Raw genomic sequence first — 461,373 nt, 5'->3', positions numbered from 1 at the left:
AACCTTACGCGCTGTCGGCTTGGACAAAGCGCGTGATTACCTCACCCGCTTTGGCTTTGACAAAGACCGTCTACCACGCTCGGAAACCATTGCTCTAGGTGCAGGCAGCTTGACGCCGCTGCAATTGGCCCAAGGTTACTCGGTCTTTGCCAATGGCGGCTACTACGTCACACCTTACTACATTGACCATATCGACACCGCGTTTGACGAAGAAGTGTATCGCACGCAAGCCGATGTCATTTGTCAGGAAAACTGCCCGCCGCCGCAACAAGACACGGCGCACGGGTTTGATGAATACGATCCTATGGCTCAGTCACAGCCTGACGGTCAAACACTGGCAGCGGACAACGATGGGCAACCACAAGAGCAAGGCCCTCGTTACGCCAAGCAGGTGATCTCCGAGCAAACCGCGTTCCTCGTACGCGAAATGATGTACAGCAACATTTGGGGCGGCGGCGATTGGAGCCAAGGCACTGGGTGGAATGGCACCGGCTGGCGCGCACAGTCACTGGAGCGTCGCGATATCGGCGGTAAAACCGGTACCACCAATGATTCAAAAGACGCTTGGTACAATGGTTATGGCCCAGGCATTGTCGCCACCGCTTGGGTTGGCTTTGACAATCACAGCCGCAACCTCGGTCGCACTAGCCCGAACGCCAACCTTGGCAAAGCGCAATCGAGCGGCGCTGAAGCCGGTGCGAAAACCGCCCAGCCCGCTTGGATTGACTTTATGTCGGTGGCGCTGGCCAATACCCCTGAGCAAGAACAGCCGTTGCCAAAAGACATCGTGCGAGTGCGCATCGATCGCGACACCGGTTTATTGACCAATAAATCCGATGCCACCTCGATGTTTGAGTATTTTGTCAAAGGCACTGAGCCAACCGAATACGTGCGCAGCAACCGCTTAGAAAACAGCCTCTACAGCGGCCAAGGGGAGTCGGAGGAGCTCTTCTAGTCCTAAACAAACCGGATTAACGCGCATTAAAAAGGAGAAGGTTCGCCCTTCTCCTTTTTTATTTCACTCAACTTATACCAATCTGATTAATACCAATCTGATTAAGTATGTGGTCAATGATAGCGCAGAGAAAAAGCTTGAGAACAAGGCAACCTATTTACTTATACCTATTTGCTAATAAAGACAAAACAGTGAGTCGTTGTTCTACAAGTTATTTTCTTAACGACATTGTCGAGTTTTTTAACCCGCTAGGGTGACCCGCTATTGAGTTAGATTGGTATTACATCTAGGGAATACCCAGTCGTGATGTCCAGTCATCAAAACGCGCTGTGACCGTGGTGGTCACCGTGCTGCTATTTGGTTCACAACACGGTTATTCAGGTCACAATAGGGCTATTCACTGGTTTTTAGCAAACTTGAAATTCGCGCCGCTAGGCTTTCGAAGCGCTGACGCAGCGGTGAGCCAGGGCGATACACTAACACCAAATTGCGCGCTGGAGCGGGGTCTAGGTATTTGATGTAATGCACTGCGCTGTTGGCTTCCCCTTCTGGGACTGATAATTGAGGTAACAAGGTAATGCCTCCACCAGCAGCCACCATGTTTCTCAGCGTCTCTAAACTGGTGGCTTTAAAGCGCTCGTCGTCTTGCGCCCCCGCGGCAAAGCAGTAGCCGAGGGCTTGATCGCGCAAACAGTGGCCATCGCCCAACGCCAACACAGTACGGCCATTGAGTTCACTCATCGACATGCGTTCGCGATTCGCCCATTCGTGATCTTTAGGCACCGCCAAATACAAAGGTTCTTCATAAAGCGGGATTTCTTTGAAAGCCGAACTTTCTTCAACTGAAGCCAGCACCAAGCAATCGAGTTTGCCTTCGGCCAATTGATTGACCAGCAATTGGGTTTGCGCTTCGTGTAAAAAGAGCTCGAGGTCTGGATAGCTTTGTTTTAATTGCGGCAAAATACGCGGCAGCAAGTACGGACCTAAGGTCGGAATAAAGCCAATATTGATGGGCCCGGTCATCTCACCATTTTGACCATTGGCCATTTCGCGAAAGGTTTTCACTTCGCGTAAAATGCGCTTGGCCTGGTCAACTAACTGCATCCCCGCATCGGTAAACAGCACCCGACGACTGCTTCTCTCAAGTAAAGGAGAGCCGATTTGATCTTCCAGTTTTCGAATTTGACCACTGAGTGTCGGTTGGCTCACAAAGCAAGCCTCGGCCGCTTTTCGAAAGTGTCGGTGCTCAGCCAAGGCGACTAAATACTCAAAATCACGGATATTCATTTTTAATCACCGTATAGAAAGAACCTATTAATCCTATAGTACCAAACGATTAGAACTATCAAAGAACTTTTTCAATAATAGCGCCAGTTAAACAGTTTGTTTAACGGCGATGAAGCAGTGTGTTTGAGTCACACGCTGCTTAACCATTGTAACAAGATGATTTAAGTCCTTGATGGTAATTGTTTTTTAGCGTTCTGCACTTCGCTCATTAACCCATGCCATGATCATCGATGTTTTCGCGTTATCCCTGTCTAATTTCGATTAGATCGGAATAAAATAATCAGGCGATATCTTCCCCCCTTGAGTCGCCTGATTATTTTCTTGCCTTGTTTGCCACACAATGCTTGATCACATTGTGTGGCTTTTTTTTGTGTGTTGAGCCACTAGCGTCCTTTCGCCAGAGAAGGGAGTAAAAATAGCGCTTGGTTTTTAGTCGCCAACCTGCGAGAATCTCCGCCTCATTTCCTGCCTGAGTTAATTATGAAATTACTAGTTCGCAACCTTGCCAAAACCTCAACCGAACAAGACATCCGCCAGTGGTTCAACGCCTATGGCACCGTGGCCGAGTGCACTTTAGTTCGCGACCATGAAACCGGGCATTCAAAAGGCTTTGGTTTTGTGGTCATGCCCGATGAGACAGAGGCAAAAGCGGCGATGCAAGCGCTCAATTTGACCAGCCAGCACAAAAGTAAAATTCGCGTTAAGGTCGCTCAGTCTTAATGTATACCTGCAAGTTCAATGAGCTCTCGGACTCGGGAGCTTTTATGTTGCAGGGGGTATGTGGCTAGAGTATGTGACTAGAGTATGTGGCTAGGAGCGCCTCGGCTTATCAGCGGCCAATCCCTCTCTTTTCCTGTTCGCTTTGCGTTTCGCGCTTGTTGTTCGCCTCATGGCCTCCTTCGTCCCCCCTTCGACTCTTTCTCATCGACAATAGGTATTGGCGACCAAGGGCAGCCGACCCCACCCCGCCTCAGACCCTCGCTCATCGTGCGATAATAGGGCTTGTTTTTATCCTCGTTGATGACTATAAACGGATGACAGGATTAACATCACTCGATAAAAAAGGCGTTCGTCACTGTACTCACCCTGGCAGTGATCAACACGCCACCTTATCACTGGCCGGTGACAAAAAAGGAAGGAAGATCTATGAGCTGCTCAGATTGTCAACAATCGCTTTTTTGGCGCAAAGTAGGACGTTGTCGCCAGTGCATCCTGTTACTGACAGTTTTTTCTTTGTTGCTCAGTGCCGGTTTGTGGTGGCTAACCGCTCAAGGCGCGGGAAGCGCGGCCCTTCGCAGCGTACAAGGTATTGCGTTGGCGATGGCTTGGCTGGCCAGTGTCGGCTTACTCTTGCTGCACCTTATTATGCGCTGGCTGATCATTGCGCGGCAACATCAGCGTTTGGCCAAGGGGGCAAAACCTCGCTCAACACGCTAAGGATGACTTTGCGCTTAGGCTTGGTTTGAATTGAATTGGTTTGAATTGCTATTAGGTAGCGATAAAAATGAGAGAGCCAGTACATGACGGGGCAAACGATAGACAGAAAAAAACCTCAAGGCCAGTAAAGCGCTTGAGGTTTTCTTAGAAAATATCTAAGAAAAAGCAGTGGTACAGTAATAGACCACGCTCTCTAATCGAAGTTCAAAAAAAAGCCCTGCCGTGCGACAAAAAAGCGATCTTTTGATTGACGAAACCGTTAACAATATGAATTAAAAATAAAAAGATCATCTGCTGATCTTTTTATTTTTTTCGCGCTTATCGGTTCAACGCCATGGCCGGTTCATTGGCCATGACGGCTTCATTGACGATTATTGGCTCACATCGATGTGCAGGGCCACTTCGTCGTAGGCAAATTGAGTCAGTTCGGCGGCGCTGGTCTTATTCAAGGTTTTGGCCAGAATGCTCTTAGAGGTCGGCACAAAGTGTTGCTTGATGAAGAACTCCGGGTTGCGCGTTAAGACAAACACTTTATCGACTTGCATTTGACGCGCGCGGTCGACCAAATAAGCCACCAGCGCGGTGCCCTTGCCTTGATGTTGCCAACCGGGTTCAATGCCAATCGATTTGATTTCCGCCATCTTGCCGTCGTGGACGTAAAGCGACGCCAATCCAGTGATCTCGCCGTGGTGCTCGGAAACGGCAAAGGCATCAATTTCGGACAACAGTTGTTGGCGCGTTTTAGGCAGATCTTCGCCCAAGTTGGCCAAATAGCTCACTAGGCCTTCAAGCGCTTCGACATCACTGGTTCGTGCGGCGCGCACTTTGACTGGCGCGGCGTCGCGCTCACTAAGGCGCAATTTGGCTTGTTCCACTGCGTGAGCGACTTGTTTAGGAGCCACACCGCCCAAGGCAGAGCGCTTCTCTAAACACGATTCGATGGTCAGAATTTGGTAGACATCGTCTTCAATGACGTCAGAGAAGACTTTGAGCTCCGCCAGTGACATGTCTTCTAGGGCGCAGCCTTTTTCGATCGCTGCGACCACTGCCACACCAACAATGTGGTGCGCTTCTCTAAACGGAATGCCTTTCGCAACTAGGTAGTCGGCGAGTTCCGTGGCGTTGGCGTGACCTTGTTGAGCCGCTTCCAGGGTGCGCTCGCCGTTGACTTTGATGCCTTCAAAACACAGGCCGGCCATTTCAATACAGTCGTGCCACGTGTCGAGCGCGTCAAACAAGCCTTCTTTGTCTTCTTGCATGTCTTTGTTGTACGCCAATGGCAAAGCTTTGACCGTCATCATCATCGCTGACATGGCGCCGTAAACACGGCCGGTTTTCCCGCGGATGAGCTCTAGGGCATCGGGGTTCTTTTTCTGTGGCATCAGTGACGAGCCAGAGGTCACGGTGTCGGCCAGTTCAATAAAGCCCGCTTCACCTGAGTTGTAGAAGATCATATCTTCGGCCATGCGCGATAGGTGCAACATGGAAATCGACGCAATCGACATCAGCTCCATCACGTGATCGCGATCGGAGACCGAGTCAAGGGAGTTGCGAGTAGCGCGAGAAAAGCCCAAGTGGCTGGCCAATTGCTCGCGGTCAATTTCGTAGGCGGTGCCCGCCAAGGCGCCAGAGCCAAGTGGGCAGGTATCTAAACGATTGAGTGCATCACTCAAACGCGAGTAATCACGCTCAAGCATTTCAACGTACGCCAAACACCAGTGGGCAAATGTCACCGGTTGGGCGCGTTGTAAATGGGTATACCCCGGCAAAACCGTCGCTTGGTGCTCAGCGGCCACCTCGACCATTTTGCTTTGTAATTTATCTAAGGTCAGTAACAGTTGTTGACCTTGTTGGCGACACCAGAGTTTTAAATCGGTCGCGACTTGGTCGTTACGAGAACGGCCTGTGTGCAGTTTTTTGCCTAAATCACCGACTTTGTTGATCAGCTGTTGCTCGACCCAAGAGTGGATGTCTTCGGCGTCAGACTTTAAAATTTTATTCGGATCTTCAAGCACTTCGAGTTTTAATTCATTCAGCGCCAGCTCGAGTTTTTGCTGTTCATCGACACTGAGAACATCGACAGAAAGCAGTGCTTTAGACCAAGCAATGGAACCCACAATATCTTGTTCAGCCAATCGGTAATCAAAGCGCAGTGAATCGTTGAAGTCTTTGAATCTCGTGTCTGCTGCTTGGGTAAATCTACCGCCCCATAATGCCATTGCTTTTCTCCTGAATACGTTTTGGTTCCGGATTTAATCCGACTGCGAGTGAACCAAACTTTTTAACGTAAAGATCGCGCCATCGCGATCTTTACTGGTTAGTACTGACTGTATTAATAACGATTTATTTGTTTTTCTTTGCTGCGTTCAGTGCGCGAATGCGGCTAGAGAGCGAGTACAGACGAATGAAACCGCCCGCGTGGCTTTGGTCGTACACTTCGTCTTCACCAAAGGTTGCAAACTCTTCAGAGTACAAGCTGTTTTCTGAACGTTTTTGCGTAACCACGGCTTGGCCTTTGTAGAGTTTCACTACCACTTCACCGTTGACATCTTGTGCCAAAGACTCCGACGCTGCCAAAATCGATTCGCACAGTGGAGTAAACCAACGACCGTCGTACACCAGGTGAGAGGCTTTGACCGCCAATTCTTCGCGGAACTCAAACGCCGCTTTGTCGAGCACCAGTTGCTCAACCGCACGCAAGGCTTCCATCATGATGGTGCCTCCTGGGGTTTCGTAACAACCGCGCGACTTCATGCCCACTAGACGGTTTTCAACGATGTCGATACGACCTACGCCGTGCTTGACGCCTTTTTCGTTAAGCGCAACCAGTGCCTCGTATGGGCTGAGTTCTTGACCATCAACCGCAACCACCGCACCTTGTTCTACTTTTAGGGTTACGTATTCTGCTTGATCCGGCGCTTGCTCAGGATCGACAGTCCACGCCCAGCAATCTTCGTTTGGCGCGTTCCAAGTGTCTTCCAGTACGCCGCCTTCGGTAGAGATGTGCCAAGCGTTGGCATCGCGTGAGTAGATCTTAGTCAGAGACGCGCTGCACGGGATGTTGCGCTCGGCGAGGTAATCTAGGCACTCTTCACGGCTGACCAGATCCCACTCACGCCAAGGCGCAATCACGTGCAGATCAGGGGCCAGCGCGGCAAACGCGCCTTCGAAGCGAACTTGGTCGTTCCCTTTACCAGTACAACCGTGACACAGGGCATCAGCACCGACTTTGCGCGCCACTTCTACTTGCGCTTTGGCAATGATAGGACGAGCCATTGACGTACCAAGTAGGTATTTGCCTTCGTAGTAAGCGCCGGTTTTCAGCGTTGGGTAGATGTAGTCTTTGACCAACTCTTCTTTGAGGTCAACAACGTAGCACTCTGAAGCGCCCGAAGCTTTGGCTTTGTCTTCGATGCCCACCAGCTCTTCTTCGCCTTGGCCAACATCGGCGACAAACGCCACGACTTCACAATCGTAGTTCTCTTTAAGCCACGGAATGATCACTGACGTATCAAGACCGCCCGAATAAGCGACAACCACTTTGTTTACTTCAACTTTGCTCATTGCTTTTCTCCTAACTTGGACCTGTACTCGGCGGTCACAGTGTCCCATCTAATCAATAATGCGCCTGATGCGCTGAGGTCATTCTCTTCATACTTGATCACTTACAATCGAGTCATCAAGTAAAATTTGTTGTGTTTACGGTTTAAATTGGGTTCCGATGGCTTGGCCAGCTAACAGGGCAAACAGCTTTTCCGGAGAGCGCCACGAGGCCACTTCAATGGTGCGGCCCAAGTCTTGCGCCGCTTGCAGTGCCGCTTCGACTTTGACGATCATGCCATCGGTGATCACGCCATCGGCGATCAATTGCTGCGCCTTGGCTTGATCCAATTCGTCGATAAGCTGTTTGTCGCCGTCGAGGACCCCAGGGACATCGGATAGCAGCGCCAATTCGCCCTCAATGGCTTGTGCCACCGCCACTGCGGCTTGATCGGCATTGACGTTCATCAACTGGCCAGACTCGGTCATGCCAATCGAGCTGATGATCGGCGTCGCGCCAGTGGCCAAAATCGCCTTGAGCACCGTGGCATCGCCTGCACTCGCTGCGCCAACCGCGCCCAGTTCTGGGTCGAGTTCGGTGATGCGACATAAATTGCCGTCGGCCAAGCTCAAGCCAACCGCGGTTAAGCCCGTTGCCATCGCATAGCCTTGCATCATTTTATTCGCGGTACCGGCCAACGCACCAGTAATGTAGCCGATGTGCTCGTAAGGAGTGACGCGTAGGCCTTGCTTTTTTACCGTTGGCAAGGACAGTTTGTCCATCAGTTCATCGACTAAGTAACCGCCCCCGTGAACAATCACAACGCCGCGCTGGGCTTGACGCTGATAATCGCCGATGGTGCGAAACAAGGTTTTAAGGGTCTCAGGGCTGGCAATCGCCGCGCCGCCGAGTTTGATCACTAAAGGAGCTTGGGTTGTCATCGTCTGTCCTCGCTTAAATCAATGCGGTCAGTTCGTCGAAACCATAATGCAGGTTCAAACACTGCATCGCTTGGCTGCTGGCGCCTTTGAGCAAGTTGTCGATGGCGGAAACCACGATCACGTGCTCGCCTTTTACTTGCCAACCCAAGTCGCAAAACGGGGTAAATTCAACGTCTTGAATACTCGGGATGCCTTGGCCTTTTAAGCGTACGGCCGGTTTGTCTTGGTACGCCTTAACAAACGCCGCCTCGACTTGCTCGGCGCTGACGCCCGCTTTGAGTTTCATGGTCACGGTCGCCAAGATACCGCGTTTGAAGTTGCCAAGGTGCGGAGTAAAGATCACCTCTTGACCGAGATGGCTGGCAATTTCTGGCTGATGACGGTGAGTGAAAATGCCGTAAGGCTGCAGGCTGACTTCGCAAAAGCTGTTTTTCATCGTCGCTTTGCGCCCGGCCCCTGTCACGCCACTGGTGGCATTGATCACCGGCCATTGACTGTCATCGATAAGCTGCTCGACGATCAAAGGCTTAATCGCCAATTGCGACGCCGTTGGGTAACAGCCCGCCACCGCCACTAACGGCACTTTTTTGATCGCTTCTGCGTTCCATTCTGCTAAGCCGTAAGCCGAATTGTCTAACCACTTTGGATGTTGGTGAGCAAACCCGTAGTAATTGGGGTAGAACTCATCTTGGTTGACGCGAAACGCGCCGGATAAATCAAACACCTGGCAACCGTGCTCTAAAAACACCGGCGCTAAATCGTGGCTCACTTCGTGGGCCGTAGCCAGGAAGACCACATCGCATTGCTTCGCCACGCTGACCACGTCTTTTAGCGGCTGTACTGGCATGTCGATCACGCCTGCAAGTTTGCCGTGCAGGGTCGAAATCGGTTGATTGGCATCAACACTGTTGGCGGAAACGTACAAACCTGTTAGCGTGAGTTCAGGGTGTTTTTGCACCATGAGCGCCAGTTCTGCTCCTGTGTAGCCGCTTGCTCCGATAATCGTGGTGTTTAGCATGAGATGTTACCCGTATAGTATTTAAGCCCAAAATGAGTAATCATTTTTAAATTTCGATTTATTTTGATTTTTTATTCATTAAAAATGATTTAATATGTGTTTTACCTTGTTGTTATGTTTCTGTCAACCGTCGAAGTGAAGAATTATGCATTTACCTAGTTTCATTGATGTTTATGGTGGTTTAATCGCCACTTCCTCCATCAGCTCCAGCGATCCCAAGTGGGACGAAGGCAATCAACACGTGATCGCCAAACTCGCCACCTGGTTTGAAGATCTCGGTTTCGACACCCAGACGATTGAAGTCGAACCCGGTAAACACAATCTCATTGCCAAACTCGGCCAAGGCGAAGGCGGCTTATTGTTATCGGGTCACAGTGATACGGTGCCCTTTGATCAAGGCCGTTGGAACTACGACCCTCACAAGTTAACCGAGGCCAATAACCGCTTTTATGGCTTAGGCACCGCCGATATGAAAGGCTGGTTCGCCTTTGTCTATGAGGCGGCCAAACAAATGGATTGGCAAGGGCAACAAAAACCGCTCTACGTCCTGGCCACCTGTGATGAAGAAACCACCATGCTCGGGGCGCGACACTTTAGCGATGACGCGCCGTTTAAACCCGACTACTGCATTATTGGCGAGCCGACCAGCTTGGTGCCGGTGCGCGGCCACAAAGGTCACGTTGCCAATGCCATTCGCATTACCGGCCAGTCGGGGCACTCGTCGAACCCGGCAATGGGGGTCAATGCGATTGAGATCATGCACGAGGTGCTGTTTGCCGTGATGCAGCTGCGCGATACCTTGATCAAAACCTATCACAACCCGGGGTTTGAAATTCCCTACCCGACCTTGAATATGGGTCATATCCACGGCGGTGACAGCGCCAATCGCATCTGCGGCTGCTGTGAATTGCACTACGACGTTCGCCCACTGCCAGGCATGAGCCTTGACGGTCTCAACAATCTGCTGCGCGAAGGCCTGAAAGAAGTGCAACAAAAATGGCCCGGGCGCATTGCCATTACGCCGTTGCACGATTCGATCCCCGGTTACGAGTGCCCGCATGACTCCCCGTTCATTCAAAGTATGGAACACTTGTGCGGACAAGCCACAGAAACCGTCAACTACTGCACCGAAGCGCCTTACTTACAAGAGGTGTGTCCCACGTTAGTGATGGGACCAGGTTCCATCGATCAAGCCCATCAACCCGATGAGTACTTGAGCTTTGACTTTATCGACCCGACCATTGACCGCCTAAAACAAGCGATGCGTCAATACTGCTTTTAAGCTTGCAGCGGATGTCGAGAGCATCAAATCGTAAAGACCCCGTTTTACCGCGTCGTGTCCGCCGCCTTACTGTCGCTTGCGATGCTAAGGCGAGGGCATTGCGCGTCGCAACTCTCCGCTTCGCCATTGCCCTTTGCCGTAATCGACAGCGACTGCCGCCATCGACCTTTTGCCACAAAAACCAGCGTGCGGCGCTCGAGACCAACGGCCCCGATACCCGGCCCAAGCGGTGGGCAAACAATGAGCAAAGTGTAAATAATTTTCAAAAAACAACATAAAAAGTGAGATTTTGGTAGACGATTTTTAGCTTAATTGCCAGAAAATAAGAATAGGGTTCAGCTTTATTTGACTCAGTGCAAATTATTTGGCTAGATAAATGGGCATAAAAGGAATAATGACGTAATTAATTTACGAGATAGGATGAGAACATGAACGAGAACTATGCCGCACTCAAAAGCAATGTGAGTATGTTGGGCCGCCTGCTCGGCAACACCATCAAACAAGCTCACGGCGATGCCATGCTGGAGAAAGTGGAATACTTACGCCAACTGTCAAAAGCCGCGTTAAAAGGCAGTAAAGACGCCAACGATCAATTGATTGAAGCGATCAAAAATTTACCCGATGAAGAGCTCACGCCGATTGCTCGCGCTTTTAACCAATTTTTGAATTTGACCAACATCGCTGAGCAACACCACACGTTATCTCGCCACGGCGACAGTCAACTGCTCGATACCGATACCCTTAATGAACTGTTCGACAAGCTCACTCAAAAGGATGTGAGTAAGCTAAAGACCGCCGATGCCATTCGCGACTTGAACATTGAATTGGTGTTGACCGCGCACCCCACCGAAATTACTCGTCGTACCATGATCAATAAATTGGTCAAGATCAACGACTGCCTCTCGCAATTGGACATCGCGGAACTCTCTGACAAGGAACGCCAAAACGTCAAACGCCGCCTGGAGCAATTGTTGGCCCAAAGCTGGCATTCTGACACCTTCCGCCAGCAGCGCCCCACCCCGCTTGACGAAGCCAAATCCGGCTTTGCCGTAGTGGAAAACTCCTTGTGGGAAGCGGTACCTGACTTTTTACGCCAACTCGATGAACGCCTTGTCGACTACTTGGGCGAAGGGCTGCCGATCGATGCGCGACCTGTGCACTTCACCTCTTGGATGGGCGGCGACCGCGACGGCAACCCGTTTGTCACTCATCAAGTAACCCGTGAAGTGCTCTTGCTGTCTCGCTGGAAGGCCGCCGATCTGTATCTCAATGACATCAATGAGCTGATCAGCGAATTGTCGATGGTGAAATGCAACCAAGCGGTACGCGACATCGCCGGCCAAGAAGCGCACGAACCTTATCGCGCCATTTTAAAGCAATTGCGTGAATTGTTGCTAAAAAACAACGCCATTCTCGAGGCCAAATTAAACGGTGAAGAGATGATCACCAAGGCGCCGCTGCGCAACATTGACCAGCTTTGGCAGCCTTTGTACACCATGTACCAATCCCTGCACGAATGCGGTATGGGCATCATTGCCGACGGTTCGTTACTCGATACGTTGCGCCGAGTTAAAGCGTTTGGGGTCTATCTGGTGCGCCACGATATTCGTCAAGAAAGCACCCGCCACTCGGACGTCTTATCTGAACTCACTCGCTACCTTGGCCTTGGCGATTACGATCAATGGAGCGAGCAAGACAAAGTGGCGTTTTTAACCGCTGAGCTGAGCTCCAAACGCCCTCTGCTGCCGAGAAACTGGCAACCATCTGAGCCGGTTAAAGAAGTGCTTGATACCTGTCGCGTTGTTGCCTCTCAACCGCGCGAAGCCTTTGGTGCCTACGTCATTTCCATGGCGCGTAAGGCCTCTGATATTCTCGCCGTTCATTTGTTGATGCAAGAATCTGGCTGTCCTTACCGCATGGATGTGTGCCCGCTGTTTGAAACCTTAGAAGATTTAAACAACGCCGAATCGGTAATGCGTCAGCTCATGGGCATCGATTTGTACCGCGGCTTTATTCAAAATCACCAAATGGTCATGATCGGCTACTCAGACTCGGCCAAGGACGCCGGCGGCATGGCGGCCGGTTGGGCGCAATACCGAGCGATGGAAGCCTTGGTCAATGTCGCCGAGCAAGAGGGCATTGAACTGACCTTGTTCCACGGCCGCGGCGGTACCGTAGGTCGCGGTGGTGCACCGGCGCATGCGGCCTTGTTGTCACAACCGCCAAAAAGCTTACAAGGCGGCCTGCGCGTGACCGAACAAGGTGAGATGATCCGCTTTAAACTCGGTTTGCCGGAAGTGGCGGTCAACAGCTTTAACCTCTATGCCAGTGCCATTCTAGAAGCCAACTTATTGCCGCCTCCAGAGCCAAAACAAGAGTGGCGTGATCTGATGGATGTATTATCAGAGCTCTCTTGTGAGGCTTACCGCAAAGTGGTGCGCGGAGAGCCTGACTTTGTGCCTTACTTTAGACAAGCCACGCCGGAGTTGGAGCTCGGTAAATTGCCGCTTGGCTCGCGCCCGTCGAAACGCAACCCCAACGGCGGTGTCGAGAGCCTGCGCGCGATTCCTTGGATTTTCTCTTGGAGTCAAAACCGCTTAGTCTTGCCCGCTTGGCTCGGTGCAGGTGAAGCGATCCAACACTCAGTCGATACCGGCCACCAAAGCCTATTGGAAACCATGTGCCGTGAATGGCCGTTCTTCTCCACTCGTCTTGGCATGCTGGAAATGGTGTACTCCAAGTGTAATATCGACATTTCTCGTTACTACGATCAGCGCCTCGTCGATGAAAAGCTCCGCCCGCTCGGCGAGCGTTTGCGCGAGCAATTACAGCGCGATATCAAGTCGGTACTCAATGTCGAAAACAACGAAAACTTGATGCAAAGCGATCCATGGGGCTTAGAGTCGATTCGCTTGCGCAATATTTACGTCGAGCCGTTGAATATGCTGCAAGCCGAGCTTTTGTATCGAACTCGTCAACTCGATGAGCCAAGCCCAGAGCTTGAAGAAGCCTTGATGGTGACCATTGCTGGTATCGCGGCCGGGATGAGAAACACAGGTTAAGCGCCTTTAGACTGAACCTGAGCGAAAAAAACCGCCCAACGGCGCATAATGATCAGCACCTTTGCTTGTCAAGGGTGCTGATTTTTCATGTTAAACATGATGCAGATCACACTAAAAATACAATTATCAATAAAAAGCGTCAAAAAAACCACAGTCATAAATTCTAATAAAGCAATTTAAAATCGAAATCTTCGAAACATAACACTACCAATCATAATCAATATAGTGTTACTCACTTTTTTTAACCTTTGAACATTCAATATTCCACTTTGTGCTTATAATTTCGTTATAATCAACATATTCACCGAGCAGCAATACAATAACTACAGCCGGTGAAACAAGCGGGTTGCGGCGCGATGACAGGCGTTAACAACCGGCTTTCCTAGGTGATAAACGGCTTTTAAGGTGACATACCCCAATGACTCTAACGATGATTTGGTGTGTTACTCAAAGAAAAAATAACGAACCACTAAGAGTTCACATGGCTTTGAGTAATTTGTTTACTGTTTATTAACCATTTGGATGAAGACATGTCATTACCACACGTTATTTTGACCGTACTTAGTACAAAAGATGCCACCGGCTACGACATCACAAAAGAATTCTCATCAAGCATTGGCTTCTTTTGGAAAGCGAGCCACCAGCAAGTCTACCGCGAATTGAACAAAATGGCCGACAAAGGCCTCGTTACTTGTGTATTAGAACCGCAAGAAGGCAAACCAGACAAAAAGATCTACTCCATCACAGAACAAGGCCGTGAAGCCCTGCGCGATTGGTTTGATAACAGCACGCAACACCCGACCACTCGCGATGAGTTTTGTGCCAAACTAATGGCGTGTTCTGTACAGACGGCGGCGCCTTTCGTCACCTTGATGCGTGATCAGATTGAAGAAACCGCTAAGTTTATTGCTCATGCTGAAGAAGTAGAATCGGCGTACTACCCAAATCAGCACATTCTCGACAAACAGGCGAGACTTGAGCGCTTGACCTTAAGACGCAATTTACTGCTGCGCAAAGCGTGGTTAGAGTGGGCTCAAGAAGTGGTCAACGAACTGGAATTGATGGCCGCTTAATCGCGCCTTCTTCTCATACCCATCATCAAAAAAAGCTTGCCAATTGGCAAGCTTTTTTTGATGATAAGAGCGTACGAAAACCCAATTACCCTTGTGGCCTTACCCCTAAGGTATGGCACAGAGCGTAGGTCATTTCGGCGCGATTGAGAGTGTAAAAGTGAAAATCTTTCACCCCTTCTCGGCTCAAAATCCGGATCAAATCGATCGCTTGGCTGGCACCGACCAATTGCCTGGTCAAGGGATCGTCATCCAAGCCTTCGAACTGGCGTGCCATCCATCGAGGGACTTTGACGTGATTTTGCGCGGCAAATCGCGCCGCTTGTTTAAAGTTCGACACCGGCAAGATCCCCGGCACAATTTCAACCTCAATCCCCGCTGCCACACAGCGATCGCGAAAACGCAAATAGCTTTCCACATCAAAAAAGAACTGAGTAATGGCACGGTTCGCCCCCGCTTCCACCTTGCGCTTTAAATTTAATAAGTCGGCTTGGGCACTTTTCGCCTCGGGGTGCACTTCGGGGAAAGCGGCTACCGAAATATCAAAGTCGTGTTGTGACTTTAACAAGGCCACCAAATCCGAGGCATACATCTCTGGCACGCCCCCACCGGCGGGAATATCACCACGCAAGGCGACGATGCTTTCAATGCCGTTTTGCCAGTAATCGTTGGCAATGTCGATAAGCTCTTGACGGCTGGCATCGATGCAAGTGAGGTGAGGGGCTGAAACCAAACCGGTTTGCGCTTTAATCGCTTTGATGATCGAGTGGGTGCGTTCGCGCTCACCGGAGTTGGCGCCATAGGTAACGGAGACAAATTTGGGGTTGAGCGTTTTTAAACGGTGCACCGACTGCCACAGCGTTTGTTCCATTTTTTCCGAGCTGGGCGGAAAAAACTCAAAAGAAACGTTGATATCACCAGAAAGCTCAGCAATATTTTGGTTGAGCGCGTCAATATGCCCTGCGTGTGTGTATGCCATAAAAACCCCTACTCGTGCGCCAGATACTCGTTAGTGTGACGCCAATCGTCATTTTAGCCGTCTATATGTCTAAATAATCTGTGCTATTGATGCTAAAGTCAACGGTTTGTGGGTGAATTTTATTCATCTATCATATAACTTTATTTCAACTTATTCGTTAAGCGCAATCTGATGGCAAGACAGCCCTGCTAAACTCTCTCTATGCCATGGCAAAATAAGTCACACCATCAAGGACTTGTCATATTCCACTCATGGGCAGCACCAAGGCCTTCCCCCTAGCGCCGTATTTCATCGCCTGGCCGCTAAAACTCGACAAGTCAGACAATTAATACTACATATTAATTATCAATTGCCGATAACGCATTTATCCTAATGATAAAATAAATACTCACTCGGCTTTTAACTACCCCCCTGACGACGGACGCAACGGATGAACAAATTTACCCTGAGAATATCCCTGGCGATTGGCGCTTTGATCGCCGCCATTATTACCGCCTTAATCGCTTTAAATTTTTTCAGTTTTCAACAAGAGAGCGCGGAGTTAAACAAAAGTTTACTCAAAGAAAAAAACGCCAATATTCAAAACTCGATGCAAGAGCGTTTTTCGGCTTTTCGCAGCATGCTCGCTGGGGTGAACATTACGACCGCCGACATTGAAGGCGACAGCTTATCCGGTTATGCCGTCAGTCAACTGGAGCTGTTAAAAAAGATCCAGGCAGGGTTTATCGAGGATGCCTTTGTGATGAATAAGCGCGGCGAACTCTATAACAGCGCCGGGATCAAAATGGACTTTAACCTCAAAGACAACGGTGATGATTATTATCGCGCCTTGTTTGAACGCGGTGAAACCTTTGCCGTTTCCGAACCTTTTGAATCGGCCATCACCGGCAAACAAATTATCGTTATGACGTATAAGCTCAACGATAACGTGGCCTCGTTAACGTCTATCTATCTCGATTCCCTGCTGACGGAGTTGGTGATCCGCGACGATTTGTTCTTGTTTACTCATCAAGGCACCGTGCTGATCGCGCCCTATGAAGACTACCTCGGCAAAAACATATATGAGTTGCGGCCTAAGTATCGCGACTTTAATGCCCAACAGCCAGAGATGAGCTACCAAGCCGAGGTAGAAGGCCAATCCATTGCCTTCACCTCGTTTTGGAGCCCAGTGCCGATCAACAACTGGCAATTTGTGACTTTCGTCAAAAACAGTTACATCAATCAAGGGGCCAATCAACAGCTCAAAATCAGCCTGCTGCTCGGGGTGGTCAGTTTATTGATCGCGATTGGGGCACTGCTTTTGATTGTCCAGCGTCAGGTGCTCAAACCGGTCGGCGGCACACCTGAAGAGATAGAGAAAATCATGCGCACCATGGCCAGCGGCGACTTTCGGATCGATTTGGTTGAAACCGGTAAAGAAACGGGGATTTATCACTCGCTAATTTTGTTGACCAAAGAACTCAAATCCCTGATTTCCAATAGCCATACCCTGTCGGAAAGCGTGTCGTCGGCCTCAGAGCAACTCAATGTGATCATGAGCCAGAGCAAAGACAATGCCCAAGCCGAATTTTCGCAGATGGAGCAAATTTCCACCGCCATTAACGAGCTGTCGTCGACCTCGCAAGAAGTCAGTGAAAAAGCCACCATGGCGGAACACGAAGCGCGCACCGCCCTAGACAGTGTTCAAGAGGGACAGTTAACCCTAGAGCAAAATATTCAGTTGACGGACAGCATCAATCGCTCTGTTACCGACAATGCCGTAATTGTCGATGAATTGCGTCAGTTCTCCATCGAGATTGATTCGGTGACGGAAGTCATCAACTCGATTTCAGAACAAACCAACTTATTGGCCTTGAACGCCGCCATTGAAGCCGCTCGCGCCGGTGAGCACGGCCGTGGCTTTGCGGTGGTCGCCGATGAAGTGCGCAGCCTCGCGTCCAAGACCTTAGAATCGACCGTCAGCATTCAGCAAATTATCGAAAAGCTGCAATCGCAATCGAACAAAGCGCAATCAAACATGACCGAAAGCGTCGATTTAATTGCTCAGTCGGTGGAATTGGCCGACAAGGTTAAAGCCTCGTTTGAAAACATCGCTCATGCGGTAGATTCGATTTCTGAGATCAACACCTTAGTGGCTACCGCCTCCACTGAGCAATTTAGTGTTACGGAAGACATTTCGAAAAACACCACCATGGCGTTTGATTTGGTCCAACAAAACGTCGCCGGGGTCGAAGAGACGCTGCAAGCGTCCAATGCTTTATCTAAACTGGCCGAGAAACAAAAACACGATTTGAGTTTCTTTAAGATTTCTTGACACCTCAGCGACAAACAAAGCGCCCCTAACAGCCTCAGAACCCCAACCTGGGGCTGTCATCGGACGCAGAGCCTTTAACCTGAATGGGGTTTGCCATTCAGGTTTTTTTTGTTCTGCTCTGGCTAGATTCTGCTGCCACATTCATTCAGTGTCATAAAAGTCACTTCAATTGGTCACTTTTTTGTCATTTTCCACTGCTATAAATGGGCCAACATTTATTAGGGAGCATGATCCATGAAAGGTTTATCTATCGTCGCAACTTTGGTTGCCTCTTCACTTTTATCAATGAATATGGCGCAAGCGGAAACATTCCAACTCGACAGCCGCTACCAAGACAACGACCACGACATGGTCGCTGATATTCCGACCGATGAAGATAAACTCATCGACCCAAGCACCTTAATTTTCGCCTACACGCCAGTAGAAGACCCAGCAGTGTATGCTGATGTCTGGTCTGAGTTTCTTGCTCACATGGAAGAGGTCACCGGTAAAAAAGTGAAATTTTTCCCTGTGCAATCTAACGCGGCACAAATCGAGGCCATGCGTGCCGGTCGCCTACACGTGGCAGGCTTTAATACCGGCTCTAACCCATTAGCGGTCGCTTGTGCTGGCTTTAGACCCTTCACCATGATGGCGGCAAAAGACGGCTCGTTTGGTTACGAAATGGAAATCATCACCTACCCAGGCTCTGGCATTAATACCCCAGCAGACCTCAAAGGCAAGAAGCTCGCCTTTACGTCGCAAACCTCAAACTCGGGTTTTAAAGCTCCTTCGGCCATTTTAAAAGCCGATTTTGACTTGGTCCCAGGTCGTGATTTTGAAGCGGCGTTTTCCGGCAAACACGACAACTCGATTCTCGGCGTGGCCAATAAAGATTACCCAGCCGCCGCGGTGGCCAACTCGGTCATTCACCGCATGGTGGCACGTGACGTGATCAAAGCTGACCAAGTTCAGTCAATTTACAAATCACAAACCTTCCCAACCACCGGCTACGGCGTGGCTTACAACCTCAAGCCTGAGTTGCAAGAGAAGATCAAACAAGCCTTCTTTACCTTTAACTGGGAAGGCAGCAAATTACAGCAAGAGTTCAAGAAAGAAGGTCAGTTTTTACCCATTACCTTTAAAGAACAATGGGCTGTCATTCGCAAAATCGATGCCGCCAACGGTGTCTCGTACACCTGTAAATAAGGCCTAACCGGGCTCAATCGCGTATTGTGGCCCGGTGAGACTTTCAGAGGTGAGGCACGCGTCTCACCTCTGATATCAAATGCGTTCACTCCCATCGTCCTGTTGACATCATGCAACACCGTATTGGCGGCTTTGCCATTCCCAATCTTGGGCTGTCACTCTTTGCTTTTGCCACCTACGTCGCTAACGGTAAAACGGTTGCGGAAAACCATTTGATTGATCACTCATTCACACCATCACTGTTAGGATTTTCCCCGTGTTAAACATCACCAATCTCAAGAAGCGCTACAAAACCGGCCCTTGGGTACTGAAAAACATCAACGTTGAAGTACAACAAGGCGAGATTGTCGGCCTTATTGGTCCAAGTGGCGCCGGCAAGTCGACACTCATTCGCTGTATTAACCGTTTAATTGACCCCAGTGAAGGCAGTATCGTGCTCAATGGTGCCGATTTAGCCTCGCTCAACAGCCAACAAATTCGCGCTCAGCGTCGTCACATTGGCATGATTTTCCAAGAGTATGCCCTAGTAGAAAGACTGAGCGTGATGGAGAACGTCTTGTCTGGCCGTTTGGGATACTTGCCTTTTTGGCGTTCTTTCTTGCGCCGTTACCCACAACAAGACATTGACAATGCGTTTGAATATTTAGACCGCGTCGGTTTGATTGACCATGCCAACAAACGCGCCGATGAGCTTTCTGGCGGCCAGCGTCAGCGCGTTGGGATCGCCCGCGCCTTGGCTCAAGATCCTCAGTTATTGCTGGTCGATGAGCCGACCGCGAGTCTCGATCCCAAAACCTCACGCCAAATCATGCGTTTAATCCAATCTTTGTGTCGCGAAAAAGGCTTGCCTGCAATCATTAATATCCACGATGTGCCTCTGGCGATGCAATTTATGGATCGCATTATCGGTTTACAAGGCGGCGAGATTGTCTTTGACGGCGCGCCAAATGCGTTGACAGAAGACGTGTTAAGCCGCATCTACGGCGATGAAAATTGGCATGGGGTTAAAAACGATGCCACCGAGCAAGAGGACACAGAGCAAGAGAACACGCCTTCTGCCGCCCCCAACGTCTCGACACTTGATACCACGGCGAAACCAGAAGAGGTAAGGGTCTGATGCGTACTTGGCAACGTCCTCATTATTTGGTCCCAGACAAGCGCTGGCGATTGGCGCTGTGGGCACTCTTTGCTCTCTACTTGATTGTCGGGCTGAGCAGTATCGAGGTCAACTGGGCGCGAGTCTACGAGGGAATGGAGCGCGGTTCGCGGTTCTTACAAGGCTTTTTGTACCCCGACTTTAGCCGACGCGCTACCGATATTTACGCGGGAATTTTAGAAAGCTTGACCATGACCGTCACCTCAACAGTGGCCGGTATCTTGCTGTCGATTCCGTTTGGATTGGGCGCCGCTCGCAATATTTCGACCCGACCAATCTATCTTTTTTGTCGCGCTTTTATCGCCGTGTCTCGCTCGATGCAGGAAGTGATCGTCGCCATCTTTTTGGTCGCCCTGTTTGGCTTTGGCGCGTTTGCCGGCTTTTTAACCCTCACTTACGCCACCATTGGTTTTTTGGGTAAGTTGCTGGCCGAAGAAATTGAAGGCATCGACAAAAAGCAGCTCGAAGCCATCCGCGCCACAGGAGCTTCGTGGCTTCAGTGTTTCCATATGGCAATTTGGCCGCAGGTGATGCCGCGTATGATCGGCTTGTCCTTCTATCGCTTTGACATCAACTTTCGCGAATCGGCCGTGATTGGCATTGTCGGCGCAGGCGGCATCGGCGCCACGTTAAATACCGCCATTGACCGCTATGAGTACGACTCCGCTGGCGCAATTTTACTTTTGATCATACTCATTGTTATGGCGTGTGAATACCTATCGGGATGGATTAGAAAATGGGTCAGTTAGACAACCGCTTTGAAGCACAACACAAGATCTGGCAGGGGCGAACTTCTCGCCACACTTGGCTGGTTTGGGGAGGCTGGTTCGCCCTAATGTTACTGACCAGTTATTGCTGGGTGGTGATGAATGAAGAGACCATTTGGTACTTTATTTACGATGCGCCGCAGCAAGCTTCTGATTTGATTGATCGCATGTTCCCGCCGGCATGGCCTTATATCCACCAGCTTTACCAGGCGCTTTGGGACACGTTAAACATTGCCACATTAGGCACCTTACTCGGCGTGATATTGGCGTTTCCCGTGGCGTTTTTGGCCGCGCGTAATACCACCCCGTCACTGCTGTTTGTTCGCCCGATTGCGCTGTTTATTATCGCCGCGTCTCGTTCGATCAACTCCTTGATTTGGGCCTTGTTGTTGGTGGCGATTTTAGGGCCGGGTATTTTGGCCGGTGTGATTGCCATTGCCTTGCGCTCGATTGGTTTTGTCGCCAAATTGCTCTATGAAAGCATCGAAGAAATCAACACCACCAGCGTCGAAGCGATTCAGGCCACCGGTGCCTCGCGTTTTCAGGTTATCGATTACGCCATCATTCCGCAGATTTTACCGGCTTTTTTCAGCATTGCGATTTTCCGTTGGGACATCAATATTCGCGAGTCGACCATTTTGGGCTTAGTCGGTGCTGGTGGGATTGGCTTGTTCTTGTCATCGTCGTTAAACGTGCTCGCCTGGCCGCAGGTCACCTTGATCATCCTTGTCATTTTGGCCACCGTGGTGGTGTCGGAGTCTCTGTCTGCTAAGGTGCGCGATTTGCTCATCTAGCCACGAGGAGAGGTCACGCCGTAGGTGATGCCTCTTACCCCTCTTATAAAAAATGGCCCATATCACTTTTTGGTGATGGGCCATTTTTTGATTCGCTTTCTTGACTGAGAGAATTACAGCAAACTCGCCAAGCGATTGAGATCAGACTGAATCGCCCCGGCAGTGACTAAGCGGCCCGCGCCAGGCCCGCGAATCACCAGCGGGTTGTCTTTATACCACTGGCTTTCAATGGCAAAAATATTATCACAAGGCAACAAGTTAGCCAGAGGATCGTCACTTGCCAAAGCTTCGACGCCGACGGTGGCTTGGCCGTCTTTGTTGAGCCGCGCCACATAGCGCAATACGCAGTCATCGCGCTTGGCTTGTTCGAGCTTCTCTTCAAGTAACGCGTTTAGCGCTTCGGGATGATCAAAAAACGCATCGACAGAGACGTGATTGAGCGCGTCAGGCACTAAAGATTCGACTTTGACTTGCTCGGGTTCGATGGCCATCCCGGCTTCGCGAGCTAAGATCACCAGTTTGCGCATCACATCCGAGCCGTCGAGATCGTGACGAGGATCAGGCTCGGTCAAACCTTGTTGCCAAGCCAGATCGACCAATTCGCTAAACGGTACACTGCCGTCAAACTGCTGAAACAACCAAGATAAAGTACCGGAAAAAATCCCCGACAGGCCAATGAGTTGATCGCCGCTTTCTTTGAGATCACGCACCGTGTGGTTAATCGGCAATCCCGCGCCCACCGTGGCGTTGTAAAACCAATGACGGCCAATTTTCTCGAACGCATCTTGCACTCGGTAGTAGTCTTCACTGCAAGCCGAGCCGGCGACTTTATTGGCCGAGATGAGGTGTAACCCCTGCTCGGCAAACTCGACATAGCGTTCCGACAAGGCTTGGCTGGCCGTGACATCAATGACCACAGCTTCGTCGTACTCCGACAAACTGCCCAGCTGTGACACCCAGTCGCCTTGCTGATGCGATACCGCGTGTTGCGAGAACTCCGCGATGGCTGAACTCGAGTCCAACCCTTTGGCATCAAACCAGTAACGCTGACTGTCGGCGATCATCACCAATTCAAAATCAATCCCGTAACGCTTATTGAGTTCGCCCTGCTGCTCGGCAAACAGCGACAGCCAACTCGAACCGATATTACCTTTGCCACACAAGGCGATCGCCACGCGTTTGTGGGCCGAAAACAAGTGGCGATGCAAGCCGATCACTAACTGAGACACCGGGGTTTTTCTCAGTACCGCCACCAAGCTCAGCGCCGATTCTGACTCGCTGATAAACTCCACCGGCGCGTGTTTCAATTGCTGAAAAAACGCGTGACTGTGATACGGGTTTTTGGTGACCCCTGCCCCGACGGCCGCGACGAGTGAAAAGCCTTCTTTGAGCTTGATTTCCGCTTCAACGGCATTTTCTTGCAGTACACTCATCGCCCCAACGGCAATTTCTGGCGTGTAGGCCAAGCGCAGGCATTGCTGATCGGCTTGCCATTCGTAGGTCAATGGCTCAAGTTGCGCACGGCGCAGTGGCTTTAAGGCCACATCGGGGTCGACACTGCTGTCGCGATTGGCAAAGCGCAGCTGAATGATCCACACATCGTCAAGGGAAGAGACTATTTTCGCTCCGCGTCCCGAGGCCAATACTCGCTCAATGCGCGTTGAGCCGGCTTCGGCCTGGTAACTGCAGCGCAAATTGAGATCCATCGCACTTTGCGCCACCGGTTGTAACGTGCGGCTGTGTAACACCGGAGCCGCCAAACGCGCCAGTTCACTGGCTTCGTCTAGGCGCAACAAGGGCAGTAGACAGGCATCATCAACAATGCGTGGGTCAGCGCTGTATACCCCGGCCACATCACTCCAGATAGTGACCGTGTGTGCCTCGCACATCGCGCCAATCACAGTGGCAGAATAATCGGAGCCATTGCGGCCAAGCAGCACGGTTTCCCCTTGCTGGTTTTGCGCCATAAAGCCCGTGATCACAATGCGTTCGTCGTCATAACCGTCGAGCAAGGTGTTGAGAAGCGGTTGAGAAAGGGCCTGTTGAACCTCGGGCTGGGCACTGCGCTCAGCGCGCAAGAACGCCCGGGAGTCAAGCATGGCCGCCGGCAAGTTGGCTTCGCTAAGCAACGCCGACAACAAACGCGCAGACCACACTTCGCCAAAGCCTTGAGCATGGGCCTTTTGCGCCGCACTCAGCGGGGCTTGATAACGCTCTAACACCTCAAGGTCTTGATACAACAGCGCCAATAATGTTTGCGCCACATCGCCGCTCAGCAGGTGTTCGATCAACTCGGTATGCCATTGGCGTATCGCTAATAACGCTTCGTGCGCTAACCGGCCGTCGCTTTCTAGGCCTTGTAAAAAGCCAATTAAGTGGTTGGTGGTTTTCCCCGCGGCGGAGACCACGATCAGATCCCCGGCTTGTGAATAGTCCGCCAACAGTTTAACCACGCGTTGAAAACACTCCGGGTCGGCTAAACTGCTGCCGCCAAATTTGTGTAATTGACGCGCCGGGATCATGCTTGTCCTTCCTGGGCTTGGCCAAAGGCTTGCTCGAGATCGTCAATCAGATCTTGTGGGTCTTCCAACCCGACAGAAAGGCGTAACAACATTTGTGATACCCCGGCTTGTGCTAAAGCTTCTTCGCCCATGGCGCGGTGCGTCATCGAGGCAGGGTGGCAGATCAAGCTCTCGACCCCGCCGAGCGATTCCGCCAAGGAAAATAGCTTGAGTGAGGTGACAAAGCGCTTGAGCTGTTCAAATTCGCCGTTGAATTCAAAGCTCAACATACAGCCAAAGCCGCTCTGTTGCGCTTTGGCAATCTCGTGGCCTGGGTGCTCTGGCAAACTGGGGTGATACACGACTTTGACCAAGTCCTGGCGCTGTAAATAAGCGAGAATTTGCTGCGCGCCACTTTCGTGCGCTTTCATTCTCACGCCCAGAGTTCGCAGGCCTCGCAGGGTTAAATAGCTGTCAAATGGCGTTCCGGTCGCCCCGATGCAATTGCCCCACCACGCCAGTTGTTCAGCGTGCTCTTGCTGCGCTGAAATCACCACGCCGCCGATCACATCGGAGTGGCCGTTTAAATACTTGGTGGTGGAGTGAATGACAAAATCCGCCCCTAAGGTCAATGGCTTTTGAAAGACGGGGCTCAAGAAGGTGTTATCCACCGCCACTAAAGCGCCAACCGCTTTGGCTTGTTGACAAATCGCGGCGATGTCAACCACGCGCACTAAGGGGTTAGACGGGGTTTCGAGCAAAATGAGTTTCGGTTTTTTGGCCAAGGCTTGTGCCATCGCTTGTTGATCGGTTTGATCGACAAACTCGACGTTAAAATCGCCTTTTTGCGCACGGGTGTTGAACAAACGATACGTCCCACCATAGCAATCGTGAGGGGCAATAATGGTATCTTCAGGACCGATAAACGCCGATACCCACAAGTTGAGTGCCGATGTGCCGCAGTTGGTCACCACCGCCCCCGCCCCTTCTTCTAGCTCGTATAAGGTTTGCTCTAACAGGCCTCGGTTCGGGTTGCCAGAGCGGGTATAGTCGTATTTAGGCACTTCCCCAAACGCGGGAAAACCATAGTTGGTCGACAAGTAAATCGGTGGTACAACGGCGTGATATTGGCTATCGGACTCGATGCCGGTACGTACAGCAATCGTGGTGGGTTTGCGCTGGCTCATCTGTGTATTCCTTAACATTCTGCTCGCGATGAATGAATTCTACGCTATCTCAAAGGTAGGCACTTCATCAAGCGTTCAATGGTGATTGAGCTCACTTTACTGACTGAAACACGGGACGTCAACACTTCTAGACGTCTATATGTCTTTGCTTATGGCAGTAAATCCCGCTAAAATCACCAAAACCGTACCTTTTGGTTATCGTCGCGGGGGTCAGCTTGGCCAGCCTTTGTGCCATAACCACAAAAAGGTAAATTAAATCAAAATTTTATAAAAAAGGTAAAGGTGTGCAATGGCAAAGTGGAATGGCGATTACTTAAGCCCTTATGCAGAGCATGGCAAAAAAAATGAGCAAGTGAAAAAAATTACAGTATCCATTCCTCTTAAGGTACTTAAGATTTTGACCGATGAAAGAACGCGTCGCCAAATTAATAATTTGCGCCACGCCACCAACAGTGAATTGCTGTGTGAAGCCTTTTTGCACGCCTATACCGGCCAACCTTTGCCCACCGATGAAGATTTGCGCAAGGACAAACCCGACGACATCCCCGCAGAAGCCAAGGCATTAATGACGGCGATGGGGATTGAATTTGAAAGTTTTGACGATCAATCAGACTAACGGTCACCGCTGACTAAGCCGTTTGAAAAAAATGTAAATTAACGTAAAAAATTGACTCAAGCTTAGCGTTTTCGGCTATTTTATTGACGACCTTAATAACTAGGCAAGCTCGCCCCTTGAGATTTTTTGCCTGGCAGACAATGTCGCCATACCCTGCGATCCCCCATTGTCTGTATAAGAGAGCAGAGCCTTGTGGCTCTGCTTTTTTTTTCGCGTAATACGGCTTTTTTCACTGACTGGGTGGCAAAGCCACGCCACGTGTTCACCTTGAGCCCATGGACACGTCTTTGCCGTCATCTCTTTCTTTTCCCTCGGCCTTGCCCGCCACGCCAGAATCAATGGCGGCCTGAGCCACGGCGTTTGCCACCCGCGCCAATAAGCGCTGGTCAAAGGGCTTGGGCAAAATATAGTCTGGGCCAAACTCCAGCGAGGTGACCCCTGCTGCTTGGCACACCTTGTCTGGCACCGTCTCTTTGGCCAATTGCCGAATGGCGTCGACGGCGGCCAATTTCATCGCTTTGTTGATCACCCGAGCGCGCACCTGTAAAGCGCCGCGAAAAATGAATGGAAAGCACAACACATTGTTCACTTGGTTGGGGTAATCACTGCGCCCGGTGCCGACAATGGCATCGGGCCTGGTATCTCTGACCGCTTCTGGGGTAATTTCTGGGTCGGGGTTGGAACAAGCAAATACCAATGGGCGCGGGGCCATGGTCGCCAGTTGCTCACAGGACAACACGTTGGGCCCCGATAGCCCGACAAAAACATCGGCGCCGGCGATAGCGTCAGTCAGGGTGCGCCGCTTTGTCTCGCGGGCAAACGCTTGTTTGTAGACCGTGAGATCGTCGCGCTGGCGATGGATCACGCCTTGTCGGTCGAGCATGAGCAGGTTATCGGCTTTGGCCCCGCAATCGATCAGCAAATTCATACACGCCATGGCCGCCGCGCCTGCGCCAACGCACACAATCGAGCAATCGCCTATCGCTTTACCTTGCAGTTCTAAGCCATTGAGGATCCCCGCGGCAGTCACGATCGCGGTGCCGTGTTGATCATCGTGAAAAACGGGGATCGAACAACGCTCAATCAAACGCCGCTCAATCTCAAAGCACTCTGGCGCCTTGATGTCTTCTAGGTTGATACCGCCAAACGTATCGGCAATATTGGCAACGGTATCGACAAATTGCTCGACGTTTTGCTGATTGACTTCAATGTCGATGGCATCGATACCGGCAAAGCGCTTAAACAGCAATGCTTTCCCTTCCATAACCGGTTTCGCGGCTAACGGCCCCAAGTTCCCCAACCCCAAGATCGCACTGCCATTGGTGATCACCGCGACGAGATTGCCTTTGCCGGTGTAGTGATAGGCAGCGTCAGCACAACGGGCAATTTCGCGTACCGGCGCCGCCACGCCAGGGCTGTAGGCCAAGGCTAAATCGTCACTGGTGTCTGCCGCTTTCGTAAGGCGGATCTCAATTTTTCCTGGGGTGGGGTGAGCGTGATAATGCAGCGCTTTTTGGTCTTGGTTGTCGGTCATCGTGGATCTCTTTACTCATCATCGAAAGGTCATTGTAGAGGCAAAAAAGACAACGAGGCGGGGGTGAGATCAAGGAAGTGTAGGATAGTAAAAAAAGAAAGGCGTTAAGATCAAAAAAGACGCCCATTGAGCGTCTTTTTATGACTAGTCAAAAACCGTCTCGAGGACTTATTTTTTGCTAGATAGCGCACCGAAACGCTTGTTGAAGCGATCTACACGGCCGCCAGTATCAACGATACGTTGCTTACCAGTGTAGAATGGGTGACATTTGTCACAAACGTCTAGGTGGATAGATTCTTTGTTTAGAGTTGTGTTGAACTCAAAAGTGTTGCCGCAAGAACAAGTTGCAGAAACTGCTTTGTATTCTGGATGGATGCCAGTTTTCATGGGATAACCTCAATAGTAGGCCGTGTCGCTATACGAATCTTTGCCGTACACCACACGTAGTCAAAAAAGAATAGTCACAGAAGGAAACGCTCCTGTGAGGCGCGGTATAGTAATGAATCCTACCCGGTTAATCAACCTATAACGCCACTTTTATGCTATTTTTTTGAGCACCTTTTCCTGGCCATAACTCAATACGGCTGTCGCTGCCCTAGCCTTGCCCCATCGCGAGCTGCAGAGTCGAATCGCAATGCGTCGGCAGCCTAGAGGCCGCCATCGCCAAGAGCGTCACTTGCAACGCGACAACAAGCTGACGAAGCTCGAATTTTTATTGCGCTTCGATTAGACTAAACGGCGCTGCCCCAATCCGATAGGACCTAATGAGACCGAGTATTGCCAAGGTCGCGCTGCCTGTGCCGCTCGACAAACAATTTGATTATATCATTCCCAACTCGCTGTTTCCGATCATCGGTGGGCGCGTCAGTGTGCCTTTTGGTCGTCAAACTTTAGTCGGCGTGGTGACCGCGCTCAGTGATCAATCCGATTACCCGCGCGAACAACTCAAGTCACTCAAAAACGTCCTCGACCAGCAGCCGTTGTGGGAGGCGCCGTTGTATAAGTTGTTGGTTTGGTGTAGCCAGTATTATCAATACCCTTTAGGCGAAACCTTAGCCAATGCCCTGCCCAGTGCCCTGCGAAAAGGCAAGCCCGCGCAGCACGCCGCGCGCCAGATGTGGCATCTAACCGAGCTTGGCAAGCAGCAATCGATGCAGTCAATGGGCCGAGCGGTCAAACAAGCAAAAGTATTGCATTTACTCGCTCATGGTCCGCTTGAGCATCAGGCCATGATCGATGCCGATATCAGCCGCAGTGTGCTCAATGCCCTCTGTGACAAAGGCTGGATTCGCGCGGTGTTAGAGTCGGTGAGTGTTGCGCCTTGGCCCAGTGAGATCGAAACCGACCAAGACAAACCCAAACTCAACCAAGAGCAGGCCATCGCCATTGCCGCGGTGAACAGTGAATCTCACTTTGCCTGCTATTTACTCGATGGCGTGACCGGTTCAGGCAAGACGGAAGTGTACCTCAATATGATCGCCGCGGTGCTTGAGCGCGGTAAGCAAGCGCTGGTTTTAGTGCCGGAGATCGGCCTCACTCCGCAGACCATTCAACGCTTTGCCCGTCGTTTTCGCGTGCCGATTTCCGTTATTCACTCCAACCTGAACGACAGCGAACGCCTCAATGCGTGGCTAGACGCCAAAAGCGGGCGCAGTGGTATCGTGATCGGCACGCGCTCGGCACTGATGACGCCGTTTGCCGATCTGGGTATTATCATTGTCGACGAAGAGCACGATGCCTCCTACAAACAGCAAGATTCACTGCGCTACCACGCCCGAGATGTCGCGGTAATGCGTGCCAACCACCTCGACATTCCTGTGGTCTTGGGCTCGGCAACGCCGTCTTTTGAAACCTTACACAATGCGCATCAGGGCAAATATCGTCATTTACACCTGACCGAGAGAGCCGGTGTGGCCGTCGCGCCCAAAAGCACCATACTCGATATCAAGGGCTTGTATCTAGACAGCGGCTTATCGGCACCTTTAATCGCCCAAATGCGTCGTCATTTAGAGGCCGGCAATCAGGTCATGCTGTTTCTCAACCGGCGCGGTTTTTCTCCGGCCTTAATGTGCCATGAGTGTGGCTGGTTGGCCGAGTGTCAACGCTGTGATGCCTATTACACGTTTCACCAGCACGATCGCGAATTGCGCTGTCATCACTGCGGCTCGAGCAAGCCGGTTTTGCATCAGTGCCAAAGCTGTGGTTCCACTCAGATGATCAGTGTCGGGGTCGGTACCGAACAATTAGAGCAGCAATTGCAGCAGCATTTTCCTCAATACCAAGCGATTCGCATCGATCGCGATAGCACCCGGCGCAAAGGCAGTCTCGAAAGCTCACTCACCGCGATTCGTCAGGGCAAGTATCAAATTTTGATCGGCACACAAATGCTTGCCAAGGGCCATCACTTTCCCGATGTGACGTTAGTGGCACTGCTCGATGTCGACGGCGCGCTTTACAGTAGTGATTTTCGCGCCTCAGAACGCTTTGCCCAATTGTTTGTCCAGGTTTCAGGGCGAGCGGGGCGAGCCAGTAAACCCGGAGAAGTCATACTGCAAACCCATCACCCCGAGCACCCTTTGTTGCTGTCGCTCATCCATCGAGATTACGGCCACTTTGCCAACAATGCGCTGCGCGAGCGGCAATTGGCTCAGTTACCGCCCTTTTCTTTTTTGGCGCTGTTTAAAGCCGAATCGAATCACAATGAAGAAGTTGAGTTGTTTTTAAGGCAAGTGCGTGCCACGCTCGAAGCGCACCCTTTGTGTCAGCAACACGCCATCGAGATCCTCGGGCCGGCCCCCTCGCCCATCGCCAAACGAGCGGGGAAGTTTCGCTGGCAATTGTTGGTACAAGCCCCGAGTCGTCCGGCCCTTCATCAGTTACTTTTTGGTTCAAAAACCGTGATTGCAACCTTGCCAAACAGCAAAAAAGTTCGCTGGCACATCGACATAGAGCCGCAAGATTTAAGCTAGTCGCGGGCTTTTTACTGGAAAAATGAGACTTTGAGCAAAGTTTTGCCATGTGATATTGCAGTGATGACACAAATCTCAAACAAACCCATACCAAAGCCAATCATTTGTCTTTATTATGCAACTGTTATGTAATGGTAATGGCCGAGTTAAGGCTTGCCACAGCATTAGGCGAAAAGGACATTCGCTTGCCCCTCACGTTCAAGCCAATGTCCTTTCAATTCAAAAGACAAAGTGGTGAAAAGTATCACGCCACACTTTCGATCATGTCGAATGGACAAGTGCCGACAATCAATCCAGAGAGGTAAGTAGCGATATGGCAACGATGAAAGATGTTGCAAGGTTAGCCGGCGTATCAACGGCAACGGTTTCTCGGGCCATCATGACCCCGGAAAAGGTCTCCCCTGCCACCCGTAGTCGCGTCGAGGCCGCCGTGACAGAGTCAGGCTATACGCCTCACATCCAAATGTCTCGCAGCCTCAAGCGCAGTGAGTCAAAAACCATTGTCGCCATTGTCCCTGATATTAGTGATATGTACTTTGCCGATTTGATTCGCGGCGTTGAAGAAACCGCACATGCCAATGGCTACCTGTTGTTGGTCGGCGACAGCCACTCCCAAGACTACCGCGAAGAAACCTTTGTCAATATGGCTTATCGCAAACAAGCCGATGGACTCATTTTGCTTGGTACGGACTTGCCCTTTGGCATCAGTAAAGCAGAGCAGCGCTTTTTGCCCCCGCTGGTCATGGCTTGTGAGTATTCCCACGAGCTCGACTTGCCCACCGTGCATATCGACAATTTAACCGCAGCCTTTGAGGCGGTGAATTACTTAACCCGCTTAGGTCATCAGCGCATCGCACAAATTTCTGGTCCGATACAATCCAACTTGTGTCAATTTCGCAATCAAGGTTATTTACAGGCCATCAGACGCAGCGGCGTGGAGTTAGATGAATCGCTCACGGTGTACACCGAATTTAGCCTCGACGGCGGCAAACAGGCGGCCCATTCTTTGATGACACGCTCCAAGCCACCGACCGCCATTTTCTGTCACTCCGACAGCATCGCCATCGGCGCGTTGCACGAAGTCAAACGCTTGGGCTTTCGCGTTCCTGATGATGTGTCGATCATCGGCTTTGACGACATCGATATGGTGCAATACACCGAGCCACCATTGACCACCATTTCGCAGCCCCGCTATGAAATAGGTCGCCAGGCAATGTTGAAACTGTTAGAGATATTACGTGGTAAACCCAACAGTACCCAATCGCGCTCTTGCCTATTAGAAACGGAACTGATTGTCCGTGAGAGTACCGATGTGTGTCGCAAGCGCTAACCGGTGTCGCAGTGATGGTGAGGCGATATCACTATCACTGCTATCAAGAGTCGTCATGTTGCCATCAATCGTATCCATAATCGCGCGACACTTGTCATGACTTTGCCTCGAGAAGAGGGTGAAGACGATGAAAAGACGACAAGTTTTTTATCGTCGCCTCTGTCTTCTCACAGCAAACTCGATTACCATTGCAACTCTTGTCGAACCAACTGAATGTTCAACTGTTGTGGCCAATAAAGATTACGTAAGACGCGGGCAAGCCCCGAAAAAAACCAATAAAAAGACCGCTAAGCCCAAACAAACGCGCCCGAAAAAACCGTGGCGAAGCCTACTTGTCGCCGCTATCGCTGTCTCTTTGTTTGGTTATGGCCTGTATACGCTAAGTCAATCGCCAGAGCCGGCGACGACGCCAGAGCCGGTCGCGGTTGCCCCTCAAAAAACCGCGCCTTCACGTCCCGCCTCTGCCAGCAATGCGTCGTTACCGCCTGTGCCTGAGCAAAAATGGGACTATATCGACGATTTGCCAAATCGACAAATTGAAGTGACCCCCAAAGAGCAACAGGTGTCTAAAATTCCTTATGTGATGCAATGCGGCGCCTTTATCACCATGGAACAAGCACAAACCCGCAAAGTGAATATCGCCTTTGTTGGATTAAGCAGTCGCATTAAGAAAAAAGAAGGCAGTAAATGGTATCGGGTCATTTTAGGGCCTTACAAATTCAAACGCGATGCCGAGCGTGACCGCCACAAATTGCAACGCCACAAAATAGAACCTTGTGCAATTTGGAAAGAAAACCTGTAATTCGAGCCTCGATTTAAGGGCCGCCTTAAAGTGCGGCCCGCCTTGCCAAGCCTGGCTCACCCGTCTATCTACGACGTTGACTCTGCCCTTTGCGTTCAACCACTCCCACGCACCAGCCACGTTCCTTCACTTTACGCGCTCTGTCCCTTGATTTTTCTCGCCGCTACCCTCATGTTGGTAGAAAGAGTAACAATACAAATAATGAGGCCTGAAAGTGACTACCATAGTATCCGTACGTCGTAACAATCAAGTGGTCATTGCCGGAGATGGTCAAGTCTCTCTTGGCAATACCGTGATGAAAGGCAATGCCCGTAAAGTCCGTCGCCTATACAACAATCAAGTGCTCGCTGGGTTTGCCGGTGGTACGGCGGATGCGTTTACCTTGTTTGAACGCTTTGAAAGCAAACTGCAAATGCACCAAGGCCATTTAACCAAAGCCGCTGTTGAATTGGCCAAAGATTGGCGCAGCGATCGCGCGTTGCGTCGCCTTGAAGCCTTGCTGGCCGTTGCCGATGAGACCGCCTCACTGATCATTACGGGCAATGGCGATGTCGTTCAGCCCGAACACGACTTAATTGCGATTGGCTCTGGTGGCAACTACGCTCAAGCGGCCGCGACAGCGCTACTCGAAAACACAGACCTCGATGCTCGTACCATCGCCGAAAAAGCCCTCAATATCGCTGGCGATATCTGTGTGTTTACCAACCATCATCACACGGTTGAAGAATTGACGAGCACCACTGAACTCGCGAATTTAGATAAGGCTTAAGCCAGCCTTCACCTGATTGATTAAGGATTGAGTATGTCTGAAATGACACCACGTGAAATTGTACACGAATTAAATCGCCATATTATCGGTCAAGACAAGGCCAAGCGCTCGGTGGCCATTGCCTTGAGAAACCGCTGGCGCCGTATGCAGCTCGAAGAAAGCCTAAGGGTGGAAGTCTCACCGAAAAACATCCTGATGATCGGCCCAACCGGGGTGGGTAAAACGGAAATCGCTCGTCGTTTAGCCAAATTGGCCAACGCGCCCTTTATGAAAGTCGAAGCAACTAAATTTACCGAAGTGGGTTATGTCGGTAAAGAAGTCGAAAGCATCATTCGCGATCTGACCGAAGTTGCCGTCAAAATGACTCAGCAGCAAGCGATGGAAAAGGTGAAGTTTCGCGCCGAAGAGCAAGCCGAAGAACGCGTATTAGACGTGTTGCTGCCACCACCGGCTCGCGACCCTTGGGCTGAGGAAAAACAGCCCTCTGAAGAACAATCAAAAACGCGCCAAACGTTCCGCAAGAAACTGCGTGACGGCCAGCTCGATGACAAAGAGATCGACATTGATGTGGCCGCGCCGCAAATGGGTGTTGAAATCATGGCGCCTCCGGGTATGGAAGAGATGACCAACCAGCTGCAAAGCATGTTCCAGAACCTGTCTGGCGACACCAAGAAAAAACGCAAGATGAAAATCAAAGATGCGTTAAAAGCCCTAGTCGAAGAAGAAGCGGCTAAGTTGGTCAATCAAGAAGAGCTCAAAGAGCAGGCGATTTACAACGTGGAAAACCACGGTATTGTCTTCTTAGATGAAATCGACAAAATTTGTAAGCGCGGTGAAAGCTCGGGCCCAGATGTTTCTCGTGAAGGGGTTCAGCGCGATCTTCTGCCTCTGATCGAAGGCAGCACCGTATCGACCAAACACGGAATGGTGCGCACTGACCACATCCTGTTTATTGCCTCTGGCGCTTTCCAAGTGGCCAAACCCTCGGATCTGATCCCTGAGTTGCAAGGTCGCTTGCCGATTCGCGTCGAACTAGAAGCGCTGAGCAGCGATGACTTTAAACGCATCTTGACCGAACCAAGAGCCTCTTTGACCGAGCAGTACATTGCCTTGCTCAAAACAGAGGACGTCAATGTTGAGTTTACCGAAGATGGCATTGACCAAATTGCTACCGCAGCTTGGCAAGTCAATGAAACCACCGAAAACATCGGTGCGCGTCGCCTTCACACTGTGATGGAGCGTTTGATGGATGACTTGTCTTACGAAGCGACCGATCGCCCAGGTGAGACCATTACCATTGATGCTGAGTACGTGAAAACGCGTCTTGGCAGCTTTATTGAAGATGAAGATCTCAGCCGCTTTATTCTTTAATGGCTAACGGCTTTGATGAACAGTAAAAACGGCTTGCGATAGGCTGTTTTGGCTTTTATCTGCCTTGTGTCATCGACAAAGGGCCTCGCTAGTACGCGAGGCCCTTTTTACTTTCTTAGTCGAGTAAGCGGGTGATGATAAATGGTCACTGAATTGGCGCAGTCACCTCGTCAATCTAGCGTTGAACGTTCAACCAAAGATTGCTCGTAACCAAACGCTTCCATAATGAAATCTAAAATATCTAACATTGGCACACCTCGTAGCGAGTTATTCTGTGAGCGATGCGCTAATCTCATTAACAAGCCGCTCATTCTGTTAACATCATAGTAACCGGTTACATTCAGTGGTGAAATTTCACAGTAACGATTAATTTGATAGCTGATTTCTATTCATATCTTGATATTCATTATAAATGGCTATCGATAATCGGCCAGTCACGGTGCACAAACGCCGTCTGCAGCGAGTGATCCCCTCGTGGGCGACGCGAATGCTCCCACCACATGCACACTGAGCTCACTAACCGTCATCACCATGATAGTGATCATCTTTTGCGCGATTATTGCGCTTTTTATCTCGCGGTTGATCTTGCACACTGGGCCTTATTTTCTGTTTGCGAGGTGTCTTTCATGGCCCCAAGATTATCGATTTGGATAGCGACCTTACGACCGAAGACGCTGCCCCTGGCCATTCTTCCGATCGCGATCGGCAGTAGCTTGGCCCACGTTGAGCAACACTTTCAATGGCCGATTTTTATCTTGTCGACCCTCACGGCACTGTTGTTGCAAATCCTTGCCAACCTCGCCAATGATTACGGCGATAGTGTCAAAGGCACCGACAACGTACACCGCATTGGGCCTGCGCGGGCGATGCAAACCGGTGTGGTGTCGACCAAGGGCATGAAGTTGGCTATCGCACTCGCCATTGCCTTGACGGGAGTCTGCGGTGGATTGCTGATTTACCTCGCTTTGCCACAGTGGAGCAGCCGCTTGTTGTTTGTCGCTTTGGGTGGGTTGGCCACGCTAGCGGCCCTTGCTTATACTATGGGTAAACGGCCCTATGGGTATGCCGGCTTTGGCGATTTGGCAGTGTTTGTTTTCTTCGGGTTAGTGGGGGTCATTGGCAGCTATTACCTTCACACTGGCTTTATCGAACGCACCGTCGTGCTACCGGCCATCGGTTATGGCCTGTCTTGTGTGACGGTGCTCAACATCAACAACATTCGCGATATAGACAACGACAAAGCCTGCGGAAAAATGACCTTAGCCGCTCAGTTAGGACTGGGCAAGGCCAAGTGTTATCACGCCTTACTTTTGCTCGGCTCCGCCCTCTGTTATGGGGTGTTTTTTGGCCTCTACCTCTCCAATAACTGGCGGCTTGTGATTGGCGCTTTGATGGTGTTGATTGTAGTCAGTCATGGTAAGAACGTGGTTTGTCGGCACACCTCACAGCAGTTTGTCCCTCTGCTGGCCAACAGCGTTCGCGTGTGTATTGTCACCAGCACACTCTTTATCGCCCCAGTGCTGCTCTCGCCTTGGTCTTAACAAGACGCGACAGGTCGGTTCATGGGACACAGCAATCTCTTGATGGCTGGCTATTTTTATTTGGCGAATCGACGGCGTCGTCATTGCAATACCGAAAATGACCGATATACTGGATTGAACGCTTGTTGATGGTAATGAGAAGGACACTATGGAATATAATACCTCCGCACTATGTGACATCTATCTAGAACAAGTTGATGTTGTTGAGCCTATGTTCAGCAATTTTGGCGGCCGCAGCAGTTTTGCAGGCCAAGTCACGACGATAAAATGCTTTGAAGATAATGGCTTAATCCGCGATGTGTTAGAGCAAGACGGTGAAGGGCAAGTTTTATTAGTCGACGGCGGTGGTTCGCTGCGCCGAGCGTTAATTGATTCCGAACTGGCCAGCTTAGCCGAGGAAAATGGTTGGGAAGGCATTGTCGTTTATGGCTGTGTAAGGGAAGTCGATATTTTAGAGGAGCTCTCCGTCGGCATCCAAGCCTTAGCCTCAATTCCGGTTGGTGCCCCAAGCCAAGGGGTTGGCGATCTCGATGTGGCGGTCAATTTTGGTGGTGTGACGTTTTTACCAGAAGATTACCTCTATGCCGACAGCACCGGTATTATCTTATCTCAAGAACCATTGAGCCACGACGTTGAGGATGACGACGACGAAGGCGAGTTACCAGAGTCTGAACTCTGATCCTGCCTAGGCGACGTTGAGTCTACCGGCGTGTCAACAGCCAAAAGTGATGAGGACAAGCCTCATCACTGAGTGAAGGTGACGTGTGATTATTCAACGTCGTCCATTTTGCCTAGCAATGAACGAATGCGCTCTTGCCATTGGCTGTGCTCTTGTTGCACTTGCTCCGCTTTTTGCTCTAGCGCTTCACGCTCGGCACGTAATTCATTAGCTTGTGTTTCTAGCTGCGTTTTTTCTTCTTTTAACTCTTCCACTTCCATTTGCAACAAGGCAATGGTATCGACTGCAGTTTGAATTTTATTCTCAAGTTGTTCTAGTACTTCAAAAGACATTTGGCCTACCTATCAGTTTTTATGCGTGTTAAACATTTCCTTTAATATACCTTCATTTTACTCATCGATAACCACTTAAACACGTACAATATCGATATTTATTGCTTTGTTGCTCAAAAAAAACGCAGCCATAACCAAACTTTGACTTCTGCCCGGTCTCGCAGCGGCAAAAAGCCGCCCACATTTGCCTTACCATCACTTGTTGACCCTGGCTGTGTTACTATAATCGGGTTCACATACCTGATAGAGAGTCCCAAACATGAATCGAAGTTTAGCACTGGCTTTGTCCCACGTTACCGAAGGCGCCGCATTGGCCGGTTACCAATGGTTGGGCCGCGGCGATAAAAACATTGCCGATGGCGCCGCGGTGGCCGCGATGAGATACTTACTCAATCATACCGATATCCAAGGTGAAATTGTCATTGGTGAAGGGGAAATTGACGATGCGCCTATGCTCTACATCGGTGAAAAGTTAGGCAAAGGCGGTTATGCGGTAGACATCGCGGTCGATCCTATTGAAGGCACGCGTATGACGGCAATGGGGCAATCGAACGCCATTGCGGTGTTGGCTGCCGCCCAAGCGGGTTCTTTATTAAAAGCGCCAGACATGTACATGGAAAAATTGGTCGTCGGCCCACAAGCCAAAGAGGCCATTGACCTTGACCTCGATGTGATGACCAATCTCGCCAATGTCGCTGCCGCACTCGACAAACCCCTGTCTCAATTAACCGTGGTTACCCTCGCCAAACCAAGGCACGATGACATCATAAAGCAAATGCACCAAGCCGGTATTCGCGTTTACGCTCTCCCTGATGGCGATGTTGCAGCCTCTATTTTAACCTGTCTGCCCGAAAGCCAAGTCGATGTGATGTACTGTATTGGCGGGGCGCCTGAAGGGGTAATTTCCGCTGCGGTGATCAAAGCTCTGGGCGGCAATATGCAGGCGAAGCTTTTGCCAAGAGATCAGGTCAAAGGTGACAGTGACGAAAACCGCGCCATTGCACAGCAAGAGGTCGCTCGCTGCCTTGAAATGGGCGTCGAGGCCAATACAAGACTGACCTTAACCCAAATGGCCAACACAGAAAATCTCGTTTTCTGCGCCACTGGCATCACCCAAGGCGACATTCTTGCTGGAGTACAACAGCAAGGTGAAATGATAACGACGGAATCTTTGGTTGTTGATGGCACGCAAGGGACAATCACCCGTCTCAAAAACCAGCACCGCCTCGCAACAATCGAGCAACAGATCGCCACCTGGACCGCAGAGCAAGCGGATTAATCCCCTTCCCCGTGATGACGACAAAGAAAAACGCCGCCTCTTTGTCCTCATCAACCCGAGATTGTCTCAAAAATGATAAACACTAGGCTCATTATTGAGACAATCATCAGTTAGATGATAAAAGTATCTGTTGCGTGTCCCAAATCGGTTAATGTGTAGTCAATCACACATTTTAAGGTCGAGGTGTCATTGCCATGGAAAGAACAGCGAACCAACATCACCAAACCACCACCCCCATTACCTTGCCTTCTTTTGATGAACTCATGGTGATGGCTCAGCAAGACCCCGTGGGCTTTGACCGTTTTCGGCAAAGGGCCTGTTTGCGTTGTATTCTCGCCAGCTCACTGCCAATGCGCGAACGGCTGATTGCTCAACAAAATCACATTAATCGGTTGATTCAACATTGTAAGAACCCCGTTCACACCAATATGGTCTTGATGCAAGAGCTGCAAAAACAGGTCGCGAAGCTTAAAAAATCCTTAGAGGTGAGCCCGGCGGCGTCGACTGAGCAACCGAGTGCGGATGTTATTGACTTTGCTCACATGAGTGAAAAGCGCCGCCAACAGTCGGGGTAATGATTCGACAACACGCACACACTCTGTCCAAAACGAAACAGGCATGGGTGAATCCCCCATGTCTGTTGTGTATCACCCTGAAGAGAGCCTCTCACCTCAGTGTAAAAAGGTGGCTTGTTTCTCGCCAAAGCGATTTTTCCCTTTGCTTCCGGCCAAAAAGCCACATTCGACAAAGGTCCACAAAGCGCACACTAACGCGATGATCAAAATGGCGTTATCCATCACCGTGCCAGATTGCGCACCTTGGGTTAAATTAACACTCGACACCATACGAACAAAAATCACCGGTAACTGTAACGCCAACCATGCCGCTGACTTATCGCGGTCGTGCCAACGCTTGGTCGTAATGGCAAAGTCAGGCACCATCAGAACGACCAGCAACACGGGCAAAACCCAATAGGCATGAGACACAAATAAGCCGCCGACTAACGCCGCACTTAAAATCACCAATACGTAATACGCAATGTTCCACACCCAATACACCCGGCGACTGACTCGCCCACGAAACGAAAAAAGCAATTGATATAACGACATGTTTTACTCTATTTAAGTGATTTTTAATTGACGACTGGCCTCGAAACCCACCACGGGTTAGCACCGTCCAAGGTGAGTCGGTACCTTCTTGATGATGACTCGATCAATGAACAAACGCGGTGAGTTCAGTTTATGAGCTCAGTATAAACGAGATACCGCGCTATGGTGATGGTTTTCGCACTCAGTTTCAAAACTTGCCGCCACCTTTGTGAGCCCACCACCGCCTCGGTAAATAACAATTAAACCCTTTTTCTCATGATACCCATCATGATTTAGACAAATAATTCTGTTATATTTCTGTTCGACATTTATTTATCACCTCAAAACAATTTGGAGACAATCCTATGCGTCAACCTGTAGTAATGGGTAACTGGAAACTAAACGGCAGTAAAGCGATGGTAACTGAGCTGCTAACGGGTCTAAATGCGGAACTAGACGGCGTAACTGGCGTAGACGTAGCTGTCGCTCCACCGGCACTTTACATTGATTTGGCCGAGCGTCTGATCAAAGAAGGTGGTGACAAGATCATCCTTGGTGCTCAAAACACCGACATCAACAACAGCGGCGCGTTCACAGGCGATGTTTCTCCTGAGATGCTAAAAGACTTTGGCGCATCACACATCATCATCGGCCACTCAGAGCGTCGTGAATACCACGCTGAGTCTGACGAATTTATCGCTAAGAAATTCGCTTTCCTAAAAGAAAATGGTCTAAAACCTGTTTTCTGTATCGGTGAAACCGACGCGCAAAATGAAGCGGGTGAAACAGAAGCCGTTTGTGCTCGTCAAATCAATGCCGTTATCGACCTATGTGGTGTTGAAGCGTTTAACGATGCCATCATTGCTTACGAGCCAATCTGGGCGATCGGTACCGGTAAAGCCGCAACAGCAGAAGATGCACAACGCATTCACGCTTCTATTCGCGCACTTATCGCTGAAAAAGATGCAGCCGTAGCAGAGCAAGTGATCATCCAATACGGCGGTTCTGTAAAACCAGAAAACGCGGCGTCTTACTTCGCACAACCAGACATCGATGGTGCATTGGTTGGCGGTGCCGCGCTTAACGCACAAGGTTTTGCCGCGATCGCTAAAGCAGCAGCAGAAGCGAAAAAAGCCTAATCACTTGTTCCTCAACCGTTCAGTGATAGAAAAAGCTGACTGAGGTCAGCTTTTTTATTTAAAAACGCCCTCTCAGCACCCGCCAGAGCCAGAACTCAAGCCCAATTTTGCTACGTACGCAATACCAAGAAACAATACTGATACTGACCCCAGTCAATGCCACTGCAATCGCCGCCCCCATTTCGTGATACACGGGGATCAAAAAATACAACGACAAGACTAAAACCACTAGGCCTATTAACAGAGAAAACAAATAGAAACGCTCATTGCCTGTCATGCACAGCACAGAATCACAAGGCCCCATAAAAACGCTGCCTAATTGACCGAGCACTAAAACGATAATCAATGGGTAAGCCGCTAAGTATTCCATACCAAACAAGTTCACCACTAACCACTGGCCAACCAAAACCAGCCCGATGCCTGTGGGGATCGCCACCAATAAGTTCAGTAGTGCCGCGCGAATAAACAAGCCATTAACACGTGCCATATCCGCGCGGGCAAAAGCGCTAGAAATTTTCGGTGCAATGATTCTATCCATTGTCACCTGCCCCAGCGCCAATAACGCAGCCGCTTGAAAGGCCACCTTAAAATAGCCAACCGACACCGTACCTTCCATGGTGCCTAATATGACACTCGCCAATTCGGCATTTAATGTCAGAACCACTTTCACCAAAGCTAAAGGCAATAAAATAGTCCACCATCGACTGAAAAAGACAGAGCTCGAGACAAAGGCGCGCGGCTTAAAAAATTGCCGTGTGACCCGATAAGCAAGCCCAAACCCAATCGTGACCGATGCCACTTGAATGGCGAGCATCCATGACAAGTGCCACTGAATATCGGCCCACGTAAAGCCCGCAATCATGACGATAGCGCATAAAGGAATCATGGTTAAGGTACTAAAGACCGCCATCGCTGGTCGTTTTAACCCGGTGAGCAACCCGCCTTGTCGGATCAACAAAGCACGCAAAAACAATAAGACACAAGCTAAGAAAATCGATGAGACAGACAGGACTTCAAAAGGGGTAATAGAGAGGTACCAAGCAAAAAGCACAATGGCCACGGCACCAAAAACCAAAGTATACAAGGAAGACCAACGCAGGTATTGGACCAACCTATCGTTGTCTTCCATTGCGATACAGCGCGCCACTTCTCTGACCGTCAGTTCGTGGATACCGGCACTGGGCAAAATGAGCGCTATCGCCATCGCCGACACCACAAACCCATACGCACCAAAGTTTTCCGGCCCGAGCAACCTAGCCATCGCCACGCCCATCAGCAAAGCCAATAACCTTGAAAAGCCTTGTAGCGCACCAGTTGAAAATACGGTTCTTAAAAAAGGGTGTTGGTTTAGCACTGTGTCAAAGAGCCTAAAAAAAAATGGTTTTACTATATCTATCACGAATAAAACCCAGATAACAAACACTATTGCCTTTCAATCTCAAAGACAAAGACAGTATGAGACAATGAAACACAGTAAAAGACAGTATGAGACAGTATGAGACAGTATAAAACAGTGAAACACAGTGTAGGACAGTTTCAGCACATGACCTGTCTTACACTGTGTTAAGCGAAGCGGACTGTGTCAGACTGTCATTGACTGTGTTAGGCGAAGCGAACTGTGTTTGACTGCCCTACACTGTGGTTCACGAAATTGATGGGTTGCTGAGAAAAACGAGTGGGAAGAAATCACCCTGGGGTCGGATTCGCGGGATCGCAGCACTCACCCTATGCGCCTAACTGTTGTGGATCCGACCCCTATGACTCGAAACGCACTTTGGCAAAGAACAAAGACTGACCTTAACCATTGCAGTACATGATGACAACCAACACTAAAAGTCATTCTTTGCCTATTGGGTTCATCACTTCTAGGGGTCGGATCCGCATAATACCGAGGACGCTGTCAGTCAGTCTATTTCGCAAATCCGACCCCATTTGAGTTAGGTAAAACCAAAATATAAGACAGTGAAAGACAGTGTGAGACAGTATAAAACAGTGAAACACAGTAAAAGACAGTGGCAAGATCACTTCGCTCCAAGTCACAAGATCACTTCGTTCCAAGTAAAAAGAAAACCCTAAGACTAAAACAGTAAAAGACAGTATGAGACAGTATAAAACAGTGAAACACAGTGTAGGACAGTTTCAGCACATGACCTGTCTTTCACTGTGTTGAGCGCAGCGATCTGTCTTTCACTGCCCTACACTGTGGTTCAAGAAATTGATGGGTTCCTGAGAAAAACGAGTGGGAAGAAATCATCCTGGGGTCGGATTCGCGGGATCGCAGCACTCACCCTCTGCGCCTAACTGTTGTGGATCCGACCCCTATGACTCGAAAACGCACTTTGGCAAAGAACAAAGACTGACCTCAACCATTGCAGTACATGATGACAATCAACGCCAAAAGTCATTCTTTGCCTATTGGGTTCATCACTTCTAGGGGTCGGATCCGCATAATACCGAGGACGCTGTCAGTCAGTCTATTTCGCAAATCCGACCCCATTTGAGTTAGGTAAAACCAAATTTAAGACAGTGTGAGACAGTATAAAACAGTGACACACAGTGTAGGACAGTTTCAGCACATAACCTGACTTACACTGTGTTAAGCGAAGCGGACTGTGTCAGACTGTCATTGACTGTGTCACACCGATTTTACCTTGCTACTTGAGCGCAGCGTCCTTGAAGTGAAACGATCTTGCAGCGCAGCGATCTTATTTTAGAAATAAAAAAAGCCTGACTCTTGCGAATCAGGCTTTCTTAAAGAAGTGGCGGAGCGGACGGGACTCGAACCCGCGACCCCCGGCGTGACAGGCCGGCTTGTTCTAAATAATAGCAACCAACTGAACTACCGCTTAAACTACCATTAACGAAAAAAAAGCCTGACTCTTGCGAATCAGGCTTTCTTAAAAAGTGGCGGAGCGGACGGGACTCGAACCCGCGACCCCCGGCGTGACAGGCCGGTATTCTAACCAACTGAACTACCGCTCCACTACAAATTGTTCACAGTCTAAAGTCTTACTTTACATGCTTTAGCTTGTGTCTTCTTGATACATCAAGAAGGAATATTAAAGCCTGGCGATGTCCTACTCTCACATGGGGAAGCCCCACACTACCATCGGCGCAATTTTGTTTCACTTCTGAGTTCGGCATGGAATCAGGTGGGTCCAAAATGCTATGGTCGCCAAGCAAAATATGGCGTTATCTTGCCGTCAGGCAAGATAACTAAATCTGGAAAGCTGTTTTGTGTTCTCGACACAATCAAGTTTCTTTATCGAGTCCGATAAAACCCTTTAGGTGTTGTATGGTTAAGTCTCACGGGCAATTAGTACAGGTTAGCTCAACGCCTCACAACGCTTACACACCCTGCCTATCAACGTTCTAGTCTCGAACAACCCTTTAGGACGCTTAAAGCGCCAGGGAGAACTCATCTCAAGGCTCGCTTCCCGCTTAGATGCTTTCAGCGGTTATCGATTCCGAACTTAGCTACCGGGCAATGCGTCTGGCGACACAACCCGAACACCAGAGGTTCGTCCACTCCGGTCCTCTCGTACTAGGAGCAGCCCCTTTCAATTCTCCAACGCCCACGGCAGATAGGGACCGAACTGTCTCACGACGTTCTAAACCCAGCTCGCGTACCACTTTAAATGGCGAACAGCCATACCCTTGGGACCGACTTCAGCCCCAGGATGTGATGAGCCGACATCGAGGTGCCAAACACCGCCGTCGATATGAACTCTTGGGCGGTATCAGCCTGTTATCCCCGGAGTACCTTTTATCCGTTGAGCGATGGCCCTTCCATTCAGAACCACCGGATCACTATGACCTGCTTTCGCACCTGCTCGAACCGTCATTCTCGCAGTTAAGCGGGCTTATGCCATTGCACTAACCTCACGATGTCCAACCGTGATTAGCCCACCTTCGTGCTCCTCCGTTACACTTTGGGAGGAGACCGCCCCAGTCAAACTACCCACCAGGCACTGTCCTCACCCCAGATAATGGGGCTAAGTTAGAACATCAACACTACAAGGGTGGTATTTCAAGGATGGCTCCACATGAACTGGCGCCCATGCATCAAAGCCTCCCACCTATCCTACACATGTAGGGTCAATGTTCAGTGCCAAGCTGTAGTAAAGGTTCACGGGGTCTTTCCGTCTAGCCGCGGGTACACTGCATCTTCACAGCGATTTCAATTTCACTGAGTCTCGGGTGGAGACAGCGTGGCCATCATTACGCCATTCGTGCAGGTCGGAACTTACCCGACAAGGAATTTCGCTACCTTAGGACCGTTATAGTTACGGCCGCCGTTTACCGGGGCTTCGATCAAGAGCGTCGACCTAAGTCTAACCCCATCAATTAACCTTCCGGCACCGGGCAGGCGTCACACCGTATACGTCATCTTACGATTTTGCACAGTGCTGTGTTTTTAATAAACAGTTGCAGCCACCTGGTATCTGCGACTCCTAATAGCTCCATCCGCAAGGGACTTCACCGTCAAGAGCGTACCTTCTCCCGAAGTTACGGTACCATTTTGCCTAGTTCCTTCACCCGAGTTCTCTCAAGCGCCTTGGTATTCTCTACCCGACCACCTGTGTCGGTTTGGGGTACGATTGCTTATAATCTGAAGCTTAGAGGCTTTTCCTGGAAGCATGGCATCAATGACTTCATCACCGTAGTGACTCGACGTCGTGTCTCGGCCTAACAAGAAACCGGATTTACCTAATTCCTTAGCCTACGCACTTGAACCTGGACAACCATCGCCAGGCCCACCTAGCCTTCTCCGTCCCCCCATCGCAATTATAAGCAGTACGGGAATATTAACCCGTTTCCCATCGACTACGCTTTTCAGCCTCGCCTTAGGGGTCGACTTACCCTGCCCCGATTAACGTTGGACAGGAACCCTTGGTCTTCCGGCGTGGAGGTTTTTCACCCCCATTATCGTTACTCATGTCAGCATTCGCACTTCTGATACCTCCAGCAAGCTTTACAACTCACCTTCAACGGCTTACAGAACGCTCCCCTACCCAATACAGTAAACTGTATTGCCGCAGCTTCGGTTTATAGCTTAGCCCCGTTACATCTTCCGCGCAGGCCGACTCGACTAGTGAGCTATTACGCTTTCTTTAAATGATGGCTGCTTCTAAGCCAACATCCTAGCTGTCTAAGCCTTCCCACATCGTTTCCCACTTAGCTATAATTTGGGACCTTAGCTGGCGGTCTGGGTTGTTTCCCTCTCCACGACGGACGTTAGCACCCGCCGTGTGTCTCCCGGATAGTACTTACTGGTATTCGGAGTTTGCAAAGGGTTGGTAAGTCGGGATGACCCCCTAGCCTTAACAGTGCTCTACCCCCAGTAGTATTCGTCCGAGGCGCTACCTAAATAGCTTTCGGGGAGAACCAGCTATCTCCAGGTTTGATTGGCCTTTCACCCCTAGCCACAAGTCATCCGCTAATTTTTCAACATTAGTCGGTTCGGTCCTCCAATTGATGTTACTCAATCTTCAACCTGCCCATGGCTAGATCACCTGGTTTCGGGTCTATATCCAGAGACTGAGCGCCCAGTTAAGACTCGGTTTCCCTACGGCTCCCCTAAACGGTTAACCTTGCCACTGAATATAAGTCGCTGACCCATTATACAAAAGGTACGCAGTCACAGGACAAAGCCTGCTCCTACTGCTTGTACGTACACGGTTTCAGGTTCTATTTCACTCCCCTCACAGGGGTTCTTTTCGCCTTTCCCTCACGGTACTGGTTCACTATCGGTCAGTCAGGAGTATTTAGCCTTGGAGGATGGTCCCCCCATGTTCAGACAGGATATCACGTGTCCCGCCTTACTCGATTTCACTGAATATACGCTGCCGGTTACGGGGCTATCACCCTGTATCGCGTGCCTTTCCAGACACTTCACCTGACGCATAAAAAGCTTAAGGGCTAATCCGGTTTCGCTCGCCGCTACTTCCAGAATCTCGGTTGATTTCTTTTCCTCGGGGTACTTAGATGTTTCAGTTCCCCCGGTTCGCCTCATTGTGCTATGAATTCACACAATGATAACTGCTTATGCAGCTGGGTTTCCCCATTCGGAAATCGTAGACTCAAGTGGCTCTTACTGCCTTATCTACGCTTATCGCAAGTTAGTACGTCCTTCATCGCCTCTGACTGCCAAGGCATCCACCGTGTACGCTTAGTCACTTAACCATACAACCCAAAAGAGTCTTTTGAGTTGATGTGCTTTACAAGTAAAGCGGTTAGTCACCAAGGTGTGTTCGTGTTTTTATACATGTCACGAACTCGATATTGCCGGACTCAATTTTGAAAACATATCGCTATGCTTTCCCAAGAACACTTGATTGTGTGTTGGTTATCTCTTTAAAGAGATAATTGAGAACTTTTACAAACAATCTCAAAGAGATTGTTTTGTCAGCTTTCCAAATTGTTAAAGAGCATGATTGTCTTTCTAATGAAAGAGAAACCATTTTTAAACACACTCATTTCTACTCATAGTAGTAATGCGTTTAAAGATGGTGGAGCTATGCGGGATCGAACCGCAGACCTCCTGCGTGCAAGGCAGGCGCTCTCCCAGCTGAGCTATAGCCCCAATGAAATCGACCCCTATCTCTGGGAAAAGATAGTGGTGGGTCTGAGTGGACTTGAACCACCGACCTCCCGCTTATCAGGCGAGCGCTCTAACCAGCTGAGCTACAGACCCATTTCTCTTTACTTTTAAACCCTATCAATCTGTGTGGACACGCATCGAAAGACAATCTTTCGTATAAGGAGGTGATCCAGCCCCAGGTTCCCCTAGGGCTACCTTGTTACGACTTCACCCCAGTCATGAACCACAAAGTGGTGAGCGTCCCCCCGAAGGTTAAACTACCCACTTCTTTTGCAGCCCACTCCCATGGTGTGACGGGCGGTGTGTACAAGGCCCGGGAACGTATTCACCGTGGCATTCTGATCCACGATTACTAGCGATTCCGACTTCATGGAGTCGAGTTGCAGACTCCAATCCGGACTACGACGCACTTTTTGGGATTCGCTCACTTTCGCAAGTTGGCAACCCTCTGTATGCGCCATTGTAGCACGTGTGTAGCCCTACTCGTAAGGGCCATGATGACTTGACGTCGTCCCCACCTTCCTCCGGTTTATCACCGGCAGTCTCCCTGGAGTTCCCACCCGAAGTGCTGGCAAACAAGGATAAGGGTTGCGCTCGTTGCGGGACTTAACCCAACATTTCACAACACGAGCTGACGACAGCCATGCAGCACCTGTCTCATAGTTCCCGAAGGCACCAAAGCATCTCTGCTAAGTTCTATGGATGTCAAGAGTAGGTAAGGTTCTTCGCGTTGCATCGAATTAAACCACATGCTCCACCGCTTGTGCGGGCCCCCGTCAATTCATTTGAGTTTTAATCTTGCGACCGTACTCCCCAGGCGGTCTACTTAACGCGTTAGCTCCGAAAGCCACGGCTCAAGGCCACAACCTCCAAGTAGACATCGTTTACAGCGTGGACTACCAGGGTATCTAATCCTGTTTGCTCCCCACGCTTTCGCATCTGAGTGTCAGTATCTGTCCAGGGGGCCGCCTTCGCCACCGGTATTCCTTCAGATCTCTACGCATTTCACCGCTACACCTGAAATTCTACCCCCCTCTACAGTACTCTAGCCTGCCAGTTTCAAATGCTATTCCGAGGTTGAGCCCCGGGCTTTCACATCTGACTTAACAAACCACCTGCATGCGCTTTACGCCCAGTAATTCCGATTAACGCTCGCACCCTCCGTATTACCGCGGCTGCTGGCACGGAGTTAGCCGGTGCTTCTTCTGCAGCTAACGTCAAAGAACTAGGCTATTAACCTAATCCCCTTCCTCACTGCTGAAAGTACTTTACAACCCGAAGGCCTTCTTCATACACGCGGCATGGCTGCATCAGGCTTGCGCCCATTGTGCAATATTCCCCACTGCTGCCTCCCGTAGGAGTCTGGACCGTGTCTCAGTTCCAGTGTGGCTGATCATCCTCTCAGACCAGCTAGGGATCGTCGCCTTGGTGAGCCATTACCTCACCAACTAGCTAATCCCACCTGGGCATATCCTGATGCGAGAGGCCCGAAGGTCCCCCTCTTTACTCCGAAGAGATTATGCGGTATTAGCCATCGTTTCCAATGGTTATCCCCCACATCAGGGCAATTTCCCAGGCATTACTCACCCGTCCGCCGCTCGACGCCGTTATCGTTCCCCGAAGGTTCAGATAACTCGTTTCCGCTCGACTTGCATGTGTTAGGCCTGCCGCCAGCGTTCAATCTGAGCCATGATCAAACTCTTCAATTAAAGTTTTTTTGCTCTTTCGAGCGGATCAATGAATACTGATTACATTCTTTATTCGTTGCCGAATAAGGACTGTGAATTGACTGTGCCAAGTCTTTCGACTCGTTTGGTCACTCAGTTCATTGAAACCAATGTGATTCCTAAGAATCTATTGATTATCATCAACGAGTGCCCACACAGATTGATAGTGTTTAAATTGTTAAAGAGCAACTTCTTCAGCATCGTTTGCTTTCGAAGTGGCGGCTATTCTAACGAGATAATTTTCAGTGTCAAACACTTTTTTAAATTTTCTTGTTTTCTTATTTAGCCTTGTTGATTTTGCTTTTTGGCCTTTCAGCCCTTGCTGCGTCAACGGGGAGGCATTATAGACAAACCGATTTCATTGGCAAGTCTTTTTTATGAAAAATAGTAAAAATAACGCTTTTGCATCAAATTCAACCTCAAAGCCTTATTTATACCAATTAATACACAACTAAAAACAAGATAAACACAGAGTTATCCACATTGATGAACTAAACGATCTAGAAACGGGGGTAACAAACCCACTAGAGACAATGTTTAAGCCTGTTTTCTGTCATGGCCAAATAAGGCGCGCACTAGGATCACGCTTAAGTAAGAGAGAGAAAAGGTGAAATGAATGATGAAATAATCGGGTTAAAGCCAAAGGGTGCAACAATGGGCTATCTTGCGATAGCCAACATTGTCACCGTCAACGTTATATACCTGAGCCGTCTTGCTCATTATTCTCTTCGTGCAGTCCACATTCTCGCTTAAGGCCAAAGAAGCGCGTTTCCTCTTCTTTCATTCCGGGTTCCCACTTTTTGGTGGTGTGAGTATCACCAACCGACAGGTAACCTTGATCCCAAAGGGGATGATACGATAGACCGTGTTCTTTTAAATAATAGTGGACGTCTTTGTTGGTCCAATCTATAACCGGTAAGAATTTGAACACCCCATTTTGAATCGACAAGATTGGCAACCCAGAACGAGATTGTGACTGTTCACGTCTCAAACCAGAAAACCAAGTGCCCACTTCTAACTCATTGAGTGCACGCCTCATCGGCTCAACTTTATTCAACTGGTTATATTGCTCTATGCCCTTTACGCCTTGTTCCCACAGTTTGCCGTATTTACTTTCTTGCCAAGCTGGCGACATTGGCGCGCGGTACACTTTGAGGTTGAGGCTCAGTTGTTCCGTCAGTTGATCAATAAATTGATAGGTTTCAGGAAAAAGGTAACCCGTATCAGTGAGAATCACGGGGATATCAGGTTTTGCTTGAGTCACAAGGTGCAGCATCAAAGCCCCTTGGATTCCAAAACTAGACGATACCACATGGTTACCCTCTAAATTTTCTAATGCCCAAGCAATGCGTTGCTGAGCGGTTAGCGACTCTAGCTCAACATTAATTTCAGCTAGGCGGAGACTCTGCTCCACCTTAGTTAATGTGAGGAGTTCTGCTAACTTCAATGGTGAAGCGACAGAATCAAGCATGGAAATCCCTCTTTGAGACAACAACTTCCTCAATAATGCCAACTCGAATGGTGAAATCGCCAAAGGCTTCGCCTGGTTCACGCTCTTTAGCCCAACGACCAACAAGTGCATCGATATCATCGAGGATTTCTGTTTCAGTAATATTCTCTTTATACATCTTTGGTACACGAGTCCCCGCGCGGTTACCGCCTAAGTGCAAGTTGTATCGACCCGGAGCTTTACCCACCAAGCCAATTTCTGCCAACATGGCGCGACCACAACCATTTGGGCACCCCGTCACTCGTAAGATGATGTTCTCGTCTTTGTCTAGATTGTGTTTATCAAGAATCGACTCTACCTCAGTCACGAACTCTGGTAAGAAGCGCTCTGCTTCTGCCATGGCCAGTGGGCAAGTAGGAAATGCCACACACGCCATTGAGTTTTTGCGTTGTTCTGACGTGCCATCATCAATCAAGCCATGCTCACGAGCGATCGATTCAATGGTTTCTTTCATTTCAATTGGCACACCAGCAACAATTAAGTTCTGGTTTGCTGTCATGCGAAAGTCACCTTGGTGAATTTTGGCAATTTCGGCGACGCCGGTTTTAAGCGGTTTACCTGGGTAGTCCAATAAACGGCCATTTTCGATAAACAAAGCGAGATGGAACTTACCATCAATACCTTCAACCCAACCAATTCGATCGCCTCGGTCGGTGAATTCATAAGGTTTACTGTCGGCAAATTCAATACCGGCGCGTTGTTCAACTTCCGCTTTGAACACATCAATACCAACGCGATCGAGCGTATACTTGGTCTTGGCATTTTTACGGTTAGAGCGGTTGCCCCAATCGCGTTGTGTTGTCACCACCGCGGCCGCCACATCTAAAGTTTTATCTAACGGAATAAAACCAAAGTCATCGGCTCGGCGTGGGTAGGTAGAGGTATCGCCGTGCGTCATTGCCAGACCGCCACCCACTAAGACGTTAAAGCCAATCAATTTGCCCTCTTCGGCAATGGCGACAAAGTTTAAATCGTTAGCATGCACATCAATATCATTGTGAGGTGGAATAACAACGGTCGTTTTAAACTTACGCGGCAAGTAGTTACTGCCTAGAATCGGCTCTTCATCGGTTGTTTCAACCTTTTCGCCATCCAACCAAATTTCAGCGTAAGCACGTGTTTTCGGCAATAAGTGTTCACTGATCTTGGCGGCCCACTCATAGGCTTCTTGGTGCAACTCAGACTCAACCGGGTTAGAGGTACACAACACGTTTCGGTTGACATCTCCCGCCGTGGCAATCGAGTCAATACCAATACTATTTAGGGTTTGGTGCATCAATTTGATGTTCGGCTTCAACACGCCGTGAAACTGAAACGTTTGGCGAGTAGTAAGACGAATACTGCCGTACATGGTGTGTTCCGTCGCGAATTTATCAATCGCTAGCCATTGTTCGGGTTTAATGATCCCGCCAGGCATACGCGCACGTAACATCACATTGTGCAGTGGTTCCAACTTTTGCTTGGTACGCTCATTGCGAATATCGCGATCGTCTTGCTGGTACATACCGTGAAAACGGATCAACTGAAAGTTATCTGCTGTAAAGCCACCGGTGATGCGATCTTGAAGATCTTGTTCTATCGTACCGCGCAAAAAATTACTTTCGCGTTTTAGGCGTTCATTATCGGACAACGGACCGAGCACTTGGCCCAAGACTTCTTGTTTATCACTCATTAGTACACATCTCTCTGGTAACGTTTGGCTTTACGTAAATCATTAATATAGGTTTCAGCCTCTTCACGGCTCAATTTACCTTGTTGCTCAGCGACAGAAATAAAGGCTTCATGGACGTCTTTCGCCATGCGGTTGGCATCGCCACACACATACAAGTACGCCCCCTCTTGAAGCCACTGCCAAACGTGTTCGGCTTGCTCCAAAATGCGCTGTTGCACGTAAACCTTTTCTGCTTGGTCACGGCTAAATGCCACGTCTAAGCGAGAAAGAACCCCTGATTTGAGATACTTTTGCCATTCCACTTGATACAAGAAATCTTGTGTAAAGGTACGATCACCAAAAATTAACCAGTTTTTGCCTTCTGCGTCGCGATTTTCACGCTCTTGAACAAAACTGCGAAACGGTGCAATCCCAGTACCAGGACCCACCATGATCACCGGAGTGTTATCATCTTCAGGCAGTTTGAAGTTGTTGTTATGCTCAATAAACACTTTCACTTCGTCACCCTCTTCAAGGCGACGGCTTAAAAAGCTAGACGCACCGCCAAGACGATGCTGTCCTTCGTGTTCATATTCAACCACACCGACGGTTAGGTGTACTTCTTCATCCACTTCCGCTTGGCTAGAAGCAATCGAATACAAGCGCGGAGTTAAACGTCGCAATAAACCAACCAATTGCTCTGGTGTTAATTGCGGCTTCACTTGTTTCAAAATGTCGACAATCTGAGTATTGGCGGCGTATTGACGCAACGCCTCTTTGTCTTCAACCAATTTAGCGAGCGCATCATCACCGGTCAGCTCTACCAATTTAGTAATAAACTGTGGATTCGCTGCGGTAATTTCATAGTGTTTAACTAGCGCGGTATGAATAGAAAGACTGTCACCATCGACGTCAATACTTTCAGCGCCCGAGAGCTGAACATTGGCTAGAATTTCTTTTGCCAGCTCATCACTGTTTTCAAACCAAACGCCTAATGCATCACCAGGCTGGTAATGTAGGCCAGAACCTTCAAGGTCAATTTCAATGTGACGAACATCTTTACCAGAGTCGCGACCAGTGATTTTTTGACTGGTCAATAGAGTCGCGGTAAAGGGGTTTTGCTTATTGTATTGCGAGGCGCCGTGAGACGCTTGGCCAACAGGGAGAGAAACCACTTGTGCCGCAGGCTCTTGAGCCAGCATGTCTTTGACTTTGGCTAGGGCAGATTCGCTCCATTGCGCCGCGGACTCATCGTAATCTACATCACAATCAATACGCTCAATAAAGGCCGTCGCGCCTTGCTTACTTAAGAAAGCATCAAAGTCTTTACCCGTTTGGCAGAAAAACTCATAACTTGAATCGCCAAGGCCGATGACACCGTATTGTAAATCAGGCAATTTAGGCGCTTTCTTTGACTGAAGAAATTCATGCAATTCAATAGCGTTATCTGGCGCTTCACCCTCACCATTGGTTGACGCAACAATGATCACATGCGTCTCTTTCGCTAGGTTTTTACCTTTGTAATCGCTTGCGTCATACAAAGAGACTGCGATTCCCATTGAGGCGGCTTGTTGCTCAAGAGATTCAGCCACCCCTTTGGCGTTCCCCGTTTGAGAGGCGTAAATGATGGTCAGCTTACCAGCGGGTTTAGCCGCGGCGGCTGGCGCAGGTGCGACCGCACCAGACTGCTGGCCCTGGCTCAACCCCCAGAAGTAACCACTCACCCAAGCCATTTGTTGCGGAGAGAGTTCACTCATTGTTTGTTGCAGCAGGCCAAGCTGCTGATCGTTTAATGGGCTCGCCAGTGCAGCGCCCCCATTAGCATTGCTCGTATTTGTTGAGATTTTATTTTGAGAAGACATGGTCTCGACATCCCTATTCATTGCGTGCGAATAGAGTAACCATTTCCGGAAATAACAAGAAAGAATAGATGTGAATGTTTTATAACTTTTTGGAAGTAACCAGGGTCAATGGCTTACAAGGACTCAATACGAACTTGCTGAAAACCAATGGCGAGGGCATTTTTAGAGGCTTCATCGAGATCGTCGTAAAGGCACTCCACACCGAGATGGTCGGTCAATAAAATAAAACCGCCTTTGATATGGCGAAATTCTATCACCCAATTACCTTCACGGACCGAAGGTTCGATCACCGCCTCAGTCAATTGATGGTCGCGATACAAGTGCTGTAATTCCGTGATAGTCATAATCCATTCTCTTATCGGCCTATCCATCATTAACTATGGACAAAAAACCGCCAACAAACGAGAAAAAATGACTTATATATAAAATTAATATTAGAAAGGGAAATAAAATAACACTTATGTATAACCTGCCTTGCCGTGTTTGCCAGTTTTTTGCTTAAGTAAGGCGTCCATAACTGAGAAACCGCGTTGTTAAAAGGCCAGTTGCGCCCCAACAAACCAACCATCTAAATCAATACTGGCGTCATCTGGGAGTGTATTTTGTGTCCCTGAAAACGATAACTCAAGATCTCGATATCCCCCTTTTAGCGTCACATTGACCCCTTGGTAGGGGAAGTGATATTGAAGGCCGTATTGAGTATCGTATTGTTTAACACCGCCTTGCCCACCAATCACAGCTTTGCCAAACAAATCCCAACCATAAAAAGCCCAAGGCAGAGGGACGCTGATGTCCATAAAGCCATTGAAAAACTGTTCTTCAAAGGTACCTTGTTGAGTCTCATCGGCATTGATATAGAGACCATCTTTGAGCTTGGTCCAGGTAAGCCCGAGATCGAGTTGCCAGGCGTATTGATTGACCAAAGGGTAATACAAGCTGACGTCGTATTTATCAAATTGACTGTGAAAGGTATCGAGTTGTGAATACTCAAAACCCAGGTTAGGCCAGTAAATAAAACCCGTCTCAAAGGCAAAGCCCAAAGACGGCACTTGTTTGGTCGTGCGTAAAACGCCATCGACATTGCTATCAGCCCACCAAGAATTGGCCGCGACTTTCACCGTGTAAAAAGAATAGTTCGGAGTCATGCCCAGTGGTCTTGCAACCGCCCGATTCGCCACTGTGGTGATCGCGATTACCCCCGCACCAATAGCGAAATACTTGGCAAAGCCAGTCATGGTTTTACGCATTATATTTGTTCCTATCGAGTCAATTTTTGCACCAAAGCGACGAGCAATGCAATGCCGATTAGCCAAGGTAACCACTTGATGACTAAGCCTAACATGCCGAAAATCATCATCACGACAAATCCGATAAAAATCGCTAAAAATACGCTTGCCATTGTGACGCCGGTCAAAATTAGAATCGCAGCAAAAGCCAATAAAAAAATCAATTCCATCGTGTTTCTCCACCTTAAATTCCATCGCCAACCCATTCAGAGCTGGCGATTACCTAACATTGTGCTAAAAAAATGGGATGGAAGACAAGGTTGTGCAATCGAATCAATAAACGATGTATGACTATACACCTAATTCGCTGGGAATTTTAGCTAAAGCGTCTTCTAACACTTCAAGACCGGCACCAGGCTTGTGAGCATTTTCGCTAATGTGTCGGCGCCATTGGCGAGCTCCCGGCATACTTTGGAAAATACCCAGCATATGACGCGTGATGTGATTTAAATAACTGCCTTTGCTCAATTGCTCTTCTATATACGGGAACATGGCTAAGACTGCCTCAGAGCGCTTCACAACTGGCTTTTCACTGCCAAACAACACTTGGTCAACGTCACTCAGTAAATAGGGCGATTGGTAAGCCTCTCGGCCAATCATGACGCCATCTAAGTGTTCTAGATGCGCTTTGGCTTCTGCAAGTGATTTAATCCCCCCATTGATGGCCATCGTCAAATGGGGAAAGTCGCGTTTTAATTGGTACACTCTTGGGTAGTCGAGTGGTGGAATATCGCGATTTTCTTTCGGGCTAAGGCCACTTAACCATGCTTTTCGCGCATGGATAGTAAATTGCTCACAACCGCCTTTTTCAGAGACCATGCCGACAAAATCGGTTAGGAATTGATAGGAGTCTTGTTCATCAATACCGATACGTGTTTTTACCGTAACCGGAATATCAACGACTTGCTTCATGGCATCAACACACTCTGCCACAAGCTGAGGCTCTGCCATCAGACAAGCGCCAAAACGACCATTTTGAACCCGATCCGATGGGCAACCCACATTGAGGTTAATTTCGTTGTAACCGCGTTGCTCAGCGAGTTTGGCGCAGTGAGCGAGTTCTTGAGGATTTGAGCCGCCGAGCTGTAAGGCGACCGGTTGTTCTTCTTCACTGTAAAGCAAAAAGTCGTGTTTACCATGGATAATGGCACCAGTGGTTACCATTTCTGTATACAGTAGTGCCTCTTGGCTCAGTAAGCGATGAAAGTAACGGCAGTGTCGATCCGTCCAATCGAGCATGGGTGCAACAGAGAAGCGCTGCATAGGATAGGTGCTTGTTTTATCTGGATTAGACACTGATTTACCTCAATTGAACTTCTGTTAAAAGTGATACGATAAAAAACAAAACGAATTATACACACACCGACAAACAGATTTAAGCCCAAAGCCAGTCTTTCTATTAGAGAGAATCGAGATTCCCCCCTCACACCCATACCATCTACGAACCACCTACACTCCCAATATCAAACCTTGTTCACATTTAACTGCACAAAATACCCTGTCGTCACACCCACTTGGATTCCCATTGCTATACTTGATCAAGCTAGGGACAAGAATAATTCATAATGAATGCAAACCAACATCAACTGATAAACCAGATCATGACCACTGAGGTCATCGACAGCGGATTGTTAACGCAATCAGCAGAACTTATCGTCGGTAGCTTACTATCGGGGCTAAATATACATCGAGCCGGCCTTTGGCTCTATAACAGCGAACGACGAGAGGACTTAGCGGCGACCCTAGTTATCGACCAACATCACAACCTCCGCGATACCAGTACCGTGTTAAAACGCCTGAATTTTCCAAATTACTTTGATGCTCTCGACAAAGAAGTTGTTATTGTTGCCAACGACACCTTTAGCGACCCGATAACCAGCGAGTTCACCGTCGGCTACTTAGACGTGTTAAACATCACCTCAATGCTTGATGCCCCGATCCGCATCAATGGTAAGACCGTCGGTGTCGTGTGCTGTGAAAACATTGGCCCAATAAAAACCTGGACGAATGATGAGATATTATTTGCCACATTGCTCGCAGATCAGTTTGGACGTGCTCTAGCGGCACATGAAAAAATACTTCAATACCAGGAACTTGAAAATACATCCAAAGCATTAAGCCGACAAACTGCCCACCTTAAAGCCCTGCACCACAGTCTGGATCACTTCAGTTTGATCGCTAACTTTGATGACCATGGCACGATTACAGAGATCAACGGCAACTACTTGGCCCTGTCTAAATTTGACAAACCACAGCTGATCGGCGCCTCGTTCTCAATTTTTGAGCCAGAACTCATCGACTGTCCTTCTTTAACACCGATGTGGGAAACCTTGCATCAAGATAAGATCTGGCAAGGCATCATGAAACAAAAAGACAAAGAAAAACAAACTTTTTGGCTCAATGCGACGGTCTCACCGGTTAAGAATCATTATGGAAAAACAGAGGGTTACATTGGTTTTTTCCACGACATTACCCATGAAATAGAAATGGAGAACCAACTGTATCAAGCCGAAAAAATGGCGCAAATGGGCAGCTTCAGTTACGACTTCCATCATCAAGAATGGCGAGTATCGCAAAATTTTCACAATATTTTCCAACACGATGCGCATTTGTCATTTAACTGGGATTCATTAAACCAGACTTTATCCCATGCCAACTTACACACCTTACACCAACACTTTGATCAACTGGCCGGTCAACAACCCGGTTCAAAAAGCCAATGCATATTGCAACAACAAGATCATTGGTTTCAATTTATTTTTCAGCGTCACAAACAGTCGATTATCGGTAGTTGTCAGGACATTACCCAGCAAACGCTGCAACAGTTAACGCTAGACAATATTATTTTGCTGCAAAATACGATATTTGATTCGGCCAACGCCACCATTATTGCCACGAACCAAGAAGGGGTAATCACCCACTTTAATAAAACAGCCGAAAGTCTCTTGCAATATAAAGCCGATGACGTCATCAATCAAAAGACGCCTTGCCAATTTCACCTAACACATGAAATTCGCCAAAATGCTCATTCCCCCCTGCCAAATGACTTCTTTAATCTCGTCGAAAAGGCCGATATGGAGGGGGCTGAAGAAAAGGAATATCACTACCTCACCAAAAATGGACAAACGATTCCCATGTCTTTGTCTATCACTGCGATTAAAAATGATGCACATCAATTGCTTGGCTATCTTTTCATTGGTCGAGATCTCAGAGCACAAAAAGCCGTGGAGCGCGATTCCGAGAGGTTGCGCTCCATTATGGAAACCGCCGGTGATATTGCCGCCTTTTCTGGGTTTTCCTATGAGGTCAAAAGCGGCGCTTTACACCTCACCCACGATGGCTTTAAGCAACTCATCACCCAGCGAAGCGGTCAACAAACAATCACAGTTGATGACGCACTGCCCTGTTTACAGGTAAGCGAAAGAAGCAAAGTACTCAATGCCTTAGAGAAGGCGGTCCATCAGCATACGAACTTTGATGTCAAAGTTTCTGTACGACAGCCTAACCCACACCAGGTTCAATGGCTGAGAATTGTCGGGCGCACCAGAGCTGAGGATCAAAAAGTCTCGTCAATTATTGGTTTTATTCAAGACATCAGCAAACAAAGCCAACTGGAATCAAAACTCTCCAAACAAGCCTACACCGATGAACTCACGCAACTGGCCAATCGACGCTGGCTTATTGATTACTTAAACGAGACTTGGCAGCATCATTTTGTAAAACAAACTCATCCCTCTATCATCTTGATGGATATTGACCACTTTAAAAAAGTAAACGACCGATGGGGACACGATGCCGGTGATCAAGCACTTAAGCATCTTGCCAACACCATTACCCCTTACCTACCTGAACACTGTCTCTTTGGTCGTTTTGGTGGCGAAGAGTTTATGATCGTACTAAATCACTGTGGTGAAAGCGATGCGACCAAGTTAGCAGAACGCATTCGACAAGCCATAGAACAGAAGAATGTTATTTACAATGCGCCGTTGCAACATGATCCCATTGCGATTCCACTCACCCTCAGCCTAGGGATCAGTAGCTTAGAGAACAAAACCATTCAAACACTCAAAGAGTGGTTGAACACCGCCGATGAAGCCCTGTACAAGGCCAAAGCGTCGGGGAGAAATCAAGTCATTGTTTATCAAAAACAACACTCCTCACTCAATAAACGCTATGGCAATTAAATGAAGCACAACACGACATTGAACTGACTACACGCCCTAACGACTACAGATAAAGCCACTTATCGACGTCATCAATTTGCTCTGGAGATAAAAATCGCTTGGCATAAGCCAAATGAATATCTTCGCGTAACATCAAGGAAAACACATCCTCGTCTAACTGCTTACTCTTGACCATAAAACTCAATATTTGTACCGCTTCACTTAAGGTTTTGGCTTTTTTGTACGGGCGATCGGCGGCGGTTAAGGCTTCAAAAACATCAGCCACCGCCAAGATCCGTGTTTCAATCGACAATGACTCCTTGGTCAATTGTTTTGGGTATCCCGTCCCGATCAAGGTTTCATGATGACCGCCGGCTATTTCTGGAACGCGTTGCAGCTCCGCAGGTAAAGGCAGCGCTTCGAGCATGTTAATGGTTGAAACAATATGCTCATTGATGCGATATCGATCTTCTTCGGTTAGGGTCCCTCGTTCAATGCACAAATTATACAACTCTCCCAAATTGGCTTGATACTCGGGAATGGGCATTTTTATTTCTTTATCTACTCTTTCGCTTGGATGAGTTGACCAGGTAAAAAGATGCTCAGGTTTATCGGCTAGAAGCGGTTCCACACAAGGTAAAGTCGCTTGCGGAAAAGACGCTAATCGCTGTACTTCTAACGGCGATAAACCCAAACGGTCGTCAAAATAGCGCACCCAAGTTTGTTGACCTATCATGTTGAGACGTTGAATATCTTCGCCCGACATGCCTTCCGAGCCGATATTGCACTGCGCGATAAAGGCAAAGTCCTCTTGCAGTTTTTGCTCTCGGCGGGCGAGGTTGACTTTGGCGACTTCGCTATCTACCCCTTGGTCAAGCGCTTGGTAATAGCTTAACTTGGCATCGCGTAACATGACTTCAAAACGCATGCGAACCAAATGAATACGATTGGTAATCGCCTCGAGTTTCGTCCCTTTATCAACGATGTGCTCCGGCGTAGTGACCTTACCGCAATCGTGTAGCCAAGCTGCAATTTCAAACTCGCGTTTTACCTTCTCATCTTCAAAACTAAATGTTTCAAACGCTGGATAGTGATCGTCACTTGCTTTTTCGGCCAGCATCATCGCTAAAATGGGGACGCGTTTGCAATGACCTCCGGTGTAAGGCGATTTTTCATCAATGGCTTGAGCGATGAGCTTAATAAAAGAATCCAATAGCGCTTGTTGATTCGACTCATGCTCTTGGATAGCAGCACACATCTCCAGAGTGGATTCCGATAATTCACGTATTTCACTAATGCGAGTGTTAACCGGCCTCACTTGATCAAATTTACGCATTTGAATATTGCGGCTTTGCTTTGCTAATGCTTTCACGGGCCTGGCAATATAACGAGTGCTATAAGAAACCATGGGAATCAACACCAACAGCACCGCAAACGTGATTGCTAAAGAGGTGTACACTTTTTCCATTTCATCGGCAAACAAGTCATCTGACGGGACGATAAAAGCCAAATACTCTTGCTCACTTGTGCGACCTTGGTTTTCGATATAGATGCTGTAAGTGCCATCCCTCTCATTCACTTGATAGAGTGTATATTGATGGGCTTTAAGCGATTTTGCCCTCTCCAGTAATGAATCAAATGGCAAGTGACCAGCCATGATACGCTGTTTAATCGTGGAATTGGGTTCTTGCCAATTGAGCCAACGCTCTGCCATTGCCTCCTTTTCCCGCTGAGACAAAGCGTCAATGGCCAGGTTTAGGTAAGGAATTAAGGCTTGCTTGTTACGTTGGACATAAAATGACAACCCAACTTTTGGCAATGCGGTCAACTGTGTTTGCCGATACACACTCGCTTGTGAACGGCTGTGGATCTGATGCTCCATCACAGCAACAATATCAATCACCACATCAGCTTGACCTTTTTCTAGCACGCGGTAAGCATCCTGCCCCGACGATACCTCAACAATGTCGGAGTTCGGCCATTGCTGTCGAGCCCACTCAGTGGAGCGCAGTACATTGGCGACGGCAATCTTTTGTCCATTAAGGGATGAAAGCGTCTGGTATTGCTGCCTACCTTTGCGATACACCCCGACATCAAGCCAAACATAAGGCTTACTTTGCCAACGATTCCCCACTTGGGACACTTGGGTACTCACATCAATACCCGATGAACGTTCAATCCACCGTTTAGCTTTTGAGTCATGCCCATTATTAAATTTGATCGGCAAGGTCAATTTACTGGCCAAGCGCTTAAACATATCCACCGCATAACCATTTGGCAGCCCACTCACTTGGTAATCCAGCGGCTGCCAGTCGAGGTGATTAGAAACATTGATGGTTCCTAGCGCCTCTATGTCTTGGACTTGCTCTGCACTCAAGGTTAAGGGCTGTGTGGGATAAGTACTTTGTCTTTTCGTGCGTTTTAATGAGTTTGCACTGATCTGACCTTGTTGATTGAAAATTAAAGCGACTTCATTGTTAAATTGATTGTGTTTGTCGAGGTAGCCCGATAGCGCACTGATGGAAATATCCATACCAACGACATTGCGACTGCCCTCAATGCGCTTGGCATAAGTCATCCCATTCAGCTGTAAGTCGTAAAATAAGTAAGGTTTGGTTTTAATTATCTGGTCGGTTTTGTAGGCGCCTTGATACCAAGGACGAAGCGTCGCACGATAAGAGCTTGGCTGTTCATCGTGCGAAAGCAAATTAAAGTCCGCATCTAAAAACGCATTTTCTCTGATCCGCTGCCCATGGTGTTCAAAGATACAAACGACTAACCAACGCGTCTTTTCACTCACTTGATAACGCGTCCTCAACGTCGGGTCGTGTTCCAAGTTGACCATTTGAAATAAATCGCCATTACCGTAACCCACGTACAGACTGTAGATGTGGGCATTTTTTTCCATCATTTTCGCCAGTAACTGACTGACCTCGTGCTCATCATTGCGATTGTCATCATCATGGCTATCGAGGTGAATACGTCGCACTTCGGGAAACTGTGCAATCAGATCAACCAAGGTTCGGTTGCGATGATCAAAATCATCGAGCCAATCGTTGGCAGATTGAGCGCTATTGTTAAACAAGGTGATCGCTGACTGCTTGGCATTTTCTTGCCCGAAATAATATTGCAGCGAGAGAGAGATGATGATGGAAAAGCTGGTCACCAAAAGAAAAAGCGTGGTAACTGTTAAGCGAATGCTGAGCTTCACATTCCAAAACCGTTTAAGCATTAATGAGTATCGTCCTATTTTTATTCTTTTATAACAATAGTCTACTAATGGCACAAATCAAGCTTGTGACCTAGAATTAATCCCGAGAAAAGACGCCGGTGATTAAACACATTACCAACGAATCTATGCTTAAAAAACAGCGACTCACGTTGACTAAGACTCCCCCAAGCGGAAAACGCGACGCTCTGCGTCTTTAACTAATGTGACAAAGGCTTCAAAATGCTGACCATCTAAATCAACGGCAAAGGGGTACGTCGCATCTTCAATGCTTGTATTATGCGCTGCCACTTGACGTGGCGCATCGAGGTGAAAAATGGCGCTGACTGTGCCACTTCGCACATCAACCGGAAGGCAATAGCTCATGGCACCAAAGCGAATGTGCGCAGTGTGTAATTGCATGCCGATTTCGGTCGCCGAAAACTGAACTTGAATTTTCACTTCGCAGCCTAAGCCGTGGTGCCAAATTTGTTCAACGCTAATTTGGTTGAGGTGTAATTGATGACTGCAATTGAGATAAGGTGCCAACCACATCCCTTTGAGATAGAGAGATTTGTATTGGTTAGGTTCACATTCATCTGTTACTGGCACCTTTTGTTGAGGTTCACGTTGACTGTCTATCTCATGATCCCCAAACCAAACGTCTTCATCGTCGGGCTCAACAAACAAAATTTCCAGCCGGTTATTCCCCAAGTGTAGTGCTTGGTAAATTTCTTTTCTGACTTCAGGCACCCCTACCGGGTAATCAAATAATGCCATACCGTTTAAACGCACTTCTACTGGGTAATCAATGCCACCCAAAACGAGCTCAACGGAAGAAAAACGCGTCAATAGCGCTTCGTCGACGGTAAAGTCACGACTCAGATACCACTCACATTGCTCGAGTTGCTGCGCAGTGACGGTTTCTGGCAAGACATTCACAAAGGTATTGGGAAAATCCACCTCCACTCTGGGCATAACCGTGTCGCCTATCGCCTCTAATTGCCATGAGGTGGCCAGAGAATACTGCATTGCCTTTACTGCCTTTATTGGTTACACGTGATCACATTAAAGCGATTATGCCAATTCACCGACATAAAAAAAGCCAAGTGGATCACTTGGCTTTCAATTTGTGCGGGTGACAACCAGAATCATTACTCGTCTTCGTCGAGATCCTCGTCGTCGTACAAGGCATCTTCACCTTCGTAGTAGGTTCCCCACCCATCGTAGATGATGTCGTATTTTTCAGCCAGATGGATCAACTTTTCAACTTGCTGATCGATCACTTCTGGATCTAATTTCGACTCCATGGTCGCATCACAACAAAGCAGCTTGTTGCCGTCTTCGTCTTCAGTTTCTTCCGCTTCGAGTACTTCAAACCCCATTTTAAACGCTTCTACTACGGCTTTTTCTAGACGTTCAAAGTCTTCTGCAAAAAGATGATGTTCGATTTCATACAGAGAATCGGGTTCGCTGCCGTCCTCAAGTAAGGCTGCGATGATTTCGCGAGTCTCTTCTTTTTGAATTTCAATAAGGGCTTCAACGGATAGATATTCATCTTCTTGAGACATGGGCTCAACTCCAAAATGATCAAGGTGGGAAGAAAAAAATACGACAGCGAATATGGCATGATTCACAGAAAAATACCACCTGAACAATGCGAGGATCTTCGTTTTCAGTTTGATTCCTGCCAAGAAGAGCGCGACATCGCCCCTATTTTGCTATCTTGTGAAGATCAAAAATGATCACTGTGTCCACACTCTGCCGAAATCACCAAAGATTTCCATCAAATAATAAAATAATTATTCACAAAATGAGCATTTATATGTTTAACTAGACACAGAAGATTAATAAGGATTTTACTATGGCTTTTAATTTGCGTAACCGCCACTTTCTAAAGTTACTCGACTTTAGTGCAAAAGAAATACAATTTTTACTCGATTTGGCCGCCGAGCTAAAACGAGCGAAGTACGCCGGATCCGAGCAACCCAAGTTAAAGGGAAAAAACATTGCTTTGATCTTTGAAAAAACCTCGACTCGTACGCGCTGCGCCTTTGAAGTTGCCGCGTTTGATCAAGGCGCTCAGGTGACATACCTAGGCCCAAGTGGATCGCAAATCGGTCATAAAGAATCGATGAAAGACACCGCTCGAGTACTGGGTCGGATGTACGATGGGATCGAGTACCGCGGTTATGGACAAGACATTGTTGAAACCCTCGCAGAATATGCCGGTGTCCCCGTATGGAACGGCCTGACTGATGAGTTTCACCCGACCCAAATCTTGGCAGATTTTTTAACCATGCTCGAACACGGCCAAGGCAAACCACTCAACCAGATTAGCTTTGCTTACTTAGGTGATGCTCGCAATAACATGGGCAACTCTTTGATGGTCGGCGCCGCCAAAATGGGCATGGATATTCGCCTCGTTGCGCCAAAAGCGTTTTGGCCAGAAGAAAACTTAGTTGCCGAGTGCCAAGCGATAGCAGAACAAAGCGGCGCCAACATCACCCTCACTGAAGATATCGAGCAAGGTGTCTCTGGATGTGACTTCCTCTATACTGATGTTTGGGTCTCTATGGGCGAAGATGAAGCCGCTTGGGACGAGCGCGTCGCTTTGATGAAGCCGTATCAGATTAACCAAAATGTCATCGAACTCACTGGTAATCCGCAAGTGAAATTTATGCACTGTTTACCCGCTTTTCACAATGATGAAACCACCCTTGGTAAAGAAGTCGCTGAGAAATACGGCATGAAAGGCTTAGAAGTCACTGAAGAAGTGTTTGAATCAAAACACTCCATTGTGTTTGATGAAGCCGAAAACCGCATGCACACCATTAAGGCCGTGATGGTGGCAACGCTGGCGTAAATCCCCCTATGACGACAGGAGACAGTGAAACACAGTGTGGGGTAGTAAGACACACTAACAAGATCGTTGCGCTCCAAGTGGCAAGGGAAACACAGTGCTTAAGCGAACCGGACTATTTCAAACTGCCCTACACGGCTTTAAGTGAAGCGGACTCTTGAACTGTGTTAAACGGACATACATTCCTTGCACCCCCTACTTACCTAGGGCACACTAACTCGGTCACATAAACAAAACGGAAGAAACACAACAATGACAAAAGTACTACACACCGACGCCGCACCAGCGGCCATTGGCCCTTATGTACAAGGCGTCGACTTAGGTAACATGGTCATGACCTCTGGCCAAATTCCTGTCAACCCAGAGACCGGTGATGTGCCAGCGGATATACAAGCTCAAGCGCGCCAATCTCTTGAAAATGTAAAAGCCGTTGTTGCCGCCTCAGGATTAGAAGTCAAAGACATTGTCAAAATGACGGTCTTTGTCAAAGACCTCAATGATTTTGCTGCTGTCAACCAAGTGTACGGTGAATTCTTTGACGAGCACCAAGTTGCGAATTATCCGGCTCGCTCTTGTGTCGAAGTCGCGCGTTTGCCTAAAGATGTTGGCATTGAGATTGAAGCGATCGCAATCCGCAGTTAATTGCCTGAGTTCAATCGCTTGACCAAGCTAAAAAGCCGCCTCATTGTCGATATCAATGAGGCGGCTTTTGTTTAAATTATGACCGAGCTTTTACTCGCTAAGACAACCAACTAATAACTCAAATCACGACGCTTAGCGAGATGCTTATTGTATCCCTTGCGCTTGATTGCGTTCTTTTACTTCGCTGTCTAGTTGCTCGAGCTTCTCTTTCATTAAATCACGGCAGTGGGTCGCCAATTTGCGAACCTCTTCTTTGCTGTAATCTTGTGTTTCCACCACTGGCAACATTTCAACAATAATGTGGCCATTATTCCAACGGTTGAGCTTCAAATGACCGGTTGAACTACACACAATAGGCGCAATGGGAACCTCTGCACCAATGGCGGCATGAAAAGCACCGGTTTTAAACGGCAATAAACCGCGACCACGAGAACGCGTCCCCTCCGGGAACATCCAAACCGACACATCGCTTTCTTTTATGCTTTTTACCACTTGATCAATCGTGCCTTTCGCTTTGGCTTTATTGGCACGATCAATCAAAATATTGCCTGTTAACCAATAGATTTGCCCAAACAAAGGCAACCAGGCCAAACTCTTTTTACCCACCGTGACGACTTTGGGCGTGACGGCAGCAGAGACGGTAACCATATCCCAGTTGCTCTGATGGTTCGCAATATAAACGTGTTGACCGCGCTGGTAGGCATTTTCAGGTAAACGCAGTTCTAACTTAATGCCAAATACCGGGGCGAGGAACTTAGAAAACAAACGGCCAATGGTAAACACGTGTTTCGGGTTACGCGGGCTTAACAAACAATAACCACAGCCGAATACAAACATCAACAGTGAAAAAATAAACACGGCAATTAGTCTTACCAATGCAATCATGTGTGACTCCAAATAAAGGGTTCAATCAAAGAAAAAAGTCGAAACCCGCAGATTTCGACCTTGATTCTGATATTTTAATCGTCAACGTAGGCTAACTCAATCGCTCGATGTTCGCCCCAAGGGCAGTGAGTTTATTCTCAATTTTTTCGTAGCCTCGGTCGATGTGATAAATGCGATCGACCACCGTTTCGCCTTTGGCAATACAACCCGCGATAACCAAGCTTGCCGAGGCGCGTAAATCTGTCGCCATCACCGGCGCACCACTCAAGCGTTCAACATCACCACAAATGACCGTATTGCCTTCAACTTTGGCTTTTGCGCCCATACGAATTAACTCTGGGACGTGCATGAAGCGGTTCTCAAAAATCGTTTCAGTGATCACGCCGCCACCTTTGGCCATCATGTTGAGCAAAGTAAACTGCGCTTGCATATCGGTTGGGAAACCTGGATGCGGCGCGGTGCGAATATTCACGGCTTTCAGCTCGCGTCCAGTCATATCTAAGCTGATCCAATCGTCACCACTGTCAATCGCAGCGCCGGCTTCTTCTAACTTAGCCAACACGGCTTCAAGCAGATGCGCAGACGTGTTCCGGCAGACAATTTTGCCCCCAGACACGGCAGCAGCGACCAAGAAAGTTCCCGTTTCAATACGGTCGGCCACGACACGGTGACGTCCACCACCTAAACGTTCAACCCCTTCAATGGTGATAGTATCGGTACCGGCACCAGAGATTTTCGCCCCCATCTGGCTTAAAAAGGCAGCAGTATCAACAATTTCTGGCTCGCGAGCCGCATTGTCGAGTACGGTGGTACCTTCGGCCAATGTTGCCGCACACATGATGGTAATCGTCGCGCCAACACTGACTTTGTCCATGACAATATGAGCGCCTTTCAGACGGCCATCGACTTCTGCTTTTACATAGCCTTCTTCTAGTGTGATCGTCGCACCGAGTTGTTCAAGACCCGAGATATGTAAATCAACAGGACGTGCACCAATGGTACAGCCGCCTGGCAAAGAAACTTGGCCACGACCAAAACGCGCGACCAAAGGACCCAACGCCCAAATAGACGCACGCATGGTTTTCACCAAGTCGTAAGGTGCACAAAATTGATCGATGCAACTAGGATCAACATGGACACTGCCATTGCGCTCAACTTTAGCACCGAGTTTGCGCAATAGTGCCATGGTGGAATCAATGTCGCGCAAATGAGGTACATTATCGACCTGAACCGGCTCTTCGGCCAAAATAGAAGCAAACAAAATCGGCAGTGCCGCATTTTTTGCCCCAGAAATATTGACTTCACCCGAAAGTGGTTGGTCAGAGCCAATGACTCGAAACTTATCCATTGCCTTCACCCTTTTATTAAAGCGACATCAATTTTTTATCGCGAGCCCATTCTTCAGGGGTATAGGCTTTAATTGATACCGCGTGAATGTCGTTGCGCGCAATTTGCTCGGTCAATGGGCCGTAGATCATTTGTTGTTTCTTCACTCGGCTCATGCCATCGAAACAATTATCGACCGCAATGACTTCAAAATGGCTGCCTTCACCTTTGACATGCAATTCTTCTAATTGCAGTGCGGCTTCTAGGATGGCTTTAACTTCTGTGCTTTCCACTTTTTACCTCTAATTCTGTTGAATATGTTCAGCAGTCACGCCATCGGCATTGCTCAACTCAAGCAATGTCTTTAGTTGTGGCGGTATAAAGCTGAACATTATATGACACTTTTGCTGTTTTGCATGCTTTATTACGTGAATCAACAACGCCATTGCTGCAGAGTCGACGCGTGTCACGGCTTTTAACGAACACTGAACCGTGCCGGCCGCAAAGGGCTGAGCTTGTAAATCACGCCAAAGCGATGGCACATGCTCTCGGTCTAAGTGACCACTGAGCAACAAAACATCATCGCCTTGCCATTGAAATTGCGCGTCATCGCTCATGATTTGTCACCAAAAGTGATCGGCTGCTTCGCCAAAGACTCAAGCTCTTTAGCGACATTGACAATGCCTTCCTGACGAATTTTTCCTTCCCACTCTGAGCGTTTACTCGACAGCAAACTGATGCCCTCAGCAACCATATCATAAGCTTGCCACTCATCCGTTTTGCTGTCCTTGCGCAATTGGAAAGCGAGATTAATATCAGGCTGCGGCGCATCAACAATACTGACCTTAACCGTGGTGATACGCTGATCCGCATCAAGGCTTGGGGCAGGCCCGAACTTAATTTCTTGATCTTGGTACTCTGTCAGGACCTGAGCATACGACGTCACTAAATATTCGCGAAAGGCTTTGATGAAGGTATAAACATCTTCACGCTCAGCGCCGCGCAGGTTTTTACCAAGCAGTTTCAGTGCCGCGTATTGGTAATTAACATAAGGCATCAACTCCTCGTTAACGACCGTTTTAAGGTAGTTGGGATCTTGCTTAATTTTACCTTGTTCGTTCTTCAAGCGCTTAAACGTATGATCCGCGACTTGCTTCATCATCGCGTAAGGATCCGTTTTGTCGATCTGGCTAGTATCGGCGTGGGCGGTATTGCCTAGCAAACATGCCGCGCCAATCATCACAGTGGCTAAAGAAGCCCAAATTCGCTTTAACATTAGATTGTCCTCACATTATTAACATCGCAATGGCCCAAGGCACCATGGCACTGCGCCTATTTTGTTTGTTACTGCTCACTTTTTAAGATCAGACTGATTGACTGGCTCTCTATTCGTTTGAATCTTTGTCACCCGAACCACCGGTGCGGTATAAGAATTGGCCGATGAGATCTTCAAGTACCAAGGCAGACTTAGTATCTTCTATCGTTGTGCCATCGGTTAGCAATTCGCTTTCATCACCAAAGACAAAACCGGGTACCAAGCCAATGTACTGTTCACCGATCAACCCTGAGGTCAAAATTTTCACACTTGAGTTGGCCGGAAATTCATTGTATTGACTGTCAATCGCCATCACGACTTTGGGCGATTGTGTTTTTGGATCCAGTGAGATCTGTTCGACTCGTCCGACAACCACACCGCCCACTTTCACAGGAGCCCTGACTTTTAAATTGCCAATATTGTCAAATTTAGCCTGTACTTGATAAGTATCACCGCGACCAATTCCCTTCACGTCAGCGACTTGAAAAATCATGACCAAGATTGCGCAAACCCCGGCAAGAACAAAAGCGCCGACCCATAATTCAATTTTTTTCGTTTGTTGCATGATTTAATTCCCAAACATAAGTGCGGTTAACACGAAATCTAATCCCAGTACCGCTAAAGAAGCATGAACCACGGTACGCGTGGTTGCTCGACTGATCCCTTCTGACGTTGGGATCGCATCATAACCATTGAATAACGCTATCCAAGTCACCGTGATAGCAAACACAAAACATTTGATCAAACTGTTGACGATATCGTGCGACAAGGTCACCGAAGATTGCATCGCCGCCCAGAAGCTGCCACTGTCGATGCCTTTCCACTCAACACCGACTAACTGACCACCCCAAATGCCAACCGCCATAAAAATCATCGCCAATAACGGCATTGAGATAATTCCTGCCCAAAGACGAGGCGCGATGACGCGTTTCACCGGGTCAATCGCCATCATTTCAAGACTCGAGAGCTGCTCGGTCGCCTTCATAAGACCGATTTCGGCGGTCAACGCCGACCCCGCTCGACCGGCAAACAGCAACGCCGTTACCACAGGCCCAAGCTCTCGCAACAGCGACAATGCCACCATTTGCCCTAAGCTGCCTTCTGCGCCATAGTCAACCAAGATGACATACCCTTGCAGGCTCAATACCATACCAATAAACAAGCCAGAAACGACAATAATAGCCAATGACTGGACACCAACATGATAGAGTTGACGGATCAAAAGCGGGGCATTTTTAATCGGCTGTGGGCGGCTCATGACAGCATGAGACAAAAGTAAACTGGCTTTGCCCCAAGACTGACACAGCGCTAATGTGCGTTGGCCAATTTTTTGTAATTGAGAAGTGATCATATCCATCATAGTTGTAAATCCTGTGCCATTGCGTTGGCCGGGTATTGAAATGGCACAGGACCGTCAGCATCACCGCAAAGAAACTGCTGTACCCGAGGATCACTGTGCTCGCGCAACTCTTGTGGGGTACCGTGAGCGATGATTTTACCGCCAGCAAGAATGTAAGCAAAGTCGGCAATGCTCATGACTTCAGGCACATCGTGCGACACCACAATCGAGGTCATCCCCAAAGCTTGGTTAAGCTGGCCTATTAAGGTTACCAGCACCCCCATGGTGATTGGGTCCTGACCAACAAAAGGTTCATCGTACATGACAAGATCAGGATCAAGAGCAATCGCACGAGCAAGGGCAGCACGCCTTGCCATCCCACCGGACAGCTCACTGGGCATCAACTGCGCAGCACCGCGAAGACCGACGGCTTCAAGTTTCAGCAACACCAAAGTGCGAATCATTTCTTCATCAAGCTCTGTGTGCTCGCGGAGCGGAAAAGCCACATTGTCAAACACCGTCATATCGGTAAATAGCGCACCGGATTGAAAGAGCATGCTCATTTTTTTACGCACTTGATATAACTTTTGACGAGAAAGTGTGGGAATATTGTCACCATCGAAGTCTATCGTGCCGCTTTCCGGCGCGATCTGACCGCCAATCAAACGCAACAGAGTCGTTTTACCGATTCCCGATGGGCCCATAATGGCGGTGACTTTACCCTGAGGTACACAAAGGTCAATATCATCAAAGATCTTTCTCTCTCCGCGTGAGAACGTCAAACCCTTAATGGTCACGAGGTCATGTGTCGACATGGTTTTCCTTCTTGTATGCCTACGGCATTGTCATCAATAGACAGAATCAATGAAAGTGACATCATAAGCAGTCTATTTACAAATTAAAAGCACTGTTCAATTAATTGACCCGAGCCCGACAAGAAAATTCCCTCTTGTTTACTTTTCTATTGATAACATCACCACTTTGTTCACATCACAGCAAACGCCGCCCAAAGCCAATAACAATGAGCCATCCAAGTTAGCTAAGCTCAGAGTCCACGACTTTGATACCCCATTCACCGACGGAACAAGGGTCTAATACAAGGTAAAAAATTCATTTCTATTTACTAATTTCTTTACACTTTAACTTCCATTTTGCATGGCAAACGTTCAAAATTGTCGGCTCATTGTCACCATCCACCAATTTATTAGGGATTGTCATGCTTGCAGCCATTGCGCTACTTATTCTTGGTCTTGTTCTTCTCGTATGGAGTGCGGATAAACTGGTCTTTGGCTCTGCCGCCATTGCCCGAAACTTCGGCGTTCCTCCTTTAATTATCGGTATGACAATTATTGCGATGGGATCGTCTGCACCAGAAATGATGGTCTCAGCCACCGCGGCACTCGATGGCCACACCGATACTGCGGTCGGCAATGTCTTGGGCTCAAACATTGCAAATATTGCGTTAATTCTCGGCATCACTGCAATGGTCAAACCCTTGGCAATTAGCTCAGGTGTTTTGCGCCGCGAAATTCCTTTAATGCTCGGCGTTACTGTGATTGCCGGCTTAATTTTGTGGGATGATTACCTCGGTTTCTACGAAGGGGCGTTGTTATTCGTCCTCTTTGTCCTCTTTTTGGCGGTTATGTTAATCATCACTCGCAAAGCGAAAAATGGTGAGCCAGATAACTTCGTCAATGACCAAGAATCGGAAGTACCCGATGGTGTGTCCAACGGCAAAGCGGCGCTGTGGTTAATCGTCGGCCTAGTACTTTTACCGATTTCTGCCAGTTTACTCGTCGATAACGCGGTATTTATCGCGCGCTACTTTGGCATGAGTGATTTAGTGATTGGTTTAACCATCATTGCCATTGGCACCAGCTTACCTGAATTAGCCGCTTCACTGGCAGGGGTACTCAAAGGCGAAGATGACATGGCAGTCGGAAATATCATTGGCTCGAACGTCTTTAACATTTTGGCCGTCATGGGTATTCCAGGTTTGTTGCACCCCTCTTTCATCAGTGAATTGGCCATGAATCGAGATTTTTGGGTCGTATTAGGACTATCACTCCTGCTCGCGGTCATGGCTTTGGGTAAATCACGCAGCATTAACCGTATTGAAGGCACTGTTTTACTCTTGTGCTTTGTGGTCTATGAAGGCTATTTATTTATGAATATGTCGGCGTAAGCGGAGGTTTTTATGGCGACAAGCTTTGATTATTGCGCCGCAGCGAAGCGAGTACTCGCAATTGAAATCGCTGGATTAGAAGGACTTTCACCCTATTTTAACCAAGACTTTGATAAAGTCTGTCAACGCTTAATCCATCACCGCGGTAAAGTCGTGGTGATGGGAATGGGGAAATCAGGGCACATCGGCAAAAAATTAGCGGCGACGTTTGCCAGTACAGGGACATCATCGTTTTTTGTCCACCCTGGTGAAGCGGCACACGGTGATTTAGGCATGATCGATCGCGGCGATATCGTTCTGGCGATTTCCAACTCAGGTGAGTCCGGTGAAATTTTGAGTCTCTATCCTGTACTCAAACGGCGCGCGATTGAAATTATCGCGATGACCGGAAACCCGCAATCGAATATGGCAACGTTGGCTGAATATCATTTGCAAGCCACGGTTGCCGAAGAAGCGTGCCCTTTGGGTCTTGCGCCGACATCAAGCACGACTGCAACCTTGGTGATGGGGGATGCCTTGGCCATCGCGCTATTACAAGCGCGTGGTTTTACCAAAGAAGACTTTGCCCTCTCTCACCCCGGTGGTGCGTTGGGGAGAAAATTGCTGCTCAAGTTGTCTGACATTATGCACAGTGGCGAACGCCTACCCCAAGTCAGCCCACAGGCATTGATTCGCGACGCGCTGCTGGAAATTTCGCGCAAGGGACTGGGAATGACCGCAATTGTCGACCAAGACCAACACCTTCTCGGCATTTTTACCGATGGTGATTTGCGCCGTATTCTTGACAAACGGGTCGATATTCACAGCACCGCGATTGGCGAAGTCATGACCCCAAAACCGACGACCTGCTCTCCAGACAAATTGGCGGTAGAAGGGCTTAACATTATGCAGAACAAAAAAATTAACGGCTTATTGCTATGTGAACAAGGCCGCTTGGTCGGCGCACTCAATATGCACGATTTGCTCAAAGCAGGAGTGATGTAATGACGCACAGTGTCGAAACCTTATACGGCCCGGTAAACCCTGATCTCTTCGCCGTCGCCCGTGATCTAAAACTGCTCATTTGCGATGTGGATGGCGTATTTTCTGACGGATTGATCTATATGGGTAATCAAGGTGAAGAACTCAAGACGTTTCATACCCGCGATGGCTACGGCGTCAAGGCGTTAATGAATGCAGGAGTCAAAGTGGCAATTATCACTGGGCGCCGCTCGCAGATCGTCAGCTCGCGAATGAAAGCGCTTGGCATAGAACTTATCTATCAAGGCCAAGATGACAAACTCACCGCGTATGCCGATATTTGCCTTCAGCTTGAGATTGCCCCTGAGCACACTGGCTATATCGGGGATGACCTGATTGATTGGCCCGTAATGGATAAAGTTGCCTTAAAAGTTTGCGTTGCTGACGGTCATCCGTTGTTGCGTCAACGCGCCAATTACGTCACTCAAATTCGCGGCGGTCATGGCGCGGTACGCGAAGTGTGTGACTTGATACTCCAAGCCCGTGGCGAGCTCGAAATGCACAAAGGGTTGAGCATATGACACTCAGCCGTCCGGTGATTATTTTTTTGGTGTTCATCGCGTCATGGTCAGCGTATTACCTAATGGATCGGCATCAAGATCAAGCTTTACAAGTCGACCCAGATACCGAGCTGCCCATGTTTAGCGGTGAGAGCCTAAACAATATCAGCTACAATCAAGAGGGTGAGCGCAGTTATGCCATCTCCTCGAGCCACCTTGATCACTACGCAGAAAGCGGTGATACCATTTTTGACGCGCCGAGCTTATCCGTCTATCGCGACGGAAAAACCATTGAATGGACCGTCACCGCCAAGCGCGCCGTGTTAGATGAAGAGCACGTGTTAACGCTCTATGATAATGTGCAGTTAAAAAATTTGCTGCCAGGAGCCAGTTTTGACACGTTAAAAACCCAATCAATTGAAATTGATTTAACCAGTAAAGATTTTCATGCCGATCATGAAGTCACCCTCTACGGACCACAGTTCAATACGACGAGTGGCGCGATGAAAGGAAACTTCAAAGATAACCAAGCAACACTTTACAATAAAGTACAAGGTCACTATGAAACCATTAATCCTTAGTATTTTGGCGTTGATTTTCACCGCCCCCGCTGCCCTAGCATTAGAAACAGATACCGCACAGCCGGTCTACATTGACTCTGACAGTCAACAGCTCGACATGAAGAGCAACAAGGTGACGTTTGTTGGCAATGTGTCACTCAAACAAGGCAGTATCAATATTACCGCAGATACCCTGAGCGTCACTCGTGACGAGCAAGGCCAAGACATCAAAATGATCCAAGCCACGGGAAAACCGGCCAAGTTTTCTCAGTTACTCGACGATGGCCGTACCATTAAAGGTCAAGCCAATGATCTTCAGTACATGCTGTCCACCGATCAATTAACCATGACAGGGAAAGCGCAATTGGCTCAAGATGGCAACTTGATCCAAGGCTCTAGTATCAAATACCAAATTGCCCAACAAAAACTCATGGCCGATGGCTCAGAACAAGAGCGCGTCACAACGGTATTGCAACCCAGTCAAATAAAGAGTAAGTAATCATGGCCACTCTCAGCGCAAAAAATCTCGCCAAGAGTTACAAAAAGCGAAAAGTTGTCACTGACGTCAGCTTAGAAGTGCAATCTGGACAAATAGTCGGTCTGCTTGGCCCAAACGGGGCGGGTAAAACCACGTCTTTCTACATGATTGTTGGCTTGGTTCCCCGCGATGAAGGCTCCATTAAGATTGACGATCAGGACATCAGTATTTTACCCATGCACAGCCGATCTCGACTCGGTATTGGGTATTTACCACAAGAAGCCTCGATCTTTCGCAAATTATCCGTTGAAGACAACATCATGGCTGTGTTACAGACCCGTAATGAATTGTCTCGTGAGCAACGCCAAGACCGACTCGAAGACCTACTCGAAGAATTTCACATCACTCACATTCGAAAAAGTGCCGGTATGGCGCTGTCGGGTGGAGAACGTCGTCGCGTTGAAATTGCTCGAGCTTTAGCCGCCAATCCACAGTTTATTTTGCTCGACGAACCGTTTGCCGGTGTCGACCCAATCTCAGTCATCGATATCAAAAAAATCATCGAGCACCTAAGAGATCGTGGACTTGGAGTCTTGATCACCGATCACAACGTGCGAGAAACACTTGATGTGTGTGAAAAAGCGTATATTGTCAGTAAAGGGCACTTAATTGCCGAAGGAACACCTGACGACGTCCTCAATAATCAAGAGGTCAAAAAAGTCTACTTAGGCGAGCAGTTTAAGCTTTAAAGCACAGCTTCTACGCCGCGCCAGTGATAAATCATTTCGTCACTGGCCATTTCCGTCTATGATAGACTGAACTATCAGTCACTTTGTGTATCCATTCACCAGCAGACTGATATAAAATCAAGGAAGAAGAGTGACAAGAAAATCATTGATACGTCATACTGTTTGATGATGACGAGCGAAATGGTTGCCAAGCCTTATGGTAACAATCCTATGGTGGCCATTTTTCTACAATGTTTCTCATAATTAATCGCTCCAAAAAAGGTAAGACAGACGGGATGAAACCTTCACTACAGCTCAAATTTGGTCAGCAGTTGGCCATGACGCCACAACTACAACAAGCCATTCGTTTGTTGCAGCTTTCTACGCTCGATTTACAACAAGAAATTCAAGAAGCGCTCGACTCTAACCCTTTGCTTGAAGTGGAAGAAAGTCAATCGGAAGACGTCAACAGCAGTGAAGACAGCAAGCGCAATGACCAAGACGAATCACGCCAAGACGACAGCGCGGAGTTAGATATCGCCGACAGCTCCGCTCAAATCGAAAAATCAGAACTGAGCAACGAATTAGAAATCGACACCACTTGGGACGATGTTTACAGCGCCAATACGGGCAATACCGGAATCGCCGTAGACGATGACATGCCCGTCTACCAAGGGGAAACCACGGAAAGTCTCTATGACTATTTGATGTGGCAACTCGATTTAACCCCTTTTAGCGAAACCGACCGTACGATAGCCCTCGCCATCATCGATGCCGTTGATCATTACGGTTACCTCACACTGAGCCCAGAAGAAATTTTAGACAGCTTTGACAGTGATGAAATCGAACTTGATGAAATTGAAGCCGTTCGCAAACGCATCCAGCGCTTTGATCCCCTCGGTGTCGCCTCGGTCAATTTGCAAGATTGCCTATTGCTACAGCTATCAACGTTTCCTGAAAACACACCTTGGCTCACACAAGCGCGACAAGTATTGACTCATCACATTGATCAATTAGGCAATCGCGACTACAAATTAATTATGAAAGAGACCAAGCTCAAAGAAGAAGACTTGCGTCAAATTCTCTCTTTGATTCAACAGCTTGATCCAAGACCAGGCAGTAAGATAACGCCGGATGAAACCGAGTATGTCATTCCCGATGTCTCTGTCTACAAACACAATGGAAAATGGACAGTGTCGATCAACCCCGACAGTGTGCCCAAGTTAAAGGTCAACCAGCAATACGCGAGTATGAGTAAAGGCAACAGCGCCGATAGCCAATACATTCGCAGTAATATGCAAGAAGCGAAATGGTTGATCAAAAGTTTAGAAAGCCGCAATGAGACCTTACTCAAAGTTGCTCGTTGTATTGTCGAGCATCAATACGACTTTTTTGAGTATGGAGAAGAAGCAATGAAGCCCATGGTTCTCAATGACGTGGCGCTAACGGTCGATATGCACGAATCGACAATTTCTCGTGTTACGACCCAAAAGTTTATGCATACCCCTAGGGGTATTTTTGAGTTGAAGTATTTCTTTTCTAGCCATGTGAGTACGGACAACGGCGGTGAGTGTTCATCAACCGCCATCCGAGCGCTAATCAAGAAACTCGTGGCCGCGGAAAACACTGCTAAGCCATTGAGTGATAGTAAGATTGCGACTTTACTGGCCGAGCAAGGCATCAAGGTTGCGCGCCGTACCATAGCCAAGTACCGCGAATCCTTGGGTATTGCTCCGTCTAGTCAGCGCAAACGCCTACTGTAACTAAGCCGAAAGAAGGACTGTCTATGCAAATTAACATCCAAGGACATCACGTTGACCTGACCGATTCAATGCAAGACTATGTAAACTCGAAATTTGAGAAGCTAGAGCGTTTTTTTGAACAAATAAACAACGTTCAGGTGGTATTGAAGGTTGAAAAAATTCATCAGATAGCGGAAGCTACGCTTCACGTAAATCAGGGTGAAATTCACGCATCAGCCGACAGTGATAACATGTATGCTGCCATCGACTCTCTCGTGGATAAACTGGTTAGACAGTTAAACAAGCACAAAGAAAAGCTAAATAGCCATTAAGTTATGCAATTAAGTCAAATTTTATCATTGGACTGCACAAAAAGTGCCGTCCAATGCTCAAGCAAAAAACGCGCCCTTGAAATCATCAGCCAGATTGTTGCTGAGCACACTGGTGAAGAGAGCAATGCGCTGTTTGAATCGATGCTAAACCGAGAAAAAGTAGGCAGCACAGGTATTGGTAATGGCATTGCCATTCCACATGCAAGGTTGCCTTTTGATGCTAATCACGCCATTGGTGTGTTTATCCAATGCCAAGAGCCGATAGAATTTGATGCGATTGACAACCGTCCTGTCGACCTTTTATTTGCTTTGTTGGTGCCAGAAGCACAATGCCAAGAGCACTTAAAAACCTTAGCAACGATGGCAGAAAAACTGTCCGATAAAAATGTCCTAAAATCACTGCGCAAGGCGGAATCTGATCAAGCGCTTTACGACATCATGGTTAATCAAACCCAATAACAGAGGCCACCATACTAATGAGACTCGTATTAGTCAGCGGACACTCCGGAGCAGGAAAAAGTGTGGCATTACGGGTCTTAGAAGACCTAGGGTTCTATTGTGTCGATAATTTACCGGTCGACCTGCTGAACGCCTTTGTACAGTCCGTCGATAAACGCACTAAAAATGTTGCCGTGAGCATCGACATTCGCAACCTTCCCGCCAATATCGATGAGTTGACCGACACACTCGGCCAACTCAAAACGGTGCACGATGTCACGCTACTTTTTCTCGATGCCGATAAATCAGCGCTGATCAAACGCTACAGCGAAACTCGTCGTATTCACCCATTGACCATCAGTAAGCTTGCTCCCTCACTAGAGCAAGCCATCGATCTCGAAAAGCATATTCTGACCCACTTAAAAGCCGAAGCGGATTTATTGATCGACAGCAGTAAAACCTCTATTCACGATTTGAGTGAAACCGTTCGTCGCCGTATTGAAGGACGCGAGCGCCGCGATCTGGTGATGGTATTTGAATCTTTTGGCTTCAAATACGGCCTGCCCAGTGATGCCGATTATGTTTTCGATGTGCGTTTTTTACCCAACCCGCATTGGCAACCAGAATTGCGCCCAATGACAGGGCTAGACGTGCCAATTAAAGACTTTTTAGAAAGTCATCCTGAGGTCACACAACTCAAATTGCAGTTACAACAATTTTTTGAAAGTTGGCTGCCGATGCTAGAAAAAAACAATCGCAGCTATCTAACCATTGCGATTGGCTGTACAGGTGGCAAACACCGCTCTGTTTATCTAACACAGCAGCTTGGTGAACACTTTTCCAGCCTCGGACATCAAGTCCATATTCGCCATACATCATTGGAACAACACAAGGAGGGTTAGTGTCCATTTCTCGAGAAGTACTGATACAAAATCGTTTGGGTTTGCACGCCCGCGCAGCCGTAAAGTTGGTAGAACTTGCGCAAAGCTTTGATGCCGAAATTACGATTGAGAATCAAGATAACACCACGGCAACGGCCGACAGTGTCATGGGGCTGCTGATGCTTCAATCGGCCCAAGGCCAACGAATCACCATTACCGCAAGCGGGCCAGAAGCGGAACCCGCGTTAAACGCAGTCACCTTATTAGTAGAAGATAAGTTTGAGGAAGGCGAGTAAAATCTTGGCTAATTTTTGTTAAATCACATTCTTATTGCCATAATTTTAAGTTATTATTCAATCTATTGTAGCCTTTCGAGAATTAGGGGGAATTAATGGCAGAGCAATTTGAGTTTGATCAAGCTCACCAAGCCCTCCAAGACATCACCACTTCATTAGACAATGGTCGTTTTGTTCATGTCCGTCGCCAGCTTCAAGATATGGAGCCGGAAGATATTGCTCACCTTTTAGAAGCGGCTCCTCGTAAAAGCCGTGACGTCCTTTGGCAATTAACCGACCCGGAATACTACGGCGAAATCCTCGATGAATTGAGTGAAGATGTCAAAGACAACCTGGTGTCCAAAATGGCGCCAGAAGCCTTGGCCGAAGCCACCGAAGGTATGGACACCGATGATGTCGCCTATGTCTTGCGAAGCTTGCCTGAAGATGTATCTCGTGAAGTTTTGGCACAAATGGACGCGGTTGACCGTTTGCGTATCGAAACGGCCCTTTCCTATCCAGAAGACAGTGCCGGTGGCTTAATGAACACGGATGTCGTCACGATTCGTGGCGATGTCGATGTCGATGTCGTTCTGCGATATTTGCGTATGAAGGGCGAATTACCTGACACAACCGATGCACTTTATGTTATCGACAGTGACAACATTTTGTTAGGGGTGGTTGCCGTCACCCATTTGCTCACCAGTCAAGCCGATGTCAAAGTCAGCGAAATAATGACCTCAGCCGATGAAGCCATTTTGGTGGAGACCAGTGCCAGTGATGTGGCCAGCCTCTTCGAACGACGCAACTGGGTCTCTGCCCCGGTCGTGGATGAAAACCAATTACTGCTTGGCCGAGTGACCATCGATGATGTGGTGGATGTGATCCGCGAGGACGCTGAACACTCCATGATGAGCTTAGCCGGTATGGACGACGAAGAAGATACCTTCGCACCGGTAATAAAATCGACTCGCAAGCGCTCTATTTGGCTCGGTGCCAACGTTTTAGCGGCTCTTGCCGCTTCTTCTGTCTCCAATTTATTTGAAGATACGCTCGAACAAATGGCTGCCATTGCCGTTTTGATGACGATTGTTCCTTCGATGGGCGGTGTCGCGGGTAACCAAACCATTGCCCTGGTGATACGCGGTTTGGCCTTAGGCCACATCGGGGATGCGAACCGCAGAGAATTACTGCGTAAAGAAGCCGCTATCGGTATTTTAAATGGCATACTGTGGGCGTGTATCATTGGCGGTATTGTTGTGGTTTGGAAAGGCAGTTGGCTATTAGGTGGCATTATCGCAGCCGCGATGATGACCAACTTGATCATGGCTGGTATTGCAGGGGTAACGATCCCTGTGGTGTTGAAGAAACTGAACATTGATCCAGCCCTCGCCGGTAGTATGGCGCTGACAACCGTCACCGATGTGGTGGGGCTGACGACCTTCCTCGGCCTTGCGACTTTGTTTTTGTCCTAATAGACCAGTAGAAATCAAGTATAAGACAGTGTAGCACCGTGTTCCGCTGTCTTATCTTTTCGTATGCTGTGTTAACCGAAGCGAACTGCCATACGCTGCCTCAAACTGTCACACACTTCACACAAAAATCTCGGTAACAAACAACACAATTACGTATACTATCCAGTAATAATAAGAATATCATCTTAAGCACAAGTAAGAGATACCCTTTGCTGGACAAAAAATCCCCCTACTCTCTGCATGCCTGTTCAACAGAAACAGAAAACCGTGTCATGACTGGAAATGTCAAAGATACGCCCACTGCTGTGATGGTGCTACACCGTCATAGTCTTGATATTGGCTTGAGTATGCTCTTTATCAGCCTAGTCATCGTGATTGAGTATTATTCCTGGTCTTACTTACCTACCTCGCCCATTTACGCCATGATCTATTCGCTGGCCGCTGTGGGCTCTGTCGGTGTATTGCTATTAGCAAGTGGTAAGAGACTCAAAGCGATTGAACGCCTTTCTCTACAACGCTTTTATTCATTGTGCTTTCCCATTGTCTTAGTCACACTCAGCCACTTTCCATTTGAGCTCAATTACAACCCACTCAAGGCGTTATTCAATCTCTTCCCGCCGTTCTTGTTTGAACGACTGCCAGGAGTGGTTCACACGATTAACCACTGGTTTTCCTACCCTTGGCTGACCAATATGGTCTCGGTGACTCGGTATGTTCTTACCCTTATGTCTCAGTACCTGCCATTTTATCTAGGTGGTGCACTGTTTGTTTTTGTGTGTTATCACTTACTGACCGCCGGTTTTCGTTTACTTCACCGCACCGCAGTCAGTGCGACCACTCTACAATGGTTATTTAAGTACGGGTTCCTTTTATTGTTTAGTATAAACTTTGCTTCTTACACCGATAAGATGGTCATTCAATCTGACTGGCTCGCTTTGTTACTATCGATCGCAAAAGAGTGGTTTATGATTATTTTCCCACTCGCGAGAGGGATTTAAGGCAAGGCAGTGAAACACCGTTTAAGACAGTGGCCCAGAAAAGACAACGAGACACTAAAAAAACAGTGGGGCATTATCTTGAACTTCTTTCATGACAAAAAACGTTCTTAGCTGTCGCACGCTTGGCAGAGCGAGTAACTGCTCACTATGCAAATGGTTAAAATCCGCCATATCCGCCACTCTCACCTTCAAAAAATAATCAAAATCGCCAGCGACTAAGTAGCAATCCAAGATAAACGGCAAAGGTTTGATTGCCGATTCAAATAAGGCAAAACTTTCTTTTGTAGAACGATCGAGAACCACGCCCACGAGCACTAATGCGCCTAGGTCAACCTTTTTAGGATTGACTAACGCACGAACCTCTTCGATGTAGCCTTGCTCAAACAGCTGTTGAGTCCGGCGATGACAAGTGGCTGGGCTGACGTGTACTTTTTCAGCTAACTCGGCGTTGGTTAAACGCCCATCTTGTTGTAGATACTGTAAGATTTTCTTATCGACTTTGTCCATAAAGCGCGATCTTCTGGTCCTTTGATGAAAGTATCTTAGCGAAGTCGCTGGTAAAGTGAAATCAACGCGTATCATCAACGCAACTCACACCACACTTCTTCCTGTCACACGACTTGAAACCGCCTCTTAAGGGAAACGAGATGGCCTGTAAATAACACAGGCCAAATGTAAGTGCATACTGACCTTGAATACTTAGCCATTGCGATAAGTATAGCTGTAACCATTTAATGCCGGTGCGCCGCCCAAGTGGACATACAGCACTTTAGATCCCGCCGGGATATCTCCCCTTTTAATCAAATCAATCATGCCCTGCATTGACTTACCTTCGTAAACTGGGTCAGTCATCATGGCTTCGGTTTGCGCTGCCAAACGGATCGCCTCATTAGTTTCAGCGCTCGGCACCCCGTAAGCAGGGTAAGCGTAGTCTTCCTTAATGATAATTTCGTCGTCACGGATTTCACGGCCGAGTTCGACTAACTCTGCCGCATTATCGACAATGTTTCGCACTTGTGCTCGAGTTTGCTCTACCGTACCTGAAGCATCAATACCAATGACTCGATCCGCTCTCCCTTGATCGGCAAACCCGACAATCATCCCCCCCATCGTCGACCCAGTCACAACACAGACCACAATGTAATCGAAGGAAAAACCCAGCGCTTGTTCTTGTTTTTTTACTTCTTCGGCAAACGCGACATAACCAATCGCACCGTATTTATTGACCGAGGCACCCGCTGGAATACCATACGGCTTGCCTCCTTCAGCTTTAACTTCCGCCATGGCTTGTTCATATGAAGAGCGGATACCGATATCAAATCCATCGTCGACAACTCGGCTATCCGCCCCCATCAAACGGGTCATCAAAATATTTCCCACTCGGTCGTAAACCGCATCTTCGTGGGGGACCCAACTTTCTTGTACCAAACGGCATTTCATACCAATTTTGGCTGCCACTGCCGCAACCATGCGAGTGTGATTGGATTGTACACCGCCAATCGACACCAAGGTATCAGCACCAGAAGCTATCGCATCGGGTACAACGTATTCAAGTTTGCGCAATTTATTACCGCCTAGAGCCAAGCCTGAATTACAGTCTTCACGCTTGGCATAAATCTCGACCTCCCCTCCTAAGGCAGCACTCAAACGAGGTAAGTGCTCAATGGCAGTCTCACCGAAAGTTAATGGGTAGCGTTCAAATTTGTCTAAGTTCATCATTGATTCCTTTCATTGTATGGCCTCGAAGGACAGTTCGTTGTCCTTCAACAATGAAAAGAATACCGATAAATAAATGAAAGGTGCTTTCTAATTTAATCTATATTTGCAAAGTTAAATGATAAAAAACTGGAAAATTCACCACTTAACGATCATTTTTTTCATCATAATGAAAGATCTTATCACTTCAGATTGAGTTCAAATGGCAGAGTGGTCAGTGAGGCTCAGCCCATCCCATTACAGGGCAATCTAACGAGTTAAAACTCGATATCCTCCCTCAGCTTGCTGAGCTTTTGGTCTGGCTGGCCGCTTTGATAACCATAAAAATACCGGCACAAATACACAAGGTGCCAATCACCAACGTCGACGTTAAAGGTTCATTTAAAAATAACGTTGAAAAGACAAGCCCCGTCACTGGGACACCTAACATCGCCGTCGAGATAAAAGCCCCAGACAATAAACGACTGGCTCCATTAACGGCACAAAAGCAAAATGCCGTTGCCAAGGGGCCTAGGTATAAACAAATCATCCAAAAGCTCATACTGCCATCACCAGTAAAAGGCCCTTCAATCCAGTAAGAAATAAAGATGAGCGGTACCGTGGCCGTGAGCATTTGCCATGGTGCCAATTGGTAAGCACTCGCTTTTGATCGAGAGTGACGCAAGTGCAATATACATAAGCTCCAGCACAATGCCGCCACCAATAACAATCCATTAGCCAAGAGTTGGCTTTTATCCTGCCAGGCAAATGTCATTGGATTAAACATAATCACAACCCCAACAAGGCCAAAGAGAACCCCTTGTATTTGCGGTTTTGATAAACGCTCACGAAATAGAATCACCGACAAAGGGAGGACCCATAAACTGGTGGTGTAAGCGAGAATAGCAGAACGCCCTGCTTCGACTTGAGTCATTGCAACTGAGCCGAAAACGGTAAAAGTCATCATTTGAATCAGGCCAATACTCAAGATAAGAGGTATATCTTGCTTTTTAGGGCGATAAAGGGTTTTCGTTACCCACTGAAAAGCAAATAAAGTGGCACCACCTAGAGCAAATCGCATCATCGAAAACCAGAACGGAGTAATATGAGCCAGACCGGCTTTCATCACCGGCCAGTTTCCGCCCCAGATGACAACCCCAACCATCAAAATAATCAGCGCTTTTAGTTCAGGCCTAATACCAATAGCCTGGCCAAGCAGGGTTCGTTGTTGATAAATGGCTTTATTACTCATCACCGCTCTCTCCTTTCCTTGGAATGGTTATAGATTAACCAATTCCAACAAGAAAAAGTTTCTGAACTTCGATAGAAAACCACATCAAAAGCATATATATTTTCTTTAAATCAAGGATGATTAGGAAAATTTATATGGTCAAATTAGACAGAAAAGATATTTCCATTTTAAATCACTTACAAGAAAACGCCGATATCACCAATGCCCAACTGGCAGAAAAGGTCAATTTATCACCGACGCCTTGCTTTAACCGTGTTAAACGCCTGGAAGAAGCAGGCATTTTAAATGGCAAAGTGTCTTTAGTTGATGCCGACAAGTTAGGCTTGCACGTCAATGTCTTTATTCATATTCGTCTTAAACAACAAGATGAAGCCGCGTTGGCCATTTTTGAAAGTGAAGTCAGTGAGTGCGCTGAGGTGATGGAGTGTTATTTAATGACCGGAGAAGAAGATTATCTACTGCGAGTATTAGTACCTGATATTCGCGCTTTAGAGCGATTGATCCGTACCCGTTTAACTAAGATCCCAGGTGTGGCCAGCATTCGGTCTAGCTTTGCCTTGAAGCAGGTCAGTTATAAAACCGCCCTGCCTTTACCACAGAGCTCGTCGCCCCAACCCTGAAGTGATACAACTTACCTGTAACTCTCCCTGTTTTAGTGGCACTCTAAATTAGACTTTATGTCATTACGAGTTGCACCTTGAGTGGGCAAGATCACAAATTTATATCACAGAAAAAAAATTAATTTCTCTATACTCATATTTTTCTTAGACTTTTCTCAACCAAAGACAAATAAGAGATGAAGATGTCAATGAATAAAGTATGGCTTACTGGAGATGCAGTTGTAGATCTAATTGCTGACGGAGAAAAACATTACTTAAAATGCCCCGGTGGTGCACCAGCAAACGTTGCTGTAGCTATTGCTAGACTCTGTGGTAAGGCTATTTTTTTGGGTAAAATCGGGAACGATCCCATAGGAAGATTAATGAAAAAGACCCTAAAAGAAGAAAACGTCAATACCGAGTATCTTTACACATCTGAATATCACCGTACCTCTACTGTTATTGTCGACCTCGATGACCATGGAGAGCGCAGCTTTACTTTTATGGTCAAACCCAGTGCCGATCAATTTCTTTGCTCACAAGAAATCCCAGAGTTTTCTACAAATCAATGGCTACATGGTTGTTCAATCGCACTAGCACACGAACCTAGCCGCAGTGCGACTCTTTTAGCTATGGAAAAAATCAAACAAGTTCACGGTTATGTCAGCTTTGACCCCAATTTGCGACCTGAAGTTTGGAGCGATACGCAAGATCTAATACCAACTGTAATGCAGGCAATAGCTCTCGCCGATGTGGTCAAACTGTCTAAGGAGGAACTGCTTTACTTAACCAGTACGCAAACTTTAGACGATGCCTTATCAATCTTAGAGCCGATCAACATACCTTTGATTTTAATAACTCAAGCTGAACAAGGAACATTAGTTATTACCAACAAAACACGTTGGCAACAGCCCTCTATCAAGGTCACCCCGATTGATACAACGGGTGCGGGAGATGCCTTTGTCGGTGGTGTGTTGGCAAGGCTTAGCCAATCAAATAATTGGCAAACAACTTCTATTATCAGACAAGCTGTCCAGTGGGGAAATATCTGTGGCGCACTCGCAACGACAAAAAAAGGGGCAATGACTGCGTTACCAACAGCACAACAACTAAAAGAAAACCTCCTACAATTAAATGATTAAATTCATTTTCTCACCTTTTAATCTCATTTGATTACTAAATAAAAAAACGGCTTTTTTTCAAGTTCTAATCTGCCGACAAACTCTGACTTCGCCCTTGGAGTCAGAGCCTTACAACTTTTTGGCATTCTATTGTTTAACTTTCTCAGGGGGCCGTTTATGTACTCATCATATTTAATGATTGATCACAACTTTTAATCACATTTAGGCAATAAATGTGATCATTATTACGCTTTCAGACAACAATAATGGGAACGATACCATTTTGATGTTTTTATAGTCTCGACAACGCAACAATCACATTCATTTAATACGAATTTATAATAGTAATTTCCAAAATTATTTCGAATGTCTACTAGGGGGAACGTTTGCAAACCAAACCCACTAACAGACACGCTTGGAGTAATACTTATGAAACTTTGTGTTCTTGCTTTTTCTGTAGTATCAGTACTTTCACAAAACGTCTACGCTGATAACCAAGAGAAAAATTTAGAGGCAAGTTTAGAACAACGCATCTCCGTATTAGAACAAAAACTGGCCCAAACCTCGGTGACGTCTATTTCAAAAAATGAACTTGATTTCACTGGTTATGCCCGTTCGGGGTTATTAATTAACGACAATAGAAATGGTGCTGTCGGTACGGGGCCTTACATGACGGCCGCTGGCGTACTAGGAGCGCCTATCGGTCGACTTGGTGTTGAAGATGATACCTATGTTGAAGCAAACTTGATTCATACTCGTACTGCCGATAACGGTTCTCAAGCCATGTACAAAATCATGTTGGCGGATGGTCAAGAATCAAATAACGATTGGACTGGCGATAACTCAAACCTCAATGTTCGTCAGGCTTTTGTCGAGTTTAGTCATTTAAGTAGCTTTGATGGTGCTTTTGAAGACGCTGCGTTATGGGCAGGTAAACGCTTTGATCGAAACAATTTTGATATTCACTTCTTTGACTCAGATATTGTTTTTTTATCAGGTACCGGGGCCGGTATTTACGATATTAAAGTTGATGAGAATTGGACAACTAACTTATCAATCTACGGACGTGACTTCGGTACAATTAATAGCTCAGGTTCAGATATTGAGAATTATATTATGTCCTCCAATAACTATATTGGACCATGGCAAGTCATGCTTTCAGCCATGACTGCAGCCGATAACCAAGAGCGTGATACTAGCGGATCTTCATTGGCGGACAATGGGGTTCATGCACTATTTGCTTATCACAGCGATCACTTTTACGGTACTGATAAAGGTTTTTCCAAAACAGGCTTTACTCTAGGTTCTGGATTAGGTGCTGAATTAAAAGGGATTGGTTCTAACGGTAATTTAACGCAAGACGCTCAAGCTATAAGAGCGTTCACTTTCGGGGTTTATGAACACTCATATACGTGGCATTTTGCTCCCGCCTTAATGGCAGAATACAGTCAAGACCGCCTGAAGCAAGGGGATCAATATACATGGCTTTCTGCGAACCTAAGAGCACAAAATTTACTAAACGATAACTTTGCTATGGTCTACGAAGCGAGTTATCAATACATGAATCTAGATAACAGTACTGAATCAGCCAGTGGCAATTTCTACAAAGCTACTATTGCTCCTACCTTCAAACTCGATACTCAAGGTGGTTTCTTTGATCGCCCAGAGATCCGCTTTGCCGTCAGCTACGTTGATTGGAGTGATGAATTAGAAAATTACACCATTTCTAACAGCAGTTCGGCGATGGGCGAAGGGAGTAAGGTTCTGTTTGCATTACAGATGGAAACGTGGTTTTAAAATTGTCACAGACAGCTGTAATGCCTAAACATCATTATTTTAAGTTTACTGCTTTTTTGCCACACCTTGAGTGTGGCTTTTTCGTTGTAATCATAGAGAAAAAGAGTAAGCGCATCATGAATCCCGCGTTCTAATCATCCGCCTCAAATAATAAGATCAAATCTTCAACCACAAGAAGATTTGTCATAGTAAAACGACGCACCAACTAAGAATGGCAAACGCTATTCGAACAATATGAATCCAGCAAGCTATCGTAACGTCTATTCTGCGAGCGTAATGGGCTCGGCGTAAGTTCATGGATGCGAAGAAGCTTCAGGGTAAAGGTAAGTCAGGCAAAACAGACAATACGTCATACCAATCTGATTAAGTATGTGGTCAATAATAGCGCAGAGAAAAAGCTTGAGAACAAGGCAAGAAAAGACAATTAGTAGTTTTTCTACAAGTTATTTTCTTAACGATGTTATTGAGATTTTTAACCAACTAGGGTGACCAGCTATTTAGTTAGATTGGTATTAGCACAAATCCAAAAACTATACGGAATAAAATCCCGCTTAAAAGGTGCATCTTTCGAAACGCAGCAAGCAGAGTGCCAAACACACGCCAAGCCAATACTGGATGAGCTTTACGAATGGATGACGACTCAGAAAGTTGTTGAATCGAGCGCATTAGGGAAAGCGATAAAATACACGCTAGGGCCATGGTCTAAGCTCATTCGCTATATCGACGATGGTCATTTATCTATCGACTATAACCGTACTGAACGTGCAATCAAACCGCTGGTCACTAGCAGGAAGAATTGGCTTTTCTCGATCAATCCCAACGGCGCTGAATCGATCACAATGCTTTATAGTATTGTCGACACAGCGAAAGCTAACGGTCTTATCCTCTACGAGTACTTAGTTAAGTACATGAAAGAACTAGCAAAAACAAAGCCAGATATCGATGCACTACTGCCATGGAAGTTCAAACACTAGCAATGTCGCCCCGTGAGTTCATGGGGCACTTACATTAAATGGAGAATGAGCAGCCAGTAAGGGCCAGTACTGGGCTTTACAAGTTCCTCCTAACGTACAGAGACAAACATGACTCTCATTCACAAAAATACGTCCACTCATAACAAATTGCCCATGATTGATAAAGACCTCTAACGAGGATGTATCAGAAAAAATTCGTAAATGTATAGGCTGCCCATTCAACGCTAAACGGCGAATGGTGTCGGCTTCACCCATGATAGTCTTAGAACGATCAAAAACCAGTTCCTTAGTCTCTTCTTGATACATAAACTCCACTTTATATTGCCCGTAGCGTAACTCTATGGTTTGGCCGATTTGAAGCTCGACTTGCAATTCAAATTGGAGAGAATCAAGTGGAGTTGGTCGTTCATCCAAGACGAGTTGATTTAATGTCTGACGAAGATTCTCTAAAGACTTTAGTGGGTGTTGATATAAATGCTCACCCTGCCACTCCAACTCTCTCACGCAAGTTAACTGATGCATCCAACCATCTTCAGCAGAGGCTTGATCTATTTCATCAGGAACTCCCATCCAAGCAATCATAACTCGACGCCCATCGGGGAGTGCCAGCGTTTGCGGAGCATAAAAATCAAATCCATGATCTAACGTTTGTTCTTGTGATAACGTCGGTTGTTCCTTTGAGCCAGTAACGGTAAAAATGCGATTGTGATGTGGAGAGGTTATTTCAGGATACGCACCGTCTATTCCTTGAGGACCAATAATACAACGGGTTTGACCTTGCTGTATAAACCAATCTGGGCATTCCCACATATAACCAAAATTTCCTAGCTCTTGGCCAATAAATGTATCAAATTTCCAACTCAACAGATCCTTTGAAACATAACGCCCTAACCTTGCCTGCAAAGGCTGTGTATCGGTTTGTATACCTAAATACATTTCCCATCCGTGATTGGTTTTTACAATTTTAGGGTCTCGGCAATTCGCCGTGGCCCCCGGAGGTAAGTCATCGACTACTGGACCTAATTTGTTAAAATGAATCCCATCATCACTGACCGCGACACATTGTGTTGTTTGTCTATGACGTAACTCTCCAATACGGGTATTACCAGTGTAAAACAACCACAATTTCTCATCATGAACGATTGCATGACCAGAATAGACTCCATGGCTGTCATAATAATGTGAAGGCGCAAGTGCCAATGGATGCCAATACCAGTTGATAAGGTCATAACTTGTTAGGTGAGCCCATGCTTTTACACTATGATCGCAATAAAATGGATTCCACTGATAAAACAAGTGGTATTGCTCATTAAAATAAACAAAACCATTCGGGTCATTAATCAACCCCTGAGGAGGCGAGATATGCCAAAGTGGACGATATTTAGAGTGAACGGGTTCACAAACATCCTCTACTCGATAATGAAAGTTTTCTGAAATCTTATCGCCTAGATCATTCAATTGTTGTTTACTGAGATCAATCTCTGTTCTCGGTATATGACACCAATGCTCACCAAGATAATTTTTAACCCTATCCTGTAACTCAATAGGAACGTGATACAAAGAGAAAATCAGGTGTTGTTCAGTTTTTAATACCCGTTGGATATTGGTGTAGCCACCTAGCTTATTTATAAATTGATCGTTGTTGTTCATAATTAAAACCTTGAATGGGAACGTTCTCAAAATATAAAAAGACAGCCATAACTGCAAGATCTTTGGTAGATACACTCATTAAATGACAGCTAAGTTGTGATTAATTACACAATTTCTATTGACGAACATTGCTACGACAAACAAGTTTCTCTTATTACTGCTTGATAACTCAAAACCAGCTTACTCATTTCATTTCCTTGGCCATTGATACGTTCTAACAACATTTTTGCAGCATAATTACCTGCTTTTTCAAACTCATAGTTAAAAGTAGATAGGGCTGGAACACACACTTTCGATAATTCATCATTGCCCACTCCTAAGACCTTCACTTGCTCACCAACGCGAATATTAGCTTGTACCAATGCTTTAATCGCTCCAACGGCCAAACGATCTGTTGCACAAAAAACACCATCCACTTCATTAGATTTGTTTAATATTTCTTCCATACCTTGCTGTCCCGAATCGATAGAGAAGTCACTGTGAACATGACATAGCAAAGTAAGACCATATTCGTCTAACGCTCGTTTTAATCCTAAGCTACGCATACCATCCACTGCAACATCATCGGATTGAACTCCGATAAAGGCAACCTGTGAACAACCGGATTGGATCAAGCGACGACCAGCTTCATAGCCAACTCTCATATCATCATGGATCACGGAAGGTATATCCGAATAAGAACCGTCTTGACCAACCACCACGACTGGAGCATGAGACTTTTGGATAGCTTCAACCAAAAATTTATCTAAGTGGGTCGCGTATAAAATGATCCCCTCAACACGCTTTTGATTAAAAATTTGTATGTATTCGATTTCTTTTTGATGACTTTGGTGTGTATTCGCTAATAAAACATGCTTTCCCGCTTGTTCTATCGTAGCAGAAATTCCATCAATTCCCTGTGAAGTTGCGTGAGAAGAAACGCGAGGAACAATCACACCGATTAAGTTAGTTCGCTGTTGTTTCAAATCTTTTGCTACCTGATTAACCATGTAACCAACTTCTGAAATCGCCGCCTCTACTCTTTTTTTCGTCGAATCTTTCACTCCATTTTCATGATTAATCACTCGGGATACGGTCGATTTTGACACTCCCGCTAGTTTTGCCACATCGTGTAAACTCGCCATTCCTTTCCCTATTAGTTTTACGTACCCGATCTGGGTGATGTTCGTTACTTTATCAGTGCCTTTAAAAAAAATTAAGCTGTGATTCTACTCTTGTATTTTTAAACAACCAGAAATTTTAGCGATCATACTCACAAAAGTTATTTTCGTTCTTTGACCTGATAATAAATATTCTCAACAATGCCAATGCAAACGTTCCCAAAACTAAAACTTCAATAACAATGATGAACGGGGTATGTCATGAACTATCCGAAAACCGCTAAATCCCTTATAACCCTACTAGGCGGAAAAGAAAACATAAAAGCACTTGCACACTGTGCTACTCGACTGCGATTAGCGATCAAAGATGAGTCTTTAATTAATGAGAAAGGAATTGAAGACCTAGATGGAGTTAAAGGTCAATTTAAAGTGGCAGGCCAGTACCAAATTATTTTTGGCTCTGGAATCGTGAATCAAGTTTACGCTGAAATGGCCAAAGAAACAGGCTTGGTAGAAATGTCGACAAAAGATGTGGCTACTGCAGGAGCACAAAAACAGAACCCTGCTCAGCAATTAGTAAAAGGGCTTTCAGATATTTTTGTACCTATAATTCCAGCCATTGTGGCTGGTGGTCTCTTGATGGGCTTATTTAATTTATTAACTGCTCCTGGCCTCTTTCACGACACGCAATCTTTAATCGAAACGCATCCTGGTCTAGCTGATTTAGCCAGTATGATCAATACGTTTGCCAATGCTCCTTTTGTCTATTTACCTATACTCTTAGCCTTTTCAGCTACGAAAAAATTTGGCGGTAACCCTTTTCTAGGGGCTGCATTAGGGATGCTAATGGTCCACCCCGACTTGCTTAACGGCTGGGGCTTCGGCGGAGCAGCTATTGCAGGAGAAATCCCAACGTGGAACATTTTGGGACTGGAAATTCAGAAAGTGGGCTACCAAGGCTCAGTATTACCTGTTCTCGTTTCTGCGTTTATCCTAGCGAAAATTGAAATCAATTTACGCAAGATTATCCCTTCTGTATTAGATAACTTGCTCACCCCCATGTTTTCAATTTTATTAACAGGATTTATCACCTTTACTATCGTCGGTCCGTTTACTCGAGATCTTGGCTTTTTGTTGGGTGACGGCCTAAACTGGCTTTACGAATCTGCAGGTTTCATTGGTGGGGGTGTCTTTGGGTTACTTTACGCACCTTTTGTTATTACAGGTATGCATCATAGTTTTATTGCTATTGAAACCCAATTACTCGCTGACATTGCAGTTACTGCAGGTAGTTTTATTTTCCCAATAGCGGCTATGTCTAATGTAGCACAGGGCTCTGCGGCATTAGCCGTTGGCATCATAACCAAAGATACAAAACTAAAAGGAATTGCAATACCATCAGGTATTACTGCTCTATTGGGGATAACTGAACCTGCGATGTTTGGTGTCAATTTAAAACTGCGCTATCCTTTCCTTGCAGCAATTATTGGATCAGCATGTGCTAGTGCCTTTATTTCTCTATTCCACGTAAAGGCTTTAGCATTAGGAGCGGCAGGTATACCCGGTATTATTTCCATCACTCCATCGCAAATTAACATCTATATTGTAGGAATGTTAATCTCCTTTGTTGTCACATTTGGTTTAACGCTTGCTTTGGGAGTTCGTCAAGCAAGAAAGCAACCTCAAATAGCAACCGCTTAATCAAGTATTATTAGGAAGAGCAAGGAAAAGCTAATTCTGGCTGTAACGAAAAATTAATACTCCTTGCTCTTATAACAACTCTTTAATTAAGGCGATGTTTTCAGGTGCCTGCCAATCTTTTTCACCCACCAAGGTATGACGAATGACTCCTTCTCGGTCAATAACATAACTCATGGGTAAACCGCGAAGTTTTAACGATGTGAACGCCGTGCCTTTTTCATCGGTTAAGATGGGAAAAGTCAGCTTGGTATCGAGTTTGGGTAAAAACGCATTCACCATCTCGGCATTTTCACTGACGGCAATGGCAACCACTTCAAAGCCTTGACTCGACAACTGCGCTCTCAGGTGTTGCATCGACGGCATTTCACGCACACAAGGTGGACACCAGGTCGCCCAGAAGTTAAGCAACACCACTTGTCCTTTAAAATCCGTTAGCGCCACAGACTCCCCGGCCAGATTGGGGAAAGAAACCCCGCTAATGGAAACTGAATCTTCCGCTTTAGCTATTGAGCTAAAACATGCACTCAATAACAGGCTGATCAGTAGGAAACCTCGGCGAGGCCAAGTTGAGACGTTAAGCATAGAACCCCTCTCTGATGTTGGTTAGCTATACGCAGTAATAGCAGCGACAATGACAGAAAAACGGCTCATCCCCTTACTCTCATTGTCGGTATTACACGTCGCGCTAATGATTAGTGATGGTGGTGTTTTTTGGCATTGTGAGTGCGAGCATCAACCACTTCAAGTGCGACCTCTTGCTCTGTCCCATCGTCATACTCAAAGGTAATTTGCGTTTGCTCACCGGGTTTGATCCATTGATGCAGGGAAATAAACATCACGTGATAACCGTTCGGTGCCAAGTAAACTTTGTCACCGGCATCAATATCAATGTACTCGACTTGACGCATCACCATGCGATCGTTACTCATCGAATGAGAATGTAATTCGGTTTTTTTGGCAATCTCACTGCTCACGCCAATGATGCGAACATCGTGTTCAGAACGGTTATTGAGCGTCATGTAGGCAACGGTATTGTCTGAGCCAGGTACGTTCGCTTGTGCAATGGCGTTTTCAATCTCTAAGTGCGCTGCGTTGGCGGCAGTCGCAGCCATCATGCTAACCAGTGACAAACCAGCTAACCCTTTATACAAGGTTTTCATCGATATATTCCTATTCAATTCCACTATGGCGACGAGTTACTAAACAACCCGTGCCGTGATTGATACTGCTTAGTGTCGCATTTTTGGTTAAGCGCTCTTTGTGGCGTAGAAAAAAGCTATCATCGCTGAGCTTGCCAACGTATTTCCACTTTTTAAACACTTGCTCACGAACCTCTAAACAACTCTCAGGTAGCGCGAATGCCTCAATATAGGACACTTCACATTGGTTGTTTGCCAAAGGAGTGGCATTAAACTGAATGTGTGCATCACGGTCGTGATAAGAAATGATCCCGACGACAGTTAACGGATACTTATCGGCGTTACCTTTTGGCTGATCGACGTGTAAACGGTGACTTTTTTGACCGATAACCTCATCGGCGATGGTCATTAATTGACTCTGACACTGTTGTACTTCTAACTCATCAAGCACCTCTGCCATTTTAGTCTGTGCGAAGACCATTGGCGTTGTTGCCAATTGTGCAATCAAAGTTAAACCAAGAATTGCAGATTGTTTCTTTGCCATTATTTCACCTTATGGAAAGCGTCTTTGCTACTTTTTGTTAGACTGTCGATGAACCGACGAGCAAAAACGCTAGGAGGAAGTTATGCCATCATTGCAATACGTGCTTAAATTGGAGGCGTATATTCGCCCTTAATAATTTGCTGGATTCGAGCAGCGAGCTCGGTTGGCGTCGTACTGTGACTCATAGTAGTGAGTAAATCACCGGTTTGATCCACCATGTAGAAACGAGATGAGTGATCCACTGTGTATTCCAGAGCTGAGCCTTCTAAATCGACCAAATCAAAGAACACACCATAGTCTCGAGTTAGGTTATCGATCTCTTGCTCACTGCCAGTAACCGCAACCATGTCACCGCCATAATAACCGCTGAACGCATCAAGATCGTCCAATGAATCACGGGCTGGATCAACACTGATAAAAACAAACTGTACGTCTTGCTTTTCTTCATCGGACAGTTGAGCTAACGCTGAACGAAATACCGCAATAGAAGCAGGGCAAGCTTCCGTACAGTTAAGGAAACCAAAATACAAGACCCCGACTTTGCCTTCTATATCGGAAAGAGAAAATGGGCCTTGCTTCGTCTGTAGGGTAAATGGACCACCCAATTCATCAATCGGGCGGTGTTTTTCACCGAGTGGGACAGTGGAAAAGGTCGCGTACAACACCACAATACCGGCCGCTAAACCAAGTAAACCAAAAACAAACAAACGCGTCATTAAACGTTGGTTCACAACCACCTCCCCAACTACTGCGACAACATAGTGACGCTCATAGGCTGCATCGTCGCTGGCGTCACATAATCAATTGAAATTAAAACACTGAACACCGTGATTAATACCACGGAGAAGACAAACATCTTTCGTCCCCATACTTTTTGACTCTGGGTGTGGTAACCCACTTTGGTAATGTACAACCAGTAAAGACTCATAACACTGATGACGAGAGCGTAAAGGTTACCCGCGTAACCGCGTTCTGCCAGCATTAAGGCCGCCACAGCAAAAGCGATGATGTATACCATCATGTGGGTACGTGCGGCTTTAATGCCGCGTTGCACTGGCATCACTGGAATGTTCGCCGCTTTGTAGTCATCAAATCGGCAAATGGCAATGGCATAAGAATGCGGGATTTGCCAAAAACAAAACGTCAGCAATAAAATCACAGCACCTAAGTCAAACTCATTGCTGACACTGACGTAACCAATCACTGGTGGGCAAGCTCCAGATAAGCTGCCAATTAAAGTGCCGTGTACTGAGCTGCGTTTGTATTTCAGACTGTAGAAACCAACGTAGACCAGTAAACCGAGAGCGGCAAAACCAACCGCTAACCAATTGGTCGCGACAGCTAAAGCCGTAAAACCGAGTACGCCGCAAACCGTCCCCATCAACAAGGCAATACGCGCGTCAATACGACCTTGTGGCAAAGCGCGGTTACGAGTGCGCTCCATTTTGAGATCGATATCGCGGTCTATGTAGTTGTTGAATACACAACCACAGGCCACAACCAGGGATGTGCCAAGGCACATCATTAAAAAGACATAAAAATCAACATTGCCTTGGGCAGCGAGCAAAAGCCCGCTACCCGCTGCAATGAGGTTGCCCATAATGATGCCGGGTTTGGTGAGCATCACATAATCTTTCATGCTACAACCTCAGGGGGATCAATGCCCCATTAGCATATTGTGATTTAAGTGTTCGAACACCCATAAGGTGCCAACGATAACAAACAGCAAAATGAATACGGTGTATACCGCTGACATCGTTAACCAGGTTTGCTCTGATGAGCCATTCATGTGCAAGAAGAAAATCATCTGAACTAAAACCTGTGCAACCGCGGTTAGGATGATAACCACTAACGTTGTCGTTTCACCAAACTGACCATTCATAACCATGGCAAATGGAATCACAGTAAGGACAATCGATAAGATCAATCCAGTGACGTATTCTTTAACACTGCCGTGGGCTTGACCGCTGTGATCGGTGTGTTTCTCTGCAGACATTACATCGCTCCTCGCAAGTAAACGAAGCTGAAGACACAAATCCAGATGATATCTAGGAAGTGCCAGAACAAGCTTAGACAAGATAGACGGATGCGGTTTTCATTGCTAAAACCGTCACGGTTGAAATGAACAAACAAAATCGCCATCCAAATCAAACCCGCAGTAACGTGCAGACCGTGGGTAGCCACTAGGCTGTAAAACGCTGTCCAGTAGCCACTGGTTTGCGGTGTCGCCCCTTCATGGCTAAAGTGCCAGAACTCGTAAAGCTCCATCGCCAAAAAGCCAAGGCCTAGTGCGGCGGTAATTTTTAACCACAGTTTCATACGCGCCATATTGCTTTGGTTTGCACCCAACATGGCCATGCCGAAGGTAAAGCTACTCAAAAGTAATAACGCGGTTTCGACAGCGACAAACTTGAGATCAAAAAGCTCGCTAGGCGTAATACCACCGGCAAAGTTTTGACTCATCACCGCGTAAGTCGCGAATAAAGTACTAAACAGTAAACAGTCACTGATAATGTAAAGCCAAAAGCCAAACGTACAACGATCGGCGACTTCAGCCTCGTGAGCGTGATGGTGATCATCGTGCTCATGATGTGTTGTTGATGTCATAAAAAACCTCAAAAATCCTGTCTTTCTCGCGCAGCACTAGCGATGGTGTCATCAACTAGGCTGCGCGTAAGGTAATTACATCGTGCAAAAACTGAGTTTATTTTTCAGATTGTGCTGGACGCCATTTCTTGTAGTGTTTCGCATACTTTGTGAAGTAGTACTCACGGCCTTGGTTATTGGCCAGGAACTCACCTTCAATCTGTTCTACTTCAGGCACTTCAACGTAGTAATCTTTATCGCGCTCGAAGTTGTATTTGATCCACAAAGCGATAATGGCAACAAACGATACAACAACCATCCACCAAATATGCCAAACGAAACCAAAACCAAACGGCAACGTCAGTAAACCAAGAACTGGGCCTGCCCAAGTATTACGTGGCATGTGGATGCGCTCGTATTGAGCCGGTTTCTTATAAGCGGTGCCTTTTTGTTTCATGTCGAGTAATGGATCGCGGTCATCGATATGAGGCACTTCACCAAAGTTGTAGAACTGAGGTGGTGAGGTGGTGTACCACTCAAGAGTGTGTGCATCCCACGGGTCACCGGTTTTATCCATGTAAGCAGGATCGTTCTTCTTAAACTTGTAGATACTCCAAGCGAAGTTCGCCACTGTGGTGACAATACCACCAGCAATCATAGCAACACCGATAAGGGCAATGTACATAGGAATCGCCCAATCGAGGTTGTCCACATACTGTAGACGACGAGTCATGCCATCGAAGCCCGTGTAGTACAAAGGCAACCAAGCGAAGAAGTAACCGAAGAACCACAAACCGACAGACCATTTGCCCAATTTTTCGTTAAGCATGATACCGGTCGCTTTCGGGAACCAGTAAGTGACACCGGCAAAATACCCGTAAACCGCGCCACCAATAATAACGTTGTGGAAGTGAGCAGGGACAAACATTGAGTTGTGCAACACAAAGTCGTTAGCCGGAATCGACAACATAACCCCAGTCATACCACCAACGGTAAAGGTGATAAGCATCGCGATAACCCACCACATAGCGGCAGTCAGTTCAACGCGACCTTTGTACATGGTAAAGATCCAGTTATAGAGCTTCACCCCGGTTGGTATACCAATGATCATGGTCATAATACCAAAGAAGGCATTGACGCTGGCACCAGAGCCCATGGTAAAGAAGTGGTGTAGCCATACCATGAACGACAAGAACATGATAACAATTGTTGCCCACACCAATGAGGTGTAACCAAAGAGACGCTTACGAGAGAAAGTCGCTGTCACTTCAGAGATCATACCAAAGGCAGGTAGCACTAAGAAGTAAACTTCAGGGTGACCCCATGCCCAGATAAGGTTAACCCACAACATCTGGTTACCGCCGTCATCGTTGGTAAAGAAGTTGAAGTCTAAGTAACGATCCAAAGTAAGCTGTGCAATAGCCACCGTCAAAATCGGGAAGATAACCACTGCAATCACGTTGGCACAAAAAGTGGTCCAGGTGAATACCGGCATTTTCATGAGTGTCATGCCTGGCGCACGCATCTTCAAGATTGTCGCGATGAAGTTAACAGCCGTTAACGTGGTACCGACACCGGATATCTGCAGTGACCAAATCCAATAATCGACCCCAACCCCAGGGCTGTACTCTATGCCGGATAACGGTGTATAAGCAAGCCAACCCGTCGCGGCAAATTCACCGACAAACAATGAGATGTTGACCAAAATCGCGCCGACGAAGAAAAGCCAAAAACTCAATGAGTTAAGGAAAGGGAAGGCAACGTCACGAGCACCGATTTGCAAGGGCATCACTACGTTCATGATCCCCACCATCAAAGGTGTGGCCACGAAGAAGATCATAATGACCCCGTGCGCGGTAAATATCTGGTCGTAGTGCTCAGGCGGCAGGTAACCGCCGCCAAAGGAATCGGCCGTTGCCATTGCTTGGTGCGTTCTCATCAAAATCGCATCAGAGAAGCCACGCAGTAGCATCACTAGGGCGACAATACAGTACATAATACCGATCTTCTTGTGGTCTACCGAAGTAATCCACTCACGCCACAAGTATCCCCACCACTTTTTATAAGTGATAAGACCGAATAAGCCCAATCCGCCAAGGAGGACCACCAGCATTACCGGGGCAACCACCGGATCGTGAAACGGAATCACGCCCCAATGGAGTTTACCCGTGAGAAAATGCGGGTCTTTAATTAGATCAGTTTGAACCATTTTGATCTCCAGTAAACGACTCAATTATATTTTTGAACTGCAGTGGATTAACCGACGAGAAATACTCGACTTGGTGGTCGCGTGTTTTCTCTGTCAGACGCTCATATTCCTGCTCTGTCAACGTCTTGTCTGAAGCGCGAACCGTTTCAATCCACTCTTGATAACCTTGTTCATCGGTAACGTGAGCTTTAAAACGCATACCGGCAAAGCCAAAACCACTGTAGTTAGCTGAGATACCGCGGTAAACGCCTTCTTCAAAAGCCATAATGTTCATGCGGTTTTCCATTCCTGCCATCGCGTAGATCTGACCGCCGAGTTTAGGCATAAAGAAGGAATTCATTGTGGATTCTGAAGTCACGAGAAACTCAACCGGCTGATCAACAGGAAAAGCAACTTCGTTGATGGTGGCGATCTTCTCTTCTGGGTAGATAAACATCCACTTCCAGTCTAGTGCCACAACTTGAATCGTAATGGGCTCTTTGTCTGAGGCAATTTCTTTTCTCGGATCCAAAGAGTAAGAGGTGAAGTAAGTGATCGTTGCGAGCACGATGATGATCGCCACGGGAATCCCCCAAGCGAACAGTTCGATCTTCGTTGAGTGTTCCCACTCTGGATCGTACGTTTCATCTTTTTTGTTCGTGTGGTACTTGTAAGGAATCCAAATCGACAAAGCGATGGTTGGAATCACCACAATCAACATGATACCCATTGTCAAAAGAATGGTATCGCCCATTTCTTTGCCGGTGACTCCACTCGAGTCAAACAGCACCATATTACAACCGCTAAGCAGTAATGTGGATAACAGCACCGAAGCTGTCTGTAACAGTTTTTTCTTCATCCGCGACCTCAAAAGCCCCCATCGCAAGCATTGCTGATCATTCAGAGGTTAACTACCTATTTGTCAAAAAGGCTAAATACCGGTTTATAGCTAGGGTAAAAACCTATGTCGAAAGCCCTTGTATGTATCCGTTACCTTTGCTGACTTAAATGAACAAAATGGAGTAAAAAAGCTCGCTCATTCACAAACAGTTCTACTGCCGAGTCGAGGTAACCGTAACAACTCTATTGATAACAAAGTTATTCACAATTCATATAGAACACATACAAATTTAGCGCCAAAATTATACGTTTTTCGACCATCTGTTTACAACGCATAACCACCGATAATCTGTGTTTATTTTTGTTAACGAATCTATAGACATCACAAAATCGGCTTTCATCTAAGAAATCACTTGACAAAAAGACACAGGATCACGAACAAATAATAAACAAGATGTAAACCATGTAATGATTTTGTAATACGGATATCACGGTCTTGTTTATTGATGTTGCCAGTATTATTTAGCTCGTGATTGCCTTCATTATTTACGCGATACCATCAAGAAAGATCAGAGTAAACACACCGACTTGGCCTGCTCACAGAAAGAGTAAAAGGAAATGAAATAAGTGCCAATATCACCGAGGCAGACAATCATTCTGCCCCCCATAGTTGTGCCAATTGCTCGACAAACTCAAAATGCGCCGAAACTTCAATACGACTGGCTAAATCGGGTAAAGCGTGTAACAAGGCTTGGCTTGGGCGGGTAATCAACTCTTCCACTAATATCGGCCGACTGGGATCGATGCGAGACAACAAGCACAAATCAAACTCATACAAACGACCGATTAATGGGTCATCGGGTAGGTATTGTCTAATAATGGTAGCCAATAGCGATAACACCTGGCTTTGCTCAAAATGACTGAGCCGTTCAAAACCAAAGCAGCGCCAATGGATAGAGACAATGGGTAAGTGGTTACTTTCACTGCTATGAAGTAACTGCTTGGCATATTTTTTAAATGACGTTTGATTTAAGAACCCCGTATCGAGATCGTGGTTAACCCTTTGTGACCATTGGATTTCATCCACTAAAATATTCGCCAAATCCACTAATCGCGCAATCTGACTGTTGTCCAATACTTGGGCTTTGGTATCAATAACACACAAGGTCCCTATGTTGTGGCCACTGTTCATGGTCAAAGGAATACCGGCGTAGAAGCGAATATGTGGCTCACCGGTGACCAATGGATTATCCGAAAATCGCTCGTCACTTGTCGCATCGGCAACGATTAATGGCTGATTGGTTTGAATCGTATGACCACAAAAAGAAATGTCTCTCGACGTCTGATTGACCTCAATACCCACTTTGGCCTTAAACCATTGCCGGTCTTTATCGATCAAGCTCACCAAACCAATCGGGCAACCCGAGATGTGTGTGGCCAGCTCCACAACGCGCTGAAAACGATGATCACTGTGACTGTCTAACAAGTCTAATTGATACAGCGCCATTAAGCGTGAGACTTCATTTTCAGTTGGCATCGTCTTTTGCATTGACCTTCTCCAGCAACATATCACGGTGACACGGGGTATTAATTTAACTTTAGCGACAAAACCGTCACAGGAAGCTTAAGAGGGCAATAAAGAATGATAAATGCGTCAGCAATCACACTTTGTTTGGCAACTACGATCACAACTTATCCTGTTCTCCGAGATGGCGCACAGGCCAAAAGCAACACTTCGCGGATCAAATAGACGGTGATTGACGAAGCTTTCGATAACCGATCGGCGTCAGGTTCGTTTTATTTTTAAATAAGCGACAAAATGACTGAGGATGCTCAAACCCCAGCTGATAAGCGATGGCATACACCGATAAGTCTGTCGTGCTGAGCAAGTTTTTTGCTCGCTCAATCAAACGTTGATGAATATGCTGCTGGGTACTTAACCCAGTGAGCTCTCGTAACATATCACTTAAATAATTCGCTGATAAGTTCATCCGTTGAGAGATCTCTTGTACCGTTGGCACCCCACTGTGCTCAAGGCTTTCATTAAAATAACAATCCAGAAGCGTTTCAAAACGCAGTAAGTAGTCATTTCCCTGTGGCTGGCGAGTGGCAAACTGCCGATGATAAAAACGGTTTGAATAATGAAGCAATAAACCAATCTGGCTGATAATCACATTATGAGTAAACGCATCGTGGATCGTTTCACACTCACAAAGGATCTGCTCAAAGATGGCATAGATCGATTGCAGCTCACCGCGGCTAAGGTGAAGCGCCTCATGTACCGAATATGAAAAGAAATTATAATGGGTAATTTGCGTCGCCAGCGGGTACCCCGACAGATACTCAGGATGAAAAACAAGCCACCAACCAGTCATGTTATCGAGCGTGGCTTGCTCTAAAGCAAACACCTGACCGGGTTCTAAAAATGCCAATGTGCCGTGGTTAAAATCGTAGGTCTTTTGACCATAGAGAATACGACTGTCTGCACTTACCCCCTCTTCGAGAACGATGACATAAAATGGCAATGAAAACTTAACCTTACTCATGTCCATTGTCGACTTTACGCGTTTGACGTCGATAAGGGCAATGTGCGCATGAGCAGGCTTTGGCAATCCGCATAAATCGCACAGAGCGGCTAATGAATCGATGTTGACCAGTTGTCGTGTTTTCATGTCATGACCATGCGAAGGCAGTATTCTTCTCTACCGTTAAAAATAAAGTACACAATAATTTCGATTACGTGGTGAAAGTCAGATAACTTCTCTGTATTTTGCGATCAGCGACTCTTTTCCCAGATTAAAAACTCACTTAATTGCATCGGTTTGGCGTACAAGTAACCCTGCAAAAGATGGCAGCCCATATTGCAAAGACAACTGGCTTGTTTTTCGGTTTCGACGCCTTCCGCAACCAAACTTAAATTAAAACTTTTCGCTAACTGAAACAGGCTTAATACCATTTTGTAATCATTGAGGTTGGTCAGAAAATTCTCGATAAAGCAGCGATCTATTTTAATTTCACTGACCGGTAAAACACGCAACTGATTGAGTGTTGAGTGCCCGGTACCAAAATCATCCAGCGAAAATCTCACACCCAGCGTTAAGCACTGAATAATATTTTGTTTGATGGCTTGATCGTCGCGTTGGCCTTGCTCTGTGATCTCTATTTTTAAGCGTGTCAGGTCCGCTTTTGGATAGCGTTCAATAAGAGCGATAAACCGAGAGAAAAAAGCGGGGTGTTGAAGGTGATAAGGAAAGAGGTTAATACTCAGCGACCAGGCGCTATCTGACGTGCTCAATAACAGCAAGGCCTGCTCTATCACCCACTCACCTATCTCTAAGGCCAAGAACGTCTCTTGGATTAACGGTAAAAACGCCTCAGGGCTCAATAATCCCTCTGAGGGATGCTGCCAGCGTATCAGCGCTTCAACTCCGGCCAGTACTTGTGTTTTTGCTTCTATTTGCGGTTGAAAATAAAGACAAAATTGAGACAACGCTATCCCTTGCTTAATCTCGAGCCTTCGTTCCTGCTCAAACAAGTCTCGCTTTATTTGCTCAGGGTCGTAGAGCTTAACCTGACCAATTCGCTTAGAGGTTACCATGTGGATGGCACAAATGGCTTGATAGATCAGCGGGTTATAACTGGAATACGAATGCTGGCATTCTTGGGTGATCACCGCACCACAATTAAACGCCAGGCTGACTTCATCATTAAATCGCGGAGGTAACGCTTTCTCTTGCAGTTGAAAGAGTTGTTGTTCGCCGTTTTTAGCACTGACTGCCGAAAAAACCACCACGAACACATCGCTACTCAACCGGCCGACAATACTGTGGTTGGGGGCTGCCTCTTGCAGTATGTCCGTGATCGTCTGCAAAACTTTCTTTTTGTTGGCCGGTTTTTTTAACGTTTCATCGAGTAACAAATCTAAATTCTGCACCTCAATGGCGACATTCACTAACCAAAACTCTTGCCCAAGAGATAGGTTGCAGTAGTCTTTAATTAACTGCTTAAGGTGTTCGCCTCTTGGCAATTGAGTATCGGGGTCCATGTGCTGCTGGTATTGCAATTGATGTTGGTAAAGCCGCTCCTTTTCATAAAACCTTCGATGTTCAATACAACGGCGATAGGCAAGAAAGACCAATAAAACTGGCGCGCATAGCAGTGTTAATACCAATTCATCTTATTGGTAACTTTCATGATAGTTGAGAAAAGTCGTCAAACGCTCAAAAGCGTCTAAATAGGTAAACACAACGTACAAAGAAGAGAGAATCAGTAAACCGACACCACTTTCTATCGCGATCCGAGTGAGCCCAAGCGAGCGATTAAAAAAACGTAAGATGGCGTTCATGGTTTGTCTTTGAGCCCGATGTATAGCCCTTTCATGCCCTTGTCCTTGGTCACTAACGCCATCGTGTGTTAGATAAAATGATTGATGATGGAGTTATGGAAAGTATTGATATTTTAATAGAATATGAAAATGGTTCTCTTTGAACAATAACCGTTCTACTGTAAAGGTTAACCAAAACCCTGATTGTGAAGACCGGCGTCACAGTCCGTGCCGGCGGTGTCTCGCGAAGACAATCAAAAACCGCACCGACCAAATGAGTTATGATGCCGCGATCTTAAAGGGCGTGCTGAGACTGCCTCTTTCCCCTAGGCATTTTATGGAAATCCGATATACTCATCCCGACACCTATTAATGCCATCATCACAGGACCGCTATGACCACGTCTTCTTCAAGTGCTTCACGAATAGCACGCCTAAGTCAATCAAAGGCCGCTTGGTTGCTGGCCTTCATTTTTCTCATTTCATTAAACTTACGAGGGCCGGTTACCGGTGTGCCTCCATTACTTGAGCGGATCAGCGACACCCTGCACTTGAACAGTTCCCAAACCGGGCTCATCACCAGTTTGCCTTTATTAGCTTTCGCATTATTTGCACCTGTTGCGTCTTGGTTAACGCGTTACTTTTCGCTAGAGCGAATCTTGACTATGGGTGCATTGTTGATTGCCATCGGTATGTTGGTACGCTCGTGGGGAAATTTATCAACCTTGTATCTCGGCGCCATCCTAATCGGTATCGGAGTCGCGGTTGGTAATGTGTTGCTGCCCAGTTTACTCAAACGTGAGTTTGCCAATAAAGTCGTGCAACTGACCTCACTCTACGTACTGATGATGAGTATTGGCGGCTTTGTGATGGCCAGCATGGCGGTGCCTATTGATAGCTGGGCTCAATCGAGAAATACCGAGATGGGGCTGAGCAGTTGGAGTTTCTCATTGCTCTGTCAATGTGCCTTTATCCTTTTACCCTTACTGATCGGTTTTTCAAGGTTATTGCCCAATCACACCCGCTCAAACACCAATGCGCAAACCGTTAACGTATGGCGCTCGCTCGAAGCCTGGCAAGTGGGCAGTTTTTTAGCGCTCAACTCCTTGTTCAATTACAGCGTGCTTGCCTGGGTACCCGCTATCTTGGTTGATTACGGTTACACCGATACCACTGCTGGTTTGTACCAAGGCTATATGCAACTCGCTGGCGCCTTGCCCTCTTTACTTCTGGCTCCTTTTATCAGCCGTTTAGGCAGCCATCGTCGCCTTTGTATGATTGCAACAAGCTTAGGCGTCGTCAGTATTTTAGGGTGGCTTTATTTGCCCAATTGGTCTGGGGTGTGGGCTTTTGTATTCGGATTTGGCGTCAGTATGAGTTATATACTTGGGCTGTCTTTTGTCAGCCTAAGGGCAAACAGTGCACGCCACGCTGCTGCACTGTCGGGGATGTCGCAATTTTTGGGTTACACATTGGCCGCGATTGGCCCTGTGGTTATTGGGTCGCTACACGATTGGTCTGCGTCTTGGCAGATACCTTTGTACCTGTTTGTTGCCATGGGATTACTTTGTTGTATCTCGGGCTGGTTAGCAAGCCCAAAACAACAGGCTCAGCAACATCTAGATTGATCTCGTGGTGATTAGAACGCACTAAATGGTCACACGGAGAGTGACCTTGGCTCCCTAGTCAGTTCATATGGTGATAGAATGCCACCAAAACATTCAACACGGTAATACCACCAGTGACCATATCCAACACAATTGAAAAATTTAACGACCCTAAGCACTATGACCGCTACCACGCCCACGTTTACTACGATGCCGACAGCACAGAGCAAGCCCGAGCGTTATGTGATGCAGCGGTAAACCAGTTTGACTTACACGCGGGTAATTTTCATCTCAAGTTAGTAGGCCCTCACCCATGCTGGAGCTGCCAGTTGACGGTAACGGGTGAACAGTTTGAGAGTGTCATCCCTTGGCTAGATGCGAATCGACAAGGATTGACCATCATGATCCATGCGGTAACTGGTGACAACATGAAAGACCACACTGACTTAGTCGCTTGGTTGGGTCAGCCCATTGCGCTGAATTTAGATTTTTTTGCCACCTTGAATAAATGATAACAAGTGGTAAGTGCTGACTAACCTATTGGCATATTCTCGCTCAGACATCATCATTGGACCCAATCGATACGTCTAATGGTGATAAGCAAAGCGCTTACCACCTTGCTCGATAATCTCAATGTCTGACTGATATAATTCCGATAACGCGCAAGACGTTGCCACTTGTGACGTCGGACCGGCAAAGGCAAGCTTGCCCTCTTTGATCGCGACAAAGTGATCGGCATTCGCCAAAGCGTAATTTAAGTCGTGAATAACGATAACAATACTTTTCCCTTCTTGGTCAGCCAGTCTTCTCAATTGGCGCATTAATGACCTTGCATGGTGAATATCAAGGTTGTTCAGCGGCTCATCAAGTAAAAGCCAATCGGTGTCTTGCGCATAAGCCATCGCGACAAACGCACGTTGCTTTTGGCCACCGGATATTTCATCGAGATAACGCGCTGCAAGTTCGTTCAAATCAAACAAGCTCATCGCTTGCTGAACGGCATCACGGTCTTTCTCTGTCGGTCGGCCTTGATGATGTGGCCAACGCCCAAACGTCACCAAATCTTCCACTGTTAAGCGACTCGATACGCCGCTTTCCTGCGCAACGACCGCCATTTTCAACGCCATGTCTTGATGTTTAATCTCACTGATCTCAGTGCCATCGAGCTTAATTGAACCTTGTTGGCGCTTCGTTTGCCGAGCCAAAATATGCAGTAAGGTCGACTTGCCCGCCCCATTCGGGCCAATTAAGGCGGTTACTTTGCCTTTTGGCAGCACAAGACTCACCTTGTCTAAAATGACGTTACCGCCAATAGAGTGCGTAAGTTTATCGATAGAAATCATTGAATTTTTCCTCTTGCCAACAGCAATAAAAACAGCACACCGCCTATAAACTCAATCACAACTCCTAACGTCGATTGTTGCGATAAAACGCGCTCGAACAAAGCTTGCCCTAGTAAAAGAACCAAGGCGGAAATCATCGCAGACGCCGGCAGTAATAAGGCGTGACGATGGGTTTTCATCAGGCTGTGCGTCAAAGCCGACACAAGCAGACCCAAGAAAGTGATCGGCCCGACCAACGCGGTAGACACCGACACCAGTAACGCGATTACGCACAGGGTGGCAAACTGTAAGCGATCGTAATTAACGCCCAAAGATTGCACCGCATTTCGCCCTAGCAACATGAGATCCAACAGTAAACAACAGCGCCACAGCCAAAGAATAACCCCGAACAGTAGTACAGTGGCAAGCCCTAATTGTAGGCGATCAATACTGCCAAAATCGGCAAACATGACACTTTGCAAAATGGCAAACTCAGAAGGGTCTATCAGGCGCTGAATGAAAGTCGAAAAGGAACGAAAAGCCAGTGAAAAGATCACCCCAACGAGAATCATCAATTGAATATCATGGCGAGTCTTTTTGAGTACCACAGTAAACAAGATCACCGACGCCACCAGCATGGCAAGGGTATTGAGAGTAAATAGCCCAACGTCTGAGAAATGCGCATAACTCAAGCCACTTAGCGCAAAGATGAAGCAAGTTTGCAGCAATAAATACAAGGCATCAAAGCCCATAATCGACGGGGTGAGTACTCGGTTATTACTAATGGTTTGAAATAACAGCGTTGCAATTCCCACCGACGCACCGACCACCACCAAGCCACCAAGCTTCACCGCTCTCAGTGACAGAATAAACGCGTAGTGGCTATCAAGATCCCAAAACAGTAAGCCAGTCACAACCAGCACCAAAGCGAAGGCCAGATAACACAAAGGTTTATTTATCATGCTGTCGACCTTGAAACAGTAACCACAAAAACACGACCGCACCAAGTGCACCAAAAATAGTGCCTGCTGGGATTTCGTAGGGATAGCGCAATACGCGCCCGAGAATATCGGCGACCAGGGTAAATATGGCACCAACACCTGCGACCATCGGCAAGGTTTGGCGTAAGTTATCGCCCATCCACCTCGACACTAAGTTAGGCACGATCAAACCAATAAAGGGTAACATCCCCACGGTCACCACCACCAAACTCGAACAAATCGCCACTGTCGCGACGCCAAGAGCGACAATGGAGTGGTAGTTTAGCCCCAAGCTTTGGCTGGCCTGCTGCCCAAATCCTGCGATAGTAAATTGATCCGCCACCAAATAACTGAGCAAGGCAAAGGCGCCAGCCAACCACAACAACTCATAGCGACCGGCAATCACACCGGAGAACTCACCTGTCATCCAAATGCTGAGGTACTGCAACAATTCCGTTTGAAAAGCAAAATACGTGGCCACAGCGCCCAAGATCCCGCCATAAATCAACCCAACTAATGGGATTAACAAAGGCTGAGAGCGCGGCAAGCGACGAGTGAGGAGCAAAAAAATCATCAACCCCGCCAATGCACAAACGGACGCTAAGGTCATTTTGGCAAGGACTGGCCACTCAGGAAACCAAACGGCCGCAATTAACAAGCCAATCATACTTGCCTCAGTGGTACCGGTAGTGCTTGGCTCAACAAAGCGATTGCGTACCAACAGTTGCATGATTACCCCGCAAATGGTCATGCAAACGCCCGTTAATATCACGGCGGCGGTACGCGGCCAACGACTGAGCCACAATAATTGCTGTGCCTGAGTGGTCGTTGTGAGTAAGTCACCACTACCAATAATAAGACTCACTGCTGAGAGGATCAGCAGTGAGATAATCATCAAAGGGTAGGCCATTGATCAGTCGCCGTAGGCCGCTATCAGCTCGTCCAAAACGGTGTTCATACCTTGATAAGCCGAACCCGTAACGTAAGCCGGGCCTGGAGTTAGGTAAATGATGTTCCCCGCTTTACCCGCCTTCGTTTGCTTGACCAGCGGGGTATCTAAAGTCACTGCCGCTGCCTGACTTTGACGGCCAATTGCCGCGGCGCGATCCACCACGAGCAGATAATCGGGGTCGACCTTAGCAATGTATTCAAATGAAATGCTTTCACCGTGACTTTTAGGATCGATATTGGTCATTGCCGGCACTAAACCAACATCACTAAACAGCCAGCCAAAACGAGATTTCAAACCAAATGTCGACAATTTATTGCCATTAGTCATCACAATCAGCGTTTTTCCCTTTCCCTGAACGGCGCTTTGAGCTTGGGTAAGTTTGCTTAAAAATGCCTGTTTGAGTTGCTCACCACGTTCTTGTGTTGCTGTGATAAGAGCAAAGTTTTCCAAACGAGACAACATTTGCGCAACATAATCACCACTACTCACGTACATGTCTATCGTCGGCGCAATGGCCGATAACGGCTTCATCAAACGAGAAGAACCGCCCCCAACGACAATTAAGTCGGGGTTCATCTTAACGATATTTTCGTAATTAGGTTGAGAAGATGTACCGATACTGACGGGATTAGCGACAAAATTATCGATATAGTCCAATTTTAAATTATTGGGTTTGGCTTTCAGTGTTACCCCTAGCGCGTCTAATGTATCTAACGAAAGCAAGTCAAACACCACCATGGTCTCGGGTTTCCCTGCCAAGGTTTGCTCGCCCTTTGCCGTAGTAATCGTCATGGTTTGTCCATAAGCAGACAAAGAAACCGTCAGCACAAGTGCCCCAAAAATCGCCTGAAAAGCCTTAAACATACTCTTTCTAACCTTTTTAGCCCTGAAGCTCAGTGCCACTCGACACTTTTCATTTGCCAATTGAATGTTCACTCAACAATTTATCGATTTTAATGAACTTTTTGTTGTAAGTGAGAATGATTTACATATAATGCGCTCGAATGATAATCAATCCCAATATCATTATCAATAATAATTATATGTTTTTCATTCTGCCTGTAACGCAATATTTGGCAGTTTATGAGTTGGAATACAACAACGACGCAGGCCGTCATGATTGAGTAAATAAAGGAAATAAAGTGCAGTTAATTCCCTCTTTTTCTAAAACCCGCCTTAGTATCGCTGTCAGTAGTGCCCTGCTGAGCGCTTGGGCCCCTCTCGCTTTTGCTGAAGACAACAGCAATGAGACTGACACTATCGAGGTTATCGGTCGCTCTGGAGACGGTTTACACGATATTGATAACACCGCCACTAAGATGAGCCTTTCTCTTAAAGACACTGGGCGTTCCATTGCCTTAGTCTCGAAAGAAGAAATCAGCGATATGGCCGCAACCGATACTCGCGATGTCGCCGCTTATCAAGCTGGGTTTAACTGGGAATATTCTGCGCCGAGGTTTGTTTACCACCGCGGTATTCAAACCAATATCAACACCTTTATGACCAATGGTTTACGCAACCTTCAAGCCTTCTATGTCGGCACAGGTTCACTACTGCCTAATACGTACAACTTAGAATCTGTGACTTTTCTAAGTGGCGCAGATAGCATGCTCTACGGCAGCGGGATTGCCGGTGGTGTCATCAACTCTATCACCAAAAAACCCCAAGAAGATGCTCAAACCACTTTTGGTCTGCGCACTCGCTCTTTTGCCGCCAGCGATGTCGGCTATTTTGACCGCAACCAATTGGTGATGGATTTTGACTCGACTGGCCCACTCGGTGAGTACGACGATGTTTTGTATCGCTTGATCGCCCAAGTTTCACCTGATGGCGAAGATTACCAAGATCACCACGGCAATGACGATGTGCTGATCGATACATCGTTGACGTTTAAAATCGGTGATCATACGCGTATTACGCCGCGTTTTGAGTACAAAGATCAAGAACGCCAGGGCGGAAGTGGTTGGACTGACGGCTACTTTGGCAGTAACTTCATCAACGGCAGCTTAGGATCGACCACAGGCTCAGTCGGTTCATTTGCCGACCGCAGCTACGATTACGGCAGCCCGTTAGATGTGTCAACCACAACCATGAAAACCGCAGAGCTTTCGGTTGAACACCAATTGAATCCAAACTGGAGCATCAATGGTATTGCTTCGTATGTTCGCACCGAAGCCGAGGGGCAAACCCTGTATGTCAGTAATAGCTCAGCGCTTGGCAACAGCATTGGTGACACCACGCTAGAGCGCAAATGGGCTTACTCAAAAAGCGACGACACTTACTACTTAGCGGACATTAATACCGAAGGCCAATTCACCTTAGCAAACCTTGATCACCACGTCTTATTTGGCGTCAACTTGCGACGTGCAGAAATCCGCACTGCTCGCAGTTTCCAAGACAACGCCGACGCACTGGGTAACTACACCATTAGCGTCTCAGACCCAAGCGATCAAATGTACTCGGCAATGCCAAGCTCACTCAAAGATGTCGATTTAACGCCAACCACAGATCGCGATCTGAATATTTACCTCAAAGATCGCGTCACCATCGGCGACTTTACCCTGGCATTAGGACTGGGTTATCTTGATTTCAATGGTAAAGAACAATCCAATTCAGGGGATTTTGAGCAGAACTTCTATCACTTCAGTTATGATGCTGGTGTCATTTATCGCCTAAATAACGATGTCAACTTGTTCGCAACGTACAGCCAATCTTACGATCCTGTCGACACCTCTGATATCGTGCAATACGGCCAAGATGGCGTCGATTATGATCCGGAACAAAGTGATAACTACGAAATTGGCTTTAAGGGCAGCTTCTTTGATCAGCGCTTAACCTCGACAGTCACCTTGTTCTACATCAACAAGACCAACTTAACCTACACAGAAACAGCCGATAACGACGAGACGGTTCTGTACCAAAACTCAGGTGAGAGCTTCCGCGCGCACGGTGTCGAAGTGAATGCTCGTTACCACTTTAACCCTGAGTTTTATACCCAGATCAGTTACGCGTACACCGATGCTCACGACACCATGCTCGGCGATGATCCAGGCAAGCAAGCTGACATGACACCGTACAACTCTCTTACCGTATGGAACAGCTACGACCCTGCTGATACCCCTTGGCGTTACGCGCTGGGTATGCGCTCACAATCGTCTCGTGGCCAAACGTCAACGAGCCTCAATGGCTATGATTTTGAACTGCCCGGCTACGCCGAGTTTGACTTTGGCACTTACTATGAGACCAAAAATTGGGATGCTTCGCTGCTGATCAAAAACCTGCTTGACCTCAATCGCGCCGATGCTGTGTCGAACTGGACAACCGTGTCTTCAAGCGATCCACGCTCTATTAACCTCGGCTTTAAATACCGTCTGTAGACGTGTATCAGCGGTGAATTAAACGCTTATTCACACGAAAAAAGCTCAGAGGGCAAGGCTTTACATAGCATTGTCCCCTGAGCTTTATTTTTATGTCTATTAACGGCGATCTAACGACAATAACCGCCCACCATGTTTGTCTTCTAATAACCAAATTTTCCCGTCCGGGCCTTGCTCTACCTCTCGAATGCGCTTTTTCAAATCAAAACGCTCCACTTCACGAGCCTGTAGGCCATCAAATTCAACGCGAATCAAGGCTTGTGAACGCAAACCGCCAATAAAGCCATCGCCTTGCCAGTCCTTGAACCTTTGCCCGGAATAAATAACAAACCCCGACGGCGCAATGGTTGGCACCCAATAGGCCTCAGGCGTGTGGAACTCAGGGCGAGTATCGTGATCTGGAATCGACAGCCCCGAGTAGTGATCGCCCCATGAAACCTCAGGCCAGCCATAGTTCTCACCAGCCAAAGTTAAATTGAGCTCATCGCCATGACGCGGGCCCATTTCATGAGTCCATAAGCGACCTTGTTGATCAAAGGCAATACCTAGCGCATTGCGATGGCCTAGTGACCAAAAACTCTTGGCCAGCTCACCTTTATCTTGAAAGGGGTTGTTTAGCGGAATACTGCCGTCATCATGAACTCGGATAACCTTGCCAAGATTTTGTTGCCAGCTTTGAGCCGGTTCGAGTTGTTGGCGGTCACCAGAGGTAATAAATAAGTATCCTTGGCGATCAAAGGCCAAACGATGAGAGTAATGTCCCGACCCAGATGTTTTGGGAAATTGTCGCCAAATGACAGAAACATCATTTAAGCGTGGCGGTTGGCTGGTGAGATCCAGCTTAGCTCTTGCTACCGCAGCCCCGCGCTTGTATTGTTTATCCTCTTCGGCATAAGAAAAGTAGACCCATTGGTTATCGACAAAATTGGGGTGGAGAATAATATCGCCAAGCCCGCCTTGGCCGCCATAGGCGACTTTGGGCAACCCCGATATCGATTGTACGGTCGATGTGTCTAACTCGACTAAGAGTAGCCGACCTGGCTTTTCTGTCACCAATAAACGCTTATCGGGCAAAAAGGTCATCGCCCAAGGTTGGTTAAAGCTTGCGTGACTTTGATAAAAAAGGGAATTGCCTTGATCACTCTTAAATTGACCTTGCTCGTTGGCGTGTGCCAAACCAATAAAAGAGAGCAGGATTAACGGGATTATTCTCATCATTGACCTCACTCATCGTTTGCTCAATTGATTATAGACAATGATAGAATATAAGGGAGTCAAGTGAGGCCATTGGGTGATAGGCCCCACTGACAGCTAAACACGCTTTGTTTAACTGAGCCACAGGCTATTGTAAGAACAACATTTTGGTCGAAATACCGATAGTCACCGTAACCATGGCCAACTTGATCAGCATTCGTCCTTTCGCCAGGACCAGTTTCGCGCCCACTTTTGCACCAATCACTTGGCCAATGAACATGACCGCGCCGATATCCCATAAAATATGGCCATCGTAAATAAAGTACAGCAAGGCGGCAAAGTTACTACAAAAGTTCAATACCTTAGTATGGGCCGTCGCTTTGACCAGATTAAACCCCAGTAACAAAACTAAGGAAATAGCAAAAAACGATCCCGTTCCGGGGCCAAAAAAGCCATCATAAAACCCCACTACCGTCGCAATAACAAAGGTATAGGCGAGCGGAGAGATGCGCTTTTCACGATCTAACTCACCAAGATTGGGCGAAAAAATAAAGTAGATGGAAAAACCGATCAAAAGAAAGGGAATAATAACGGCCAGAAAGCTACTGTCTATTTGTGTCAGAGCGATGCCACCGATAAGTGCACCGAGAAAGGTCATCGACATCATGCCCAGCATATTTTTGATTTGAACATCACCGGTTTTGATAAAATGCAGCGACGCAGACAAAGTACCGCCGACGCCCCCCAACTTGTTGGTCGCAATCGCCGCCACAGGGGGCACGCCGCACATTAACATCGCGGGCAGCGCAATCAAGCCTCCCCCACCGGCAATGGCATCAATACAGCCAGCCAGCATGGCCGCAAATAATAAAAAGACCAGAATTTCGTAACTTAGCTCCACTTTGTCTCCTTGTGTTTCTCCGATAGAGATACAATCCGTGATATTCGCCGCTTAGCATAAGGGTTTTCATCCGCTGAGGGAAGTCACTGATCCCAAGCCGTGAAAGGAATGTGCGTTTTAACAAATCGACGTGAAGAGAATAGAGAAGTGAAAAAGTTCAATGAGGCCCGAGAAGATGAGGGCGAGGACATAAGCCAACCGGCCATTGCACTGTCTTTTCAATGGCGGTCAAGCTAATCGAAGATTATTGGGTGTTATCAAAATAGCGTTCAGCCTTTGCGAACAGCATGTCGCAGTGCTTTTTATGCGCTTGAAACGCTTCGCTACCGGCAGGCATCTCGTCTAATTCCGCTTTGGCACTTTGATATTCTGCAACCATTTTTTCGAACTGCGCTTGTTGGTAGTTCTTTTTTGCTTTGTGTTTATTATTGCCAACTCTTTTTTTCATGATCGTTTCCTTGTGAGGCAAGAGGTGAGCGTACCTGTGTTGATCCACTCATCGGAGGGAGAATGACGAGAGGGAGAGCAATATTGAGAAGAAAAATAAATAGAGATACGACACAGCAAGTGCATAACATCACAGGTATATCGACACTTTTAATATCGTATCCATTTATTTCAACTACCGTTTTGTAACAGTAGTACGCACTTTCAACCCAGTGAAGAAAGTGACTAACTCAGCTAAAATTAAGCAGTAACAACGTTTGTTGCTTGAGGACCTTTTTGGCCTTGCTCAACTTCAAAAGACACTTTTTGACCTTCAGAAAGCGTTTTGAAACCGTCAGAAACGATTGAACGGAAGTGAACGAAAAGATCAGCGCCACCGTTGTCAGGAGTGATGAAACCAAAGCCTTTAGTTTCGTTGAACCATTTTACAGAACCAGTTGTTTTGTTAGACATAACTATACCTTTTTTAAATTACAATGAATTCAAAAAATCTGACTATTTGATGGAAGATGAAGAATAAGTTGCCGCAGGAGTCGTATTACGAAATGATTCGAAAGAAAACTAAGGAAGTGACTTTTACTTGATGTTTCATAAATAGCCCAATTTTAAGAGCTCGGGGTAATATACACTGTTTGCAAAAAATAGATAGTACTATTTACTCCATAACACTTAATGCATTGATTTTAAATGTTTTATTCACAAAACTCACTAACTGGTGCACGACGTATCGCCCAATACAGTTCGCTTTTTAGTGAGTCTCATCGCACTTATCAAGGTTCATTGCTCTAGCTTTAGAATATTTCATCATTTTGTCACTTTTACCCCCTAGATTGTCGGCCAAAAGATGAAATAAAAAGAATAACTCGCTAAATCATGTTAAAGGCCAAGCACCCATTAGATCTCAAAATCATCACACTTTTACAGCATCACGGTATGATCAAAAGTGAGGCTAAAGCGCATCTTAAAAACGAGGTCTATCGCTTACAACACGAAGACGTAGAGAAGATCAATAAGTACACCCTGCATTTCGGTTTACAGACCAAGCAGCAATTAATTGATGAGATTTTGAATCTGCGGCGCGAAAAGTTGCTCTCGCTGTTAAATGGCCAAGCCACTGATCGCATTAACTAACCGCGCGTTTTTGTTCAGGTCATCTGATTGGGCACGATTTCTGATGTATTACATTTTAACCTTTGCTCAGTGAAGTGCCCCTTACACCTCACCCATTTTTTCTTTGATTCAGGGCTGCGCTTGATTTGATTATTCTTGGCAAGTGAATTGATTGCCTTGGTAAAATCTGACTTTGACAGCCCTAGCTGATTTTGAAAGCTAGGATCTAAAGCGCGAGGAGAGTTCAAAGCATGAAGAAGCTTGCCTTCAGGAGATTTTTTTGGGGGCTGTTGTGGCTTAACCATTGGAACCTCCGTATTCTCTCTAGTTCTGATGCTTTGACAAAGCCCGCCTAATTGCTTGCACTGAAACTCAAAGGCTGAAATCAAGCTTTCATCGTTACTGTAGAGCTCAAAATGAACCGATCCCAACTGCTTTTTATCTAAGGCAAGCAACACCCTAGAAAGGTAAGCAATAATATAAAAATCGGCTTGATTATGACCCGTCGGATAGTCTGATAAGAATAGGTACAACGACTTTTCACAAACAAGCTTGACGGAATCTGACTTAGAAAAAACGAAGACTTTATCAACGACCGAAGCGTTAATTTTTTCTAGCGCCTTCAGGCCTACATTTTCAGCATCGAATTACATCGAGGCTTTATCGTTTAAATATGGTACCGGTGGGCGGACTGATTGGACAGGCATCCCTGCCGCCACACCGAAGGCAACACGGCCCTTTATCATAAAATTTACAACACCTAAAACGACGAAAGGCCGCTATAAAAGCGACCTTTCTTTGTATGGTACCGGTGGGCGGACTGATTGGACAGGCATCCCTGCCGCCACACCGAAGGCAACGCGGCCCTTGATCATAAAATTTACAACATCTAAAACGACGAAAGGCCGCTATAAAAGCGACCTTTCTTTGTATGGTACCGGTGGGCGGACTGATTGGACAGGCATTCCTGCCGCCACACCGAAGGCAACGCGGCCTTTATCATAAAATTTACAACGCCTAAAACGACGAAAGGCCGCTATAAAAGCGACCTTTCTATGTATGGTACCGGTGGGCGGACTTGAACCGCCACGCCCGAAGGCAACGGATTTTGAATTCCTCTCAAGCTCTTGTAGTTACTTGCATTTAAGAGGATTTTGTTGGATATCAAGGACCATAAAATAGGATTTCATTGGATCTATTTAGCACACATTGAGCACAGATTTGAAACGTTGACACCTCCCACTTGATGTAGGAGGCATGCTATTTTAGGACTCTAGAATTACCAGTCGAGATTGTCGAGCTAATTCCCTTGACTCTATTCTCTCGTTGATAGATTTTTCAACCATACCTGCAACTTCAAGGCGTTTAGCTTCTGATTTTGGTAAAGGTAACACCAATTCATAAATTCGTTTACCCAAAGAATCAATAATATCTTGCGTAAAGCGCTTCGACTGAATTTGAGTGATTACAGGTTTTGAAGACAATGCAGCTAACAGTAGGTAAGGCGAAATTACTGACTTATCTTTCACTCGAATTTTATACAAGTGACTTTGGTATAGGATTTTTGTATCGTATTTTGAAACAAAGGCACACGTACCAATAAGGTAAGTACCATCCTTAACCATCAGAATATCCCCTTCCTGAACATCCTGACGTTTCGCATACTTTTGGAAGATTTCTTCAGACACACCATGTTTAGGATCAAGCTTAACTTCCCAGTTAGAGATATCAGAAGTACGAACAAACGGAATGTTACCAGTTCCATATGCTAGTTTACCAACTTCATCACCCGTTGAAATTTCTATAATCCCCTTATCATGTAACTCCTGCAATGAAACTAAATCATGAGAGTTATTCAGAGAGTTTAACTCCATTACTGCTTCAGGGTTGTAGTATCTAGGGGCAAGCACAAAGTTTTTTAAATCACTTTGCTTGATCTTGTAGCCCAAGTAACTTTGTCCCTCTGAAATCTTATCGTTCAAGTAATTATCAAGGATTACTGGGATATCATTATGAGGAATTAGATTTCCTCGGCTGTCGTGACCACACCACTTAGCCTCTGCCATAAAAATTTCATTATTTAATGGAGCTTTCTCATGATCTTTTTTGGTAGCCAATATCAAACATGTTTTAGTATGAGTACCACCTTTACCAGAGGTCTTAAATAAATTCTCAGGCATACCAATAACAGCATCTAGAGCCATATGTTTGAGTAAGTACTGAACAACATAACTGCTTGAACCACTAGTCAACATACTTTCTGGTACAACAATACCCATTCGACCACCAACTTTCAGTAAGCGAATACATAACTCCATAAACAAGATTTGAGGAGAGGGGTTAGAAATAAGCTTATCTGTAATGCTGTAAGTGCCATCTTCTTTGTTCTTTAACCAACGATGAGCAAGTTCGAACTTTCGCTTAGTTGCTTCAGTACCAATTTTGATCTTTGCACCAAAAGGTGGGTTTGCCAGAACTACATCAAATGTATTTTCAAGTTCAAACGGAATGGGACCGTTATCTTTGATTTTCTTTTCGATTGAGTCACCGCACACAATGTTATTTTCTGTCATAGTGCTAAGTGCGATGTGAGCATTTGCAAGCTTAGATAAATATTCGTCTTTCTCAATACCAAAGATAGATTTCTGAACATCTTCCGCAGAAACGCCATTTGCTCTTAAGTAGCGAGAGGAAAAGCTAAGGAAGCTACCAGCACCACAAGCAGGGTCAATAATAAGATCGCCTTTCTTTGGCGCAACAGCTGCTACAAGCCATTTTACCGCTTCAGTTGGAGTGAAAAACTGACCTTCGTTACCTCGTACTTCAGAACCAACAAAAGCTTGATAAAGTTCACTCAGAGGATCATTATGGGGATCGCTTAAGTCTACAAATGTGAATATTTCATGAATGTAAAGGATTGAGTCAGGATCTAGTAATATTTCTTCAGAGCTATCAAATACGCTAGGTAAATCTTTTTTGATTTTCTCAAAAGCATTCCTGTAATTTACAGCAAGTGTTTCTCCATCAACATAATTTCGATTTGCAAGGTCATCGAAATTCACATAACAAAACAAACACTTAACAACCTCATGCATAAGTGATTTATCACGAGTGATACCAATCGCCTTACCGGCCAAATAGTTTCGAATCTCTAAAAATGCAGAGTTTAGAGGCTTTTTCTTAGTCAAAGTAGTAATCCCAATTTCAGTTCATGAATCTGGGATTACTTTAAAACAGAACCTGCTTTTTTAAAAGTTCAATAAACTATTAAAGAGTTAGTTCGTTCATTCTCTCAGCAATACCACGAATCAATGCTCGTGTTGCATCCAAATCTAAGTCTCCTTGGATCCGGTTTCCATCGGCAGAAATCCACGCGATGTTTGGACCAACATGACGTCCTCCAGCTTTGAGCGGGTTCATATGTCCGACTTGGAAGCAGGATTCGCCATGCTCAGCATCCTGTTGGAACTGGATGAAGTCCAGAGGTTCCAGTGTAATTGGGCACTTAGTTATATGCTGAGCTCCAAACAACCCTTCGTTAATGAGTCGTAGCTTGGTTTCTTGAGAGAAATTTGTAAAGTGGGCTAGATCGCTCAACAACTTTCTTTCAACCGACCAACATTCTTCGATTGTTGCATGTTGGAAATCCATTGCGATACACTCCCAGCGTTTTGCACGGTTTGTTTGAACCTCCCCCGTCTGTGAGCGGTCTGTCTTATAGCATTTCGTATTAATTTTATTTCTATTCTTACTAGTCAAAGCCGCACGAATGATCGGTCTGGCTTGAATCAACCAGCAAATATCATTCAGATTTGTCAAACATATATTTTGGTGTACATGAACAGGATTTAGCAGGACGTTTGAGTATGTTAATACTCCTTCATATGGCACTGCCCGGCATCCTGGATATCTTAAGTTTTTGAACACTTCTAAGTGTGGACGGGAATTAATAACTAATTCTAATGACCTATTGAAAACTGCCAAACAATCATCAAATGACGAAGCTCTTTCATCATTGCCCGGACTGAATGGTCCCCGATAGTTTTGGTAACTACCTGGCATTGTTTTGATTATCGATCCTTCAAGCCAACGGGTCTTCATCTTGGTTGAGGTAATTCCTAAATTAGTAAGCTCAATCAAAAAAGCAAATCGGATGCACGATTCAACAATGTAACTAAACTCAGCATCATTCGTCCGCTGGCTTAAATTGGTTAACAAGGTTGATGTTGAGCATGATTCTGTTGGATAATTTTCTATGAGCCATTTGGTCAAAACAGATACTCTATATGATGGAGCTTTTCCTTGAAGCTGAGGTCCACCAAAAGAGTCACTAACAGTTTCTCGTTCAACCAACTCCATTAAATTTCTAAAATTTTGCGCCAGCATAGCACCTCCTAATGTTGGTGCTATTCTCTCATATGCAACCGAAAAACCATAAGAGTAAATGCATGTTTTAAATGTATTATTTTCTTTACTCCCTTAATTAAAGGAAGTTTTAAAGTTCATTAACAGGATAATGTACTTAGTAGTATGTGGAACATCCTCTAAAGTGTAGATGCTATCGACTACTTCAGCTCATAGAACAGCTCGGTCAAAACCGCTTCACCAACTTGTTCCACTAACCGTTCAACAAAACCATCAAACTCATCAGCAAACCCAATTTTCGCCAAGTCATACTCAGCAGCAACTTGATCCAGTGATAGGTTACGAACCTTACCCTGATTCTTAGCTCGACGAGCCTTGTCATTCAACGAGGTAACGGCCTTACCCAAATCACCACCAGCAACCAGCGCGGGATGAGCAAGCAACAAATGGCGCGCAGACGGGTAAAGTTTGTTACCGTAGAACATAGGTTTGGACTGACCTTTTAGCTTCTCTCGGTTGGCATGGGAAGCCGAAAACGCTTCCTCTACGGATATGCCAGCCTTTATGCGGTTCATCAGCGTACTTTGCGCGACACCTAGCTCTCTAGCCGCTTGGCGCATACTTGAGTACTCAGTGCCGTCTATAACAACTTTCTTGCGGTAGTCACCTTTAGGGCGCGCTTCTAGCTCAAGAGCTTGCTCTAGTGTCCACCCGAACTTGGTAATACGCTCATTCACCAGTTTAGGATTCAAACCATAGTGACGCGCAGCAGCTGTTCGGGAAGGGAACTCAACTCCCTCAATTTCATAGATATTTTTCATATAGTTATCACTTTTCAATTTGCTAAGCATAAAACCACACAGAGGCCGCCTGGACAAGCCAGACGACCTCTGCATGGTCACTACTCTAAATAGACCTTAAAACGGCGCATCATCGTCTACAGGTGCTTTTTGAGCTATACCCTCGCCGAAGCAGACCTTAGATTTAATCTGCTCATATAACGCCAGCATGTCGCGTACGAGTTCTGCGTTCGGTCTCGGCTGTCCGTTAGGTTTCACCCAGTTCTGTTGCTTCCACTTCGGTGCCCATAACGTCAGAGTGTTAACCACTGTGACATCCAATCCCAAAATTTTTACGGTTTCAGCATCACAACTAAGTGCCTTATCAGCTTGTTTTAGCGCTGCATACCCCAAAGACATCCGTTTTAATGACACTTTCGCACCTTTCTCATGCTCAACAATGCTAATACCTCCTGATACCTTCTCTACTCGCGATGCTTGACCACCAGTTCCAAGAACACACTTTAAAGTAACGTGTTTTTTATCGTGCTCTAGTTCATCCTGAAGTCGATTCCATGCTTGTTCAGTTGCTTTCTTAGATGCAGCAATAGAACGCTCTTCTATCGTCGGCTGAGACTTAATTCGCGCTTCCTCAGCAAGCTTCTCCGCACGTTCTCGCTGGACTTCAGCAAGCTGCTCAGCGACAAACTTATCTTCATCAGCCAGCATAGCCTGAATGATTGCCTCGGCTTCTTTTCTCGATACATTCCGCTGTTTAAACTCCGGTGCAATTGCTTCCCACTTTTGAAAGGCAATCAGGTCGCGCATGCCTTTCTCAATAGTGCCGCATTTGTAAAAGATTGCTGGAACACCTTTAACACGCTGGTAGTAAGGTCGCGCTTCGATATCGCTTGGGAATACTGAGGTCTTGTGACCGCGCAAGATTACGATAGGGTTCTTTTTTGATCGTCCCATGGTGGACTCCTTATAAATTTTATTGAGTTAGCCGCCGGAATGACGGCTGTGGATTTGAATAAATGTCATTGCGTGTGAGGTAGGGCTTCTTATATCCCCAACGGTGCAATGGTTGATATGTAAAAAAGCCCTTTGAGATAAGGGCTTTCGATAGGTCAATATTTACGATCTCAACGGGCGTTGAGAGCTTCTCGCAGTGAGGAACGAGATTCAGGGTTGAAGAGGATTTCAACTTCGAAGTCAGGAAACTTCGAGACTATTAAGCGAGCTAAGTTGATGGTCAGCTCTGTCATCGGTACAGCGCCTTCAATCAATTTGGTATTCTTAGCACTACGTACAGCGGTCGCTTTGGTTGGATAGCCAATATCGGTCATCCACTCAGCTAATGCTTTAGCGCTAATCTGCTTCTTGCTCATACCACCTTGTTCATGCGCGTAGAAACGCAAGAATAAGCGTGCCATTAAGCTATCCGAAGTCTCATCAGCCTTTAAACGCAGGTCCTTGTGACTCGTGCTTTCTGCCATTACTAAACGGTCTTGCCATGAACACCAATCCTCAAACGTTTTAAGACAATGCGTCTTCCGCCATCGATCAAAGCGCAATCTTGTAAACAGCATCTCATCCAGCGACTTGTGTGGCTTGGTTTCAAGCGCAATATGCTTCCGTCCTTTCACGTCAACCATTACCGGATTTAGGAGCTGTCGCTTTTGATCATATTCCATATTCAGGAAGATGGACCGCTTCTCAAGCATCAAATCCTTATGCTCTAAAAAGCGCATCCGGTTCGGTGTTAAGTAGCTACCATCAACTTTGTCACCGGGCTTTCGGGTGAGATACTTGTTCACCATATAAGCACTTTGGTCAGTGACCATCGGATCGACCTTAACGCCACCTTTAGCCAGTATCGGCTCAAAACCTTCACTTCCGATAACCGTGTACTGAGCACGAGTTTTAGCACCGATCAGTTGCTTCGCTTGATGCTTGAGTTCCAATACTTCACCACCAGTTGGGTCTATACGATGGTAGAGCTCTCGGAACCGCTGACAAATAGAGCCACTTAGGTCTATCTCATCCAGTTCAGCATTAGTCAGAAAGCCATCTGTCGTCACTGAAACAACAACCTTATTATCGGGGATGCTATGAAGCATTTCCCCCAACAAGGCTCTAGCTAAGCCAGTCGTGTAAGCGGCGAAAAATGGGTTGGTCAAAGTCGATGGTGGTAGTTGCGTAGAGTAACCAGCTTGGATATCGAACGACCTCTTTGGGCGTAACGATTGAGCTAGCTTTCCATAGCAACTATTCAACATTTCCTTGGTCAGTTTCTCGTCAAAGCTACCTTTAACGAATGATTTACGCCGTTCTCGACCCCAACGCATGAAGTCTTCGAAGATTCGTTTATCATTCTTCCAGGGCACTACAAACGCTTGCTTGATGGTGATTTCAGCACCTTGGTTATACGCAACTTCAAGTTCATGACCAGTGCAGTGCGTTTCACCTGATAGCGGAAATATCAATCCATATTCAGATCGTACGGCTAAGGACGGGTAGGCAATATCAGGGAACTTAAACTCGACCCAAGCCAAAGCACATTTGTCTCCAAACAGCTCTTTCAGATCTCTGGTCATGTACATCTGGTCGTAATCTAACTCACGTAAACCAAGCGTAATCGCCGAATAACATGATGGAACATCGTAATCACGCCATGTATCTATACCCGTGGGGCCAGCGATGAATGACTCATTGCGACCACCGTGATAACACTGAGTCGAAAAGTTTTCCAACGTCATACGAGCTGTTACAGGCACATCCCGTGTAATGGTCAGAGGTTTACTTCGGTCAGAAGGCCAAACCTCCTTGGTCACTTTCTCAAAGCCAAACAAACCACGGTAACCGCGCTTATCCTCCAAACTATTCACAAAGGCTTTAACGGCGATACCACCAATAGTAAAAGGAACCGAATTTAGACCGAGTGTATTTTGACAGAAGGAAGAAACCCGCTCGAAATGACGAGCACTGATAATTGAATCAGTAATTGCATACTCAGCGAATTTCTCAGGTTGTGCTTCCAGAAACTCATCCATTCGAGAGATAGAGTAAGGCTCTGGAATTTCAACTTTGGGTATAGACAGTAGGTCGCCTACTGATGAAAGAGATGAGCCATTGGGCGCTAATAAAAGCGTATCATAAAAGGTGATGAACAGAGTTTTCTTGTTACCAGACTTCGAGTAAGCGTGTAGTGGTTCTTTGTCGATACGTCGAGACATGACTTTATCAAGTTCCAGTCCGTATACGTCATCAAGACTCGCCACCGTCTTACGTAAACCTTTGACATGTGTCTTCAGTTGGTTAAAAGCTTGGCTGAAGTTAAACAAATCAGCCGATAGCCAATGAGCACACAAAATGATGTCAGTCGGCCACTTATCAAGTACTTCATCTTCCATCGCTTTTTCGATAGCCTGAACCAAGCATTTGTCCAGTGCCAGCCGTCCCGATTTTTTGGTCGATTCAGGAAACAAGATAATCGTTGATAACTTGCCCTGGAACAGAACGGCGAATTGGTAGCTCAAGATACGATTGTAGGTTCCGCATTCAGACTCTACATACTCAGTATCCATCGCTATCACGGGGCGCTCAAAGAACGGTGTTGCCTCTCGTCGCTTTCGCTTAGTTTGCTTCTTCTTTTTGGGCTTACGACCCACCAGTGGTTTCGCTTTGCGCTTAACGCTATCAAAAGAAGTGGGCTCACTAGGTTGAGCGTCACCCCAAGCACTTACCGATTCTTCTTCAGTCCAACCGGATGTTGCTAGGTTGTCCATGCTTAAGTCAGAAGACTGCTCTAACCAATCATATGTTTCATTCATAATACTACTCTCTAGAAACGCAAAAAGACGCTCTAAGCGTCTTTTTGCAAGGTTTACAATGATGATTATTTAAAGTCTGACCAAGCAATCTTAGGCAGATCATTACCCTCGCTGTACGTCAGCAAGGCTTCAGTAATCGCGTCACGCAAACCTTCGAGGTCACTGAATTCTTCAGGCGTAAACATAGCAAGCAAATTGTCGCTGTTTACCACCGTCATCAACAATGCACCCGACTTTGGAGAGATGAAAGCACCGCCGACCGTATCCGCATGGATCCAGCCACCGCTTTCTAGCATGAAACATTTGTTTTTCTCAGGCTTCATCTTCTTCGATACCTGTTTAAACAATGCATCAGCCTCTTCACCAGTTTCAGCAACGATTAGATTGCCTCTTGCACCCAGAATAAGCAGTAGATCTTCAGACGGAAGAACAGTTTTACCACCAAACACATTTGCTACACCAGAGTTAGTACGCACAAAAATAGAGTTACTCATTTTGATACCTCAAATCATTTAATTGTTAAAGAGCAGCGAAGAAGCTCGCTGCCCCCTCGAAAACAACTAAGCGAGAGAATCGCTGCGTTGCTGAGGTTCATATTAGGGATGAAAGAAAGCACTCAACTAAGAAGGGAATCGAGTCGACAAGCCACAAAACAATTAACTCGTCGCTCAAAGTCCAGCTAAGATTTAGCGCAGAACCTAAGTCACGAAAGGCGCTAGAAGAAATATCAATCGTCAAGGCTGTGATAGTAAAAAGATCAAGATTAGGTACACTTTTGTTTGATTTTTATAGGCAGATACTAAAAAGCCCAAAGACGTCCTAACGGACGCCTTTGGGCTTTTATCTGTATTAAGAGATATTACTGTGTTAATGCATTGTCATCTCTTTTTCCCAACGCTCAACCTCACTACGCAAGAAGCGCACACTGCGACCTATGCGCATCACTGGCGGTAAGCTTCTAGGGTTGCGAGTTACATTGGTTCGCACGGTTGCCGGGTTTAAGCCGTACATTTCCGCAAATTCTTCAATAGTTAGTACTCTGGACATGTCGAACTCCTTAATCGATTTGTAAGTTAGGTAGCATAGCGTCAACGGTCTGCTGAGAGGCTTGCGCTAAATGGGTATTTTGATAGTAGGCGTAACGCTCGGTGACATTCACATTGGAATGACCAAGGCTTTGCTGCGCGAGACGGATATCGTTCGTCGCAATCAACATTTGGGTTGCGTAAGTGCGGCGAAGATCGTGGATAGTAAAAGGTGCGTCCAGACAGCCTTCTTGCTTCATGGCTTGCTGAATGCGTTCCATACAAGCACGTGGGTAGGCAATATGCTCACCTTGGTTCCTTAACGAAGGGAACACCCAATCATTAAACGACACTTTGAGACATTTACGGATCAGGCGTTTTGCAGGCTCGGAGAAATAAATGCGCTGCGATTTACCAGATTTCGTCATCGGCAGGAGTGCAGAAGAAAGATCATCGGCAAGCATAGATCGAGTCAAACTCATCACGTTGCCAATACGCATACCTGTCAACAAACTCAACATCAGCGCACTCGCATGTAGAAAGTTCGGCTCAGCACACGCATGACGACAAAAGCTTTCCGCTTCTTTCGAGGACAACACTCGGTCTTTCGCATTGTTCTCCACCCGCTTTTTAACGCCCTTTACTGGACTTTTATCAATAATCTCGTGCTCAACCGCCATCGAAAAAAGTTTCGACAAGAAGGCGTGATAACGGTTAATGGACGCATGACTTAAGTCAGTAAGTGAATTGAGAAACCGCTCAACATCACGGCGATTCACGTCCGTAACGCGCTCTTTACCAAACGCAGCCATTACGCGCTTAGAACGGGATAAAAAGGTCTTAGAATCGCGGTGATGATTACGACTGTATGGAAGTACAACGTCATCAAAGAACTGCTGAACCGTCAAACGCGATCCCTTCTGGTATGCCCCAGACTGAACATCAGCGATAAATTGGTAAGCCAACTGATTGAATTCAGCAAACTTCATTTCGGGATAAGTGCCAAACGACTCGTAGTAACGCTTTCCTTTCCAGCCAAGGCGAACAATCCAGCGCATACTCTTCGCGGTCACAAGTACGCGCAATCGGGGGTTTTTCTTCCAAGGATACTCAACACCTTGCTCGCCCTTAGCAGGACGAGGCAAGGCGTTAAGTACCTTCTGGTTCATTTCTATCGGTGTAGTGCTCACAATATCTCACTCCGTATAAGTAAATCGTGAGCAAAGATTAAGGTGACACTGACTGAAGAGTGCCGACCACACGACTCCCTCTACAGACCATAAAATATGATGCACCGTAAGAAAAAAGAGTTCATACAAAGAGATTAACTCGTTAGTATGCACAGATTAAGGAACCATTTTGTTTGATTTAATATGCCTAGAAGAAAACCCGTACTCTATGAAAAAACGGTTTACCTTTTCACGCCAAAAGCTAAACCGTTATCAATTCATAACAAGCACTTGCTCATCATCACCCTACAGCGGCTATTTGGCTTAAGTCCTGATAAAGCTACCGCAGCATTGGAAAGTGCCTTTAAAAAAGCAGGGGTACACCAGTCGTTCCCAAAGCGTTCCGCACATTCCACTTATAAAACTAAGCACATTAAAACGCTCAAGCCATTGAAAGAATTGTCAAACAAGAAAAGAATTGCGCTCACTTTAATCGAGAGCAGCATTGTAGAATTGGACAGCAGTAAAGACGAGACATACCAAGATATAGAGATGCCAATCACGGTAGATATTCTAGACTTCCCACCCTGGTATAAACAAAACCGAGAATTTATCCAGCTCTTGGGAAACTTCATTTCAACCGAGCGAAAGTACGAAGAAGAAAGCCATCAGCTGCTTCTTGAAGCCGTACGCAGAGCATCACCACCAGCAGAAAAGCACCTAATAGAAACGAATCTCAAGTTCTACAAAAAACATATTGGTCAACCAAGTACCAATAAAGTAGCTAACAAACAGCTCTTAGATGCCAAACTCGTTATCTTTAACACCATTAACGACGAGGTTGATAACAAAGATAGTAAAGCTGATACCAAAGAAAGCAAAGAGATTGAGACAACCACTCATAATTACTTAGATTATTATGACGATACGCGTGGCGAAACTGACGAGAAAGACGACGAACAGAGCACGTACCTCATCTATCTCTTGGTTAAGCCAAGCAAAAGTATCAAATACATCCCGTTCAAAATTACCAACCTAAATCCGCTCTACAAATATCTTGGTAGTAGAGACAGCACTTACTCAGTGTATGCAATTAAAAACCGTAATCAATTAACGCTCGAACTCGTTATTAGTGACAAAAGTCGAATAAAATATAAAGCCACCATCGAGCAAGACTTTCAGCAAGACGTACCTAACCCGTTTACTGGTCAGATATTATTCAATACGTTCAACTTTTGGGATCCATCGTTACCTGACAAAAAACACACAATTGTTAGACAAAGAAAAATTCACACATGTAACGTAAAGCTCTCAACATCGGAGGGACATATCGGCAAACGCAGCATAAGGTATATCTTACAACGTATGCACCAATCGCTCTCACTGACAGAGTTTCACGATATCGTTACACCCAAAATGTTCATTGAAAGACCTCAAGCATATAAAACAAAACCTATCTTGCTCACATGGCAGTGTGAAATTAAGAATGGTATTAATTCCCCAACGGACTAAATGAACACAGAGGAAAAAGTCCAATGAGACAAAGGGAAACCACTTCCCATCAGTTACGACAAAGAAAAAAGTAGAGGCAGTTTCGCCTCTACTTTTTCACTAGATAACATCTAGCTCATCCAACGCTCCTCCGATTAATGCACCTGCGACAAACCCGAGCGCCCCGCCAATCACGACCCCTTGGGGACCATAGCGGGTACCGAGTGTGGCACCGTACTTCGCGAATCGAACACCTGTTGACGAACTAGGCTTAAACCAGCGCTGTTGAGGGTTAGAGTGAAAATGTGTTTTCGCCATAATGTTTTTTTCCTTTTCTCTCGATATGAAAAAGGGCGATACCTTTCGATATCGCCCTTGTTGATAAGTCTAATTTAGTGATGGGACTTAATCATCGTCATCATCAGCCATGAAGTCACCGCCAAGCCAACCATCGTCGCCCGGTTCCATGTCGAAGTCCTGACTGAAGCCAGAATCTTCTGTACCATCATCATAGTCACCTTGGTCTTCTGTCCAACCGCCCATATGAACGCTCCTTCTTAACTGTAATCCATTGCGCCACACGTATCGCATGACCCACCCTTGGTGACCCAACCGGGACAACCTAAAGAGCGGCATGAGTAACCTGATGCCATAAGTGGCTTAATGAATGTCACTTTCATTATAGTTTCCTTTAATTGACGTTGTAGTAAATCTACGTTGTGTAGTATCCCACTGAGCTCGGACAGGGTATGTCCAAGACCGCAGAATGAGTGTGAAAATAGTCATCGTCATTGCACTGCCTTACCCAATGAAAGCTATGCCAAATCTCAGTGCGTGACGGTTAGAAACATTTAAAAATGTTTTGCCCTCAACCTGTCCAAGGGAAACCGTACGCTAGTAGCATGAGCGATAAGAGTGAAAAGCTAGCATTAAGGCTAGGTGACATATTGACGAGATTGTTTATGGGAGAAGTGCTCTCCCCTGAGCAGTTGGTCGCGGACTATCAGGTAAGCGAGAAAACCCTGAGACGCGATTTCAATGAAAGGCTCGTCAACGCTCCGATTATCCGCACCAATCAGGGTTATCGGTTAGATCCGGTAACTCGAAATAATGGTAATGCGAATACCAACAAGGTACTGCACGATACGGGGTTGTCCGCGCTACTACCTAATCATTACAAGTTCAACGGTCACACCCCCGTTCTGTTTAAGAACCCACGCTCCGAACCCATGGAGAAGTTCGATGCGCTGTTTAGACAACTGACCGAAGTGATTACCACTCACTCTGTTATTGACCTTATTTACCATGGAAAAACGTTTGAATCTGTCCATCCCTATCGTTTGGTAAATGACCGTGGTATCTGGTTCCTCGCTGCGACCTACAGTGACCAGTTACATTCGTACCGACTACCAAATATTTCACGGATTCACCGCCGGGAAGATAAATACAAACCGAATCAAAAGGTCCACGAGGAGATACATAAACAAGGGATGGAGTGGCTAACTCCGGATGATGCTGAGGTGCTTGTACAGGTTGATAGGGAAGTAGCTCCACGCTTTCTTGAAGGTATGATTCTTCCCCACCAGCAGCTATTGAAAGAACTAAGCGACGGTAGTTTGTTGGTCAGCAGTCGAGTATCAAGATTGAGCGATATCTTGCCCTTGTTGAAGTCTTGGATACCTCAAGTCGAGGTTCTCTCCCCAGTCAGTCTCAAGCTTGAACTTATACGCGATCTCCACGCTACTTTGGATCGTTACAAGTAGTCGACACGTTTCAGACTACCGAAACCTATCAGCTTACTGAGCAATTAGATCATGATGATCCAAATGCTTTATTTGCTGTACATGAGTATCGTGTCATGACGTTGCCACGTTAATAAATAACGCCCTAGCGTTCTCTCTAGAAGCACAGCTCCAAGTCAACAAAGAACCCCGACATAATGTCGTTTCACTACGCCGAGACCGACCGCTCTACCCATGGACTTGCCACTATGTACCGATTTTGAGCTTACCTATGTGAGATAAGGGAAAGGGGTGATTTAGCGAGACTTGAAACCGATACCAAGCAAGGGAAAACTCAAAATGATGCTATTTTTGGTCAGGTTCAGACTAACTAATAAATAATTCCGAAGGAAGCTGTAATTAAATAGGGGTATTACCATGATGTCTGATGCACGAACTCTGCTCCAAATCACTCAGTCCAGTCCGTATTTTTACCTAGTTGATATCGCTAACTTGTTAAGCTTCACCGCCGTTGGCTATCTACTGGGTATGATGACTGGATAAACAGAGCCATGAATTGAACTTGTCACTATAGATTCCGGTGACAAGTTCCTTTTTGACTCAACGGGTTTGAGATTAATGTGTGGGAATCGTGGATTACCGCTTACAGCGCATAGTAACGTTGAAAATGACCAAGTTTTCACGCCAAGCCACTAACAAATTACTAAGGGCACCTCTCGTTGCATAATAAGGGCTAGCCTTTACCCCTAGTTGCAGAGATAGCATCAGACAAATCATTCTCTCGGTATTTTATATAGGCTTCCCGTCCCTTACTGCTCCCATTGCTTCGACATAGCAATGGGAGCTTTTAATAACAAAACACCAGAACAAACCAACCAAACTCGTTAGAATTAACGCTCCCTTCCTTGGTGTTTCCACCGTCCATTGCAATCCAGCAACTTCATCCCCTCTGAATCCCGAAGGCAACGGATTGGGTAAACGTTGCTAAAACTTGCCCCAATGAAAAAGGCTTCCCATCACGCCATGATTAACATGGAACAATAGGAAGCCTTAGTGTCACTAGGAAGTGAGTCGACTATTTTATGGTACATACATGGTGCTTTCTACTTGGTTTGTTGCCGATGGACTAATCCACAGTGACTTTTATCTCATCGAACACGCCCATTTCGACGTAGCTAAGAAAGTTGGATTCCCACATCGAGTAGAACTCCATTACCTCACTACTTGTTATCGGCAGCTCCGGAGCATAGGAAAAACTCGCTGTTCCAGATGAGAAGTTAAAGTCCACTTCTTTAACCAGTTCGGGATAAGGACCACCGCAATACGCAAAGTCAGTGATGTAATCAAATATCCACTGGTCGTAGAGGCGGACAAGCCTGATTTCAACAGGGTGCCAACCGCCACTTTCCGAACTGTAGGATGAATCTCGGAAGTTGATCACTACCGATTGGATCATGGGTGTCCATTTGCCTGATTCGCTGATCAATTGGTTTAAAGCATCTTGAAGATCGACACTGACAGGCAGCAGTAATCGCTCAACGTCAAAAGTTAAGTTCATAATAAAATCTCTTTTAGTTTGTTAGGGATGCACTCTTGTTAAGTGCTTGGTATGAAAACCAGAGTTGGCTTGGAGGGTAAGGGAGCTGTGGTTTTAGGGTTATTTCGCTTTGGTTTCAGCGTCAACTAATGAAAGCAACTCATAACGACGTTGCTCGTAGTCTGGCGCTAGAACGTGGAGAAACACTGATTTCTCCGACTGAATGATAAGACCAAGCCCCCTGCAAACCCCGCACATAAAACCAGCATTGTTCGCTGACTGTCCAGAAATTACACACTTCAGCACAGAACTCTTGAACGGCTTATCACCCTGCACATCTAGTACAGCGGTGATGTCTTTAAGTGGGATCCATTCCTTGCTGTGTAGACCTCCACCTTCATTACCCGACATGCGGATATAGAGCTCGTTTTCTTCATCATGAATGGCGATTTCATAGAACACATGGTTCTCTGTTTTCGGTGATAGCTTTTTAGCTTTGCCCTCGCGCACGATATTAGTGAAATGGTCTACTGATTGATCGTCAGTGACCGTGACTTGTTCATTGCCTTCTACAACTTCTGGTAGAACGGCTGCTTGTTTATTGCTTGGTTTACGTGCCATAGGACACCTCCTTTAAGTTGGAATAATTCAGGTTTAGTTTGATTTTAAGATTCAGCTTGGTCAGCGAGCTTGGCGACAGGGAACGTTGGACTGTTCATAGGAGCACAGCAGTACACACCAGCGCCTTCCATGGTCACTATGGCGACCGCTAATAACCAAGGACAATCATCGTCGTTTAACAACAGAACCCATTCAGGGTAGTTAGTAACAAAGCGAAGAAAGTGCAGATCTTCCTCAGACTCTTCATTCAGTATTTCGTTGGTATCCCCTTCCTCAATCAAGTACAAGGTAGTACCGACCTCATCCCAAAACGTTTTTGTGCTTTCTTCATCACCGAATGGTTCTATCAGGTGCTCTAGCAGTTTTGCTTTCACACCATCCGGCATTGGCAGTGATTGAATGTCTTCAAACTTGTTTACTGTTTTCATTTCTAATCTCCGTTTAATAATGAAAAAGCCCCTGTTTAGCTCATCGCTAAACAGGGGCTTTTCTAATGTCATTTCCAAATTAACTGGTTAAACCTAACTTCTTCATTCCCAGCGTATCTCTGGCTTCGCAGTCACCATATCCGATAAGCGAGAGCCTATCTCCCTCCGACGTCCAACAGTCAATTTCGAGTAGCGCCTTGTTGATGACAGGTCAGCGTGATTCAACTGCTTGGCTATGTCGTGTAACGAGACTCCTTGGCTAGCTAATAAACTCCCAACCGTATGGCGAGCTGAATGCAGGGTTAGGTTCGCTTTATCACCGGGTATGTCGGGCAGTCCCATCTTGGCTTTGATAGCCTTGAAAGCATGCCTAGGTTGCCCTACTGGTTTACCCTTTTTGCGTCCAGGAAAGAGATAGGGATTATTCGCCACATGAGGCACCGACCTCAAAATATCAAGCATGTAGTCTGTTAGAAATAAAACGTGGTTACTACCATTTTTCGTTTGCGGGATAGTGAGTGTTTTTTCGTCCCAATTCACATCGGATTTCAAGCGTAAACGCAGTTCCTTATCCCTCGCGCCAGTCAAAAACAGCAAGGCTAGATACGCGCCAATACTTTTGTCTTCATGGTTCAAAGCGTGACCTATGAACTCCTTTAGCTGTGATTCAGACAAGTAGCCAGTGCGCACGTTATCCTCTTTCAACAAACTCACCTTGTCAGCAATGAGCGGAGCGTCCATCAACTTGTATGCTTGACGATTGATCGTTTTCAATAGAGCTAAAACGCGATTAATCGAAGCAGGAGCATACGGTTTACCCTTAATCGTAACTGCGTTCTGCATCTCCATTTGGATTTTGATGATATCGGCGGCGGTTAGGTCATGAATCGAGATATGGTGTATCGACTTTGCTAAACGAAATCGCGCTACATCATCCTTCCAACTACGTTTCTGTTTTGCCAGTGGCAGGTACACTTCATCAAAGAACCGTTCCAGAGTCATCGTCTTCTCGGTAGTCTGATTGTCACGCTCAAGCTTTGGATCAATACCTTCAATAATTTGCTGGCGATACTCTTTGGCTGTTTTGCGCAATGTAGCGAGGTCAGTTTCAGGGTGCTTACCAAGACCAATAGATGCCTTCTTACCTGTTACCGGACTGGTATAGCGGAGTAAGAAGCGTTTCCCGCCAGACTTACCTACTAAGCAGCGAACGCCAGTAGGCAAGCCAGAGTCTTTCATAGCGGATAAATTGACTTCGTAATCAGTGGATTTAGCGTTAGCCGGATTGGGTTTAAGGTTGTTGAGGAAAGTGGTGTTGAGTCGGGTTTTACTTTGCATAATCAAATACCTATCAGTTAGACAAGTATTTGATTAATATAATTTTCACTTCTAATTTATTCCAGAAAATCCAATAACTTACCAACTCGGCGGAGATTATTAACCGTATCTAAAATATCGACACAACCTTCTTTGTTCATACTTATGTAGTCTGTTTGATCTACTAGAACCGTCATATACTTTCCAAGTCCAAACTTAGAGGGCTTAGCAAGGTTGATCCCGTTCTGTTCAGCTTTATTCTTAATCTCTTTATACCACCGAGAGCGCTCTGTTTTGCGTAGTTCCTTATCAGGTACTTTAATTTTGATACAAAGCTGCTGCTCTTCAAGTTGAACATAAACTTCAGAATTATCAACGTCACGCCCAAAACACCAAAAACCCATAAAGCCACCAGAGGGATTAGCTACAGACTTCCATCCGCCAGCCCCCAATTCCTTCTGCAAGTGCATATAAAAACCAGCCCATGCTTGTCCAGACCAAGTCTCGGGAGGCGTAGTCAGATAACTATTAACCTTTTTTTCTATTTCCTGTAGATGTCTTCTAAAATCGAGAAAAATTGAGTCATTAATTTTGTCACCCTTATTCAATACATCTAAAAAGTCCTTTCTAGAAAATACCTTGTAACCATTTGATTCGATCGAGCGATAACAAGACTGATCAAAGGTTTTAAAGTATATCGGGAGGATGTTATCTACTTCGTAAGTCCTTCCCTTAATTTCATTGAAATAGCGAGAAAGTTGATCAGAATGTTCACGTGTTTTGGTCTTATCCTCGATGAGAACTACAAATTCATCGTTAACGATGCACAGCACGTCTATATGTGAATCTTGTTTTGTAATTTCGACTTTGTTAACAGTTGGCAAGGATTTACCATGCTTACTAAACAATGATTTCAAAAAACTTAAAGCACATTGATGAAGTGCCTCATCGACCTGGCAGTACTGAGGATCTGCCCAAGATAGGAACCAGCATAAAAATGCATCTTGAGACAGCTCACTGGTAGCATATCGAAATAGATTAGGTTTATTCATAGATTGCTCACAACTGAAATATCAAAATAAATCATCGTAACCTAAAATACTCAATATTTTAGTGAGTTAAGTCTTGTCAGTACGACAGCCGAACTGTCAATTCCGAAAAAAAAAATGTGTAATGTAATTGTCTTATATACCCCAACGCCCTTCCAACACACACCGCAAAACCTCCTATCTCAAACCGGCTTTTAGACTATCCATCAAAACGATCAGTTGCCTCATAAAACCCAAAACCAAACCGCATAGCACCGTAAAGTCACCATGGTCGTACCATGGTTCTGGCAGCTCGAAGCCCTTGACGATACTGGCTTGCGAGATGGCAGCTTTTAGCATTTGTTGGATTTACTGGGATTCCCTTGCGCACAGAACCGTCATGCGATGAACCATAGATGGACCATGGAAGAAATTTTAAGGTGGATAAAGTGAGGTTAATGAAGCGAAAAAAGAGGTGACAACAGAAAAGGAAAAGTGAGGTAAGCACCTGAAAAGTCGAATATTTTCAAAAGCCTAAAACGACGAAAGGCCGCTATAAAAGCGACCTTTCTAATATGGTACCGGTGGGCGGACTTGAACCGCCACGCCCGAAGGCAACGGATTTTGAATCCGTCGTGTATACCAATTTCACCACACCGGCATCTCTGGGCAACTGCCCTTTCGATGGTTTGCATTATACGTAACGCGACGGGTTGTGCAAGCACAAAATATTGAAATCGCTACCGTTTGGATAGATTTTCGACAACAAGCGCACTTTTCAGCCATTAAGACACTAGAAAGGCCAAAATCAGCGCTAAAAAATCGCTTCAGACACCGAAAAGAACGACCTTTAAACAAGGTAAGGTTTCACACCCTGTACTCAGTACAGCACTTTTGGTCGTGAATTTTCTCACCCGATTGCCAATGATTTTGCTGATAAGTACAGCATAGATCACAAAAAAGTGCTTATATTCTGCCCCATATCCCATTCGTGTTACCTTGTAGGATAAGGTAAAGGTTTCACAACTTGACTTCCCTGCTCTCCCCTCGCAATCAAGGATGATAAACATGGCGAAAACAACAAAAAAAAGCACGAAACAAAACAAACTCAAACAGGATGATAAAAAAGGCCTTACGGCACATGAAGCTCGCAAGCGAATTGAAGAAATTATGGAGCAGCGCAAGTTTGATGAACTGTATGACTGGTAAAAAAATACCCGTATAAATCAGTACCGGGCAAACACTTCGATAAGGCGAGCCACACGCTCGCCTTATCGCATTCTCTTCGCTTATTACTGCAATTTACGTCTTAACAGCGACACCGCCACCACTAAAAAGGCCAAGCTCGGCATCACCGCACCAAACACAGGTGGAATGCCATACACCAAGGTCAAGGGGCCAAAGAACTCACTCGAGATGTAAAAGGCAAACCCCGCAATCACCCCGGAGAGCACCCGTGCCCCCATGGTCACACTGCGCAGTGGGCCAAATACAAATGACAGCGCGAGCAACATCATTACACCAATGGATATTGGTGAGGTGATCTTACGCCAAAACGCCAAATCGTAACGCGACGCATCTTGCTCTGATGCCTTGAGATAGTTCACGTAACTGTATAAGCCACTTAGCGACAACTCTTCAGGTTTCACCGTCACCACCGCTAATCGCTCTGGCTCAAGTGAGGTATCCCACTCCATTTCATCGCGTTTGGTTTTGGTCAGTTGCTCCGGGTTTGTCATATCTGTGATCTGAACATCGTGCATTAGCCAATGGTTATTACTTTGATACTCGACTTTTTCGGCAAAAATCACTGAGTCCAATTTCTTCTCTTCGCTGAAACGCCAAATATTTAGGCCGTATAAGGTCTCGTCATCAACTTTGCCAATGAAGATAAAATCATCGGCATCACGCGCCCACACACCGCTTTGCACCGAGGCTATGCTGCCACCAGAAATCGCAAAAGCTCGCATATCTCTGGCTAACTTTTGCGCCTGAGGGGCACCCCATTCACCTAAAATCACCACGACAATCATTAAAGGTACCGCAGTTTTTAATACCGACATGCCGATATTGAGCTTAGAAATCCCCGCCGACTGCATCACCACTAACTCAGAGCTCGATGCCAACATCCCCAGAGCAATTAACGCCCCAAGCAACGCCGCCATTGGGAAAAACATTTCAATATCGCGAGGAATACTGAGCACCACAAAAAACAGCGCGTGTATCAAATCGTAGGCGCCTCGACCAACTTTGCGCAGTTGGTCAACGTATTTAATAATGCCAGATAGACCGACGAAGGTCGCTAACACTAGCATGGTGGTCGAGATAATGGTTCGGCCAATATACCAATCGAGAATTTTAAACACGGATTAAGCGAGCCTCTTCTTGTTGCGCATTTTTTCTTTAAAACGGCGTACAAACGCACTGTCCATCATGTTGGCACCAATGGCCACAATGAGCAGTAAACCGTTTATTGGCCACATGCCGATAGCCGCAGGAATGGCATCGTCTTCTAACGCGGACTTCGTGGCACTAATAGCAAGGAAATAGGTCAAGTAAATCAAAATAGCCGGGCCCAGTTTTGCAAAACGACCCTGGCGAGGATTCACGGCAGACAAAGGGATCACCAGCATGGTCAGGATCGGAATACACACCACCATAGAAATTCGCCACTGCAACTCCGCTTGCGCCTCTGGGTTGGGGTTGTGAAGCAAATCTAACGTTGGCATTGCCTCCCAATCACGCTTTTTGCGTTTGGCTTCGCGCTGGCCAATCAAACCATCATACTCTTTAAATTGAGTCACCATGTATTGCAACTGAGTCGGCACCCCCTCATAACGCGTCCCTTCATACATGGCGATAATCTGACGCCCGTCAGAGAGCTCTTTGACTTCACCGGCATTGGCAAACATGACACTCGGTAAAATCGAGTTTTTTTCTTCCACTTGGGCGACAAAAACATTGGTCAGCTTCTTATCGCTAATATCATCGACAAAAATGACCGCCGAGCCATCGGGCGAGCTTTGAAACTGACCCGTTTTAAGTAAATCGACACTGTTTTCAGCGGAGACATTCTCAATAATCTGCTCCACTCTATCTTGTGACCAAGGGGATAACCAAAGCGCGTTAAACGCTGCCACACCGGCGGTAATCAAACCGAGATACAGCGCCGCCTGCACCAAAAACTTGTTGCCTATGCCGGTGGCATTCATGACCACAATTTCACTTTCGGCGTATAGGCGCCCAAAAGTCACCAGAATGCCGATAAACAGACTCAAAGGCAGCATTAATAACCCCATTGCAGGCATATTGAGTCCTACAATGGAAAGAATGAGGTCAGCGGGAATATCACCGTCGGACGCATCCGCTAATACGCTGATAAACTTTTGGCTTAAAAAGACCAAAAAAAGCACAAAAAAGATGGCAAACTGGCTCTTAAATGTTTCTCTGATCAAATATCTAACAATAATCACGCGCAAATTACCTTTATAAAAACTTGTTTTTTTGGTCGAATCACTATAATTTTCCGGTAAACCTTATATTTTTTTATACTATGATGACCAGACAGCCGCTGCATTTATGAAGTTAACTATAGAGTAACATTCAACAAGTAAGCGGTCATTATCTAACATTGAGAATGTTTTGTCTTCAGGATGTAGGAGTACGCATGGAGTTCAGTGTAAAAAGTGGTAGCCCGGAGAAACAACGCAGCGCCTGTATCGTTGTCGGTGTTTTCGAACCACGCCGTCTTTCCCCCGTTGCCGAGCAACTCGACAAAGTCAGTGACGGTTATTTAAGTTCACTGCTCCGCCGGGGCGACCTAGAAGGAAAACCCGGCCAAGTATTGTTATTGCACCACGTACCCGGCGTACTCTCAGAACGCGTATTGCTCGTCGGCTGTGGTAAAGAACGCGAACTCGGCGAACGTCAGTACAAAGAAATCATCCAAAAAACCATCAACACTCTCAATGAAACCGGCTCAATGGAAGCGGTGTGCTTTCTCACTGAACTTCACGTCAAAGGCCGCGATACCTATTGGAAAGTTCGCCAAGCCGTCGAAGCGACCAATGACGGCCTCTACACCTTTGACCAATTTAAAAGCAACAAACCAGAACTGCGCCGCCCATTGCGAAAATTGGTTTTTAACGTCCCGACTCGCCGCGAACTTAACCTTGGTGAAAAAGCAATTAATCACGGGTTAGCTATTGCCTCAGGCGTCAGTGCGTGTAAAGACCTCGGCAACATGCCGCCCAATATCGCCAATCCGGCCTACCTCGCCTCACAGGCGCGTCGCCTCGCCGATGACTACGATACCATCAGCACAAAAATCATTGGCGAACAAGAGATGGAAAAGCTTGGAATGCATTCCTATCTCGCCGTCAGTCGCGGTTCGAAAAACGAAGCCATGATGTCACTGATTGAATACCGCGGCCATCCTGATCCCACAGCCAAGCCCATTGTGCTGGTCGGCAAAGGACTCACTTTTGACTCTGGGGGTATTTCTCTCAAACCAGGCGAAGGCATGGATGAAATGAAATACGACATGTGTGGCGCCGCATCGGTATTTGGCACCATGGCGGCTCTCGCCAAACTCAATTTACCGATTAACGTTGTCGGTGTGTTAGCGGGCTGTGAAAATATGCCAGGAAGTAACGCCTATCGACCTGGTGACATATTAACCACCATGTCCGGTCAAACGGTCGAAGTCCTCAATACCGATGCCGAAGGGCGTTTGGTGCTTTGTGACACTTTGACCTACGTCGAGCGCTTTGAGCCTGAGTGTGTCATCGATGTTGCCACCTTGACCGGTGCGTGTATTATCGCCCTTGGTCACCATATCAGTGGCTTAGTGTCAAACCACAACCCTCTGGCGCACGAATTGGTCAACGCGTCTGAGCAAGCCAGTGATCGCGCTTGGCGCTTGCCTATGATTGATGAGTTCCAAGAGCAATTGCGCAGCCCGTTTGCGGATATGGCCAATATCGGCGGCCGCCCAGCCGGCACCATCACCGCAGGTTGTTTTTTGTCGCGCTTTGCGAAAAAGTACAATTGGGCACACCTTGATATCGCGGGGACAGCGTGGCGCTCTGGAGCCGCAAAAGGATCCACTGGTCGACCGGTCTCCTTATTAGTGCAGTTTTTGCTTAACCGCAGTGGTCAATATCGCGAAGAATAATCGCGCTAAAGACTAAGTAGCGAGATTGCTCATTACATCCCGGCATCTCGCTCATGGATAAGAGCACACCATGGCCACAGCGACATTTTATCTCATCTCTGAGCACAGCCCCCAAGCCAGCCAATCCGGCTGGTTTGACTATGTGATCTATCTAACTCGACACTTTGTCAACCAAGGGGCTAAGCTGTACCTTCACTGCCATAACCGCACACAAGCCGAAGCCTTAGCCGAGGTCTTTTTTCAGCAAGAGGGTGCCGATTATCTCGCTCACCACCTTGCAGGGGAAGGCCCTAAATACGGGACGGCGATCGAAATAGGTCACCCACAAGCAAAACCGCTGTGGAATCGGCAGCTGGTCATAAATTTGGCCAATCAAGAGACAACCTTTGCGCACAAGTTTGCCGAAGTGGTAGACTTCGTGCCTTGCGAAGAAAAAGCCAAGCAACTGGCTCGCGAAAGATATAAACTGTATCGACAGGCGGGTTTTGCTATGCAAACGGTCGAGGTTTCACTCCCGTAACCGCAATCGCTATCCGTAAAAAATCAAAATGCATACCGTTAAGCAGATCTTGTGCGACCAATTCGGTATAATGATTGAACGATTATTTTTCACCATCAACGTATCCATTTAAGAGCGCTATGGAAAAGACATACAACCCCACTTCAATTGAACAAGCCCTATATCAAGCTTGGGAAGAAAAAGGCTACTTCAAGCCACACGGTGACACCAGCAAAGAATCTTACAGCATCATGATCCCGCCGCCGAATGTCACTGGCAGCCTGCACATGGGTCACGCTTTCCAAGACACCATTATGGATACCTTGATCCGCTGCCAACGCATGAAAGGCAAAAATACCTTGTGGCAAGTAGGTACTGACCATGCGGGTATCGCGACTCAGATGGTCGTTGAACGCAAAATTGCAGCCGAGGAAGGTAAAACCAAACACGATTACGGTCGTGATGCTTTTATCGATAAAATCTGGGAATGGAAAAACGAGTCCGGTGGTAACATCACCCAACAACTGCGTCGCCTTGGAGCGTCAGTGGATTGGGACCGCGAGCGCTTTACTATGGATGATGGCTTGTCTAATGCCGTTCAAGAAGTGTTTGTGCGCCTTTACGAAGAAGATTTGATCTACCGAGGCAAACGCTTGGTCAACTGGGATCCTAAGTTGCACACGGCGATTTCTGATCTCGAAGTTGAAAATAAAGATAAGAAAGGCCATATGTGGCATTTCCGCTATCCTTTGGCCGATGGGGTAAAAACCGCAGAAGGCAAAGATTACATTGTGGTTGCCACCACCCGTCCAGAAACCATGCTCGGCGATACGGGGGTTGCTGTTAACCCAGAAGATCCTCGCTATCAAGCACTGATTGGCAATGAGGTCCTGTTGCCAATCGTTAACCGTCGCATCCCCATCGTCGGCGATGAACACGCCGATATGGAAAAAGGCACCGGTTGTGTGAAAATCACTCCGGCTCACGACTTCAACGACTACGAAGTCGGCAAGCGCCATCAATTACCGATGATCAATATCTTGACGTTTGATGCCAATATTCGCGATGCGGCAGAAGTCTTCACCACCAATGGTGAACCGAGTGATGCTTATACCACCGACATCCCGGAGTCATATCAAGGTTTAGAGCGCTTTGCAGCTCGTAAAGCCATCGTGGCAGAATTTGATGCCTTGGGTTTGCTAGAAGAAATTAAAGATCACGACTTAACCGTGCCGTATGGCGATCGCGGTGGCGTGGTGATTGAGCCGATGCTCACCGACCAATGGTACGTGCGCACCGCCCCTCTTGCTCAAGTAGCGACCCAGGCAGTAGAAGACGGTGAAATCCAGTTTGTACCAAAACAGTACGAAAACATGTACTTCTCTTGGATGCGCGATATCCAAGACTGGTGTATTTCTCGTCAATTGTGGTGGGGCCATCGCATCCCTGCGTGGTACGACAACCAAGGTAATGTCTACGTTGGCCGTAGCGAAGAAGAAGTGCGTGCCAAGCACGGGCTAGAAAGCGCGATTGAGCTACGCCGCGACGACGATGTCCTTGATACCTGGTTCTCTTCTGCGCTGTGGACCTTTGGTACTCAAGGCTGGCCCGAACAAACTCCTGACCTTGAGACCTTCCATCCCTCAGATGTGTTGGTCACCGGCTTTGACATTATTTTCTTCTGGGTGGCACGTATGATCATGATGACCATGCACTTCATCAAAGACGAAAATGGCAAACCACAAGTGCCCTTTAAAACGGTCTACGTAACCGGCCTCATCCGCGATGAAAATGGCGATAAAATGTCGAAGTCAAAAGGCAATGTCCTTGATCCTATCGACATGATTGATGGTATTGATCTCGAGTCACTCGTGTCTAAGCGCACCGGCAATATGATGCAGCCTCAATTGGCGAAGAAAATCGAGAAAAACACGCGTAAAACCTTTGAAAATGGCATCGAAGCCTTTGGTACGGATGCCCTGCGCTTTACCCTAGCAGCCATGGCTTCTACCGGTCGTGACATTAACTGGGATATGAAACGCTTAGAGGGCTACCGCAACTTCTGCAACAAACTGTGGAACGCGAGTCGCTATGTTCTGATGAATACCGAAGAGCAAGATTGCGGCTTTAACGGTGGTGATCTTGAGTATTCTCTGGCCGACAAATGGATCGAGTCACAATTTGAGCTGGCGGCGAAATCGTTCAACGAACATATCGATAACTTCCGTCTCGATATGGCCGCCAATACCCTGTATGAGTTTATCTGGAACCAATTCTGTGACTGGTATCTCGAGCTCACTAAGCCGGTACTGTGGAAAGGAAGTGAGGCTCAGCAACGCGCAACACGCCGCACTCTTATCACGGTGCTGGAAAAAACCTTGCGCCTTGCCCACCCGGTATTGCCATACATCACGGAAACCATTTGGCAAAGTGTGAAACCGTTAGTAGACGGTGTTGAGGGCGACACCATCATGCTACAGGCGCTACCGCAGTACGATGAAGGCAACTTCCACCCAGAAGCATTAAGCGACATCGAGTGGGTGAAGAGCTTTATCACCAGTATTCGTAACTTGCGCGCAGAGTACGATATCAACCCAGGTAAGCCATTAGAAGTGATGCTGAAAGCCGCTAACGAGCAAGATGCAGAGCGCTTAGCATCTTGCCAAACAGTGCTGACTTCTTTAGCTAAACTCGACAGTGTCCGCCTGCTGGCAAGCGAAGAAGAAACACCGGCTTGTGCATCGGCGCTAGTGGGTAAATCAGAATTGCTTATTCCAATGGCCGGTTTGATTGATAAAACCGCTGAGCTAGCCCGTCTTGATAAAGAAATAGATAAGACACAAGGCGAAATCAAACGCATCGAAGGCAAGTTAAACAACCAAGGTTTTGTGGCCAAAGCCCCTGAAGCCGTCGTTGCCAAAGAGCGAGAGAAGCTAGAGAGCTATCAAGAGACACTGGTTAAGCTACAAGAGCAAAAAGTCACCATAGCCGCCTTGTAATCACTCGTTGATCACAAGCTAATGACAAAGCCTGCCAAACTCAGTTTGACAGGCTTTTTTGTTGCCACTCTTATCATCCAAAGGTTTTTCCGACCAGTGCACTTATAGCAATCTAACTCAATAACACTTGCCCGTTATTGAGTTAGATTGCTATTAATGTAATACAACGTCAAGACGATTGACTCCTTGGTATGAGCCAATAAAATCAAAAGCGAGGTGAGACCACCTTATTCAGAGTCCAACGAGTTTTGCCTAACTAGGAGATCATGTGATGAAAAAAATGACATATCTTGCTGTATTAGCAGCAACAGTTGCGCTGTTAACTGGTTGTGTCGGACCTCGAGGACCCGGCTGGCCAGGCCCTCGTCCGTTTGCAAATATCACGATTGCGCTTCCCGCCCCGGCCGTGGTTATTACACCAGGCCCAAGAAGACCCTAACTGAAAGTACCATCGCACGCTTGTACATTGCTGCTGGTATACTGTATTTAAGAACAACCACAAAAAGGCCGTTCCTTGGTCATATGTGTGCCAGCAGCTGAACCTGTCAATCTACTGCCCATTATTCGCGAACAAAAGTCACTATCTTATAGCCATTCGTTATTGAACAACACTTGATGCTCAACACCCCCCTCATTAAGCTGCGACATCGATCACATGTTGGCTTACTTTTGAGATAGTTTATGAACGTCAAAGAACACTTAAGCGGGGCTTTTTTACTGTTATTCAGTCTAGTCCTCGGCGGCCTGTTACTCAATCCAGAGATCTTTTTTCGTCTCGTCATTGGCCTGGGGTTAGGCTATGCATTGACCCGCTCTTCGATTGGCTTTGCCGGTAGTGTTAATCGCGCTTATCGAGCAGGCACAACCAAGTTGCTACGCGCGTTAATGTTAATGTTTACCTTAGCCGCCTTGACTACCAGCGCTTTTCTCTACAACCACAACCCACAAGATATGGGATTGTGGATTAACCCCATCAATGCGGGCTTGTTAGTGGGAGGACTGTTATTTGGCTTTGGCATGTCATTCGCCAGTTGCTGTGCCTCTGGGGTATTAACCTATTTCTCCAGTAGCTTAAATCGCCCTGCACTGGTACTGCTTAGCTTTGGTGGCGGTGTGTTTCTCGGCTTTCCTTTACAAGCGGAACAAAGTTGGATACGCGAGACTTGGGTTTCTTCGTCGACCTATCAGGGCAAAGGGGTCTTTTTACCCGACCTATTTGCTGGGACCCCACTTGACGGTTACCTCGGCGCTATCCTACTGACGGCCGGTTTAGCCAGTCTCGTGGTATGGTTTGCTCATCGCTACGAACGTCAGCGCCGTTTACAGGGCACTTATATCGGCAATGCAGCAGAAAAAGAACAAGCAGAAAATACACCTTATGATTTTGCTGCCTATCCGTTTTTTAGCTCACAAACCTATCAAGCGTTATTTGTCCGTCGTTGGTCCCTTACCACAGGGGTTGCTGTCATTGTTATCTTATTTACTTTGTTAATGGGCGTGACCGGCTCTGGTTGGGGCGCTTCAACCCCTTTTGGGCTTTGGTTTGGTCGCTTACTGATTGCTACAGGTATTGACCCAAGTCTGATTGCTGAGTTTACTCATCGCCCTGAGCAAGCCTTTACCATGCCCTTTTTTGAGCACCCAGTGAATGTGCAAAATATCGGCATCATGCTCGGCTCTATTACTTGCTTACTGCTATCAGGACGTTTTATTTCGGGGATATCTCGCCTGAGACTGTCAGGAAAAGAAGCCAGTATGTTGATTGTCGCGGGCTTATCGATGGGATTGGGTACCCGCTTAGCCAATGGCTGTAATGTCGGCGCGTTATTTACCCCCATTGCGAATTTCTCTTTGTCTGGCTGGATTTTCTTAGTCGTCATGATTATGGGTGGCGTATTAGGCAATCAACTGGGTAAACGAATCAGTTAAAGCATACCGTGAGAGGTGACTAGACACGCTGTAGCCTCTCACGATTTCAAGCCTTTAGCCAGCTTACAACACGTGTGGCCGAGTTTGATTTAGCACACTCTCTTCAAGGAATACAATAAACTCATTAAGCGCAATTGGGCGAGAATAAAAATACCCTTGGGCATAATCACACTCTTCATTGAGAAGGTAGTTGGACTGCTCTATTTCTTCAACGCCTTCAGCGACCACTTTAATATCTAACTTTTTGGCCATATTGATGATCGCAGAGCACAGCGCCTGAGAGTGTTTATCCGTGGTGATATCATTGACAAAGCTGCGATCGATTTTAATTCCATCAATATTAAAATCGAGTAAATAGCCCAGTGATGAATACCCCGTTCCAAAATCATCAAGCCAAATTTCGATGCCTAACGCTCTGATTTTGTCTAAATTTTCTTTCGCTGTTTGTCGGTCTTGCATTAACAAGGTTTCCGTCACTTCTACGTGAAGACAATGAGGAGGCAGTTGATAAGTAATCAATTGGTGATTCAACAACCGCGCAACCTTGCTGCCATACAACTGTTTGGCAGACACATTCAACGCTAAGTGAAAATCTTGATGAGCGCAAAAGCCATAGATCTTATGCATGTCCTTGGCCACTTGTTTTACGATCCATTCACCAAGAGGGATGATCATACCGGTCGACTCGGCGATTTTGATAAACACATCTGGCGAGATATGGCCTCGAGTCGGGTGGATCCAGCGGATCAGAGCTTCAGCGCCAATAATGCGTCCACTGTTAAGCTCAATTTTGGGTTGATAGTACATGTGAAATGCAGAGTAATCTTCCATCGCCAATCGCAATTCTTTTTCCAATTCATTTCGGTAAATCATCTCTTTTTCCATTTCTTCATTGAAAAAACAGAACTGTCCTTTACCGCTATTTTTTGCGTTGTACATAGCAATGTCAGCATGCTTGACCAATTGCTCTGAGCTTTGCCCCGCCTGAGGGTACAAAGCAATACCAATACTGGCTCCGACCACCACAGACTCATTACTTTTTTCTAACCAAATTGGCTTTGATAATGTTGAAATTAACTGTTTGGCAAGATTTGATACAATAACCTGCTCAGTTTGGCCGATCCCTTGGCGATTAAAATGTTCGAGGTTGGGTAAGCACATCAAAAATTCATCCCCCCCAACTCGAGAAATAAAATAAGTCGTTTGATCTCGATGTGGGTTTGCCCGCTTTTCAACCTCGGCTTTAATACTATTGGCTACTGTACACAATAATTCATCACCAGCACTGTGGCCCAAGTTATCATTGATCCCCTTAAACTCATCTAAGTCGATAAACAAGACCGCAAAAGGCCGATTGTGCTTTAGGCCGTGATCGATTCGTTTATTGAGAAAATCCATGAATTGAGCACGATTTGGCAGCCGTGTAAGTACGTCGTGATAGGCCAAAAACTCAATCGCTTCGGTGCGTTCTTTTAAGTTTTTATCCATATCATTAAAAGAGTGAGCCAAGGTGCCTAATTCGTCATTGCGTTGAACGTCGTTGTCTATCCCGTGTTGGCCAATACCAATTCGATTAGCATGTCGAACTAACTGTTCAATTGGCCGTACAATACCATTTGAGAGGACTAGTGCCAGTGTCAAGCTCATCAAAAAAAGCAAGATAGCAATACCAAAAAACAGTTTTGCGCTGGAGGCGGTGCTGGTCTGATGCGTCGCTTCGATGATGGTTTGGTTTTGCCGTATGTTTTGATATACCTCTTCAAGCGAGTATTCTAATAACAAACCGCCTAGCACATCGTGGCCTAAAATAAGTGGGCAAGCCATAATTATGGTATCCCCTTCGATAACGGTAAACACCTTACGCTGCTCTAGCACCGCAGCTTTCAAATCATCATGCTTTATCGGCTCACCGTATACCAAAATACTCTCACTGCCATCGTGAAAAATGTTGCCTTGGGAATCGAACACCTGGATTTTGGTTAAATTTTTATTATTTAGTGCCGGCTCAAGTAAAGCTTGCACCCCGGTTAAATCGTAACGGTAAAAAGGGTTGATTAACGCATCTGACAGGTAAGCCATCATTTGCTCAACCTGTATTTGAGCATTATTGATTAAGCTTTTACTGATATTTTCACTGGTTTTTTCGACGATATCTTGAGTGTAATAGTCAGAAACTCGGTGTTGTGTATACACCAACACGCCTAGTGTCAACATGACAAGAAATACACTGCCTGAAACTACCTTAGCTTTTAACCTCATACCTCTTGCCTTTATCTCAACGAGACAGTTTGGATTCGATAAGTCGCTTTTGCTCTTTTGCACGAAGAACAGCGGCGTTTATATCGTCGGTGATCGGATCGAATTTGAGCGTTTTTTTGTAACGAAGCAAGGCCGCTTTGCCTGGCTCACTTTTGTCTGCATCAAACAGAATTTGTGCGATCATTTGGCTCTTTTCTACTGGCACTGTTGGCGAGACTAACATTAACGAACGAGGTATCTTTTGACTTTGATAAAAAATTCTCATGTCTTTTTTTATCGCCTCAGGAATTTCTTTTTGCCAATCGATATCGCTAAATGCCGCAGAAGCAACGAGACCTCGATGAACCCAAGCCATCATGTTTTTTTCACCGCCTGAATTGGAAAAATCATCTGAAAAAAAGTAGCCGATTTTACCTGCAAGCGGCTTTTCTCTCGGCGAACTCAACTCTTGCAATTGATAGCCTTGCGCCAATAAGAGACTGGCGGGCACTAAAAATGAGCTTGACGAGCCGCGGTCTTCAAAAACAATGGTCTTTCCGACCAGATCAGAAAAGCTTTTGATACCCGATGTAATCGATGTAAAAAATACACTTGAGTATTCGCCAATACCACTTTTCCAACGCCTAGCAATCAACTTGGCGTTAGCCTGATCAATCATTCGAGCAGCGGCAAACACGGTTTCAGAAACCAAATCGACGTCACCGCTTTTCAACCATGATGCCATTTGTTCTATGTCTTTCGCGACCACCACTTTGGCTTCCTTTACACCGAAAGAAGATAACTGACTGGCCACGTAATCCGCAAACGCTTGAGTTCGCTTAACCGCTTTTTGTGGATTACTGCTGATAGTACCGACCACCAATGTCTGTTGACGTGAAGAAGGATTGGGATGATCTGCCGACACGGGCTGAAAGCTTAAAAAAACAAAACCCAACACAATGCCACACAACCACTGCTTCGTTAAATAACGCATCATTGTCTCAGCTATTTTTTGTCTATTGATAAGATAAGTTTTGCTGATAAGTGAAAATAGTCAATTTTTCCCTTGCCAAGGGTAAAGCTAACTCACAATTTAATTTCGGCACCACGAAGGTAGCCCAGACATACTCGAAACGCGCATACAAAATCGCGACGACATTAACAAATTTGCAACATAATCTATTTGTCTACATCAAAGTTGCGCTCAAGTTCAAACTTAAAGATGCGTTACTGTGCGATAGTTTTTTTGGATTGTTTTCGATAGTTCTTATACCAACCATACTCAACAATCGATCACTGACCACAATTTCCGCTTTGGAGGATGCCACCATGACCAAACCCAAGCTGCAACTGTCGTTAGACACCGATGACCTGCGCCGCGCTTTGGCGCAGTTATCCCATATCGCTGAGCATATCGATATCATCAAGATTGGGCCAATTCTGGCTTTGTCACAAGGCATCGCCTGTGTCAGAGCGATTCACCAGCTCTACCCCAATCACACCTTAGTCTTTGATGTCAAAATGACCGATGCCAGTCATATTTTAACTCGCATGGCGATGGAAGCTGGTGCCCATTGGGTGACACTGAGCTCGGCCGCTCACCCAGAAACCATTCGCGCAGCAAAAGAAGTGGCCATACAACTCAACGGAGACGTACAAATCGAACTCCACGGGCACTGGACTTGGCAAGATATTGAGGCGTGGCGATACATGGGGATCAATCAAGTCATTTACCATCGTTCTCTCAACGCTGAGCTGGCGGGTCAAACATGGCAAGAACGCGATCTTGATTGTATTAAAAGGTTAATTGATTTGGGATTAGATGTGTCGGTCAATGGTGGCGTGAAACCCAACGATGTCGGGATGTTTAAACACCTTGAGCTCAAAACCTTGATTATCGGTCGCTCATTACTGCAAAATGAAAGCCATGCGTTAGCCGAAGAGTTTCATCGTGAATTAAACTTGTATTGGTAACCCAAAGCCATCACATTCAGTGATGGCTCAAATACGTCGATGCCGTTTGTGTCAGTTAGATTGACTTTTAAGCAGTGCAACCAACTCTGCCATTGGCATCGGCTTAGCGAAATAAAAACCCTGCAGATCAACACTCTCTCGACTGGCAAAGTATTGTGCTTGGCTTTCTCGTTCAACCCCTACGGCAACTACAGAACACTCCATGGCTTGAGCAATATGAAGGCTGGCCTCAACCAAAGGCGCTTGGTTTTGTGTCGTTTCAATTTGCTGAGTAATACTTAGATCGATTTTCAGTCGATCAAAACACTCGGACGGCAAGCGCGAAAAGTTTGACGCACCCAGGCCAAATTGATCAAGGGCAATCTTATAACCCAGTGAATGCAACATCGAAATGGTTTTAAAATACGGATCAGATTGGGAAATCACTTGTTCCGTCATTTCTAAACACAACTGATGGGCGATCGCTCGATTGTCTTCCAAGGTTTGTAAAAATCGTTTGCTACTCAGCGCTTGACTCGACACATTCATCGAGACCATGGTCAAATGAGTACCGTGCTGACGGATAAACGCCATATTTTGCTCTAATACCCATAAATCTATCGTCTTTAAGACGTTGTATTGCTCAGCGACAGCAATAAAGTCACTTGGCAGTTGCATGCCATTGTCAGGGTCTTGACGACGTAATAACGATTCCGCCGCAATGATTGTCCGACCGTTATCGGAAAAAATAGGTTGGTAGTACAGTTGGAACAAGCCTTGTTCAAGCGAGTGCAACAACTCGTTTTTCTCACTGTGTAGCAGCTTTATTTCGCTGTTCATTTTCCCTGAGTAAAACTGACAGTGCCCACCTCCCGCTTTTTTTGCTCGATACATAGTGACATCAGCCAGTTGCACCAATTTTTCTTGGCTTTGCGCATCCTCTGGGTAGGTTGCAATGCCAATACTGGAGTTAATTTGATAGTATTCTTGTTGCCATACTATTGGTTGAGCGATAGCCTCAATGACTTTATTGGCCACCATTTCTGGGTATTGCACTCCAGGTTGATGATTAATAGCAATAATGAACTCATCGCCACCAAAACGAGCAACCGTATCACTGGCTCTGACTAACCCTTTCAATCGCTGAGCAATGGTGATTAACACCTGATCGCCAGCATCATGCCCCTGCTGATCATTAATCGCTTTAAAACCATCGAGATCGACAAACAACAAGGAGGTATGAAGACTTTCTCGCTCAGCCAATTTAAACAACTGATCCAAGCGATCCTTTAGCAAAGTACGGTTCGGCAATTGGGTCAGTGCGTCAAAATGTGATTGCTCAAAGATCAACTGACGCGCCGCCACCTGATCCGTAATATCCTGAATAATAGCAACAATCGACTGTTCCTGATCATTAAACGGATTGGTATGACTGGCAAGACTGACATTGAGTAGCCCGAAGATAACTTTGCCATCTTTGGTCAGATAACGCTTTTCTAGATGGTAAGCATCGCGTTTACCTGCAATCAATTCATTAAACAGGTGTAAGTCGTCTTCTAGGTCATCGGCATGAGTGATGACATCAAAATGGCAACCTGCAAGCTCTTTGCGATCGTAGCCAAGCCACTGGCAAAACGCTGGGTTCACATCCCATAACTCACCTTTGTGATTAGCCAAAGCAATGCCAACACTAGAGCTTTCAAACACGCTGCGAAACTTTTCTTCACTCAGCTGTAACTGATGAGAGAAGTCCATCGACTTGGTGATATCAACCGCACTGCCAACCAGTAAATCCGGCATATTATTGTTTTGTACCACTTTGCTACCGCGATCGCGCATCCAAGAAACACGCCCATCAACATGACACATGCGATACTGAATATCCCAACACGGTTGTTTAGTGTGAGCCACAAAGTTAGAGCGATCATCGGGATGAATCGACTCTAAAAACTTCTCTGGAGATTGATAAATAATACTGGGCGCAAGGCCTGAGTAATCAGCAAAGGTTGGGCTTAGATACTCCCATTGCGAAAAATCGGGGTAACTCATCCAAACCACTTCGTGAAGCGATTCGGTGATCAAACGAAATTTTTGTTCGGCTTGTTCAATCTTCAAACGCGTTTGCGTCAGTTCACTAATATCAGAGAAGGTCAGAATCACCCCTGAAATTCGCTTGGTCTCATTGAGATAAGGCGCCAAACTCATCAAGAAAGTATCACCCTGTCGTTCGACCTCCATCGACAGAGGATCGCCCGTTTGAATCACCGACATCAGTACTCGCTCAAAGTGTTCAATTTTAATGTGCGATGGGATACCAGTGATTTTTTGTCCGATATCATCAGGTAAAATCCCAAACAAGCGCACCACTTTAGGCGTATAGCGAATCAACCTGAGCTTTTCATCCAACACAATCAAGCCAAGATCAATCGAGTTTTGAATGTTGTTGAGCGTTTCATTGACTTCGGTCAGCTGAATCGACTTGGCTTGTAACTCATCGTTAACCGTGGTGAGCTCTTCATTCGTCGCCTGCAATTCTTCATTGGTGGTTTCGAGCTCTTCATTAGACGATTGCAGCTCTTCGGTTGAGGCTTGCAATTCTTCGTTCAGCGATTGTAGCTCTTCGTTGGAGGTTTCTAATTCTTCAATGACCGCTTGCAAATGTTCTCGGGTACCGGACAGTTCATTTTCTAGATGGCTGATATGGCTTTGCTGATCTTCACTGTATTGATCAAAGTCTAAAGCTGGAACCACATCGTTGCCCTTCTCTTCAAAAGAGACGAGATAAGTCCTTTCCGCCTGCCCTTCAATACTGATTTGACGCACTGCGATATTAACACGCGTTGGCGTGCCATTGAGCTGTGCATCCACCAAATGCTCATTGGACGTTTTGTCACTGTTCATCGCTCGATACAATAAAGCGCGCAGTTCAGTGCGAATACTCGGCGGGGCGAGGGCAAGAATATTAAAATCAGCCGCCCCTTCTGGCAATGACAGATAGCGGCCAAGCTCACCAAAAAACTGCAATGGCTCATGAGCACTATTGATTAATACACTTGGCGGGCCATACGCCTCGAGGAGGCAGCTTTTCACTGCTTCCATCTTAACCATTTTAGGCGTCAGTGCTCGCGGCGCGATTGGCGGAGTAATATTGCTGGTAAAACTGCCAATGTGTACGCGAGTTTGTGGGCCTTCTAGACGTTGGAAGATTTTGTTTTTCTTGTCTATTTGGCCAAACATCGAGGTCGCGGCGCTACCAATCGACTCGGATTTACCCAAAAATAAGTAGCCACCGGGTAATAGGGAATAGTGGAAGTTACTGATGATCTGATCTTGTAAATCGTTATTTAAATAGATCATCAAATTACGACAACTGATCAAGTCCATTTTGAGAAAGGGCGGATCGCGCACCAAATCTTGACGGGCAAAGACACACATATCTCTTACGTGTTTGATAATCTTAAAGCTGCGACCATCTTGAATAAAATAACGGTCAATCAGAACTTTATCGAGTCCTTCTAACAAGGGCTCTGGATAGACACCTTTGCGAGCCACTTCTGTGGCGGCCATATCAATGTCGGTACCGAAAATTTTTATATCAAAATCGCTCACTCGGCGGCCGAGCTGCTCACAGATCATAATCGCAAAGGTATAAACTTCTTCACCGGTCGCGCAGCCAGGAATCCAAATTCGCACCGTGCTGCGCGGCTCTTTGCGCGAGATCATTTTTTCAACTAACCCCGTCAGCTGATCAAACGCCTCAGGGTCGCGAAAAAACGCCGTAACAGAAATGAGAAAGCTTTTCTGCAGGGTGTGCAACTCTTCTTTGTTATCGTCAATGTAATTAAAGTATTCTTCAAGCGAAGACAAACGCAATGCCGCAATACGACGTTGCAATTGGCGGCTCAATGTTGCCTCTTTGTATTGACTAAAATCGACTTGCGTCGCTTGGTAGACGCGGTTGATCAAATCGGTGAACGAGGCAATGTGCTTACCCGTTCTGGCTTCTTTGAGCGTTATTTTCGGCGGTGGTGAGTTGATAATATCAGTCAGTTGTTTGGCAATTTCCGAGGGGGATAAAATTAAATCAACCGCTTCTGAGCGAATCGCCGCACTGGGCATACCATCATACTTGGCGGTTTCTGGGTCTTGCGCGATGGTGATCCCACCCGAAGCGCGAATCGCTCGACAGCCATGAGCGCCATCTGAGCCAGTGCCCGACAAAATAATCCCCACAGCGTGGCCACCGATGTGATTGGCGAGCGAGTTAAACAAGCTGTCAACCGAGGGCTTAGGGCCAATACCGCGATCTAAATGCTTGAGCTCAATCTTGTTTTTGATCACCAAGATGTCTTTATTGGGCGGGTTAACATACACAGTATCCGGCTGTAATGCTTCACCATCTTTGGCCTCAATCACATTAAGCGGGCATTCTTTAGCGAGCAACTCCACCAGCATACTGCGGTGCTGTGGCGACATATGCTGAGCCACCACGAATGCAATGTGTCCTGTCTTGTGTAGGCCATTTAACAGCGGTCTCATCGATTCTAGACCACCGGCCGAAGCGCCTATACCGACGACGGAAAGGTGTGGGGTTTTACTCATTATTTACTCGCTACATTGAAGGCCAGCGAATAGTTCATTGCTTGACCCAGCCAAACTCTAAAAGACTGATCGTTAGGCATTAAAAACGCAATAACACCGATGGCAGTACAGACTCTTTGTATCTCAGTGTAAAGGAGAGACAATAAAGGAAAGACTGCTATATCAATCTTGTGTTAAATAATAATTTTCTTATTTTTGTTGATGCTATATTAGTTTGTTTACAATGTCAGTGTTTGCGGCAGATTAATGACAAAATACTGGCATTTAAAAACGCAAACAGATTCACCGTCACAACTTGTCATGCGATTTATTGTTCAACGAGTAAATTAACCTGACGCCTAAGTCTGTCATTCAGTAGTATGACTCGTATACGATTGATAAAAAGCCGTAAAGTCGTCAATCGGTAATGGTTTAGCAAAATAATACCCTTGATACAATTCCACCGAGAGATCGCTGAGTAGCTCAAAATGCTGAGCGAGTTCGACGCCTTCAGCGACCACAGTCAACTCCAGTTGTTTGGCTAACTCAATCACGGTGTTGACCATGATGCTCGCTTTGTCATCCTCTAACATGGATTGAATAAAGCTTTTGTCTATCTTTAGTTCATCTAAGGGCAGATGACGCAAATAATTGAGCGAGGAATAACCGGTACCAAAATCATCAAGAGCGATGTTAATACCGAGCCGCTTTAACGCCATCAGTTTGTCACTGGCTTCTTGTAAATCATGGATAAAAACGCTTTCTGTTACTTCAACGATCAATTGATGAGGGTTGATCGCATATTGCTCAATGATATTGGTAAAATCATCAACAAAGTTGTGCTGCCAGAGTTGCTTAGCACTGAGGTTGATCGCCATGGTGAAATGCGCACTCAAGGTCGCCTGTTGCCATTGCTCAAGTTGGCGACACGCCATATGGATAACTTGATTCCCCAACTCAACGATGGCATGACTTTCTTCTGCGATTGGCATAAAGGTATCGGGCATGATCAAACCTTGCTCAGCGCTTTGCCAGCGCAGTAGTGCCTCGGCGCCGCAGATGTGCCCCTCACGATTGATGACCGGTTGGTAATAAAGTTCAAACTCTTCGTGTTCAATCCCTTTTTCAAGTAACTTTTGTAAACGGTTGACCGACAACATGTGATCTTGCTCTTCAAGGTTAAACAGGTGCGCTCCCCCGCCGCCCTCTGCTTTCGCGCGATACAAGCCAATGTCTGCCAAGCGTCGGAGTTCCAATAAATCACTGTCAGGTCGGAGCTTGAAAGTGATTCCACCAAGGCTGGCACGAGGCATATAATAAATGGGATTATCGCCTTGAGAGCCAACGAGTTGACAGGGTTGATTCAGCTCGTCAAGCAATCGCGTTGCCAGGGTTTCAATGTGCTCTAATCGAGTTTGGTTTACTTTTTCTGGCATCGGGAAAACAACGATGAATTCATCGCCTCCCAAACGACACAACAAACTGTCTTGGCAAACAAAACTCTTCAGCCGTTGACCGATAATTTTAAGTAGCTCATCGCCGTGGCCATGACCGTAATTGTCATTGAGGTGTTTGAATCGGTCTAAATCGATGAAAAACAACCCATACCATGGCGCGGGTTGCCCCTCTATTAACGAAAAACGAATTTCATCAAAGTTCTTTTGTAGCTTTGAACGGTTCTTTAATTGCGTCAGCGGGTCATAATAGGCCAGTTTTCGAATTCGCTCTTCGTTGGCTTTATCTTCGGTGATGTCCATAGCAATACCGACAATCGAAGTGACCTGATTATTTTCATCGACACTGGCAACCCGACCGCGATCCCAAATCCAAGCGATGTTGCCTTTGTCATCGACAATGCGAAACTCAATGTTAAAAGGCGCTTGATTGGCGATTAAAGTTTCTACCGCCTTGTGGACCAACTCGCGATCGTCTGGATAAATAATGGCTTCAAAATCTTCCAAGCTCTCCAGTTTCTCGATCTTAAAAATCTCTAACATTCTTTGATTCGAGGTCGCTTTGTTTTCAACGAGATCCCATTCCCACAAACCTTCTTCAGACGCTTCAAGGACTTTCTCTAATTGAGCCTGATATAATTCAGCTTGTTGTTTGTATTGATGAAACTCACTTACGTCCTGAGCGTAAATTAACGTACAGGCTCGTTGATTCATGTTGAGATAAGGCAACTTAACACTGGTATAGTAAGTACTTTTATCAGCTTGGGGTGAGGCTTGCTCATACAATGCCGACACGGGCTGACCAATCGCTTGTCCCTTATCTATTACCGGTTGTGCTAAAGGCTTAAAGCTTTGCATCACAGAATCTTTATCGGTGAATTCGCTTTCAAATCGGTCAAACATTTCCGCCGCAGAGCAGCCAAATAGAGTGGCATAAGACTGATTGCAATAAAGAATCCTTCCATTTTGATCTTTAGAAACCAAACTTGCGGGCAAGCGATCCAATAACGCAATAAACAATCGACGCCGTTGCAAAGCGCGATATTGAACAAAGAGATAAAACAATAGAAAAGCCATTGTCATTAATGCGGTAGTTTGCACTAACTGAACATCAGTAAACGGATACGACAAAGTGTTTTGCAATAAAGCGATATTGAGCAAACTCAAACTCAATGCCACCACTAAGGCTAACAGCAAATACTTCCAATCAAAGCGAAGTGTCATCGTTACGGTCTCTTAACGTTAAAGGTAAAAATCGGTAGCGCCATAATATTTTCTTCACTCTGTTTTATTTTCGCCAAATGTAAGACGTCAATATCAGTTATTTATCGCAGTCGTAAAGAGATAGGCTAAGATTATTCAACGGATGTGATTAAACCTTATTGCAGTAAAATCAAATCGCTCGGCAATATATAGCAAGAAGAGTTTGAGGAATAGCCAACTGCTCGAGTTTCATTCAAACACAGAGAATTATGTGACATTGAACACAGAAAGCACCAAAACTAGTCATAAGAAAATCAAAAAAACATCATTATATACGCAAGCGGTATCATTATTTTCTATTACAATGCGAACGACCTGGACACTGGTGTTCGCCGAGTTCGCGACCCATTTTTGATTACGACCATCGAGTAAACCATCGATTGGTCAATTTTTGAGGCGATGTCACCATGACACTAAAACGCAAACTGTTTTTGATTTGTTTTTCAGCCGTGTTATTTATCGGCGGTGCCTTGATCTTGACAGTCTATATTCTCACTAGCTCGTTAAAGCAAACCACACTCGATGATTTTCACCACGCTTACCTCTCTGACCGTCAAGACAAATTACAAGGGCTCGTCGACACGGCGTACACCGCTATTTTACCCAATGTAACACAGCTCCAAGGCGAGGCGCTTAAACAATCCCTCGCCCAAACCATTGGCGCTTTACGCTTTGAAACCGGCAACCCGGATAGTTATTTTTATATTCACAATAGCCAAGGGATCGTGATTGCCCACGGCGCCAATCCTAATGCCGTTGGCACCTCGCAATGGGATCTTAAAAACGACAAAGACCAGTACATCGTTCGCAATATTGTTAATAGCGCGACCAAAGGCGATGGTTTCACCGTCTTCGATGGCTACCGCCCCTCCGAAAAAGCCTACTTTCCGAAAATGACCTATAGCCGTTATTTACCAGCCCAAGATCTGATCCTCACCACGGGTTTTTACATTGACGATGTCGACCAGCTGACAGAACAAGAAGCGAGTATGCTCAGCCAACATTACGATCAAGTGCTGCTGGTCATGACGCTCATTACGGTGTTGTCCGCCGCGCTTGTGGTGGCTATGGGTGGCTTTTTGATTAACCGTAATCTCAAACCACTTGAGATGCTCAATCAACAATTGGATGTACTCGCTCACGGCAGTGGTGACTTAACGGTGCGCTTAGACACTAACGGCAATGATGAAATTGCAATGTCAGCCGATGCTTTTAACCGCTTCATGGCAAAGTTACATGAACTGATCACCAGTATCACTGCGATGACGGGCGAGCTGCAGACCTCGTCTCATCAGGTCACCGCGCTCAACCAGACCAGTAAGGAGCGCATTACTGTCCAACTTGATCAAGTGCGCGCTGTCGCGACAGCCATTGATGAAATGACTCAGGCCAATAATCAAGTCGCCCAAGAAACCCAACGCACTTCTGAATTAGCCATCGAATGCGCTCAACTCACCGACAAAAGTATCCACACTGCGCAAGTCGCGCAGCAGTCCATGAGTAACCTAGGTGAAGAAGCCCAACACGCTGAACTTTCGGTTAATGAGCTCAACATCAGTACCCAAAAAATTAGCCAGATTGTCGATACGATTCAAAATATCGCTGAGCAAACCAATTTGCTGGCTTTAAATGCTGCCATTGAAGCCGCACGGGCCGGAGAGCAAGGACGTGGCTTTGCCGTGGTCGCTGATGAGGTGCGCAGCTTAGCCAGTAAAACGGCGCAATCGTCTAATGAAGTGCTCAATCTCATCCACCAACTGCAAGCGACAACCAAAACCACGACGCTAAGCATCCAGTCTATGAATAAGTTGGTTAGCCAGACCGGGGAAGAGATTAGCCAAGTGAGTGGCAATATGGCTCATATCGGTGACGCCATTGCGACCTTGCAAAACTTAGCGGCCCAAATTGCCAATGCCACCAAAGAACAAAGCCAAGTCAGTCATGACGTGGCACAAAGTATCCATCAAGTGAATACCATCGCTGATGAACTCACAGACAATGCCTCGATTCAAGTGACTGAGATAACGCAACAAAACGCTAAAGTCGATCAGGTACATCAGCGTTTAAGTCAATTTAAAGTCTAATCAGTACTTGGGATAAGGCATCAACGGCGAACGTTTGGCTTGGTATAAGGACGTCAGTGTCACTCCTTGAGGACGAACACACTCAATAAAAAAGGTAACCATCGGCGAGCTGTCGCCAACGATGTGATCCCTAGTGGCATTAGATTGTAATGAGCCCTTGCAATAGGGTATTCGTCTGGTATCTTATGGATGAATTCGACAACCACGAGGTGATTCGTCAAACAAAATAATGGGCTGAGTACGATTCAGTCATTATTGTCCTTATCAAGTCTGTTGTGCGCTTGCCTACCTAGCACGATTCGACAAGCCAAAACCGCCATGCGGAGACGGGGCCCTTCACTTACCCGTTGTTTCCTTTTTCTCATTGCTTCCAAGCCTAAGTACACTCATCGAATGGCAACAGTCATAGGCCATTTTGATCGAGTTTGCCAAGTCCTGGATTGCGGTAAGAAGCCTTCGTCTTCAGATCGGTGGCCAATCGTGTCAACCCCAACTTGCGTATCACATCCCCTGTCTATTGTAGCCCGACGTGCTGCATACCTATTCAACCATCAAACCACAATTTGTTATGAAAACGGCTAAATATTCTATTCATTTATTACTTTTAACTTCACTTATCGCCGCCCTTGGCTGGATTTTTTCCAAAGAGACCGTTCGAGAACTGCCCCCCTTTGCCTTTATCAGCAGTCGCTTTATTCTCGCGGCAATATTACTCATGCCCTTTTGTCGTCAAGCTTGGCAGCAAACCTCACTAGGCGATGTCATTCGCTCGGCAGGGGTTGGACTCTTACTTGGCTCGGCGTTACTGTGTTGGATTCATGCCATCGCCATCAGTACTGCTCTAGGGCAAGGTGCATTTATCATGAGCTTATCCATGCTGATGGTGCCGATCGTGGCTTGGTTAATTTTTAAAACGCCGCCAGTGAAGTGGTTTTGGGCCTCACTGCCCTTTGCTATCACGGGGTTATTACTGCTTGCGTATGTCCCTAACGAACCGTGGCAATTGTCCGCAGGGCAATTTTGGTTCGCGTGCGCGGCCATTTTATTAGCGCTGCATTTTAACGCCAATAGCTTTTGCGCCCGAGTAGTCCCGCCATTATTACTGACGACCATTCAATTGATGATGACGGGCCTACTAGCCGGTGTGGCCAGTTGGGTATTTGAAACGCTACCGCCACATTTGAGTCCACAAATTTGGGCCTGGTTTATGGTCAGTACCTTGATTGCCACCAGTTTGCGTTATTTGCTGCAAACGACGGGACAAAAGCACGTTGCCACTGCCAGTGCCGCTTTTATCATGATCTTAGAGCCAGTTTGGACGTTGGCGTTGAGTGTGTGGGTTTACGCTGAGCATTTATCAATGGCCAATCAAATCGGTTGTGGTTTGATATTGTTTGCCCTACTCCTGTATCGAGCACCTGGCGTTTATCGTCAATGGAGCGCCCTTCGTAGGTAGCGTTGCGACCAGTCAAACCCTTGAATATTAAAACAAGGGTTTGATGGCTTAGATTTCACCTTTCTTGATACCTCGGTGAGATAGCTTTGTTGCAATACAAGCACGCCATCACTGCATTGCAGAGGCGAGGGGTTATTGTCCCGCGATCTTCATTGATTCTATTAAGACAGAACCGGTTTGAATTTGTGAGCGCGTCTCAACGTCTGCGCCCACAGCCACAATCGATGAAAACATCTCTTTGAGGTTACCCGCAATCGTGATTTCCGATACTGGGTATTGGATCTCACCGTTTTCGACCCAAAAACCCGCCGCGCCACGAGAGTAATCACCAGTAACAATATTCACGCCTTGCCCCATGACTTCCGTGACCAATAGGCCTGTGCCTAACGTTTTCAGCATTTGCTCAAAGTTATTGCCATTGTGGCCGACAAACCAATTGTGAATACCGCCTGCGTGTCCGGTAGGCGTCATGTTGAGCTTTCGCCCGGCGTAACTGGTGATCAAATAGCTGTTGAGCTTACCGTCGACGATAATATCGCGATCTTGAGTCGCGACACCTTCGCTATCAAAAGGTGACGAGGCAAGGCCACGCTTAAGGTGTGGTCGCTCGTGAATTTGCAACCAGCTAGGGAAGATTTGTTCGCCTAATTGATCGAGCAAAAACGTCGATTGGCGATATAAGTTACTGCCACTAATGCCCATAACCAGATGACCAAACAGCCCAGTGGCAATATCAGCGGCAAACATCACAGGATAACGGCCTGTGGGAATGCGTTGCGGATCTAAACGCGCTACGGTATTGCGAGCCGCTTCTTGCCCCACTTGCTCAGGAGTCCACAATGAATCCATATGTCGTCCGAGCGTGTAGCTGTAATCGCGCTCCATTTCCCCGTTTTTACCCAGACCAATTACGCTGCAACTGGTACTGTGACGACTAGAGGCATAGCTGGCCAGTAAACCGTGACTATTGCCATACACCTTAATGCCGTAATAGGAATCGTGACTGGCACCATCGCTCTGTTTAATACGATCGCTGTACTCTAACGCGGCACGCTCTGCTGCAATCGCACGTTCGGCTGCGGTATCGGGGTCAAGTGGTTCAGGGTGAAACAAATCAAGGTCAGGAATCGTTTTCACCATGAGCTCTTTAGGAGCCGGACCGGCGAACGGATCTTCTGAGGTGAATTGCGCAATGTCCAAAGCCGCTTTAACGGTTCGCTCTATCGCGGCGGCACTCAAATCTGTGGTAGAGGCACTGCCCTTGCGCTGTCCGCGATAGACGGTGATACCGAGCGCACCATCACTGTTAAATTCGACATTCTCTACATCGCATTGGCGAGTAGAGACAGAAAGCCCCGTGGATTTGCTGATCGCGACCTCTGCCGCATCGGCTTGACGAGCCGCCATCTCTAAAGCTTTGGCGACGGCTGTTTCTAGCTCGGCACCTTGTGTTGCAACTTGCTGTTTTATATCCATAACCAATCGAACCTGTCTGTGTCTTTCCTATAGGATAACAAGAATTTCGCTTTCTCCCCAAGATTCTTGCTAAAATAAGGTCACTTAATGTTAAGCAATAACGAATAGGCAAAAAACAATGGCACGCAAAAATCAAAAAGCGCCTTGGGAACCGGAAGAAGAGATCATTTGGGTCAGTAAATCCGAAATGAAACGCGACATGGAAGAGTTGCAAAAGTTGGGTGAAGAACTGGTCGATTTAAAACCCAGTGTCTTAGCTAAGTTTCCTTTGAGCGATGACATGCGCGATGCGATTGCCGATGCACAGCGCTTTAAAAACGAAGCTCGTCGACGTCAGTTACAATACATTGGCAAGATGATGCGCCATGAAGACCCCGAACCGATTCAGGCAGCACTCGACAAAGTGCGCAACAAGCACTCTCAGGTTACTGCGGTGTTACACAAACTTGAGCAACTGCGTGATCGCGTGGTCAGCGACGGTGATGAAGCCATTAGCGATGTGTTAGAACTGTACCCCGATGCTGACCGTCAGCGCCTGCGCCAGCTTGCTCGTCAAGCGAAAAAAGAGCAATCGGCAGGCAAACCCGCAAAAGCGTATCGGGAAATATTTCAAATGTTAAAAGCACTGCAAGAGGCCAGTGAACAAGAGTAAACAACCAGGCGCGTCTTGCGCCTTGGTTACTTATCGTGGTTACTTATCTTGCTTACTTATACAAATGGATGACTGATACGAGCTGGTGAATGAGTTCCGTTTTCCAGCCCTGAGCGCTCACCGCAACTTTACTCACCCGCTTGCACAAAGCGTCGAATGGCCTCATCTGAGTGCTGCTGATTAAAATGCTCTACCGGCTCGATAACCTTGACTTGACCCTGTGACATATAAGCCACGTGAGAGGCAATGGCACGGGCATCGGTTAAGTGATGAGTGACCATCACAACACTGACTCCTCGCTCTTTGGCTAACCTCGACACCAGCTCTAACATTTCAATACGCAACTGAGGATCTAGGGCTGAAAATGGCTCATCGAGTAGCCAAATCTTTTTGTTTTGCACAAAACAACGCGCCAGAGCCACCCGTTGTTTCTGTCCGCCGGAGAGCTGTTCAGGCAAACGAGTTAAGCGCTCACCCAATCCAACCTGCTTTGCCGCCTCGTGTACGGCCTGTTTCTCACTCACCGACAGTTTTAGGCCTGGGTGAATCCCCAAAGCAATATTGTCGGCCACGCTTAAATGGTGAAAGAGGTTATGCTCTTGAAACAAAAATGCCAAAGGGCGCTGATGAGGTAAGCACCTTGTCATGTCTTGCCCGTCGATACGCACCTGGCCAGAGAGCGGTGAGATAAAGCCTGCCGCAAGCGCCAACAAGGTCGATTTACCGGCACCACTTGGCCCCATCAAGGCGAGTATTTGTCCTTGATATAAGTTAAGATCAAAAGCAAAGCGTTCGTTTTGATAGTCATAAATCACTTGTTGTAAAGAAAATAACGGGGTCTCCTGGTGCGTCATTGTAGCTGGTCCTTACCTCTTGACTTGGTTTTAGAATGTAACACGGTTGTCTCGTTTCGCTTTGCGGTCTTACCGTTCGTGAAACGCGCTTTTTTCGTTGACCGTGGTGCTTGAACAGTGCGCTTTTTTAACAGCTGCTCACTCAAGGTAAAGCACAGCAAACTCAACACTAATAAAGTCAAAGCCACGACTGCCGCCGCCGAGGTTTGATAACTGCCCAACAATTGATAAAGGTAGAAAGGCAAAGTGGCAAAATCAGCACTGCCAAAAAGGGCGACCACGCTTAAATCCCCCAGTGAAAACATAAAACTGATCGCCAAAGCGTGGGCTAATGGGGCACGTAACGCTCGCCACTCCACGACACACCAACGCTGCCACCCCGTTAATCCTAAGGTTTGACACAGATATTGATAGTCTTGCTCTAACTTAAACATCGGTTGCGCTAGGCTTTTCACCGTGTACGGCAAGGCCATTAACCCATTGATCAGCACCACAACTTCAAAGGCATAATCAAAAGCGTTGGCCCAGTAGCGCAACAACAAAAACAGCCCGGTACTCAATACCAAACCCGGGGTTACTAAAATAATGGTCGCAATGAGATCTAAGTGATCCGCGGCTTTGCGATGATCACGCAAGCGCCAATAACGACTGGTGGCCTGAGTAAAGACCGCGCCGCACACCGCCAATACACTGGCCAAGCTGGCCACTTTAAACGAGTTCAACATCGCCTGCCAGTAACGGCTATCACTAACCACATCAAACCACTGTGAATTAAGGCCACTGTGAATAACACTGAGCAAAGGCGGAATAACAAAAGCAATCGCAACAGCAATCCAAACGCGATTCCAATGCTGTGCTCGCGAGGATTGAAATTGTGTCACTGGCTCTACCGGTGTCGCGCCTTGATTCGATGGCAGCGCATTTTGTCCTTTTTGCAATACGATCGCCATAGTGCCACACAAGAGCATTTGCCAAATGGCCAATATCGCCCCCGTTGCCAAATCAAAATCAAACTTAATCGCCTGATAAATAGCCAATTCAATCGTTGTGGACTTTGGGCCGCCCCCTAATGCCATGACAGTCGCAAAACTGGTGAAACACAGCATAAACACCAACCCGGCAATCGCAGGCACTTGCTGGCGTAACCAAGGCCATTCTACCGTGCGAAATTTCTCAACACTGTTCATACCTAAGTGCGCCGCCAATAAGTGCTGTTCGTACGGAATGCTCTCTAAGCTCTGCAGCAGTAAACGCGCGGCGTAAGGCAAATTAAAAAAAACATGCGCGAGTAGAATGCCGCCGAGACCGTAAATAGAAAAGGAATGTTCCACACCCAAGGTTGTCAGCAATGACGCCAAATAGCCGCGATTGCCGTAAATAGTCAACAGGCCAAACACCCCAACGAGAACCGGTAGCACCAAGGTCGATGAGAAAATCTTCAGGACGACATGACGGCCGCGAAATTGGCTACGCGATAAAGCATGAGCCACGGGGATCGCCAAGCCCACACTCAAAACAGTCGACAAACTGGCTTGCAAAAAACTAAACCAAGTTACATGACGAAGGTATGGGTCTTGCCACAGCTGTTCAATAGGTAAATGAGCACTTTGCATCAGTAAGGCGCTTAATGCACTGACCACTAAAACAACAATGAGGCTGGCAATCACCAGCCCCATTTTTGGCACGCGAGTGTTCATAACCCGAGTACCTCTAACATAACAACAAACAAAATCATCGTTCTCTTAGTGGGTCAAGGCTTGTTGCCACTCGCGAATCCAATCTCGACGATGAGTCGCCACCTCTTCTGCCGGTAAACTCAAGACTTTGGTCGGCTTAGCAAGACCGCGATAACCTTCCGGTAACGCAACGTCCGTGACGGGATACATCCAGTTGGTGGTAGGAATAATACTCTGCACGTCATCGCTCACTAAGTAGTTTAAAAAGGCTTGAGCCAACTCAGGATGAGGAGCGTTCTTCAACGCGGCGGCGACTTCAACCTGCACGTATTCCCCTTCGCTAAAGGACGTCGCCGCGTACTGATCATCGCCTTCAGCAATTAAGTGATAAGCCGGGGAAGTCGTGTACGACAAAACCATATCGGACTCCCCTTTTAGGAATAATGAATAAGCTTCTGACCAGCCCTTGGTGACCGTTACGGTCTGCTTGGCCAACGCCTTCCACACCGATGAAGCCTTATCGCCGTATAACGCTTTCACCCACAGCATCAAGCCTTGCCCTGGCGTTGAAGTGCGCGGATCTTGATAAATAATACGCAGGTCTTGGCGCTCGACCAATTGTGCAAAAGAGCTCGGGGGGTTACTCAGTTTTTCCTTGTTGTATACGAAGGAAAAGTAGCCATAGTCATAGGGTAAGAACGTGGTGTTTTGCCAACCATTCGGCAGCGTCAGTTTCGCCGAGTCCAATTGGTAGTCGGCAAATAAGCCGGTTTTTTGAGCTTCATTGATCAAGTTGTTATCCAAACCAAGCGCGATATCGGCTTGGCTGTTTTTTCCCTCTAAACGCAAGCGATTGAGAATGGATACGCCGTCGTCTAAGCTGACAAATTGCACTTCACAGCCACACTGTTGTTCAAAACCCGTTTTCACTTTCGGCCCTGGGCCCCAATCTGAGGCAAAAGAGTCGTAGGTATAGACTTGAAGCACTGGCTTCTCAGCCCAAGCGTGACTACTTACTAAAGCGCTTATCGCCACCATCGTGGTGGTAAAGGAAGATTTAATCGGTGCTATCACTTGCTCGCTCTCCGTGTTTGAGCGGCACAGGAGACTTGAGGGGGAGAGGGGGTTCTCATCTCAATTCCTACGCCAGCATTATCTGGTTCAGGTGGTATCATCACTCGCGATGACGATGCGGGTCCCGGCTTAACCGATCTCAGCCACTGTCAGACAGTTAGGCTCCCCGTTGAGTTTGAGACATTGTACTGAGCCAAAAAACAATTGGCTACTGTCACAACAAATTTTAGTGATTCGAGCCACGTTAAGCCCGCTGATAAACGCGATGAGCCCCGGAGTCGATTCACCCTTAGGTATGCGGTCGTTGTCGAGGATTATAGCCCCAGCGCGGAACTAGCCCTTGATCGATGCCAAGGTGATCCAACACTCGAGCTACCATGAAGTCGACCAGGTCTTCAATGCTTTGTGGTTGATGATAAAAGCCAGGGGCTGCGGGCATGATGGTCACCCCCATGGCGGAAAGTTTGTGCATATTTTCAAGGTGCAGCGTCGAGAATGGCGTTTCTCGCACCACCAACATTAACTGACCGCGCTCTTTGAGTACCACATCCGCAGCACGCTCAATCAAATTGTCAGACATACCATGGGCAATCGCCGCCACACTACCAGCGGAGCATGGGCAAACCACCATTTGCTTTGGCGCCGCCGAACCCGAGGCAACCGGTGAAAACCAATCTTCTTTACCACAGACGATTAACTGCTCGGCATCACATTGAAAGCGCTCGACTAAGAACGCGTGTGCCGCCTGAGGCCCGCTCGGTAATTGGAGCCCTTCCTCGGTGGCAAGTACCACACGAGCCGCAGATGAGATCAGCAAATACACTTGATAATCTGCCGCTAACAAACACTCCAAAAGGCGCAGACCATAAGGCGCACCCGATGCCCCCGTCCAGGCGAGAGTAATGGCTTTTTGTGTACGTTGATAGCTAGGTTGAACGGCTGTTGGCATTGTATTTTTCCACTTCACTGACTGTTGTTTTTGTCGTTGTAAAAGACGGGCCTAACGCACCGCAGCGCGTAAAGCTTGGCGGCGTAAACCGTCGATCACTTTTTGATGTAAACCACCAAAACCGCCGTTACTCATGATCAAAAGATGATCCCCCTCCAGACTGTCCGACACCAGTTGCTGGCTCAATTGTTCTATGTTATTGAGCACGTGAACAGGCTGCTTACATTGAGCGGCCACTTCCTCGAGCGACCAAGGCAGATCCGGATCTTGATACAGATAAATCACATCAGCACTGGCCAATGATTGCGCTAAGCTGTCTTTATGTACGCCTTGCTTCATGGTTGCTGAGCGCGCTTCAAGTACCGCCACCAGGCGCGACGGTTCGCCCTGCTTTAAGATAGGCTGTATATGGTTACGCAAACCGGCAATGGTGAGATCAATCGCGGTTGGGTGGTGAGCGAAATCGTCATAGACCTTCACTCCTTCGACCTCGCCTTTGAGCTCCATACGTCGTTGGGTATTGACAAACAGCCCTAAAGCTTCACAACTGTGCTCAGCGACGACACCGACATGGCGAGCCGCCGCAATCGCCATCAAGGCATTGTTGACGTTGTGATCGCCAATTAATGACCATTTTACCTCGCCGACGTTCTGTTGTTGGAAATACACCTCAAAATGACTGCCATCCGGCGACAACTTTCGCGCTGACCAACCGTTGTCGGCGTGCAGATATTCACACTCACTCCAGCAACCGCGATCTAAAACTTGCTTTAACGCCGGCTCATCGGCGGGCAAAAACACTTTTCCCTGACCTGGGACCGTTCTGACTAAATGATGAAATTGCTTCTGAATCGCCGCTAAATCCTCGAAGATGTCGGCATGATCGAACTCAAGGTTGTTTAAAATCACACTGCGAGGACGATAGTGAACAAACTTAGAACGCTTATCGAAAAAAGCACTGTCATATTCGTCCGCTTCAACGACAAAAAACGGACTATTCCCCAAACGCGCCGAAATACCGAAGTTACCTAACACGCCGCCGACCAAAAAGCCAGGTTGGTAACCATTGTGTTCTAAAATCCAAGTAAGCATGCTGGATGTGGTGGTTTTTCCATGGGTACCGGCCACAGCTAAGACCCAGCGATCGAACAATAATCCCTCTTGTAGCCATTGCGGCCCAGAGGTATAACGCAGGTTGTGGTTAAGTACGTATTCAACACACGGGTTCCCACGGCTCATGGCATTGCCAATGATGACAAGGTCGGGATGTGGTTTGAGTTGTGAATCATCAAATCCCTGAATTATTTCAATGCCTTGGGATTCAAGCATCGTGCTCATCGGCGGATAAACATTGGCATCAGATCCGGTAACTTTATGACCGAGTTCGCGAGCTAACACAGCAATACCGCCCATAAAGGTACCGCAAATACCGAGAATATGAATGTGCATAATGTTCCTTTTTTCGTTGCTTTACTCAGGTCGAAAACTCAAGTGTCAGGTGAGACATACCACAAAGGATTGAGTGCCCTTGCCTATGCGAAACAGTGTCTATTATCGCTTTTTTGCCCATGTCATCCACACTGTATAGCGATGAAAATTTATTGCAAATAGATTCAATGATTTGTGAAGTCGCGCAATTAGTTCAGTACGCGTAAAAAGTTATTCAATTTAAACTAAATGTAATGTTATCGAAACCTTGATATGACCCCATAATTTCAATTCTAGTAAGGAAACTGTATGTCAGATAACCGTACCCTCGGCGAGTTTATTGTCGAAAAACAAGCGGACTTTCCCCATGCCAGCGGCGATTTATCGTCATTGCTTTCTTCTATTCGCCTAGCCGCTAAAATCGTTAACCGCGAGATCAACAAAGCTGGATTAGTCGATATTACCGGTGCAGTGGGCACGGACAATGTACAAGGCGAAGCACAGCAAAAGCTCGATGTTTACGCCAATGAAAAGTTTAAATCGGCATTAGAAGCGCGCGATCAAGTGTGTGGCGTCGCCAGCGAAGAAGAAGACGAAGCCGTTGCCTTTCGAAAAGACCTGAATAAAAATGCCAAGTACGTCGTACTGATGGATCCACTAGATGGTTCAAGCAACATCGACGTCAATGTGTCTGTTGGCACTATTTTCTCTATCTACCGCCGCGTCTCGCCGATTGGCAGCCCTCCAACGCAAGAGGACTTCCTGCAACCAGGGCACAAACAAGTCGCCGCCGGGTATGTGGTTTACGGCTCTTCCACCATGTTAGTTTACACCACAGGTAACGGTGTGAATGGTTTTACCTATGACCCTTCGATTGGCACTTTTTGCTTATCGCATGAAAATATGATGATCCCAGACCAAGGCAATATTTATTCAATTAACGAAGGCAACTACATTCGCTTCCCGCTCGGGGTAAAAAAATACATAAAATACTGCCAAGAAAATGTCCCTGAAGACGGTCGCCCTTACACTTCACGCTATATTGGTTCTTTAGTATCTGATTTTCATCGAAACTTACTTAAAGGCGGTATTTATCTTTACCCAAGTACTTTAAGTCACCCACAAGGTAAACTGCGCCTACTGTACGAATGCAATCCTATGGCCTTTTTGATGGAGCAAGCGGGCGGTAAAGCGTCTGATGGTGAGCAACGCATTCTCGACATTGTGCCAACCGAATTACACCAGCGCGTCCCCTTCTTTGTTGGCACGACGAAAATGGTCGATAAAGTCGAGCAGTTCTTGACCGACTTCCCTGAATAACCCCATGTCTTATTTGTACCGTGTGAATACACTGCCGTGGTCAATCTGCTTAGGTTGACCACATTTTTTCACTGATGTGTTGCCTTGTCTCCCATCGGGATCACTGCCTTTGATACGGTATTGTGGGTGATGCTCTCTCACAAGGGATAGGGAAAATTTCGTACTTGGCGGCCTATTTTGTGGCGATGATAGAGATTATTACCTAAGTTTGACTTCTTTTACCGGAAATCGACCTATCGTTATTTACATATCCTAGTGTTTACCGCTAAAGTTAGCGGTTGTAATTGTATCCTCATATCTAAAGGAAATTTAAGATGAGCTTAAATAACGTACCAGCAGGTAAGTCGCTACCTGATGATATCTATGTTGTAATTGAAATCCCAGCGAATGCTGATCCGATCAAATACGAAGTAGATAAAGATTCAGGTGCAGTCTTCGTTGACCGTTTTATGTCTGCTCCTATGTTCTACCCATGTAACTACGGCTACGTAAACGACACCTTATCACTTGACGGTGACCCTGTTGATGTACTCGTACCAACACCTTACCCATTGATTCCTGGTTCTGTGATCCGCTGTCGCCCTGTTGGCGTTCTGAAAATGACGGATGAATCTGGCGAAGATGCAAAAGTGGTTGCTGTACCTCATAGCAAAATTTCTAAAGAATACGATCACATCCAAGATGTGAACGATCTTCCTGAGCTATTAAAAGCGCAAATCACACACTTCTTCGAGCGTTACAAAGAGCTTGAATCTGGTAAGTGGGTCAAAGTTGACGGTTGGGCAGATGTTGAAGCAGCCAAAGCTGAAATCGTATCTTCTTACGAGCGCGCACAAAACAAATAAACCTCGCTAAGATTAGAGGCTCTCAATCAAAAAGACTCGCCCAAGGCGAGTCTTTTTTTGTCCCTCATTGCGAAAACTATACTCGTTGGCACCAATCGCCACTTTGAATCGGGTTGTCGAGCGCATCTTCATCTTGATAAAGATAAATCCACGCTTGACCATATGGGGTATTTATTTGCTCGCGGCGGTATTCAATCGGTACGTCTTCAAGTATGTCTAATTGCGCCAGCGTCGCTTCATCAATGCGATACACCTCGCCATAGACCGATTGCTTACCATCAATTAAAGCGGGATAAGGACCGACATCGAATAGATGGTAATCTTTCTGCGATTGGTAATGACCGAGAAAGTCACTGTTTTCCAACAGATGATGATTGCACTCACCTTGGCGTAAAGTACCATATACAAAAACAAGCTGTGTCATACCCTTCCCTCACCTGATGATACTGAGTTAATCAAACTCAAATTGATACAGTAAATCCACCGCACTATCAACTCCGGATGTCGCTTCGATATACAAGTCGCGCACTAAGCGATAACGCACCGAAAACTCACCTAAGGCACTAAAAATACCCACCCCATATTGCACTTTTAGACCCGGTAACACGTAACCACTGACCGTCACTTGCGAGTCATCCCCTGACCCTGAAGTGTCGAGTTTCAAATCTTGTACACCAAAAGCCTCACCTATATTACTGACCACCTTACCGCTTTGGGCTAAACTCAAACCAATTAAGGTCGTCGTCATGGCATTACTGTCTGATTCGCTGTTTAAGTTTTGCCCACGCAACAAATACGACAACGCATTGGCCTGTGCCATACTCGGATCAGAGAAAATCGTGATCGTCGGGTCTTTCGCCGAGCCCGTCACTTTAATACCAGCGGTGACATCATCCTCTGTATTATCAGGGTTTCTTATCGCGGTAATTGAGACATAAGGCTGATCGACGGGGCCATTCATAGTAATTTTCCCTTCGCTGATCTCTAAGTCTTGGCCAAACGACGTGTAGGTACCATCAATGAGGTTTATCTCACCGGTAATTTGTGGCCCTTTGTCTTTTTGTGACACTTTCAGATCACCTTTTAGGTTAGACTCTAAGCCAAACGCTTCTACTTTTAAATTTTCACCGATGCGAATGGTCACGTTAGATTCAACCGCAAAAGGCAGTGATTGACTTTGCTCAACCAAACTCTGAGTGTCATCGTCTACGATAACTTGATCATCAGAGACGCTGATCGCGCTTTGTGGCAATTGCTCTACCTTGATTAAACCCGACGGTAAATTAATCTCACCAGTAATACTTGCCAGGCTTGGCGTCACTTGTAGTTTGAGATCCGGCTGAGCAATAATATCTACCATAGGCGCATATTTGACATTTAACTGCTCAGAGAAAACACGCAAGTTCGTTTGCCAGCTTTGCAAGTCTTGCCAATCACCATCCCCCTCAAGGGTGAGCTCCCCATCAGAAGTCGTGAGCTTTGATGTCAAGGTAGCTTGGTAACCATTAAATACCAGTGCCAGGTCACCCTTAGTGATATCAACTGGTGACAAATCACCTTGAAATTGAATATCTGACACCTTGAAATCACCCTCAACTTGCGGGTGTAACCAATCGCCTTTAAACGCCAATTGGCTATTAATATTCGCACCAAGTGTGTTGTATTCATCCAGAAGCGGCGCTAAAAAATCCAAATTTAACTGTGACAAAATCAGCTGACCGTCAATCTGTGGTGACTGCTGGTTGAAGCCATTTATCTTGGCCTGGCCTCGCATTTCACCATTGTCTTTAATGTCGAGTTGCCAGTTGGCGTCTAACGTATCATCAGCAAACTGCCCATTCACAACCACCGATTGCCAAGCCACAACAAGGGGTTGCTGTTCTTCTGTCTCTGCCGCGCGAGTCACTTTCCCTTCAGGTAAACTCAATTGAACATTGGCACTGAGATCCTGTCCGTTGCGCCAACTGGCTTGGGCACTGGCCTGTACTTGTCCATCAAGACTAAGGTCTTCGGGTACAAACTTTTTAATCTGTTCAAAATCAAAGTCGTTAATGCTCAAAGCCACCTGGCCTTGTTGAGGGTTGATATTAATATCTTGATCTAGACAGACACTTGAGCCATCTTGTAACCAGCAGTGCGCCCCCATTTGTAACGACGATTTTGCGCTGTTTAGAGCCAAACGAGTGGCCTGATTAAGTGTCCAACGCCCTTGTTCACTTTCAACCCACATAGAAGAAAGTTGCCCTTGCCACATCACATCAGGCTTTAGCGTTATTCCTCCCGCGACAGTGAGCTCAGTACTTGCTTGTGGGGCACTGACGGCCAATGACAGTCGGTGTTGAGACAAAGTGCCATTGAGCACAGTCGTAACATTATCGACGGTTTGCTGTTGGTAATTGGCCTGATTGGCACTTAGGTTAAGGTCAAAGCTAGGATCGTTGGCCAAAGGCATGACATTGCCGTCAATGGTCAACTTGTTGAGGCTCACTTGATCTTGCCAAGCGAGATGTTGTGCAATGAGACCAAGACTAATTTTGGGGTTCTTTTGTTGACCTCGGATCCTAATATCCCCACTCACCAGCCCTTTGGCATCGGCGAGGGAGTGATTTAAATCTGGTAAATTGACGTTGAGATCCATCGCCCATTGCTTATTGAGCTCACCACTCGCTGTCACACGGTTTTTCCCATGAGCCAAAGACAATGACTTAGTCACAACCTTAGTGAGCCCCGAATTATCCCCTTGTGCTTTCGCATCACCGCGTACCGTTAAAGGATATTGACGTAACACACCATCGAGGTTGAGTTTTTCTAATGCGACTTGCCACTGCCCCTGCTCACTAACCTTACCACTCCCTTCTAATTGACCACCAATTTTACCTTCCGCTTGTGGCCATTGTCGCCCTGGTTGAATATCCTTAAACGTTAAGCTCGCTTGCCAATCTACCCCAGATTGCCAATCCGCTTTGGCTTGGCCCGTCAGTTGACCACCGAGTGTCTCAACCACGAGTTGAGATAAATCCACCGCAGTGGGAGATCCTTGCCCTTTGAGTTGCACTTGGGTCGCCGGTACTTCTTCACCGGTCAACGCACTGGCAAGATCAAATTGAAAATCACTGACTCGCCCCTTAGCCGTTAACTGGGTTTGTAACCATTGATATTGCCCCTTGTCCGTCAGTGGCCATTGACCAGAAACATCAGACAGAGCCACCTCAAAAGCGGGATCGCTTTCCAGAGGCTTCACATCGCCCTTGAACGTGCCTTTTACAGGACCATCAAACTGCGCATTGAGCGCCAACTCTCCTAAACTGCCACTCGCCGAAAGCGCCACAGCCTGCTGAGCGTACTGCGCTTCTCGTGCTTGAGCATTGAATTGGGCACTGAGTGGGTATTGTTGTTTTAAGCTCACTTCGGCTTGACCTGTCATCGCCACTTGAGGCATCAATAATGAAAGCGACTTAAGTGATACGCGTTGACCTTGAGCCTCCAAAGCAAAGGCCAACTTTTGAACTTGAATCGGCGTTTGCTGATGTAAAACAAAGTCTTGTAAATCAAACGATTTGAGGCGCAGCGATAAAGGCAGCTTAACCTCAGGCAGTGAGATAGGCTCGGAGGATTGAGCTGAGGCATTACGAGTTGCAGCGCCGCTCTGACCTTGCTCATTTTTTGGGGTGTTAGCAAGAGTGACGTCAACCTTTTTCCATTGTGTATCCCCGATATTGAGTTGGTCTGAGCGCATGGATAACGAGGTCGAAAAATGTTGCCATTGCACTTTTTGACCGTCGACTTTAATGTTGATATCGTCTAACACCAGCGATTGAATTTGAACCGGTATGGGAGTGGTAATACGTGACATCGGCTGATTGCTTTCACTGCTCTCATCACTTTCTTGCGCGGTGCTTGCTAGAGTTAAATCTAGACCGCTTAGCTTAGCTTGGTTAATACAAAGTTGGCTCGACATCAAACAAGACAGTGAATTATCGATAATCAGCTCATCAACGTTTGCCTCAAGGGAAAGCGTGGAGTCTTGATAAGATACCCCCTTTACGGTTAGCTTGCCGAGTAAGCTGCCCTGCATATTGTCAATTTTTAAGTTAGGCAAGGCCTGTTGAGCCCCCCAAGCGATCAATCCCAGACCGGGCTGACTAAACAATAGTATCGTGATCAAACTCGCCGTGATCACCAATAGCAACACCATAGAGAGAGCAAACCACTTGCTCCATTTCCACAGTTTAATACTCATAAATCCGGCCCTAAAGAAAAGTGAATGTTAAAACGATCACCGGGATCAGAATCAAGCCCCCAAGCAAAATCTAAACGCACAGGACCAATGGGGGATGCCCAGCGAATACCCGTACCGACCCCTCGATTCCAATCGGGTGTATCCGTGAACGCATCACCGTAATCGTAAAATGTCGCCAGCCACCAATTGCCCGTCAGGCGGTATTGATATTCTAAGGTACTGGTCGCCAAAAACTTACCACCGATCAAATCATCATCATCGTCAGTTGGGGAAATGGATTCGTAATCATAACCACGGATACTGTTGTCACCACCAGCGAAAAAGCGCAACGAAGGCGAGAGCTTAGTAAATTCATCGGTTAAGTTGGCCCCACCTTCAAGACGAACAATACCGCGGTGGTTTTGACCAATACTGCGTATCCATTTGGTGGTAGCTTGCAGACGTAGCACCCGGGTTTCTGAGAACAACGCGCTGTCACCGTACTCAAGGGTCACACTTTGTTTATCACCCCATAATGGCATACGACCGGCATCGCTTTTCGTCCGAGTGCGGCTAAAGGTCACGCCGGGTAACACGAAGTGACCGATGTCATCTTGATCAGCTTGCTCATAATCTTCAACTAAGTAACGCACGAATAAGGTGCGATTCCAGCCTTGATCGGGATGCCAATGATGTTCAAAAGCCAGATTCGATTCCAGACTTTTGGTGTCTTCATAATCAACGTGCTTTAGTCCATAGGCAATCCGGTAGTAACGATGTAAGACATCCTCTAATGGGATTTTGTAACTGGCGGTTACCGCCTGCTCTGGATCAGATAAAGAAATACTGGAACTAAAACTGTGGCCGGTTTCTGTTACCCAAGGTTTTTTCCAGGTCAAAGAGCCGCGTACGCCAACGTCAGTGGAATACCCCAAGCCCGTTTCCAGTTGATTCTGACTTTGCGGTGCTAAATTTACATCAATTGGCAAGTCGCGCTGTTGGCCCAAATTATCCAGTTTAGGCTCAACAAAAATCGACGAAAACCAATTTGTGTTCGACAAGTTATGATTAAATAAACCCAACTGATTTACGTCATAAGGATCGCCCTCTTTGAAGGGCATCAACGAAAACACTTTTTCATCGACAATTTGACTGCCGCTCAGACTGACTTGACCAAAGTGGTAACGTATACCTGACGAATAGTGCAAGTGAATATAAGCTTGGTTTTTCTTAACTGATACCGCCAACTTACTTTGCGTAAACTTAGCGTCAAAATAGCCTTTTTGCACCGCCAAACTTTGCAAGCTCGATTTTAGGCTTTGATAGTCTTGATGATTGAGGCGCTGGCCTACTTTCAAATCTGTCTCTGATAGCAGGGTCTGGAAGTCTTCGTCATTTTCAGCTTCACCCGTGAGTACAATGTCTAACGTTGTGATCAACACAGGCTCGCCCAACTGGATCTGGGCGGTCAATTCACTGTTATCGTCACTGATCTGGTATTCGATCTCAGCTTGATAGTACCCCAATGCGTTTAACGCATCCTCAATACTTGAGGTAAGACGGGAACGGAAGCGAAGGGACGTGTTGTACTCCGACTCTTTAATCGCCGCTAAATGTGCTTGTATGTTTTTTTCGATGTCACCAGAGACGCCTGCCAATTCAAAATCGACCTTGGCCCAAGTGGGTAGACTCACGAGTGACAACAATGCCACGCTAAAAATGACGGCTTTCATTCATCCCTTACTATCTGGTTGGCTTTGGCAATGCTTCAGATTATAGATGTTCATGTTAGCTGGAATCTGAGACGAAATCTGTATATTTTCGACAATTCTTACAAGATGATAACAATATAATTGCGGGGGGGAATTTGGGCAAAATAGAGGTGATACAAACTTTTTTACGCAACAACTCGCGACTAGGATCACTGTCGGCAGTCTTTACTGACATCGCCGTGATAAGACAAAAATATGGCTCATTTTACCAAGCAAATCGCGCAATCATTGCGACTCGCTTGGTTAATATAACGTCGAGCGATGAGGTGCACTAGCTGTTTAGCTGACTGATGGCTTGGTTTACCTCTCGATAAACGCTAAGGCAATTTGGATCTTTAATATTAGGTAGTTGTACTTTTCCTTGGTCAAAATCGAAACTGCCCACGCCTTTAACGACAAACTGGCCTTTGAACAAGGTTTTAACAAAACGCGCTATTTGTACTGGTCGGTAAACCTTAAATTCACGTTGCATAGTAGCCTTCCTTTTTTATTGTTATTTACGTCGATCATTTTGCTGTGTAGAGCTTACTCGCACAGCAATACGAATCTGACCCGACTTAGTTATTCGCAGTGTCGCGAATATCGATCATAATCGGTTGATGAAAAACCTCATTTGTCACAGCACCATGCCCAATTTTGGTGAACTTTATCCTTCATCCCAGGTTGAGATATCCGTCGTATAATCGGAACCCAAGTTGCAGTAAAAAGCTTCACTAACACTCGTAAAAGCAAAATAAATATCTACTTTAACGATGATTAACTGTCATGATAACAGCGAACATCAACTGCATTTAGTATGAAACGCTATGAGTTATCACTTTTTGGAGCACCCAGTCCATATTCAAATAAAACCTAAAGTGACAAACCGGCATAATTCATCAATAAAGCCTTTTATTTCCAATATTTAAAATTAAAAGTCTGTTGTAACTGAGCCACTCGCTTTTTAACGCGAGAACGACATAGAAACTGAGTACGAGACGACAAAAGTAACAAGCAAAGTCCTCGTTTTGTCCAAGACACCCATTGATGTAAGCAAGAAACTCGCCAGCTTTTACAACACATACAATGTCAGTCGCTTAGCGAATAAATAATGGCCTTAACGGTTCAGGTAAAAGGCGAAAACCTTACTAGGTCAGTACCTTAAAAATTAGACGTTAGCAGCAAGAATTAGTGCCAAAAAAATGCCAGCAAAAGTGAAATGCATCACGAATATTTTGAGCGATTGACAGTCATTGACATCAAATAAATGAAATAACGCATGTCAAGCGTCAGAAAATCCGCCTATCTCGACACCCATCCCCTTGTTATAGTATAACATTACCTCTTATCTGGAATGGCTGGTCAACGCTTTGTCATATCAACTTGCTATATTGGTCAAAATACAAGTTTGACGATGAAAAAGCAGCCAGTTCACATTGAGATACATAACTCGTTGAGATGTATTAACCAAATCACTACAAGAACTGCTGGATACGGTATTTCGATACTTTGAACTTAGGAACTCACCATGAAATTGTTACACGCCTTCCCTGTCGCTTTAACCCTTACTCTCGTCCACAATGCCTTGCACGCCGAGACTTATCGACAACACGATGCCCACGTACACGGCGTTGTGGCACTTGATATCGCCCAAGATGGTCATGATATGTTAGTTGAATTAACGGCCCCTGGTATGGATGTTATCGGTTTTGAGCACGCCCCTCAAAACGAAGCGCAGCGCAAAACATTAACCGCTAGCCAAGCCGTGCTGACGCAGGTAAATCAATGGCTACAGTTCAACTTGCAAGCGGATTGTCACGTCACCAGTGCAGAAGTGTCTCATCAGCTCGCTGGAGAAGCGGGTCACGACGAACACGACCATGCTGACCACGATGAGCACGATCACGGCGAACACGACCATGCTGACCACGACGAGCACGGTCACGGCGAACACGGCCATGCAGACCATGATGAACACGATCATGACGAGCACGGCCATGCAGACCATGATGAACACGATCATGACGAGCATAACCACGCTGATCATGATGAACACGATCATGGCGAGCATGATGAGAATGGACACGGCCAATTTAGCGGGCAGTACGCCTTCCATTGTGAGAATCCACAAGCGTTAAACCAATTAACCACTCAGTGGTTTACTCAATTCCCGTCAACTCATGAAGTGAAAATCAACCTCTTTACGGACCGAGTACAAACCTCTTTTGAGCTTGAGAAAGGTCAACAGACTATCAAGTTTTAAATCTTAAGCGGGGGAGAATCACCTCCCCTCTTTCAATTCTCGGAGCCTTCTATGCCTTCACTCAATGCCGTGACCTTGTCTGATTTGACCTTTCGCTGGCCCAATTCTCCTCAAGCCACGCTTATTATCGAGCAACTTAATATTGAGCCTCAAGAACACGTATTTATAAAAGGCCCCAGTGGTTGCGGTAAATCGACCTTACTGAGCATACTTACGGGCATTCAAAACCCCACGCAAGGCAGCGTACGCATTTTAAACACAGACCTAGCTTCGTTAAACGCTCGTGCCCGAGATCAATTTCGCGCCGATCACATTGGCTATATCTTTCAGCAATTTAATTTATTACCTTATCTTAACGTACTAGATAATGTGTTACTGCCTCTGCAGTTTTCAAAAAAAAGGCGTCAGGCCACCGGCAGAGATACCAAACAAAAAGCCCGTTTATTGCTCTCACAATTAGGCCTACCCGAAAACCTGTTTAGCCAATCCGTCACGGCTTTAAGTATCGGTCAGCAGCAGCGTGTTGCCGCCGCACGCGCTTTGATTGGCGATCCCGACTTAATCATCGCTGATGAACCGACTTCGGCACTTGACCACGATAACCGCCACACTTTTATTGAATTATTGCTCTCACAAGCTAACCGTGTCGGGTCAACGGTTTTGTTCGTCAGTCACGATCCAACATTAGAGGCTCAGTTTTCCACCAGCTTGGATCTCACCCAAATTAACCTCGCCTATGGAGCTTAATATGGCCAGTATTCTCTCGCTTGCCTGGCGCAGTTTGCTCAACCGTCGCACCAGCGCCATTTTGACCATCTTGACCATCGCGGTTTCCGTGGTGTTATTGATGGGGGTCGAACGTATTCGCACAGAAGCAAAAGACAGTTTTGCTCATACGATTTCGGGAACCGACTTAATTGTCGGTGGGCGTTCTGGACAGGTAAACCTACTGCTTTATTCTGTCTTTCGCCTTGGCAATGCCACCAATAATATCGATTGGCAAAGCTATCAACACTTTGCACACCACCGCTTAGTCAAATGGGCCATTCCCATCTCGTTAGGGGACTCCCATAAAGGCTTTCGCGTCATGGGAACCAATCAAGATTACTTTAAATTTTATCAATACGGTTCCAAACAAAAACTCGCTTTTCAACAAGGCCGCCCATTTACAGGGTTATTTGATGCGGTCATTGGCGCGCAGGTGGCGAAAAAACTCGGTTATAATCTGGGATCAGAAATGATTTTGGCACACGGGATAAGTGATGTCGCTTTTGCTCGCCATGACAACTTGCCCTTCAAGGTCGTCGGTATTCTCAAGCCCACTGGCACGCCTGTTGATAAAACCATTCACGTTTCCTTAGAAGCCATTAGTGCGATTCACGTCGGTTGGGAATCTGGTGCTCACATCGGAAAAACGCCAACGGTTGAGCAATTGCAGCAATACGATCTTCAACCCAAAGAAATCACCGCAATGATGCTTGGCTTAAAGTCACGAGTGTATGCCTTCGCATTGCAGCGTGAGATCAACACCTATGCCGATGAACCATTGAGTGGCATTTTGCCAGGTGTGGCTCTGCAAGAGTTATGGGGCATGATGTCCGTCGCCGAGCAAGCTTTGTTTATCGTGTCGTTGTTTGTCGTCGTCGCTGGCTTTTTAGGAATGCTGAGTAGCTTACTCGCCAGCCTCAAAGAGCGGCGACGTGAAATGGCCATTTTGCGTGCCATGGGCGCTCAGCCCCGCGTTATCATCACCTTGCTTGTCAGTGAAGCCAGTATTTTAACACTGTCCGGACTTGTTCTCGGCGTTGCGATTTTATATTGTGCTCTCATCGTTGTTGGGCCCTTGTTACAAGCTCAATACGGATTGCAATTCCCTCTTAAAATGCCATCGTCTTACGAACTCAAACTACTTGGCAGTGTGTGGATGGCAGGTACTTTGGTTGGTTTTTTTCCCGCTTGGTTTGCCTACCGTCAATCGCTCAGTGATGGCATGACAATTAAGGTTTAAATGATGATAAAACGATGTCTTGCTCTTGCGACGGTTGGACTGCTTTGGTTTGGCTTGATAAGCCAGGCCAGTGCCGATCCCATTTTGTTGGATTGGCCCGATTTGGTACCAGAAAACGAGCGTGCCATGTTTGATGAAAAAGGATTGCCCGCTGTCAGTCACGACGGCGGCGCAGCGCCACAATCCTTGATAGGCAATGTACGCCCTGAACTCAACAACAGTGAAGTCAAAATTCCAGGCTTTGTTATTCCCCTCGAGGGCGATCAAGATACCATTACTGAATTTTTATTGGTGCCTTACTTCGGCGCCTGTATTCACGTACCACCGCCACCACCAAACCAGATCATTTACGTTAAATTTCCTCAAGGAGCACCGGTACAGCAATTGTGGGATGTGATTTACGTGGTTGGTAAACTCAAAACAGAGAATACCCACTCTGAACTTGCCCAAACGGGCTATACCATTGAAGGCACAAGTATCGAGCCCTATGACGATTTGTAATATCGGTGAGGTAATGCTCAGTAACGCGAGGACTCATCACTTCGCGTTACTACTCAATATAACGGGATAAATAAAGTAACAAGCCAAAGTAGACCAACACGATCGCCGTCGATGTCAGGATCCGCTTCCAGTTGATCGCTGCTTTCATACCACGCCCTCCACTTTACACTGATAACAACTGTAACAAGTCATTATCATCTCGAAAAGCTTTTTTGTGTGAAATTGCGCCAACCTTGGTTAGAATGTCACTATACGCATCGAAACTCTGTGCGAGAAAGAAGGATAATTATCTGTTTTTTATTACTATTTTTATTTTATCACGAGATAAATCATTACAATTTCGACGCCAAACAAAGGAATGAAAGGTGACTCTCATGTCGGATAAGGGCGACCAAGATACCCACACTGAACCCAAGCACTCGACCAATAAAAAACATTACCTCAAAGACAGTGCGCAACAAATCGCGAGTATGGCCCAAAGACACCATCTCGATCACTTACTCAAAGCGGCGAACGAAGAATCAGAGGCCCCGTTACAACGATTACAGAAACGGTTACAAAAACGCCAAGAGCTGAGGCAAAAAAACCTAGAGCACGTGGTAAAGTTCGCGCACAGTGTTTGCCAAAATGAAACGGCAACCCAAGAACTCGATCAAGATTGGCTTTACCGATTTTTCGATTTTGCCCAAGACGTGCATAACCAAGCGATGCAAAAGCTATGGGCTTTAGTGCTTAAAAAAGAAATCATTAACCCGGGAACTATTTCATTAAAAACCATGAAAGCGCTTTATGACATGAGCCCTAAAGAAGCCCAAATGGTCCAGCGCGCCGCAACGTTATCGTGCTATTTTGGCGGTGACACCGGCCGAAAGTTGCTCTTAGGTTACCAGTCTCAAGGGGGATTCTTTCGCCTAGGGAAGCGCAAGATCAGTGCGCATCTCAATACCAGTAGCTTTCAATTACCGTATTCTAATTTGCTGATTTTGGTCGAATTAGGAATATTGCACGCCACGGAACTGGAGTCGGGCGAGATTGATCAAAGTGCACCTTTAGTGATTCAGTATCAAGACGATACGCTCTCACTTCAGGCGACTCAAAAAGGGGTTCGCTTGGTGTATTATCGCTTCACTCCCGTTGGTAATGAGTTGTGTCATTTACTGGGCAATAAGAAAAATGCCAAATACCTAGAACAATTAACCGACATGCTCCATCACAAGTTCCAACTGACGACAGCGCCAGCCAAGACCAATGTCGATCATAAGGTATAATTCTCCCTGTCGTCGAAAAAAGAAGGGAGTAAAAATCACGCGATTACGGTTGCCGATGCCTGAGCTGAAATGGTGCCCTTTTCTTTGCCAAACCAAGCCAGGCGCTCTCGTAATGCCACCACTTCACCAACCACAATTAAAGCTGGAGAGGCCGCATTTTCAGCCAACTCGGCCAATTGCGCTAACGTTCCCGTTAATACTTTTTGGCTTTGGTGAGTCCCACGCTCAATAATGGCCACCGGTGTCGATGGGGTTCTGCCGTGCTCAATAAGTTGTGCCTGGAGATGACACGCTTTCATCAACCCCATATAAATGACTAGGGTTTGTTTATCTCTCGCTAGCGTTGACCAATCAAGGCTATCGCTCTCCGCCTTGAGGTGACCGGTCACAAACATCGCTGACTGAGCATAATCGCGATGGGTCAAAGGAATACCAGCATAGGCTGTTGCTCCCGCGGCTGCAGTAATTCCTGGTACCACCTGAAAAGACACGCCAGCATCAACCAATACCTCTAATTCTTCACCACCGCGGCCAAAAATAAAAGGATCGCCGCCTTTAATACGTACCACTCGATGACCTTGCTTAGCAAAATCAACCAGTAATTTATTGGTCTTTTCTTGTGGCACACTGTGGTGTCCGGCTTTTTTTCCGACACAGACCAAGATGGTATCTGATGGGATTAAAGCCATAATGTCATCAGACACTAAATAGTCATAAAGCACCACATCCGCTTGTTGCAGAAAGTGATACGCTTTGAGAGTAAGCAATTCAACATCACCTGGCCCCGCTCCAACTAACGCAACCTCTCCGGCTTTTAATTGACTCGGCTGAAAAGACGAGCTAACTAAACGCGGTTTCGGCGTTTTCAGTGGGGTAACAGTTTCCTTACTACTCATGACGATTCTCTTTTCAAACAGCGGTTGATAGTGGCATTATTACCTGCTTACTTTATGACTTGAAATTCTAAAATTTTATTCTTTATGCTTTTTACTGCTAAGAGATGTGGCATACCTTGGCCGATTAACCCCAAAGGAATAACAAACCATGCAAAATCGATCACAAGCATTGCACGATGAACTCGAGGCTCACTGGCACACGACCGAGTTACCCAACTTAAACGATGAAGAGGCCAGAGCTTGTCAATTACTCCAATACCCAACCCAAGAGATCATTGTGAAACAAGGACAACCGCACAGTGCAATCTACTTTGTCGCCGAAGGGGTTTTGCTCGAACAACAAATCGATCATCAAGGCACGTTGACGCCCAAGGGACTTTATAGTGACGGAGATTGGTTAATGAGCCTTTGCCACCTATCATCGACGGTCAGTGACAGCCTGATTGAAAGTCTCACCCCTTGTCAGTTGATCGAACTGCCGATTGACCTAGTCCAAACTTGGCGTAATACAAAAAGCGAGAAATGGCCTGCCCTGCTTGAGGTTTATTGTCAGCAACTTGAGCAAAGAAGACGGATGCGCGATTTTGATAGTCAACTCATCTACCAAAGTTTACTGTCGCGTTACCCAGATTTGGTCAACGACTTTACAGTAGAGCAATGCCAACAATGTGTGACTTAGTGAACGTGCACACTTCATTGTTCCCTTATACCAATATGATTAATACCAATCTGATTAAGTAGGTGATCAAGGATAGCGCTGGAGAAAAGCTTGAGAATAAGGCAAGCCTTTTCTTATCAAGAACAGAAACTAAGTCGTTATTCTACATGTTATTTTCTTAACGACATCATCGAGTGGTTTAACCCGCTAGAATGACCCGCTATTTAGTGAGCGTGGTATTAGGTCAGAATCAGTAACGCGACGGCATTCACCAATAGTGAGATTTGATATGCAAGAAATACAATGGACATTATACCGCTTTGAACAATTACCCAATGAGTTATTGTACGACATAATAAAATTGCGTGTTGACGTCTTTGTGGTAGAACAAACTTGCCCCTACCCCGAACTGGATAATCTGGACAAGCACCCTGATGTGTATCATCTGGTTGGCGAAATAAAGGGTGAGATCGCCGCCTATGCTCGGCTGTTGCCGCCAAAGTGCAGTTATGACGAGGCCAGTATTGGTCGCGTCATCATTGCACCGAACGCACGTGGTTTAGGGCTCGCTCATCAACTGATTGATGCCGCCCTCGACTATCAGTTTGACCAGTGTCAGTACCCTAGCTTAACGATTGGCGCGCAAGCACACTTGACCGACTTTTATCAACAACACGGATTTGAAGTCATCAGTGAGCCCTATCTTGAAGATGATATTTTGCATGTAAAAATGCACTTAAACAGCGAAGATAGAGCATAAAATACAGCCGAAGTGGCCGTTATCGGAGTAAAAAAGACGTCGAAAACTTATTGCGATTGTCGACCAAACTGGCCATCAGACATACGGAAAAACATCACCGCCTGATCGCCTTTACTCAATTGTAAAATATCAACTTGTCCTTCTGAAGTCAGTTTATAGCGCAGCACTTCACCGACTCGTATACGACTAAGGGGCTGATCAGCCCCTTCAACGGCCACTAAAGCGTTTAAATCTCCCATTGGCAATTGATTAACACGAAAAACCTTCGCCAACGTATCGCCAGATTCAACCGTGTATTGGTGCCATTGTTTCGATTGCAATGGTGCAACTTTAGTGTCCTCGCGACTCATGTCTTGCACATTTAGGCCAACATTGACTCGCTGGGGAGTTTGGCTTGCAGCGTCTTCTGAAGTCGAACTGGGAAAGGGAATCACGGCAATGATCAACACCAATATGGTCAATACACCGATACCTCGTCGGTGAGCCAAAGGCAATGATTTAAGCTCTTGATATAACACTTTACTTTTATCACAACCCTGCTGATACCAACGGCGTGTTAACAAAGAACAAGCCTCGCTGAACTCTGCAAAGTACTGTTGGGGTTCTTTGGGTTGTGGTTTCTTTTTCACACGCCGGTTCATCACATTACCTTGTTGGCCAATTAACCATAAGACACACTTATCGCAAGATTATAAAGAAAAAAGCGGATCATAAGTGGTAAATAACAGCAATTTTTACGTGAACTTGACCGGAATAGCAATCGAATCACAACAAAGTTGCGAAGTCGATGGACAAGGATTTAAACCTGCGTGTGAAACTGTTATTCTGATGCCTTAATTTAATGATGCAAAAGAGAGACAGCATGTCTGAAGTAACATTCAACACAGTAGAAGAAAAAGCCAGCTACGGCATCGGCATTCAAATGGGCCAACAGCTTGCAGGTTCTGGTCTAGAAGGCCTTAGCGTTGCAGCGATCGCTGAAGGTATCGCGACAGCACTCACTGGCGCACAGCCAGCAGTGGAAATCGACGAGATCAACAAAGCACTTCAAGAGCTCAGCGGCCGTGCAGAAGAAGCGCGTCAAGAAGCGGCTAAAGCAGCAGCTGCAGATGGTGAAGCATTCCTAAAAGACAATGCACTTCGCCCAGAAGTTACTGTTCTAGAATCTGGTCTTCAATACGAAGTGATCACCCAAGGTGAAGGTGAAATCCCGACTTCAGACAAACAAGTACGTGTTCACTACCACGGTCAATTAACTGATGGTACGGTATTCGACAGCTCTGTAACCCGTGGCGAACCAGCTGAGTTCCCAGTGACTGGCGTTATCAAAGGTTGGGTTGAAGCACTACAACTGATGCCTGTTGGCTCTAAATGGAAATTGTACATCCCACAAGACCTGGCTTATGGCGAGCGTGGCGCTGGTGCAGCAATCCCTCCTTTTGCAGCTCTCGTATTCGAAGTAGAGCTTCTGGATATTCTTTAAGTTCGATTCGTAGCGGTTTTAATAAAGCAACCTTGTTTTGTCATACAGCCGTTAAGATTGAAGCTAAAGCACAAATTCTTGTTAAAGCGACGAATTAGCGTCGCTTTTTTTTTTGCCAGCTTATAGACTGGTTTTCATATTCTCTTCTGTCGTTAAGGATACCCAATGAAACTAATTAAACCGACACTGCTCCTTTCCGCCCTTGTGATTTCTTTACCAAGTTATGCATTGTTCGGCTTTGGCGATGACTCGGACAGCGAAAAATCATCCAATAGCCTAAGCTCTATTGCCAGTGCAGCATCTTCACTTAGCGCTTCTAGTGTCAACACCCAAAGCAATTCACCTGTGGTCGAAGCATTGACCAGTCAACTCGACGTGTCATCAGCACAAGCAACAGCAGGTTCTGGTGCATTATTTGCGTTGGCATCAAGTCAACTGTCAGCAGAAAACAGCAGTGAACTTTCAAGCCTCGTTCCCGGTCTTAGCAGCTTGCAAAGCTCAGTCCCAGGATTAAGCAGCATGGCGACGAGTATGGGGTCAGTAACGCAAATTTTTGAAAGCTTAGGTATGGATGCCTCTATGGTGTCACAGTATGCCCCTGTTTTATTGCAGTACTTGAGTAATCAAGGTGCATCGAGTGGTTTAATGAGCTCACTGAGCAGCCTGTGGCAAACCTCATAAGGTCGAAAAGAGTTAAACAAAAAGCAGCGCAGGCTGCTTTTTGTTAATTCGGCTGTTTTTGGCCATGGTCACTTTCTTGATACCATAAAGGACAAATCAAAAACCAAACACTTTCTCCATTTCACCGAATACAGCCCCCCAGAGTCAGAAGACACGTCCAACCATCAAAGCAACTCTTACGAATTAGACAATACAGAGTAAAAAAACAACCCCGAAAAATCCAATTAGCGCTCTGCCTCCCCCGCCATTTCACTTATCAGTCAGAGAGTAACAAATTGAGAACAAAATCAATTTTCTAAAAAAATCACTGTCATTCATCACAAAACAACTTCTGACACTACCCATTATCACCTCATGTTCATCTAGAGCTGTTACAAATACATTTATCATTTATTCTCAAATCAAGGAAGGAAAAACGTGAAGAAATGGGGTGCAGTACTAGCAGTCATCGCTATCAGTACCAGTGCGACTGCAGGTGGCTACTTTACCTGGCATAAACACCTTAACTATAATTTTGGCACCATCAGTGAGGGAAAAGTCTACAAGTTAGCCGCGATAAACCCAGAAAAGCTGAAAAAATACACCGATGAATATGGTATTAAGACGATCATTGATTTACGTAATGAAATCACCAAATACCCTTCAGAAGAATTGTCGGCTGCAGCCGATGCCATTGAAGGGCTCAATTATATCAATATCCGCTCTAAACAAACGCCAGACAAACACACCCTCACCGCCTTTTATCAAGTATTAGATAACCCAGATAACTACCCGGTATTAATTCACTGTTATCACGGTCTAGGTCGTACCATGCTTTATACCGCTCTGTATCGCATAGAATATGAAGGTGTTAGTAACGAAGAAGCGCGTAGTAAAACTCGTTGGTTAGTGGAATCACCAATTTACGACAGTTCTTTTGCCAAGGGAAAAAGCGAAGGTGATTTTTTGATCAACTATAAGCCTCGAACTATGGGAATGCAGTCTACCTTACAAACTATAGCCACTTATGAAAGTAACCCTCTAAGAGTTCGAGGTTAGCAATAATCCTTATCGCCTAAAGCTAATAAACGGTAGGGAAAAGATAAAGCTTGAGAATAAGGCAACCTATTTGCTTATAAAGACAAGACAGTAAGTAGTTATTCTAAAGGTTATTTTCTTAACTATGTTATCGCGTTTTTATCCAGTTATTGAGTTAACGGAGGATTAAGCAACATCGATTCTATAGATAGGCAGTGAGCAAGTTGAGAAAAAGCACTTGCGAGATGGTCAATCACTAATAATAAAAAAGCCGAGCTATTAAGCTCGGCTTTTTCTGCATTACAGTAATAAATTACTCTGCAGCAGCTTCAGCTTCTGGGCGGTCAACAAGCTCAATGTAAGCCATTGGAGCTTTGTCGCCAGCACGGAAACCAGCTTTTAGGATACGAGTATAACCGCCTTGACGGGCAGCGAAACGTGGACCTAATTCATTAAATAGTTTTGCTACAACTTCGTTATCACGAGTGCGAGCAAATGCTAGACGACGGTTAGCAACACTGTCAGTCTTAGCTAGTGTAATCAAAGGCTCAACGACGCGACGTAGCTCTTTTGCTTTTGGCAATGTAGTCTTGATAACTTCATGACGTACAAGAGAGCTAGCCATGTTGCTAAACATTGCCTTGCGATGGCTGCTGTTGCGGTTGAGTTGACGACCACTCTTACGATGGCGCATGACCTAATCCTTCTAACTAGTATCGATTAATCTTCAGCGATAGACGCCGGCGGCCAGTTTTCTAGGCGCATACCCAGAGAAAGGCCACGTGATGCAAGTACGTCTTTAATCTCGGTCAGAGATTTCTTACCAAGGTTAGGCGTTTTAAGTAGCTCAACCTCAGTACGCTGTACTAGATCACCGATGTAGTGAATCGCTTCTGCTTTCAAACAGTTAGCAGAGCGAACTGTTAGTTCAAGATCGTCTACAGGACGCAGTAGGATAGGATCGAATTCTGGCTTCTCTTCTTTCTCCTCAGGTACACGTACATCGCGAAGATCTACGAACGCATCCAATTGTTCAGCAAGGATTGTTGCTGCACGACGGATTGCTTCCTCAGGTTCTAGAGTACCGTTCGTTTCCATATCGATTACAAGCTTGTCTAAATCGGTACGTTGCTCAACACGAGCCGCTTCAACAGCGTAGGCAATTTTGTCTACTGGGCTGAAAGTGGCATCGACAAGCAAACGACCAATTGGACGCTCATCATCTTCATTATGGATACGAGCAGAAGCTGGAATGTAACCACGACCACGTTCAACTTTGATACGCATAGCGATCTCAGCATTGTTGTCTGTCAAATGACAGATAACGTGTTCCGGGTTAGCGATCTCTACATCACCATCATGGGTGATGTCACCTGCAACCACAGGGCCCGAGCCTGATTTGTTTAACGTAATGATAACTTCATCTTTGCCTTCGGCAACGCGAACAGCCAAACCTTTAAGGTTTAGAAGAATTTCAAGAATGTCTTCCTGAACACCTTCTTTCGTACTGTACTCGTGAAGTACGCCGTCGATTTCTACTTCTGTGACAGCACAACCTGGCATAGAAGATAATAGAATACGACGAAGTGCATTACCTAGAGTATGGCCAAAGCCACGCTCTAATGGCTCAAGAGTTACTTTTGCGTGAGTCGAGTTAACTTGTTCGATGTCAACTAGACGTGGCTTAAGAAATTCTGTTACAGAACCCTGCATTGTGTCCTCTCTTTAGTTTAAACCTTACTTAGAGTAAAGCTCGACGATCAATTGTTCGTTGATATCAGCTGATAGATCTGAACGTTCAGGCTTACGCTTGAAAGTACCTTCCATCTTGCTAGCATCTACTTCAATCCAAGTTGGTTTTTCACGTTGTTCTGCAACTTCTAGAGCTGCTTTAACGCGTGATTGCTTTTGAGCTTTTTCACGAATAGAAACAACGTCATCAGCCGCTACTTTGAAAGAAGGAACGTTTACAACTTTACCATTCACCAAGATAGCTTTGTGGCTAACTAGCTGACGTGCTTCTGCGCGAGTTGCACCGAAGCCCATGCGGTAAACGACGTTATCTAGACGACCTTCAAGAAGTTGAAGTAGGTTTTCACCTGTGTTGCCTTTAAGACGTGCCGCTTCTTTGTAGTAGTTACGGAATTGTTTTTCTAGAACGCCGTACATACGACGAACTTTTTGCTTCTCACGAAGCTGAACGCCATACTCAGATAGACGACCGCGACGAGCGCCGTGTACACCTGGTGCGTTATCGATTTTACACTTGGTATCGATCGCGCGTACGCCTGACTTAAGGAATAAGTCTGTACCTTCGCGACGGCTAAGCTTCAGCTTAGGACCCAAATATCTTGCCATGATTCTTCTCCAATTCTCCTAGAAACGTTATACGCGACGTTTCTTGGGTGGACGACAACCGTTATGAGGGATTGGTGTCGCATCAACAATGTTAGTGATACGGAAACCAGCAGCGTTCAGTGCACGAACAGTAGATTCGCGACCTGGACCTGGACCCTTAACCATAACTTCCAAGTTTTTAAGACCGTATTCTTTAGCCATTTCAGCACAACGCTCAGCAGCAACCTGTGCAGCGAACGGAGTTGACTTACGAGAACCACGGAAACCTGAACCACCTGCAGTAGCCCATGCAAGAGCATTACCTTGACGGTCTGTAATGGTTACGATTGTGTTGTTAAAAGAAGCATGGATGTGCGCAACGCCATCAGCTACTTGCTTACGAACGCGTTTACGAGCGCGAGTTGGTTGTTTTGCCATTGTACTCTACCCTTCCCGATTATTTCTTGATCGGCTTACGCGGACCCTTACGGGTGCGAGCGTTGGTTTTAGTACGCTGTCCACGTAGAGGTAGACTGCGACGGTGACGAAGACCACGGAAACAACCAAGGTCCATCAGACGCTTGATGTTCATGGAAATTTCACGACGAAGATCACCTTCTACAGTGTACTTAGCTACACCATCACGCAGTTGATTGATCTGCTCTTCATTCAGTTCACTGATCTTAACATCTTCAGCAATACCCACTTCAGCTAGAATAGCTTTAGAGCGAGTTTTACCGATGCCGTAGATTGACGTTAGTGCAATCACAGCATGTTTTTGATCAGGAATGTTAATGCCTGCTATACGGGCCACTATTCACTCCTAGTACTTTATAAAAAGAATTACTCGCAGCAAAGCCCGTTGAGGATACGCTGCGAGATTACTACTTCTTTTGCACGCAAAAGGTAGGCCGAGGAATATACTCGACACTACCTTATTTTTCAAGTAAAAATTTCTGCTAATTAGCCTTGGCGCTGTTTGTGCTTTGGCTCACTGCTACAGATCACGCGAACGACACCGTTACGCTTGATTACTTTACAGTTACGGCAGATTTTTTTAACGGAAGCACGAACTTTCATTGCTAAACTCCGTAATGGAACTCTGAATTAACGGCCGTAGCCTTTCAGATTTGCCTTTTTCAACACAGACTCATACTGACTTGACATCATGTGGGTCTGTACCTGTGCCATAAAGTCCATGATAACCACTACTACAATCAGTAGCGATGTACCGCCAAAGTAGAAATGAACATTCCACGCGGCCATCATGAACTGTGGGATCAGACAGATAAAGGTAATGTACAGTGCACCTGCTAAGGTTAAACGTGTCATCACTTTATCAATGTACTTCGCTGTCTGCTCACCTGGGCGGATACCGGGTATGAATGCACCCGACTTCTTCAAGTTATCTGCCGTTTCACGCGGGTTGAAAACCAACGCCGTGTAAAAGAAGCAGAAAAATATAATCGCTACTGCATACAGCATTAGATACAAAGGTTGGCCAGGGCTCAGTGCTAAAGAGATGTCAGTTAGCCATCCTAAAACACCTTGACTTTGGTCCTGACCGAACCATTGCGCTAAGGTTCCGGGGAACAAGATAATGCTCGAAGCAAAGATTGCTGGGATAACACCGGCCATATTAATTTTCAATGGCAAGTGTGAGCTTTGTGCTGCGAATACCTTACGACCTTGTTGACGCTTGGCGTAGTTAACGACGATACGACGTTGACCGCGTTCCATAAAGACAACAAAGTAGATAACCGCAAAAGCAACTACCGCAATCAATAGTAGAAGAAGCACGTGCAATTCACCTTGACGCGCTTGCTCAATCGTACTGCCAATGGCAGACGGTAGTCCTGCAATGATACCTGCAAAGATAATCAAAGAAATACCGTTACCAATTCCACGCTCAGTAATTTGTTCACCTAACCACATTAAGAACATGGTACCAGTTACTAAACTAATGGTAGCAATCAGGGTGAACATGGTTTGGTCGATAACGACCAGATTGTCGACCATGTTCGGCAAACCTGTTGCAATACCAATCGCTTGGAAGATTGCAAGTACGAGCGTGCCATACCGCGTATATTGGCTAATCTTACGACGCCCTGCCTCACCCTCTTTTTTGAGTTCGGCTAACGCGGGGTGAACCACCGTTAACAATTGGACAACGATCGATGCCGAGATATACGGCATGATACCCAATGCTAGGATGGAAGCACGCTCAAGAGCACCACCAGAGAACATGTTAAACATGTCAATGATGGTCCCTTGTTGCTGATTGAGCAGTTCTGCAAGTACAGCTGCGTCAATACCAGGGATCGGCACAAAAGAGCCGGCTCGAAATACTAAAAGTGCACCAATTACAAAGAATAAGCGCGACTTTAGTTCACTTAAGCCGCCTTGAGCACTGCGAAAATCTTGTCCTGGTTTTTTAGCCATCTGTACCTCGTCCCTCGAGATTATTCCTCGATTTTACCGCCTGCAGCTTCGATTGCAGCTTTAGCGCCTTTAGTCACACGTAGACCTTTAACAGTCACTGCTTTGTTAATGTCACCTGAAAGAACAACTTTAACAAACTCGATGTTCTTAGTGATAACGTTAGCAGCTTTAAGGCTGTTTAGGTCAACGACGTCACCAGAAACTTTCGCTAGTTCACCTAGACGAACTTCAGCAGTCACTAGGCTCTTACGAGAAGTGAAACCGAATTTTGGTAGACGCTGTTTCAAAGGCATTTGACCGCCTTCAAAACCTGGACGAACACTGCCGCCAGAACGAGATTTTTGACCTTTGTGACCACGGCCACCAGTTTTACCTAGGCCAGAACCGATACCACGACCTAAACGCTTCTTAGAAGGTTTAGCGCCTGCAGCCGGTGATAGAGTATTCAAACGCATTTCTGATTACTCCTCAACTTTAACCATGTAGTTAACCTTGTTGATCATACCACGTACACATGGTGTATCTTCAAGTTCAACTGTATGGTTGATTTTACGAAGGCCTAAACCGCGCAAAGTAGCTTTGTGCTTAGGTAGGCGACCAATAGAGCTTTTAGTCTGAGTTACTTTAATCGTTGCCATGGTGTTCTTACTCCGAAATAGATTCAACAGTTAGACCACGTTTAGCAGCAACCATTTCTGGTGACTTCATGCTACCTAGTGCATCGATCGTTGCACGAACGATGTTGATAGGGTTCGTAGAACCGTATGCTTTAGATAGTACGTTGTGTACACCGGCAACTTCAAGTACTGCACGCATCGCACCACCGGCGATAACACCTGTACCTTCTGTAGCAGGCTGCATGTAAACTTTAGAGCCCGAGTGGCGACCTTTCACTGGGTGGTGAAGAGTGCCTTCGTTAAGTGCGATAGTAACCATGTTACGACGCGCTTTTTCCATTGCTTTTTGAATCGCTGCAGGTACTTCACGAGCTTTGCCGTAACCGAAACCTACACGACCATTACCGTCACCAACAACTGTTAGTGCAGTGAAGCTCATGATTCGACCACCTTTAACCGTTTTAGAAACACGGTTAACGGCGATTAGCTTTTCTTGCAAATCATTCGCTTGTTGTTGTTCTTTAGCCATCTTCCAACCCTACCTTAGAATTTCAGACCAGCTTCGCGAGCAGATTCTGCTAGCGCCGCTACTCGACCGTGGTATTGGAAACCAGAACGATCAAATGCAACTGCAGTTACGCCTTTTTCAAGGGCACGCTCAGCAATAGCTTTACCTACTGCTTTAGCAGCATCGATGTTACCAGTGTATTTCACTTGCTCACGGATCGCTTTTTCTACAGTAGAAGCTGCTGCGATAACCTCAGAGCCGTTTGCCGCGATAACCTGCGCGTACACGTGACGAGGAGTACGGTGTACAACTAGGCGAGTCGCACCCAGTTCTGCAATCTTACGACGCGCACGTGTAGCACGACGGATGCGAGATGCTTTCTTATCCATAGTGTTACCTTACTTCTTCTTAGCTTCTTTAGTACGCACATTTTCATCTGCGTAACGAACACCTTTACCTTTATAAGGCTCAGGCTCACGGTAAGAACGAATGTCAGCCGCTACCTGACCAACAAGTTGCTTGTCACAACCGGTGATCACGATTTCAGTTTGGCTAGGACATTCAGCTTTAATACCCGCTGGCAATTCATGCTCAACTGGGTGAGAGAAGCCTAGGGTTAGACCAACAGCGTTGCCTTTGATAGCAGCACGGTAACCTACACCTTTAAGTACAAGCTTCTTAGTAAAGCCTTCAGTAACACCCACAACCATGTTGTTTACAAGTGCACGAGCAGTACCTGCTTGTGACCATGCGTTAACAACACCTTCGCGTGGACCGAAAGTTAAATTATTTTCTTCCTGTGCAATAACGACAGCGTCATGCAGAGTGCGAGATAATTCGCCTTTAGCACCTTTTACAGTAACTTCTTGACCGTTTAGCTTCACCTCTACGCCTGCTGGAATAGCGACAGGTGCTTTTGCAACACGAGACATATTCTACTCCTATTAAGCTACGTAGCAGATGATTTCACCGCCAAGGCCAGCTTTACGCGCAGCACGGTCTGACATCAGACCCTTGGAAGTAGAAACTACAGCAACACCTAGACCACCCATCACAGTTGGAAGAGAGTCTTTGTTTTTGTAGACGCGCAAACCAGGACGTGAAACACGTTTGATTTGCTCGATTACTGGTTTTGATTGGAAGTACTTAAGGGTAACTTCCAGCTCAGGTTTTGCGTCGCCTTCAACAGCGAAATCAGTAATGTAGCCTTCAGCTTTAAGCAGTGCAGCAATTGCAACTTTAAGCTTTGAAGAAGGCATCTTAACAGCAACTTTGTTTGCTGCCTGACCGTTACGAATGCGGGTCAGCATATCCGAAATCGGATCTTGCATGCTCATATGATTTACTCCAAATGATTAAGTGGCAATTACCAGCTAGCCTTACGAAGTCCAGGAATCTCGCCTTTCATGCAAGCTTCACGAACCTTGATACGGCTTAGACCGAACTTACGTAGGTAACCGTGTGGACGACCAGTTTGGTTACAACGGTTGCGCTGACGTGATGCACTTGAATCACGTGGTAGAGACTGCAGTTTTAGTACCGCATCCCAACGATCTTCTTCAGACGCATTTACATCGCTGATGATAGCTTTTAGCGCAGCACGCTTTTCAGCATACTTAGCTACGAGCTTTGCACGTTTTACTTCACGTGCTTTCATTGAATTTTTAGCCATAACAGTAACCCTTCACCTTACTTACGGAATGGGAAGTTAAAGGCAGCCAGCAGAGCACGGCCTTCCTCATCAGTACCAGCAGACGTCGTAATAGTGATGTCTAAGCCGCGTACACGATCAACTTTATCAAAGTCGATTTCCGGGAAGATGATTTGCTCGCGAACGCCCATGCTGTAGTTACCGCGTCCGTCAAAAGACTTAGCGCTAACGCCACGGAAGTCACGTACACGTGGGAGAGCGATAGAAATCAAACGCTCCATGAAATCCCACATACGTTCGCCACGTAAGGTTACTTTACAACCAATTGGGTAGCCTTCACGAATTTTAAAACCTGCAACAGATTTGCGAGCTTTAGTGATAAGTGGCTTTTGACCAGAGATCGTTGCCATATCAGAAGCTGCATTTTCTAGCAGTTTTTTATCGTTGATAGCTTCACCAACGCCCATGTTTAGGGTGATTTTCTCAATCCTAGGGACTTGCATGACGCTTGTGTAACCGAACTGTTTGGTCAGTTCAGCGACTACAGACGACTTGTAGTAATCATGCAGTTTCGCCATAGTAGAACTCCAAATTACTCTAATTAGTTAGAAACGGTTTCGCCGTTAGACTTAAAGAAACGAACTTTCTTACCATCTTCAAAACGGAAACCAACGCGGTCTGCTTTACCAGTTGCTGCGTTGAAAAGTGCAACGTTAGAAGCATCGATTGCTGCTTCTTGTTCCACGATACCACCTTGTTGACCTAGAGCCGGTTGAGGCTTTTGGTGCTTCTTAACAAGATTGATACCTTCAACGATAACTTTACCAGTTGTCAGAACCTTAGTTACTTTACCTTTCTTGCCTTTGTCTTTACCAGCAAGAACGATTACTTCGTCATTACGACGGATTTTAGCTGCCATCTTACGTGCTCCTTACAGAACTTCTGGAGCCAGTGATACAATCTTCATGAATTTCGCATTGCGAAGTTCACGAGTCACTGGACCAAAGATACGTGTACCGATTGGTTGCTCGCTATTGTCATTAAGCAATACGCAAGCATTACGGTCGAAGCGAATGACAGAACCGTCTGGACGACGTACGCCTTTACGGGTGCGAACTACCACCGCCTTTAGTACATCACCTTTTTTCACTTTACCGCGAGGAATTGCTTCCTTAACAGTAACTTTGATGATGTCACCAATGTGTGCATATCGACGGTGAGAGCCACCCAGAACCTTAATACACATTACGCTGCGAGCGCCTGAGTTATCAGCTGCGTCCAGCATACTTTGCATTTGGATCATGTTAGTGCTCCGCTAAATATTAATAAACTAGACCCATCACGGGTCGGGCTGCCTCTTTAAAGGGACGCGAATTGTACCACCCTTTTTTCAAATTGGGTAGTTAAAAAATAAGCGGCTCCAAATATTTTTTTGGAGCCGCATTATTCTATAGAAAAAACTCGATTAAATCTTCGCTTTTTCTACAACGCGAACCAAAGTCCAAGATTTTTTCTTAGACAGAGGACGACATTCACGAATTTCAACAGTGTCGCCAATGCCACACTCGTTGTTTTCATCATGTGCGTGTAACTTCGTCGTTTTACGAACGAACTTTCCGTAAATAGGGTGCTTTACGAAACGATCGATAGCAACAACAATGGATTTTTCCATTTTGTCGCTGATTACACGACCTTGTTCAGTACGATTTTTGTCGCTCATTATGCGCCTGCCTTCTCAGTCAAAACAGTTTTCACACGTGCGATATCACGGCGTACAGCTTTTAGAGTATGAGTTTGCTGCAGTTGACCAGTCGCAGCTTGCATGCGCAAGTTGAACTGTTCTTTTAGCAAATTCAAAAGCTCAGCATTAAGCTCTTCAACGCTTTTTTCGCGTAGATCTTGTGCTTTCATCACATCACCTGCTTACTTACAAATGTAGTTTTGAATGGCAGTTTACGCGCCGCAAGACGGAACGCTTCACGTGCCAATTCTTCAGGAACACCGTCCATTTCGTACATAACCTTACCAGGTTGGATTTGGGCTACCCAGTACTCAACGTTACCTTTACCCTTACCTTGACGAACTTCTAGTGGTTTTTCTGTGATTGGTTTGTCTGGGAAAACACGGATCCAGATTTTACCTTGACGCTTAACGTGACGTGTCATAGCACGACGAGCCGCTTCGATTTGACGAGCAGTTAGACGACCACGGCCAACAGCTTTCAAGCCGAATGTGCCGAAGCTTACGTCAGTACCTTTCGCTAGACCACGGTTGCGACCAGTATGAACCTTACGGAACTTAGTACGTTTAGGTTGTAGCATCTGTCGACTCCTTACTTACGGCCTTTACGCTGCTTCTTAGGCTTGTCGCCTTTTGGCTCTACAGCATTTGCTGCTGGCATACCACCAAGGATTTCACCTTTGAAGATCCAAGTTTTAATGCCGATCACACCGTATTGAGTGTGAGCCGAAGAAGTTGCGTAATCAATGTCAGCACGTAGAGTGTGTAGAGGCACACGGCCTTCACGGTACCACTCAGAACGTGCAATTTCAGCACCGCCTAGACGGCCACTTACTTCTACTTTGATGCCTTTAGCGCCTAGACGCATAGCGTTTTGTACCGCGCGCTTCATCGCACGACGGAACATAACACGACGCTCTAGCTGAGACGCGATGCTGTCACCAACAAGCTGTGCATCAAGCTCAGGCTTACGTACTTCAGCGATGTTGATTTGAGCTGGTACGCCTGCGATTTTTGCTACAGCTGTACGAAGTTTCTCTACGTCTTCACCTTTCTTACCGATAACAACGCCAGGACGAGCAGTGTGAATAGTCACACGAATGCTCTTCGCAGGACGCTCGATAACGATGCGTGAAAGTGACGCTTTTGCCAATTCTTTAGTTAGGAATTGACGTACCTTGAAGTCGCCGTCTAGGTTGTCAGCGAAATCTTTGGTGTTAGCAAACCATGTAGCATTCCAAGGCTTAACAATGCCTAGACGAATACCATTTGGATGTACTTTTTGACCCATTGCTTACTCTCCTAGTCTCAAGCGTCTGCTACAACAACAGTGATGTGGCTTGAACGCTTCAAGATACGATCCGCACGACCTTTAGCACGAGGCATAATACGCTTCATGATAGGGCCTTCATCTACGAAGATTTTAGCGACACTAAGATCGTCAATGTCTGCACCTTCGTTGTGCTCCGCGTTCGCGATAGCTGATTCAAGAACTTTCTTGATAAGTTCAGCGGCTTTTTTGTCGCTGAAAGTCAAGATTTCTAGAGCTTGATCAACATTTTTACCACGAATTTGATCTGCAACTAAGCGAGCTTTCTGTGGAGAAATGCGAGCAAAGTTATGTTTAGCGATAGCTTCCATTATCTACTCCTTATTTCTTCTTAGCTTTCTTATCTGCAGCATGGCCGCGGTAAGTACGAGTTGGCGCGAATTCGCCCAGTTTATGACCAATCATTTCGTCAGTTACAAAAACTGGAACGTGTTGACGACCATTATGGACAGCGATGGTCAAACCGATCATTTGTGGAATGATCATTGAACGACGGGACCAAGTCTTAATAGGCTTTTTGTCTCCGCTTTCCACCGCTTTCTCTACCTTCTTCAGCAAGTGTAGGTCAATAAATGGACCTTTCTTGAGAGAACGTGGCATGGCTTATCCTCTTAAATAGATTACTTGTTACGACGACGTACGATGTACTTGTCAGTGCGTTTGTTCTTACGGGTCTTGAAGCCTTTAGTTGGCATACCCCATGGAGATACTGGATGACGACCACCAGAAGTACGGCCTTCACCACCACCATGTGGGTGATCGATTGGGTTCATTACCACACCGCGTACGGTAGGACGAACACCACGCCAACGGCTTGCACCAGCTTTACCTAGCTCACGAAGCATGTGCTCTGCGTTACCTACTTCACCGATTGTTGCACGGCCTTCAGATAGGATTTTACGCATTTCGCCAGAACGTAGACGAACAGTAACGTATGAACCGTCACGAGCTACGATTTGAGCGTAAGCGCCTGCTGAACGAGCAAGCTGTGCGCCTTTACCAGGTTTTAGTTCAACACAGTGTACGGTTGAACCAACAGGGATGTTGCGCATAGGCAGAGTGTTACCTGCTTTAATCGGTGCATCAACACCAGATTGTACAGAGTCACCTGCTTTCACACCTTTAGGTGCGATGATGTAACGACGCTCACCGTCTGCGTACAATACAAGTGCAATGTTCGCGCTACGGTTTGGATCGTATTCGATACGCTCAACTTTCGCTGGGATGCCATCTTTAGTACGTTTAAAGTCGATGACACGGTAGTGTTGCTTGTGACCACCACCGATGTGACGTACTGTGATACGACCGTTGTTGTTACGACCACCGTTCTTAGAGTTTTTCTCTAGAAGTGGTGCGTATGGTTTACCCTTGTATAGGTCAGGGTTAACAATTTTAACAACGTGACGACGGCCAGCCGAAGTCGGCTTACATTTTTGAATAGCCATTTCTCAACTGCTCCTGTTATTCAGCACCGCCAACGAAGTCAAGATCTTGACCTTCTTTCAAAGTCACGTACGCTTTTTTAACGTCGCTGCGGCGACCTTGGCGTAGACCTTGACGTTTGGTCTTACCCTTAGTGATAAGAGTATTTACAGACTTAACTTCAACTTCAAATAGCTTTTCTACAGCTGCTTTGATCTCTTTCTTAGTCGCATCTTTAGCTACTTTAAACACGATAGTGTTCGCGTTTTCAGCAGCCATCGTTGCTTTTTCAGAGATGTGCGGAGCACGTAGAACTTTTAGTAGACGCTCTTCAGTGATCATGCCAGCATCTCCTCAACTTGCTTAACTGCATCAGCAGTCATTAGAACCTTGTCAAATGCGATTAGGCTTACAGGGTCGATACCTGCAACGTCACGCACGTCAACTTTGTATAGGTTACGAGCAGCTAAGAATAGATTCTCGTCTACTTCGCCAGTAACGATAAGTGTATCGTTAAGCTCAAGTTCTTTAAGCTTAGCTACTAGCTCTTTTGTCTTTGGTGCTTCAACTGAGAAGTTATCAACAACGATTAGACGCTCTTGACGAACTAGTTCAGAAAGAATGCTCTTAAGAGCACCGCGGTACATTTTTTTGTTTACTTTTTGGCTGTGATCTTGTGGTTTCGCAGCAAAAGTAACACCACCTGTACGCCAGATAGGGCTACGAATAGTACCAGCACGAGCACGGCCAGTACCTTTTTGACGCCATGGCTTAGCGCCACCGCCAGAAACTTCTGAACGTGTCTTTTGAGCACGAGTACCTTGACGAGCACCTGCTGCGTACGCAACAACTACTTGATGAACAAGAGCTTCGTTGAACTCACGTCCGAAAGTAGTTTCGGAAACAGTTAGTGCATCAGCACCTTTAACCATCAATTCCATTACTTACTCCTAGACGTTATGCTTTAACAGCTGGTTTTACGATCACGTTACCGCCAGTAGCACCAGGGACTGCACCTTTAATAAGAAGCAGATTGCGCTCAGCGTCAACACGTACGATCTCTAGGTTTTGAGTCGTTACACGCTCAGCACCCATGTGACCTGCCATTTTCTTGCCTTTAAATACACGACCTGGAGTCTGACATTGACCGATAGAACCAGGAGCGCGATGAGACAATGAGTTACCGTGAGTCATATCTTGAGTACGGAAGTTCCAACGCTTAACAGCGCCTTGGAAACCTTTACCTTTAGATGTACCAGTAACGTCTACTTTTTTAATTTCATTGAACAATTCAACAGTTAGCTCTGAACCAACTTCAAATTCTTCACCGTTTTCTAAACGGAATTCCCAAAGACCGCGGCCTGCTTCAACACCTGCTTTCGCAAAGTGACCAGCTTCAGGCTTAGTTACACGGTTAGCTTTCTTATCACCAGTTGTAATCTGGATTGCTGCATAGCCATCAGTCTCAAGTGATTTAACTTGAGAAACACGGTTCGCTTCAACCTCAACAACAGTTACTGGGATAGAAACGCCTTCTTCGGTAAATACGCGGGTCATACCCACTTTACGTCCGACTAGACCAATCATTATTCCAATCTCCCTTAACCTAGGCTGATTTGTACATCAACGCCAGCAGCTAGATCTAGACGCATCAGAGCGTCAACAGTTTTATCTGTTGGCTCGACGATGTCGATTAGACGTTTGTGAGTACGAATTTCGTACTGATCACGTGCATCTTTGTTGACGTGTGGAGAGACAAGAACAGTGAAACGCTCTTTACGAGTAGGTAGTGGAATAGGACCACGAACCTGTGCGCCGGTACGCTTAGCTGTTTCAACGATTTCCGCAGTTGAAGCATCGATTAACTTGTAATCAAACGCTTTAAGGCGGATTCGGATACGTTGGTTCTGCATGAGACAGAGCTCCAATAGTTAAAAATTACACAAACAATATCGCCACTCAAACTCGTCAAGACGAGAGAATGCCGATTGATTTATGTGAAACCGTAGCACCCCAATTGGGTGCGTTGTCAGCTAATGGAATAAACTTTAATAACCTATAACATTAACTGCGAACATAAGCCGAGTTTACATTACCAGGTGAATGACACCTGCTCCTCATCGCTCATTGGTTCACAACTGGCTTAACCAGTGCGGGGCATTATACAGAACCTATTATGACTTGCAAGGGGCGATGGAAAAATAATCGTTTTTTATTCGTGGGCATGGATTGAGGGTGAGTGAAATGAGGGTTTAAATTTTGGATGCTTACCGTTGCGCTTGTGTGACAGTGATAAGTCGCAGCGAAATAACCGATAAAGGCGTTAAATTGAACACCCGGACAACATCGATTTACCCTAGTCGAGGTGTTCATTTTGTCGATATCGAAGTCCATTCGTTGCACATTGTATCAATCTGATTAAACCTGTGCCCAATGATAGCTCAGGAAAAAAGCTTGAGAACAACGCAACTTCTTATCTTATAAACACAAGAATATCAGTCGTTATTCCACACGTGTTTTTCTTGACGACGTTATCGCGTTTTTACCCCACTAGGATAATCCGCCCTAAAAATAGATATGGGTACTATACGCATTAAGTCGATTATTCTTCGTCTGCTAACTGAATTTGCAGGTAGTTTTCGATACCGGTCAGCTTGATGAGATTCAGTTGCGTTTCAAGCCAATCGACGTGCTCTTCTTCCTCAGTTAAGATCGTTTCAAACAATTCTTTAGATACGTAGTCTCGAATAGAGTCTGCGTAAGCAACGGCATCGCGCAGATCTGAAATACCTTCAAGCTCAATCGTTAAATCACACTCGAGCATTTCTTGGGTATCTTCGCCGATGTGTAACTTACCAAGGTCTTGTAGGTTGGGGACACCTTCTAAAAAAAGAATACGCTCAATGAGAACATCGGCGTGTTTCATCTCATCGATAGACTCCATGTACTCTTTGTCAGCGAGCTTTTTTAACCCCCAGTCTTTGTACATTCTTGAATGAAGAAAATATTGGTTTATGGCAACCAGTTCGTTGCCGAGAATTTTATTGAGATGTTGAATAATGATGGGATCGCCTTTCATGACACACACTCCTCTGTGACTACTATTAAGCATAGAAGCCATTGGAGACTTGTCAAAAAAAAGTTTTAGCAAACTTCTTTATATTCAGCTGTTTCTTCCGTGCTATTGAGTAAGCTTTTTGCCTGAGGGATGCATTTACCACATTGAGTCCCTAGTGCAGTACAACGCTTCAATCCTTTGATATCTCGAATTCCCTGCTCTCGTTTTAATCGCAATATTTGCTTATCCGTTACGCCATTGCATAAGCATACAAACATAATAAACCTCTTATATAATGAATTAAATATAAACGAGAAACGTTCTTATTTCCAATTACATTTAACCACTTTTTGAGACCAATTAGTTATAAGTAGATTTAACAGAGTGTTATTGCATTTCTTAGCAAGCAAAAAGGGAAGCCGAAGCTTCCCTTTTAATGCGAGTATCGCAAGATTTGATTAATTCTTTAAGAATTAGTCAAAGATCTTAGCAACAACACCAGCACCTACTGTACGGCCGCCTTCACGGATCGCGAAACGAAGACCTTCGTCCATTGCGATTGGTGCGATTAGCTCTACAGTCATTTGTACGTTGTCGCCAGGCATTACCATTTCTACGCCGTCAGGTAGCTGGATGTCACCAGTTACGTCTGTAGTACGGAAGTAGAACTGTGGACGGTAGCCTTTGAAGAATGGCGTGTGACGACCACCTTCATCTTTAGACAGTACGTATACTTCTGATTCGAACTTAGTGTGAGGAGTGATTGAACCTGGCTTAGCAAGTACTTGACCACGTTCTACGTCATCACGCTTAGTACCACGTAGTAGTGCACCAACGTTCTCACCTGCACGACCTTCGTCAAGCAGTTTACGGAACATTTCAACACCAGTACAAGTTGTTGTTGTTGTATCTTTGATACCAACGATTGCAACTTCGTCACCAACAGTTAGGATACCGCGCTCGATACGACCTGTTACTACAGTACCACGACCTTGGATTGAGAATACGTCTTCAATCGGCATTAGGAATGGTTGGTCTACCGCACGCTCTGGCTCTGGGATGTACTCGTCAAGTGCTGTTGCAAGCTCAACAATTTTCTCTTCCCATTGCGCTTCACCGTTTAGTGCGCCAAGAGCAGAACCTTGGATAACTGGTAGGTCATCACCTGGGAAGTCGTACTCAGAAAGAAGTTCACGTACTTCCATTTCTACTAGTTCTAGTAGCTCTTCGTCATCAACCATGTCACATTTGTTCATGAATACGATGATGTAAGGGATACCAACCTGACGGCCTAGTAGGATGTGCTCACGAGTTTGTGGCATTGGACCATCTGTTGCAGCAACAACTAGGATACCACCGTCCATTTGCGCAGCACCTGTGATCATGTTCTTAACATAATCCGCGTGTCCTGGGCAGTCTACGTGTGCGTAGTGACGAGTTGGAGTGTCGTACTCAACGTGTGAAGTCGCGATGGTGATACCGCGCTCACGCTCTTCAGGAGCATTGTCGATTGACGCGAAGTCACGTGCTGAACCGCCGTAAGTTTTAGACAGTACAGTACAGATTGCTGCAGTTAGAGTTGTTTTACCGTGGTCAACGTGGCCGATAGTACCAACGTTTACGTGCGGTTTCGTACGTTCAAATTTTTCTTTAGACACGATCGTGTTCCTTCCTAGTTATGATTCACAGCGATCATTATTGATCGTTGCGCGCCAGAAATTGCTATTTTATGCGCCAACGTCCGTCAGCGCAATGTTTGTGCGCCATGATCGTAAAAAAAGTCGAAACTTTTCGTCGATCTGCACAAAGTATTAGTAACCACGCTCTGAAATAATGCGATCCGCAACGTTCTTCGGTACTTCTGCATATTCAGAGAACTCCATCGAGTAAGACGCTCGGCCTTGAGTAGCTGAACGCAAATCCGTGGCATACCCAAACATTTCAGAAAGTGGTACCTGCGCACGGATAATCTTTAATCCAGCGTGGCCTTCGTCCATACCTTCAATGATACCACGACGGCGGTTGACATCGCCAACGACGTCGCCCATCCAATCTTCAGGCGTAGTCACTTCCACTTTCATCATAGGTTCAAGTATAACAGGTTGTGCTTCTAATGCCCCTTTCTTAAAGGCCATAGAACCGGCGATTTTAAACGCCATTTCGCTTGAGTCAACATCGTGGTAAGAACCATCGTATAATGTTGCCTTAACATCCAGTACAGGATAACCCGCGAGCACACCGTTATTCATTTGCTCTTCAATACCTTTCGATACAGAGCTAATGTATTCTTTTGGTACCACACCACCTACAATCTGATCGACGAAGACAAAACCTTCTCCGACTTCGGCGGGTTCAATTTTAAGCCATACGTGACCGTATTGACCACGGCCGCCTGATTGACGAATAAACTTACCTTCGACTTCAGTACTGCCGCGAATCGTTTCACGATAAGCAACTTGTGGTTTACCAACGTTGCAGTCAACGCTAAATTCGCGTTTCATGCGATCGACGATAATATCAAGGTGTAATTCACCCATACCCGCGATCAAGGTTTGACCTGTCTCATCGTCGGTTTCGACGCGGAAAGACGGATCTTCTGCAGCCAGTTTACCCAGCGCAATACCCATTTTTTCTTGGTCTGCTTTAGAGCGAGGTTCAACCGCAATTTGAATAACCGGCTCAGGGAATTCCATGCGCTCAAGAATGACTTTGTGGTTTGGATCGCACAAAGTGTCCCCTGTGGTCACGTCTTTAAGACCAATCGCCGCAGCAATATCACCCGCAAACACTTGTTTGAGCTCTTCGCGTTTATTCGAGTGCATCTGAACAATACGACCAAAGCGTTCACGCTTACCCTTTACAGAGTTGTAAACCGCATCGCCGGAATTCACGACACCCGAGTAAACTCGCATGAAAGTCAAAGTACCGACAAAAGGGTCGGTCGCAATTTTAAAGGCTAAAGCGGCAAAAGGTTCTTTGTCATCAGCATGACGCTCAACGGTATTTTCATTTTCGTCGACACCCTGAATTGCTTGAACTTCCGTCGGTGACGGCAAAAATTCAATCACAGCGTCCAATACCGCTTGAACACCTTTGTTTTTGAATGCACTACCACAAGTGGCAAGGACAATCTCGTTGTTGAGGGTACGAGCACGTAAACCGCGTTTGATGTCTGCTTCTGATAAGTCGCCTTCTTCAAGGTACTTATCCATCAGTTCTTCATTTGCTTCAGCAGCGGACTCCACCATGTGGCTACGCCATTCGTCAGCAAGGTCTTGCATGTCAGCTGGAATGTCTTCATAAGTGAAGGTCATGCCTTGATCGGCTTCGTTCCAGTTGATGGCTTTCATCTTGATAAGGTCGATGACTCCTTTGAACTCTTCTTCTGCACCAATGTTTAATTGGATAGGAACAGGGTTCGCACCAAGACGCTTTTTGATTTGTTCTACGACGCGGAGAAAATCGGCACCAGCACGGTCCATCTTATTCACAAAGACCATGCGCGGAACATGGTACTTATCCGCTTGTCGCCATACCGTCTCTGACTGAGGTTCTACACCTGATGAGCCACAGAATACAACCACCGCACCGTCGAGTACACGCAATGAGCGCTCTACTTCAATAGTAAAGTCAACGTGTCCAGGGGTATCGATGATGTTAACGCGATGTTCTTCGAATTGGGCTTCCATACCACGCCAGAAGGTGGTGGTTGCTGCAGAAGTGATAGTAATACCACGTTCTTGCTCTTGCTCCATCCAGTCCATAGTGGCAGCGCCATCGTGAACTTCGCCGATTTTGTGAGAGAGGCCAGTGTAGAATAGAATACGCTCAGTAGTGGTGGTTTTGCCTGCATCAACGTGAGCACAAATACCGATGTTGCGGTAGCGCTCGATAGGGGTTTTACGAGCCACGATTGTATCCTCTTACTAAGGTATGCCTTAGAATGTAAAAAAGTGCTGCGAGGGACCTCGCAGCACAGAAGGTATTACCAACGGTAATGAGCGAATGCTTTGTTAGCATCAGCCATGCGGTGAACGTCTTCACGTTTCTTAACCGCAGTACCTTTGTTTTCAGCAGCGTCTAGCATTTCAGCAGCTAGGCGAGCAGCCATAGATTTTTCACCACGCTTACGCGCAGCTTCAACCAACCAACGCATAGCAAGTGCGTTACGGCGAACCGGACGAACTTCTACAGGTACTTGGTAAGTTGAACCACCTACACGGCGAGATTTAACCTCTACCGCTGGGCGAACATTTTCAAGAGCTTCTTCAAATACAGCTAAGTGATCTTTACCAGATTTCTCAGCCATAGTGTCTAGTGCAGTGTAAACAATTTTTTCTGCAGTAGATTTTTTACCGTCAACCATAAGGATGTTAACGAATTTTGCCAGCAGTTCAGATTTGAACTTAGGATCTGGAAGGATCTTACGCTGACCAATGACGCGACGACGTGGCATAGGTATTCTCCGTTGTCTTCTTCAGGTTTTATCCAAAACTTTTCAGTTTTATCAAAAAATATAAATAATTTAGTGTTTGGCCTTACTTAACGTATGTTTTCAACAGAGAAACATTAAGATTTAGGACGCTTCACACCGTACTTAGAACGACCTTGTTTACGGTCATTAACGCCTGCACAGTCAAGTGCACCGCGAACAGTGTGGTAACGCACACCCGGAAGGTCTTTAACACGACCACCGCGGATTAGAACAACACTGTGCTCTTGTAGGTTGTGACCTTCACCACCGATGTAAGAAGTAACTTCGAATCCGTTAGTTAGACGAACACGACATACTTTACGTAGTGCTGAGTTAGGTTTTTTAGGTGTAGTGGTATATACACGAGTACATACACCACGTTTTTGTGGGCACGCTTCTAGTGCAGGCACGTTGCTTTTTACAACTTGCTTAACACGTGGTTTACGTACCAACTGGTTAATAGTTGCCATTAACTAGCTCCTGATTTTACTGAAAGTAAGCTTTTGTGAAAAATCTACCCATCTATCTACGATAAATAGGGACGCGAAATTCTATGCATCGAGAGGTAATGTGTCAAGAAATATACAGATCTTTTTATTACCACCGAAGGCAATATTTAGAGTTTATCTTGTAAAGCAGTAAGTTAAGATAGATTGCAGTCGCCGTTTAGCTTTAGCGCGAGGTCGTATTGAACCAACAGCGTCTCTGGTGCCAAGCGCGCGCTCACTCCCACGTCATGCTTTGTGGATGATCGACCGTCAATTCGACCCAGGCACTGTAATCGACCTTGCGCAGTTGTGGGCTCACTTTGTCGCACAAACCTCTTGCTTTGAGATCAGCTTCCAGCACTGCCACATCTAAGCCATTGAGATACGGGAAAAACTCATGTTTTGGATTGGCACCATAAACCGCTTCTTCAATGAGTAGAATTTGATCCTGTGCACTGATAAAAGGCATTAACTCAATGATCGCCGTTTGGCTTTTGACTATGTGTAACATGGGTCACTCTCTAAAACGTCAATAGGGATTGGCAAGTGTTGAACACGCCCGCTAAGACTTGAGGGGAAACAACCTGAGCCTCTATCATAAGATCATCAACACCAATGCCATAGCGCGATAGCGATGCCTCGCAGACGTAAATATCATCGATGTCGTAAAGCTCAAACAAGCCAAACATTGGTACGTAGTTTTTGGTGCCAATCGCCTGGGTATCCTGATCTGAGAGAAGCTGTAACACCCCAGCGCCAAGAAAACAGACTTTGATATTGTCCTCTAAAGCGGCGGTAGCCAGCAAAGCATCCACCCCTTCTCGGCCTCGACTCGTACTGTGTGGTGAGCTGCGAAAAATAAAACCGATTGAATTCAAAACTGCACCACCCTGTCATCTTGTAATAACGACGTTGCCAAGCTCCCAAGGCCAGCCAATTCAAAGCCCTTGGCCAGCACAGTACCATGGCCGGCTTTTTGGGCCTCTTGCTGATCGAGAACACCGCGTCTTAATGACGCCGAAATACAGGCCTCAAGGCCAAATCCGTGTTGCAACGCCAAGTTTTGCCATGCCTGCGTTAAATTGAGCTCGTCATTGGCAGGACTCACTGTCGCGAGTGCATTGGTGACCCCTTCTTGGTAAAAGAACACCTTGTTCAGAGCATGACCTTTGTTCAGTAAAGCTTGTGCAAATTGATAAGCGCTAAAGCTCGCTTGCTTACCATAAATCGGGCCGTTGACGACCAAGGTATAGTTTAAAGCCACCATTACTCTCCCGTTTTACACTGACGAATGTAAAGATAAACGGTGTGTTTGGAGATGGCGAGTCGCTCGGCGACGCGATGAATGGCATCTTTTATATCGAAAATACCTTTTTCGTACAAAGCCATTACGATCTGGCGATTTTTCGTATTGTTTGACACGTTTTTGTCGGCATTGATTTCTTCAATCGTGTATTCAACCGTTTGATCGACCAACTCACCCACATCACTGGCGAAGTTGACCGAAGACGCCGCTTGCTTGGCCTCTTCCGTCGGCATGAACGACTGCAACACTTGAGAAAATGGCGCATCAAGATTGACATTGACACACAACAACCCAATCACGCGATCCTCGCCATTGCGGATCGCTACCGTGATGGACTTCATCAAGACTCCGCCCTTTGCTCGAGTAAAGTACGAGCGTGAGAAGTTGCGTTCTGACCCCTCAATATCTTTCAGCATTTTAAGCGCTAAATCCGTGATCGGAGAACCGACTTGGCGCCCCGTATTTTCACCATTGGCAATTTTAATCGCTGACGTGTTTAAATTTTCCAAAGAGTGTAAGACGATTTCGCAAAACGGCCCTATCAGACTGGCAATCCCATCAACCACCGCTTCGTACGACTTTAAGATCATGTGATCTTGTTCGGTAAAGGGTTGGACGTTAATCGACTCCATTTCCAGTAACATATCAATGTGTACAGCTTCTGTGGTCACGTGACTCTTGCCTCAGTTCGAAAAAATCAACAAATTGATGTAAGTTTATCAGAAAATTTGAATAAGGACTGGATACAGCGCAAAGTTAAACAAAAAAAGCCTGTGAGCATCACTCACAGGCTTCCATCGCAGCGGTTGCGCGCTGGAGTTTACCAACCGTCAATTATTGAGCGGCTTCTTCAGTCTTTGCCGATTCCGTTTCAGCCGGTTGTTCGATTTTCAACAATTCGACTTCAAACACCAAGGTTGAATTAGCTGGAATACTCGGCGTGCTTTGGTCGCCGTAGGCCAATTCAGGTGGAATAACGAACTTGTATTTAGAACCGACTTTCATGTGCTGAACGCCTTCCGTCCAACCCGGAATCACACGATTGAGTGGGAAGGTTGCAGGCTGACCACGATCGTATGAACTGTCGAATTGCGTACCGTCAATCAAAGTGCCTTTGTAGTTGACTTGTACCGTATCCGTCTCTTTAGGCTGTTTACCTTCTCCAGCCTTAAGCTCTTTGTACATCAAGCCAGACTCGGTAGTGACGACACCGTCTTCTTTGGCAAATTCAGCTTGGAACGCCTCACCGTCTTTTTTCGCTTGAGCGGCTTTTTCTTCGTTTTGCTTCTTAGTTTGTTCAGCGACGCGCTTATCTAGGCTAGAAAGCGCTGCGTGAGCCGCTTCTTGATCTAAAGCAGGCGTACCAGCAAAAGAATCTTCAATCCCTTTGAGAACGATATCTTTATCGATATCGATGCCGATTTCTGTCGGCTTGTCTAAACTACTTTTCAAGTAATCGGCAAAAGACACACCGATCGCGTAAGCGGCTTTTTCATCGTCGTTTTTGAAGGTCATCTCAGCAGACGTGGCACTGTCTGCTTTTTCAGGGGCCTTGCTTTCTTCCTTTTGGCAACCTACGGCTAAGAAAATAGTAGCTGCAAGCAGGGATACTTTTAATGCTGGTTTCATTTAATTCTCCAATAATGGTAAAACTTTGGTAGCCAGGTAGCAATCTACCCTAGAATAGGTGTGAATCCACTCACCGCTCCAATATACTGGTCAAGGCCTTAGGACTCAACTGGATTGCTTAACGATATGTCTCGATTGTTTCACGCCCTGTTCATGCTTTTTGTCATCACCTTGTTAAATGGCTGTTGGTTCTCTAAGCATGATATCCAACGCTGGGACATTGCGACTCAGGGCTCGACAAGCTCAGCGCTGAGCCGTGATGGGCGTTTTGCCCTTGTTTACTCAGAGCAAGAGCACCTCTTACTTTGGGATTTGCACACTAATGAACAGCTGCGCGCGTTAGGCCAACTCGATCCTCAAGGCAGTATCGTCACCCATATTCGCTTTGCCGATAACCAAAGATACGCCATTACCGCGGGTCAACAACACTTTGCCACCTGGGACTTTACCTGGGATCGCGCACAAGGTTTGTGGTCTATTTCCGACGGCGTTATTTTAGCGGTTGATATCAGTGCCAACGGCGAACGAGCGCTGTTAGGGTTATCCAATGGCAAAGCGATTCTCGTCAATTTAGTCACTGGCCGACGCTTAGAGTTCCTCGCGCACCAAGAAAAAGTCACTACGGTGGCCTTATCGGCTAATGGTCGCTATGCCTTAACCGGTGGCAATGATCGAAAAGCGTACTTCTGGGATACGCAAAATGGTCAAATTCTTCATCAGTTTGACCACCAGCAAAGAATTAACAAAGTTGCTCTTCAACGCGATGGCTTATATGCCTTTAGCTCAGACATCGGCAATCGCGCTGTGATTTGGGATTTAAAAACCGGTCAAGAAAAAAGCCAACTGCATTCGTGGGCGAGACAATTGGTGTTTTCAAGTGTTCGCTTTTCTAACGATGGCCATTACCTATTGACCGGAATGGCATCAAGCCGAGTCAATATTTGGGATACTGGCAACGGTGATTCCCTAGCCCAGTTTGACGTGGCACCGTTAAAAGATGCTCGCCCTCCGCGCGCGGTCGTGTATGATGCGACCTTTGATAATCAAGGCCGAGTGATCACAACCTCTTCTGCAGGTATCATTCAGGCTTGGCATGTCGAACTTTAAAGGAGCCGTGCAATGACCGACACCCTTGACGAGCGCTCACTGCAAGCGCGAGTGGATAATTTAGAGTGCCAATTGGCATTTCAAGAGCAGACAATCGATGATCTGAACGACGCTCTCGCCAAACAACAACTGTTGATCACCAAGATGCAAGATCAGATGAAGTACGTAGTGGGCAAAGTGAAAAATCTCGACAGTCAAGAAATGTCAGACCCGGCAGCAGAGCCGCCGCCCCCCCATTACTGAGTCGTCTTATTTTACTATGGGCACGAACGGCAAAACAGCGAGTCATACGGATGAACTCGCTGTTTTATTATTTTGCCTATTGTATTGAATAAGCGATTACGTATGACTGCGCGCTTCACTGTGCCATGGGCTCAGTAATTGATCGGCAAAAATAGCACTTTTCACTTGGCCATCACTTGCCACTTGAGCCCGATACATGCCCGTTGAGTTGAGGGCAAAATGAATCTCTCCTTGTGCATTAAGGGCAACCAAGCCACCTTCACCACCAGCCTGCTTGAGCTCCCCTTGGATAATACGCTCACAAGCCATTGACAAAGGTTCTTTGAGGTAACGCGTTCGAGCTGCCACGTCACTGGCGACGTTATAGCAGATAAAAAATTCACCAACCCCCGTTGTTGAGACCGCCACATTACCAGCTTCGGCCCAGGTTCCACTGCCAATCAAAGGGGAGTCTCCGATCCGACCGTATTGCTTATTGGTCAAGCCGCCGGTACTGGTGGCTGCGGCCAAGTGACCTTGAGCATCGAGTGCAACCGCGCCGACTGTGCCGTATTTTTTGTCGTCGGGAAAACCACTAAGCCAGCTTGGAGGGTGCCCGTTTTCCGACAGCTGAGCATCACCATTTTTTCTCGCTTGCAACAGCTGCTGATAGCGCCGCTCGGTAAAAAAATAATCTTGCTCTTGGTAAGTAAACCCTCGCTCAAAGGCGAAGGTTTCCGCCCCATCCCCAGAGAGCAACACATGAGGGCTTTGTTCCAAAACACAGCGCGCTAATTGTACGGGATTTTTTATGTGGCGCACGCCTGTGACCGCACCGGCTTGTCGCGAAGGACTAAACATCACGGAGGCGTCCATCTCGACCATCTCTTTGTCATTTAACACCGAACCTTTGCCGGCATTAAAATGTTCACAGTCCTCCAACGCGCTTACCGTCGCAACAACCGCATCAAGGGCCGATCCCCCTGTCAGTAAACTTTGATACCCCACTAGGGCAGCTTGCTCTAGTGCTTGACGAAGGGCACCTTCCAATTCAGGGGTCATGCTGTCTTTATCAATTGTCCCCGCTCCGCCGTGAATGGCAATGGCGATAGGCCTCATCGAAATACTCCGTATCAATGCAAGAGATTAAAACCAAAAAAACGCCAGCCGAAGCTAGCGTTTTTGTCACTGTCTACTTAGTGGCAGCCGCAGCCTGTGTCGCTGCAACAACCGCCTTCGTCTTTGTGGTCGTGTTCACCATTGTGCACGTGACCATGCTCAATTTCTTCAGCGGTCGCTTCACGCACCGCAACGACTTCAACATCAAAAGTCAGGGTCTGGCCCGCGAGCATGTGGTTACCATCAACCACAACTTCATCACCGTCAACTTCTGTCACTTCAACAGGAACAGGACCTTGATCGGTATCAGCAAGAAAACGCATGCCCACTTCAATTTGATCCACACCTTGGAATACATCAGCTGGAACGCGCTGAACCAAATCATCGCTGTGCTCACCGTAAGCTTCATCTGGTGTCACTGTAGCAGAAAACGCATCGCCGGCAACTTTGCCTTCAAGTCGTTTTTCTAGGCCAGTGATAAGATTGTTGTGGCCGTGTAAGTAGTCAAGCGGGGCTTCTTTTGTCGATTGATCCACGACTACGCCGTCTTCCAATTTGACTTGGTAAGCAAGGCTAACCACAACGTTCTGTTCAATTTTCATATTAACTCCAAGGATTATCTATCACACAAAGTGATGTGAGCGTCCTCTCTATTATGGGGATCACACTCAGAAACTCAATCATTCAGGTTGAAAAATACCAATCATTTTTTCTTGCCCATGACTGCTGGTTTCTACTGCGTTGGATGTGCGCTGTTTTTCAAAACCACATTCAACGCATTCAACCCATTCCACTTGGCTTTCCTCCCACCAACGCAAACTGTCACTTTGTTGGCATTGAGGGCAAGTCGCTCCGGCAATAAAGCGTTTTTTTATGTTCATAAGTTTTCCTTTATTCCCAATCGTGACGACGTCGTTCACTTTCCATCTCACGACCAAATATTTCTTCCAGTTCTTTGCGCGCTTCTTTTGAACGCTCTGCGAGGTTACTGCTTTCCCCGTGCAATGGCAGCAGCTCTTTAAGCATAGCATTATCTAGGCGACGAAAACGTGATTCAGCGCGTTTCGCTTGATAAGGGTGCATGCCCAAAGAGATCAGCGCTTGACGCCCTAGGTCCAAAGCGCCAAGGAAGGTTTCCCGCGAGTAGTTATCGACGCCACGGTGAATCAATTGATAGGCTTCAACACGACTGCGCGCACGAGCCATCACTTTTAAATTGGGGAAGTGTCGCTTGCACAAATTCACGATCTGCAGCATCTCGTCCGGAGAGTGAGTACAAATGATAAGCGCCTCTGCCTTCTCCGCTCCCGCAGCGCGCAATAAATCTAGTTGAGTGGCGTCACCATAAAACACTTTGTAGCCGTATTTGCGCAGTAATTTTATTTGCGTGGCATCACTTTCAAGCACAGTGAGGCGAATTTTATTCGCGTAAAGCAAGCGGCCAACAATTTGTCCAAAACGACCAAAACCAGCAATAATTACTCGCGGCTCACGGTCAACAACATCACTGTCCATCGGCTCTGATTGAGTTTGAGCGTAATTCAACGAACGACCAAACCACCACTTTTGCCCTTTCAACAGCAAAGGCGTGGTGACCATAGATAAACTGACGACCACCAGTAAGAAAGACACTTGATCTTGGTTCAGCAACCCCTCACTTTTCGCTGCCGTAAAAATAACAAAAGCAAATTCACCACCTTGACTCAGAATCACCGCCAGTTTACTGCGTGCCTTCGGGCCAATTTGCACCAACCTCGCTAAGCCATACAGCACAAACCCTTTAATGGTCACCAAAGCGCATACCGAAGCTACAATAATCCAAGGCTGAGCCATAATGAGGTTAACATCCACCACCATACCAACCGCGATAAAGAACAACCCTAATAACAACCCCTTGAAGGGCTCTATCGCAATTTCTAATTCATGGCGATACTCACTTTCCGCCAATAACACCCCAGCCAGAAAGGTCCCAAGTGCCATGGAAAGACCCAATTTTTGCATCAAAAAGGCCACGCCTAACACCACTAAAAGCGCGGTCACCGTAAACAACTCACGCACGCCGGATAACACCACGTAACGAAATAGAGGTTGCAGTAAAAAATGCCCTGCAAAAAAGAGCCCGATAACACCGCCAAGCATAGTGGCGACATCGAGCCAACTACCACCGCTGTGATTGCCCGCCAGCATAGGTAGCACCGCTAGAATGGGTATTACTGCAATATCTTGGAACAACAGCACCGAAAAGCCCGACTGTCCCGTCTCAGTACCACCAAGCGCTTGCTCTTCTATGACTCTCAACGCGATGGCGGTCGAAGACAAAGCCAAACCCATTGCCACCACGAGACTCACTTGCCAGCTAAAGGCGAGCATATGGATTGCGACCGATAAAATACAGGTTGTGACAATGACTTGTGCCCCACCCAACCCCAGTATCGGCCCACGCAATTTCCACAACTTTTTAGGATTGAGCTCAAGTCCAATGATAAACAGCAGCAGCACCACGCCAAGCTCGGCAAAGTGTAAAATCGCTTCCGCATCACTGATAAAACCCAACCCCCATGGACCAATCACCACACCGGCTAATAAATAACCCAATACCGAGCCGAGTCCTAAACGCTGTGCAATCGGCACGGTAACCACCGCGGCCGCAAGGAAAATAATACTGCTTTGTAATACTTCATTAGTCAGTGCCATGATTGACTCCTCTTAGGTCGCTCAGCCATTGTCGATACTGCTCTGCGTGTTGATACTGCTCGTGCTGAGTCACACCGCGCGCCCAATAGAGCACCATGGGCTCTACCCATTGCATTCGACACAAAGAGGCGGTTAATTCAAAGGGTTGCAGGATTTGTTCGAGTGGGTATTTATTGTAACCGAATTGACTAAAAGCCCGGGCTTGGCCTCCAGCAGTAATGACGCTGCGCCACAGTTTGCCCTCCAATGCGCGGCCTTTGCCAAACGCAAACCCTTTAACCAATACTCGGTCAATCCACTCTTTCAGTAATGCGGGGCATGAATACATGAACAGTGGATGTTGAAAGACGATAACATCATGAGTCAACAGCAAACCCTGCTCGTGTTTCACATCAATAAAAAACTCAGGATAAGCGGCATAAATATCGTGAACCGTGACATGCTCTAAGTCGGTAATATGCTGAATCATCAACTGATTGACCACCGACTGTTCAGGATCGGGGTGGGCGAGTATCACCAGCACTTTTGGCCGGTCGGAAGGGGCAGTCGGATTACTGTCAATCATGTATGCTTATTACTCCTGTCTCGAACGTAGGACTTACTGTGATGTTAGTATCATAACTGAATTTGCATAATGATCGACATTAATCGCCCAAGCCCCTACTATTCACATAGAATTCTTAACTCAGTTTGACAAAACCATGATCACCTTCTCTGATATTCAATTGCTTCGCGGCGGCAAACCTCTGTTAGACCAAGCCTCCGCCACCATTCACCCCGGTGACAAAATAGGCTTAGTGGGCAAAAATGGCTGTGGGAAATCCACTTTATTTGCCTTGATCAAAGACGAACTCAGCATCGATGCGGGCCAGTTTCATCAACCGAGCCATTGGGCACTCGCTTGGGTCGCACAAGAAACGCCAGCCATTGAGCGCGCCGCGATTGACTATGTGATTGATGGTGACCGAGAGTACCGAGAACTCGAGCGCCAATTACAACGGGCAGAAGCGGAAGACAACGGCCACCAAGCCGCTTTACTGCACGGTCAAATTGAAACCATTGGCGGTTATAGCATTCAAGCTCGAGCGGCAGAGTTGCTCGACGGCCTCGGGTTTAGCCAAGAGCAGATGCAATGGCCACTGACCGGGTTTTCTGGTGGTTGGCGTATGAGGCTAAACCTGGCGCAAGCTTTGTTGTGCCGTTCAGACTTGTTGTTGCTCGACGAACCCACCAACCACTTAGACCTCGATGCGGTCATGTGGCTTGAAAAATGGCTGCAAAACTACCCCGGTACCCTGGTGTTGATCTCACACGACCGTGACTTTTTAGACCCCGTTGTTTCTCGTATTATCCACATTGAAAATCAAAAGCTTCACGAGTACACCGGCAACTACTCCTCGTTTGAAACGCAACGTGCACAAAAGTTGATCCTGCAACAAGCGCAATTTGAAAAACAACAAAAACAAATGGCGCACATGCAAAGCTACATTGATCGCTTTCGCTACAAAGCCTCGAAAGCACGCCAGGCTCAAAGCCGAATTAAAGCGCTGGAAAAAATGGAGCAAGTGCTACCTGCACAACTCGACAACCCGTTTAGCTTTGCTTTTCGCGAACCCAATGCATTGCCCAACCCCATTTTAATGATGGATGAAGTCAGTGCTGGTTACGATACACGCTTAATTCTCAATAAAATCAAACTCAATTTAGTCCCTGGCAGTCGAATAGGTCTTCTCGGTCGCAACGGCGCGGGCAAATCAACCTTAATTAAACTGCTTTCCGGTGAACTGAAACCACAATCGGGCCAATTAACTTATTCCCAAGGGGTTAAAATTGGCTATTTCGCCCAGCATCAACTTGAAACCTTGCACCCAGAAGAAAGCCCATTACAACACATGATGCAAATCGCTGCTGACCAAACAGAGCAGCAACTACGGGACTATTTAGGCAGCTTTGGTTTTCAAGGTGACAAAGCCCTTGAGGTTATTGGGCCTTTTTCCGGAGGGGAGAAAGCGCGCTTAGTCTTAGCACTGCTGGTTTGGCAAAAGCCAAATTTATTGTTGCTCGATGAACCAACCAACCACCTTGACCTCGATATGCGCCAAGCCCTCACCATGGCGTTGCAAACCTTCGACGGAGCCATGGTGATCGTCAGCCACGATCGTTACTTACTGCGCGCCACGACCGACGATTTGTACTTAGTCGACAACCAAGCCGTTGAACCTTTTGATGGCGATCTCAATGATTATTACCGCTGGTTGACCGAGCAACAGAAAATGGCCAAAAAAGCCAGCAATAACAATGACAATAGCGACAAACAACACAGCGCTGCTGCCAAAAAAGATCAAAAACGCCGCCAAGCCGAACTCCGACAGAAAACCGCGCCTGTTCGCAAAAAACTGCAAAAGCTTGAAAAACAGCTAGACTGTTTAAATGAGAAGCTGCAAAAATGTGAAACACAGCTCGGAGATAACGATCTCTATCAACCGGAAAACAAAGCCAAGCTCACCCAAATTCTCAGTGAGCAGGCCGAAGCAAAATCCGAATTAGAATTGATAGAGCTCGAATGGATGGACCAACAAGAGCTTCTCGAGCAAATGGAACAGGAGTAAGTATTGCCATGACCCAACCGCAGGACTTTTCCCCACTGACAAGCGAAGACTTTTGGCAGTTCAGTCTGCACTACTACACAGTGGCTGGGGTAAAAGACGCCTGCTTAACGCTGCAAAATCGCTATCACGGCAATGTTAATTTTGCTCTATTGTTGATTTGGTTGGATCAACATCAGTTGAGCTTCGACCGTCAAGGTTGGCAGCAACTATGGCACAGTTTGCAACGTTGCGAGCACTTATTGACTGACTTTCGCGAACTCAGACGCAAACTGAAAGCCTCAGTGGTCGATACCTTGTATCGCGAAAGTCTTCAATTTGAGTTGCAACTTGAGCAGCAGCAACAACACGACTTGGTCGCCACGTTAGCGACCTTGTCATTAGTCAAAAACACCGACTCGCCACTCGCATGGCAATACTGCCATCAGCTCGGTGCCAGCGATACGCTCTATCAGAGTTTAGTGCCGAATGCTTCTCGCGGCGACGTTTAACCAATACCCACTTCACTCAATAGACCGTAACCGAAGGAAAGCGATGCTTTCGTTTTACCTGATTAAACCGCTAATTGCGAAGTGGTCATTGAGCATGCGTTTCATGAGATGGGTATAATGAAGAGAAAACGTTATTGTGGAACGTCGTTATTTTGCCACCCCATCACAAAGAAAGTTTAAGGCTGTTTGACTATGACGCAATTTTCTTCGCCAACTTGGCTTACCAACCCACACCTACAAACCTTATTGCCGCGATTGATTCGCCGTAAGCCCTTATTTACCCCCTTTTGGCAACGAGTCGATACGCGCGATGGTGATTTTATCGACCTCGCATGGAGTGAGTATTGGCAAAGCCCACACGTGACACACAAACCGATTTTCATCTTGTTTCACGGCTTAGAGGGCCACTTTAATAGCCCTTACGCCAATGGCATTATGCAAGCTTTTAAAAAAGCCGGCTGGCTCTGTGTGATGATGCATTTTCGCGGTTGCAGCGGAGAACCAAACCGCTATGCTCGTTCTTACCATTCGGGGCATACGGACGATGCTCGCCAAGTGATTGAATTACTTGATGAGCACTTCCCACATCAGGCCAAAGTCGCTCTGGGTGTTTCTCTGGGTGGCAATATGTTAGCGAACTACCTCGCCCAATATCGAGATAACCCCAAGCTGAGCGCGGCCAGTATAGTGTCTGCTCCCTTCGATCTTGCGGCCTGTTCACAGCGCATCGAACAGGGTTTTTCAAAAGTGTATTGCCGCTACTTACTCAACTCACTCAAACGCAATGCCTTGCTCAAAGCCAATTTGATCGAGCAACAGCTTGGTTTAAAAGCCGATGATATCTCCGCCATTAAACAGTTATCAGACTTCGATGACCAATTGACCGCGCCACTCAATGGCTTTAGCAACGCACAAGATTACTACCAACAATGCTCCGCCCTGACACGCTTAAACGACATTACAATACCAACACAAATTATTCATGCTCAAGACGATCCTTTTATGACTGAGGCCGTCATCCCCCGCTATGTATTATCGGAGTACATCGACTATCAATTGCTTCCCCATGGTGGGCATGTGGGCTTCTTGACTGGATCATCTTTAAAGCCGCGCTTTTGGTTAGAAGAAAGCTTGCCTTCTTACTATCAATCTTTCGGCCAATCTTAATGGCAAACAATGGCATAAACACAGGTATTGCAACTTATAAAAGTGAATAAGGTCACGTTTATTTTTGCGTCTTTATCGGCACGAAATTCAAACCATTGAGAAAAAGCTCGGTCAATCTTGATCACAGTCATCGCTGAATTAGTATAAAATGCGATGTATTACTTTTATGGAGGACAATATGATCGTTCCTTGGCAAGACATCAGCCCTGACGCGTTAGAGAACTTAATCGAGCAATTTGTTTTGCGCGAAGGGACCGATTACGGTGAACATGAAGTTTCATTGAGTGAGAAAGTCGCACAAGTTAAAACCTTACTCGCTCGTGGTGAGGCCCACGTCGTTTATTCTGAACTTCACGAAACCGTCAATATTCAAACTCGTCAATCAATGACTCAAGCAACACACGATGCGTTGTGATCACAGATGCGTGTTTGTGGTATGCTACCAGTAGAATTATTTGTTTGGCTAACTCAAGGTGAGAAAGCCATCCCATTGTTGCCGTTTAAATCAGTCTCAGCCATGTGTTCATGATATTGTCTTCGGCAACATTACATACTAACCGTTATAAACACAGGTTGTGTTGAAATAAGACAAGGGTTGTCATGTCAGCGAAACATCCTATCATCGCCGTCACCGGTTCATCGGGTGCCGGAACTACAACCACTTCCGAAGCTTTTCGCAAAATGTTCAATATGTTGAGCATCAAACCCGCGTGGGTTGAAGGGGATAGCTTCCATCGCTTCACGCGCCCAGAAATGGACATTGAAATACGCAAAGCCCGTGAACAAGGTCGCCATATCAGCTACTTTGGTCCACAAGCCAACGACTTCGAATCGCTGGCCAATTTTTTTCGTCGCTATGGGCGCGATGGCAGCGGTCAAGTACGTCGCTACCTGCACAGCTTTGATGAAGCGGTCCCTTTTAATCAAATGCCGGGAACGTTCACCCCTTGGCAAGAATTACCCGACGATACCAATGTGCTTTTTTACGAAGGCTTACACGGTGGCGTGGTCGACGGTGAAGTCAACGTCGCGCAACACGTCGATTTTTTGATCGGTATGGTACCTATCGTGAACTTGGAGTGGATTCAAAAGTTTGTCCGCGATACCCGTGACCGAGGTCACTCGCGCGAAGCCGTGATGGACTCCATCGTTCGCTCAATGGACGATTACTTGAACTTTATCACCCCGCAGTTTTCACGGACTCATATCAATTTTCAGCGCGTGCCAACCGTTGATACCTCCAACCCACTGAATGCGAAAGGCATACCCAGTTTAGATGAGAGCTTTGTCGTCATTCGCTTTCGAGGCATTAAAAACGTCGACTTCCCTTATTTATTAGCCATGATCGACGGTTCTTTTATGTCACGTCACAATACGCTTGTCGTACCTGGTGGCAAAATGAGCTTTGCCATGGAATTGATCGTGCGGCCCTTGCTTCAGCAATTGATAGAATCCGGTAAAATCAGCTAATTCTTTTCCATTCACAGCAAGGAATAATAAATATGTGACAGTGTGCACACTTTTACTGCGAACTTGCTTGACGAAAGTAGTTAGAATCGAGATAAGTATCTAGTAACAGATACAAATTTTATGATAAAGAACAATACTTGCAGCGAGTCGATGGAACTCTTATGCTAGGAGTCTGGTTTTCAGCTTCGCTACACTATGGATAGCAGCAAGTGCACTCTGCAGAGGAAGTAAAAGATTATGGTTCTAAGTAAACCGAATACCGATCCAACATTAGATTGGTTCTTGTCTCACTGTCACATTCATAAATACCCGTCAAAGAGTACTTTGATTCACGCGGGAGAGAAAGCCGAAACCTTATACTTCATTGTCAAAGGCACCGTTGCCGTTTTGATTAAAGATGAAGAAGGCAAAGAAATGATCCTTTCTTACCTCAATCAAGGTGACTTTATTGGCGAGCTAGGCTTATTTGAAGAAGGCCTTGAGCGTACGGCTTGGGTTCGTGCGAAAAGCGCCTGTGAAGTGGCTGAGATCTCGTACAAAAAATTCCGTCAGCTGATTCAAGTCAACCCAGAAGTGTTGATGCGTTTGGCGAGTCAAGTATCAAAACGCCTGCAAGTAACCAGTCAAAAAGTGGGTGATCTTGCTTTCCTTGACGTAACCGGTCGCATTGCACAAACGTTACTGAACCTAGCCAAACAGCCCGATGCGATGACGCACCCTGATGGCATGCAGATCAAAATTACTCGCCAAGAAATTGGTCAAATCGTTGGCTGTTCTCGCGAGACCGTAGGTCGTATTTTGAAAATGCTTGAAGAGCAAAATCTCATCTCTGCGCACGGCAAAACTATTGTCGTTTACGGCACACGTTAACTTTTTATTGTTGCGACAGAGAACGACGAATAAATCAAACGCCTGGGCTAAGCTCAGGCGTTTTTTTTCGTCTCATCAATCCATTTCAAGATGATCGAGATTTAAAGGTGATTAACCTTGTGAACTAGGCCTCGCAACATCAAGCTGTATTGCACAAAACGGCTTTGTCTAGGGGTGAGCATCTGCGGTTGATACTGAGCCATAAGACGATACAAATGATACAAAGAAACTTGCTTAGCGACCCACCAAGTTAGCCAACTGCTTCGAGACTTTAAGGTAGCGCGCTCAAAGTCGACCATACTGATTTTGCCTTGTGGTGACACCAACAGATCGCGAATCGGCAATGAGTGACGTGCTACGCCCGCTTTGAGCATTGCTCTGACTAAGTGGTGCAACTGGTGTAAGTGTGACTCTGATAGGCGATTGGGTCGTACCCCGCTCAAGCGTGTCATACGCAAAAGATGCATGTCATCAAAGCTCTCTAGTAACTGAGGAAAACCTTTGATCCCTTTAAGCTGTATGAGCGCCAACTTTTCAATCATATAGCGCCTATGAGTGCTTTCTTTGGATTTAAATTGCTTGCTCACCATTGATTCAGCAATGGTGAGACGCATTTTCCCTGTTTCGTATACTCCATCAATAACGCGTTTATTGTCTGGCTTTTTCGTGTCTACAAAAGGTTTCATGATGCTTTACTCTCAAAGAAAAATGAACGCTGCTCATCGCCTGACACTCATTTTGATTGAGTGAGGGAGAGTATATTCATGTCACAAGATAAGATCAGCGCGATTGTAACAGCCGTATGAGCAGAAAAATAATCAAAGCTCATGATGAAAAAGCCATCATCTATTGATAGAAATAGAAAGGAATTCGAAATGAAAAAGAGTAAAAAAATGCCCGGCCCAACAGGCCAGGCATAATGAATTGGCGATACTAACCCGCGTAAATCAGTAGTAAATAACCACTAGAAAGTCGCGGTTAGGTATTAAAACAAACTCGCGACGGCTTTTTCCAAACGCTTAAGGCCTTCATTCATTTCTTCTTTAGTGATGACCAGTGAAGGAGTAAAACGAACAACATTGGCTCCCGCAACCAAGACCAATAAACCTTGCTCGCCAGCCGCGGTCAGAATCTCTTTTGCGCGTCCTTGCCATTGTTCATTTAAAGCCGCGCCAATTAATAACCCTTTACCACGGATCTCTGCAAATATCGGGTACTGTTGATTAATCGCAGCTAACCCTTCACGTAACCATTGCTCGCGCTCTTTCACCCCAGCCAAAGTGTCTGCCTGAGAAGTAATATCGACAACCGCTTGCGCGACAGCACAGGCCAAAGGGTTCCCCCCATAAGTCGAGCCATGTGTACCCGGTTGAAAGTGTTCTGCCAGCTCTGTCGTCGTCAACATAGCGCCAATAGGAAAACCGCCACCTAAAGATTTCGCCGTGCTGAGAATGTCAGGAGTCACCCCTAAGTGCTGGTAAGCATAAAATTCCCCAGTACGGCCATTGCCGGTCTGTACTTCATCAAATATCAGCAAGGCTTGATGTTGGTCACACAATTGACGAACCTGCTGAACAAATTCGGCATCGGGTTCAATAACCCCACCTTCGCCTTGTAAAGGCTCCATGATCACCGCGCATGTGCGCTCAGACATATGCGCTTGCAACGTCTTAATATCGTTATAAGGCAAGTGAGTGATATCACCGGGCTTAGGTCCAAAACCGTCCGAATAGCTCGACTGCCCACCCACCGTCACGGTAAAGAAAGTACGGCCGTGGAAACCTTGTACAAAAGCAATAATTTCTGTTTTTTCAGCATTGAATTTATCAGCACTATAACGACGGGCCAATTTTAACGCGGCTTCATTGGCTTCAGCGCCTGAGTTTGCAAAAAACACCTTATCAGCAAAGCTGAGCTCGGTTAACGTTTTCGCCAATTTTAGTGCCGGTTCATTGGTCATGACATTGCTGACATGCCATAATTTTTGCGCCTGTTCGTTAACTGCTGATACCATGGCTGGATGGCAATGGCCAAGGCAGCTCACGGCAATACCACCAGCGAGATCAATATACTCATTGCCCTCTTGATCCCACAGGCGTGCACCTTGCCCTTTGACTGGTACCATGGCCATTGGACTGTAGCAGGGAACCATGACATCACTGAATAACGCTCTATTGATCGGAGAATGCTCACTCATTTTATGTCCTTACTGTTTTTTCACGGCTGCATTATGCCACGACACGGAAACGACGTTCTCGCCTGCTTAACCGTCGAACCTGACACATAAATAATCATATAAAATGCATATTTAAACAAAATAAAAATACGGCAATATTCTCAAAAAGGCAAGTAAATAAGAGAATAAGTCAAAAAAATCGATTAATGCTATTATGAATAAGCAATCAATAAAGCGAGTGTTACTTAGCCTTGGCCTGACTGGCGAGTTAAAAAGTTGGCCAACAAGTCGAGTCCCTGCTCCGTTTTGATGGATTCCGGGTGAAACTGCACCCCTTCAATCGCCAGCGTTCGGTGGCAAAAGCCCATGATTTCATCAAAAGAGCCATCACTGTACTCAGTCCAAGCCGTCAATTCAAAATCATCGGGTAAAGAGTGTGACTCCACCACCAAAGAATGATAACGCGTCACCGTAAGTGGGTTATTCAGCCCTTTAAACACACTGGTGTTGTTATGACGAATGGGCGATGTTTTTCCGTGCATCACTTGGCGAGCTTTGACGACGTTCGCCCCAAAAGCCTGGGCAATGGCCTGATGGCCAAGACATACCCCCAAAATGGGAATATGGCCAGAAAAGGCTTGTATGGCCTGAATTGAAATACCGGCTTCGTTAGGTGTACATGGCCCAGGAGAAATCACTAAATGAGAGGGATTGAGTGCCTTGAGCCCGTCAAGGTCAATCGCATCGTTGCGCACGACGGTCACTTGAGCACCAAGTTGGCAAAAATACTGGTAGAGGTTGTAAGTAAAAGAATCGTAATTATCGATGATGACTAGCATGGCGGGAGACACTGTGAACAAACAAAAAACGATCACGATGATCGATGACCGAAACAAACAAGGCCTGCAACAACAGGCCTTGACGAAATGGGCTATGGGCGAGTAACAAACCCGACAGCCTGATAAGCTTTGGCCAAGGTGACGGCCGCACGCTCAGAGGCTTTTTCGGCACCTTGACGCATCACGTCTTGCAAGTAAGCCTCATCATTGCGAATGCGTTGATACGCTTCTTGTACTGGCTCTAGCATGGCGACAACCGCTTCACCAACGTCTTTTTTGAATGGGCCGTACATTTCCACACCGCGGTACTTCTCTTCGATGTCTGCAAAGCTCAATCCAGTTGCAGCACTATACAATCCCATCAAGTTCGCAATTCCCGCTTTATTTTCAACATCATGGGCAATGCGCGGTGGCGTTTCTGTGTCCGTTTGCGCCTTGTTGATCTTTTTGATGATCGACTTAGGATCTTCCAAGATAGTGATAACATTCTTGCGATTATCGTCTGATTTAGACATCTTCTTAGTCGCATCTTGTAAGCTCATCACTCGAGCATTCACTTGTGGAATATAAGGCTCAGGCACGGTAAAAATCGGCGACTCTGGGCTGTAAATATTATTAAAGCGCGTCGCAATATCACGAGCCAACTCGAGATGTTGTTTTTGATCGCTCCCCACCGGGACTTGGTGAGCGCCATACAATAAAATATCTGCCGCCATCAGCACTGGGTAGCCAAACAAACCGACGTTAACGTCATTGGCATAGCGCGAAGATTTATCTTTGAACTGCGTCATGCGCTGCAGTTCACCCATTTGGGTGTAACAGTTAAGAAGCCATCCTAGCTGAGCGTGTTCTGGCACATGAGATTGTACGAAGAGAGTGCTCTTCTTCGGATCAACACCAACAGCAAGACAGACGGCTAAGGCATCGAGTGTTGCTTCGCGCAATGCCTTGGGGTCTTGACGCACAGTGACGGCGTGAAGATCAACCACACAATATTGACAATCGTAATCGTCTTGCATTTGTTGCCATTGACGAAGCGCACCCAAGTAGTTACCAATACTCAGTTCACCAGAAGGTTGAACACCACTTAAAACGATGGGCTTGCTCATTAGCTAGTTTCCTTTGACTTCTTTTTAATTTAAACGTGATACCAATTCGACGTTCCCTTTGGCCTCAGCAAGGTGATAATCAATTGGGTATGATTTACCGGCCATTATTGGCCTATGCCTAGAGAAAGGGTCGTAAGCATGTCACCCACTTCCCTTTCTACCGTGTTATCGCTTATTTTACGATATCTAGCAATACATTAATATCATCAGAGACGTAGTCTGGCGCGGAATCGTTGATAGGTTCTCCGTGGTTGTAACCATAGGTCAAACCAAGAACCTGGCAACCGGCATTACGCGCGGCTAGAATGTCATTTTTCGAGTCGCCGACCATCAACATGTCTTCAGCGCTAACCGCAAACTTTTCTTGTAGATGCAACAAGGCGACTGGGTTGGGCTTTTTCTCCGCAAAGGCGTCGCCACCTAAGACTTCGGAAAAATACTCACCGATCGCGTGTTGCTCTAAGATTTCAGGAACGAACTTAGACGGTTTATTCGTCACAATCGCCAAGGTGTGACCGGATTTTTTCAGTGCCGCTAATGTGCTCGCTACATTGGGGTACAAATGACTCGCACGATGGCCACTTTGGGCGTAAAACTCATCAAACAAATGACGTGCTTGTTGCAATACCTGGACAGGGATCTCTGGATTCACATCGATACTTTGGCTCAACGCACGACCGATTAAAATATCGGCGCCATTGCCAACGTAATCGCGAACTTGCTCTTCTGTCACCGCTGGGTAACCCAACTCTTTTACGGTTTGTTGTGCCGCCAGGGCCAAATCTGGCACGCTATCGAGTAAGGTGCCATCTAAATCAAATGCAATTAACTTAAATTTCAAACTGTTTCTCTCTTCTATCAAACTCGTGGGTCACTCAGTATACAAGCACGGGTCGTTATGCGTTTTTTGACAATCGTTGGCGCACGGCCTCAAACAAACACACCCCTGCCGCCACCGATACATTGAGGCTCGACACCGCACCGGCCATAGGGATTTTGATCAAGTCGTCACACGTTTCTCGGGTCAAACGACGCATACCATCGCCTTCTGCCCCCATCACGATGGCGAGAGGGCCGGATAAGTTGGCTTGGTAAATATCGTGGGTTGCCTCACCCGCGGTGCCGACAAACCAAACCCCTTTTTGCTGCAACTCACGCATGGTACGAGCAAGGTTAGTCACTCGTACTAAGGGCACAGTTTCAGCTGCACCACACGCGACTTTGCTCACTGTCGCGGTTAATGGGGCGGACTTGTCTTTTGGCACGATAACCGCTGCAACACCGGCCGCGTCAGCATTGCGCAGACACGCACCGAGGTTATGAGGGTCAGTCACGCCATCGAGCACTAAAAATAACGGGGTTCGGTTCTCAGCGAGTAAACCGTCAAGATCATTTTCGTTGTAGCTCTTTGCCGGCTTAACTCGGGCAATAATTCCCTGATGGTTAGCCCCTTGAGCTTTTTCGTCTAACGCTTTTCGTCCCATTTGCTGAATCGATACCCCAATCACATTGAGCTCGTTTAGCAAAGGCAATAGGCGATCATCTTGACGTCCCTTAAGCACAAAGGCTTCAATAAAACGGGCGGGATCACGCTCTAATACCGCTTGAATAGCGTGAATACCATAAATAAATTCGTTACTCATTTTCTTTCTCGTTGACGCTTTGATCGACTCAGTTCCCCCATTGACGGGGAGTTCTAAGATTAATTACCGGTACTGGGTTTGCTTTTTTTATTCGCTTTTCTTCTGCTTGGGCGCTTAGCTGCTCTCTCTTTTGATGCTTTTCCCTTGGCAGGTTTCTCCGCTTTTCCCTCTGGACGTTTTGTCGGCTCAACCAAAGGTTTTGCTTTGCTAGCTTTTTGTTTTTTCGCCTTCGCTTTTTGTTTTGCTTCCAACGCACGTTTTTTCGCGGTTTTTCCTTTGCCGCGAGGTTGGCGACTGGTCCCCACCAATTCAAAATCAATTTGGCGCTCGTCGAGGTTCACCGCGCGAACCTTGACTTTCACCTCATCACCGAGACGGTAAATAGCCCCGAAGCTTTCACCTTTTAAACGCTGGCCAACGGCATCAAAATGGTAATAGTCGTTATCTAGGTTAGAGATATGGACTAAACCATCAATGTGTAGCTCAGTTAACCGGACAAAGAAGCCAAAACTGGTGACATTGGCGATCACACCATCAAGCTCTTCACCGACGTGATCCTGCATGTACTCACATTTGAGCCAATCCGACACTTCGCGCGTCGCATCATCGGCACGGCGCTCCGTCATGGAACATTGCTCGCCGTAGACATCCATATCATCAAACGAGTAATGATAACCGCCTGTTGGCGTCCAACGATCTTGATTTGTTCCTGCTTCTTTGGCAATTAAGTATTTAATGGCGCGATGCAATAGCAAATCGGGGTAGCGACGGATCGGTGACGTAAAGTGCGCGTAACGCTTTAATGCCAAACCAAAGTGACCAATGTTATCCGCGTTGTAGACCGCTTGCTTCATTGAGCGTAACAACATCGTTTGAATGAGCTCTTTATCGGGGCGCTGCTCAATCTGTCCAACCAAATCAGCGTAATCGGTTGGCGATGGCTCTAAGCCCCCTTTTAAATTCAGACCCAACTCAGATAAAAAGTCTCTAAAACCGACCAAGCGCTGCTCACCAGGCGCTTCGTGAATACGATAAAGCGAGGGCTCTTTTGCTTTTTCCACCAAGGACGCCGAAGCAATATTGGCCAGGATCATACACTCTTCGATGATCTTGTGTGCATCGTTACGAATGACAGGTTCAATGCGATCAATTTTGCGTTGTGCATTAAAAATAAATTTCGTTTCCACGCTTTCAAATTCAATCGCACCGCGTGCTGCTCGCGACGCTTTTAGCACGTTGTACATGGCGTGTAATTGCTCTAAATGTGGTACCACATCTTGATAACGCTCTCGCAGCGTTTCATCACCGTCGAGGATCGCCCCGACCTTGTTGTACGTCAAACGCGCATGGGAATTCATCACTGCTTCGTAATGTTTATAACCGGACAAACGACCATTAGCAGAAATCGTCATCTCACAAACCATGCACAAACGATCCACTTGTGGATTCAATGAGCAAAGGCCATTGGAGAGAACTTCTGGTAACATCGGCACAACTTGGCTAGGAAAATACACTGAGTTGCCGCGGTTGATCGCTTCTTTATCAAGTGCACTGCCCTGGCGGACATAATAACTTACATCGGCAATCGCCACCCATAAGCGCCAACCACCACTGGCTTTGGCTTCACAGTATACGGCATCATCAAAATCGCGTGCATCTTCGCCATCAATCGTCACAAGGGGCAACTGGCGCAAATCAACGCGGCCTTGTTTGGCTTTTTCTGGCACTTCTTCGCCCAGGCCGTCAATCTGTTTTAAGACGTCGTCTGGCCATTCATGAGGTATTTGATGAGTACGGATCGCAATCTGAGTCTCCATTCCGGGCGCCATAGTTTCACCCAGTACTTCAACGATTTCACCAACCATACCGCGGTTGCGAGTTGCGCGCTCGACAATATTGACCACCACGACATTACCCATACGAGCCCCTAAGCGCTTATCATTGGGGATCAAGATATCTTGGGTAATTCGCGAGTCATCCGGCACGACAAAGGCATGATCGTACTCGAGGAAAAAGCGGCCAACAATTTGCGTTTGTCGCGCCTCGAGAATGCGAACAATACGCCCTTCTCGGCGACCGCGTTTGCTGTTGTCTGTCGGTTGGACGAGGACATAATCGCCGTGAATCACTTGACGCATTTGATGATGTGGCAACACAATATCATCTTCTTTTTTGGTGCTGCCTTCAGGACGTAGCCAGCCGTGACCATCTTTGTGGCCGATCACGGTGCCTTTGATCATTTCAATTTTTTCAGGTAAGGCATAACACTGGCGACGAGTAAACACCAATTGGCCATCGCGCTCCATTGCCCGTAAACGACGACGTAAGCCTTCGTATTGTTCTTCACCATCAAGGCCGAGCGCCTCAAATAAGTCATTGCGATTCATCGGTACTTTAGCTTGCTTGAGAAATTCGAGTAAATACTCGCGGCTCGGTACCGGGTTGTCATAATTTTGAGATTCGCGATCGGCAAAGGGATCGTTTTGAATACTGTCGGTCATTGCTACGCCTAAGTTGAGCGAATTTATCGCCAGTATATCGAAGGAAAGAGCAGAATCACACAAGAGATAGAAATGAGAGAGAAATTAATCCACAAAACCAATCAGGTTGTTGAGGTAAGTAGGCAGGTTGGCATCAATAAATCGCATAGACGAGGCGAAACAATGCCCCGTAATGCGAAATCACCAAGTAAAGCGATTACCAGAAAACTTCGCGACGTTTCGCGCGAGCAATAATATTTTCCGGCATACGCGCTGCCAGACCATCGCGTAACATGGCAATACGTCGATGCTGACGTTGATCCGCTGTCACCGATTGATACAACCAGCGATACGCTTCTTCGTAATCCAAAGGGCTACCATAATCGCGCAATAACAGTTCTGCTAATTGAATTCGCGCTTTTAAATTGCCTTGAGAAGCCGCTTCTCTTAGGTAGGGAATGGCGCGCTCCTTATCTTGTTGCACCAGTGTTCCTTGTGAGTAATAGCGCCCTAATTGTTCTAAAGCCGCCGCTAACCCCTGATGAGCGGCATTTTCCATATAGTAAAGCCCCAATTCAACATCTTGGTCAACACACACACCCCACGCTAGCATATCGCCATAAAGAAACTCATAAGCCGGTAAATTGATCCGGGTTGCCCGCGCGACGATGTCTTCGACCAGCTGACATTTATCCGCACGTACTCTTTCTAGGTGTTTGTTTTCGTTAATCAGCTTGATAAGCTCGGCTTCGCTATAAATCGGCACTGGCGGCCCGACAGGTTGCAGTTCTGCTTGAGCTGTGCTGAGCGCACTGACATACAGTATGGCAGCCATCAAAGGGCGAAGTCGTTTTACAAACATCATAGGGCTCTTTCCACGCAGGTCTGGTCAATTCAAACGTATTGGGTATGAAAAGGCTATCGGCCACCGAGTGGCAAGCTTTAATAAAAAACCACCACTGTGCGGCAAACCTTTGCCGCCATTGACTATTTTTTTATCACAAAAGAAAAAAATTGGCGAGTATTTGTTCGATTTACTGATGCGCTTTTCATCACGTATAACGCCGTATGCTAAAGAGCGACGACAAAGACTAAATTCGCTGATTCGCTCAGTACCCTCTTTAGCGAAAAGGGCGATGAATAGTATCGTGTGCAAGTTCTGGTACCGGTGCCCGATTCAATACTTCCCGATGAAACCAAACAGTAATAGGCCAACCCATGATAATTGGTGGGATAACGATAAGCGTGAAAGACACCATTATTTTCTGAGTCACTGCCTTGCGTCATGATGCCTGAACTATCAACCGGGGGTGACGTCGTTCCATACCGTGTCCCCATCATCATTCACTTCAAATAAGTTAACACGGTCACCTTCGGTGATGATGACGTTGCCATTAGAGACCTGACTGGCTCTTGAAAGATGACCTCTATTATTCAAGGTATAAAAAAAGCATGCGCCCGGCATGCTTTTTATCTATTTTTACACTTTCTCATTCATGGACGTGTCAGGCACGCCGCGCAATTATACTGAGAAAGGGTGTACTTTAACGATGGTTTCGTTGCGATCTGGACCTGTTGATACGATATCAACTGGCACCCCAGTAAGCTCTTCAATGCGCTTGATGTAATCAAGAGCGGCTTGAGGTAGCTCTTCAAGAGACTTAACACCAAACGTGTTTTCTGACCAACCAGGCATGGTTTCGTAAATTGGGGTGATACCCTCGTAGGCATCGGCCGCCATTGGCGATACTTCTACGACAGAACCATCGGCGAGTTGGTAACCAGTACAAATTTTTAGCTCTTCTAGGCCGTCAAGAACGTCAAGCTTAGTCAAGCAAAAACCCGTTACCGAGTTAACCTGGATCGCACGGCGAAGCGCTACCGCATCAAACCAACCACAGCGACGCTTACGACCTGTTGTTGCACCAAACTCTGCACCTTTAGTACCTAAGTGCATACCAACTTCATCGTCAAGTTCAGTTGGGAATGGACCTGCACCAACACGAGTACAGTACGCTTTAACGATACCAAGGATATAACCAAGGTGGCCTGGACCAAAACCAGAACCAGCAGAAACGCCACCAGCAGTGGTGTTTGAAGAAGTCACATAAGGGTAAGTACCGTGATCGATATCGAGCAACGTCCCTTGCGCACCTTCAAACATAATTTTGTCGCCGCGCTTACGAGCTGTATCTAACTCATCAGTCACGTCGATAATCATAGAAATCAGTAAATCAGCGTAACCCATCGCCTGCTCGAGAACGTCCTCGTAGCTCACAGGTTCAGCTTTGTAGAAGTGCTCAAGTTGGAAGTTGTGGAAAGCCATTACTTCTTTTAACTTTTCAGCAAAGCTTGCTTTGTCAAGTAAATCACCAACACGCAGACCGCGACGAGCCACTTTGTCTTCGTAAGCAGGGCCGATACCACGACCTGTGGTGCCAATCGCTTTCTTGCCACGAGCTGCTTCACGCGCTTGGTCAAGCGCAATGTGGTATGGCAAGATTAATGGACACGCTTCTGAAATAAATAGACGCTCACGAACCGGTACACCGCGCTCTTCAAGCTCACCCATTTCTTTAAGTAACGCATCCGGAGACAGGACAACACCATTGCCGATGACACATTTTACGTTGTCGCGGAGGATACCGGATGGGATTAGGTGAAGAACAGTTTTTTCACCATCGATGACTAGTGTGTGACCGGCGTTGTGTCCGCCTTGATAACGAACGACGTATTTCGCGTCTTCTGTCAGCAGGTCAACAATTTTTCCTTTACCTTCGTCACCCCATTGGGTGCCAAGCACTACTACGTTATTTCCCATTTTTCCAAGTCTGATTGCTGGTTAAAAAAGGATTCTAGCATCGTCGAAGCCATCTTGCAGTTATTTTTTGTCCCTTTGTCAATCGTCGTCAAATTAACCAATGTATCAATAATTGCCCCCGTCAGTTGAGTGTGATCGAGCGATAAAAAAAAGACTCCCGAAGGAGTCTTTAGTTTCAATACGTTGCTGTTATTTTGTCCCTGAAAGCTCCCCTTTAGGATCTTTCATAAAACGGAAAAAATCACTGCTTGGGTCGACAACCAAAATGTCATTTTTGCTGCTAAATGACTGCTCATACGCTTTCAATGAACGCAAGAAGCTGTAAAACTCTGGCGCTTTTTGATAAGCATCTGAATAAATCTTCGCTGCTTCAGCGTCAGCATCACCTCGAGTAACACGAGCGGTTCTGTCTGCTTCAGCAAGAATGGTTGCCACTTCAAGTTCGGCTTGAGCACGAATCACTTCTGCTTTTTCACGACCTTGTGAACGGTGTTTACGCGCTACGGTTTCACGCTCTGCACGCATACGACGATAAATCGATTCGCTGATTTCATCAGGTAGGTTGATTTTCTTCATTCTGAAGTCCACCACTTCTACCCCTAAATCTTTCATCGCACTATCACGTGTATCCGCCAATACGTTATCCATAATTTGATCGCGTTCGCCATCCACTTCTAATGCTTCTTTCGCCGCTTCAGTATTGACGACCTCAGCATCTGGGCTACTTGGCAAGATATCGTCGTTACGCGGACCAGAAACAATTTGCTTGATTTCACGGGCACCGATTTCAGATCGCAATACGTCGGTCACTTTACGCTCTAGCAGCGCTTCCGCGGTAAGTCGATTACCGCCACCCGTTGCCAAGTAGTACTGACCGAAATCTTGGATCTTCCATTTGACGTAAGAGTCGATGATCACGTCTTTTTTCTCAGACGTCACGAAGCGATCTGAACGTCCGTCCATGGTTTGAATCCGCGCGTCAAGGCGTTTAACGCGATCAAACATTGGCATTTTGAAGTGAAGGCCAGGCTCGTAAATACGAGCGATTTCGTTGTTGTCTTTAAGCACTCTCCCAAAGCGAATGACAATACCGCGCTCGCCTTCAGGGATGACGAAAACGGACAGCAAAGTCACTACAAGGAAAATGCCGATAACAGGTATGACAAGCTTACGCATAATTAGTATCTCCCTTGTCGACTGGTGCTGCTGTTGGAACTTGAAGTATCATCATCACTACTTGAGCTCGACGGTTCGAGGTCAATTTTGTCGTAGCTCGCTGATGAGCGCTGAGTTTTCTTAGTCTCAGTTTTGCCTTCTTGTCCCGCCAGTTTGTCGATCGGCAGGTAAAGTAAGTTGCCACTTGATTTAGAGTCAACCAATACTTTCGATGTCGAACTATACACTTGCTGCATCGTGTCTAAGTACAGACGTTCACGCGTCACTTCAGGGGCGGCCTGATACTCTGGCAGCAATTTGTTAAATTGTGCCACTTGACCTTGAGCTTCATTGACCACGCGCTCGGTGTAACCTTGGGCTTCTTTTCTCAGACGCTCAGCGCGACCGGTTGCTTTTGGCAAAATTTCATTTTTGTACGCTTCGGCTTCGCGAATATAACGCTCTTCATCTTCTCGCGCCGCAATTGCATCATCAAAGGCATCTTTAACTTGCTCTGGCGGACGAGCCGACTGGAAGTTAACGTCAACTAAGCTAATACCCATGTCGTACTTATCAACGATTTCGTTCAAGGTTTCTTGAGTACTTTGACGAATTTGCTGACGACCGCTGGTCAAGATACTGTCCATTAAAGAATCACCGATCACCGCACGCAGAGCAGAATCCGTTGCTTGACGCAAACTGTCATCAGCCCGTGTCACACGGTACAAATACTTGTAAGGATCAGAAACGCGGTATTGAACATCCATTGACACAGTGACCACGTTTTCGTCTTTCGTCAGCATTGTACCTGATGAGCGCAATGAACGAATTGATTGAACATTGACAGGGGTCACTTCATCGATAAAACGAGGACGCCAGTTTAGACCTGGTTCAACGATGCGATCGTATTTACCCAAACGCAATACCACGCCTCGCTCCGCTTCGCCTATGGTGTAAAAGCCAGCAAAAACCCAGACAGCGACAGCGATGACTGCCACTATACCAAGGCCAATGGTACCGCCACCGCCGAGCGAAGGCCCTTTGCCTTTTTTACCGAATTTACCGCCAAGCTTTTGGCTCAGTTTGTTAAAGACTTCATCAAGATCTGGTGGGCCTTGATCTCGACCGCCGTTTTGGCGATCACCACGGTTGTTATTACCCCATGGGTCTTTATCGCGACCATTATCGCCATTGTTGTTATTTCCAGGCTCATTCCACGCCATTAGAAAGCTCCATCATTGATATGACGTTATACGTGTAGCAACACTATGACACCGAAACAGACGTGTTGTCTGTGACGCAGTCCACTAGTACTGCCCCTTCTCTCTTCTCTAGTCTAGACCAATCTACCTGTTGCAATCGAATGTTTATCAACAAGTTACCGTCTAGATCATATTCTTCACTTTGAATGCACTTCATTTTGAAGAACAAACTGCGCAATTTACCTTGGTGTTGTGGCCCAATGCACAATGCCACTTCAACCATTGTAGAGGCCAAGCGTTCAGTCAGGGCTTGGTAGAGAATATCAATACCTTCACCTGACATTGCCGACACCCATACCGCGCGTATCTGGCCCTCTTCATCACGCTCGATTCGAGGAGACTGATCTTCAAGGTTGTCAATTTTGTTCATGACCAACAACGCCGGCACTTCATGGGCATCGATTTCTTCAAGAACAGTATCAACAGCCTGAATATTCTCACGAAAACGCTCATCACTGGCATCAACAACATGTAACAAAATGTCAGCTTCTTGCGTTTCTTGTAAGGTGGCTTTAAACGCAGCCACTAAATCGTGAGGTAGATGACGAATAAAACCTACGGTATCAGCTAAGATCGCCGTGCCAATGTCATCTAACTCTATCTTACGCAGAGTTGGGTCTAAGGTAGCAAACAATTGATCGGCTGCATAAACACCCGCTTCAGTAATACGGTTAAACAGGGTAGATTTCCCCGCATTGGTATAACCGACCAAAGAGATGGTAGGGATCTCAGCACGATTGCGAGCTCTTCGACCTTGCTCACGCTGTTTGGCTACTTTTTCTAAACGCCGTAATATCGCTTTAATACGGTCACGCAACAAACGTCTGTCGGTCTCGAGCTGAGTTTCCCCAGGCCCACGTAAACCGATCCCGCCTTTTTGTCTTTCTAAGTGTGTCCAACCCCGGATCAAACGCGTCGATATGTGCCTTAACTGTGCAAGCTCGACCTGAAGTTTACCTTCATGCGTTCGAGCGCGCTGAGCAAAGATATCGAGGATCAAACCGGTGCGATCAAGCACTCGACATTGACACAATGCTTCTAAATTGCGTTCTTGGGCAGGGGAAAGGGCGTGATTAAAAATCACGATATCCGCTTCGGCCATTTTTACCGCATGGGCAATTTCCTCAGCTTTTCCCTCTCCAACGTAGTACTTAGGGTGTGGTGACTGGCGGCTTCCGGTGACGACTTGTAACGTGGAAACACCAGCAGACGACACCAGCATCTCAAACTCGCTGAGATCGTCCCACTCCCCTTCTTGCGTAAAGTTGATATGGACTAATACGGCTCGCTCACCGGCTTCGTAACGGTCAAACAAGCAATCCACTCCTTATTTGTTGATGTAGTTTATTCAGGATTTGATTCCGTTTTCTCTTGTGGGCGGTCTCCGCCATTGCGGGTTTCGCCAGTGTGGTGACTGACTGGACGCGCAGGAACCACAGTTGAAATGGCGTGTTTATACACCATTTGGTTTACGGTATTTTTGAGTAGGATGACAAATTGATCAAAGGATTCAATTTGACCTTGTAGTTTGATCCCATTGACAAGATAAATCGAGACTGGGATACGTTCACGACGCAAAGCGTTCAAAAATGGGTCTTGTAGAGATTGCCCCTTAGCCATTTTATTTTTCCTTATTTGAGTTCTATTGTAATTATTTAGCTAGTGGTGCGTGCAAATAAACCGAGCTTCAAGTGGCCTTTGCATCTAGGCTAAACGATAAAAAACACCTGAATCATTCAAAGTGTAGTACACGTTTCGAACCAAACCAATTTTAGTCTGGTTCAAGCAAAAGTGAAAAGATGACATAGCGAACTAGACACTGGCGTCAATGGCCTGTGACATTAAACGCTCTGCTTGATCAATCTCTTCACTATCGAGCCACGTTAAATTCTCCCACCCTCTTAGCCAAGTGATCTGTCGCTTGGCGAGCTGGCGCGTGGCACAAACTCCTTTAAATACCGCTTCATCGAGTGAGGTTTGTCCCGCGAGGTAATCCCACATCTGTCGGTAACCGACACAGCGTATCGAGGGCAAATCAGCGTGTAAATCACCGCGCTGGTACAAAGCCTTTACTTCTTGTTCAAAGCCATTTTCTATCATGCGCTCAAAACGCCATTCAATACGGCGATGCAACTCGGCGCGCTCTTGAGGTGCAATGGCAAATTGAGCCACTTTAAATGGCAATGGTTCACCCTTGGTCGCGGTCAACTCAGTCAATGACTTTCCCGTCACACGATACACTTCCAGTGCTCGAGATAAACGCTGTGGATCATTGGGATGAATGCGCTTTGCAGACACCGGATCCACTTGATATAGCTCATCGTGCAATATTGACCAACCTTTCGTCAATGCTTCTTGTTCAATTTGACGACGAATTTCATCATTTGCCGGTGGAAGTGGTGATAAACCTTCCAATAAGGCTTTAAAATACAACATAGTGCCCCCCACTAAGAGCGGGATCTTCCCTTGAGAAGCGATCTCATTCATGGCGTCAAGTGCGTCGCGGCGAAAATCTGCGGCGGAGTAGCTTTGTGCAGGGTCAAGAATATCGATCAGGCGATGAGGCGCTAAAGCGAGTTCTTGCTGATCGGGCTTTGCCGTACCGATGTCCATATCGCGGTAAATTAATGCTGAGTCAACACTGATAATTTCTACCGGATAACGCTGACGCAGACGGATGGCAAGTTCAGTTTTGCCAGAAGCAGTTGGCCCCATTAAAAAGAGCGCGAGTGGGCGAGTGTCGGTCATGATGATAACTGTACTATAGTGGATTGAAAATCAACAAATTGAACTAGGTTTCGATCCTTTAACACGCTGTGTTCCGGCCAAAGTTGCTCTAGTTCAGCAAGTAATTGTACGCCATCGGCCAAGCGATATTGCGGTTTAATGACCGCGATCTTTGCCGCCAACCAAGAACACAAAACGCGTTCGAAATCCTCAGTAGCGCTGGCGTTTAACGAGGTGGCGTAAGATAACAGATCTGGAATCAATTGTTGTAAATTTTGCTGTCTCAAAGGGCCTGGCACCGCCATTACCGTCACTTTGTCCCCCGGCGCGCTTTGAAAGTGCAAGCCCAAACGCCCCCAAGGGTATGATTCAGACTGAGCACACTGCGCTTGTGGCGAAGTCAATCGCAACGACAAAGGGATCAACAATGGCTGTGGGGTCAACCCCGTCTTTCCGGGGATAAGCTGACCCAATGTGCGATAAAACTCGGCGCGCGGCAAAGACACGAGTAAAGCGTGTGGTGCAGCTAGGGTCAATAAGAATCGCTCTTGTACTATCGCGAGTGCTTTCCCAAGCGATGTCAGCTCGGGGCAAGGTCCCATCTCTGTGACGCCACTTTGCCAATCGTCCGGTTGCCCTGACTCAGCGCCTCCCTCTTTCATGTGGCGATATGGGGGGTGATCTTTCGTACAGGGCGCGGTTTTCAACAATTCTTGATACGCTTTGACTTCTTGTGCACTCGGCCCGGATTGAGGGGCATAACGAGATTGACCTTGATGTGCTTGGCGAGCGTCCCTTTGCGCGGATTCAACCGGCCGACTTTGCCCCAGAGAATGGGCACTGGGATAGGCATCATCGTCATTGGTCTCTCGTGTTCGATTGTCCGCTTCACCAATGTGCTTAGCTGGCTCAGACTGATCGCGTAACGAGTGCCGAGAATCGGATTGCACGCCCTGCGCTCTTTGTTGTGAAACTTGGGAATAATGGCGTCCTTCATCGGCTAGCGACTTGCTCACTGGATACCCCTCAGACAAGGATGGTGAGTGGGTGAGCGCTTCGTTATCGGATTTGTCGACATGCGAGACGGCCCGACTGGGCGATTCAATACGCTGCAAATCAATACTTTGTGCTAATGCGTCGGTCAGTGCTTGATAAATAAAATCGTGCACCAGACGGGCTTGGTGAAAACGCACTTCGTGTTTTGCAGGGTGGACATTGACATCCACTTGACTGGGGTCGAGCTCAATATACAACACATACGCCGAATATTGGTCCGGTTTTAATGCCGTTTGATAACTTTGACGAATGGCGTGATTGATCAACTTATCGCGCATCATGCGGCCATTGACGTAACAGTATTGCAAATCACTTTGTGGCCTGGCCCCTTCTGGCGTCACCATCCACCCATACAGTTTCAACCCTTGGTGATCGAGGTTCACCTTGACCATGTGGCGAACAAAATTTTGTCCACAGACGGCACCAATACGCTTTTCGTATTGGCGCTCATCAGTGGCTTGTCGATATTGTCGGATCACTTTGCCGTTATGGCGCAACAGTAAGGTAATATCAAAACGACTTAAGGCAATGCGCTTAAGCAGATCATCGATATGGGTGAACTCCGTTTTTTCCGTGCGTAGAAATTTTCGCCTCGCAGGGGTATTAAAAAACAGATCAAGGACTTCAACACAAGACCCGACCGGATGTGCGGCCGGCGTGAGCTTAACCGTCATATCGCGTCCTTCGGAATACGCACTCCATGCTTCATCTTGGTTTGCCGGCCGAGAAGTCAGGGTCAAACGCGATACGGAACTGATACTGGCTAAGGCTTCACCGCGAAAGCCCAAACTCATGATCGCTTCGAGATCATCCAATGTGTGGATCTTGGAGGTCGCATGACGGCTCAATGCAAGTTGCAGTTCTTGCTTAGGGATCCCCTTACCATTGTCTCGCACGCGAATGAGCTTGGCCCCTCCCTTTTCGATGTCAACTTCGATTCGCGTTGCGCCCGCATCAATGCTGTTTTCAACCAATTCCTTGACCACGGAGGCAGGCCGCTCAACCACTTCACCGGCCGCTATTTGGTTAGCCAAACGAGCGGGTAAAATTTCGATAGCCATAGCCACTCCTTACTTATTAGGGATCAACAGCACTTGACCCACCGCTAGCTGATCCGATTTTAACTGGTTAGCATCGCGTAAACTGCGAGTAGACACACCGTGTTGAGACGCTATTTTACCCAAGTAATCACCGCGTTTTACTTTGTATTTTTTTACTGGTTTATCCTTGAGAGTCACGGTGATTTTCAGTTTTTGGCCCACGTGTAGAACATCGCTTTTCAATCGGTTCTCGCGCTTAATTTCACTGACGGCCACTTGATAATGCTGTGCTATCGAGCCCAAGAATTCACCTCGTTCAACGGTGTGCGTCAAGGTTTCTGTTTCCACTTTAGGGCGCTCCACCGCCGCTTGTACCTGACTGCTACTGCCCGGGATCGTCAAGCGCTGCCCCACTTGCAGTGTATTGGATTTGAGCTTATTCGCCTTAACCAACGCCGACGTTGAGGTATTGTATTGGGCGGCAATCTTGGATAAAAACTCCCCTTTTTGAACAATGTGAGTCTGGTCTGCTCGCGAAGCCAACCGGGTGCCTGGCGGAGGGTTGTCGTTTAAATAGCCAACCACCGCTTTAGAAATGGCATCGACCAATTTGTTTTGGTGGGAGGCTTGAAAGAGCAAACGCTCTTCAGTCGGATTCGAAATAAATCCTGTCTCAATCAAAATCGATGGGATTTGGGGAGAACGCAACACCGCCAAACTGGTATTGATCGGTTTGCTATTGTGTAACCGAGTGACTCGACCAAGCTGAGATAATACATCCGTGGCAAGTTTGTAGCCTTCTTTTTGCGAATGGCTAAATTGCAAATCAAGCAACGTTTGATTGACGTTTTTATCTTGAATACTGTCAGAAAAGGCCACCCCCGTACCGCCAAGTAGCTCAGATTGTCGCTCTTTATTTTCAACCCAGCGTGCAATTTCCGTGTTGGCTCGGCGGGTATTAAGTACAAAAACTGACGCCCCACGTGGTTGTGGAGAGGTAAAGGCATCGGCGTGTACAGAAATCAACAGATCGGCGTTGTTTTGACGTGCGATCGCCACGCGCTTGTCCAAAGTCACGTAGTAATCGCCAGCACGCGTCAAACGGGTGTGGATCCCGGGGACCGCATTGAGGCTTCGAGCGAGCTTTTTACCGATACTCAGCGTGGCGTTTTTTTCATAATTGCGATGAGGACCAATAGAGCCAGGGTCTTCACCGCCATGACCTGGGTCTATTACGATCAAGATATCCCGCATTGATGTTGACGGAGCTTTCGCCTGTGGTTTGGGTTGATCATAACTGGCCGCTTTGGCTTGGCGATCTTTAGCGCTGTGCGTCAAATCAACCACCAATCGATGGCCGTACTGACCCTCAGGTGTTGGCTTTAAAGTAAACAATTCAATATCGGTTTTTTTCTTGAGTTCAAACACCAGGCGATACGTCGAAGGCTCTGGTGGCGAGCTTTGACGTATTTTCGACAAAACTGGACTCTCTGTCACCGACTTGGGCAATGTCACTTTCATCTTAGTGTCTTTTAAATCGACCACTAATCGCGAAGGACTACTTAGCGTAAAGTAACTATAACGGGCCTCATCATTAAGATCGATCACGACCCGAGTATCATCCGGCGATGGCCAAACTCGAATGCCATTGACAACATTAGCCCATGTCAGTGTCGGGATCAGGCTACACAATAAAGCAGCGGCAATCCAAGCCGCTGAAAAAAAACGTCGACTCAACATAACTCCAATTGTTCTAATAATTGTTGTGCGTATGGCGTTCGCGCCACGATCTCAGCTCGGCGCTGCTCGCCATGATAAGTAAAAGTAATTTCAAAATCAGGTTGTGGTAACAAGGCCTGACCTTTTTCTGGCCACTCCACCAAACACAAAGCTTCTGGTGTAAAATAGTCGCGAATACCCATAAACTCCAACTCTTCAGGATCCGCTAAGCGATAAAGATCAAAATGGTACACGCTCACCCCATCGAAATGATAAGGCTCAACTAGGGTATAAGTAGGGCTTTTCACCTTGCCTTGATGCCCAAAAGCACAGACAAAACCTCGGCTAAAAGTGGTTTTCCCCGCCCCGAGATCACCGTGTAAAAAAATCGTGGTTTGCTGCTTACAAGCGTTTGCAAGTTGTTGGCCAAGCGCCACAGTTGCGTGCTCATCGGGCAAAAAAATCGTTGGGTGACTCATGATAAAAGTACTCTAATCAAAAACAGCGACAAAACAAAAATATAGTAAACCTTTGTCCTTTTACTCGACAAGCCTAGGATTGTCAGCAATCAGACAAATAGCCGACAATAGTAGTCGTTTTCCGCACTAGTGTCACTTTTTAGCCAGTGAACAGACTCGCTTTTCACGCCAGAATGGCAAGTCGATAACCGGTCAATGACCCCACAGTAAAAAACCGAACGAATGAGCTGAAAAAGTGCTCGAAGCTCGCTATCCTCTCTGGTTTCAAGCGCAAAGATCCGTTAAGATCCTCGCCCTTCAATTTTCTGGAGTTCAACCATGGATTACACTCTACTGGCAGAAAAAATTAAAGCCTGGGGCAAGGAGTTTGGCTTTCAAAAAGTAGGTATCTGTGACGTTGATCTTAGAGAGCACGAAGGGCAACTGCAACGTTGGCTAGACGCTGGCTATCACGGCAGTATGGATTGGATGGCTCGCCACGGTATGATGCGCGCTCGGCCTGCCGAGTTACACCCAGGAACCGTGCGCGCGATCAGTGTGCGAATCAATTACCTACCGCCAGAAGCGCAATTTGCGGCAGACCTCAAACAACCACAGCAGGCTTATATCAGTCGCTATGCCCTTGGTCGTGATTATCACAAACTCGTCCGCAAGCAACTGACTAAGCTTGGCAAACGCATTGAAGAGGAAGTCGGCCAGTACGGATTTCGTCCCTTTGTTGATTCGGCCCCCATCCTCGAGCGACCATTAGCCGAAAAAGCAGGCTTAGGCTGGACCGGAAAACACTCTCTTATCTTAGACAGCGAGTCTGGCTCTTGGTTCTTTTTAGGAGAGTTATTGGTCGACTTGCCTTTGCCTGTCGATCAACCGGTCGAGAATCAATGTGGACAATGCAAAGCCTGTATCACCTCGTGCCCAACCGATGCCATTATTGCCGATGGCGTGATTGACGCGCGGCGCTGTATTTCGTATCTGACCATAGAGTACAGCGGTGTGATCCCCGAAGAATTTCGCCAAGCCATCGGTAACCGCATCTATGGCTGTGATGACTGTCAATTGGTGTGTCCCTGGAATCGCTTTTCCGATATCACTGATGAAGAGGATTTTCATCGCCGCCAAGCCCTTGAAGACGCTGATTTACTCAGTTTATTTTCCTGGGATGAAGCGACGTTTCTCGACAAAATGCAAGGCTCGGCCATTCGCCGTATTGGACACGAACAATGGCAACGCAATTTAATTATCGCGATGGGCAATGCCCCTTATCGACAAGAGATTGTCTCGGCGCTTATCGCAACTCGCGGCAAAAGTGATTTACTCGACCCACATATCGAATGGGCGCTAGAACAGCAGCAAAAGCAATTACCCACGGCCGTTCGCTCGAGTATTGAACGCAAAAAACAACGATTAATTCGAATCGTAGAAAAGGGGCTGCCAAGAGATGCTTAATCGTTTGCTTTAAACTCGTCAAGTACTCAATGTGGAAAAAGCGTATAAAAATCACGTTTTACGATGTGCTGAGAAAAGTTAAACACAAACTGAATTAATGACAAAGATCAAGGAAAATTTAGTGAATGATCCTGATCTTATCAAGCTATTTCCTTTTATCACAGTTAAAAACAATTAAAAACAACAACTTAAAGCACTAGTTAGAATATTATATCGAAATTTATCGAGTAAAGATCCAAAGCTACTAGCACTATTCCCCATCCTGAAAACACTTTATCAACCAACTTATCCACAAGTAATAAAATGTGGATAACTCTGGGGATTATCTTGTTTATTTTTCAAGAATACGAGGAATAACGAGGCGAGCAAGCCGATTGATTTCTTCCACAACGAAAGAAAACAAAGCTTGTAATCACAAATCTAGGGGGATGATGCTTCTCAGCATTAGAAAAGAGCAAGAATCCAAAATGTGGTTGCGGGGGCCGGATTTGAACCGACGACCTTCGGGTTATGAGCCCGACGAGCTACCAAGCTGCTCCACCCCGCGTCCGTGTTATCACTGATGCGATAATGTGTAAATTTTGGAGCGACACACGAGGTTCGAACTCGTGACCTCAACCTTGGCAAGGTTGCGCTCTACCAACTGAGCTAGTGTCGCAAGAGAAAGTCTATCTTTCTTGAATTGTGATGATGGCCATCACGATAAAATGTGGTTGCGGGGGCCGGATTTGAACCGACGACCTTCGGGTTATGAGCCCGACGAGCTACCAAGCTGCTCCACCCCGCGTCCGAGTTATCGCTAATGCGATAATGTGTAAATTTTTGGAGCGACACACGAGGTTCGAACTCGTGACCTCAACCTTGGCAAGGTTGCGCTCTACCAACTGAGCTAGTGTCGCAAGAGAAAGTTGATATCTTTCTTGGATTGCGATGATGATCATCACAATAAAATGTGGTTGCGGGGGCCGGATTTGAACCGACGACCTTCGGGTTATGAGCCCGACGAGCTACCAAGCTGCTCCACCCCGCGTCCGTGTTATCACTGATGCGATAATGTATAAATTTTTGGAGCGACACACGAGGTTCGAACTCGTGACCTCAACCTTGGCAAGGTTGCGCTCTACCAACTGAGCTAGTGTCGCAAGAGATTTTATCTCTGCTTAAAACAATGATATATCACTGTTTTAAATGTGGTTGCGGGGGCCGGATTTGAACCGACGACCTTCGGGTTATGAGCCCGACGAGCTACCAAGCTGCTCCACCCCGCGTCCGTGTTACCGCAGATGCGATAATGTGTAAACTTTGGAGCGACACACGAGGTTCGAACTCGTGACCTCAACCTTGGCAAGGTTGCGCTCTACCAACTGAGCTAGTGTCGCTTCGTCATTGTTGAGTACAATGAAAACTGTATAATTTGGAGCGACACACGAGGTTCGAACTCGTGACCTCAACCTTGGCAAGGTTGCGCTCTACCAACTGAGCTAGTGTCGCTTTGTCATTGTTAAGTACAATGAAAACTGTATGTTTTGGAGCGACACACGAGGTTCGAACTCGTGACCTCAACCTTGGCAAGGTTGCGCTCTACCAACTGAGCTAGTGTCGCTTTAACAACGTTTCCGCTGTTTAGGGCTGCGAATTATAAGTGCTTTTTTTTGTGATGCAAGTCCTTCTTACACTTTTTTTGCTTTTTTAATTCAACCGCTGCAAAAATAACCAAAAAGTCAGCTATGCTCATTTTGCGAGATCGACGATCCCGCAAAAGCACGGTTTAAAATCAAATTTTAAACACGTGTTGTCGATAATACTTTAACTCAGCAATCGAATCGCGAATGTCGTCCAACGCCAAATGACTGCCTTTTTTGTTGAGGCCCTCGAGTAAGTCAGGTGACCAACGTCGAGTCAGTTCCTTGATGGTACTAACGTCGAGATAACGGTAGTGGAAATACGCTTCGAGCTCTGGCATGCCCTCAACTAAAAAGCGTCGGTCTTGGCCAATACTATTCCCGCAAATCGGTGACTTGCCTTTGGGTACCCATTGCTCAAGAAAGGCGATTGTTTGTGCGGCCGCCTCAGCTTCATCAATATCGCTTTGACGCACGCGCTCAACTAAGCCACTTTCTGTGTGTGTACGAGTACACCAGTCGTCCATTTTCGCCAATTCATGCTCAGGCTGTGTAATGGCGATCACTGGGCCTTCAGCCAACACATTGAGCTCAGCATCGGTCACTATGGTAGCAATTTCAATAATTTTATGGGTTTTAGGATCCAATCCTGTCATTTCAAGATCTATCCAAATCAAATTTTGTTCACTGGATGACATCAGTACGACCTATTTGTTTGACGGTAAAAAAGGTAATATAGACTACATTAGCAAAATAGATGGGTTCGCTCCAAACGATCTAAAAGATTGTTGTGTTAACTCTCACGTTTATCAATTGAGCATTCACAGTGGCAAAAAGAAAGAAATTAACCAAAGGTCAGGTAAGACGCGTTCGTCATAATCAGCAAAGAAAGCTGAAAAAAGAAGAGCAAGTTCAATGGGATGAACACATGCTTGGCGAACTGAAATCCGGTTTGGTGATCACTCGTTTCGGCCAGCATGCCGATATTGAAGACCAAGATAACGGCCAAATCCATCGTTGTAACTTACGCCGCGGGATTGAAAGCCTGGTCTCTGGCGATCGCGTGCAATGGCGTATTGGCTTAGAGTCAATGGCAGGGATTTCGGGTGTGGTTGAAGCGGTCGAACCGCGCTCTTCCATGCTAACTCGCCCCGATTATTACGATGGTTTAAAGCCTGTTGCTGCCAATGTTGATCAAATGGTGATTGTCTCTGCCGTGTTGCCTGAGTGTTCACTCAATATCATCGATCGCTACTTGGTTGCCGCACACACGTTAAACATTGCCCCATTGTTAGTGCTCAATAAGGTCGATTTATTGGACGCCGAGCAACGCAACGAACTGGAGGCACAACTCAACCTGTACACCGAACTGGGCTATGACGTACTTTTGGTCAGTAAGGAGACTGGGGAAGGTATCCCAAAACTGGAACAACATCTGCTCGACAAAAACAATATTTTTGTCGGTCAATCTGGAGTGGGTAAATCGAGTTTAGCCAATGCGATTATGCCAGAGCTCAACATTGAAGAAGGCGAAGTCTCGGAAAACTCTGGACTAGGTCAACACACAACGACCGCCGCGCGTCTTTATCACATCCCTTCGGGCGGTAACTTGATTGACTCCCCCGGAGTTCGTGAGTTTGGCCTTTGGCATTTAGAACCAGAACAAATCACCGAAGCCTATCGCGAATTTGAACCTTTTTTGGGTGGCTGTAAATTTCGCGACTGCAAGCACAAAGACGATCCTGGCTGCTTATTACAAGACGCGGTTTCGCGGGGAGAGATCTCACCGATTCGCTTTGAAAACTATCATAAAATCGTTGACAGTATGTCGGAAAACAAAGCCAATCGACAATACTCTCGCGACAAGAGTTCTGATTTGTCTTAACGGCTCGATACGCCCCATATGGGCAGGTGTTTATTCGCTGACAAGTCCTCAAAAGTTGAGTAATATCTAGCTCTTGTCTAATAATAGACCAATCACAAGCACGGGTGATTGGCATTTCACATACTTTATCGGAAGACATCATGGACAAATTTAAAGTTGGGTTGCAATACTGGTTACCACAACACAGATTAACTCGCTTAATGGGCAAATTAGCCGAGGCGCGCGCGGGAAAATTAACCACTTGGGTGATCCGTTGGTTTATCAAACACTATCGCGTCAACATGGCCGAAGCCAAATTCAGTGACCCAGCCCATTTTGCCACCTTTAACGACTTTTTCACTCGCGAATTAAAAGAGGACGCTCGTCCTATTGAACAAGATAGCGAGGTGCTCGTGCATCCTGCTGACGCGTGTGTCAGTCAATTCGGCCCCATCGATTCTGGCCGCTTAATTCAAGCCAAAGGACATGATTTTTCAGCACAAGAGTTACTTGGCGGCGATGCTGAACTGGCGAAAGAATTCGACCAAGGCCAATTTGCGACCTTGTATTTATCGCCCAGTGATTATCACCGAGTTCACATGCCTTGTGATGGAACCCTGAGACAAATGATCTACGTCCCTGGCGATCTGTTTTCCGTCAACCCACTCACAGCGCAAAATGTGCCGAACTTGTTTGCACGCAATGAGCGCGTGGTGTGTATTTTTGATACGGATGTGGGCCCTATGGCTCAGGTTCTGGTTGGTGCGACCATTGTCGGCAGTATTGAGCAAGTTTGGGCCGGAACGGTCACACCACCACGTGGTAGTAGTGTGTATAAATGGAACTACCCAGCCCAAGGTGAACATGCCATAACACTGAAAAAAGGCGAAGAAATGGGGCGCTTTAAATTGGGCTCAACCGTGATTAACCTCTTTGCCAAAGACGCCATTCACTTTGACGAGAGCATGGCCAATGACGTAACCACTCGACTCGGTACCGCTTACGCCAAACGCGCATAGCCCTGTCTTCACTCGCAAACGTCCTGGTTTGCGAGTGTTCATTGGCGAGTACAATGACTCGCGAACTCAGCTCGTTATATTTTGAAAATACGGCACGCTCACGTGGCAGCCAAAGTAGGAATACTTATCAATGGGGTATGAATATCTCGCTCTTGGTGCGGCCTTTTTATGGGCGGTGTCCACGTTACTGTCGGTGCAGCCGGCCTCTCACCTTGGTTCATTTGCTTACAGTCGCTGGCGTATGGCCTGCAGTGCGCTCATGCTCTCACTACTCGCTTGGTGGACGGGAGGGTGGCAAAGTTTTGAGGCTTGGGCATTATTGCCCATGGCTTTATCTGGGATAACGGGCATTTTTATCGGCGACACGGCATTATTTGCTTGTTTTAACCGCATGGGGCCGCGACAAGCGGGGCTGTTATTCTCGTGCCACGCTGTTTTCTCAGCATTATTGGGCTATTGGATTTTTTCTGAGACCATGACGGCTTGGGAGTTATTTGCCGCACTCTTAGTGTTTTCTGGTGTCGTAACGGCGATTTTCTTTCGCAGTAAGAAACCCACTCATCAACTAGAAAACCTCAAAGGCTCAATGGTCGTTGGTGTCTCTCTAGGTCTACTTTCTGCACTGTGCCAAGCCCTAGGGGGGATATTTGCCAAACCTGTGGTGGATACCGGGGGGATTGATCCGATCGCGGCATCTGCCATTCGCATGATTACGGCCTTTGTCGCTCATGGTGCTTTGTGGCTGCTCGGCTTTAAAGTCACTCGGGCATTGCGCCCCATTAACGTGCGTATATTCGCCATGACAGTCCTCAATGCCTTACTGGCCATGGTGATTGGTATGACCTTAATCCTGTTCGCCCTGCAAAAAGGCGATGTCGGTATGGTGGCGTTATTATCCTCAATGACCCCGATCATGTTGTTGCCTTTGTTGTGGTTTTACACCAAACAGCAACCGAGTATTTACGCTTGGTGCGGCGCCATTATCGCAGTGATTGGCAGTGCTATATTGGTCAGTTAGCGCGCCTGCAACGCCGTGCCTGCGGCGTTGTGTCGCGTTTTAAGTGACTCTATTTCCTACCCGCACTGGCTATTCATGCCATATTCACATCACACTATTGAGTGATCTAAATCACATAATTACTGGTTTTTTTACTGTCCTCTGGTTACCCTAATCAACCTTGAGCAGCCGAGCTTTATTACCGCTTAGCTTTGCTCATTAGGTTCATCAACAAAATTCGAAGAATACGCAATACATTCTTTAACCGCTTTCCTTTCTACACACTTTTCGATTAGGTATACAATGAGTTTTGGTTATTTTTGCATCTTGATTTCAACCTTGTTTTTCAGCTCGATTGAAATTGTCTTAAAACTCGTCTCCGCTGACTTTAATCCCCTTGAGCTTAATTTTCTTCGCTTCGCCATTGGGTCTGCGATGCTTTTTCCTTTGGCCCTACGCAGCCTAAAACGTCTCAACATGCGTATTGAAGCCCGCCATTGGCCGCGGTTTCTCTTTACGGGCTTTTTGTGTGTTGTGGTTAGCATGACCTGTTTTCAACTGGCCATCAGTTACACTCAAGCCTCTATTGTCGCGATTTTATTCAGTTGTAATGCCGTGTTCGTCATTCCGCTTGCCCATGTATTACTGAAACAAACCATGAATTGGGTCAGTGTCGGTTCGTTGCTATTAAGTGTGGTTGGGATGATCTTTATTCTCAACCCTGAACACATGCCGAACACAACAGGAGTGATATTGGCATTGCTCTCTGCTTTGGCTTTCGCGCTCTATGGTATTACAGGCCAAGTCGGGCAAAAAAAGTACGGCTACAATGGCCTAGTGCTGACGTTTTTCAGTTTTTTCGCCGGTTCACTGGAAATGCTGCTATTAATGTCACTGACGCACCTCCCTATCGTATCAGAGGGTTTGACGAGCTTGGGACTGGCTCAATTTAGTCAACTGCCAATCATTGCTGGGATTAGCTGGCAAAGTTTACCTACGTTAATCTATTTGGGTATTTTTGCGACGGGCTTTGGCTACGCTTGTTACTTTATGGCGATGGAGCGCACCTCTGCCGCGACAACGTCAGTCATTTTTTATATCAAGCCCGCGTTAGCCCCCATTCTGGCTTTGCCCATTCTCGGCGAAGTTTTACACATCAATACCGTAATTGGCATCGGCTTTATCATTGCCGGCTCAGCATTAATGCTTTGTGCTAAACCCTTAATCCAGTGGCGAAACAATTTGCGCACACGCCGCCTACTCCACAACGAATCTCAGTGGGGATAAATAACGCTCGTTACATAAAAAAAGTCCCGTTCATCATGAACGGGACTTTTTTATCCGTCGGCACTAGGACAATGCCAAGCTCACTTCACCTCTGATTATTTAACCAGAGATTCACCTGTCATTTCTTCAGGTTGTGGTAGGTCTTTTAGAGCCAACATGGTTGGTGTCAAGTCGGACAAACGGCCGCCATCTCGCAACTCAATGGCTTTTTCACCAACGTAAACCAGAGGAACGGGCAAGTTGGTGTGCGCAGTGTGTGCCCCACCCGTTTTAGGGTCGACCATCATTTCAGCGTTGCCGTGATCGGCGGTAACCAGCATTTGACCGCCCACTTCGCGAATCGCAGCGACGACTTTACCAAGACACTCATCAACCACTTCAATGGCTTTGACCGCGGCTTCATAAACGCCAGTGTGGCCTACCATATCTGGGCTTGGGTAGTTACAGATGATACTGTCGAACTCACCCGATTTAATCGCGGCAACTAATTGATCGGTTAATTCGTAAGAACTCATTTCTGGTTTAAGATCGTACGTGGCCACTTTCGGTGACGGAACGATCTGACGGCTTTCACCAGTAAACTCTTGCTCTGCACCACCGTTAAAGAAGAAGGTAACGTGGGCGTATTTCTCTGTTTCAGAGATGCGCAATTGTGTGTGACCTTGCTTAGAGATCCACTCGCCGTAGGTGTTTTCAAGGGACGCTGGCGGGAACGCTGTCGTCAACGGAATGTCGGCAGCGTATTCGGTTAACATCACAAAGTTGATGCTTGGGAATACCGCGCGTTCAAAGCCATCAAACTCAGGGACAAAAGTACGAGTGATTTGACGTGCACGGTCAGCGCGATAGTTCATAAAGATAACGCTGTCGCCATCTTGGATAGCAGAAGACTCTTGGCCTTCGGCTTGGATTAGCGTCGATTTAACAAACTCATCGTTTTCTTCGCGTTGGTACGCCGCTTCCAACCCTTCCATCGCAGACGCAAAAGTAAACTCTGCTTTACCTTGTGTCATTAAGTCGTAAGCTTGTTGCACGCGATCCCAGTTGTTGTCACGGTCCATCGCATAAAAACGACCAATCAATGAAGCAATACGACCTTTTCCGCTTTTCTCAAACAACTCATCAAAGCGTTTAAGCGTGGCAGAGGCACTGCGCGGTGGTGTATCACGACCGTCTAGGAAGCAGTGAAGGAACACTTTTTGCGCGCCGCGAGCAATGGCCATTTCAACCGCCGCATAGATGTGATCTTCATGCGCATGTACGCCACCAGGTGACATCAAACCCATGATGTGAACAGCTTTGTCGGCTTTCACAGCAGAATCAATCGCTTCAACCAGTGCCGGCGTCTCAGTAAACTCACCGTCTTGGATAGATTTACTGATGCGAGTTAAGTCTTGATACACCACTCGACCAGCACCGATGTTGGTGTGGCCAACTTCAGAGTTACCCATTTGGCCATCAGGAAGACCAACATCAAGGCCTGACGCTGTAATTAGGGTGTTTGGGCATTCCGCCATCAGTGAATCCATCACTGGGGTATGAGCATTGGCAACCGCATTGCTCTCTAATTCTTCGCGATGGCCATAACCATCGAGAATTACTAAAGCGATTGGCTTCTTCGCAGACATAGTTGAGACCTCGTAAAATTTTCAAAGAGTCACCGGACTCTTAACTTTAAAACTCAGGTAACTTTACTACAATTTATCCCCAAAACTGTAGCGGATATCGAAGAAAAGTGCGTAAAAATCGTCGCTTTCCAAGAAAAATCACTACTGTCTTGATGTAAATCAGGTAAAGCCTTACCCACTATTATACGCCTTTTTGACTTGAAGCTCGATGGCCATGCCGATGGTGATGATTTTTTCTATCGAGTGAGCGAATGTGCGCTAACGCACGTTGTTAAGCTCGATTAAGCGCTAGAAGGTCGTTATACTCCTTGCTCATTGATTTTAATTTCAGTCTATAGAGCAGCGGACATGCAAGAGTATATTGATTTTTTCCAAAACAACATGATTCTTTCCTTGGTATGGTTAGGTCTATTGATCGCCGTTATTTCAATGACGATCAAAACAAGCAGTGCAGCTTACAAAACCATTAGTGCTCATCAAGTGACGCACCTTATCAACAAAGAAGAAGGGGTAGTAGTCGATATCCGCAGTAAAGAAGACTTTAAACGTGGTCATATCATTGACTCATATCACGTTTTACCAACGGATATCAAAGAAGCTCGCTACCCAAGCCTTGAAAAGAAAAAACAAAGCCCCATCATCTTAGTATGTAAATTGGGCAATACCGCACAACAAAGTGCCAACGAATTAGTCAAAGCGGGCTTTGAAAATGTTCACGTTCTAAAAGGCGGCATCAGCAGCTGGCAAGAAGCGAACCTGCCTCTGATTCGCGGGAAAAAATAACCCATCACATTCTCGTTCGCTGCTTTTGTCGTTAATTTGTCAACTTAAGCAGCGACAATTGCGATTTGGCTCAGTAAGATGCTGAGCATTATTATTGAAAAAGGATTCACTCATGGCTGATGCAGCACCACAAGAAGAACAAAACTTCGTCATTCAACGTATTTTTCTAAAAGACGTTTCTTTTGAAGCGCCTAACTCTCCAACCATGTTCCAAAAAGATTGGAACCCAGATGTGAAGTTAGACCTGGATACTCAAAGCCGTGAGCTGGGTGAAGGGGTGTACGAAGTCATTCTTCGTCTTACGGTGACAGTCAAAAACGCCGAAGAAACCGCCTTCTTATGTGAAGTTCAACAAGGTGGTATCTTTACCGCGAGCAACATGGAAGCCGGTCAGCTCGCACATTGCTTAGGCGCATTCTGCCCGAACATCTTGTTCCCATACGCACGTGAAACCATTTCTAGCCTAGTGGTTAAAGGGACTTTCCCACAATTGAACCTAGCGCCGGTTAATTTTGACGCTTTGTTTATGAACTACCTGCAGCAACAAGCTGGCGAAGGTGAGGCAAACGCCTAATCGCGAGGTTAGCAAGGAGATAACTCGGTCTCGTTACGATTCGGGTTTCCCTTTATTGACTAGATCAAATGCACATTGTCTACACAGCGATGTGCATTTTTGTTTTACTCTGAGCCCAAATTTGTTTTACTCACAATAAAAAACAAATCGCGGTTTCACTAATATCGTGCACACCATTGGGCCGATGGCGGCTCAAGACCAAGACGTGACATCCAAACATGGCAAATGGCTATAACCATTTTTCAAGCTGTGTCATAATTTTAATAAGCACCAACTTCATTCTAGGGTCATGATCATGAGCAATGCGACAGAAACCTCAGCGCTTATTTCTACTCACCATATGTCCGTGATTGGCGCGGGCTCATACGGTACTGCCTTAGCGATTTCACTGGCGCGCAATAAAGCCAATATCCTCCTTTGGGGCCACAACCCAGAAAAAATGGCCACTTTGGCACAACAGCGATGCAATCAAGAGTTTTTACCTGACATCACTTTCCCCGACTCACTCACCATTGAAAGTGATTTAAAAGCGGCGGTACAAGCCAGTCGCGATCTTTTAGTGGTGGTACCCAGCCATGTGTTCGCCGATGTTCTGCAGCAAATCAAGCCTTACCTGCGTCCAGACTCTCGCCTTTGTTGGGCAACAAAGGGGTTAGAACCAGAAAGCGGTCGTTTATTACAAGATGTTGCAAAAGAGGTACTTGGCGACCACTACCCTCTGGCGGTATTATCGGGACCAACGTTTGCCAAAGAGTTAGCTCAAGGCCTGCCAACCGCGATCTCTGTTGCTTCACCTGATGCTGATTTTCTCGCGGATTTGCAAGAGACGATTCACTGTCAAAAAGCGTTTCGAGTTTACGCCAATCACGACTTTATTGGCATGCAATTGGGTGGTGCCGTTAAAAACGTGATCGCCATTGGTGCGGGTATGTCTGATGGGATTGGTTTTGGCGCCAATGCTCGTACCGCGCTCATTACACGAGGCTTGGCAGAAATGTCACGTTTAGGCAGTGCACTCGGTGCACAACCTGAGTCCTTTATGGGGATGGCTGGGCTGGGCGATCTCGTGTTGACCTGCACCGACAACCAATCGCGCAATCGCCGGTTCGGTTTAGCGCTAGGCCAAGGCAAGGACGTTGTCAGTGCGCAACACGATATTGGCCAGGTTGTTGAAGGCTATCGCAACACCAAAGAAGTCTGGCTATTGGCACAACGAGAACAAGTTGAAATGCCCATTGTTGAGCAAATCTATCAAGTATTGTATCTAGGGAAAGACGCGCGCCAAGCTGCACAGGATTTATTGGCCCGCGATAAAAAAGCCGAAGTGTAGTTAAGCCCTAGGATTGTGGTTAATTGAGATGTGTAAGGTTCATTGATTGATGAAACATTGTGAAAAACAAAAAGTATGGCGCACTATCGTCAGCGAAGCCCGCGAACTTTCTGAGCAAGAGCCGATGCTCGGCAGTTTTTATCACGCGACGATCATTAAACACGACAGTTTGTGTGCTGCTTTGAGTTACATTCTCGCCAACAAACTCAATACCCCATCCATGCCAGCCATGGCAGTGCGCGAAGTCGTTGAAGAGGCGTTTGCCGCCGATCCAAGCATCACAGACTCCGCCGCTTGTGATATTTGCGCTACCGTGACACGCGACCCTGCCGTTAACTTGTATTCTATGCCTTTGTTGTATCTCAAAGGCTATCACGCTCTGCAAGGCTATCGCGTCGCCAATTGGCTTTGGAATCAAGGTCGTTATGCACTGGCCACGTATTTACAAAACCAAATTTCAGTGGCGTGCCAGGTCGATATCCACCCAGCGGCCAGAATCGGTAAAGGCATCATGCTTGATCACGCGACGGGGATTGTCATTGGTGAAACCGCCGTGGTCGAAAACGATGTTTCGATTTTGCAAGATGTCACCTTAGGGGGAACGGGTAAAGAATGCGGCGACCGCCACCCGAAAATCCGCGAAGGGGTCATGATTGGCGCGGGAGCCAAAATATTGGGCAATATCGAAGTTGGCGAAGGCGCCAAGATAGGATCGTGTTCAGTCGTGTTACAAGCGGTTCCACCCCACACGACCGTGGCGGGTGTCCCAGCTAAAATCGTTGGTCGCCCACAAAGTGAAAAGCCCTCTTTGGATATGGATCAAGCCTTTAACGGCAAAAACAAGCAGTTTATGTATGGAGATGGCATCTAGGGACCACCCCGCCATGACGTCACGATTAATGATGAAAATTCGCTTCACGACACCTAAGCCGATCGGGCTTTGTATGGCTCTTGCCTTGGGGTTACCCTTGGTGAGCGCCCCAGTCATCGCCGCTAACCAAAATGAACTCAGTGGCGTCAAGAATGAGATTACCCATCAGCAACGTCAAATTAGCTCACAAAGCAAGCAGCTTGACCAGTTGCAAGCCGAACTCAAAAAGCAAGAACTGGAAATTTCAGCCATTAATCGCACCATCGCTAAACAGGAAGGCACTCGAGATCAAGCGAACCAAAAGCTGACCGACATCGAACGCCAGATTGGGTTACTGACAGACAAAGAAAACGAACAAAAAGAGCAACTCGAGGCGTTAGTTAAATCTTACTACTTAATGGAAAAGGCCAAAGATGCCACCCATATTCTGCGCCCAAGTGAGTCCGAAGACCGAATTAGTCAATACTTTCAGTATCTTGCTGCTTCACGAGCACAAGCACTTGCCTCTTTAGAAGACACTCAAAAACAACTGACAGCGCAGCAACAAGCCGCTCAACGGGAAAGAGAGCGACTCGATAAAGCCATTGCTGAGCTAAAACAAAAACGTCAAGACCTGGCTAAGACCCGATCTTCACGACAAAATACCATTAAGGGCATTCAAGGCAAAATCAGCCAAGGTCAAAACTATCTCAACGAGCTGAAAAAAAATGAGCAGCGCCTCAAAACGGCCATTGCTGAAGCCAAGCGACGAAGTCAAGTTGCCATGGATGGACTCAGCCGTCAGAAAGGCCGACTGCCTTGGCCTATCAAAGGACGTTTGTTGCATCGTTATGGCACGCTGCAATCCGGAGAAATACGCTGGAAAGGCATCGTCATTGCCGCGCAATACCAGCAAAAAGTCAGTGCAGTATACTCTGGTACCGTCGTCTTTGCCGACTACTTACGCGGCTACGGTCTCGTAGTGCTCATCGACCATGGTAAAGGGGATATGACACTTTACGGCTACAATCAAACCTTAATGAAAAAAGCCGGTGATAAGGTGCAAGCCGGCGACACCATCGCGTTAGCCGGTGATACCGGGGGCCAATCTGAGCCTTCGGTCTATTTTGAAATACGCCGTAATAGCCAAGCCAACAACCCGCTTAATTGGTTAGATTAACCTTATATCAATCTGATTAAGTCTGTGGTCAGTGATAGCGCAGAATCAAGCTTGAGAACAAGGCAACCTATTTGCTTATCAATACAAAACAGTGAGGCGTTGTTCTACCAGTTATTTTCTTCACGAGGTTATCGCGTTTTTTAACCCGCTAGGGTGACCTGCTACTCAGTTAGATTGGTATAATTCGCTGTAGCCGATGATAACGCGAAAGCTTGAGAGTAAAGCACGCCCTGTCTTATCCGATACCAGCCTAAGCCGTGATTTTCTATCCGCGCCTTTCCTAACACAGTGAGTCAGTTATTTCGTGACGAGGGCGACCAGAACCTCAGTTTGAGTGGAACAAAAACCGCGCTTTGGATCATCAACCACCAAACCACAGACAATAAAAAACCCAGCCAAAGCTGGGTTTCTCTTAAAAGAATAAAAACTAATTACTTAATTTTTGCTTCTTTGTAAACAACGTGTTTGCGAACAACCGGATCAAATTTCTTGATCTCGAACTTGCTTGGCATGTTACGTTTGTTTTTGTCAGTAGTGTAAAAGTGACCAGTACCTGCAGAAGATACTAGACGAATTTTTTCACGAATGCCTTTAGCCATTTGCTTAATTCCTCTTAAACGTTTTCGCCACGTGCACGGATATCAGCAAGAACGGTTTCGATACCTTTCTTGTCGATGATACGCATGCCTTTGGCAGTCAGACGTAGTTTAACAAAACGTTTTTCGCTCTCTACCCAGAAACGATGAGTTTGTAGGTTCGGCAGAAAACGACGCTTAGTAGCATTTCGTGCGTGTGAACGGTTGTTACCCGTTACTGGACGCTTACCAGTTACTTGGCATACTCGGGACATGAATGTCTTCTCCAAATCGTTTCAGCTCTATATCAACCTTGGTGTCCGAACCTCAGGAGAGGTAAAAACGGCTATGGGAAAATCCATACAAGGCTATCAAAGGTCGCGCATTATACTAACTTGATATGCATTGCTCAAGACCCGAACAGATCCTTTTTGCAGATCTTTTGATCTTTTTTATCGCCGAGCTGATTAAGGTTGATAATTTTAGTGGGCGAATGATAGCAGAATCTCAGCATCTCACAACAAAAAAGTTCAATATCCGCCCATTTGAAGTGAATATTTTTTCTTCACTGGTGATAAATACCGCGATTTTCTCCATTTCATCACTTTGTTGCCTTTTTCATCACCTCAATCACGGTGAAAATACTTTCGGCCGTGAGATCCTTCTCGCCTGTCCACTCGAGATAACGTTTAAATCCACCCTCGCTCAGCAAAAGACACCAATTCGCCATCGCCAACCACAAAGTGGTCCAATATTCGAATATCCACTAACCCCAAGGCATCGACCAGTCGGTCGGTGATGCGCCGGTCAGCTTGACTGGGCTCGGCTACTCCCGACGGATGGTTATGCGCCAGAATCAGCGCCGCCGCATTATGGGCTAGTGCCTGCTTGACGACCTCACGAGGATACACACTGGCCGAATCTATCGTGCCTTCAAATAAAATTTCTTCGCCAATCACTCGGTGTTGATTGTCAAGAAACAACACAAAGAAGACCTCTCGCGTCCGATCTCGTAATTTGGCACTCAAATAACAGCGGGTGTGTTGAGGACTGGTCAAGGCCTCCCCCCGCTCAAGGCTTTCCGCAAAATAGCGTGATGACATTTCCAAAACCGCTTGCAGTTGCGCGTACTTAACCGCGCCTAACCCCCGGTGCTGGCAAAACTCATCCATCGGTGCGCTGAACAAATCGCGCAAACAACCAAAGTGCTCAATCAAGGACTCAGATAAAGCCATCACCGATGTACCTTGATAACCGGTGCGTAAAAAAATCGCTAGCAGCTCGCTGTCGGTCAGAACTTGAGCCCCGAAATGGAGGAGTTTTTCCCTCGGCATCATGTCGCAAGATATCGTCTCTGTTGCCCCCAGAGCGCGCTCGTTGGGCAAAGGGGCAACCCGGCCATTAAACGTGGTTTTCATCTTTCCTTCCCTTGTGTCATTTGGGTCTACAACACTCATTTCAGTCGATAATTGACCTCAAAACGAGCCGCTCTCTTGCGCTTTGGGAAGTGCGATGATCAGATTCATCTTTTGCGCACAGTAAGATACAAATAAACTGTGATCGATTCCGAATAGAAAGTTTTTTTGATTCACACAGGTCTTCTACTGTCTAACGCCCTTTTCCTCTCGCTTTGATATTGAAACGAGTCAAGTCCAACAACAAAGGAATCATGTTGCCATTCAACTGGAGGAAAGCCCCTGAGGCGAGCAGCCCTTGTGAGGATTTGGCATTGGGTCAGGGTGTGAATGAACGTGAAAATTAACATCGAGAGTTTGATCTTAGTAATTTCGAGCTCATTGGGCTGTGCTATGATTGGTTGATTGATATTTGGGAGCTGAGGCATGAAGACATTAGAAGGAAAAAACATCGTTTTGGGCATTACAGGGGGCATTGCCGCCTATAAATGTGCGGAGCTGACCCGCCGATTAACAGAAAGAGGCGCGGCGGTGAAAGTTGTAATGACAGCAGCGGCCAAAGAGTTCATTACCCCATTAACGATGCAAGCGGTGTCTGGCCACCCAGTCGCCGACAGTTTGCTCGACCCAGCGGCAGAAGCATCGATGGGTCATATCGAGTTTGCCAAGTGGGCGGATTTAATCTTGGTCGCTCCGGCCAGTGCCGATGCGATTGCGAGAATCACTGCCGGCATGGGTAACGATTTATTAACCACCTTAATTCTTGCCAGTGAGGCTCCCCTCGCCATTGCTCCTGCCATGAATCAGCAAATGTATCGTAACTTGGCCACTCAAGATAACCTGACCACCCTGCAACGCCGTGGCGTCCAGTTGTGGGGCCCCGCCAGTGGTGAGCAAGCGTGTGGTGATATCGGCCCTGGTCGCATGCTAGAGCCCATGGATTTAGTCGCACGTTGTGAGCATTTTTTTGCGCCTAAACCCTTTGCAGGCATCGAGGTGCTCATCTCTGCCGGTCCGACTCGTGAGGCGATTGATCCTGTGCGATACATTACTAACCACAGCTCAGGTAAAATGGGCTACGCGTTAGCCTCTGCCGCGCAACAATTGGGGGCGAAAGTAACACTGATCAGCGGCCCGGTTAATCTCGCTTGCCCAAATGGTGTTGAACGCATTTGGGTCGACAGTGCAGAAGACATGTACCAAGCGGTGATGGAACAAGCCGTAAGACATCAGGTGTTCATCAGTTGTGCCGCCGTGGCAGACTATCGGCCGATGATCGTCGCAGAGCAAAAAATGAAAAAGACCGCAGACAACGATCACTTAGTCATTGAAATGGTCAAAAACCCCGATATTGTTGCCAGTGTCGCCGCGTTAACCAAGCAGCGCCCGTTTACGGTCGGTTTTGCCGCGGAAACACAAGACGTGGCACGATATGCCCAAGATAAATTGGCAAGAAAAAACCTCGATATGATCTGTGCCAATGATGTTTCAGTACAAGGGCAAGGGTTTAACAGTGACAACAACGCAATGACCTTGTATTGGCCGCAAGGACAAAAAGCCCTGTCACTGGAGAGTAAGCACAACTTGAGCTTTGCTATTTTATCGCAAGTCCACGACTTGTATCGCCAAGCCAAGTCATAATATTACGCCCAGCATGACCACCTTATCTTCGGCAAGAGCCTGTTCACGTTCTGATATTGCTTAAGGATATTTAGACGATAACGTGTCGATGTTCTTGTTCTCAAGGGCATCGATTTGGCCAGACTGTGTTATTCTACCCTCTCTGTTTCTGACCTATTTTTCACTAACCCTTGTCAATTTGATGGCAAACCTAGAGTCTCAACGTCGAGAAGCTTATAATCGCCCTCGCTCTCGACAAATCGAAAAAGGATGATATGTATAATGGCGGGTACTAAGAAAAATAATCGTCGTGATGAGATTTTACAAGCTTTAGCCCATATGCTGGAATCGTCCGACGGCGCTTCTCGCATTACCACGGCAAAACTTGCCAAACAAGTTGGGGTATCTGAAGCGGCACTTTATCGACACTTTCCCAGCAAAGCCCGTATGTTTGAAGGCTTAATTGAGTTTATCGAAGAAACCTTGTTTCCACGTATCAACCTGATTTTGGATGAAGAAAAGGACACAATGCAACGTTTGCGCTTAACTCTTCAGCTCATTCTTACCTTTGCAGAACGTAACCCTGGCTTGACACGCATTTTATCGGGTCATGCTTTAATGTTTGAAAATGCTCGTCTGCGCGATCGGATCAATCAACTGTTTGAACGCTTAGAGATGCAAATTCGCCAAATATTGCGCGAGCGACAATTGAGAGAAGGCGTGGCCTTTAGCGTCAGTGAAAACGTGTTAGCGGCCCAATTGCTCGGTCAAGTCGAAGGCAGTTTGAATCGCTTTGTCCGATCGGACTTTAAATATCAGCCAACCGCAAACTTTGAGCAATATTGGACTTTACTGAGTGAACAACTGAAATAACCATGAACAACGACTTAAAATACTCTGCCCCTACCTTTACCTTTTCGATGCTGCACCCCAAAAATTGGGGCGTATGGTTAGGGTTTGGTTTTCTCGCCATTATCGTCAATATATTGCCGTATTCAGTCTTGGCAATGTTAGGCCGTTCAATGGGAAAATTCGCCATGCGTTACGCCCAAAATCGCGTTGCGGTTACCCGTCGTAACTTAGAGCTGGCCTTTCCTGATAAACCCGCACACGAAGTCGCGGCGATCGTTGAAGAAAATTTTAAAAACACGGGGATGGCGTTTATCGAAACCGGCATCGCTTGGTTTTGGCCCACTTGGCGTTTCAAACGTTTGATTGCAGTTAAAGATGTAACGTCGCTGCTCGAGCATGCCGAAAACAATAAAGGGGTGTTACTTTGCTGTGTCCATGCATTGAACTTAGAAATCACCGCTCGCGCTTTTGCCGTCTTTGATCTACCTGGCTACGGCGCCTTTCGCCCCCACAACAATCCCGCCTATAACTTTATCCAATATTGGGGGCGGACTCACAACGGTAATCTCTTGATTGACCGAAAAGACGTCAAACAGATGATCCGCGTATTGCGCCAAGGTGAGCGGTTATTTTACCTTCCCGATCACGATTACGGTCGCAACAAATCGGTTTTTGTGCCCTTTTTTGCGATTGATGATGCTTGTACCACCACAGGAACCAGTATTTTAGCCTACACCAGCCACTGTGCCATTGTTATTGCCTCTGGCTTTCGCAACTCGGAAAACCGCTACGAATTAATCGCCGATGAATCGATCGAGGCAAACTACCCGAAAAAAGATCCACAAGCGGCCGCGGCCTACATGAACAAGTATGTTGAAAAGCTGATATTAAGAGCGCCCGCCCAATGGATGTGGCTGCATAAACGCTTTAAGACCATGGCCGACCCAGCAATGAAAAAAGGCTGCCGCTACCAGTAATGGTGGGCTTCACCTAAACCCATACCAAAACGCCGCCCTACATTGAGGCGGCGTTTTTTATCGGGTGAGTTGACGCTAAAAAGGGTTAGGCCACACCGTATTGCGCACGGTAAGCTTTGACTGCGTCTAAATGGGCTTGGCTCGCGCCTTGTTCTTCAAGATACGTAACCAAATCGCCCAAGCTGATAATAGAAACCACTTGGCAAGCAAAATCACGCTCGACTTCTTGAATGGCTGACAGCTCTGCTTTGCCTTTTTCTTGACGATCTATCGCCACCAACACACCGGCCAAATCCGCGCCTTTAGCCTGAATCAAACCCATTGATTCGCGAATGGCGGTTCCCGCGGTAATGACATCATCGACCAGCATAATTCGGCCAGCTAAGTCACTGCCCACTAAGTTACCACCTTCACCGTGGTCTTTGGCTTCTTTGCGGTTAAAGCAATACGGCGTATCGATATCGTGATGATCCGCCAGGGCCACTGCCGTGGTCGTTGCAATGGGAATACCTTTATAAGCAGGGCCAAATAAAACATCAAAGTCGATGCCAGCATCCACCAACGCCGCAGCATAAAAACGGCCTAAACGCGCGAGGTCACGCCCGGTATTAAACAAACCAGCGTTAAAGAAATAAGGACTTTTACGGCCGGATTTCAAAGTAAACTCGCCAAACTTAAGCACTTCTTTCTCTAAGGCAAATTCGATAAATTCACGCTGGTACGCTTTCATGGTTTTCTCTCTTAATGATGGTTAAGCCATGGCCTCTGGGGCCGACTACAGACAAAAAAATAGCCCCCAATTGGGAGCCATAAAATCAATCTTGCTCTAACGCTGCTTTTTGCGCAGCAACAATGGTGCTGATCCCCTGCTTGGCACTGGCCAATAAGGCGAGCAACTGATCATGGGTGAAAGGTTCACCTTCTGCTGTGCCTTGAATTTCGATCATGGCACCGCTTTCGGTCATGACCACGTTCATATCGGTATCCGCGGCTGAGTCTTCGACGTATTCTAAATCACACAGTACATCATCACCTAACAAGCCGACCGATACCGCAGCAACATGGCTCTTCATTGGATTTTTTTTCAGCTTACCCGCTTTGATAAGGTGGGCAAAAGCATCAGCCATCGCGACACTCGCGCCACTGATCGACGCGGTCCGTGTGCCACCGTCCGCTTGAATAACGTCACAATCAACGGTGATCATACACTCACCCATGGCTTCTAGGTCGACCACGGCGCGTAAACTACGGCCAATTAAGCGTTGAATTTCCATCGTGCGCCCGCCTTGCTTACCATTGGCCGCTTCGCGACGTGTGCGTGAGTGTGTGGCACGAGGTAACATGCCGTATTCTGCCGTCACCCAACCTTTGCCTTGGCCTTTTAACCAACGTGGCACCGAGGTTTCGACCGATGCGTTACACAACACCTTAGTATTGCCAAATTCGACCAGTACTGAGCCTTCTGCATAAGCTGTGTATTGACGAGTAATTTTAATTGGACGCATTTGGTCCGCTTGGCGATCGTTTGGGCGCATAAACTGCATACCTTTTATTGGGTGACATAATGTGGCTGCAGAGTATACCCAAATCTTGGTCAGCAAACCAGTGATCCCCGGTCCAAGCGGTTAAGAGGTCGCACCAGAATACCCCATCTGTTACTATAAGCCGCAGTTTATTTACTCTCATTTTAACTAAGGACGATTCGATGATCTTCAGCATGACGGCGTATGCACGCAAAGAAGTGAAAGGCGATTGGGGCAGTGCCGTTTGGGAAATTCGCTCCGTCAACCAACGATACCTAGAAACCTATTTTCGCATGCCTGAACAGATGCGCAGCCTAGAGCCAGTGCTGCGCGAGCGTTTTCGCAAGCGCTTAGCCCGCGGTAAGGTAGAATGTCACTTGCGCTTTGAGGCGAACCCCGCCGCCAATACGGAGCTAACCATTAATGAGACCTTAGCTCAACAGGTGATTAACTCTGCCAATCAAATTATGAAGATGACCGGTGAAGTCAGCCGTATTAACCCTTTTCAGGTGATGCAGTGGCCAGGTGTGATGGAAACCCCAGAACAAGATATGGACACCATCAATAAGGCTTTGTTGGAAGGCTTTGAACTGGCCCTAAGCGAGTTTATTGAAGCGCGCGGCCGTGAAGGCAGTAACATGCGCGATTTGATCGAGCAGCGTCTTGAGGGTATCAGTGAAGAAGTCGTCAAAGTACGCGCCCGCATGCCGGAGATTTTGCAATGGCAGCGCGAGCGTTTGCTGACCAAGTTTGAAGAAGCCAAGATTGAACTTGATGCCAGTCGCGTTGAGCAAGAGCTGATCCTTCTCGCCCAAAAATCCGATGTCGCGGAAGAGCTTGACCGCCTAGAGTCTCATATTAAGGAAACCCGCAATATCCTTAAAAAGGGCGGCGCCTGCGGCAGACGCCTCGACTTTATGATGCAAGAGTTTAACCGCGAATCAAACACGCTGGCGTCGAAATCAATCAGTACCGATATCACCGCTTCAGGGGTTGAACTCAAGGTGTTAATCGAGCAAATGAGAGAGCAGATCCAGAATATCGAATAGTGCTTTAAGGTCATTTAACCTATCCCCAAAATTGCTAGGACATCAGTGCCAAAAGCCATCTCAAAAAGGGGAAGCCTTACTCAACGAGAAGGCTACAAACACTTTTATGCGCTTAAAATGTAAAGTCTCCCATTTTTATGCGCATAAAAGTGTGCAATGCCAGTCGAGTACTCGTCCATGCGTTTACTGAACGAGAACTGGCACCGGTTAAAGATCGACACAAAATAACTTTATCGGTAACAGCCTGTAGACCCATCGGCGGGCACACTCACTTTCAGCCAATCAAAACTGAGCGATCTTTTTTGCCAATGTCGCTTGACCTGTCTATAACTTCATAGTTTATCGTTATTCATAATCTGGTCTGGTTAAGCCAGTCGCCCTATTGTGAAAAGAGAACAACCAGGACATTTATCTGTGTACCGAATTTCTGAATTAGCAAAAAAAGTCGGGCTGTCGCGTTCCACCTTACTTTACTATGAGAAGCAGGGTTTATTACATGGCGCGCGACAAACTAACGGCTATCGACTTTATTCCGAGGACCACCTCCAGCAGTTGCGTTTATTACAACAACTGCAAGCCGGCGGATTAACACTGAAAGAATGCCAATCTTGCTTAGACAATCAAGTGCCGCGTGCGCTTCTTGAAAAACGCTTGCAGCGGTTAGAGGAAGATATCGCGAAAAAGCAGCAGGCACGAGAATTACTGGCAGCATTACTCGGTAAAGGGTCACTGCGACCTTGGCACCAACAAACCGACAGAGTGGCGCCTGATGCCCATCTGGCTTGGCTAAAACAGCAAGGCTTTAATGAACAGCAAGCCCTGCATTTAAAATGGTTATCCAAAGATATGAACGAACACGATCAATACATGGACGACTTTATGACGGTCTTCCAACACCTAGAGCGCTGGGGGCCTGGCAGTGATGCCGATTCGCTCAAAGCGCTGTCAATACTGCCCTCCGCTCCCACCAATATTCTAGATATCGGTTGCGGTAAAGGCTTCTCTACCCGCTTATTGGCACAACATACCCCCGCTCACATCACGGCAATCGATAATGAGCAAAGTGCTCTTGATGAACTGAATCAAAAGCTTGTCGAGCAAAAGCTGGAGGAGCGCGTTACCTTACAGTGTGCCAGTATGACCGCCTTGCCATTTGCCCCTGCAAGCTTTGATTGTATTTGGTCAGAAGCAGCTGCTTACATCATGGGGTTCGAGCAAGCATTAACTGAATGGCAAACACTGCTGACCCATGGTGGCTACATGGTGCTGAGTGACTTGGTATGGTTGACGCCACGCCCAAGCCAAAAAGCAGAAGCATTTTGGGAAGCGGGATACCCAGACATGCAAACGATTGAAAAGCGCTTAGAATTAATACGCCTTGCGGGTTTTGATGTCATGGCTCATTTCACCTTGAGTGAACAAGCATGGCACGATTACTACCAACCGCTCAAAGTAAGAGTTAAAGAAGTCAAAACGAGTCTCCCTAACGCCACGGCGATTGCGGATATGGAGCAAGAGATAGCGATCTATGAGGGTTATTTAGGCGAGTTTGGTTATCACATGTTTTTGCTGCAGAAAAAGAGCCCGTAAAGAGAACCCACCTTGGGCGCAGCAAAAACCGGCATCGGCGGTTTCTTTTAGCCTAAGGCGAACAAGGAATAAGAGAGCACTTTATAGCCCTAATAAAGGTAACGCCTGGTAAATAGGTATCAGCCTTTGTCAATTTAACGCTATCAATGGTCAACCTCATTCACTGCAGTCATCACAGATGCCATTGATTTCGAGCTGTTGAGTGGTCACGGTAAACCCTTGCTGACGAGCGTGAGACTTCAAGCCAATCACCATTTCTGGCGCCAAATCTTGTTCGGTGATTTTGTCGCATTTTGTACAGATTAAAAACTGTGGGATGCCGTGGTCGTGCTCGCAGCGAATATGGGAACACACAATGTACTTATTAGACACTTTCAGTTTGTGAACTAAATGCGCTTCGACAAGAAAGTCTAAAATGCGATACACCGACATGGGCTGTAAAGTGAGGTCTAAACGGGTTTTACAATACTCAATCAACTCATAAGCAGACAGCGCAATATTGGACTCAACCAACGCTCGCAAAACCGTTTTTCTTTTCGGCGTCAGCTGCTTACCTTGCTCTTGACAACTTTTTTCTGCCTGCTCAATTACGGAATTTATTACTGACATGCCACATTACCTCATTGCCTGAATAAAACAATGTTATAACATATCAATTCCAGATACCAATGTTCATTATCGCAATATGAGTATGACTTCATCGGTATCTTCGCCCTCATTCACCACAAATCGAACAGAGTCAGTCTCCATACCTTTATACCGCATACTCCCAGTACCGAGGCGTCAAGCTTACAACAATCACCATGATCAATAGCGCACCAACAAACGGCTTTCCAAGCTTTTACGGGGAGGATGATCGTCTCCGGCTTCTTGCCGTTCTAATGCGCTGTGAGCCACATAGGGTAAACCTTGATTGTCGTATACATTAAAGATCACCGCTTCTTCCGGGCGCATTTTTGATAAATAAAACCAATGGTGATCGGGATTGGCAGCCACGCCCAAAATTTCCCCCTGACGATCGGGGTAAATAAGATCAATCGTCATCCAGTCTTCTTGGTGCATTGAATACGGGCAAATAAACCCAAGCGGCGAACTCATGATGGAATTGTCCACCGGTCGCCACACGTTAATAAAACCAAAATGGCCTTGCTCGTACTGCTTTGCCTTTTCCCGGCCAACTAAGTCTTCTAGGCGCTGAGCAATGGCTTGTTCACTGTAATCATTGTGAACATTGCGAGCGGGTCGACGCGAAGCATCGGGATCGTCAACGCGAAGCGTATGGTCAAAGACCAGCACGTCTTTCGCGCCAGTAAACCGCTGAGCCAACTCGGTCAACTCTTGTTCATAAAGCGCCTGCCAACCCGGTTGGGTAAAGTCTTTTATCACACTCGGGGCGTTGACAAAGGTCACACCATGGCGCAAAAAGTCGGTGACTTGCTCTGTCTCGCGTAAATCTTCCACGTCAACCTCTACAGAGGCCAACTCAGGTGTGATCAACTGCCCCTCAACGCCTTCGACATCAAAGTAAAATGCTTGGCGAAAAGGTTTAACAACATGATAATTGACATTGGCTTTTACGTTCATAAGTGACCTCGCAGTGGGTGAGCTCAAATTTATGCTCGAGACTATAGCGAAGTATTACAAGGACAAAAACCAGCATGGAATAAAATGACTATTCACTTTTTGTTGAAAATAACGTGAGTATTGATCAAAAACTCGCACTTTCATGGCCAAGGACTATATTTAGCAAGGGGATAAAAAGTCGAAATCTCAGTGTTTGAGCCGAATAGTTAATAAATATCTAATAGACGCAACGACCGATAACACACCAAATATCGTGAGGACTATGCCATGTTAAACAATCCCATCAGCTGGTTTGAAATCTATGTAGACGACCTTTGCCGTGCGCAGCGGTTTTACCAAGCGGTTTTTGATCTGCAACTTTCTCCCCTCAATGATCCCAATGACTCTGGCATCCAAATGCTGGCGTTTCCCTCACAAGTCAATCAATACGGTGCCACTGGGGCTTTGGTTAAAATGGAGGGTATCAGCGCTGGGGGCAATAGCACCATCATTTACTTTTCATGCCAAGATTGTGCCGTGGAACAAGCGCGTGTATGTGCACTCGGCGGCCAAATACAGCAAACCAAAATGGCGATTGGAGAATACGGATTTATCGCACTTGTCATCGACAGTGAAGGCAATATGATCGGCTTACACTCAATGAACTAAACGCTCATATCTTCACTGAGTGTAAGGCTGCCGATGGTGTTAATCAGACCGGTTTATCGATGCTATCAATGGTAAATTGACCAACGAGCTCGGTTTGGTGTTGTGCCAGCTCATTCAGGGATTGGCTGTGCGCGGCCAACGATTCCGAGTTCTCGGCAATGACACTGCCGCGATCCGAAATGCCAACGATATTTTCCGTGACTTCTTTCGCCACCAAACTTTGCTGCTCACAAGCAGCGGCAATCGAACGACTCATGTCATTAATACTGGCCAAATTGCCAACCATAGATTGCAACGATTGTGTCGCCTCTTGAGTTTGTTGCACCGATAAATCGGCAAAGGATTGGTTTTCTCTCACTATGGTCACCGCTTGCTTTGCCTGTGCCTGTAGGCCTTGAATCATCTGGTTGATTTCATCGGCCGATTGACGAGAGCGCGTCGCCAGAGAACGAACTTCATCGGCAACGACAGCAAACCCGCGCCCATGCTCGCCGGCTCGCGCCGCTTCAATGGCGGCGTTTAACGCCAGCAGATTAGTTTGTTCAGAGATACTTTGAATAACTGACAACACTTCACCGATTTGTTCACTTTCCTGTGAAAGGTTTTCAATAATGGTACTCGCCTCATCCAAAGAAGATTTAAGCTGGTGCATAAAGTCCAAATTGTCATTCATGGTACTCATATTGGTCTCTGCCAACGACGCCACTTCATCGACGCGCTGACTGCTCGTCGCGGCGTGGCTTGCCACTTCATTGACCGCCGACTCCATCTCGGTCACTGCCGTCGCCATTGAATCGGTTTGTTGGCGCTGCTCTTGTACTTCATCTCGCGCTTTTTGACTCATGGCATAGCTTTCTTGAGCCACTTGCCCGACTTCCCGTGCCGACCCTTGGATCTGTGCCAATACCGAACATAACTGCTCACTCAAGGCATTAATATTATCTGTCACTATCCCCATTTCTGAGCAGTACTGGCCTGATATTTTATGCGTCATATCACCTTGGCTCAGAGCCGATAATGCCTGAGTAATTCGCGCTAATGGCTTGCGTATTGCACTGACAACCGTCACGGCAACCACCACCCCGACCACCATAGACAGCACCGCCAAAATAGCATTGAGCTTGATAGAAAAGTCCGATTGCTGATTAGCCACCTGCAGCGCCTGCGCGGAAAGTTGACGTACGGCACTGGCCAACGCGTTGCCTTCCTTGATCACTTGGTTAATTTGCGTCGTCATTGACGCCAATAAATCAGCGCTCTTATTTTGCCGGTCTAGATATTTAAGGTGTTGATGAATCAACCCTTGTGGTTCAGAAACCGTACGGGTCAACAAATTGAGATACACGGAGAGACTTTCTTCACTGCTTGGCATGATCTCGAGAACATGTCGACTCTTTTCGCTAAATAACAGCAAGTGCTTGTCGACCGCTTGCACTAATGCCTGCATGTTATCGGGCTTTTCAACCGCTAAAACTCTTTGCAAGTACCCTTTCACACCAATGCCTTGTGCCAAGATCACGTCTAAATCCCACAAGGCATTTTGGTTTTCATCAAACTCGGCATCCGCTTTAAGATCCGCGATATCTTGCTCAAAGAAAATCCATTCACCATCAAACTGACTGAGCTCTTGTGCAGAGGCCAAACGAGCTTCTACTCGCTGGTTTTGAATCGCAAGGTGTTGTTGTGCATGTAAAAAGAACGACTCCGTTTGCTTTTGCAATGTGTGCAGAGGTTGCTCTAACTGTGGATAACGGGCAAAGCCTTGTTCCAGATCCTGAAATAAGCTCGTTATCTCTTGTTGCTGAGCAGAAAACTGCTGCTCGAGTTGAGTTCGAAGTGTGGCTTGGGTGCTATTGGCGTGCACTAACACCAGTCGATTGGCATTTTGAATATGGAGCAGCAGAGTATTTGACTGATCGAGCAACTCTGTTAACGTCGATGCCGTTAAGGTCAACTGATCAGACATTTTCTGTTGTGAGAAATACGCCGAACCACTGACGGCCAACACACACACAATTAACAACGCAAACCCGCCGACGACGCGTTGAATTAAAGATAAATACATAATGATCACACCTTCCAATGGTCTGGATATCACAACATTTTGGCAATGAAAGAGGGTAATGCCCCACTACGGGTTGCGATGAGTCGTTGTGCTTGTCCAATCCCAACGACTCACTGCCCTTAAAACAATCATAACCCAAAATGTATGAATGTCTTCTAAAATTCACCAAAATGTGCGTAAAAGCAGAGAAACCATAAGAAACCGGTCACGCATACCCTATCGATAATGCCGACAAAACACTTGCTCGAAAACAAAAAAAGGCGCTGTCACCAGCGCCTTGTTGTCACTTTTAATCGATGGAACCGAATTAAGGTAACCTTGAGTCCGGGATTGCTCGGCTATACCAAGGCGATCTGGGATCGGTCACATCATAAAGTTCATACTTGCGGTTGAGCATCTGTCCGCCATCACGGGTCAGCGGCTGCCAAGAGAACTTCAAGCGACTCGTGCTGGGTTTCACCATCAAGATGTCCATAGGAATGGACAGGTAAAAACCTTTGGTAAAACTGCCTTCACCGTATTCTTCAGCAGACAAATTGGTTTTAGTCGCATAAACCCCTGCGATCACCCCACTGTCAAACTGCTTAGAAAAATCGACCGTGACCCCTTTGTCGCCAGCTAAATATTGGCCCGCTTTCAGTTGTAGCAGCGAGTTGTCAAACAAACCTGAAAATTCTGGCTGCCAATACAAGGTCGCTTGACCAGTAAAGCCCCCTGTTTGAACTTGGTAGTTTTGGTTGGTCTCTGCGTCGTAATGCCACTCTTGCTCATACAAACCAAAGAAGGAATTCGGATTGCGCTGCTTAACATAGTTGGCATCCACCCCAAAAGCCCAATTAGACTGCAGTGGGCGATACAAAATTTCGCTACCTGCCCCTGCAAACATAGACTCTAAATAACCGCCGTAGGCCTGAAAGTAGACATTATCACTCAAGCGGTCGAGGTAGGTCAGCTGCAAGTTACTCAAAGAGACTCGAGGGTCGAGGTACTGCCTAGCTAGCGTTCGTACTCGCTTAACCGATGTGCCATCCGGTGGCACGGTATAAGTAAACTTATCATAGTTGTTTTCAATATTGCCATACAATGAACCCGAAGCGATAAAGTGATCATTGAGCCAATAACTGGCACTGGCGTTCATGCCAATCGCATACAGATAAAACCCTTCTGCACTCCCGAAGGTTTGTTTCAACGATGGCGACAACCCATAGTCGAGATCATCAATACTTTGCGCTTTGAGCTCACCGTCAACCTCTTTGGCTTCGGTCGGAAAACGAGCATCGTCAAACCGCGCATTAGGGTAATCGACTTGCGCTACCCGTTTAAACGTATGAGCGTCGATGTCTGTCTGAGCAACGCTTTGCTTATCAGAAACTTCCACCACTCGATAAGTCTTGGCGCTTAGGCCAGTGTTGGCGATGAGAGTCGCAACGCGCTCTTCGCCTTCACGGCGATCGCGATACTTTTTCGCCTCGCCAACCACGGTCACCACATCCTCTTTTTGGTAAACCGAGGTCTGCTTATACCCGGCGATGTCGTTGATATCTTGGGTGAGTTGTACCCATTGCTCATCAGTCAGTTGATCTACTGGCGCGGTTTCTTGATAAGACGGTGCTTTGTCATCAATCCACACAGAGCGCAAATTCGCCAAGTTCGTGCCCATAGATAAGCCGGCCGTCAGTGTATTGCCTCGCTCGTAACTCAGGCGGATTTTTGCCCAGTCGGTCAACGCATACACCGCGCCGACATTCCAATGACTGTCGACCGGCATCGAGATATCCCCCTCGGTAACCGGAAAGTCACTTTGGTAATCATTGCCATCGTATTCCAGCTTTAACACCAAAGGTTGCCAAGGCGTTTGGTACTCAAGACCACCAAAAACGGCAGTACAACCGGTAAACATGCGGCCAAGCTCAATGCTACCACCTTCACTTTCAAAGGCACTATCTCGCTCACAGTCACTCGAGCCTGATGTTTTGCCGAATAAATTACCACTGTTGCCTATGTAGCCCCAGCCAATCCCCAAGGTAAAATCTAACGGGCCTAGACGCTTGTTGGCGGCAATAAATTCACTGTCAAATAATCCGGTGCCGCCGATATCTCGAAACCCCAGTGATACTTGTGGAAGCCAAAAACTCTCTTCTAGCAAGCGAGCCTTGATATCAATCGATTTATCCGTGTAATCGGTATCACCACTGAATGAGGCATCGTCGCTGTAAAGCAAATCGTGAACTTGGGTATAACGAATGGTCGACTCAAGCCAAGGAAACACCTGTAATGACACAGCATAGTTGATGTAGTCATCATTGTTGGTCACGTTAAAAGTAAACTCACCTTGCTCCATCATGCGTGCGCTTGGCATCTGCATTAAGCCAACGCCACCAAAATCAGACTGCGAGTGAGTCAAGACAGGACCGCTAAACGAATCCGCCATGACCTTAGGGGTCAAACTGGCGAGCACACTTAGTGAAAGAAGAGAGAGTCTCCAAGAAGAAGCAGTGTGTTTTTTCATGGCATTCGATTTCTTAATAATTCAACAACGACAGCATTCAGATCGCTGTGCGATCCCCCCACGGACGACGCCATCGGTAGATAAATGACGGCACCAGGCGCGATATCGCGGTGTTGATGGTTCCAGTAGGCAATGGGGTGTTTTTCCACGCTGCCATCTGCTTGAATCACCCAAGCAACATCATTGGCCACAGCCACTGGGCGGGCGTGTTGCAAATAGTAATCAGCGCCATGACGGGCGGACCAGACATAACGGCCAGAACGTTCAACACCGCCCAAAACCCAAACATGGGAAGGGTTAGACATCAGCACCGCGTGCCACTGACCACTTAAGCGAGGATTGTCTTTTGGGCTCACTCTGGCGTTATCTGGGTCAAGAGAGATAAATAATCGCTTAGCGTACTGCCAAAAGCTCAATTGCTTTTTGAGTGACTGCCATTGAGCGCGTTGCGAGTCATTGTCGGCGCGTTCGATCTGCTGATCAATTTGAGTCAATACCTGCGTCTTCAATTTGTAGGGCGCAGAAACATCGAACAATGCCGATGTAAGCCAATCAAACTTAGCCGTTGACCAGTTTTGCTGAGTTAACAGCGTATTCATCGCTGGCTCAAGGCGAAAGGGCTGGGTGAATTGTTGTGAAAACTGCTGGCCTTGATAGTCAACCGTTAAAGAGTTCGTCAGTGTCTTAGACCAGGTGGCTGGCGCGATAAACAGAGAACTTGCCAAGCTCCAAAGGGCAAAGTGTACAGATAGCTTCACGATGACGCTCCCGCAGAATACGCTTTTCCAATCGCCGTTTTAAATATTTTCGAGCCAGGGAAAAGATGTTGCTCAGCCATTTCAACTAAGCCAGTTTGAGGGTTTAACCAAAAGGTATTTTGATAGCTCAATGACAGTGCTTTCACCGTCACCACCTCGGTTACCGGGATCAATAACTTCGTTTGCGTAGGCATGGTCACATTTTCGGCTTGACCTAAAATAAACTGCGACTCAGCTTGGTAACCAATGTGATAGCCAGGCTGCCAATCTAGGGTATATTGCCACCTTTTTGGCGTCGATGGCTTGAGTAGATTTAGCGCTAGAGGGTCGGGAGACGTCGCGGTTAAGCGCAACAAATCGCCATACTGAAAATTCACGGTTTTGACGATTCGACCCGCTTCCGTTACCAAGATCTCATTATCCGCTGATAACCATTTAAATTGCTGATGATAAAGCCCAGGCTCTACCCAACCTAGAACCAATAAAGCTTGGGGGTCGCTATCTTGTTGAGCAAATAAAGAAGCGTAAGGGGTGTTTTCTACTAGTTGCTGTGAAACCTGGTTTGACTCTGGGCCAATAAAGGCAGCCTGAAGGGTGGCATTGAGGTCTTTAACTTTCTGAGTGCATGCACCAAGGAGCACAACACTGGTTAAGGCGACTAGGTATCGTGCCTTTAACATAGCGATTACCATAAAAATAAAAAGTACCGAGGGAATAAAAAAGCAACCGCATAACGCGGTTGCTTGGTTTAGGCACTGATTATTGAGCAGATACCGATGTAGACGTTGATGTGGTGTTGTCGTTGTCGCTTGCCACAACCGCTGCGGTCGTAACAACAGCTGCGCCAACACCCACTGCAGCGGCAGTAGAGATACCACCAACAGCAGCTGCAGAACCTGCAGCACCAGCTGTACCTGCCGTGCCGACAGTACCTGCGGTACCAGCAGAACCGGTTGCTGAACCAGCACTAGCGCCCTCAGTTGTTGCAAATGATGGTGCAACCACACCTAAAGACATAATTAAAGCCAACGCAATATTTTTCATAACTTTCCCTTTGATTAACTCGATTTTACTTAGGGCAAGGACCACATAGCCACATTGCCTTTACTCAATGTTTCTGCTGCTCTCAGTGGCCAACATAAACCATGATGCCCTACTCAATGAATACAACGAAACACCTTCCTACTTTGTCACGTAAACGAAAAAAATTCTATTGTTTAAATTTTAACGCGATACATGCCACAGTTTTACTCTAAAAATATTCTTTTCATGAATAAAAAGCAACCAAACCCATTCAGCTCAGGACCACATTGCTATCATTAACGATAAAATCCTACCACCACAACTCACCCAAATCATTGAACGATAAGTGAGCTTGATACGAAATGATCATACTCTGCGCGATCATTAATACCAAAACTGGGACGCAACACTGCGCATATTAATTGAAAATAGGTTAAAAAGTAACTTATTTTCAAACAACTAGTGTCATAATTATGCTTGATAAAATGGCGTTTTTTGTTCGAGTTATTCGCTCTGGCTCAATTTCGGCGGCGGCTCGTCAGTGTCAAATCTCAATCTCGGCCGGCAGTCGCTGGTTGCAAGAGCTCGAGCAACACTTTGGCACCCGCTTGTGCCATCGCACCAATCGCTTACTCGAACCGACCGCGGCAGGATTAACCCTCTATCAAGAATTTGCGCCTCTGACGGATAAAGCCCAGCAAATCACGCGAACGCTCGAAGATTTTCAAGACAGCAGTAAAGGCCATATCCACATTGCCTGTACCCCTGTCTATGCCAATCATTACCTCATGGATAAAATCCGTCGCTATCGTCAGGACAAACCCGGTGTCACATTTAATATCACCGTGACGCCCTGGGCTTTAGATCTTGCCACGCAATCTGATCTGATGATTTCAGCCAATGCCCATTTTCAGGGGTACAGAGAAAAAGACTTATTACTGGTTAAAAGAGAAATCATGACCAGCCCATTTGTGGTGGTCGCCTCACCGAACTACCTCAAGCAACACACTTACCCCAAAACACCCGAAGATCTCTGTCATCATGCCTGTTTGTACGCCTCTACCTTGACAGGCAGTAACGACTGGATCTTTGGTCAACAACAAGAAACGTCATTGATCAAAGTCCCTAAAACCATCGAGATTAACGACAGTGACTTACTGCTGCAAGGCGCGCTGAATGACTTAGGTATCGCTTACCTGCCTCATTTTGTGGTTGAACCAGCGCTAAAAAATAACCAGTTAGAGCAGATACTCACGGATTACCACACCAGCACCTGGAGCCTAAACCTCTATTACCACTCCGCCAAAAACGCTTCAGCCATTAGCCAGGACTTCAAACAATTTCTCTTAACTTCAGGCTAAGCGCCATCACCGCCCTTTTTTAGGCACAAGGCACAACATCGCTTTGCATTTTCGCAAAGCGACTTTGAAATCTCAGCTATATAACCGCCGCACATACCTTCCTACACTGACACTATCTCGACATAACAAGGAAGAAGACTTATGGAGCGTGTTTTTATCGTTGCGGCTAAACGAACACCAATTGGCAAATTTAACGGAGCCTTAGCCTCTCTTAGCGCGGCTGACCTCGGTACTCAAGCTATCCAAGCCGTCTTAAAGCAAACCGAGCTAGAGGCTCAAAACATTGACGAAGTTATCGCCGGCCATGTGCTGTCAGCCGGTACCGGAATGGGCGCCACTCGACAAGCGGCGCTCAAGGCCGGCTTAGCGCAATCCACTCCAGCCTATGGCGTTAACATGATCTGTGGCAGTGGCATGAAAGCCATCATGGAAGCGGCCAGTCATATTCGATCAAACGATGCCCATTTAATCATTGCCGCAGGCATGGAAAGTATGTCAAACGCGCCCTTCATAAGCTCAGCGCAAATACGACGCGGCACCAAGTTAGGACATCAAGCCCTAGAAGACTCCATTTTAAAAGATGGCCTCACTGATGCTTTTCATCATTATCCGATGGGGATAACCGCCGAGAACATTGCCAACGCTTTGCAGATCACTCGCCAACAACAAGACGAATTCGCCCTGCACAGTCAGCGCAAAGCTCAATTGGCGATCGAGAATGGCCGATTTGAGGCCGAGATTTGTCCCGTAGAGATAAAAATTAGGGGAGAATTACAACGAGTTACGCGTGATGAATACCCCAAGTTTGACTGCCAACTCGCCACGCTAGAGAAACTCAAACCGGCATTTGACCCACAAGGTAGCGTTACCGCAGGCAATGCCTCTGGTATCAATGATGGCGCTTCTGCATTGATTTTAGCCAGTGAAAAAGCCGTCAAAGCGCATCATCTAACGCCTTTGGCTGAGATCCTAAGCTATGGACAGGCGGGAGTCGCCCCCGAGGTCATGGGGTTAGGGCCTGTTCCTGCCATTGCGAATGCGCTGCAAAAAGCCGGTATCACCCTCAAAGACATTCAGGCCATCGAACTCAATGAAGCCTTTGCCGCGCAGGCGATAGGCGTTATGAAACAACTCAGTGAAGAGCATCAGATCGAGCTCAATGAGCTATTCACTCGCACTAATATCAACGGAGGGGCGATTGCTTTAGGTCATCCCATTGGTGCGTCGGGTAATCGAATCGTCACCAGCTTAGTTTACCAACTGCTCTCACACCAACTCGACTACGGTCTCGCTTCCGTGTGTATTGGCGGCGGCATGGGCACCGCAATCGTGATTAAACGCTGCCAAGGAGAAATACGATGAAAAAATTACTCAGTCACCCAGCCGATCTTCGCGAACATTTTTTTGATGGTATGACGGTGATGATCGGTGGTTTTATGGCCACCGGAGCCCCCGAATACCTCATCACACAGTTAATAGAGAGCCAAGTAAAAGAACTGACCCTAATCTCAACCGATACCGGCTCTCCGGGCAAAGGGGCCAGTCGTTTAATCGCCACCGGGCAAGTGAAACAGCTGATTGCATCACACATTGGCACCAACCCACAAACCGGTGAACAAATGAACCAAGGGCACTTAAAGGTTGAACTGGTCCCGCAGGGTACCCTTGCTGAGCGTATACGCAGTGCTGGCGCAGGCCTTGGCGGCGTCCTCACCCCCACAGGTATTGGCACCCAAGTCGCAACAGGCAAGCCCATCGTCGAAGTCAATGGTAAGCCTTACTTATTGGAAACGCCTCTTCACGCTGATCTTGCTTTAATTCGAGGTTCAAAAGTCGATCAGCGAGGCAATGTTTTTTACGCGAAAACCACGCAAAATTTTAATCCCCTGATGGCCACCGCCGCCAAGAAGGTGATCGTTGAAGCCGCTCAAATGGTCGCCACGGGTGACATTGCGCCAGAAGCCGTCCATACCCCGAGTATTTATGTTGACTACATCTGTGAGGAGGCCTTATGTCAGATGCATTGATTGTTGAAACCACGCAGCCTAACACCACACAAGGCTCGGTCACTCTCAGTAAAGAACAAATTCGACAGCGCATCGCCTGGCGCGTGGCGCAAGAGATGCAAGATGGAGACGTTGTCAATCTCGGCATTGGCCTACCCACTATGGTGGCGAATCAAATCACTTGTGATATTGAATTGTTGTTCCAAGCGGAAAATGGGTTACTGGGCGTCGGTCATTTTGCCCAAGACGACGAAAAGGATCCGGATTTGGTCAATGCTGGTGGTCAACCCATTACCGCGGTTGACGGATGTTGCTATTTTAGCAGTGCTGATTCCTTTGCCATCATTCGTGGTGGGCACGTTGATATCACAGTACTCGGCGCGCTAGAGGTCGACCAACATGGCAACTTAGCCAACTGGATCATTCCCGGGAAAATGGTCCCCGGCATGGGCGGCGCCATGGATCTCGTCGTCGGAGCGAAAAAAGTGATTATTGCCATGGAGCACACCGTCAAAGGAAAAGCCAAACTCTTATCCGAGTGTACTTTACCTTTAACGGCCGCCAAACAAGTCGACATGATCGTCACCGAAATGGGGGTATTTGAGATCACCGAGCAGGGGATGATGATCACCGAGCTCGCGCCCGAGTTTTCACTCGAACAAGTCCAAGCGGCAACGGAGGCCCCATTACTGATCGCCACCCCCCTTATCGCGATGCCACTGGCCAATTAATATCGGTCTTAGGCGCGCCTCCACGGACGGTAGCGCGCCTTTTTATTGATGCAACCAAAGGGTTACAACACCAATCTCAGGTACAAATAACTTGGTACTACCAAAAGACAAAAGTGGTGCTAACTTCCCTTCCCTATCCTTGGCATACTTGCTACTTCAGTCACAATAGAGTGATAACACGTAGAGAAAGTCGATAGAAGAACCTCTGAGTTAGGTTGATAAACGCTTTCAATCGTTACAAGGAAGTACGAGGTTGAGTGTGATGTTAGATTCCGTTTGGTTGTTAGTCCCTGTGGTTATGCTAGCCGGGTTAGTCCGTGGTTACGCAGGCTTTGGGTTTGCGGCGATTGCCGTGGTGGGCGTAAACTTTGTCTTAGCCCCACAACAAAGCATCCCTATCGTATTGATGCTCGATGTCATCTGCAGTGTCGGCTTACTCAAACAAGCGTTGCGCGAAGCGGATTTCGCCACCTTCAAATTACTCATTCTCGGCGCTATTCTCGGTATTCCCATGGGTATGGGACTGCTGTTTCTCATCCCAGAACAACCGCTTAAGCTTTTAATTTGTATCGTTATTTTACTTATTTCAATCCTTTTGATGTTTGATTTGCGACTGCGCAATGCCGATCGCGTCGGCATCAAAATGGGCTTTGGTATTGCCAGTGGGATTGGCACCGCTGGCGCTTCAGTCGGTGGGCCGATGATCGTCAGCTATATGCTGTCGAGCCCACTAACGGCGACCGCACAACGCGCCACCATGATTTTATTTTTTATTGTCAGTGAAACCTTGGCCGTTGGCGCGCTGTTCACCGGAGGACTGGTTGATACCCAGATCGTCACACTACTGGCTGCATTGCTGATCCCGACTCTGATTGCGGTCAGAATTGGCCAATGGTTGTTTAATCGCAAACCGCCAAAATCACTCAAGCACTTTGCTCTACCCATTTTAATGATGGTGTCGATTTTAGGCATCAGCGCCTCTGTGAGCGCATTGATTTAACTCAACATCACTAAGTGCATTCATCGCTAAGGACTAGCAGCACTTACCACAAGGATAGATAGGAGAACACGATTATGGACAATACCCTTCACCCGGCTTTAATTGGCTCACTCAACTCCACGGCAGAGACGGTGATTAACTTTAGCCCAGGCCCTACCTCATTGCCAAAGGCCGTTGAACAACGCATTGCCGAACGATTTCAGCAACCCGGTTTTACCTCTCTGGCGATGTCTCACCGCGCTCCGGAATTCCAAGCCATTTTAGATCACGCCACAGCAACAGCACGTGAAGTGATGGCCATTCCCGATAACTATCAAATTTTATTCACCCATGCCGGTGGACACGGTCAATTTGCTGCCGTGCCATTAAATTTGTGTTCGCATGCCAGCGATAGAGCAACTTATGTCGTCAATGGTACCTGGTCTGCGCGTGGCCGTGATGAAGCCAAACGCTACTGCCAAGTCGATACCATTGACGCCAAGGATAGCCAAGGCCGCTATGTTAGCTTTCCCGAGTTAACCGAAGATCAAATTCACCCGGAAAGTCGTTATCTTTATTTGTGCTCGAACGAAACCGTCAACGGTATCGAACTGTTCCGTTTACCCAAATTGCCTGCTTCGCGTGCTCACATTCCACTGGTCGTTGATGCCAGCTCAGATTTCACTTCTAAACCGATTGATTGGCAAGGCAGCAATGTCGGTGTTCTGTTTGCCTGTGCATCGAAAAACATTGGCCACCCCGGCTTAACTATGACGGTGGTCCGCGATGATCTGCTTGGCGATGACAAAGCCTCTCCTCTTTGCCCAGGTGTGTTTAACTACACCACCAACAGCAAAGCCGGTAACCTTTGGAATACCCCGGCGACATTCAATATTGAAGTGGTAGGCATGGTGATGGATTGGCTATTAGAACAAGGCGGGGTCGAAGCCAATGAAGCCCGTTCGATAGCCAAAGCCGCTTGCCTGTATCAAGTCATCAATGAATCTAATGGGTTTTATCAAACGCCCGTCGATGACGAGACGCAACGCAGTCGCATGAACGTTCCTTTTAATGTTAACGGCGGCGATGAAGCGCTGACCGAACAGTTCTTAATTGAGAGTTGGGATCAAGGCATGGTCGGCCTGCGTACTCTCACGCCATTTGGGGTGGGTGATTACTTGCGAGCCAGTTTATATAACGGGGTTACCTTAGAAGAAACACAAGTGCTGGCCACCTTTATGCGTGAATTTGCCAACAAACACCAAGCCTAACGACAGCACCTCATACTTGCGCCGCTTTTATCGTTAAAGCGGTGTAAGTTTGCCATGTCCTCACCCTTTATTGTGGTTTACAGTACGGTTGGGCGGCCTTTCATCATACGCATCGCTTCACGTTGAATACACTGTGAAAGCGGATTTAAATCCATATCCTCTCGCCAAATAAAAGACAGTGGTCTTTCCATCATCAATTGAGGAACGTTTAATGCGACTAACGCACCACTCTGTATCGCTTTTTCCACATCTAAATAAGGCAAACAAGTCAGATAGTTGCTGTTAGCAACGAGTGTTCTTATTACCGGTACGTGCTCATATTCCCGCCACACATCAAGATTCTCGATCAGAGGGTGAATAGCACTATCAAAAATATTTCGCGTCCCAGAACCGACTTCTCGCAATACCCATTTTGCCTGCTCTAACTGTGCAAGGCTCACCGAAGCACAAGCGGCATAAGGATGGTGAGCCGCGGCCACCACAGTGAGATGATCACGCCACCATTCTTGAGACACAACGCGCCCATCATCGACCCGCCCCTCTATAATGCCTAAGTCGTAGTGATAATTTAAAATCCCATCAATAATCCCCGAGGTGCTTTGCACACTGAGAACGATGCGAATTTTGGGGAAGTCATTATCAATAATACTGATAAGCTCTGGTACAAGGTGCTCGGCAGGGGTTTGGCTGACGCCTAAACGGATTTCACCACTTAAAATATGCTGCTCTGTAAATCCTAACTCGATTTGTTTTGCGTCTTGCAGCAGTTGCTTCGCTTTCGGTCTTAGCCATCGCCCCCAATGCGTTAAAGTCATCGACTTGCCGTGGCGTTCAAACAACGGGCGTCCGAGCATTTTTTCTAATTGAGCCAGAGACATACTGGCAGCCGATTGAGTTAATGCCAATTTATCTGCCGCCGCGCTGACACTGGTGAGATCGGCCACAGCATCAAAAACCGCCAGTTGCTTTAATGAATAACGCACTCATTTCTCCTCTCCATCCCGTCATCACAAGCATTAACCTATCAGCTTTATTGATAAGCACCTTAACGAATATCAATTTTACTCTGAATAAAAGCAAGATTTACTCTGTAGCCAGACCCGCCTGTCAAGCAACGTTCTTTCCTCTGACAGGTGATAGTTACTTTTCTACTTTATATTCAGGAGTTGTTATGAGGGCGACACACAATGCCATTACCCCGGAGTTTTACTCCCCTAGTGAAATGATGGGGCAAGCAGAACAATATGCGCGATACAAAACGCAGAAACCAACCTCGATGACCTTAGGTCTAGCCATTATGGCTGGCGTTTTTATTGGGATTGCTTTTCTCTTTTACATCACAGTGACTACGGGTAATCAAGGTCCTTGGGGCTTAAGTCATTTAGCCGGCGGCATTGCTTTTAGTTTAGGGTTAATTCTTGTCGTACTTTGTGGTGGCGAGCTTTTTACCAGCTCAGTACTCACCAGTGTGGCTTACGCCAATCGCGATATCAGCCTTAAAACCATGTTGAGCATTTGGGGCAAAGTCTATGTTGGTAACTTTATTGGCGCGTTGTTTTTACTGATGATCGTCAGTCTAGCGGCACTGTATCAAAGCGATCATGGCCAATGGGGACTCAACGCCCTCAATATTGCTCAACACAAACTGCACCACACCACTGGCCAGGCTTTTGCCTTGGGTGTTTTGTGTAATTTACTGGTTTGTTTAGCCATCTGGCTGACTTTTAGCACGGGTAATGCTTTAGCCAAAGCTATGATGGTTATCTTACCGGTTGCGATGTTCGTCAGCAGTGGCTTTGAGCACTGTGTTGCCAATATGTTCATGATCCCACTCGGTATTGTTATTTCCCACACCGCGCCTGACAGTTTTTGGCAAGCCATCGGCACCGATGCCAGTCTCTATGCCGATCTCACTGTGCCTCATTTTTTAGTGAATAACCTGATTCCCGTCACCCTAGGCAACATTGTCGGCGGCGCCATATTAGTCGGCTTATCTCACTGGTACGTGTTTCGACGCCCTCATTCTAAACTGCGCACCGCCATTTCTAAGCCCATCAACACATCATCAAAAAAGGATATTCCAATGCTCAGTCAAACTCGTGTTAAAGATCTGATGACCACACCGGCTTTAACGCTATCAGCCACACTTTCCGTCCCTAAAGCCATGGATTTTTTGTTCGAACATCACATTGATGGGGCTCCTGTCACTGATGGTCAGGGCCACCTTTTAGGGTATTTTTCTTTGCATGATGTCTTGTTGGATCTCTGGTGTCAGGATTACCTACCCGATGATCAACAAACCGTCGCTGATCTAATGCAAACCGAGGTCATTGCCGTCGATGCACAAGAAAGCCTCATCAATATTGCTGAGTTTCTTTGTATTGATAAAACGCAGATTTATCCAACAACCGATAATGGTATTGCCATCACTCTTAATCATCTATCAATTGAAGAGCGGGCCAAACAACACATGGCTCATCGCCCTCATCACTTACCAGTACTCGACAATCAAAAATTAGTCGGTGTATTACCTCGCCAAGCAGTGGCCAAAGCTCTCAGAGCCGTTTACAAAGAGCCCATTGCCATGTCGTCTGAAAACGAAATGGAAAATACGCGCCAAAGTGCGTAAGCCAGTTTGGCGTTTCAAGCCATAATTACAGGCGCTAAACGAGGATATTTAGCGCTTTCTTAAGGAAAACATCATGCTTACTCGTTATCAACATGCTTTGGCCAGCACTTTTTTAGGCCAAGCCCCTAATTGGTATAAACTAGCTATCATCGGTTGTCTGCTACTCAACCCCATTATATTCGCCATCAACCCTTTCTGGGCGGGTTGGCTATTAGTCGCCCAATTTATTGGCACCTTGGCCATGGCGCTAAAATGCTACCCATTACAACCCGGAGGGCTATTGGCATTAGAAGCGATTGCCATTGGCATGGCGACGCCCCAGCAAGTCCTACATGAGCTGCAAGCGAACCTAGAAGTGTTACTGCTCTTGGTGTTTATGGTCGCCGGTATCTATTTTATGAAGCAGTTATTGTTGCTCGTTTTTACTAAAATTCTCTTGGGAATAAGCCGTAAGATTCGCTTAGCGTTAGCATTTTGTTTTAGCGCCGCGTTACTATCCGCATTTTTAGATGCCCTGACTGTTATCGCCGTCATCATCAGTGTCGCCGTCGGCTTTTATGCCATTTATCATCGTGTTGTCTCTGGTAATGTAGAAGGCGAACACGACCACAGTGATGACCAACCTATCCCAGAATTAAGCCGCCAAGACCTCAATCAATATCGTGCCTTCTTGCGTTCATTATTAATGCATGCGGGAGTTGGCAGTGCATTAGGTGGGGTTATTACTTTAGTTGGTGAACCACAAAATGTCATTATCGCTCATCACGCCAACTGGGCATTTGGCGAGTTCATTTTGCGTATGTCTCCCATCACATTGCCCGCCCTAATAGGTGGTTTAATCACCTGTGTACTGGTTGAAAAACTCGGCTGGTTTGGCTACGGCGCAACACTGCCAGAAAAAGTGCGCGCCATTTTGAATGATTTTGACCAACAGCAACAACAGCAAAGAACGCCTCAACACACTATTCAACTATGGGCGCAAGGGTTAGTCATGATATGGCTTATCACAGGGCTGGCCATGCATTTGGCCACTGTGGGTCTAGTGGGTCTCTCGGTGATCATATTGGCAACCAGTTTTACCGGTATCACCAACGAACATGCCATCGGTAAAGCGTTTGAAGAGGCACTCCCTTTTACCGCACTTTTAGCGGTATTTTTCTCGATTGTTGCTGTGATCATTAACCAACAATTGTTTGCGCCAATTATTGATTATGTCTTACAGATGCAAGGTAGTGAGCAACTTACCATGTTTTATCTCGCCAATGGATTGCTCTCAATGGTGTCAGATAATGTTTTTGTCGGTACGGTTTATATCAATGAAGTACAACAAGCTTTAATGCATGATGTAATCTCACGTGATCAGTTTGATCTCTTGGCGGTTGCCATTAATGTCGGTACCAACCTACCATCAGTCGCGACTCCAAATGGGCAAGCGGCATTTTTACTCCTGCTCACCTCAGCCCTCGCGCCGTTGATTCGCCTTTCTTATGGTCGAATGGTGTACATGGCTTTGCCTTATACGCTGGTGTTAATGGTCATTAGTTTATCCAGCGTACACTTCTTACTCGCCCCCGCCACTGAACAACTTTATCAATTGGGGTTACTCTCTCATCACAGTCCCATTCATACCACGGTAAAACACCATCAACCAGAGTCAAACTTACACGTTTTACAATAATTCGCTAGGCCTTACTCCCTGCCATTTGGGGTAAGGCCAATAAGAGAAAACTCAAGTAATATTCTCCCTCACCCACTGCGGGTTATAGTAAGTATCAAGATAACGCTCGCCGCTGTCACACATCAAAGTGACAATCGACCCCGTTTCTCCTCGCAGTTCCATTTGCGTCGCGACTTGCAGTGCCGCCCATACATTGGTCCCCGTCGATGGGCCGGGTTTGCGCCCCATTAACTCAGCCAACCAAAGCATGGTATCAACACTGTCGCGGTCGTTGACTTTGATCATGTCATCTATCACACCAGGCTGAAAGGACGCTTCTACCTGAGGCCGGCCAATCCCTTCAATGCGACTGCCTCGCTCCAACTTCAAGGCGGGATCGCTTTGCTGATAACTATCATAAAAAACCGAATACTCAGGGTCTGCCACCAGTAAGCGTGTATTTCGACCGGTATAACGCAAGTAACGCCCAATGGTCGCTGAAGTGCCTCCCGTGCCTGCACTCATCACAATGGTATGGGGCTCTGGGTGAGGTTCAAATGACATCTGCTCAAAAATACTTTCTGCTATATTATTGCTGCCGCGCCAATCGGTGGCTCGCTCTGCCATTAAAAACTGGTCGATGAAATAGCCCTGGTGCTGCTTAGCCACTCGACGAGCTTCTTGGTGCATTTGCGTTGGAAAATCAACAAAATGACATTGACCGCCATAAGCTCGAATTGCGGCAATTTTTCGACGCGCTGTTTGTGTTGGCATCACCGCAATAAACTTAACGCCAATCATGCGGGCGAAATAAGCTTCTGAGACCGCCGTACTGCCAGAAGACGCTTCGACAATGGTAGTGTGACGATCAATCTGGCCATTGCACAATGCATAGAGAAATAGAGAACGCGCTAACCTGTGTTTTAAACTGCCGGTCGGGTGCGTACTCTCATCTTTCAAATACACATCAATGCCATTAAAAGGCAAGCCGTGAAGCTTAATTAAATGCGTGTCTGCAGAACGTTGATAATCTGCATTAATTTTCTTGATAGCGTCATTAACCCACTCGCGCACTAGCCGATCTCCTTCTTATTCAGCGAAGGTTTAGCATAGCAATTCCAACGGATAAAAAAGTCCTTTATCTCTTGACCTTTTCGCGCCAATATAGAAAAAAAATCTCAAATAAGTCTCAAAAAGGAATTCGTTTTCTATGGATAGAATCGATCGGAAAATATTAAACCTACTTCAGCAAGATTGTACTTTGTCAGTGAGTGAGATAGCTGAACGCGTGAACCTATCAACGACCCCCTGCTGGAAACGCATTAAGCAGCTTGAAACGCAGGGCGTCATCCAAGCGAGGGTCGCGCTTTTAGACGCCGAGCAGTTAAACTTAGGCTTATCGGTGTTTGTACACCTCAAAACTCAGCGCCACGATGCCGCTTGGTTACAGCACTTCTCCGAAACGGTTATCGCGTTTGAGCAAGTGGTCGAGTGCTATCGAATGTCTGGGGAATGGGATTACTTATTGCGCTTGGTGGTCAAAGACATTCAAGCCTTTGACCAGTTTTACAAGACCTTAATCAACGAAGTCGGGGGCTTATCCAATGTCACATCCAGCTTTGCCATGGAACAGGTGAAATACACCACGGCCCTGCCTTTAGCAGCCAATGAATCTCTACTACGCTAAACAAGCGCCCGACATCGCATTAATGTGCTCAGTCGTGACCCGATTGGCGTCGGTGTAGATTATTGACCAATGCACTTATCGCGAGTAAAGCAATGGCCAACCCGCTGACGCCACTCCAACCATACTGATCAAACAATTGTACGCCGCCATAGGAACCCACTGCGCCGCCGAGGTAATACCCCAGCATATAGACACCATTTATCCGGCTTTGCGCTTTAGGATCGATTGAAAATACGCGCACTTGATTGGACACTTGAGCACTAAAAACCCCCAAATCAATCAAGATAATACCGATGACTAAACCCACCAGCTGATCAGCGTAAAAGTAAGTAACGGCAAAGCCTGACGCAATGAGCAATAAGGCGATATTGATCATCATCGGGGCACCTAATTTCGGCACCAAGCGTCCAGAAACCTTAGCGCCGATCACCCCAGCCATCGCGACTAAACCAAACAACCCCGCTTGATGGGCATCGTAGCCAAAAGGCGGCTTACTCACGTGCAGTGCTAATGTCGCCCACAAAGCATTAAACGCGGCAAACCACAACGCGCCAGTCAAAGCCGACTGTCTGAGCACGGTATGCTGGCGCACCAGCGTCAACATACTGGCAAGCAGTTGGCCATAAGGCAGTGCAGCAGGTGGTGTGTTGTGAGGCAAACGTCGATAAAGCAACACGCCAAAAACTGCGGCAATGAGAGCCGACATTAAAAATACCGCGCGCCATCCCCACAGCTCACCGACCCAGCCACTGAGGGTACGAGACAATAAAATGCCTACCGTCAAACCGGTCATCAAGGTGCCAATCACTCGCCCTTTTTCTTGCGCTGTCGACATTGAAGCCGCAAATGGAATCAACTGCTGGGTAATATTGGCACTTAAACCAATACCAAAACACGCGACAATTAACAAAACAAAATGGTGAGAAGAAAACGCCACTAACGATGAAACCACTAAGCACAAAGAGAGGATGGCTATGATTTTTTTGCGCACCAGCACGTCGCCAAGTGGAGAGATCAATAAGATTGCGGCCGCATAACCAAGCTGACTGGCTGCAGGAATATAGCCTAATTGGCCATCACTCAAGCCAAGCTCAAGGCCAATGCTGGGCAAAATAGGCTGGTTGTAATAAAGATTTGCCGCCGTCGCAGCCACGGCCATCGCCATTAAAAACAATAGCCCCTTCGTCAGGCTCGCTGACGTGGTAGCAGAAGGTGCAGACATTGAGTTCACTCCTTTAACTGAGTGGATAAATAGAATAACTCGCAGAATACGCCTTCGTTAGCTATAAGGAAAATGCTAAATTTTTATTCAATTAATAACAATTTTGTATTCATTGATCTCAGAGGCCAGAAGTCGCTCACGATACCGGCGTCGGATCAAACATAGACGCTCTAATAGTCGGAATCGCCTCTATAACCGTTTGTTTAAACGCCATAACATGAGTCGATGCACCAAACTTTTTATGATGTAAAGACAGTTTAATTTCTGGCTTCATGCCGGCTATCTCCACGAAACGACAACCGTGATTGGCCAATTTACTCACGGCACCAGGGGCAATAGACACCCCAATACCCGCCGCAACCTGCGTCATCATCGTTTGCATCAATTGTGGCTCATTTTTGATTTTCGGTGAGAAACCCGCGTGATGACAGTGGCTAATGATCGCATCGAAGAGCTCGACGGCTTCACAGCGACTAAACAAAACAAAGGTTTCCTCTTTGAGTTGGGCGAGCTCAATACGGCGTTCGTTGGCCAAAGGGTGATGATCAGGCAGTACCGCAATTAAACTGTCTTGATAAATGTCGAGCGAGCTAAACTCGTCTTGCAAACGCTCTGGTATCGCACGAGAAAAGCCAATATCTATCTGCTGTTGTTCAAAAGCGCTGAGCTGCTGAGAAACCGTCATGTCGATTAAATTGATGTCGACACCTGGGTAGCGCTGACTGTATTGGCGAATCAACTGCGGGAAAAAAGACAAGGTTGCCCCACCTAAGTAACCAATCGTCAGCTGACCAATATCGCCTTGATGCGTTTTAATCACGTTCTCTTTGGCTTGCTCTGCACTGGCTAATAACGCTTCGGCCTCAATTAACAAGCGCTTTCCCGCCGGTGTGATCAACACCTCACGGGAACTGCGCGCAAAAAGTTGCACCCCTAATTCTTGCTCTAAACTGGCAATATGACGACTGATCGCCGGCTGAACCGTATGAAGCGCTTTGGCGGCGGCGGAGAAACTTTGCAACCTCGCCACCGAAACGAAACTCTTTAAGGTTTTTAACTCCATACGTTGCTTCCTACTTTACAGTGTCTTCGCCCACTTTACCTTGATAGCGCAAAGCAGTGCAATCGCAGCACACAAGACAAAAATACCCTGTGAACTGAGGGGAAGAAAAGACAAACCAGAGGTCATGAACTGACCAATAAACACCGCCATGGCAAAATAAGACAAATTGCGGCCGCGATTGCTCTCATCACTGCGTTCAACCGTGGCATGATTGAGCAAGGGGATCGAAAAGCCAAAACCAATCCCAGTGATCACCGCAGCCAAGACCATAACCGCGACAGCATCGCTGACACTAAATAAGCCATGAGCAATCGCAAAACACACAAAGGCGCAACTCAAGGTTATTTGTTCATTGGTTTTTTTGATCATTTTCGGCATCAACATGGCAGCAATAACCGCCATAAAAGAAATAAATGCCAAGAAATACCCAACATGAGCTTCGGAGAACCCCACGTTACCAAGGTGACCAGGTAAGGTCACAAACATACTATAAAACGTTGCCATCGCCAGTGTCGCAAACGTTAATACCGACTTAATCGATGTCGATTGCACTGATTCGCTATCGCTTTCTTTGACCTCGTCGAGAGGGGTTTGTTTGGGAATCATTGCCACAACCAACACAAAGATCAGTGCCGCTAAGGCATAAATCAAAAAGGGACCTTGCCAATTCCACTCACTGAGTAATCCACCTAAGAAAAGGAAAACCACCCCGCCTAACTCAATCGCCATGCCTTGTTTGGCAATCATGCTAAGGCGTGCGTGTCCGGTGTACCAATGCGTGATCAACGCCGTACCACTGGCCATGGCACCAGCGGCAAAGCCACCTAGCACCACGCGATCGAACACGATCAGCCAATGCTGCGATAAAAAGGCCCCGCCACACCCAAAAATAAAATAGCCAACCAAACTGAGCAACAATGTCGGTCTCGCTCCCCACTTATCAATCAACAACCCAAAAAAGGGCGCCAACAGCACCACGCCTAGCGCGGGTAAGGTAATCAATAACGCGGCGTGATCACTCATTCCCAATTCAGATGAGATAGAGGTCAAGCCAGGTGCTAATACCGCCCCAACCATGATAGTCAGCGTCGCGACCAATAATAAAGTGAACCCTCCTAACTTAGAGAGCGTATTTACCTGGTGATTTCCTCTTGTCTCACGGTCCGATGATATCGTCGATGTTGATTGCATATTAACCTCATGAGCGGTGATTTTTTGTGGTTCGAATCACTGCGTTAAAATGGATAAAAAGAAACAAAACAATAAGAGCGATTAGAATAACGCTGATGATTCAATAGGAAAAATGTTAATTTGCCATAGAATCCATAGCGAAAAGCTATTAATTCAGACCCAATTTGTGAGACTTAACACATTTTTCAATGCTGTGGTACTATTCGACCCCATTATTGATAGTAAACACAACCCCAAAAGAGAGCGTACTATGTCTCAACCTTCTAAGGCGATACACACGCCAAATCGCGCGAATTATATCGCCACTCATCCCCCGCAAAGCTGGTCACAAAAATTGCAACTGACGAACCCCGTGTTTTTGCTCAGCGGCAGTTTTTTGTTCTTATTTGTCCTGACCGCTCTGATCGCCCCTTCTTGGCTAACCTCTAACATCAATCGCGCTTTTTCGATAACCACGTCGACCTTCGGTGGTTTTTGGCAAGTCTTACTGTTGGCCAATTTTCTCATCGGTTTCGCATTGGCCTTGCTTCCTTCTGGTGCAGCTCGACTCGGCGCCTTAAAGCAACCAGAGATCGCAAACTTTAAATGGCTGTCGATCATTTTATGCACCTTACTGGCTGGCGGGGGCGTATTTTGGGCCGCGGCTGAGCCCATCGCTCACTTTGTCTCACCTCCACCGCTATTTGGTGATGGTGCCAGCACGTGGCAACGCGCCACCAACGCACTTGCCCAGTCGTTTTTACACTGGGGTTTCCTCGCTTGGGCCATCTTAGGTTGCTTGTCTTCTGTGGTCTTAATGCATTTGCATTATGACAAGGGCCTGCCTCTAAAGCCGCGCACTTTACTTTACCCTGTCCTTGGCCAGCGCGCCGTCTCTGGTTGGATCGCCAACCTGATTGATGCCTTGAGTATTATTGCCGTCGCAGCGGGTACCATTGGTCCGATTGGTTTTCTCGGCTTGCAGATTAGCTATGCCATCAATGATCTGTTTGGCTTGGCCAATACCTTTACCACTCAAGCATTGGTCATCGTCTTTGCCGTTGCGATGTACACCATTTCTGCCTTAACGGGATTGAGCAAAGGCATACAAATCATTAGTCGCTATAACATCATTCTCTCGCTTATCTTGGTGTTGTTTCTTCTTATCGCCGGCCCGACGAGCTTCATCCTCAATGGCTATCTGGGTGGCGTAACGACAATGATCAAAGAATTTGTGCCGATGGCCCTCTATCGCCAAGACCCTGACTGGTTAAGCTGGTGGACAGTCTTTTTCTGGGGCTGGTTTATTGGTTATGGCCCCATGATGGCGATTTTCATTGCTCGCATTTCACGCGGACGAACCGTACGTCAACTCATTTTGTCCGTCAGTCTCATCGCGCCGCTTATTACGTGCTTTTGGTTCAGTATTGTCGGTGGCAGTGGCTTGGCATTTGAACTCGCCAACCCAGGTTCGATTGCCAGTGGGTTCGAAGGCTTCAACCTGCCCGGCGCTTTGCTGGCAATCACCTCGCAATTGCCATACCCAACCGTGGTCGCTCTCGCCTTTTTATTGCTGACGACAACCTTCATTGTGACAACCGGTGATTCGATGACCTATACGATCAGTGTCGTCATCAGTGGTGACAGTCACCCTAATGCAGCGATTCGCGCATTTTGGGGGATGGTGATGGGAGCCATGGCCATCGTTTTGATCTCCATGGGTTCTGGTGGTATTTCCGCTCTTCAATCTTTTATTGTTATCACCGCGGTACCAGCATCGTTTATCTTGCTGCCGAGCCTGTGGCAGGCACCTAAAATTGCCTTTAAGATGGCGAAAGAGCAACAAGCGTCTTCGTAACGAAATACCCCCTTACACCGATAAGGGGGTATTGTCTCTCTATGCCAGCAATGGATACACCGCTGTTTATGATCTCGTTACTCGACTAAGTCACCTAACTGCCCGATTACCCGGGTAGGTTGGCAATCTTGCCACGGGTCAAACACCTTGCCAGAGTCGCGTTGTAGCCAAGCACTTGGCAAACCAAAACTGCGCGCCCCCGTCACATCAAACGGGTTGCTTGAAATCAGCCATGTCGAGTCTTTATCGCCTCCAGTTTGCGCCAATAAATACTGGTAAACCTCAGGGTCGGGTTTAAATTTTTCAATCGATTGACAGCTGACAATGCCAGAAAATAAATCCTCAATCTGATTATATTCCAACAAACCTTGTACCGAAGAGGCCTCGCCATTAGAAAAGGCAACCAGCTTGATACCTTGTGCTTTTAAAGCTTGTAAACTCGGTTTGACGTCATCAAAGGCGGGCAACTGCAGATACTGCTTCATCAAGGCATTTTGCTGATCTTCATTTAATGAAAGCCCCAATGTTGCCGTGGTTTCTTTTAAGGCATCTCGAGTACAAGTGGCAAAAGGTTGATACGCCCCCATTAAACCCCGACGAAAAGAATACTCGAGTTGTTTATCGCGCCAGTGGTTGGCGAAACGAGGCGCCTCTGCCGCCCCTAAAAACTGTTGTAATAACGTCAATACACCATTGGTATCGATGAGTGTGCCATACACATCAAAGGCCAGTACACTTGCCTTACTTAACATTGTTACTCCTCAGCGACGAGTGCGATTTCAACATCAATAGAAAGAAAAAACCCGAGTGGTTTCACTCGGGTTCATCGGTTTAGGGTTTTAAAGCGAGGACGTTATCAATATCAGCAGCACAGTGACGCTCGCTGAGTTTTTCCCACTCTTCTCCCATAGCACGGTTAACAATACGGCCGCGTTGCACCGCTTCGCGCTGTGCAATCATGGTCGCCCAACGAACCACATTGGTGTAAGTGTGAACTTGTAAAAACTCAGCCGCATCATACGAGTTATTGATCACCAAGTTGCCATACCAGGGCCAAATCGCCATATCGGCAATGGTGTACTCTTCACCGGACACATACGTGTTATTCGCCAATTGTTTGTCTAACACGTCTAGTTGACGCTTGGCTTCCATCGCAAAACGGTTAATAGGGTACTCTTGTTTTTCATCGGCATACGCATAAAAATGGCCAAAACCGCCACCCAAGAATGGGGCAGAGCCTTGAGCCCAAAACAGCCAGTTAAACGCCTGAGTACGCGCAGCGCCAGAAGTTGGCAAGAACTGACCAAACTTTTCTGCCAAGTGAACCAAAATCGACGCGGACTCAAATACATTGACCGGCTTATCACCGCTTTTATCCACCAAAGCAGGAATTTTTGAGTTTGGGTTGACCGCGACAAACCCTGAAGAAAACTGATCGGCTTCACCAATGTTGATCAAGTAAGCATCGTATTCCGCTTCCGTAATCCCCAGCGCCAGTAACTCTTCGAACATGATCGTCACTTTTTGCCCATTGGGCGTACCCAGTGAATAGAGCTGAAAGTTGTGCTCACCGACCGGTAATTCTCTTTCAAATCGAGCACCGGCTTCAGGGCTATTAATATTGGCCCACTTGTTGCCGCCTTTCGCATCATTGGTCCACACTTTAGGTGGCTGATAATGATCTGCCATTCGAGTTTCTCCTTGTTGAGTATCAATAAACGTCATGCTTATGGCCGTATGCACCTTCGCGGTCAAGCACACGACGTTCTCTCAGGGTATAACGGATTACTTAGACCACGCAAATGCCTTGAAAGGTTCATCAACCGGGGTCTCTGCAATATGGTTAACGTAGTTACTCATGACTTTTTGCGCGCAACCTAGAATAATTTCAAGCAGTTGGCGCTGCTCATAACCCGCAGAAAAGAAGGCCTCGACTTGTTCTTTCTCCACTGCGCCACGCTGGCGAACCACGGCCAATGTCATCGTGCGCAGCGCCTCGAGCTTGGCATCTGCTAGCGGGGTTTCATTGCGCAGTGCATCGGTAATCGCATCATCGACTTTCATTGATTTGGCAATCCCAGTATGGGCGGGAACGCAGTAATGGCACTCGTGCTCCACGTTAATACTTTGCCATACCACAGTCAGCTCTTCGGCGTTAAACGAGCTGTTGGCAAATAGGCCATGCAAGACTTGGTAACCTTCTAATAGCCCAGGAGCTTCTGCCATCACACCGTGCAGATTTGGGATCATACCAAAGCCATCGAGCGATTTTTGCAATAACGCTTTGCTTTGTTGCGGGGCACTTTCTACATCGTGGATTGTAAATTGAGTCATACTGGCTCCTTTCGATCAAATAGTTTTAAGTTGCGTCTCAATTAACGACTGAGATCGAATATAACTGGACTTGAACACTTGTTCAAGCGATAATTGAACAAGTGTTCAAGCCCAATGAGAAATATCATGATCAAAACCGACCCTCAAATCGCCATCGAAAAAGCTACTGAGCTCTATTGGGAAAAAGGCTTTCACGCCACATCCATGCGCGCATTACAGGAAAAAATAGATATGCGCCCAGGCAGCATTTACGCCGCCTTTGGCAGTAAAGAAGGGCTTTTTAAACGGGTGCTTGAACACTATGCAGATCAATCGCTAGCCCTACTTGCTACGTATCGTCAGCAACATGAATCGCCGTTACAAGCGATCAAAAGTTTTGTGCATTTTGCCGTAATAGAAAGAGCACACACGGCGCCAAACGAAATGTGTTTATTGGTAAAAAGCATCTCTGAACTCACCGAAGAAAACAATGCGGATTTACTCGCCACCGCCAAACAAGCACTGGCACAAATTGAAAGTGCCATGGCTGACTTTTTTCGAGCCGCCATCGAGGCAGGGGAAATCGACGCAAAACAGGACCCGCAGTCACTAGCCAGCATGTTACAAGTGCATATCATTGGTCTTAGGACCTATCGCCGCCTGTGCCAAGACAAACAAAGAATGCTCGATATGATCGATCACTACTTTGCTCAATTTGATCTTTAAAACGACGGGTCAGGTGTGAACGACTCGCCAACCCGGTGTATTCCCCTGACTCATTGCCGCCCTCGCCGTACGAACAAGGAAACCACGATGAAAGAGATGGATTATTACTTCACCAGCCTGTCACCCTTTGCTTATTTGGGCCAACAAAAATTGCATCAATTAGCCGAAAAATACAGGGTGAAGATTCACTATAAACCAATTCAGCTCGGGCCCGTTTTTGGCGCTTCGGGCGCTTTACCACTAGGCCAACGCCCCAAGTCGCGCCAAGCGTACCGGTTGACCGAGCTCAAGCGCTGGTCTGAATTTCGTCAACAGCCGATGAACATTCAACCGACATATTTCCCTGTCGATCCAAGCCTAGCCGATCGCTGTATCATCGCTTTATTACAACAAGGTAAAGAAGTCAGTGCCTTTGCTGGGGCCGTGATGCGTGCCTGCTGGTCGCAAGAGCAGAACATTGCTGATGAAGACGTGCTCACGCAACTACTGTTAGAGCATCAATTGGATGCCCAAGACGTATTGAGCCTCGCCAAACAGGAAAGCACCTTGGCGCAATATCAAGCGAATACCGAGGAAGCGGTTGCCAAAGGCGTACTAGGCTCGCCGTCATACTGGTTGCAAGAGGAGCAATTTTGGGGTCAAGACCGACTCGAGTTACTCGAAGTGGCATTACAAGTGTAATAAAAAAGCAGAGCTCAATGCTCTGCTTTTTATCAATATGATCAGATAACGCGATTATTTTGTTTCCGTATCCCAGTAACGCAGTGCTTCTTTGCGCATGGCATCTTTGTCGGCCGCTGAAGCGCCCCAATTGCCTTTGTACACTTTACCTTCCCAATCACCATAGGTAGGGTTAGGCAAAACGATAAATTCGGCACCAAATTTTTCTTTGTTATCTTCGACAACTTGGTAAGTTTCTTCGAGAGAATTAACGTGGAAATCCTTGGAAAAATCATTCAAGTTATCACCCATTAACAAAGCAATGTGGTGATCTTTCACTACCGCTTGTCGACGTGGCTCTTTGTTACTGGTGTCGGTTCTCAATATCAAATGCGCTTTATCCACTTGTGGGAAACCCGCCGCTTTTAGGTTGCGCTCTGTGCCCTCATAACCAACCTCTCTGCGGTTAGTAATATAGAAAACATCACCACCTTGCTCGACCACATAGTTGAGAAAGTCTACAGCTCCAGGAATGGCGATCGCTTGTGAGGCCGCCATCCACTGATTCCAAGTCTCGCTTGAGTAACCTTTGTCTTGACCCAATAACCAAGCTTCATAAGCGCTGTTATCCAGTACGGTTTCATCAACATCGACAACCACAGCCAGTTTTTTATCGCCTTGATAAGTATTTTTCACTTTATCAAACTGCAGATGGGCCAGATTAAATGCTTGGTGTGCCAAAGCGCGATATTCGCCAGACACTTGCATCCACATGGTGGCCATCACCAATTGTTGGTTGAGATCATTCCCAGTATACTCTGGGGTGTCAGCGATAGAGTGAGCAGAAAAAGTAGATAAAATCAGCGCGCTAGACGCCAGTAAAGTTCGACAACGAGACATCATGTTAAAATTACTCCGCAGTTGGTAGTGTGTAACAAATTATTACACATCGACATGACGAGCAACTAGTGAAATCTGATTTCTCTCAAAATATCACTCAGTGATCCGTTTTCATCGATGGCCGATAAGCACTTAAACATTATGGCCAATATAGAGTTTCACCGGCTATTATTCACGGGGTACATATGGGCCTACCAGAGCAACTGTCTTTACTTCTCGATGTCGTTCAACAAGGCTCATTTAGCAAAGTAGCCGCATTGAAAAATATCGACAATTCGCAATTGTCGAAACAGATCAAAAAACTCGAAGCTGACTTGGGAATCCAATTGCTCAATCGCTCGACTCGCGCATTGGCGCTGACCCCAGCCGGCGAGGAAATTGTCGAACAAGCCAAACTGCTCCTGAGCACCATCAACAATATCCAGGACATTGCACACTCATACCAAGACCAGCCCAAAGGCGTGTTGCGCATCACCAGCTCATTACTCCTTGGTCAATTGCACATACAGCCGGCAATCAGTGCGTTTATCAACCGCTACCCCGATGTTAAAATTGAATTGACTCTCGAAGATAAACGCACCGACATCATCGCTGAAAAGTTCGATCTCGCCATTCGAATGGGCAAGATGAACGACTCCAACTTAATCGCCAAAAAAATTGCCAATACCCATTTTGCCCTAGTGGCCTCAGAGAGCTTTATTGGCCGTTATGGTACGCCGACCAGCCCAGAAGCTCTGATGCAATTGCCTGCGATTATTTATGCCAATCGCGACGTCACCTTAGACTCGGTGCTAATGAGTGACACACCACATGGACACAATCTAAAAAGCTATAAGATGTCAGGGCCGATTAAGGTCAATGATGTACAGACGCTACTCAACCTGGTGCAAGATGGGGTAGGCTATGCGGTTATTGACTTATTTAACCTCAGCGCCCCCTTGTCCAAATTGGGTTTGCGGCCTTTACTGCCCGACTACGCACTCTCGACCAAAGGCAAAGGCATTTACGCGGTGTACCCACATCGAAAACACACCAAACTGGTACAAGAGTTCATGCAATTTTTGCAAGACCACATTGGTACTCCGCCCTATTGGTATGCGTATATCGACGATTTTGACCATTTATACCGATGAACGTGGCTTCGCCATTTGTTGGATTTCAAAGTCCAATTTATAGCAGCTTTTGGCCATGTATTTTGATTAAAGTCACATCATTATGGATAAATATATCCATTAAGTTTGGATTATTCGTCTCTCGTGTTGCTCACTATCTTGCTCAATAATGACCGCCTCTAGGCAGTTCACTGCATTTGTGATTTTTATCCTTTACGAGGAAGCGAATATGACACACCCAATCATTACTGAACTACAAAAGCGTTACACCACAAAGAAATTTGATGCCAATAAGCGTATCAGTGCTGAAAACATGGACGTCATTCGTGAAGCGTTACGCTTATCTGCCTCTTCGATTAACTCTCAACCTTGGAAATTCATCATCCTAGAAAGTGATGAAGCCAAGCAGCGTTTTGATCGCACTTTTGCTCGCATGCATCAGTTCAACCAACCGCATGCCACAGAAGCGTCGCACATCATCCTCATGGCTCACAACCCTAAGTTCACACTCGACGATTACCGTAAAGTCGTTGATGTTGAAGTGTCTTCAGGTCATTTACCCGCAGAGCGATACGATGCGATGCTCAATGGCGCTTTTGGCTTTGCGGCTTCGCAAACCGATGAGCAAGGTTTTAACGGCCATTGGACTAAAGCACAGCTTTATATTGCACTGGGTAACTTACTGCACTTCCTACCGCGTCTCGATATTGATGCCACTCCGATGGAAGGTGTCGACCCTGAGATGATCAGTGAAATTTTTGCCGAAGAGCTCGATGGTTACGAGTGTCACGTTGCCGTGGCAATGGGCTACCACCTCGACGGTGAAGATTACAACTACGGCTTGCCAAAAGCGCGACTGCCGCAAGAAAAAATCATTACCGTGCTGTAATCTCGGTATGTTTTAAGCCATTGTGCGATGAAAAAAAGCCCATTCTTGCCAAGCGCAAGGATGGGCTTTTTTTGTAGCTCTACCTGTACATAATAAGTAAACTGTTTCTTTTGCTTTATAAAAATTGACATTATGGAACGACTAATAGAAACCTTGCTATACGCGTCGCGTTGGATTATGGCACCGATCTACCTTGGCCTAAGTTTGGTGTTGTTGGCTTTGGGGATCAAATTTTTTCAAGAAGTGTTTCACTTATTGCCGATGATTTTTAGCGTTGGTGAAGTCGATCTCATCTTACTTGCTTTATCTCTGATCGACTTATCTTTGGTGGGCGGCTTAATTGTGATGGTCATGTTTTCTGGCTATGAGAATTTCGTGTCCAAAATCGACCTTAGCGAAGATGCGGATAAATTAGGTTGGCTTGGCAAACTCGATACCAACTCATTAAAAAATAAAGTCTCCGCTTCCATTGTTGCCATTTCATCGATTCATCTACTTAAAGTGTTTATGGAAGTAGAAAACATCGATGGTGAGAAAATAAAGTGGTATCTACTGCTGCACATCACGTTTGTGTTATCGGCTTTTGCCATGGGATATCTCGATAAGCTGACCAAGCACGGTGACACGCACTCAGTGACTGACCACAGCAAAGACGCACAACACTAACGGATACCGGTCTGGCTATCGCACACTCTAGCCAGACCTATTTCGCATGCTTTGCCCATCTTGCCAGTGTTCAAATTGCGCCAATACTTGCGATAGTGTTTTTATACCTGCACTGATTTTATTGATATCAATACCGGAATAGCCAAGGCGAATAAAATTGCCCGGACATCGCGCTAGGTCATGAAAATGCACATCACCCGGCTCAATGAGTACTCCCACCTCACGAGCTTGGCTAGCGAGGTGCTGCGCCGACACGCCATCGGGCAATCGCAACCAAAAAGCACTGCCCCCGACCGTACTCGAGGTTATGCTATACGGCAAATACGTTTCTATCGCTTGACGCATCACCTGCCACTTTTCAGCATAACTGTTGCGTAGCCGTCGCAAATACGTATCGTAATGACCCAGAGAAATGAATAACGCGCAGGTACGCTGATTGTTGGCCGGCGGATGACGATACATGAGGCGGCGTAACTTTCTCGCCTCGCGGATCAAAGCTTGGTCGGCCACCATAAAGCCTAAACGCAACCCTTGTGATAGCGTTTTGGACAAGCTACCGACATAAATCACCCGGCCTTTTTGATCCAAACTTTTCAGTGATGGCGACAGCTCGCTGATCGCATTCACTTCACTGTCGTAATCGTCTTCGATGATCAAAAAATCATGGCGCTCGGCGTATTCTAATAGCTGTTGACGCCGTGCCATTGGCATCGTGACATTGGTGGGTATTTGATGGCTGGGCGTGGTGTATAAATAATCACATTCTGCCAGCGCATCATCAATAACCAAACCTTGCTGATCCACAGGCAGTGTCTTAAGCCTGGCTTGGTGGCGCATAAAAATATTGCGAACATCTGGCCAACCGGGCTCTTCCACTCCCAACGTCGTCGTCTCATCAGCCAATAAATCGGCCAAAAGGTAGAGGGAATTTTGCGTTCCTATGGTAATCAATATTTCCTCGGGTTTGGCACTGATCCCCCGTTTAGACAAAACGTTCGATTGCAGCTGTTTGATTAACATCGGGTCATCGTGATCGACAAAATCACTGATCCAGTCTTTGATCACCGTATTGCGCTGTGCCAGTCGCCCGCATTCACGCCAATGAGAGAGAGGAAATAGCGTGTGATCGGGTTGACCAAATAAAAACGGATAGGGAAATTGCTGCCAATTGGCGGGCTTTTCAATGTTGCGCTGTGAATCAAGGTCGGGTTTGATGCGTTTGCGCCAAAAACCACTCGGCAATCCAGACTGAGTCAATACATCGCCATTCGGCCGCAGTGGCTTAATATCGAGCTGTAGAGCCTGCTCGGTCGGGAAATAGCCACTGCGCTCATGGGAGTAAAGATAGCCTTCATCCACTAAGCGCGCGTAGGCCAATACCACGGTGTTGCGAGACACTCTGAGCATGGCTGCCATTTTTCGACATGAAGGTAAGGGCTTACTATCGAACTTTCCTTGGCGGATATTTTCTATCAGCACTTCGCGAATTTGCTCTTGCAAACTGCGCTCAGGGGTAAATTGAATGTGAATCAGATGATCGCTTTTCATTGCTGTCCCTTTTGCTATCTGGCCCCAATCCATTTGGCCTTTGGGGGCAAACAAGCAGAAAACATGCCATCTGGCACCATCTGGACCTAAAAATAGAGCCAGATGGTGCCAAATAGCATGTTTCCATATAGGGCCAAAAATGGTTTATCCACAGGCAAAGACAAAACATTCGCCGTTAGCATCATAAATGCATGGACACCAACGTCGCGCAATGAGTGGTTGCCATACGCTCAAGCCGACGGTACAGGCTAGGACAAGAGTTAAGGCATGACTTCAGTCCGAAAATGAATGGTGTAGTAGTGAGAATTCCAATAATTACTCTTTTTTCGCACCAAATATGGGCACTGTTTTAGTGCAACTTTGGCCCAATAAAGATTCAATTTGGCTCTACACTGGCTCTATAAATCGCCTTAAGGTGGTTAAGAAATCAACACAATGAGGATGTGACGATGAAAACAGGAAAATTCCTAAAATCAACATTAGTTAAATCATTAGTAATTGCATCAACGGCTTTTGCCTCGCTTTCCGCTTTTGCCGCCCAAGAGGTGACCATAGGCTATCAAGGCGTTTACAACCCGATGAAATATGCCATCGATACTAAGATGTTCGAAAAAGCCACTGGCTATGAGATCAAATGGCGCAAATTCGACTCTGGTGCGAAAGCAATTACGGCGATGGCATCGGGCGCCGTCGATATTACCATGGCAGGCTCTAGCCCAATTGCCAGTGCCGCCAGTAAAGGTTTGGACATTGAACTGATTTGGATCATGGAAAACATTGCCGATGCCGAAGCCCTTGTCGTTAGCGATAAAAGCGGCATTACCTCGCCTTCGGATCTCAAAGGCAAACGCATTGCCGTGCCTTTCGTCTCCACTACGCACTATCACATGCTGTTCGCCCTTTCACAATTTGGCCTATCACAAGAAGATGTCAAATTGATCAATATGCAGCCAAACTCAATTATGGCCGCCTGGGAACGTGGCGATATTGACGGTGCTTTCATTTGGGATCCGGCACTGGCTCGCATCAAGCAAGATGGTCACGTATTAATCTCTTCCAAACAGCTTAGCGCATGGGGCCGCCCAACCTTCGACGGTGTGATTGCCAACAAATCCTTTACCAAGGATAACGAAGAGTTTGTGGTGAAATTCCTGGCTACATTAAAAGGCGTGGATGACCAATACAAAGCGGAAAAAGAAACCATTAACGCACAAAGCCCACTTGCCATCTCAGTCGCCAAGTTAGCCGGTGGTCAGCCTCAAGACGCCATCAATGCTCTCGCGCTTTATGAGTTCCTCGATTTTGATCAACAAACCTCTTGTCAATGGTTGGGTTGTGGCGAAAAAGGCGGCGCAACGCAAGCCTTGACCACCACGTCTAACTTCTTATTTAAAGAGAAGAAAATCACTAAGGTTCAACCCGATTACAGCGTTTACGTCAATCCAACGTATGCGGAAAAAGCCGCTGCAATGTAATCCCTCCTCCCCTGTGTTAACTCCTCGCGGTTAACACAGGGAGCCCGACAGTACACAACACGGAGATAGTTCGCATGTCAGATGGAAAAGTTTTGAAGATACAGGATGTATCAGTTATCTATAAAGACCTCCAAGGAGGCGATCCGGTGACTGCCCTTTCTGGGGTTAACCTAGAAATCAATCAGGGCGATTTAGTCGTTGCTCTCGGGGCATCGGGCTGTGGCAAAACCACCCTACTCAATCTTATGGCGGGCTTTATTCAACCCTCATCGGGTTACCTCACCTTAGGCGATTCTAAAATAGAAGGCTTCCCTAGAGTACAAATGGGCCGAGATATTGGCGATCAAATCACTGGCCCCGGCGCAGAACGCGGCGTGGTATTTCAAAAACACGCGCTGTTTCCTTGGATGAACGTACTAGAAAACACATCATTTGGCCTTAAATTACAAGGGGTCAGCAAAGAAGAACGCATCGAGCGAGCCGCCAAGTATCTGCAATTGGTTGGCTTGGAAGATTTTCATCATCACAAGGTCTATCAACTTTCTGGCGGGATGCAGCAACGCGTTGGCATCGCAAGAGCCCTCACCAACGACCCCAGTATTCTCTTGCTCGATGAGCCGCTTGGCGCGCTCGATGCTCTCACTCGAGAAGTGTTACAAGAACTGTTGCTCGACGCATGGAAAGCGACCAATAAAATGATGTTTTTCATTACTCACAGTGTGGAAGAAGCGCTCTTTATGGCTTCGCGCCTGATCGTCATGTCGCCACGCCCAGGTCGAATCACCCACAGTTTTGAGCTCGATTTCAATCAGCGTTTCTTAGCGTGTCGCGATGCTCGTAAAGTCAAATCCATGCCAGACTTCATTGAGATGCGCGAGAAGATTTTGTCGATCATTCACCAAGATGAAACCTCAGAGGAGGTCGCATGAGCAGCCCAGACATCACTCGCCTCAATGACGAAACTATACATGAAACCACAAGGGAAGAGTCTGTAGCCAAACCCGCGCTTAGTGAAGCAGACACTTACGCTCCGGAGCCACATATGACCACCTTATTCAACAAACTCAAAAACTACACGTTAACCCCGGGCAAATACTACGGAGAACCCGGCCAGGGCAACTCCAAGCTCATTTCGATTTTGTCTGCGATTTTCTTTGTCCTACTTTGGACTCTGGTCACCGAAGCGGGTTGGATTAAACCGCTGTTTTTGCCTTCTCCGCTGGATGTCTTTCAACGCTTTGGCGATCTCATCAACAATGGGTTTGCCGGTGTTTCACTTGGCGAGCACATGCAAGCCAGTTTAACACGCGTGTTTGGCGCGTTCTTCTTTGCTGTGATAACCGCAGTCCCCATTGGTATCTTGATTGGCTGTAACGTTTGGGTGCGCGGCATTTTTGATCCCCTAATTGAGTTTTATCGCCCACTGCCACCCTTGGCGTATTTGCCCTTAGTCATTATTTGGCTAGGTATTGATGAAACCAGTAAAGTCACTTTGATCTACCTCGCGATGTTTGCGCCCATCGCCCTCAGTGCTCGAGCTGGGGTGACCTCAGCCAAAAGCGAACAGATTCAAGCGGCCTACTCAATGGGCGCATCAAAGTTTCAAGTTCTCTATCACGTGATCATCAAGAGCGCGATGCCTGAAATCCTGACGGGTCTGCGCATTGGTATTGGTTTTGGTTGGACGACATTGGTCGCCAGTGAAATGGTTGCTGCGCAGGCAGGGATTGGTTATATGGTGCTAAACGCCGCCGAGTTTTTGGAAACCGATGTTGTGATCGCCGGTATCATCATTATTGGTATGGTCGCCTATTTATTTGATCTCTTTATGCGCTACCTGGAAACGAAACTGGTTCCTTGGAAGGGGTATTAATTTTCACTAAGCTTTCTCCCTTAGCTTACCGCGCCTCTCATTGGGGCGCTTTTTTTATGTTCACGGTCGCAGAGTGCAGTGATGATAAATTTACCACAGCAGATGGCTTGAGAAGATCCTAAGGATCGTGATACTCTTCCGCTCCATTTTTATCACTTGACGACACTGGCCAGTATCAAGACTGTGCTAAGCTTAGTCACTTGAGTTTCAAAGTCGTCTCTCTTCGACTTCACCCAACCAACGTGGAATCACTATGATAGGCAAAGGTACTCTTTATATCGTGTCAGCCCCGAGCGGTGCAGGCAAATCGAGTCTTATTTCTGCTCTACTGGAGAAAAACCCAACTTACGCGATGAAAGTGTCAGTCTCGCATACAACACGTGACATGCGCCCTGGTGAAGAAGATGGCGTACACTATCATTTTGTCTCGCGTGGTGAGTTCGAAAGCCTGATTGCTGAAGGCGCCTTTTTAGAGCACGCTGAGGTGTTTGGTAACTATTACGGCACTTCTCGTCCTTGGATTGAACAAACCTTAGAACAAGGCATCGACGTCTTTTTAGACATCGACTGGCAAGGCGCTAGACAAATTCGCGAGCAAATGCCTCTCGCGCGAAGCATCTTTATTTTGCCGCCGTCTAACAGTGAGTTAGAACGCCGTTTAACCACTCGCGGCCAAGACAGCAAAGAAGTGATTGCCAAGCGCATGTCAGAAGCAAAATCAGAGATCTCACACTTTAGTGAGTACGATTACGTTATCGTCAACGATGACTTTGATAATGCCTTAACCGACTTTAAGGCTATTTTGCGCGCTGAACGTCTCAAACAAGACAAACAAAGTGTGAAATACAAAGGGATGTTAGACGCTTTATTATCTCAATAATCGGCTAATACCCACTACCAAATAGAAAGTGGCTGTAGTATAAACAACAAATACCCAGTATACTTTCTCGTCATTCTAGATTTTTATTATTGATTGGAGTTCTCATGGCACGCGTAACAGTTCAAGACGCTGTTGAAAAAATTGGCAACCGTTTCGACTTAGTTCTCATTGCGGCTCGCCGCGCTCGTCAAATTCAAACCGGTGGAAAAGATCCATTGGTCCCTGAAGAGAACGATAAGCAAACCGTGATCGCACTTCGCGAAATCGAAGAAGGCTTGATCACAAAAGAAGTCCTCGATGCCCGTGAACGTCAAGAGCAGCAAGAGCAAGAAGCCGCTGAACTTGCCGCAGTGAGCAGCATCACTCACAACCGTTAAGTATACCTCGTCTCACCAGCAACTTCGGGCCTGTAATTTGTATCTATTTGATAGTCTCAAAGATGTTGCCCAAGAGTATTTACCAGAGCCTCAAATTGAGGCTCTGCGTCAATCTTATGTGGTAGCCAAAAACGCTCACGAAGGACAAACTCGTTCAAGTGGCGAACCCTACATCATCCACCCTGTCGCCGTGGCACGTATCCTGGCAGAAATGCATCTGGATATCGAAACACTGCAAGCAGCACTGCTTCACGACGTGATTGAAGATTGCGATGTCACTAAGCAAGATCTCGAAAATCAATTTGGTCACACCGTGGCAGAGTTGGTCGATGGGGTCTCTAAGCTCGACAAGTTGAAGTTTCGCGACCGCAAAGAAGCGCAAGCCGAAAACTTTCGCAAGATGGTGTTGGCCATGGTCCAAGATATTCGCGTTATCTTGATCAAACTCGCTGACCGCACCCACAATATGCGTACTCTAGGAGCACTTCGCCCAGACAAGCGCCGCCGCATTGCTCGTGAGACACTCGAAATTTTCTCGCCTTTGGCACACCGCCTCGGTATCCACAATATAAAGTCCGAGTTAGAAGAGCTCGGTTTTGAAGCCTTGTATCCCAATCGATACAAGGTGTTAAAAGAAGTGGTCAAAGCCGCTCGTGGTAACCGCAAAGAGATGATTCAACGCATTCATCAAGAGATTGAAGGCCGCCTGCAAGACGCCGGTCTCAATGCTCGAGTACTCGGCCGGGAAAAGAACCTTTACTCCATCTACAACAAGATGAAAAGTAAAGAGCAACGTTTTCATACCATTATGGACATTTACGCGTTTCGCGTTATTGTCGACAGTGCCGATACGTGTTATCGCGTACTGGGTCAGGTCCACAGCTTGTACAAGCCGCGTCCGGGTCGTATGAAGGACTATATTGCCGTCCCTAAAGCCAACGGCTATCAGTCGATTCACACCTCAATGGTCGGCCCACACGGGGTGCCAGTTGAAGTGCAGATTCGAACGGAAGATATGGATCAAATGGCCGACAAAGGGGTTGCAGCTCACTGGTCTTACAAAGCGAAAGGCGATAAACACAGTGGCACCACAGCCCAGGTGAAAGCTCAGCGCTGGATGCAAAGCTTACTAGAATTGCAGCAAAGCGCGGGCAACTCATTTGAGTTTATCGAAAACGTTAAATCGGATCTGTTCCCCGATGAGATTTATGTGTTTTCACCTAAAGGACGGATTGTCGAACTGCCCGCTGGGGCAACACCGGTCGACTTTGCTTACGCTGTTCACACTGATGTGGGTAACACGTGCGTCGGCGCCCGAGTCGATCGCTACCCTTACCCTTTGAGTAAAGCACTGAAAAACGGGCAAACAATTGAGATCATTACCGCACCTGGCGCTCGCCCAAATGCGGCCTGGCTCAATTATGTCGTCACATCGCGTGCGCGCACTAAAATCCGTCAGGTACTGAAAACCATGCGCCGTGAAGAGTCCATCACGCTTGGGCGTCGCTTACTCAATCACGCCCTCGGCGAGCACTCGCTGGCGGATATTGAACCGCAAGTTCTCGACAATGTCTTGCAAGGGCTTAAGCTCTCTTGCCAAGATGACCTCTTAGCCGCGATTGGTCTGGGCGAACTGATGAGTATTGTCATTGCTCGTCGCTTACTCGGTGAGCTCGATAGCCTAATCGATGATGAGCAGAAAGAAGAAAAAGAGCTGCCGACCAACGAAGGCAAACGCAAACTCCCCATTCGTGGCTCGGAAGGGATTTTGCTCACTTTTGCCAACTGCTGTCACCCGATCCCCGACGATTCCATCATTGCGCATGTCTCTCCGGGTCGCGGCCTAGTCGTACACCGTGAAACCTGTTCCAATGTTCGCGGCTATCAAAAAGAGCCCGACAAATACATGGCCGTCACTTGGTCAGACGAGTACGATCAAGAGTTCATCGCTGAGCTCAAAGTCGATATGCACAACCACCAAGGTGCTTTGGCTGAGCTAACCAATGTTATTTCCAATACCGGCTCTAACATTCACGGCTTATCCACCGAAGAACGCGATGGTCGTTTGTATACGGTCACCGTGCTCTTGACGACCAAAGATCGCGTCCACCTTGCCGGCATCATGAAGAAGATCCGCGTCATGCCACACACAACGCGCGTTCAACGCCGCAAAAGTTAACCGGGTTATTGCTAGCGACCTCTGCCAAAATAGAGGTCGCCATTGAATCTCTCATCGCTTATGAATATAGAACGTTACCACCGCATCCTCGAGGTTCTCAAAGCTCGCCAGCCCGATCTCACTTTGTGTTTAGAGCAAGTCCATAAACCCAATAATGTCTCAGCCGTGATCCGCACTGCCGACGCGGTCGGCTTGCACAATATTCACGCGGTTTGGCCGGATGAAAAAATGCAGATGCTTGCACATACTTCAGCCGGTGCCAGAAACTGGGTTGAAGTCCATACTCACCCAAACATCGACTGTGCCGTCGCCGAGTTAAAATCTCAAGGCATGCAAGTGTTGGCCACCAACCTTTCTGAGCGTGCGGTGGACTTTCGCACAATCGATTACACCAAACCGACAGCAATCATCCTCGGCAGCGAAAAAGAAGGAATATCACAACACGCCCTTTCTCTTGCCGATCAAGACATTATCATTCCTATGGTTGGCATGGTGCAATCGTTGAATGTCTCTGTGGCCAGTGCCACCATATTGTTTGAAGCGCAACGTCAGCGCTCAGAGAAAGGCCTTTATCAACAACCTTCTGTCGCGTTAAGTGATGAGACTATTGCCCGTATTGTCTTTGAGCGAGGTCACCCGGTGCTGGCGAAAGTGGCACAGAAAAAAGGCCTTCCATACCCGCAAATCGATGAGCGAGGACAGATTCTCGCTGATGAGGCTTGGTGGCAGGCGATGCAACAAAAATCCGCTCAAGATGACAATGAAATCCATGATGTTGACCCTGGTTGAATTGACACGAGATAAATCACAAGAGATAAACTTTATCTGTACAAATAAACAGTGAGATGGTTTACTTTATCTTATTGATTCGGTTATGCCTAACCATGGGCTTTCGTGATATTGGTCGGTAAAACACAAGGTGGCGGCGTATGTCTCAAATGATGTCAGCAATTCCGTTAACCAGTTTATCTGGTGTCGGCAGTAAAATTGCGGAAAAGATGGCGAAAATTGGCCTAAATTCTGTACAAGATTTACTGTTTCACTTGCCACTTCGCTATGAAGATCGCACCCGCTTGTACCCGTTCTCCCAACTTCACCCTGGCCTTTGGGCCGCCGTCAAAGGTCAAGTCAAAGCGGTTGATACTCTCTTCGGCCGAAAAAAAATGATGACGGTAAAAATCAGTGACGGCAATGGTTCACTAACCTTGCGCTTCTTTCACTTTACGGCAGCAATGAAAAACAATTTTGCCGAAGGCAAGAGCGTTTACGCCTATGGTGAAATAAAGCGCGGCAGTTATGGACTAGAAATGGCACATCCCGATTATCAATTCTTTGCCAATCAGGATCAAAGTGCTATTGAGAAAACCCTCACTCCGGTTTACCCAACCACCGAAGGGCTTAGGCAAACGACCTTACGTCAACTCACAGACCAAGCGCTAAAACTGCTCGACAGCACAGCCGTCGATGAATTGCTGCCACAAGGCCTGTATCCGCAACAAATTACCCTTGCTCAGGCTTTGCATCTCATCCACCGGCCTTCACCAGATATTAACCTCGAGCAATTTGAGCAAGGCAAGCACCCGGCTCAAGTTCGCCTGATCATGGAAGAATTGCTGGCGCAAAACCTCTCTATGCTCGCCGTTCGCCAACAAGGGCAACACGATCCGGGCCGAGCACTCGCGCCCAGCAAAACGTTAAAAGCACAATTATTGGCGGCACTGCCCTTTACTCCAACCGCGGCTCAATCCCGAGTCGTGACAGAAATAGAGCGCGATTTACAGCGCCCTCGTCCTATGATGCGCTTGGTTCAGGGCGATGTCGGCTCAGGAAAAACCTTGGTTGCCGTGCTTTCCGCTCTCTCAGCGATAGAACAAGGCTTTCAAGTTGCCCTCATGGCACCAACCGAACTGCTTGCCGAGCAGCACGCTATCAATTTCACTCAATGGCTTGAGCCTCTGGGCATACAGGTCGGCTGGCTGGCTGGCAAACTCAAAGGCAAAGCAAAAGAGGCACAACTCGCGGCGATAGCCGATGGGCGCGCACAAATGGTGGTCGGCACTCATGCCCTATTTCAACAACAAGTGCAGTTTGACAACCTCGCCTTGGTCATCATTGATGAACAACATCGATTTGGCGTTCATCAACGACTTGAACTACGAGAAAAAGGGGCCAAACAAGGTTATTATCCTCACCAGTTAATCATGACAGCGACCCCCATTCCTCGCACGCTGGCCATGACGGCGTACGCCGATTTAGAAACCTCAGTGATCGATGAACTGCCCCCCGGGAGAACCCCGATCCAAACGGTTGCCATTCCAGACAGTAAACGCGGGGACATCATTGAGCGTGTCCGTCACGCCTGCCAACACGAAGGCAAACAAGCCTATTGGGTCTGCACCCTGATCGACGAATCCGAAGTGCTTGAAGCACAGGCCGCTGCCGATATTGCCACTGAGCTCCAAGCTGCCTTGCCCGATCTCAAAATAGGTTTAGTACACGGCCGAATGAAAGCCGCGGAAAAGCAACAAGTCATGCAGGCGTTTAAACAAAACGAATTACAGTTATTAGTGGCCACCACCGTGATTGAAGTCGGTGTCGATGTCCCCAATGCCAGCTTAATGATCATCGAAAATCCCGAACGCTTGGGGCTTGCTCAACTTCACCAGTTGCGCGGTCGCGTCGGTCGTGGCTCTGTCGCCAGTCATTGTGTCTTGCTGTATCACTCTCCATTGTCTAAAACGGCACAAAAACGCCTGGCGGTATTGCGCGAGAGCAACGATGGCTTTGTGATTGCACAGCGCGACCTTGAGATTCGTGGTCCCGGGGAATTGCTTGGCACCAAACAAACAGGCCTTGCCGACTTTAAAATTGCCGACTTGATGCGCGACCAATATTTGATCCCCGAAGTACAGCGCCTTGCTCGTCACCTTCACGATCAATACCCAACCAATGCTAAAGATATTATTGACCGCTGGCTCGGTGATCGGGATGTGTATTCGCGCGCCTAATGCCGACCTCATGGGTTTACCCGTCGTGCCCCACGGGGTCTGATTCGCACACCTTATACCAATCTGATTAAGTCTGTGGTCAAGGAAAGCGCAGAATCAAGCTTGAGAACAAGGCAACCTATTTGCTTATAAAGACAAGACAGTGAGTCGTTGTTCTACCAGTTATTTTCACAACGATGTTATCGCGTTTTTTAGCCCGCCAGGGTGACCTGCTATTTAATTAGATTGGCATTAAATAGCAACCGTTTGCGTTCTCAAAGAAAGCCTTTATAATCAGCGCCTTCTTATGCCAAGTGATGATTTGTTATCAATAATAGTACGGTTATACCACGCTTTTTGAACAAACGGCTCCCGCTTTAGGGTATCCGCTCTGATGAATACCCATCTGGTTAAGTCTGTGGTCAATAGGTGCGCAGGAAAACGCTTGAGAACAAGGCAACCTCTTGGCTTATAAAGAGAAGAACCTCCGTCGTTATTCTACCCGTGATGTTCTTAACGACGTTATCGAGTGTTTAACCCGCTATTTAGTTAGATTGGTATAACCGCAACCACAGAGTAATCGGTGTCACCTATTAATACGCTTATTTGCAAGGAATCTAGTTATGTCTGGTCCGACGAAAAACTCCGAACTGATTTTCCAACTCAATGACCGCCCGCCTCTGCCGCAAACACTTTTTGCCGCCATTCAGCATCTATTGGCCATGTTTGTTGCTGTGATCACGCCTTCCTTGATTATTTGTCAAACTTTAGGGGTGGATAGCCAGCAAACCAATACCATTATCAGTATGTCTTTATTTGCCTCAGGCCTTAGCTCACTGATCCAAATTCGTCGCTTCGGGCCAATCGGTTCTGGGCTTCTGTCCATTCAAGGCACCAGTTTCAACTTTCTTGGCCCAATTATCGGCGCAGGATTATCACTCAAAGCTGGAGGCGCCGATGTTGAAACTATGATGGCCGCGATTTTTGGTACCATTTTGGTTGCCTCGAGCGCAGAGGTCATCTTGTCGCAGGTATTGTCTTACGCACAGCGCATCATTACTCCATTGGTCTCTGGCATTGTTGTCACTTTGATTGGTTTAACGCTCATTCAAGTCGGCTTAGTCTCGATTGGCGGTGGGTACGCTGCCATGTCGGACAACACCTTTGGTCAATTGTCGAATTTGGGCTTAGCGGGATTGGTATTGGCCATCATTGTTTTACTCAACCGCAGCCGTCAACCGTACTTGCGTGTTGCGTCAATCGTTATCGCCATGGTGGTGGGTTATGTGGTTGCTTACTTTACCGGCATGGTCAAACCCAGTACCCCGAATGAGCAAGCTTGGATTGCTATCCCACACCCAATGCAATTTGGGCTCAGTTTCGATGCGAGCTTGTTTATTCCACTCGTGTTGGTGTTTATTATTACCGCATTAGAAGCGATTGGCGATATCACCGCAACATCAGAAGTCTCTGGCGAACCCGTCAAAGGCCCAGTTTACATCAAACGCATCAAAGGCGGCGTGCTGGCCGATGGCATCAACTCTGCGTTGGCGGCTTTACTCAACAGCTTTCCCAACTCAACCTTTAGCCAAAACAATGGCATCATCATGTTAACTGGCGTCGCGAGTCGTTATGTCGGTTACTTTATCGCCGTCATGTTAATGATTCTTGGTTTGTTTCCTTCCGTTGCCACTTTTGTACAAGGGATCCCTGAACCGGTTCTTGGCGGTGCAACATTAGTGATGTTTGGCACCATTGCCGCCGCAGGGGTTCGTATTATCGCGCGCGTTGAGCTCGACCGTCGCGCCATTTTGATTATGGCCTTGTCTTTTTCGATGGGGCTGGGCGTCGTTCAACAACCCGATATTTTACAGTTTATGCCAGAGATGGTGAAAAACATCCTCTCTTCCGGCGTCGCCGCGGGCGGACTCACCGCCATTTTACTCAATTTGATTCTGCCCGAAACCACGGCGGAGAGCGTTCAAGAAAACGAGAGTCAACCCTAACGTTGCCAAGCGATGATCACCACAGCCACTGCCGATAAGCAGTGGCTTTTTTACGATTCGACTTGCGCTACTTGTGATTGTTATTGCTGTAATGGCGCCCGCCAGGTGTGGCTTTTTTCAGATTCAAACGCACTTTTTTCTTACCATGAGTCGGGAAGCACAATTGCACTTTTAGTCCACCATCGGGACGATTATTCACAATCAAGGACCCTTGGTGCTGACTGACGATTCTTTTTACAATCGCCAGACCAAGCCCAGTGCCTTCACTGCCTCTCGCCGCATCACCTCGGGTAAACGGCTCAAACACACTGCCAATTTGATCGATAGCAATCCCAGGGCCATTGTCTTCAACCAAAACCCACGCTAATTGATGATCAGCGCTTAAGCCCGTCGATAAACGTACCCAACCGTTACCATAGCGAATCGCATTGACCACTAAATTCGTGATTGCGCGTTTGATAGCAATTTTTTGTCCACAAACCGGCAGTAAAGGATCGAGTAATGACGACTCAATGTCGATGCCTTCACGGCGTTCAGAGTCGCGGATTTCTTGTACCGTTTCATTCAAGTCAACTTCACTAAAGGATTGCGTATCTGTCGGTTTTAAGTAATCCATAAATTGACCAATGATTTCATTGCACTCTTCGGTATCGCTAATGATCCCTTCAGCTAAGTAATCGTCCTCCGGCGACATCATTTCTGTCGCTAAGCGAATTCGCGTGAGTGGCGTGCGTAAATCATGACTAATCCCGGCCATGAGTAAGGTCCGGTCCTCTTCTAAGGCTTGAATCCCCTTAGACATCTGATTGAAGGCTTTTGTCACTGAGCGGATTTCTGACGCGCCGGTTTCAGGTAAAGGCGGGGGGATATGACCTCGCCCCACTTCCTTTGCCGCTTTTTCAAGTGCGACTAATGGTCGGTTTTGCAGCCGCATAAATAGCCACACCCCGGCTAATATGAGCAACGACACTAATAAACTATTGCGAAATAAAGGAATAAAATCTTCTTCTTGCAACTCTGAAAGGGGGACTCGAATTAAAGTACCAGGCAGAGCATCGGCTTTCATCCACAGAATATAACTGTCTTTCCCTAACCCCAGATGAACCTCTGTTGGCGTATCGAGTGCTTGCGTCATTTCTTCACTCATCACCTCGATGTGCATGGCTTGTTGAAAATCGCGACTGGCGTCGGGATCGGCCTCAGGATGTAAAGTGACATTTAAACGCTGTAGCAACTTCAATTGCAGTGGTTCAAGCTCTTGAGAGGTATCGTGATTATCGAGTACGACATCGAGTTCATGGGCGAGGATCTTCGTAAACTGTTGCAAACTCGGCATCAGAGCATAGTGAAACACCGTATAGTAAGAAAACACCTGACTGGCGATCAGCAAAGAGAGAAAGATACACACGGATTGAGTAAACGAGCTGCGCATCATAGAGGCCACCTAAAAAAACAAACGCCCACCAAAGTGAGCGCTATCTCGTGAATCGAAAGAAATTAGACTTTTTGACCGTCAGGAACAAAGACATAGCCGAGTCCCCATACCGTTTGAATGTAACGCGGTTTGCTGGCATCTTCTTCAATCAAACGGCGTAAGCGCGAGATTTGTACATCAATAGAACGCTCAAGCGCAGAATACTCGCGGCCTCTGGCCATGTTCATCAATTTATCGCGTGACATGGGTTCGCGCGGCTTCGACACCAAGGTTTTGAGCACCGCAAATTCGCCGGATGTTAATGGGATCAACTCATCATGGCGAAACATCTCGCGCGTGCCTAAATTCAGCTTAAAATCACCAAACTCAACCAAGGTTTCTTCCGCACTCGGCGCACCCGGTAATTCAACCGTCTGACGCCGCATCACCGCATTGATACGAGCCAGTAACTCTCTGGGGTTAAACGGCTTGGGCAAGTAATCATCAGCCCCGACGTCCAACCCAATGATGCGATCAGCTTCATCGCCTTTTGCTGTCAACATTAAAATCGGCATGGCATTATTGGCCTCGCGTAAACGACGGCAAATCGATAAGCCATCTTCACCAGGTAGCATTAAGTCCAGTACCATCAAGTGAAAATTTTCACGAGTGAGTAGGCGGTCCATTTGCTCAGCATTCGCTACACTGCGAACTTGAAATCCTTGCTCACTCAAATAACGCTCCAATAATGAACGCAACCTTGCGTCATCATCAACCACCAAAATTTTATAGTTATCTTGCATGGATACACCTCGACAATAAACCGACAACGCCAAAAGCCATACCAATCCAACTCCGGCCCCATTTCGCTGTGCGCCGATTAGGGTAACCCGTTACTTGTTTAGATTGATATTGTCACTTTCTAACCAATTGTTTCCTATAGATAGAATGTAACACCCTTCGCCCACACGGGTAAGACTATTTTGTTAATGAGTATGACTTTCCGCCTCAACGACGCTTTAAAGACACGAGTCGGTAAAACAAAATCGACAAAAGTACCAGCCCGCAGCCTAAGGTCTTATTTAAGGTCAGTTGCTCTTGGTAAATCACAATACTCAGTATCAAGGTGAAAATAGGTTCGAGCAACATAATTAATGCGGCATTAGTTGGCTGACAGTATTTTTGACCTATGGTCTGAACGAGGTAGCGAATACTGGTTGCCAGCACAATGCTCAGTGCCACCCATTGCCACGTGATCCAAGGCACGCTGTCTGGCCAAACTTCAAAAAAAGAGGACAACACCAGGCCAAAACAGCCACCGGAGAACAGCTGCAATGTCGTCAGCAAAATCGGGGGTAATCGCAAAGAATACCGGCTATTGATATTAAAGTGTAAGGCGAGCAGCACTGTGGCGGCTAAAAACCAGATCTGACTGGACGATACCACCCATTCGCCGTGCCACGACAATAAAAATAGCCCAGCGATAGCAATCGGCAGCGCGAGCCAAAATGCCCGAGGAGGCCGCTGGCCAAACAGCGGCCAAGCCAGCAAAGGGACCACCAACATCGCCAAACTCATGATAAAGGCCCCCTCTCCTAACGTCTCAGAGAGCGAGATGGCGTAAATCCAGCAAAAAATAGCAGAGCTTAATACTAACCCAACCGCCATCGAGGTTAAGCAATCTCGGGCACTGGCGAGTTTGAGTGCGCGATAACAAAAAGGCAATAAGCACACCGCCGCCAAGACAAAGCGAATACCAATAAATCCAATCGGGGGTAATCCCTCTATCGCCTGTTTAGAAAATATCCACCCGGCGGCAGCTAACACTGTGGTCGCCACGAGAATCCACTCGGCGCGCACTGACTTAAACATAATGCCTAACTCTCGTTGATTAATAAAAAGACAAAAAATAACACCGCCTTCGCGCAGACGATGACGGTAAATAAGCTGAGTCTCTGCCGCTTTACGCCTAAAAATCACGTTTATTGAAGCTTAACATTGAGACGACATTCTCTGTGTAACCAGTCTGGTAAAGCTCGCTATGAGTGTAACAACGTTTTTGATACATGTGGCACATTTTTAATATTTAGCCCATCAATATTGGCTGAACCGACTAAGCTAATTGATAGACACATATTAGAATTGGCTAATGCCTATCATTCACTCGATGATTTATTAGAGGTAATCACACCTCAATGTTACTCAGTTAGGCTAAATAAAATGACTACTCTTTTAATTGAGCGAGCTTTTAAGCATCAGCGGCTTACCACTTTAACGATCAGCAGTGGCTTGTTTTATCTTTTCGCCAGCCTGGCCTTGGCATTAACTCGCGACGGACAAAACATTGCGTTACTGTGGATGGCCAATATTAGCGTTGCCTATTACTTGTCAACGCAAGATGCTAAATACTGGTCGACGGCATTACTTGGGGTTGCGATCGCCAATTTAGCCGCCGATTACCCGTATTCGTCCTCGATACTACAAAGCTTGAGCTTTTTGCCCGCCAACCTAATAGAAATCACCATTACCGCTCATGTATTAAAACACCATGTATCGATAGACCAAGTGTTTAAAAAACCGTTTGCCTTGTTAAAAGTCTTTTATTTAGTTTGCTTTTTAACACCCATTACGGGCGCCTTATCCGGCACCTTACTTCACTATACCTACAGCCAACAATTATCGTGGAGCTTTACATTAAACTGGTGGTTATCGAGCGTCATTGGTTGCTTTGCCTTATTGCCTTTATGTCTGTTAGTCAGCCAACGAGGGTTAACCACGACATTGGAATCGTTTCTCAAACCATGGGTATTGGCTTTGCTGATCGCTGGAGGGGTGATTATTTATCACAGTTTAATTCACTTGGCCTTCCCTTATATTTACATTTCAACGGCCTATTTTGTCATCGCCGTTATTTCGTTAAGTGCTGCTGTCTACATGGCTTTTTTTGCCACCATTTTCGTCACTTTGATGCTCAATATTGGCGCTCTGATACCCACTGACCCCATTTTAAAATTCGCCGAGTTTGCTACCGCCCTTTTTTACTTGCCTCACTTATTGTCACTGATCCCTTTGTTGGCCTTAGCGTTTGCGGTGTACAGCAATAAAAAAAATCAAGCCCAGTTAATTTCACAACAACAACAATCTAAAGAGCTTTATCGCAAGACGCCTGTCGCCATGTACACCCTAGATCAGTATGGTGACATTGTTGATGTCAGTGACCAATGGTTAAACTTACTGGGCTATCAAAGAAAAGACGTGCTTGGCAAAGCATCGGTTGACTTCATGATGCCCAACAGCAAAGAACTGGCTCTCAATACTCACATGCCACAACTTTATCGACGTGGCACGGTACACGAGCTCGACTATCAATTCCGACACGCGAATGGCGAGCCTATTAATGTCTTATTTTCGGCAGTCATAAAAGAAGAACACCTGCAAATGCGCGCTTATGTGGTCCTTTCTGACATCTCTCGAGAAAAACATCTCGATCAGCAAGCTCAGCAACGCGAGCAATTTTTGCAATTGACCTTGAGCTCCGTCGGCGATGCGATTGTCGCCACCGACACCGAAGGTAAAGTCACTTATGTTAATCCTAAAGCTAGATCCTTACTCGACCTGTGTCAAAGCACTCAGCCACTGCACTCACCAGCCGATGATATAATTAAACTATACGATCTTGATGGCGTGCAGACGCCAACCTCGGTCAACCAAGTCCTGTCTTGTCATGAGCTATTTCAGCGCGAGCAAAAACTCAAGCTACACTCCCCTTCACAAGGAGAAATGATCATCAAAGAGCGTGCCTACCCCATTATGGATAAAAAGCAATTTCAAGGGGTAGTACTGGTTTATCAGGACATAACCAAAGAGCACCATTTACAAGAAGAGATGTGCTACATTGCAAAACACGACGAGTTGACTGGGTTGCCCAATCGCACAGTGCTGGTCAAACGATTAACCGAGCTTTGCCACAACCCCGAGCCGGATAAAAACTTTGTTTTGCTCTATTTAGATCTGGATAACTTCAAAAACATCAACGACTGCCGTGGTCACTCCGAAGGCGATCGCGTGTTAAAAGTCCTGTCTGAGCGCATCGAGACTTTTTTGTCGCCACAAGATGAAGTGTATCGTTTTGGCGGGGACGAATTTGTGGTGTTACTCAATAACAACTATCAAGCCATGAAACTCAAGCGGGAATGCCAAACCTTACTCGATGAAATTAACCTGCCATTAACAATACACAAGACACAGCATAGCCTCTCAGCCAGTGTTGGCATTGTGAGTTTCCCACGTGACGGTCAAGACCCCGACACACTACTAAGACGTGCCGATGTCGCCATGTATCAAGCGAAATCACAAGGCAAAAACACTTTCAGCTTTTACACTAAAGGCCTAACCGAGCACATTGAACAGCGTTTAGAAATTGAGCAACGACTGAAGCGAGCGATAGAGCTCAACCGCCTTGAAGTCCACTATCAGCCCATTTTCAATACCAAAACCAACCAAACTACTCACGCGGAAGCCTTGTGCCGTTGGCCTAGCGATGACACGGATAAATTATTTCCCGATCAATTTATTCCGGTTGCCGAGGAAAGTACATTGATTCATCAGTTGGGTATGTTGGTATTAAACAAAACCTGTGAAAATGAAACCTTGTTCAGACAGTATCAAGCGATTTCCATAAACATTAGCGCCATTCAAATGGAGCTGCCCCATTTTATGGACGACATAAAAACCACCTTACAACGCAATAAGATACCGCCAAGTCGATTGATCTTTGAGATAACAGAAACATCGATTATGAAAAACCCAGAAAACAGTCAAAAGGTCCTTGCAGAGCTAAGAGCCATGGGCAGTCAAATCGCCGTTGATGATTTTGGCACCGGTTATTCAAGCTTGAGCTACCTGAAGAGATACCCTGTCGATTACTTAAAAATTGATCGTGACTTTATTAACGATTTGACTCGTTCTAAATCGGATCACGCCTTTGTCATGGCCATCATTAGCCTTGCCAAAGCTTTAGACCTTAAGGTTATTGCAGAAGGCGTGGAAACCCAAGAGCAACAAGACGAGCTCAGCCAAGCTGGGTGCGAATATTTACAAGGTTATCACTTAGGCAAGCCCGAGCCCGTTGAGATGGAAAGCAATATGCTCTATTTTTCGAGTGTGTCTCATTAACTTGACGTGTTTGTTTTCCAACTTAAGCCTGTCATATTGATGACACAAATAATAGGCTTTGGAAGGATACTCTAGCTTCAATTCTCTGGTATTTCTCATAAGAGAGGAGAGCGAGATGTTATCCGTTAAAAAAGTATTATTGTTGATCGCGGCAGCGGTATTTTTTACTCCGCTGAGCGCCAATGCTGATCAGGTTGTGGTCTCTATCCCCGGTGTTGTCGATGTGAAAATTGATGACGCAAAACACAAATACAAGCACAAGCACAAGCATCACAGAAAAATCAAAAAGCATCGTCAATTTCCTTTCGGTATTGGCCGTCGTGAGCGCCATTTAAAATGCCGAGTCATTTTTCCGAAAAGACCAAGGGGACACCAACCACCTCCTGTCGATTGCTACACTCTGCAAAAACACCACTTACCCCGCAACGCCCGTGTCGTCGTCGTAGGTCGATAACTCAAACGGAAAAAACACAGGGTAGATCATGCGAATGGACAGACTGACATGCGCAGCGCTGAATGAAAAAGAAAGCGCTGCGCAGTTAACATCAGACACTGCTCGGTGTGAATACACTATCACCAGCATGTGATAACAGCCTCAAAACTCGAGTAAAATAAGTAATTTGTTAACAAAATGAGGCAAATTAGCGGTAGGGTGAATGGGTAAACAGTCAATTCATAGGATCTTGTTATGCCAAAGGTCATCATCAAGGGTTACATGCACGTAGCCGAGCGTGATGTTGATGTCGTAACGGCGGCAATCGACTATCATTGCGCCAAAGCTTTACAGCACAGCGGTTGCTTATTATTCGAAATTTATCCATCCAAACAAGAGCGACAAATGTTCCATTTTCATTATGAGTTTGTTGATCAAGACGCGTATTTACACTATCAAAACAAACTTCGTGGCTCGGCTTGGCACGCCATCACCCAAAGCGCAAAAGTTTTTCTTGAAGACGCGCCTTTGCAGCAATGAAATTGGAAGACCACTCAAGGTTAGGTTGAGCGCCAGTAATAAGCTAAACCTGAGCAGTATACCTAACTGAGTACACACTGTCTTAGTATACAAAAACTATCGCAATCAAGGCACTTAGCCTAGACCATCACGATTACCCCCAGTTGTGTCGCTCACCAAGCCGTTTCAAAACAGCGAGTAAGTGTGTTTTTCTTTCTTGTCTTCACCCTTTTGCTTTCACCCTGCTTTCTTCGCCATCAACCGCCATAACATTTATCCATTGGTCTTATCTTTTATGGTAGACAGCAACCAATTCGGGCGAAAATCGATCGTTTTTCCATATTCTATGCGGTTAATCCACCACACTTTCTCACCTTCTGGTGTACGGACAACGACGTCTTCATCCACTTCTTTCTTTAACAACGCACGCGCCATCGGGGCATCGATCGAAATATACATTTTTGCCTCTTCCCCATAAATTTCTTCAGGGCCTACGATGCGAAACTGCTTAATCACTCCGGCTTCATTTTCAATTTCAACCCAAGCACCAAAAAACACCTTCCCCTCTTGTTGCTCAGAGTAGTCAACGACAGTGACATCCGGTAGGTACTTGCGCAAAAAACGGACCCGTCGATCAATTTGCCTCAATAATCGCTTGTTAAACGTATAGTCAGCGTTCTCAGAACGATCCCCTAAGCTCGCTGCCCAAGTCACAATTTTCGTCACTTCAGGTCGACGCTCATGCCACAGGTAATCGTGTTCTTGTTTCAGTTTATTATACCCCTCACGGGTAATGAGTTTTGACTTCATTGTTTGTCCTTATTCAGCGCCAGTGATTACTCGACATCACTGTGACAACGAGGTAAATACTCGCCATGATCATCACAAAATATTGATTTCCTATACACCGGCTTTTATGCTCAGTGTATGACCTACGGACAATAAGACCTTATGATGCCCACCTCTTCTCCTATTGTTATTCGCACCATTCAAAGCAGTGATAACCTCATCATGGCTGATATCATTAGGCAAAGCTTTTTCGACCACGGCATTGACCATTTAGAAGGCGTCAGTTTACACGACCCCGCGTTAGTTGACCTCACCGCTGCCTATCAAAAAGAAAAACATCGTTATTGGGTTGCACTGTATGCAGGTAAACTTGCCGGTGGCTGTGGCATAGCCCCGTTACAAGGTGGCACTGAAAACTACTGTGAGCTACAAAAACTTTATGTAAAGCAAGACTATCACGGGCTAGGAATTGGAAAAGCCTTGATTGAACACAGCCTGCAATACGCAAAAGCCATAGGTTATCAGTATTGTTATTTAGAAACCTTACCAGAGTTGAGCAAAGCGGTCGGTTTGTATGAAAAGCTCGGTTTTGTGCCTCTCAAACAAGCGATTGGCAATACCGGTCACCACGACTGTGATATTCGTATGCTTAACACATTGTAATCAAAATTAAAATTTTCAGATGATCACAGGGAATACAAAATGTGTCGCCACGCTTAGTTTGCTAAAAACTGACTTTGTTTTGCCGATATCACTTTGTAAAATCGTCTTTTTATCCCCATATTCTGATCATACATTCAAAAAAAGAGTTTTCGCAACTCGACAAAAAGAGAACCACGGATGAGCCAAGTTATCTCTCAAACTCTTGCTAAAGAACTCAACGTCCGTCTTGAGCAAGTCACCGCGGCGGTGCAATTAATCGACGATGGCAACACGGTGCCTTTTATCGCACGCTATCGCAAAGAGGCAACCGGTGGACTAGACGACACCCAACTGCGCAACCTAGACAGTCGTTTAAGTTATTTACGAGAATTAGAAGAACGACGCCAAAGCATTCTCAAGTCCATCGAGGAGCAAGGTAAGTTAACCCCGGATCTACACGCTGCGATTCAAAGTGCCGACAGCAAAACTCGCTTAGAAGATTTGTACCTACCCTACAAACCAAAACGCAGAACCAAAGGGCAAATCGCCATCGAAGCCGGTTTAGAGCCACTCGCCGACTTACTTTGGCAAGACCCGAGCCAAGACCCGGCCACCCGCGCACAGCACTACCTCAACCCTGAGCACAAAATTAACGAGATCAAAGACGCGCTAGACGGCGCCCGTGCAATTGTGATGGAGCGCATTGCCGAAGAGGCGGATTTGCTCGCACAACTGCGCCAACATTTGACGCGTCACGCTCAAATAGAGTCCACAGTGATCGCTGGTCAGGAGCAATCTGGGGAAAAATTCAAAGATTATTTTGACCATAAAGAGCCGATTGCAAAGGTTCCATCTCACCGTGCGCTGGCCATGCTGCGCGGCCGCAATGAAGGTGTCCTCAATTTGACGCTCAATGCCGACCCCGACCAAGAAGAAGACGTACGCCAGTCTCATTGTGAAACCATTATCGCTCACTACTATGGTCTCAATCTCAGTGATGCACCGGGCGATAGCTGGCGCAAACAAGTGATCAGCTGGGCGTGGCGTATCAAGGTCTCCATGCATATGGAAACCGAGTTCATGACGACCATGAAAGAGCGCGCTGAAATTGAAGCCATTGATGTCTTTGCCACTAACCTCAAAGATCTGCTCATGGCCGCGCCTGCAGGTCCCAAAGCGACTTTAGGTTTGGATCCTGGATTGCGCACCGGCTCTAAAATTGCCGTCGTCGATAGCACAGGTAAAGTGCTCGCAACAGACACCATTTATCCACACCCACCACAAAAGCAGTACGCTCAGGCCGCTCAAACGGTGGTTCACTTGGTTAAACAACACCAGGTCGATCTCATCGCTATCGGCAATGGTACCGCCTCTCGGGAAACCGATGCTTTTGTCGCCGATTTGATCAAGCAAGCCAATCTAAAAGTACAGAAAATCACCGTTAGTGAAGCCGGCGCGTCGGTTTACTCCGCTTCGGAGCTGGCCGCCAAAGAATTCCCTAACCTCGACGTTTCTTTACGCGGTGCCGTCTCCATTGCCCGTCGTCTGCAAGACCCGCTTGCCGAATTGGTTAAAATTGATCCTAAATCGATTGGAGTAGGCCAATACCAACACGATGTGAGTCAATCGATGCTAGCAAAACGGCTCGATGCGGTTGTGGAAGACTGTGTTAACGCCGTCGGTGTTGATGTCAACACCGCATCCGCAGCCTTGCTGACTCGCGTAGCGGGCCTCTCGCAGACCCTGGCGCAAAACATCGTCGACTATCGCGATGAAAACGGCCGCTTTGACGCACGCACCAGTTTGAAAAAAGTACCTCGTTTGGGGCCGAAAGCCTTCGAACAATGTGCCGGTTTCTTACGTATTATGGATGGTAAAAACCCACTTGATGCGTCTGCCGTTCACCCCGAAGCGTATCCGGTCGTCAAGCGTATCGCGGAAAAACAACACAAACCGCTTGCCGAACTGATTGGTCAAAGTGCGTTTTTGCGCCAGCTCAATGCCATAGATTACACTGATGATGAATTTGGCTTACCTACGGTCACCGATATCATCAAAGAACTCGACAAACCCGGTCGCGATCCAAGACCTGAGTTTAAAACCGCCACCTTTGCCGAAGGAGTCAATGAAATTAAAGACTTAGAACCTGGAATGGTCTTAGAGGGTGTGGTCTCAAACGTGGCAAACTTTGGCGCTTTTGTCGATATTGGCGTACACCAAGATGGTTTAGTACACATTTCCGCACTGACCGATCGCTACGTGTCAGACCCACGTGAGGTCGTGAAAGCAGGCGATATTGTCAAAGTGAAAGTGATGGAAGTTGACGCGGCTCGTAAACGCATAGGGCTTTCTATGCGCCTCAACGATGAACCGGGGCAAAGTGGTGCGAAAGCCAGCCACGACAAAGGGCGCCATCAAAACAAAGGGCAGCGTCATTCGCGAACGCACTCATCTCAACCAGAGACCAATGGTGCGATGGGGGGCGCTTTTGCCGCGGCCTTTGCCAAAGCCAAACGTTAATGGCCAACGCAACGAAATAAGCGGATCACCCTAGCGAGTTAACAAACTCGATAACGTCGTTAAGAAAAGATCTTGTCTTGCTCTCAAGTTCGACCACTGCGCTATCATTGACCACAGATTGAATCCGGTAGGTATAAGCGCAAAAAAATGGCCCTCGTTATGAGGGCCATTGTTTTTCTAACACATCGCTGACCAACGGTAGTTGTCATCGTGATGAAAGCTCATCGTTTGATACATACCACCACGGGGTTAGAGCACGGCAATCACGTGAGAGGGAGAATTGGGCGCGACCGAGTGACCATAGTGATATCGGATCACTTGTCGGCGTTTATTCATTTCTCCGGAATGCGCGATCCCATCAAGCAAATTCTTCGGCAATCGAAAGCGCACGGTATAACCCAAGCCCTGATTTTCGCTGTAACTGCTCAGCGCTAACAACTCAAACCACCTCGTCAATGGCGAGGCCGCGTCTTCACTATCAGCTTGTTCAGTCACGCCATCAACCTCATAGTCTGGGTGCAATGACGGATCCCAGGCTTGGTTTTTATCGTGCTTTTCCTGTGTCGATGTTTTTCGCTCGGATTGTGCTCGAGACGTTGCCACTGTTGGCCTAACGGGTTGTTTAACTCGATTGTCCCGTGCGACTTGTTCAGTTGGCAAATTCACCGTTGGGGCGATTAACGGCACATTGATATTATTCAATGATACATTCATGCGACACCTCCAAAGAGAATCGCCCAACTCATCGCTATCCGCCTCTCATCAATGAGAACATTTAGCGCACAACCAATGTCATCCCGTTATTGGCAGTAAAGTTATCGGCGAAAACTCACTCAAGTTTAGCTGTTTTTTTGAACAAATTTTATAATGGTATTGTAAAATTCCTCCGGCTCAGTAATGAAAGGCGCGTGTGAGGATTGTGCAAAAATAATACTTTCACTGCTCGGGTGTAACTGGTCTACATGGGTGGCCGTAATTTTAGGAACCAAACCATCTAGGCGTCCATATAGACGCAAAAACGGCAACTTAATATTGACCAATTGCTCGCGTAAGTCGATCTTTGCCAACCAGTCTAACCCTTGTGCCAGAGACTCTGGGCAAGGTGTAGGACGTGACAACACAGCCTGCTTAATGGTTTTGACATCGCGCTTGGCGGTTCTGCTCCCCATGGCTTGTAAAGCCATAAAACGCTCTATCGTTTGCTGAAAATCTGACTGTAATTGCTGGCTAAATTGCGCTAAGACTTCGGGCTCAATCCCTCGCCATCGCTGCGCTTTTAACGCCGAAAAGCGCGGCGAACTCGCCACCGTGATCGCATGACTGACTCGCTCGGGAACGGATAAGGCAAGTTGAGTCACCACTAAACCGCCCAAGGACCAACCGAGCCAAATGGCCTTATCCGGCGCCTGTGCCAACAGTTGTGATTGCAAGTGCTGCCAATCTGTCGCAGGGCAACCTGCACTGAACCCATAACCGGGTAAGTCAACCAAATGCACGCGAAAATGTCGACTGAGTGGCAGGGCAATTTCCGACCACACCTCAGCATTCATGCCCCAACCATGTAACAGCACCAGATCTGGCCCTTGGCCCATACTTTGCCAGTGAATGTTTTCTACTTGTGTCACGTTTTATCCCTCAAATATCCCTCTAACTGATCAACACAGACCGCTATGATAAAAACTCACTCCATGGATTAGGTGGCTAAATGAGGTTATCGACAATGCGTTTTGCTCTTAGAGACTTTGTACATCACTTAGCCTGGTTTTTAGTCCCCTCACCCACCCCATGCCATTTGTGTGGTTTGCCTCGCGTTACGCAAGATCACAGCCTTTGGTGCCACAGTTGCTATCAAAGCCTCTCGAGTGACTGTTTATGCCCTCGATGTGGGTTACAACTGGCAGCCGAAGAGGATCTGTGCGGTCAGTGCCTACTGCAACCGCCTTACTGGCAGCGCTTGTACTGTTTGGGAGATTACCAATTTCCTCTTGATCAGTATATTCACAAACTCAAATACCAGCAGCAGCCGTATTTCGCCAATGACCTTGCCGCCTTACTGGCTAAGCGCATTGACACCCCCGCTGCAGTCATGATCCCAGTGCCTTTATTCTGGCGACGCCAATGGCAACGAGGCTATAACCAAAGCGAATTGATTGCACGTGCACTGAGTCAAAGGCTCGGCAATCGAACCGTCAATGCCCTCAAGCGCACTCGTCATACCCAAGTTCAACGTGGATTAACACGCAAAGAGCGACAAAAAAACCTCCAAGGTGCCATCGCATTGTTACCCTCCTGCCGAGCGCTACCTAGCCATGTCGCCTTGGTCGATGACGTCGTCACGACAGGCAGTACGCTCAATGCCATTTGCCCTTTGCTCTTCGAGTGTGGAGTAAAAAAAATCGATATCTATTGTATTTGTCGCACAGGTGATCCAAGATCGAAATGTTAACTGCACTCAAAATTCACAAAAGGCTAGATCTCAAATTTCTCTGGAGTAGAATGATGATTAAATAGCCTACAAAGTTACTCAGGTATTCGTCGTGTCAAATATTACCATTACTGAAACAGCGCAAACTCATTTTGCCAACTTACTCTCTCAACAAGCCGAAGGCACTAATATTCGTATTTTTGTCGTCAATCCAGGTACTCAAAACGCAGAGTGTGGCGTTTCTTACTGCCCACCAGAAGCCGTAGAGTCCAATGATACAGAACTGCCGTTTAACGGTTTTTCGGCCATGATTGACGAATTAAGCTTACCCTTCTTAGACGAGGCCGTTATTGATTTTGTCACTGATAAAATGGGCTCTCAACTGACGCTAAAAGCGCCCAATGCCAAGATGCGTAAAGTCTCAGACGATGCACCTTTAATCGAGCGTGTTGAGTATCTCATTCAAACGCAAATCAACCCTGATTTAGCCGGTCATGGCGGTCATATTAACCTGGTTGAAATCACCGAAGATGGCGTGGCCATTATCGCCTTTGGCGGTGGCTGTAACGGTTGTTCTATGGTCGATGTCACTCTTAAAGACGGCATTGAAAAGCAACTGCTCAACATGTTTGAAGGCGAACTCACCGGTGTGCGCGATGCTACCGAGCACAACCGCGGTGATCACTCTTACATGTAATCGCACGGCGAACAGGACACACTTCAACCTGCTTACGGTAACGCTCAATACGATGGGCGTTACCGATGTCACACCCATGCCTCTTCGCCGCTGACGGCTTACTCATCGTCAGTTCATTTTGCCAACCAATATACTTATGCATTCATATTACCCCTTATCCCCGCGCTGTCTTTTTGAGCCCAATGTCGACAAACTGTGAATTGACGATAATTTGAAGGGCTATCTTATTGGCAGTCAGTGCATTTTTACCTATATTAGTCCTAACATGCCAGTCAAGGAGTTAGCCAATGTCTAAGCGAGTACCACCAGAGATCATAGCCAAACACACTGTTGCTCAATCTAGACTCTTTACGATTGAGGGCCTAGACCTGCGTTTTTCAAACGGTGTAGAACGCCGCTATGAACGCATGCGACCCAGTGGTCGCAATGCCGTTTTGATGGTGCCAATCACAGAGCAAGGCGATATTTTACTCGTACGGGAATACGGTGCCGGGACAGAGCGCTACGAACTTGGCTTTCCCAAAGGGTTGATTGACCCTGGCGAAACGGAACAACAAGCCGCGGTACGTGAACTCAAAGAAGAAATTGGCTTTGGGGCGAAAACCTTAACACCACTTAAACAAGTTGTGCTCGCGCCCTCTTATTTCTCTAGCAAAATGACGTTGTTCATTGCTCAAGACCTCTATCCAGAAAAGCTTGAAGGTGACGAGCCAGAGCCCCTCGACATCGTTCGCTGGCCACTGGCGCAAGCGGAAGAGCTGCTCACTCACCTCGACTTTTGTGAAGCTCGAAGTATCACCGCTTTAATGATGACCTTGCGTCACTTGTCAAAATAGGGAAAGAGACATGCAGGATTTATCTCATCTATTACCTAGTGTTATCGACATTGCACGCCAAGCTGGCCAACTGATCTTAGACATTTACGAAACCAAACAATATCAAGCGTACACCAAAGACGATGAAACCCCTGTCACCAGCGCCGATCTCGCCGCCCATAAACTGATCACTGAGGCGCTAAAACAACTCACCCCCGATATCCCCGTACTCTCTGAAGAAGATGCCGACATCAGCTTAAAACAGCGAGCACACTGGCACCGGTACTGGTTAGTTGATCCACTCGATGGCACCCAAGAGTTTATTGCGCGCAGTGGCGATTTCGCTACCATCATCGCCCTGGTCGAAGACAATCATCCCGTGATGGGGGTTGTTTATGGCCCCGTCTCTGGCGTGACCTATTACGCCTATCAGGGCAAGGGAGCTTGGAAAATTCCCGAAATGGGCGAAAGTGTAAAAATTTACACTCACAAACACGAATACGCCAAACAAAGTATCGCCATCGCCATCAGCCGTCGGCAAAACATCAATCGCATCACTAACTGTATGAGCTCAGAGTGGAATTACGAACTGATCCCTCTAGGCTCTGCGGCCTTAAAAGCCTGCCTAGTGGCAGAAGGTGCCGTGGATTGCTACCTGAGACTAGGGCCAACGGGTGAATGGGATACGGCGGCAACCCAGTGTATTGTTGAACAAGCCGGTGGCCGCATTCTCAGTACCCAACTAGACCCGCTGTCCTACAATGAAAGGGATACGTTTCAAAACCCCAATTTTATTGTACTCGGTGATGCCGATCTGCCTTGGGATCAAATCTTAATCAAGAAAAAGTAGCCTCTAAAAGAAGGGCACAAAAAAGCGTGTCTGACCACGGTCTTTGGAATAAAAAACGAGCGCTTGAGACGCTCGTTTTTTATTCCAATCATTGTATTACCCATCAAGGAACACACCGTTATACGTCTGGGCATCACAACCGCAACCGGCCTTTGTGATCAAACTGGTATTGCCCTTTGTTATCAGGCTTGCCCAACCATTGTAATTGCGATGCCATTTGCTCAGGAAACTCGCGCCCTGGTTGAAACCAAGCTTGACTTTGATAACGGCCATTTTGACTTAACTCCGCGCTAAACGCCGCACTGACTTGATCGCTTTTTTGTTCCCCTTTGGCGGTGATCGCATTATTTTGGCATTGAATGTCTGTGATCACTGGTCCCAATTGTAATGGGCCGAGCGGCGTTCCAACGGCATCGGTATTCCACACGACTTCACCTTCGCCCTGTACACACCAAGGCTGGGCGTATTGCCAATCCCTCAGGGTGAGCTCAACTTGCCCCGTCACACTGATGGGCACAGGCAAATCCAGTTGTCTGGCCACATGAGCCGCCGGCATTGATGCGAAAACGTGGCGAGCAAACACTTGACCAGACCAGTGGCTACCAACAACACCACGACCGCGCAGCTGCCAAGCACTGCCTTCTCCAAAACGCACCTGATAGGCCATGTCACCTTGCCACAACGCACTAGACTGCCAATCCCAACTCACTTGACCAAGCGACGTCTTATCCCAATAAACCTCTTGAGCTTTTCCCTGCCACAAGGTACCGCTCACCCCTTGCAACTGAAGTGCTTTAGGTAAAGGCATGTAAGGCAGTAATTGTGTAACCGGTACACTGATCACCACACTCACCGCAAAGAACAGCAAAAAAATCAAACTGTATAATACTGCTCGTCTCATCTTACCCTCGCTTAAATTGTAAGCGGTTCACCTCTACCGTACCGCTTTGTTGACCGCGGTCGATATCGAGGTACTCAACGGTGATCCCCTGTTGCTGTTGCAAAAAATCGATCCAATTGATCAACTGATCAAAGGCCAAGGGTTGAATCCATACTTGCAAGCCATCGTCGTTGCGAGGCTGCATTCGGATCAGCTCCACTGTAAACTGCCCTGCTGACTCGGCAACCAATTGATTAAGCGGCGCACTCGAGTATTGGCGCCCACCTTGACCGCGCAACTGCACAATTTGGTTCGCTCGCTCACTAACCCAAGTATTGAGTTGCATCGCGCTGTTTAATCGCTGCTCGGCTTGCTCGGCTTGATGAAGCAATGGCATCACGATTCCCCAATACAACAAGGCAATGGCAACGACTAAACCGGCGCCAATAACAAGCTTCTGTTCTCTAGAGGTGATGGTTTGCCACCACTGTAACAAGGGCTGAGATATGGATTTCATGGTTTCCTCACTGCTTGGCCAGCACAAAGCTGCCCAACACCTGTTGACCATTGCGGTTAAGCTGGCCTTGTTCAACAACAAAATGTTCAGCCAAACGCGCACGTGCCTGCTCAAAACTTTGAAAGTCTGGGCTACTGACTTGTAAACGCACTTGAGCTTGCTGATGATCGTATTTGAGACTTTGGATCTCCATGCCTTTGACACTGGCAAGAGTTGCCGGCATCGCGGCAAACCAACTCAGTACCGACTCCCCCGAATCACCACCGGTCAAACGCGCTAACTCGGTATCAAATTGACGCTTCAAATAGCTCACGGTAGGAATGCGTTGCTTATCGGGAAAGACTTTTCTAAAAATGGTTTCACTGCGCTCCCGATAGGCCGTCGCCTGCTGTTCAAAACGATAAGTCTCAAGGCCTTTCTGTACGCCTATCACCACCAGTAATAAGGTGGCGGCAATCCCCGCTTTGCGCCAAATCGACCAGTAGGGAGCCCATGAGGACTTGCGCTGAAACGCGCCTGTCAACACATTGACCTTACTACTCGATGCCCCTTTCGACAGTAAAGCCATTGGCATTTCCAGCGGCATCTGCTGCCACTCAATGGTTGGGCTAAACGAAAGTGTGTTCGGTACCTCGCTGTAACTTGCTACCGTAACCGTTTCGCCAGTTTTGGCACGATCATTTAAGTACAGCGGTAACCAATCGGGCTCTAAGCTCACCCCGAGGTGATCGGCAACGCGCAGCAACCAGGTATTGTCGATGTGTAAAGCACAAGCCATTTCGCCGTGCCTAGGTAACGCCAACACATCGGGCAGCACCTGAGCAATTTCCATGTCATGAGCGGCAAATTGCGCGATGATCTCATTGAGCCATTGCTTTTCAACCGCACAAACATAGGCACTACTCGCCCGCTTAGCGATGAGACTAAAATGTAGCTCATCGACATCTTGGGCAATTTCGTCCTCAATTAGATAGGGCAATATACTCTCGAACTGCCGTGCACTGCCTGCGGGGATGTCAACCTCGGTCAACAAGACATCGCTAGACGACAGCAACACGACCACTCGCCGACCCGTGGCGTACGGGGTCAATTTTTCGAGTTCTTGTATGGTTTCCAGCGCGCCGCTGGCAATCACATCCTGTTCTTGATTGGACCAAACGGACCACAGAATGGATGTCTTGTGTTCGCTACTCAGCCGAACGGTTAGACACTCGCTCACTGATCCCTCCAAAACGACGGCGTATGACTTCAGCCGTCTCACGATTACTACTGTATAACAAGCTGCGTAGGCGAACTCGAGATTCCCCTACGGTGACTTGCGCATCTAATTCAAAATAGCGACTGTCGACCGTTAGATAACCGTCGGCCTCGTCCTTGATGGTATCGGTTACCGTGGACAACGCCGATTGATCTAAAAACGTCTCCACCGATTCCCAGCCGTCAGTAGGACGACTCTCAATCAATTCTTGTGCTTGACTCAAACTCAGCGTCGGTGAAAAGAGTGCCACCAGTAAAGGCGCTTGTGCCACGCTAAGGGTATTGACGTTTAAACGCCAATCATCATCGGGTAAAGCACAAACTAATCCTGACAACGTCTGCATGATGGCCCCACTCATTTGATACACAGAACGCATCTCAGAACCATCGGCCAAAAAGGTGTTGGGACTGAGATAGGCAGGGTCAAAACTTTCGTAAGTGCGCTCTTCCACACCGGTTTGCGAGTTCGTCACACTGTTGCTGTCAATAAATTCCCATGTTGAGTCAGCGATCACTTCGGCTTGAGCGCTATCAATCCCCGTCGCTTCTAATAAATTGAGCAACACCGAGACCAAAAAAGGCCGGCTCGTGGCGTTGAGATCGGCTGTCGCGTTGGCCAATGCATTGAGATTAAAGCACGCTTGCATATCGACAATATGACCTTGTACTTGGCCATTGTCGAGGGGATACACTTGCTCTTCTGTGGCCCAAGGTTGATCCAACGCGATCACGTCATCATCGTCTTCATAACTCTTTTCTATCGCCGTTTTCGCTAACGCTTCGACCCCTAAGCTATACCAATAGGCTTGTTGATAGTCGAGGGTGTGCGTTGCACGAGCAAATTGCCCCCACAAACGCTCAGACATAGAAGCGGCAATCGTGGTCATCATCGCCAAAATCAACAACACGATAATTAAAGCAACGCCCCGACTTCGGGTGACAGCAGGACTATTCATTATCATCACTGCCCGCAATCGAATCACCGGAAAGGACCGCGCCAGTCGTTAAATACGTCCTTGATATTTTGCCATAATCACTGAGCGTTAACTCCACTTTTACCGCTTTAGGTAACGTGTTTGCACTCTCCCAATCCTGTGTCCAAGACTCGCCATCGTAAAAACGCATTTGCCAACTCTCGACGCCCTGTAAAAGTGAACGAACAATCGGCGGCTCACCAAGTGGGCTATCCGGGTGCGACCACCACACCCGCTGTAAAACCTGATCTTTAATGCGATAACCGACTTTCGCCACTTCACCGCGGTTAAACTGCTGATTGGGGTTTAACCACCCCAAACGACTAAAGCGAACCCCTTGCTGATCGGAATCGAGTAAATACTCTGACCACTCAATTAAGGCTTGGCTGGGCTCTTCGCCTTGTGAACGGGTTTGACGCAATGCCATCTGACGAAAATCACTGTCCATAAACACCATCGCTTTTTGCAATTCGTTCATCCTCGCCGTGCTGTCTGCCGATATTTGATTACTGCGCTGAACTTGATTGAGGATCTGGTAAGCCCCGACACTCATCACAGCAAAAATAGCCATGGCGACCAAGACTTCAATCAAAGTAAATGCGCTTTGCTTCAACCGTGACTTAGCCGATAACCTCGCTCGGCGTTGGTAAGCTCTACTGTAAATCGTCAGCGCCATACTATTTTTCCAAGTAACTGCGCAGCGAAACCACTGGGCTGGCGTCTTTGCGCGCGGCCACCGTGACATCGACCGCCTGTAAAAAACTGCCACTGGTACTGACTGGTTTAACACTCCAATACCAAGTTCTTCCAGCGAGCTGTTCCGTACCTGAGCGAGCCGTGGTCGACCCCGATAGGTACACGGACGCCATTTGATTGTCTGCAACCATCGAGGCAAACGTTTTTTCCTCTAGGTAGCTCAACGTATTAATGTGCTGACTGACCGCACGAATCACACTCATGGCTGCCGTGGCAAAAATGACCAAAGCCACCAGCACTTCAAGCAATGTCATGCCTCGCTGCTGAGAAGAGCGCCCTTTAATACGCATCTTGACCATCATCCTCCGCTCGACTGAGGTACAACTCCCCGTTGGCTTTCGCCCCCACGCTCCATCCCTGATGGCTCGCCTGATCGCTGGGGTACACCGAGATAGAGAACGGCGTCACTTCACCGCTCGACAAAAAATACAACTGGGGCTCCACCTTTTTTTGCGCCGATTCTTGCGTTGAGAAGGTCTCGTCGATGTCGTCGAACAAGTCCTCATCACCAAACAATGGCTCAATATTTTCAAACAAACTGGCGTCGTCTTCACCCGCTGAGCCCAGTGTTAACGCCATGGCTAAACTCTCTGGCAAGGTATTTTCTGACGGCATTTTATAGCGATCAATCGCCTGCCAACCATCTTGCGTCAATAACAAAAACTGATACTGCCCATGAGTCACATCGACGTACATACCATAATCTTGACCGCTGAGTAATGCTTCATCGTTGAGCAACTGCAGTCGGTGGTAAAGGCGTCGCGCTTCTTTTTGAGCCTCATCGTTTTGGTTACTGGGAATCGTCGCGATAACGGCAACCGCCGTTAAAGACAATAACAGCAAAACCAACAAGATCTCTAACAAGGTAAAGCCGCCACTTCGGCGGCTTGAACATAAAGGCATAAGGCGACTTATTGGAAATCTTGAATGTTGTAGTTGCCAATATCCGACGCCGAACCTTCACCGCCCTCTTGGTTATCAGAGCCCAAAGTAAAGACGTCAAAGGCGCCATTATCACCAGGGCTTAAATACTGATAAGCATTACCCCAAGGGTCGTTTGGCAAACGCTTGATGTAACCGCCATCGCGGTAGTTGCGAGGCGCCGGGTTACTCGGCTTAGTTACCAAGGCGTCTAAGCCTTGATCCGTCGTGGGATAAACGCTGTTGTCCAACTTGTACATATCCAGAGCATTTTCCAATGCCACAATGTCAGTAATGGCTTTTTGTTGGTCGGCTTTTTCTTTGTTGCCTAACAAGTTAGGGACGACAAAACTGGCAAGGATACCCAGTATCACTACGACAACCATGACTTCTAATAGGGTAAAACCCTGCTGTTTTACACGTCTTTGCATTCATTTTCTCCAAGTGTGTCTGTGCTGAGTTCATCAGCTTGTTTTTTATATTACGCACCGCTGACGAGGTTATTCATTTCCAACATCGGCATCAGTGTCGCCATAACGATAAAGAGGACTAGGGCCGCCATCAACGCAATCAATGCGGGCGTAAAAATGGCCAAAGCAATATTGACCGTTGACTCAAAACTTTGATCTTGATTATCTGCCGCGCGCGTTAGCATACTTTCTAACTCGCCACTTTGCTCACCACTGGCAATCATATGCAGCATCATGGGCGGAAATAAGCGCGTTTGTTCTAGGGCTTTGCGCAAACTGGTCCCTTCGCGTACATTGTCTGTCGCGCTGATCACTTGCCTTCTTACATATTGATTCGACATGACTTCAACCGCCACTTTCATGCCCTCTAAAATCGGAATCGCACTCGAGGTACAAATAGCCAAAGTGCGCGCAAAGCGAGCGGTATTGAGCCCAGAAGCAATTTTTCCAATCAAAGGCAGCGACAAAAGTTTGCGGTCCCAACGCAAGCGTAAGGTCGGTTTTTTGAGCGCCCGCTTCACAGTAACCAATACCAGTAAGGAGGCCATCAATAGGATCAATCCCCATTGTTGGACGAACTCGCTCGACGCCAATAAAAATTGAGTCGAAGCGGGTAAGGCTTGTCCCATTTGAATGATGGGTTCGACAATTTTGGGAACAACGGCAGCGAGAAGAAAACTGACGATACCAATAGCAAACACCACCAGCACAACAGGATAGACTAACGCTTGTGCGAGTTTAGAACGCACCTTTTGACGGTTTTCTTCATAATCGGCCAAACGTTGTAAGACACTGTCTAAGTGACCGGACTTTTCGCCCGCCGACACCATGGCTCGATAGAGCTGATCAAAAATATGTGGGTAATCCGCCAAGCTGTCGGCCAAGGTATAACCTTCAGTCACTTTCGAGCGTACCGACACCATCATAGTGCGAATTCGTGGTTTTTCAGCTTGATCGGCAACCGCGCGCAAGCACTCCTCTAATGGCATCCCCGACTGGACTAAGGTCGCAAGTTGACGAGTGATCAACGACAAATCGGCGGTACTGATGCCACGCCGCCACCCCGCGCTACCTTGTGAACTTTTTTTACGCCGCGTTTCACTCACCTCAACAGGAATCAGCCCCTGCTCTTTGAGGCGTTGGCGAACCTGACGAGCGTTATCTCCTTCTAGAGTGCCTTTTTTTGATTTGCCCTTTTTATCGAGTGCTTTGTATTCAAATGCCGCCATTACTCCTCCCGAGTCACGCGCATGACTTCTTCAAAAGAGGTAACCCCTTGGCGAACTTTGGCTAGACCATCACTTTGGATACTCGGCGTATGCTGGCGAACGGCGTGCTCAATCTCTTTTTCACCCGCCTCACTGTGAATTAAACGTTGTACCTGACTGTCGACTAGGATCAATTCGTGGATCCCGGTACGACCGCGATAGCCCTTGTGGTTACAGTGTTCACACCCACTGGGCTTATACAAGACGAGCGGTTCATCATCACTGTGATTAAAGTATTTTTGCTGCTCGTTATCCGCTGGGTAAGGCACTTTACAATGTGGGCATAAGGTGCGTACCAATCGCTGAGCTAACACTCCGAGTAAGGAAGAGGAAATCAAGAAAGGCTCCACCCCCATATCTCGCAAACGCGTGATGGCGCCAACCGCGGTATTGGTGTGCAATGTTGACATTACCAAGTGACCCGTTAATGATGCTTGCACCGCAATCTGTGCCGTTTCCAAGTCTCGGATTTCTCCCACCATCACCACATCGGGGTCTTGACGCAAAATGGCTCTGAGGCCGCGAGCAAATGTCATGTCAACTTTTGGATTAACTTGCGTTTGGCCGATGCCATCAATATCAAATTCAATCGGGTCTTCGACGGTCAGAATGTTGCGTTCATTGCTATTGATCTCTTGTAGCCCCGCATACAATGTGGTTGATTTACCCGAACCGGTTGGGCCAGTGACCAACAAAATCCCATGTGGCCTTTGGATTAAGTGAGCAAAGTTTTCATGAATGTCCTTTGTCATGCCCAGGCTAAATAAGTCCAAACGGGTCGCATTTTTGTCCAACAAGCGCATCACCACCCGCTCGCCGTGAGACGACGGCATGGTCGACACGCGCACATCGACGGCTCGACCACCGATGCGCAACGAAATACGACCGTCTTGAGGTACGCGTTTCTCTGCGATATCAAGCTTGGCCATAACCTTGACCCGAGAGACCAACAAAGGCGCAAGCTTGCGACTCGGCGATAACACCTCACGCAGAACCCCATCCACGCGAAAGCGGATCGACAAGCTCACCTCAAAGGTTTCAATGTGAATATCCGAAGCACCTTCTTTAATCGCCTCACTCAACATCGCATTGATAAGCTTAATGATCGGTGCATCGTCTTCCGATTCAAGTAAGTCTTCATTTTGAGGCAGTTCTTCCGCCAATGAGAAAAAGTCCTCGCTATCGGCACCGATATCTTCCATTAATTGGCGCGCTTCCGAAGAATCCCGTTGGTAGAGCTCGGTGAGCTTTTGTTCAAACTCACTGTCGCTGAGTAATCGCGGCTCGACACTCGTGTGCAACACGCGGCGCACTTCAATTAAGGCCGCGGGATTAAGCGGCGCTTTGTAGTACAACACCGGCTTTTGCTGCTCAGAGCCAGGCTCAATCGCGACTTTAAAACGATTGGCAAAACTAAAAGGCAAACGGCGTTGGGCGGGGGCGCCTGAGCGACTCTCTGTCATTACTGCTCCCTAACCTGACCAATAAAAGCTTGAATTTCGGGGGCGTGATATTGATCAAGACCGTATTTAGGCATCACGGGGGTGTGTACCCCATCCATCAAGCGCAGATCTTTTTCCGCCTGATAAAGCTGTTCGGCGCGGATGTAATTGTATTTGCGCTGGGTTAAACCGTCGGCCGTCATCCCATCGCGAATAATGGTGGGCTTTAAGAACACCATCAGATTGCGCTTTTCAACCGCACTGCTGGTCGAGCGGAACATCCAACCGATGTAAGGCAAATCGCCAAGCAAAGGCACTTTTGACTCACTTTCTGCGGTGCGCTCATCAATCAAGCCACCTAAGACGATCATCTGACCATCATTGACCATCACCGAGGTTTTTAACTGACGTTTGCCAAAGCGAATATCCACAGCGCCACTGGCGCCAAGTACGTTCGACACTTCTTGCTCAATCGTCAATTGCACCGCATCGCCTTCGTTAATTTGCGGCACGACGGTCATTTTAATGCCCACTTCTTTTCGTTCAACGGTTTGGAACGGGCTGCTGTCACCGCCACTCCCCGTCGTTGACCCCGTGATCACCGGCACTTCTTCACCAGCGATGAACGACGCCTCACCATTGTCCATCACCGTAATACTCGGCGACGATAAAATATTGGTGTTTGAATCGCTTTCGACCGCGGTCAACAATGCCGTCCAGTCACCAAAGGTAATCGCCACGGCGGCTCCTTCGACACTCGACAACGAGGACGCCAAGGTGGTGTAATCACCGTCGTCGGTAGACTCATAAGAGTACACTTCACCATCTGACACACCGCTAATGGTTTCCGTTGAGTCTTTGGCCTCTTCGATACCGACCATCACACTGCCAATTTGCGTACTGGCGTTGCCGTACTGAATCACGCTACCACTCGACAGTGAACCCCATTGCACACCGAGGTTGACACCATTGTTTTCCGACATATCGACAATTAAAGCCTCAATTAACACTTGAGCACGGCGAATATCCAATTGATCGATGATGCCCTGCATCGCCGCCATCACATCCGGCGGCGCCGACAAGACCAATGAGTTGGTTTCTGGATGAGCAGAAATCACCACATTTTCACGTTGACTGCTCGACGAAGAGGACTTCTTATCGCCAGAGGATTTGTTTTTCAGTAAGTTGTCCGACACGCCTTGCAACACGTTAACCAATTCTTCCGCTTTGGCGTACTTGAGATAGACAACCCGGTTGTTGTTGTCTTTGGTCGCCATTTCAATATCGAGCTTGCGGATTAAGTTGGTAATTCGCTCGCGAACTTGCGGTTCACCGGAGATCAATACCGAGTTCGTGCGCTCATCGGCGACAATTTTCGGGATCAACAACTCTGGGGTATTACTGCTTTTCCCTTCTTTATTCAGGGCTTCCACAATGCGCACCATTTCTGAAGCAGACGCATTTTGAAGTTCGATCACTTCCACGTTTTTGTCGCCTGCTTGATCGACCCGTTTAATGATATTGGCCAAGCGATTGACCACCGCAGCACGGCCAGTCAGCAAAATGATATTGGCCGGATCGTAATGCACCACGTTCCCTGCCCCAGCGTTGTTCACCAACTGACGCAACAAAGGGGAAAGCTCACGGACCGACACGTTCTTTACTGCCACCACACGAGTCACGACATTGTCGCCTTGCGCAGAGTCATCACCGACGACCGGAATCGCGGCGGTTTTAGAATCTTTCGCTTTGATCACTTTTAAGACATTGTTGTCTGATTCAACCACAGCGTAACCATAAACCTCTAACACATTGAGGAAAAAGCTATAATACTGTTCTTCAGTGAGTAAATCATAACTGCGCACATCGATTTTTCCACGCACAGAGGGATCGACGATGATGGTTTTGTCCAAGTTGCGTCCGACGACATTGATAAATTCTTTGATGTCGGTGCCTTTAAAGCTGGCACTGAATTCTTCTGCCCAAACCAAACTTGGCGCAGTGAGTAAGCTGCCGAGCATCAACCAAGTGCTTTTGCGTAACCAGTGTTTCACTTTTCTCTCCCTGTCTTAAGCCAACGCTTATGGCTTAAGGGTTTAAAATTGGATAAATACATTGTAGCGCTGACCGTCACGCAGTACGGTCAAATCAAGTTCTGATGGATCACTGAGCGATTGCGCTAAACTGGGCAGCACCGATTGGTCAGTGAGATCCAACCCATTGAGCTCGATGGCGATGTCACCCTCTTCAAGTCCCAATGACGTAAATAATTCTGCATTGCTGCCCGGGCTTAAACGAAAACCTTGTACTTCACCGTCTTGCGTCACTTGAGACAACTTGACGTACTTGAGTAAAGACTGCGGGTTTTCTCGCACTTGTTGTTTGATCGACGCTAGCTCATCGGCGGCCGCTTCGTCCTCTTCCCGCGCCGAGCGTTCGCTGGAGCCGCTGGCTAAGTCGCGTTCATCGTAATCAATGCCTTGCAGCATCAAGGTTTCATCTCGCCCAACGTTTTCAATGATGACGCGATCGGAATAAACGGCTTTTAAACTCGCTTTCGTGCCTTCGATACTCTCACCAACGCCATAAGTGGCTTGATCACCCCGGTTGGCGATCACCGCTAAACTGAGCTTGGGATCAGAGCTGGCCACTGCGCCCACCAAAGTGAGATTTAAACGCGTTTTCGGGGCGTCTTTCACCACCGGGGGCGGCGCTTTGGGCTCATCCGCTTGGGCGCGATATTCGCCAAACAAATGAGCGGCTTTGAGTTCAGCTAAATCGAGCGGTGTTGAGTCTTTCTCAGTCGCACTCTTGGTTACCGCACTCGCCCGCCACGGTTTCAGTGCTTGCGAGTCTGGCACGACAAGCCATACCGATTGCCCCACAATCCAGCCCGATACAGCAAGACAGCCCAAAGTGGCAAGTACGCTAGTCTTAGATTGAATCATCAGGTGATGTTGTAGCAATGCGGTCAACCAAGGTAGGCTTTTAGAAATTGCACTCAGCTCCATTTGCTTCACTTCTTGTTGTTTCCTTCACTGAACTTAACTCTCGGCGCAACGCGGGTATGCACGCGAAAAACATGACAAAATTCTATCATAAGACACCACGATGATGACGTCTTGGTGATAAACGACAAATTTAGCTTGAAAAATATGATCTACGTCACCATTTAAAGCTAACTCGATGTTCATCTTTATTAAGATATCATGAAAATGTCGCGGCTCATGCTATGACACACTAAGAAAACAATGTCATTTTGCTGTTTGACGTTTTTTTGTCATCTTTGCGACAAAAACCGCTAAAATAGAGTGAATACTTCATTCAATCGCAATCATTAGAGAACCAAATTTGACATGAGTTCCCCACAAGACAATGTAAGATTAGACAAATGGTTGTGGGCAGCGCGATTTTACAAAACGCGCTCCATTGCCAGAACCATGATCGACGGCGGCAAAGTGCATTACAATGGCCAGCGCAGCAAACCGAGTAAAATTGTCGAAATCGGTGCCTTGATTACCCTACGCCAAGGCAATCAACAGAAACAAATCGTGGTTGAAAAGATTTCCGACCAACGGCGTGGTGCGCCTGAGGCACAAACGCTGTATCAAGAAACACAAGCCAGTATCGAATTGCGAGAAGAGCAAGCTTTACAGCGCAAGATGATGGCTCATAATCCCAGTCCCGAACGACGGCCGGACAAAAAACAACGTCGTGACATTATTAAATTCAAACATCAATAACAGCTGGAGTTTCCGCAATGGCGAACAATGTGTTGAACCGCTACCTTTTTGAAGACCTTTCGGTACGAGGTGAGCTAGTACAATTAGACGATACCTACCAACAGGTCATTTCCAATAAGGACTACCCAGCTGTGTTGCAAACCTTGCTGGGCGAGCTGATGGTCGCGACGTCTTTGTTGACAGCAACCCTTAAGTTCGAGGGCTCGATTACCATGCAATTACAAGGCGATGGTCCCGTTTCACTCGCGGTCATCAACGGTGACCACGAGCAAAAGCTGCGCGGGGTTGCCCGTTGGGAAGGCGAACTGTCTGAACAAGCGAGTATTCACGATTTAATGGGTAAGGGCTACTTAGTGATTACCATTGAACCGAAACAAGGCGAGCGCTACCAAGGTATCGTGGCACTGGAAGGCGACAGCCTGGCAGAGATCCTCGAAGGCTATTTTGCCAATTCAGAGCAATTGAAAACGCGCCTTTGGATCCGCACAGGTGACTACCAAGGTAAAGCGCACGCGGCAGGTATGCTGCTACAAGTTATGCCCGACGGCAAAGGCAGTCCCGATGACTTTGAGCACTTAGAGCAGCTCACCGCAACCATTAAAAACGAAGAACTATTTGGCCTTGAAGCACAAGAATTGCTTTACCGTTTGTATAACCAAGAAAAGGTACAATTGTTCCCAGCCCATGAAGTCAGCTTTTATTGCGGTTGTTCTCGAGAGCGCAGCGGCGCTGCCATCATCACTTTAGACCCTGCTGAAGTGGCCGAGATTGTGCGAGAAGAAGGCGCGGTTACTCTGCATTGCGATTACTGTGGCAGCAATTACCGCTTTGATGCCGACGATATCGAAGAACTCTACCAACAAGCGCAAGCACCAAAGGACAGCACTTTACATTAAGCGCCCTTAAACGCCTTGTGCACGGCGAAGAAAAAGACGTAAGCACAATGCCTCATTTCAAGCCGAGCAAAACCTGCTCGGCTTGTCATTTTTGAGGTCCATTTTTACTTTTGTTACACGCGTTTTCCAATCCTCTTCACGTTTCTAAGCAATACCTTTTTTCACCGCGATAAATTAGCCATTTTTTTGATACTTATCCCTTTTTCGACTTAGTCGAGTGTTACTATCCCGCCTAGGTGCTACCCCAAATAAGTCAAATCACGACAACACAAATTCGACCTTTATTAGGCTCGAGATATAACAACCAGCACCGTGACAACAACATGACCAATAACGAAAATTGAAAGGCTCAGGAGCTGCTATGACCGTGATAGATCCGCGACCTCAGTGTCAGGACATCGATCTGACCCAATACGGAATACAATCCACAACCGACATTGTTCGCAACCCGAGTTACGAACAGTTGTTTATCGAAGAAACTCTCCCAACCCTAACCGGCTATGAAAAAGGCATGGTCACAGAGCTCGGCGCTGTGTCTGTAGACACCGGTGTCTTTACCGGCCGGTCACCGAAAGACAAATACATCGTCAAAGACGACACCACAGCAGAGACGTTTTGGTGGTCAGATCAAGGCAAAAATGACAATCACCCTCTATCGACCGATACCTGGCAGCAACTCAAGTCCCTCGTGACTGATCAGCTGTCGAAAAAGCGCTTGTTTGTCATTGACGGTTTTTGTGGCGCCAACCCCAATTCGCGTTTGAGCGTGCGGATTATTACCGAAGTGGCCTGGCAAGCTCACTTCGTCAAAAATATGTTCATTCGTCCCAGTCCAGAAGAGTTAGTGGATTTTGAGCCTGACTTTGTCGTTCTTAATGGTTCCAAAACCCACAACCCCAATTGGCAACAACAAGGGCTTAACTCCGAGAACTTCATCGCCTTTAACCTGACCGAGCGCATGCAAATCATCGGCGGGACTTGGTATGGTGGCGAAATGAAAAAAGGACTTTTTTCGGTGATGAATTACTTGTTGCCATTAAAGGGAATCGCTTCGATGCACTGTTCGGCAAACGTTGGTCAACAAGGGGATGTCGCGGTCTTTTTTGGTCTGTCTGGCACAGGAAAAACCACACTGTCTACCGACCCTCACCGCCAATTGATCGGTGATGATGAACACGGCTGGGACGACGATGGCGTTTTCAATTTTGAAGGAGGGTGTTACGCGAAAACCATCCGCCTTTCTGAAGCCGCAGAACCGGAAATTTATCACGCCATCCGCCGCAACGCCTTGCTCGAAAACGTCACGGTCGATGACGAGGGACACATTGACTTTGACGATGGTTCACGCACTGAAAATACTCGTGTCTCTTACCCCATTGAGCACATCGATAATATAGTGACACCCGTCTCTAAAGCCGGCCATGCGCAAAAAGTGATCTTTTTAACCGCCGATGCCTTTGGGGTCTTACCTCCGGTTTCACGCCTTACCGATGAACAAGCTCAATACCACTTTTTATCGGGCTTTACCGCCAAACTTGCGGGTACCGAGCGCGGCATCACCGAGCCAACCCCGACGTTTTCAGCGGCGTTTGGCGCGGCATTTTTAAGCTTACACCCCACTCAGTACGCCCAAGTGTTGGTCAAGCGCATGCGCGCTGCTGGCGCTCAAGCTTACTTGGTCAACACAGGCTGGAATGGCACGGGAAAACGCATTTCACTGAAAGAAACACGCGCTATTATCGATGCGATTCTCAATGGCGATATCGATCGCGCGCCCACCACGACAGTACCCATTTTCCAATTGGCGGTCCCACAAGCGCTACCCGGAGTCAGTACTGAATTATTAGACCCTCGCAATAGTTACCGCGATGCTGGCCAATGGCAACAAAAAGCTTGCGATCTTGCCCAGCGCTTTATCGATAATTTTGCTCAATACACGGATACGGCGCATGGCCAATCTTTGGTGGCTAGCGGCCCACAGCTTCCCGATTAAAAACGCCGCAGTTCTCCATGGTTAAACCGCTGAGAAAATAGCCATCTAACTCAATCGCGGGGCAACCCTAGCCAGTAAAAAAGCCCATCATGGGCTTTTTTTATCCGTGCCCACTTTCCTTTGACAATAGCGGTATGCTCTGATTGTTCTTTTCGCGTTGAGCTCTGATTTTACTCGAATTTTGTCCTAACTGGCGATACACTGACCTTTGGGTATCAGCAAGGAGACGCGATCGAGAATGAAACTACTACGCACGTTGGGCATGCTAGTGCTCGTCATTATTTTGCTTTCTCCACTCACCTTGGTGGCTTTGCTGTACAGCCCGTTTTCTGCCACCGTCTTCAATACACTTGCCAAGCAATTCGAGTGGCCCATTCAAGTTGAAAAGCTCCATTACCAATTCCCCAACCACTTAAAAATTAAGGGATTGTATTTTTCACAGAGTGAAGTCTCCGACATCGACGCGGTCGAGTTATGGATCGACCGAGATCAATTGTGGCAAGGGAAACTCGCGGTCGACTCTCTTTTGATTGATGGCGCCTCGTGGCAACAAGCACAAGCGTCCATTTCGTGGCCCGATGCCATCCCACTGCGACGCCTGGCCATTGCACATTTAGACATTGCACACGGCCCATGGAGTGTTCGCGATCTGCAGCTACAAATCGACAATCCCATTTGGCAACAGGGACAATGGTTGCCTTATGGAGAAATCCAACTTTACGCCGACCAATTCTACTGGCATGGCCAAGCACTTAATCACTTATTGGTTAGCGGTCAATGGCAGCCAGAACAAAGCCATATTAACGGGTTTTCTTTCCTTTGGAATCAGGCAAAAATTACAGGCCAAGCTTGGCAAAACGCTCAGCAGCAGTGGGTGGTCGACAACACCACGGTCGACTCACTCAAGCTAAACCAAAAGCAAAGTGAGTCCCTCTCCAAACACTTGCTCTCCTTCGCACCGATTGCAGAAATTAAAAGTCTCAATATCGTCAACGGCAACATCAGCAGTGACCAATGGCAGACCTCTGGATTAAATTTCGCCATTGAACACTGGCGCCCTAAGCTGCCTTTAGCCCGTCAAACCGCGAACATCCACTTACAGGCAGACAGTTTACAAACGGCGGGGGAAACGCTCCTCAACCCGGTCGTGCAAATGACCTTACAACCCGAACAAATAACCATAAAACGCATGCAGGCGGATTGGCGAGAGGGTAAAGTCAGTCTCAAAGGTCACTGGAGCCAGCAACAACTCATGTTGTCTAATTTACAGATCCTCGGTGTGCGTTATCGCCTTGAAGACCCGCTCTCTCAACGCACTTTGACGGAGTTATCCAAGCAATTACAAGGGCTTAATGGACTAAAAGTCGACAGCTTACAATTGAAAAACAACCAAATTATCCAACTGGCCCAAACGCCTTTTTGGCAAGTCACCGGGCTAGATGCACAAGGCCAACACTTGGATTTTAAGCAACAAGGCCAATGGGGGTTGTGGCAGGGCAAGTTAACTCTGAGCGCTGACAATGCCAGTATCGAGCGCTATTATTCTTCACGCCCGATCATCAGTATGCACAGTGACAAGGGCGACTGGCAACTCGACCGCTTGCTGATCCCCCTCAAACAAGGGTATCTGGAAGGGCAAGCTCAAGTGGATTTAGCTCCCCTGAGTCAGCCTTGGCAACTGTCGCTATCGGGGGCGGGATTGCCACTGAGTGCGTGGCGTACACTCACTCCCCTTCCCAGTGCATTACACGCTCTGACCGATTTTGACCTACAACTGTCAGGCTTAGCAGGCGATACTTCAATATTGAGCCATTCACTCAGTGGCCATATCCATGCTCAACTGCATCATCAATACGCAGAAATGAACACCACCAAAACGCCTTTTCGCTCTGACGAGCTATCGTTAACCCTGGACCGTGGCCGAGTGACTTTAGCCCCGGTGACATTGCAAGGGCCAAACTGGCAATTGAACTGGCAAGGAAGTGCTGACTTAACCAAAGTCTCTTGGCCAAGGTTTGATTATCAGCTCCAATGCCAGCTCACTGCTGATTGTTTATCACAGCCACCATCGGTTGATGACGTCAACAAGCCAGTACAATCAAACTACGATGAGCAACCGGTCAATTCTGAGACTCAGCGATCTTTATCCGAGAATTGACGTCGTCGTCGCGCTTTACTGGCGATGAAAAGAGGTCGTGGTCACCCTAACCGGGAGCTTTCCCTCTCTGGCAAGAGCATATAAGTACCGACAAAATGCACCGCTTCAACATCGCCACTGTAAATCGTCACCTTGATCACGATCCGCGCTTTGCGGCCCGAGGCCAGACGGTCCAGATCACCACTCATGCCATCAAGCGAGGTCTTAGCAACGGGTAGCTCTTCCACCGGCTTGTGGTAACGGATATGGCTATCGGCCAACACGATCGCCCCAGAGAGACCACGCTCTTTGAGTAACAGCCAAGTCATTCCCCAGCCCGTCAATGTAGCCAAGGTAAATGCCGAACCGGCAAACATGGTATTATGAGGGTTTAAATTGGGGTTGAGCTGAGCGCGGCATTCAAATTGATACCCGGTATACTCATTGATTTTAATGCCCATTTTGTCACTAATGGGGATTTGCTCTTCCCAGCGTTGTTGTAACTCTTGGCACCACTCAGGGCGACGCATGACCGATTTAAACAGAGGCAGAACTTTAACCATTTGCTGATGACGCACCGGGCCGCGCTCATCGCTGAGCTCACCACGTCGCTCAAAGCCGTTTTTTTCATAAAAGGCGATCGAATCTTCACGGGCATTACACACCAATCGCTTAGCGCCTTCTTGACGAGCCAGTTGCTCTAACGTCACCAATAGTAAAGAACCCAGTCCCTTGTGACGACGATTGCTTTTTACCGCCATAAAGCGGATTTGCCCTTCTTCATCTGGGGTAATGTACAAACGACCGATCGCCATAGGACGACCGCGGCCGTCGACAATCATGCGGTGATGGCTCATCGGATCAAACTCATCGCGCTCTGAGCCTTCGGGCATACACCAAGGTTCTCTTAACATCTGCCAACGGAAGTGGAAATACTTACTGATCTGATTGTCCGTTTTAGGCGTGACTAATTTAAACATAACTGTCCCTAGTTCATTCCATCTTGAGCCTATACACCCGGTTTACACTTGCAACCAAAAAGTAACGGGACCATCATTGACCAAAGACACTTGCATATCCGCGGCAAAGCGTCCTCTTTCGGTGTGAATCTGTTCGCTGGCCAGATCCGAAAAATAGTCGTATAGAGCCTGAGCTTGTTTGGGGTCAGCCCCTCTTGAAAAGCCAGCTCGTGTGCCCTTACGCGTATCGGCGGGTAAGGTAAACTGTGACACAACTAAAAGCTCACCATTGACCTGTTGCACGTTGAGATTCATTTTATCGTTCTCATCACTAAAGACGCGATAGGTGATGACACGCTCCATCAAGCGCTTGGCTTTGGCCTCATCATCCCCTTGCTCCACACCGAGCAACACCAAGAGCCCTTGTTTAATCTGCCCAACGGTTTCCCCTTCAACATCAACGCGAGCTTCACTTACTCGCTGAATCAGTGCTATCACGATTTAACTCCTGTGTGACTTGTTTCGGCGATGATGAGTCTACCACGTCTGCTTGACTCTGCCACTTGGGATGCCATTGAACTCGCTCACCCAGCGCGGCCGAGACCTCTGCACCAAACAAGACAATCATCCAACACAAATAAACCCACACAAACAAAATTGGAATCGCGGCCAAAGCGCCATAAATCAACTGATAAGAGGGGAAGGTCGCCACATAAAGCACAAAACCGCGCTTGCTGAGCTCAAACAAAACCCCGGCCACAACCCCACCTAGCATGGCCTGACGAATCGAGACTTTTTTGTTCGGCACTAAAAGGTAGAGCCCGGTAAAAGCCAAAAATGAAAAACTCAACGGAATCCACTTTAACAGCCCAGTGATCGCTGAAGACCAGGTTTCAGCATGGGAGAGAGAAATAGAGGTAATATAAGACGTCACCGCGATACTGGCACCGACCAATACAGGCCCGAGTGTCAACACCATCCAGTACATAGAAAAAGAAAACACCGCACGGCGCTTGGTTTTGATTCGCCAAATATGATTTAAGCTCTTATCGATATTTGAGATCAAGGAAATGGAAGTAATGAACAGGAATACCGCACCAACCGCTGACATTTTCCCAGTATTGTTCACGAACTGGTACAGCACGTCGCGCACGCTATCACCAGCAGCCGGTAATAAGTTGGTCAATAGAAAGTCTTGGATCTCTTCACTGACGTCCGCGAAAGCAGAAAAAGCGGACATCAAAGAAATCAGTACGGTTAACAATGGCACCAGGGAAAGCAAGGTAATGTACGCTAGGTAGCCAGCGTTGACATTAATTCGATCCTGACTGATTCGTTGATATAAGTATTGGGTATAGTGCCACACCACTTGACGCCGCTGACTCAATTGAGAAGACTCCAGCTTAAACTTAGAAAACATAAAACTTATCCACCGCTATTAAGGCACCTCTCAACGGTACCTAAAATTGATCACTGCGTCCTATCATTGCATGCCGGTTGCGCTGTCGGCAATAGTTAGTCCTGTAAGTTTCGTTTATACCAATTTGTCATCGATACCGATCAAACTCACTGAACTGACCACAGCGAGTCGATGGCCCGAATAAAGAATCGGCCAAAGGCGTTAGAGGAGAGAAAAAATAAGCCCGCCTCGAAGCGTTCGAGAGCGGGCTTATTTAACGATTAACTTAGGCTTTAGAGCCATCGGTCAATCAGCGGATTATTTTCCACCGCGAGAAGCGCGTTTACGATCATTTTCTGTCAAGAAACGTTTGCGAATACGGATGTTCTCAGGGGTTACTTCAACTAATTCATCATCATCGATAAACTCAAGCGCTTGCTCCAGCGTGTACTTAATCGCCGGCGTAAGAACCTGTGCATCATCAGTACCAGACGCACGAACGTTGGTTAACTGCTTACCTTTAAGACAGTTCACTGTTAGGTCGTTTGAACGGTTGTGAATACCAATAACCTGACCTTCGTACACTTCATCAGCGTGTTCAGTAAACAAACGGCCACGCTCTTGTAAGTTAAACAGAGCGTAAGTCAGCGCTTTACCCGTTGCATTCGAAATCAATACGCCATTGACGCGTTGGCCAATTTCACCGCCTTTGTGAGGGCCATAGTGATCGAAAGTATGGTACAGAAGACCAGAGCCCGACGTCAGTGTCATAAACTCAGTTTGGAAACCAATCAAGCCACGAGAAGGCATCACAAAGTCCATACGTACACGGCCTTTGCCATCTGGAGACATATCTTTCAGTTCGCCTTTACGCAAACCAATGTTCTCCATGATACCGCCTTGGTGCTCTTCAAGAACATCAATCGTTACCGTTTCAAACGGTTCCATCAACTGGCCGTTCTCTTCTTTGATGATCACTTCAGGGCGAGAAACTGCAAGCTCAAAGCCTTCACGACGCATGTTTTCAATCAAGATAGACAAGTGAAGCTCACCACGACCAGAAACGCGGAATTTATCAGGATCGTCGGTTTGTTCTACGCGCAACGCAACGTTGTGAACCAATTCTTTCTCAAGGCGCTCAAGAATATTACGCGAGGTGACATATTTACCTTCTTTACCTGCAAATGGAGAGGTGTTGACCTGGAAAGTCATCGTCACGGTTGGCTCATCCACAGACAGCGCTGGCAACGCTTCAACCTTGCCTTGATCACAAATGGTGTCAGAAATTTTCAGCTCGCCCAAGCCGGTAATCGCGATGATGTCACCTGCCGTTGCCGCGTCAACTTCGTGACGCTCAAGACCGAGGTAACCCAAAACAGTGCCCACTTTACCATTGCGAGTTTTACCATCCGCGCCGACAACCGTTACCATTTGGTTTGGCTTAACGCGACCACGGGTAACACGGCCAACACCGATAACACCAACGTATGAGCTGTAGTCGAGCTGAGAGATTTGCATTTGCAACGGGCCATCAAGGTCCACATTTGGCGAGTCAACGTTGTCAACGATCGCTTGGAATAACGGCTCCATATCGCTGCCTTCTTCGCCTTCTTCCATCGACGCCCAACCATTAAGTGCGGATGCGTAAATAACTTGGAAGTCCAACTGTTCGTCAGAGGCACCTAGGTTGTCAAACAAGTCAAAAACTTGATCCATCACCCAATCCGGACGAGCGCCAGGACGGTCGATCTTATTGATAACAACAATTGGCTTAAGGCCGTGGGCAAATGCCTTTTGAGTAACGAAACGCGTTTGTGGCATCGGGCCATCAACCGCATCGACAATCAACAGAACACAATCGACCATCGACATGATACGTTCTACTTCGCCACCGAAGTCGGCGTGTCCAGGAGTGTCGACGATATTGATGCGGTAGTCATTCCAGTTAATTGCGGTATTTTTTGCCAAGATGGTAATGCCGCGTTCTTTTTCAATATCGTTCGAGTCCATGACTCGCTCTTCAACCTCACCGCGAGACTGCAAAGTCCCTGACTGCTGAAGCAATTTGTCTACCAAGGTAGTTTTGCCATGGTCAACGTGCGCGATGATGGCGATATTTCTCAATTTATCAATCTGTGAAGTGGTCATGGATTGTATTTCACTCATTAAAGAAGCGTCGCAGATTGATTTTATCGCGGCGCTTATATGGTTTAAAAAACGGCAATAATGTACCAGATTTCCGCAAAAAACCCAGAAATATGTGACTTATTTAACGAGAAAAGCCACATGACCCCTTTCTCATTGACGAATTCATCGCCAAAAGAGCATAAAAAACGCCAACTGGATCACAAGGTTATAATTCTTTCTTTGGATAGATGAAAAAGCAATTTCCCGGAATAAGAAGTCAACATCTTGTTTCATTGGAACTTAGTCGTTTTTTTCGCGGCAACACAAAAAATTCATCTTTACTGTGACCAATTGACAAACCCGAACATTCACGGCTCAATGAGTCAATCACTTTGTATCAATATTGTGCACATAATGGTGCATTAAACAGGCCAAAGCTCCAATTTGGTGCACAGTGAGATCATCATGGTGCAAAGCGTTGCACCACAACAGCAAGTGAATATGATAAATATTTGTTTTACAAAGGAATATTTTTTTGGCATGGTTTTAGCTACACCAGAATCAGTATCGATTAATCACTCATAAAAATTAATCAATGCCAGATTCAAGCGAATCTCGCTGAAAAACCGCTTTAATAACACCGGAGGTTATCCAAGATGTCAGTAGAAAATGTGCTATCGCTGATCCAAGAAAACGAAGTAAAATTTGTCGACCTACGTTTCACCGACACTAAAGGTAAAGAACAACACGTTTCTATTCCTGCTCACCAAATCGACGCCGACTTCTTTGAAGAAGGTAAAATGTTCGACGGTTCTTCTGTTGCAGGTTGGAAAGGGATCAATGAATCTGACATGGTGTTAATGCCAGACGCAACGAGCGCAGTACTTGACCCATTTACTGAAGATGCAACGCTTAACGTTCGTTGTGATGTTCTTGAGCCAGCAACGATGCAAGGCTACGATCGCGATCCTCGCTCTATTGCTCAACGCGCTGAAGAATACATGCGTTCAACAGGCATTGCCGATACCGTACTTGTTGGTCCAGAACCAGAATTCTTCTTGTTCGACGACGTAAAATTTAAGACCGACATGTCTGGCTCCTCTTACAAGATTGACGATATCGAAGCGTGCTGGAACTCAGACACTGACTACGAAGGCGGCAACAAAGGCCACCGTCCAGGTGTCAAAGGGGGTTACTTCCCAGTCGCACCGGTTGATTCATCACAGGACATCCGTTCTGCAATGTGTTTGATCATGGAAGAGATGGGTCTCGTTGTCGAAGCACACCACCATGAAGTTGCAACGGCTGGTCAAAACGAAATCGCATGTCGTTTCAACACGTTGACTAACAAAGCTGACGAAATCCAAATCTACAAATACGTCGTTCACAACGTAGCACACGCCTTCGGTAAAACGGCTACCTTCATGCCTAAACCACTGGTTGGCGACAACGGTTCTGGTATGCACGTTCACCAATCGCTTTCAAAAGACGGTGTCAACTTGTTCGCAGGCGACAAATACGGCGGTCTTTCTGAAACTGCATTGTACTACATTGGTGGTATCATCAAACACGCACGTGCAATCAACGCATTTGCAAACGCATCAACTAACTCTTACAAGCGTCTAGTACCGGGTTTCGAAGCACCAGTTATGCTAGCTTACTCAGCGCGTAACCGTTCTGCATCGATTCGTATCCCTGTGGTTTCTAGCCCGAAAGCACGTCGTATCGAAGTACGCTTCCCCGATCCAACAGCGAACCCATACCTAGGTTTTGCAGCGCTACTGATGGCAGGTCTTGACGGTATCAAGAACAAGATCCACCCAGGAGAAGCGATGGACAAAGACTTGTACGATCTTCCTGCAGAAGAAGCGGCTGAGATTCCAAAAGTCGCTGAGTCTCTACAAGAAGCATTGGCCGCTCTTGATGCAGACCGTGAGTTCCTCACTGCAGGTGGTGTATTCTCTGATGACTTCATCGATTCATACATTACGCTAAAATCAGCCGACGTAGAGCGCATTAACATGACGACTCACCCAGTTGAGTTCGAGCTTTACTACTCAGTTTAATTTATTGATTAAGCTAACAAAAACCCGCACTTGCTGCGGGTTTTTTTATTGCTATTTTCTCTTCGTTCGCCACCTTAATCGGCAAGCTTATTGCATTGTCTATTGGGAGTATTATCCCTATAAAGGTGCATAATCCATAAACGAGTCGTTTTAGTGCTATTTTGCGCACCATTTCAGGCCAGAAGAGTCAATATCGCTCATAACGCCTTAATGTCGCTCTGTTCAATGGTATGTGAAATGCACTAAAATGGTGCTTAGCACCAATATTGGTAGACGGAAGGACAAAAATGGTGGATATAAAAGCCAATGCAATTTTAGACAACATGGTCACAGCTTGTTTAATCCTCGATGACACCCTGTTCGTCCGTTTTGCTAACCCATCGGCAGAACAGCTGTTTTCTCAAAGCGCAAAACGCATTGTCGGCCAACCCTTATCCCAAATGGTACAACACGCCTCGATGGATCTTGCCCTACTATCACAGCCGTTACAAAGCGGACAAAGTATTACCGATAGCGATGTCACGTTTGTCGTTGATGGCAAGCCCCTTTTGCTCGAGGTTACCGTGAGCCCTATGGTATGGGAACAAGAATTGTCCCTTTTGGTCGAAGTGCGAAAGATCGATCAACAACGACGCTTAACTCAAGAATTAAATCAACATGCTCAGCAACAAGCGGCGAAGTTATTGGTTAGAGGCCTAGCCCACGAAATCAAAAACCCACTCGGTGGTTTGCGCGGAGCGGCTCAATTACTGGAAAAAACGCTACCCGATCCAGAATTGACCGAGTACACCCATATTATTATTGAACAAGCGGACCGCTTAAGGGCCTTAGTTGACCGCTTATTAGGTCCGCAAAAGCCAGGAAAAAAACAACGGGCCAACGTTCACCAAGTATTAGAAAAGGTACGTCAATTGGTCGAGCTCGATTGCCAGCACAGTCTCACAATCGAACGCGATTACGATCCGAGCTTACCGGATATTTATATGGATCACGATCAAATTGAACAAGCATTACTCAATATCACCAGTAACGCCGGGCAAATTTTATCCAAGCAGCCCAATGGCCATATCATTATGCGCACCCGTACCGCTCACCAAGCGAATATACACGGCAAGCGTCATAAATTGGCCGCGCGCATTGAAATTATCGACAATGGCCCGGGTATTCCAAGTAATTTGATCGACACGTTATTTTATCCCATGGTCAGTGGCCGCGAGGGCGGGACCGGGTTAGGTCTGTCTATTTCACAAAACCTCATCGATCAACACCACGGAAAAATCGATGTAGAAAGTTGGCCAGGCTACACCAATTTCACTATTTATTTACCGATTAAATGAGTCATGACAGTCAAGACTCATCGCAGGCAAGGATTAACACATGAGTAAAGGATATGTTTGGGTCGTCGATGACGACAGCTCAATTCGATGGGTTATGGAGAAGACGCTCTCCTCCGCCGACATAAAATGCGAAACCTTCGCCGACGGAGAAAGCGTTTTAATGATGCTGGAAAGAGAAACTCCTGACGTCTTGGTTTCAGACATTCGCATGCCAGGGATTGATGGTATTGAGCTGCTGCGCAAAGTACATGAACAATGCCCTGAGTTACCCGTGATTATCATGACCGCCCACTCCGATCTTGACGCGGCGGTTAACGCTTATCAAAAAGGGGCCTTTGAGTACTTGCCTAAACCCTTTGATATTGATGAAGCCTTAGCCCTCGTTGAGCGCGCCGTCTCCCACAGTCATGAGCAGCGCCGCGGGCAAACCGATCACGATGTCACCCCGACACAAACCCCAGAAATCATTGGTGAAGCCCCGGCCATGCAAGAAGTATTTCGCGCTATCGGCCGCTTGTCGCGCTCTTCCATATCGGTGTTAATCAATGGCGAATCAGGGACAGGTAAAGAACTCGTTGCTCACGCTTTACACCGTCATAGCCCTCGTGCCAGTCAACCTTTTATTGCGCTCAATATGGCTGCGATCCCAAAAGATTTAATTGAATCTGAGCTATTTGGCCACGAAAAAGGCGCATTTACTGGTGCGCAAAACGTACGTCAAGGCCGCTTCGAACAAGCCAATGGCGGCACGTTATTCCTCGATGAAATCGGCGATATGCCCCTCGATATTCAAACGCGACTATTGCGCGTGCTCGCCGATGGTCAATTTTATCGCGTCGGTGGTCATTCTCCGATTAGCGTTGACGTTCGCATTGTCGCCGCAACGCATCAAAACCTAGAGAAGTTGGTCCACCAAGGCGATTTTCGCGAGGATTTATTTCATCGACTCAATGTCATTCGCATTCAAATCCCCGCCTTGCGAGAGCGCAAACAAGACGTAGAAAAACTGACTCAGCACTTTTTAGTCAAAGCAGCGGATGAACTTGGTGTTGAGGTAAAAACCTTGCACTCGAATACGCTGGAAATTTTAAATCGCCTCAATTGGCCGGGGAATGTGAGACAACTAGAGAACATGTGTCGTTGGTTAACGGTCATGGCCAGTGGCAGTGAAGTCTTACCGAGTGATTTACCGAGTGAACTACTCAATGAACAAAAGGTTGATACAGTCAGTGGTGAACAATCTTGGCAGTCTCATCTCGCCAGTTGGGCCAAACAATCTCTCAATTCAGGTCAACAAGACATCCTCTCTTACGCACTGCCTGAGTTTGAGCGCATATTGCTAGAAGCCGCGCTTGATCACACCAATGGGCACAAGCAAGAGGCGGCAAAAGTTTTAGGCTGGGGGCGCAATACATTAACAAGAAAGCTCAAAGAGTTATATTGATTAAAAACACAAAATATCGCCGATTAATCACCGACAAAGCGGCGATATTCAATCCGGTGTCATTGCATCTTTAGTGACATTTGTTTAGGCTCTGTAAAAGTCTTTGTTGAGATATTAATCATGATTACTACACAGTTACCGATTACCGATATCCACCGTCACCTCGATGGTAATATTCGTACTCAAACCATACTAGAGCTTGGACAACAATTTGGTATTAACCTCCCTGGCCATGATATCGACACTTTAACGCCTCATGTACAAGTGGTCGAAAACCAGCCTTCTTTGGTTGCCTTTCTCTCCAAGTTAGATTGGGGAGTCGCCGTGCTCGGTGACTTAGACGCCTGCCGACGCATCGCTTACGAAAACGTACAAGATGCACTCAATGCCCGTATTGACTACGCCGAACTGCGCTTTTCTCCTTACTACATGGCGATGAAACACCAGTTGCCATTACAAGGCGTCGTTGAAGCCGTCATTGATGGCGTCGCTGCCGGCAGTCGTGATTTTGGTGTAAAAACTAACTTAATAGGCATCATGAGTCGTACTTTTGGTAGTCAGGCCTGTCAGCAAGAGCTCGACGCCATCCTGAGTCAAAAACAGCACATCGCGGCCATTGATCTGGCTGGAGATGAGCTCGGCCAACCCGGCCAACAGTTTGTCTCTCACTTCCAACAAGTACGCCGTGCGGATCTTCCGGTGACGATTCACGCCGGTGAAGCCGCTGGACCAGAGAGTATGTGGCAAGCCATTCGCGAGCTCGGTGCCACTCGTATCGGCCATGGCGTCAAAGCGATTCACGACCCTGAGTTAATGGATTATCTCGCCAACAACCGTATTGGTATTGAGTCTTGCCTCACTTCTAATATTCAAACCAGTACGGTAGAAAGCTTAGCCACTCACCCGCTCAAGACCTTCTTAGAGCACGGTATCATGGCATGCATTAACACCGACGACCCTGCGGTAGAAGGTATTGAGCTACCTTATGAGTTTGAAGTTGCGGCCCCGGCGGCTGGTTTGAGTCAAGAACAAATTCGCCAAGCGCAAATCAACGGCCTAGAAATGGCTTACCTCTCTGACTCAGAGAAGGCAGAGCTCAAAGCGATGGCAGCCAAACGTTAAGCTAACCGGCGATGCCATAAGCGTGACTGAGCGGTGTAAATCGCATCGCGCACAGTAAAAAAGAGCCTTAAGGCTCTTTTTTTATGATGATTACAATGGCATTAAATTGAAATGAGCGCTTATATCACACGAGAAAAAGATTGGCTCTGAGTGTGCTCGCCCAAGTAGCGATCAAAACACATACACACGGTACGAATCAGTAAACGTCCCTTATCAGAAACCTTCAGTATCTTGCCCTGCCACACGACTAATCCATCATCAAGTAACGGCTGTAACAAACGGATATCTTTAGCAAAATAACGAGTAAAGTGGAGTGAAAAACGCTGCTCAATAGCTTGAGTATCCAATTGAAAATGACACATCAGCGACTGGATAACGTCGCGACGAATCAGATCATCTCGTTCTAACTGCAACCCCGCCGCCAGTGCATGACGCTGATCGTTCACTTGCTGATAATAATCGCGCAACGTTTTATGATTTTGCGCGTAACTGTCACCCATCATTGAAATCGCAGACACGCCAAACCCCATTAAATCATTATTGGCCTGTGTCGTATAACCCTGAAAATTGCGATGTAACTGACCTTGACGCTGAGCCACCGCGAGTTCGTCGTCGGGTAGCGCAAAATGATCCATCCCAATGTACTGATAACCCGCTTGGGTTAATCGCTGAATCGTCATTTGTAAAATGGCCATCTTTTGCTCACGGCTTGGCAAATCCTCACTGTGAATTTTTCTCTGCGCGGCAAAGCGCTCTGGCATGTGCGCATAGTTAAACACCGACAGGCGCTCTGGTCGCAAAGCAATGACCTTGTCGATCGTGTGAGAAAAAGAGTCTAGCGTTTGCGTTGGCAAGCCGTAAATCAAATCAAGATTGGTAGAAGAAAATCCCAATGCCTGAGCTCTGTCAACCAGCCCGTTGATAAGCGCCTCGCTTTGTTGGCGGTTGACCTTCGCTTGAACCTCGGGATCAAAATCTTGCACCCCAATGCTGATGCGATTAAAGCCCAACGCGGCCAAATCATCGAGCAGGGAAACCTCACACTCTCTTGGATCTATCTCAATACTCACTTCCGCACTGTCTGCCAAAAAGAACTCTTGTCGCAGCAGGTTCATCAAACGCGTCATTTGCTCGTGAGTCAGAAAGGTCGGCGTGCCTCCGCCAAAGTGGAGCTGTGTCACTTTGCGATCATCGAGCAAAGGCGCTCGCTGGCGAATTTCGTGTTCCAGTACATCTAGGTATTCATCGGCTTTGAATTGATGGCGCGTGATGACTTTATTACAGCCACAATAGTAGCAAAGCGTATGGCAGAACGGGATATGAATATACAACGACAGCGGCCGCTCAGGGTATTGAGTGCACGCCATATCGAAATCAGAAATGGTAAACGCTTCGTGAAACTCTAACGCAGTAGGGTAAGAAGTATAACGAGGCCCCGAGAGGTCGTATTTATCGAGGGTCGCCTGATCCCAAAGAATGGGGTTAAAATCGGCACAATCCGGAGGCATAAATCATTTCCGCTGCTGTGAACAAAACCGTAAGACGGCTATTTTGCCACAGAGTTGCAGCGGCTATGATGACTGTTATCAACAATATTGATAAAGTTTCAAAAAGTGTTAGCAAGATCACTAATCAGTAATCAATCTATCATTACTCATTACCTGATCGGATTATCGATTAAGACACCATTTGAATTTGGATTTGATCCTGCTTACCTGGCGCAACGCGTTCTTTAAGACGAGACAAGTCAGCAATGATAGCATCGTTTAAGCGCGTTTCCGCTTTCACACGCGCTAAATTGTCCTTCATGCGTTCCTTTTTCGCCATCTGCTGTCTTTCTTCACCGCGTGGCATATCTTTGACGATGTGGAACAGCTCGGCAATCGCAGGGTAAGTCTCGTCAAAATTGACGCGTGCCTCACCCTGCACATAGTCCATCAAGTAATAGACTCGAATCGCGATTTCAGACAAATCACACTGGCCTTGAATTCCCGCCATACACAACGTATTCACGTTATCAAAAATATTGGCATTGCGCTTGGCGATCGCCAATTCGCGATGCTGCTGTTGCAACTGATTCTGTTTCTTTAACTTCAACAACAGAAAAATGGCATACGCTGCCAAAGCCAAAATAATAATAACGCCGATCATTGCTAATAGCGTGGTATTCATAATTATCCTTTTAGATCATTGATATCAAAGTTATCAAAATCATCCAGCAACGCTTCGTCACTTCGCTCTCCTGTCGCTTTTGGCGTTTGCGACTCAGAGACATCGTCTTCATCAAGCAGACCCAGTTGGCTCATCAGTTGTTCAATGCGATCCAATTTTTCATCGACGCTGCGTTGTAAACCGACACCCAAATTTTCACCCGCTTCTAAACGATCAAGCAAGACATTCAGTTGCGGATCGTTTTCCAACATTTCAAGCTCTTGCTCGGCGTTGAGTTTTCGCTGCTGTGCGGAAACCTTCGCTTTAGGCTCAACGATCAACGGGATTTTTTTCTTGCTGCCCAAACGCGGGTCTTTGGCTTGTCCTTGGCCTTTTGCTCTTTCATCAGTAACTTGAGAATGACGGCTGCCTGCACTATGCCCCTTGCGCTTTTTCAATTTTTTGCGCAAACGGCCTTCTTCATCCGATTCGCTGCGATTTAATCCGCGTTTAAAAACAAACTCAGGTGCCCCTGCGGCGCCGAGTTTTCTCGTTTTTTTACTTCGTCCCATTACTGCCCTTTCCTCAGTAAAATTACATCGTTACCAACAAACTCGAGCTTGAGCTTATCCTGCTCAGCCAGGTATTGAAAGGTCGCACGACTAAAAAACACCACATGGGTGGGATCATTCTTATAGTGCCAATGACGAAACGCATCGACATCGATCACCATTTTGGTCATTAATCCAAGCCATCCACCTGGCTTGATCATAGCTAACCACTGTTGCCAAACGCGATCGGGGTGATGAAGATGTTCAATCACCTCCGTCGCAGTGACAAAGTTATACGTTTTTGTGAGCACTTGCTGATCAGGTCGATAAAAGATATCAAACAACGCCACCTGATGCCCCGCCTCTTCGAGCAATAGCGAAAGGGTAGGACCAGGCCCACAACCAAAGTCTAGCCCAGAGCTGGCTGCGGGTAAACGTTCAATCAAAGGCTCGGCCAGACGCGATAAAAATCGCCGATAGCCTTGATCGTCGGGGTTGTTTTGATGCAAATCGTATTGAGACTTTTCCGCTTTCGAATCAAGCCTTTGTTCTGGGTCGACAAACACCAGTTGACACCTTTGACACTGAAAAAAATCGCGTCGCCGATCGGAATAAAACGGCAGCGTAGTTTGGTGATGACAAAGTGGGCAAGAGTGCATAGTCGATTTCATCCGCAGTGACTCACAAGGATGCGCACCATACCAGAAATGAGGCCAATGTGGGAGAGAATGTGGTGAAGAACTCAACAATTTTTATTGCTAGCGCGTTTCCCCTATCAGAGGGTGTGGGTCGTCAATGAAGACACAGAAAAAAGCGGGAAAATAAGAAAAGATAACGACACCTTTTAAAACAAGTGCCTAGAGCATCGTCTTTTTTAGCCCATGCAAGACGGCCTATTGAGTGATACGACCAACCAAGAAGAAAATATAAGAAGTGATAAAGGCAAAAAGAAAGACCAGAAAAGAAAAAAGCGATAGGAATATCCTATCGCTTTCTAACTCGATAACGAGTCGCACTCATTGTGCATCAAATCCGTATGATCAATCGGCCCATCCTAGCCTAAATTCGTTTTCCATCGTCCTGATGAATTTTACTTCCCTAAGCAATCCCTAACCACACAACCTATCCTTAGATTGGGTCCTTGCTTTCACATCCTGATGAACATTAACATCCGTATTTTTTACTCACTTCATGTCAGTAAAACATCCTAAAATCAATCAAGCCTTCCTAGCTTGCGTCCTTGGCGGTCATAGACCGAACATCCTGTTACAGCTCCTTGCCGATGTAGATACTCTACGATATTGAGCTTTCACGGCAATAGTCGGTAAACTTTTTTTTGTCCAGAAAATAAATAAAATAAAAATAACAAAACAAAACAACGACTTATTTAAGTTGAATTGTGTTTTTCTTTATCTTGAATGGCCGATCTCTTACAAGGTGACACAGAAATCACCTCTTTTCACTGCTTTTCCTTCAGTGAGTTAGATCACAAAAAATAAGAGAGGCTTAGTGACAAATGTCGTGAATAAGCGAAGACGAACAAAAAAAAGTTGTGTTACAATCGCGCTTCAATGGCAACGGCCATAATTTAATCACGTTTTACTGTTTATCAAATGGCCTTACGCGTCAGCAGCCAAAACAGTTCAGCGGATTGTTAATCATCAATACTGCCAGTCTAACGACACCGCGGCTTAACACTCGATAACCGGGTTGAGAAGAGTGATGTGTACAGCCAAAATGCATGGGCTGATTTTACGACAAGCGGCACAGGGTTGTGCCTACGTCTTGTCCTTTTCTCAATCGATTATCAGTCAAGAGACCACATTAAGATTGGTAAAACTCGAACTTTGGAGCCTATTGTGAGCATCAAGATCCACTACCAAAATACCCACTTCATCACCAGTGCCCCTGATATCCGTCATTTACCTGAGGCTTATGGTGTCGAGGTGGCATTTGCAGGCCGTTCCAACGCAGGTAAGTCGAGCGCTCTCAATCGTCTAACCAATCAAAAAAGTCTCGCGAAAACGTCTAAAACACCAGGGCGTACTCAGCTTATCAACTTGTTTCAAGTGACACCGGAATGCCACATTGTCGACTTACCGGGTTACGGATTTGCTCAAGTCCCTCTCGAGATGAAAAAGAAATGGCAAAAATCATTGGGAGAATACCTACAAAAACGCGAAAGCTTGCAAGGTTTAGTGGTATTGATGGACATCCGCCACCCAATGAAAGACCTCGACCAACAGATGGTCACTTGGGCTCTAGAATCAGAGATTCCTGTCCATATTTTGCTAACCAAAGCCGATAAACTCAAAAGTGGCGCACGCCAGGCTCAAATCCTACAAGTGCGTAAACAAGTGGCGCAATGGGGTGGTGATATCAAAGTCGATGCGTTTTCGTCACTCAAAGGCTTTGGCGTTGACCAATTGCGCGCTCGACTTGATCAATGGTTCACACCGGCCATTGAGGCCGCACTCGCCCAAGAAGAAGCGCAACAAACTGAAGACCCTCAAGATAAGTAATCTCTCGTTCTCCTCAACTTATCCTTCCCAATAGGTAGGGTAAAAATGAGACTCGCAGACCGTGAAAAACGCGGTCTGCATATTGTCTTCGCGACTTGATTTACCTCAAACGTCCTCACCCTCTTATACCAATCTGATTAAGTATGTGATCAATGGTAGCGCAGGAAAAAGCTTGAGCCTTTTCTTGTCAAGAACGGAATCTAAGTCGTTATTCTACAAGTTATTTTCTTAACGATGTTATCGAGTTTTTAACTAGCTAGAGTGACCAGCTACTGAGTTAGATTGGTATTAATACCCAGCTCGCCAAAACAATAAGCCTATGCCATCGATGTGAGTGACGGAGCCTGTCAAACACCTCAACACACGCGTCACCCGCCAACCCTAGGGGAAAATGTCGATGAAAAAGAATAAAACGATGGGGAATGAAAAAGAGGCAGCCATTTTATGAAGTAAAATTACAGATTTTATGTAATTTTGCTCAAAAACGAGGCAACTGCGCACAATGTTAGTGCAAAGGTGAAAAAGTGGGAGTTACATCACTTAAATTGCGGGAATAGTTTTTTTTCGATTGCCAAAATAAAAAACGCCCCAGTCGAAAACCGACTGGGGCGGCTGAATCAGCCTAATCCAATAACGTGAAACAAAAGGTCTGAAAGATAGAACATCTTACCTCTGTACCCTACGTCTTAAAATGTACAACAATTGGCCGCTTTTGCAAACCCTTTCTGTAGTTTTTTTTCATTAAAATTTTATTAAACAACAAAAACACCCGCAAATGGCCCCCTATCGTGGGGTTGAGATTCGCGAAGATGTCGAAACAACGCGGATTGACACCAAGGCGTCATGATGTGAACAGTGGTCAACGCATAAAAAAAGCTGGCTAAAAAGCCAGCTTATCTCGGTAGCTTATCGCCCCATGAAAGCGCCCCTCGGTTGAGCATGTGCTTCCATGAAGACAAAGGGCGAATTAGTGCGCTTCATCCCAGTTGTCGCCGTGACCGGCTTCTGCGATCAGCGGTACAGATAAGTCCGCCGCTGAGGCCATCAAAGCTTGGATTTTCTCACTGACGCTTGCCAGATCAGATTCTTTCACCTCAAGCACCAATTCATCGTGTACTTGCATGAGTAGCTTAACCTTGCCTTGACCTTCTTGTTCAATCCACGCATCGACAAGCAACATCGCTTTCTTGATGATATCGGCCGCTGTGCCTTGCATTGGCGCATTGATCGCCGCGCGCTCTGCCGCTTTACGACGCATGCCATTGCGCGAACGAATTTCTGGTAAATGTAAGCGACGACCAAAAATGGTTTCCACGTACCCCTTCTCTGCCGCCGTTGCACGAGTGTCTTCCATGTACTGTAAAACACCGGGATAACGCTCAAAATAGGTATCCATATACTGCTGCGCTTCTGCTCGAGGAATCCCCAACTGTTTCGCAAGACCAAAGGCACTCATACCATAGATAAGGCCGAAATTAACCGCTTTTGCACGGCGTCTTTGCTCCGAGCTCACCTCATCGATACTCACCGCGAAGATCTCTGCCGCTGTTGCCGCATGAATGTCTTTGCCTTGCTGGAAGGCACTTAGCAAGGCGTCATCGCCAGATAAGTGCGCCATAATACGCAATTCAATTTGTGAGTAATCGACCGCTAAAATTTTATGGCCATGTTCGGCAACAAACGCTTGGCGAATGCGGCGACCGGCGGCGTTGCGAATCGGAATATTTTGTAAGTTAGGCTCTGTCGATGACAAGCGCCCTGTCGCGGTAACGGCTTGGTGATAAGAGGTATGAACACGACCGGTTGTTGGGTCAATCATCTTCGGTAACTTATCCGTGTATGTCGACTTGAGTTTAGCCAGACCGCGATACTCGAGTAATAATTTAGGCAAGGGGTAATCCAGTGCCAACTCTTGCAATACTTCTTCGTTGGTCGAAGGCGTTCCAGACGGCGTTTTCTTGATCACCGGCAGGGCCATTTTTTCAAATAAAATGGTTTGCAATTGCTTTGGCGAGCTCAGGTTAAACTCTTGCCCTGCCATCTCAAAGGCCTGCTTTTCTAACTCATCAAGACGAGTGGCAATCTCTTGCGACTGAGCACTTAGTAACATGTCATCAATGTAGACCCCGGTTTGCTCCATACGGGCCAACACCGAAATCAACGGCACTTCAATATCGCGATAGATCGCGGTCAACTCGCTGTTTTTTTCAAGTAGCGCATTGATATTTTGCTGTAATTGCAAAGTCACATCCGCATCTTCTGCTGCGTAAACCGCGGCTTGCTCGAGCTCAATTTGATTAAAGGTGCGTTGATTCTTACCTTTGCCCGCAATTTGCTCAAAGGAAACGCAGGCGTGTTGTAAGAAACGCAGCGCCAAGCTGTCCATATCGTGTTTACCGCCAACACTGTTATAAACATAAGAAGCCAGCATGGTATCGTCACAGATGCCTTGTAAATGAACATCATAGCGCGCCAATACATTGGCATCGTATTTAATATGCTGGCCAATCTTACCAATGGCGGGGTTTTCTAAAATGGGCTTGAGTTTCTCAACCACCCAATCGCGATCCAATTGTTCTGGTGCATCGAGGTAATCGTGCGCCACCGGAACATAGACGGCTTTACCGGCTTCAATCGCAAAGGAAACCCCAACCAAGTTTGCTTGCATGTAGTTCAAGCTATCGGTTTCGGTATCAAAAGCAAAACGTTCACATTGCTCGAGCTTTTCCAACCAGGCCACAAAGTCAGACTCCGTCAACACCATTTGGTATTCACTGGCATTAATATTGGCCGCAACCGTTTGACTTTCTTCTGCCGCCGCTTGTTGTGCTTCAGCTTGCTGGGCACGCGTTTCGATAACCGGCGAACCGCCATCGAGTAATTCGTTTAACCAAGACTTAAACGACAACTGCCCATACAATTTCACCAACTCATCAATATTGGGCTCTTTTTTGTGTAGACTCTCTGGGGTTTCGGCTAGCTCAACGTCCAGTTTTATCGTCGCTAATTGATACGATAAATACGCCGCCTCTTTGTTGTCGACCAATTTTTTCGCCATCGACTTTGAACCCCGAAAGCCAAGCTCGGCAATGTCGTCTAACCGCTGGTAAAGACTGTCTAGGCCACCGATCCCCTGGAGCAAAGCGGTCGCGGTTTTTTCCCCCACACCAGGGACACCGGGAATGTTATCCACTTTATCGCCCATCAAGGCGAGGTAGTCGATGATGAGTTCAGGTGGAATACCAAACTTTTCTTCCACGCCTTGACGATCCATCACGACATTGGTCATGGTGTTGATCAGCGTGATGTTATCGTCGACTAATTGCGCCATGTCCTTATCACCCGTGCTGATCAAAACAGGCATGCCCTTAGCTGATGCCTGAGCAGCGAGTGTGCCAATCACATCGTCGGCTTCAACACCGGGTTCACAAATCAATGGCAAGCCCATCGCATGAATCACTTGATGTAATGGCTCAATTTGACAACGCAAATCGTCGGGCATTGGGGGACGATTGGCTTTGTAATCTGCAAACATATCGTCGCGAAAGGTTTTGCCCTTGGCGTCAAAAACGACAGCAATGCGCTCCGATGAGAACTGCCTCATCATACTGCGCAGCATATTAATTACCCCATAGACCGCATTGGTCGGGATCTCGCCATTGCTCATCGTACCTGGATAAGCGTGGAATGCTCGGTACAAATAGGATGAGCCATCAATCAATATCAATGGATTATCTGGAATCGTGGCCATAGTGTTGAATACCCAAAATCTTTTCTTTGATGGGCTAGAATGCCACGAGTCGTGTTGTGATGCCACGTCCAGACTCAGATAACTCATCATCTTGGTGCGAACTTGCCCAAAAACGTCACAAGCAATCTGTGGATAACTCTGTTTATATATTTTTCCCACCTGTTATCCACAGGCTGTTTTTACAGCCAAAACACAATCTAAGTTGTTGTATATTAATGTTTTTTAACTTTAAAAATAGACAAAAAAAGGATCCAGACAGGATCCTTTCATGTGGACATAATTTTAGAAAACCGATTCTCAACACAAATAAGAGAAATAAAAAAAGCGACACCCGAAGATGTCGCCTAGCAAAGAAAGATAAAACCGAGTTATCTGGAGGTTTTACCAGAAAGCTATATAAATACACTGGAAGCAATGTGAGCAATGTCGTGTCGAAAAGAATGCACCAGATAAGATAATGACTTATCTTATTTGTGTTACCTCATCCCCTAAGACAACTCTAATAATAATCATTCTCATTTGATAGTCAACCAATAAATGATAAAAATTCTCATTTAAGTTTTGTAATCACGATGGGATCACAATTTACTAGACTGCAAACTCGAAACGATAACCCGCACTACTCACTGGGACGCTGCGCCAGCACATGCGCCATTTTTGCTTGATCTTCCGCTAACCACTGAGCGACCTGCTTAGCAAAATACGTTAACACACCATCAGCCCCAGCGCGCTTAAAACACAACAAGGACTCCATGACCGTTTGTTTTTCGTTCAGCCAACCATTGGCAAAGGCCGCTTTGTGCATCGCATACTCACCCGAGACTTGGTAAGCAAACGTCGGGACTTGAAACTCATCTTTGACACGTCGTACAACATCGAGATAAGGCATACCGGGTTTGACCATAACGCTGTCTGCCCCTTCTTGCAGATCTAGCTCAATCTCTTGAAGCGCTTCATCGCTGTTCGCGGGGTCCATTTGATAGGTTTTTTTATCGCCGCCTTTTAAGTTACCGGCAGAGCCAATCGCATCTCGAAATGGTCCATAGTAACAAGACGCGTATTTCGCCGAATAAGCCATGATTTGCGTGTGCACTTGCCCAGCGTCTTCTAAGGCTTGACGGATAGCGCCAATACGACCATCCATCATATCGGAAGGGGCAACAACATCGGCCCCGGCTTCGGCATGAGATAAAGCCTGCTTAACTAATACCTGTGTTGTGATGTCATTGATCACATAACCTTGCTCATCAATGATGCCATCTTGCCCGTGAACTGTGTAAGGATCCAACGCTACATCGGTAATAATACCCAGTTCAGGAACCGCCTGTTTTAAAGCGCGGACGGCACGAGGGATCAATCCCTCTGCATTGAAGGCTTCTTCTGCATTGAGCGATTTATACTCTTGGGAAATAACCGGAAACAGCGCTAAAGCCGGAATGCCTAACGCCGCCAAGTAACGAGCTTCGTCAACCAATAAATCGACGGACAAACGTTCAATTCCCGGCATTGAGGGGATAGATTGACGTTGATTTTTACCTTCAAGTACAAACACAGGATAAATAAGGTCATCAACCGTGAGTTGATTTTCAGCCATTAAGCGACGAGAAAAATCGTGTTTGCGTTGGCGACGCATACGACGAGCAGGGAAAGAACCTGATTGGAAAACAGACACTCAATACTCCTTAAGCGAATTTGGCAAATGGGTCATGAATTGATTGGTGAGCATTAGCATAGCAGCTTAATCGCGAGACACTAAGCCGTTATACCGATTGCTGTCATTGGCAAATTGTTGTCATTGGCAAAACGAGCAACACAGCAACAATGATCGATGACGCTGTCTTGGGTATACTGGACAAAACACGGTTTTAAGCCACTTAGAGGTTCCCATGATAGATACCCATGCCCATATTTACGCTCAAGAGTTCGATCAAGATAGAGACGATGTGATCGCAAGAGCTCAGGCACAGGGCATTGAACTGATCCTAATGCCCAATATTGATATTGATTCCATTGCTGCGATGTTAAACACCGAACAAGCTTACCCCAATCTATGTCGCTCAATGATGGGCCTACATCCTTGCTATGTCAAAGAAGATTATCAGCAAGCGTTAACCATCATAGAGTCTTACTTTGACAAACACCCGTTTGTGGCAGTGGGTGAAATCGGCCTTGATTTGTACTGGGATAAAACGTTCCACGAGCAGCAAATTGACGCTTTTAACGTGCAGCTTGAATGGGCAAAACAACGCAACTTACCTGTGGTGATCCACACTCGAGACTCTATCGATGAAAGCCTAGAGGTTGTTGCCAAACAACAAGACGGACGACTAAAAGGCGTATTTCACTGTTTTGGCGGCAGTGTAGAGCAAGCGAAAGCGATCAAGGATATCGGCTTTCACGTAGGCCTTGGCGGTGTATCGACGTTTAAAAACGGCGGCATGGATAGCGTCATCCCACACCTAGATATGGACTACGTGGTGTTGGAAACCGACAGCCCCTATCTGGCGCCAGTCCCTAATCGCGGTAAGCGCAATGAGCCGGCTTGGACTCAACTGGTCGGCCAGCGTGTTGCGGAGCTAAGGGGATTGTCATTAGCAGAGCTTGATGCCATCACGACGCGAAACGCCAAGCAATTATTTTCCTTATAAGCCACTGACCTCATTGGCTCTTGGCCAGTGTCGAGAGTCTACGCCAGCAGCGCCACTGACGTTAGCCGAGTGATAGAACGGTATTGCTATCGCTTATCACGCGGCTTCTGCCTCATCGTCTTCATCGGCTTGCTTTGCTTGATAAAAACGCGCACACAGCAGCCCAACTTCAAACAAAAGGCACATAGGGATCGCCAACAGGGTCTGAGAAATAATATCAGGCGGTGTCAGCAACATCCCCACGACGAAGGCAGCCACAACAATGTAAGGACGCTTTTGACTCAAAGATTGACGCGTTGTTATCCCGGTCCAGCACAATAAAACAATCGCTACCGGCACCTCAAAAGCAATACCAAATGCCATAAATAACGCCAACACGAAGTCTAAATAACTCGTGATATCGGTCGCGAACTCCACCCCTCCGAGTGAGATTGCGGTAAAAAAGCCAAAGACGAGTGGAAAAACCACAAAGTAGGCAAACGCAACCCCCGCGTAAAACAGCAGAGAACTCGACAATAACAACGGAAAGATTAAACGCTTTTCATATTGATACAAACCGGGGGCAACAAATGCCCAGACTTGGTACAAAATAAAGGGAATCGCCACAAAAACGGCACTGATCAATGTCAGTTTTAAAGGCGTGAAAAAAGGCGCCGCGACATCAGTGGCAATCATCGATGCCCCTTGAGGCAATTTTTCAATCAAGGGGGCGGAAACAAATTCATATATGTGGTTTGAAAAAAACACCATCGCCAGAAAAACCAACAACACAGCGCCAATCGCGCGCAGCAATCGATTTCTCAGCTCAAGTAAATGCGAGATCAGTGGTTGACTCTCATCAGAGGACGACATGTAAGCCCCATTTAATTGCGTAAACCTATGGATGGATGACCGAGAGACTCCATCCCCTTACTGGGTGACTATTTTTGTTGCGAAGCGCTATCCGCCACGGATGGTTCGACGGTGTCGTCACGGTGTCGCGTCTGCTCAGACTTGGCCGTTTTTCCTGTGTCTAAAGACGCCGGAGCCGATTCGGCATGGCGCTCAGGACCAGACGCAGCCTTTGAGGAAACAGCCTCCACCTCATCAAACGTGGACTTCACCTCTTGCATTGCGGCATCTAAACCAATGCTATTGCGCTTGGCTTGCTCTAAATCCTCTTTGAGCTCTTGCATCTGCAACTCTTGTGACAATTCGTCTTTGACGACATTGGCCATACGACGTGCATTGCCAATAAAACGCGCGACATTGCGAATGGCAAAAGGCAAACGCTCTGGTCCCAGAACCACAAGCGCAATCACAAAAATTAATACCAGCTCCCAAAAACCGATATCAAACACGATTTAGCCCTGCTTGTCGTTGTCGGTGCTTTTTTGCGCCGGTTTAGACAATTCACTGCCATTAAAATCGGCGTCATGTTGAGACTTTGCCGCACTGTCGTCTTCGTTGAGTGCTTTTTTAAATCCTTTGATCGCGCCACCTAAATCACTGCCCATGCCGCGCAACTTTTTCGTCCCAAACAACAGAGCAACAATGACCGCAATGATCAGAAGTTGCCAAACACTAATGCCACCCATACACTTTCTCCTTAAAGATAATTATCTCACTGGTTTTACTAAGAACGGCGCGAAAAAAACCAGCTCAGCAACCAACTTAGACCACCAGCACTCGCACAAGTTACCGCTAAATTCGAATCGTTGTCCGTCGCCAAAATCGCCGCGCAAATCATGAATGTGGCGCCGACACCAAGCAAAAAATAACTCTTCGCCTGCTGTCGCTTTGACGCTCGATAGCCTTGATAAAATTGCTCCATTCTCTGGTTGAGCGCTTTGCCTTGTCGCAGACTATCGTAAACAAGTTCTGGCAATTCGGGCAGTTTTTCCGCCCAAAACGGCAGACGTTCTTTTACGGTGCGAAACACCGCTTGCGGCCCAACCTGATTTAGCATCCACGTTTCTAAAAAAGGTTTGGCGGTTTGCCATAAGTCTAATTGTGGGTACAACTGACGGCCCAAACCTTCAACATACAACAAAGTTTTTTGCAACAGCACCAATTGAGGCTGTACTTCCATATTGAAGCGACGTGCCGTGTTAAACAAATTCAATAATACATGACCAAACGAAATATCACACAGCGGCTTAGCAAAAATGGGCTCACACACCACGCGAATAGCACTTTCAAACTGGTCGATATTGGTATCTTGGGGTACCCAGCCAGAATCGACGTGTAATTGGGCAACTTTGCGATAATCGCGATTAAAAAAGGCCAAAAAGTTTTCTGCCAAGTAGCGCTTGTCTTCGCTGTTCAACGTGCCGACAATACCACAGTCCAACCCTATCCACTGAGGGTCTTGAGGTCGCTCTGGATTGACAAACACATTGCCCGGATGCATGTCAGCATGAAAAAAGCTGTCGCGGAAAACCTGAGTAAAAAAGACTCGAACGCCGCGTTCTGCTAACACTTTCATGTCGACACCTAACGCCGTTAATCGTTCAATGTCAGACACTTGCACGCCGTAAATTCGCTCAGACACCATCAAAGACTCACTGCTTAGATCTGCGATCACTTCGGGGATGTACAGTTCATCGCTGTCGGCAAAATTGCGTCTGAGTTGCATGGCGTTGGCCGCTTCACGTCGCAAATCCAACTCGTCGAGTAATGTCTTTTCGTACTCTTTGACCACTTCAACAGGCTTAAGACGGCGAGCGTGAGACAAGGTGCGCGCCACAATGTGCGCTAGGCGATACATCAAACGCAAGTCGGCTTCAATCATAGGACGAATATCTGGACGAATCACTTTTAACACCACTTCCCGGCCGCTGCCTTTGAGTTGAGCGGTGTGCACTTGGGCAATCGATGCCGACGCAAGCGGCTTGATATCAAAATGATCAAACCAGGTTTCAATTGCCCCGCCTAAGGCCTGTTCAATCTGCGCTTTTGCCGCATGGCCATCAAAGGGAGCCACGTTGTCTTGCAGCATGGCCAGCGGATCAGCAATGTGTGGAGGAAACAAATCTCGCCGCGTCGACATCATTTGGCCAAATTTTATCCACACTGGCCCAAGCGCTTGCAAGGCCAAGCGCAGGCGATCACCTAACGGCACATCGGGGTGCTTGTTTTTGATCCAAAAAAGGCTTTTTCTGGCCAATTTAGGGAACTTTAGCCATTGGTGCTCTGGCAAAAGCTCATCTAATCCGTACTCAAGTAAAACTCGGGTGATTCGATATAAGCGTTTGCACTCATTGAGTGTCATAACTTCTCCATGATTCGTTGTAAACGAGCCTCAAAACGGGCCGCACTGGAACGCAAGTCATCGACCTGATCGCAAAAATACGCGATCTCAAGCGCCGGAGGTGCAACGCGCCATTCTTCGGTCAATACCTGGCCGATATAACGCTGCTGTCGATCGGCTTGGTGTTTTAAGCGTTGCAAACCTTGTTCGCCACTAGACACCAGTTGGTGTGCGGCGATATCACCGAGGTAACGAGATAACCATTCGGCCAAATCTGGTCGACTGTCATTGAGCAAATTGGCAAATTTTTGCGCCAGTTGGACATCGCCTTCGAGAATTAATTTATCTTGCTTGATCAGCTGGGTAATGTTGGCGTGGTCTTTTAATTGCGGCAACACACTTAAAGACAGGGATAAGTAGCAGTCCACTTCGCCTTCATAATGGGCCAACACGTCGATTTGCTGACTAAACAAAAACGTTATGCTTTTGTCGAGCTCAATCAAATGAATTTGAATCGCTTGGCCTTTTAAACGGCCAAGTCGTCGACTGAGTTCACTGTCGTCCTGAATGAAACGATTTAAACTCACCTCGACAAGACCTGTCACTAAGGCGTCAAAAGGCATCTTCTACTCCTTCAGTTAGAACTTATAGCCGCGATGCAGGGCAACAATACCGCCGGTCATATTAAAATATTCAACTTGTTCGAAGCCGACGTTTTCCATCATTCCCTTGAGCGTGTCTTGATCGGGGTGCATGCGAATCGACTCAGCCAAATAACGATAACTTTCTGAGTCTTGAGCGATCAATTGACCCATGCGCGGCAATACGTGGAACGAGTAAGCGTCGTACACTTTTGACAAAGGATCGAATACCGGCTTGGAAAACTCGAGCACCAATAGACGCCCACCTGGCTTTAACACTCGAAACATCGACGCCAACGCTTTGTCTTTATCGGTCACATTGCGCAGACAAAAACTGATGGTGATGGCATCGAAGTAATCATCGGGAAACGGCAAGGATTCCGCGTTTGCCTGTACATAATGTACGTTGCCAACCACACCGCGATCACGCAGTTTGTCACGACCGACGTTAAGCATAGAATTATTGATGTCGGCAAGAACGACTTGCCCCTTCTCACCCACCATACGCGAAAACTTTGCAGTCAGGTCACCCGTACCGCCACCCAAATCGAGTACGCGCTGGCCTGGACGTACCCCACTGCAATCAATGGTGTATCGCTTCCACAAGCGGTGTACACCAAGCGACATCATGTCATTCATAATGTCGTATTTAGTGGCAACGGAGTGAAACACCTCAGCCACTTTTTCTGCTTTTTCCGCTTTCGCCACGGTTTTAAAGCCAAAGTGCGTCGTATCATCCTGAGATTGAGAAACGGGCTCTTGTTTATCGGTCATGCATAATTCCTTCTTGGGATGGCTAGGCCATGGGGTAATTCACCCTTAAACAACAATCACCTAGTTTACTTTATCCTCTAGCTGTTGTCTTTCTGTCTGCGGGTCATTTGCATAAATTCCGTCGCGTTGTGCTTGCTCTGTCACCTCACTCGCGATCGGTCTTTTCACTTCGACGCCAAGCTGCTTAAAGCTCTCCGCTTGACGCACTATATTGCCTCGACCGGTCGACAATTTATTCATCGCCCCTTGAAAACTCTGATTGGCTTTGTCAAGCGATGCACCGAGTTGCTGCATATCATCGACGAACAAGCGAACTTTGTCGTACAACTTGCTGGCTCTCTCGGCGATGTGCTGCGCATTTTCGTTCTGTCTTTCGTTGCGCCATAAATTATCGATAGTACGCAGTGCAACTAGTAATGTCGTTGGACTGACCAAAATAATATTGTGTTCCATTGCGTCTTTAACCAAGCTCGGATCCGCCGAAATCGCCACTTGAAAAGCGGGCTCAACCGGAATAAACATCAGCACGTAATCCAAACTGCGAATGCCCTTGAGCTGATGATAGTCTTTGTGACTCAGGCCTTTAATGTGGGCACGCAACGCCAACAAATGATCGCGCAACGCTCGGTCGCGCTCGGCATCCGTCTCGGCGTGAAAATACCGCTCATAGGCGACTAAGGCCATTTTCGCATCGATCACGACTTGTTTATCATCGGGCAGGTTCACCACCACATCGGGCTGATAACGCTTGCCCAATGCATTGTTGAGCGGGACTTGAGTATGATATTCGTGGCCTTCGCGCAGGCCCGACTCTGCTAACACGCGTGCCAGCACCACTTCACCCCAATTGCCTTGTTGTTTGTTGTCACCTTTTAAAGCTTGGGTCAAATTAAGGGCTTCTTGCGCCATTTGTTCATTGAGTCGCTGCAAGTTTTTGAGCTCGTGCACCAAGGTGTGCCGCTCTTTCGATTCAACGTGAAAGCTATCGTTAACTTGCTTTCGAAAACCATCTAATTGCTCGCGTAGCGGTGTCAATATGGCTTCTAAACTCTGGCGATTTTGTTGGTCAACTTTGGCACTCTTTTCATCAAACACTTGATTGGCCAAGTGCTCAAATTGCTGCTTTAACCTCTCTTCGGCTTGTTCAAGTAAGGCGATTTTTTCCTGCTGAGACTGTTGTATTTGCTCAAAACGCACTTGTTGCTCACGCAGTTGTGTGGCGAGGCGGGACTTGTCTTCACGAGCCTCACTCAGCGCATCAATCGCTTGTTGTCGCTCTTGTTTCACGGCCTCAAAGTAGCGCAGCTTTTCCATCACTGCCATCATTTTTCCGTGGGTTTGCTTGAGCTCATGGGCGGCTTGATCTCGTTCGCTGTCTAATGCTTCGAGCTCTTGATTGGCCTCAGCAACAGAGTGCTTGAGTTGCTCAATTTGTTGTTGGTAAAAGCGCGTATCAGACTCAATTTGGTAGCTCAGCTTTTGCACTTGGCCAAGCTGTTTTTGTCGCGTCCACCAACTCGCGACAGCCCCAGCGACACCGGCACTGGCCAGGACAGCAGTTAACCACTGGGCGTTGTCAAATATCCATTGCATCATCAACTCTTTTGCATCAAAACACGGTCATTTAATGGTATGCATATACTGGATAAATGTCCAGTTTGTTAACGGGCCACTTCTGCCGTACTCTGTTTTCATTCACCCCAGCTTAAGGACAAGCGCATTGAACCACCAACGTGCCATTTGGCTTGCATTAACCGCGGTATTGCTTTGGTCTACCGTGGCCACCGCCTTTAAACTCACTCTTGCCCAATTGACCCCAGTGCAAATGGTGTTTGCTGCCAGTGCGACCTCGGGTCTTTTTCTCTTGTTACTCGCCGCCCAACGAAGGCATTTACCCCTGCTGTGGCCAACCTTTCGACAAGCGCCGAAAACCTACTTGCTACTCGGCCTTTTAAACCCACTCGGTTATTATCTCATATTGTTTCAAGCCTACGATTTATTACCCGCCCAACAAGCGCAAGCGATTAATTACAGTTGGGCCATAACGCTAACAATCATGTCCGCCATCTTCCTGCATCATCCTTTTCGCAAACACGATGTGGTCGCCGCCGTTTTGTGTTACGCCGGTGTCGTGGTGATCGCCACGCAAGGCCAACTGCTCAGTTTGTCGGTAACCAGTCCCTTCGGCGTTGTCTTGGCCCTGATTTCCACCTTGTTATGGGCTGGGTATTGGATCATCAATCGCACTCAATCTGCCGAACCGATCATCACCCTACTGTTAGGCTTCTTAGTTGCTCTGCCGCTAAGCTTATTGCTGATGCTGCTCGAAGGCGCGTCTTGGCAAGCGGTCACCTGGCAAGGATACAGCTCCGCGATATACATAGGTTTATTTGAGATGGGAGCCACGTTTGTGTTGTGGTTATCGGCACTCAAACAAACGGACAATACCGCCAGACTGAGCAACCTTATCTTTTTATCGCCCTTCTTGTCGTTGATTATTCTCAATCAAGTGATCGATGAACCGGTTGCCATCAGTACCATTATCGGTCTTTGCTTGATCATCTTAGGCTTGGTCTTTCAGCAGTGGAGAAACCGTGTTATGGCAACCATGACATCTTAGGCGTAGGTAACAGAAAATAGCGAGAAATAAAAAAACGCAGCCTAAATCATGGGCTGCGAAAAGGGGAGGCGATGTATACCAATATCGCTGTAAGTCATCAGGGTATGACTTAATTCAAGTGTAGTTGAAAATGCCCAGATTGCAGAAAAAATCAGGAATAATTTCTCTGTTTTCGTACATATGAAGCGTAAAGTTTAATTATTCTAGGCCTTTAAAGCACATATTGAGTCAATTGTTTTTATACCAATCTGATTAAGTATGTGGTCAATGATAGCGCAGGGAAAAAGCTTGAGAACAAGGCAAGAAAATACAGTTAGTAGTTGTTCTACAAATTATTTTCTTAACGACGTTATCGAGTTTTTTAACCAGCTAGGGTGACCAGCTATTTAGTTAGATTGGTATTATTGTGAACCCAATCGGCTTTTCGCTCGTAATACCTTTCTAGATCGCAATCATTGCAAGACGAATTTTAAGACCGGCTAAATTGATTCGCGGTTTAATAACACCGGTACCATCAACGCACATCTGCTGAAGAGAGAGGAGTTATTCGCTTGAGCCCTGACGACCTATCGAGAATTATAGAAATGGCTTGGGAAGATCGCACCCCGTTTGAAGCGATTGATCAACAATTTTCTCTCACAGAATCGCAAGTGATTCAAGTAATGAGACGTGAACTCAAACCGGCCAGTTTTCGCTTATGGCGGGCTCGGGTATCAGGACGACGCACCAAACACCGCTCATTGCGCAGTGAGGCCGTCAACAGAGGCTACTGCCCCAGTCAATACAAACATCGATAAGCCATCCCAATGTGCCGCCATCCGTGTGGCCTACTTTTTGGTTTTTTGTTCAATGTCACTGCGCATTGGTGCAAAGTCTGATATTACTGTAACACAAGAATACACTCGTCCCTCACATGTCCTTTTTGCGCCCTACTTGGCCTGTGCGTTCTCTGAGGGAAGCATCAAATGTTAGCTTTGCTATGAGGGAAACGTGTCATTAATCAAATTGGATAACACCAATCAAGCCGCGTTTAGTTACGCCGCACGGCAACCTATCGTCAACAAATCTCACCAGCTGGTCGCTTTTGAGCTTTTATACCGCAACGGTGAAGACAATGTCTTTCCCAATGTCGCCCCCGATGTAGCCACTCAAAACCTCTATGTGGAGCAACTGTTACTCGGGCAAGGGCGCATTTTGGATAGCCATCTCGGTTTCGTCAATTTTGACATAGAAACGCTCAAAAAACGCATGCCTCTCGATTTTCCGCCCAATCAATACGTGATTGAGATTGTCGAAACTTGCCACCCCAACGCTGAACTGCTCGATATTGTCCGTGAGCTTAAGGCCTCAGGGCTCAAAATTGCCCTCGATGACTTTATTCCTGACCCGCTGTGGCAAGAGTTTTATCAACTGGTCGATTACATCAAACTCGATATCCGAGCCCTAAGCCTGGCTCAATGCCAAGAAGTGATTAGTGCGCTCTCTCACTACAATATCGTTTTTTTAGCGGAGAAAGTCGAAAACCACGACGAGTTTGAACAATGCCTGCGGATGGGGTTTGAACTGTTTCAAGGTTACTATTTTCAAAAGCCGGAAATGATTAAGCATCGCAAGGTTATCCACAGTGTTAACAGCAGCTTACGCTTATGCCAAGCCGTTGCTCAGTGCGATCTCGACATTGATTTGATCGAATCTATCATCAGCTCAGATGCGACTTTGTCGTTCAAATTGCTTAACTTTGTCAATTCCAGTGCCGCAGTCAGCAGTAAGATTCGCTCATTTCGCCAAGCGATCATTTACTTAGGCGCCGAACGTTTGCGCAAGTTTTCCTCTTACACTGCCATCGCATCGCTTGGCGAACACAAGCCGCCGGTCTTACTCAAGTATTCATTATATCGCGCCAAGCTGTTTCAGTGTTTGCTATCAAAAGACAGTGACGAAGCGCAAATGGGGTATCTGTGTGGTTTATTATCACTGATGGATGCCATTCTCGACAACGAGATGAGCACTATCCTCAAACCGCTGCAGATTGATGAGGAGGTGTCACGAGCCCTGATCGAAAAGCGTGGACGTTTGGGGTTGTTGCTCCGTCTTATCGAAGCCAGAGAGCATAACTTTTGGTCACAGGCCGCCCAGCTGGCCCACCACCTCAACCTCACTGAACAGCAAATTATCGAATGCGATATCGAAGCGTCGCTTTGGCTCGATGAGCTTTTTTCTCATCCCTGAGCGGTAATCCCTGGTCCTCCTGAATAAAAAAACCTGCCGCAGCAGGTTTTTATTAAGCCAGATTAAAACTGGTAAGAGGCGGACAACTTGACGTTGCGACCAGGATCGTAATCGTCCAGGGTATAACCACGTGCATTGCCATTGCGCGAAGCGTGTGAGGTGTACAGCTCATCAAACACGTTGTCGATGCCGAAGGTGACTTGCAAGCCATCGACTTGCATCGGCGTCCACTGCGCGTACAAATTGTGTACGTTATAGGCTTTTTTCGGATCATTCCCCTCTAGCACATTGTCTTCTTCGAACACAAAGCTAGAGCTCCAACCGATCAAGGTATCGTAATCGTCTAATTGGTAATCCACGCTCAAGGAAATGCTGTCTCCCACATCGGCGCTCACGCCCCACAAGTTGGTCAAAGGATCGCCCGTAGTGACGTTATTGGATTCTGAGTGCGCATACGAGAGGGTTGAGAACCAGGCGCCATAGCCATAAGACGCACTGGCTTCAAAGCCTTTGATTTCGACATCGCCGCCATTGTAAAGCAGCACGCTGCCATCCGACTCATAGGAGTCGTAAATGTAATCGTCGATATCGGTTTTAAACACGGTGACATTGGCACTGACTCGGTGTTGGTCGAAGCTTTGTCGATACTTCACTCCAATTTCACTGTTTTGGCCGGTTTCCGCTTTGATGTCTTCGTCGAGATAAGCCACATCTTGATAAGCAACAAACGTTTCGAGTAATTCAGGGCCTTTAAACAAACTACGCGTATTGGCAAAAACAGTGACCGCATCGGTTACTGCCCAATCCGCGCCCAGTGCCCAGGTCACGTCATCGAAGGTGGTTTCGCTGGTTTCAGCGTCGCGTTGAAACGTCTCGTAACGCAAGCCCGCTGTAATAGAAAAAGCCTCGGTCAGGTGCAGCTGATCTTCAATAAAGACCGCATTGGACAAGGTGCTTTCATCCATAAATTTCGTGCTACCGTAATAAGAATCGGTATTTTGCGAAATCACATCAAAGCCATACGTGAAGCGGTTGCCATACCCAGCCACTGGCAGCAACAAATTCATGGTCGCATTCGCGCCTAAGTTTTGGTTGCTGGCGCTATTTTTGCTTTGACGGCTCGAAGGCCAGCTGGTCATGACGCTTTCATCACGGGTAATTTCCGTTTTGGTGCTATAAAGCGTCACTTTGCCGTTCAACAGATCGCCGCGCAATTCGTAAGACCCGGTCAATGTATCGCGATCGTAATCGGTTGGAATTAATGAGTCGCCACTTAACCCCGTATTGGCAGAGCCAGCCATGTCTGGGCGCGGCGCATAATCACCACTGTCGCGATACATATCGTAGCTGAGCTCTAAACGGTGCGCCGCAGACGGCTCGTAGCCCAGTTTAATCAGCACATTGCCAACATCGCCTGCCGAACCGTAGGTTTCATCGCCATCGCCATCTTTAAAGTTATCGCGGCTGACCAAATGACCGTACACCATGCCATCGAATTGCTCGCCAAGCAGGCCGTAAACGGTAAATGACCCTTGCTGGCTGTCATTGGTCGCATAACCACCGTACACGCGAGCGCCATAGGTTTCATCGTAACGCAGTAAGTCTTTCGCGTCTTTGGTTTCGAAATACACCGAGCCGCCCAATCCAGATTGAGTGACGGAGTTGTTCCCCACCAATACATTGGCAGACTTTAAGATATCTGGGTTTAATGTCAGGTTGCCAATGTGGTGGAACATATTGGCGTGTTGTGAGGCGCCATCAAGGCGAATATCCAAGTCGGTTTCGTTGAGGCTGCGAATATTAATTCGTTGGTTGAGCGAATGCGTCCCCCCCACATCGACACCAGGCAGATCGCGCAATAAATCCGACATATGGTCGGCTTGTTTGAGTGAAAAATCTTGATCGCCTAAGTACTCTGAGTTGCTTGAGACTTGAGTGCCCCATACCACTTGATTTTCTACTTGTTCCGCCAGCGCGCCAGAGCTTGCTAACGCTGTCGCGATAGCCAGAGTGAGTCGATGGATGCCGAGGGGTCTCGCCGTTGTCATAGTTCTTCCCTAATCATTAATATAAATTCGTGATGATTATGCTAATAATAAACATTCTCATTTATATTAAGAGCGTTTAGTATGAAGGGAAAGTCACTTTGCTTGTGCAAAAAAAGCAAATTATTATGCAAAAGGACCATAAATGAGCCAACAGGGAACGTCTTCCGCCGCCAATACTCGCGCCGCGATTCAAGCCTTAGAAACCAACCAAGGTCACAGTGTGAGCCAACCTGCGGGTCACCGTGAACGACTCTATTATCAGTGGGATCTCGGCTGTGACCTCCACGGTGGAACGTTTCTCGAGCCTTACAGCGTTGTGGCACACAACACGGTTGAGCCTTCGGTGCTGATTAGCTTTGTTCTCCACGGTGAGTTGGAAGTGAGCTACGATGGCATTCCTTTTCACTTAAAGAGCGAGCCTAGTGCTCAAGGGTTAATGGTCAATTTAACCAAGCCAGCCAGTTTTCAAAGGGTATTGAAAAAACACCGTCATACCTGCAAGCTGAACATCATGCTGCCAAGGGCTTGGTTACTCAACCGCTACTGCCCCTCGGTGAGCAACAATGCGTTTTTTGAACGCCACCTTAGTGCCATCACCTTTGAGGTCAATCAAGATCTGGAACACGCTATAAACCGCTTGTTAGCACAACCCTCACCAGTGCACTTCACCGACAAACTTGATTTGGAATGCTCAATTTATCAACTGCTCAGAGCCGTCTTTTCCCAAGTCGATATCGAGCAAGCACAAAACGCCGCCCCTTGTCATGCGCACAGGCCCCAGCAAAACGACCAAGAACCTCACCCAATAACCCGTCCGTTTCACGTGACGCTTTCTCGCTTACTCAGCCACATTGAGCAACACCTCGATGGCCCTTTTACGGTTGAGCAGCTCGCCAATGTCGCGGCCATGAGCCGGTCTAACTTACAGCGCCAATTCAAAGCTGCCATGGGTTACAGCTTACTGAGTTACATCAAACATCGTAGACTCGAGCTCGCGCATCAGCAGTTGAGCCAGGGATTGGTCAGCGTCACGCAAGCCGCTTACAACGCCGGGTATCGACATCCGAGTAATTTTACTCATGCGTTCCACAAGGCCTTCGGCTACCCGCCTAAATCCTGTTTATCACCTAAGGACTCATCAGATTAATCCACCACCACCTCGCTCACCACTAGCTTGCAGCATAAGGAATATGATACATATCAATCAAAGCAAGGTTATCGCGATAAGCACTCTGTGAATGCGCACATCAAGGAAGATAAATATGAAAATAGGCATCATTATTACCGGCTGGGTCGAGCCTGAATTAGCTCGCGATTTTGGCGAGTACGCCGACATGATTGAATCAACACTCGCCCCGGCGGGCCAGTTTGAATTTGAATGCTATCAAGCCATTAACCAACAATTGCCGCCCACTCTGCACACTTGCCAAGGCTACATTATCACTGGCAGTGTCCAAGATGCCTTCGGCGATCAAGCTTGGATTCATGCCTTAATGGCGTGGATTGTCGACTGTGAACAAGCTAAGGTCCCGTTAGTCGGCTTGTGTTTCGGCCATCAAATCATTTGCCGAGCATTGGGCGGGCACGTCGAGCGCAGTCAACACGGCTGGGGATTGGGTGTCAGTCAAAACCGTTATCTGGCCAGCGCCCAAGCCACGGCTTCAAACGCCTTGCCAGCACAGGGAGTTAACGACAATAACACCCTCAATATACTCAGTTGTCATCAAGATCAAGTCACTGAAATTCCCCAAGGGTTTGAGGTACTTGCCGCCAGTGATTTCTGCCCGTATTATTTTTTGCGCAAAGATCAGCACGTATTGACGATTCAAGGGCACCCTGAATTTTCACTCGATTTTATGGCGCAGGTTCTCGAACTCAAAAAGCCGCATTTAAATAAAGCGGTCTATCGCAACGCCAAACACAGTCTCACCCAGCGTGTCGATTCTGCGGAGTTCATGACGATCATTCGTCAGTTTTTGCAGCGCTAATCTCGTCGTTTATCGACCCGTTACGGAGATCAGTACACCACAAAAAAACGCCAAACCTCGAAAAAAGGCTTGGCGTTTTTATATTCATTATCTGTGCCGCTCAGTTATAATTTACCCGTGTGATACTGAGCCTCGCCAAAGCCAAAGCTCCAGTCATTACGCGTGTTGGAAAAGAAGCCAATCATCAGGTCATTGCCTTCAATGCCACACTCGGCTTCGAGACGCTCGGCTAACACGCGCATAAACTCAAATTTTTGCTCTTCGGGACGCGGACTGGTGAATACGCGCAACATAATAAATTTTTCTGAGCGCGAAAAACCCAGCCCGGTATCTTCAAAAATCATGTTGCGAGCTTTGTTTTCGGTCACGATTTGATAGCGATCGCGCTCGGGGACTTTAAAAACATCCAGTACCACTTGATGGGCAACATCTAAAATCGCTTTAATGTCTGATTCACTGCGTCCTTCGATCAGGTCAAATTGTAATAATGGCATAAGCACTCCTTGGCGTTAATTTGATTTCATTGTGCCGAAAAAAATCGCCGCGAAAAATCCTTTTTCCTAAACACATTGTTTACTATATTAAACAATCGACACCAAGGAGGGATTATGTCGTCATCTTTATTGACCCATCTATACTGGCTGGTTGTCCTCGATGAACAACAAAGCTTTACCAAGGCCGCTGAGCGCTTAAACATCAGCAAGGCCTCTATGAGCCTCAAGATAAAACAACTCGAACAAGATGCAGGTATGGCATTGGTTCAGCGCAGCACTCGCAAAGTACGCTTAACTCAAGCCGGTAAAGAGTTGGTCGAAAACCTCAAAAAACCCTATCAACAAATCGAACAAAGCTTTACCGCTGCCAAAGACGCTCACGGCCCGATTCGCGGCTTAGTCAAAGTCACAGCTCCCGTCGCCTTTTCGCGTCAACACTTAGTACCCAAAATGAGCGCGTTTCTCAAGATATACCCACAAGTGCGCATTCAACTTGAGATCGCCGATAGCTTGGTTTCATTGACCAATCAAGGTTACGATCTGGCCATTCGTCACAGTAATCACGTACCAGAAACTCATGTCGCCATTGAGCTGTGCCGCACCAGAACGCTACTGGTCGCTTCCCCACAGTATCTCACCACACACCAGCAGCCTCAGCACCCAAGCGATCTGGCCGAACATCAATGTATTTATTACCCCAGAGGCGACCAAGCTCCCCATTGGCGTTTTCGCCATCAGGGCAACGGTGAAAACGCCGATTGTGCTGACATTAATGGCCCTTTTACCGCCAATAATAGCGAGGCAATTCGCGATGCCGCGATTCAAGGATTAGGCGTGGCGCTGTTACCCGATTTTAGTGTCCAACAGGCGCTGGAAGAAGGTCAATTGGTCGAAGTATTGCCGCACTGGCAAATTCTCGATCAGTTTGCCGAGCAAATTTATATTGTTCGTCCATACTTAGCACAGGTACCTAAAGCGGTCAGTGCCTTTAGTCATTGGTTAAAGGCGCAATTTTAGCCAAGCTAAACGGGCGACGAGCCCAACACGCCAAGGCCAAACGGATTATTCTGGAACTATGACGGCCACCCCAAAAGGCTGGGCTGTCGATGAGCATATACAACACAAAAACGACAGGGGGTCGTCATGAAGCAAGGATTTTCGTTATTGGCATGGGCGGGCATCACTGCGCTATTGAGCAGCCCTGCAATGGCCAAACCAAGCAGCTATCACATTGATCTCTGGGCCGATAACTGGCTGAAGGCTTATATTAATGGCGAAGAATTAGTCGAAGATTCCACGCCCATTACTACAGAGCGTTCGTTTAATCGCGAACACGCCCAGTTTTCAGTCGAAGGCGATTTTGTGATCGCTTTTGAGCTTAAAGACTTTAAACAAGATGACACCGGGCTCGAATACATAGGCTCATGGCATCAGCAGATGGGCGATGGCGGATTTATTGCTCAGATCATGGAACAAAAGCGCGGTCAAGTAGTGGCGGTGAGCGATCGTCACATGCGTTGCTTGGTCATCCACCGCGCCCCGCTTGATGAGCGCTGCGCCAATGAATCGTCGCCCAGTGCAGGTAAAGGGCCGTGTCAGTTTGAGACCATCGCCAAGCCCCATGGTTGGACCCAGCCTCATTTTGACGACCAACACTGGCCGGCCGCCGTCGAGTACAGCAAAGAGCAAGTCAGACCTAAAGGCGGCTATGACGAGGTCAAGTGGTCTCCTGCTGCCAAACTCATCTGGTCCTCGAGCTTAACGCAAGACAACACCTTATTGTGCCGCTTAAACGTGACCCCTTAAACAAACTGGCCGGCGGCGAAACCACTGCTCCAACAAAATTGGAAGTTATACCCACCGAGCCAGCCAGTGACATCAACGACTTCGCCAATAAAATACAACCCCGGTGCCTTTTTGGCTTCAAACGTCTTTGAGCTCAACTCGTCGGTATCCACCCCGCCTAGGGTCACTTCTGCGGTGCGGTAACCTTCGGTGCCATTGGGTTTGATCTGCCAATGGTGAACATACTGATGCAAGGCATCGATTTGACTGTGGGTCAATTGGTTCACATTGGCATCGGGGATCGCTTGTGTCTCGTGCAACATATCAACAAAACGCTTGGGTAACACCGTCGCCAAGCTATTTTTCAACGACTTTTGGCCTTGAGTTTCACGCCAGCTGAGCAATTGCGACTTGAGATCCAGATCGGGAAGCAAATTGATGGTGACCGCTTGGCCCGATCGCCAAAAAGAGCTGATCTGCAAAATCGCCGGTCCAGACAGACCGCGATGGGTAAACAAGATATTTTCGCGAAAAGCTGTGCCGTCTTCAGCACTGACCAAACAATCGATGCTGATCCCCGACAACCCCTCGAACCTGTCTTTGTCGTGTTGATGCAGGGTAAATGGCACTAAAGCCGCACACGTGGGTAACACCGCTAAACCAAACTGCTGCGCAATTTTATAACCGATCGGCGAAGCCCCCAGCTTAGGCATGGTCAAACCGCCGCTCGCAACAACGACAGAGCGGCATACATAACGACCGCTTTCGCTGTCAACAAGGTAGCCGTCAGCAATTTTCTCTATGCCTTGAACCGCAGAGCGAAGTTGAATCGTCACACCTGCCCATTCGCATTCGGTCAGCAAAATATCCACTAAGTCCTGGGCGCTGTTATCACAAAACAATTGACCGAGTGTCTTGTGGTGATAAGCCAAACCGTGGCGATCGACTAAATCAATAAAATCGCGCTGGGTATAACGACTCAGACAAGACTTCACAAAATGGGGATTGTGACTGAGGTAGTTATTCGCTGCCGCATTTTCATTGGTAAAGTTGCAACGACCTCCACCGCTAATCAAAATTTTTCGGCCGGCCTTTTTGCCCATATCGAGCACCAACACTCGCTTGCCGCGATAGCCCGCTTGGGCTGCACACATCAATCCCGCGGCGCCTGCACCGATCACGACAACATCAAATTGCTCAGTCATACTTTTCCCAATAAAAAGGGATGTGCAACGCACATCCCGAATCTTGTCGAATTAGGGGCCAATTCTAACCACAGTCACCTCAAACGCCAAGCGACTTCAAAGCAAAATTGCCGCTAACAAGGTCACCCCCATCAACATGCTCGATAATATGAACAGCTCCCTCACCCTTTCGCATTTGGTGGTAAAGCGCTCGTCATGATGATGGTGGTACTCTTTGCTTTTGATGTAATAAAACAATCTAACTTGCTTGGAGACATTGCCCGATGGGGTGAAAAAGCCATTGCCATCCACTTGCTGATAGAGCAAGGGATGAACTTCTCGCATAATATAGAGCAGTGAACGCAAGGTGGTGAAATACCTCAACATGTTCACACCTGTGATGCCCATAAGAGTCAATAACACTAAATCTGAATTAATCATCTTATCCTCCCGCACCTCCAGTTATGCTCATGACGAAAACCGCTCACGCGACTGCTCGCTTCGCCCCGCAATGTCTGTGCCCAAAGGACATTTACACTGCGCTAGGAGCATCCATAATGGAAGATGAACCACTTTTTGCCAATTCTGCTAGATCTTTATCAATAAAGAACAAGGCTTTGCCGTCTTCACCGACCAATTCCAGCTTGTCGATAATACCTTTAAAGAGTTTTTCTTCTTCGTGTTGCTCAGCAACGTACCACTGTAAAAAGTTAAACGTTGAGTAATCTTGATTCGTAAACGCAAAGTGCGCGAGTTCGTTAATTTTCTTCGTCACAAGCTGTTCGTGTTCTAACGTGAGTCGAAACACGTCGCCAAGGCAAGAAAACTCGTGCTGAGGCGCTTCAATCGCACCGAGAATAGGCATAGCGCCCGTTTCGCTCACGTAGGTGAACAATCGCTGCATGTGCTCCATTTCTTCTTGTGCGTGACCGCGTAAAAACTCAGCCGCTCCTTCGAAACCTTTGTCTTCACACCAAGCACTCATTTGTAAGTATAGATTGGATGAAAAGAATTCGAGATTTATTTGCTGATTTAATTGCTCAACCATCGTTTCTGTAAGCATAGTTTCTCCTAAAAGATTCAAAGTTTGCTGTCGGTCACTCTATGACTAATCTTAGCCTATTTATATTACAGATAAACCCTAAGATGGGATCAAAACGGCAAAACAAAGGCAAAATAAATGCTAAAGATAGAGATCTTGGATACAGAGGAGAAGCCATTATGTGCTACCGACATATACTTGTTGCCGTTGACTTGTCCGACGACAGCCAAATTTTAATTGATAAAGCCGTTAAACTCGCACGCAGTATTGAAGCGAATATTTCCTTTATTCACATCGATGTCAATTACGCCGAACTCTACACCGGACTCGTCGATATCAACCTCGCCGAAGCCCAAAGCCAAGCGGTCGACATCTCTCGCCAAAAAATGAATCAGCTCGTCGACTACGCCGAGTATCCGATTGCCAATACTTGGGTGGGCAGTGGCGATCTGATCAGCGAACTGTGCGACACCATTACCACCCACAACATCGACCTCCTTATCTGCGGCCATCACCAAGATTTTTGGAGTAAGTTCTTATCGTCGACCCGCCAACTCCTTAACTGCTCACCGATTGAAACGCTTGTGATCCCATTAAAGAACACCGACTAAAGACAAGGTTTGGCGTTACTACACGGGTCGGATACACTGCTTATCCCCTTAACATTCATGGAATATAGGAATGGCATACCTAGTAGCAGTGACCCTTTTATGGGCTTTTTCATTTAGTTTAATTGGGGTCTACCTGGCCGGGCAGGTGGACTCGTGGTTTTCCGTGTTAATGCGGATTGGTTTGGCGAGCTTGGTCTTCTTACCATTTTTAAAAGTGAGAGGGCTAAAGCCCCAGTTGATCGCTAAATTAATGTTGGTTGGCGCGTTTCAACTTGGCTTAATGTACTGTTTTTACTACCCTTCTTTTACTATGCTGAGCGTTCCAGAAGTTTTGATGTTTACGGTATTAACACCGATTTACGTCACCTTAATTTACGACTTACTACAAAAGCGCTTTTCACTTTGGTATTTGGTGTCTGCCGCCATCGCGGTATCCGGCGCTCTGGTGATCAAATACGCCTCCGTCAACAGCGATTTCTTAACCGGCTTTTTGGTCGTACAAGGTGCGAACATTTGTTTTGCGATTGGCCAAGTTGGCTTTAAGCACATCATGGAGCAAGAGCAAACACAAATCCCTCACCATCAGGTCTTTGGCTACTTTTACCTCGGTGCGCTAATTGTTGCCACTGTGGCCTTCTTGCTGCTCGGCGACAGCAGCCGCTTGCCGACCACCAGTACCCAATGGGGCATTTTAGTTTACCTGGGTATTTTTGCTTCTGGCTTGGGGTATTTTGCTTGGAACAAAGGCGCTTGTTTGGTCAATGCCGGCGCGTTGGCCGTGATGAACAACGCCCTTGTACCGGCCGGATTAATCGTTAACTTACTGATCTGGAATCGCGAAGCCGACCTCTTGCGCCTTGCGATTGGAGGGGCAATTATCGTCTTCTCTTTGTGGTTTAATCAAACCTGGGTCAAAAAACGCGTCGCGCTGACGGCACACTAAACCCCATAAAAGAATCCCTCAGTACCCACACCGTATTGAGGGATTCACACTGGATAACCTGAGATTGTCTTAATGGGTATCAATGCAATGACGTTCGCGACTCTGGGGGCAGCAACCAGAGCTTTTGTTCTTCGGGAAGGTGAGCTATTTGCTCCAGTAGTTTTTGTTTTCGACGTTGCAGTTTATATTGCGCTTTGACCAGTTTACTGACCTTCTTCAACTGTTTTTTCTGTAATTTCAACTGCTTCTTAGCTTTTTTCATTTCCTTCTTGCCCAAGTGAGGCAAAGGCGCGCTTTGATGGACCGCCACAGGCATGTCCGTTTTCGCGTCACTTTTCTCACTCAATCTTGCAGGGTAAGCCAACTGCTCGGCTACTTGAGCAGACTCTGATAAAGCCAAAAACACCGATGGGTCTTGCGGCTCTTGACTGTGAGCAACGTGATTGAGCGCTTTGGGTTTACACAAGTTTTTGGCATCCGACGACACACGTGCACACCCTCGGCACATGTATTGCGGTGCACTGACCAAGGCTTCCACTTGCGAAGCACGAGCTTGAATATCACGGCGATTCATTTTACAAAAACGTTGACTCACGGCAAACCCAATTACGAATAAGAATGATTATTATATAGATATACCTATCCTTATCCTCGCTTGCAAGTGATTTGTGCCTTTGCTGTGAGTCGGTCTTCGCTATTTTGTGTGCTTAACGCCGCTGATTAACTCATCGCGGCTTTGACATAGACATCAAAGCGATTTTTCTTGGTTTCGATTTGCATGCTCGGCACTTGTGCAGCAAGAAATGGCGCATAGTCTGGGCGTTTAACCACTAAGCGTTTGACCGCCAATTGAAAAGCAGGTGACCACAAACCGTCTGCGTCATCATCACTGCCAACTAAGGTTTGAAAGACGCGCATTTCCTTTTTTACCAATGCCGATTTCTTTTTTTCTGGATGCGGGTACATAGGATCGAGATACACCACATCCGGGGGAGTAAAGTCGGCATTATTGGCAAAGTCCAATAACGCCTGATGGCTCGAGCCGTGTAACAATTGCACTCGCTCTTGCATCCAAGCACCTATTTCTGGGTCGCGATAGGCGCGTTGCAAACCATCATCAAGTAAAGCGGCAACGACAGGGTGTCGCTCGACCATTTGCACCTGACAGCCCAAAGACGCAAAAACAAAGGCATCGCGCCCAAGCCCGGCGGTTGCATCTAGCACCTTGGGCGTCACCCCTTTATTGAGACCAACGGCCTTGGCGATCGCTTGGCCTTTACCGCCACCAAACTTGCGGCGGTGGGCAACGGCGCCATGAACAAAATCGACAAAGACGGCGCCGAGCTTCGGCTCATCGAGTTTTCGAAGTTCGAGATGTTCGGCGGTAAAGACCAACGCAAATTCACTGCTCGAATCATGAGTCAGCTGCCAGCGGTTGGCCAAGTGCCTCAGTTTCGCTTCTTGTTCTGGGTTGTCACAAATTAATTGAATACGCACAAAGACTCCACACTGTCGCTGCTCTCAGTTAATGGGCAAAGTGTACTGGCAAAAATTGCAAAAGTCATACCAAAAGCGGTGCCTCTAACAGGTGTCCGAGTCAAAAACCCCCCTACCCCATAAAAAGCGCCACAGACATCGTCGACGCTGTGGCCAGTGCTCACACCACGACATCTGACTTGACCATCGCGACTGGTCGCCTAAATATCGAGACAATATCCATTGTTTGGGGCGCTTTTTGGTTTTAAACTTGGGCTTACTTTCACCATCGCGAGTTTCATTGAGACTCAACGGTAGCCACTCACTGAGAAGATACGCGCCATGCCTAATACTGATGTTCGATTAGATGATCTCGATCGCGCCATCTTGACCATTTTGATTGATGACGCCCGCACGCCTTATGCTGAAATGGCCAAAAAGTTTAATGTGAGCCCCGCGACCATTCACGTCCGCATTGAAAAGATGAAAGGGGCGGGGATCATCGAAAAAACCAAAGTGATCATTAACACCAAAAAACTCGGTTACGACGTGTGTTGCTTCATTGGCATCAATTTAAACGCGGCGCGCGATTATCACTCCGCACTAGAGAAACTCAACGCGCTTGATGAAGTCGTTGAAGCGTATTACACCACTGGGGCGTACAATATTTTTGTCAAACTCATGTGCCGTTCTATTGAAGAGCTGCAATATGTGTTGATTGATAAGTTACAAGCCATTGACGAAGTGCAATCGACCGAGACGCTGATTTCTCTGCAAAACCCCATAAACCGCACGGTCAACCCCTAACGTTCGGCTTGATTGGCTCGTCCGTTGATTCTGCGTGTCACACTGGCACTGCTTTACCAGCAAGCATAAAAAAAGCAGCCCTAAGCTGCTTTTTTCCATTCCATCGAGTCAATTACGCAGCAATACCGCTGTGACGCAACAGAGCATCGATTTGTGGCTCACGGCCGCGGAAGCGTTTAAACAACACCATAGGATCTTCACTGCCGCCTTTTTCGAGAATATTTTCTAAAAAGCTTTGCCCTGCTTCTTGATTGAAAATCCCCTGCTCTTCAAACAGCGAGTAAGCGTCTGAAGAAAGCACTTCGGCCCACAAGTAGCTGTAGTAGCCCGCGCTGTAACCGCCGGCGAAGATGTGACTAAAGCCGTGAGAGAAACGACTCCACTCGAGCGCAGGGAAGAGCGCCACTTTTTCTTTGACTTGAGCCAGGGTTTCCAATACTTGAGCCCCCACATCCGGGTCGTAATTGGTGTGCAAGGTAAAGTCAAACAAGCCAAATTCTAATTGGCGTAAAATAAACATCGCCGATTGGAAGTTTTTCGCTGCCAACATTTTATCCAACATGGCTTTTGGCAAAGGCTCACCGGTTTCATAATGACCAGAGATGAATGCCAAGGCTTCTTCTTCCCAACACCAGTTTTCTAAAAATTGGCTCGGCAATTCCACCGCATCCCACGGTACACCACTGATACCGGCAACGGCACCGCTATTTACTTGGGTCAGCATATGGTGAATGCCATGGCCCGTTTCGTGGAACAGCGTCACCACTTCATCATGGGTAAACAGCGCCGGTTTATCGCCAACTGGTTTGTTAAAGTTACACGTCAAGTACGCCACCGGGGTTTGCAACTCGCCACTTTGTGTGAGGCGGCGACCGCGACAATCATCCATCCAAGCACCACCGCGCTTGTGTTCACGGGCGTACAAATCAAGATAAAAGCTACCGCGCAACTCACCTTTGCTGTCAAAGATATCGAAAAAACGCACCGATTCATGCCATGTGTCGACGCCCGTTCGCTCTTTCACTTCCATACCAAACACGCGTTTTAGGACTTCAAACAAGCCATTGACCACGGTTTTTTCTGGGAAATAAGGACGCAGAGCTTCATCCGAAATATCAAAAAGGTGCTGCTTTTGTTTTTCGCTGTAGTAACCCACATCCCAAGGGTTGAGGTCATCAACACCAAAGTGTTCTTTGGCAAACGCTTTGAGCTCGGCAACTTCTTTTTCGCCTTGCGGTTTGGCTTTTTTGGCCAAGTCGTTCAAAAAGCCCAGTACTTGATCTGGCGTCTCCGCCATTTTGGTCGCCAACGATTTTTCACTGTAGCTGTTAAAACCAAGCATACGAGCAATTTCGTGACGCAATTTCAACTGCTCGTTAATGATTTCCGTATTGTCCCATTTGCCAGCATTAGGACCGCGATCCGAAGCTCGGGTTACATAGGCTTCGTACACTTCTTTACGCAGGGCTTGATTGTCGCAATAGGTCATCACCGGCAGGTAAGAGGGAATGTCCAGCGTAATGAGGTAACCGTCGAGCTCTTTGGCTTGAGCCGCTGCAGCCGCGGAATCCAAGGCCGATTCTGGCATCCCTGCAAGCTCAGCCACATCGGTAATGTGCTTGCTCCAGCCCATGGTTGCATCGAGGACGTTGTTAGAGAACTGCGAACCCAGCTCCGACATGCGTTTGCTGATCTGACCGTAGCGGGTTTGCTCTTCTTTGCCAAGGCCGATACCAGACAGTTCAAAATCGCGCAGCGCATTGGTGATGGTTTTTTGCTGTTCTTGAGACAGCTGAGCAAAGCTTTCATCGGCTTTAATCGCTTTATAAGCTCGATAAAGACCTTTGTGCTGACCCACCCAAGTACCGTATTCAGATAAGAGTGGCAGGCAACTTTCGTAAGCTTCGCGCAAGGCTTCACTGTTAACCACCGAGTTCATGTGGCTGACGGGAGACCAAATGCGGCTCAGACGATCATCCACCTCATCAATGGGTTCAACAATCGATGACCAGCTTGGCGCGGTCGTTTCCGCCAGAACGCGCTCAATCGTCGCGCGGCAATCGGCAATCGCCTGCTCAACCGCGGGCTTAACGTGCTCAGGTTGAATTTGAGAAAACGGCGGTAAATCAGTAAACGAGAGTAGAGGATTCGACATGTTGAATTCCTTTATTGGCTGAGAAGTAATCCGCTTGCGTGAGCCTAAAAGCTTGGCAACCAGCACAACACATTTAATGGGTATACTTATTTAATAAGGGTAAAGCCTCTCATTTTCAATAGCCACGAGCAAAAGTGAGACAAAAACCTGGCTTATATCCGCCAGTTTTGCCAGCTGAATCCCACTCGTTTTCGTTATATAATGGCTCAACTTCGCCTGCAACTACAGAGAGAACGCGCTTGTTAAGTTACCGTCACAGCTTTCACGCTGGCAACCACGCCGATGTGATTAAACACATAGTTCAAAGCCTTATCCTTGATGCGCTTAAACAAAAAGACAAGCCCTTTGTCTATCACGACACCCACTCTGGCGTCGGTCGTTACGATCTCACTCATGAATGGTCCGAGAAAACCGGTGAGTACAAACAAGGCATTGCTCGCTTATGGCAACACAGCGCTGAGCTTGAGCACACAGAAAGCTACCTAGGCGCTGTCGCGAGTCTCAATCAGGGCGATGAATTGCGTTTTTACCCCGGCTCTCCCAAAGTGGCCCACGCACTACTCCGGCCACAAGACCGCATGGTACTCACAGAGCTTCACCCAAGTGATTACCCATTACTGTGTCAGGAATTTGCTGGCCAACACCAGGTCGCCATTTTTAAAGAAGACGGGTTTCAACGCCTTAAGGCCAGTTTACCGCCCAAAGAGCGACGCGGCTTAGTGTTGATTGACCCACCGTATGAGCTGGCCAAAGAATACCGCGATGTGGTGCAGGCCATTGCTCAAGCCCATAAGCGCTGGGCGACTGGCGTATACGCCATTTGGTACCCGGTGGTCAATCGCCACGACATTGATGACATGCTCGACGGGTTAGAAAACCTGGGCATTCGCAAAATATTGCAAATCGAGCTGGGCGTTTCTCCAGACACCAGCGAGCGAGGCATGACCGCATCGGGTATGATTGTCATCAACCCGCCGTGGAAACTCGAAAGCCAGATGCAAAACCTGCTTCCGGCGTTGCAGAACATCATCGCCCCCGCGACGGGTCATCACACTGTGCGCTGGGTGGTACCGGAGTAAATCCGCCCACAAAGCAAACCAAACCGGTATGAGTGACTTGAATTTTTAACCCTGAGTCACAATACTGGTTGTAATCAGCGCCTATTGCGTTGACCTATTTTAAACAATCATGGAGTACCTAATGGCAACACATTTTGATTATCTCTGTATCGGTGGCGGCAGTGGCGGCATTGCCTCGGCCAATCGCGCAGCCATGTACGGAGCCAAAGTCGGCCTCATCGAAGCAAAAGACCTCGGTGGTACATGCGTTAACGTCGGCTGTGTGCCGAAGAAAGTCATGTGGCATGGCGCTCAAGTTGCTGAAGCCATTAATTTGTATTCCGAAGACTACGGTTTTGATGTCGACCTTAAAGGTTTTAACTGGAGTAAAATGGTTGAAAACCGTCAAGCCTACATCGGTCGTATTCACCAGTCTTACGATCGCGTCTTGGGCAACAACAAGGTTGAAGTCATCAAAGGTTTTGCCAAGTTTGTTGACGCGAAAACCGTCGACGTCAATGGCGAGCTTTACACCGCTGATCACATTTTGATTGCCGTTGGCGGTCGCCCAACCATTCCTCAGATCCCAGGTGCTGAGTACGGTATTGATTCAAATGGCTTTTTTGAGCTCAATGAACGCCCAGACCGCGTTGCCGTGATTGGCGCGGGTTACATCGCAGTAGAAATTGCTGGCGTATTACACGCTTTAGGCAGCGAAACTCATTTGTTTGTGCGCAAAGAGTCACCATTGCGCAGCTTTGATCCTATGGTGGTTGAAACACTGACCGAAGTGATGGCAGCCGAAGGGCCAAGCTTACACACCCATTCGGTGCCAAAAGAAGTGACCAAAGAAGCCGATGGTTCGCTGACGCTGCATCTAGAAAATGGCCAAACGCACAATGTCGACACCTTAATTTGGGCCATTGGTCGTCACCCCACTACCGATGCGATTAACTTGGCGGCGACCGGGGTTGAAACCAATGACAAAGGCTACATTAAAGTGGATGAATACCAAGCGACGAATGTCCCTGGTATTTATTGTGTCGGCGATATTATGGAAGGCGGTATTGAGCTGACGCCTGTTGCCGTTAAGGCGGGTCGTCAGTTATCTGAGCGCTTGTTCAATAATAAAGTTAACGCCAAGATGGATTACGATCTGGTTCCGACGGTGGTATTCAGTCACCCGCCAATTGGCACCATTGGTTTAACCGAACCCGAAGCCAAAGCGCAATATGGCGATGAGCAAGTGAAGGTCTACACCTCGAGCTTTGCCGCCATGTACACCGCAGTGACCAAGCACCGTCAACCTTGTCGTATGAAGCTGGTCTGTGTTGGCGAGGAAGAAAAAGTGGTTGGCCTACACGGTATTGGGTTTACCGTTGATGAGATGATTCAAGGGTTTGCCGTTGCCATGAAGATGGGCGCCACCAAGGCAGACTTTGACGCCGTGGTCGCCATTCACCCCACCGGCTCTGAAGAGTTTGTGACCATGCGTTAATCGCTATCACAGAGTAACGCGCTGACAGTTGCGCTTTACCCGACCCAAACGGCCGTGGCTGAGTCCTGATTGATCAGGATGTAATCCACGGCCGTTTTTTATGGCAGCAGCACTTGATGACCTCACTTGGCTCATGACATCACTCGGCCAAAAAACCCAAATACTCTCATCACATTCACTACCGAAAATGGCACAACTGGCGCCAAAATACCGCTATAGTAGCGAATGTCCACTAGAGTGAATGCCATCAGAGATTGCCGCCATGCTGCCAAACCTTAACCAAGCACAATGCCAACAAGCTCGCCTTGCTAGAGATCCCCGTTTCGATGGGCAGTTTTTTGTCGCAGTCAAAACCACCGGTATTTTTTGTCGGCCGATTTGCCCAGCCAACCTGCCCAAAGAAGACAATGTCGAATACTTTCAAGACAAAACCCAAGCCCTCAATGCCGGCTACCGGCCCTGCTTGCGTTGTCGGCCAGACTCGGCCCCAAGCTCATGGGCATGGAAAGGCACCGAAACCACCTTCCAACGCGCACTAGCCTGGCTCGATCAACACGGTTTACAAGACATGAAAGTCGGCCAACTGGCGGACAAGCTCGGCATCAGCGAACGCTACTTACGCCAGCTGTTTCAACAATACCTCGGCTTATCGCCAAAACAATACGACAGCTACCAACGCCTTTTGTTTGCCAAGACCCTATTGCACAACAGCCAATTCTCAATTCAAGACATCGCTTACGCGGCCGGGTTTAACAGCACACGACGCTTTTTTGATGCGTTTCAAAAACAATTAAAACTCACCCCAGGGCAAATTCGCCGCCAGCCGGTAGCCAACCCAGAACTCACCTTACAATTGCCGTTCCAAGGCCAGATCAATTGGCCACACCTGCTCGAATTTTATCGAACCCGGCAAATAGAAGGGATCGAAAGGGTCGATGAACACAGCTACCAGCGATACTTTACCTTTCTAGGCCATTTCGGTTGGCTGCGCGTGTGCTATAACGGCGGGCAAGCCCTGACAGTAACGCTGCGCTTTGAGTCGCTGCAACACATGAAACCCCTGATTAAACACATCCGTCGCCTCTTTGATCTCGACGCCAATACCGACGTCATTGAAGCGCACCTAAGCGAGCAAGACCGTGATATGGTCCACCTGAAGGGGCTGAGAATTCCTGGGGTCTGGGACACTTGGGAAGCGGGAGTGCGCGCGATTTTAGGCCAACAAGTGTCGGTGAAAGCCGCTATTGGCCAGCTCAACCTATTGGTCAACACCTTATGCGACCCCAGTCACGATGAAAAACAATTTCCCCGTCCACAACAAGTCGCCAGCGCCGATCTTTCGTTTCTCAAAATGCCGCAAAGTCGCAAAGAAACCTTAGCGCGGTTTGCCAAGTACCTGTGCGACAACCCAGACAGCGCCCCAGAACAGTGGTTAGCGCTCAAAGGCATTGGACCTTGGACGGTGAACTACGCCAAGTTGCGCGGGCTCTCGGCGACAGACTGCTTTTTACACACCGATTTGATCATCAAAAAACGCCTAGTGAACAAACCGCATCTCACCCCAGAAAGCCTTTCACCTTGGGGCAGTTACGCCACTTTTCATTTATGGAGCCACCCATGACACACTTTTACTATCACCAATTTGACAGCCCCCTAGGCAGGGTAACGATGCAAACCAGTCAGCAAGGCCTAACGGGTATCTGGTTTACCACTCACACCACGCAACCCGATGAGCTGGGCACCTGGGCTCAAGAGCACCCACTTTTACAAGAGGCACAGAGGCAACTGACCGAGTACTTTACAGGCCAGCGCCACCAATTCGACTTGCCGTTTGATTTGCATGGCACCGACTTTCAGCTCGCCGTGTGGCAAGGGTTGCAACGCATTCCTTACGGTCAATCGTGGAGCTACCAACAACTGGCCACGGCCATTGGTCGCCCAAAAGCAGTGCGCGCCGTCGGGGCTGCCAATGGTAAAAACCCCTTATCCATTGTGATCCCTTGCCATCGAGTCATCGGCACCACAGGCAAACTCACAGGGTACGCCGGCGGGTTAACTCGAAAAAAAGCCCTACTTGAATTAGAAGGTATTGCCTTTATCGAATCATAAAAATTAAGCCATGGATACCCCCCTCACCTTAAAGAAAAAAGGGGGAACAGTGACGCACAGTATTGCTCCGTCCCCCAGAATCTCGGCGGTGTGAATGACAACAAAAAATGACAACAAAAAAAGCGCCGACAAATAAAAAATAAATATTTACAAACAAAAAAATTAATATTAAAAATATAATAAATACAAACAATAAAACTGAATAAAAAGTCAGTAACACAAATCAATTGTCAGTAAAAACAACCGGGGCTACGGCGGTGTATTATCACTTACTCGACCTTAGCCGTGCGCAGCAAAAAGCGCAGCTCGACGCATTAGCCAAAGACCAGCCAGCACTCTATCATCAAGTCAAACAATGGCTCGATAGCGGTGAGGATGAAGCCTACACCGAACTCTTTGCGCATCATGCACAACACCTAGATCAGCCGTCTTTATCACTCACCGGTGTCAATATTGGCAGATATTCCTTACAAGAAGAGATCGGCCGAGGTGGCATGGGCGTGGTGTATTGCGCCAAGCGCGCCGATGATACCTTCGAACAAGATCTCGCGATTAAATTCATTCAACCCTCTACCTCGTCGATCCTTGGCCAACAAACCCTGTTTCATGAAGCGCAAATTCTCGCTCACTTAAATCATCCCTATATTGCCAAAGTCTTTGATGGCGGCCTGTACCAAGACATGGTGTATATCGCGATGGAAAAAGTGGAAGGCCAAACATTAAGCCAGTATCTAAAATCAACACCCTTAGAACAAAAAGAAGTATTACGTTTGGTAGAAAAAGTGGCCCTTGCACTAGAGCACGCGCACCAAAAACACATTTTGCACGCCGATTTAAAACCCGACAATATTTTGATTGACCGCGATGGCAACCCAAAACTGATCGACTTTAACATTACTCAAAAAGTCCGTGATAAAGCCTCGCAAAGCCCTGATTTTATCGTGGCCTGTCACCGCGAATTTGCCAGTCCAGAGCAGTGCCAAGGCGATTACTTAACCGCGCAAAGCGACGTGTTCTCACTGGGAAAAATTATGGCGGTGATCTTTAAGACCTTATCGCGTACCCAACCTCGTTATACCATCAGCAAAGACCTGGCCTTGATCATAAACAAAGCCACACAACAGCAGAGTGAAGCGCGCTATCCATCCATGGCGGCATTGCGCCAAGACATCCAACACCTGCTCACCCGCCGGCCGATTTCACTGCGCAATCAACCCACTTATCGATTAATCCTTTTGCTGCGCCGCCGCCCAGTCACGTGTGGTTTAGCCTTCGCTTTACTGCTTTGTGCCACCGTCTTTACCAACGCGATTATCAAGGCCAATGCGCAGTTAAAACAGGAGAAAGTCATCGCCGAAGACATGATGTTTGAAGTCACCAGCTTGCTGTACCACAGTAAAAATATCGACGAACGCTCTTTTGAATCGATGTTAGATGTCACCCGACGGCGTATTTTGGCCAGCCCAGACTTACCTGACGAACTCAAACAAAAAATGCTGTTTGCCATGATGACCCCGATCCCCAAAAAACACTATTTCGGCTCTTCTTCACAAGGTTCTCAAGATTGATGCACTACACACTCATATTATTCGCCTTACTCGCTCTACTGCCTAACGCGGTGTCGGCGAATAAGGCCACGCCACAAGTCGGCTATTTTATTGATGCGCCGGTAACCGGGCTTTACTACTACACCTCTTCGGGGCTCTCTGGCGTGACCGATAAGGGCGGCTTTTCCTATCGAGAAGGGGATACGGTCGATTTTTTCTTGGGCAACCGCCAAGAGGGAATCCTCTTGGCCAGCACCTCGGCCAAACCAGTGATCACCCCCCTCCAAATCAGCACGCAAACCACCCATAGCGTTAATCTTACGCGCTTGTTGATGTCATTAGATAACCAGCCAAAAGAGCGTGATCACATCGTTGTCGACACATCAACAAGTGTACTCGAGCCTTGGCTAGATACATTGCGCAACGTGGACTTTAGCTACTTAGATCAAGCCTTGTTACCTCTGGCTAAAGAGCTGGTTTCCGGACAAGAAGCGCTCGCACACTTAGTCAACAGTCAGCAGTACATTCAAGAGCGCTTTACTTCCCCCAAGGTTATCTTCGAGCCGTTTGATCAGCCAATGACCGAGGTGATGATTCGTCAAAAAGACATCGAAGGTAACATTTGCACCTTTAATTTGGATTTTCGCCATCGCCGCCCCTTTTCCCCGCCGATCGCAGTGCAAGAGTTCACCGTCCGTTCGGATCGCGTCACCGTTAAATCATCAACCGGGGATCGCTTTAGCCATTGTCACCTACAACCTCAACCCGCCACAACCCAACATATTGATGTGAATGAACTAAAGGGCGTCCCTGGTGTGATTGGCTGTGCACTGCAAGGGTGTACCCACAATGACTTGAATGGCTTTTCGATTGAAGATCGCCAAGACGATGACGACTGGAACTATCGCACCTTTGCCATGAGCTTTGATCCGCAAACCCAAATATCGATGCAGAAAATTCAAGGCCTGGGCGCTCACCCCAAGCTCGCTCACGACAATCAAGAACAGACGATTCGCTTTGTGTACCCAACGGCCAAAGCGCAACGCATTCGCTATCAAGGCATTTGGCGTGAAAACCATTACGCCAATCACCAGAACAGCGAGCGCTGCCTGCGCATCACCGACACGCGCGTATTTCGCTCAGAGACACCGCCGCAACAGGGCCGTTGCAGTACCCAAACCGCTCATTATTCCCATGACGTAACCCATGAATTTAAAGATATGTGGTGGCTAGACAACCGCGACGATGACGCCTGGCCTTTACTGGCGCAAATGAATACCCAGGTGCGTTGGCGCACGCCCGACCGAGTCGACCACTTTACCCGCTGGGAGTATTTGCCCAACGGCCCCTTGTGGCAGAAAGGCATTTTGTATCGCTACCAAATGCGTTTACAACATCAAGCCAAAGGCTATCCACAATTGGACACCTTGGCCATATCGCAATTGGTTAAGCTCACTGAGCAGTGATTTTCTTAACGCGGTTGTCGAGGAGTTTGACACCACCCGATGACCTGTCAATTGGTTAGATTGACATTCGATAACACGGAAAAATGGATTGAATTTGGAGCCTATCATGGAGCAAGACAAACCCTGTGCCCTCACCGAGATCATAGTTAAATGGCAACATGGCGACAAACAAGCAGAAAGCGAACTGTACCAATTCACTTACCTAAAATTGCGTGAACTGGCGCAAAATGCCCGTCAGAAAAGCGGACAAAAGTTTGGTTTTAGCAATCAAGTGTTAAGCGACAGCATCAACAATACTACGGCCCTTATCCACGATGCTTACCTGCGCATGTCGACGATGGACCGCCACAGCATCGCCAGCACTCGTGAGTTTTTATTGATGGCGGCCAAAGTCATGCAACAGATATTAATCGATCACGCCAGAAGCACCCAAGCGCAAAAACGCCAACACAATACGCCGAGCTACGATCTACACGACAATAAGATCGATGCGTTACTCAGTGTGAATCAAGTGCTTGAACACTTTAGCGATCATTACCCCCGTCAATCCGACGCCTTTAAATTAAAATATTTAATCGGCATGAAAAATCAAGAAATCAGCCAACTACTCGAGTGCAGTTGCAGTTTAATCGAAAAAGATCTCAAGTTTTCGCGCTCTTGGTTAGCCAGTAAGGTCGCCAATTAATGTCGCCGAAACACGCAGTGCTCTTAGTTTTGGTTGGCCTCTCTGCATTGCTTTTTTGGCCGCGCAGTGAAAGCACACCCCCCACTTTAGAAGCGAAGCCCAGTACTCGGCCTGTCTCCGAGTCTGTGCTCGCCAACAAGCCATGGCGTCACCGCGAGCCCGTCACTCATGTGATTCACGCCCGTGTTGGCGATGCCGTCAAAGGCGGGGTCAAAACCAGCCCAAGTGAGACCTCATTCACCATTGAGCCCAAAAGTGACCAAGAGGCACAAGCGATCAGCACCAGCAACGAGGTCCTAAGCGCGCACACTGTGTTCACCTCTGCCCCTGAAGCAGCAACGCCCACACCGGGCAACCGCAAGCCCGTGGTCAACCCGGTGGTCTACGCACAACTGAAAAAACAGATTGCTCAATGGGACATCACCCCAGGCAACCGATTTAGCTATCGCCTCGATACCACAGGGTTATTTGAAGACCCAGAGGGGAACTTTTTAACCCTCAGAAGCCACACCGACCACACCGGGATTCGCCTGTATCAATCTGGCAGCTGGCGAATACAAGGCGCCATCAGTGCAACGCAAGCACCTGTAAGCGCGGCGCTAAGCTTTGCCGCCCGCGACAGTTATCACGGCGTAGAAGAAGAGGCCTGGGTCGAGGTGTCTTTTTCACTGCCGATTTCCGATGACGACAGCGAGCGAGCACACCCTTTGATCGACGACGTGCTCTATCGACTCAACAGCAGTGAAACGTTTAACAATCAGCTTTATGAATACCAAGTGGTGTATTGCGAGAGCTTTCTCTTGACCAATAATGTGGTGTATTACGCGCAAAGCGAGTCGCAAAGTACTTGCCCCAGTCGCGATCAATTAGCCCCGATAGGCAGTTATCAACGCATCAGCGCCACCGTCAGTGACACCGACGACCTAGAGCTCTCACTGCAAAGCGATCGGCTTGCCTCCCAACGCTGGCAGGTAAAATGGCAATACGAGGCCGACGCCAATGGCGGTGAAAGCGTACTCACCTCAACCTATGATGGCGCGAACTATCACAGTTACAGCTTTATCAAAGATCAAAGCGCCATGGAACAGCGTTTAACCGTCTCCACCGGCTTATCGACAGACATTACCGCTTTTCCCTATCCCTTACTTGACGAAAATGGCGATTACTTTATTTCTAGCTCGGGCAACTACATTGCCGAGGAGCGGCTGTGGGGCAATACTTATGTGGACTCTTTGTACACCATGGAGTCAGACATGAACATTCAATCTGCCGAGCGCAGCCTCTATTGCGAGCAATACCTGCCGTATTTTGAAAGCTCAGAGGTCGGGGGGGTCGGCGAATACGGCACCATCATTTCTTCCTCAGCGACCAGTGATTCGGCAATAGAGTGCGATGAGTTTTGGCATCCTTATTGGAACCAGTATTTCATTTTTCTCGATCTCGACTTTGATGACTACGCCGAGTTTATCGATGGCAATCGCTACAGTTATGTACTGCAACCCAAAGTGCAATACCGCGATCGCTTAGAGGCTTTTCGCATCAACCTTATCTACCACAAACCTGAGGACAGCGCTTATTAACGTTTAATACGGATAAAAAATAAAAAAATTTACGGACTTTTTTACAAACTTCGTATCTAGCGCCACAACCATCTGTTGGTTATAACCACTACATCGACGCGACGTCATCATAAAAAATCACCGTCACTCACAACGTCTTTGGCTAGATATAAAAAAATAGAATATAAAGCAAGGAACAAAAACATCATGAAAAAAGCGCTTATTGCAACGTCAGTCGCTATTGCCCTTTCTGGCTGTGGTGGCGGAGGCAGCAGTGACTCAGGCTCCTCATCCAACAGCAGCTCGTCGACCAGTACGTTTACCGCCATTGACGGCTACCTAAAAAATGCCGTGGTCTTTATCGATACGGATAAAGATGGCGTATGGGACAGCACCAGCGATACCTTTCTCGGCTTAACCGATGAATCCGGTACGATTTCCACCTCACAAAGCTTGTCAGCAGAGGACTTGGTCGCGGTGCAAACCCTGATCCCCGGTGGTGACAATCAAGCCGCCCTACTGACCCTCAACCCAGATCAATACGCCGGCTTATACACGGTAGATATGGACAACCCGGGCCAAGCCATGGCCTACGAAGTGGTATTTCGCGCGCCGACGACTTCCTCCGTCATTACGCCGATCACCAGTCTCGTCGCAGATAAAATGGCAGCAGGCAGTACCGAAGAAGACGCGGTTAACGAGGTCAAGGGCCTATTGGATCTGGCCGAAGACAGCAACGCCGTATACAGCGACTACATCAACGACAGCTCATCGAGTAATGTCTTACACAAATTGGCCCAGTCTCTGACCATCGCACAGGCGAATGATGTCTCAACCAGTGACAGCACCGTTGAAACGCTCGTTACCCAAATTGGTACACTCAGTGATGAAGATCTCGACAATGAGAACTACCAAATTGTGCTGAGCTCAGATGGCGATGAACAGCAAGTCAGCACCTCGACCAACACAAAACTGACGGTTGATAGCGACATCATCGACATTATCCAAGCGGGGCTAGACAGCTTAACGCTCACCGTCAATGGTACCTTAGACGCTGAGTTTGATCTTAGCTACCTAATGAGCGACACCGATCAGCAAAGCATCACGCTTAGCCTGTCTGATGCCACGATCTCAACTCTCAGCAGCCATGGGATTGACTACACCCTCACCGACCAAGTGCTAACCCTGACCAGCGACGCCCTACAAACCGCCGCGAACAACATCCAAATTGTGATTCAAGCGGACGATTACAACAGCCTTGGCACCGACATGGGCACCGTTGCCACTGCCGTAACGTTTGATATCGCGTCGGCCAACACCGCACCCACGGTGGATTCAGGCAGCGAAATCAGCATTGCCGATACCATCGCAAATTGGTCTTTACAAGTCGGTGTAGAAAGCACCAACAGCGTGGATATTTCAAGCTTGTTTGTTGATGAGGACACCCTCACATACAGTGCTAACACCACAGACAGTGGGCTTGTTGCCAGTATTAGCCAGGGGCTATTAACCGTATCCGGCACGCCGACCCGCGCAGGCAGTCTCACCATTAGCCTCTTCGCTGAAGATGGCGTCAATGCAGAAACCAGCGCCACCTTTACCGCGACGGTCAGCACAGGCAACACCGACAGTACCGAGGACAGCGAAGATGAGAGCAGTGATGATCAAAGTGTGTCACTGGCCTTCACTTCGGCGATGTTCAATGGCCAAACCTGGAAAATGGGCACTTTTAACGCCGGTGACAACGAGCTTGCCTACGTGCGTTTTAGCACTCTAGCCTCGGGCGACGTTGAGTTTTGCGTCACATCAGAAAACAAAATCAGTGACAGCGACAGCAGCGCCTCTTGGCAAGCACAGCTCAAAAGTGCCGACAGCCGAGATGTCTCATTTGACGACGCTTACTGTGTCGATGGCACCCTTACCGAACAGGGCACCCTTGTTCAGGACGACGGTACCACCTTCACTGTCGCCTACCTCAATCAAGATGGTAACGACTATCAACTGATCGTCATGGCCGATGATGAAATGTTGTGGTTAGATTCTAGCGAGGCCGCCTTTGAGCAATTCTTAAACATCAGTCATAGTGATGGTGAGTTTGAATATACCTTGGCCGATGACCGCACCGATCGCGATGAGCTTGAGCCCCTGCTCGATACGGTTCAATTTAACCTCACTTCGGGCGAGTCTACTTCAGGGACCTACCTGCTCAACGCCTATGGCTATGACGTCACCGTCGATGGGTTCCAAGGTAGTTGGTCTCAAGAAAGCAATACCGTCCTAAACTTGGTCGAACCGTTCGATGGCTCTTATGCTCGCAATAACTACCGCGTCCGCGATTTTGGTGACATCTCGATTTACATTACCGATAAATACGCCGATGGCGAAAATGGCTACTTCCAGATAAAATCGGATAATGCAGAGACACTAATCAGCCTGTATCGCGCTTGGGTCGCCGGCAACAGTCCTGCCAATCAAACCATGGATGACCTGGTTGACCAAACCTTGTACTCGATTGTCGCTTCAGAAGATGACGACAACATCAGTGACAACCTTTGCCATGCCCTGCGCTTTAACAGCGACGGCACGTGGGATTACGCCGAAGGCACCAGCACGACTGAATGCAATGCCGAACTGGTCGAAATGGGTACGTACCATCTTGCTGATGACGTCATCACGGCCGAATTTACTGAGACCGATGAAGATGGCACAGAGTTTAGCCGTGATATGACCTTAACCGTCAAAGCCAGTACCGACGATGGCAGCCAGTATGTGCTTAGCTCGGTGATCGTCAATGAAGGTTTAGAGACTTTTACCGTCTTTACGTCACAAACCGATGCGCAAGCGCGACTGAATGTGCAATCTGACGGTGAGGCTAGCGAGCGTCAATTTACCCAGTTGCTCAACCTCAATGGCGATGATGACTATCGCGAGGTCCTCGTCACGGTCGCCCTCAGAGCCTCCAGCGAAGACTCCGGTTTATACGATGCCGATGTGTTATTCAATAGCCTTGACGGCAGTGACATCACCTGTGAAATGGTCACCGAACACTTTGATACCCTCACCTTGGTCGGTACTGGCAGCGTAATTTACCCAGACGCTTGTTTCGACAATGAAGAAAATAACGTTTCTTACGCCACCTGGGATCTCGATATTGACAATGACCTCAGTGTCGATACCGTGTATAGCTTAAGCGCCCAATCAAGCAATGGTTACACCCCTGATGTCAACCTGTCCGTCACCTGGACCGGTACCAGTAATAACGAATAATCCTTGCCTGTTCGTTATCTTAAGCTCCGCACTCGCGGAGCTTTTTTTATTGTCTACCAATCTGATTCCGCCTCTTTACCCCGCCAAGGTGACCGGCTATTTCGCCTTGATGGCCAGCGCACCTTGATGAATAATGGCTTAACCCAGTGTTAACCTACGAGCAAACTATAATAGGTTATTCTGATAGGATCATACTTATCGCTTTTTCGGACCAATCGACCTGAATTAGCGCACATTCCACGATTTTGTTGAGGAGTAAATCAAGATGGCAAAAGGTTCCACCTTTTTTCGCTACAGTCTCATCGCTATTGGTCTCACTGCGGTGCTCACCGGTTGCCAACCCGAGGCATCGGACCAAGCCGCGGCCAGTAGCCAACAGCAGCCTGCAACCCCTGTTGATGTCATCAAGGTGACACAAAGTCCACTCACTCTTACCAGCAGCCTGCCTGGCCGAACCACCGCTTACCGCACCGCTCAAGTTCGTCCTCAAGTTCAGGGAATCATTCTTAAGCGCTTATTTGTCGAAGGCAGTATGGTGGAAAAAGGCGATGTGCTGTATCAACTTGATGATGCCACTTACAAAGCCACACTGGCCAGCGCGAAAGCGACGCTCGCTCAAGCTCAGGCCAACCTAACCAGCGCGGAATACGATGCCAAACGCTATGCTCGCTTGATCAAAACCAATGCCGTCAGTCAACAAGACAACGACGAAGCACAGGCGACCTACAAGGCGGCGTTAGCCACCGTAGAAGCCGCTAAAGCCGAGGTCAACAGTGCGCAAATTAACTTGGGCTACACCAGTATCAAAGCGCCAATTTCAGGGCGTATCGGCCGCTCAAGTGTCACAGAAGGCGCGCTGGTCACTGCCAACCAAACCGACAGCTTAGCGACGATTTACCAGCTTGATCCCCTATATGTCGACCTTTCACAACCGAGTAATCAACTACTTAAATTGCGCCAATCCGCGCAAGGTGAAGAACAACAAATAAAAGGCATTAAAGTTTTCCTCGACGATGGCACACCTATTGAGCAAACCGCAACCTTGCAATTTGCCGAAGTCAACGTCAATGAAACCACGGGAACCGTGAATGTACGCGCCATCTTGCCAAACCCAAACAATACGCTGTTACCTGGCTTGTTTGTCCGTGCCCAAGTGCCGACCGAAAAACGCAGCGATGCGATCACCGTGCCGATGAAAGCCGTCAGCCGTGACAGCCGAGGGCAAGCCCATGTGTTTGTCGTGACGAAAGACAATACCGTAGAAGACAGAGTGATTGTGGCTAACTCGAACGTCGGTACCCAGTGGGTCGTCGATTCTGGCCTGACTGCAGGTGAGCAAATCGTCATCAGCGGCTTGCAAAAAATTAAAGCCGGGGCCTCGGTCGCTCCAAACCTTATCGAAGAGTCAACGCAGGAAAACTAAGTTATGTCTCGATTCTTTATCAATCGCCCAGTGTTTGCCTGGGTGATTGCCATCATCATCATGTTGGCAGGGGTGCTGTCGATCATGAACTTGCCGGTCTCACAGTACCCTAATATTGCCCCGCCAACGGTGTCGATATCTGGGAACTATTCCGGCGCCTCAGCACAAACCATAGAAAACAGTGTTACTCAAACCATTGAGCAAAACATGACTGGGGTCGATAACCTCTTGTACATGTCGTCAACCAGTTCGTCTTCCGGCTCATTCCAAGTCACCTTGACGTTTGCCACAGGAACGGACTCCGACATCGCTCAAGTTCAGGTGCAAAACAAACTCTCTTTGGCGGAGTCGAGCTTACCGGATACCGTGGTGAACTCCGGCATTACCGTCGCCAAAACGTCCAGTGACTTTTTGATGGTAGTGGGCTTTGTATCCGAAGATAACAGTATGGATAACATTGAGATTTCTGACTACATGTCCTCCCACATCAAAGACTCGCTAAGCCGGGTCGCCGGTGTCGGTGACGTGACAGTCTTTGGTTCTGAGCACGCCATGCGCATCTGGCTGGATCCACACAAACTCAACAAGTACGGTTTGACCCCATCCGATGTCACGACTACCATCAGCGCACAAAACACCCAAGTGTCGGTGGGCCAACTCGGCCAAACCCCAGCGGTAGAAGGGCAACAACTCAATGCCACCATCATGGCACAAAGTCGGTTAACCACGGTTAAAGAGTTCCAAAACATTTTACTGAAAGTCTCGTCGGATGGCTCACAAATCCGCCTGCAAGACGTTGCTCGAGTCGAACTGGGGGCACAGAGTTATACCGCGGCCTCTTTCTACAATGGCGATTACGCCTCTGGTATTGCAATTAAACTGGCGACGGGCGCCAATGCACTTGAAACCGCCAACGCAGTACGGGCAAAAATCGACAGTTTAAAGAATGACTTACCTCAAGGTCTGTCGGTTGTTTACCCTTACGACACCACCCCGTTTGTCAAAATTTCTATTGAGGAGGTGGTACACACCTTACTTGAAGCGGTGGTGTTAGTTTTCTGCGTCATGTTCTTGTTCCTACAAAACTTTCGCGCCACCATCATCCCCACCATTGCCGTGCCTGTGGTCCTTTTGGGTACCTTTGCGATCATGGAAGCCTTTGGCTACTCAATCAACACGTTAACCATGTTTGGCCTCGTACTTGCCATCGGCCTATTGGTTGATGACGCCATCGTCGTGGTCGAAAACGTCGAACGCGTTATGGCTGAAGAAGGCTTAGGGCCAAAAGAAGCAACCCGTAAATCCATGGGCCAAATCACTGGCGCCTTGGTCGGTATTGCCTTAGTTCTGAGTGCTGTATTCGTCCCGATGGCCTTCTTTGGTGGCGCGGCCGGTGAAATTTATCGTCAGTTCTCCGTCACCATTGTGTCGTCTATGGCGCTCTCGGTCTTAGTGGCGTTGATACTGACCCCGGCCTTGTGTGCCACTATTTTAAAACCGCACAAACCCGGTGGTGGTCATATCAAGCGCGGTCCTATTGCTTGGTTTAACAACGCGTTTGACAAGGGCACTCATGCCTACAGCCGTTCGGTCTCTAAAGGGATCAAGCGCACTTTCCGCTATGTGATCATCTACGCGGTTTTACTGGCAGGCTTGGCTCACTTGTGGAATAAAATCCCAACCGGTTTCTTGCCAGAAGAAGACCAAGGCGTCTTCCTCTCCATCGTGCAGTTGCCTTCTGGATCGACTCGCCAAGAAACGGTCAAAATCCTCAACCAAGTCAAAGACCACTTTGTCAACGATGAAAAAGAAGCGGTTGTCTCTGTCTTTACCGTTGCTGGCTTTAGCTTTGCCGGTGAAGGGCAAAACATGGGTATGGCCTTTGTACGTTTAAAAGACTGGAGCTTGCGTACTGATCCCTCGTTATCGGCCAATGCGGTGATTGCGCGCTCTTACCCAGCGTTTGCGCAGATTAAAGGCGCTCAAATTTTCAGCTTCAACTTACCCGCGATTCGTGGCCTAGGTACCGCCAGTGGCTTTGAAGCTTACCTGGTTGATACAAATAACGCTGGTCACCAAGCGCTGATCCAAGCGCGTAACCAATTGCTCGGTATGGCCGCCCAAGACCCGATCTTAACCGGGGTGCGCCCGAACGGCATGGAAGATACACCGCAATTCCACATCGATATTGACTATGAGAAAGCCATGGCAATGGGTCTATCGGTCGCCGATATCAACAGCACCTTATCAACCGCGTTAGGCTCGAGCTACGTCAACGACTTTATCGATGATGGCCGAGTAAAAACGGTGTACGTTCAAGCCGATGCGCCTTATCGAATGAACCCAGATGACCTGTCACTCTGGCACGTGCGCAACAGCGATAACGAAATGGTGCCCTTTGATGCTTTTGCCACCACAAGTTGGACCTATGGCTCACCGCGTCTTGAGCGTTATAACGGCAGCTCAGCCGTTAACATTCAGGGCTCGGCGAGTGCCGGTTACAGCACCGGTGATGCGATGGCTCAGATACAAAAACTGGTTGAACAGCTGCCGTCTGGCTTTGAGATTCAGTGGACTGGGACGTCTTACCAAGAAATTCAATCTGGCTCTCAAGCGGTGTACTTGTACGCGCTTTCCTTGCTGATTGTTTTCTTGTGTTTGGCCGCCCTGTACGAAAGCTGGAGTGTGCCTTTCTCCGTGATTTTGATTGTGCCTTTGGGTATTTTTGGCGCGATTGTCGCTGCGACGATTAAATCGCTCTCTAACGACATCTACTTCCAAGTCGGCCTGTTAACCACGATCGGCTTATCGGCGAAAAACGCGATTTTGATCGTTGAGTTTGCCAAAGCCATGTACGACGAAGGCATGGATTTGGTCAAAGCCACCGTAGAAGCCTGTCGTATGCGTTTGCGCCCGATCATCATGACATCGATGGCATTCATCCTCGGCGTTCTGCCATTGGCATTGAGCTCTGGGGCAGGCGCAGTGAGCCGCAATGCCATTGGTTGGGGGGTTGTTGGTGGTATGCTGGCCGCGACCTTCCTGGCGATCTTCTTTGTCCCTGTCTTCTATGTCATGGTCATGAAGCTGTTCAAAGTCAAACGAGCGGACACCAGTGCAGAACCCGTGTCAACCGAGATTGAGAACAAGCCCGCTGAGATAGAGAATAAATAGCTCACGGCTCGCTTGGGGAACACACTCCAAGCGAGTGCTTAACTCAGTAAAAGATAGCAACGAATCAAAAGCCCAAACCCTCACCTGAGGATTTGGGCTTTTTCTTTCATCGTCTCTCGCATCCGTTTACGCTTTTGCGGTGCACATAACATTCAACATAGAACTGCCTTTTAACTCGGTCACTCGACCATCGGCAAACAAGCCTTTGCGTGCCAGTCCCCAATAGGGCAACTGCAACGGCCACTGCTTGCGCTCCATTTCTTGGCTACTGAGTAAGGTTTTAAACTCTTCACCAGTCACCAAACGCATTTTCATTTGTTGGCAGACCACCTGAGCTTCTTGAAAGTCGAGGCGATTCCAAGGCTGACCATACTCCATATAGAATTCGTGGCGATTGTCTTTGAGATAAGGTACGACAAACTCACGGCCTGCCAAGGTCAACGCTCGCTTTTTAATGATTTGACCACCAGACTGAGGGGCCTTTTTCACCGGCGCAGTAGACTGGGTGACCGCATTGCGGACAACCGGCTTTGAGTTAGAAGGCACCCTTGGCGCCGTGGTCTGATCTGGCTCACCAATCGTCACCACCCGAATAAAGGCTTGGCGATAATCTGCCAATGTTTTCACGCGCTTAAGATCTTGGCTGGCATTGGTGAAATTCGAATAAGGCCCAATCAAGCAACGATATTGACGGCCTTCGGGCTTGAGTAAAACATGGGCGCGAATCTTTTGTTGGATTGGTTTTGCTTGTTGCACAGTCAGTGGCTTGGCCAGTAAACCACACTGAATCCAAAAGTTTTGTTTTTTATCCGACGGCGACTTTTTGCCCCACAAGCCTTTGCCAATCGGGCAATTCGACTCTAACAGTGGCAACGCATTGGCACGACTTTGCCGCGCATCACACAAAAAATTGTCACTCTCGGCCATCACTGGGGCGACAAAAGAAAAAGGCAACGCCAAAATACTCATTTGAAGGCCAATTAAAGGCCAAGCCTTGCCTTTAGATGCCTTGTTAATCTCCATAAGCACGTCTCATCATCGTATAAAGTGATTGTCTTCGTCGATACCCTGATGGCATCAGACACAACTCATACCAAACGCATTCAGTATGGGGCTCAAACTGATACCGGAACAGCTTGAGTTAGACTGTTATAAACATAGACCACAGGTTTCATTAAGCAAAAAAAGAGCCGCTTTGTTAAGCCGCTCTTAGTTTAATGAGATTTTTAAAGGCAAATCAATCCAGTGGATCGCACATTTGCATTAACCTTTATAAATTTTCGGGTTGAAGACATCGCGCAACCAATCGCCCAGCAAGTTGATCACCAGCACCAAGGTGACCAGTACTAACCCGGGAAACGCGGTAATCCACCAAGAGCCAGAAAAGATATAGTTAAACCCGATACTGATTAATGAGCCCAACGACGGCTGATCGACCGGCAAACCAAGTCCTAAGAAGGACAACGCGGCTTCCGACATAATGGCATTGGCCACTTGCACCGTTGAAATCACCAAAATGGGCGACAAGCAGTTTGGCAAAATGTGGCGAAACATAATGCGCGGTGCTTTAAGGCCCATCACACGAGACGCTTCCACGTATTCTTTTTCTTTTTCTGCCAAAACAGACGCACGTACCGTACGTGCGTATTGTGGCCACTCAGCAATACCGATGATCACTACCAGCATCAACACCGCATACTGGCTATAAAAATCACTGCCAAAGCTGGCTTTGAAAATCGCCGAGACGATAATCGCCACCATCATGGTTGAAAAAGACAATTGAATATCCGCACAACGCATCAAAAAGCTGTCAATACGACCGCCAAAGTAGCCGGCACACAAGCCGACGACAATACCGAGTATCAGTTGCAAACCCACCGCGAGAAAGCCAATGGTGAGTGATAGGCGAGCACCGTAGAGAATGGTCGATAAAATATCGCGGCCTTGGTCATCCGTCCCCAGCAAGAACTGGCTTTCACCACCGTCCATCCACGCTGGAGTCAGCTCTGAATTCATGATATCGATGCTGGCCAAATCATACGGGTTGCTCGGTGCGATCACCGGGGCGGCAAACGCCACCAACAGCATGAAAACAAAAATGACAAAGCTGGTCATGGCGACCTTGTCTTTTAAAAAGTAGTAAACGATGTCGGATTGACGAAAACGCTGCCAACGAGAGGCTTGAGAATGAGACGTCGTCATGGTTATGCTCCTTTACCGGTCAAGTTAACCGTTGGGTTAATCAAGCCGTACAACAAATCAACCACCGTGTTGGTCACGACAAAGATCAAGCCAACAAAAATGACATAAGCGGTAATTAACGGTGTATCAACGCGGTTTATTGCTTCGAGGAATAAAAAGCCCATCCCCGGCCACTGGAACACGGTTTCGGTCAAAATCGTGTAGGCGACCATGGTGCCAATTTGTACTCCCCCTACCGTCAGTACCGGTAGCATGGTGTTTTTTAGCGCGTGTTGGTAATAAATTTTATTCAGGGCTAAGCCTTTCGCCTTGGCAAACTTAATGTACTCTGAGCCCAACACTTCGAGCATTTCGGAGCGCACCAAGCGAATGAAAAGCGGCAACATAATGGAAGCCAATGAAATACAAGGCAAAATAAGATGCAACAAACCATCGATCGTAAACAAGCCTGAGTCCCACCCCAAGATATCGGACGTCTCACCCCGTCCATAGGAAGGCAACCATCCCAAAGAAATCGAAAAGACGTACATCAACAAAATGGCGGTCAAGAAAACGGGGATAGAAATGCCGACACTACTAAAGGCCATGATGACTTTGGTCCACCAACTTTTAGGGTGAATGGCCGAATACACGCCTAGGGGAATCGACAGAGCGATAATTAACAGGGTCGCCCCAAACACCAACTCCAGTGTCGCGACCATTTTATCGAGAATGACATCGAGTGCTGGGCGCTTAAAGAAATAAGATGTGCCTAAATCCCCTTGCACCGCGGCAGTAATAAAGCGTTGGTACTTAACGATAAAAGGATCGTTAAGCCCGAGTTCGTCTCTCAATGCTTGTCGCTCAGCATCGGAAACCGATTGGCCAACCAGTTCGCGTAACGGGTCACCTAAATTATCTTGAATGGCAAACGCCACCAGACTGATCACAAACATCACTATCAGTGCCTGAAATAGGCGTTGAATCAGAAATGAAAACATTTCCTGCCCCTTCCTTTCCTTGAATTGTCTGCCAAAGCAGATTGGGTATGTCAGCAAGTGAAATAAGCGCATCACAGGCTGACACTGTAATGCGCTTTAATCGGACTATAAGTGGTTATTCGGTAACGACAAGATCGCCTAAGTAAGGGAAGTTCATTGGGTTAACAATCGGCTTGATGTCGACGTTAGACTTCGCACCCCAAGCCAGGTTTTGCCAATGCAGCGGAACAAAGGCCGCGTCGTTGTACAACGTAGTTTCGACTTTTTGCAGTAACACAGCGCGTTTTGCAGGATCGGTTTCCACGTTGGCATCCATCACTAACTTGTCAACTTCCGGATTCGAGTAGTGACCACAGTTGTACTGACCTTGACCGGTTTCTTCGTTGCGTGTCATCGCCAAAAATTCAGTGAAGTTGGCCGAATCTTCCGTATCGGCGTGCCAACCAATCATCAGCATATCCGCGGCACACTTATCAAACTCTGGCCAGTATTGGGCTTTTGGCATGGTTTTCAAATCGACTTTGATACCGATTTTAGCCAGCATACTCGCCGCCGCTTGAGCAATTTTGGCATCGTTGACATAACGGTTGTTCGGCGCAATCATGCTCAACTCCAAACCGTCTTCATAACCCGCTTCTTTCATCAGCGCCTTCGCTTTGTCTAGGTCGAAGCGCGGCTTGAGCTCTGGGTTGTGACCGGCATAACCGGTTGGGCTTTGTTGCGCTGCCGCTGTGGCAAAACCGCGCATGATTTTCTTGGCAATCCCTTCGTTGTTGATCGCATACACGATCGCTTGACGCACGCGCACGTCTTTCAGTGCAGGGTTGGCATTTTGGTTGAGTTGGAACTCAATGATGCGCGTACCAGGCAAGGTCACCAAATCAACGCCGTCAGCGCTGTCTACACGCTTGAGATCGTTAGGCGCGACGGGGGCAATCATATCCACATCACCTGAAAGCAACGCGGCAACGCGAGTCGCATTTTCTTTGATTGGCACCAACGTCAGATGATCAACATTGCCCTTGCTGTCTTTATCCCAGTAGTCGGCAAAGCGCTTAAATTCGGTTTTTACGCCTTGCTCACGAGAAGTAATGGTGAAAGGCCCCGTACCTGATGCATTGGTTGAAGCGTAAGAATTACCGTGCTTAACAATCTCACCTTTGTCTTTACCCTCATCGGTTTGACCGGTGTAAAATTTGCTGTCCATTGGGAAAATGTAGGTCGCGGTTTGCAAAACCAATGGGTAAGTACCCTTAGACACAATGTCGACGGTGTTGTCGTCAACTTTGACCATTTTCTCAAACGGTTCAAAGATGGCTTTAAAGTCTGGCGATGACTTCAGACGGTTAAAGGTCCATACGACATCGTCCGCCGTCATGGTGTTACCCGAGTGAAACTTCACCCCTTCGCGCAAGTGAAAACGGAACGTATGATCATCAACACGCTCCCATTTGCTCGCCAAACGCGGTTCAAACTCAAGGTCTTGGGTGTAGCGAACCAAAGGGTCAAACACCATATGAGAAACCTGTAGTGTCGCACCCGACAATTGCTCTTGAATATCCAAAGAGACAGGATCGGCATCGTAAGCCACCGTGATGTCGGCAGCGTTAACCGATGCGAAAAGCCCTGTCGCCATCATGGCAGCGAGCAATTTGGTTTTCATTAATTTCATGCATAGCTCCTTATGCGGGAAAGCATTCCCTATTTGTGTTGTTGTTCTTTCACTGTGGCCTCGGACGAAACTCCAAGGCCTTTTTTTGGTTGATATTACAATCGACTCAAACCATCACCGCCGATAAATCAGACTACGCGATATCCTCGCGCAGGCCAGTAAACGCCGGCATTAACGAAATCAACTGCTGGCTATAAGGGTGTTGCGGCGAGGTAAATAGCGTTTCCGTCTCAGCCACCTCGAGCAAAGTGCCTTTTTGCATGACACCCACGCGGTCGCACATTTGGCGAATCACCGGCAGATCGTGGCTGATAAACAGCATGGTCAAATCTAACTCTTGCTGTAAATCTTTCAGTAAATTCAAGATTTGTGCTTGTACAGAGACATCGAGTGCCGAGGTTGGCTCATCACAAATCAACAAACGAGGACGCGTCGCCAAAGCACGAGCAATCGAAATGCGCTGACGTTGACCACCAGAAAACTCATGGGGAAATTTCAGCCCCGCTTTTTGTCCCAACCCCACGTAATCGAGCAAGTCATTGACGATACTGCGCACCTGAGCATCGTTGTCCGCTAAGCGGTGAAAGCGAATGGGCTCTGCAATGATGTCAAACACCTTCATACGCGGGTTCATCGACGTATAGGGGTTTTGAAACACCATTTGCATTTGACGGCGAAACGGACGGCGCTCGTTTTCAGACTTTAGCGCCGTCAGGTCGATGCCTTCAAAGGTGACCTGACCGGAATTGGGTGGGTATAAACCGGCAATAACGCGAGCAATCGTCGATTTACCAGACCCCGACTCCCCCACTAAGCCAAAGGTTTCCCCTTCTTTAATCTCAAAGCTGACATCGTTAGACGCTTGAACGTATTCACGGCGACTGGCAAACAGCGAGTCTTTGGTGGTAAAACGCAGATTGACCTTGTTCACGCTCAACAAAGGCCCTTGGTAATCACGCTGACTTTCTCGTTGACCTAGCCAGTGTGTTTTTAAATCAAAGTTTGGCGCCGCTTCGGCCTTTTCAATATAGGTGACAAGTGGAAAGCGATCGAGTTTTCGATCTGAACGCGGTACCGCAGAAATCAAACTGCGCGTGTACTCATGTGCCGGAGTCCCTAACACCTGAGCCGTCGGACCAAACTCCACAAGCTCACCTTGGTACATCACCGCCACTTTATCAGTGACATTCGACACCACACCCATATCGTGTGTGACCAACATACAACCTACGTTGTGAGTTACGCATAAATCGCGGATCAGGCCGAGAATTTGATCCTGAATCGACACATCCAGCGCAGTCGTTGGCTCGTCGGCAATGATCAGATCCGGCTCGGCAGCCAATGCAATGGCAATAACCACGCGCTGGCGCATACCGCCAGAAAATTGATGAGGGTATTGTTTGAGGCGATTTTCTGGCTGTGGGATCCCCACTTGCTGCATCAAGGTCAAGGCTCTTTGATACGCTTCCTGATCCGACACTTTCATATTGGCGTGGATCGTTTCTTTGAGCTGCTGCTCAACCGTAAATAACGGATTCAGCGAGGTCATGGGATCTTGGAATATGAAGCCGATCTTAGAGCCGCGAATTTGTCTCATGGCTTCTGGGGTTAGCCCTGATATTTTTTCACCGTCAAGAAAGACGTCGCCACCCGCAATTTTTCCTGGTGGACTAAGGAGATCGATCACCGCATTGCCGACGGTGGATTTACCGGCACCCGACTCTCCGACCACGCCAACAATTTCACCGCGCTCGATATTAAGAGACAAGGATTTGACTGCAGCATGTACCCCATGACGAGAGGGGTACTCAATGCGCAGGTTCTTCACTTCCAATAGTGACATGAAAACCTCAACTACCATGTAATGAATGGTTCATAGAGACCACTCATTGATCTGTATCCATACGAAACCGACAAAGGCTGCAAGGTATGCGCCATTTCTTACAAGATAGAAGAAAATCGGTGTTCAAAATTAACTAGTCGGACAAGTTCGCAAAAAAATAATGAAAATGCAATATGAAAGCAGATTATTTCATCAAAAAAATGATTTAAAACACATTTAACGCCATATTCAGCGCTTTTCCATATTTTATTGAGGTGAAAAGTGAATATTTAGTCAACAAAGAAAAGTAAAACGAGAGGGTAAAAACAAAAAATCATTATATAACAGACATTTAATATTATACCCAATATTAAGTGTAGTTTTTTATGCGCAATTTATGAGGAAATAGTACCAATCTGATTAGGTATGTGGTCAAGGATAGCGCAGAAAAAAGCTTGAGAACAAGGCACCTCTTTACTTAATAAAACAAGAATCGTCGTTGTTATTCGACAAGTGATGCTCTTAACGACGTTATCGAGTTTTTTAACCTGCTAGGGTGACTCGCGATTTAGTGTAATTGGTATCCGTATTTCAAGCGCGGCTTTTTTGCTGTCCAAAACGAATTTAGTGCACCGTTGCACCCTAAAAGCCCCCCATTGAGACAGGCCGTCAAAGCGCAATCGTTGAAAAGAAAGGTGATATGGCGGGCTTTCGTACGGCTAGGCTTCCAGACCCCGCCCCTCGGCTCACACACCAAAGCACAACCAAGCCAAACACACATTAATTACACCACAGACTAAAAACGAAAAAAGCCTCGTCATTGCTGACGAGGCTTTAAATAGTGGTCGGTGAAGAGGGATTCGGCGCGGCTGGGCTTCCAGACCCCGGCCCTCTGCTCACACACCAGAGCGCAACCAAGCCAAACACACATTAATTACACCACAGACTAAAAACGAAAAAAGCCTCGTCATTGCTGACGAGGCTTTAAATGGTGGTCGGTGAAGAGGGATTCGAACCCCCGACCCTCTGGTCCCAAACCAGATGCGCTACCAAGCTGCGCTATTCACCGACAAATTTTCATTCTCATAAAAGAATGGGGTGGCTAACGAGACTTGAACTCGCGACAACCGGAATCACAATCCGGGGCTCTACCAACTGAGCTATAGCCACCATCAAAACGTTGATAACTTGCGTTATCTATTTCTAGCAAACGGCTAGAAATAAAATAGTGGTCGGTGAAGAGGGATTCGAACCCCCGACCCTCTGGTCCCAAACCAGATGCGCTACCAAGCTGCGCTATTCACCGACAAGTGTTGTCCACTCAATGGACTTAGATACGCCTAAAGCCTATCTATAAAATAATGGGGTGGCTAACGAGACTTGAACTCGCGACAACCGGAATCACAATCCGGGGCTCTACCAACTGAGCTATAGCCACCACTTTGTTACCGAATTTTTACCTCTGGAATGGCACGCCCGAAAGGATTTGAACCTTCGACCTTTGGCTCCGGAGGCCAACGCTCTATCCAGCTGAGCTACGGGCGCATGCCCTATCGGCGGAGTGGAATAATACGGATATCACCCTAGGCCGTCTAGTGTTTTTTTAACTTTTTTTGTCAATTGATGGCTTTTTCAACAATTAACTAAAAAAACGAGCAAAAAAGCACGAAAAGGCTTGGCATCTATCCCTAAACACCCTCGACCACCAATATTGATTTTACAACCAGAGATAAAGTCTCTTTGGTAACCTACGCTAGAGTACGTGAAAGCGCCTCTTAGGTAAAGGGGCGACACCACACTATGTGAAGCTTAATTAACCTTATGAAAAATCAGCGCTTACTTTTTAAACATGGCTTTAATGTTCGCCAAATGCGCTTGGCCTTTTTTCATCCGCTCTTCTTGTGATATTGGCTTTTTCACCGTTTCCCATTCCACGTCGTCATAGGGCAACTCTTCTAAAAAGCGGCTTTGAGTGGGTTTGATCAACTCACCGTACTGACGACGCTCTTTACACATAGTGAAAGTTAACTCTCGTTGCGCTCTTGTGATCCCGACATACATCAAGCGACGCTCTTCATCGACATTACCTTCATCGATACTGGTTTGGTGTGGCAAAATCCCTTCTTCTGCACCGATTAAATACACATACGGAAATTCGAGACCTTTCGATGCATGCAAAGTCATTAATTGCACTGCATTGGCCTCTTCGTCATCCTCGCCGCGTTCCATCATGTCTCTTAACGTCAAGCGTTGTACCACTTCTTTTAACGTTTTTTCCTCTTGGTCTGGGTTATCCCCTTCGAGATCCGCGACAATCCAGCGATAGAGATCAGAGACGTTCTTCATCCGCATTTCCGCCGCTTTAGGGCTCGATGACGTTTCGTATAGCCAGTCTTCATAGTGAATATCACGCACCAAAGAACGCACTGCATCGACCGTATTACCACGCTCGGCTTGATCGGCGACAGACACTAACCACTGGGTGAATCGACGAAGGTTTTCCAGTCCTCTGCCCGTCAGGTGCTGCTCTAACCCCAGTTCAAAACTGCACTCAAATAAACTCTTTCCCCTCATATTGGCGTAAGTGCCCAATTTTTGCAGGGTCGCAGGGCCAATCTCACGTTTAGGGGTATTGACGATTCGCAAAAACGCGTTGTCGTCATCGGGGTTGACCAACACTCGTAAGTACCCCATGATGTCTTTGATCTCGGCACGGGCAAAAAAGGACGTTCCCCCAGATAATTTATAAGGAATGCGGTTTTGCGTCAGTGCCTTTTCCATCAAACGCGATTGATGGTTACCGCGGTACAAAATGGCATAATCACTGTATTGAGTGCGGTTGATAAACTGATGAGCAATTAACTCGCCGATAACCCGCTCCGCCTCGTGGTCTTCATTTTTAGCGACGATGACTTTGAGCTTCTCACCATCGGGGATTTCCGAGAACAAGGTTTTCTCATACACGTGGGGGTTATTGGCGATCAGAATGTTGGCCGAGCGCAAAATACGGCTGGTCGAGCGGTAGTTTTGCTCGAGCTTAATCAAGCGCAATGACGGAAAATCACTGCCGAGTAACACCAAGTTTTGTGGCTGAGCCCCACGCCAAGAATAAATAGACTGATCGTCATCCCCTACCACGGTTAAGCGCGCTCTTTCGCCGACCAAGAGTTTGACCAACTCATATTGACTCGTGTTGGTATCTTGATATTCATCGACCAATAAATAGCGAATGCGATTTTGCCAACGCTGACGGGCTTCTTCATTGTGACGAAGCAGCCAAACCGGCAGAGCGATCAAATCATCAAAGTCCAACGCATTGTACGCCTTCATCTGCTCTTGGTATTGCTCAAAACAAAAAGCAAACAGTTGCTGTTGTTCACCTTGCGCCATCGCTTTGGCCTGGTCAGGGGTTAACATGTCATTTTTCCAGTTTGAGATAGTACTCATTAACTGGCGCAAGAGATCTTTGTCGCCGTCGAGCTGCTTTTCGGTCAGCTCTTTTAGCAAGGCCATTTGATCTTGATCATCGAACAGCGAAAAGCCCGCTTTTAGGCCAAGCGCTTTGTATTCACGACGGATAATATTAAGGCCCAAGGTGTGAAAGGTCGATACCATTAACCCGCGTGACTCGGCCTTACCTAAGGTTTGAGCCACCCGCTCTTTCATCTCACGTGCCGCTTTATTGGTAAAGGTGACAGCAGCAATATTTCTGGCTTTGTAACCGCACTGCTGAACGAGATAAGCAATTTTATTGGTGATCACACGGGTTTTACCAGAACCTGCGCCCGCGAGGACGAGGCAAGGGCCTGAAACGTATTTAACCGCTTCGTCTTGTCGTGAATTCAGTTTCATTGGTGTACTCAAAGAAAAGAGAAAGGCGTTATGATAATCGGCCTATCTATAGAATGCCATCGCGAGGCGTGCAAAGATCAATCACAAGCGGGAAAATCCAACGTGAAATTTTTGACCAAAACAGGACTTTCAACACGTAATTACTTAATATAGCGTTAATACTGAAAGGAGTTTAGCGAAATATGTTTGATGCAAAAAAATTAGAGCAGGTCGCTCGCCAAATTCATGAATCCATGCCACAGCCAGTCAAAGATTTAGGCTCAGATATGGATCAAAAAATTCGCCAAGTGATTCAAGGCCAACTCAACAAATTGGACGTGGTAAGTCGCGAAGAGTTTGATGTACAGACACAAGTGCTGTTGCGCACCCGTCAAAAGCTGACAGAGATGGAGCAAAAACTCGATCAGTTAGAAGCTCGCCTAGCGGGTAACGACGAGACTAATGATAATGAAGACAGCGCACCACGTGCTGAGTAAATTGCCTTCGTGTGTCGTACCATAAAAAAAGAGGCCTGATGATCATCAGGCCTCTTTTGTATAGGTTGTGTTTGTTACTCTATTTTGAGTTTATATTTATTTTTTGCTCTTTATCGAGCTGACCGATTAAGGCCTATTTAGCCGCCCTTTACTCGAGCGGCTGTCATGATTAGCCGCCAACGGCGATGCGTTTCATGTCTGTCATGTAACCGCGTAGCTCACGACCAATTTTTTCAACTGGGTGGTTGCGCAAGGTTTCATTGATGTCGATAAGCTGTTGGTTATCCACTTGCTCAGACGCTTCACCAAGACCTTTACCAATCACATCCGTACCGATTGTTGGGATAAACTTCTCGCGAAGTAGTGGAGTGGCAACGTTTGCGAATAGGTAGTTACCGTACTCAGCCGTATCCGAGATAACCACGTTCATTTCGTACAAGCGCTTACGAGCAATCGTGTTTGCAATCAGTGGCAACTCGTGTAGAGACTCGTAGTAAGCAGACTCGTCAATGATGCCTGATGCGGTCATCGCTTCAAAAGCAAGCTCAACACCGGCGCGAACCATAGCGATCATCGCGATACCGTTGTCGAAGTACTCTTGTTCTGAGATTTCGATATCGCTCTCTGGGTAGTTCTCAAACGCGGTTTCCGCGGTTTCTGCACGCCAACCGAGTAGGTTCACGTCGTCGTTTGCCCAGTCAGCCATCATGGTGCTAGAGAATTCGCCAGCAATGATGTCGTCCATGTGCTTGTTGTAAAGAGGACGCATCAGCTCTTTAAGCTCTTCAGACAGCTCAAACGCTTTTACTTTTGCTGGGTTAGACAAGCGATCCATCATGTGTGAGATACCGCCGAACTTCAGTGCTTCTGTAATGGTTTCCCAACCAAACTGCAGCAGTTTACCTGCGTAGCCTGGTTCGATACCTTCAGCAACCATTTTCTCGTAACAAACGATAGAGCCAGCTTGTAACATACCGCATAGGATAGTTTGCTCACCCATAAGGTCCGATTTTACTTCAGCAACGAAAGAAGACTCTAGACAGCCAGCGCGGTGACCACCGGTTGCTGCAGCCCAAGCTTTTGCGATTTCAAGGCCATCGCCATTTGGATCGTTTTCTGGGTGAACCGCAATCAGTGTTGGTACACCAAAGCCACGTTTGTATTCTTCGCGCACTTCTGTACCTGGACACTTAGGAGCAACCATAACAACCGTTAGGTCTTTACGTACTTGCATGCCTTCTTCAACAATGTTGAAGCCGTGCGAGTAACCCAAGGTAGCGCCTTCTTTCATCAATGGCATTACCGTTTCAACTACGTTGGTGTGTTGCTTATCTGGCGTTAGGTTAACAACGACGTCTGCTTGTGGGATAAGCGTTTCGTAGCTGCCTACTTCAAAGCCATTTTCTTTGGCGTTTTTGTAAGACTGACGCTGTTCGTCGATCGCCGCTTGACGAAGTGCATAAGCAACGTCTAGACCTGAATCACGCATGTTCAAGCCTTGGTTAAGACCTTGAGCACCACAACCAACAATCACCACTTTTTTGCCTTTCAGGTAGTCTGCACCATTAGCAAACTCAGAGCGGTTCATAAAACGACAACGACCAAGTTGGTCTAGCTGCTCGCGCAAATTTAAAGTGTTGAAATAGTTAGCCATTGGGCTCTCCTTAAAAATTCTTTCCAAAGGTCGGTACTCTCTTACCGAATGACTTCATACTAGTGCAGACTTTTTGTTGCTTAAAGTGATATATTAACAACTTGTAATTGCAAAAAGTGCAACGTGAGGCTATTTAATTGAATATCAAACACTTACAGATATTTATCCATCTGTGTGACAGTCAAAATTTCAGTAAAACTGCCACTGCCATGCATATGAGCCCCTCTGCGCTGAGTCGACAAGTTCAAAAGCTAGAGCAAGAGATAAAACAAACGTTATTCGTGCGTGACAATCGCAGTGTCGAGTTAACGCCAGCGGCCAAACAATTACTGCCCATTGCCCATAACATTGTTGAAAGCTGGCAAGGTTATCAGCAGCAACAGTCGTCAAATCAAGGCCAAGAACTCACCGGAGAGATCCGTCTTTATTGTTCGGTGACCGCCAGTTATAGCCACCTTCCTTTGTTGATCGAGCAATTTCGTCAACAGTACCCCTTCATCGAATTTAAGATTTCGACCGGCGATCCCGCATTGGCGGTCGAAAAGGTGTTAAACGATGAGGTGGATGTGGCGATTACCGCGAAATCTGATGAGTTGCCATCGCGAGTGGTGTTTGAATCGATCAGTGAAATTACCGTCTCTGTCATTGCCCCGCTCACCACCAATAACGCCACTGATCAGGTATTGCGCGATAGCCCGGATTGGAGCTCGGTTCCCTTTATCGTCCCCGAGGCTGGCGCGTTTCGAAAGCGCCTCAATGATTGGTTTAAAGACATGAAGATCCGCCCAAACATTTATGCTCAGGTCTCAGGCAATGAAGCCATTGTCAGCATGGTGGCGCTCGGTTGCGGTATTGGCATTGTGCCCGACGTAGTGATTAACAATAGCCCGGTGCGAGATAAAGTCAAAAAGCTGGATGTGAAGCCCATTAGGCCCTTTACCTTGGGGCTTTGCTGTAAACGCTCTCAGCTCGATAACCCATTAGTGCAAGCCCTATGGCAAATTGCGGAGACCAAGTACATTCACGTTTAATCGCCCTCGACCTCATTCAGAGCCTCATGCAAGGGTGAGGACGCATAACCAAGAAAATGGCTTTCCTCGCTTTTGACCACCAGTAACCCCAAAGCTTCTCTCTTGCGAAAGCCCCTCGATACGGCTCGTGATATTTAGCGCTCCCTTGCCAGTTTTCCTATCCCTTTATCAAGCGTCGCGAACGATATTTCAATGCCCTAGACTTTTTAGTTTTTAGACACAAAAAAGCCCCAGTCTTTCGACTGAGGCTTTCTGGTAATGGCAGGGGTGGAGAGATTCGAACTCCCAACACGCGGATTTGGAATAAATAATTACGCTGCATTAAAGACATAACCAATCGCACTAGTCAGCTATGTTGACATGAACCATATGGGAATCTAGCAAGCACATATCAAAAAGAATAAAAGCCACTTAATCTAGCTCAACAGAAGCAATAGTAAAATTATCCTCAGGGCCAAGACCTTCCAAAATTGTGACGATGGTGTCACACCATTCTTTCAAACTAGATGAATTTAAAGAAGTATCGCGAAATGTTTTCTTCGACACCACTCCGTGCACGCCATCAGTAACAAGTACAATTCTATCCTGCGAAACTAATTCAAACTCGAATTCATCAACAACCAGTTCTTTGTGTGAGCCAAGAGCACTGTATATTACGTTTTTTCTAGGATAATCAACTGCTGCTTCCTTCGTCAGCTTTCCTGAACGAATCAATTTAGCAACTTCAGAATGATCTTCGGAAAGTTGCTTAATCCCATTATCTCTTAAGATATACGCACGAGAATCGCCACAGTGAATTCCAATAACCCTTTCTGAAGTTACAAAAACAGCTGTAAATGTAGTCGCCATACCAGACAACTCAGCATCTTCAGAAGCTCGTTCTTTTATCTCATTATGAGCCACTTCCATGGCTTTACTAAAACTAAAGGAGGACTTAGAACTAATAACCTCTCTCAGAAACACTTCTATCGCCAGTTTTGAAGCGACTTCCCCACCATTATTTCCACCGACCCCATCAGCAACGCACAGAAGAACTCCCCCACTGACATACGTCAACGAAGCTGCATCTTGGTTTGTTATCCTAGGGCCTTTAGAACTAAATAAATAGGTCTGCATTATAAATTACATACTTGTCTTAAAGTGTTATAAACCGTTGGGTGAAGGTTCTGCAAATTAGTCCCTATACTACGCTCCAAGTGATGGAACATTCTACAGGCATCTTGGCCAATCACTCTAATCTCCAAGCCTAACCGCGTCGCAAGGTTATTATTCATTTGCAACCCACAGAGCTTCTCAAACTCGCGCTCTACATACCACCTGTTGTGGCTGGTACCCAAATAGAGTAAAGCGAGCAAAATGTTAACTTGTGAGTCTAACTCATTTAAGTTATGGAAGAAACAGACCAAGCGACTTGCCAATCCGTCACAAGAAGAAAAGGAGAACGAGCTTCCATCGATCCAAGAACTATATCTGTTTGATAACCTCCGAGCTAAATCCTCATCAAAGTTACAGAGCTCATCTATACGAAGGATTGTAAGCACATTAAATATCAATCTAATGTCATCACTATCAGGGGTTGCTTCAACAAATGTGACTAGCCCTTCCCAGAACATTCTATCAAGTCTTTTTTCGAATGCTAACATTTCGACAAACTTAGCTACAGTAGCAGATGTCGGAACCGCAGGAATAGTATCAACAGACAACAAGGCTTCACGTAGATCAGATACACTAGAAAAGCGCCTATTGGGGTCTCTTCTCGTACAAATACGAATGATATCAGCATACTGACTATGGTCATCATCTATCTCGTTGCAAGGAATACGATCTCCCGTACCAACGAAATCATGCAATATACAACCAACAGAATAAATATCAGATCGAGCCGATGCCTTCTTCAAATCAGCAGTGATTTCAGGAGCTGTATACATGTCAGACCCCATTCGCATACCAGTGGTTGTCAAGACCGATAATTGTGTGTCCTTTATGGACATCAAGCCAAAATCACCAATAGCATAATCTCGATATTCATCAGCACCGAATCTCAGTACATTCTGTGGTTTTAAGTCACGGTGATAGATTCCTAAAGAATGAAGTTCTTCCAAGCCAGCTAGAATATCCATAATAGCTTCTAAATAACGTCCATTCAGAGTTCGATCCGCAGATAAATCATCAGACAAAGACGACTGCGCATACGGCATGAAAAAATATGGAGGATTATGATCAAGCTGAGCCGCTACCACTCTAACTATATTATGGTGATTAATATTAGACTGAATGTTAGCTTCTCTTATGAACCGCTTTTTGACATTACTCTCCAGTTCAGGAGATAACGGTACAGGTTGATTAATAGAGAAGGTTTTTCGTGCCCAATAGCTCCCATTGACGTCTTTGACCAAATCAACGGTTCCAAATCCGCCCTTTCCTATATGTCTTACAAATTCCATCTACCAGTCCTGCATTCAAATAAACCACAAGCGTTTTTTTGACATTCATTCCAATATCATCATACACCACCAAGCTCATATATATGCACTAAATAGCTATATACTTAAAACGATTTAACAAAACCTGTTATCTGATCACATAAGGACTGAAATCATGGCTAACAATATCAAAGGCAACCAAGACGGTAAAAATAGGGAAAACCAAACATACACCATTCCCGGTCGAGGTGTAGTAGATAGAGAAACTCTCGTTAAAGAAGTAGATCAAGGTAAACATCCTAACTTTCATACAGTGGAAGTTGAGGGAGATAAATACGTAAGAGCCAACCCTGACCGTTCAAAAGGCAATAACGTGGATAGCTAAATTTCAAACCCTGATAGTAGCAGTCGTAGAGTGCGTGATTACTTCAGCAAGATTGCTACTCTACTATCTTCGAATAATCCACCAGCACACGACAGATAAACAACAGCAATCGTTCCACTACATTGCTACTACCTGTTCTGAAATAGAAAGCCAGATCCCTTTCGGAATCTGGCTTAGAGAGGGTTCGTGATACTACGCAGCGAGTTTTTCAGTATGGCCAAGGTTGTATTCTTCAAGTATCAATACCTCTTCATCAACCTCGTCTGGATGAAAAATAAGCGACATATCTACCATCGGATACTCACTAACAAACCAAGACAGTAACGGAAGCATACGTGAGGTAATTGGTAACGCTGATTCCAGTAGCTTACGTCCCTTTGCATTTGCGAGATCTTGCTTGGTGATACCTTCGATACCATCCGCTTCAAACGTAGCGACCATCTTATCGTAATGACCTCGTGGATCAGATTTAAGTGTAAATTAACATCTTCATATATATCAGCAATTTAAGTTAATACTGTTATTATCTAACGCTGCAGTCCTTATCTCGGTAGCATAAGGGGTTCTCTATCTTGAAATTATCTGTTTCTAATGACTCATTCAAGTGTCGCAGCATTGAAAAATGTAACTGATGCCTTAAATCATTATTACAAGGGCACAACTGGGGATGCTTCACACTATTCCAGTTAACGCCTTCTACTTTATAGCACCAACCCTGATTTACACCGACCCCACTAACAACATTACAGGGATGCTCGATAACCAATCCAGAAACCCAAATGTATCCATCATCATCCATGCGAACATGAATACCCTTTTCATACTCATAGACGTCATGATTCTCAATAACTTTAATCAAACTATCGAGTTCAATTACAAATTCACCTTCACTTTGAAGTAACTCAGTAACGCGATCGAGTTCAAACCGTTCATTTGTATTAGCATAATAAACGAACTGCGACATTTTGTAGAAGATTATGTTTTTAAAAGGATTATCTTCTTCCCCCCTGTTGTCAGACAACCAAAAATCACTGTATAGCGCTATATTAGGCGGAAGATGTTTGACTAACTTTGCTTCATAGTCCGGTAGTTCCAAGCCTCGCTTAAAAGCAGGTATCGGACTATCCACAGGAACACTTTCCCAGGGTAAATTGAGAAGAGAACTTAAAATAAAATCTTCATTTTTATGAGGGAATACATCTGACAACTCAGAAATTCCACTATCCTGATAAAATTCGCGCAAGATTTTTGCTGGTACTTCAAAATGCGCAGCTATCGTTTCGTAAGGGAGGTTATGGTCTAAGTTTCCCACTAGACAAGCCTGTTGAGCATGAAACCTTAACTTCCCTTCATCCCCTTGTAATAGAGTTAAGTCATGGACTTTGATACCCAGAGTACTTAGCGCAAGTAGGTCTATAACATAGATATGTCCTGTACTTGAGCTCTCGGTATATTTAGCTGTCTTGTGAACCAACCAAACTGGGTTTTCGTCTAAGTCTTCACACATATGAATAGACTTTTTTTCTTCAAAAACATTTGATGCAAACCAAGCAGCTATTTGAGGGGATTTAGTTAGATCAACATAGAATGAACGCCATCCGTAATGCTGAAGGATAGCTTGAGAGATCTCAAAGTCGATATCGAAATAGTTAGCACCGGAAAATGCTCTTATCATCGCTTTGGCATAATGGGTCCACTTAAACATTATCGGTGGAATGCAGCCGTGTCTGCTAAAAGATGTCGGTATATTTGTATTGCCAGATTCGTCGGGATAATGCTTTACTTGTCCACGAAAGAGGTATCCTTCCCGGAACGGTTCTAACTCGAGTTCAAGCTGTTTTAAGCTATTTATCACTTTTCTCATATTACCCACCAACCAAACTATACACAGATAACTTTTTTCAACTTCTGAATTGATTACTCAATAGGTTACATACTGTTTGAATAGCTGAACGAGGTCAATAAACATTCACTCAATTACCTAAGTACATATCTCCTATAGTAACCCACACTCAGAACAAGCAATTGACTTATAAGACTTCATAGATACATATCAAACCTAGTCTTTAGCAATAGTATGTTGCCGTCATTCTCGTGTCGCTTAGCGTTGTAATCACACTTCTAATCATCACCACAACATCAATAAACAAACATCGGCAACACTCCTACATTGCTATAACAAAGACTGAAATTTATCTCCGGATACCCCGAACGACTCGGATAAAGGTAAACCATATAAACGACGCCCCGTAGCGCACCGTCTGATGAGTGTCGATATGTCCTAGCTCTATCGACTAAAGAACAGTGGGATATGAACTCGTCTCGCTCACCAGATCTGTAGTATATCGTGACCGGATATAGACCATACCAGTCGCGAATTTCTATGAAAGGTGTTTGTTGGCAATATTCACCTAGGTAGCCGGCAAGCTCTATTAATAGCTGTATAGCTCACCACGAGGTTGAAGCTGAAAGTGCAGGATATGTACCGGAAGTGTTTTGGAGAGGCTTTATGAGCGCTTCTGATAGACTTTTGATGGGGTTGATAGACAAGAGATCTGAAACTGTCTATTTTTCATAATACTAGATGGCAAAAAGCCTCAACCGAAGTTGAGGCTTTTCATATCCCCTAAGGGAAATATGGCAGGGGTGGAGAGATTCGAACTCCCAACACGCGGATTTGGAATCCGCTGCTCTGCCAATTGGAGCTACACCCCTAAAATTGAGTGGCGGAGCGGACGGGACTCGAACCCGCGACCCCCGGCGTGACAGGCCGGTATTCTAACCAACTGAACTACCGCTCCACTACAAATTGTTCACAGTCTAAAGTCTTACTTTACATGCTTTAGCTTGTGTCTTCTTGATACATCAAGAAGGAATATCAAAGCCTGGCGATGTCCTACTCTCACATGGGGAAGCCCCACACTACCATCGGCGCAATTTTGTTTCACTTCTGAGTTCGGCATGGAGTCAGGTGGGTCCAAAATGCTATGGTCGCCAAGCAAAATATGGCGTTATCTTGCCGTTAGGCAAGATAACAAAATCTGGAAAGCTGTTTGTGTTCTCGACACAATCAAGTTTCTTTATCGAGTCCGATAAAAACCCTTTAGGTGTTGTATGGTTAAGTCTCACGGGCAATTAGTACAGGTTAGCTCAACGCCTCACAACGCTTACACACCCTGCCTATCAACGTTCTAGTCTCGAACAACCCTTTAGGACGCTTTAAGCGCCAGGGAGAACTCATCTCAAGGCTCGCTTCCCGCTTAGATGCTTTCAGCGGTTATCGATTCCGAACTTAGCTACCGGGCAATGCGTCTGGCGACACAACCCGAACACCAGAGGTTCGTCCACTCCGGTCCTCTCGTACTAGGAGCAGCCCCTTTCAATTCTCCAACGCCCACGGCAGATAGGGACCGAACTGTCTCACGACGTTCTAAACCCAGCTCGCGTACCACTTTAAATGGCGAACAGCCATACCCTTGGGACCGACTTCAGCCCCAGGATGTGATGAGCCGACATCGAGGTGCCAAACACCGCCGTCGATATGAACTCTTGGGCGGTATCAGCCTGTTATCCCCGGAGTACCTTTTATCCGTTGAGCGATGGCCCTTCCATTCAGAACCACCGGATCACTATGACCTGCTTTCGCACCTGCTCGAACCGTCATTCTCGCAGTTAAGCGGGCTTATGCCATTGCACTAACCTCACGATGTCCAACCGTGATTAGCCCACCTTCGTGCTCCTCCGTTACACTTTGGGAGGAGACCGCCCCAGTCAAACTACCCACCAGGCACTGTCCTCACCCCAGATAATGGGGCTAAGTTAGAACATCAACACTACAAGGGTGGTATTTCAAGGATGGCTCCACATGAACTGGCGCCCATGTATCAAAGCCTCCCACCTATCCTACACATGTAGGGTCAATGTTCAGTGCCAAGCTGTAGTAAAGGTTCACGGGGTCTTTCCGTCTAGCCGCGGGTACACTGCATCTTCACAGCGATTTCAATTTCACTGAGTCTCGGGTGGAGACAGCGTGGCCATCATTACGCCATTCGTGCAGGTCGGAACTTACCCGACAAGGAATTTCGCTACCTTAGGACCGTTATAGTTACGGCCGCCGTTTACCGGGGCTTCGATCAAGAGCGTCGACCTAAGTCTAACCCCATCAATTAACCTTCCGGCACCGGGCAGGCGTCACACCGTATACGTCATCTTACGATTTTGCACAGTGCTGTGTTTTTAATAAACAGTTGCAGCCACCTGGTATCTGCGACTCCTAATAGCTCCATCCGCAAGGGACTTCACCGTCAAGAGCGTACCTTCTCCCGAAGTTACGGTACCATTTTGCCTAGTTCCTTCACCCGAGTTCTCTCAAGCGCCTTGGTATTCTCTACCCGACCACCTGTGTCGGTTTGGGGTACGATTGCTTATAATCTGAAGCTTAGAGGCTTTTCCTGGAAGCATGGCATCAATGACTTCATCACCGTAGTGACTCGACGTCGTGTCTCGGCCTAACAAGGAACCGGATTTACCTAATTCCTTAGCCTACGCACTTGAACCTGGACAACCATCGCCAGGCCCACCTAGCCTTCTCCGTCCCCCCATCGCAATTATAAGCAGTACGGGAATATTAACCCGTTTCCCATCGACTACGCTTTTCAGCCTCGCCTTAGGGGTCGACTTACCCTGCCCCGATTAACGTTGGACAGGAACCCTTGGTCTTCCGGCGTGGAGGTTTTTCACCCCCATTATCGTTACTCATGTCAGCATTCGCACTTCTGATACCTCCAGCAAGCTTTACAACTCACCTTCAACGGCTTACAGAACGCTCCCCTACCCAATACAGTAAACTGTATTGCCGCAGCTTCGGTTTATAGCTTAGCCCCGTTACATCTTCCGCGCAGGCCGACTCGACTAGTGAGCTATTACGCTTTCTTTAAATGATGGCTGCTTCTAAGCCAACATCCTAGCTGTCTAAGCCTTCCCACATCGTTTCCCACTTAGCTATAATTTGGGACCTTAGCTGGCGGTCTGGGTTGTTTCCCTCTCCACGACGGACGTTAGCACCCGCCGTGTGTCTCCCGGATAGTACTTACTGGTATTCGGAGTTTGCAAAGGGTTGGTAAGTCGGGATGACCCCCTAGCCTTAACAGTGCTCTACCCCCAGTAGTATTCGTCCGAGGCGCTACCTAAATAGCTTTCGGGGAGAACCAGCTATCTCCAGGTTTGATTGGCCTTTCACCCCTAGCCACAAGTCATCCGCTAATTTTTCAACATTAGTCGGTTCGGTCCTCCAATTGATGTTACTCAATCTTCAACCTGCCCATGGCTAGATCACCTGGTTTCGGGTCTATATCCAGAGACTGAGCGCCCAGTTAAGACTCGGTTTCCCTACGGCTCCCCTAAACGGTTAACCTTGCCACTGAATATAAGTCGCTGACCCATTATACAAAAGGTACGCAGTCACCCCATAAAAGAGGCTCCTACTGCTTGTACGTACACGGTTTCAGGTTCTATTTCACTCCCCTCACAGGGGTTCTTTTCGCCTTTCCCTCACGGTACTGGTTCACTATCGGTCAGTCAGGAGTATTTAGCCTTGGAGGATGGTCCCCCCATGTTCAGACAGGATATCACGTGTCCCGCCTTACTCGATTTCACTGAATATACGCTGTCGGTTACGGGGCTATCACCCTGTATCGCGTGCCTTTCCAGACACTTCACCTGACGCATAAAAAGCTTAAGGGCTAATCCGGTTTCGCTCGCCGCTACTTCCAGAATCTCGGTTGATTTCTTTTCCTCGGGGTACTTAGATGTTTCAGTTCCCCCGGTTCGCCTCATTGTGCTATGAATTCACACAATGATAACTGCTTATGCAGCTGGGTTTCCCCATTCGGAAATCGTAGACTCAAGTGGCTCTTACTGCCTTATCTACGCTTATCGCAAGTTAGTACGTCCTTCATCGCCTCTGACTGCCAAGGCATCCACCGTGTACGCTTAGTCACTTAACCATACAACCCAAAAGAGTCTTTTGAGTTGATGTGCTTTACAAGTAAAGCGGTTAGTCACCAAGGTGTGTTCGTGTTTTTATACATGTCACGAACTCGATATTGCCGGACTCAATTTTGAAAACATATTACTATGCTTTCCCAAGAACACTTGATTGTGTGTTGGTTATCTCTTAAAGAGATAATTGAGAACTTTTACAAACAATCTCAAAGAGATTGTTTTGTCAGCTTTCCAAATTGTTAAAGAGCATGATTGTCTTTCTAATGAAAGAGAAACCATTTTTAAACACACTCATTTCTGCTTATCGCAGCAATGTGCTTAAAGATGGTGGAGCTATGCGGGATCGAACCGCAGACCTCCTGCGTGCAAGGCAGGCGCTCTCCCAGCTGAGCTATAGCCCCAATGAAATCGACCCCTATCTCTGGGAAAAGATAGTGGTGGGTCTGAGTGGACTTGAACCACCGACCTCCCGCTTATCAGGCGAGCGCTCTAACCAGCTGAGCTACAGACCCATTTCTCTTTACTTTAAACCCTATCAATCTGTGTGGACACGCATCGAAAGATAATCTTTCGTATAAGGAGGTGATCCAGCCCCAGGTTCCCCTAGGGCTACCTTGTTACGACTTCACCCCAGTCATGAACCACAAAGTGGTGAGCGTCCCCCCGAAGGTTAAACTACCCACTTCTTTTGCAGCCCACTCCCATGGTGTGACGGGCGGTGTGTACAAGGCCCGGGAACGTATTCACCGTGGCATTCTGATCCACGATTACTAGCGATTCCGACTTCATGGAGTCGAGTTGCAGACTCCAATCCGGACTACGACGCACTTTTTGGGATTCGCTCACTTTCGCAAGTTGGCAACCCTCTGTATGCGCCATTGTAGCACGTGTGTAGCCCTACTCGTAAGGGCCATGATGACTTGACGTCGTCCCCACCTTCCTCCGGTTTATCACCGGCAGTCTCCCTGGAGTTCCCACCCGAAGTGCTGGCAAACAAGGATAAGGGTTGCGCTCGTTGCGGGACTTAACCCAACATTTCACAACACGAGCTGACGACAGCCATGCAGCACCTGTCTCATAGTTCCCGAAGGCACCAAAGCATCTCTGCTAAGTTCTATGGATGTCAAGAGTAGGTAAGGTTCTTCGCGTTGCATCGAATTAAACCACATGCTCCACCGCTTGTGCGGGCCCCCGTCAATTCATTTGAGTTTTAATCTTGCGACCGTACTCCCCAGGCGGTCTACTTAACGCGTTAGCTCCGAAAGCCACGGCTCAAGGCCACAACCTCCAAGTAGACATCGTTTACAGCGTGGACTACCAGGGTATCTAATCCTGTTTGCTCCCCACGCTTTCGCATCTGAGTGTCAGTATCTGTCCAGGGGGCCGCCTTCGCCACCGGTATTCCTTCAGATCTCTACGCATTTCACCGCTACACCTGAAATTCTACCCCCCTCTACAGTACTCTAGCCTGCCAGTTTCAAATGCTATTCCGAGGTTGAGCCCCGGGCTTTCACATCTGACTTAACAAACCACCTGCATGCGCTTTACGCCCAGTAATTCCGATTAACGCTCGCACCCTCCGTATTACCGCGGCTGCTGGCACGGAGTTAGCCGGTGCTTCTTCTGCAGCTAACGTCAAAGAACTAGGCTATTAACCTAATCCCCTTCCTCACTGCTGAAAGTACTTTACAACCCGAAGGCCTTCTTCATACACGCGGCATGGCTGCATCAGGCTTGCGCCCATTGTGCAATATTCCCCACTGCTGCCTCCCGTAGGAGTCTGGACCGTGTCTCAGTTCCAGTGTGGCTGATCATCCTCTCAGACCAGCTAGGGATCGTCGCCTTGGTGAGCCATTACCTCACCAACTAGCTAATCCCACCTGGGCATATCCTGACGCGAGAGGCCCGAAGGTCCCCCTCTTTACTCCGAAGAGATTATGCGGTATTAGCCATCGTTTCCAATGGTTATCCCCCACATCAGGGCAATTTCCCAGGCATTACTCACCCGTCCGCCGCTCGACGCCGTTATCGTCCCCCGAAGGTTCAGATAACTCGTTTCCGCTCGACTTGCATGTGTTAGGCCTGCCGCCAGCGTTCAATCTGAGCCATGATCAAACTCTTCAATTAAAGTTTTTGTGCTCTTTCGAGCGGCTCAATGAATACTGATTACATTCTTTATTCGTTGCCGAATAAGGACTGTGAATTGACTGTGCCAAGTCTTTCGACTCGTTTGGTCACTCAGTTCATTGAAACCAATGTGATTCCTAAGAATCTATTGATTATCATCAACGAGTGCCCACACAGATTGATAGTGTTTAAATTGTTAAAGAGCTTTGCTTCAAGGCTTTCCCTCGAAGTGGACGGCCATTTTAGCGATTTAAGTTTCTGTGTCAAACACTTTTTGAAACTTTTTTCTTAAGAGTGAAACACGCTTAAAACCGTCCTTCTGATTTGGCGTTTAAGCATCTCGCTTTGCCGTGTCAGTGGATGCGCATTATAGGGAAGAGCGAAAAGTTAGCAAGCACAAAATGCGCTTTTTTACGACTTTTTGCACCAAGTGGGCAAAAGTAAAGCGAAGTGCTCAAAAGCCATACGAAAAGCTAGTCTTGAGCGAAGGATAAAGCGAACTTTTCCACTTTATTCCAGTTCGTATATTCGACGAAGGGTTTACTGGTATCGGTTTCTCCGCCAGTCATCGACATAATGAATCGAATCATAATGCGGTCAAACCAACGATATTTAGGATATTGCAGCGCCCCAGCAAAAACGCCGATGGTATCTGGCTGCCATTGGGAACGCTTCAAGAAGGTTTGTACATAGGCACTGCCTTCTGGTGTGTCTTTGCCTTCGTCTTCTTTGCGTGCCGTTAAATTAACACACACAAAAGCCGCATGCCCTTCAATTAATGCCTTGTGGTGCTGCTCGATAAATTGATACAAAGCAGGGTTGAATTTTCCGTAGCGAATCGAAGCCGCCACCAAGATTTTATCGTAATCCGCCCACGTCACGTCGCTGCCAACTTGGTGTAGATCGAGCAGCTCACATTGATAGCCCGACATTTTTGTCGCGATAAACTGTAAAATTTTTGTCGTTTGTCCTTCTCGCGATGAGTAAAGCAAAATCGCCTTTTTCATGATACCGCCTTGTGGATCGATAAATAGGTAAGAAATAAAAGTATTGAATAAAGCAGCGCTGCCTAGTTACGCCAAAAGGTCGGCGTTAGCAGTATCAATAAGGTAAAGACCTCAAGACGGCCAAATAACATTGAAACCACCAACACCCATTTGGCAGTATCGTTGACATTGGCAAAGTGAACCGCCACCTCTTCTAAACCTGGGCCCAAATTATTCAGTGTCGCAGCAACGGCAGAGAAGGCACTGAGTTCATCCATTCCTGTCGCAATCAAGGCGAGCATACAAACCACAAAGACCAAGGCATAAGCCGAAAAAAAGCCCCACACCGCATCAACAACGCGTTGCGGGAGTGCAGCACCACCAATTTTAATCGTATAAACCGCTCTTGGGTGTACTAGCCGCTTCATTTCACGTGCCCCTTGTAAGGTCAACAGTAAAATTCGGATCACTTTCATACCGCCTCCCGCCGAGCCGCCGCAACCGCCAATAAAAGAAGCAAATAACAAAAGAACGGGTAAAAACAGTGGCCACTCGTAGAACCCAGAAGTGGTAAAGCCCGCCGTTGTAGAAATAGAGACACTTTGAAATAACGCTTGGTCAAAAGTGTCAAACCAACTTTGTCCGACACTCACATTAGATAGCAAAACCAAAAAGCACACCAAAAAGACCGCCAACTGAATAAACATAAACGCACGAAATTCAGGGTCGCGCCAATAATACTTTGGGTGTACACCACCATTAGAGAAAGCCGCAAAGTGCAGCGAGTAATTACAAGCGGAAATTAACAAAAACACGACGGTAATCATATTGATGGCAAAACTATCAAAATAGCCCATGCTCGCATCGTGTGTTGAGAAGCCACCAATGGCGATGGTCGAAAAGCTGTGACTGATGGCATCAAACACTGACATCCCAGCGAGCCAAAAAGCCAACGCACACAGAACGGTCAACCCAAGGTAAATATACCAAAGCGCTTTCGCCGTTTCGGCAATACGCGGGGTCATTTTACTGTCTTTTACTGGGCCAGGGATCTCTGCGCGGTAGAGCTGCATCCCCCCGATACCAAGAACCGGTAAAATGGCGACCGCCAAAACAATGATCCCCATCCCGCCAAACCACTGCAATAGCTGACGATAGAACAGTATCGCCTTAGGCAGTCCGTCTAGGCCAACCAATACCGTCGCCCCGGTCGTGGTTAAGGCAGAAAAGGACTCAAAAAAAGCATCGGTGACTGAAACATCTGGCTGTTCTGCTAATAAAAAAGGCAAGGAACCCGCACTGCCAAGAACGGTCCAAAATAACACGACAATTAAAAAGCCATCTCTTGCTTTAAGCTCGTGCTTACAACGGCGGTTGGGAAACCAGCACAAAAAGCCACAAGCAATTAACACAAAAAAGGTACTGACAAACGCGACACCCGCGCCGTCGCGGTAAATAAGTGCAACGAGGGATGGCACTAACATTGAGAGGCTAAATAAGGCAAGTAACAGGCCTACAATGCGAATGATCGAGCGAAATTGCATGTCTTGATGACGTCCTTGTAATTCAGTCTACGGAATTCAAATTTAACGGAGTAACCACCACTTTAGCACTGGTTTTATTGATCACCACTTGGGTAAACTCATCAACTTGCTGTTGTTCGATTTCAATCACAAAGTTGACATCAGCCCCGTAGTTCGCTTTTTGTTCCACCGCTTGATATGAAGCCATAATCGACTGTATCAAAGGAACCAAACTATAGTCTAACTGCAAGGCTAACAAAGTCGTTATCTTTTTCTCTACCGTTTTCAATTGTTTCAACGCTTGCGACACACCGCCGCCATACGCTTTTACCAGCCCTCCCGTCCCCAGGCGAATTCCGCCGTAGTAACGTGTCACCACGGCGCACAACTCACCGACACCAGAGCCACTGAGCTGAGCCAAAATCGGCTTGCCCGCCGTTCCCGATGGTTCACCATCATCACTAAACCCCCACAGCAATGAATCTTCTGGGCGCCCTGCCACATAAGCCCAGCAATTGTGTCTCGCGTCACTGTGCTTGTGTTTGATCTGCTCGATAAACGCCTTAGCACTTTCATGGCTCGGCGTATGAGCGAGATAGGTAATGAACAAACTTTTTTTTATTTCCTCTTGCGCCACAACAGGTTCAAGAGGGATCAAGTAGGGCTGTGTATTCATCATTGAAAGTCATTATTGTCGCAAACGAGCAATTGTAGCACAGGATAAATAAAACCTAGCGGAGATCTGAGCCAGTGCACATTGTTAATAAAATGTTGCTTAAATGTGTTGTTTTTTTTATTCCGTCAGACCACACTAAATCAACTGGTCTAACCAGATGATAAAAATCCTTTTCCTGAGCGACAGCCGATTTGGAGATAAACATGATTTACCAATCCCCTACACTAACAATACAACAACACCAAGATGGCATCGCAGAATTACAATTTTGCAATCCTGGCTCGGTTAATAAGCTAGATAGAGCGACACTCGAGTCTCTTGACGAAGGTCTAACAACGCTTGCTAAGACGCCGAACATTCGCGGTTTACTCCTTACCTCGAACAAATCGTCTTTTATTGTTGGCGCTGATATTACAGAGTTTTTTGAACTCTTTGCCTTACCTGCAGAGGCACTTGATAACTGGTTGCGTTACGCCAATGACATTTTTAACCGCTTAGAAGATCTGCCTTACCCCACCGTGGCCGCCATTGCAGGCCACGCACTCGGCGGAGGTTGTGAGTGCGTACTTGCTTGTGACTTGCGCATTGCCGCTCAATCGGTGCAAATTGGTTTACCCGAAACTCGCCTCGGGATCATGCCAGGGTTTGGTGGTTGTGTGCGCTTGCCAAGACTTATCGGCGCCGATAACGCCATGACCTTGATTACCCAGGGCAAGCAATGCCGTGGCAAAGAAGCCATGGCCTTGGGTTTAGTCGATGCCGTTGTCAGTGATGAAACCCTGCGCGACAATGGATTTTCTTTGCTAACCAGTGCAATAAACGGTGAAATAGACTGGCAAAAACGCCGGGCCAAGAAAACCGCTAAACTTGAGTTAAGCCCTATTGAAGCCGCGATGAGCTTTAATACCGCCAAAGGCTTAGTGATGCAAAAAGCCGGCCCGCATTACCCCGCTCCTCTCAAAGCCGTCACCGCGATAGAACAAGGCCATCAACACAATCGCAATGGTGCATTAGACATCGAAAGACGCTTCTTTGCCGAGCTGACGCAAACCCCGCAAGCGCGCGCTTTAGTGGGTATTTTTCTCAATGATCAATACGTCAAGGCGCAAACCAAAGGCGCAGCCAAACAAGCCAGTGCCACTGAACGCCCCGCCGTCATCGGTGCAGGAATTATGGGTGGTGGTATTGCTTATCAAGCCGCGAGTAAAGGGTTACCAGTGGTCATGAAGGACGTACGGCAAGCCGCGCTGGATCTCGGGATGGAGGAAGCCATCAATTTGCTCAACAAAAAAGCGCAACGCGGACAATTGGATACAAAAAGCATGGCCAAGCAAGCCAGTGCCATTCAACCAACGTTAAATTACAGCGCTTTTGAACACGTCGACATGGTGGTCGAAGCCGTGGTCGAAAACCCAGAGGTTAAACAAGCGGTACTTGCTGACCTCGAACAACAAGTGAGCGACGAAACAATTTTGACCTCCAATACTTCGACCATTCCGATTAATCACCTCGCAAAAGCACTCAAGGATAAGACGCGCTTTTGTGGCATGCACTTTTTTAACCCCGTACACAAGATGCCGCTGGTTGAAATTATTCGCGGCGAGCACACCAGCGATGAAACCATCCATAAAGTGGTGGTTTATGCATCTCAACTGGGAAAAACCCCGATTGTCGTTAATGATTGCCCAGGATTTTTTGTTAACCGTGTCCTGTTTCCTTACTTTATGGGCTTTAGCTTACTCATCAGCGACGGCGCCGACGTTGTTACTATCGATAAAGTCATGGAAAAACAATTTGGTTGGCCGATGGGACCAGCGTATTTACTTGATGTGGTCGGCATAGACACCGCCAATCACGCCCAACAGGTCATGGCACAAGGGTTCCCACAAAGAATGTCGATCCCGGCCAACGACTTGATCGGCGCAATGCATCAACAAAAGCGCTTGGGGCAAAAAAGTGGCGCGGGCTTTTACCGCTACCAAAAAGACAAAAAAGGTCGCTTAGTCAAAGCAGACAACGAAGATATTTCCTCTCTATTGGAGCAACTTCAACGCTCTGATGCCGAAGCGCCATCCAAACAAGACATCCTTGAGCGCATGATGATCCCCATGATTAACGAAGTGGTATTGTGTTTGCAAGAAGGCATCATTGCCTCACCACAAGAAGCGGATATCGCCTTGGTGTACGGGCTCGGCTTTCCCCCGTTTAGAGGTGGCGTCTGTCGTTATCTCGATGAGATGGGGATTGAAAACTACATAGAGATGGCCTCTCGATATCAAGAGCTTGGCCCCTTGTATCGCGTCCCTGATCTTCTCTTGCAAATGCAAGCAGAGAAGCAAACATTCTACGCACAATCATCAAAAAGCGCACTTTAGAGAGGGATTAAAAATGCAAAATGTCGTTATTGTCGATTGCCTTCGCACACCGATGGGACGCTCTAAAGGCGGCGTCTTTCAATACACTCGCGCAGAAGACTTATCGGCGCGCTTAATGCAAGGGTTACTGGAAAAACACCCTCAAGTCGAAGCCACAGAAATTGAAGATATTTATTGGGGATGTGTACAACAAACGCTAGAACAAGGCTTTAACATTGCCAGAAACGCCGCCTTACTGGCTGGATTACCCAAGACAGTGGCCGCCGTCACCGTCAACCGCCTGTGTGGTTCCTCTATGCAAGCCCTTCACGACGGAGCCCGTGCCATTATGGTCGGCGATGCAGACATCTGCTTGGTGGGTGGGGTTGAACACATGGGACACGTACCGATGAATCACGGCGTCGACTTTCACCCTGGGCTATCTCGCTATGTCGCCCAAGCTGCCGGCATGATGGGATTAACCGCTGAGATGTTGGCTCGCGTACACGAAATCGATCGCCAGCAACAAGACGCCTTTGCCGTCCGCTCTCACCACAACGCCTACCAAGCACAACAAGGCGGTCTCTTTGACGGCGAAATTCTCCCGGTCGAGGGGCACAACAGCGCCGGTGAACTGATTCAAGTACGCCAAGACGAGGTTATTCGCCCTGAGACCTCATTGGAAGGGTTAGCCAGTCTCAAACCCGTATTCGATCCCGTTAATGGGACAGTAACAGCAGGGACATCTTCTGCACTGTCTGATGGTGCCAGTGCCATGTTGATTATGAGCGAAGAAAAAGCCAAACAACTCGGTGTGCCAATCATGGCGAGAATCCGTTCGATGGCCGTGGCCGGTTGCGATCCGTCAACCATGGGATTTGGTCCTGTTCCTGCCAGTTTAAAAGCGCTAAAACGCGCGAAACTGTCGGTTGAGGACATCGAGATCTTCGAACTCAACGAGGCCTTTGCCGCACAATCACTGCCTTGCATTCAGGCGTTAGGACTAAAAGACTCCTGGCAAGACAAAGTGAACCTCAATGGCGGTGCCATTGCACTAGGCCACCCACTGGGCTGCTCAGGGACTCGAATTTCCACAACCCTGTTGCACTTGATGCAGAACAAAGACAAATCGTTGGGATTGGCGACAATGTGTATCGGGTTGGGACAAGGTATCGCGACGGTATTTGAAAGAGTCGAGTAACACACAATACCCATAAGCGGTAAGACATGAGCAACATTGGATTACCGCCTTTCATTTGCGGGAGAGTCACCATACTCATACCCAACCTCAAAACCGTGGGCCCTCTCATTGTTTTGAGGTTTTATTATGTATAAGACGCATAATAATAATGATATCTTTTCATTTTTATCATACTCCAAACGCGATTACACTGTCTCAAACGTCCCAATGACAACCTTAAATTTGGAGATCACTATGTTTAGAGCGCTTTTGCTCACGCAGCAAGACAAAAAAACGTTGGCCAACATTGAGTCTATTGATGAACAGCAATTGCCTGAGGGCGATGTAACGGTTGCCGTTGAATACTCCTCGCTCAACTACAAAGATGGCATGGCGATTACTGGCACAGGTAAAATAGTGCGTCAGTTCCCCATGGTTCCGGGTATTGATTTATCGGGTACGGTACTCGACTCGCAAAGCGAGCGTTTTAAAGCCGGAGACAAAGTGGTCTTAACCGGTTGGGGCGTTGGTGAAACGCATTGGGGCGGTTTAGCGGAGAAAGCGCGTCTTAAATCGGATTGGCTGGTACCACTACCACAGGGGTTAAGTTTGCAGCAAACCATGAAAATTGGTACGGCAGGTTTAACCGCGATGTTGTGTGTCCAGGCTTTGCTCGATGCGAACATTACGCCACAATCGGGGCCTATTTTAGTCACTGGCGCCAGTGGCGGTGTCGGCTCTGTTGCGATTAGCTTGCTAACTCAACTCGGCTTTGAGGTCACTGCCGTGACAGGTCGCGCGGAACAAAACCGCACTTGGTTAGAACAACGCGGTGCAAGCCAAGTGATCGATCGAAGTGAATTTACTGACGATGCCCGCCCACTTGAAAAACAACGTTGGGCCGGTGCCATTGATACCGTTGGCAGTAAAGTATTAGCCAAACTGCTCAGTCAGATGCAATACGGCGCAACCGTTGCCGCTTGTGGTTTAGCCGGTGGTTTTGATCTTCCGACCACGGTAATGCCGTTTATTTTGCGCAATGTCCGTTTGCAAGGGGTAGACTCAGTATACTGCCCACTTGAGCGACGCGAGCAAGCTTGGAATAAACTCGCCGAACTGCTGCCAGAAAGCCATTATCAGCAGGCGTGCCATGAAATTGAACTTGAACAGGCACCGCAATACGCTCAAACCCTGATTGATGGTCAACTCACTGGCCGAGTGGTCGTCAAACTGTAAATGCATAGGCTGGGAAGTGCGACCTTAATGATTGGTGCGCCCCAGTCACTCACTTGGGCTGATTAGCGGTTATTCAGCCCAAGTTGTTGTCTCCTCGCCATCAGCCGCCCCCATTCTTGCTCAATACTTTCTCTTAACCACACTTGCGCCGGAGAGTGATCACGACGAGCATGCCAGATCATTGAGTAATCAAAAGGTTCAAAGTGAAAAGGCAAAGGCTTAACGACCAAGTCATAATCAGCCGCCAACAAATAGGCCAGATCAGCAGGCACTGTGACAATTAAAGGCAAATTATCAAACAGCGCAATAGCCGCTTGTAAATAATAGGCTTTTAACACCACGTTGCGCTTTTCATAGGCAGCGAGTGCCTCATCAAGCAAGCGATGCACACCTTCGCTGATCGCAATGATGGCATGGGGATATACCAGATAATCATCCAAACTCAGCGTTTTTTCTGCACAAGGGTGTGAGCGAGAGACCAAACAAGACACCCCAACTTTACCCAAGACCTGATGACGCAAAGGCGCCGATAAAGAGGGTACCCGACCAATGGCGAGGTCAACTTGTTCGAGATTGAGCTGATCGGCCAACCGCTCTTGGTCTAAAGGCACGAATTCAAACGAGGCTTGAGGTGCACTGCGCTGCATTTGGCTCAAAGAAAACGGCATGATGGTTTGCATCGCGTAATCGGTCGTCGCGACGGTAAAAGTGTCTTGATATTGGGTAATATCGAAATCTTGCGGGGAAAGCACCTGTTTGAGTGCCTCTAAAGGGGCAGAGAGCTGTCGGTTGATCTGCTGTGCTTTTTCCGTTGGCATCAGACGCTGGCCATTGCGGGTAAACAATGGATCATCGAGTAACACTCGCAAGCGAGCTAACACACGGCTCATCGCGGATTGACTCAAGTTTAATCGCGTAGCAGCGCGGCTGACGCTGCCTTCTTCGATAAGCACGCGCAGCGCCACCAGCAAGTTGAGATCGCGTCGATATACCTCTTCTATTTCCATCTACCTACCCTTGAACAATCACAACCAAAGAGCAGATAGAGTAGAGGAAAAAGCGCCAAATACCTAATATCCGTATACCTATTATCCGTGTTGTCACGTTAAACCTAGGTCATTGATACCACGGCATCAACGCGGGTTAACACTCCCAGCCAGGCCAGTCGTGCATTTCCACTAAAATACCAATAATGGCGGCCAATAATCCGATCATTGGCAAGGCAAATACCCCGCTCATCGGCACGATAAACAGTGAGCACGCCGTGATAAAACACAGCACAGAATAAATCGTTAAACGATCGATATGGGTCATCCTTTACCTCATCGATTGGTTAATCCTTTGCCAACAAACCTAGAACAATTCCACCTTTTTGCCAAGCGATATTGCATAATTTTTCTACCGACGTATCATTCCTTTTTTGTTTTAATCCTTGGTTGACGATGAATTTTACTCAAGAAAATGCGGATAAAACGCTGTCTGCAGAAGGGCTGCGCTGCCCAGAGCCGGTAATGATGGTCAGAAAAACCATCCGTAACATGCAAGATGGAGAAATTTTGTGGATGAGTGCCGATGATCCCTCAACCGCACGTGATATCCCTAGCTTTTGTCGCTTTATGGATCACCAGTTACTCGAGTCGCAAACCGATCAGCTTCCTTATGTCTTTGTGATAAAAAAAGGCTTGTAAATTCAATCACCAATACCGATTTATTTACGGTTTCCCACGCCTGAAATGACCTTGGTTTCAATAAAAAAGCCAAGGTCATGAAAAAGAAGACGCCGAACTGAGGAAAACTAGCTTCCCAACTTATCCACTTTCTGAGCTAACGCATTGAGACGCTCCTGCATCGGCTCGATATAAGCGACTCGAATCCACGCCTCTACCATGAGGCCCGTCATGATAATAGCCCCGGCAACCATTGGCAGCCACATGTCGGTCAACGCCATTCCCAGCAACGTTAGTCCAAGACCAAACGTGTACAAATAACTCTGACTCTTTGCGGTCATTGCCGTGTATCTCGCCAACATAACTCACCTCATCACATAACGGTATTCGCTCAAAAAATTACCACGCTCACTAACGTGAAACCCGAAGCTGCATCACAGCTAGGTAAATTAGTCTGTGAAACGCGATTGAATCTTCCTAAGGCTTTATCCATGGCGCTAATCTCTCTCCCCTTTTTTGATCACGCCTGACCTGTGAATCGCACTGCTGGCGATAAATTCACTAATAAGTGCAACAATTAATCGCCTTACCACTACTCGCTTTAACAATATCTCGGTATACTGGGGTGTTATTATTTTCATTCATACAAAAAGAATCGCGCGAACCTGACTATGCAAAAATACGATATCAAAACCTTTCAGGGTATGATCCTCGCGCTGCAGGATTATTGGGCCCAACAAGGCTGTACCATTGTTCAACCTCTAGATATGGAAGTGGGTGCCGGTACCTCGCATCCAATGACGTGCTTGCGAGCCATTGGCCCAGAGCCAATTGCCACCGCTTACGTACAACCTTCTCGTCGCCCTACCGATGGCCGTTACGGTGAAAACCCGAACCGCCTTCAGCACTACTATCAATTCCAGGTGATCATCAAACCTTCACCGGACAACATTCAGGAGCTTTACCTTGGCTCTTTAGAAGTATTAGGCATCGACCCAGGCGTTCACGATATCCGTTTTGTTGAAGACAACTGGGAAAACCCAACCTTAGGGGCTTGGGGCCTTGGCTGGGAAGTCTGGCTCAACGGTATGGAAGTGACTCAGTTCACTTATTTCCAGCAAGTCGGTGGCCTAGAGTGCAAACCCGTAACCGGTGAAATTACTTACGGTATCGAACGCCTCGCTATGTACATTCAAGGTGTTGATTCTGTTTATGACTTGGTCTGGACCGACGGTCCTTTGGGCAAAGTGACTTACGGTGACATTTTCCACCAAAACGAAGTTGAACAATCGACTTACAACTTTGAACACGCCGATGTCGACTTCCTCTTTACCTTCTTTGACCAATGTGAAAAAGAATGTCAGCACTTACTGTCGCTCGACTCTCCTCTGCCTTTGCCTGCGTATGAACGCATTCTCAAAGCAGGACACGCTTTTAACCTTCTTGATGCACGCAAAGCCATTTCGGTGACAGAACGTCAACGTTATATTTTGCGTATCCGCAATTTGACCAAGTCGGTCGCCGAAGCTTACTACGCTTCTCGCGAGGCGCTCGGTTTCCCAATGCTCAAGAAGGACGAGGAGAAGTAAGATGGCAAAAGAATTTCTAATCGAGTTGGGAACAGAAGAACTGCCACCCACTCAACTGCGCACTCTCGCACAAGCATTCGCCGATAACTTTCGCGCTGAACTCGAAAAAGCCGCACTCGAATTTGACGACATCAAATGGTACGCCGCGCCTCGCCGTCTCGCCTTGCGCGTGCACAACTTAGCCGAAGCACAAGCGGATAAAGTCGTCGAAAAACGCGGCCCGGCAATTGCCGTTGCGTTTGATGACAGTGGCGAACCGACTAAAGCGGCACAAGGTTGGGCTCGCGGTAATGGCATCACGGTTGAACAAGCAGAACGCCTTGTTACCGACAAAGGTGAATGGCTGCTTTTCAAACAAGAAGTCAAAGGCCAAAGCGCGCGTGAGATCTTAGTTGATTTAGCCGCAAACGCGCTGAGCAACCTCCCTATTGCCAAGCCAATGCGCTGGGGCGACAAAGACACGCAATTTATCCGTCCAGTGAAAACCCTAACCGTTTTACTTGGCGATGAGCTCATTCCTGGCACCATTTTAGGCGTCGACAGCGCTCGTATCATTCGCGGTCACCGCTTTATGGGCGAATCGAGCTTTGAAATTGCGTCGGCTGAACAATATCCAGCGATCTTAGAAGAGCGCGGAAAAGTGATGGCGGATTACGAAGCGCGAAAAGCCATCATTATTGCTGACTCACAAAAAGCGGCTCAAGCGGTTGGCGGCACTGCAGACCTTGACGATGACCTCGTTGAAGAAGTGACGTCTTTGGTTGAATGGCCCGTGGTCCTCACGGCAAAATTCGAAGAAGCGTTTCTCAAAGTACCTGCTGAAGCCTTGGTGTATACTATGAAAGGCGATCAGAAGTACTTCCCTGTCTACGACGACAACAAGAAGCTGCTTCCTAACTTTATCTTTGTCTCGAACATTGAGTCAAAAGAACCTCGTCACGTCATTGAAGGCAATGAAAAAGTGGTGCGCCCACGTCTTGCCGATGCCGAGTTTTTCTTTAATACCGACCGAAAACGCCCATTGATTGACCGTCTCTCAGAGCTTGATCAAGCCGTATTCCAAAAACAACTCGGTACCATTAAAGATAAAACCGACCGCATTACTGAACTGGCAACCTACATCGCTGAGCAAATCGATGTCAACGTTGAGCAATCTCGCCGCGCTGGTCAACTGGCCAAGTGTGACTTGATGACCTCGATGGTGTTCGAGTTTACCGATACTCAAGGCGTCATGGGTATGCATTATGCTCGCCATGATGGGGAAGACGAAGCCGTGGCCGTAGCACTCAATGAGCAGTACATGCCGCGTTTTGCTGGTGATGAATTGCCAAGTCATGGCGTATCAACAGTGCTGTCGATGGCGGACAAACTCGATACCATCGTCGGTATATTTGGTATTGGTCAAGCGCCTAAAGGCTCGGATCCCTTTGCCCTTCGCCGTGCTTCACTCGGTGTCCTGCGCATTATTGTTGAATACGGTTATGCCTTAGATCTGAGTGATTTAGTCGCCAAAGCCGCCAGCCTATTTGACGATCGTCTCACTAACGAAAACGTAGAACACGACGTGATTGAATTTATGCTCGGCCGCTTCCGCGCTTGGTATCAAGACGAAGGCTTTAGCATTGATGTCATTCAAGCGGTATTAGCACGTCGTCCGACCAAGCCCGCTGATTTTGATCAACGCGTAAAAGCCGTCTCTCACTTCCGTGAGCTCGAAGCCGCTGAATCACTGGCCGCTGCCAATAAACGTGTCGGCAATATTTTAGCCAAATTCGACGGTGAATTGGCCGCTGAAATCGATCTTGCTCTGTTACAAGAAGACGCAGAGAAGGCCTTAGCACAGCACGTTGAAGTACTAAGCGAAGCACTTGAACCCGCCTTTGCTACCGGTAATTACCAAGCGGCACTGTCGCAACTTGCCGAGCTCAAAGAGCCTGTCGATGCTTTCTTTGACAATGTGATGGTGATGGCGGATGACGCGGCATTGAAGCAAAATCGCCTCACTCTACTCAACAAACTGCGCAATCTATTCTTAGAAATCGCAGACATTTCATTACTGCAAAAGTAATCGAAATCGTGGTTTAAGCCCAGCCTATCGCTGGGCTTTATTGGCGATAGGCTCGCCGTTATCGAGTTTTTATCCAACTCAGGTCACCAACTATGTCGTGAAATTGGTCTTACCTTATATACCACACCGCAACACAGTTGATCGTGACTTCGTCACCCGTCCACTCCAACAGTCAAACTAGGTATAATCCCATGCAGTTTTCAAAATTCGGTGAAAAATTCAATCGGTATTCCGGGATCACTCAGTTAATGGATGACTTAAACGATGGCCTAAGGACCCCAGGTGCCATCATGCTCGGCGGTGGTAACCCCGCTGCTATAGACCCCATGCTAGACTATTTTCAACAAGCCAGTCGCGACATGCTCGAGAGTGGTGAGTTGATTTCAGCCATGGCCAATTATGATGGACCACAAGGCAAAGACAGCTTGTTAAAATCGCTTGCTCAATTGTTGCGTGAGACATACGACTGGCCGATCAGTGAAAAAAACATCACTTTAACCAATGGCAGTCAGAGCGGTTTTTTTCAGCTGTTTAACTTACTGGCTGGTGAACAAAGTGATGGTAGCCACAAAAAGATTCTTCTGCCCATTGCCCCTGAATACATTGGTTATGGCGATGCGGGTATCGATGACAATATCTTTCACTCTTATCGCCCAGGGATAGAACAACTCAGCAATCGTCTATTTAAATATCACGTCGACTTTTCCAAGCTGAAGATTGACGATTCTATCGCCGCCATTTGTGCTTCACGACCGACCAACCCGACCGGTAATGTCCTCACCGATGACGAGATCATGAAACTCGATCAGTTGGCTCGCGACAACAACATTCCGTTGATTATTGATAACGCCTACGGATTGCCGTTCCCCAATATCATCTTTGAAGAGGTGAAACCGTTTTGGAACGACAACACCATTTTGTGCATGAGTCTGTCAAAACTCGGATTACCCGGCTTGCGCTGCGGCATCATCATTGCCAATGAAACCATCACCCAAGCCTTAACCAATATGAGTGGTATCGTCAACCTAGCCCCGGGCAGTATTGGTCCCGCCCTTGCTCATCACATGATTGAAAAGGGCGATTTACTGCGTTTGAGTAACCAAGTTGTCAAACCCTTCTACCAACAAAAAGCGCAGCGCGCGGTGGAGTTACTGCAAAGCGCTATCCGTGATGAAAGATTTAAAATCCACAAGCCTGAAGGGGCGATTTTCTTGTGGTTATGGTTTGATGAATTACCGATTACGACCATGGCGCTTTACCAAAGGCTCAAGGCACGTGGAGTGCTCATTGTACCTGGGGAGTATTTCTTCATCGGTCAGGAAGAAGATTGGTCACACGCTCATCAATGCCTGCGAATGAACTATGTTCAAGACGATAAAAAAATGCAGCAAGGTATTGAGATTATTGCAGAAGAGGTAGCTAAAGCTTACCAGCAAACTCAATAGCGGGTTAAAAAACTCGATAACATCGTTAAGAAAATAGCTTGTAGAACAACGACTCACTGTCTTGTATTTATAAGCAAATAGGTTGCCTTGTTCTCAAGCTTGATTCTGCGTCATCATTGACCACCGACTTAATCAGATTGGTATAACAGGTGACGAATTATAGGATACCGCGAGTTCGTGCCCCCCATCGATGAAAAACCCCGGCTTTGCAGCGCAAATCCGGGGTTTCGTCTTTTCGGTCAGAGCAGCAGCTCAATTGCGGCTTCTCTTCCTCGTCACCTGCAGCCTTGATTCACAGGTCAGGCAACAGCTATTACTGAGTGCGTTGGATGCTGATTTTACGCGGTTGCATCGCTTCTGGTACTTCTCTTTCGAGATCAATGTGCAACAACCCATTTTCCATCACAGCGTTAAGGACTTTCACGTAATCCGCCAATTGGAATTTACGCTCAAAATCACGTTCAGCAATACCTTGATAAATATAGTTTTTACTATCATCTGCTTGACGCTCACCCCGAACGATTAACAGGTTTTCGTTTTGGGTAATGTCGATATCTTGCTCAGCAAAGCCCGCGACCGCCATCGTAATGCGATATTTGTGTTCTTCTTGCTGCTCAATATTATACGGTGGATAACCTTGGCTCTTCGCCGAGGCTTGGTTTTCCATCAAATGAACTAAACGGTCAAAGCCGATTGCATTGCGGTATAGTGGAGTAAAGTCTAATGTTCTCATGGTGCTATCCTCATCATTAAGCAATAGCCTTAATTGGCACATACTGGCGCAAATAAGGGAAACTGGCGGCACTCTAATAAGACGTGCTCCAGATTTGGGTTAAAAACTCAATTTAATCGAATAAGGCCCTTACGGCGCCTTACAATTACTATATGAGGACTTTTTTTGCTCTTTCAAGAGGAAAAATATCTTTTTCCATAAAAAAACCACTCCGAAGAGTGGTTTTTTCACCGAGTAAACAACGACTAGACGTCGAGGTTGGCCACTTGCAGCGCGTTTTGTTCGATGAAAGCACGACGGGGTTCGACTTGATCGCCCATTAACGTGGTAAACAACTCATCAGCACCAACCGCGTCTTCAATCGTCACCTGCATCATACGACGGGTATCAGGATCCATGGTCGTCTCCCACAGTTGATCAGGGTTCATCTCGCCCAAACCTTTGTAACGTTGACGACTCAAGCCGCGTTGAGATTCTTTTATCAACCAATTAAGCGCTTCTTCAAAACTGCTCACAGCTTGTTTGCGTTCACCGCGCTGTACGTAAGCACCTTGTTCGAGCAAACCGTCTAACGCTTCAGATAATGAGGCGAGACGGCCGTATTCACGTGAGTTGATGAAATCCACGCTGAGCAAGTATTCGTGCTCAACCCCGTGAGTGCGAACTTTAATTTTTGGCACGTTAAGATTGAGTTCTTGGTGTTGCTCAATTTCCAATCGGTATTCACTGATGCCTGACGTTTTCGCATTGAGTTTTGACACCAAAGACTCGCCCCACTGGCGTACCTTTTCAACATCGTGGCAATCCTCGGCAGTCAAACGCGGCAGATTGATCATTTCATACATCATGCCATAAGGGTAACGACGGCTCATGTACTCGACCAATTTAATGCCCGAGTTGTATTGCTGAACCAAGGCTTCTAAAGACGCACCAGACATCGCAGGCGCATCGGGATTGACGTGCAACTCTGCCCCGTCTAAAGCGATTGAAATTTGATATTGATTCATCGCTTCTTCATCTTTGATGTATTGCTCTTGCTTGCCTTTTTTCACTTTGTACAACGGCGGTTGGGCAATGTACACGTAGCCGCGCTCGATAAGCTCTGGCATTTGACGGTAGAAGAAGGTCAACAACAAAGTACGGATGTGAGAGCCATCGACATCCGCATCGGTCATGATGATGATGTTGTGATAGCGCAGCTTATCTGGGTTGTATTCATCACGGCCGATACCACAGCCCAATGCAGTGATTAAGGTTGCCACTTCTTGTGACGACAGCATTTTATCAAAGCGCGCTTTTTCAACGTTCAAGATTTTACCCTTGAGCGGTAAAATGGCTTGGTTTTTACGGTTGCGACCTTGCTTGGCTGACCCACCTGCAGAGTCACCCTCCACAATATAGAGTTCAGAAAGTGCTGGGTCTTTTTCTTGGCAATCGGCCAATTTACCCGGTAGGCCGGCTAAATCAAGAGCACCTTTGCGACGAGTCATCTCACGGGCTTTACGCGCCGCTTCGCGCGCTCTCGCGGCATCAATAATCTTACCACAGACAATTTTGGCTTCATTTGGGTGCTCTGCTAAGAAATCCGTCAGTTTTTCACCCATTGACGATTCTACCGCTGATTTCACTTCTGAAGACACCAGCTTGTCTTTGGTTTGGCTTGAGAACTTAGGATCGGGCACTTTTACCGACACGACAGCAGTCAAACCTTCGCGGGCATCATCACCCGATGTCGCGGTCTTGGCTTTTTTCGAGTAGCCCTCTTTGTCCATGTAATTGTTCAATGTTCGGGTCAAGGCTGCACGGAAACCCGCTAAGTGAGTACCGCCATCGCGCTGTGGGATATTATTGGTAAAACAGTAAATGTTTTCTTGGAAACCATCGTTCCACTGCATCGCCACTTCGACCCCGATGCCGTCTTCGCGTTGGAAATCAAAGTGGAAAACCTTGTCGTGAATCGAGGTTTTGTTTTTGTTCAAGTGGTTGACGAACGCGCGGATCCCGCCTTCGTACATGAAGTGATCCGATTTGTCTTTCTCACGCTCATCGATCAACTTGATTGAGACACCAGAATTCAAAAAGGAAAGTTCGCGCAAACGCTTCGCTAAAATATCGTAGTGAAACTCAGTTTGCGAGAAGGTTTCAGCACTTGGCCAAAAGCGAATTCGAGTCCCGGTTTTTTCGGTATCACCAATCACAGACAGCGGTGCTTGAGGCTCACCATGACGGTAGGTTTGCGAGTGAATATGACCACCGCGATGAATGGTTAGCTCGACTTTCTCAGACAGAGCGTTCACCACCGAAACACCCACACCGTGTAAGCCGCCCGACACCTTATAAGAGTTGTCGTCAAACTTACCGCCTGCGTGCAAGACCGTCATGATGACTTCGGCCGCCGAGACTTGTTCTTCGGAGTGCATTTCGGTTGGGATACCACGGCCGTCATCGCTGACCGACACAGAGTTATCCTCATGTATGGTCACGATAATATCTTTACAATGACCGGCTAACGCTTCATCAATTGAGTTATCTACGACCTCAAAAACCATATGGTGCAGACCGGTGCCATCATCCGTGTCGCCGATGTACATTCCCGGACGCTTGCGAACCGCATCCAAGCCCTTCAGTACCTTAATACTCGATGAATCGTAATTTTCAGACATGAGTTACTCTCTCACTATTTATCCTTGCTCTATTGTGCCATGTTCGACATAAAACATCTTGCTATTTGGCATGATCATGTCAGAAATTTGCGCTTGGGTAATAGAGCTAACAAAAACTTGAGTTTGCATCTGTTTAAAACACTCGGCTAAACGCTGGCGTCGAGTGCTGTCGAGCTCAGAAGCAAAATCATCGATTAAATATATGCAGCGCTTTTCAGTCACACTGCTTAAATGTTGTCCTTGGGCCACGCGCAAGGCGCAGACCAGTAATTTTAATTGCCCACGCGATAAAATATCTTCTGCTGGGGTACCGTTGGCTTTGATGCGTAAATCCGCTTTATTCGGACCGCTCACCGTGTAACCCATATTTTGATCGCGTTCGAAATTATCCGCCAATAGCTCGGCGTAGTCGGTGTCTTTATCCCAACCACGAGAATAGGAAAAGCTCATTTCGTATTCGGGTAAGAACCCTTCGCACAAGGTTAACGCTTGTGGAATAAACGCCTCGAGATACCTAGCTCGCCATTGACTAATTTGTTCGGCCAATTCCGCCAATTCGCGATCCCAGTAACTGAGTTCGCGATAGCTACGCGCATTTTTGAGCAACGCGTTGCGCTGTTTGTTGAGGCGCTTAAAACGCCCCCAAGTATCAAAAAATTGGGGTTGGGTGTGAAAGACCCCCCAATCGATAAAAGCGCGTCGTAACTTAGGCCCTTCAGTCACCAACTCAAAGCCTTCGGTATGAATGAGTTGCAGCGGCAACACTTCCGCTAACTGGGCCATTTTCTGCCCAGATTGACCGCTGATTTTGATCAAGGTACTGCCATCTCTTTTTTTATTCAGGCCAATGGGCATTTCGACTGACGAAGGCGTCGCCATCAACGCCGAATCAGACCACAGCGCCCGATTATTTTTGCTCTCATCACCGACAACCAAGCTTGCATCGTCACTCATTTCCTCTGACGCTTCAGAAGACATAGCGTGCTTTGGCATTGGCTCGTTAACCGCCATCACATCGCGCTCTGCCACTGGGCTGCTCGATGAGTCAGTCTCTACCGAGGATTGTTCTACCGTAGACCAATCGTTTTGCATCGATAAACGGCCATGAATAAACAGCTCATCACTGTGATGAGCAATGATACGGCTGGTTAAGTTGCTTTTAAATGAGCGTCCGTGACCGAGCAAATATATGGCCTCTAGGACACTGGTTTTGCCACTGCCATTAGGGCCGATAAGAAAGTTAAAGCCTGATGATGGGCTGAGATCACAGGCTTTAATGTTGCGAAATTGCTGAATGAGGAGTCGTTTTATCGCCATTAATAACGCTTACGGTTACAGACGAATGGGCATGACAACGTACATACATTGCTCGTCAGCGACGTTTTCAACCAACGTACTCGCGTTCGAGTCTGTCATTGAAAAACGCACTTGCTCGCAACGCAAACTGTTGAGAATGTCCAATAAGTAGCTCACGTTGAAGCCAATTTCAATCGGATCGCCTTGGTATTCAACGTCGATGACTTCTTCCGCTTCTTCTTGCTCTGGGTTATTTGCCGTAACACGCATTTGGTTATCGGCCAGGTTGACTCGTACCCCGCGAAATTTTTCATTAGATAAAATCGCGGCACGCGCCAATGACTGACGCAAACTCTCACCATCAGCTAGCAGAGTTTTGTTGGTATTTTTAGGCAATACTCGGCGATAATCAGGGAAACGGCCATCAACCAGTTTTGAGGTAAAGACAAAGTGATTGACCTGAGCGCGTACATTCGATTGACCAATTTGCAAAGTCACCGTTTGATCGGGCGCATCGAGCAACTTCATTAACTCGAGCACGCCTTTTCTTGGCAAAATAATTTGTTGACGCTCAAAGTTGCCGTCAATCTCAGTCTGACTGACTGCCATGCGGTGGCCATCGGTCGCAACCGATTTTAAAATATTATCTTCAACTTCAAACAGCATACCGTTAAGGTAGTAGCGCACGTCTTGGTTCGCCATTGAAAATTGCGTTCTTTCAATAATGCGACGCAACTCAGATTGAGGCAGTACGAGCTCAATGTCACTTTGCCAATCTTCTATATTGGGGAAATCCGACGCCGGCAGTGTCGAGAGAGTAAAGCGACTTCGACCAGAACGCACCGTAACGCGATCGTCCTGATGAGAGAATTTAATCACCGCGTCGTCGGGCAAGCCGCGACAAATATCGAGAAACTTGCGCGAGGGCACGGTCACTTGACCAGGTTCAACCTCACCGCTCAACGGCAAACGACCAATCAGTTCGACCTCGAGATCAGTCGCCGTTAAAGACAACTGGTTGCCTTCAACATGGATCAATATATTGCCCAGAATCGGCAGAGTAGGACGTCCGCCCAAAACACCAGAAATTTGTTGTAATGGCTTTAGCAGTTGGCTGCGTTCAATCGAAAAGTTCATAACATCTATCTCACACTCATTAGCTCATTGCGCATCATCTCTTGCCACTTAGGAGGAGAGCGTACGGATAAGGTTAGAGTAATCTTCTTTAATATCGTGGCTTTCTTCACGCAGCTGTTCGATTTTACGACAGGCGTGTAATACCGTGGTGTGGTCGCGGCCGCCAAACGCATCGCCAATTTCTGGCAAGCTGTGGTTGGTCAACTCTTTCGCCAATGCCATCGCTAACTGCCTTGGCCTGGCCACTGAGCGAGAACGACGCTTAGAGAGTAAGTCCGCCACTTTTATCTTATAGTACTCTGCCACCGTTTTTTGAATATTGTCGATGGTGACGAGTTTTTCTTGCAAAGCAAGCAGATCCCGGAGAGCTTCACGGACAAAGTCAATGGTGATCGCTCGACCGGTGAAGTTCGCATTTGCGATCACCCGGTTGAGTGCACCTTCGAGTTCACGAACGTTCGAACGCAAACGCTTGGCAATAAAAAATGCCACTTCATCGGCCAAGTGAATTTGGTGATCTTCCGCTTTTTTCATCAAGATGGCAACCCGGGTCTCCAACTCAGGAGGCTCAATAGCCACGGTTAACCCCCAACCAAAACGCGATTTCAAACGGTCTTCTACGCCATTGATCTCTTTGGGGTAACGGTCTGAGGTAAGAATAATTTGCTGGTTGCCTTCTAACAAGGCATTAAACGTATGGAAGAACTCTTCCTGTGAACGCTCTTTATTAGCGAAAAATTGAATATCATCGATCAGCAAAGCATCAACACTGCGGTAGTAGCGTTTAAATTCTTCAATCGCATTATTTTGTAGCGCTTTAACCATGTCTTGCACGAAGCGTTCTGAATGCATGTAGACCACTTTGGCATTGGGCTTATTGTCGACAATCGCGTTGCCAACGGCGTGCAGCAAGTGGGTTTTACCTAGGCCGGTTCCCCCATAGAGGAATAAAGGATTGTACGCCGCCCCAGGATTATCAGAAACTTGTCTTGCTGCCGCTAACCCCAATTGGTTTGATTTACCTTCTACAAAGTTAACGAATTTGTGTTTGGGGTTAACATTGGAGCGGTGATTGAGATCGGCGGCAACGGGGACATCGCTTTCCCACGTTTTGTGGATCGGTTTACGCGCTTGCAACTGTGCTGGCGCTGAAGACTCTGCCGCGACATCGGCGGGCGTTCTTTGCGGCTTTGGCTGAGCGGCAACCGGGCGACTCCCTACCTCAAAACGCAAATTGGGGATGTCATGACCACAGTGGTCTTGCAGCATGCGATTGATGCTGTGTAAGTACTTATCTCTTACCCAATCCAAAACAAATCGGTTGGGTGCAAACAAGGTGAGTGTATTGTCATTTAACTCCGCTTGTAACGGACGTACCCACATACTAAATTCTGTAGCTGGTAGCTCTTCTTGTAGTTGTTGCAAGCACTGCAACCAAAGCGAAGACGACAC

General features: G+C 47.1%; 409 protein-coding genes, 23 tRNA genes, 6 rRNA genes, 2 pseudogenes and 1 riboswitch (1 of these 441 only partly in view). Of the genes and pseudogenes, 169 read left to right on the top strand and 271 right to left on the bottom strand.

Annotated elements, in window-relative coordinates; translation table 11 throughout:
• On the top strand, positions 1-955 hold the final stretch of the coding sequence (locus AB0763_RS02200; RefSeq protein ID WP_306102363.1) for a penicillin-binding protein 1A. The gene continues 1,625 nt to the left of window position 1, outside the view; 955 of the gene's 2,580 nt are visible here — the last part of the coding sequence; its start codon lies off the left edge, out of view; its stop codon occupies positions 953-955.
• 393 nt (positions 956-1,348) lie between these two features.
• Here the strand turns inward: AB0763_RS02200 and oxyR are convergent, their stop codons facing one another.
• Positions 1,349-2,242: a DNA-binding transcriptional regulator OxyR gene (oxyR, locus tag AB0763_RS02195; RefSeq protein WP_306102364.1), complete on the bottom strand. Its 894-nt coding sequence runs from the start codon at positions 2,240-2,242 to the stop codon at positions 1,349-1,351.
• Positions 2,243-2,722: 480 nt separating this feature from the next.
• Between oxyR and AB0763_RS02190 the strand changes: the two genes are divergently transcribed.
• Positions 2,723-2,962 carry an RNA-binding protein gene (locus tag AB0763_RS02190; protein WP_306102365.1) on the top strand — a complete coding sequence of 80 codons (240 nt, stop codon included), beginning with the start codon at positions 2,723-2,725 and terminating at the stop codon, positions 2,960-2,962.
• 426 nt (positions 2,963-3,388) lie between these two features.
• Positions 3,389-3,679 (top strand): DUF3624 family protein, encoded by a 291-nt coding sequence (locus AB0763_RS02185; RefSeq protein ID WP_306102366.1) that lies wholly within the window; start codon positions 3,389-3,391, stop codon positions 3,677-3,679.
• Positions 3,680-4,050: 371 nt separating this feature from the next.
• Here the strand turns inward: AB0763_RS02185 and argH are convergent, their stop codons facing one another.
• The 4 genes from argH to argC all read right to left on the bottom strand — a co-directional run bounded on the left by argH (position 4,051) and on the right by argC (position 9,179).
• A complete protein-coding gene (gene argH, locus AB0763_RS02180) occupies positions 4,051-5,898 on the bottom strand; it encodes an argininosuccinate lyase (RefSeq protein WP_306102367.1) in 1,848 nt (615 codons plus the stop codon).
• Between the two features lie 124 nt (positions 5,899-6,022).
• Complete coding sequence (locus AB0763_RS02175) at positions 6,023-7,243, bottom strand: argininosuccinate synthase (RefSeq protein ID WP_306102368.1); 1,221 nt, start codon at positions 7,241-7,243, stop codon at positions 6,023-6,025.
• A 135-nt stretch (positions 7,244-7,378) separates the two neighbouring features.
• A complete protein-coding gene (argB, locus tag AB0763_RS02170) occupies positions 7,379-8,161 on the bottom strand; it encodes an acetylglutamate kinase (RefSeq protein WP_306102369.1) in 783 nt (260 codons plus the stop codon).
• Positions 8,162-8,174: 13 nt separating this feature from the next.
• A complete protein-coding gene (gene argC, locus AB0763_RS02165; RefSeq protein ID WP_306102370.1) occupies positions 8,175-9,179 on the bottom strand; it encodes an N-acetyl-gamma-glutamyl-phosphate reductase in 1,005 nt (334 codons plus the stop codon).
• A 145-nt stretch (positions 9,180-9,324) separates the two neighbouring features.
• Between argC and argE the strand changes: the two genes are divergently transcribed.
• The 3 genes from argE to AB0763_RS02150 all read left to right on the top strand — a co-directional run bounded on the left by argE (position 9,325) and on the right by AB0763_RS02150 (position 14,596).
• Positions 9,325-10,461 (top strand): acetylornithine deacetylase, encoded by a 1,137-nt coding sequence (argE, locus tag AB0763_RS02160; protein ID WP_306102371.1) that lies wholly within the window; start codon positions 9,325-9,327, stop codon positions 10,459-10,461.
• Positions 10,462-10,889: 428 nt separating this feature from the next.
• On the top strand, positions 10,890-13,523 hold the full coding sequence (ppc, locus tag AB0763_RS02155) for a phosphoenolpyruvate carboxylase (RefSeq protein ID WP_306102372.1): 2,634 nt from the start codon (positions 10,890-10,892) through the stop codon (positions 13,521-13,523).
• Positions 13,524-14,053: 530 nt separating this feature from the next.
• Positions 14,054-14,596, top strand: coding sequence for a PadR family transcriptional regulator (locus tag AB0763_RS02150; RefSeq protein ID WP_306102373.1), 543 nt, complete (start codon positions 14,054-14,056; stop codon positions 14,594-14,596).
• 85 nt (positions 14,597-14,681) lie between these two features.
• Here the strand turns inward: AB0763_RS02150 and metF are convergent, their stop codons facing one another.
• Positions 14,682-15,572 carry a methylenetetrahydrofolate reductase gene (gene metF / locus AB0763_RS02145; RefSeq protein ID WP_306102374.1) on the bottom strand — a complete coding sequence of 297 codons (891 nt, stop codon included), beginning with the start codon at positions 15,570-15,572 and terminating at the stop codon, positions 14,682-14,684.
• 430 nt (positions 15,573-16,002) lie between these two features.
• Between metF and AB0763_RS02140 the strand changes: the two genes are divergently transcribed.
• The 5 genes from AB0763_RS02140 to phnE (AB0763_RS02120) all read left to right on the top strand — a co-directional run bounded on the left by AB0763_RS02140 (position 16,003) and on the right by phnE (AB0763_RS02120) (position 21,791).
• Positions 16,003-17,886: a methyl-accepting chemotaxis protein gene (locus AB0763_RS02140; RefSeq protein ID WP_306102375.1), complete on the top strand. Its 1,884-nt coding sequence runs from the start codon at positions 16,003-16,005 to the stop codon at positions 17,884-17,886.
• Between the two features lie 285 nt (positions 17,887-18,171).
• On the top strand, positions 18,172-19,074 hold the full coding sequence (gene phnD / locus AB0763_RS02135; RefSeq protein WP_368644026.1) for a phosphate/phosphite/phosphonate ABC transporter substrate-binding protein: 903 nt from the start codon (positions 18,172-18,174) through the stop codon (positions 19,072-19,074).
• A gap of 256 nt (positions 19,075-19,330) precedes the next feature.
• The gene (phnC, locus tag AB0763_RS02130; RefSeq protein WP_306102378.1) at positions 19,331-20,191 is read left to right on the top strand and encodes a phosphonate ABC transporter ATP-binding protein; all 861 of its coding nucleotides are present in this window, start codon (positions 19,331-19,333) and stop codon (positions 20,189-20,191) included.
• Positions 20,191-20,979 (top strand): phosphonate ABC transporter, permease protein PhnE, encoded by a 789-nt coding sequence (gene phnE, locus AB0763_RS02125; protein ID WP_306102379.1) that lies wholly within the window; start codon positions 20,191-20,193, stop codon positions 20,977-20,979. Before phnC ends, phnE (AB0763_RS02125) begins: the two co-directional genes overlap by 1 nt.
• Entirely contained in the window at positions 20,967-21,791 is an 825-nt protein-coding gene (phnE, locus tag AB0763_RS02120) for a phosphonate ABC transporter, permease protein PhnE (RefSeq protein WP_306102380.1), read from the top strand. The genes phnE (AB0763_RS02125) and phnE (AB0763_RS02120) overlap by 13 nt, the downstream gene beginning before the upstream one ends.
• Before the next feature lie 113 nt (positions 21,792-21,904).
• Here the strand turns inward: phnE (AB0763_RS02120) and AB0763_RS02115 are convergent, their stop codons facing one another.
• Together AB0763_RS02115 and AB0763_RS02110 are read right to left on the bottom strand one after the other, a co-directional pair.
• Entirely contained in the window at positions 21,905-24,313 is a 2,409-nt protein-coding gene (locus AB0763_RS02115) for a bifunctional aspartate kinase/homoserine dehydrogenase II (protein WP_306102381.1), read from the bottom strand.
• Entirely contained in the window at positions 24,310-25,479 is a 1,170-nt protein-coding gene (locus AB0763_RS02110; protein WP_306102382.1) for an O-succinylhomoserine (thiol)-lyase, read from the bottom strand. Before AB0763_RS02110 ends, AB0763_RS02115 begins: the two co-directional genes overlap by 4 nt.
• A 289-nt stretch (positions 25,480-25,768) precedes the next feature.
• On the opposite strand from AB0763_RS02110, the gene metJ reads away from it, so the two are divergent.
• A complete protein-coding gene (metJ, locus tag AB0763_RS02105; protein ID WP_306102383.1) occupies positions 25,769-26,095 on the top strand; it encodes a met regulon transcriptional regulator MetJ in 327 nt (108 codons plus the stop codon).
• 262 nt (positions 26,096-26,357) lie between these two features.
• On the opposite strand, the gene AB0763_RS02100 is transcribed toward metJ, so the two are convergent.
• Both AB0763_RS02100 and rpmE read right to left on the bottom strand, forming a co-directional pair.
• Complete coding sequence (locus AB0763_RS02100; RefSeq protein ID WP_306102384.1) at positions 26,358-27,629, bottom strand: malic enzyme-like NAD(P)-binding protein; 1,272 nt, start codon at positions 27,627-27,629, stop codon at positions 26,358-26,360.
• Between the two features lie 168 nt (positions 27,630-27,797).
• Entirely contained in the window at positions 27,798-28,016 is a 219-nt protein-coding gene (gene rpmE / locus AB0763_RS02095) for a 50S ribosomal protein L31 (RefSeq protein ID WP_306102385.1), read from the bottom strand.
• Between the two features lie 377 nt (positions 28,017-28,393).
• Between rpmE and priA the strand changes: the two genes are divergently transcribed.
• The 5 genes from priA (at position 28,394) to hslU (ending at position 34,870) form a co-directional block, all read left to right on the top strand.
• Positions 28,394-30,598 (top strand): primosomal protein N', encoded by a 2,205-nt coding sequence (priA, locus tag AB0763_RS02090; protein WP_306102386.1) that lies wholly within the window; start codon positions 28,394-28,396, stop codon positions 30,596-30,598.
• 313 nt (positions 30,599-30,911) lie between these two features.
• Positions 30,912-31,928 (top strand): DNA-binding transcriptional regulator CytR, encoded by a 1,017-nt coding sequence (gene cytR, locus AB0763_RS02085; protein ID WP_306102387.1) that lies wholly within the window; start codon positions 30,912-30,914, stop codon positions 31,926-31,928.
• A gap of 226 nt (positions 31,929-32,154) precedes the next feature.
• Positions 32,155-32,730, top strand: a complete 576-nt coding sequence (locus AB0763_RS02080) for an SPOR domain-containing protein (protein ID WP_306102399.1) — start codon at positions 32,155-32,157, stop codon at positions 32,728-32,730.
• A gap of 214 nt (positions 32,731-32,944) precedes the next feature.
• A complete protein-coding gene (gene hslV, locus AB0763_RS02075) occupies positions 32,945-33,499 on the top strand; it encodes an ATP-dependent protease subunit HslV (protein WP_306102388.1) in 555 nt (184 codons plus the stop codon).
• 33 nt (positions 33,500-33,532) lie between these two features.
• Complete coding sequence (gene hslU, locus AB0763_RS02070) at positions 33,533-34,870, top strand: HslU--HslV peptidase ATPase subunit (protein WP_306102389.1); 1,338 nt, start codon at positions 33,533-33,535, stop codon at positions 34,868-34,870.
• A gap of 170 nt (positions 34,871-35,040) precedes the next feature.
• Here the strand turns inward: hslU and AB0763_RS02065 are convergent, their stop codons facing one another.
• Positions 35,041-35,166, bottom strand: coding sequence for a hypothetical protein (locus tag AB0763_RS02065; protein ID WP_306102390.1), 126 nt, complete (start codon positions 35,164-35,166; stop codon positions 35,041-35,043).
• Positions 35,167-35,496: 330 nt separating this feature from the next.
• On the opposite strand from AB0763_RS02065, the gene AB0763_RS02060 reads away from it, so the two are divergent.
• Positions 35,497-36,411: a 1,4-dihydroxy-2-naphthoate polyprenyltransferase gene (locus AB0763_RS02060; RefSeq protein WP_306102391.1), complete on the top strand. Its 915-nt coding sequence runs from the start codon at positions 35,497-35,499 to the stop codon at positions 36,409-36,411.
• Between the two features lie 148 nt (positions 36,412-36,559).
• On the top strand, positions 36,560-37,090 hold the full coding sequence (gene rraA, locus AB0763_RS02055) for a ribonuclease E activity regulator RraA (protein WP_306102392.1): 531 nt from the start codon (positions 36,560-36,562) through the stop codon (positions 37,088-37,090).
• A gap of 89 nt (positions 37,091-37,179) precedes the next feature.
• On the opposite strand, the gene zapB is transcribed toward rraA, so the two are convergent.
• The gene (zapB, locus tag AB0763_RS02050; protein WP_306102393.1) at positions 37,180-37,422 is read right to left on the bottom strand and encodes a cell division protein ZapB; all 243 of its coding nucleotides are present in this window, start codon (positions 37,420-37,422) and stop codon (positions 37,180-37,182) included.
• A gap of 259 nt (positions 37,423-37,681) precedes the next feature.
• Here zapB and glpX point away from each other — a divergent pair, with 259 nt between their 5' ends.
• Together glpX and AB0763_RS02040 are read left to right on the top strand one after the other, a co-directional pair.
• Positions 37,682-38,701, top strand: coding sequence for a class II fructose-bisphosphatase (gene glpX, locus AB0763_RS02045; RefSeq protein WP_306102394.1), 1,020 nt, complete (start codon positions 37,682-37,684; stop codon positions 38,699-38,701).
• Between the two features lie 194 nt (positions 38,702-38,895).
• Positions 38,896-39,276: a DUF3135 domain-containing protein gene (locus AB0763_RS02040; protein ID WP_306102395.1), complete on the top strand. Its 381-nt coding sequence runs from the start codon at positions 38,896-38,898 to the stop codon at positions 39,274-39,276.
• A 96-nt stretch (positions 39,277-39,372) separates the two neighbouring features.
• Here AB0763_RS02040 and AB0763_RS02035 read toward each other — a convergent pair whose 3' ends face one another.
• Positions 39,373-39,810 (bottom strand): DUF805 domain-containing protein, encoded by a 438-nt coding sequence (locus AB0763_RS02035; RefSeq protein WP_306102396.1) that lies wholly within the window; start codon positions 39,808-39,810, stop codon positions 39,373-39,375.
• A gap of 344 nt (positions 39,811-40,154) precedes the next feature.
• On the opposite strand from AB0763_RS02035, the gene tpiA reads away from it, so the two are divergent.
• The gene (gene tpiA / locus AB0763_RS02030; RefSeq protein ID WP_306102397.1) at positions 40,155-40,928 is read left to right on the top strand and encodes a triose-phosphate isomerase; all 774 of its coding nucleotides are present in this window, start codon (positions 40,155-40,157) and stop codon (positions 40,926-40,928) included.
• Positions 40,929-40,986: 58 nt separating this feature from the next.
• Here the strand turns inward: tpiA and AB0763_RS02025 are convergent, their stop codons facing one another.
• The 14 genes from AB0763_RS02025 to dusA form a co-directional block, all read right to left on the bottom strand.
• Positions 40,987-42,282 (bottom strand): oligosaccharide flippase family protein, encoded by a 1,296-nt coding sequence (locus tag AB0763_RS02025; protein ID WP_306102398.1) that lies wholly within the window; start codon positions 42,280-42,282, stop codon positions 40,987-40,989.
• 1,551 nt (positions 42,283-43,833) lie between these two features.
• Positions 43,834-43,910: transfer RNA gene (locus AB0763_RS02020), tRNA-Asp, on the bottom strand.
• Between the two features lie 82 nt (positions 43,911-43,992).
• A 5S ribosomal RNA gene (rrf, locus tag AB0763_RS02015) occupies positions 43,993-44,108 on the bottom strand.
• Positions 44,109-44,223: 115 nt separating this feature from the next.
• Positions 44,224-47,114, bottom strand: a 23S ribosomal RNA gene (locus AB0763_RS02010).
• Between the two features lie 324 nt (positions 47,115-47,438).
• Positions 47,439-47,514 (bottom strand) — tRNA-Ala (locus AB0763_RS02005).
• Between the two features lie 34 nt (positions 47,515-47,548).
• Positions 47,549-47,625, bottom strand: a tRNA-Ile gene (locus tag AB0763_RS02000).
• 64 nt (positions 47,626-47,689) lie between these two features.
• A 16S ribosomal RNA gene (locus tag AB0763_RS01995) occupies positions 47,690-49,241 on the bottom strand.
• The 16S, 23S and 5S rRNA genes sit together here with 3 tRNA genes alongside, the layout of an rRNA operon.
• Before the next feature lie 712 nt (positions 49,242-49,953).
• Complete coding sequence (locus tag AB0763_RS01990) at positions 49,954-50,730, bottom strand: phosphoadenylyl-sulfate reductase (protein ID WP_306102092.1); 777 nt, start codon at positions 50,728-50,730, stop codon at positions 49,954-49,956.
• Positions 50,723-52,441 (bottom strand): assimilatory sulfite reductase (NADPH) hemoprotein subunit, encoded by a 1,719-nt coding sequence (cysI, locus tag AB0763_RS01985; RefSeq protein WP_306102093.1) that lies wholly within the window; start codon positions 52,439-52,441, stop codon positions 50,723-50,725. Before cysI ends, AB0763_RS01990 begins: the two co-directional genes overlap by 8 nt.
• Positions 52,441-54,282 carry an assimilatory sulfite reductase (NADPH) flavoprotein subunit gene (locus AB0763_RS01980; protein ID WP_306102094.1) on the bottom strand — a complete coding sequence of 614 codons (1,842 nt, stop codon included), beginning with the start codon at positions 54,280-54,282 and terminating at the stop codon, positions 52,441-52,443. Before AB0763_RS01980 ends, cysI begins: the two co-directional genes overlap by 1 nt.
• Positions 54,283-54,395: 113 nt before the next feature.
• The gene (locus AB0763_RS01975) at positions 54,396-54,626 is read right to left on the bottom strand and encodes a hypothetical protein (protein WP_306102095.1); all 231 of its coding nucleotides are present in this window, start codon (positions 54,624-54,626) and stop codon (positions 54,396-54,398) included.
• Positions 54,627-54,815: 189 nt separating this feature from the next.
• Complete coding sequence (locus tag AB0763_RS01970) at positions 54,816-55,529, bottom strand: hypothetical protein (RefSeq protein WP_306102096.1); 714 nt, start codon at positions 55,527-55,529, stop codon at positions 54,816-54,818.
• Positions 55,530-55,540: 11 nt separating this feature from the next.
• On the bottom strand, positions 55,541-55,738 hold the full coding sequence (locus AB0763_RS01965; RefSeq protein WP_306102097.1) for an envelope stress response protein PspG: 198 nt from the start codon (positions 55,736-55,738) through the stop codon (positions 55,541-55,543).
• Positions 55,739-55,859: 121 nt separating this feature from the next.
• A complete protein-coding gene (gene dusA / locus AB0763_RS01960; RefSeq protein WP_306102098.1) occupies positions 55,860-56,864 on the bottom strand; it encodes a tRNA dihydrouridine(20/20a) synthase DusA in 1,005 nt (334 codons plus the stop codon).
• A gap of 269 nt (positions 56,865-57,133) precedes the next feature.
• On the opposite strand from dusA, the gene AB0763_RS01955 reads away from it, so the two are divergent.
• Positions 57,134-59,752: a diguanylate cyclase gene (locus AB0763_RS01955; protein WP_306102099.1), complete on the top strand. Its 2,619-nt coding sequence runs from the start codon at positions 57,134-57,136 to the stop codon at positions 59,750-59,752.
• 43 nt (positions 59,753-59,795) lie between these two features.
• Here AB0763_RS01955 and AB0763_RS01950 read toward each other — a convergent pair whose 3' ends face one another.
• The 3 genes from AB0763_RS01950 to rraB all read right to left on the bottom strand — a co-directional run bounded on the left by AB0763_RS01950 (position 59,796) and on the right by rraB (position 64,510).
• Positions 59,796-62,963: an HD domain-containing phosphohydrolase gene (locus AB0763_RS01950; protein WP_306102100.1), complete on the bottom strand. Its 3,168-nt coding sequence runs from the start codon at positions 62,961-62,963 to the stop codon at positions 59,796-59,798.
• Between the two features lie 153 nt (positions 62,964-63,116).
• Positions 63,117-63,971, bottom strand: a complete 855-nt coding sequence (locus tag AB0763_RS01945) for a hypothetical protein (protein WP_306102101.1) — start codon at positions 63,969-63,971, stop codon at positions 63,117-63,119.
• 122 nt (positions 63,972-64,093) lie between these two features.
• Positions 64,094-64,510 carry a ribonuclease E inhibitor RraB gene (gene rraB, locus AB0763_RS01940; RefSeq protein ID WP_306102102.1) on the bottom strand — a complete coding sequence of 139 codons (417 nt, stop codon included), beginning with the start codon at positions 64,508-64,510 and terminating at the stop codon, positions 64,094-64,096.
• 293 nt (positions 64,511-64,803) lie between these two features.
• Here rraB and AB0763_RS01935 point away from each other — a divergent pair, with 293 nt between their 5' ends.
• Together AB0763_RS01935 and AB0763_RS01930 are read left to right on the top strand one after the other, a co-directional pair.
• Positions 64,804-65,805: an ornithine carbamoyltransferase gene (locus tag AB0763_RS01935; RefSeq protein ID WP_306102103.1), complete on the top strand. Its 1,002-nt coding sequence runs from the start codon at positions 64,804-64,806 to the stop codon at positions 65,803-65,805.
• A gap of 249 nt (positions 65,806-66,054) precedes the next feature.
• Positions 66,055-66,444, top strand: a complete 390-nt coding sequence (locus AB0763_RS01930) for a Rid family detoxifying hydrolase (RefSeq protein ID WP_306102104.1) — start codon at positions 66,055-66,057, stop codon at positions 66,442-66,444.
• Between the two features lie 144 nt (positions 66,445-66,588).
• Here the strand turns inward: AB0763_RS01930 and AB0763_RS01925 are convergent, their stop codons facing one another.
• From AB0763_RS01925 to mlaF, 8 genes are all read right to left on the bottom strand, one after another.
• Positions 66,589-67,329, bottom strand: coding sequence for a 1-acylglycerol-3-phosphate O-acyltransferase (locus AB0763_RS01925; protein ID WP_306102105.1), 741 nt, complete (start codon positions 67,327-67,329; stop codon positions 66,589-66,591).
• A gap of 91 nt (positions 67,330-67,420) precedes the next feature.
• Entirely contained in the window at positions 67,421-68,677 is a 1,257-nt protein-coding gene (gene murA, locus AB0763_RS01920; protein ID WP_306102106.1) for a UDP-N-acetylglucosamine 1-carboxyvinyltransferase, read from the bottom strand.
• A gap of 16 nt (positions 68,678-68,693) precedes the next feature.
• Entirely contained in the window at positions 68,694-68,948 is a 255-nt protein-coding gene (gene ibaG / locus AB0763_RS01915) for a BolA family iron metabolism protein IbaG (RefSeq protein WP_306102107.1), read from the bottom strand.
• 9 nt (positions 68,949-68,957) lie between these two features.
• Positions 68,958-69,272 carry a lipid asymmetry maintenance protein MlaB gene (locus AB0763_RS01910; protein WP_306102108.1) on the bottom strand — a complete coding sequence of 105 codons (315 nt, stop codon included), beginning with the start codon at positions 69,270-69,272 and terminating at the stop codon, positions 68,958-68,960.
• Positions 69,269-69,895 carry a phospholipid-binding protein MlaC gene (gene mlaC / locus AB0763_RS01905; protein WP_306102230.1) on the bottom strand — a complete coding sequence of 209 codons (627 nt, stop codon included), beginning with the start codon at positions 69,893-69,895 and terminating at the stop codon, positions 69,269-69,271. The genes AB0763_RS01910 and mlaC overlap by 4 nt, the downstream gene beginning before the upstream one ends.
• 145 nt (positions 69,896-70,040) lie before the next feature.
• The gene (mlaD, locus tag AB0763_RS01900) at positions 70,041-70,535 is read right to left on the bottom strand and encodes an outer membrane lipid asymmetry maintenance protein MlaD (protein ID WP_306102109.1); all 495 of its coding nucleotides are present in this window, start codon (positions 70,533-70,535) and stop codon (positions 70,041-70,043) included.
• 3 nt (positions 70,536-70,538) lie between these two features.
• The gene (gene mlaE, locus AB0763_RS01895; protein ID WP_306102110.1) at positions 70,539-71,330 is read right to left on the bottom strand and encodes a lipid asymmetry maintenance ABC transporter permease subunit MlaE; all 792 of its coding nucleotides are present in this window, start codon (positions 71,328-71,330) and stop codon (positions 70,539-70,541) included.
• On the bottom strand, positions 71,327-72,124 hold the full coding sequence (mlaF, locus tag AB0763_RS01890; protein ID WP_306102111.1) for a phospholipid ABC transporter ATP-binding protein MlaF: 798 nt from the start codon (positions 72,122-72,124) through the stop codon (positions 71,327-71,329). Before mlaF ends, mlaE begins: the two co-directional genes overlap by 4 nt.
• A gap of 401 nt (positions 72,125-72,525) precedes the next feature.
• Between mlaF and AB0763_RS01885 the strand changes: the two genes are divergently transcribed.
• The 13 genes from AB0763_RS01885 to AB0763_RS01825 all read left to right on the top strand — a co-directional run bounded on the left by AB0763_RS01885 (position 72,526) and on the right by AB0763_RS01825 (position 82,921).
• Positions 72,526-73,494 (top strand): calcium/sodium antiporter, encoded by a 969-nt coding sequence (locus AB0763_RS01885; protein ID WP_306102112.1) that lies wholly within the window; start codon positions 72,526-72,528, stop codon positions 73,492-73,494.
• 12 nt (positions 73,495-73,506) lie between these two features.
• The gene (locus AB0763_RS01880; RefSeq protein WP_306102113.1) at positions 73,507-74,478 is read left to right on the top strand and encodes a KpsF/GutQ family sugar-phosphate isomerase; all 972 of its coding nucleotides are present in this window, start codon (positions 73,507-73,509) and stop codon (positions 74,476-74,478) included.
• Positions 74,478-75,035, top strand: coding sequence for a 3-deoxy-manno-octulosonate-8-phosphatase KdsC (kdsC, locus tag AB0763_RS01875; protein ID WP_306102114.1), 558 nt, complete (start codon positions 74,478-74,480; stop codon positions 75,033-75,035). Before AB0763_RS01880 ends, kdsC begins: the two co-directional genes overlap by 1 nt.
• On the top strand, positions 75,032-75,595 hold the full coding sequence (gene lptC, locus AB0763_RS01870; protein ID WP_306102115.1) for an LPS export ABC transporter periplasmic protein LptC: 564 nt from the start codon (positions 75,032-75,034) through the stop codon (positions 75,593-75,595). The genes kdsC and lptC overlap by 4 nt, the downstream gene beginning before the upstream one ends.
• Positions 75,576-76,073, top strand: coding sequence for a lipopolysaccharide transport periplasmic protein LptA (gene lptA, locus AB0763_RS01865; protein WP_306102116.1), 498 nt, complete (start codon positions 75,576-75,578; stop codon positions 76,071-76,073). Before lptC ends, lptA begins: the two co-directional genes overlap by 20 nt.
• Before the next feature lie 2 nt (positions 76,074-76,075).
• A complete protein-coding gene (gene lptB / locus AB0763_RS01860; protein WP_306102117.1) occupies positions 76,076-76,801 on the top strand; it encodes an LPS export ABC transporter ATP-binding protein in 726 nt (241 codons plus the stop codon).
• A 275-nt stretch (positions 76,802-77,076) separates the two neighbouring features.
• Positions 77,077-78,543 carry an RNA polymerase factor sigma-54 gene (locus AB0763_RS01855; RefSeq protein WP_306102118.1) on the top strand — a complete coding sequence of 489 codons (1,467 nt, stop codon included), beginning with the start codon at positions 77,077-77,079 and terminating at the stop codon, positions 78,541-78,543.
• A gap of 23 nt (positions 78,544-78,566) precedes the next feature.
• Positions 78,567-78,854 carry a ribosome hibernation promoting factor gene (gene hpf, locus AB0763_RS01850; RefSeq protein WP_306102119.1) on the top strand — a complete coding sequence of 96 codons (288 nt, stop codon included), beginning with the start codon at positions 78,567-78,569 and terminating at the stop codon, positions 78,852-78,854.
• Between the two features lie 3 nt (positions 78,855-78,857).
• Positions 78,858-79,313 (top strand): PTS IIA-like nitrogen regulatory protein PtsN, encoded by a 456-nt coding sequence (gene ptsN / locus AB0763_RS01845; protein ID WP_306102120.1) that lies wholly within the window; start codon positions 78,858-78,860, stop codon positions 79,311-79,313.
• A gap of 17 nt (positions 79,314-79,330) precedes the next feature.
• A complete protein-coding gene (gene rapZ, locus AB0763_RS01840) occupies positions 79,331-80,194 on the top strand; it encodes an RNase adapter RapZ (RefSeq protein WP_306102121.1) in 864 nt (287 codons plus the stop codon).
• A complete protein-coding gene (locus tag AB0763_RS01835) occupies positions 80,194-80,469 on the top strand; it encodes an HPr family phosphocarrier protein (RefSeq protein ID WP_306102122.1) in 276 nt (91 codons plus the stop codon). The genes rapZ and AB0763_RS01835 overlap by 1 nt, the downstream gene beginning before the upstream one ends.
• A gap of 95 nt (positions 80,470-80,564) precedes the next feature.
• Positions 80,565-81,923, top strand: a complete 1,359-nt coding sequence (gene mgtE / locus AB0763_RS01830; RefSeq protein ID WP_306102123.1) for a magnesium transporter — start codon at positions 80,565-80,567, stop codon at positions 81,921-81,923.
• 272 nt (positions 81,924-82,195) lie between these two features.
• Positions 82,196-82,921 (top strand): hypothetical protein, encoded by a 726-nt coding sequence (locus AB0763_RS01825; RefSeq protein WP_306102124.1) that lies wholly within the window; start codon positions 82,196-82,198, stop codon positions 82,919-82,921.
• Positions 82,922-82,975: 54 nt separating this feature from the next.
• Here AB0763_RS01825 and AB0763_RS01820 read toward each other — a convergent pair whose 3' ends face one another.
• From AB0763_RS01820 to AB0763_RS01810, 3 genes are all read right to left on the bottom strand, one after another.
• Positions 82,976-83,428, bottom strand: coding sequence for an Lrp/AsnC family transcriptional regulator (locus AB0763_RS01820; protein ID WP_306102125.1), 453 nt, complete (start codon positions 83,426-83,428; stop codon positions 82,976-82,978).
• Positions 83,429-83,620: 192 nt separating this feature from the next.
• Positions 83,621-84,640 (bottom strand): 1-aminocyclopropane-1-carboxylate deaminase, encoded by a 1,020-nt coding sequence (locus AB0763_RS01815; RefSeq protein WP_306102126.1) that lies wholly within the window; start codon positions 84,638-84,640, stop codon positions 83,621-83,623.
• Positions 84,641-84,914: 274 nt separating this feature from the next.
• On the bottom strand, positions 84,915-85,868 hold the full coding sequence (locus AB0763_RS01810) for a DMT family transporter (protein ID WP_306102127.1): 954 nt from the start codon (positions 85,866-85,868) through the stop codon (positions 84,915-84,917).
• A 134-nt stretch (positions 85,869-86,002) separates the two neighbouring features.
• Between AB0763_RS01810 and AB0763_RS01805 the strand changes: the two genes are divergently transcribed.
• From AB0763_RS01805 to AB0763_RS01790, 4 genes and pseudogenes are all read left to right on the top strand, one after another.
• On the top strand, positions 86,003-86,488 hold the full coding sequence (locus AB0763_RS01805) for an Lrp/AsnC family transcriptional regulator (RefSeq protein ID WP_306102128.1): 486 nt from the start codon (positions 86,003-86,005) through the stop codon (positions 86,486-86,488).
• A 188-nt stretch (positions 86,489-86,676) separates the two neighbouring features.
• Positions 86,677-87,609, top strand: a complete 933-nt coding sequence (locus AB0763_RS01800; RefSeq protein WP_306102231.1) for an aminoimidazole riboside kinase — start codon at positions 86,677-86,679, stop codon at positions 87,607-87,609.
• 408 nt (positions 87,610-88,017) lie between these two features.
• Positions 88,018-89,385 (top strand): carbohydrate porin, encoded by a 1,368-nt coding sequence (locus tag AB0763_RS01795; protein ID WP_306102129.1) that lies wholly within the window; start codon positions 88,018-88,020, stop codon positions 89,383-89,385.
• A 512-nt stretch (positions 89,386-89,897) separates the two neighbouring features.
• Positions 89,898-90,359: pseudogene (locus AB0763_RS01790) on the top strand (transposase); the annotation flags it as partial.
• Between the two features lie 18 nt (positions 90,360-90,377).
• Here AB0763_RS01790 and AB0763_RS01785 read toward each other — a convergent pair.
• Together AB0763_RS01785 and AB0763_RS01780 are read right to left on the bottom strand one after the other, a co-directional pair.
• Complete coding sequence (locus tag AB0763_RS01785; protein ID WP_306102130.1) at positions 90,378-92,009, bottom strand: glycoside hydrolase family 32 protein; 1,632 nt, start codon at positions 92,007-92,009, stop codon at positions 90,378-90,380.
• Between the two features lie 131 nt (positions 92,010-92,140).
• Positions 92,141-93,133 (bottom strand): LacI family DNA-binding transcriptional regulator, encoded by a 993-nt coding sequence (locus AB0763_RS01780; RefSeq protein ID WP_306102131.1) that lies wholly within the window; start codon positions 93,131-93,133, stop codon positions 92,141-92,143.
• Positions 93,134-93,370: 237 nt separating this feature from the next.
• Here AB0763_RS01780 and AB0763_RS01775 point away from each other — a divergent pair, with 237 nt between their 5' ends.
• The gene (locus AB0763_RS01775; RefSeq protein ID WP_306102132.1) at positions 93,371-94,810 is read left to right on the top strand and encodes a sucrose-specific PTS transporter subunit IIBC; all 1,440 of its coding nucleotides are present in this window, start codon (positions 93,371-93,373) and stop codon (positions 94,808-94,810) included.
• A 69-nt stretch (positions 94,811-94,879) separates the two neighbouring features.
• Here the strand turns inward: AB0763_RS01775 and AB0763_RS01770 are convergent, their stop codons facing one another.
• The 13 genes from AB0763_RS01770 to AB0763_RS01710 form a co-directional block, all read right to left on the bottom strand.
• Entirely contained in the window at positions 94,880-95,392 is a 513-nt protein-coding gene (locus AB0763_RS01770) for a TlpA disulfide reductase family protein (RefSeq protein ID WP_306102133.1), read from the bottom strand.
• Between the two features lie 110 nt (positions 95,393-95,502).
• Positions 95,503-95,970, bottom strand: coding sequence for a copper chaperone PCu(A)C (locus AB0763_RS01765; protein WP_306102134.1), 468 nt, complete (start codon positions 95,968-95,970; stop codon positions 95,503-95,505).
• A 10-nt stretch (positions 95,971-95,980) separates the two neighbouring features.
• Positions 95,981-96,493 carry a hypothetical protein gene (locus AB0763_RS01760; RefSeq protein ID WP_306102135.1) on the bottom strand — a complete coding sequence of 171 codons (513 nt, stop codon included), beginning with the start codon at positions 96,491-96,493 and terminating at the stop codon, positions 95,981-95,983.
• A gap of 104 nt (positions 96,494-96,597) precedes the next feature.
• Positions 96,598-97,224 (bottom strand): SCO family protein, encoded by a 627-nt coding sequence (locus AB0763_RS01755; protein WP_306102136.1) that lies wholly within the window; start codon positions 97,222-97,224, stop codon positions 96,598-96,600.
• 14 nt (positions 97,225-97,238) lie between these two features.
• Positions 97,239-98,132 carry a heme o synthase gene (gene cyoE / locus AB0763_RS01750; protein ID WP_306102137.1) on the bottom strand — a complete coding sequence of 298 codons (894 nt, stop codon included), beginning with the start codon at positions 98,130-98,132 and terminating at the stop codon, positions 97,239-97,241.
• Between the two features lie 18 nt (positions 98,133-98,150).
• Positions 98,151-98,489: a cytochrome o ubiquinol oxidase subunit IV gene (gene cyoD / locus AB0763_RS01745; protein ID WP_306102138.1), complete on the bottom strand. Its 339-nt coding sequence runs from the start codon at positions 98,487-98,489 to the stop codon at positions 98,151-98,153.
• Positions 98,489-99,100 carry a cytochrome o ubiquinol oxidase subunit III gene (gene cyoC / locus AB0763_RS01740; RefSeq protein ID WP_306102139.1) on the bottom strand — a complete coding sequence of 204 codons (612 nt, stop codon included), beginning with the start codon at positions 99,098-99,100 and terminating at the stop codon, positions 98,489-98,491. The genes cyoD and cyoC overlap by 1 nt, the downstream gene beginning before the upstream one ends.
• 97 nt (positions 99,101-99,197) lie before the next feature.
• Positions 99,198-101,192, bottom strand: coding sequence for a cbb3-type cytochrome c oxidase subunit I (locus AB0763_RS01735; RefSeq protein WP_306102232.1), 1,995 nt, complete (start codon positions 101,190-101,192; stop codon positions 99,198-99,200).
• Positions 101,193-101,274: 82 nt separating this feature from the next.
• Complete coding sequence (gene cyoA / locus AB0763_RS01730; RefSeq protein ID WP_306102140.1) at positions 101,275-102,126, bottom strand: ubiquinol oxidase subunit II; 852 nt, start codon at positions 102,124-102,126, stop codon at positions 101,275-101,277.
• A 633-nt stretch (positions 102,127-102,759) separates the two neighbouring features.
• Complete coding sequence (locus AB0763_RS01725; RefSeq protein WP_306102141.1) at positions 102,760-103,656, bottom strand: GAF domain-containing protein; 897 nt, start codon at positions 103,654-103,656, stop codon at positions 102,760-102,762.
• A gap of 193 nt (positions 103,657-103,849) precedes the next feature.
• Positions 103,850-104,779 carry an AraC family transcriptional regulator gene (locus AB0763_RS01720; RefSeq protein WP_306102142.1) on the bottom strand — a complete coding sequence of 310 codons (930 nt, stop codon included), beginning with the start codon at positions 104,777-104,779 and terminating at the stop codon, positions 103,850-103,852.
• Positions 104,780-104,883: 104 nt separating this feature from the next.
• Positions 104,884-106,278, bottom strand: coding sequence for an EAL domain-containing protein (locus AB0763_RS01715; protein ID WP_306102143.1), 1,395 nt, complete (start codon positions 106,276-106,278; stop codon positions 104,884-104,886).
• Positions 106,279-106,284: 6 nt separating this feature from the next.
• Positions 106,285-106,452: a hypothetical protein gene (locus tag AB0763_RS01710; protein ID WP_306102144.1), complete on the bottom strand. Its 168-nt coding sequence runs from the start codon at positions 106,450-106,452 to the stop codon at positions 106,285-106,287.
• A 373-nt stretch (positions 106,453-106,825) separates the two neighbouring features.
• On the opposite strand from AB0763_RS01710, the gene AB0763_RS01705 reads away from it, so the two are divergent.
• Both AB0763_RS01705 and AB0763_RS01700 read left to right on the top strand, forming a co-directional pair.
• Entirely contained in the window at positions 106,826-108,058 is a 1,233-nt protein-coding gene (locus tag AB0763_RS01705; RefSeq protein ID WP_306102145.1) for an MFS transporter, read from the top strand.
• 113 nt (positions 108,059-108,171) lie between these two features.
• A complete protein-coding gene (locus AB0763_RS01700) occupies positions 108,172-108,549 on the top strand; it encodes a DOPA 4,5-dioxygenase family protein (protein ID WP_306102146.1) in 378 nt (125 codons plus the stop codon).
• Positions 108,550-108,624: 75 nt separating this feature from the next.
• On the opposite strand, the gene AB0763_RS01695 is transcribed toward AB0763_RS01700, so the two are convergent.
• From AB0763_RS01695 to AB0763_RS01680, 4 genes are read right to left on the bottom strand one after another with little or no spacing between them, the layout of a single operon-like run.
• Positions 108,625-109,380 (bottom strand): ABC transporter ATP-binding protein, encoded by a 756-nt coding sequence (locus AB0763_RS01695; protein ID WP_306102147.1) that lies wholly within the window; start codon positions 109,378-109,380, stop codon positions 108,625-108,627.
• Positions 109,377-110,321, bottom strand: coding sequence for an iron chelate uptake ABC transporter family permease subunit (locus AB0763_RS01690; protein ID WP_306102148.1), 945 nt, complete (start codon positions 110,319-110,321; stop codon positions 109,377-109,379). The genes AB0763_RS01695 and AB0763_RS01690 overlap by 4 nt, the downstream gene beginning before the upstream one ends.
• A complete protein-coding gene (locus AB0763_RS01685; RefSeq protein WP_306102149.1) occupies positions 110,311-111,249 on the bottom strand; it encodes an ABC transporter permease in 939 nt (312 codons plus the stop codon). The genes AB0763_RS01690 and AB0763_RS01685 overlap by 11 nt, the downstream gene beginning before the upstream one ends.
• Positions 111,250-111,252: 3 nt before the next feature.
• Positions 111,253-112,155 (bottom strand): siderophore ABC transporter substrate-binding protein, encoded by a 903-nt coding sequence (locus tag AB0763_RS01680; protein WP_306102150.1) that lies wholly within the window; start codon positions 112,153-112,155, stop codon positions 111,253-111,255.
• A gap of 278 nt (positions 112,156-112,433) precedes the next feature.
• Here AB0763_RS01680 and AB0763_RS01675 point away from each other — a divergent pair, with 278 nt between their 5' ends.
• A complete protein-coding gene (locus AB0763_RS01675) occupies positions 112,434-114,668 on the top strand; it encodes a TonB-dependent siderophore receptor (protein WP_306102151.1) in 2,235 nt (744 codons plus the stop codon).
• A gap of 99 nt (positions 114,669-114,767) precedes the next feature.
• Here AB0763_RS01675 and AB0763_RS01670 read toward each other — a convergent pair whose 3' ends face one another.
• The 4 genes from AB0763_RS01670 to AB0763_RS01655 all read right to left on the bottom strand — a co-directional run bounded on the left by AB0763_RS01670 (position 114,768) and on the right by AB0763_RS01655 (position 117,663).
• Positions 114,768-115,886, bottom strand: coding sequence for a PQQ-dependent sugar dehydrogenase (locus AB0763_RS01670; RefSeq protein WP_306102152.1), 1,119 nt, complete (start codon positions 115,884-115,886; stop codon positions 114,768-114,770).
• 124 nt (positions 115,887-116,010) lie between these two features.
• Positions 116,011-116,763 (bottom strand): TSUP family transporter, encoded by a 753-nt coding sequence (locus tag AB0763_RS01665; protein WP_306102153.1) that lies wholly within the window; start codon positions 116,761-116,763, stop codon positions 116,011-116,013.
• Positions 116,764-117,007: 244 nt separating this feature from the next.
• A complete protein-coding gene (locus AB0763_RS01660; RefSeq protein ID WP_306102154.1) occupies positions 117,008-117,211 on the bottom strand; it encodes a hypothetical protein in 204 nt (67 codons plus the stop codon).
• 239 nt (positions 117,212-117,450) lie between these two features.
• On the bottom strand, positions 117,451-117,663 hold the full coding sequence (locus tag AB0763_RS01655) for a cold-shock protein (RefSeq protein WP_306102155.1): 213 nt from the start codon (positions 117,661-117,663) through the stop codon (positions 117,451-117,453).
• 420 nt (positions 117,664-118,083) lie between these two features.
• On the opposite strand from AB0763_RS01655, the gene AB0763_RS01650 reads away from it, so the two are divergent.
• Positions 118,084-118,341 (top strand): hypothetical protein, encoded by a 258-nt coding sequence (locus tag AB0763_RS01650; RefSeq protein WP_306102156.1) that lies wholly within the window; start codon positions 118,084-118,086, stop codon positions 118,339-118,341.
• Between the two features lie 14 nt (positions 118,342-118,355).
• Here the strand turns inward: AB0763_RS01650 and AB0763_RS01645 are convergent, their stop codons facing one another.
• The 9 genes from AB0763_RS01645 to AB0763_RS01605 all read right to left on the bottom strand — a co-directional run bounded on the left by AB0763_RS01645 (position 118,356) and on the right by AB0763_RS01605 (position 129,515).
• Complete coding sequence (locus AB0763_RS01645; protein ID WP_306102157.1) at positions 118,356-118,853, bottom strand: hypothetical protein; 498 nt, start codon at positions 118,851-118,853, stop codon at positions 118,356-118,358.
• Positions 118,854-119,585: 732 nt separating this feature from the next.
• The gene (locus tag AB0763_RS01640; RefSeq protein WP_306102158.1) at positions 119,586-121,508 is read right to left on the bottom strand and encodes an N-6 DNA methylase; all 1,923 of its coding nucleotides are present in this window, start codon (positions 121,506-121,508) and stop codon (positions 119,586-119,588) included.
• A gap of 79 nt (positions 121,509-121,587) precedes the next feature.
• On the bottom strand, positions 121,588-122,706 hold the full coding sequence (locus AB0763_RS01635; RefSeq protein ID WP_140184405.1) for a hypothetical protein: 1,119 nt from the start codon (positions 122,704-122,706) through the stop codon (positions 121,588-121,590).
• Between the two features lie 179 nt (positions 122,707-122,885).
• Positions 122,886-123,506 (bottom strand): hypothetical protein, encoded by a 621-nt coding sequence (locus AB0763_RS01630; RefSeq protein ID WP_306102159.1) that lies wholly within the window; start codon positions 123,504-123,506, stop codon positions 122,886-122,888.
• Positions 123,507-123,602: 96 nt separating this feature from the next.
• Positions 123,603-124,439 carry a hypothetical protein gene (locus tag AB0763_RS01625; RefSeq protein ID WP_306102160.1) on the bottom strand — a complete coding sequence of 279 codons (837 nt, stop codon included), beginning with the start codon at positions 124,437-124,439 and terminating at the stop codon, positions 123,603-123,605.
• Positions 124,440-124,609: 170 nt separating this feature from the next.
• Positions 124,610-127,300 carry a hypothetical protein gene (locus tag AB0763_RS01620; RefSeq protein ID WP_306102161.1) on the bottom strand — a complete coding sequence of 897 codons (2,691 nt, stop codon included), beginning with the start codon at positions 127,298-127,300 and terminating at the stop codon, positions 124,610-124,612.
• 65 nt (positions 127,301-127,365) lie between these two features.
• Positions 127,366-127,794 carry a hypothetical protein gene (locus AB0763_RS01615; RefSeq protein ID WP_024103869.1) on the bottom strand — a complete coding sequence of 143 codons (429 nt, stop codon included), beginning with the start codon at positions 127,792-127,794 and terminating at the stop codon, positions 127,366-127,368.
• Between the two features lie 373 nt (positions 127,795-128,167).
• On the bottom strand, positions 128,168-128,347 hold the full coding sequence (locus AB0763_RS01610; protein ID WP_023585710.1) for a helix-turn-helix domain-containing protein: 180 nt from the start codon (positions 128,345-128,347) through the stop codon (positions 128,168-128,170).
• 10 nt (positions 128,348-128,357) lie between these two features.
• Positions 128,358-129,515 carry a site-specific integrase gene (locus AB0763_RS01605; RefSeq protein ID WP_306102162.1) on the bottom strand — a complete coding sequence of 386 codons (1,158 nt, stop codon included), beginning with the start codon at positions 129,513-129,515 and terminating at the stop codon, positions 128,358-128,360.
• Between the two features lie 183 nt (positions 129,516-129,698).
• Between AB0763_RS01605 and AB0763_RS01600 the strand changes: the two genes are divergently transcribed.
• Complete coding sequence (locus tag AB0763_RS01600) at positions 129,699-131,006, top strand: hypothetical protein (RefSeq protein ID WP_306102163.1); 1,308 nt, start codon at positions 129,699-129,701, stop codon at positions 131,004-131,006.
• Positions 131,007-131,105: 99 nt separating this feature from the next.
• On the opposite strand, the gene AB0763_RS01595 is transcribed toward AB0763_RS01600, so the two are convergent.
• Both AB0763_RS01595 and AB0763_RS01590 read right to left on the bottom strand, forming a co-directional pair.
• Positions 131,106-131,303, bottom strand: coding sequence for a hypothetical protein (locus AB0763_RS01595; protein ID WP_061871897.1), 198 nt, complete (start codon positions 131,301-131,303; stop codon positions 131,106-131,108).
• 87 nt (positions 131,304-131,390) lie between these two features.
• Positions 131,391-131,528 carry a hypothetical protein gene (locus AB0763_RS01590; RefSeq protein ID WP_023585706.1) on the bottom strand — a complete coding sequence of 46 codons (138 nt, stop codon included), beginning with the start codon at positions 131,526-131,528 and terminating at the stop codon, positions 131,391-131,393.
• Between the two features lie 314 nt (positions 131,529-131,842).
• On the opposite strand from AB0763_RS01590, the gene AB0763_RS01585 reads away from it, so the two are divergent.
• On the top strand, positions 131,843-132,748 hold the full coding sequence (locus tag AB0763_RS01585; protein ID WP_368643565.1) for a helix-turn-helix transcriptional regulator: 906 nt from the start codon (positions 131,843-131,845) through the stop codon (positions 132,746-132,748).
• 396 nt (positions 132,749-133,144) lie between these two features.
• Complete coding sequence (locus tag AB0763_RS01580) at positions 133,145-133,270, top strand: hypothetical protein (RefSeq protein WP_255212448.1); 126 nt, start codon at positions 133,145-133,147, stop codon at positions 133,268-133,270.
• Between the two features lie 583 nt (positions 133,271-133,853).
• Here the strand turns inward: AB0763_RS01580 and AB0763_RS01575 are convergent.
• The 6 genes from AB0763_RS01575 to AB0763_RS01550 form a co-directional block, all read right to left on the bottom strand.
• The gene (locus tag AB0763_RS01575; RefSeq protein ID WP_306102165.1) at positions 133,854-134,285 is read right to left on the bottom strand and encodes a DUF2787 domain-containing protein; all 432 of its coding nucleotides are present in this window, start codon (positions 134,283-134,285) and stop codon (positions 133,854-133,856) included.
• A gap of 99 nt (positions 134,286-134,384) precedes the next feature.
• Positions 134,385-134,885, bottom strand: coding sequence for a hypothetical protein (locus AB0763_RS01570; RefSeq protein ID WP_306102166.1), 501 nt, complete (start codon positions 134,883-134,885; stop codon positions 134,385-134,387).
• A 44-nt stretch (positions 134,886-134,929) separates the two neighbouring features.
• The gene (locus tag AB0763_RS01565) at positions 134,930-135,313 is read right to left on the bottom strand and encodes a hypothetical protein (protein WP_306102167.1); all 384 of its coding nucleotides are present in this window, start codon (positions 135,311-135,313) and stop codon (positions 134,930-134,932) included.
• A 102-nt stretch (positions 135,314-135,415) separates the two neighbouring features.
• Positions 135,416-136,651, bottom strand: coding sequence for a tyrosine-type recombinase/integrase (locus tag AB0763_RS01560; protein ID WP_306102168.1), 1,236 nt, complete (start codon positions 136,649-136,651; stop codon positions 135,416-135,418).
• A 56-nt stretch (positions 136,652-136,707) separates the two neighbouring features.
• Positions 136,708-137,682: a PD-(D/E)XK nuclease family protein gene (locus AB0763_RS01555; protein ID WP_053809380.1), complete on the bottom strand. Its 975-nt coding sequence runs from the start codon at positions 137,680-137,682 to the stop codon at positions 136,708-136,710.
• Positions 137,683-138,234: 552 nt separating this feature from the next.
• Positions 138,235-138,319, bottom strand: a tRNA-Leu gene (locus AB0763_RS01550).
• Between the two features lie 407 nt (positions 138,320-138,726).
• Here AB0763_RS01550 and AB0763_RS01545 point away from each other — a divergent pair.
• Positions 138,727-138,867: a hypothetical protein gene (locus AB0763_RS01545; RefSeq protein WP_306102169.1), complete on the top strand. Its 141-nt coding sequence runs from the start codon at positions 138,727-138,729 to the stop codon at positions 138,865-138,867.
• 83 nt (positions 138,868-138,950) lie between these two features.
• Here the strand turns inward: AB0763_RS01545 and lptG are convergent, their stop codons facing one another.
• Both lptG and lptF read right to left on the bottom strand, forming a co-directional pair.
• Complete coding sequence (gene lptG / locus AB0763_RS01540; RefSeq protein WP_306102170.1) at positions 138,951-140,024, bottom strand: LPS export ABC transporter permease LptG; 1,074 nt, start codon at positions 140,022-140,024, stop codon at positions 138,951-138,953.
• A gap of 3 nt (positions 140,025-140,027) precedes the next feature.
• Positions 140,028-141,131, bottom strand: a complete 1,104-nt coding sequence (lptF, locus tag AB0763_RS01535) for an LPS export ABC transporter permease LptF (protein ID WP_306102171.1) — start codon at positions 141,129-141,131, stop codon at positions 140,028-140,030.
• A gap of 194 nt (positions 141,132-141,325) precedes the next feature.
• Here lptF and pepA point away from each other — a divergent pair, with 194 nt between their 5' ends.
• From pepA to AB0763_RS01515, 4 genes are all read left to right on the top strand, one after another.
• A complete protein-coding gene (pepA, locus tag AB0763_RS01530; protein ID WP_306102172.1) occupies positions 141,326-142,834 on the top strand; it encodes a leucyl aminopeptidase in 1,509 nt (502 codons plus the stop codon).
• Positions 142,835-142,904: 70 nt separating this feature from the next.
• Positions 142,905-143,354, top strand: a complete 450-nt coding sequence (locus AB0763_RS01525; protein WP_306102173.1) for a DNA polymerase III subunit chi — start codon at positions 142,905-142,907, stop codon at positions 143,352-143,354.
• 119 nt (positions 143,355-143,473) lie between these two features.
• A complete protein-coding gene (locus tag AB0763_RS01520) occupies positions 143,474-146,332 on the top strand; it encodes a valine--tRNA ligase (RefSeq protein ID WP_306102174.1) in 2,859 nt (952 codons plus the stop codon).
• 681 nt (positions 146,333-147,013) lie between these two features.
• Positions 147,014-148,261, top strand: a complete 1,248-nt coding sequence (locus AB0763_RS01515; RefSeq protein ID WP_306102175.1) for a YeeE/YedE thiosulfate transporter family protein — start codon at positions 147,014-147,016, stop codon at positions 148,259-148,261.
• Positions 148,262-148,324: 63 nt separating this feature from the next.
• Here AB0763_RS01515 and AB0763_RS01510 read toward each other — a convergent pair whose 3' ends face one another.
• Both AB0763_RS01510 and AB0763_RS01505 read right to left on the bottom strand, forming a co-directional pair.
• On the bottom strand, positions 148,325-150,520 hold the full coding sequence (locus tag AB0763_RS01510) for an EAL domain-containing protein (protein ID WP_306102176.1): 2,196 nt from the start codon (positions 150,518-150,520) through the stop codon (positions 148,325-148,327).
• Positions 150,521-150,536: 16 nt separating this feature from the next.
• Positions 150,537-151,496: a phosphate/phosphite/phosphonate ABC transporter substrate-binding protein gene (locus AB0763_RS01505; protein WP_306102177.1), complete on the bottom strand. Its 960-nt coding sequence runs from the start codon at positions 151,494-151,496 to the stop codon at positions 150,537-150,539.
• Positions 151,497-151,828: 332 nt separating this feature from the next.
• On the opposite strand from AB0763_RS01505, the gene AB0763_RS01500 reads away from it, so the two are divergent.
• Positions 151,829-152,473: a 3-dehydro-L-gulonate-6-phosphate decarboxylase gene (locus AB0763_RS01500; protein ID WP_306102178.1), complete on the top strand. Its 645-nt coding sequence runs from the start codon at positions 151,829-151,831 to the stop codon at positions 152,471-152,473.
• A gap of 51 nt (positions 152,474-152,524) precedes the next feature.
• Here AB0763_RS01500 and AB0763_RS01495 read toward each other — a convergent pair whose 3' ends face one another.
• Both AB0763_RS01495 and AB0763_RS01490 read right to left on the bottom strand, forming a co-directional pair.
• On the bottom strand, positions 152,525-157,054 hold the full coding sequence (locus tag AB0763_RS01495) for a chemotaxis protein CheB (RefSeq protein WP_306102179.1): 4,530 nt from the start codon (positions 157,052-157,054) through the stop codon (positions 152,525-152,527).
• A gap of 347 nt (positions 157,055-157,401) precedes the next feature.
• Complete coding sequence (locus AB0763_RS01490) at positions 157,402-159,711, bottom strand: EAL domain-containing protein (protein ID WP_306102180.1); 2,310 nt, start codon at positions 159,709-159,711, stop codon at positions 157,402-157,404.
• Between the two features lie 446 nt (positions 159,712-160,157).
• Here AB0763_RS01490 and AB0763_RS01485 point away from each other — a divergent pair, with 446 nt between their 5' ends.
• Positions 160,158-161,834: a methyl-accepting chemotaxis protein gene (locus AB0763_RS01485; RefSeq protein ID WP_306102181.1), complete on the top strand. Its 1,677-nt coding sequence runs from the start codon at positions 160,158-160,160 to the stop codon at positions 161,832-161,834.
• Positions 161,835-162,402: 568 nt separating this feature from the next.
• Positions 162,403-163,290: a DMT family transporter gene (locus AB0763_RS01480; protein WP_306102182.1), complete on the top strand. Its 888-nt coding sequence runs from the start codon at positions 162,403-162,405 to the stop codon at positions 163,288-163,290.
• Between the two features lie 132 nt (positions 163,291-163,422).
• Here AB0763_RS01480 and pmbA read toward each other — a convergent pair whose 3' ends face one another.
• Positions 163,423-164,766 carry a metalloprotease PmbA gene (gene pmbA, locus AB0763_RS01475; protein WP_306102183.1) on the bottom strand — a complete coding sequence of 448 codons (1,344 nt, stop codon included), beginning with the start codon at positions 164,764-164,766 and terminating at the stop codon, positions 163,423-163,425.
• Positions 164,767-164,884: 118 nt separating this feature from the next.
• Between pmbA and yjgA the strand changes: the two genes are divergently transcribed.
• Positions 164,885-165,418, top strand: a complete 534-nt coding sequence (yjgA, locus tag AB0763_RS01470; protein WP_306102184.1) for a ribosome biogenesis factor YjgA — start codon at positions 164,885-164,887, stop codon at positions 165,416-165,418.
• 128 nt (positions 165,419-165,546) lie between these two features.
• Here the strand turns inward: yjgA and thiQ are convergent, their stop codons facing one another.
• From thiQ to mpl, 5 genes are all read right to left on the bottom strand, one after another.
• A complete protein-coding gene (thiQ, locus tag AB0763_RS01465; protein ID WP_306102185.1) occupies positions 165,547-166,272 on the bottom strand; it encodes a thiamine ABC transporter ATP-binding protein in 726 nt (241 codons plus the stop codon).
• Entirely contained in the window at positions 166,269-167,969 is a 1,701-nt protein-coding gene (gene thiP, locus AB0763_RS01460; protein WP_306102186.1) for a thiamine/thiamine pyrophosphate ABC transporter permease, read from the bottom strand. Before thiP ends, thiQ begins: the two co-directional genes overlap by 4 nt.
• Before the next feature lie 45 nt (positions 167,970-168,014).
• Complete coding sequence (gene thiB, locus AB0763_RS01455; RefSeq protein ID WP_306102233.1) at positions 168,015-168,986, bottom strand: thiamine ABC transporter substrate binding subunit; 972 nt, start codon at positions 168,984-168,986, stop codon at positions 168,015-168,017.
• 83 nt (positions 168,987-169,069) lie between these two features.
• A riboswitch (TPP riboswitch) is annotated at positions 169,070-169,201 on the bottom strand.
• A gap of 110 nt (positions 169,202-169,311) precedes the next feature.
• The gene (locus tag AB0763_RS01450) at positions 169,312-169,971 is read right to left on the bottom strand and encodes a flavin prenyltransferase UbiX (RefSeq protein WP_306102187.1); all 660 of its coding nucleotides are present in this window, start codon (positions 169,969-169,971) and stop codon (positions 169,312-169,314) included.
• Positions 169,972-170,022: 51 nt separating this feature from the next.
• Positions 170,023-171,420: a UDP-N-acetylmuramate:L-alanyl-gamma-D-glutamyl-meso-diaminopimelate ligase gene (gene mpl, locus AB0763_RS01445; protein ID WP_306102188.1), complete on the bottom strand. Its 1,398-nt coding sequence runs from the start codon at positions 171,418-171,420 to the stop codon at positions 170,023-170,025.
• Positions 171,421-171,708: 288 nt separating this feature from the next.
• Here mpl and fbp point away from each other — a divergent pair, with 288 nt between their 5' ends.
• Together fbp and ppa are read left to right on the top strand one after the other, a co-directional pair.
• Complete coding sequence (gene fbp / locus AB0763_RS01440; protein WP_306102189.1) at positions 171,709-172,719, top strand: class 1 fructose-bisphosphatase; 1,011 nt, start codon at positions 171,709-171,711, stop codon at positions 172,717-172,719.
• Between the two features lie 314 nt (positions 172,720-173,033).
• Positions 173,034-173,564 (top strand): inorganic diphosphatase, encoded by a 531-nt coding sequence (ppa, locus tag AB0763_RS01435; protein ID WP_306102190.1) that lies wholly within the window; start codon positions 173,034-173,036, stop codon positions 173,562-173,564.
• A gap of 76 nt (positions 173,565-173,640) precedes the next feature.
• Here the strand turns inward: ppa and AB0763_RS01430 are convergent, their stop codons facing one another.
• The 4 genes from AB0763_RS01430 to AB0763_RS01415 all read right to left on the bottom strand — a co-directional run bounded on the left by AB0763_RS01430 (position 173,641) and on the right by AB0763_RS01415 (position 180,027).
• Complete coding sequence (locus AB0763_RS01430) at positions 173,641-173,988, bottom strand: gamma-glutamylcyclotransferase (protein WP_306102191.1); 348 nt, start codon at positions 173,986-173,988, stop codon at positions 173,641-173,643.
• A 27-nt stretch (positions 173,989-174,015) separates the two neighbouring features.
• Positions 174,016-177,804 carry a translocation/assembly module TamB domain-containing protein gene (locus AB0763_RS01425; protein WP_306102192.1) on the bottom strand — a complete coding sequence of 1,263 codons (3,789 nt, stop codon included), beginning with the start codon at positions 177,802-177,804 and terminating at the stop codon, positions 174,016-174,018.
• Positions 177,801-179,516: an autotransporter assembly complex family protein gene (locus AB0763_RS01420; protein WP_306102193.1), complete on the bottom strand. Its 1,716-nt coding sequence runs from the start codon at positions 179,514-179,516 to the stop codon at positions 177,801-177,803. The genes AB0763_RS01425 and AB0763_RS01420 overlap by 4 nt, the downstream gene beginning before the upstream one ends.
• 310 nt (positions 179,517-179,826) lie before the next feature.
• Complete coding sequence (locus AB0763_RS01415; RefSeq protein ID WP_306102194.1) at positions 179,827-180,027, bottom strand: DUF1107 domain-containing protein; 201 nt, start codon at positions 180,025-180,027, stop codon at positions 179,827-179,829.
• Between the two features lie 1,035 nt (positions 180,028-181,062).
• Here AB0763_RS01415 and AB0763_RS01410 point away from each other — a divergent pair.
• The 5 genes from AB0763_RS01410 (at position 181,063) to AB0763_RS01390 (ending at position 185,574) form a co-directional block, all read left to right on the top strand.
• Positions 181,063-181,797 (top strand): DUF2796 domain-containing protein, encoded by a 735-nt coding sequence (locus tag AB0763_RS01410; protein WP_306102195.1) that lies wholly within the window; start codon positions 181,063-181,065, stop codon positions 181,795-181,797.
• 51 nt (positions 181,798-181,848) lie between these two features.
• Complete coding sequence (locus AB0763_RS01405) at positions 181,849-182,544, top strand: ABC transporter ATP-binding protein (protein ID WP_306102196.1); 696 nt, start codon at positions 181,849-181,851, stop codon at positions 182,542-182,544.
• A gap of 1 nt (position 182,545) precedes the next feature.
• Positions 182,546-183,805 carry an FtsX-like permease family protein gene (locus tag AB0763_RS01400; protein WP_306102197.1) on the top strand — a complete coding sequence of 420 codons (1,260 nt, stop codon included), beginning with the start codon at positions 182,546-182,548 and terminating at the stop codon, positions 183,803-183,805.
• Positions 183,806-183,808: 3 nt separating this feature from the next.
• On the top strand, positions 183,809-184,306 hold the full coding sequence (locus tag AB0763_RS01395) for a DUF3299 domain-containing protein (protein WP_306102234.1): 498 nt from the start codon (positions 183,809-183,811) through the stop codon (positions 184,304-184,306).
• A gap of 374 nt (positions 184,307-184,680) precedes the next feature.
• On the top strand, positions 184,681-185,574 hold the full coding sequence (locus AB0763_RS01390) for a TIGR03899 family protein (protein ID WP_306102198.1): 894 nt from the start codon (positions 184,681-184,683) through the stop codon (positions 185,572-185,574).
• 35 nt (positions 185,575-185,609) lie between these two features.
• On the opposite strand, the gene cobA is transcribed toward AB0763_RS01390, so the two are convergent.
• Entirely contained in the window at positions 185,610-186,470 is an 861-nt protein-coding gene (gene cobA / locus AB0763_RS01385) for a uroporphyrinogen-III C-methyltransferase (protein ID WP_306102199.1), read from the bottom strand.
• A gap of 148 nt (positions 186,471-186,618) precedes the next feature.
• Here cobA and AB0763_RS01380 point away from each other — a divergent pair, with 148 nt between their 5' ends.
• Together AB0763_RS01380 and AB0763_RS01375 are read left to right on the top strand one after the other, a co-directional pair.
• A complete protein-coding gene (locus AB0763_RS01380) occupies positions 186,619-187,149 on the top strand; it encodes a Crp/Fnr family transcriptional regulator (protein WP_306102200.1) in 531 nt (176 codons plus the stop codon).
• Positions 187,150-187,417: 268 nt separating this feature from the next.
• A complete protein-coding gene (locus AB0763_RS01375) occupies positions 187,418-187,888 on the top strand; it encodes a GNAT family N-acetyltransferase (protein ID WP_306102201.1) in 471 nt (156 codons plus the stop codon).
• A 47-nt stretch (positions 187,889-187,935) separates the two neighbouring features.
• Here the strand turns inward: AB0763_RS01375 and AB0763_RS01370 are convergent, their stop codons facing one another.
• Entirely contained in the window at positions 187,936-188,517 is a 582-nt protein-coding gene (locus AB0763_RS01370; protein WP_306102202.1) for a LysM-like peptidoglycan-binding domain-containing protein, read from the bottom strand.
• 233 nt (positions 188,518-188,750) lie between these two features.
• Between AB0763_RS01370 and AB0763_RS01365 the strand changes: the two genes are divergently transcribed.
• The 3 genes from AB0763_RS01365 to AB0763_RS01355 all read left to right on the top strand — a co-directional run bounded on the left by AB0763_RS01365 (position 188,751) and on the right by AB0763_RS01355 (position 191,090).
• Complete coding sequence (locus AB0763_RS01365) at positions 188,751-189,371, top strand: FKBP-type peptidyl-prolyl cis-trans isomerase (protein ID WP_306102203.1); 621 nt, start codon at positions 188,751-188,753, stop codon at positions 189,369-189,371.
• A gap of 165 nt (positions 189,372-189,536) precedes the next feature.
• Positions 189,537-190,052, top strand: coding sequence for a DUF2780 domain-containing protein (locus AB0763_RS01360; RefSeq protein ID WP_306102204.1), 516 nt, complete (start codon positions 189,537-189,539; stop codon positions 190,050-190,052).
• A 417-nt stretch (positions 190,053-190,469) separates the two neighbouring features.
• Positions 190,470-191,090 carry a dual specificity protein phosphatase family protein gene (locus tag AB0763_RS01355; protein WP_306102205.1) on the top strand — a complete coding sequence of 207 codons (621 nt, stop codon included), beginning with the start codon at positions 190,470-190,472 and terminating at the stop codon, positions 191,088-191,090.
• Between the two features lie 292 nt (positions 191,091-191,382).
• Here AB0763_RS01355 and rplQ read toward each other — a convergent pair whose 3' ends face one another.
• The 39 genes from rplQ to fkpA form a co-directional block, all read right to left on the bottom strand.
• Positions 191,383-191,763: a 50S ribosomal protein L17 gene (rplQ, locus tag AB0763_RS01350; protein WP_167411906.1), complete on the bottom strand. Its 381-nt coding sequence runs from the start codon at positions 191,761-191,763 to the stop codon at positions 191,383-191,385.
• A gap of 26 nt (positions 191,764-191,789) precedes the next feature.
• Positions 191,790-192,782: a DNA-directed RNA polymerase subunit alpha gene (rpoA, locus tag AB0763_RS01345; protein WP_306102206.1), complete on the bottom strand. Its 993-nt coding sequence runs from the start codon at positions 192,780-192,782 to the stop codon at positions 191,790-191,792.
• Between the two features lie 24 nt (positions 192,783-192,806).
• Positions 192,807-193,427: a 30S ribosomal protein S4 gene (gene rpsD / locus AB0763_RS01340; protein WP_306102207.1), complete on the bottom strand. Its 621-nt coding sequence runs from the start codon at positions 193,425-193,427 to the stop codon at positions 192,807-192,809.
• Between the two features lie 27 nt (positions 193,428-193,454).
• On the bottom strand, positions 193,455-193,844 hold the full coding sequence (rpsK, locus tag AB0763_RS01335; protein ID WP_001118870.1) for a 30S ribosomal protein S11: 390 nt from the start codon (positions 193,842-193,844) through the stop codon (positions 193,455-193,457).
• A gap of 19 nt (positions 193,845-193,863) precedes the next feature.
• Positions 193,864-194,220, bottom strand: a complete 357-nt coding sequence (gene rpsM, locus AB0763_RS01330; protein WP_306102208.1) for a 30S ribosomal protein S13 — start codon at positions 194,218-194,220, stop codon at positions 193,864-193,866.
• A gap of 149 nt (positions 194,221-194,369) precedes the next feature.
• Complete coding sequence (gene rpmJ, locus AB0763_RS01325; protein WP_042478686.1) at positions 194,370-194,486, bottom strand: 50S ribosomal protein L36; 117 nt, start codon at positions 194,484-194,486, stop codon at positions 194,370-194,372.
• A gap of 27 nt (positions 194,487-194,513) precedes the next feature.
• Positions 194,514-195,848, bottom strand: coding sequence for a preprotein translocase subunit SecY (gene secY, locus AB0763_RS01320; protein ID WP_306102209.1), 1,335 nt, complete (start codon positions 195,846-195,848; stop codon positions 194,514-194,516).
• A 20-nt stretch (positions 195,849-195,868) separates the two neighbouring features.
• On the bottom strand, positions 195,869-196,303 hold the full coding sequence (rplO, locus tag AB0763_RS01315; protein WP_306102210.1) for a 50S ribosomal protein L15: 435 nt from the start codon (positions 196,301-196,303) through the stop codon (positions 195,869-195,871).
• A 6-nt stretch (positions 196,304-196,309) separates the two neighbouring features.
• Positions 196,310-196,486, bottom strand: coding sequence for a 50S ribosomal protein L30 (gene rpmD, locus AB0763_RS01310; RefSeq protein ID WP_306102211.1), 177 nt, complete (start codon positions 196,484-196,486; stop codon positions 196,310-196,312).
• 7 nt (positions 196,487-196,493) lie between these two features.
• The gene (gene rpsE, locus AB0763_RS01305) at positions 196,494-196,994 is read right to left on the bottom strand and encodes a 30S ribosomal protein S5 (protein ID WP_306102212.1); all 501 of its coding nucleotides are present in this window, start codon (positions 196,992-196,994) and stop codon (positions 196,494-196,496) included.
• A gap of 14 nt (positions 196,995-197,008) precedes the next feature.
• Positions 197,009-197,362 carry a 50S ribosomal protein L18 gene (gene rplR / locus AB0763_RS01300; protein WP_306102213.1) on the bottom strand — a complete coding sequence of 118 codons (354 nt, stop codon included), beginning with the start codon at positions 197,360-197,362 and terminating at the stop codon, positions 197,009-197,011.
• Positions 197,363-197,371: 9 nt separating this feature from the next.
• Entirely contained in the window at positions 197,372-197,905 is a 534-nt protein-coding gene (gene rplF, locus AB0763_RS01295) for a 50S ribosomal protein L6 (RefSeq protein ID WP_306102214.1), read from the bottom strand.
• Positions 197,906-197,917: 12 nt separating this feature from the next.
• Positions 197,918-198,310, bottom strand: a complete 393-nt coding sequence (gene rpsH, locus AB0763_RS01290) for a 30S ribosomal protein S8 (protein ID WP_306102215.1) — start codon at positions 198,308-198,310, stop codon at positions 197,918-197,920.
• A 29-nt stretch (positions 198,311-198,339) separates the two neighbouring features.
• Positions 198,340-198,645 (bottom strand): 30S ribosomal protein S14, encoded by a 306-nt coding sequence (gene rpsN, locus AB0763_RS01285; RefSeq protein WP_306102216.1) that lies wholly within the window; start codon positions 198,643-198,645, stop codon positions 198,340-198,342.
• A gap of 17 nt (positions 198,646-198,662) precedes the next feature.
• Positions 198,663-199,202, bottom strand: coding sequence for a 50S ribosomal protein L5 (gene rplE / locus AB0763_RS01280; protein WP_306102217.1), 540 nt, complete (start codon positions 199,200-199,202; stop codon positions 198,663-198,665).
• 23 nt (positions 199,203-199,225) lie between these two features.
• Positions 199,226-199,543 carry a 50S ribosomal protein L24 gene (gene rplX, locus AB0763_RS01275; RefSeq protein WP_306102218.1) on the bottom strand — a complete coding sequence of 106 codons (318 nt, stop codon included), beginning with the start codon at positions 199,541-199,543 and terminating at the stop codon, positions 199,226-199,228.
• Positions 199,544-199,555: 12 nt separating this feature from the next.
• Positions 199,556-199,927, bottom strand: a complete 372-nt coding sequence (gene rplN, locus AB0763_RS01270; RefSeq protein WP_306102219.1) for a 50S ribosomal protein L14 — start codon at positions 199,925-199,927, stop codon at positions 199,556-199,558.
• A gap of 162 nt (positions 199,928-200,089) precedes the next feature.
• Entirely contained in the window at positions 200,090-200,344 is a 255-nt protein-coding gene (gene rpsQ, locus AB0763_RS01265) for a 30S ribosomal protein S17 (RefSeq protein WP_306102220.1), read from the bottom strand.
• A complete protein-coding gene (gene rpmC / locus AB0763_RS01260; protein ID WP_020329480.1) occupies positions 200,344-200,535 on the bottom strand; it encodes a 50S ribosomal protein L29 in 192 nt (63 codons plus the stop codon). The genes rpsQ and rpmC overlap by 1 nt, the downstream gene beginning before the upstream one ends.
• The gene (rplP, locus tag AB0763_RS01255) at positions 200,535-200,945 is read right to left on the bottom strand and encodes a 50S ribosomal protein L16 (protein WP_306102221.1); all 411 of its coding nucleotides are present in this window, start codon (positions 200,943-200,945) and stop codon (positions 200,535-200,537) included. Before rplP ends, rpmC begins: the two co-directional genes overlap by 1 nt.
• An 11-nt stretch (positions 200,946-200,956) precedes the next feature.
• Entirely contained in the window at positions 200,957-201,655 is a 699-nt protein-coding gene (gene rpsC, locus AB0763_RS01250) for a 30S ribosomal protein S3 (protein WP_306102222.1), read from the bottom strand.
• 17 nt (positions 201,656-201,672) lie between these two features.
• On the bottom strand, positions 201,673-202,005 hold the full coding sequence (gene rplV / locus AB0763_RS01245; RefSeq protein WP_306102223.1) for a 50S ribosomal protein L22: 333 nt from the start codon (positions 202,003-202,005) through the stop codon (positions 201,673-201,675).
• Positions 202,006-202,015: 10 nt separating this feature from the next.
• Complete coding sequence (gene rpsS / locus AB0763_RS01240) at positions 202,016-202,294, bottom strand: 30S ribosomal protein S19 (protein WP_073579722.1); 279 nt, start codon at positions 202,292-202,294, stop codon at positions 202,016-202,018.
• Positions 202,295-202,314: 20 nt separating this feature from the next.
• Positions 202,315-203,139, bottom strand: coding sequence for a 50S ribosomal protein L2 (gene rplB, locus AB0763_RS01235; RefSeq protein WP_306102224.1), 825 nt, complete (start codon positions 203,137-203,139; stop codon positions 202,315-202,317).
• A gap of 16 nt (positions 203,140-203,155) precedes the next feature.
• On the bottom strand, positions 203,156-203,458 hold the full coding sequence (gene rplW, locus AB0763_RS01230; RefSeq protein WP_306102225.1) for a 50S ribosomal protein L23: 303 nt from the start codon (positions 203,456-203,458) through the stop codon (positions 203,156-203,158).
• Positions 203,455-204,057, bottom strand: coding sequence for a 50S ribosomal protein L4 (gene rplD, locus AB0763_RS01225; RefSeq protein WP_306102226.1), 603 nt, complete (start codon positions 204,055-204,057; stop codon positions 203,455-203,457). Before rplD ends, rplW begins: the two co-directional genes overlap by 4 nt.
• A 16-nt stretch (positions 204,058-204,073) precedes the next feature.
• Positions 204,074-204,703 (bottom strand): 50S ribosomal protein L3, encoded by a 630-nt coding sequence (gene rplC, locus AB0763_RS01220; RefSeq protein WP_306102227.1) that lies wholly within the window; start codon positions 204,701-204,703, stop codon positions 204,074-204,076.
• 14 nt (positions 204,704-204,717) lie between these two features.
• On the bottom strand, positions 204,718-205,029 hold the full coding sequence (gene rpsJ, locus AB0763_RS01215) for a 30S ribosomal protein S10 (protein WP_102406620.1): 312 nt from the start codon (positions 205,027-205,029) through the stop codon (positions 204,718-204,720).
• A 689-nt stretch (positions 205,030-205,718) separates the two neighbouring features.
• Complete coding sequence (gene bfr, locus AB0763_RS01210; protein WP_306102228.1) at positions 205,719-206,195, bottom strand: bacterioferritin; 477 nt, start codon at positions 206,193-206,195, stop codon at positions 205,719-205,721.
• A gap of 65 nt (positions 206,196-206,260) precedes the next feature.
• Positions 206,261-206,452: a (2Fe-2S)-binding protein gene (locus AB0763_RS01205; RefSeq protein WP_306102229.1), complete on the bottom strand. Its 192-nt coding sequence runs from the start codon at positions 206,450-206,452 to the stop codon at positions 206,261-206,263.
• A gap of 195 nt (positions 206,453-206,647) precedes the next feature.
• Entirely contained in the window at positions 206,648-207,832 is a 1,185-nt protein-coding gene (tuf, locus tag AB0763_RS01200) for an elongation factor Tu (protein ID WP_368643522.1), read from the bottom strand.
• A gap of 153 nt (positions 207,833-207,985) precedes the next feature.
• Positions 207,986-210,085: an elongation factor G gene (gene fusA / locus AB0763_RS01195; protein ID WP_306101955.1), complete on the bottom strand. Its 2,100-nt coding sequence runs from the start codon at positions 210,083-210,085 to the stop codon at positions 207,986-207,988.
• Between the two features lie 74 nt (positions 210,086-210,159).
• Entirely contained in the window at positions 210,160-210,630 is a 471-nt protein-coding gene (gene rpsG / locus AB0763_RS01190; RefSeq protein ID WP_004399893.1) for a 30S ribosomal protein S7, read from the bottom strand.
• A 113-nt stretch (positions 210,631-210,743) separates the two neighbouring features.
• Positions 210,744-211,118: a 30S ribosomal protein S12 gene (gene rpsL / locus AB0763_RS01185; RefSeq protein ID WP_004737194.1), complete on the bottom strand. Its 375-nt coding sequence runs from the start codon at positions 211,116-211,118 to the stop codon at positions 210,744-210,746.
• 253 nt (positions 211,119-211,371) lie between these two features.
• Entirely contained in the window at positions 211,372-211,647 is a 276-nt protein-coding gene (gene tusB, locus AB0763_RS01180) for a sulfurtransferase complex subunit TusB (protein WP_306101954.1), read from the bottom strand.
• A gap of 10 nt (positions 211,648-211,657) precedes the next feature.
• Complete coding sequence (tusC, locus tag AB0763_RS01175; RefSeq protein WP_306101953.1) at positions 211,658-212,014, bottom strand: sulfurtransferase complex subunit TusC; 357 nt, start codon at positions 212,012-212,014, stop codon at positions 211,658-211,660.
• Positions 212,011-212,403 carry a sulfurtransferase complex subunit TusD gene (gene tusD / locus AB0763_RS01170; protein ID WP_306101952.1) on the bottom strand — a complete coding sequence of 131 codons (393 nt, stop codon included), beginning with the start codon at positions 212,401-212,403 and terminating at the stop codon, positions 212,011-212,013. The genes tusC and tusD overlap by 4 nt, the downstream gene beginning before the upstream one ends.
• Positions 212,403-213,086, bottom strand: a complete 684-nt coding sequence (locus AB0763_RS01165; protein ID WP_306101957.1) for a transcriptional regulator — start codon at positions 213,084-213,086, stop codon at positions 212,403-212,405. Before AB0763_RS01165 ends, tusD begins: the two co-directional genes overlap by 1 nt.
• A 190-nt stretch (positions 213,087-213,276) precedes the next feature.
• On the bottom strand, positions 213,277-214,071 hold the full coding sequence (gene fkpA / locus AB0763_RS01160; protein WP_306101951.1) for an FKBP-type peptidyl-prolyl cis-trans isomerase: 795 nt from the start codon (positions 214,069-214,071) through the stop codon (positions 213,277-213,279).
• Between the two features lie 126 nt (positions 214,072-214,197).
• Here fkpA and AB0763_RS01155 point away from each other — a divergent pair, with 126 nt between their 5' ends.
• The gene (locus AB0763_RS01155) at positions 214,198-215,178 is read left to right on the top strand and encodes a WD40 repeat domain-containing protein (protein ID WP_306101950.1); all 981 of its coding nucleotides are present in this window, start codon (positions 214,198-214,200) and stop codon (positions 215,176-215,178) included.
• Between the two features lie 12 nt (positions 215,179-215,190).
• Positions 215,191-215,421 (top strand): SlyX family protein, encoded by a 231-nt coding sequence (locus AB0763_RS01150; RefSeq protein WP_306101949.1) that lies wholly within the window; start codon positions 215,191-215,193, stop codon positions 215,419-215,421.
• Between the two features lie 96 nt (positions 215,422-215,517).
• Here AB0763_RS01150 and AB0763_RS01145 read toward each other — a convergent pair whose 3' ends face one another.
• The 5 genes from AB0763_RS01145 to kefG form a co-directional block, all read right to left on the bottom strand.
• Positions 215,518-216,519 carry an isoaspartyl peptidase/L-asparaginase family protein gene (locus tag AB0763_RS01145; protein ID WP_306101948.1) on the bottom strand — a complete coding sequence of 334 codons (1,002 nt, stop codon included), beginning with the start codon at positions 216,517-216,519 and terminating at the stop codon, positions 215,518-215,520.
• A gap of 77 nt (positions 216,520-216,596) precedes the next feature.
• Entirely contained in the window at positions 216,597-217,121 is a 525-nt protein-coding gene (slyD, locus tag AB0763_RS01140; protein ID WP_306101947.1) for a peptidylprolyl isomerase, read from the bottom strand.
• Between the two features lie 78 nt (positions 217,122-217,199).
• Positions 217,200-217,400, bottom strand: coding sequence for a YheV family putative zinc ribbon protein (locus AB0763_RS01135; RefSeq protein WP_306101946.1), 201 nt, complete (start codon positions 217,398-217,400; stop codon positions 217,200-217,202).
• A 10-nt stretch (positions 217,401-217,410) separates the two neighbouring features.
• Positions 217,411-219,213 carry a glutathione-regulated potassium-efflux system protein KefB gene (gene kefB / locus AB0763_RS01130; RefSeq protein WP_306101945.1) on the bottom strand — a complete coding sequence of 601 codons (1,803 nt, stop codon included), beginning with the start codon at positions 219,211-219,213 and terminating at the stop codon, positions 217,411-217,413.
• Positions 219,200-219,778 (bottom strand): glutathione-regulated potassium-efflux system ancillary protein KefG, encoded by a 579-nt coding sequence (gene kefG, locus AB0763_RS01125; RefSeq protein ID WP_306101944.1) that lies wholly within the window; start codon positions 219,776-219,778, stop codon positions 219,200-219,202. Before kefG ends, kefB begins: the two co-directional genes overlap by 14 nt.
• 136 nt (positions 219,779-219,914) lie before the next feature.
• Here kefG and AB0763_RS01120 point away from each other — a divergent pair, with 136 nt between their 5' ends.
• From AB0763_RS01120 to crp, 6 genes are all read left to right on the top strand, one after another.
• Complete coding sequence (locus tag AB0763_RS01120; protein WP_306101943.1) at positions 219,915-221,822, top strand: ABC transporter ATP-binding protein; 1,908 nt, start codon at positions 219,915-219,917, stop codon at positions 221,820-221,822.
• Positions 221,823-221,830: 8 nt separating this feature from the next.
• The gene (locus AB0763_RS01115; RefSeq protein ID WP_306101942.1) at positions 221,831-222,310 is read left to right on the top strand and encodes a TIGR02444 family protein; all 480 of its coding nucleotides are present in this window, start codon (positions 221,831-221,833) and stop codon (positions 222,308-222,310) included.
• 192 nt (positions 222,311-222,502) lie between these two features.
• On the top strand, positions 222,503-223,477 hold the full coding sequence (locus AB0763_RS01110; protein ID WP_306101941.1) for a hydrolase: 975 nt from the start codon (positions 222,503-222,505) through the stop codon (positions 223,475-223,477).
• Between the two features lie 178 nt (positions 223,478-223,655).
• Positions 223,656-223,892, top strand: coding sequence for a YheU family protein (locus AB0763_RS01105; protein WP_306101940.1), 237 nt, complete (start codon positions 223,656-223,658; stop codon positions 223,890-223,892).
• A 185-nt stretch (positions 223,893-224,077) separates the two neighbouring features.
• On the top strand, positions 224,078-224,947 hold the full coding sequence (locus AB0763_RS01100) for a phosphoribulokinase (protein ID WP_306101939.1): 870 nt from the start codon (positions 224,078-224,080) through the stop codon (positions 224,945-224,947).
• Between the two features lie 237 nt (positions 224,948-225,184).
• Entirely contained in the window at positions 225,185-225,817 is a 633-nt protein-coding gene (crp, locus tag AB0763_RS01095; RefSeq protein WP_306101938.1) for a cAMP-activated global transcriptional regulator CRP, read from the top strand.
• 101 nt (positions 225,818-225,918) lie between these two features.
• On the opposite strand, the gene AB0763_RS01090 is transcribed toward crp, so the two are convergent.
• The 17 genes from AB0763_RS01090 to tsaE form a co-directional block, all read right to left on the bottom strand.
• Positions 225,919-226,503, bottom strand: a complete 585-nt coding sequence (locus AB0763_RS01090) for a hypothetical protein (RefSeq protein WP_306101937.1) — start codon at positions 226,501-226,503, stop codon at positions 225,919-225,921.
• Between the two features lie 299 nt (positions 226,504-226,802).
• Positions 226,803-228,014 carry an aspartate aminotransferase family protein gene (locus AB0763_RS01085; RefSeq protein ID WP_306101936.1) on the bottom strand — a complete coding sequence of 404 codons (1,212 nt, stop codon included), beginning with the start codon at positions 228,012-228,014 and terminating at the stop codon, positions 226,803-226,805.
• Between the two features lie 224 nt (positions 228,015-228,238).
• The gene (locus AB0763_RS01080; protein WP_306101935.1) at positions 228,239-228,832 is read right to left on the bottom strand and encodes an aminodeoxychorismate/anthranilate synthase component II; all 594 of its coding nucleotides are present in this window, start codon (positions 228,830-228,832) and stop codon (positions 228,239-228,241) included.
• A gap of 92 nt (positions 228,833-228,924) precedes the next feature.
• Entirely contained in the window at positions 228,925-229,941 is a 1,017-nt protein-coding gene (gene trpS / locus AB0763_RS01075) for a tryptophan--tRNA ligase (protein ID WP_306101934.1), read from the bottom strand.
• Positions 229,942-230,113: 172 nt separating this feature from the next.
• Positions 230,114-230,782 carry a phosphoglycolate phosphatase gene (locus AB0763_RS01070; protein ID WP_306101933.1) on the bottom strand — a complete coding sequence of 223 codons (669 nt, stop codon included), beginning with the start codon at positions 230,780-230,782 and terminating at the stop codon, positions 230,114-230,116.
• A 55-nt stretch (positions 230,783-230,837) separates the two neighbouring features.
• Entirely contained in the window at positions 230,838-231,584 is a 747-nt protein-coding gene (gene rlmB, locus AB0763_RS01065; protein WP_306101932.1) for a 23S rRNA (guanosine(2251)-2'-O)-methyltransferase RlmB, read from the bottom strand.
• A 59-nt stretch (positions 231,585-231,643) separates the two neighbouring features.
• Positions 231,644-234,085 carry a ribonuclease R gene (gene rnr, locus AB0763_RS01060; protein WP_306101931.1) on the bottom strand — a complete coding sequence of 814 codons (2,442 nt, stop codon included), beginning with the start codon at positions 234,083-234,085 and terminating at the stop codon, positions 231,644-231,646.
• 196 nt (positions 234,086-234,281) lie between these two features.
• Positions 234,282-234,899: a tetratricopeptide repeat protein gene (locus AB0763_RS01055; protein ID WP_306101956.1), complete on the bottom strand. Its 618-nt coding sequence runs from the start codon at positions 234,897-234,899 to the stop codon at positions 234,282-234,284.
• 687 nt (positions 234,900-235,586) lie between these two features.
• Positions 235,587-236,885, bottom strand: coding sequence for an adenylosuccinate synthase (locus tag AB0763_RS01050; protein WP_306101930.1), 1,299 nt, complete (start codon positions 236,883-236,885; stop codon positions 235,587-235,589).
• 189 nt (positions 236,886-237,074) lie between these two features.
• Positions 237,075-238,061 (bottom strand): protease modulator HflC, encoded by a 987-nt coding sequence (hflC, locus tag AB0763_RS01045; RefSeq protein ID WP_306101929.1) that lies wholly within the window; start codon positions 238,059-238,061, stop codon positions 237,075-237,077.
• A gap of 2 nt (positions 238,062-238,063) precedes the next feature.
• Positions 238,064-239,263: an FtsH protease activity modulator HflK gene (gene hflK, locus AB0763_RS01040; RefSeq protein WP_306101928.1), complete on the bottom strand. Its 1,200-nt coding sequence runs from the start codon at positions 239,261-239,263 to the stop codon at positions 238,064-238,066.
• Positions 239,264-239,306: 43 nt separating this feature from the next.
• Positions 239,307-240,617: a ribosome rescue GTPase HflX gene (gene hflX / locus AB0763_RS01035; RefSeq protein WP_306101927.1), complete on the bottom strand. Its 1,311-nt coding sequence runs from the start codon at positions 240,615-240,617 to the stop codon at positions 239,307-239,309.
• Positions 240,618-240,646: 29 nt separating this feature from the next.
• The gene (hfq, locus tag AB0763_RS01030) at positions 240,647-240,922 is read right to left on the bottom strand and encodes an RNA chaperone Hfq (RefSeq protein WP_306101926.1); all 276 of its coding nucleotides are present in this window, start codon (positions 240,920-240,922) and stop codon (positions 240,647-240,649) included.
• A gap of 192 nt (positions 240,923-241,114) precedes the next feature.
• Complete coding sequence (gene miaA, locus AB0763_RS01025; RefSeq protein WP_306101925.1) at positions 241,115-242,050, bottom strand: tRNA (adenosine(37)-N6)-dimethylallyltransferase MiaA; 936 nt, start codon at positions 242,048-242,050, stop codon at positions 241,115-241,117.
• Positions 242,047-244,146, bottom strand: a complete 2,100-nt coding sequence (mutL, locus tag AB0763_RS01020) for a DNA mismatch repair endonuclease MutL (protein WP_306101924.1) — start codon at positions 244,144-244,146, stop codon at positions 242,047-242,049. Before mutL ends, miaA begins: the two co-directional genes overlap by 4 nt.
• A gap of 9 nt (positions 244,147-244,155) precedes the next feature.
• Entirely contained in the window at positions 244,156-245,865 is a 1,710-nt protein-coding gene (locus tag AB0763_RS01015) for an N-acetylmuramoyl-L-alanine amidase (protein ID WP_306101923.1), read from the bottom strand.
• Positions 245,859-246,323, bottom strand: coding sequence for a tRNA (adenosine(37)-N6)-threonylcarbamoyltransferase complex ATPase subunit type 1 TsaE (tsaE, locus tag AB0763_RS01010; protein WP_306101922.1), 465 nt, complete (start codon positions 246,321-246,323; stop codon positions 245,859-245,861). Before tsaE ends, AB0763_RS01015 begins: the two co-directional genes overlap by 7 nt.
• Before the next feature lie 318 nt (positions 246,324-246,641).
• Here tsaE and queG point away from each other — a divergent pair, with 318 nt between their 5' ends.
• A complete protein-coding gene (gene queG / locus AB0763_RS01005) occupies positions 246,642-247,769 on the top strand; it encodes a tRNA epoxyqueuosine(34) reductase QueG (RefSeq protein WP_306101921.1) in 1,128 nt (375 codons plus the stop codon).
• Positions 247,770-248,239: 470 nt separating this feature from the next.
• Here the strand turns inward: queG and AB0763_RS01000 are convergent.
• The 11 genes from AB0763_RS01000 to orn form a co-directional block, all read right to left on the bottom strand.
• Positions 248,240-248,316, bottom strand: a tRNA-Met gene (locus tag AB0763_RS01000).
• A 35-nt stretch (positions 248,317-248,351) separates the two neighbouring features.
• A tRNA-Gly gene (locus tag AB0763_RS00995) sits at positions 248,352-248,427 on the bottom strand.
• Positions 248,428-248,479: 52 nt separating this feature from the next.
• Positions 248,480-248,556 (bottom strand) — tRNA-Met (locus tag AB0763_RS00990).
• Between the two features lie 36 nt (positions 248,557-248,592).
• Positions 248,593-248,668: transfer RNA gene (locus AB0763_RS00985), tRNA-Gly, on the bottom strand.
• A 54-nt stretch (positions 248,669-248,722) separates the two neighbouring features.
• Positions 248,723-248,799 (bottom strand) — tRNA-Met (locus AB0763_RS00980).
• Positions 248,800-248,835: 36 nt separating this feature from the next.
• Positions 248,836-248,911, bottom strand: a tRNA-Gly gene (locus AB0763_RS00975).
• A 49-nt stretch (positions 248,912-248,960) separates the two neighbouring features.
• A tRNA-Met gene (locus AB0763_RS00970) sits at positions 248,961-249,037 on the bottom strand.
• Between the two features lie 35 nt (positions 249,038-249,072).
• Positions 249,073-249,148 (bottom strand) — tRNA-Gly (locus tag AB0763_RS00965).
• A gap of 36 nt (positions 249,149-249,184) precedes the next feature.
• Positions 249,185-249,260, bottom strand: a tRNA-Gly gene (locus AB0763_RS00960).
• Positions 249,261-249,296: 36 nt separating this feature from the next.
• A tRNA-Gly gene (locus tag AB0763_RS00955) sits at positions 249,297-249,372 on the bottom strand.
• A gap of 171 nt (positions 249,373-249,543) precedes the next feature.
• Positions 249,544-250,089 carry an oligoribonuclease gene (gene orn, locus AB0763_RS00950; protein ID WP_306101914.1) on the bottom strand — a complete coding sequence of 182 codons (546 nt, stop codon included), beginning with the start codon at positions 250,087-250,089 and terminating at the stop codon, positions 249,544-249,546.
• A 128-nt stretch (positions 250,090-250,217) separates the two neighbouring features.
• On the opposite strand from orn, the gene rsgA reads away from it, so the two are divergent.
• The 4 genes from rsgA (at position 250,218) to AB0763_RS00930 (ending at position 254,558) form a co-directional block, all read left to right on the top strand.
• Positions 250,218-251,276, top strand: coding sequence for a small ribosomal subunit biogenesis GTPase RsgA (gene rsgA, locus AB0763_RS00945; protein ID WP_306101913.1), 1,059 nt, complete (start codon positions 250,218-250,220; stop codon positions 251,274-251,276).
• 140 nt (positions 251,277-251,416) lie between these two features.
• Positions 251,417-252,274, top strand: a complete 858-nt coding sequence (gene asd / locus AB0763_RS00940; protein ID WP_306101912.1) for an archaetidylserine decarboxylase — start codon at positions 251,417-251,419, stop codon at positions 252,272-252,274.
• A gap of 130 nt (positions 252,275-252,404) precedes the next feature.
• Positions 252,405-253,292 carry a DMT family transporter gene (locus tag AB0763_RS00935; protein WP_306101911.1) on the top strand — a complete coding sequence of 296 codons (888 nt, stop codon included), beginning with the start codon at positions 252,405-252,407 and terminating at the stop codon, positions 253,290-253,292.
• A gap of 282 nt (positions 253,293-253,574) precedes the next feature.
• Positions 253,575-254,558, top strand: coding sequence for a DMT family transporter (locus AB0763_RS00930; RefSeq protein ID WP_306101910.1), 984 nt, complete (start codon positions 253,575-253,577; stop codon positions 254,556-254,558).
• A 95-nt stretch (positions 254,559-254,653) separates the two neighbouring features.
• On the opposite strand, the gene gpmM is transcribed toward AB0763_RS00930, so the two are convergent.
• Positions 254,654-256,186, bottom strand: coding sequence for a 2,3-bisphosphoglycerate-independent phosphoglycerate mutase (gene gpmM, locus AB0763_RS00925; protein ID WP_306101909.1), 1,533 nt, complete (start codon positions 256,184-256,186; stop codon positions 254,654-254,656).
• A gap of 348 nt (positions 256,187-256,534) precedes the next feature.
• On the opposite strand from gpmM, the gene AB0763_RS00920 reads away from it, so the two are divergent.
• The 5 genes from AB0763_RS00920 to AB0763_RS00900 all read left to right on the top strand — a co-directional run bounded on the left by AB0763_RS00920 (position 256,535) and on the right by AB0763_RS00900 (position 260,903).
• A complete protein-coding gene (locus tag AB0763_RS00920; protein WP_306101908.1) occupies positions 256,535-256,969 on the top strand; it encodes a rhodanese-like domain-containing protein in 435 nt (144 codons plus the stop codon).
• 112 nt (positions 256,970-257,081) lie between these two features.
• Entirely contained in the window at positions 257,082-257,543 is a 462-nt protein-coding gene (gene secB / locus AB0763_RS00915; RefSeq protein ID WP_306101907.1) for a protein-export chaperone SecB, read from the top strand.
• 295 nt (positions 257,544-257,838) lie between these two features.
• The gene (gene gpsA, locus AB0763_RS00910) at positions 257,839-258,873 is read left to right on the top strand and encodes an NAD(P)H-dependent glycerol-3-phosphate dehydrogenase (RefSeq protein ID WP_368643499.1); all 1,035 of its coding nucleotides are present in this window, start codon (positions 257,839-257,841) and stop codon (positions 258,871-258,873) included.
• Between the two features lie 49 nt (positions 258,874-258,922).
• Positions 258,923-259,744 carry a serine O-acetyltransferase gene (gene cysE, locus AB0763_RS00905; RefSeq protein ID WP_306101906.1) on the top strand — a complete coding sequence of 274 codons (822 nt, stop codon included), beginning with the start codon at positions 258,923-258,925 and terminating at the stop codon, positions 259,742-259,744.
• Between the two features lie 13 nt (positions 259,745-259,757).
• Positions 259,758-260,903, top strand: coding sequence for a murein hydrolase activator EnvC (locus AB0763_RS00900; protein WP_306101905.1), 1,146 nt, complete (start codon positions 259,758-259,760; stop codon positions 260,901-260,903).
• Positions 260,904-261,334: 431 nt separating this feature from the next.
• On the opposite strand, the gene rpmG is transcribed toward AB0763_RS00900, so the two are convergent.
• The 3 genes from rpmG to radC all read right to left on the bottom strand — a co-directional run bounded on the left by rpmG (position 261,335) and on the right by radC (position 262,812).
• Positions 261,335-261,502 (bottom strand): 50S ribosomal protein L33, encoded by a 168-nt coding sequence (gene rpmG / locus AB0763_RS00895; protein WP_306101904.1) that lies wholly within the window; start codon positions 261,500-261,502, stop codon positions 261,335-261,337.
• 14 nt (positions 261,503-261,516) lie between these two features.
• Positions 261,517-261,753, bottom strand: coding sequence for a 50S ribosomal protein L28 (gene rpmB / locus AB0763_RS00890; protein WP_306101903.1), 237 nt, complete (start codon positions 261,751-261,753; stop codon positions 261,517-261,519).
• A gap of 414 nt (positions 261,754-262,167) precedes the next feature.
• Positions 262,168-262,812, bottom strand: a complete 645-nt coding sequence (gene radC / locus AB0763_RS00885) for a DNA repair protein RadC (RefSeq protein ID WP_306101919.1) — start codon at positions 262,810-262,812, stop codon at positions 262,168-262,170.
• Between the two features lie 507 nt (positions 262,813-263,319).
• Between radC and coaBC the strand changes: the two genes are divergently transcribed.
• The 3 genes from coaBC (at position 263,320) to lpxL (ending at position 266,342) form a co-directional block, all read left to right on the top strand.
• Positions 263,320-264,534 (top strand): bifunctional phosphopantothenoylcysteine decarboxylase/phosphopantothenate--cysteine ligase CoaBC, encoded by a 1,215-nt coding sequence (gene coaBC / locus AB0763_RS00880; protein WP_306101902.1) that lies wholly within the window; start codon positions 263,320-263,322, stop codon positions 264,532-264,534.
• A gap of 261 nt (positions 264,535-264,795) precedes the next feature.
• Entirely contained in the window at positions 264,796-265,386 is a 591-nt protein-coding gene (gene slmA, locus AB0763_RS00875; RefSeq protein WP_306101901.1) for a nucleoid occlusion factor SlmA, read from the top strand.
• A gap of 2 nt (positions 265,387-265,388) precedes the next feature.
• The gene (lpxL, locus tag AB0763_RS00870) at positions 265,389-266,342 is read left to right on the top strand and encodes an LpxL/LpxP family Kdo(2)-lipid IV(A) lauroyl/palmitoleoyl acyltransferase (protein ID WP_306101900.1); all 954 of its coding nucleotides are present in this window, start codon (positions 265,389-265,391) and stop codon (positions 266,340-266,342) included.
• An 85-nt stretch (positions 266,343-266,427) separates the two neighbouring features.
• On the opposite strand, the gene pyrE is transcribed toward lpxL, so the two are convergent.
• Positions 266,428-267,072, bottom strand: a complete 645-nt coding sequence (gene pyrE, locus AB0763_RS00865) for an orotate phosphoribosyltransferase (protein ID WP_306101899.1) — start codon at positions 267,070-267,072, stop codon at positions 266,428-266,430.
• Between the two features lie 85 nt (positions 267,073-267,157).
• Positions 267,158-267,877 (bottom strand): ribonuclease PH, encoded by a 720-nt coding sequence (gene rph, locus AB0763_RS00860; RefSeq protein WP_306101898.1) that lies wholly within the window; start codon positions 267,875-267,877, stop codon positions 267,158-267,160.
• Between the two features lie 170 nt (positions 267,878-268,047).
• On the opposite strand from rph, the gene AB0763_RS00855 reads away from it, so the two are divergent.
• On the top strand, positions 268,048-268,914 hold the full coding sequence (locus tag AB0763_RS00855) for a YicC/YloC family endoribonuclease (protein WP_306101897.1): 867 nt from the start codon (positions 268,048-268,050) through the stop codon (positions 268,912-268,914).
• Positions 268,915-269,328: 414 nt separating this feature from the next.
• Positions 269,329-270,504 (top strand): MerR family transcriptional regulator, encoded by a 1,176-nt coding sequence (locus AB0763_RS00850; RefSeq protein ID WP_306101896.1) that lies wholly within the window; start codon positions 269,329-269,331, stop codon positions 270,502-270,504.
• A gap of 156 nt (positions 270,505-270,660) precedes the next feature.
• Here AB0763_RS00850 and AB0763_RS00845 read toward each other — a convergent pair whose 3' ends face one another.
• Both AB0763_RS00845 and AB0763_RS00840 read right to left on the bottom strand, forming a co-directional pair.
• Positions 270,661-271,113 (bottom strand): Fur family transcriptional regulator, encoded by a 453-nt coding sequence (locus AB0763_RS00845; RefSeq protein ID WP_306101895.1) that lies wholly within the window; start codon positions 271,111-271,113, stop codon positions 270,661-270,663.
• 198 nt (positions 271,114-271,311) lie between these two features.
• Complete coding sequence (locus AB0763_RS00840) at positions 271,312-272,088, bottom strand: CmcJ/NvfI family oxidoreductase (RefSeq protein ID WP_306101894.1); 777 nt, start codon at positions 272,086-272,088, stop codon at positions 271,312-271,314.
• Positions 272,089-272,355: 267 nt separating this feature from the next.
• Between AB0763_RS00840 and AB0763_RS00835 the strand changes: the two genes are divergently transcribed.
• Entirely contained in the window at positions 272,356-272,736 is a 381-nt protein-coding gene (locus AB0763_RS00835) for a VOC family protein (protein WP_306101893.1), read from the top strand.
• Between the two features lie 43 nt (positions 272,737-272,779).
• Here the strand turns inward: AB0763_RS00835 and AB0763_RS00830 are convergent, their stop codons facing one another.
• The 5 genes from AB0763_RS00830 to AB0763_RS00810 all read right to left on the bottom strand — a co-directional run bounded on the left by AB0763_RS00830 (position 272,780) and on the right by AB0763_RS00810 (position 279,112).
• The gene (locus AB0763_RS00830; RefSeq protein ID WP_306101892.1) at positions 272,780-274,801 is read right to left on the bottom strand and encodes a methyl-accepting chemotaxis protein; all 2,022 of its coding nucleotides are present in this window, start codon (positions 274,799-274,801) and stop codon (positions 272,780-272,782) included.
• A gap of 307 nt (positions 274,802-275,108) precedes the next feature.
• Complete coding sequence (locus AB0763_RS00825; RefSeq protein ID WP_306101891.1) at positions 275,109-277,310, bottom strand: YjbH domain-containing protein; 2,202 nt, start codon at positions 277,308-277,310, stop codon at positions 275,109-275,111.
• The gene (locus AB0763_RS00820) at positions 277,307-278,068 is read right to left on the bottom strand and encodes a capsule biosynthesis GfcC family protein (RefSeq protein ID WP_306101890.1); all 762 of its coding nucleotides are present in this window, start codon (positions 278,066-278,068) and stop codon (positions 277,307-277,309) included. Before AB0763_RS00820 ends, AB0763_RS00825 begins: the two co-directional genes overlap by 4 nt.
• Entirely contained in the window at positions 278,065-278,748 is a 684-nt protein-coding gene (locus tag AB0763_RS00815; protein WP_306101889.1) for a YjbF family lipoprotein, read from the bottom strand. The genes AB0763_RS00820 and AB0763_RS00815 overlap by 4 nt, the downstream gene beginning before the upstream one ends.
• A 79-nt stretch (positions 278,749-278,827) precedes the next feature.
• Positions 278,828-279,112: a hypothetical protein gene (locus AB0763_RS00810; RefSeq protein ID WP_306101888.1), complete on the bottom strand. Its 285-nt coding sequence runs from the start codon at positions 279,110-279,112 to the stop codon at positions 278,828-278,830.
• Positions 279,113-279,564: 452 nt separating this feature from the next.
• Here AB0763_RS00810 and AB0763_RS00805 point away from each other — a divergent pair, with 452 nt between their 5' ends.
• The 6 genes from AB0763_RS00805 to serC all read left to right on the top strand — a co-directional run bounded on the left by AB0763_RS00805 (position 279,565) and on the right by serC (position 285,439).
• Entirely contained in the window at positions 279,565-280,452 is an 888-nt protein-coding gene (locus tag AB0763_RS00805) for a LysR family transcriptional regulator (RefSeq protein ID WP_306101887.1), read from the top strand.
• Between the two features lie 141 nt (positions 280,453-280,593).
• Positions 280,594-281,814, top strand: coding sequence for an acetyl-CoA C-acetyltransferase (locus AB0763_RS00800; protein ID WP_306101886.1), 1,221 nt, complete (start codon positions 280,594-280,596; stop codon positions 281,812-281,814).
• On the top strand, positions 281,811-282,479 hold the full coding sequence (locus tag AB0763_RS00795; protein ID WP_306101885.1) for a CoA transferase subunit A: 669 nt from the start codon (positions 281,811-281,813) through the stop codon (positions 282,477-282,479). Before AB0763_RS00800 ends, AB0763_RS00795 begins: the two co-directional genes overlap by 4 nt.
• Positions 282,464-283,189 (top strand): 3-oxoacid CoA-transferase subunit B, encoded by a 726-nt coding sequence (locus AB0763_RS00790; protein ID WP_306101884.1) that lies wholly within the window; start codon positions 282,464-282,466, stop codon positions 283,187-283,189. The genes AB0763_RS00795 and AB0763_RS00790 overlap by 16 nt, the downstream gene beginning before the upstream one ends.
• Positions 283,190-283,451: 262 nt before the next feature.
• Complete coding sequence (locus tag AB0763_RS00785; RefSeq protein ID WP_306101883.1) at positions 283,452-284,189, top strand: sulfite exporter TauE/SafE family protein; 738 nt, start codon at positions 283,452-283,454, stop codon at positions 284,187-284,189.
• A 74-nt stretch (positions 284,190-284,263) separates the two neighbouring features.
• Positions 284,264-285,439, top strand: coding sequence for a 3-phosphoserine/phosphohydroxythreonine transaminase (gene serC / locus AB0763_RS00780; RefSeq protein ID WP_306101882.1), 1,176 nt, complete (start codon positions 284,264-284,266; stop codon positions 285,437-285,439).
• 77 nt (positions 285,440-285,516) lie between these two features.
• On the opposite strand, the gene AB0763_RS00775 is transcribed toward serC, so the two are convergent.
• On the bottom strand, positions 285,517-286,422 hold the full coding sequence (locus AB0763_RS00775; protein ID WP_306101881.1) for a LysR substrate-binding domain-containing protein: 906 nt from the start codon (positions 286,420-286,422) through the stop codon (positions 285,517-285,519).
• Between the two features lie 188 nt (positions 286,423-286,610).
• Between AB0763_RS00775 and focA the strand changes: the two genes are divergently transcribed.
• Together focA and nhaB are read left to right on the top strand one after the other, a co-directional pair.
• Complete coding sequence (gene focA / locus AB0763_RS00770; protein WP_306101880.1) at positions 286,611-288,068, top strand: formate transporter FocA; 1,458 nt, start codon at positions 286,611-286,613, stop codon at positions 288,066-288,068.
• Between the two features lie 73 nt (positions 288,069-288,141).
• A complete protein-coding gene (nhaB, locus tag AB0763_RS00765; RefSeq protein WP_306101879.1) occupies positions 288,142-289,746 on the top strand; it encodes a Na(+)/H(+) antiporter NhaB in 1,605 nt (534 codons plus the stop codon).
• Positions 289,747-289,797: 51 nt separating this feature from the next.
• Here the strand turns inward: nhaB and AB0763_RS00760 are convergent, their stop codons facing one another.
• A complete protein-coding gene (locus tag AB0763_RS00760) occupies positions 289,798-290,799 on the bottom strand; it encodes a PLP-dependent cysteine synthase family protein (RefSeq protein ID WP_306101878.1) in 1,002 nt (333 codons plus the stop codon).
• Positions 290,800-290,935: 136 nt separating this feature from the next.
• Between AB0763_RS00760 and AB0763_RS00755 the strand changes: the two genes are divergently transcribed.
• Positions 290,936-291,412, top strand: coding sequence for an Lrp/AsnC family transcriptional regulator (locus AB0763_RS00755; protein WP_306101877.1), 477 nt, complete (start codon positions 290,936-290,938; stop codon positions 291,410-291,412).
• A 28-nt stretch (positions 291,413-291,440) separates the two neighbouring features.
• Here AB0763_RS00755 and AB0763_RS00750 read toward each other — a convergent pair whose 3' ends face one another.
• The 3 genes from AB0763_RS00750 to AB0763_RS00740 all read right to left on the bottom strand — a co-directional run bounded on the left by AB0763_RS00750 (position 291,441) and on the right by AB0763_RS00740 (position 294,888).
• On the bottom strand, positions 291,441-292,634 hold the full coding sequence (locus AB0763_RS00750; RefSeq protein WP_306101876.1) for an MFS transporter: 1,194 nt from the start codon (positions 292,632-292,634) through the stop codon (positions 291,441-291,443).
• 136 nt (positions 292,635-292,770) lie between these two features.
• Positions 292,771-293,697, bottom strand: coding sequence for a LysR family transcriptional regulator (locus tag AB0763_RS00745; protein ID WP_306101875.1), 927 nt, complete (start codon positions 293,695-293,697; stop codon positions 292,771-292,773).
• A gap of 15 nt (positions 293,698-293,712) precedes the next feature.
• On the bottom strand, positions 293,713-294,888 hold the full coding sequence (locus AB0763_RS00740; protein ID WP_306101874.1) for an MFS transporter: 1,176 nt from the start codon (positions 294,886-294,888) through the stop codon (positions 293,713-293,715).
• Between the two features lie 250 nt (positions 294,889-295,138).
• On the opposite strand from AB0763_RS00740, the gene AB0763_RS00735 reads away from it, so the two are divergent.
• On the top strand, positions 295,139-296,725 hold the full coding sequence (locus AB0763_RS00735; protein ID WP_306101873.1) for a BCCT family transporter: 1,587 nt from the start codon (positions 295,139-295,141) through the stop codon (positions 296,723-296,725).
• A 77-nt stretch (positions 296,726-296,802) separates the two neighbouring features.
• Here the strand turns inward: AB0763_RS00735 and AB0763_RS00730 are convergent, their stop codons facing one another.
• The 3 genes from AB0763_RS00730 to AB0763_RS00720 form a co-directional block, all read right to left on the bottom strand.
• Positions 296,803-297,477, bottom strand: a complete 675-nt coding sequence (locus AB0763_RS00730; protein ID WP_306101872.1) for a haloacid dehalogenase type II — start codon at positions 297,475-297,477, stop codon at positions 296,803-296,805.
• A 79-nt stretch (positions 297,478-297,556) separates the two neighbouring features.
• Complete coding sequence (yghU, locus tag AB0763_RS00725) at positions 297,557-298,414, bottom strand: glutathione-dependent disulfide-bond oxidoreductase (RefSeq protein WP_306101871.1); 858 nt, start codon at positions 298,412-298,414, stop codon at positions 297,557-297,559.
• A 96-nt stretch (positions 298,415-298,510) separates the two neighbouring features.
• Positions 298,511-299,059, bottom strand: a complete 549-nt coding sequence (locus AB0763_RS00720; RefSeq protein ID WP_306101870.1) for a carboxymuconolactone decarboxylase family protein — start codon at positions 299,057-299,059, stop codon at positions 298,511-298,513.
• A 126-nt stretch (positions 299,060-299,185) separates the two neighbouring features.
• On the opposite strand from AB0763_RS00720, the gene AB0763_RS00715 reads away from it, so the two are divergent.
• Positions 299,186-299,764, top strand: a complete 579-nt coding sequence (locus tag AB0763_RS00715; RefSeq protein WP_306101869.1) for a TetR/AcrR family transcriptional regulator — start codon at positions 299,186-299,188, stop codon at positions 299,762-299,764.
• An 87-nt stretch (positions 299,765-299,851) separates the two neighbouring features.
• Entirely contained in the window at positions 299,852-300,445 is a 594-nt protein-coding gene (locus tag AB0763_RS00710; RefSeq protein ID WP_306101868.1) for a 2-hydroxychromene-2-carboxylate isomerase, read from the top strand.
• A gap of 54 nt (positions 300,446-300,499) precedes the next feature.
• Here AB0763_RS00710 and AB0763_RS00705 read toward each other — a convergent pair whose 3' ends face one another.
• Positions 300,500-301,327 (bottom strand): 5'-nucleotidase, lipoprotein e(P4) family, encoded by an 828-nt coding sequence (locus AB0763_RS00705; RefSeq protein WP_306101867.1) that lies wholly within the window; start codon positions 301,325-301,327, stop codon positions 300,500-300,502.
• A gap of 182 nt (positions 301,328-301,509) precedes the next feature.
• Here AB0763_RS00705 and AB0763_RS00700 point away from each other — a divergent pair, with 182 nt between their 5' ends.
• The 3 genes from AB0763_RS00700 (at position 301,510) to AB0763_RS00690 (ending at position 303,991) form a co-directional block, all read left to right on the top strand.
• Entirely contained in the window at positions 301,510-302,457 is a 948-nt protein-coding gene (locus tag AB0763_RS00700) for a LysR family transcriptional regulator (RefSeq protein ID WP_306101866.1), read from the top strand.
• Positions 302,458-302,665: 208 nt separating this feature from the next.
• Complete coding sequence (locus AB0763_RS00695) at positions 302,666-303,325, top strand: nitroreductase family protein (protein ID WP_306101865.1); 660 nt, start codon at positions 302,666-302,668, stop codon at positions 303,323-303,325.
• A 132-nt stretch (positions 303,326-303,457) separates the two neighbouring features.
• Positions 303,458-303,991, top strand: coding sequence for a TIGR00645 family protein (locus tag AB0763_RS00690; protein ID WP_306101864.1), 534 nt, complete (start codon positions 303,458-303,460; stop codon positions 303,989-303,991).
• Between the two features lie 27 nt (positions 303,992-304,018).
• Here AB0763_RS00690 and AB0763_RS00685 read toward each other — a convergent pair whose 3' ends face one another.
• A complete protein-coding gene (locus AB0763_RS00685; RefSeq protein ID WP_306101863.1) occupies positions 304,019-305,539 on the bottom strand; it encodes a PLP-dependent aminotransferase family protein in 1,521 nt (506 codons plus the stop codon).
• Positions 305,540-305,988: 449 nt separating this feature from the next.
• Between AB0763_RS00685 and tauA the strand changes: the two genes are divergently transcribed.
• The 9 genes from tauA to AB0763_RS00640 all read left to right on the top strand — a co-directional run bounded on the left by tauA (position 305,989) and on the right by AB0763_RS00640 (position 317,316).
• Entirely contained in the window at positions 305,989-307,014 is a 1,026-nt protein-coding gene (tauA, locus tag AB0763_RS00680; RefSeq protein ID WP_306101862.1) for a taurine ABC transporter substrate-binding protein, read from the top strand.
• Positions 307,015-307,088: 74 nt separating this feature from the next.
• Complete coding sequence (locus tag AB0763_RS00675) at positions 307,089-307,943, top strand: taurine ABC transporter ATP-binding protein (protein WP_306101861.1); 855 nt, start codon at positions 307,089-307,091, stop codon at positions 307,941-307,943.
• The gene (locus AB0763_RS00670; protein WP_306101860.1) at positions 307,940-308,887 is read left to right on the top strand and encodes an ABC transporter permease subunit; all 948 of its coding nucleotides are present in this window, start codon (positions 307,940-307,942) and stop codon (positions 308,885-308,887) included. The genes AB0763_RS00675 and AB0763_RS00670 overlap by 4 nt, the downstream gene beginning before the upstream one ends.
• A gap of 256 nt (positions 308,888-309,143) precedes the next feature.
• Positions 309,144-309,767 (top strand): guanylate kinase, encoded by a 624-nt coding sequence (gene gmk / locus AB0763_RS00665; RefSeq protein WP_306101918.1) that lies wholly within the window; start codon positions 309,144-309,146, stop codon positions 309,765-309,767.
• Positions 309,768-309,871: 104 nt separating this feature from the next.
• Positions 309,872-310,144, top strand: a complete 273-nt coding sequence (rpoZ, locus tag AB0763_RS00660; RefSeq protein ID WP_306101859.1) for a DNA-directed RNA polymerase subunit omega — start codon at positions 309,872-309,874, stop codon at positions 310,142-310,144.
• Positions 310,145-310,181: 37 nt separating this feature from the next.
• Entirely contained in the window at positions 310,182-312,323 is a 2,142-nt protein-coding gene (spoT, locus tag AB0763_RS00655) for a bifunctional GTP diphosphokinase/guanosine-3',5'-bis pyrophosphate 3'-pyrophosphohydrolase (protein ID WP_306101858.1), read from the top strand.
• Positions 312,324-312,383: 60 nt separating this feature from the next.
• Positions 312,384-313,112 carry a tRNA (guanosine(18)-2'-O)-methyltransferase TrmH gene (gene trmH, locus AB0763_RS00650; RefSeq protein ID WP_306101857.1) on the top strand — a complete coding sequence of 243 codons (729 nt, stop codon included), beginning with the start codon at positions 312,384-312,386 and terminating at the stop codon, positions 313,110-313,112.
• Positions 313,113-313,252: 140 nt separating this feature from the next.
• A complete protein-coding gene (recG, locus tag AB0763_RS00645) occupies positions 313,253-315,331 on the top strand; it encodes an ATP-dependent DNA helicase RecG (RefSeq protein WP_306101856.1) in 2,079 nt (692 codons plus the stop codon).
• A gap of 602 nt (positions 315,332-315,933) precedes the next feature.
• Complete coding sequence (locus tag AB0763_RS00640) at positions 315,934-317,316, top strand: uracil-xanthine permease family protein (RefSeq protein WP_306101855.1); 1,383 nt, start codon at positions 315,934-315,936, stop codon at positions 317,314-317,316.
• A 148-nt stretch (positions 317,317-317,464) separates the two neighbouring features.
• Here the strand turns inward: AB0763_RS00640 and envZ are convergent.
• The 3 genes and pseudogenes from envZ to AB0763_RS00625 form a co-directional block, all read right to left on the bottom strand.
• A pseudogene (gene envZ, locus AB0763_RS00635) lies at positions 317,465-318,751 on the bottom strand (two-component system sensor histidine kinase EnvZ); the annotation flags it as partial.
• 62 nt (positions 318,752-318,813) lie between these two features.
• Positions 318,814-319,533 (bottom strand): two-component system response regulator OmpR, encoded by a 720-nt coding sequence (gene ompR, locus AB0763_RS00630; RefSeq protein WP_306101854.1) that lies wholly within the window; start codon positions 319,531-319,533, stop codon positions 318,814-318,816.
• 205 nt (positions 319,534-319,738) lie between these two features.
• The gene (locus tag AB0763_RS00625; protein ID WP_306101853.1) at positions 319,739-320,602 is read right to left on the bottom strand and encodes a DMT family transporter; all 864 of its coding nucleotides are present in this window, start codon (positions 320,600-320,602) and stop codon (positions 319,739-319,741) included.
• A gap of 348 nt (positions 320,603-320,950) precedes the next feature.
• Here AB0763_RS00625 and AB0763_RS00620 point away from each other — a divergent pair, with 348 nt between their 5' ends.
• From AB0763_RS00620 to AB0763_RS00610, 3 genes are all read left to right on the top strand, one after another.
• Positions 320,951-323,905: an EAL domain-containing protein gene (locus AB0763_RS00620; protein WP_306101852.1), complete on the top strand. Its 2,955-nt coding sequence runs from the start codon at positions 320,951-320,953 to the stop codon at positions 323,903-323,905.
• A gap of 115 nt (positions 323,906-324,020) precedes the next feature.
• The gene (locus AB0763_RS00615; RefSeq protein ID WP_306101851.1) at positions 324,021-324,359 is read left to right on the top strand and encodes a hypothetical protein; all 339 of its coding nucleotides are present in this window, start codon (positions 324,021-324,023) and stop codon (positions 324,357-324,359) included.
• Positions 324,360-324,593: 234 nt separating this feature from the next.
• Positions 324,594-324,878 (top strand): hypothetical protein, encoded by a 285-nt coding sequence (locus AB0763_RS00610; protein ID WP_306101850.1) that lies wholly within the window; start codon positions 324,594-324,596, stop codon positions 324,876-324,878.
• A gap of 252 nt (positions 324,879-325,130) precedes the next feature.
• Here the strand turns inward: AB0763_RS00610 and greB are convergent, their stop codons facing one another.
• Positions 325,131-325,667: a transcription elongation factor GreB gene (gene greB, locus AB0763_RS00605; RefSeq protein ID WP_306101849.1), complete on the bottom strand. Its 537-nt coding sequence runs from the start codon at positions 325,665-325,667 to the stop codon at positions 325,131-325,133.
• Between the two features lie 141 nt (positions 325,668-325,808).
• Here greB and AB0763_RS00600 point away from each other — a divergent pair, with 141 nt between their 5' ends.
• Together AB0763_RS00600 and AB0763_RS00595 are read left to right on the top strand one after the other, a co-directional pair.
• Positions 325,809-326,309, top strand: coding sequence for a GNAT family N-acetyltransferase (locus AB0763_RS00600; protein WP_306101848.1), 501 nt, complete (start codon positions 325,809-325,811; stop codon positions 326,307-326,309).
• Between the two features lie 177 nt (positions 326,310-326,486).
• Entirely contained in the window at positions 326,487-328,808 is a 2,322-nt protein-coding gene (locus AB0763_RS00595) for a Tex family protein (protein WP_306101847.1), read from the top strand.
• A gap of 249 nt (positions 328,809-329,057) precedes the next feature.
• On the opposite strand, the gene AB0763_RS00590 is transcribed toward AB0763_RS00595, so the two are convergent.
• Positions 329,058-329,522, bottom strand: a complete 465-nt coding sequence (locus AB0763_RS00590; RefSeq protein WP_306101846.1) for an ATP-dependent Lon protease — start codon at positions 329,520-329,522, stop codon at positions 329,058-329,060.
• Between the two features lie 125 nt (positions 329,523-329,647).
• The gene (gene bioH / locus AB0763_RS00585; protein ID WP_306101917.1) at positions 329,648-330,400 is read right to left on the bottom strand and encodes a pimeloyl-ACP methyl ester esterase BioH; all 753 of its coding nucleotides are present in this window, start codon (positions 330,398-330,400) and stop codon (positions 329,648-329,650) included.
• Positions 330,401-330,513: 113 nt separating this feature from the next.
• On the opposite strand from bioH, the gene AB0763_RS00580 reads away from it, so the two are divergent.
• The 4 genes from AB0763_RS00580 to cysQ all read left to right on the top strand — a co-directional run bounded on the left by AB0763_RS00580 (position 330,514) and on the right by cysQ (position 333,595).
• The gene (locus AB0763_RS00580; protein ID WP_306101845.1) at positions 330,514-331,254 is read left to right on the top strand and encodes a ComF family protein; all 741 of its coding nucleotides are present in this window, start codon (positions 330,514-330,516) and stop codon (positions 331,252-331,254) included.
• 91 nt (positions 331,255-331,345) lie between these two features.
• Positions 331,346-331,930 carry a Fe-S biogenesis protein NfuA gene (nfuA, locus tag AB0763_RS00575; protein ID WP_306101844.1) on the top strand — a complete coding sequence of 195 codons (585 nt, stop codon included), beginning with the start codon at positions 331,346-331,348 and terminating at the stop codon, positions 331,928-331,930.
• Between the two features lie 287 nt (positions 331,931-332,217).
• Positions 332,218-332,766: an ADP compounds hydrolase NudE gene (nudE, locus tag AB0763_RS00570; protein ID WP_306101842.1), complete on the top strand. Its 549-nt coding sequence runs from the start codon at positions 332,218-332,220 to the stop codon at positions 332,764-332,766.
• Positions 332,767-332,776: 10 nt separating this feature from the next.
• Positions 332,777-333,595: a 3'(2'),5'-bisphosphate nucleotidase CysQ gene (gene cysQ / locus AB0763_RS00565; RefSeq protein ID WP_306101841.1), complete on the top strand. Its 819-nt coding sequence runs from the start codon at positions 332,777-332,779 to the stop codon at positions 333,593-333,595.
• Positions 333,596-333,728: 133 nt separating this feature from the next.
• Here cysQ and AB0763_RS00560 read toward each other — a convergent pair whose 3' ends face one another.
• From AB0763_RS00560 to gspC, 12 genes are read right to left on the bottom strand one after another with little or no spacing between them, the layout of a single operon-like run.
• The gene (locus tag AB0763_RS00560) at positions 333,729-334,496 is read right to left on the bottom strand and encodes a type II secretion system protein N (RefSeq protein WP_306101840.1); all 768 of its coding nucleotides are present in this window, start codon (positions 334,494-334,496) and stop codon (positions 333,729-333,731) included.
• A gap of 1 nt (position 334,497) precedes the next feature.
• Positions 334,498-334,992, bottom strand: coding sequence for a type II secretion system protein M (locus tag AB0763_RS00555; protein ID WP_306101839.1), 495 nt, complete (start codon positions 334,990-334,992; stop codon positions 334,498-334,500).
• A gap of 7 nt (positions 334,993-334,999) precedes the next feature.
• Positions 335,000-336,211 (bottom strand): type II secretion system protein GspL, encoded by a 1,212-nt coding sequence (gene gspL, locus AB0763_RS00550; RefSeq protein WP_306101838.1) that lies wholly within the window; start codon positions 336,209-336,211, stop codon positions 335,000-335,002.
• On the bottom strand, positions 336,180-337,205 hold the full coding sequence (gene gspK, locus AB0763_RS00545; protein ID WP_306101837.1) for a type II secretion system minor pseudopilin GspK: 1,026 nt from the start codon (positions 337,203-337,205) through the stop codon (positions 336,180-336,182). Before gspK ends, gspL begins: the two co-directional genes overlap by 32 nt.
• On the bottom strand, positions 337,198-337,899 hold the full coding sequence (gene gspJ, locus AB0763_RS00540) for a type II secretion system minor pseudopilin GspJ (RefSeq protein ID WP_306101836.1): 702 nt from the start codon (positions 337,897-337,899) through the stop codon (positions 337,198-337,200). The genes gspK and gspJ overlap by 8 nt, the downstream gene beginning before the upstream one ends.
• A gap of 1 nt (position 337,900) precedes the next feature.
• Positions 337,901-338,269, bottom strand: a complete 369-nt coding sequence (gspI, locus tag AB0763_RS00535; RefSeq protein WP_306101835.1) for a type II secretion system minor pseudopilin GspI — start codon at positions 338,267-338,269, stop codon at positions 337,901-337,903.
• The gene (gspH, locus tag AB0763_RS00530; protein WP_306101834.1) at positions 338,259-338,882 is read right to left on the bottom strand and encodes a type II secretion system minor pseudopilin GspH; all 624 of its coding nucleotides are present in this window, start codon (positions 338,880-338,882) and stop codon (positions 338,259-338,261) included. The genes gspI and gspH overlap by 11 nt, the downstream gene beginning before the upstream one ends.
• 8 nt (positions 338,883-338,890) lie before the next feature.
• Positions 338,891-339,331 carry a type II secretion system major pseudopilin GspG gene (gspG, locus tag AB0763_RS00525; RefSeq protein WP_306101833.1) on the bottom strand — a complete coding sequence of 147 codons (441 nt, stop codon included), beginning with the start codon at positions 339,329-339,331 and terminating at the stop codon, positions 338,891-338,893.
• A 50-nt stretch (positions 339,332-339,381) separates the two neighbouring features.
• Positions 339,382-340,599, bottom strand: a complete 1,218-nt coding sequence (gene gspF, locus AB0763_RS00520) for a type II secretion system inner membrane protein GspF (RefSeq protein WP_306101832.1) — start codon at positions 340,597-340,599, stop codon at positions 339,382-339,384.
• A complete protein-coding gene (gene gspE, locus AB0763_RS00515) occupies positions 340,599-342,101 on the bottom strand; it encodes a type II secretion system ATPase GspE (protein ID WP_306101831.1) in 1,503 nt (500 codons plus the stop codon). Before gspE ends, gspF begins: the two co-directional genes overlap by 1 nt.
• A complete protein-coding gene (gspD, locus tag AB0763_RS00510; RefSeq protein WP_306101830.1) occupies positions 342,101-344,134 on the bottom strand; it encodes a type II secretion system secretin GspD in 2,034 nt (677 codons plus the stop codon). The genes gspE and gspD overlap by 1 nt, the downstream gene beginning before the upstream one ends.
• Before the next feature lie 42 nt (positions 344,135-344,176).
• Positions 344,177-345,091, bottom strand: a complete 915-nt coding sequence (gspC, locus tag AB0763_RS00505; RefSeq protein ID WP_306101829.1) for a type II secretion system protein GspC — start codon at positions 345,089-345,091, stop codon at positions 344,177-344,179.
• A 345-nt stretch (positions 345,092-345,436) separates the two neighbouring features.
• Here gspC and hslR point away from each other — a divergent pair, with 345 nt between their 5' ends.
• The 4 genes from hslR to AB0763_RS00485 all read left to right on the top strand — a co-directional run bounded on the left by hslR (position 345,437) and on the right by AB0763_RS00485 (position 350,870).
• Positions 345,437-345,823, top strand: coding sequence for a ribosome-associated heat shock protein Hsp15 (gene hslR, locus AB0763_RS00500; protein ID WP_306101828.1), 387 nt, complete (start codon positions 345,437-345,439; stop codon positions 345,821-345,823).
• A 17-nt stretch (positions 345,824-345,840) separates the two neighbouring features.
• On the top strand, positions 345,841-346,719 hold the full coding sequence (gene hslO, locus AB0763_RS00495; protein ID WP_306101827.1) for an Hsp33 family molecular chaperone HslO: 879 nt from the start codon (positions 345,841-345,843) through the stop codon (positions 346,717-346,719).
• Positions 346,720-347,080: 361 nt separating this feature from the next.
• Entirely contained in the window at positions 347,081-348,712 is a 1,632-nt protein-coding gene (pckA, locus tag AB0763_RS00490; protein ID WP_306101826.1) for a phosphoenolpyruvate carboxykinase (ATP), read from the top strand.
• Positions 348,713-348,950: 238 nt separating this feature from the next.
• Positions 348,951-350,870, top strand: a complete 1,920-nt coding sequence (locus tag AB0763_RS00485) for an AsmA family protein (protein ID WP_306101825.1) — start codon at positions 348,951-348,953, stop codon at positions 350,868-350,870.
• Positions 350,871-350,911: 41 nt separating this feature from the next.
• Here AB0763_RS00485 and AB0763_RS00480 read toward each other — a convergent pair whose 3' ends face one another.
• From AB0763_RS00480 to typA, 4 genes are all read right to left on the bottom strand, one after another.
• Positions 350,912-351,829, bottom strand: a complete 918-nt coding sequence (locus AB0763_RS00480) for a bifunctional GNAT family N-acetyltransferase/hotdog fold thioesterase (protein WP_306101824.1) — start codon at positions 351,827-351,829, stop codon at positions 350,912-350,914.
• A 42-nt stretch (positions 351,830-351,871) separates the two neighbouring features.
• A complete protein-coding gene (dtd, locus tag AB0763_RS00475) occupies positions 351,872-352,306 on the bottom strand; it encodes a D-aminoacyl-tRNA deacylase (protein ID WP_306101823.1) in 435 nt (144 codons plus the stop codon).
• Positions 352,278-353,228 (bottom strand): virulence factor BrkB family protein, encoded by a 951-nt coding sequence (locus tag AB0763_RS00470; protein ID WP_306101822.1) that lies wholly within the window; start codon positions 353,226-353,228, stop codon positions 352,278-352,280. The genes dtd and AB0763_RS00470 overlap by 29 nt, the downstream gene beginning before the upstream one ends.
• A gap of 297 nt (positions 353,229-353,525) precedes the next feature.
• The gene (gene typA, locus AB0763_RS00465) at positions 353,526-355,355 is read right to left on the bottom strand and encodes a translational GTPase TypA (RefSeq protein WP_306101821.1); all 1,830 of its coding nucleotides are present in this window, start codon (positions 355,353-355,355) and stop codon (positions 353,526-353,528) included.
• Positions 355,356-355,990: 635 nt separating this feature from the next.
• On the opposite strand from typA, the gene glnA reads away from it, so the two are divergent.
• From glnA to add, 4 genes are all read left to right on the top strand, one after another.
• Positions 355,991-357,400: a glutamate--ammonia ligase gene (gene glnA / locus AB0763_RS00460; RefSeq protein WP_306101820.1), complete on the top strand. Its 1,410-nt coding sequence runs from the start codon at positions 355,991-355,993 to the stop codon at positions 357,398-357,400.
• A 287-nt stretch (positions 357,401-357,687) separates the two neighbouring features.
• Positions 357,688-358,737, top strand: coding sequence for a nitrogen regulation protein NR(II) (gene glnL, locus AB0763_RS00455; protein WP_306101819.1), 1,050 nt, complete (start codon positions 357,688-357,690; stop codon positions 358,735-358,737).
• Positions 358,738-358,777: 40 nt separating this feature from the next.
• Positions 358,778-360,181, top strand: a complete 1,404-nt coding sequence (gene glnG / locus AB0763_RS00450; RefSeq protein ID WP_306101818.1) for a nitrogen regulation protein NR(I) — start codon at positions 358,778-358,780, stop codon at positions 360,179-360,181.
• A gap of 120 nt (positions 360,182-360,301) precedes the next feature.
• A complete protein-coding gene (add, locus tag AB0763_RS00445; RefSeq protein ID WP_306101817.1) occupies positions 360,302-361,303 on the top strand; it encodes an adenosine deaminase in 1,002 nt (333 codons plus the stop codon).
• A 119-nt stretch (positions 361,304-361,422) separates the two neighbouring features.
• Here the strand turns inward: add and hemN are convergent, their stop codons facing one another.
• The 4 genes from hemN to AB0763_RS00425 form a co-directional block, all read right to left on the bottom strand.
• The gene (gene hemN, locus AB0763_RS00440; protein ID WP_306101816.1) at positions 361,423-362,811 is read right to left on the bottom strand and encodes an oxygen-independent coproporphyrinogen III oxidase; all 1,389 of its coding nucleotides are present in this window, start codon (positions 362,809-362,811) and stop codon (positions 361,423-361,425) included.
• A gap of 169 nt (positions 362,812-362,980) precedes the next feature.
• Positions 362,981-363,475, bottom strand: a complete 495-nt coding sequence (locus AB0763_RS00435; RefSeq protein WP_306101815.1) for a DUF2489 domain-containing protein — start codon at positions 363,473-363,475, stop codon at positions 362,981-362,983.
• Positions 363,476-363,477: 2 nt separating this feature from the next.
• On the bottom strand, positions 363,478-364,026 hold the full coding sequence (yihI, locus tag AB0763_RS00430) for a Der GTPase-activating protein YihI (RefSeq protein ID WP_306101814.1): 549 nt from the start codon (positions 364,024-364,026) through the stop codon (positions 363,478-363,480).
• The gene (locus tag AB0763_RS00425; RefSeq protein ID WP_306101916.1) at positions 364,026-364,664 is read right to left on the bottom strand and encodes a class I SAM-dependent methyltransferase; all 639 of its coding nucleotides are present in this window, start codon (positions 364,662-364,664) and stop codon (positions 364,026-364,028) included. The genes yihI and AB0763_RS00425 overlap by 1 nt, the downstream gene beginning before the upstream one ends.
• Positions 364,665-365,864: 1,200 nt before the next feature.
• Here AB0763_RS00425 and yihA point away from each other — a divergent pair.
• The gene (yihA, locus tag AB0763_RS00420; protein ID WP_306101813.1) at positions 365,865-366,527 is read left to right on the top strand and encodes a ribosome biogenesis GTP-binding protein YihA/YsxC; all 663 of its coding nucleotides are present in this window, start codon (positions 365,865-365,867) and stop codon (positions 366,525-366,527) included.
• A 967-nt stretch (positions 366,528-367,494) separates the two neighbouring features.
• On the opposite strand, the gene polA is transcribed toward yihA, so the two are convergent.
• Both polA and hemB read right to left on the bottom strand, forming a co-directional pair.
• A complete protein-coding gene (gene polA / locus AB0763_RS00415) occupies positions 367,495-370,278 on the bottom strand; it encodes a DNA polymerase I (RefSeq protein WP_306101812.1) in 2,784 nt (927 codons plus the stop codon).
• Positions 370,279-370,897: 619 nt separating this feature from the next.
• Positions 370,898-371,950, bottom strand: a complete 1,053-nt coding sequence (gene hemB / locus AB0763_RS00410) for a porphobilinogen synthase (RefSeq protein WP_306101811.1) — start codon at positions 371,948-371,950, stop codon at positions 370,898-370,900.
• 214 nt (positions 371,951-372,164) lie between these two features.
• On the opposite strand from hemB, the gene AB0763_RS00405 reads away from it, so the two are divergent.
• Entirely contained in the window at positions 372,165-372,926 is a 762-nt protein-coding gene (locus AB0763_RS00405) for a TatD family hydrolase (protein WP_306101810.1), read from the top strand.
• Positions 372,927-373,022: 96 nt separating this feature from the next.
• Here AB0763_RS00405 and tatC read toward each other — a convergent pair whose 3' ends face one another.
• From tatC to rmuC, 7 genes are all read right to left on the bottom strand, one after another.
• Positions 373,023-373,778, bottom strand: a complete 756-nt coding sequence (gene tatC, locus AB0763_RS00400) for a twin-arginine translocase subunit TatC (protein ID WP_306101809.1) — start codon at positions 373,776-373,778, stop codon at positions 373,023-373,025.
• 68 nt (positions 373,779-373,846) lie between these two features.
• Entirely contained in the window at positions 373,847-374,266 is a 420-nt protein-coding gene (tatB, locus tag AB0763_RS00395; RefSeq protein WP_306101808.1) for a Sec-independent protein translocase protein TatB, read from the bottom strand.
• Between the two features lie 3 nt (positions 374,267-374,269).
• On the bottom strand, positions 374,270-374,503 hold the full coding sequence (tatA, locus tag AB0763_RS00390; RefSeq protein WP_306101807.1) for a twin-arginine translocase TatA/TatE family subunit: 234 nt from the start codon (positions 374,501-374,503) through the stop codon (positions 374,270-374,272).
• Between the two features lie 38 nt (positions 374,504-374,541).
• Complete coding sequence (gene ubiB / locus AB0763_RS00385; protein ID WP_306101806.1) at positions 374,542-376,179, bottom strand: ubiquinone biosynthesis regulatory protein kinase UbiB; 1,638 nt, start codon at positions 376,177-376,179, stop codon at positions 374,542-374,544.
• On the bottom strand, positions 376,176-376,781 hold the full coding sequence (locus AB0763_RS00380) for an SCP2 domain-containing protein (RefSeq protein WP_306101805.1): 606 nt from the start codon (positions 376,779-376,781) through the stop codon (positions 376,176-376,178). The genes ubiB and AB0763_RS00380 overlap by 4 nt, the downstream gene beginning before the upstream one ends.
• Positions 376,782-376,796: 15 nt before the next feature.
• Positions 376,797-377,573: a bifunctional demethylmenaquinone methyltransferase/2-methoxy-6-polyprenyl-1,4-benzoquinol methylase UbiE gene (gene ubiE / locus AB0763_RS00375; RefSeq protein WP_306101804.1), complete on the bottom strand. Its 777-nt coding sequence runs from the start codon at positions 377,571-377,573 to the stop codon at positions 376,797-376,799.
• Between the two features lie 60 nt (positions 377,574-377,633).
• A complete protein-coding gene (gene rmuC / locus AB0763_RS00370; protein WP_306101803.1) occupies positions 377,634-379,166 on the bottom strand; it encodes a DNA recombination protein RmuC in 1,533 nt (510 codons plus the stop codon).
• A gap of 127 nt (positions 379,167-379,293) precedes the next feature.
• Here rmuC and AB0763_RS00365 point away from each other — a divergent pair, with 127 nt between their 5' ends.
• The 3 genes from AB0763_RS00365 (at position 379,294) to AB0763_RS00355 (ending at position 382,422) form a co-directional block, all read left to right on the top strand.
• Entirely contained in the window at positions 379,294-380,193 is a 900-nt protein-coding gene (locus AB0763_RS00365) for a DMT family transporter (protein WP_306101802.1), read from the top strand.
• 545 nt (positions 380,194-380,738) lie between these two features.
• Positions 380,739-380,990, top strand: a complete 252-nt coding sequence (locus AB0763_RS00360) for a TIGR03643 family protein (RefSeq protein WP_306101915.1) — start codon at positions 380,739-380,741, stop codon at positions 380,988-380,990.
• Between the two features lie 193 nt (positions 380,991-381,183).
• Entirely contained in the window at positions 381,184-382,422 is a 1,239-nt protein-coding gene (locus AB0763_RS00355) for an EAL and HDOD domain-containing protein (RefSeq protein WP_306101801.1), read from the top strand.
• A 62-nt stretch (positions 382,423-382,484) separates the two neighbouring features.
• On the opposite strand, the gene AB0763_RS00350 is transcribed toward AB0763_RS00355, so the two are convergent.
• On the bottom strand, positions 382,485-384,470 hold the full coding sequence (locus tag AB0763_RS00350; RefSeq protein WP_306101800.1) for a TonB-dependent siderophore receptor: 1,986 nt from the start codon (positions 384,468-384,470) through the stop codon (positions 382,485-382,487).
• A gap of 142 nt (positions 384,471-384,612) precedes the next feature.
• Here AB0763_RS00350 and AB0763_RS00345 point away from each other — a divergent pair, with 142 nt between their 5' ends.
• Both AB0763_RS00345 and AB0763_RS00340 read left to right on the top strand, forming a co-directional pair.
• Positions 384,613-385,617, top strand: coding sequence for an AraC family transcriptional regulator (locus tag AB0763_RS00345; protein WP_306101799.1), 1,005 nt, complete (start codon positions 384,613-384,615; stop codon positions 385,615-385,617).
• Between the two features lie 115 nt (positions 385,618-385,732).
• A complete protein-coding gene (locus AB0763_RS00340; RefSeq protein WP_306101798.1) occupies positions 385,733-386,458 on the top strand; it encodes a gamma-glutamyl-gamma-aminobutyrate hydrolase family protein in 726 nt (241 codons plus the stop codon).
• A gap of 104 nt (positions 386,459-386,562) precedes the next feature.
• Here AB0763_RS00340 and AB0763_RS00335 read toward each other — a convergent pair whose 3' ends face one another.
• Positions 386,563-386,952 (bottom strand): tautomerase family protein, encoded by a 390-nt coding sequence (locus AB0763_RS00335; RefSeq protein ID WP_306101797.1) that lies wholly within the window; start codon positions 386,950-386,952, stop codon positions 386,563-386,565.
• A 114-nt stretch (positions 386,953-387,066) separates the two neighbouring features.
• Here AB0763_RS00335 and AB0763_RS00330 point away from each other — a divergent pair, with 114 nt between their 5' ends.
• Both AB0763_RS00330 and AB0763_RS00325 read left to right on the top strand, forming a co-directional pair.
• Positions 387,067-387,969, top strand: a complete 903-nt coding sequence (locus AB0763_RS00330; protein WP_306101796.1) for a LysR family transcriptional regulator — start codon at positions 387,067-387,069, stop codon at positions 387,967-387,969.
• A gap of 126 nt (positions 387,970-388,095) precedes the next feature.
• Positions 388,096-388,758 (top strand): PEBP family protein, encoded by a 663-nt coding sequence (locus AB0763_RS00325; protein ID WP_306101795.1) that lies wholly within the window; start codon positions 388,096-388,098, stop codon positions 388,756-388,758.
• Here the strand turns inward: AB0763_RS00325 and AB0763_RS00320 are convergent.
• The 3 genes from AB0763_RS00320 to ftnA form a co-directional block, all read right to left on the bottom strand.
• Positions 388,755-389,942 (bottom strand): NAD(P)/FAD-dependent oxidoreductase, encoded by a 1,188-nt coding sequence (locus tag AB0763_RS00320; RefSeq protein ID WP_306101794.1) that lies wholly within the window; start codon positions 389,940-389,942, stop codon positions 388,755-388,757. The two genes, AB0763_RS00325 and AB0763_RS00320, sit on opposite strands and share 4 nt — an antisense overlap.
• A 96-nt stretch (positions 389,943-390,038) precedes the next feature.
• The gene (gene uspB, locus AB0763_RS00315; protein ID WP_306101793.1) at positions 390,039-390,362 is read right to left on the bottom strand and encodes a universal stress protein UspB; all 324 of its coding nucleotides are present in this window, start codon (positions 390,360-390,362) and stop codon (positions 390,039-390,041) included.
• A 91-nt stretch (positions 390,363-390,453) separates the two neighbouring features.
• Positions 390,454-390,984, bottom strand: a complete 531-nt coding sequence (gene ftnA / locus AB0763_RS00310) for a non-heme ferritin (protein ID WP_306101792.1) — start codon at positions 390,982-390,984, stop codon at positions 390,454-390,456.
• A gap of 158 nt (positions 390,985-391,142) precedes the next feature.
• Between ftnA and AB0763_RS00305 the strand changes: the two genes are divergently transcribed.
• Together AB0763_RS00305 and AB0763_RS00300 are read left to right on the top strand one after the other, a co-directional pair.
• On the top strand, positions 391,143-391,574 hold the full coding sequence (locus AB0763_RS00305; RefSeq protein WP_306101791.1) for a universal stress protein: 432 nt from the start codon (positions 391,143-391,145) through the stop codon (positions 391,572-391,574).
• A 70-nt stretch (positions 391,575-391,644) separates the two neighbouring features.
• Positions 391,645-392,517 (top strand): carboxylate/amino acid/amine transporter, encoded by an 873-nt coding sequence (locus AB0763_RS00300; RefSeq protein ID WP_306101790.1) that lies wholly within the window; start codon positions 391,645-391,647, stop codon positions 392,515-392,517.
• Between the two features lie 79 nt (positions 392,518-392,596).
• Here the strand turns inward: AB0763_RS00300 and AB0763_RS00295 are convergent, their stop codons facing one another.
• Positions 392,597-393,112: a hypothetical protein gene (locus tag AB0763_RS00295; protein WP_306101789.1), complete on the bottom strand. Its 516-nt coding sequence runs from the start codon at positions 393,110-393,112 to the stop codon at positions 392,597-392,599.
• 125 nt (positions 393,113-393,237) lie between these two features.
• Positions 393,238-394,014, bottom strand: a complete 777-nt coding sequence (locus AB0763_RS00290; protein ID WP_306101788.1) for a class I SAM-dependent methyltransferase — start codon at positions 394,012-394,014, stop codon at positions 393,238-393,240.
• A gap of 321 nt (positions 394,015-394,335) precedes the next feature.
• On the opposite strand from AB0763_RS00290, the gene asnC reads away from it, so the two are divergent.
• A complete protein-coding gene (gene asnC, locus AB0763_RS00285) occupies positions 394,336-394,800 on the top strand; it encodes a transcriptional regulator AsnC (RefSeq protein WP_306101787.1) in 465 nt (154 codons plus the stop codon).
• Between the two features lie 112 nt (positions 394,801-394,912).
• On the opposite strand, the gene prlC is transcribed toward asnC, so the two are convergent.
• On the bottom strand, positions 394,913-396,955 hold the full coding sequence (gene prlC, locus AB0763_RS00280) for an oligopeptidase A (protein ID WP_306101786.1): 2,043 nt from the start codon (positions 396,953-396,955) through the stop codon (positions 394,913-394,915).
• A gap of 239 nt (positions 396,956-397,194) precedes the next feature.
• Here prlC and AB0763_RS00275 point away from each other — a divergent pair, with 239 nt between their 5' ends.
• From AB0763_RS00275 to AB0763_RS00225, 11 genes are all read left to right on the top strand, one after another.
• Positions 397,195-398,034, top strand: coding sequence for a 23S rRNA (adenine(2030)-N(6))-methyltransferase RlmJ (locus AB0763_RS00275; RefSeq protein WP_306101785.1), 840 nt, complete (start codon positions 397,195-397,197; stop codon positions 398,032-398,034).
• 121 nt (positions 398,035-398,155) lie between these two features.
• On the top strand, positions 398,156-399,511 hold the full coding sequence (gorA, locus tag AB0763_RS00270; protein ID WP_306101784.1) for a glutathione-disulfide reductase: 1,356 nt from the start codon (positions 398,156-398,158) through the stop codon (positions 399,509-399,511).
• 241 nt (positions 399,512-399,752) lie between these two features.
• Complete coding sequence (locus AB0763_RS00265) at positions 399,753-401,132, top strand: DNA-3-methyladenine glycosylase 2 family protein (protein WP_306101783.1); 1,380 nt, start codon at positions 399,753-399,755, stop codon at positions 401,130-401,132.
• Positions 401,129-401,620 (top strand): methylated-DNA--[protein]-cysteine S-methyltransferase, encoded by a 492-nt coding sequence (locus tag AB0763_RS00260; protein ID WP_306101782.1) that lies wholly within the window; start codon positions 401,129-401,131, stop codon positions 401,618-401,620. Before AB0763_RS00265 ends, AB0763_RS00260 begins: the two co-directional genes overlap by 4 nt.
• A 227-nt stretch (positions 401,621-401,847) precedes the next feature.
• On the top strand, positions 401,848-403,188 hold the full coding sequence (locus AB0763_RS00255) for a serine/threonine-protein kinase (protein WP_306101781.1): 1,341 nt from the start codon (positions 401,848-401,850) through the stop codon (positions 403,186-403,188).
• Positions 403,188-404,633 (top strand): chromosome partitioning protein ParA, encoded by a 1,446-nt coding sequence (locus tag AB0763_RS00250; RefSeq protein WP_306101780.1) that lies wholly within the window; start codon positions 403,188-403,190, stop codon positions 404,631-404,633. Before AB0763_RS00255 ends, AB0763_RS00250 begins: the two co-directional genes overlap by 1 nt.
• 106 nt (positions 404,634-404,739) lie before the next feature.
• Positions 404,740-405,318: an ECF-type sigma factor gene (locus AB0763_RS00245; RefSeq protein ID WP_306101779.1), complete on the top strand. Its 579-nt coding sequence runs from the start codon at positions 404,740-404,742 to the stop codon at positions 405,316-405,318.
• Positions 405,318-406,898 carry a hypothetical protein gene (locus tag AB0763_RS00240; protein WP_306101778.1) on the top strand — a complete coding sequence of 527 codons (1,581 nt, stop codon included), beginning with the start codon at positions 405,318-405,320 and terminating at the stop codon, positions 406,896-406,898. Before AB0763_RS00245 ends, AB0763_RS00240 begins: the two co-directional genes overlap by 1 nt.
• A gap of 186 nt (positions 406,899-407,084) precedes the next feature.
• The gene (locus AB0763_RS00235; RefSeq protein WP_306101777.1) at positions 407,085-410,144 is read left to right on the top strand and encodes a hypothetical protein; all 3,060 of its coding nucleotides are present in this window, start codon (positions 407,085-407,087) and stop codon (positions 410,142-410,144) included.
• Positions 410,145-410,409: 265 nt separating this feature from the next.
• Positions 410,410-411,567, top strand: a complete 1,158-nt coding sequence (locus AB0763_RS00230; RefSeq protein ID WP_306101776.1) for an efflux RND transporter periplasmic adaptor subunit — start codon at positions 410,410-410,412, stop codon at positions 411,565-411,567.
• Positions 411,568-411,570: 3 nt separating this feature from the next.
• On the top strand, positions 411,571-414,741 hold the full coding sequence (locus tag AB0763_RS00225; RefSeq protein WP_306101775.1) for an efflux RND transporter permease subunit: 3,171 nt from the start codon (positions 411,571-411,573) through the stop codon (positions 414,739-414,741).
• A gap of 126 nt (positions 414,742-414,867) precedes the next feature.
• Here AB0763_RS00225 and AB0763_RS00220 read toward each other — a convergent pair whose 3' ends face one another.
• The 11 genes from AB0763_RS00220 to rep all read right to left on the bottom strand — a co-directional run bounded on the left by AB0763_RS00220 (position 414,868) and on the right by rep (position 425,269).
• Positions 414,868-415,764 carry an SPOR domain-containing protein gene (locus tag AB0763_RS00220; protein WP_306101774.1) on the bottom strand — a complete coding sequence of 299 codons (897 nt, stop codon included), beginning with the start codon at positions 415,762-415,764 and terminating at the stop codon, positions 414,868-414,870.
• 240 nt (positions 415,765-416,004) lie between these two features.
• Complete coding sequence (locus tag AB0763_RS00215) at positions 416,005-416,943, bottom strand: ABC transporter permease (RefSeq protein WP_306101773.1); 939 nt, start codon at positions 416,941-416,943, stop codon at positions 416,005-416,007.
• Positions 416,944-416,945: 2 nt separating this feature from the next.
• Positions 416,946-417,923 carry an ABC transporter permease gene (locus tag AB0763_RS00210; RefSeq protein WP_306101772.1) on the bottom strand — a complete coding sequence of 326 codons (978 nt, stop codon included), beginning with the start codon at positions 417,921-417,923 and terminating at the stop codon, positions 416,946-416,948.
• 115 nt (positions 417,924-418,038) lie between these two features.
• Complete coding sequence (locus tag AB0763_RS00205) at positions 418,039-419,595, bottom strand: ABC transporter substrate-binding protein (protein WP_306101771.1); 1,557 nt, start codon at positions 419,593-419,595, stop codon at positions 418,039-418,041.
• Between the two features lie 133 nt (positions 419,596-419,728).
• Positions 419,729-421,438 (bottom strand): ABC transporter ATP-binding protein, encoded by a 1,710-nt coding sequence (locus tag AB0763_RS00200; protein ID WP_306101770.1) that lies wholly within the window; start codon positions 421,436-421,438, stop codon positions 419,729-419,731.
• Between the two features lie 971 nt (positions 421,439-422,409).
• Positions 422,410-422,486: transfer RNA gene (locus AB0763_RS00195), tRNA-Pro, on the bottom strand.
• 25 nt (positions 422,487-422,511) lie between these two features.
• Positions 422,512-422,587, bottom strand: a tRNA-His gene (locus tag AB0763_RS00190).
• Between the two features lie 59 nt (positions 422,588-422,646).
• A tRNA-Pro gene (locus AB0763_RS00185) sits at positions 422,647-422,723 on the bottom strand.
• A 56-nt stretch (positions 422,724-422,779) separates the two neighbouring features.
• Positions 422,780-422,855: transfer RNA gene (locus AB0763_RS00180), tRNA-His, on the bottom strand.
• Positions 422,856-422,885: 30 nt separating this feature from the next.
• A tRNA-Arg gene (locus tag AB0763_RS00175) sits at positions 422,886-422,962 on the bottom strand.
• Between the two features lie 291 nt (positions 422,963-423,253).
• Positions 423,254-425,269, bottom strand: coding sequence for a DNA helicase Rep (gene rep, locus AB0763_RS00170; RefSeq protein ID WP_306101769.1), 2,016 nt, complete (start codon positions 425,267-425,269; stop codon positions 423,254-423,256).
• Positions 425,270-425,451: 182 nt separating this feature from the next.
• On the opposite strand from rep, the gene AB0763_RS00165 reads away from it, so the two are divergent.
• A complete protein-coding gene (locus AB0763_RS00165) occupies positions 425,452-425,745 on the top strand; it encodes an accessory factor UbiK family protein (protein WP_306101768.1) in 294 nt (97 codons plus the stop codon).
• A 169-nt stretch (positions 425,746-425,914) separates the two neighbouring features.
• Here AB0763_RS00165 and ilvC read toward each other — a convergent pair whose 3' ends face one another.
• A complete protein-coding gene (ilvC, locus tag AB0763_RS00160; protein WP_306101767.1) occupies positions 425,915-427,399 on the bottom strand; it encodes a ketol-acid reductoisomerase in 1,485 nt (494 codons plus the stop codon).
• 137 nt (positions 427,400-427,536) lie between these two features.
• Here ilvC and ilvY point away from each other — a divergent pair, with 137 nt between their 5' ends.
• Entirely contained in the window at positions 427,537-428,430 is an 894-nt protein-coding gene (gene ilvY, locus AB0763_RS00155) for an HTH-type transcriptional activator IlvY (protein WP_306101766.1), read from the top strand.
• Between the two features lie 411 nt (positions 428,431-428,841).
• Here ilvY and AB0763_RS00150 read toward each other — a convergent pair whose 3' ends face one another.
• On the bottom strand, positions 428,842-429,546 hold the full coding sequence (locus AB0763_RS00150; RefSeq protein WP_306101765.1) for a PP2C family serine/threonine-protein phosphatase: 705 nt from the start codon (positions 429,544-429,546) through the stop codon (positions 428,842-428,844).
• Complete coding sequence (locus tag AB0763_RS00145) at positions 429,546-430,874, bottom strand: serine/threonine-protein kinase (RefSeq protein ID WP_306101764.1); 1,329 nt, start codon at positions 430,872-430,874, stop codon at positions 429,546-429,548. Before AB0763_RS00145 ends, AB0763_RS00150 begins: the two co-directional genes overlap by 1 nt.
• 154 nt (positions 430,875-431,028) lie before the next feature.
• On the opposite strand from AB0763_RS00145, the gene AB0763_RS00140 reads away from it, so the two are divergent.
• Positions 431,029-431,238, top strand: a complete 210-nt coding sequence (locus tag AB0763_RS00140; RefSeq protein ID WP_306101763.1) for a DUF3892 domain-containing protein — start codon at positions 431,029-431,031, stop codon at positions 431,236-431,238.
• 192 nt (positions 431,239-431,430) lie between these two features.
• On the opposite strand, the gene AB0763_RS00135 is transcribed toward AB0763_RS00140, so the two are convergent.
• From AB0763_RS00135 to AB0763_RS00080, 12 genes are all read right to left on the bottom strand, one after another.
• Positions 431,431-431,679 carry a hypothetical protein gene (locus tag AB0763_RS00135; RefSeq protein ID WP_306101762.1) on the bottom strand — a complete coding sequence of 83 codons (249 nt, stop codon included), beginning with the start codon at positions 431,677-431,679 and terminating at the stop codon, positions 431,431-431,433.
• Between the two features lie 82 nt (positions 431,680-431,761).
• Entirely contained in the window at positions 431,762-433,102 is a 1,341-nt protein-coding gene (locus tag AB0763_RS00130; protein ID WP_306101761.1) for an FRG domain-containing protein, read from the bottom strand.
• Positions 433,103-433,876: 774 nt separating this feature from the next.
• Positions 433,877-433,953 (bottom strand) — tRNA-Trp (locus AB0763_RS00125).
• Positions 433,954-433,962: 9 nt separating this feature from the next.
• Positions 433,963-434,039, bottom strand: a tRNA-Asp gene (locus AB0763_RS00120).
• Between the two features lie 82 nt (positions 434,040-434,121).
• Positions 434,122-434,237: ribosomal RNA gene (rrf, locus tag AB0763_RS00115) — 5S ribosomal RNA — on the bottom strand.
• 115 nt (positions 434,238-434,352) lie between these two features.
• Positions 434,353-437,243, bottom strand: a 23S ribosomal RNA gene (locus tag AB0763_RS00110).
• A gap of 323 nt (positions 437,244-437,566) precedes the next feature.
• Positions 437,567-437,642: transfer RNA gene (locus tag AB0763_RS00105), tRNA-Ala, on the bottom strand.
• A gap of 34 nt (positions 437,643-437,676) precedes the next feature.
• Positions 437,677-437,753, bottom strand: a tRNA-Ile gene (locus AB0763_RS00100).
• A gap of 63 nt (positions 437,754-437,816) precedes the next feature.
• A 16S ribosomal RNA gene (locus tag AB0763_RS00095) occupies positions 437,817-439,368 on the bottom strand.
• A 473-nt stretch (positions 439,369-439,841) separates the two neighbouring features.
• Positions 439,842-440,375 carry a menaquinone-dependent protoporphyrinogen IX dehydrogenase gene (gene hemG, locus AB0763_RS00090; protein ID WP_306102298.1) on the bottom strand — a complete coding sequence of 178 codons (534 nt, stop codon included), beginning with the start codon at positions 440,373-440,375 and terminating at the stop codon, positions 439,842-439,844.
• A gap of 62 nt (positions 440,376-440,437) precedes the next feature.
• A complete protein-coding gene (locus AB0763_RS00085; RefSeq protein ID WP_306102297.1) occupies positions 440,438-441,898 on the bottom strand; it encodes a TrkH family potassium uptake protein in 1,461 nt (486 codons plus the stop codon).
• 22 nt (positions 441,899-441,920) lie between these two features.
• A complete protein-coding gene (locus AB0763_RS00080) occupies positions 441,921-442,553 on the bottom strand; it encodes a YigZ family protein (RefSeq protein WP_306102300.1) in 633 nt (210 codons plus the stop codon).
• 203 nt (positions 442,554-442,756) lie between these two features.
• On the opposite strand from AB0763_RS00080, the gene fadB reads away from it, so the two are divergent.
• The 3 genes from fadB (at position 442,757) to AB0763_RS00065 (ending at position 447,323) form a co-directional block, all read left to right on the top strand.
• Complete coding sequence (fadB, locus tag AB0763_RS00075) at positions 442,757-444,928, top strand: fatty acid oxidation complex subunit alpha FadB (RefSeq protein WP_306102296.1); 2,172 nt, start codon at positions 442,757-442,759, stop codon at positions 444,926-444,928.
• Between the two features lie 13 nt (positions 444,929-444,941).
• On the top strand, positions 444,942-446,108 hold the full coding sequence (fadA, locus tag AB0763_RS00070; RefSeq protein WP_306102295.1) for an acetyl-CoA C-acyltransferase FadA: 1,167 nt from the start codon (positions 444,942-444,944) through the stop codon (positions 446,106-446,108).
• Between the two features lie 234 nt (positions 446,109-446,342).
• On the top strand, positions 446,343-447,323 hold the full coding sequence (locus tag AB0763_RS00065) for an MDR family oxidoreductase (RefSeq protein ID WP_306102294.1): 981 nt from the start codon (positions 446,343-446,345) through the stop codon (positions 447,321-447,323).
• 62 nt (positions 447,324-447,385) lie between these two features.
• Here AB0763_RS00065 and AB0763_RS00060 read toward each other — a convergent pair whose 3' ends face one another.
• Both AB0763_RS00060 and AB0763_RS00055 read right to left on the bottom strand, forming a co-directional pair.
• Positions 447,386-448,330 (bottom strand): LysR family transcriptional regulator, encoded by a 945-nt coding sequence (locus AB0763_RS00060; RefSeq protein WP_306102293.1) that lies wholly within the window; start codon positions 448,328-448,330, stop codon positions 447,386-447,388.
• Between the two features lie 136 nt (positions 448,331-448,466).
• A complete protein-coding gene (locus tag AB0763_RS00055; protein WP_306102292.1) occupies positions 448,467-448,637 on the bottom strand; it encodes a hypothetical protein in 171 nt (56 codons plus the stop codon).
• A gap of 128 nt (positions 448,638-448,765) precedes the next feature.
• On the opposite strand from AB0763_RS00055, the gene tusA reads away from it, so the two are divergent.
• A complete protein-coding gene (gene tusA, locus AB0763_RS00050; protein WP_306102291.1) occupies positions 448,766-449,011 on the top strand; it encodes a sulfurtransferase TusA in 246 nt (81 codons plus the stop codon).
• A 107-nt stretch (positions 449,012-449,118) separates the two neighbouring features.
• Here tusA and AB0763_RS00045 read toward each other — a convergent pair whose 3' ends face one another.
• Complete coding sequence (locus tag AB0763_RS00045) at positions 449,119-449,352, bottom strand: hypothetical protein (RefSeq protein WP_306102290.1); 234 nt, start codon at positions 449,350-449,352, stop codon at positions 449,119-449,121.
• A 309-nt stretch (positions 449,353-449,661) separates the two neighbouring features.
• Here AB0763_RS00045 and glyQ point away from each other — a divergent pair, with 309 nt between their 5' ends.
• The 3 genes from glyQ (at position 449,662) to AB0763_RS00030 (ending at position 454,092) form a co-directional block, all read left to right on the top strand.
• The gene (gene glyQ / locus AB0763_RS00040; protein ID WP_306102289.1) at positions 449,662-450,579 is read left to right on the top strand and encodes a glycine--tRNA ligase subunit alpha; all 918 of its coding nucleotides are present in this window, start codon (positions 449,662-449,664) and stop codon (positions 450,577-450,579) included.
• Between the two features lies 1 nt (position 450,580).
• Positions 450,581-452,647 (top strand): glycine--tRNA ligase subunit beta, encoded by a 2,067-nt coding sequence (gene glyS, locus AB0763_RS00035; RefSeq protein WP_306102288.1) that lies wholly within the window; start codon positions 450,581-450,583, stop codon positions 452,645-452,647.
• 191 nt (positions 452,648-452,838) lie between these two features.
• The gene (locus AB0763_RS00030) at positions 452,839-454,092 is read left to right on the top strand and encodes a valine--pyruvate transaminase (protein WP_306102287.1); all 1,254 of its coding nucleotides are present in this window, start codon (positions 452,839-452,841) and stop codon (positions 454,090-454,092) included.
• Between the two features lie 313 nt (positions 454,093-454,405).
• On the opposite strand, the gene AB0763_RS00025 is transcribed toward AB0763_RS00030, so the two are convergent.
• The 5 genes from AB0763_RS00025 to dnaA all read right to left on the bottom strand — a co-directional run bounded on the left by AB0763_RS00025 (position 454,406) and on the right by dnaA (position 461,373).
• Positions 454,406-454,825: an Hsp20 family protein gene (locus tag AB0763_RS00025; RefSeq protein ID WP_306102286.1), complete on the bottom strand. Its 420-nt coding sequence runs from the start codon at positions 454,823-454,825 to the stop codon at positions 454,406-454,408.
• A gap of 245 nt (positions 454,826-455,070) precedes the next feature.
• Positions 455,071-457,488, bottom strand: a complete 2,418-nt coding sequence (gene gyrB, locus AB0763_RS00020; protein WP_306102285.1) for a DNA topoisomerase (ATP-hydrolyzing) subunit B — start codon at positions 457,486-457,488, stop codon at positions 455,071-455,073.
• Positions 457,489-457,506: 18 nt separating this feature from the next.
• Positions 457,507-458,805: a DNA replication/repair protein RecF gene (gene recF, locus AB0763_RS00015; RefSeq protein ID WP_306102284.1), complete on the bottom strand. Its 1,299-nt coding sequence runs from the start codon at positions 458,803-458,805 to the stop codon at positions 457,507-457,509.
• 15 nt (positions 458,806-458,820) lie between these two features.
• Entirely contained in the window at positions 458,821-459,921 is a 1,101-nt protein-coding gene (dnaN, locus tag AB0763_RS00010) for a DNA polymerase III subunit beta (RefSeq protein ID WP_306102283.1), read from the bottom strand.
• 48 nt (positions 459,922-459,969) lie between these two features.
• Positions 459,970-461,373 carry a chromosomal replication initiator protein DnaA gene (gene dnaA / locus AB0763_RS00005; RefSeq protein WP_306102282.1) on the bottom strand — a complete coding sequence of 468 codons (1,404 nt, stop codon included), beginning with the start codon at positions 461,371-461,373 and terminating at the stop codon, positions 459,970-459,972.

The organism is Vibrio sp. HB236076, assembly GCF_040957575.1.
Lineage (GTDB): Bacteria > Pseudomonadota > Gammaproteobacteria > Enterobacterales > Vibrionaceae > Vibrio.
The sequence above is the reverse complement of the archived record's forward strand: the minus strand, read 5'-3'. Positions and strand labels throughout refer to the sequence as shown.

What these genes read in the sequence shown, in the direction of transcription:
- AB0763_RS01970 (WP_306102096.1), bottom strand. Translation starts at nt 55,529, where the DNA reads ATGCGTAAAACCATGACTGGCTTTGCCAAGTATTTCGCTATTGGTGCG.
- greB (WP_306101849.1), bottom strand. Translation starts at nt 325,667, where the DNA reads ATGAAGTCAAAACTCATTACCCGTGAGGGGTATAATAAACTGAAACAA.
- AB0763_RS02190 (WP_306102365.1), top strand. Translation starts at nt 2,723, where the DNA reads ATGAAATTACTAGTTCGCAACCTTGCCAAAACCTCAACCGAACAAGAC.
- AB0763_RS00345 (WP_306101799.1), top strand. Translation starts at nt 384,613, where the DNA reads ATGAGCCAACAGGGAACGTCTTCCGCCGCCAATACTCGCGCCGCGATT.
- AB0763_RS00620 (WP_306101852.1), top strand. Translation starts at nt 320,951, where the DNA reads ATGACTACTCTTTTAATTGAGCGAGCTTTTAAGCATCAGCGGCTTACC.
- AB0763_RS02065 (WP_306102390.1), bottom strand. Translation starts at nt 35,166, where the DNA reads ATGAGATTAGCGCATCGCTCACAGAATAACTCGCTACGAGGTGTGCCA.
- AB0763_RS00615 (WP_306101851.1), top strand. Translation starts at nt 324,021, where the DNA reads ATGTTATCCGTTAAAAAAGTATTATTGTTGATCGCGGCAGCGGTATTT.
- AB0763_RS01990 (WP_306102092.1), bottom strand. Translation starts at nt 50,730, where the DNA reads ATGCTTGATTCTGTCGCTTCACCATTGAAGTTAGCAGAACTCCTCACA.
- hfq (WP_306101926.1), bottom strand. Translation starts at nt 240,922, where the DNA reads ATGGCTAAGGGGCAATCTCTACAAGACCCATTTTTGAACGCTTTGCGT.
- trpS (WP_306101934.1), bottom strand. Translation starts at nt 229,941, where the DNA reads ATGAGCAAGCCCATCGTTTTAAGTGGTGTTCAACCTTCTGGTGAACTG.
- rpmJ (WP_042478686.1), bottom strand. Translation starts at nt 194,486, where the DNA reads ATGAAAGTTCGTGCTTCCGTTAAAAAAATCTGCCGTAACTGTAAAGTA.
- AB0763_RS02185 (WP_306102366.1), top strand. Translation starts at nt 3,389, where the DNA reads ATGAGCTGCTCAGATTGTCAACAATCGCTTTTTTGGCGCAAAGTAGGA.
- metJ (WP_306102383.1), top strand. Translation starts at nt 25,769, where the DNA reads ATGGCAAAGTGGAATGGCGATTACTTAAGCCCTTATGCAGAGCATGGC.
- rpoA (WP_306102206.1), bottom strand. Translation starts at nt 192,782, where the DNA reads ATGCAGGGTTCTGTAACAGAATTTCTTAAGCCACGTCTAGTTGACATC.
- AB0763_RS01950 (WP_306102100.1), bottom strand. Translation starts at nt 62,963, where the DNA reads ATGCTTAAACGGTTTTGGAATGTGAAGCTCAGCATTCGCTTAACAGTT.
- AB0763_RS01080 (WP_306101935.1), bottom strand. Translation starts at nt 228,832, where the DNA reads ATGCTAGTCATCATCGATAATTACGATTCTTTTACTTACAACCTCTAC.
- rplD (WP_306102226.1), bottom strand. Translation starts at nt 204,057, where the DNA reads ATGGAATTGATGGTTAAAGGTGCTGATGCACTAACTGTTTCCGAAACT.
- bfr (WP_306102228.1), bottom strand. Translation starts at nt 206,195, where the DNA reads ATGAAAGGCGATCCCATCATTATTCAACATCTCAATAAAATTCTCGGC.
- lptC (WP_306102115.1), top strand. Translation starts at nt 75,032, where the DNA reads ATGACACTCAGCCGTCCGGTGATTATTTTTTTGGTGTTCATCGCGTCA.
- AB0763_RS01450 (WP_306102187.1), bottom strand. Translation starts at nt 169,971, where the DNA reads ATGCCAACAGCCGTTCAACCTAGCTATCAACGTACACAAAAAGCCATT.
- AB0763_RS00700 (WP_306101866.1), top strand. Translation starts at nt 301,510, where the DNA reads ATGGGCCTACCAGAGCAACTGTCTTTACTTCTCGATGTCGTTCAACAA.
- AB0763_RS00720 (WP_306101870.1), bottom strand. Translation starts at nt 299,059, where the DNA reads ATGACTCAATTTACAATCCACGATGTAGAAAGTGCCCCGCAACAAAGC.
- rplO (WP_306102210.1), bottom strand. Translation starts at nt 196,303, where the DNA reads ATGCGTTTGAATACTCTATCACCGGCTGCAGGCGCTAAACCTTCTAAG.
- AB0763_RS01635 (WP_140184405.1), bottom strand. Translation starts at nt 122,706, where the DNA reads ATGCTGGCGCAAAATTTTAGAAATTTAATGGAGTTGGTTGAACGAGAA.
- AB0763_RS00610 (WP_306101850.1), top strand. Translation starts at nt 324,594, where the DNA reads ATGCCAAAGGTCATCATCAAGGGTTACATGCACGTAGCCGAGCGTGAT.
- AB0763_RS01555 (WP_053809380.1), bottom strand. Translation starts at nt 137,682, where the DNA reads ATGAATAAACCTAATCTATTTCGATATGCTACCAGTGAGCTGTCTCAA.
- queG (WP_306101921.1), top strand. Translation starts at nt 246,642, where the DNA reads ATGGATTACACTCTACTGGCAGAAAAAATTAAAGCCTGGGGCAAGGAG.
- rplN (WP_306102219.1), bottom strand. Translation starts at nt 199,927, where the DNA reads ATGATCCAAATGCAAAGTATGCTGGACGCAGCTGATAACTCAGGCGCT.
- glnA (WP_306101820.1), top strand. Translation starts at nt 355,991, where the DNA reads ATGTCAGTAGAAAATGTGCTATCGCTGATCCAAGAAAACGAAGTAAAA.
- argC (WP_306102370.1), bottom strand. Translation starts at nt 9,179, where the DNA reads ATGCTAAACACCACGATTATCGGAGCAAGCGGCTACACAGGAGCAGAA.
- gspC (WP_306101829.1), bottom strand. Translation starts at nt 345,091, where the DNA reads ATGGAGCTGAGTGCAATTTCTAAAAGCCTACCTTGGTTGACCGCATTG.
- AB0763_RS01480 (WP_306102182.1), top strand. Translation starts at nt 162,403, where the DNA reads ATGAAAACGGCTAAATATTCTATTCATTTATTACTTTTAACTTCACTT.
- rpmD (WP_306102211.1), bottom strand. Translation starts at nt 196,486, where the DNA reads ATGGCAACGATTAAAGTAACTCAGACTAAAAGCTCTATTGGTCGCCTA.
- zapB (WP_306102393.1), bottom strand. Translation starts at nt 37,422, where the DNA reads ATGTCTTTTGAAGTACTAGAACAACTTGAGAATAAAATTCAAACTGCA.
- mlaF (WP_306102111.1), bottom strand. Translation starts at nt 72,124, where the DNA reads ATGTCGACACATGACCTCGTGACCATTAAGGGTTTGACGTTCTCACGC.
- rpsD (WP_306102207.1), bottom strand. Translation starts at nt 193,427, where the DNA reads ATGGCAAGATATTTGGGTCCTAAGCTGAAGCTTAGCCGTCGCGAAGGT.
- AB0763_RS01585 (WP_368643565.1), top strand. Translation starts at nt 131,843, where the DNA reads ATGTTTTGCCCTCAACCTGTCCAAGGGAAACCGTACGCTAGTAGCATG.
- AB0763_RS02175 (WP_306102368.1), bottom strand. Translation starts at nt 7,243, where the DNA reads ATGAGCAAAGTTGAAGTAAACAAAGTGGTTGTCGCTTATTCGGGCGGT.
- uspB (WP_306101793.1), bottom strand. Translation starts at nt 390,362, where the DNA reads ATGATTAATTCAGATTTAGTGTTATTGACTCTTATGGGCATCACAGGT.
- AB0763_RS00320 (WP_306101794.1), bottom strand. Translation starts at nt 389,942, where the DNA reads ATGACTGAGCAATTTGATGTTGTCGTGATCGGTGCAGGCGCCGCGGGA.
- slmA (WP_306101901.1), top strand. Translation starts at nt 264,796, where the DNA reads ATGGCGGGTACTAAGAAAAATAATCGTCGTGATGAGATTTTACAAGCT.
- coaBC (WP_306101902.1), top strand. Translation starts at nt 263,320, where the DNA reads ATGAAGACATTAGAAGGAAAAAACATCGTTTTGGGCATTACAGGGGGC.
- rpsK (WP_001118870.1), bottom strand. Translation starts at nt 193,844, where the DNA reads ATGGCAAAACAACCAACTCGCGCTCGTAAACGCGTTCGTAAGCAAGTA.
- AB0763_RS01910 (WP_306102108.1), bottom strand. Translation starts at nt 69,272, where the DNA reads ATGAGCGATGACGCGCAATTTCAATGGCAAGGCGATGATGTTTTGTTG.
- tpiA (WP_306102397.1), top strand. Translation starts at nt 40,155, where the DNA reads ATGCGTCAACCTGTAGTAATGGGTAACTGGAAACTAAACGGCAGTAAA.
- AB0763_RS00245 (WP_306101779.1), top strand. Translation starts at nt 404,740, where the DNA reads ATGGAGCAAGACAAACCCTGTGCCCTCACCGAGATCATAGTTAAATGG.
- tusD (WP_306101952.1), bottom strand. Translation starts at nt 212,403, where the DNA reads ATGGTGGCTTTAAACTATACCTTGGTCGTCAACGGCCCGATTTATGGT.
- AB0763_RS00755 (WP_306101877.1), top strand. Translation starts at nt 290,936, where the DNA reads ATGGATAGAATCGATCGGAAAATATTAAACCTACTTCAGCAAGATTGT.
- rpsN (WP_306102216.1), bottom strand. Translation starts at nt 198,645, where the DNA reads ATGGCTAAAAATTCAATGAAAGCACGTGAAGTAAAACGTGCAAAGCTC.
- glyS (WP_306102288.1), top strand. Translation starts at nt 450,581, where the DNA reads ATGGCAAAAGAATTTCTAATCGAGTTGGGAACAGAAGAACTGCCACCC.
- AB0763_RS01590 (WP_023585706.1), bottom strand. Translation starts at nt 131,528, where the DNA reads ATGGGCGGTTGGACAGAAGACCAAGGTGACTATGATGATGGTACAGAA.
- AB0763_RS01600 (WP_306102163.1), top strand. Translation starts at nt 129,699, where the DNA reads ATGCCTAGAAGAAAACCCGTACTCTATGAAAAAACGGTTTACCTTTTC.
- AB0763_RS01110 (WP_306101941.1), top strand. Translation starts at nt 222,503, where the DNA reads ATGACGCAATTTTCTTCGCCAACTTGGCTTACCAACCCACACCTACAA.
- fadB (WP_306102296.1), top strand. Translation starts at nt 442,757, where the DNA reads ATGATTTACCAATCCCCTACACTAACAATACAACAACACCAAGATGGC.
- AB0763_RS00030 (WP_306102287.1), top strand. Translation starts at nt 452,839, where the DNA reads ATGCAGTTTTCAAAATTCGGTGAAAAATTCAATCGGTATTCCGGGATC.
- AB0763_RS00300 (WP_306101790.1), top strand. Translation starts at nt 391,645, where the DNA reads ATGGCATACCTAGTAGCAGTGACCCTTTTATGGGCTTTTTCATTTAGT.
- AB0763_RS01775 (WP_306102132.1), top strand. Translation starts at nt 93,371, where the DNA reads ATGAACTATCCGAAAACCGCTAAATCCCTTATAACCCTACTAGGCGGA.
- mutL (WP_306101924.1), bottom strand. Translation starts at nt 244,146, where the DNA reads ATGGCTATCGAAATTTTACCCGCTCGTTTGGCTAACCAAATAGCGGCC.
- rpsH (WP_306102215.1), bottom strand. Translation starts at nt 198,310, where the DNA reads ATGAGCATGCAAGATCCGATTTCGGATATGCTGACCCGCATTCGTAAC.
- phnE (WP_306102380.1), top strand. Translation starts at nt 20,967, where the DNA reads ATGGGTCAGTTAGACAACCGCTTTGAAGCACAACACAAGATCTGGCAG.
- AB0763_RS00210 (WP_306101772.1), bottom strand. Translation starts at nt 417,923, where the DNA reads ATGTTTTCATTTCTGATTCAACGCCTATTTCAGGCACTGATAGTGATG.
- lptB (WP_306102117.1), top strand. Translation starts at nt 76,076, where the DNA reads ATGGCCACTCTCAGCGCAAAAAATCTCGCCAAGAGTTACAAAAAGCGA.
- rpmG (WP_306101904.1), bottom strand. Translation starts at nt 261,502, where the DNA reads ATGGCTAAAGGCATTCGTGAAAAAATTCGTCTAGTATCTTCTGCAGGT.
- rplQ (WP_167411906.1), bottom strand. Translation starts at nt 191,763, where the DNA reads ATGCGCCATCGTAAGAGTGGTCGTCAACTCAACCGCAACAGCAGCCAT.
- AB0763_RS01595 (WP_061871897.1), bottom strand. Translation starts at nt 131,303, where the DNA reads ATGGCGAAAACACATTTTCACTCTAACCCTCAACAGCGCTGGTTTAAG.
- AB0763_RS00240 (WP_306101778.1), top strand. Translation starts at nt 405,318, where the DNA reads ATGTCGCCGAAACACGCAGTGCTCTTAGTTTTGGTTGGCCTCTCTGCA.
- lpxL (WP_306101900.1), top strand. Translation starts at nt 265,389, where the DNA reads ATGAACAACGACTTAAAATACTCTGCCCCTACCTTTACCTTTTCGATG.
- AB0763_RS00025 (WP_306102286.1), bottom strand. Translation starts at nt 454,825, where the DNA reads ATGAGAACATTAGACTTTACTCCACTATACCGCAATGCAATCGGCTTT.
- rraA (WP_306102392.1), top strand. Translation starts at nt 36,560, where the DNA reads ATGGAATATAATACCTCCGCACTATGTGACATCTATCTAGAACAAGTT.
- AB0763_RS02100 (WP_306102384.1), bottom strand. Translation starts at nt 27,629, where the DNA reads ATGACCGACAACCAAGACCAAAAAGCGCTGCATTATCACGCTCACCCC.
- glnG (WP_306101818.1), top strand. Translation starts at nt 358,778, where the DNA reads ATGAGTAAAGGATATGTTTGGGTCGTCGATGACGACAGCTCAATTCGA.
- gyrB (WP_306102285.1), bottom strand. Translation starts at nt 457,488, where the DNA reads ATGTCTGAAAATTACGATTCATCGAGTATTAAGGTACTGAAGGGCTTG.
- AB0763_RS00815 (WP_306101889.1), bottom strand. Translation starts at nt 278,748, where the DNA reads ATGTTAAAGGCACGATACCTAGTCGCCTTAACCAGTGTTGTGCTCCTT.
- AB0763_RS00590 (WP_306101846.1), bottom strand. Translation starts at nt 329,522, where the DNA reads ATGAATGTATCATTGAATAATATCAATGTGCCGTTAATCGCCCCAACG.
- rplE (WP_306102217.1), bottom strand. Translation starts at nt 199,202, where the DNA reads ATGGCGAAACTGCATGATTACTACAAGTCGTCTGTAGTCGCTGAACTG.
- rplB (WP_306102224.1), bottom strand. Translation starts at nt 203,139, where the DNA reads ATGGCTATTCAAAAATGTAAGCCGACTTCGGCTGGCCGTCGTCACGTT.
- ubiB (WP_306101806.1), bottom strand. Translation starts at nt 376,179, where the DNA reads ATGACACTCAATGAGTGCAAACGCTTATATCGAATCACCCGAGTTTTA.
- AB0763_RS00810 (WP_306101888.1), bottom strand. Translation starts at nt 279,112, where the DNA reads ATGAAAAATATTGCGTTGGCTTTAATTATGTCTTTAGGTGTGGTTGCA.
- AB0763_RS01395 (WP_306102234.1), top strand. Translation starts at nt 183,809, where the DNA reads ATGATAAAACGATGTCTTGCTCTTGCGACGGTTGGACTGCTTTGGTTT.
- rplF (WP_306102214.1), bottom strand. Translation starts at nt 197,905, where the DNA reads ATGTCTCGTGTTGCAAAAGCACCTGTCGCTATTCCAGCAGGCGTAGAG.
- AB0763_RS00150 (WP_306101765.1), bottom strand. Translation starts at nt 429,546, where the DNA reads ATGCAGACCTATTTATTTAGTTCTAAAGGCCCTAGGATAACAAACCAA.
- argE (WP_306102371.1), top strand. Translation starts at nt 9,325, where the DNA reads ATGCATTTACCTAGTTTCATTGATGTTTATGGTGGTTTAATCGCCACT.
- priA (WP_306102386.1), top strand. Translation starts at nt 28,394, where the DNA reads ATGAGACCGAGTATTGCCAAGGTCGCGCTGCCTGTGCCGCTCGACAAA.
- rpsE (WP_306102212.1), bottom strand. Translation starts at nt 196,994, where the DNA reads ATGGCTAAAGAACAACAACAAGCGAATGATTTGCAAGAAAAGCTAATC.
- AB0763_RS00800 (WP_306101886.1), top strand. Translation starts at nt 280,594, where the DNA reads ATGGAGCGTGTTTTTATCGTTGCGGCTAAACGAACACCAATTGGCAAA.
- AB0763_RS01490 (WP_306102180.1), bottom strand. Translation starts at nt 159,711, where the DNA reads ATGACACTTCGCTTTGATTGGAAGTATTTGCTGTTAGCCTTAGTGGTG.
- gpsA (WP_368643499.1), top strand. Translation starts at nt 257,839, where the DNA reads ATGAGCAATGCGACAGAAACCTCAGCGCTTATTTCTACTCACCATATG.
- gspH (WP_306101834.1), bottom strand. Translation starts at nt 338,882, where the DNA reads ATGCCTTTATGTTCAAGCCGCCGAAGTGGCGGCTTTACCTTGTTAGAG.
- AB0763_RS01510 (WP_306102176.1), bottom strand. Translation starts at nt 150,520, where the DNA reads ATGAGGTTAAAAGCTAAGGTAGTTTCAGGCAGTGTATTTCTTGTCATG.
- AB0763_RS01055 (WP_306101956.1), bottom strand. Translation starts at nt 234,899, where the DNA reads ATGGCTGCCATACTGTATGTCAGTGCGCTCAGCACAGCTCAAGCAGAA.
- polA (WP_306101812.1), bottom strand. Translation starts at nt 370,278, where the DNA reads ATGGCCACGATTCCAGATAATCCATTGATATTGATTGATGGCTCATCC.
- AB0763_RS01430 (WP_306102191.1), bottom strand. Translation starts at nt 173,988, where the DNA reads ATGACACAGCTTGTTTTTGTATATGGTACTTTACGCCAAGGTGAGTGC.
- glnL (WP_306101819.1), top strand. Translation starts at nt 357,688, where the DNA reads ATGGTGGATATAAAAGCCAATGCAATTTTAGACAACATGGTCACAGCT.
- radC (WP_306101919.1), bottom strand. Translation starts at nt 262,812, where the DNA reads ATGCCGAGGGAAAAACTCCTCCATTTCGGGGCTCAAGTTCTGACCGAC.
- tauA (WP_306101862.1), top strand. Translation starts at nt 305,989, where the DNA reads ATGAAAACAGGAAAATTCCTAAAATCAACATTAGTTAAATCATTAGTA.
- AB0763_RS01100 (WP_306101939.1), top strand. Translation starts at nt 224,078, where the DNA reads ATGTCAGCGAAACATCCTATCATCGCCGTCACCGGTTCATCGGGTGCC.
- AB0763_RS01365 (WP_306102203.1), top strand. Translation starts at nt 188,751, where the DNA reads ATGTCTGAAGTAACATTCAACACAGTAGAAGAAAAAGCCAGCTACGGC.
- AB0763_RS00640 (WP_306101855.1), top strand. Translation starts at nt 315,934, where the DNA reads ATGTCTGGTCCGACGAAAAACTCCGAACTGATTTTCCAACTCAATGAC.
- cyoC (WP_306102139.1), bottom strand. Translation starts at nt 99,100, where the DNA reads ATGACATCAACAACACATCATGAGCACGATGATCACCATCACGCTCAC.
- AB0763_RS01205 (WP_306102229.1), bottom strand. Translation starts at nt 206,452, where the DNA reads ATGTTTGTATGCTTATGCAATGGCGTAACGGATAAGCAAATATTGCGA.
- AB0763_RS00735 (WP_306101873.1), top strand. Translation starts at nt 295,139, where the DNA reads ATGTCTCAACCTTCTAAGGCGATACACACGCCAAATCGCGCGAATTAT.
- hpf (WP_306102119.1), top strand. Translation starts at nt 78,567, where the DNA reads ATGCAAATTAACATCCAAGGACATCACGTTGACCTGACCGATTCAATG.
- AB0763_RS00480 (WP_306101824.1), bottom strand. Translation starts at nt 351,829, where the DNA reads ATGTTTAAATTAGTCACGCCTAAAACGGACAATCAGATCAGTAAGTAT.
- pyrE (WP_306101899.1), bottom strand. Translation starts at nt 267,072, where the DNA reads ATGAAAGCGTACCAGCGTGAATTTATCGAATTTGCCTTAGAGAAAGAA.
- rpsC (WP_306102222.1), bottom strand. Translation starts at nt 201,655, where the DNA reads ATGGGTCAAAAAGTACATCCAAATGGTATTCGTCTAGGCATTGTTAAG.
- rnr (WP_306101931.1), bottom strand. Translation starts at nt 234,085, where the DNA reads ATGACCGACAGTATTCAAAACGATCCCTTTGCCGATCGCGAATCTCAA.
- prlC (WP_306101786.1), bottom strand. Translation starts at nt 396,955, where the DNA reads ATGTCGAATCCTCTACTCTCGTTTACTGATTTACCGCCGTTTTCTCAA.
- metF (WP_306102374.1), bottom strand. Translation starts at nt 15,572, where the DNA reads ATGGCATACACACACGCAGGGCATATTGACGCGCTCAACCAAAATATT.
- secY (WP_306102209.1), bottom strand. Translation starts at nt 195,848, where the DNA reads ATGGCTAAAAAACCAGGACAAGATTTTCGCAGTGCTCAAGGCGGCTTA.
- AB0763_RS01525 (WP_306102173.1), top strand. Translation starts at nt 142,905, where the DNA reads ATGGCCACAGCGACATTTTATCTCATCTCTGAGCACAGCCCCCAAGCC.
- AB0763_RS01885 (WP_306102112.1), top strand. Translation starts at nt 72,526, where the DNA reads ATGCTTGCAGCCATTGCGCTACTTATTCTTGGTCTTGTTCTTCTCGTA.
- AB0763_RS01760 (WP_306102135.1), bottom strand. Translation starts at nt 96,493, where the DNA reads ATGGCAAAGAAACAATCTGCAATTCTTGGTTTAACTTTGATTGCACAA.
- orn (WP_306101914.1), bottom strand. Translation starts at nt 250,089, where the DNA reads ATGTCATCCAGTGAACAAAATTTGATTTGGATAGATCTTGAAATGACA.
- nudE (WP_306101842.1), top strand. Translation starts at nt 332,218, where the DNA reads ATGTCTAAGCGAGTACCACCAGAGATCATAGCCAAACACACTGTTGCT.
- AB0763_RS00935 (WP_306101911.1), top strand. Translation starts at nt 252,405, where the DNA reads ATGGGGTATGAATATCTCGCTCTTGGTGCGGCCTTTTTATGGGCGGTG.
- thiB (WP_306102233.1), bottom strand. Translation starts at nt 168,986, where the DNA reads ATGGTGGCGATAAGCGCTTTAGTAAGTAGTCACGCTTGGGCTGAGAAG.
- gspF (WP_306101832.1), bottom strand. Translation starts at nt 340,599, where the DNA reads ATGGCGGCATTTGAATACAAAGCACTCGATAAAAAGGGCAAATCAAAA.
- AB0763_RS00715 (WP_306101869.1), top strand. Translation starts at nt 299,186, where the DNA reads ATGATCAAAACCGACCCTCAAATCGCCATCGAAAAAGCTACTGAGCTC.
- AB0763_RS01090 (WP_306101937.1), bottom strand. Translation starts at nt 226,503, where the DNA reads ATGAAACCTTTTGTAGACACGAAAAAGCCAGACAATAAACGCGTTATT.
- AB0763_RS00230 (WP_306101776.1), top strand. Translation starts at nt 410,410, where the DNA reads ATGGCAAAAGGTTCCACCTTTTTTCGCTACAGTCTCATCGCTATTGGT.
- rpsG (WP_004399893.1), bottom strand. Translation starts at nt 210,630, where the DNA reads ATGCCACGTCGTCGCGTCATTGGTCAGCGTAAGATCCTTCCAGATCCT.
- cysI (WP_306102093.1), bottom strand. Translation starts at nt 52,441, where the DNA reads ATGAGTGATAAACAAGAAGTCTTGGGCCAAGTGCTCGGTCCGTTGTCC.
- fkpA (WP_306101951.1), bottom strand. Translation starts at nt 214,071, where the DNA reads ATGAAACCAGCATTAAAAGTATCCCTGCTTGCAGCTACTATTTTCTTA.
- AB0763_RS01655 (WP_306102155.1), bottom strand. Translation starts at nt 117,663, where the DNA reads ATGTCTAACAAAACAACTGGTTCTGTAAAATGGTTCAACGAAACTAAA.
- rpmB (WP_306101903.1), bottom strand. Translation starts at nt 261,753, where the DNA reads ATGTCCCGAGTATGCCAAGTAACTGGTAAGCGTCCAGTAACGGGTAAC.
- rplW (WP_306102225.1), bottom strand. Translation starts at nt 203,458, where the DNA reads ATGATCACTGAAGAGCGTCTACTAAAAGTTCTACGTGCTCCGCACATC.
- tusA (WP_306102291.1), top strand. Translation starts at nt 448,766, where the DNA reads ATGAATTTTACTCAAGAAAATGCGGATAAAACGCTGTCTGCAGAAGGG.
- AB0763_RS00560 (WP_306101840.1), bottom strand. Translation starts at nt 334,496, where the DNA reads ATGAGACGAGCAGTATTATACAGTTTGATTTTTTTGCTGTTCTTTGCG.
- AB0763_RS00745 (WP_306101875.1), bottom strand. Translation starts at nt 293,697, where the DNA reads ATGGAGTTAAAAACCTTAAAGAGTTTCGTTTCGGTGGCGAGGTTGCAA.
- add (WP_306101817.1), top strand. Translation starts at nt 360,302, where the DNA reads ATGATTACTACACAGTTACCGATTACCGATATCCACCGTCACCTCGAT.
- AB0763_RS00750 (WP_306101876.1), bottom strand. Translation starts at nt 292,634, where the DNA reads ATGTCTGCACCTTCTGCTACCACGTCAGCGAGCCTGACGAAGGGGCTA.
- AB0763_RS01930 (WP_306102104.1), top strand. Translation starts at nt 66,055, where the DNA reads ATGACAAAAGTACTACACACCGACGCCGCACCAGCGGCCATTGGCCCT.
- AB0763_RS01380 (WP_306102200.1), top strand. Translation starts at nt 186,619, where the DNA reads ATGCAAAATCGATCACAAGCATTGCACGATGAACTCGAGGCTCACTGG.
- AB0763_RS00080 (WP_306102300.1), bottom strand. Translation starts at nt 442,553, where the DNA reads ATGAATACACAGCCCTACTTGATCCCTCTTGAACCTGTTGTGGCGCAA.
- AB0763_RS00250 (WP_306101780.1), top strand. Translation starts at nt 403,188, where the DNA reads ATGCACTACACACTCATATTATTCGCCTTACTCGCTCTACTGCCTAAC.
- gspG (WP_306101833.1), bottom strand. Translation starts at nt 339,331, where the DNA reads ATGCAAAGACGTGTAAAACAGCAGGGTTTTACCCTATTAGAAGTCATG.
- AB0763_RS02110 (WP_306102382.1), bottom strand. Translation starts at nt 25,479, where the DNA reads ATGAGCCAGCGCAAACCCACCACGATTGCTGTACGTACCGGCATCGAG.
- cytR (WP_306102387.1), top strand. Translation starts at nt 30,912, where the DNA reads ATGGCAACGATGAAAGATGTTGCAAGGTTAGCCGGCGTATCAACGGCA.
- argB (WP_306102369.1), bottom strand. Translation starts at nt 8,161, where the DNA reads ATGACAACCCAAGCTCCTTTAGTGATCAAACTCGGCGGCGCGGCGATT.
- cobA (WP_306102199.1), bottom strand. Translation starts at nt 186,470, where the DNA reads ATGAGTAGTAAGGAAACTGTTACCCCACTGAAAACGCCGAAACCGCGT.
- rraB (WP_306102102.1), bottom strand. Translation starts at nt 64,510, where the DNA reads ATGTCTCAAGAAGATGAATATCTATCCGTTGAAGCCCTTATTGAAATT.
- AB0763_RS01375 (WP_306102201.1), top strand. Translation starts at nt 187,418, where the DNA reads ATGCAAGAAATACAATGGACATTATACCGCTTTGAACAATTACCCAAT.
- AB0763_RS01400 (WP_306102197.1), top strand. Translation starts at nt 182,546, where the DNA reads ATGGCCAGTATTCTCTCGCTTGCCTGGCGCAGTTTGCTCAACCGTCGC.
- AB0763_RS01425 (WP_306102192.1), bottom strand. Translation starts at nt 177,804, where the DNA reads ATGAGTATTAAACTGTGGAAATGGAGCAAGTGGTTTGCTCTCTCTATG.
- slyD (WP_306101947.1), bottom strand. Translation starts at nt 217,121, where the DNA reads ATGAAAATTGAACAGAACGTTGTGGTTAGCCTTGCTTACCAAGTCAAA.
- rpsQ (WP_306102220.1), bottom strand. Translation starts at nt 200,344, where the DNA reads ATGAGCGACAAAAATCGTACTGAACAAGGTCGTGTAATCAGCGACAAA.
- AB0763_RS00805 (WP_306101887.1), top strand. Translation starts at nt 279,565, where the DNA reads ATGCTTGATAAAATGGCGTTTTTTGTTCGAGTTATTCGCTCTGGCTCA.
- rplC (WP_306102227.1), bottom strand. Translation starts at nt 204,703, where the DNA reads ATGATTGGTCTAGTCGGACGTAAAGTGGGTATGACCCGCGTATTTACC.
- AB0763_RS01145 (WP_306101948.1), bottom strand. Translation starts at nt 216,519, where the DNA reads ATGAGGCCTATCGCCATTGCCATTCACGGCGGAGCGGGGACAATTGAT.
- AB0763_RS01135 (WP_306101946.1), bottom strand. Translation starts at nt 217,400, where the DNA reads ATGAACATAAAAAAACGCTTTATTGCCGGAGCGACTTGCCCTCAATGC.
- gorA (WP_306101784.1), top strand. Translation starts at nt 398,156, where the DNA reads ATGGCAACACATTTTGATTATCTCTGTATCGGTGGCGGCAGTGGCGGC.
- AB0763_RS00900 (WP_306101905.1), top strand. Translation starts at nt 259,758, where the DNA reads ATGACGTCACGATTAATGATGAAAATTCGCTTCACGACACCTAAGCCG.
- AB0763_RS02060 (WP_306102391.1), top strand. Translation starts at nt 35,497, where the DNA reads ATGGCCCCAAGATTATCGATTTGGATAGCGACCTTACGACCGAAGACG.
- tsaE (WP_306101922.1), bottom strand. Translation starts at nt 246,323, where the DNA reads ATGAGTCACCCAACGATTTTTTTGCCCGATGAGCACGCAACTGTGGCG.
- ppa (WP_306102190.1), top strand. Translation starts at nt 173,034, where the DNA reads ATGAGCTTAAATAACGTACCAGCAGGTAAGTCGCTACCTGATGATATC.
- AB0763_RS00165 (WP_306101768.1), top strand. Translation starts at nt 425,452, where the DNA reads ATGTTTGATGCAAAAAAATTAGAGCAGGTCGCTCGCCAAATTCATGAA.
- AB0763_RS00060 (WP_306102293.1), bottom strand. Translation starts at nt 448,330, where the DNA reads ATGGAAATAGAAGAGGTATATCGACGCGATCTCAACTTGCTGGTGGCG.
- AB0763_RS01570 (WP_306102166.1), bottom strand. Translation starts at nt 134,885, where the DNA reads ATGGCACGTAAACCAAGCAATAAACAAGCAGCCGTTCTACCAGAAGTT.
- AB0763_RS00435 (WP_306101815.1), bottom strand. Translation starts at nt 363,475, where the DNA reads ATGAATACCACGCTATTAGCAATGATCGGCGTTATTATTATTTTGGCT.
- recG (WP_306101856.1), top strand. Translation starts at nt 313,253, where the DNA reads ATGTCTCAAATGATGTCAGCAATTCCGTTAACCAGTTTATCTGGTGTC.
- murA (WP_306102106.1), bottom strand. Translation starts at nt 68,677, where the DNA reads ATGGATAAGTTTCGAGTCATTGGCTCTGACCAACCACTTTCGGGTGAA.
- argH (WP_306102367.1), bottom strand. Translation starts at nt 5,898, where the DNA reads ATGGCATTATGGGGCGGTAGATTTACCCAAGCAGCAGACACGAGATTC.
- rpmC (WP_020329480.1), bottom strand. Translation starts at nt 200,535, where the DNA reads ATGAAAGCACAAGATCTACGCGAAAAAAGCGTTGAAGAGCTTAATGCT.
- AB0763_RS00235 (WP_306101777.1), top strand. Translation starts at nt 407,085, where the DNA reads ATGAAAAAAGCGCTTATTGCAACGTCAGTCGCTATTGCCCTTTCTGGC.
- rep (WP_306101769.1), bottom strand. Translation starts at nt 425,269, where the DNA reads ATGAAACTGAATTCACGACAAGACGAAGCGGTTAAATACGTTTCAGGC.
- AB0763_RS00835 (WP_306101893.1), top strand. Translation starts at nt 272,356, where the DNA reads ATGTTAAACAATCCCATCAGCTGGTTTGAAATCTATGTAGACGACCTT.
- AB0763_RS00225 (WP_306101775.1), top strand. Translation starts at nt 411,571, where the DNA reads ATGTCTCGATTCTTTATCAATCGCCCAGTGTTTGCCTGGGTGATTGCC.
- AB0763_RS01415 (WP_306102194.1), bottom strand. Translation starts at nt 180,027, where the DNA reads ATGCAACGTGAATTTAAGGTTTACCGACCAGTACAAATAGCGCGTTTT.
- AB0763_RS00205 (WP_306101771.1), bottom strand. Translation starts at nt 419,595, where the DNA reads ATGAAATTAATGAAAACCAAATTGCTCGCTGCCATGATGGCGACAGGG.
- trmH (WP_306101857.1), top strand. Translation starts at nt 312,384, where the DNA reads ATGAATATAGAACGTTACCACCGCATCCTCGAGGTTCTCAAAGCTCGC.
- AB0763_RS00705 (WP_306101867.1), bottom strand. Translation starts at nt 301,327, where the DNA reads ATGATGTCTCGTTGTCGAACTTTACTGGCGTCTAGCGCGCTGATTTTA.
- AB0763_RS00260 (WP_306101782.1), top strand. Translation starts at nt 401,129, where the DNA reads ATGACACACTTTTACTATCACCAATTTGACAGCCCCCTAGGCAGGGTA.
- AB0763_RS01965 (WP_306102097.1), bottom strand. Translation starts at nt 55,738, where the DNA reads ATGGAATTGATTTTTTTATTGGCTTTTGCTGCGATTCTAATTTTGACC.
- AB0763_RS01560 (WP_306102168.1), bottom strand. Translation starts at nt 136,651, where the DNA reads ATGCAAAGTAAAACCCGACTCAACACCACTTTCCTCAACAACCTTAAA.
- AB0763_RS01670 (WP_306102152.1), bottom strand. Translation starts at nt 115,886, where the DNA reads ATGATGAGAATAATCCCGTTAATCCTGCTCTCTTTTATTGGTTTGGCA.
- AB0763_RS01810 (WP_306102127.1), bottom strand. Translation starts at nt 85,868, where the DNA reads ATGAGTAATAAAGCCATTTATCAACAACGAACCCTGCTTGGCCAGGCT.
- AB0763_RS01580 (WP_255212448.1), top strand. Translation starts at nt 133,145, where the DNA reads ATGATGTCTGATGCACGAACTCTGCTCCAAATCACTCAGTCCAGTCCG.
- AB0763_RS00140 (WP_306101763.1), top strand. Translation starts at nt 431,029, where the DNA reads ATGGCTAACAATATCAAAGGCAACCAAGACGGTAAAAATAGGGAAAAC.
- AB0763_RS01945 (WP_306102101.1), bottom strand. Translation starts at nt 63,971, where the DNA reads ATGCAGTATTCTCTGGCCACCTCATGGCAATTAGAGGCGATAGGCGAC.
- hemN (WP_306101816.1), bottom strand. Translation starts at nt 362,811, where the DNA reads ATGCCTCCGGATTGTGCCGATTTTAACCCCATTCTTTGGGATCAGGCG.
- AB0763_RS00790 (WP_306101884.1), top strand. Translation starts at nt 282,464, where the DNA reads ATGTCAGATGCATTGATTGTTGAAACCACGCAGCCTAACACCACACAA.
- AB0763_RS00710 (WP_306101868.1), top strand. Translation starts at nt 299,852, where the DNA reads ATGAAAGAGATGGATTATTACTTCACCAGCCTGTCACCCTTTGCTTAT.
- kefB (WP_306101945.1), bottom strand. Translation starts at nt 219,213, where the DNA reads ATGGCACTGACTAATGAAGTATTACAAAGCAGTATTATTTTCCTTGCG.
- secB (WP_306101907.1), top strand. Translation starts at nt 257,082, where the DNA reads ATGGCTGATGCAGCACCACAAGAAGAACAAAACTTCGTCATTCAACGT.
- nhaB (WP_306101879.1), top strand. Translation starts at nt 288,142, where the DNA reads ATGCTTACTCGTTATCAACATGCTTTGGCCAGCACTTTTTTAGGCCAA.
- mpl (WP_306102188.1), bottom strand. Translation starts at nt 171,420, where the DNA reads ATGCACATTCATATTCTCGGTATTTGCGGTACCTTTATGGGCGGTATT.
- AB0763_RS01795 (WP_306102129.1), top strand. Translation starts at nt 88,018, where the DNA reads ATGAAACTTTGTGTTCTTGCTTTTTCTGTAGTATCAGTACTTTCACAA.
- AB0763_RS00920 (WP_306101908.1), top strand. Translation starts at nt 256,535, where the DNA reads ATGCAAGAGTATATTGATTTTTTCCAAAACAACATGATTCTTTCCTTG.
- AB0763_RS00055 (WP_306102292.1), bottom strand. Translation starts at nt 448,637, where the DNA reads ATGACCCATATCGATCGTTTAACGATTTATTCTGTGCTGTGTTTTATC.
- typA (WP_306101821.1), bottom strand. Translation starts at nt 355,355, where the DNA reads ATGACCACTTCACAGATTGATAAATTGAGAAATATCGCCATCATCGCG.
- AB0763_RS01405 (WP_306102196.1), top strand. Translation starts at nt 181,849, where the DNA reads ATGCCTTCACTCAATGCCGTGACCTTGTCTGATTTGACCTTTCGCTGG.
- rplV (WP_306102223.1), bottom strand. Translation starts at nt 202,005, where the DNA reads ATGGAAGCTATCGCTAAACATAACTTTGCTCGCATTTCTCCACAGAAA.
- AB0763_RS01685 (WP_306102149.1), bottom strand. Translation starts at nt 111,249, where the DNA reads ATGGCCTACCCTTTGATGATTATCTCACTGCTGATCCTCTCAGCAGTG.
- AB0763_RS01115 (WP_306101942.1), top strand. Translation starts at nt 221,831, where the DNA reads ATGACCCAACCGCAGGACTTTTCCCCACTGACAAGCGAAGACTTTTGG.
- AB0763_RS01165 (WP_306101957.1), bottom strand. Translation starts at nt 213,086, where the DNA reads ATGTTACTGGAAATGGAGTCGATTAACGTCCAACCCTTTACCGAACAA.
- rapZ (WP_306102121.1), top strand. Translation starts at nt 79,331, where the DNA reads ATGAGACTCGTATTAGTCAGCGGACACTCCGGAGCAGGAAAAAGTGTG.
- rplP (WP_306102221.1), bottom strand. Translation starts at nt 200,945, where the DNA reads ATGCTACAACCTAAACGTACTAAGTTCCGTAAGGTTCATACTGGTCGC.
- AB0763_RS00265 (WP_306101783.1), top strand. Translation starts at nt 399,753, where the DNA reads ATGCCATCAGAGATTGCCGCCATGCTGCCAAACCTTAACCAAGCACAA.
- AB0763_RS01785 (WP_306102130.1), bottom strand. Translation starts at nt 92,009, where the DNA reads ATGAACAACAACGATCAATTTATAAATAAGCTAGGTGGCTACACCAAT.
- fbp (WP_306102189.1), top strand. Translation starts at nt 171,709, where the DNA reads ATGTCAGATAACCGTACCCTCGGCGAGTTTATTGTCGAAAAACAAGCG.
- AB0763_RS01855 (WP_306102118.1), top strand. Translation starts at nt 77,077, where the DNA reads ATGAAACCTTCACTACAGCTCAAATTTGGTCAGCAGTTGGCCATGACG.
- AB0763_RS01625 (WP_306102160.1), bottom strand. Translation starts at nt 124,439, where the DNA reads ATGGGACGATCAAAAAAGAACCCTATCGTAATCTTGCGCGGTCACAAG.
- AB0763_RS00085 (WP_306102297.1), bottom strand. Translation starts at nt 441,898, where the DNA reads ATGCAATTTCGCTCGATCATTCGCATTGTAGGCCTGTTACTTGCCTTA.
- hflK (WP_306101928.1), bottom strand. Translation starts at nt 239,263, where the DNA reads ATGGCGTGGAATGAGCCTGGAAATAACAACAATGGCGATAATGGTCGC.
- bioH (WP_306101917.1), bottom strand. Translation starts at nt 330,400, where the DNA reads ATGGGCCAAGGGCCAGATCTGGTGCTGTTACATGGTTGGGGCATGAAT.
- ilvC (WP_306101767.1), bottom strand. Translation starts at nt 427,399, where the DNA reads ATGGCTAACTATTTCAACACTTTAAATTTGCGCGAGCAGCTAGACCAA.
- rplR (WP_306102213.1), bottom strand. Translation starts at nt 197,362, where the DNA reads ATGGATAAGAAAGCATCTCGCATCCGTCGTGCTACACGTGCGCGTCGT.
- gspJ (WP_306101836.1), bottom strand. Translation starts at nt 337,899, where the DNA reads ATGGCGCTGACGATTTACAGTAGAGCTTACCAACGCCGAGCGAGGTTA.
- AB0763_RS01615 (WP_024103869.1), bottom strand. Translation starts at nt 127,794, where the DNA reads ATGAGTAACTCTATTTTTGTGCGTACTAACTCTGGTGTAGCAAATGTG.
- AB0763_RS00825 (WP_306101891.1), bottom strand. Translation starts at nt 277,310, where the DNA reads ATGAAAAAACACACTGCTTCTTCTTGGAGACTCTCTCTTCTTTCACTA.
- AB0763_RS01980 (WP_306102094.1), bottom strand. Translation starts at nt 54,282, where the DNA reads ATGTCTTCTCAAAATAAAATCTCAACAAATACGAGCAATGCTAATGGG.
- rph (WP_306101898.1), bottom strand. Translation starts at nt 267,877, where the DNA reads ATGCGCCCAAACGATCGCCAAGCGGACCAAATGCGTCCAATTAAAATT.
- AB0763_RS01495 (WP_306102179.1), bottom strand. Translation starts at nt 157,054, where the DNA reads ATGAGTAAAACCCCACACCTTTCCGTCGTCGGTATAGGCGCTTCGGCC.
- tusB (WP_306101954.1), bottom strand. Translation starts at nt 211,647, where the DNA reads ATGTTACACATAGTCAAAAGCCAAACGGCGATCATTGAGTTAATGCCT.
- AB0763_RS01565 (WP_306102167.1), bottom strand. Translation starts at nt 135,313, where the DNA reads ATGAAAACAGTAAACAAGTTTGAAGACATTCAATCACTGCCAATGCCG.
- AB0763_RS00830 (WP_306101892.1), bottom strand. Translation starts at nt 274,801, where the DNA reads ATGTATTTATCTTTAATTCAACGCGTCGTCGGCGGGTTTGCGTTGTTA.
- AB0763_RS00130 (WP_306101761.1), bottom strand. Translation starts at nt 433,102, where the DNA reads ATGAGAAAAGTGATAAATAGCTTAAAACAGCTTGAACTCGAGTTAGAA.
- AB0763_RS01820 (WP_306102125.1), bottom strand. Translation starts at nt 83,428, where the DNA reads ATGGACAAAGTCGATAAGAAAATCTTACAGTATCTACAACAAGATGGG.
- AB0763_RS02150 (WP_306102373.1), top strand. Translation starts at nt 14,054, where the DNA reads ATGTCATTACCACACGTTATTTTGACCGTACTTAGTACAAAAGATGCC.
- AB0763_RS00065 (WP_306102294.1), top strand. Translation starts at nt 446,343, where the DNA reads ATGTTTAGAGCGCTTTTGCTCACGCAGCAAGACAAAAAAACGTTGGCC.
- cysQ (WP_306101841.1), top strand. Translation starts at nt 332,777, where the DNA reads ATGCAGGATTTATCTCATCTATTACCTAGTGTTATCGACATTGCACGC.
- glpX (WP_306102394.1), top strand. Translation starts at nt 37,682, where the DNA reads ATGAATCGAAGTTTAGCACTGGCTTTGTCCCACGTTACCGAAGGCGCC.
- AB0763_RS01720 (WP_306102142.1), bottom strand. Translation starts at nt 104,779, where the DNA reads ATGAAAACACGACAACTGGTCAACATCGATTCATTAGCCGCTCTGTGC.
- AB0763_RS01505 (WP_306102177.1), bottom strand. Translation starts at nt 151,496, where the DNA reads ATGATGCGTTATTTAACGAAGCAGTGGTTGTGTGGCATTGTGTTGGGT.
- AB0763_RS01410 (WP_306102195.1), top strand. Translation starts at nt 181,063, where the DNA reads ATGAAATTGTTACACGCCTTCCCTGTCGCTTTAACCCTTACTCTCGTC.
- AB0763_RS00625 (WP_306101853.1), bottom strand. Translation starts at nt 320,602, where the DNA reads ATGTTTAAGTCAGTGCGCGCCGAGTGGATTCTCGTGGCGACCACAGTG.
- AB0763_RS01545 (WP_306102169.1), top strand. Translation starts at nt 138,727, where the DNA reads ATGGCGAAAACAACAAAAAAAAGCACGAAACAAAACAAACTCAAACAG.
- rmuC (WP_306101803.1), bottom strand. Translation starts at nt 379,166, where the DNA reads ATGCAATGGATATTTGACAACGCCCAGTGGTTAACTGCTGTCCTGGCC.
- AB0763_RS01360 (WP_306102204.1), top strand. Translation starts at nt 189,537, where the DNA reads ATGAAACTAATTAAACCGACACTGCTCCTTTCCGCCCTTGTGATTTCT.
- AB0763_RS00305 (WP_306101791.1), top strand. Translation starts at nt 391,143, where the DNA reads ATGTGCTACCGACATATACTTGTTGCCGTTGACTTGTCCGACGACAGC.
- AB0763_RS00555 (WP_306101839.1), bottom strand. Translation starts at nt 334,992, where the DNA reads ATGAAATCCATATCTCAGCCCTTGTTACAGTGGTGGCAAACCATCACC.
- AB0763_RS01085 (WP_306101936.1), bottom strand. Translation starts at nt 228,014, where the DNA reads ATGAGTGAGCATTCTCCGATCAATAGAGCGTTATTCAGTGATGTCATG.
- AB0763_RS00580 (WP_306101845.1), top strand. Translation starts at nt 330,514, where the DNA reads ATGAGGTTATCGACAATGCGTTTTGCTCTTAGAGACTTTGTACATCAC.
- AB0763_RS00855 (WP_306101897.1), top strand. Translation starts at nt 268,048, where the DNA reads ATGATCTTCAGCATGACGGCGTATGCACGCAAAGAAGTGAAAGGCGAT.
- rplX (WP_306102218.1), bottom strand. Translation starts at nt 199,543, where the DNA reads ATGGCAGCTAAAATCCGTCGTAATGACGAAGTAATCGTTCTTGCTGGT.
- mlaE (WP_306102110.1), bottom strand. Translation starts at nt 71,330, where the DNA reads ATGATGGATATGATCACTTCTCAATTACAAAAAATTGGCCAACGCACA.
- fadA (WP_306102295.1), top strand. Translation starts at nt 444,942, where the DNA reads ATGCAAAATGTCGTTATTGTCGATTGCCTTCGCACACCGATGGGACGC.
- ppc (WP_306102372.1), top strand. Translation starts at nt 10,890, where the DNA reads ATGAACGAGAACTATGCCGCACTCAAAAGCAATGTGAGTATGTTGGGC.
- AB0763_RS01520 (WP_306102174.1), top strand. Translation starts at nt 143,474, where the DNA reads ATGGAAAAGACATACAACCCCACTTCAATTGAACAAGCCCTATATCAA.
- pmbA (WP_306102183.1), bottom strand. Translation starts at nt 164,766, where the DNA reads ATGGATATAAAACAGCAAGTTGCAACACAAGGTGCCGAGCTAGAAACA.
- AB0763_RS00730 (WP_306101872.1), bottom strand. Translation starts at nt 297,477, where the DNA reads ATGTTAAGTAAGGCAAGTGTACTGGCCTTTGATGTGTATGGCACACTC.
- AB0763_RS01650 (WP_306102156.1), top strand. Translation starts at nt 118,084, where the DNA reads ATGTTAAAGGCCAAGCACCCATTAGATCTCAAAATCATCACACTTTTA.
- dnaN (WP_306102283.1), bottom strand. Translation starts at nt 459,921, where the DNA reads ATGAACTTTTCGATTGAACGCAGCCAACTGCTAAAGCCATTACAACAA.
- AB0763_RS00045 (WP_306102290.1), bottom strand. Translation starts at nt 449,352, where the DNA reads ATGTTGGCGAGATACACGGCAATGACCGCAAAGAGTCAGAGTTATTTG.
- AB0763_RS01630 (WP_306102159.1), bottom strand. Translation starts at nt 123,506, where the DNA reads ATGAAAAATATCTATGAAATTGAGGGAGTTGAGTTCCCTTCCCGAACA.
- AB0763_RS01015 (WP_306101923.1), bottom strand. Translation starts at nt 245,865, where the DNA reads ATGTTGAGTCGACGTTTTTTTTCAGCGGCTTGGATTGCCGCTGCTTTA.
- mgtE (WP_306102123.1), top strand. Translation starts at nt 80,565, where the DNA reads ATGGCAGAGCAATTTGAGTTTGATCAAGCTCACCAAGCCCTCCAAGAC.
- AB0763_RS02140 (WP_306102375.1), top strand. Translation starts at nt 16,003, where the DNA reads ATGAACAAATTTACCCTGAGAATATCCCTGGCGATTGGCGCTTTGATC.
- AB0763_RS01770 (WP_306102133.1), bottom strand. Translation starts at nt 95,392, where the DNA reads ATGCTTAACGTCTCAACTTGGCCTCGCCGAGGTTTCCTACTGATCAGC.
- AB0763_RS00220 (WP_306101774.1), bottom strand. Translation starts at nt 415,764, where the DNA reads ATGGAGATTAACAAGGCATCTAAAGGCAAGGCTTGGCCTTTAATTGGC.
- AB0763_RS01610 (WP_023585710.1), bottom strand. Translation starts at nt 128,347, where the DNA reads ATGTCCAGAGTACTAACTATTGAAGAATTTGCGGAAATGTACGGCTTA.
- AB0763_RS01420 (WP_306102193.1), bottom strand. Translation starts at nt 179,516, where the DNA reads ATGAAAGCCGTCATTTTTAGCGTGGCATTGTTGTCACTCGTGAGTCTA.
- cyoA (WP_306102140.1), bottom strand. Translation starts at nt 102,126, where the DNA reads ATGAAGAAAAAACTGTTACAGACAGCTTCGGTGCTGTTATCCACATTA.
- AB0763_RS01515 (WP_306102175.1), top strand. Translation starts at nt 147,014, where the DNA reads ATGAACGTCAAAGAACACTTAAGCGGGGCTTTTTTACTGTTATTCAGT.
- rpmE (WP_306102385.1), bottom strand. Translation starts at nt 28,016, where the DNA reads ATGAAAACTGGCATCCATCCAGAATACAAAGCAGTTTCTGCAACTTGT.
- asd (WP_306101912.1), top strand. Translation starts at nt 251,417, where the DNA reads ATGGACAAATTTAAAGTTGGGTTGCAATACTGGTTACCACAACACAGA.
- hslU (WP_306102389.1), top strand. Translation starts at nt 33,533, where the DNA reads ATGTCTGAAATGACACCACGTGAAATTGTACACGAATTAAATCGCCAT.
- focA (WP_306101880.1), top strand. Translation starts at nt 286,611, where the DNA reads ATGAGGGCGACACACAATGCCATTACCCCGGAGTTTTACTCCCCTAGT.
- AB0763_RS01660 (WP_306102154.1), bottom strand. Translation starts at nt 117,211, where the DNA reads ATGAAAAAAAGAGTTGGCAATAATAAACACAAAGCAAAAAAGAACTAC.
- ompR (WP_306101854.1), bottom strand. Translation starts at nt 319,533, where the DNA reads ATGCAAGATAACTATAAAATTTTGGTGGTTGATGATGACGCAAGGTTG.
- AB0763_RS00145 (WP_306101764.1), bottom strand. Translation starts at nt 430,874, where the DNA reads ATGGAATTTGTAAGACATATAGGAAAGGGCGGATTTGGAACCGTTGAT.
- gspE (WP_306101831.1), bottom strand. Translation starts at nt 342,101, where the DNA reads ATGACAGAGAGTCGCTCAGGCGCCCCCGCCCAACGCCGTTTGCCTTTT.
- hemG (WP_306102298.1), bottom strand. Translation starts at nt 440,375, where the DNA reads ATGAAAAAGGCGATTTTGCTTTACTCATCGCGAGAAGGACAAACGACA.
- kefG (WP_306101944.1), bottom strand. Translation starts at nt 219,778, where the DNA reads ATGATTGACAGTAATCCGACTGCCCCTTCCGACCGGCCAAAAGTGCTG.
- AB0763_RS01780 (WP_306102131.1), bottom strand. Translation starts at nt 93,133, where the DNA reads ATGGCGAGTTTACACGATGTGGCAAAACTAGCGGGAGTGTCAAAATCG.
- gpmM (WP_306101909.1), bottom strand. Translation starts at nt 256,186, where the DNA reads ATGTCTGCGAAGAAGCCAATCGCTTTAGTAATTCTCGATGGTTATGGC.
- AB0763_RS00690 (WP_306101864.1), top strand. Translation starts at nt 303,458, where the DNA reads ATGGAACGACTAATAGAAACCTTGCTATACGCGTCGCGTTGGATTATG.
- oxyR (WP_306102364.1), bottom strand. Translation starts at nt 2,242, where the DNA reads ATGAATATCCGTGATTTTGAGTATTTAGTCGCCTTGGCTGAGCACCGA.
- AB0763_RS00330 (WP_306101796.1), top strand. Translation starts at nt 387,067, where the DNA reads ATGTCGTCATCTTTATTGACCCATCTATACTGGCTGGTTGTCCTCGAT.
- AB0763_RS01150 (WP_306101949.1), top strand. Translation starts at nt 215,191, where the DNA reads ATGACCGACACCCTTGACGAGCGCTCACTGCAAGCGCGAGTGGATAAT.
- gspI (WP_306101835.1), bottom strand. Translation starts at nt 338,269, where the DNA reads ATGCGTATTAAAGGGCGCTCTTCTCAGCAGCGAGGCATGACATTGCTT.
- AB0763_RS01705 (WP_306102145.1), top strand. Translation starts at nt 106,826, where the DNA reads ATGACCACGTCTTCTTCAAGTGCTTCACGAATAGCACGCCTAAGTCAA.
- kdsC (WP_306102114.1), top strand. Translation starts at nt 74,478, where the DNA reads ATGACGCACAGTGTCGAAACCTTATACGGCCCGGTAAACCCTGATCTC.
- AB0763_RS01155 (WP_306101950.1), top strand. Translation starts at nt 214,198, where the DNA reads ATGTCTCGATTGTTTCACGCCCTGTTCATGCTTTTTGTCATCACCTTG.
- AB0763_RS00600 (WP_306101848.1), top strand. Translation starts at nt 325,809, where the DNA reads ATGATGCCCACCTCTTCTCCTATTGTTATTCGCACCATTCAAAGCAGT.
- serC (WP_306101882.1), top strand. Translation starts at nt 284,264, where the DNA reads ATGGACAATACCCTTCACCCGGCTTTAATTGGCTCACTCAACTCCACG.
- yghU (WP_306101871.1), bottom strand. Translation starts at nt 298,414, where the DNA reads ATGGCAGATCATTATCAGCCACCTAAAGTGTGGACCAATGATGCGAAA.
- rpoZ (WP_306101859.1), top strand. Translation starts at nt 309,872, where the DNA reads ATGGCACGCGTAACAGTTCAAGACGCTGTTGAAAAAATTGGCAACCGT.
- AB0763_RS00325 (WP_306101795.1), top strand. Translation starts at nt 388,096, where the DNA reads ATGAAGCAAGGATTTTCGTTATTGGCATGGGCGGGCATCACTGCGCTA.
- AB0763_RS01695 (WP_306102147.1), bottom strand. Translation starts at nt 109,380, where the DNA reads ATGATTTCTATCGATAAACTTACGCACTCTATTGGCGGTAACGTCATT.
- tatC (WP_306101809.1), bottom strand. Translation starts at nt 373,778, where the DNA reads ATGTCGTCCTCTGATGAGAGTCAACCACTGATCTCGCATTTACTTGAG.
- lptA (WP_306102116.1), top strand. Translation starts at nt 75,576, where the DNA reads ATGAAACCATTAATCCTTAGTATTTTGGCGTTGATTTTCACCGCCCCC.
- AB0763_RS01825 (WP_306102124.1), top strand. Translation starts at nt 82,196, where the DNA reads ATGACTGGAAATGTCAAAGATACGCCCACTGCTGTGATGGTGCTACAC.
- rpsS (WP_073579722.1), bottom strand. Translation starts at nt 202,294, where the DNA reads ATGCCACGTTCTCTCAAGAAAGGTCCATTTATTGACCTACACTTGCTG.
- ubiE (WP_306101804.1), bottom strand. Translation starts at nt 377,573, where the DNA reads ATGACCGATAAACAAGAGCCCGTTTCTCAATCTCAGGATGATACGACG.
- AB0763_RS00685 (WP_306101863.1), bottom strand. Translation starts at nt 305,539, where the DNA reads ATGAAAAGCGATCATCTGATTCACATTCAATTTACCCCTGAGCGCAGT.
- mlaC (WP_306102230.1), bottom strand. Translation starts at nt 69,895, where the DNA reads ATGATTGGCGCGGCATGTTTGCTAGGCAATACCGCCCACGCCGATACT.
- hflC (WP_306101929.1), bottom strand. Translation starts at nt 238,061, where the DNA reads ATGCGTAAGCTTGTCATACCTGTTATCGGCATTTTCCTTGTAGTGACT.
- AB0763_RS02040 (WP_306102395.1), top strand. Translation starts at nt 38,896, where the DNA reads ATGGAAAGAACAGCGAACCAACATCACCAAACCACCACCCCCATTACC.
- crp (WP_306101938.1), top strand. Translation starts at nt 225,185, where the DNA reads ATGGTTCTAAGTAAACCGAATACCGATCCAACATTAGATTGGTTCTTG.
- tatA (WP_306101807.1), bottom strand. Translation starts at nt 374,503, where the DNA reads ATGGGTGGCATTAGTGTTTGGCAACTTCTGATCATTGCGGTCATTGTT.
- thiQ (WP_306102185.1), bottom strand. Translation starts at nt 166,272, where the DNA reads ATGACGCACCAGGAGACCCCGTTATTTTCTTTACAACAAGTGATTTAT.
- AB0763_RS00675 (WP_306101861.1), top strand. Translation starts at nt 307,089, where the DNA reads ATGTCAGATGGAAAAGTTTTGAAGATACAGGATGTATCAGTTATCTAT.
- rlmB (WP_306101932.1), bottom strand. Translation starts at nt 231,584, where the DNA reads ATGAGTAACGAATTTATTTATGGTATTCACGCTATTCAAGCGGTATTA.
- AB0763_RS01680 (WP_306102150.1), bottom strand. Translation starts at nt 112,155, where the DNA reads ATGTTTAAGGCTTTTCAGGCGATTTTTGGGGCACTTGTGCTGACGGTT.
- hslO (WP_306101827.1), top strand. Translation starts at nt 345,841, where the DNA reads ATGGCGAACAATGTGTTGAACCGCTACCTTTTTGAAGACCTTTCGGTA.
- mlaD (WP_306102109.1), bottom strand. Translation starts at nt 70,535, where the DNA reads ATGCAACAAACGAAAAAAATTGAATTATGGGTCGGCGCTTTTGTTCTT.
- AB0763_RS00135 (WP_306101762.1), bottom strand. Translation starts at nt 431,679, where the DNA reads ATGGTCGCTACGTTTGAAGCGGATGGTATCGAAGGTATCACCAAGCAA.
- yihI (WP_306101814.1), bottom strand. Translation starts at nt 364,026, where the DNA reads ATGGGACGAAGTAAAAAAACGAGAAAACTCGGCGCCGCAGGGGCACCT.
- AB0763_RS01725 (WP_306102141.1), bottom strand. Translation starts at nt 103,656, where the DNA reads ATGCAAAAGACGATGCCAACTGAAAATGAAGTCTCACGCTTAATGGCG.
- recF (WP_306102284.1), bottom strand. Translation starts at nt 458,805, where the DNA reads ATGGCGATAAAACGACTCCTCATTCAGCAATTTCGCAACATTAAAGCC.
- AB0763_RS01120 (WP_306101943.1), top strand. Translation starts at nt 219,915, where the DNA reads ATGATCACCTTCTCTGATATTCAATTGCTTCGCGGCGGCAAACCTCTG.
- AB0763_RS00930 (WP_306101910.1), top strand. Translation starts at nt 253,575, where the DNA reads ATGAGTTTTGGTTATTTTTGCATCTTGATTTCAACCTTGTTTTTCAGC.
- AB0763_RS02035 (WP_306102396.1), bottom strand. Translation starts at nt 39,810, where the DNA reads ATGTCGTTATATCAATTGCTTTTTTCGTTTCGTGGGCGAGTCAGTCGC.
- AB0763_RS01710 (WP_306102144.1), bottom strand. Translation starts at nt 106,452, where the DNA reads ATGAACGCCATCTTACGTTTTTTTAATCGCTCGCTTGGGCTCACTCGG.
- AB0763_RS01050 (WP_306101930.1), bottom strand. Translation starts at nt 236,885, where the DNA reads ATGGGAAATAACGTAGTAGTGCTTGGCACCCAATGGGGTGACGAAGGT.
- AB0763_RS01690 (WP_306102148.1), bottom strand. Translation starts at nt 110,321, where the DNA reads ATGATAAATAAACCTTTGTGTTATCTGGCCTTCGCTTTGGTGCTGGTT.
- cyoD (WP_306102138.1), bottom strand. Translation starts at nt 98,489, where the DNA reads ATGTCTGCAGAGAAACACACCGATCACAGCGGTCAAGCCCACGGCAGT.
- AB0763_RS00350 (WP_306101800.1), bottom strand. Translation starts at nt 384,470, where the DNA reads ATGACAACGGCGAGACCCCTCGGCATCCATCGACTCACTCTGGCTATC.
- AB0763_RS01765 (WP_306102134.1), bottom strand. Translation starts at nt 95,970, where the DNA reads ATGAAAACCTTGTATAAAGGGTTAGCTGGTTTGTCACTGGTTAGCATG.
- AB0763_RS00470 (WP_306101822.1), bottom strand. Translation starts at nt 353,228, where the DNA reads ATGTTTTCTAAGTTTAAGCTGGAGTCTTCTCAATTGAGTCAGCGGCGT.
- AB0763_RS00595 (WP_306101847.1), top strand. Translation starts at nt 326,487, where the DNA reads ATGAGCCAAGTTATCTCTCAAACTCTTGCTAAAGAACTCAACGTCCGT.
- AB0763_RS01105 (WP_306101940.1), top strand. Translation starts at nt 223,656, where the DNA reads ATGATCGTTCCTTGGCAAGACATCAGCCCTGACGCGTTAGAGAACTTA.
- AB0763_RS01575 (WP_306102165.1), bottom strand. Translation starts at nt 134,285, where the DNA reads ATGAACTTAACTTTTGACGTTGAGCGATTACTGCTGCCTGTCAGTGTC.
- AB0763_RS01620 (WP_306102161.1), bottom strand. Translation starts at nt 127,300, where the DNA reads ATGAATGAAACATATGATTGGTTAGAGCAGTCTTCTGACTTAAGCATG.
- ftnA (WP_306101792.1), bottom strand. Translation starts at nt 390,984, where the DNA reads ATGCTTACAGAAACGATGGTTGAGCAATTAAATCAGCAAATAAATCTC.
- pckA (WP_306101826.1), top strand. Translation starts at nt 347,081, where the DNA reads ATGACCGTGATAGATCCGCGACCTCAGTGTCAGGACATCGATCTGACC.
- miaA (WP_306101925.1), bottom strand. Translation starts at nt 242,050, where the DNA reads ATGACCGACACTCGCCCACTCGCGCTCTTTTTAATGGGGCCAACTGCT.
- AB0763_RS00795 (WP_306101885.1), top strand. Translation starts at nt 281,811, where the DNA reads ATGAAAAAATTACTCAGTCACCCAGCCGATCTTCGCGAACATTTTTTT.
- rpsJ (WP_102406620.1), bottom strand. Translation starts at nt 205,029, where the DNA reads ATGCAGAACCAACGTATCCGAATCCGCCTTAAAGCGTTTGATTACAAG.
- AB0763_RS00380 (WP_306101805.1), bottom strand. Translation starts at nt 376,781, where the DNA reads ATGCCTTTTGACGCCTTAGTGACAGGTCTTGTCGAGGTGAGTTTAAAT.
- AB0763_RS01955 (WP_306102099.1), top strand. Translation starts at nt 57,134, where the DNA reads ATGAATGCAAACCAACATCAACTGATAAACCAGATCATGACCACTGAG.
- AB0763_RS00340 (WP_306101798.1), top strand. Translation starts at nt 385,733, where the DNA reads ATGAAAATAGGCATCATTATTACCGGCTGGGTCGAGCCTGAATTAGCT.
- AB0763_RS01800 (WP_306102231.1), top strand. Translation starts at nt 86,677, where the DNA reads ATGAATAAAGTATGGCTTACTGGAGATGCAGTTGTAGATCTAATTGCT.
- AB0763_RS00200 (WP_306101770.1), bottom strand. Translation starts at nt 421,438, where the DNA reads ATGTCACTATTGGAAGTGAAGAACCTGCGCATTGAGTACCCCTCTCGT.
- AB0763_RS01805 (WP_306102128.1), top strand. Translation starts at nt 86,003, where the DNA reads ATGGTCAAATTAGACAGAAAAGATATTTCCATTTTAAATCACTTACAA.
- yjgA (WP_306102184.1), top strand. Translation starts at nt 164,885, where the DNA reads ATGGCACGCAAAAATCAAAAAGCGCCTTGGGAACCGGAAGAAGAGATC.
- AB0763_RS00485 (WP_306101825.1), top strand. Translation starts at nt 348,951, where the DNA reads ATGAAACTACTACGCACGTTGGGCATGCTAGTGCTCGTCATTATTTTG.
- AB0763_RS00695 (WP_306101865.1), top strand. Translation starts at nt 302,666, where the DNA reads ATGACACACCCAATCATTACTGAACTACAAAAGCGTTACACCACAAAG.
- cysE (WP_306101906.1), top strand. Translation starts at nt 258,923, where the DNA reads ATGAAACATTGTGAAAAACAAAAAGTATGGCGCACTATCGTCAGCGAA.
- AB0763_RS01390 (WP_306102198.1), top strand. Translation starts at nt 184,681, where the DNA reads ATGTCGGATAAGGGCGACCAAGATACCCACACTGAACCCAAGCACTCG.
- AB0763_RS01975 (WP_306102095.1), bottom strand. Translation starts at nt 54,626, where the DNA reads ATGACTATCACGGAATTACAGCACTTGTATCGCGACCATCAATTGACT.
- ptsN (WP_306102120.1), top strand. Translation starts at nt 78,858, where the DNA reads ATGCAATTAAGTCAAATTTTATCATTGGACTGCACAAAAAGTGCCGTC.
- AB0763_RS00740 (WP_306101874.1), bottom strand. Translation starts at nt 294,888, where the DNA reads ATGCAATCAACATCGACGATATCATCGGACCGTGAGACAAGAGGAAAT.
- asnC (WP_306101787.1), top strand. Translation starts at nt 394,336, where the DNA reads ATGCCTAATACTGATGTTCGATTAGATGATCTCGATCGCGCCATCTTG.
- AB0763_RS01880 (WP_306102113.1), top strand. Translation starts at nt 73,507, where the DNA reads ATGGCGACAAGCTTTGATTATTGCGCCGCAGCGAAGCGAGTACTCGCA.
- AB0763_RS00785 (WP_306101883.1), top strand. Translation starts at nt 283,452, where the DNA reads ATGTTAGATTCCGTTTGGTTGTTAGTCCCTGTGGTTATGCTAGCCGGG.
- AB0763_RS01735 (WP_306102232.1), bottom strand. Translation starts at nt 101,192, where the DNA reads ATGCTGGTGGTCCTCCTTGGCGGATTGGGCTTATTCGGTCTTATCACT.
- AB0763_RS01935 (WP_306102103.1), top strand. Translation starts at nt 64,804, where the DNA reads ATGGCTTTTAATTTGCGTAACCGCCACTTTCTAAAGTTACTCGACTTT.
- AB0763_RS00405 (WP_306101810.1), top strand. Translation starts at nt 372,165, where the DNA reads ATGATAGATACCCATGCCCATATTTACGCTCAAGAGTTCGATCAAGAT.
- thiP (WP_306102186.1), bottom strand. Translation starts at nt 167,969, where the DNA reads ATGAACACTCGCGTGCCAAAAATGGGGCTGGTGATTGCCAGCCTCATT.
- glyQ (WP_306102289.1), top strand. Translation starts at nt 449,662, where the DNA reads ATGCAAAAATACGATATCAAAACCTTTCAGGGTATGATCCTCGCGCTG.
- cyoE (WP_306102137.1), bottom strand. Translation starts at nt 98,132, where the DNA reads ATGAAAGATTATGTGATGCTCACCAAACCCGGCATCATTATGGGCAAC.
- AB0763_RS00670 (WP_306101860.1), top strand. Translation starts at nt 307,940, where the DNA reads ATGAGCAGCCCAGACATCACTCGCCTCAATGACGAAACTATACATGAA.
- phnD (WP_368644026.1), top strand. Translation starts at nt 18,172, where the DNA reads ATGAATATGGCGCAAGCGGAAACATTCCAACTCGACAGCCGCTACCAA.
- AB0763_RS01485 (WP_306102181.1), top strand. Translation starts at nt 160,158, where the DNA reads ATGACACTAAAACGCAAACTGTTTTTGATTTGTTTTTCAGCCGTGTTA.
- AB0763_RS00840 (WP_306101894.1), bottom strand. Translation starts at nt 272,088, where the DNA reads ATGAACGTAAAAGCCAATGTCAATTATCATGTTGTTAAACCTTTTCGC.
- AB0763_RS00425 (WP_306101916.1), bottom strand. Translation starts at nt 364,664, where the DNA reads ATGCACTCTTGCCCACTTTGTCATCACCAAACTACGCTGCCGTTTTAT.
- AB0763_RS00335 (WP_306101797.1), bottom strand. Translation starts at nt 386,952, where the DNA reads ATGCCATTATTACAATTTGACCTGATCGAAGGACGCAGTGAATCAGAC.
- AB0763_RS00215 (WP_306101773.1), bottom strand. Translation starts at nt 416,943, where the DNA reads ATGACGACGTCTCATTCTCAAGCCTCTCGTTGGCAGCGTTTTCGTCAA.
- AB0763_RS02115 (WP_306102381.1), bottom strand. Translation starts at nt 24,313, where the DNA reads ATGATCCCGGCGCGTCAATTACACAAATTTGGCGGCAGCAGTTTAGCC.
- hslR (WP_306101828.1), top strand. Translation starts at nt 345,437, where the DNA reads ATGAGTTCCCCACAAGACAATGTAAGATTAGACAAATGGTTGTGGGCA.
- gspK (WP_306101837.1), bottom strand. Translation starts at nt 337,205, where the DNA reads ATGAATAGTCCTGCTGTCACCCGAAGTCGGGGCGTTGCTTTAATTATC.
- AB0763_RS00845 (WP_306101895.1), bottom strand. Translation starts at nt 271,113, where the DNA reads ATGTCAGTAATAAATTCCGTAATTGAGCAGGCAGAAAAAAGTTGTCAA.
- phnE (WP_306102379.1), top strand. Translation starts at nt 20,191, where the DNA reads ATGCGTACTTGGCAACGTCCTCATTATTTGGTCCCAGACAAGCGCTGG.
- AB0763_RS01925 (WP_306102105.1), bottom strand. Translation starts at nt 67,329, where the DNA reads ATGATTGCATTGGTAAGACTAATTGCCGTGTTTATTTTTTCACTGTTG.
- AB0763_RS01815 (WP_306102126.1), bottom strand. Translation starts at nt 84,640, where the DNA reads ATGATGAACTTAGACAAATTTGAACGCTACCCATTAACTTTCGGTGAG.
- rpsL (WP_004737194.1), bottom strand. Translation starts at nt 211,118, where the DNA reads ATGGCAACTATTAACCAGTTGGTACGTAAACCACGTGTTAAGCAAGTT.
- AB0763_RS01500 (WP_306102178.1), top strand. Translation starts at nt 151,829, where the DNA reads ATGACCAAACCCAAGCTGCAACTGTCGTTAGACACCGATGACCTGCGC.
- pepA (WP_306102172.1), top strand. Translation starts at nt 141,326, where the DNA reads ATGGAGTTCAGTGTAAAAAGTGGTAGCCCGGAGAAACAACGCAGCGCC.